Origin of the sequence: Streptomyces sp. NPDC051136, assembly GCF_044455745.1 — a bacterium.
Lineage (GTDB): Bacteria > Actinomycetota > Actinomycetes > Streptomycetales > Streptomycetaceae > Streptomyces.
Map to the genome: position 1 here is coordinate 114,708 of NZ_JBITFE010000004.1, position 461,373 is coordinate 576,080.

The window sequence follows — 461,373 nt, forward strand, 5'->3', positions numbered from 1 at the left end:
CTGACCCTCACCGAACGCGCCGACGGTGTGCTCCTGGTCAGCGGCCGCGAGGAGAACGGCACCGACCTGGGCCACCGCACCCAGGCCCTCAGCCACGACGGCGGCGACGGCTTCACGGCCCCCTTCCGCGCCCTGCCCGACCTGTACGCCCCGCAGGTGCAGGGCGCGCTGCTGCGCCTGGGCGACCGCGTCCTGCTGTCCGCGCCCGCCGATCCGGACCGCCGCCGGACGATGACGGTCCGCTCCTCCTGGGACGGCGGCGCGACCTGGGACAGCGTGGACCGCGGCACGGTCGTCACCCGGGACTGGGCGGGCTACTCGGACCTGGTGGCCGTCGACGACGACACCGTGGGACTGCTGTACGAGGGTGGGGCGTCCGACGCCCGCGACGAGATCCGCTTCGCCCGCTTCACCGAGGACTGGCTCGCACCGCGCCGGGCCGCCGACCCCACCACCCCCGACCTCGCCGCCGGAGCGGCGCCCGCGACCGTGCTCGGCGGCGCGGGCACGACGGACGGCGCGGTGGGCGGCGCGCTCGCGTTCGACGGCGCCGACGACGCCGTACGGCTGCCCTACGACGCGCGGCTGCCGCTCGGGGACGGGGCCTTCACGGCGGCGCTGTGGCTGCGGTACTCGGCGGCCGACGGGGAGCAGCCGCTGCTGTGGATGGGCGGCGTCGGCACCACGCAGCCCCAGGTGTGGCTGCGCGCCGAACCCGGCGACGGGCGGGTGCAGGGGCTGATCACAGCGCGGGAGGGCGGGGCGGGACCACGCTCGGCGTGGGTACGCACCGACCGGGCCCTGAACGACGGGCAGTGGCACCACCTGGCGCTGCGCCGGGGCTCGGGCCGGCTCACGCTGTTCGTCGACGGTGCGGCGGTGGCCGACGCGGCGGACGTGCCGGGTTCGGTGAGCCGCAACTCGCCCTTCGGGGTGCACGTCGGCGAGCGGATGGACGGCCGGACCCGTCTCACCGGCGCCGTCGACGACGTGCACGTGTGGAACCGGGCGCTGACCGACGAGGAGATCGCCGCCGGAGCCCCGCCCTCCGCCGCCGGGAGCACCGTCCTGCACCTGCCCCTGGACCGCGTGGACGGGACGCAGACGGAACCGGGCACGGTCCGCTGAGCCCCACCGCCTCCGCACCCGCGCGCTCACGCCCGGCCGGATCGGCCTCCGGTGCCGGCCGCCGTGCGTTGCGGGGCGTCCGGCGCCTCGGACGCGACCGCCTCCGGGTCGCGCGACCGCCGCTTGGCGATCACCGCGCACACCATCAGCTGCATCTGGTGGAAGAGCATGAGCGGCAGCACCGCCAGCGAGGCCTGGGCGCCGAACAGCACGCTCGCCATGGGCAGTCCGGCGGCCAGCGACTTCTTGGACCCGGCGAACTGGATCGCGATCCGGTCCTGGCGTCCGAAGCCGAGACCCTTCGCCCCGTACCAGGTCAGGACGAGCATCACGGCCAGCAGCACCGCCTCCACAGCCAGCAGCCCGGCCAGCCGTACGGGGCTCACCTGGTGCCAGATCCCCCGGACCATGCCCTCGCTGAACGCCGTGTAGACGACCAGCAGGATCGAGCCGCGGTCGACGAGCCCGAGCACCTTCTTGTGCCGGGCGACGAAGCCCCCGATCCACCGGCGCAGCAACTGCCCGGCCACGAACGGCACCAGCAGTTGCAGCACGATCTCCACCACCGAGTCGGCGGAGAACCCGCCCCCGCCGCTCCCCAGCAGGGCGGCGGCCAGCAGCGGGGTGACCACGATGCCGACCAGCGAGGAGAAGGACCCCGCGCAGATGGCGGCGGGCACGTTGCCGCGGGCGATGGAGGTGAAGGCGATCGAGGACTGGATGGTCGACGGGACCAGGGTGAGGAAGAGCAGACCCTGATAGAGGGGATCGGTCAGGAACACCGGGACCAGACCGCGGGACGCCAGGCCGAGCAGCGGGAAGACCACGAAGGTGCAGGCCAGCACGGTGACATGGAGGCGCCAGTGCCGTACGCCGTCCATCGCCTCTCTGGTGGAGAGCCGGGCACCGTAGAGGAAGAAGAGGAACGCGATCGCGGCGGTCGAGGCGCCGGAGGCGACGTCCGCCCCCGCGCCGCGGGCCGGAAGCAGCGCCGCGAGGCCCACCGTGCCGAGCAGCAGAAGGATGTACGGATCGATCGGCATCCAACGCGGCCAACGCAGGCGTTTCACGGTGCTCCACTTGCTCGCTGCTTGCTTACGACTCGTCCGACTCTTCCGACTCGTCCGAAGGGATCACGGGTCCCCGCTCCATCGTGCTCCCCCGCCCGGCGATCGGGAATCCGGTACACCGCTCTGACTGTCATCGCGTTCGCCGATGACCGCCGCTAGTCTGGCGGCATGTACGACCCCTCCCACCTGCGTACGTTCCTTTCGGTTGCCCAGACGCTGAGCTTCACGCAGGCCGCCCGGCGGCTCGGGCTGCGTCAGTCGACGGTGAGCCAGCACGTGCGGCGCCTGGAGGAGGCCACCGGACGGCAGCTCTTCAGCCGCGACACGCACTCCGTGGAGCTGACGGAGGACGGGGAGGCGATGCTCGGGTTCGCGCGCCGGATTCTGGACGTGCACGAGCAGGCGACGGCCTTCTTCACGGGCACCCGGCTGCGGGGGCGGCTGCGGTTCGGGGCGTCCGAGGACTTCGTACTGACCCGGCTGCCGGAGATCCTGGAGGCCTTCCGGCACGACCACCCCGAGGTCGACCTGGAGCTGACGGTGGAGCTGTCCGGGACGCTGCACGAGCAACTGGCGGCGGGGAAGCTGGACCTGGTGCTCGCCAAGCGGCGGCCCGAGGACCCGCGCGGCGAGCCGGTGTGGAGCGACCGGCTGGTGTGGATCAGCGCGGAGCGGCTGCGCCTGGACCCGGACCGTCCGGTGCCGCTCATCGTCTATCCACCGCCGGGCATCACCCGCGCGCTCGCCCTGGACGCCCTGCAACGGGAGGGCCGCGCGTGGCGCGTCGCCTGCACCAGCGGCAGCCTCAACGGCCTGATCGCCGCCGCCCGCGCGGGCCTGGGTGTGATGGCGCACTCGCGCGGCCTGGTCCCACCCGGTCTGGTGCGGGTGCCGGACCGGGCGGGGCTGCCCGAGCTGGGCGGTGTGGACTTCGTGCTGGTGCACGGCCGGCGCCGCCCCTCGGCCCAGGGCGCCGCGGACGCGCTGGCGGCGGCGATCCTGGCGGGCGGTGACCGGCTGCACCGTCCTCAGCGCACGGGCCTCGCGTAGGTGAGCTGTTTGACCCGGCGCAGGAAGGGCGAGGCCTCCACGTGATGGACGCCCTCCAGGCGCCCGAGCGGACCGCTGAGGTAGGCGTAGAGGTCGGCGGTGCTGCGGACGGCCGCGGTGGCGACGATGTTGGACGGTCCCGCCGTGGCGGCGGCGTGGGCGATCTCGTCGTGCCCGGCCAGGGCCTCGCCGACCCGGTGCAGCGCGGCGGGGCTGGTGGTGAGCCACAGCACCGCGGCGGTCGGATATCCGAGGATCTCCGAGTGGTACTCCACGTCGATGTACACGGCGCCGGAGCCGAGCAGCGCGGCCAGACGGCGTTTGACCGCTGACTCGGAGCGGCCGGTGGCGCGCTGGAGTTCGGGGTAACCGGCCCGCCCGTCGCGTTCCAGGACGTCGAGCAGCGGCTCGTCCTCGGGGTCGATGCGGGCCGGTCCCGGACGGCTCGGTCCGTTCTCCGGCCGCAGCGCCGCGACCTGATCGTCGTCGAGGACGCCGAACTTGCGCAGCCAGCCGCTGGGCCCGCCGTAGAAGCGGTGCAGGATCTGGTGGGCGTGGATCTCCAGGACGTGCGGGGTGCGCGGCAGCTTGCCGAGGAGCAGGTCGTCCCGGTCGCCCGGGCTGCGCGGCCGGGTGCCGAAGATGATCTCCGTGCCGCCCGCGGCCAGCCCGATCCAGTTGGTGTCGGGCCGCTTGGCGAGCGCGTCCGCGATGGCCGGTGCGCTGTCGGGCACGCAGCGCAGCCGCAGCGTCCAGTGGTCCTGACCGAGCGCCGCGGGGTCCCGGACGGCGACCACCCGCAGCCCGCCCTCGGCGCGGAGCCTGCGGTAGCGGCGGGCGACGGTCTGGTCGGAGACGCCGAGCACCGTCCCGATACGGCTGAAGGAGGCGCGGCCGTTGACCTCCAGCGCGTTCAGCAGGCACAGGTCGAGTTCGTCGAAGGTGTCGGATTCCATCCGCAACGAGGACGCTCCCATCGGGTTCCGTCACATGAGCGTCATGGACAGGGTCGATCTGCCGGTGCCGGTCCATCGTACGGAGACACGGACACGCGTCGGACACGGTGCGTGGAACACGGCTCGCGGAACACAGGAAGAAGACGAACATGCGTACATGGGGGCCGCTCACCGCGGTGTGCCTGGGGACGTTCATGCTGCTGCTGGACGTGACCATCGCGGTGGTCGCACTGCCGGACATGGCTCGCGGGCTGCACGCGTCGCTGAGCGATCTGCAGTGGGTGATGGACGGCTACGCGCTGGCGCTGGCCGCGCTGCTGCTGGGTCTGGGAGCCGCGGCCGACGTCCTGGGACGGCGCCGGGTGCACGTGGCGGGCGTGGTGCTGTTCGCGGTGGCGTCGCTGCTGTGCGGCCTGGCCAGTGGGCCGGGGATGCTGGTCGCCGCGCGCGGGCTCCAGGGGGTGGGCGCGGCGGCGATGTTCGCCACCACGCTGCCGCTGCTCGGCTCGGTCTACCAGGGGCGCCGCAGGTCGATGGCGCTCGGCGTGTGGGGCGCGGTCAGCGGGGCGGCGGCGGCCGTGGGCCCGGTGCTGGGCGGACTGCTCACCGACGGTCCGGGCTGGCGCTGGATCTTCTGGGTGAACCTGCCGGTGAGCGTGGTGGCGGTCTGGCTGACGCTGCGCGTGGTGCCGGAGTCCCGCGGGGCGGCCGGGCGCCGCGTGGACTGGGCGGGCACGGTCACGTTCGCGGCGTTCGCCGGGGCCCTGACGTACGGGGCGGTGCGGGCCGGGTCGCACGGCTGGACGGAGGGCGGCACCCTCGCCTCGTTCGCGCTCGCGGCGGCGGCGCTGGGCGCGTTCGTCGCGGTGGAGCGCCGGGTCGCCGATCCGCTGCTCGATCCGCGGCTGTTCCTGCGGCCCGCCTTCTCGGGTGTGATGCTGGGCGGGCTGGCCTTCAACGCGGCGGCGTTCGGTGTGATGGCGTACACGTCCATATGGCTCCAGACGCTGCTGGGGATGAGCCCGGTGCGGGGCGGGCTGGTGTTCGTGTGGCTGTCGCTGGCGTCGTTCGCGGTGGCCGCGGTGGGCGGACGGCTGCTGCACGGGGTGCCGGCGCAGCTGACCGTCGGCGGCGGGCTGCTGCTGATCGCCGCGGGACAGTTCTGCATGGCGTTCCTGGACGCGGGCTCGGGCGCGTCCGCCCTGGTGCCGGGGCTGCTCCTGGTGGGTGTCGGGACGGGGCTGGTGTCGCCCGGTATCGCGGGCGCGGCGCTTGCGGCGGTCCCGGCGGAGCGGTCCGGCATGGCCGGGGGCGCGGTCAACACCTTCCGGCAGCTCGGGTACGCGCTCGGCATCGCCGTGTTCGGCACGGTGCTGACCTCGCGGATGTCCGACTCGCTGCCGCACGACGCGGCGCACGGCCTGGCGGGCGGTGCGGCGGGCGCCCTGCGGGGCGTGTTCGGCGAGCACGCGCTGCGGGCCGCGTTCGCCTCGGGCCTGAACGCGGCGGCGGTGACCGCGGGGGCCGTCGCCGCGGTCGGCGGGGTGCTGGTGCTCGTCCTGGTCCGGGCCGGCCGCGGGGGCCGCGAGGCCGGTGTGACGGAATCCGCGGCGCCCGCGCTGAAAGAGGAAGAGGCCGCTCCGGCGGCGCCGTACCGGCGGTAATCGGGTCGTACAGATTCGGTGGAGATTACGGCACCGAAACTTACTCGATCGTCAGGAAACTGTCCGACCCTTCCCCATGTGAGCGCATTTTCTCCCGCTGACCAGCGCGAACATGAGCCTTGTTCGAAACAGGCACCCCTCCCGTCCCCGCGCCGGGTGGGGTAGCTTTCACCGCGCTGTGGGGGGCGTCATCACAAAGCGGGGAGCGGGGTTTGCGCGAGTTCACCAGTCCTCCGTTGACGTTGGCACCACCGGTGGGCGGTCTGGCCGACGTCGTCTTCGAGCATGCCGAGGAGGATCCGCGGCACATCGCACTCGGCCGCAAGGACGAGGCGGGGCAGTGGCGGGACGTCACCGCCGGGGCCTTCCGCGACGAGGTGCTGGCCCTCGCCAAGGGACTGCTGGCCCAGGGCATCCGCTTCGGCGACCGGGTCGCCATCATGTCCCGCACCCGCTACGAGTGGACCCTCTTCGACTTCGCCCTGTGGACGATCGGTGCCCAGGTGGTGCCGGTCTACCCGACCTCCTCGGCCGAGCAGTGCATGTGGATGCTGTACGACGCCGAGGTGACCGCGGCGGTCGTGGAGCACGAGGACCACGCGATGACGATCGCCACCGTCATCGACCGGCTGCCGCACCTGCGCGGCCTGTGGCAGCTGGACTCCGGCGCCGTGCAGGAGCTGTACGACGCGGGTGCGCACCTCGACGACGAGGTGGTGCACCGGCACCGCAAGGCGGTCACGCCGGAGTCGGTCGCCACCATCATCTACACCTCGGGGACCACCGGCCGCCCCAAGGGCTGCGTCCTGACCCACGGCAACTTCATGTACGAGGCGGACACCGTCATCGAGCGCTGGGAGCCGGTGTTCCACTCCAAGCGGGGCGACGAGGCGGCGACCCTGCTGTTCCTGCCGCTCGCCCATGTCTTCGGACGGATGGTGGAGGTCGCGGCGATCCGCGGCAGGGTCCGCTTCGGCCACCAGCCGCAGCTCAACGCCGCGGCCCTGCTGCCCGACCTGGCGGCCTTCAGACCGACCTTCATCCTGGCCGTGCCGTACATCTTCGAGAAGGTGTTCAACGCGGCCCGGCGCAAGGCCGAGAAGGAGGGGAAGGCCGGCCCCTTCGAGAAGGCCGTCGAGGTGGCCGTGAAGTACGCGGACGCGGTGGAGGCGAAGGCCTGGGGCACCGGGCCCGGCCCTTCGGCGGGACTGCGGATGCAGCACCAGCTCTTCGACAAGCTCGTCTACGCCAAGGTGCGGGCGGCCATGGGCGGGCGCCTGCGCAACGCCATGTCGGGCGGCTCGGCGATGGACCGGCGGCTCGGTCTGTTCTTCGCGGGCGCGGGCGTGCAGATCTATGAGGGCTACGGCCTGACCGAGTCCACGGCCGCCGCCACCGCCAACCCGCCCGACCGCACCCGCTACGGCACCGTCGGGCAGCCCGTGCCCGGTGTCACCGTGCACATCGCGGACGACGGCGAGATCTGGCTGAACGGCGGCAACGTCTTCGAGGGCTACCTGAACAATCCCAAGGCCACCGACGAGACCCTGCACGACGGCTGGCTGGCCACCGGTGACCTCGGCGCCCTGGACGAGGACGGCTACCTCACCATCACGGGCCGCAAGAAGGAGATCCTGGTGACCTCCGGCGGCAAGAGCGTCTCCCCCGGGCTGCTCGAGGAGCGGGTGCGCGACCACCCCCTGGTCAACCAGTGCATCGTCGTCGGCAACGACCGGCCCTACGTCGCCGCACTGATCACCCTCGACCAGGAGGCGGTCGAGCACTGGCTCACGATGCGCAACAAGCCGCAGCTCGCGCCGGCCGACCTGGTGCACGACGGCGACCTGGAGACGGAGGTGCGGCGGGCGGTCGTCGCGGCCAACACGCTGGTGTCGCAGGCCGAGTCGATCCGCACCTTCCGCATCCTGGCCCAGCCGTTCACCGAGGAGCACGGTCTCCTGACGCCCTCGCTGAAACTGAAGCGCAAGGCCATCGAGAACGCCTACGGCACCGAGGTCGAGGCACTGTACAGGGCGTGAGTTCCGCGGTCAGGAATGCGCGGGGGCTCGTGATCGTTGACGATGTGAGTACCACCTGACCACAACCGAAGGATCAAGAGCTCGTGAGCAGCAAGGTCCCCCCGATCACCCTGAACAACGGCGTCGAGATGCCCCAGCTGGGCTTCGGCGTCTGGCAGGTGCCGGACGACGAGGCGCAGACCGCCGTCGCCCGGGCACTGGAGGCCGGGTACCGCAGCATCGACACAGCGGCGATCTACGGCAACGAGGAGGGCACCGGCAGGGCGATCGCGGCCTCGGATCTGCCCCGTGAGGACCTCTTCGTCACCACCAAGCTCTGGAACAGCGAGCAGGGGTACGACTCCACCCTCCGCGCCTTCGACACCTCGATGGAGAGGCTCGGCCTGGAGTACCTCGACCTCTACCTGATCCACTGGCCCGTGCCGGCCGGGGACAAGTACGTCGACACCTACAAGGCGTTCGAGAAGCTGCTCGCCGACGGCCGGGTCCGGGCCATCGGTGTCTCCAACTTCCTGCCGGAGCACCTGGAGCGGCTGACCGCCGAGACGTCGGTGGTCCCGGCGGTCAACCAGATCGAGCTGCACCCCCACCTCCAGCAGCACACCTCCCGCGAGGTGCACGCGAAGCAGGGCATCGCCACCGAGGCCTGGTCCCCGCTCGGGTCCGGCAAGGGCATCCTGGACATCCCGGCGATCGTGGCGATCGCCCAGAAGCACGGGCGCACCCCGGCCCAGGTCGTGCTGCGCTGGCACCTCCAGCTGGGCAACGTGGTGATCCCGAAGTCCGTGACGCCGTCCCGGATCAAGGAGAACATCGACGTGTTCGGCTTCACCCTGGACGACGAGGACCTCGCGGCGATCAGCGCGCTGAACGAGGACCGCCGGCTCGGCCCGGATCCGGCGGACGTCAACTGAGCGGTACACCTGTGAGGAGGGGCCCGGTCGCGCAGGCGGCCGGGCCCCTCCCGCGCGTGTCGGCCGGCTGCCCCACGGGAGGTCGAGCCCCCGCGTCAGGCCGGCCGTACCGCCGTGTACACGGTGTGCGCGACCAGCACGAACACGTCCCGACGCCGGTGCACGCCCGCCTCGTCGGCGGGGTCGAGCAGCCGGTCCAGGGCGGCGAGGTCTTCGGCGTCGAGCCCGTCGCCGATCCGCTCGCGCACCCGGGACAGCGACGTGGTGACGTAGTCGCGGGCCGCGTCGGACAGGGGTGCGGGCAGGTCGAGCAGGAAGCTGCGGGTGCCGGTGTGCTTCAGCCCGGCGGCGGTCAGCATCGCGGGCCAGTCCTCGGTCTCGGCCACGGAGTCCGGCAGGTCCGCGCGCATCCCGGCGAACACGTCCTCCTCCGCGGCGCGGATCCTGGCCTCCAGGCCGGGGCGCCCGAAGCCGAGGTCGCGGGGCAGGAAACGGGCGGGCAGTCCGCCCTCCAGGACCGCCAGCGTGCCGCCGGGTGCCAGGTGCCCGCCGAGGGCGGCGAGGGCCGCGCGCTGGTCGGGAAGGTGGTGCAGGCTCTGGCTGGCCCACATCAGGTCGGCGGGACGGTCCAGCTCGGACAGCGCGGCCGGCAGGTCACCGGCGAGGGTGCCGAAGCGGTCGGCGAAGCCCTGCCGCTCGGCGCGGGCCCGGGCCCGCTCCAGGAGCGGTGCGGCGCCGTCGGCGGCGACGACCCGGGCGCCGGGGAAGGCGCCGGCGAACAGGCAGGAGACGACGCCGGGCCCGCTGCCGACGTCGACGACCAGCCCCGGGTCGCCCACCTCGTGGGCCAGCCAGGTGAGGGCCTGCCGGTACAGCGGCGTGTACAGCTCGGCCTGGGCCTCCAGGTGCGGGGCCATCGCGGTCCAGTCGAGGTCGCCGTGGTCGTGCGCGGGTCCGTGCCGGTGCGCGTGGCCCTGCTCGTGGGCGTGGCCCCGCTCGTGGCCGGAGCCGGACGTGTCGTGGTGGTGGTGGTCGTGCGCCATGCTGGTCAGCCTCCCGTTCGCGGTGCCGCCAGGGTGCGACGACCCACCGCGAGGGTGCAACCGTTGTTGCCGCTTCCGCAAAAGCCCGCGCGGCCACCGGGGCCCGGCGCGCTCGGCCGGGCCCCGGCGGGCTCACCCGCGCGGCGTGCGCGGGAACCCGCTCACGACAGGGGCGGGTAGGCGTTCTTCATGAGCTCCTGGAACTGGGCGGAGAACCACTTCCCGGAGAGCGGGGCGTCCGGGAGGGCACCGGACATGCTATTGCCGTTGCGCGCGTTGCCGGTGTACGTCGGGTCGCACATCCGGTCGAATCCCTTGCCCTCGTCGTTCGGGATCTCCTTGCTCGCGCCGTCCGACTCGCCCGGCGGCTTCATCCACACGTAGGCGTCGATACCGGGCTCGGGGTTGGCCTTGGGCCGTTCGCCGAGGCCCGCTCCGGACTGGTTGCACCAGTTGCCGAGGTGGATGCGGCGGTCGTATTTGCCGCCGTTGACGTAGGTGTCGACGTTCGTCGTGGCGCCGGGACCGGTGGGCCGCTGGGTGCCTCCCCAGCCGTTGCGGGAGGTGTCGATGAGCATGCCGATCTTCGAGTCGAAGCCGATCGAGACCAGCTTCTCGCGCATCGCCTGGGCGTAGGAGAGCTCGTCGGTGTAGCGGTTCCAGTCGACCCACTTGGACTGGCGCACGGACGTGCCGTTCACGCTGTCCGTGATCTTGAAGTTGTTCTCCTTCAGCGCGCTGTAGTTGGCGGTGTTGACGATGAAGCCCTGGACGTCGCCGAGGGTCGCGCCCTCGGTGGTGGCGGCCGTCTTGAACATGTCGGCCGAGGAACCGAAGTTGTCGTCCCAGCCGAGCCAGCCGTGGTGACCGGCGTCGATGTAGTTGTAGACGTTGTCGATGTCACCGAGCTTGTTCAGGGCGTAGCCGATGCCCTTCTGGTAGTTGCCGTTGGCCTTCATCACGTCGCAGTTGGGCGTGGCGGTCGGCCGGCCCGAGACGTTGGTGACCAGGTTGGGCAGCGAGTCGATCTCGACCGTGGTGACGATCCGCAGCGAGGCGTACTTGGAGTCGGAGAGGATCTCGGCGATCGGGTCGATGTACTCCGTCTTGTACCGGTCGATCTCCGTCGGGCCCAGCTCACCGTTGGAGGCGAGGGCCGCGCAGTCGCGTCCGGGCAGGTTGTAGATCACGAGCTGGATGTACAGCTCGCCCGAGCCCTTCTGCTTCAGCGCCTCGTCGAGGTGGTCGCGCAGGCCCATGCCGCCGTTCGCGCCCTCGATGGCCGCGATCCGGTCCAGCCAGACGCCGGTGGGCTGGTTCGCGATCCGGCTGCCGCCGGGTTCGGCCGCCGCCTTCTCCGACCACTCCGGGTTCACGTATCCCTTGGCGCCGGCGTAGGGGTTGTCCACCCGGTCGGACGGCCCGGTGGGGTCGGTCGGGTCGGTCGGGTCGGTCGGATCCGTCGGGTCGGTCGGTCCGCCGTCGACGTTGCAGGTCACGCCGTTGAGGGTGAAGGTGGCCGGGACCGCGTTGCTGCCGCTGTAGGTGCCCTGGAAGCCGAAGTTCGCCGAACCGCCCGTGGACAGGGTGCCGTTGTACGACTCGTTGGCCGCGGTGACCGCGGCACCGCTCTGGCTGACCTTGGCGTTCCAGCTGTTGGTGATCTTCTGGCTGCCGGCGTACGACCACTTCAGCGACCAGTTGGACGTGGCGGCGCCGTTGTTGGTGACGGTCACGGCAGCGGTGAATCCGCTTCCCCAGTCGTTCTGCACCTTGTAGTCGACGGTACAGGCGGCTGCCGCGGCTCCGGCGCTCGCGGAGTGGGCGGCCAGTGCCGTGCCGGAGGCGCCGGCCACCAGTGTCAGGGCAGCGAGCATCGCGGTTCTGGTACGGGTCATGAGTGCGGGTTCCTTCTTTCGTGGGGGTGCTGCTGTCGTCCGGGGCCGCGCGTCGGTCGGCGCGGCCCGCTGCCGATCGGCATGGGGGTGCCGTCGTGATCGTGGTCAGGAACGGCCCGCGGGCACCGTGGATTCACCCGGGGGATGTACAGGCCGGCGAACCGGCCGACGACGCGTCGGACGGGCCGTGGCGGTGGCTGCGATCGCGCCTGCCGCAACGGCTAAAAGTCCTGAACGCGGAGGGTGGAGCGGGGGGTGGCGCATGAGCGACTCCTTGCAGTTCGGGCGCGTCGTGACGGACGCGTCGACTGGTGGAACCGCTCCCACTGGTGCAGCGAAGGTAGCGCCAAGTGACGGCAAAGAACAGAGGAGTTACCGACTTTCTGCCCGCCGGATCTGTCGAATCTTTTCGACTGTTCACACATCTTGACCGCACCAGGCAGCCTCCTCACTATGGGAGCGCTCCCACTGGTTCAAGGCTTGTTGCTCCTCCCCCACCTCCCTCTCCGAGCCGCAAGGAGGAACCAGCACCATGCACTCCGGACACAGACCCAGACGCCGCACCGCGCGGCGATGGTGGACCGCCGCGGCGGCGGCCCTGGCACTTCCCCTCACGATGCTGGGCACAGGTTCAACTCCCGCCCAGGCGGCTGCACTTCAGTGCAGCGTGGACTACAAGACCAACGACTGGGGCTCCGGCTTCACCGCCGAGCTGACACTGACCAACCGGGGCTCCGACGCCATCGACGGCTGGTCGCTGACGTACTCCTACGCGGGCAACCAGAAACTGTCCAACGGCTGGAACGGCACCTGGTCCCAGTCGGGCCGGAACGTCACCGTGAAGAACGCTCCGTACAACGCACGGATCGCCGCCGGGGCCGCCGTCTCCACCGGCGGCCAGTTCACGTACAGCGGAAGCAACGCCGCGCCGGCGAACTTCGCCGTCAACGGCACCACCTGCACGGGCGCGCACCAGCCGCCGATCACGGTGCTGACCAGCCCCACGTCCGGTGCCGTGTACTCGCAGGGCGAGGCGGTGCCGCTGGCGGCCACGGCGGCCGCGGCCGACGGGGCCACGATCAGCAAGGTGGAGTTCTACGACGACACCAAGCTGCTGGGCACCGACACCAGCTCGCCGTACGCGTACTCCGCCTCCGGCTTGACCGTGGGCAGTCATTCCTTGGTGGCGAAGGCCTACGACAGCACGGGCGCCTCCGCGGACTCCACGCCGGTCGGCATCACGGTCGCCTCGGGACCGACCGTGGTCGCATCGCCCGGTCAACTGGGCGTCCAGCAGGGCGAGTCGGGGACGTACGAGGTCAAGCTGTCGAAGCAGCCGACGGCGAACGTGACCGTCACGACGTCGCGGGCGAGCGGCAACACCGGCCTGTCCGTCACCGGCGGGGCGAGCCTCACCTTCACCCCGTCGAACTGGGCCACCGCACAGCGGGTGACGGTCTCGGCGGACGCCTCCGGCACCGGTTCGGCGGTCTTCGAGTCGACGGCCCCCGGACACGGCAAGGCCACGGTCACCGTGACCCAGCTGGCGGCGGCGAAGGACTACGACGCCCGCTTCCTGGAGCTGTACGGCAAGATCACCGACCCGGCGAACGGCTACTTCTCGCCCGAGGGCATCCCGTACCACTCCGTCGAGACGCTCATCGTCGAGGCGCCGGACCACGGGCACGAGACCACGTCCGAGGCCTACAGCTACCTGCTGTGGCTCCAGGCGATGTACGGCAAGGTGACCGGCGACTGGGCGAAGTTCAACAACGCCTGGAAGATCATGGAAACCTACATGATCCCCACCCACGCCGACCAGCCGACCAACGCGTCCTACAACGCCTCGAAGCCGGCCACCTACGCGCCCGAGCTGGACACGCCGAACGAGTACCCGTCGCCGCTGGACGGCAACGTCTCGGTGGGCCCGGACCCGATCGCCGGTGAGCTGAAGTCGGCGTACGGCACGGACGACGTCTACGGCATGCACTGGCTCCAGGACGTCGACAACACGTACGGCTACGGCAACTCGCCCGGCAAGTGCGAGGCGGGGCCCTCCGACACCGGGCCCTCCTACATCAACACGTTCCAGCGCGGCGTGCAGGAGTCGGTGTGGGAGACGGTGCCGCAGCCGACCTGCGACGCCTTCAAGTACGGCGGGAAGAACGGCTACCTGGACCTGTTCACCGGTGACGCCTCCTACGCCAAGCAGTGGAAGTTCACCAACGCCCCGGACGCCGACGCGCGCGCCGTGCAGGCCGCCTACTGGGCGGACATCTGGGCCGGCGAACAGGGCAAGAGCGCCGAGATCTCCGCGACCCTCGGGAAGGCCGCGAAGATGGGCGACTACCTGCGCTACGCCATGTTCGACAAGTACTTCAAGAAGGTCGGCAACTGCGTGGGCCCGACGAGCTGCCCGGCCGGCAGCGGCAAGGACTCCTCGCACTACCTGCTGTCCTGGTACTACGCCTGGGGCGGCGCGGTCGACACCTCGGCGGGCTGGGCCTGGCGCATCGGCTCCAGCCACACCCACGGCGGCTACCAGAACCCGCTGGCGGCGTACGCGCTGAGCACCGACGCCGACCTGAAGCCGAAGTCGGCGACGGGCCAGTCGGACTGGGCGAAGTCCCTCGACCGGCAGCTGGAGTTCTACCGCTGGCTCCAGTCGGACGAGGGCGCCATCGCGGGCGGCGCCACCAACAGCTGGGCGGGCCGCTACGCGACCCCGCCGGCCGGTACGCCGACCTTCTACGGCATGTACTACGACGAGAAGCCGGTGTACCACGACCCGCCGTCCAACCAGTGGTTCGGCTTCCAGGCGTGGTCCATGGAACGGGTCGCCGAGTACTACCAGCAGAGCGGTGACGCCGACGCCAAGGCCGTCCTGGACAAGTGGGTCGACTGGGCGTTGTCGGAGACGACGGTCAACCCGGACGGCACCTTCCGGATCCCCTCGACGCTCCAGTGGTCCGGTCAGCCGGACACCTGGAACGCCTCGTCCCCGGGTGACAACGGCGACCTGCACGTCACGGTCGCGGACTACACCAACGACGTCGGTGTGGCGGCGGCGTACGCCAAGACCCTGACGTACTACGCCGACCGCTCGGGCGACACGGAGGCGGCCTCGACCGCCAAGGCGCTGCTCGACGGCATGTGGGAGAACAACCAGGACGCGCTCGGCATCGCCGTGCCGGAGACCCGCGCCGACTACAACCGCTTCGACGACAGCGTCTACGTCCCGAGCGGCTGGAGCGGCACCATGCCGAACGGCGACAAGATCGACAAGTCGTCGACCTTCGCCTCGATCCGCTCCTTCTACCAGGACGACCCGGCCTGGTCGAAGATCGAGAGCTACCTCCAGGGCGGTGCCGCGCCCACGTTCACGTACCACCGGTTCTGGGCCCAGGCGGACATAGCCCTCGCCATGGGTTCGTACGCGGAGCTACTGGAATAGCCCCCGCGAGGCGCTCCGCGGGTGGGGCGGTTGTTCGACTGCGGGCCGAGTGTGGCCGGTCGCGCAGTTCCCCGCGCCCCTTTCAGGGACGCTGTGGGCACCGCTTCTTCCCCGGAGCGCCTGACGGCTCCGCGTGCACGGTCCCGTCACCGGACGACGGGACCACCTGACCGGGCTGCCCCCGCCCACGCCTGGGGCCGCCCGGTCCTCGCATGTGTTCTTTTCCTGACGGAAGGACGGTTCCCCACCGTGCGAAGAACCCGGATCCTCACCGTGCTGCTGGCCCTCGCGGCCGGCCTGCTGGCGGGCAGCCCGCCCACGGCGCTGGCCGCCGATCCAGCGCCGCGGGCGGCTGTCACCGCCGACAGCTACACCTGGAAGAACGCCCGCATCGACGGCGGCGGCTTCGTCCCCGGGATCGTCTTCAACCGCACCGAGAAGGACCTGGCCTACGCCCGTACCGACATCGGCGGCGCCTACCGCTGGCAGGAGTCCTCCCGGACCTGGACGCCGCTGCTCGACCACGTCGGCTGGGACGACTGGGGTCACACCGGGGTGATCGGCCTCGCCTCGGACTCCGTCGACCCCGACCGGGTGTACGCGGCCGTCGGCACGTACACCAACGACTGGGACCCGGGCAACGGCGCGGTGCTGCGCTCCGCCGACCGGGGTGCGACGTGGCAGCGGACGGATCTGCCGTTCAAGCTGGGCGGCAACATGCCGGGCCGCGGCATGGGCGAGCGCCTGGCGGTCGACCCGCACGACAACGACGTGCTGTACCTGGGCGCGCCCAGCGGCCACGGCCTGTGGCGGTCCACCGACGCGGGCGTCACCTGGTCCGAGGTGACGGCCTTCCCGAACCCCGGCAACTACGCGCAGGACCCGGGCGACACCTCCGGCTACGCCTCCGACAACCAGGGCATCACCTGGGTCACCTTCGACGAGTCGACGGGCTCCGCGGGCTCGGCGACGGGCACGGTGTACGTCGGGGTGGCCGACAAGGAGAACGCGGTCTACCGCTCGACGGACGCGGGCGTCACCTGGGAGCGGCTCGCCGGGCAGCCCACCGGCTACCTGGCCCACAAGGGCGTGCTGGACGCGGAGCACGGCTACCTCTACCTCGCCTACAGCGACACGGGCGGCCCGTACGACGGCGGCAGGGGCCGGCTGTACCGGTACGCGACGGCGACCGGCACCTGGACGGACATCAGCCCGGTCGCCGAGGCGGACACCTTCTACGGTTTCAGCGGCCTGACCGTCGACCGGCAGCACCCGGGCACGGTGATGGCGACGGCGTACAGCTCGTGGTGGCCGGACACGCAGATCTTCCGCTCGACGGACAGCGGCGGCACATGGACGCAGGCGTGGAGCTACACGTCGTACCCGGAGCGCGCGAACCGCTACACGATGGACGTCTCCTCCTCACCGTGGCTCACCTGGGGCGCGAACCCGGCACCGCCCGAGCAGACGCCGAAGCTGGGCTGGATGACGGAGGCGCTGGAGATCGACCCGTTCGACTCGGACCGGATGATGTACGGCACGGGTGCGACGGTCTACGGGACGGAGAACCTCACGAAGTGGGACTCCGGCGGCACGTTCACCATCACACCGATGGTGCGCGGCCTGGAGGAGACGGCGGTCAACGACCTGGTCGCTCCGCCGTCCGGTGCGCCGCTGCTCAGCGCGCTGGGTGACGTCGGCGGCTTCCGGCACACCAGCCTGACCGAGGTGCCGCCGATGATGTTCACCTCGCCGAACTTCACCACCTCCACCAGCCTGGACTTCGCGGAGTCGAAGCCGGACGTCGTCGTGCGCTCCGGCAACCTCGACTCGGGCCCGCACGTCGCCTTCTCCACGGACAACGGCGCCAACTGGTTCGGCGGTACCGACCCGTCGGGGGTGAGCGGCGGCGGCACGGTCGCGGCGGGCGCCGACGGCAGCCGCTTCGTGTGGAGCCCCGAGGGCGCAGGGGTGCACCACACGACGGGCTTCGGCACCTCCTGGCAGGCGTCGAGCGGCATCCCGGCCGGCGCGGTCGTCGAGTCCGACCGGATGGACCCCAAGACCTTCTACGGCTTCAAGTCCGGCAAGTTCTACGTCAGCAAGGACGGCGGCGCGACCTTCACCGCGTCGGCGGCGACCGGACTGCCCGCCGGTGACAGCGTCCGCTTCAAGGCCCTGCCGGGCGGGGAGGGCGACGTCTGGCTGGCCGGCGGCGCGGCGGACGGCCCGTACGGGCTGTGGCACTCGACGGACGGCGGCGCGACCTTCACCCGGCTCCCGAACGTGGAGGCGGCCGACACCATCGGCTTCGGCAAGGCGGCGCCCGGCGCCTCCTACCAGACCCTCTTCACCAGCGCGAAGATCGGCGGCGTCCGCGGCATCTTCCGCTCCACCGACCGGGGCGCCACCTGGACCCGCGTCAACGACGACGCCCACCAGTGGGGCTGGACGGGCGCCGCCATCACCGGCGACCCGCGGGTCTACGGCCGGGTGTACGTGGCCACCAACGGCCGCGGGGTCGTCTACGGCGACACCTCGGACACCGGCGGGGGCGACGGCGGCACGGACCCGGGCCCCGACCCGGCGCCCACCGGCGCCTGCAAGGTGACGTACACGGTCACGAACCAGTGGTCGGGCGGCTTCCAGGCGGACGTCCGGCTCACCAACACCGGCACGTCGGCCTGGCACGGCTGGTCCCTCGGCTGGTCGTTCCCCGGCGACCAGAGGGTCAACCAGATGTGGAACGCCGAACACACCCGGTCCGGCCCCGCGGTGACGGCGAGGAACGTCGCCTGGAACGCCGAGGTGGCGCCCGGCGCTTCGGTGGGCTTCGGGTTCACGGGCAGCTGGTCGGGGACGAACGGGAAACCGTCCGGTTTCCGGCTCGGTGAGCACGGCTGCGCGCTGGAGTGACCCCCGCCCCGGCGGGCGCGTGACCCCCGGCCCGGTCAGGCCGATGCGTCGGACCCGGCCGGGGAACCGCCGTCCAGGCTCTCCCGGGCCTCTGCTCCGAGCTGTTCGATGATCTCGGCCCGGGACTCGCCGATCCCGGCCGCCAGGCCGCTCACCTGAGTGACGAGGTCCGAGGTGACCTCGGTGACGTCGTGGGGTTCCAACGGCGAACCCTGGAGTTCCGAGACCGCCTCGCGCAGCTCCTGAATGACCGCGAGCATCTCGTGGACGTCACTCGCCTCCCTCACCCCCGTCAGCAGTCTGCCGGTACGCCGGTGCACCGCCTTCGCACACGCCTCCTCGTCCAGCGGGCGGGTGAGTCCGGCGACCGCGTCCTCCACCACACCGCTGACGAACGTCTGGAGATCACGGTCGTCGGCCTCCTCCAGGAAGGCGTGCACCTGTCCGAACACCGTACGCAGCGCCTCCGCCAGTGCCCGGAGTGCGGCCGCCCCGTCCGCGTCGACGAAACGGCTCCTGCGGACGGCGGCAGCCAGTTCCCCGACCAGTTGAGGAACCGGCCCCCGCCCCCCGAGACCACGCAGGACGTGGGCCAGCGCCCGCAGACCGTCGGCGACCGTCGTCAGTACCGCCAGTTGATCGGGTACCTGGTCCGCCCCCTGCCCGACGGGCTCCGTCGCCGTCCTGCGTATCGTGCGCGCGACGGCCTCGACGAACGTCCTGGCGGCCAGGGTCAGGCGGCGCAGTTGCAGGTACCGCTCGAAGCGCGTGAGCAGGGTCCCGAACAGTTCGAGGTAGTCGATCACCACTTGGAACAGTTCGTCCACGGCCGCGGACGAGTCGACGTCGGCCACCTGGGCCAGCAGGGCGTCGCACAGGTCCGTCACGGCGAGGGCCAGCGCGGCGTCCCCGTTGAGGCTGTCCAGCGCGTGCAGCACGTCGTAGGTCGCGTCGACCAGGCGCGTGGGCCGCGCCGGCGGGTCCACGGCAGCGACCATGTCACGCCACAGGACGCTTCCCTCGTGCGTACGCAGCAGGTACCGGAGCTTGTCGAGGGTGGCGAGGAACAGATCCCGGGCTTCGACCGCGTGCGGGAAACCGTTCAACGCGTTCGTCACGGTGCCGGCCGCGGTGCTCCCCCCGGGCAGCACGAGGAGCGGGGCGGACTGCCGGTGGAACGGGTTGCGGGCGATCCACACACTGCCGCGCCCGTCGCTGTACAGCTCCGGCGTCTGCGGGTCCCGGTTCCTCGTGAGCGTCTCGGTCACGAAGTCGTACAGCTCGGATATCGAGACGTAGCCGTCACGGTCCCGGTCGGCCAGACCGTTCCTGATGCCGTCCAGCAGAACCGAGGTGAAGACCGAGCGCGGCCGCACCCCGGGCAGGGCACCGGAACCCTCCTCGTACGAGTACTGGAACGACGTGGAAGAGGTGAGGATGATGCGGCCCCGGCCCGACAGGTGCACCGGCAGGTCCACCTTGCTCCGCGCGCCGCGTGACACGAGGCCACGGCGGAACGCCCCGCTGAAGCAGCAGTCGAGGATGACCACCTGGGTCCGGGCGTCGCACTCGTCCAGCTGCACCAGGATCGCTCGCGGGTTGAGCCCCGTCTGGGCCAGGCGGTCGGCCTCGGAGTCCTTCGCGGCGAGGTAGTAGCGGTTCTGCACGTCCTTCACCCCGTGGCAGGAGAAGTAGACGAGCACGAGGTCGTCCGGTTCCGACTCGGCGAGGAAGGACTTGAGGGTGCGCTCGATCTCGTCCGCGAGACCGTTGAACACCTTGGTGACCTCGAACTGGCCCAGGCCCGGGTCGCCGAGCACCTCGGCGAGGGCCTCGGCGTCGCCCGCCGGTGCGATCAGTTTCGTGAACTCCGGGTCCTCGTACGTGTCCGTGGCCACCAGGAGTGCCCTGCGCCGTCCGCGCCCATGGTTGTCAGGACGCCGGGTCACCGTGGGTTCCGGATGTCTCGTCGTCGCCCGTCCCGGAGGAGGCGTTGTTCCGGAGCCACTCCGCGATCAGGGCCCGCTCCTCCTCCTTGGGATGCCCCGTCACCGTCAGGCTTCCCGACGGCCCCGTCAGCTCGACGGAGCGGTGTTGCGCCCTGCCCACCCAGCCTGCCGCCAGGCGCACCACCTCGGAGAGAACCGGCGACGCGACGAGGGCGGCGACGAGGGACAGCGTGAGGGGATCCCCCTTGGCACCGTGCGGGGCCCGCTGCCCGGTCCGGGGACGGACGAGTTGCGCACCGAGGTCACTCAGTCCGCTCCTGAACGGCTCGGCGGCGTCCTGCCAGTCGTCCGGTTCCAGCGTGTCGTCGTGCAGGTGCAGAGTGACGGGTATGCGTTCCGTGCTCATCGGTCCCCCACGTGCCGTCGCTCGTTACGCGGTCAGTATGGTCCCGGCGGGTCTCTCGTATGTGCTGTTTCACCATTCACCTCCGTACGCACGGTGGGTCGACCCGCCGGGGCGGCGCCGCATTCCGGTCGGCTCAGCGGCTCACGGCGTGTACACCGTCGGCCTGGGAGCCGTCGGCATGCCGCTGCCGAGGAAGAAGCTCGGGTGCGGGGGCTGGTTGTAAGCGGTGTTCTGCCACGCGAGGGCCGTGCGGTACTGGGTGTCGTGGAGGAGGGTCGTGATGCGGGTGTCCGTGTCGTAGGGGGTGGAGTAGATGCGCAGGGCCGTGTTGTCCGACGTGCGCCAGACGACTTCCTCGCGCCAGTCGCCCAGGATGTCGCCGGACAGCACCGGGGTGGCCTTGGTGCCGTTGTTCGAGGCGACTCCGGAGCCGGTGAGCTGGCGGGTGTCGCCGGAGGTGCCGTACTTGTCGACGTGGGTGCCGTCGAGGAGTTCACGGACGGTGTCGCCGTCCCACCAGGCCAGGAAGTTGGTGCTGGAGGGCTTGCGGCTGCCTACGACCGTGCCCTTGGGGTTGCGGATGCCGCTCTCCGCGGACGACCAGGACTCGGCGCCCGCGCTGCCCGGCCAGATGTCGCCGGAGACGCCGCGGCCGTTGTCGCCGCTCGCGCCGGTGGACCACAGGATCTGCCCCGTGCGCGCGTCCGCCATCCACGACGAGGGCTTCGAGCCGTCCTCGTCGACCTTGAAGACCTCCAGGCCGGCGCGGGACGGGTCGAGGTCACCGACGTGCAGGGCGTCGCCGTGGCCGTTCCTCGTGGTCCACAGGGCGTTGCCGTTGTCGTCGACGGCCATCGCGCCGTAGACGATCTCGTCCCTGCCGTCGCCGTCGACGTCCGCTACGGAGAGCTGGTGGTTGCCCTGGCCGTCGTAGCCCTTGCCGCTGTTGGTGGAGGAGTTGGTGTCGAAGGTCCAGCGGCGGGTGAACCGGCCGTCGCGCCAGTCCCAGGCCGCGATCACCGTGCGCGTGTAGTAGCCGCGCGCCATGATCACCGAGGGCCGGGAGCCGTCCAGGTACGCCGTGCCCGCGAGGAAGCGGTCGACGCGGTTGCCGTAGGAGTCGCCCCAGGAGGAGACCGAGCCGCGGGCGGGGACGTGGTCGACGGTGCCCATGGCCTTGCCGGTCCGGCCGTTGAACATGGTCAGGTACTCCGGTCCGGACAGCACGTAGCCGCCGGAGTTCCGGTAGTCGGCCGAGGAGCTGCCGATGACCGCGCCGGTGCCGTCCCTGGTGCCGTCGGCGGTCTTCATGGCGACCTCGGCCTCGCCGTCGCCGTCGTAGTCGTACACCTGGAACTGGGTGTAGTGCGCGCCGGAGCGGATGTTGCGGCCCAGGTCGACACGCCACAGGCGGGTGCCGTCGAGCCGTATGCCGTCGACGATCGTGTTGCCGGTGTAGCCGGACTGGGAGTTGTCCTTGGCGTTGGTCGGCTGCCACTTGAGCACGATGTCGAGGGCGCCGTCGCCGTCGAGGTCGCCGACGGAGGCGTCGTTGGCCTCGTAGGTGTACGAGACGCCGTCGGGGGTGGTGCCGCCGGCGGGCGGGCTGATCGGTACGTCCTTGTAGCCGGCCCGGAACTGGATCGCGTGCACGGAGTCGCCCTGCTCCGTGCCGTTCACCACCGCGCGGACGGTGTAGTCGGCCTGGGAGGGTGCGCCGGCGTGGAAGTAGGTCGTGGAGCCGGTGATCGGGCTGGAGTTGACCTTCGTGCCGGCCCGGTAGACGTTGAACGCGACGTTGTCCGGGTCGGTGCCCAGCCAGCGCCAGCCGACCAGGTTGCCGTCGCCGGTGTGGACGCTGACGACGCCCCGGTCCAGGGCCTCGACCTGGCGTGCGGTCGCGGCCTCGGCGGTCTCGGGCGACAGTGCCGTCAGCCCGGCGCCGAGGAGCCCGGCGGCGGCCAGGGCGGCGGCCACGGCGAGCGGGCGTCTGCGGTGCGGGCGGGCGGTGCGGGAGCGGGTGCGGGTACGGGGGTGCCTCACGGGACGAACCTCCTGGAGGACGGACGGATTCCGCCTCTCAGTCGCCGCCCGGGGCGTCCGGGTTGCCGCCCCGGGCCTACGACTTGGCGAACGCCGTGAGCGTGAAGACGGGATCGGGCCGGGGCCGGTCCTGGTCCGGCAGGGCGGCCAGCCGCGCGGCGAACTCCTCCGCGAGCGGCTGACCCGGCGGCAGCGTGACGAACCAGCCGCGCCGCAGGTCCGCGATCGTGCGGCGCGGGCTGCGGCCCTGGCCGTGCCCGGTGAACAGGGCCCGTCCAGCCGGGGTGAGACCGTGCTCGCGGGCGTACCCCTCGACGAGGTGGGCGGCGTCGTGGGCGACGCCGGGCGGCCGGGCGGCGAGCACCGCGTCGAGGTCGCTGCCCACGTTGTGCGAGGCGCCCTTGCCCACCGTGGTCACGTAGACCCCACCGGGCCGCAGGACCCGGGCGCACTCGCCGACGATCGCCCGCACGTTGCGGGCACCGCCCGCGAGGTGCAGCAGCCACACACTGGTGACGGCGTCGAACTCCCCGCTCCCGAAGGGCAGTCGACGGCTGTCCGCGAGGACGACGGCGCCGGGCAGCCGGGCGGCGGCGCGGTGGGCCATGGCGGGCGCCAGGTCGACGCCGGTCACGCGCAGGCCCGTGCGGGCGGCCGCGATCCGCCGGGTGACGATGCCGGTGCCGCAGGCCACGTCGAGCAGTCGGCGGGTCTGCCGCGGCACCAGGCTCAGGACGGCCTCCGCGGCGGCCGCGGCCCGGGGCTCGCCGCCGCGCGAGTCGTCGTACCGCTCTGCTTCCTTGTCGTAATCGAGCACACCGTCAGTGTGCCCCGTGGCCGGTGGCCAGGTCCTCCACCCTGCGGGCGAGCTCGAAGTCCTTCTCGCTGACGGCACCACCGGCGCTGTGGGTGTGCACGGCGAGGGCGACCGTGTCGTAGCCGAGGGTCAGGTCGGAGTGGTGGTCGAGTTCCTCCTGGACCTGTGCGATGTGGACCACCATCGCGGTCGCCGCGAAGTGCGAGCCGAGCCGGTAGGAGCGGGTGAGGCGGCCGGCGTCGAGGGACCAGCCGGGCAGGGCGGCCAGCCGTTCCTCGGTCTCCTGCTGCGACAGCGGTTCGACGGGCATGGGCTGCGCTCCTTCGCTGGTGGTGCTCGACGGGCGGATCCGTCTCAGCCTGCCACAGCGCGACCGCCCCGGCGCGGACCGGCGTCGGCTACCGTCTGGCGTATGACCGCACCCGTCTCCGGCACCTCCTCCGCCACCGACCGGGGCGTGGGCCCGCTGCTGCGGGCCTGGCGGGAGCGGCGGCGGGTCAGCCAGCTGGAGCTGGCACTGCGCGCCGACTCCTCCGCCCGGCACATCAGTTTCGTCGAGACCGGCCGCTCCCGGCCGAGCGAGGAGATGGTGCTGCGCCTGGCCGAGCACCTGGACGTCCCCGTCCGGGAGCGCAACGCGCTGCTGCTGGCCGCCGGTTACGCCCCGCGCTACCCGGAGACGCCGCTGGACGCCCCGGCGCTGGACGCCCTCCGCGAGGGCATGGAGCGGCTGATCAGGGGCTACGAGCCCTATCCGGCGCTGGTCGTCGACGGGACGTACCGGGTCCTGGCGGCCAACCGGGGGATCGCGATGCTGCTGGACGGCGTCGCGGAGCACCTGCTCGCCCCGCCGCTGAACGCGATCCGGCTGACGCTGCACCCGGACGGTCTGGCACCGCGCATCCGCAACCTGCGCGAGTGGCGCGGGCACCTGCTGGAGCAGATGGAGCGGCAGATCGCCCTGCACCGCTCACAGCCGCTGCGGGAGCTGTACGACGAGGTGGCGGCGTACCCGGTGCCGCGGGCCGCGCCGGGCGACGAGCCCGAGGAGCCGGTGCCGTACTTCGCGCTGCCGCTGCGGATCGAGCACGAGGGTCACACCCTGTCGTTCGTCTCGTCCATCTCCACTTTCAACACCCCGATGGACGTGACGGTCGCCGAGCTGGCCATCGAGACGCTGCTCCCGGCCGACCCGGCGACGGTCAAGTACCTGCACTCGCTGCTCTCCTGAAGCGGGCCCCGGTCCGGAGTGCGCCGGACCGGAACCCGTGGGCACCACGATCCCGCCCCGCCCGGGCGCGGTCGATTACCCGGCAGGTCATGCCCCGGCCCGCGAGTGATCCACGGACACCTCTGTGAGACTGACAGAGGAACATGACAAACTGTGGTGTGATCCGGGCGCGTTGGGGAGGCGGGGCGTGAGTGAGCGGCGGGCCGCACCCACCGTGGGCCAGGTGGTCCTGGGCAGGCGGCTGCAGGAACTGCGGGAGACGGCGGGCCTCAGGCGCGAAGAGGCGGCCAAGGTGCTCCGGGTGGCGCCGGCGACCGTGCGGCGCATGGAGACGGCCGAGGTCGCGCTGAAAATACCGTACGTCCAGATACTGCTGACGGCGTACGGCGTCGCCTCCGACGAGGTCTCGGCGTTCGTCGCGCTCGCCGAGGAGGCGAACCAGCCGGGCTGGTGGCAGCGGTACCACGACGTGCTGCCGGACTGGTTCAGCCTGTACGTGAGCCTGGAGGGCGCGGCGCGGATGGTCCGCTCCTACGAGCCGCACTTCGTGCCGGGGCTGCTGCAGACCGAGGACTACGCGCGCTCGGTCCTGGAGGCCGGCACGATCGGCAGTGCGGGCGGGGACGCGGTGGAGCGGCACGTCTCCCTGCGCATGGAGCGGCAGCGGCTGCTGGAACGCCCGGACCCGCCCCACCTGTGGGTGGTGATGGACGAGACGGTGCTGAAGCGGCCGGTGAGCATCGACGGCCGGGTGATGCGCGAGCAGCTCGACAAGCTGCTGGACTTCGCCGTCCGGGACCGGGTGACGCTACAGGTCGCCGAGTTCGAGGACGGACCGCACCCCGGGACCTACGCGCCGTTCACCCTGTTCCGGTTCGCGGAGCCGGAGCTGCCGGACATGGTGTTCACCGAGTACCTGACGGGCGCCCTGTACCTGGACTCCCGCACCGAGGTCTCGGCGCACCTGGAGGTCCTGGACCACATGACGGCCCGCGCCGCCTCGACCCAGCGCACCGAGAAGATCCTGCGGGCCTACCGCGAGTCCTTCTGACCCGGCCCCTCCCGAGGACGCGGCGACCTTCCCGAGGACGCGGTGACCTTCCCGAGGACGTGGCGGCCCTCCCGAGGACACGGCGGCCCGCCCGCCCTTTGACCCGTACGGGCGCCGCGAAAAGGTGCGCTCCCCCGCCCGCCCCTAGGTTCGGGAACCAGGGCCGGCGAGCACCAGCGACGGGTGAGCAAGGGAGCGCACGTGACCGACACGCGGACACCGCCCACCGAGCCGGGCGCGGCGCTGCTGCGCGCGGGACGCTTCTTCCGGCCGGGCACCGCCGCACCCGACCTGCACAGCATCGGGCTGGTCGGGGGCCGGGAGTCGGACGCCTTCTACCGGGACCGCTGGAGCCACGACAAGGTCGTGACGTCGACGCACGGCGTGAACTGCACGGGGTCGTGCCGCTGGAACGTGTTCGTCAAGGACGGCATCATCACCTGGGAGACCCAGGCCACGGACTATCCGTCGGTGGGCCCGGACCGCCCCGAGTACGAGCCGCGCGGCTGCCCGCGGGGGGCGGCGTTCTCCTGGTACACCTACTCGCCGACCCGCGTGCGCTACCCGTACGTGCGCGGGGTGCTCCTGGAGATGTACCGGGAGGCGAAGGCCCGGCTGAAGGACCCGGTGCTGGCCTGGGCCGACCTCCAGGGCGACCCGGAGCGCCGCGGGCGCTACCAGCGGGCGCGCGGGAAGGGCGGCCTGGTCCGGGCGAGCTGGGACGAGGCGGTGGAGATGGTCGCCGCCGCGCACGTCCACACCATCCGCAGCCACGGCCCGGACCGCATCGCGGGCTTCTCCCCCATCCCCGCGATGTCGATGGTGTCGCACGCGGCGGGCGCCCGCTTCCACTCGCTGATCGGCGCCCCGATGCTGTCGTTCTACGACTGGTACGCCGACCTGCCGGTGGCGTCCCCGCAGGTCTTCGGCGACCAGACGGACGTGCCGGAGTCGGGCGACTGGTGGGACGCGGCGTACCTGATCATGTGGGGCACGAACGTGCCGGTGACCCGTACGCCCGACGCGCACTGGATGGCGGAGGCCCGCTACCGGGGCCAGAAGGTGGTCGTGGTCTCGCCCGACTACGCCGACAACACCAAGTTCGCCGACCAGTGGCTGCACCCGCACCCCGGGACGGACGCCGCGCTGGCGCTGGCGATGGGGCACGTGGTGCTCAAGGAGTTCTTCGTCGACCGCGTCACCCCGTTCTTCGACGACTACGTGCGGCGCTTCACCGACCTGCCGTTCCTGGTGACGCTGACCGAACGGGACGGCGCGCACGTCCCGGACAAGTTCCTGCGCGCCGCGGATCTCGGGCAGGGCGGCGAGGACGCCCGCTGGAAGACGGTCGTGCTGGACGAGGCGACGGGCCGCGCGGTCGTCCCGAACGGCTCGCTGGGCTTCCGCTGGAACGAGGCCGACCGCGGGAGGTGGAACCTGGACCTGGGCGACGTACGCCCCCGGCTGAGCCTGCACGGGCATGAGATGGCGTCGGGCGTGGAGGTGCTGCTCCCCCGCTTCGACACCGAGGGCGGCCCGCACGGGCAGGGGCGCGGGGAGGTGCTGCGCCGGGGGGTGCCGGCGACCCGCCTGGGCGGGGCGACCGGGCCGCTGGTGACCACGGTCTTCGACCTGCTGCTCGCGCAGTACGGCGTGGCGCGTCCGGACGTGCCGGGCGACTGGCCGGCGTCGTACGAGGACGCGGAGGCGCCCGGGACGCCGGCCTGGCAGGAGACGCACACCTCGGTCCCGGCGGCGGCCTGTGTGCGGATCGCCCGGGAGTTCGCGCGGACGGCGGAGCGGTCGAAGGGCCGCTGCATGATCCTGATGGGCGCGGGCACCAACCACTGGTTCCACTCGGAGACGATCTACCGGAGCTTCCTGGCGCTGCTCCAGCTCACCGGCTGCCAGGGCCGCAACGGCGGCGGCTGGGCGCACTACGTCGGGCAGGAGAAGTGCCGCCCGGTGACCGGATGGGCGTCGCTGGCCGCCGCGTCGGACTGGTCGCGCCCGCCGCGCCAGGCGATCGGCACCGGGTACTGGTACCTGCACACCGACCAGTGGCGCTACGACCGGTTCCGCGCCGACGTCCTCGCCTCACCGCTGGGCGAGGGACGGCTGGCCGGGATGGCGGGCGCGGACTGTCTCGCCCTGTCGGCGCGCACGGGCTGGATGCCCTCGTACCCGACGTTCGACCGCAACCCCTTGGAGCTGGGCGAGTCCTTCGGCGACCCGGTGGCGAACGCGGTGGCCGAACTGCGGGCAGGCACCCTGAAGTTCGCCGGCGAGGACCCGGACGCGCCGGAGAACTGGCCGCGGATCGTGACCCTGTGGCGGGCCAACCTGCTCGGTTCCTCCGGCAAGGGCGCCGAGTACTTCACCAAGCACCTGCTGGGCACCCAGTCCTCGCTGCGCGCCGAGGAGGCGGCGCCCGGCGAGCGGCCACGCGACGTGGTCTGGCACGAGAAGGCTCCGGAGGGAAAGCTCGACCTGCTCCTCTCACTGGACTTCCGGCACACCTCGTCGACGCTGCTCTCGGACGTGGTGCTGCCCGCCGCGACCTGGTACGAGAAGCACGACCTGTCCAGCACGGACATGCACCCCTACGTGCACGCCTTCTCCCCGGCCGTGAGCCCGCCGTGGCAGGCGCGCACCGACTTCGACACCTTCAAGCTCCTCGCGGAGAAGCTGAGCGAACTGGCCGAGGACCACCTCGGGGTGCGCAAGGACCTGGTGGCGGCGCCGCTCCAGCACGACACCCCGGGCGAGATCGCCCAGCCGGGCGGCGTCGTACGGGACTGGCGGCGCGGGGAGTGCGAACCGGAGCCCGGCAGGACCATGCCGAACCTGGTGGTCGTGGAGCGCGACTACACGGCGGTCGGGGCGAAGTTCGCGGCGCTGGGACCGCTGGTGGAGGCCAAGGGGCTGCCCGCCAAGGGCATCACCCTGAAGCCGGACGAGGAGGTGGCGCGGCTGCGGGACCTCAACGGCACGGTGCGCGGCGGCCCGGCCGACGGGCGTCCGGCGCTGGACACGGCGGTGAAGGCGGCCAACACCATCCTGTCCCTGTCCGGCACCACCAACGGCCGTCTGGCCACCCAGGGCTTCCACACGCTGGAGGAGAAGACCGGGCAGGCGATGGCCCACCTCGCCGCCGAGCAGGAGGGCAAGCGGATCACGTACGCCGACACCCAGGCGGCGCCGGTCCCGGTGATCACCTCGCCGGAGTGGTCGGGCAGCGAGGCGGGCGGACGGCGCTACACGGCGTTCACGCTCAACACCGAGCACCTCAAGCCCTGGCACACCCTCACCGGACGGCAGCACTTCTTCGTCGACCACGACTGGATGCACGAGCTGGGCGAGGCGCTGCCCGTGTACCGGCCGCCGCTGGACATGCACCGGCTGTTCGGCGAGCCGCGGCTCGGCCCCGACGGCCACCGCGAGGTGACGGTCCGCTACCTCACCCCGCACAACAAGTGGTCCATCCACTCCGAGTACCAGGACAACCTGTTCATGCTGGCCCTGTCCCGGGGCGGTCAGACCATCTGGATGTCCGCCGAGGACGCGGCGGCGATCGGGGTCGCCGACGACGACTGGATCGAGGCGGTCAACCGCAACGGCGTGGTCGTGGCCCGAGCCATCGTCTCGCACCGCATGCCGGCCGGCACGGTCTTCATGCACCACGCCCAGGAACGCACGGTCAACGTGCCGCTCGCGGAGACGACCGGAAAGCGCGGCGGCGTGCACAACTCGCTCACCCGCCTCCTCCTCAAGCCGACCCATCTCATCGGCGGCTACGCCCAGTTGTCCTGGGCCTTCAACTACCTCGGCCCGACGGGCAACCAGCGCGACGAGGTGACGGTCATCCGCCGCCGCTCCCAGGAGGTCGAGTACTGATGCGTCCGATGGCCCAGGTCGCGATGGTCATGAACCTCGACAAGTGCATCGGGTGCCACACCTGTTCGGTCACCTGCAAGCAGGCGTGGACCAACCGGCGCGGCATGGAGTACGTCTGGTTCAACAACGTCGAGACCCGCCCGGGACAGGGCTACCCCCGCCGCTACGAGGACCAGGAGAAGTGGCGGGGCGGCTGGGAGCTGAACCGGCGCGGCGCGCTGCGGCTGAAGGCGGGCGGCCGGTTCAAGAAACTCGCCGGGATCTTCTCCAACCCCCGGCTCCCCGAGATCAAGGACTACTACGAGCCCTGGACGTACGACTACAAGAACCTCACCGACGCCCCGCTCGGCACCGACTACCCCGTCGCGCGGCCGGTCTCGCAGCTCGACGGAAAACCGATGAAGATCGGCTGGTCCTCCAACTGGGACGACAGCCTGGGCGGCGCGCCCGCCTACGGCGACCTCGACCCGATGGTGGAGCGCACCCGGCAACAGGCGTCGGAGAAGGTGCGCTTCGCCTACGAAGAGACCTTCATGTTCTACCTGCCGCGCATCTGCGAGCACTGCCTCAACCCGTCGTGCGTGGCCTCGTGCCCGTCCGGGGCGATGTACAAGCGCGCGGAGGACGGCATCGTCCTGGTCGACCAGGACCGCTGCCGGGGCTGGCGGATGTGCGTGACCGGCTGCCCGTACAAGAAGGTGTACTTCAACCACCGCACCGGCAAGGCCGAGAAGTGCACCTTCTGCTACCCGCGCATCGAGGTCGGCCAGCCCACGGTCTGCTCGGAGACCTGCGTGGGCCGGCTCAGGTACCTGGGCGTGGTCCTCTACGACGCGGACAAGGTGACCGAGGCCGCCGAGACGCCGGACGAACACGACCTGTACGAAGCCCAGTTGGGCGTCTTCCTGGATCCGGAGGACGGGCAGGTGCGGCGCGCCGCCGAAGAAGCGGGGATCCCGTTCGACTGGATCGAGGCGGCCCGGCGCTCCCCCGTGCACGCGCTGGTGAGCAGGTACCGCGTCGCGCTGCCCCTGCATCCGGAGTACCGCACGATGCCGATGGTCTGGTACATCCCGCCGCTGTCACCGGTCGTGGACGCGCTGACGGAGACCGGGCACGACGGCGAGGACGCGGACAACCTGTTCGGCGCGATCGACACGCTGCGCATCCCGCTGGAGTACCTGGCCGAGCTGTTCACGGCCGGCGACACCGGCCCGGTGCGGGCCTCGCTGGAGAAGCTGGCCGCGATGCGCGCCCACATGCGGTCGGTGAACCTCGGCGAGGACCCGGACCCGGCGGTCTGCGCCGGCGTCGGCATGCGCCCCGAGGAGGTCGAGGAGATGTACCGGCTGCTGGCGATCGCCAAGTACGAGGAGCGGTACGTGATCCCGACGGCGGCCGTCGGGGACGCGCACCGCCTGGAGGCGTCGGCGCTGCCGGACACGTGCAGCCTCGACACCGACGGCGGCCCGGGCATGGGCGGCGACGGACCGTTCGGGCAGGACTCGGGCCGCAGGCGGCTGCCGCTGGTGCCGGTGGAGAACTTCCACATCCTGCGCAGACGGCAGACCGCCGACGACGAGCGGGAGGTCTGAACCGATGCCCGGCTTCGAGGTGCTGTACCAGGCGGCGGCGCTGTGTCTGACCTATCCCGACGACGACTTCCGCGCCCGGCTGCCCCTGCTGCGCGAGGCGGCGCCGCAGCTGCGCGGCTTCACCGACCACGCGGCGGTGACCGGGCAGGGCGCACTCCAGGCGCACTACGTGGAGGTCTTCGACTTCAGGAACCGGCACAGCCTGTACCTGAGCTGGTGGACCGACGGCGACACCCGCAACCGCGGGATGTCCCTGGTCCGCTTCAAGGAGCTGTACCGCGCGCACGGCCTGGAGTTCACCGGCGAGGAGCTGCCGGACTTCCTGCCCGCGGTCCTGGAGTTCGTCTCCCGCACCGGGGACATGACCATGCTCACCGAGCACCGCGACGCCCTGGACCAGCTGCGTTCCCGGCTCACCGCCTTCGGCACGCCCTACGCGTGCGTCCTGGACGCGGTGTGCGCCACCCTGCCGCCCGCACCGATGGGAGCCCGCCGATGAACGTCTTCCTGTGGGGCGTGCTGCCCTACGCCGCCTTCGCGCTGCTGGTCGCGGGCCTGGTCTGGCGGCACCGGTACGACCGGTTCGGCTGGACGACGCGCTCCTCGCAGGTCTACGAGTCCAAGCTGCTGAACATCGCCTCGCCGGTCTTCCACTACGGCATCCTCTTCGTGCTGGCCGGCCACCTGATCGGGCTGTTCGTCCCGGCGTCCTGGACGCAGTCGATCGGCATCAGCGAGCACGCCTACCACCTGTTCTCGCTGTACGGCGGCACCGCCTCCGGGGTCCTCGCGGTCGCCGGCATCGGCATCCTGATCTACCGGCGCCGCACCAACGCGCCGGTGTTCCGCGCCACCACGGCCAACGACAAGCTCATGTACGTCTTCCTGCTCGGCGCGCTGCTCCTGGGCATGATCGCCAAGCTCTCCGACACCTCGGGCGACGGCTACGACTACCGCAGCACCATCGCCCCCTGGTCGCGCAGCCTGTTCACCCTGAACCCCAAGACCGAGCTGATGGAGGGCGTGCCGCTGCTGTACCACGTGCACGCGGTGGTCGGGATGGTGCTGATCGCCCTGGTGCCCTACACCCGTCTGGTGCACATGTTCAGCGCCCCCCTTCAGTACCTGACCCGGCCCTACGTGGTCTACCGGTCGCGCGACCCCAGGCAGCTGGGCCCGCGCCCGGACCGGCGGGGCTGGGAGCGCGCGGGCTCCTGACCCGTGTTCGCGTCCAGGTACTTCTGGTCGTGCAGGAACCACCGGTCGGCCGGCGGGGCCGTCACGGACGACGGTGCGGTGGCGCCGGGCCGTCCGCGCCCTCCGGCACGGGACGTGGGCGTGCCGGAGGGTGCGGGGCGTCCGCGTCAGGCCAGCTTGGCCGACAGGGTGATGGTCGTGCCGGTCAGGGCCTGGCTGACCGGGCAGTTCTTCTTGGCGTCCTCGGCGGCGGCGACGAACGCGTCGTTGTCCAGGCCGGGGACGGTGCCCTCCACGGTCAGGTGGATGCCGGTGATGCCCTCGCCGGGCTGGAACGTGACGTCGGCGGAGGTGGTGAGCTTGGTGGGCGGGGTGCCGGCTCCGGCCAGGCCGTTCGACAGCGCCATGGAGAAGCAGCTGGAGTGGGCGGCGGCGATCAGCTCCTCCGGGCTGGTCTTCCCGTTGGCCTTCTCGGCACGCGACGGCCAGGAGACGGGCTGCTCGCCGATGCCGGACGAGTCGAAGGTGACGACACCGTTGCCCTCGAGCAGGTTGCCTTCCCAGACGGTGTGTGCGGAGCGCGTGGTTGCCACGGCGGGTCCTCTCGAATTCGCTTGCTGTACTGGGGCGGTGGTAGCCCGTGCCCGGGTTCCCGCCCCCATCCGATCACACTCCTGCTCGGCGCACCGGGAAGACCGCCCTTCGGGCGGGCCCGGGGGACGCGCTCGACGCGGGGTGCGGCGGGCCGGGAGGGGGCTGTGTCCCCGCGGCGGCCGGGTCAGGGTGCGGTGGCCGCCTCCGCGCGCCGCCTGCGGGCGGCCATCACCGCGTACACCAGCACGCCCGCGAAGAGGAACAGCACGCCCTGGTAGACCGCCGCGTAACCGGCGCCCGCGACGAGCCACAGGGAGAAGGCCGCCGCGACCGCCGCGATCACCCCGTCCCGCACCAGCCGCGCCCGGTCGACCTTCTCGCCCTGCCCGGAGACCAGGTGGAAGATCTGGGCGGCCGCGGCGAGCAGGTACGGAACCGTCGCGGTGAAGGTGGTGACCAGAACGAGGACCTCGAAGACCTTCGCCGAGCCCGACGTGTAGTTGTAGACCGTGAGCAGGGAGGCGAGGACGACGGTGACGGCGACGCCGGTCGTCGGGACGCCGCGCCGCTTGCGCGCGAACGCGGCGGGGAAGAGGCCGTCCCGGGCCGCCGCGTACGGGGTCTGGGCGCTGAGCAGGGTCCAGCCGTTGAGGCAGCCGGTCATCGAGACCAGGGCGGCCAGCGCGACGGCCCAGCCGCCCCAGGCGCCGCCGAACATGGCGTTCACGGCGTCCGAGAAGGGCGCGTCGGAGGTGCCCAGGCGGTCGTGGGCGACGGTGCCGAAGACCGAGAGGGTGCCGAGAAGATAGACCAGGGCGGCGCCGGCGGTGCCGATGACCGTGGCCCGGCCGACGGTGCGGCGGGGGTCCTTGACCTCTCCGGCGCTGACGGCGGCGGACTCCACGCCGAGGTAGGAGAAGAGCAGGATCGCGGCGGCGGCGGAGACCGCGCCGATGCCGCTGGAGCCGCTGGCGTTGAACGGGCCGAGGTTGTCCGGGTCGAAGAAGAACAGCCCGCCGACGGCGACGAGCAGCAGCGGTGCGAACTTCAATACGGTGGAGACCAGCTGGACGGCGCCCACGTAACGGGTGCCGGCGAAGTTGGCGAGCGCCGGCAGCCACTGGACGACGAGCGCGGCCAGACACGCGGTCCAGCGGTGGTCGTTCACCGGGATCAGGACGTCGAGGTAGCCGACGGCGGCGACGGCGAGGGCCGCGTTGGACACCCAGGTGGTGATCCAGTACGCCCAGGCGGCGAGGAACCCGGCGAAGTCGCCGAAGGCCCCGCGGGCGTAGACGTAGGGGCCGCCGGTGCGCGGGTCGCGGGCGGCGAGGCGGCCGAAGACCAGGGCGAGCGCGATGGCGCCGACGGTCAGGACGCCGAAGGCGAGCAGGCTGACGGTGCCGAAGGGGGCGACGGAGGCCGGGAGCAGGAAGATGCCGCCGCCGATGATGTTGCCCATGACCAGGGCGGTGGCGACGGGCAGCCCGAAGCGGCGGGCGTGCCGGCCGGGGCCCGGCGCGGAGTCGGCCGGTGCTGGGCGGGCGGTGGGGCCGGTGTCGGGGGCCGCGGGGGTCTCCTGCGGTCCCGGAGCCGGTGGGGGGACGGTCCCGGGGACGTGCATGGGGTGGTGCGCCTCTCATGGAACGAGGCCCGGGATCGCCGGGCCAGCCCATGGTCGGGCACGGTCCCGAGCCGCGCCAAATCAGGCGGTTTTGTCCTGCACGAACCCGTCCGCGACGGGAAAAGGTGCGCCCTCGACCACGTTCGGCCGCAGATCGTCCGTGCCCACGGGCACCTGGGGGCCGTTCGACTCGCGCAGCCAGTCGCGGAGGATCCCGTGGATCTGCTCGGCGCCGACGATCTCCTCGCCCTGCTCGGCCGGGGCCGACAGCACGGTCGGCGACAGCAGGAAGGCGCGCGACTGGGGGCCGCCGAGTCCGCCGTGGGAACCGATCTGCTCCTCGAAGGCGAGCACTTCGCCGTCGGCCGGGTCGTGGAAGGAGTTGACCATGATGTCGGCCGTGTGCGGGAAGGAGTGCGTGCGGCGTACGGCGTCGGCGGCGCCGGGGCCGAAGGGGGCGAGCGGCCCGGGGTCTCGGTCGAGCCGGTCCAGGGGGACCTCGGCGCCGCGCGCGCCGAGCACGACACCGCCGTGTTCCTCGCTGCACACCAGCAGGAAGCCGACGCCGGGGTGGTTGGCGAGGGTCGGCAGCAGGGCGGGGTGGCGGGCGTCGATCTCCTCCCGCGTCATCCGGTGCGGCACGTCCGGGAACGAGACCAGACCGAGGTTGCCGGAGGCCAGCACGATCGGCTCGGAGCGGCGCCCGGTGGGGGTGTCGGCGGGCCGCTGCTGTCCGGCGCCCTCCTCGACGGGGCGGTGCAGGGCGGCCCGTACGGTGTTGCGCGCCTCGGCTCCGCTGCGGGTGCGCCGGGCGCTGCGCGGCACGGGCAGTCCGCAGCCGGCCCGCACCAGGTCGGCGAGGGTGAGGCCGTAGCGGGCGCGGAACGTCTCACCGGGGCTCTGGCCGTGGTCGGAGAGGACCACGATCCGGTAGGGGCGGGGGGCGTGGTCGGCGACGTTCTCGATCAGGGCGAGCGCCCGGTCGAGCCGCCGGAGGACCTTGGCGGCGTCGCGGCTGTCCGGCCCCGAGTGGTGCGCGACTTCGTCGTAGGCCACCAGGTCGGCGTAGACGGCGGTGCGGCCGGCGAGCATGTCGCCCATGACCGCGGCGACGACGACGTCGCGTTCGACGACGGTGGCGAAGGCGCGGACGAAGGGGTAGAGGCCGCCGCGGGAGACGCGCGGGCGGACCTTGTGGACGCGGGCCCGGGTGGACTGGCCGATCTCCCGGCCCACCTCGGCGACGAAGGACATCGCGGTGCGCACCGCGTTGGCCGGGTCGGAGAAGTAGGCGAAGTAGCCGGACCTGGAGCGGGTCTCGCGGCTGCGGCGGCGGGTGGCTATGGACAGCACGAGTGCCTGTTCGTCGGCGCCGCCGCCGAACAGGTTGCCGCGGCTGGCGCCGTCGAGGCTGAGCAGTCCGCCGTCGCCGGTGCGCCGGACGGCGCGGTACTGCAGTTCGGCGGCGCTGGTCGGGCGGTTGCAGACCATGACCTCGCCGCTGTCCTTCTCGTACCAGCGGAAGGCGGGGACGTCGTGGTTGCTGCCGTGCAGGATGCCGAGCTGGCTGGCGCCGGTCTGGCTGGACCAGTCGGTGCGCCACAGGTCGAGGCGGTGGGTGGCGGAGGCGCCGTCGCGGCCGAGCCAGCGGGCGACGGTGGGCATGACGCCGCGGTCGACGGCGTCCAGGAGGACGTCGTGGCCCACGCCGTCCAGTTGCAGAAAGACGGTGCCGGGTCCGGCCGGGCAGGGCGGCCCCGATCTGCGGCGGCGGTCGGCGAGCCGGTAGAGGCGGCTGCGGTAGGCGTCGTCGTCGCGCACGGCCAGCGCGCCGCCGGTGGCGGAGGCGACGGCGGACATGACGGCGGCCACCACGACCGCCGTCTCGGGGGCGACGCCGCCGCGGCCGGCCGGGTTCACGTCGATGGCGAGGAGCAGCAGCCCGCCGTTGAGGAAGAAGACGAGCAGACCGAGGACGAGGGCCGGCACGAGGAGCAGCAGGCGGACCAGGAGCGGCCAGACCAGTGCGGAGAGCAGACCGAAGGCACCGGCCCCGACCGCGGCGGTCATGGCGATGTCGGTCGCGCTGTCCCCGTCGGGCGACTGGAGCCGGAAGTCCGGCAGGATCCCGGCGAGCACGAGCATGGTGAGCGTGGACACGGCCCACACCGCGACACTGCGCCCGATCTGGCTGGCGACCCGGCGCCAACGGCCTCCACTCACGCTCCGCACACCTCACGTCCCCGGCCCGTCGTCCGTGCGGGCCGCCCCCACCCTGCCACAACGCTACGGAGCGCCCGTTTGTCCCCCCGGGTCCGGTTCACACCCCGGGCCGGCGGTCAGCGCCCGTCGTACCCGGCCGTCGGCATCGACAGTCTGCGGTGCACGCACGCCTTCATCCGGGCGTCGTAGGCGGGTTCGGCGTGGCCGGCGGTCTCGACGCGCACGCCACGCCGCACGCACTCCGCGGTGAAGGCGTCGACGGAGGACAGCGCGCTCTCCAGCACCCGCCGGCTGGGCGCCACGAACAGGTCGTGGCCCGGCCGTACCCCGTCCCACAGGGCGTCGTGGTCGGGCCGCAGGCCGCACACCAGCAACTGGCGGGCGACGACGTATCCGTGCTCGGCCGCCCAGCGGGCGCACATGGCGTGCTGGCTGCGGGAGTCGACCAGGAAGGGGTCGTCGTCCAGCTGTTCCAGTGGCGTCAGACTCGCGATCGCCGTCACCCGCACCGGCCCCATGGTGTCCCCCCTCACCTCCCGTTTTCGCCGCTGACCCTACTCCTGGACGTAGGCTTCGGGGAGTCGCGCGAAGGAGGCAAAGAGGTGCCGGTGGAGCTCACGTGGTGGGGTCACGCCACCTGCACGGTCGAGGACTCGGACATCAGGGTGCTCACCGATCCCCTGTTCGTACGCCGGCTCGCCCACCTGCGCCGCAGGCGGGGCGCGGTGCCGCCGCCCGAGGCGTGGCGTGCGGACGTCACGCTCGTGTCCCACCTGCACGCCGACCACCTGCACGTGCCGTCGCTCGCGCGGCTCGCGCCGGGCACGCGCCTGCTCGTGCCCCGGGGCGCGCGACGGGCGGTGCCGGGGTTGCGCCGGCTGGGGCACCTGGAGCTGACCGAGGTGGCGCCCGGGGACGAGACGACCGTCGGTGACCTGCGGATAAGGGCGGTGCCCGCACGGCACGACGGGCGGCGGCTGCCGGTCGGACGGCACCGTGCCCCCGCGCTCGGCTTCGTCGTCGAGGGCGAGGGCCGGACCTACTTCGCCGGGGACACCGGGCTGTTCGACGGCATGGAGAAGGAAGTCGGGCCGATCGACGCGGCGTTGCTGCCGGTGGGCGGCTGGGGCCCGAACCTGGGTGCGGAGCACCTGGACGCGGGGCGGGCGGCCGAGGCGCTGGCCCGGCTGGCGCCGCGCGCCGCGGTGCCGGTGCACTACGGCACGTACTGGCCGATCGGGATGAACGCCGTGCGCCCCCATGAGTTTCACACGCCGGGGCAGGAGTTCGTGCGCCTGTCGGCGCTGCGTGCGCCGGGGGTCGCGGTGCACCGGCTGGGGCACGGCGAGAGTGTGCGGGTGGAGGTCGCGCGGTGAGCTGGCTGGGGGCCGCGGCGCTGAACATACCGACGGAGCCGACGCAGCAGGCGTTCGGCTACCCGTCGCTGTTCCTGCTCGTGCTGATCGGGGCGCTGGTGCCGGTGGTGCCGACGGGCGCGCTGGTCAGTTCGGCGGCGGTGGTGGCGCTGCACCAGACGCTGCCGTTCGCCATGCTGATGGTGTTCGTGACGGCGTCGCTGGCCGCGTTCGCCGGGGACATGGCGCTGTACTGGCTGGGCCGGCGCGGCGTGGGTTCGAAGAACGGTTCGCGCTGGCTGGAGGCGATCCGCCGCCGGGCGCCGGAGGACCGGCTGGAGCAGGCCGAGGAGAAACTCGCCGAGCACGACGTCGCGGTCCTGGTGCTCTCCCGGCTGGTGCCGGCCGGCCGGATACCGGTGATGCTGGCCTGTCTGCTCGCCGAGTGGCCGCTGCGCCGCTTCGCCCGGGGCAACCTGCCGGCCTGTCTGGCCTGGGCGCTGACCTACCAGCTGATCGGCGTTCTCAGCGGCGCCCTGTTCAGCAGGCCCTGGGAGGGCGTGGCCGCGGCCATCGCCCTCACCGTCGTGGTCGGCGGGGCGCCGGGGGTGTGGCGCCGGTTCCGGAGGCCGGCGAAGGCGTAGACGCAGGCGCAGGCGCAGGCGCCGAGCGGTCCGCCGGCACGGGGGGCGGGGAAGCGGGCGCGGGCATGGGCTTGGGCGGGGAACGTCACTCCAGTACCCGGGAGCCGCCGACCGGCAGGTCCCACAGGCGGTCGCGGGCCAGGCCCGCCTGCTGCCAGGCGGCGCGTACGCGGGTGAGGGGTTCCAGGACCGGTTCCGCGGACAGGACGAAGGTGCCCCAGTGCATGGGCGCCATGTGGCGCGCGCCGACGTCCTGGGCGGCCCGCACCGCCTCCTCCGGGTCGCAGTGCACGTCGCTGAGCCACCAGCGGGGGTCGTAGGCCCCGATGGGCAGCAGGGCGAGGTCGATGCCGGGGTAGCGGCGGCCGATCCGGGTGAACCAGTGGCCGTACCCGGTGTCACCGGCGAAGTAGACGCGCCGGCCGTCGGGATCGGTGAGCACCCAGCCGCCCCACAGGGTGCGGCACGTGTCGGTGAGGCTGCGCTTGGACCAGTGGTGGGCCGGGACGAAGTCGAACCGGACCCCGTTCAGCTCGGTCGCCTCCCACCAGTCCAGCTCGGTGACGCGGGTGAAGCGGCGGCGGTGGAACCAGCGGCCCAGACCGGCGGGCACGAGGACGGGGGTGTCGCGCGGGAGCCTGCGCAGGGTGGGGGCGTCCAGGTGGTCGTAGTGGTTGTGGCTGATGACGACGGCGTCGACGCGCGGCAGCGCGCTCCAGGAGACGCCGACGGGGGTGATCCTGGCCGGAGTGCCCAGGATCCGGCGGGACCAGACCGGGTCGGTGAGCACGGTGAGGCCGCCGATCCGCACCACCCAGCTGGCGTGTCCGGCCCAGGTGACGGCGACGGTGCGCGTGTCCACGCGGGGCAGCGGGCCGGGGGCGCAGGGCAGCCGCGGGATGTCGGCGAGTCCGCCGGGGCCGGGTCTGACCGCGCCCTCGCGGGCGAACCGGGCGAGGGCCTTCAGGCCGGGCAGCGGCGCGGTCAGCCGGTCGTGGAAGGTCCGCGGCCACACCCGGCGCTCGGCCGGCGGCCGGGGCCGGGCGAGCCGCGGGTGGTCGGGGGCGGTGTCGGTGTGCTCGGCGGACGTGGGGGTGCTCGTGGTCGACCGGGGCTGCTGCGTCATCGAGGGGGCTCCCATCGCTGAGCGTCGCGGAGACCGTCGAAGACCGCCTTCAGACCGGTCAACGCGCTTTGTACGTGTGGCAGTTCCAACGGGTCCTGGGAGGTGAGGGCTTCGCTGTGCCGCTCGTCGGTGCCCGCGTCGAGCAGGGGGCCGGTGGCGAGCCGGACGCGCAGGGCCGGCAGGTCGTCGCCGAAGCGGTGGCCGCCGGGGGCGGGCAGGCCGAGCCGGGCGGTGAGGAAGTCCTCCAGTTCCTGGGCGTCGCCGACGCCCTCGGCTACGAGCGCGTCGCGCAGCGGGCCCAGGTCGGCGTACAGGTGGCGGCCGGCCTGTGGGGGGCGGGCGGTGGCGCCCGCCGCGACGACGGTCTCGTGCACGGCGGCGGCCAGGCGCGCGTGCAGACCCACCGAGGCCGCCCGGCGGGCGGTGACCGGCTCGGGTTCGTCGAGCGCGTACCCGGCCGCGGCGGCGACGGGTGCGGCGACGCGGGCACCGAGCGCGGTGAGCACGTCGAGCACGCGCGCGTGCAGACCGTCGCCCGCGGCGGAGGCGGGGAACCGGGCGACGGCGGCCGGCCAGGCGGCCGGCAGCAGCGAGCCCGCCAGGTCGGTGACGACGGTGACCCGCTCGGGCAGCATCTCGGCGGGGCTGAGGATCACGGTGGCGTGCGGGTCGTGCAGGGTGTCGCGCCAGGTCTCGTCGCTGACCAGGTGCAGCCCTTCGGCGGCGGCGACCTCGACGGTCTCGTGCAGCAGCTCGGGCGGCGCGACGGTACCGGTCGGGTCGTCGGCGACGGACAGCACGAGCAGACGGGGGCGGCAGCCCTCGGCGCGGACCCGTCGGACGGTCTCCAGGAGCGCGTACGGGTCGGGTACGCCCCCGGACTCGGCCGGGGTGGGCACGCGGAAAACGGGCCGGCCGAGCAGCCGTGCGTACGGTGCCCACCAGGCGGCGCAGGGACGGGGCACCAGGACGTCGCCGCCCAGCGCGGCGGTCAGCGCCAGCAGCAGGGCGCCCGCGCCGGGGGCGGCGGCCACGTGACCGGGCTCGGTGGTCAGGCCGCGCCGGTCCCAGTAGCCGCACGCGGAGTCCAGGAGGGCGGGGGCGCCGCCGGCCGGTTCGCCCCGGGGGCGGCCCGCGGCGGCGGCGAGTACGGCGGCCAGTTCGGGCAGCACCGGCAGCCCGTCGTCGGGGAAGTCCGGGCCGTACCGGACGGGGCCGTGCCCCGCGGGGCGGGAGCCATCGCCTCCGCCCGGGCCGGGAGGGCCGGCGGGGTGGCGGCGGCCCGAGAGGCCGGTGGCCGGACCGCCGGGCCCCGCCACCGGACCGCCGGGCCCGTTGGCCGGGCCTTCGGGTCCCGTGGCCGGGCCTTCGGCGTCCGTGCGCCGCATGCGTACCTCCGCGCGGTCCGTGCCGTCTGTCCGTCCGTGCCGTGCCTGTCTCCGTCGCCCCGTCCGCCCGTCCGCTGCTCGCCGGTCCCTGTACTCACGTACCCACCGTGGCGCCCCGCCATGGCTCGGGCCGGCTGCCGCTTGCCGGGTCGCGGGCGCACCGGCGTCCGTGACGGGTCAGCGTTCCCCGTCCTCCCCGCGCAGGCGCAGCCGCAGCCGGTGGCCGGCGGCGCCGCACGCGCCCGCGATCAGGACGGCCCCGGCGACCAGGGCCGGCACGGAGTCGCCGAAGGTCCCCCCGGCACCGGCCCGTACCCCGTGCTCGGCCTTCGCTCCGCCGCAGGACGTGCCCTGCGGCGAGGACCCCTCGTGCGGGGTGCCGATGTCGGGGCACGCCGGCGCGGTGGGGGCGCAGGACGCGCCGCGCGGGGAGGCGCCCGTGCGCGGGGCGGCGGGTTCGCGGCAGGCCGGCTGGGCGGTACCGGTGCCGCCCTCGTCCGGCACGGTCATGGTCGCGCTCCAGGGGTCCTCGCCGCCGGAGGCGTCCGGGCAGGCCCCGTCGACGGTCCAGTCCTCCGCGCCGCCCGTACCGTCCGCGGCACCACCCTCGGTAGCTTCCGTGCCCGTCGCCTCCGGGTCGGCCGGATCCGCCGGATCCGCCGGGTCGGCCGGGGCCGCCGGGTCGGCCGCGAAGTCCTCGGCCGCGGCTATGCGCGCGGTGCCCCGGTAGGCGGGCCCGGACGTCGTTCCCGCGTCGTCCGCCACCTTGCGCAGGGCGACGGTGCCCTCCTCGAAGGCCGGGGAGGTGGCGTCGAGGCTCGCCGGTGCGGCCCCGCCGGTCGGGCCGCACGAGACGGAGACGGTGACCGTGTCGCCCGGGGCGGCGTCCGCCGGACTGACCTGCGCGGCGGCTCGTCCGGCGGCCGGGGGGAGGGCCTCCTCGGCGGACGGCGGGGGTACGGCCTCCGGGTCGCCGGCCGGGGGCGGGGCGGGGGGTTCCCCGGCGTCGGCGGGAGGTGGCGGCACGACCGGGTCGGCCGCACCGGCCCCCGCGCAGACACCGAGGGCGGCACTGGCCAGGACGGCGACGGACAGGGCGCGGGCGGTGCGGCGCATGGGACGGGCTCCTTCGAGCGACGGCTGCGGGGGCGCGGCACTCGCGCCCTCGGGCCATCACAGCCCGCCCGGCGGAGCGACGCCCGTCACCGTGCGCCGTTCGCGCTAACCCTCCGTCCGGGTGGGTGAGCGAGAGGTTTCGGGACGCCCGGCTCCCGCGGTGCGCCCTCCCGCGACGCCCTCTGCCTCAGGCGCCCGGTTCCGGGTCCCGCATCACCTGTTCGCGCACCCGGTCGCAGCAGCGGGTGATCAGGCGGGAGACGTGCATCTGGGAGATGCCGAGCTGTTCGGCGATGCGGCTCTGGGTCATGTCGTCGAAGAAGCGCATGTAGAGGATGGCGCGCTCGCGCGGAGGCAGGGCGGCCAGCCGGTTCTTGACGGCCTCGCGGTCGACGACCGTGTCGAGGGCCGGGTCGGGGGCGCCGAGCGCGTCGCCGAGCGAGTAGCCGTCCTCGCTGCCGGGCAGTTCGGCGTCCAGGGAGAGGGCCGTGAAGCTCTCCAGGGCCTCCAGGCCGACCCGCACGTCCTCTTCGCTCAGGTCGGCGTGCTCGGCGATCTCCGCGACGCTGGGGTTGCGGCCCGAGACGGTCTGCGACAGGTCCTGGCGGGCGAAACGGACGCGGTTGCGCAGTTCCTGCACCCGGCGCGGCACGTGCAGGGTCCACATGTGGTCGCGGAAGTGTCGCTTGATCTCGCCGGTGACGGTCGGCACGGCGTAGCTCTCGAAGGCGTTGCCGCGCTCGGGGTCGTACCGGTCGACGGCCTTGACGAGGCCGAGGGCGGCGACCTGCCGCAGGTCCTCGTAGCTCTCGCCGCGGCTGCGGAAGCGTCCCGCCAGCCGTTCGGCCATGGGCAGCCAGGCCTCCACGATCCGGTCGCGCACGGCGTCGCGCTCGGGACCGTCGGGGAGGGTGGCCAGCCGGCGGAACGCGTCGGCCGTGTCGGGGGCGTCGTCGTGCGGGTGCTTCACGCTGGCGTGGATCGGCATGTGCGTCGCAGCTCCCTCGGAGTGCGGGGTCCCGTCGCCGTGCCGGACGATGATCCGTCCGGCCGGGCCCGCACGGGAGGCGGCCGGGTTCTGGCGGTGTCCGGCTCACGGCGCGGGCGGCACCGGTACGACGACGCGGGCCCTGGAGGTCGGGCGGTCACCGTGGGAGGACGTCCAGCCCGCTCGGACGCATCCGGGGCGGCGTCGCGCCGCTCCCACGGACGTGCCTCCTGTCCGAAGCACTGAACTTGCGCCTGCCCCCTGCCTCCCACGGCAAACACCCGATTTTTCAGCCCTTGCGCGGCTGGTGGAAGCGGATCATGTTGCCGGCCGGGTCGCGGAAGGCGCAGTCGCGGACGCCGTAGGGCTGGTCGACCGGTTCCTGGAGGACCTCGGCGCCCGCGGCGCGGAGGTGTTCGAAGGTGGCGTCGACGTCGTCGGTGCTGAGGATGACGCCGCGCAGGTGACCCTTGGCCAGCAGTGCGGCCATGGCCTCCTTGTCGGCGGCCGACGCGTTCGGGTCGGCCAGCGGGGGTTCGAGGACGATGTCCACGTCGGGCTGGGCCGGGGAGCCGACCGTCACCCAGCGCATGCCCTCGAACCCGACGTCGTTGCGGACCTCCAGGCCGAGCACGTCCCGGTAGAAGGCGAGCGCCTTGTCATGGTCGTCGACGGCGATGAAGCACTGCGAGAGGTTGATGTCCATGCACGTCACGCTAAGGGCGGTGGCGCGGACGCCGCTTCTCCGTTCCTGACCGACTCGCGGTCCCCGGCCGGCGTCCTGCCCCCCGACCGACGCGCGGCCTGCCGTGCGACGCGGGTCGGCCGTGCGACGCGGTCGCCGGCATCGGCGACGGCGCGGGGCGCCCCGTCCGCCGCCGTCCGGCGACCCGCCCCTGGCCGGCCCGGTGCCGCCGGCCGGTCAGCCCTTGCGCCCCGGCTCCCCGTTCCGCACCGGCCGGGTGTGGACCTTGGCGACGCAGGCCGGGACGGCGGCGCCGTCGGAGTGGTCGCGGTCCCGGTAGGCGCTCGGGCTCTCGCCGACCAGTTCGGTGAAGCGCGAGCTGAACGACCCCAGCGAGGTACAGCCCACCGCGAAGCAGACCTCGGTGACGCTCATGTCGCCGCGCCGCAGCAGCGCCATGGCGCGTTCGATGCGGCGCGTCATCAGGTAGCTGTACGGCGTCTCCCCGTAGGCGGCGCGGAAGCTGCGGGAGAAGTGGCCGGCCGACATGAGGGCGACGCGCGCCAGCGCCGGCACGTCGAGCGGCTCGGCGTACTCGCGGTCCATCAGGTCGCGGGCCCGCCGCAGCCGGGCCAGGTCCTCCAGCGTCGTCACCCGGTCACCATCCCACAGCGCCGGACGCCCCGGACAGGGCTTCCGGCGCCGAGGGGCGCGGCTGCCGTCGGCCTCAGGCGCCGACGTAGGCGGCGAGGTGCTCGCCGGTGAGGGTGGAACGGGCGGCGACGAGGTCGGCCGGGGTGCCCTCGAAGACGACCCGGCCGCCGTCGTGTCCTGCACCGGGGCCGAGGTCGATGATCCAGTCGGCGTGCGCCATGACGGCCTGGTGGTGCTCGATGACGATGACCGACTTCCCGGCGTCGACGAGACGGTCGAGCAGGCCGAGCAGCTGCTCGACGTCCGCGAGGTGCAGCCCCGTGGTGGGCTCGTCGAGGACGTAGACCCCGCCCTTCTCGCTCATGTGCGTGGCCAGCTTGAGCCGCTGCCGCTCGCCGCCGGACAGCGTGGTGAGCGGCTGGCCGAGGGTGAGGTAGCCGAGGCCGACGTCGGAGAGCCGCTGGAGGATCCGGTGCGCGGCCGGGGTGCGCGCCTCCCCGGTGCCGAAGAACTCCTCGGCCCGGTCGACCGGCATCGCCAGCACCTCGCTGATGTCGCGGCCGCCGAAGCGGTACTCCAGCACGGCGGGCTGGAACCGCTTGCCCTCGCAGTCCTCGCAGGGTGCGGCGACGCCGGCCATCATCGCCAGGTCGGTGTAGATGACACCGGCGCCGTTGCAGGTGGGGCAGGCGCCCTCGGAGTTGGCGCTGAACAGGGCCGGCTTCACGCCGTTGGCCTTGGCGAAGGCCTTGCGGATCGGGTCGAGCAGTCCGGTGTACGTCGCCGGGTTGCTGCGCCGCGAGCCCTTGATGGGGCTCTGGTCGACCGATACGACGTCGGCGCCGGCCGGGACCGAGCCGTGGATCAGGGAGCTCTTGCCGGAGCCCGCCACGCCGGTGACCACGCAGAGCACGCCGAGCGGGACGTCGACGTCGACGTCCTGGAGGTTGTGCCGGCGGGCGCCGCGGATCTCCAGGGCTCCGGTGGGCTTGCGGACCGACTCCTTGAGGGCGGCCCGGTCGTCGAGGTGGCGGCCGGTGACGGTGTCCGCGGCCCGCAGTTCCCCGACGGTGCCCTGGAAGCAGACGGTGCCGCCCGCCGTGCCGGCGCCGGGGCCGAGGTCGATCACGTGGTCGGCGATCGCGATGGCCTCCGGCTTGTGCTCGACGACGAGGACGGTGTTGCCCTTGTCCCGCAGGCGCAGCAGCAGGTCGTTCATGCGCTGGATGTCGTGGGGGTGCAGTCCGACGGTGGGCTCGTCGAAGACGTACGTCGTGTCGGTGAGCGAGGAACCGAGGTGGCGGACCATTTTGACGCGCTGTGCCTCGCCGCCGGACAGGGTGCCCGCCGGCCGGTCGAGCGAGAGGTAGCCGAGCCCGATCTCCACGAAGGAGTCGAGGGCGTCCCGCAGGGCCGTCAGCAGCGGCGCCACCGAGGGCTCGTCGAGGTCGCGGACCCATCCGGCCAGGTCCCGGATCTCCATCGCGCAGGCGTCGGCGATGCTGATCTTCCCGATCCGGGACGACCTGGCGCCCTCGCTCAGCCGGGTGCCCTCGCACTCGGGGCAGGTGGTGAAGGTGACGGCCCGCTCCACGAACGCCCTGATGTGCGGCTGCATCGCCTCCTTGTCCTTGGACAGGAACGACTTCTGGATCTTCGGGATGAGGCCCTCGTAGGTGAGGTTGACGCCGTTGACCTTGACCTTGACCGGTTCGCCGTGGAGGAAGTCCCGCAGTTCGGTGTCGGTGTAGTCGCGGATCGGCTTGTCCGGGTCGACGAAGCCGGACTGGGCGTACACCTGCACCGTCCACTGGCTGTCCGACTTCCAGCCGGGGATGGTGAAGGCCCCCTCGGCGAGCGACTTGGAGTCGTCGTAGAGCTGGGTGAGGTCGATGTCGGAGACGGTGCCGCGGCCCTCGCAGTGGGTGCACATGCCGCCGGTGCGCTGGAAGGTCGCCTTCACCGCCTTCTTGGCGCCCCGCTCGACGGTGATCGCGCCGCTGGCCCGGACCGAGGCGGTGTTGAAGGAGTACGCGCTGGGCGGGCCGATGTGCGGCTCGCCGAGGCGGCTGAAGAGGATGCGCAGCATCGCGTTGACGTCGGTGGCGGTGCCGACGGTGGAGCGGGGGTCGGCGCCCATGCGCTGCTGGTCCACGATGATCGCGGTGGTCAGGCCGTCCAAGACGTCCACCTCGGGCCGCGCGAGGGTGGGCATGAAGCCCTGGACGAACGCGCTGTAGGTCTCGTTGATCAGCCGCTGCGACTCGGCGGCGATCGTGTTGAACACCAGCGAGCTCTTGCCCGAGCCGGAGACGCCGGTGAACACCGTCAGCCGGCGCTTGGGGATCTCGACGCTGACGTCCTTGAGGTTGTTCTCACGGGCGCCGTGCACACGGATCAGGTCGTGGCTGTCGGCGGCGTGCGCACCGGACGCCCGCGGGTCCGTCCTCTTGGCGCTGCTCATCGTCTCTCCGTCCGTCGGGGGCTCGTCGAGGTGACGCCCTCGGTGCCTCGTGGTCACACGCTAGAGGGGGCGCCGCGGCCCGCGCTTCTCGATTCCTGATCCGGCGGAAATCGGAACGGACCCGTCCGGGGGATTCCGTGTCGGCCCGCGGTGTCCGGGTACGCGGTCGGCACCCGTTCAGGATGTGGAGGGAGACATGCAGCGAGGCAGCGACCGGATGAGCGTCCACCGCGACGACGAGATGAAGCACGAACTGCAGGGTCTGCTCCGGTCCGGGCACTCCACCCGCACCGAGGAGTGGAACGACCCGGAACCGGCCGCCGAGGACGATCCGGACGTCATGTACGGACCGGTGACGCCGGGTCGCGGACCGACGTACCTGGAGGCCCTGCGGCTGGAGCTGGCCCGGAACCTGACCCGGGGCAGCTTTCCCGCGGGACCGCGGGAACTGACCCGCACCCTGCGCCGGGGCAACGCGCCGGACGCCCTCGTCGAAGGGCTGGACCGGCTGCCGCACAAGGCGCGCTACGACAACGTCCAGGAGCTGGCGGTGGCCCTCACCGAGAGCGGCCCGTCCGGACCCTCCGGTACGTGAAGACCCCTCCGGTACGTGAAGGAAGGAAATCCGAACTCCATGCGCATCGCATTCCTCACCGCGCCCGAAGGCGTGGAACAGGTCGAACTGACCGAGCCGTGGAAGGCCGCGAAGGACGCCGGTCACGAGCCGGTGCTCGTCTCCACGCAGTCCGGTGAGATCCAGGGCTTCAACCATCTCGACAAGGCGGACACGTTCCCGGTCGACGAGGTGGTGGGCAACGCGTCCGCCGACTCGTTCGGCGGCCTCGTGCTGCCCGGCGGGGTGGCGAACCCGGACTTCCTGCGGACCGACGAGAAGGCCGTGTCGTTCGTCAGGGACTTCTTCGAACAGGGCCGGCCGGTGGCGGCCATCTGCCACGCGCCGTGGACCCTGATCGAGGCGGACGTGGTCCGCGGCCGGACCGTGACCTCCTGGCCGAGTCTGCGGACGGACCTGCGCAACGCGGGTGCCACGTGGGTCGACGAGCAGGTGCAGGTCTGCCACGAGGGCGGCAACGTCCTGGTCACCAGCCGCAAGCCGGACGATCTGAAGGCGTTCTGCGAGACCTTCCTGGCCCAGTTCGCCAAGGCGGGCGGCTGAGCCGGGGCTGCTGACGCGCCGGTCCGGGAGAACCGCCGGGCCGACCGCACCGCATCGACCTGCGGGCCACCGGTGACGTACCGATCGCCGGTGGCCCGCGGCCGTGCTCAGCCGCCGGGCGCGGCGCCCTGGCCGCAGCCGCGTTCCCGGGCGCCCTCGCGGGTGCGGCCGGGGGCCACCGGGCGCCTGGGGTTGCGGCGCAGCCACTCGCCCTCCAGCCCGGCCATGCGGTCGTTGTGGGCCCGCAGCGCGTCGTTCGACCCGTACAGCAGGGTGTCGTGGCGCGTGCGGTGGATGGTCTCCAGCTCTTTCATCAGCTGCTGGTCGTCCAGTCTGCCCGGGTCCACTCCGGTCACGGTGTCGTCCCGCGTGTCGTGTTCGTTCATGCGTCCCGGGTACCCGCCCCGGAGCACTACGACCCCCGAGCGGCACCCGGGAGGGCAGCCACATGGACCTCGCGTTTCTGCACCCCCTCTACGAGCATCAGGGACCCTGGGCCTCCGTCTACGTCGACCTCTCCCGGCACACGGAGGACACCGCCCACGAGCGTGAGCTGACGGCCGCCGCGGTGGCCCGGGAGCTGGCGGAGCAGGGCGCGGACGACGCCACCTGCCAGGCGGTGCGCAAGGCGGTCGACGAGCTGCGGCACGCCTCCGACCCGCACGGGCGGGCGCTGTTCGCGTGCGCGGGCCAGGTGGTCCTCGACCCGCCGCTGGCCCGCCCGCCGTACGGCGGGACCACGGCCGACTGGGCCCCGCTGCCGCACGTCACGCCGCTGCTGGACCTGGCGGGAGAGGACCCGGTGTGCGTGGTGGCCTACATCGACCGCAAGGGAGCCGACTTCGAGCTGCGCAGCGCGCTGGGCAGCTCCGACGCGGGCGGTGTCACCGGCAGGCAGTGGCCGCTGCACCGCACGAGCAGCTCGGACTGGTCGGAGCGCCACTTCCAGCTCCGGGTGGAGAACACCTGGGAGCACAACGCGGCGGAGATCGCGGACGCGCTCGCCGTGTGCCAGGAGGAGTCGGGCGCCGACCTGCTGATCCTGGTGGGTGACGACCGGGAGCGGCGGTCCGTGCACGAGCGGCTGCCGAAGCGCTTGCAGGAGCGCGTCGCCGAGGCCTCGCGGGGCGCCGGCAGCAGGCTGCTGGACGACGAGGTGGAGGGGTTGCGCGCCGACCACGTCCGCAGCCGCGCCCGGGAGGACCTGGACCGCTTCCTGGCCGCCCGGTCGCGGGACGACGAGGGCCGCTCCGGCGCGGCGGAGGGCGTGCCCGCGCTGGTCGAGGCCGCCCGTGAGCACCGCATCGACGAGCTGCTGGTCATCCCGGACGCCCCCGACACCCACCGTGAGGTGTGGATCGGGGAGGACGCCGACCAGGTGGCGGTGCGCCGTACCGAACTCACCACGCTCGGCGAGCAGAACTCCTGGTCGGCCCGGGCGGACGACGCCCTGCTGCGGTCGGCGGTGATGACCGGCGCTCCGGCGATCTCGGTGGCGCCGGTGCTGCCGCCGGAGACCGCGGAGAAGGCACCGGTGGGCGGACTGGGTGCGCTGCTGCGCTGGAAGTGATCCCGGCGGCGGTCCGGGCCCGCCGGCCGGTCCGCCCTCCCCCGCCGGTCAGCGCGCCCGCTCCACCCGGCGCTCGTCCCAGACCGGCTCCGGCGTCTCGCGCAGCCGCCCGTCGCTGCCGAAGACGAGGTAGCGGTCGAAGGAGCGGGCGAACCAGCGGTCGTGGGTGACCGCGAGGACGGTGCCCTCGAAGCCCTCCAGGCCTTCCTGGAGGGCTTCTGCCGATTCCAGGTCGAGGTTGTCGGTGGGCTCGTCGAGGAGCAGGGCGGTGACGCCCTGGAGTTCGAGCAGCAGGATCTGGAACCGGGCCTGCTGGCCGCCGGAGAGCCGGTCGAAGGGCTGTTCGGCCTGCTGGGTCAGCTCGTAGCGGCGCAGCCGGGACATGGCGGCGCCCCGGTCCTGGGCGTGCTCGGTCCACAGGATGTCCAGCAGGGAGCGGCCCAGCAGCTCGGGATGGGCGTGGGTCTGCGCGAAGTGGCCGGGCACCACGCGGGCCCCCAGCTTCCACGTCCCGGTGTGCGCGACGTCGTCGCCGGCCAGCAGGCGGAGGAAGTGCGACTTGCCGGAGCCGTTGGAGCCGAGGACCGCGACCCGTTCGCCGTAGAAGACCTCCAGGTCGAAGGGTTGCATCAGGCCGGTCAGTTCCAGCTGCTCGCAGGTGACGGCGCGGACGCCGGTGCGGCCGCCCTTCAGGCGCATCCTGATGTCCTGCTCGCGCGGCGGCTCGGGCGGCGGTCCGGCCTCCTCGAACTTGCGCAGCCGGGTCTGGGCGGCGCGGTAGCGGGACGCCATGTCCGTGCTGTTCTCCGCGGCCTGCCGCAGCGCCAGCACCAGCTTCTTCAGCTGGGCGTGCTTCTCGTCCCAGCGCCGGCGCAGTTCCTCGAAGCGGGCGAAGCGCTCGCGGCGGGCCTCGTGGAAGGTGGTGAAGCCGCCGCCGTGCACCCAGGCGTCGGCGCCCGCGGGTCCCGGCTCGACGGAGACGATCTTCTGGGCGGCCCGGGCGAGCAGCTCGCGGTCGTGGGAGACGAACAGCACGGTCTTGCGGGTCTCGGCGAGCCGCTCCTCCAGCCAGCGCTTGCCGGGCACGTCGAGGTAGTTGTCCGGCTCGTCGAGGAGCAGCACCTCGTCGGTGCCGCGCAGCAGCGCCTCCAGGACGAGGCGTTTCTGCTCACCGCCGGAGAGCGTGCTCACCTGCCGCCACTGGGCCTGCTCGTAGGGCACCCCGAGTGCGGCGGTGGTGCAGATGTCCCACAGGGTCTCGGCCTCGTACCCGCGCACCTCCGCCCAGTCGGCGAGCGCCTGCGCGTACGCGAGCTGCGCGGCCTCGTCGTCGACCGTCATGATCGCGTGCTCGGCGGCGTCGACGGCGCGTGCGGCGGTGCGGATCCGGGGCTGGGCCACGGACACCAGCAGGTCGCGCACGGTCGTCTCGTCGCGCACGGAGCCGACGAACTGGCGCATGACGCCGAGGCCGCCGGTGACGGTGACGGAGCCGCCGTGCGGTTTCAGCTCGCCGGCCAGCAGCCGCAGCAGGGTGGTCTTGCCCGCGCCGTTGGGCCCGACCAGGGCCACGACGGCCCCTTCGCCCACCCGGAAGGAGACGTCACCGAGGAGCGTCCTCCCGTCGGGGAGGTGGTATTCCAGGTGCGCGGCTTCGAGGTGACCCATGGGCCGGATTCTGCGGCTTCGGCGGTGCTCCGGGCAAACCGATTTCGGCCGTGCGCCGCGGGCCCGGAGCGCGTGGCGCGGACCACGGCAGGAAACCGCGTCCGCAGGGTAGGCGGGTCCCATGAGCCCCGACGTAGACCTCACCGTCCCCCTGCCCGGCCCGCGTCCGGTCCGCAACGGCTTCCTGCGGCTGGACCAGCGGGTGTTCGAGGCCGTCGCCGCCCGCACCTGGCCCGGCGCGGACCCCCTGCTGCCCCGGCTGAGCCGCAGCGCCAACCACGGAGTGCTGTGGTTCGCGGCGGGCGCCGCCCTGGCCGCCTCCCGTACGCCGAGGGCGCGGCGCGCCGCCGCCCGGGGGCTGGCCTCGCTGGGGCTGGCCTCGCTGACGATCAACACCCTCGGCAAGCGTTCGGTGCGCCGGCCCCGCCCGGTGCTGGACCCGGTGCCGCTGGTGCGGCAGCTGAAGCGGCAGCCGATCACGACGTCGTTCCCGTCCGGGCACGCCGCGTCGGCGGCCGCGTTCGCGACCGGCGTCGCGCTGGAGTCGCCGGCGTGGGGTACGGCGGTGGCCCCGGTGGCCGCCGCGGTCGCCCTGTCCCGGGTCTACACGGGCGTGCACTTCCCGAGCGACGTGCTGGCCGGTGCGGCCCTCGGGGTGGGGGCCGCGTTCGTCGTACGGAGCATGGTGCCGACGCGCGCCCAGCACATCCCGCCGGCCCGGCCGCGTGCCGAGGTGCCCGCGCTGCCCGGCGGCGAGGGGCTCGTCATGGTCGCCAACATCGCTTCGGGCACCTCGGACCGGGTGCGCGCGCTGTGCGACGCGCTGCCCGACGCGGAGGTCGTGGAGTGCGAGCCGGGGGACGTCCAGGCCGAACTCGAGAAGGCGGCCGGTCATGCCCGGGTGCTCGGGGTGTGCGGCGGCGACGGCACGGTGAACGCCGCGGCCGAGACCGCCCTGCGGCACGGGCTGCCGCTCGCGGTACTGCCCGGCGGCACGCTCAACCACTTCGCCTACGACCTGGGCGTGGAGGACGTACGCGGTCTGTGCGGGGCTCTGGAGCGGGGCGAGGGGGTGCGGGTGGACGTGGGCAGCTTCGCCTCCGGCGGGCGCCGCGGGATCTTCCTGAACACCTTCAGCCTGGGCGTGTACCCGGAGCTGGTCAACGAGCGGGAGCACTGGTCCCCCCGGATCGGCGGCTGGCCGGCCGGGGTGCTGGCTGCCGTGCGGGTGCTGCGCGCCGACCGGCATCCGCTGGAGGCCGAGGTCCGGGGCCGGCGGCGTCCGCTGTGGATGCTGTTCGCGGGCAACGGCACCTACCACCGCAGGGGCATCGCCTCGGGCCGCCGGCTCGACCTGGCGGACGGGCAGCTGGACGTGCGGGTGGTGCACGGCGGCCGTCGGCCGGCCCTGCGCCTGCTCTCCGCGATGCTCGCGGGGCCGCTGACCCGCTCTCCCGCCCACGCCGCGGTGCAGGTGCCCCGGCTGCGCCTGTCGGGGGTCGCGCCGGGCACGCTGATGGCGTACGACGGCGAGCTGACCGAGACCGAGGGCGACCTGACCCTGGAGAAGCTGCCCGAGGCGCTCACGGTGTACCGGCCGCTGCCCGGCGGCGGGCTGCTCTCCTGACCCCTTTCCTGCTTCCCGGCGGCCTCTGCCGACGACCTCTCCGGCGACCGTTCCTGACGGGCCGTCAGTCCATATAGCAGAACGGCGATCTCACCATGCGACTGTCGGGCGTATCGTGATCCCACTGCCGGAGAGGGGATCCACCATGCCGAGGCCGCACGAGACCGCCGTCTACACACACGGGCACCACGAGTCCGTGCTCCGCTCGCACACCTGGCGCACCGCCGAGAACTCCGCCGCCTACCTGCTCGGATCCCTGCTGCCGCACATGCGGGTGCTGGACATCGGCTGCGGGCCGGGCACCATCACCGCGGACCTGGCGGAGCGGGTCCCGGACGGTCACGTCACCGGCGTGGACCGGTCTGCGGAGATCGTGGAGCGGGCCCGGGCCACGGCCGCCGGGCGCGGGCTGGGCAACACCGACTTCGCGGTGGCGGACGTGCACGCGCTGGACTACCCGGACGACACCTTCTGCGTGGTCCACGCCCACCAGGTGCTCCAGCACGTGGGCGACCCGGTGCAGGCGCTGCGCGAGATGAAGCGGGTCGCCCGGCCGAACGGGATCATCGCCGTCCGCGATTCCGACTACGGGGCCATGACGTGGTTCCCCGCCTCCCGTGGCATGGACGACTGGCTCGACCTGTACCGCCGGGTGGCCCGCGCCAACGGCGGCGAGCCGGACGCCGGGCGCCGGCTGAAGGCCTGGGCCCTGGAGGCGGGGTTCACCGACATCACGGCGACCTCGGCCACCTGGACCTTCGCCGCACCGGAGGAGCGGGAGTGGTGGAGCGGCCTGTGGGCGGACCGCACCCTGGCATCGGCGTACGCCGAGCGCGCCACCGACGGGGGGCATGCGACGCCGGAGCAGTTGCGCGCCGTCTCGGCGGCCTGGCGGGAGTGGGGAAGGCTCCCGGAGAGCTGGTTCGGCGTCCTGCACGGGGAGATCCTGTGCCGCAAGGAGGCGGAGGCGGAGCCGACGCCTGCCCGGTGAACGGCAGGCTGCCCCGGGAGCGCTCACTCCCGGGGCGGCACGCGGTTCCCGCCGGGGGTGCTCACTCCCGGGGGAGCAGCGGTCCCAGCGGCCCGAGGTCCAGGTTCAGATCCTCGGGCCGCAGGCCGTAGCGGTCACGCAGTTCGGTCATGCGGTCGTCGAGGAGCATCAGGGTGAGTCCGATCCGCTCCTCCTGGTCCTCGCTCAGGTCGCCCTCGTCGAAGCGGCGCAGCGCCTGGCGTTCCATGAGCTGGCGCAGCAGCTCGACGACCGTCAGCACCAGCTTGATCAGGTCGCGCTCGACCGTGTCCGGCTCCAGGTCGAGACGGCGCTTGGGGGACTCGGGATGTTCGCTCACGTCAGTCCCCGAACGGTGAGGGGACGTTGCGGTTGACCGAGCTGATCAGCGCGTTCAGGTCGATGCGGACCAGGTCGACGTCCGCGATGCGCAGGGTGACGTCGCCGGTGATGACGACGCCGCCGGCCAGCAGCCGGTCGAGCAGGTCCACGAGGGCGACCTCACGTCGCTCCACGACGGTCACGGCCTCTCCCCCTCTCCCTCTCCTGCTGCTTGCCCTGTTCCCTCCGCCTCGGCCGCTTCCGGTCCCTCGCCCGCGAAGGAATAGGCCGCCCAGGGACCCGTGAGTTCCACGCGCATCCCGGGAACGTCGTCCTTCGTGCGGTCCACCGTCTCGACGAACTCCTCGGACGCTTCGCGGCCCACCAGGTAGGCGGCATTGAGGACGTTGCGTCCGGCGGCGCCGGAGAGGCGGGGGTTCTGCGGTGCGTGCAGCCGTGCGTCGTCGGCCCGGTCGGACAGCGTCGCGTGCAGCTTCGTGGCGAACTCCTCGGCCCTGCTCCACATGTCCTCGTTCGCCCGGGACTGCCGGCGGCGCTGCAGGAGGTAGTCCCGGCCCGAGGCGGGCTTCGGCGCGGGCCGGCTCGGCGCCGTTCCCTCGGCCCCCGCCTGCCCGGTCTTCTCCGCTTCGGCGTACACCTTCACGCCCCACTCCACCCGCCCTTCCAGCCGGCCGAGGGTGCGCCGGAAGGCCTCCTCGCGCTCCTGGAGCATCACGCGTACGCCGCTGTCGTCCCGGAAGACGGTGGCCAGCCGGAGCGGCAGCGGGGTGGTGACGGCCGTGAGCGCGTCGATGACCTGCTGGTGGGCGCGGGCGGTGGCGGTCAGCCAGTCCAGGTCCTCCAGGCGGGAGCGCAGCGCCTCCTCGCCGAAGTCGGACTCGGGCACGTGGCTGACGACGGCGACCAGGTCGCCGTGCGGCAGCAGCCGCGGCGGGTCGCCCGCCACCCCCGTGAGCTGGGCCTGGAGGGCCGCGTCGAAGGGGCGGCAGACGGCGTAGACGTAGCGCAGTCCGGTCACGGTGCCTCCCTCGGTACGCGGCCCGGGTCCAGCTCACGCAGGCGTTCGCGGAGTTCCGCGTTCTCCCGGGTGAGTTCGTCGTGCCGGGCGCGCGAGGACAGTGCGGGATCGCTCTCCCACCAGTCGATGCCCATCTCCTTGGCCTTGTCCACGGAGGCGACGACGAGCCGCAGCTTGATGGTCAGCAGCTCGATGTCGAGCAGGTTGATCTTGATGTCGCCCGCGATGACGACGCCCTTGTCGAGCACCCGCTCCAGGATGTCGGCGAGGTTGGCGCTCTGTCCTTGGCCGCCGTAGGGATCGGGCAGTCGGCTGGGGGTGGTCATCGACGGCTCCCGCCCTCGGCGTCCTCGTACTCGTCACGGGACGCGTACTCGTCCTCCCCGGCTTCCTTCTCCCCTTCGGGCTCCTCTTCGTACTCGCCCTCGGGCTCCTCCTCGTACTCCTCCTCGGCCTCCCCTTCGGGCTCCTGCTCGGCCTCTTCGGCCTCGCCCTCCGGTTCCTCCTCCTCGTACTCGCCCTCGGGCTCCTCTTCGTACTCACCCTCGGGCTCTTCCTCGTACTCGCCCTCGGGCTCCTGCTCCTGCTCTCCCTCTTCCTGCTCCTCCTGCTCCCGCTGCTGCTCCTCTTCCTCCTCCGCGACCGCGTCCTCGTGGCTCTTGACGACCTCGCCGTCGCGGATCTCGCCGCGCCAGCCGTCGTCCGCCTCGCCCTTGAAGGTGATGTGGCGGACGTAGTTCTTGAGGTCGAGGCGGGCCCGGCGGCCCTGGGCGCGCCAGATGTTGCCGGTCTTCTCGAACAGCCCCTTGGGGTAGTACTCGATGACCAGGACCACGCGGGTCAGGCTGTCGGCGAGCTCGTGGAAGCTGACGACGCCCTTGGTGGTGCCCTTGGCCCCCTCCGACGTCCAGGAGATCCGGTCGTCCGGCACCTGCTCGGTGGTCTTCGCCTTCCAGCTGCGGTTGGACCAGAAGACCTTCAGCTGCCAGTCGGAGGACGTGTCGTCGGCGCGGTTCGCGCTCTTGACGCCCTTGGCGAAGGTGCTGAAGTCCTGGTACTGGGTCCACTGGTCGTAGGCCGTGCGCAGCGGTACGCCGACGTCGACGTACTCGATGATGACCGTCGGCTTCTGACCGCCGCCCCCCTTCTTGCGGCCCTTGCCGCCCGTGAGGTTCTTGAAGGCGCCGACGACGTTGTCCTTCACCTTGCCCGCGCCGACCTCGAAGGCGGCCCGCATCGGGCTCTTGCCCTCGGCGAGCTTGCGTCCGCCGTCGAGGGCGAGCTTGGCGAACCCCGGGCTGTTGCCCTCGGCTATGTCGTTGAGCTTGCCGGTGGTCTCGCCGAGCTTGGTGCCGAAGCCGGTGAGCAGCCGGGTGGCCTGCGCGGCGAGGTACTCCTGCACCTCGGCCTTGAGGCGGTCGGCCGCCTCGCTCTGCGCCAGGTCGGCCAGCGGGTTCTTCTTCGCGGTGTCTCCCGCCTTGGAGGCCGCGGACCCCAGGGAGTCGCTCATCGCTCGCCACCGCCCTTCGGCTGCCGGGTGCCGGCGGCCTTCTTGCCTGCCGCCTTCTTGGCGGGCTGCGCGCGCTTCGCCGCGGCCTTCTTCACGGGGGCCTTGGCGGCGGCCTTCTTCGCGGGCGCCTTCCTGGCCGTCTTCCGTGCCTCGGACGCCGTCTTCTTCGCGGGCCGCTCGCGGCGCGGCGCGGGCCGCTCCTCGGGCTCCTCGGAGTCCTCGCGCCGGGCCTCGGGCTCCTCGCGCTCGTCGCCCTCGTCCTGCTCGTCGTACTCCTCGTACTCCGAGTCCTCCGAGGCCTCGGAGTCGCGGGAGTCGTCGGAGCCGACGCCGGGTGCCTTGGACGCCACGCCGGAGAGCTGGTCACGCACCTGAGCGGTGCGTCCCTGCAGTCGGTCGGCCAGCGCGCCCATCTGCCGCTCGACCAGGGCGCCCGAGGCCGCCTTGCCCACGCCCCGCAGGTCGGTGCGCAGCTGGTCCCCGATCTCCTTGAACTGCGGGTTGTTCTGCAGCTGCCCGGAGACGAGTTCGGCGATGCCCTTCGGCGTCAGGTTCAGCTTCTTGCCCGCCACCATGGTGCCCACGGCTACGGCGAGTTTCAGCTTCTTGGTCCGTCCCAGCAGATATCCGGCCCCTACCGCGAGGCCCAGTCCCACTCGATTCATGGTGCCGTCCCGTTGCCCAATCCCGCGCTCGTGCGCGTTGCGATCTCCAGCCGGTCGAGGAGCTCGTCCTCCTGCCGGTCGAACTCCTCCTCGGTGATCTCGCCGGCTTCCAGCTGCTCTTCCAGGCGGGCAAGTTCGGCCCGTACCGTGCCGGGGTCGTAGTAGATCCGCTCGGCTTCGTTCAGCACCTGTCTGATGGCCCAGGCGCTGCCGCGCGCCGGGGCGAGCGGCAGCAGCAGGACCTCCGAGATCAGTCCCATGTCCTCACTCCGCTCCGGCGTCCGCTCCCCCGGCCACCGTGCCCGCGGGCTCGGCGGGGCCGGGTTCGACGAAGCTGTACGGCGGCAGCGGGCCGTTGACCCGGACTTCCAGGTGCGGCATGCTGCCGCGTGCTTGCTCGACGGCGGCCAGGAACTCCTCGGCCGCCTCCCCCTTGACCAGGAACGAGACGTTGGCGAGCCAGCCGGTGGACTCGGGGCCCACGCTCACCGCGTCGGCGACCGGTTCCAGGGCGCGCTCCAGCGTGGTGGCGTCCTCGGCCTCCTTGTCCTTGACCGCGGCCGCGACCTTCTCGCCGAGCTGGATCTTCGTCTCGTAGGTGCCGCCGCCCGCCTTCCGGTTGGACTCGGCGAGGGCGCGGATCTCGGGGTTCTGGGCCATCACGTGGTGCAGGACGGCCTCTTCGACGTGACTGGCCTTGATGTTGTACTCGACCCGGCCGTCCAGCGCCCCGAGGCGTTCCGCGTAGTGCTCGGCACGCTCGGCGAGCACTCCGGTGACCGCCTCGTCGTCCGGGGCGACGCTGCCGAAGCGCATGGGCAGCACACAGCCGCCGGCGCCGACCTCGCTGAGCACGTTCTGGTGGGCGAGCAGTTCCCTGCGCTTGGGGCGCAGGCCCTCGGGAGCGTCGCTGACGACGGCCGCGAGGGCGCCCTCCTTGAGGATCCGCACCCCGCGTGGCGGGTCACCGACTCCGGCCGTGCCCTCGGGGAGCCCGGGGTGCGTGGCGGCCGTGATGCCGTAGACGTACGTACTCACTCCTGCTCCTCCTTCCGGCGCGAGGGCGCGGTCTTGCGGGCGCGCGGTCGCGAGGAGGTCTCGCGCTCGGAGCCGCTCTCGTCACGGGCCTGCTTGAACGCGTCGGAGATGGTCTCGGCGGCGCCGGACAGCGCCCCCTTGGACTTGCCCTTGGCGCCGGACTCGGTGATCGATCCGACCAGGTCGGGCAGGCCCGGGTCCTTGCGGGGCCCGGCCTCCAGGTCGAGCCGGTTGCATGCCTCGGCGAAGCGCAGATAGGTGTCCACGCTGGCGACGACGACACGGACGTCGATCTTCAGGATTTCGATACCGACCAGGGAGACGCGCACGAATGCGTCGATGACGAGCCCCCTGTCCAGAACAAGCTCAAGCACGTCGTAAAGGCCGCTGCTGCCGCCTCCGCCGCCGGTCTGTTGTGCCGGTACGACAGTCATGCCAGCTACTCCTCCGTCTTCTGTGGCTTGCGTTGCATCTGACTCGGGTCTTGCCGCGGCCTAACGGCCGCCGCGGGCGTCGGAGCGTCCGCGCTCGTAGCGGCGCACTCTCCGGTAGCCCGTGAGCTGTCCCTCCTCGTCCAGTTCCACCTGGTAGCTCGCCATCAGGCTCATCGTGTCGGGCACCCGCTCCAGCTCCAGGACCTCGACCTCGAGCGCCCAGCCGTCCTCCGTCTGCTCGAAGGACGACACGGACTCGGCGGTCATACCGGTGAGCTCCGCCAGCTGGGCTCGCGCCTCGCGCAGAACCTCCATGGGCTTGGGACGGCTCGACCTCTGTGAAGTTTGGGACTTTTGAGACGTATGTGACTTTTGTGAACTCTGTTGTGAGTCTTGCGAGTCGGATGTGTTTTTCGTGTTCGACATGGCCACCTCCCCCTCCGTGTGGCCGCATGTGTGTTCGCCAAACCTCGCCGGGCCCACGGGACCGCGCGGGCTGTTCACGCAGGGGTCCGGCCGCGCCGGGCGTGCAGGGGCCGCCGGGCGTTCAGCCGCGCAGCGCGTTCAGACGCCGCCGGGCGGGCCCCAGGGCACGGGGGCGGTCCATGATCCCGGCCCAGGGCCGGGTGCGGGCCTGCTCCACGGCGTCCGCGACGGTCCACCGGCGGGCGTGCAGGTCGGGGTCGTCCAGCTGGTCCCAGGAGATGGGCGTGGCCACGGGCGCGCCGGGGCGGGCGCGGACGGTGAAGGGGGCGACCGCGGTCTGCGCGTAGGCGTTGCGCTGGATGTCGAGGTAGAGCCGGTCCCCGCGGTCCTTCTTGCGGGCGGCGGTGGTGAGCCGGTCGGGGTGTTCCGCCGCCAGGACGTCGGCGACGGCTCGCGCGAACTCCCGTACGTCGTCGAAGTCCTGGCGTCCGTCCAGCGGGACGACGACGTGCAGCCCGCGGGAGCCGGTGGTCATCGGCGCAGAGGGCAGCTTCAGCTCGTCGAGCAGTTCCCGCAGCGGCCGGGCCGCCTCCCGGACCGCCTCGAAGTCGTCCCCGGCCGGGTCGAGGTCGAAGACCATGCGGTCGGGCCGGTCGATCCGTCCGGTCCGCGACAGCCAGCGGTGCAGGGTGAGCGCGGCCTGGTCGGCCAGGTACACGAGGGTGGCGGAGTCGTCGCAGACCGTGTGGCAGACCGTGCCGCCCTCCTTGCCCACCTCGACGCGGCCGATCCACTCCGGATAGTGCTCCGGTGTGTTCTTCTGCATGAACAGCGGCCCGTCCACCCCGTCCGGGTGCCGCTCCAGCATCAGGGGGCGGCCCCGCAGGTGGGGCAGCATGAAGGGGGCGACAGCACGGTGGTAGTCGACTAGATCGCCCTTGGTGTACTCCTCCGTGCCGTCGCCGCCCGCTGGGAAGAGCACCTTGTCCGGCCGGTGCACCTCCACGGCGTGCCGCCCGGCCCGCACGGTCCGCGCGCCGTCCCCGGGTCCCCGTCCGGTCCCGGCCCCGGTCCCCTTTCGGGTCCCGCTCCCGCCTCCGGTCCTGCTCCCGCCCTTGGTCCCGCCCCCGCTCCCGCCCTTGGTCCCGCTCACGGGACGATCGCCTGCTCCACGAGCATGCGTACGGCCGCCTCGACGGACTCGGCGTCGATCCCCGCGGCGCGCAGTTCCTCCGCCGGGGTCGCGGAGCCCGGCATCGTGGTCACCGCGAGCCGCACCAGCCGGGGCACGGGGCGCCCGTCGGAGAAGGCGTCCAGCACGGCGTCGCCGATGCCGCCCTCCTGCCGGTGGTCCTCCACGGTCACCAGGCAGCCGGTCTCCTCGGCGGCCGCGCGCAGCGTGGCGCGGTCGACGGGCTTGACCGAGTACAGGTCGATCACCCGCACCGGGATGCCGTCCCGGCCCAGCGCGTCGGCCGCGGCGAGCGCCTCGTGCACGGTGACCCCGGCCGCGACCACGGTGAGCCGGTCCGCGTCGGAGGAGCGCAGCACCTTGCTGCCGCCGACGGGGAACTCCTCGTCGGGGCCGTAGATCACCTCGCTCTCGCCGCGGGAGGTGCGCAGGTAGCGGATGCCCTCCAGGCCGGCCATCTCGGCGACCAGGCGCGCGGTCTGGTTGGCGTCGCACGGGTACAGGACGGTGGAGCCGTGGATGGCGCGCATCATCGCGAGGTCTTCGAGGCCCATCTGGCTGGGCCCGTCCTGGCCGATGGCGACGCCCGCGTGGGAGCCGACGAGGTTGATGCCGGAGCCGCTGATCGCGGCCATCCGCACGAAGTCGTAGGCGCGGGTCAGGAAGGCGGCGAAGGTGGTCGCGAACGGTACCCAGCCGCGCGCCGCCATCCCCACGGCCGTGGCGACCATCTGCTGCTCGGCTATATAGCACTCGAAGTAGCGCTCGGGGTGCTCCTTGGCGAAGAACTCGGCCCGCGTGGAGTCGCCGACCTCGCCGTCGAGGGCCACGACGTCGCCGCGCGCCGTGCCGACCGCGGCGAGCGCCTCGCCGAACGCGTTGCGGGTGGCGACCTCGTCACCCTTGTCGTAGCGCGGCAGCTCGGCCTCTCCGGTGCCCGTCGAGTGCAGGGCACGGGCGTCCTCGGGCGCGTGCACCCGGACCTGGAGGTCACGCGGGCCGCCCAGTTCCGCCACGGCCTCCTCGGCCTCCGGCAGCGGCTTGCCGTGCTGTCCCTCGCGGTCCTCCACGGCCTCCACGCCCTTGCCCTTGAGGGTGCGGGCGATGATCGCGGTGGGCTGGTCCCTGGTGGACAGGGCCTCGCCGTAGGCGCGGTCGATGGCGTCGACGTCGTGTCCGTCGATCTCGATCGTGTGCCACCCGAAGGCCCGGAAGCGGCGCGCGTAGGCGTCGAGGTCGTGGCCGTGCCGGGTGGGCCCGCGCTGGCCGAGCCGGTTGACGTCGACGATCACGGTGAGGTTGTCGAGGCGTTCGTGTCCGGCGTGCTCGGCGGCCTCCCACACCGACCCCTCGGCCATCTCGCTGTCGCCGCACAGCACCCACACCCGGTAGTCGGTGTGGTCCAGACGCCTGCCGGACAGTGCGATGCCGACGCCCACGGGCAGTCCCTGCCCGAGCGAGCCGGTGGCCGTCTCGACCCACGGCAGCCGCTGCGGCGTCGGGTGGCCCTCCAAGCGGCTGCCCTGCTGTCGGAAGGTGAGCAGTTCCTCGTCGTCGATGGCGCCGGCCGCCTTGAAGGCGGAGTAGAGCAGCGGCGAGGCGTGTCCCTTGGACAGCACGAAGCGGTCGTTGCCGGGGTGGGCGGGGCGCTCGAAGTCGTAGCGGAGGTGGTTGGCCAGCAGTACGGCCATCAGGTCCGCGGCGGACATCGACGACGTCGGATGCCCGGAGCCCGCGGCGGCGGACGCCCGTACGCTGTCGACGCGCAACTGCTGTCCGAGGTCGACGAGTTCACCGGTGTTCATGAGTCCCCTTCCGAGGTGCGGCTGTCGGTGCGTTTCACGGGTCCGGGGGCGATGCCGGGTCCGGGGGACGGCTGGTCCGCCGGGGGCTCGGGGCCGGGGTCGGCGGGCGGGCCCGCGGAGCGGCTCGGTCCGGACGCGGAGGCGGGCCGCTTGCCGGCGGCCTTGCCCGGCTTGCCGGAGCCTGTCCGTGCGGGGCGTGGTCCGGCGGCCTCTGCGGCCCGGCGAGGCCTGCCGGAGGCGCGGGGCGACCCGGACGCTCCCCGCTTCGCGGGCTCCCCCCGGGGCTGGTTCCTGGCCGGTTCCCCGCCGGGCTGGTTCCTGGCGGGCTCGCCACCGGGCTGGTTCCTGGCGGGCTCAGCGCCGGACCGGTTCCCGCCCGGTTCACCGGCCGGCGGGTTCTTCGTGGGGTCGCCGGCCGGATGTTCCCCACCCGGCCGGGCCTCGGCCGCCTGGTCCTCGGCCGCCTGGTCCTTGCCGGCTCCCTCCGGGCGCCCGGGTACCCGCGCGACCTCGGGCGACGACGACTCCAGAGGCACGGACCAGGACCGTACGAGGCCGAGCTGCACCGCCTGGCGGGGCAGCACCGCGTCGAGCAGCCAGTCGGCGGCGACCCGCACGCGGTTGCCCGGCATCGCGGCGAGGTGGTAGCCGCGGGTGACCGCGCCCGCCGCCGGACCGGACATCGGCAGGCCGAGCGGGTTGGCGGCGGCCTTGACGCCGCCGAGGTCCACGACGAACCCCAGGTCCCGGTGCCGGTAGGCACGCCGCCGGCCGACGCCGAGCGACGCGACGACGTTCTGGGCGCACACCTTGCCGTGCCGCCAGGCGTGCTGCGCGGTCATCGGCGTGTACTGGCCCGGCTGGTTCAGGTCGGGCACGGCGGCCACGTCACCGCAGGCGAACAGCTCGGGCCGGCCCGGCACCTGAAGGTGGGGGTCGACGAGCAGCCGGCCGCGTTCCATGGGCAGCCCCAGGGACTCCACCAGCGGGTCGGGCCGCACGCCCACGCACCACACCAGGGTGCGGGTGTCGACGGTCGATCCGTCGGTCAGCACCACCCCGTCGTGCGTGGCCTCCTTCACGGACGTGCCCATCCGCACGTCGACTCCCCGCTGCCGCAGGACCCGCTCGGCGGTGCGGGAGAGCCGTTCGTCCATCTCGGGCATGACCCGGGGGGCCACGTCGAGCAGCATCCACCGGGGCCGCATCCCGGAGCGCGTCGGGTGCCCGCGGACCTGCGCGTCGGTGTACATGGCACCGTGCGCGGCGACCTCGGTGCCGGTGTAGCCCGCGCCGACCACGACGAACGTGCACCGCGCGGCGCACTCCTCCGGGTCGTCGGCCGCCGCGGCCAGCTCCATCTGCCGGGTCACGTGGTCGCGCAGGTAGAGCGCCTCCGGCAGCCCGCGGAAACCGTGGGCGTGCTCGGCGACTCCGGGAATGGGGAGCAGCTTGTTGACACTGCCCGCCGCGAGCACCAGCCGGTCGTAGGGCAGGGTGCCCTCCTCGCCCTCCGGGCCGGTGTAGCGCACGGTCCGTCCGTCGAGGTCGATGCCGCCGGCCTCGCCGAGCACCAGCCGCACGTGCGGCAGCGTGCCCGACAGGGACACGCTGACCCGGCGCGGTTCCAGTATTCCGGCGGCGACCTGGGGCAGCAGCGGCAGGTAGAGGAAGTAGTCGGTCGGGTTCAGCAGGGTGATGTCGGCCTTCTGCCGGGTGAGCCGGGACAGGGTGCGGGCCGTCCGGTACCCGGCGAAGCCGGCACCGACGATCACGATGCGGGGTCGGCTCACGGTTCGCCTCCGGGCTGTCGCATACCTCGTGAGCCTTCCGCGTCCCCTCGGCCCGGGCACCCAAACGTCCACCCGGAGGCCGCGCCCCTTCGGCGGACAAGCACCGTCGCGAACAGCCCGCGGCGGCCGGCGAGCCGCGACGGCCGGCGAGCCGTGACGGCGCCGGTTTCCCGTCCGGCGCCCGGGTACCCGGCCCAGGACCCACCCGCACCCTGTCCGGAGGCAACCCCTCATGCCCGAGTACGGCTATTTCCTCTCGTGCGAGCAGTACGGTCCCGCGGAACTGATCGAGCAGGCCCGGATGGCCGAGCAGGCCGGTTTCCAGGCACTGTGGATCTCCGACCACTACCACCCGTGGAACGACGCACAGGGGCAGAGCCCGTTCGTCTGGTCGGTGATCGGCGCACTGTCCGACGCGGTGTCGCTGCCCGTGGAGACGGCCGTCACCTGTCCCACGGTGCGTATCCACCCGGCGGTGGTGGCACAGGCGGCGGCGACCAGCGCGGTGATGACGGACGGCCGGTTCCGGCTGGGCGTCGGCACCGGCGAGGCGCTGAACGAGCACATCCTCGGTGACGCCTGGCCCGCCGCGCACGTACGCCTGGAGATGCTGGAGGAGGCCATCCTGATCATGCGCCGGCTGTTCACCGGCGAGGAGGTCAACCACCACGGCGCCCACTACACGGTGGAGAACGCCCGCCTGTACACGGTCCCCGACGAGCCGGTGCCGATCGACATCTCGGGCTTCGGCCCGGCGGCGACGAAGCTGGCGGCCCGGGTCGGCGACGGCTACATCACGATGATGCCGGACGCCTCGATGGTGGAGCAGTACCGCAAGGGCGGGGGCGGCGGAAAGCCGGTCAGCGGGGGCACGAAGGTCTGCTACGACACCGACAGGGACGAGGCGGTCCGCACGGTCCACCGCCTGTGGGCCAACGAGCAGCTGCCCGGCGAGCTGGGCCAGGTACTGCCCTCGCCGAAGCACTTCGAGCAGGCGCAGACCCTGGTCACCGAGGACATGGTGCGCGAGAACCGGGTGTGCGGCGCCGACGTGGACGCACACGTGGCGGAGTTGCAGCAGTTCGCCGACGCCGGATTCGACCGCGTCTACGTCAACCAGATCGGCCCCGACATGCGCGGCTTCTTCGACTTCTACCGCACCAAGGTGCTGCCGCAGCTCCAGCAGAGCGCCTGACGCGGGCTGCGGAGCCCGGCAGGGCCGTACAGGACCGCGCCCCGCACGGAAGACTCCGTGCGGGGCGCGGTCCGTCCTGTGGCCGCGGCCGGTCAGCCGTGGCGGCCGGTCAACCGTGCTCGCGCCCGGCCTCGGGGGCGATGCCGTCCTGGCGGGGAGCGGCCGGCCCGGTACCGCCCGGGGCGGGTGTGCCCGCGCCCGGGGCACCGGTCGCACCGCCGGGAGCGACGGGGGGCATCGGCGGGTACGGCGTACCGGGTCCGGTCCGCGGCGCGCCGGGCGCGTCACCGCCGGCGACGTGTCCGTGACCGCTGCCGTGGGGGGAGCCGGGCGCGGAGGTGTGCGGCCGGGCGGCGCCCCGCAGCAGGTAGGCCGCGACACCCAGGAGGGCGGCCGTGATCAGCGCGGCGGCCCAGCCCGGGAGTGCGACGGCGAGTGCCAGCCCGACGGCGAGCGACACGGCGGCGCCCGCGTACAGGGCGGCGGTGCCGGACGCGGCGTACAGCGCGGCCTTGCGGCGCTGCCTGCGGGTCTGTTCGCGCAGTTCGTCGCGCACGGTCTCGCGTGCCACCTGCGCCAGTTCGTCGACCAGTTGCCTGTCCAGGTGTTCCAAGTGATCCATGCGGTCCATGCGTTGCGGGTACCCGTCGGCCGCACTTCCATGGCCGGACCGGGCACAGCAGCCCACCGCGCCCAACTAGGCTCCCGCGTATGGACATTCTGGGAGCCACACTGCGCGTCTACGTCGAGGATCTGGAGAAGGCGGTCCCCTTCTACGAGGGCCTGGCCGGCGGCAGCGCCCTCCGGTTCGAGCGCGGCGGCGTCGAAGTCGCCGCCGTCGGCTGCTTCCTGCTGATGAGCGGGCCCGAGTCCCAACTGGAGGTGCTGCGCAAGGTGACCGCGACCATCGCCGTGGGGGACGTGGAGGAGACCCGTGACGTCCTCGCCTCGCTGGGCGCGGACATCGTCGCCGGGCCGGTCGCCACGCCCGCCGGCCGCAATCTGATCGCCCGGCACCCGGACGGGGCGATCTACGAGTACGTGGACCGGCGGGCGGCGTAGGCCCGGGCGGAGCCGGCTCGCTCCCGTCCCGGGCCGGGCGGGCTCACCCCGCGTCCGGGCGCATCCGGAAGTCGTGACGGGCCGGGAGCGGTGCGTCGTCCAGCCGCGCCCACAGCAGGCCGATGCTCTCGGCGCCCTCCCTCAGGTCGGCGACCTCGAAGCCCTCGTCGAACACGGCCCGCGCCTCCTCGGTCCGGCCCTCGGCCGCGAGCAGCTCCGCCTCGGTCAGCCGGAACCTGCCGCGGGCCCGGGTCGCGGGGTCCAGGCGCTCCCACACGGCCCGGGCGTCCGCGGTGCGTCCGACCGCGAGCAGCGCCCCGATCGCCTCCCGGCCGAGCGCCGCGGCGACGGCCGGCCAGGGTGGTCCTTCGCCGCCCGCACCGTCTGCGGCGTCCGGTCCGCCGCCCGGCCCGTCCGGCCGGTGCGCGCACAGGTCGTCGAAGGCCTCGGCGTACTGGTCGGCGGCGCGTTCGTGGTGGCCGCCCTCCTGGTCGGCGACGGCGAGGCAGCGCAGCAGCGGCCAGCGTTCGGCGGCGGTCTTGAGGCCACGTTCCCAGCTGCGCACGGCCTGGGCGCGGTCGTCGCCGTGCCACTGGGCGACACCGAGGTGGTACTCGGCGAGGGGTGTGGCGGCCGTGGTCTCCAGCATGTCCCGCCAGGGCCGCGCGACCAGCGTCGCGCCGGGCGGCTCGTGACGGGCCGGTTCGGGCAGGGACCCGGTGCGCAGCAGGTGCAGCCAGGGCCGCTGCGGTGCACCGAGGGTGTCCTCGTCGAAGGGGGTGCCGGGCAGCTTCCAGCCGGCCCGCAGCACTTCGAGCGCGCCCCAGCCCGAGCCGGTGGCCAGCCGCTCGCCGGGCTCGGCGTCGGCGTGCGGCAGCCAGGCGTCGTACGCGGCGTCGACGTCGGCTCGCGGCAGGGCGGCCTCCAGGCGCTCCTCGGCCCCGCGCAGCACGCTGTGCCAGTCGCCCTCGGGCGAGGCGTCGAGCGGCCCGTACGCCTCCAGCCAGGAGATCTCGCTCTCCGCCTCCAGTTTGACGTGTTCGAGCTGGGTGCGGACCAGCCCCGCCTGGATCTCGCAGTAACCGCCGGTGCCGGGCTCGGTGAGCCACTCCTGCCAGCGGCGTCCGCCCGGTCCGGAGCCCCACACGAACAGCTTGCGGCCGCGCAGCGCGTCGGTCGAGGTCTGCACCAGTCCGTGGCCGTGCTCGTCGAGCGCGGCGATCCAGCGGCGCCGGCCGTCGGGCACCTCGTAGAAGTAGTCGGCGGCGTACGTGCTGTTCGGCGGGTAGGTCCGGTCGACGCCGTCGTACTCCGGGACGGGCACCCGGCGCAGCCGTCGCTCGTAGCCGAAGTGCCAGGCCTCGTCGGCGGGGGCGAGGACGCGGCGGTCCTCGGGGACGGCGATGTTGGACCACCAGTAGGTGGGGGCGGGGCGCTCGTGCGGGTTGCGGACGCGGGCGCCGGCGTAGAGGAAGTCCGAGCCGTCCGGCAGCCACAGGTCGACCTGGAAGGGCAGGTCGCGCAGCCGCTCCCACTCCCACAGCCGCAGCATCTCGCCGCCGTCGGGGGCCCGGACGCGGGCGGCGTGCACGGGTGAGCAGGACAGGGTGGTGTGGCCGGTGGCGCCGATGTTCCATTCGATGCCGCCGGAGAACCAGGCGCCGTTGAGGGCGAAGTTGGCGGGCTGGAGCACGGGGTTGACGTAGAGGAGTTCGCGGCCGGTGGGCTTGTGGTGGAGGGAGGCGACGCGTCCGCCGAGGGCCGGCAGGACGGTGGCCCGCAACCGGTCGTTCTCGATGACGAGGGCGTCCAGCTCGCGCGGTGCGCGATCACGGTCGTAGCCGTCCCGGACCTGGACGGGCAGCAGACTGCGCAGTGGCTCGTAGTCGACCTGGCGGGCCATGTCGCGCGGCAGGTCCGCCCGGTCCCGGTCGTCGATGCGGTGGGCCTCGTCCAGGGGGCGCAGCGGCGGCAGGGGGTTGTCCGGTCCCAGCGGCGCCGCGGGCAGGGTCAGTACCTCGCGTCGGATCGTCGTCACGGTTGTCCATGGAAGCCGCTCCCCGCCGTCGTGAACAGGGGCTCCGCCGGCCGGAGCGGCGCGACGTGACTCACGTTTAATCCGGTGGGAAGCGGTGCGGGCGGGGGCTTAGGGTCGGGCGGGTCCGCGCGTACGGAGGCGAAGGAGAGCGGCACGTGAGCGAGCAGCACACCTACCGGGTGATCGTCCGGGGCACCTGGGAGGGGTTGACGGAGGAGGACCGGGCCCGGTTGCTCGCCGAGGCGGGCGAGCACGGAATGGCGAGCATGCGCTTCACCGAGGAGGGTTCGCTGTCGTACGAGCCCGCACCGCTGAAGCACTTCTCGATGCGTTACGTCGTGGTCTCGGACGCGGCCGACGGCGAGGAGATGGCGGGCGCGATCGCGGAGGACCGGGCGGAGAACACGCTGCGCGGACTCGGATACGGCTTCCGCGATCTGCGGTCGACGGTGACGGACCTGGACACGATGAAGGTCAACCGGAAGTCACGGTCTCGGCGGTGATCGCCCACCGCTGGTGGTCGCGCCAGGCGCCGTCGATGTAGAGCATCCTCGGCGAGAAGCCCTCCAGGTGGAAGCCGCAGGCGCGGGCCAGCGCGATCGAGGCGGCGTTGCCGGGCTGGACGTTGATCTCCAGGCGGTGCAGGCGCATGGGCCCGAACGCGTACCGCACGACCAGGTCGAGTCCCTCGCGCATCAGCCCGCGGCCGGCGGCGTGCGCGAAGGCACCGTAGCCGAGCGCGCCGCTGCGAAAGCCGCCCTCGACGATGTTGTTGATGTTCACGAACCCGGCGATCGCGCCGCCGCCGGGCGTGTCCCGCGACGCTCCGTCCGGCTCCTTCTCGCACACCAGGAACCCGGCCTTGGTGCGGTCCTCGATCAGCCGCCCCGCGTAGGCCTCGTACGCCTGGACGCTGTCCGGCGGGAAGAGCCAGGGATGGTGCAGGTCCTTGCTCTCACGGGCCCGGGCGGTGAACTCGGCACCGTCCGCGTAGGCGAAGTGCCGGATGCCCACACGCGGGCCCTCGGCGAGGTGACGGGACGGGGTGTGCGGCATGGGGCCAGCCTACGACGTGGGGCGGGCCCGCGCGCGGCACGGCCGGAGGGGTACCGGGTCAGCGCAGCGCCGGCCGGTCCAGCGCCAAGGTGCCCGCGTCCGCGTCGAGTTCCGCCGGCACGCCCAGCGGCAGGGTCAGCGCCCCCTCGCAGTGCCCGAACCCGAAGTCCTCGACGACCGGCACGCCGAGGCCGCCGAGCCGGTCGGCCAGCAGCGGTCTCAGCTCTTCGTAGGGGTCGCACTCCTCCCAGGAGCCGAGCAGCACGCCGGCGACCCCGTCGAGCGTGCCGGCCCGCAGCAACTGCGTCAGGTAGCGGTCGACGCGGTACGTCTCCTCCGCCACGTCCTCCAGGCACAGCAGACCGCCGCGTGCGCCGGGGCGGGCGTACGGGGTGCCCAGTTCGGCGGCGAGCAGGGAGAGGCAGCCGCCCAGGGTGACGCCTCGGGCCCGGCCCGGTACCAGCGGGGTGCCGCCGGAGGTGATCACGCGGACCGTCTCCGGCGCGAACAGGGTGGCCCTCAGGTGTTCCTGCGCCCGCGCGTTCTTGACGAAGTCGAGTCCGGCCGCCATCGGCCCGTGCAGGGTGACCAGTCCGAGGCGGACGGCGAACGCCTCGTGCAGCGCGGTGATGTCGCTGAAGCCGACGAACACCTTCGGTCCGGCCGCGCGCATCGCCTCCCAGTCGAGCAGGTCGGCCATGCGCTGGGCGCCGTACCCACCGCGGGCGCACAGCACCGCGTCCACCGAGGGGTCGCACCAGGCGGCTTGCAGGTCCCGGGCGCGGTCGGCGTCCGTGCCCGCGAGGTAGCGGAAGGTGCCGTGCCGGTCCAGCACGTGCGGGGCCACGACCGGGTCGAGGTCCCAGCCGCGCAGCACGTCCAGGCCCGCCTGGAGCCGCTCCTCGGGCACGGGGCCGCTGGGCGCGACGACGGCCACCCGGGCGCCCGCGGCGAGCCGGTGCGGCCGCACCAGCTCCGCCACCCGGCTCATCGGTTCAGCTCCAGGGCCGGGACGCCGGGCGGGGTCAGTCCGAAGACCTGGGCGTAGAGGGACAGTTCGGCTTCGAGGGCGCGCACCATGGTCTCCGCCCGGCGGAACCCGTGTCCCTCGCCCTCGAAGGTGAGGTAGGCGTGCGGCACCCCGCGGCCCGCCATGCGGGCGAGGAACCGCTCGCACTGCACGGGCGGGCAGATCACGTCGTCGAGTCCCTGGAGGAGCAGGAACGGGGCGGTGACGCTCTCGGCGTGCTCGGCGGGCGACCGCTCGACGTAGCGGTCGGGGACCTCGGCGTAGGGGCCGATCAGGCTCTCCAGGTACTGCGACTCGAAGTCGTGGGTCTCTCCCGTGCCCCAGCCGGTCAGGTCCAGGATCGGGTAGATGATCGTGCCGCAGGCGTAGACGTCGGTGGTGGCCAGCGAGGCGGCGGACGTCCAGCCGCCCGCGCTGCCGCCGCGCACGGCCAGCCGCGCCCGGTCCGCGGTGCCCTCGTCCGCGAGGGCGAGGGCGACGGCCGCGCAGTCCTCGACGTCGACTACGCCCCACTGCTCGCGCAGCCGGTTGCGGTACTCCCGGCCGTGCCCGCTGGAACCCCCGTAGTTGACCTCGGCGACGCCGATGCCGCGGGAGGTGAAGTAGGCGATCTCCAGGTCCAGGACGAGCGGTGAGCGGCTGGTGGGGCCGCCGTGGGCCCAGATGACGTACGGCGGCAATTCGCCGTCGGGCGCCCGGCAGCCGGGGTGGTGCGGCGGGTAGAGGTGGGCGTGGATGTCGCGTCCGCCCGGGCCCGTGAAGGTGCGGACGTGCGGCGTCGGGTAGTAGGCCGGGTCGGTGGCGTCCTCGTGGGGGGCACCGATCACCCGGGCGCGGCCGGTACGGGCGTCCAGCTCGACGACCTCGAAGCCGCTGTGCGCACTGGCACCCACGCCGACGACCCGTTCGCCGTGCGCGGCGAGGGCCGGCACGAACTCGGTCCACGGTCCGGCCGCGTCGACGACCTCACCGGTCTCCGGGTCGAGTATGCCGAGGACGGCGGCGCCCCGGCCGTGCAGGACGGCGATCAGGCCGCTGTCCAGCGGTGCGAACCAGCCCTGACCGAGCTTCCACAGCGGCCCCGCGAACTCCTCCTCGCGAGTGCACAGCGGCTGCCCGTCGCTGTAGAGGTTCCACCAGCCGGTGCGGTCGGAGGCGTGCAGCAGGCTGCCGTCCGGGGCCCAGTCGGCCTGGGCGATCGACTCCTCGGGTCCGCCGGCGACGGTCCGGGCGTCCTGGAAGGTGCCCTCGGGGCCGACCTCGGCGACGATCAGCTCGGTGCCGTCCCAGGGCATGCGGGGGTGGTCCCAGGCGAGCCAGGCCGCGCGGCGTCCGTCGGGCGAGATGCGGGGGCCGGTGACGAAGCGGTGCCGCTCGGGGGTGAGTTCGCGGATCGCGGCCCGGTCTTCGGCCGCCGAGCCGTCCAGCGGCACGGCGACCGGGACGCGGCGCAGGTCGGTGGGACCCTCGCCGGTGAACTCCTCCAGGACGCACCACACCTCACCGCGCTCGGGACGCGGGTCCGGCTCGATCCAGCGCAGTCCGCCGCCCACCCCGGACAGGGGCGTCAGCGGGCGCGGTTCACCGCCCGGCGCGAAGGCGTACAGCCGCTGGTCGGCGAAGTGCACGAAGACCACGAGCGGCCCGGTGCCGGTGGTGACCGCGGCCCAGGGCCGGCCGCCGTACTCCATGACGCGGCTGCGCACGTTCCACGGCGCGGGCAGCACCGGCTCCTCGGTGCCGTCGGCGTGCCGCCGCACCAGGGTGCGCCGGCCGCCCTCGGTGGGCCGGGGCGCGGTCCACCACACCTCGTCGCCGACGAAGCCGACGTCGTCGGGTCGTCCGTCGTGCGCGGCGGCGAGCGCCGCGTCGACGGGCGAGGGCCACGATCCGTACGACAGAGTCCGCACTGACTCCCCCACTTCTCCTCAGCTCCTTGCTTGTCCGGGCATCGCCCGGCTCCGGGCTCCGGGTCCCGCGTGCCGGTCCTGCGGGTCTCTACGCCGTGCGCAGGAAACGGTCCAGGACACGGACTCCGAAGTGCAGCGCCTCGACCGGGACCCGCTCGTCCACGCCGTGGAAGAGGGCCTGGTAGTCGAAGCCCTCGGGCAGCTTCAGCGGTGCGAAGCCGTAGCCGGTGATGCCGAGCCGCGAGAACTGCTTGGCGTCCGTGCCGCCGGACATGCAGTACGGCACGACGTGCCCCTCGGGGGCGAACTCCTCGACCGCCGCGCGCATCCGGGCGTACGTCGGCGAGTCCACCGGCGCCTGGAGCGCCACCTCCCGGTGGACGAATTCCCAGTCCACGTCGGGCCCCGTGAGCCGGTCCAGGGTGGTGCGGAACTCGTCCTCGCCGCCGTACAGGAACCGCCCGTCGACGTGGGCGACGGCCTCGCCCGGGATGACGTTGACCTTGTACCCGGCGTCCAGCATGGTCGGGTTGCTGCTGTTGCGGACGGTGGCCTCGACCAGCTTGGCGGCCGGGCCGAGCTTGTCCAGCAGTCCGTCGACGTCGCTCAGATCGGCCTCGATGCCGTACACGGCGGCGATCTCGGTCAGGGCCGCGCGCACGGTCGGGGTGGGGCGCAGCGGCCACTCGTGGTCGCCGATGCGGGTGACCGCGGCGGCCAGCCGGGTGACCGCATTCTCCCGGTTCACCTTCGAGCCGTGGCCGGCGCGTCCGCGCGCGGTGAGCTTGAGCCAGCCCGTACCGCGCTCCCCCGCGGCGATCGGGTAGAACTGCCGCCCGGCCCCGTCGTGGAAGGTGAACGCGCCCGACTCGCTGACGCCCTCGGTGCAGCCCTCGAACAGCTCGGCGTGCCGGTCGGCCAGGAAGCCGGAGCCGTCCTCGGCGCTGGCCTCCTCGTCGGCGGTGAACGCGACCACCACGTCGCGCCGGGGCCGCACCCCCCGCCGGGCCCAGTCGCGCACGACCGCGAGGATCATCGCGTCCATGTTCTTCATGTCGACCGCGCCGCGCCCCCACACGACGCCGTCGCGGATCTCCCCGGAGAAGGGGTGCACGCTCCAGTCCGCAGCCTCCGCGGGCACCACGTCCAGGTGACCGTGGACCAGCAGCGCGTCGGCCGACGGGTCGGTGCCCTCGATGCGGGCCACGACGTTGGTGCGGCCCTCGGTCCGCTCCAGCAGCGTGGGCTCGATCCCGGCCTCGGCGAGCCGCGCGGCGGCGTACTCGGCGGCCGGCCGCTCCCGGCAGTCGCCGCCGCCCCGGTTGGTGGTGTCGATGCGGATCAGCTCGGAGGTGAACCGGACGACCTCGTCCAGCGCCCGCGCGTCCGTCTCCGTGTGCTCAGCCATACTGCTCCTCCACCGCTGCCGAGGCGATCGTCGTGACCGCCTTGAAGGTACGGATCGCCTCGTACATCGTGTCGTGGGTGTAGGCCACTTTCCGCTCCCCGACCTGCGCCACGCCGGGCACGACGGTCGAGGCGGCCGCCAGGTGCTCGGCGTCGAACTCCAGGGCGAGGGTGAACGGCCCGCCGGTCACCGGCTCGTGCCGCACGGCGAGCGCGGCCGCTTCCTCGGCCGCGGCTCTGATGTCGGCGGCGGTCCTGGCCGGTGTACGGCACACGGCCGCGTACCGCGACACGTGGTCCTTGACCGCGACCTTGCGCGCCTCGGGCGCGTACCCGAGCGCGTCCTCGCAGGCCACGTCGTCCCCGGTGACCAGGACGACCGGCACTCCGTACTCGGCGACCACGTGCGCGTTGAGCAGACCCTCGCTGGCCCGCACGCCGTTCAGCCACACTCCGGTGAGCTGGTTGGCGAGGTAGGTGTGCGCGAGGACGCCCTCCATGCCGGCGCCCGCGTGGTACCCGACGAAGGCGATGCCGTCCACGTCCCCGTGCTGGACGCCCTCCACCATGGACAGCGCCTTGTGCCGCCCGGTGAGCATCTCCGTCCGCTCGTCGAGCCGCTCCAGGAGCAGGTTGCGCATGCTCCAGTGCGCCTCGTTGACCAGCACGTGGTCGGCGCCGCCGGCGAAGAACCCCCGCACGGCCGCGTCGACGTCCGAGGTGAACATCGACCGGCACCGCTCCCACTGCGGGGTCCCCGGCAGCACGTCGGCGGGCCAGGTGACACCGGTGGCGCCTTCCATGTCGGCGCTGATGAGGATCTTCATGGCTCGAACCGTACGCGCTGCCCGGCCGCCCGGACCAGAGCTGTGGACAACCACCGGTGGTCCAGACCACCGAAGTGACCTCGTACGGCCTACGACCAGCCCGTTCTCCGCGGGCGACCGGTCATACGAATCCACGTGGTCCTGGTGCGGCACCGTGCCCCCGAGCACGCCGCGACGCCAGGCGGGGCGCGACGCCGGGCGGGCCGAAACGCCGACGCCGAGCGCGCCGCCGCGTCCGGTCCTACGCGGGCCGGCGGCCCGCCACCACCCACGTCGAGGGCAGTTCGACGCGGGTCCCGTCCGCCGTGTACTCCGTGGTGACCAGCGGGAGTTCACCGCGTGCCAGGACGGTCAGCCCGGCCGCTTCGAGGTACTGCGGCACCGCCTCGTCGGGGACGGCGCCGGGGGTCAGCCCGTGGCGGAGGACGGGGGCCAGCTTGGCGGGCGGGCCCGCGGGGCCCTGGGCCAGGCCCCGCAGGACGCTCTTGGCCGCCTGGGAGGGCTCCACCAGGAAGGCACGGCCGCGGTCGCCGAGGAGCACGGCCAGGGTGTCGGCCAGGGGGCGGCGGTCCTCGGGCTCGCACTGGTGCATGACGCCCCGGACGTACACGTTGGCGTCGCCCAGTTCCGCGTGGAGCGTCTCCGCCTCGGCCTTGTCGGCGGCGTCCAGCTGCCGGTACGCGGCCAGCCCCGCGGGGTCGGCGCGGCGGGCGTGTGCGAGGGCCGCGGTGGAGAGGTCGGCGCCGACGACGTGCGGGAAGCGTTCGGCGAAGTAGCGGGTCTGGGTGCCGTTGCCGCAGCCCAGGTCGATCAGCGGCAGCCCGGGGTCGGCCAGGTGCGGTTCGAAGTGGGCCAGGTGGCGGCCGGCGGTCAGGGTCGGCTCGGCGTCCCAGAACACCGCCCCCCGGTCCTCGGGGGCCTCTTCCCAGAAGCTCTCCCAGGCGTCCCGGTACCGGCTCGTCACGCTCATGCCCGTCTCCCCCCGGTGCGACGACGTACGGCCGCCGTCGATCCGGCGGATTCGTACGGTGTATCGCGCCGGGCGCACGGCCACAAGCGCCCGGCGCATTCCTTCACCGCCCGTTCGCGCCGGGCGGATTCACGCCATGGGCGAGCCGGCGGCGCCTGACGGATGTCTCACTCAGCCGGCGGCGGCGCCCCGGCCGCGGCGGTGGCGCGCGGGCAGCGTCAGCTCGAACCACACGGTCTTGCCCGACTCCGTGCGGCCGGCGCCCCATTCGCGGGCCAGCGTGCTGACGACACGCAGGCCGCGCCCGGCATCGTCCTCGGGGCCCGCGCTCTTCAGCGCCGGCAGGTCGTGGTCGTCGTCGTCCACCTCGCACAGCAGCGTGTCGGCGCGCACCAGGCGCAGTTCGACGGGCCTGGCGTGCGAGTGGCGCAGGGCGTTGGTGACGAGCTCACCGGCCAGCAGCTCCGCCGTGTCGGCCAGTCGCGGCAGCCCCCAGTCGTGGAGCTGCTCGCGGACCGCCGCGCGGGCACGGCCGGCCTCGGCGGGGTCGCGGGCGAGACGCCATTCGGCCACAGAGTCGGGTTCGATGCCGGTCAGCCGGGCCATGAGCAGGGCGACGTCGTCCTTGCGGCCGCCGCGCGCGCCCAGGGCGCGGATGATGCCGTCGCAGGCGTCGTCCATGGACGCGGCCGGATGGGCGGCGGACTCGCAGAGGGTGGCGAGGCCGACGCCGATGTCCTCGCCGCGCATCTCCACCAGGCCGTCGGTGCACATCACCAGCCGGTCGCCGGGCGCCACCGGCACGCGCACCGACTCGAAGGGGACTCCCCCGACGCCGATCGGCGCGCCCGTCGGCAGGTCGATCAGCTCGCTGGCGCCGTCCTCGGCACGGACCAGCACCGGCGGGATGTGACCGGCGTTGGCCAGGTGCAGTTCCCCGGCGACGGGGTCGTACACGGCGTACAGGCAGGTCGCCAGGTGGGTGTCGCCGAGTCGCTGGGCGAGGTCGTCGAGGTGGCGCAGGAGCCGGGCGGGCGGCAGGTCGAGGCCGGCCAGGGTCTGGACGGCGGTGCGCAACTGCCCCATCATCGCGGCCGAGTTCAGGCCGTGACCCATGACGTCGCCGACGACGAGGGCGGTGCGGGCGCCGGGCAGCTTGACCGAGTCGAACCAGTCGCCGCCGACCCGGCCGAGCAGGGTGCCCGGCAGATAACGGGTGGCGATGTCGCAGCCGGTCATGCGCGCCGGGATCCGCGGCAGCATGCTGTCCTGGAGCGTCTCGGCGACGTTCTCCTGGTGGGTGTACATGCGGGCGTTGTCGAGGACGAGGCCCGCGCGGGCGGCGAGCTCGGCGCCGGTGACGCGGTCCATGTCGTTGAAGACGGGGCGCTCCGGGTGCCGGAGCAGGATCATGAAGCCGAGAACGACGTTGCGGGCCTTCAGCGGCACCAGCAGCATCGAACGGCCGGTGATCAGCGGCCTGATGTCCCGCTTCTCGAACTGCGAGGCGACGGCGTGGCCCATCTCCTCGGTGACGCGGGGCACCAGGACCGGCTCGCCGCTCGTCATGCACTGGAAGAACGGGGTGTGCGCCGGGAAGGGCATGGCCTCGCCGACCGGTACGACGTCGTCCCAGCGGCCGGGTTCGTCGGTGTGCTCCAGGGCGACCCGGTGCCACATCGTCGTCGTGTCGGGCACTCCGTCGGGGAAGCCCTCACCGGCGACGACCTGTTCGCGCAGGTAGGTGCCGGCGACGTCGGTGAAGCGCGGGACCACGGCCCGGCTGACCTCCACGATCGTCCGCGAGAGGTCGAGCGAGGTGCCGATCGCGCCACTGACCTCGTTGAGGAACTCCAGGCGTTCGCGGACCGCCGCGTACTCCAGGTCCTCGGCCTCGCCCCGCAGTTCCTCCGGCACCGGCTCTCCCGCCGCCAGTGCCCGCGCGGCCCGCTCGCGGCGCGCCCGGCGCCCGGCCCGCCGGGGCACCCCCCAGTCGGGCGTGACGGGCACCCGGTCGTGTCGGCTGAACTCCAGCACGGGGTAGCCCAGTTCCAGCACCTGCGCGACGATACGGGCGCTCTCCCCGACGCTCATGCTGGGCAGGATCTCGGGGAGGCGGCGGGCGAGTTCGTCGGCGCCGGGGAAGTCGGTGTGCAGGGCGAACCCGGGCGCGATCCGCTCCGTGACGGCCTCCTCCGCGCCGCCGTCGGCGAAGTCCCGGCGCAGTGTGTCCGCGTCGGCGGCCAGCACGAGCAGCCGCTCCTGCCCCGGGCCCACCAAGGGGTACGCCCACCAGAGCACGTCGACGCGGGCGCCGCCCGGCACGGTCAGCCGGGCGCGGCCGGCCGCCGGGTAGGACGACCGCCCGCCGAGGGAGGACTCCAGACCGGGCCCCAGCTCGCCGTGGTCGGCGTATGGGGGGTGAGCGGATGCGGGGTCCTCACCGCCGTCCCCGGGGAGCACGCCCGAGACGGGCAGCAGGTCGGGGGCGGGGCGGCCGATCGCCGCTTCCTTGGGGAGGCCGAACAGCCGCCGTGCGCCTCGGCTCCAGTGCGAGACCAGCCCTTCGCGGTCCACCACGACGACGGCCAGCGGAACGCGGCCGGTCACGGGGTCGGCCGGTACGGCGCCGGGTCCGGCCGGATGGCCGCCGGATGTGCCCCGTTCGGTGCCATGGTCCATGGCGTCAGGCCCTCTCTGCCCACGGCTCCGCAAGATCTGTGCCGCCGTCCCCACCGTACGGTGGTGTCCGGTGACCATGTGCGGCAACGGGGGAATTGGTGGCGCGCGAACACACCGGCGCACGCCCGCGCGCCGGTGGCCGGTCTCAGTCCTCGTGCCCGAGCTGCAGGTCGCGCTCGGTGCGGCCGCCGCCGGCCACCTGGAGCACGGTCGCGACCGGCGGGTATCCGGCCGCGATGACGGTGTACTCGCCGGACGAGAGGTCCACGAACCGGAACGTGCCGTCGGGTCCGGTGGTCAGGGTGTCCACCACGTTGCCCGCCGCGTCGAGCAGCGTGACGCGCGCGTCCTCGACGATCCGTCCGCCGCTGGCCCGCACGGTGCCGCGCAGCACGGCGCCGCCGGCCAGCTCGACGTCCTGGCGGGTCTCACGGGCGGCCTGGACGCTGACCGGCAGCGCCGCCGGACGGAAGGCGGGGGCACTGGCGGCGAGGGTGTACTCGCCGGCCACCAGCTCCGTGATGACGTAACCGCCCTCACGGCCGCTGCGGGTGCTGGCGACGACCTCGCCGTGGACGTTGGTGAGGGTGACGGCCGCGTCGCGCACGGGGCTGCCGTCGGCGGTCAGGACACTGCCGGCCAGGCGTCCGGCGCCGCCGAGGACCACGTCCAGTTCCACCGGGCGCTCGCCGACGGTCACGGAGACCGCCTGCGGCTGGTGGCCGCCGGCCGCGGCGATCAGGACGTAGGCCCCGGAGCCGGGCGTGGCGAGCGCGTACCGTCCGTCGTCGCCGCTGGCGCCCCGGCCGATCTGCTGTCCGCCGACGTCGATGAGGGTGAGCGCCGCGCGGGGTACGACGGTGCCGTCGGGGTGCTGCACCGTGCCGCAGACGGGGATGCCGCCGGCGTAGGAGGACCGGGCGGGCGGGACCTGGCCGGCCGGCTGCGCCTGCGGTGCGTAAGCGGCCTGCTGCGCGGTCTCCGGCTCGGTGACGGGGGCGTTGTGGGACACCAGGGGTTTCTCCTTGAGGAAGAGGGCGATGAGGAGCCCGAGGACGAGCACCGGCACCAGGTAGAGGAAGATCCGCGGCATGGCGTCCGCGTACGCCTCGATGTAGGCGTCGCGCAGCGCGGGCGGCAGGGAGTGGACGAGCTGCGGGGTGATGGCCTCGGCGTCGGGGAGACCGGCTCCGGCCCCGGCGGGGACCCGGTCGGCGAGAGCATCGGTGAGCCGGCCCGCGAAGAGGGTGCCGAAGACGGCCGCGCCGACGCTGCCGCCGATCTGCCGGAAGTAGTTGTTGGCGCTGGTGGCGGTGCCGAGGTCGGTGGGGCGCACGGAGTTCTGGACGGCGAGGATCAGGACCGGCATCACCATGCCGATGCCGGCGCCGAGGACGGCCATCCAGATGCTGTACTGAAGCCGGGGGGTGTCGGTGCCGAGGCGGGAGAGCAGCCACATGCCGACGACTGACAGCGCGCTGCCGAGGACCGGGTGGATCCGGTAGTGACCGGTGCGGCTGATGAGCTGTCCGGAGACGATCGAGGCGACGACGATGCCGCCCATCATCGGCAGCATCAGCAGGCCGGACTCGGTGGCGCTGGCGCCGTCGACCATCTGGAGGAAGGTCGGCAGGTAGCTGGCGGCGCCGAACAGGGCGACGCCGACGACGAGTCCGACCAGGGCGGTGACGTTGAAGACGGAGTCCCGGAACAGACGCAGCGGGATCAGCGGTTCGGGGGCGAGGCGCTCGGCGACCAGGAAGAGCAGAGTGGTCCCGACGGCTCCGGCGGCGAGGCCGAGAATCGTCCTCGACCCCCACGCGTACTCGGTGCCGCCCCAGCTGGTGAGCAGCACCAGACAGGTGGAGGCGGCGGCGAGCAGCAGGGCGCCGAGGACGTCGAGGCGCGGCTTGACCCGCGGCCTGGGCAGCTTGAGGACGACGGCGACGACGGCCATGGTGACCAGGCCGAAGGGCACGTTGATGTAGAAGCACCAGCGCCAGGAGAGGTGGTCGGTGAAGTAGCCGCCCAGCAACGGGCCCGCGACGGAGGCGAGTCCGAAGGCGGCGCCGATCAGGCCCATGAAGCGGCCGCGTTCGCGGGGCGGCACGATGTCCGCGATGATCGCCTGCACGCCGATCATGAGGCCGCCCGCGCCGACGCCCTGCACCGCGCGGAAGGCGATCAGCTGGTCCATGCTCTGCGCGCGTCCGGCGAGTGCGGAGCCGACGACGAAGACCAGGATGGCGAACTGGAAGACGCCCTTGCGTCCGAAGAGGTCGCCGAGCTTGCCGTAGATCGGCAGGCCGATGGTCGAGGTGAGCAGGTACGCGGTGATCGCCCAGGACATCCGGTCCAGACCGTGCAGCTCGCCGACGATCTTCGGCAGCGCGGTGGCGACGATCATCTGCTCCAGGGCGGCGAGCAGCAGCGCCAGCATCAGGCCGACGAAGACCAGCCGCACCCGGCGCGGGCTCAGCCCGGCGTCCGGCTCCCCGGCCGGTCCCCGCTCCGGTCCGGCAGCGGGCGGTCCGGGTGACGGCCGGGCCGCGGCGACCGGTCCGTCCTGCACCGGATCCTGCACCAGAGTGATCCCGCCCACGTACCGCTCCCCTCGTCACACCTGCTCACATTTGCCACCTGAGGCGACAACTGCGAACAAGTGCGACGAGTTACGGAAGTACGGCGGGTTCGGGCGCAGATCACTCGAACCGGTGAGGCGGCCAACGGCCGCCCCGCGTCTGCCCTTTGGCTACTTCTCGACCTCGGCGGCGAGCCTGGCGAGCAGGGCGTCGTAGATCCGGCCGAGCCCCTTGGGCGCGAAGGTCTTCTCGAAGAAGCCACCGACGCCGCCGGCTCCCTGCCAGGTGGTGAGCACGACGACCCGGGACCTGCCCTCCCCGGCGGGGGTGACGCGCCAGGTGGTGACCATGGAGGAGTTGCGGTCCTTCTCGACCAGCTCGCCGTCGGTCGGCTCGGTGACCTCCAGCAGGCAGTCGCGGATGCGCTTGCTGGTGGCCTGGAGCTTCCAGTGCACCAGGGTGCCCTCGCCGTCGCCGCCCTCACGGACCTCGTACTCGCTGAAGTGCTCGGGCAGCAGCTTCTCGCGGGTGCCGCTGTAGTCGGCGAGGGTGTCGAACACCGTCTCCGCGTCCGCTGCGACGATCCGCTCCGTCGTCGCCTCGACCTGCGCCATCGGGTTCCTCCAGGGCCTGGTTCTCGGGTTCGGGGCAAGCCAACCACCCCACCGCCCGGCCGCCCAAATCGGGGGGCGTGAAGCAGCCCCGCACGACTCACCCGCACGATCAAGGGAACAAGTGTTCTATTGTGTCGGGCAGTGCTACCGAGGAGGCCGCAATGCGCTGGGAGAACCTCACGGACTCCGACCACGCCCGGGCGGCGGACACCGCGCTGTTCGGTGCCGACGCCGTCACCACCCGCACCTTCGACACGCCCGAGTTCCGCGGCATCACCTTCCACGAGGTGCGGGCCCGCTCGATCCTGAACCGGGTGCCGGGGGCCTCGCGCATGCCGTTCGAATGGACGGTCAACCCCTACCGGGGCTGCACGCACGCGTGCGTGTACTGCTTCGCCCGCAAGACGCACAGCTACCTGGACCTCGACACGGGCCTCGGTTTCGACTCGCAGATCGTCGTCAAGGTGAACGCGCCCGAGCTGCTGCGCCGTCAACTGGCCTCGCGCCGCTGGCAGGGCGAGCACGTCGCGATGGGCACCAACGTCGACTGCTACCAGCGCGCGGAGGGCCGCTACCGGCTGATGCCGGGCATCATCGAGGCGCTCACCGAGCGCGCGAACCCCTTCTCGATCCTGACCAAGGGCACGCTGATCCTGCGCGACCTGGACCTGCTGACGCGGGCCGCCAGGGTGACGGACGTCGGCATCTCGGTCTCGGTGGGCTTCACCGACCCGGACCTGTGGCGCACCGTGGAGCCCGGCACTCCGGCGCCGGAACGACGGCTGGAGGTCGTACGGTCCCTCACCGGGCGCGGCATCGGCTGCGGAGTGCTGATGGCGCCGGTCATCCCCTTCCTCGGCGACGAACCGGCCCAGCTCAGGGACACCGTGCGCGCCGTCGCCGCCGCGGGCGCCACCTCGGTCACCCCGCTGGTCCTGCACCTGCGGCCGGGCGCCCGCGAGTGGTTCATGGCCTGGCTCGGGCAGCACCACCCGCACCTGGTGCGCCGGTACGAGCGGCTGTACGCCGACGGCGCCTACGCCCCGAAGTGGTACCAGCGCCGGATCACGCGCCAGGTGCACGACCTGGCCCGCGAGTACGGCATCGGGCCCACGCGCGCGGGGATGCCGCGACGGATCGCGGAGCCGGAACCCGGGCGGCCGGCCGCGCCCGCGCCCGCCGAGCCGGTACAGCTGTCCCTCATCTGAATACTCTCGTCCGAGAGTTGCCGGCGGGGGCACCGGTCGAGGAGACAGGCCCCGCCCCGAGTGAACGGACGACGTCATGACCTACGGCTGCATCGCCTCGATGAGGACCCGCCCCGGCTTCCGCGACGAGGTCGTCGCCCTCCTGCTGAGCGCGGCGGACGGCCTCCGGGAAGCCGGGTGCGCCCTCTACCTCGTGGGCCTGTCCGACGACGACGAGACGACGATCTGGGTGACCGAGGTGTGGCGGAGCCGGGAACACCACGACGCCTCGCTGAACCTGCCCGAGGCGAAGGACGCCATCGGCCGGGCCATGCCGATGCTGACGGGCGAATTCACCAAGCAGGAGATGTCGGTCGCCGGCGGGCTCGGGCTCTGACGGCCGCCCGAACCGGTTGGGCGTCGGACCCGGAGCATTGGAGGGCATCTTCCGGCCCAACCGGGTCAAGTATCGACCGCTCGCGTTCTTCCCCGGGCACTCCCCGGGACCATCCGGCGAGGACCGCGACCCGCGCGGACCGCTGCCGCTCCGGACCGGGAGCCCTGGGAGAACGTCATGAGACAACGCGCAGCCGTCCTGTGCGGCGCCGCCGTCATCGCCGCCGGGAGTGTCACGGCCGTGCCCGCCGAGGCGAACGCACCGGGGCCCGCGCCCGGCGCGCCCGCCGCGGGCCTGCACTGGAAGAAGTGCGCCACGGAGGACTACCCGACGCTCCAGTGCGCGTCCCTCGACGTGCCGCTCGACCACGCGCGCCCGCAGGGCAGGCAGATCACCCTGGCGCTGTCCCGCGTGCCGCACACGGCCAAGGCCTACCAGGGCCCCCTGCTGGTGAATCCCGGCGGCCCGGGCGGCAGCGGGCTGACACTCGCCGGGTTCGTGGCGTCGTCGCTGCCCGCGGACGTGGCCGCCCAGTACGACGTCATCGGCTTCGATCCCCGCGGAGTGGGGAAGAGCGCTCCGGCGCTGGACTGCCTGCCGGGGCACTTCGACCCGGTGCGCCCCGACTCGCTGCCGGACACGCCGGAGGTCGAGCAGGCCAATCTCACGCGCGCGAAGTCCTTCGCCGACGCGTGCGGCGACAAGTACGCGGACGTTCTGCCGTACATCGACACGGTGAGTGCCGCGCGCGACGTGGACGCGATCCGTGCGGCGCTCGGCTCGGAGAAGCTCAACTACTTCGGCTACTCGTACGGCACCTATCTGGGCGCCGTCTACGCCAAGCTCTATCCGCAGCGGGTGCGGAGGCTGGTCCTGGACTCCGTCGTCGGTCCGAAGGACGTCTGGTACGACGCCAACCTCAACCAGGACCTCGCCTTCAACGACCGCCACCGGGCGTTCCTCGCCTGGATCGCCGAGCACGACGCGGCGTACCGGCTGGGCACCGATCCCGAGCGGATCGAGGCGGCCTGGTACGCCATGCGGGCGGCGCTGGCGAAGCAGCCCGCGGGAGGGAAGGTCGGCGCCGCCGAACTCGAGGACACCTACATGCCCGGCGGGTACTACAACGGCTACTGGCCCTACCTGGCCGAGGCGTTCGCCGCGTACGTCAACGACGAGGACACCGGCCCGCTGGTCGAGGCCTACGAGAACTTCGGGGCCCCCGACGCCTCCGGGGGCAACGGGTACAGCGTCTACACCGCCGTGCAGTGCCGCGACGCGGCCTGGCCGCGCGACTGGGACCAGTGGCGCGACGACAACTGGAGCCTGTACGAGAAGGCGCCCTTCATGGTGTGGAACAACGCCTGGTACAACGCGCCGTGCGCGTTCTGGCCCACGGAGTCCCGGCAGCCGGTGGACGTCGCCGACGACGACCTGCCTCCGGTCCTGCTGTTCCAGGCGACCGGCGACGCGGCCACCCCGTACGAGGGCGGTGTCACCGCGCACCGCCTGCTGGGCGGCTCCGCGCTCGTCGTCGAGGAGGGCGGCGGGAACCACGGCATCACGCTCAGCGGCAACGACTGCCTGGACGGGTACCTGGCCGCCTACCTGGCCGACGGCGCGGTGCCGCGCGGCGGCGGTGCTGAGGCGGACGCGGTGTGCCCGGCACTGCCGGACCCGAAGCCGCTGGATTCCAAGGCCGCCTCGACGTCCTCACGCGGCTCGGCCCTGCACGGCCTGCTCGGCTTCCGCGGCTGACGTCCGGATCCGCGCCCCCCGTCGGCGTGGTTGTCGGTGCCGTGGTCCACGATGGACGCATGAGTGAGCTGACCAGGATCACCGCCCCCGAGGGCGTCGCGCCCGCCGCGCAGTACACCCATGTCGTCCTCGGCACCGGACGGTTCGTGGCCGTCTCGGGGCAGCTCGCGCTGGACGAGGACGGCACCGTGGTCGGCGTGGGCGACGCCGCGGCCCAGGCCCGCCAGGTGTTCGAGAACCTGCGCCGGTGCCTGGCCTCGGCAGGCGCAAGCTTCGACGACGTGGTGAAGCTGACCTTCTTCGTCACGGACATGGCGCACATGGGCGCGATCCGCGCGGCCCGCTCCGAGCACATACCCGACGACCGGCTGCCGGCCGCCTCGGCGGTGCAGGTGGCCGCGCTGGTGCGGCCGGAGTTCCTCATGGAGATCGAGGCGTTCGCGGTCGTCGCCCCCTGAGTCCGTCCCCGGCCCGGGTGCGGGAGACGGGGCTCGCCCACTGCGACCGCGTCGCCGAGATCCGGGTCCGGGGCCGGCGGAGCGCGTACCGGGGGCTGATGCCGCCGCAGGCCCACCTCGACGCGATGGACCCGGCCGCCGACGCCGAGCGGCGCCGCGCCCTGTTCGGCCGGGCTCCGGGGGGCGTGGTGAACCTGGTCGCCGGTGACGACGGCGGCGAGGTCGTCGGCTGGGCCTGCCACGGCCCCTACCGGGACGGCGAGGCGCGCACCGCGGACGCCGAGTTGTACGCGATCTGCGTCGACACCGGGCGGTTCGGCGAGGGCGTCGGACAGACCCTCCTGCGGGAGTCGGTGCGCCGCTGCGAGAGCGCCGGGTACCCGCGCATGCTCCTGTGGGTGCTCCGGGGCAACGCCCGCGCCCGGCGCTTCCACGAGCGGGCGGGGTTTCGTCCGCACGGCGCCGAGGAGCCATTCGTGGTGGACGGGGTCGCGGTGCCGGAGGTGCGGTACGCGCGTCCGCCGGCCAGCTGACGACCGGTCAGCTGGGCGGCTGACGACCGGTCAGCTGGGCGGCTGACGACCGGTCAGCTGGGCGGCTGACGACCGGTCACCGGAGCGGCGCCGGCCCGGCGCACCGCGGTCCGCGTCCCGGGGCCGTCCGGCGCCCGCTCACCACTGCCCCGGGATGCGGGCCAGCGCCCGTACCGCCGCCTCGGCCAGCGCCGGGTGGGCCAGGGCGTCGTTCAGGACCGGGGCGGCCCGGTCGTCGCCGAGGGTGCCGAGGCCCTCGACGCAGGCGAGCGCCACGCGCCGGTAGGGATCGTGCGGGCGCAGCCTCCGGCGCAGCGTGGTGATCAGCGCGGGCACCGACTCGGGGGCCCGCAGCTCGACCAGCAGCCGCACCGGGTGCAGGGCGTAGGCCACGCGCAGCTCGTTGGTGGCCAGCGCCGCGGCCGCGCGCGCGGTGCGCGGGTCGCCGAGGCGGGCCAGGGCGTGGGCGGCCGAGGCGCAGCGCGGTGGGTCCCGGTGGTTCAGCAGCAGGACGAGCGACTCGAAGGCCCGCCGGTCCCCCGCCACCCCCAGCCGGAAGGCGGCCAGCTCACGGGCCCACAGCGGGTGTCCGGGCTCGGTGAGCACCGCGGCCAGCTCGTCGTGGTCCGTGCTCGCCACGAGACGGTCGAACCCCGACGCGGCACCCGCGGCGCCCGTGACCGCGGACTCGGACCGTAAGCGCTCCGTGAGCGTTCGCAACTCTTCGTCCATGACCCCGAGGTTAGGCGGGTCACTCCACTTGTGGGACGTACATCACGAACACCGGGGGCTGGCGCGCTCGTTACCCGCGGGTTAACCTCAGACGAGCGGGTCATCCTCCCGCAGCAACTCCTCACGGTGGTCTGGTGACGCAACCACCGGGAGAGCAGTCGGTCCGGTACCTCGGTACCGCATCAGGACTCGGCCCCGGGACAGGGCCGGTCACAGGCCGCCGGCCGGGCGTGTGCACGCCCGCCGCGACGGCACCGGGCGTGTGCGCCAGTCGGGCCCGGCAACACCCGCACTCCTTCCTCTCCCTTCTCACGCACCCGGTGTGCCGCTGCGGCGCACCCGGGCGCGTTCCCGTCGTCACCCCTCATTCCTGGAGTCCCGCGATGGCCACTCCCCTGTCCCACACCCCTTCGTCCCCGCTCCGGACCGTCGCCGTGGTCGGCCTCGGCACCATGGGCACCGGCATCGCCGAGGTCCTGGCCGGGGCCGGCCGCGACGTCGTCGGCATCGACGTCAGCGAGGCGCAGGCCGTCAAGGCGGTCGCCGCGCTGGAGGCCTCCACGGCCCGTGCCGTCGAGCGCGGCCGGCTGACCGAGGAGGAGCGCGCCGCCGCCCTGGGCCGCGTCCGCACCTCCACCGACCTGCGGACGGCCGCCGAGGCCGACCTGGTGATCGAGGTGGTCCCGGAGTCGTACGAGATCAAGCAGCGGGTCTTCAGGGAGCTGGACGGGATCGTGCGCCCGGAGACGATCCTGGCGACCGGCACCAACGCGCTGTCCGTCACGCGCCTCGCCGCGGACTCGGCCCGCCCGGAGCGGGTGCTCGGCCTGCACTTCTTCAACCCGGCGCCGGCCATGAAGCTGGTCGAGGTCGTGTCCTCGGTGCTGACCGCGCCGGCCGCCGTCACGGCCGTCACCGATCTCGCCCTGGACCTCGGCAAGGAACCCGTCGCGGTCGGGGACCGGCCCGGTTTCGTCGCCGACGGCCTGCTGTTCGGCTACCTCAACCAGGCCGCCGCGATGTACGAGGCGAACTACGCCTCCCGCGAGGACATCGACGCCGCGATGCGGCTCGGCTGCGGCCTGCCGATGGGGCCGCTCGCCCTGCTGGACCTGGTGGGTGTGGACACCGCCCGCACGGTCCTGGAGGCCATGTACGCGGCGTCGCACGACCGTCTGCACGCTCCGGCGCCGATCCTCAAGCAGCTCAGCGAGGCGGGCCTGACGGGGCGCAAGGCGGGCCGCGGCTTCTACACCTACGAGGCGCCCGGCAGCGCGGTCGTGGTGCCGGACACGTCGACCCCCGGGACGGGCGGCGCCGCGGTCACCGGGCGGCCGGTGCGCGCGGTGGGCGTGGCCGGTTCGGGCACCATGGCGTCCGGCATCGCGGAGGTGTTCGCCAAGGCCGGGTACGAGGTGGTGCTGGCCGCCCGCAGCCCGGAGAAGGCGCAGACCGCCAAGGCCCGCGTCGGCAAGTCCCTGGCCCGGTCGGTCGACAAGGGGCGGATGACGGCCGAGGCCGCCGCGCGGACGCTGGAGCTGATCACCCCGGCCGGGACCTACGACGACTTCGCCGACGTCGACCTGGCCGTGGAGGCCGTCGCCGAGGACCTGGAGGTGAAGCGGCAGCTCTTCGCCACGCTGGACAAGGTGTGCAAGCCCGGCGCGGTGCTGGCCACCACCACCTCCTCGCTGCCGGTGGTCGCCTGCGCCCGCGCCACCTCGCGGCCGCAGGACGTGATCGGCATGCACTTCTTCAACCCGGCCCCGGCGATGAAGCTGGTCGAGGTGGTCCGCACGGTGCTGACCGCCGACGACGTGCACGCCACCGTCCACGAGGTCTGCGCCAAGGTGCGCAAGCACGCCGTGGACTGCGGCGACCGGGCCGGGTTCATCGTGAACGCATTGCTGTTCCCGTACCTCAACAACGCGGTCAAGATGGTGCAGGAGCACTACGCGACCCTCGACGACATCGACGCGGCGATGAAGCTGGGCGGCGGCTACCCGATGGGCCCGTTCGAGCTGCTCGACGTGGTCGGTCTCGACGTGTCGCTCGCCATCGAGAAGGTCCTGCACCGGGAGTTCCGCGACCCGGGCCTGGCACCGGCACCACTGCTCGAGCACCTGGTGGCCGCGGGCTGCCTCGGCCGCAAGACGGGCCGCGGTTTCCGCGAGCATGCCCGCCGCTGAGACGCCGGGCGACTGGTTCGGGCCCGAGGAGGACTGGGGCGGACTGCTCGGTCCGGCCGGGTCTCCCCCGCCCCCCGCGGGCGGGGGAATCCCCGGTCACGCGCATGATTGCGCCCGCATGCAGTACGTTCGGGTCATGCCCCAGCCCGCCAAGTCCTCACGCACCCCAGCCACGTCCGACGCCCCGGAGAGCGCGGCCGGCAGCCGAGCCGCCGCCCAGCGGCTCAAAATGCGCCGGGAACTGGCGGCGGCGGCGATGGAGCTGTTCGCGACCAAGGGGTACGAGGCGACCACCGTCGACGAGATCGCGGCCCGCGCCGGAGTCGCCCGCCGCACCTTCTTCCGCCACTTCCGCTCGAAGGAAGAAGCGATCTTCCCGGACCACGACGACACCCTGGTGCGGGCCGAGGCGGTGCTCAACGCGGCGCCGGCGCACGAGCATCCGCTCGACACGGTGTGCCGCGGCATCAAGGAAGTCATGAAGATGTACGCCGCCCGGCCGGAGATCTCGGTCGCCCGCTACAAGCTGACGCGCGAGGTGCCCACCCTGCGCGAGGCGGAGATCGCGTCGGTGGCCCGGTACGAGCGCCTGTTCACCCGGTATCTGCTGGGCCACTTCGACGAGCACGCGCACGACGACGACGCCAACGACGACCCGCTGCTGGCGGAGGTCGCGGCGTCCGCCGTGGTCACCGCGCACAACCATGTGCTGCGGCGCTGGCTGCGGGCCGACGGACAGGGCGACGTGGAGGCCCAGCTCGACCACGCCTTCGCGATCGTGCGCAGGACCTTCGGCACCGGCATCGGGGCGGGGCGCGGCACCGCCTCCACCGCGCAGCCGGCGGCCTCCTCGGCCTCGGTGCAGGGCGAGGTGCTGGTGACGGTGGCGCGCACCGACGCGCCGCTCCACGAGGTGATGCGCACCATCGAGCAGGCACTCAAGGAGCGCTGACGTGAGGGGGCCTGCCCCTTCGGCGCTGTGACGACGGCCACCCACCGGGTGGCCGTTTTTGCATGTCGATGCCCCTTTTTCACCCCCGTCGCGAGATGATTCGATCGATCATCGCTCATCTGTCGCGTAAAGATTTCATCTGAGATCAGTTTCTGGCACTCAGTGCCTTGCGGGGTGACACGCGGTGTCATACGTTGAAGGTGTTCGGGCTGTCCCCGCACCTCATCCCCTGCGCGTCCGAACGCCTGCGTCACAGGCACACACCCTCACCTCAGCAGCACCGACGTAACCCTCAGCGCCCCTCCCTCAGGGCGCTCACCGCCGGAGGCAACACCGTGACCGTGAAGGACATCCTGGACGCGATCCAGTCGCCCGAGTCCACGAAGGCCGACATCGCCGCTCTGCCCCTCCCCGAGTCGTACCGCGCGATCACCGTGCACAAGGACGAGACGGAGATGTTCGAGGGTCTGGAGTCCCGCGACAAGGACCCCCGCAAGTCGATCCACCTGGACGAGGTGCCGCTGCCCGAGCTGGGCCCCGGCGAGGCCCTGGTGGCCGTCATGGCCTCCTCGGTCAACTACAACTCGGTGTGGACCTCGATCTTCGAGCCGCTGTCCACCTTCGGGTTCCTGGAGCGCTACGGCCGCACCAACGAGCTGGCCAAGCGCCACGACCTGCCGTACCACATCATCGGCTCCGACCTCGCGGGCGTGGTCCTGCGCACCGGCCCGGGCGTCAACGCCTGGCAGCCGGGCGACGAGGTCGTCGCGCACTGCCTCTCCGTCGAGCTGGAGTCCTCCGACGGCCACAACGACACGATGCTCGACCCCGAGCAGCGCATCTGGGGCTTCGAGACCAACTTCGGCGGCCTCGCCGAGGTCGCGCTGGTCAAGTCCAACCAGCTGATGCCGAAGCCGGACCACCTGAGCTGGGAGGAGGCCGCCGCCCCCGGCCTGGTCAACTCCACCGCCTATCGCCAGCTCGTCTCCCGCAACGGCGCCGGCATGAAGCAGGGCGACAACGTGCTCATCTGGGGCGCCAGCGGCGGCCTCGGCTCGTACGCCACCCAGTTCGCCCTGGCCGGCGGCGCCAACCCGATCTGCGTCGTCTCCAGCGAGCAGAAGGCGGACATCTGCCGCTCGATGGGCGCCGACGCGATCATCGACCGCAGCGCCGAGGGCTACAGGTTCTGGAAGGACGAGACCACCCAGGACCCCAAGGAGTGGAAGCGCTTCGGCAAGCGCATCCGCGAACTCACCGGCGGCGAGGACATCGACATCGTCTTCGAGCACCCCGGCCGGGAGACCTTCGGCGCCTCCGTCTTCGTCACCCGCAAGGGCGGCACCATCACCACCTGCGCCTCGACCTCGGGCTACATGCACGAGTACGACAACCGCTACCTGTGGATGTCCCTGAAGCGCATCATCGGCTCCCACTTCGCCAACTACCGCGAGGCGTGGGAGGCCAACCGCCTGATCGCCAAGGGCAAGATCCACCCGACGCTCTCCAAGGTGTACTCCCTGGAGGACACCGGCCAGGCGGCCTACGACGTCCACCGCAACCTCCACCAGGGCAAGGTCGGCGTGCTGTGCCTGGCCCCCGAGGAGGGCCTGGGCGTGCGCGACCAGGAGAAGCGCGCCCGGCACATCGACGCCATCAACCGCTTCCGGAACATCTGAGGAGCGCCGCATGACCGATCGTCAGCCCGCCGACGGCAGGCGGGAGAAGGACCGGCCGTGGCTCATGCGCACCTACGCCGGTCACTCCACGGCCGAGGCGTCCAACAAGCTGTACCGGCGCAACCTCGCCAAGGGCCAGACGGGTCTGTCGGTCGCCTTCGACCTGCCGACCCAGACCGGTTACGACTCCGACCACATCCTCGCCCGCGGCGAGGTCGGCCGGGTCGGCGTGCCGGTGGCGCACCTCGGTGACATGCGCCGGCTGTTCCAGGACATCCCGCTGGAGCAGATGAACACCTCGATGACCATCAACGCCACGGCCATGTGGCTGCTGGCGCTCTACCAGGTCGTCGCGGAGGAGCAGGGTGCGGACATCACCAAGCTCCAGGGCACCACCCAGAACGACATCGTCAAGGAGTACCTGTCCCGGGGGACGCACGTCTTCCCGCCGGGGCCGTCCCTCCGCCTGACGACGGACATGATCGCGTACACCGTCTCGCACATGCCGAAATGGAACCCGATCAACATCTGCAGCTACCACCTGCAGGAGGCGGGTGCCACGCCGGTGCAGGAGATCGCGTACGCGATGTCCACCGCGATCGCCGTGCTCGACGCGGTGCGCGACAGCGGCCAGGTGCCGCAGGAGCGCATGGGCGACGTGGTGGGCCGCATCTCCTTCTTCGTGAACGCGGGCGTCCGCTTCGTCGAGGAGATGTGCAAGATGCGCGCCTTCGGCCGCATCTGGGACCGCGTCACCCGCGAGCGCTACGGCATCGAGAACCCCAAGCACCGCCGCTTCCGCTACGGCGTCCAGGTCAACTCCCTCGGTCTGACCGAGGCGCAGCCGGAGAACAACGTCCAGCGGATCGTGCTGGAGATGCTGGCGGTCACCCTCTCCAAGGACGCACGCGCGCGTGCCGTGCAGCTGCCCGCGTGGAACGAGGCGCTGGGCCTGCCCCGCCCCTGGGACCAGCAGTGGTCGCTGCGCATCCAGCAGGTGCTGGCGCACGAGAGCGACCTGCTGGAGTACGAGGACATCTTCGAGGGGTCGAAGGTGATCGGGGCGAAGGTGGACGAGCTGGTCGAGGCGTCCTTCGCGGAGATCGAGCGCATCCAGGAGATGGGCGGCGCGATGGCCGCCGTCGAGTCCGGCTACCTCAAGTCCCAGCTCGTCGCCTCGCACGCCGAGCGCCGGGCCCGGATAGAGTCCGGCGAGGAGAAGATCATCGGTGTCAACGCCTTCGAGGGCACCGAGCCCAATCCGCTGACCGCCGACCTGGACACCGCGATCCAGACGGTCGACCCGGCGGTGGAGGCCCGTGTCGTCGCCTCCTTGCAGAACTGGCGGGACACCCGCTACCAGCCGCCCTTCAACCACCCGCGCCCCTGCAAGGCGCTGGAGAAGCTGAAGGAGGCCGCGCGCGGCACCGGCAACCTCATGGAGGCCACCCTGGAGTGCGCCCGCGCCGGCGCCACCACCGGCGAGTGGGCGGGGGCGCTGCGCGAGGTGTTCGGCGAGTTCAGGGCGCCGACCGGCGTGTCCTCGGCCCCGGTCGCGGTCACCGCGGAAGAGGGCTCGGCCCTGTCGGAGGTGCGCCGCAAGGTGGAGCTGACGGCCAAGGAGATGGGCGTCGGCAAGCTCCGCTTCCTGGTCGGCAAGCCCGGCCTCGACGGTCACTCCAACGGCGCCGAGCAGATCGCCGTCCGGGCCCGCGACGCCGGGTTCGAGGTGGTCTACCAGGGCATCAGGCTCACCCCCGAGCAGATCGTGGACGCCGCCCTGGCGGAGGACGTGCACGCGGTGGGCCTGTCCATCCTGTCGGGGTCGCACGCGCAACTGGTGCCGGACGTACTCGAACGGCTCCGTGTGGCCGGTGCCACAGACATCCCGGTGATCGCCGGTGGCATCATCCCGAACGGTGACGCCGAGGAACTGCGGGCCGCGGGAGTGGCCGCGGTCTTCACCCCGAAGGACTTCGACATCACCGGAATCATCGGCCGGATCGTCGACGAGATCCGGAACGCGAACAAGCTCGACCCCCTGGAGGTCCCCGCATGACGACCGTCAACCGGCTTCGCCCCCGCCGCTCGTGTCTGGCGGTGCCGGGAAGCAACCCCCGCTTCCTGGAGAAGGCCCAGGGCCTCCCCGCCGACCAGGTCTTCCTCGACCTGGAGGACGCCTGCGCGCCGCTCGCCAAGCCGGAGGCCCGGCACACCATCGTCAAGTTCCTCAACGAGGGCGACTGGACCGGCAAGACCCGCGTCGTGCGCGTCAACGACTGGACGACCGAGTGGACGTACCGGGACGTCGTGACGGTGGTGGAGGGCGCGGGCCCGAACCTCGACTGCATCATGCTGCCGAAGGTCCAGGACGCCCAGCAGGTCGTCGCCCTCGACCTGCTGCTCACCCAGATCGAGAAGACGATGGGCTTCGAGGTCGGCCGGATCGGCATCGAGGCGCAGATCGAGAACGCGCAGGGCCTGAACAACGTCAACGAGATCGCGCAGGCCAGCCCGCGCGTGGAGACCATCATCTTCGGCCCGGCCGACTTCATGGCCTCCATCAACATGAAGTCCCTGGTCGTGGGCGAGCAGCCGCCCGGCTACCCGGCCGACGCCTACCACTACATCCTGATGAAGATCCTGATGGCCGCCCGCGCCAACAACCTCCAGGCGATCGACGGCCCCTACCTCCAGATCCGCAACGTGGACGGCTACCGCGAGGTCGCGCAGCGCGCCGCCGCCCTCGGCTTCGACGGCAAGTGGGTGCTGCACCCGGGTCAGGTCGAGGCGTCCAACGAGATCTTCTCGCCCTCCCAGGAGGACTACGACCACGCCGAGCTGATCCTGGACGCGTACGACTACTACACGTCCGAGGCCGGCGGAAAGAAGGGCTCGGCGATGCTCGGCGACGAGATGATCGACGAGGCCAGCCGCAAGATGGCGCTGGTCGTCTCCGGCAAGGGGCGTGCGGCCGGCATGGAGCGCACGTCGAAGTTCGAGATCCCGGAGGGCTGAGCGCCATGCAGTTCGGACGCACCTACGAGGAGTTCGAGGTCGGGGCGACGTACAAGCACTGGCCGGGGAAGACGGTCACGGAGTACGACGACCACCTGTTCTGTCTGCTCACCATGAACCACCACCCGCTCCACATGGACGCCAACTACGCCGAGAGGACGACGGACTTCGGCAAGAACGTGGTGGTGGGCAACTACATCTACTCGCTCCTGCTCGGCATGTCCGTCCCGGACATCTCCGGCAAGGCGATCGCCAACCTGGAGATCGAGTCGCTCAAGCACGTGGCGCCGACCTTCCACGGCGACACCCTCTACGGCCAGACGACCGTGCTCGACAAGTGGCCGTCGAAGTCGAAGAACGACCGCGGCATCGTGCACGTGGAGACCAAGGGCTACAAGCAGGACGGCACCCTCGTGTGCGTCTTCCGCCGCAAGGTGATGGTGCCGACCGAGACGTACACCAAGGAGCGCGGCGGCGAGCAGCCCGGCCGGCCCGAGCTGAAGGAACAGGGGAAGTAGAGATGAGCCGTCTCGCCCAGACCCACGGGCTCACGGACGTCCAGCGGGAGATCCTCTCCACCGTCCGGGACTTCGTGGACAAGGAGATCATCCCGGTCGCCACCGAGCTGGAGCACCGGGACGAGTACCCGCAGGACATCGTCGACGGGCTGAAGGAGCTCGGCCTGTTCGGCCTGATGATCCCCGAGGAGTACGGGGGCCTGGGCGAGTCGCTCCTGACCTACGCCCTGTGCGTGGAGGAGATCGCCCGCGGCTGGATGTCGGTGTCCGGCATCATCAACACCCACTTCATCGTGGCGTACATGCTGAAGCAGCACGGTACGCAGGAGCAGAAGGACCACTTCCTGCCCCGCATGGCCGCGGGCGACATCCGCGGCGCCTTCTCGATGTCCGAGCCGGCGCTGGGCTCCGACGTCTCGGCGATCTCCTCGAAGGCGGTGAGGGACGGCGAGGAGTACGTCCTCAACGGCCAGAAGATGTGGCTCACCAACGGCGGCACGTCGTCGCTCGTGGCCGTCCTGGTGAAGAGTGACGAGGGTCACCCCGAGGGAACCGCCCCCCACAAGTCGATGACGACCTTCCTGGTGGAGAAGGAGCCCGGCTTCGGCGAGGTCCGCCCGGGCCTGACCATCCCCGGCAAGATCGACAAGATGGGCTACAAGGGCGTCGACACGACCGAGCTCGTCATGGACGGCCTGCGTGTTCCGGCCGATCGGGTGCTCGGCGGCGTCACCGGCCGAGGTTTTTACCAAATGATGGACGGCGTCGAGGTCGGTCGGGTCAATGTGGCGGCCCGTGGCTGCGGCGTCGCTCAGCGTGCCTTCGAACTCGGTGTCCGGTACGCCCAGCAACGTCACACTTTCGGCAAGCAGATCGCCCAGCACCAGGCCATCCAGTTCAAGCTCGCGGAGATGGCTACCAAGGTGGAGGCGGCGCATGCGATGATGGTGAACGCTGCGCGCAAAAAGGATTCCGGCGAACGAAACGACCTGGAAGCGGGGATGGCCAAGTACCTCGCCTCCGAGTACTGCAAGGAGGTCGTGGAGGACGCCTTCCGGATCCACGGCGGGTACGGCTTCTCCAAGGAGTACGAGATCGAGCGCCTCTACCGTGAGGCCCCGATGCTGCTCATCGGTGAAGGCACCGCCGAGATCCAGAAAATGATCATCGGCCGCCGACTGCTCGAAGAGTATCGATTCCAGGGTTAGATGTCCGGATACGGGGTGTTTTCTTGGAGAAGAAGGTCACACCCCGTAGGCACTGTTCGGCCGCCGACTCGGCTTCCTGGCTTACCCAGTTGCGGCGCGGAGCCGCTACGATCGCCGGAAAGCCGCCGTCCCCCGTCAGAGCGCGGCATCATCCGCTACGAAGGTCATCCATGCCCCACAGCCAAACCTCTGCACCTCGCGACAGCCTCGCCGGCGTACGCCTCGCGCGCGGAGCATCGCCGTGGCTTCTGCCGACCGTCGCCACCGCAGCCGTCAGCCTCCTCCGGTCCCGCCGTTCCGGCGCCGCCAAGGCCGTCGCCGTCCCCGCCACCGCGCTCGCGGCGGGGATGCTGTGGTTCTTCCGCGACCCCGAGCGCGAGATCACCCGGGGCCGGGTCATCTCGCCCGCCGACGGTGTGGTGCAGAGCATCATGCCGTGGAAGGACGGTCGCACCCGCGTCGCCATCTTCATGAGCCCGCTCAACGTCCACGTCAACCGCGCCCCGCTGGCGGGCACGGTGACGTCCGTCGAGCACATTCCCGGTGGCTTCGTTCCCGCCTTCAACAAGGAGAGCGAGAACAACGAGCGCGTCGTGTGGCACTTCGACACCGAGCTCGGTGACATCGAGATGATCCAGATCGCCGGCGCGGTCGCCCGCCGCATCGTCCCGTACGTGCCGCAGGGCACGAAGGTCGAGCAGGGCGAGAGGGTCGGTCTGATCCGCTTCGGCTCCCGCGTCGACCTGTACCTGCCCGAGGGCGTGGATGTCGACGTCGAAGTGGGGCAGAAGACGGTGGCTGGGGTGACTCGCATTGACCGTGATTGATCCACAGACCCAGGCCGGATGGGTACCGGAGGCCGAGGAGATGGACGACGAGGAGGAGATGCCGCTCTCGCTCCGCCTGTCGATAGCGGACACCCTGACGCTCGGCAACGCCACCTGCGGCTTCATGGCGGTGTACTTCACCACCACCGGCATCCTCATCCCGCACCTCATGGGCAGCGACGAGTCGGGCATGGCCCGGCACAGCGCGGCCACCGCGGTGATCCTGATGCTGTGCGCGGCGATCTTCGACCTGTTCGACGGTCTGGTCGCCCGCAAGCTGCGCAGCTCGCCGATGGGCGCGGAGCTGGACAACCTCTCCGACCTGATCAGCTTCGGGCTCGCGCCGGCGTACTTCGTCCTCGTCTACGGCATGGTCGCGGACGACGCGTACCAGCGCGTGGCGGCGGTCGGGGCGATCGTGGTGCTGCTGGCGGTGGTGCTGCGGCTCGCGCGGTTCTCGTGCGTGACCGTCAAGGACGGCACGTTCCAGGGCATGCCCTCGCCGTTCGGTGCGCTCACGGTGGTCTCCATCGTGCTGCTGGAGCTGCCCTTCGTGGCGACGCTCCTGGCGATCCTCGGCACCGCCTGGCTGATGGTGAGCCGCGTCGAGTACCCGAAGCCCCGGGGGCGCCTCGCGGTGGCGATGCTGTCGTGGATCGTGCTGTCGATGGGTCTGCTGGCCGGCTGGGCCTTCGACGCGCCCAGCGGGCAGCTGCTGCTCCAGACGGGGTGTGCGTTGCAGCTGGTGATGGGGGCGGTGATCCCGCTGTTCGCGACGGCTCGGCGGGTGAACAACTTCCGTGACAACCGGCGGGAGGCGCGGGCGGCGCAATTGCCGTGACGGCGTCTTGAGGGCCCCGAACCTGGTTGGGTTCGGGGCCCTCCGCTTGTTCGGGCGCCCGGTGTCGGTGCGGGCGTCCCTGGGGGCTCCGCCCCCAGACCCCCGGGCCTGTGCCCACCCACCACCCGACTCGGTGGGGAGAGAGGTGACGTTTCCAGCCCGTCCGGCGTTTGAGGACGAGGCCCGTTCAGGGCCGACAGGGGGTCTGGGGGCGAAGCCCCCAGGGTCGGGAACGGGAAGGGGCGGCGGGGGCGAGTCTCCCCTACGCGACGAAGTCCCGCGCGATCGACTCCGCCACCCGCTCCAGGATCGGCCCCGCATCCGCGATGCACTTGGCGACGTCCGGTTCCACATCCGTCAGCGGATACGCCCGCCGGATCCCGGCCCGCCCCAGCACCTCCGCGGGCAGCGCCAGCCGCCCGCACACCGCGACGACCTCCTTGCCCGCGGCCCGCGCCGCCGCGGCGACCCCCGCCGGGGCCTTCCCGTGCAGGGTCTGCTCGTCCAGCGAGCCCTCCCCGGTGATCACCAGGTCCGCCCGCTCCAGCGCCGGCGCGAAGCCCAGCACGTCCAGCATCACCTCGATGCCGGGCCGGAACCGCGCCCCGAGCAGCATCGCGCCGAACCCGATGCCGCCCGCCGCGCCCGCGCCCGGGGACGCGGCGTACTCGGCGGCCCGCGCTCCCACGCCGTCCGTCTGCTCCAGCACCTTCGCGAAGTGCCCGAGGGCCGCGTCCAGGGCCGTCACGTCGTCCGGCGAGGCGCCCTTCTGCGGGCCGTAGACCGCCGGGGCGCCCTTGGGGCCGGTCAGCGGATTGTCGACGTCGCTCGCCAGCACCAGCTCCACGTCGGACAGCCGCGGATCCAGGCCGGACAGGTCGGCCGAGGCCAGGGCGGCGAGCCCGCCTCCGCCCGGACCGACGGGCCGCGCGTCAGCGTCCAGGAACCGAGCGCCCAGCGCGGCCAGCATCCCGGCGCCACCGTCCGTGGTGGCGCTGCCGCCGACGCCGAACACGATGGTCCGCGCCCCCGCGTCCAGCGCGGCCCGCAGCAGCTCGCCCGAGCCGTGCGTGGACGACGTGAGCGGCGCGAGGGCGCCTTCCGGGAGCCGCTGGAGGCCGCTGGCCTCGGCCATCTCCACGACGGCCGTGTCCCCGCGCAGCGCGTACGCCGCCGTCACCTCGTCACCGAGGGGCCCGGCGACCCGTACCTCGCGGCGTTCGAAACCGGCCGCGACCGCGGCGGCCACCGTGCCGTCGCCGCCGTCGGCGACGGGCAGCGCCTCGACCAGGACGTCCGGCACGACACGGCGCAGTCCGGCCGTGACGCGCTCGGCGACCTCGACGGCCGTCAGCGACCCCTTGAACTTGTCCGCGGCGACGAGCACCCGGCGGGCCCCGTCCACAGCAGCGTCAGCCACCTTGATCTCCCCTTGCTCTCCGAGCCTTGCGCACGTCAAGGCAGTCGCGCCGCTGCGACCCTAACCGGAGGACACCCGCGCCGTCATGCCCTGCCCACACCGTGGAACCGGCCGGGCCGCGCACGTGGCCTCCTGTTTCCGGGTCCCCGGGCTCGTTACGCTTCCGGGATGACCTCTCCTGATTACGCCGCCTACATCGCCGGTCTGCCCCGTGTGCTGGCCGGTGCCGCCACGGTCCTCAGGGACGGCGACGGACGTGTGCTGCTCGTCGAGCCCAACTACCGCGAAGGGTGGACGTTGCCCGGCGGGACGGTCGAGTCCGACGAGGGGGAGAGCCCGCGGCGGGGCGCGTGGCGGGAGACGCTCGAAGAGGTGGGGCTGGACGTGCGGGTCGGCCGGCTGCTCGCGGTGGACTGGGCGACCGGGCCGGGCAGGCCCCCGATCGTGGCGTACCTGTACGACGGCGGCGTGCTGTCCGAGGACGACCTCAAGGCGATCCGGTTGCAGGAGGAGGAGCTGCTGTCCTGGCGGCTGGTGCCGCGCGGGGAACTCGGCGACCACCTGCTCGGCGCACTCCACGGCCGGGTGCTGGCGGCGCTGGACGTGCTGGCGGCGGGCTCCGGCACGGCGGAGCTGGAGAACGGCGTCCGGGTCGACCGATAACCGTTCGCCGCCCGCCGGCCCGGCGCCTACCCTCGGCCGCATGACCGGCAAACCCCTCGTCGCCATCCTCAGCGGTGCCGGAGTCTCGACCGACTCCGGCATCCCCGACTACCGCGGCCCGAACGGGCTGTGGCGGCGCGACCCGGAGGCCGAGAAGCTCGTGACCTACGAGTACTACATGGGCGATCCGGAGATCAGACGGCGCTCGTGGCGGATGCGGCGCGACACCGCCGCCCTGCACGCCGAGCCGAACGCGGCGCACCGGGCGGTGGCCGAGCTGGAGCGGCGCGGGGTGCCGGTCCGGGTGATCACGCAGAACGTGGACGGACTGCACCAGCGCGCCGGGATCTCCGCCCGCAAGGCCCTCGAACTGCACGGCAGCGCACGCGCCTGCGTGTGCACCGCGTGCGGGGCTCGGGGGCCTATGGCGGACGCCCTGGCCCGGATCGACGCCGGTGTGGACGACCCGCCGTGCCTGGAGTGCGGCGGCATCCTCAAACCGGCGACCGTGATGTTCGGCGAGCGCCTCGACCCGGTGGTCCTGGGCGAGGCGGTCGCCGTCAGCAAGGCCTGTCAGGTGTTCGTCGCCGTGGGGACCAGCCTCCAGGTGGAGCCCGCCGCCGGGCTGGCCGGTGTGGCCGTCGGCCACGGGGCCCGCCTGGTCGTCGTCAACGCCGAGCCGACGCCGTACGACGACCTGGCCGCCGAGGTCGTGCGGGAGCCCATCGGTACGGCTCTGCCCGGGCTGCTGCGCGGGCTGGGCTGAACCGCGGCGTCCGCCCGGCCGGTCAGAACAGGGCGTCCGCGAGGCGGTCGACCTGGTCGACGTCCGAGGCCCAGCAGTACAGCACGACCTCGTCCGCGCCGATGTCCCGGAAGGCGTCGACGGCCGCGCGGATGTCCCGGGCGGTGGTGAGCAGGCCCTTGGTCATGTACTCGGCGCGCCCGGTGAAGGCGTAGTAGTCGCCGAGGTTGTGCCGGGCCCGCTCCACCGTGTCGTCGGGGCCGAGGGCGACGCTCGCCTGGGCGACCAGGCGCGGCCGGCCGGCGCGGTCGTACGTGCGCCAGACCTCCTCGACCTGGCGGAACAGGCCGGCCATGTGCGCGGCGGGCAGCGCGGCGCCGAGGAAGCCGTCGCCGAAGCGGCCGACCCGTTCGAGGGCGGCCGGGACGAAGCCCCCGAAGAGCACCGGCGGTCCGCCGGGCGTCGCGGGCCGGGGGCCGATGGGTCCGGCGCCCGGGGCGTACGGTTCACCCGCCCAGGTGCGGCGCAGCAGGGTCATCTGCTCGTCGAGGCGGCGGCCCCGGCGGTGGAGGTCGATGCCGGCGGCGAGGCAGTCGTCGGCCCGCCCGCCGACTCCGATGCCGAGCGTGAAGCGGCCGCCCGACAGCCGGTCGAGGGTCGCCGTCTGCTTGGCGAGCAGCGCGGTGTTGTGGACGGGCGCGATCAGCACCTCGGTCTGCAGGCGGATGCGGGAGGTGGCGCCCGCGAGTGCGGCGAGGGTGATCAGGGGTTCGGGGTTGTCGAAGACGAGCCGGTCGAGCAGACCGAGCATGCTGAAGGGGAGCGCGTCGGCGCGGCGCGCCCAGCTCGGCAGCAGGGCGGGGTTGTCGACGGGCAGGCCGAGGCCGATGTGCAGGGGATCCATGGAGCAGTCCTCCGGAGGGCATGACGGAACAGGGGCGCCGCCCCTCCGTGGCCCCGGGCTGCTGTGCGCGGGCCTGCTCCCCATCTGCGGCATCGTTCGGGAGAGCTTGGTCTTCGAAGTGCGATGAGCGTAACGGGCGGTGCGGCGCCCGGGCAACGCGGTTTCCCCGGAGCCGCCCGGACCCCGCCCGGCCCCCGTCCGGCTCCGCCAGGCCCCGCCCGAGCTTCCTAGAACAACCGGTCCGGTGCCGCCGCCCCCCGTTCGAAGTCCAGCAGGCGCCGCTTGCGTTCCAGGCCGCCGCCGTACCCCGTGAGGTCGCCGTTCGCGCCGACGACGCGGTGGCAGGGGACGATGATGCCGACCGGGTTGCGGCCGTTCGCGAGGCCCACCGCACGAGAGGCGGCCGGGTTGCCGAGGGCGGCGGCGAGTTCCCCGTAGCCGCGGGTCTCGCCGTACGGGATCTTCCGGAGCTGCTCCCAGACCGTGCGCTGGAACGGGGTGCCGTTCAGTCGCAGGCCGAGGGTGAAGTCCTTCAGTTCGCCGGCGAAATAGGCCTCCAGTTGCTCCTCGGCCTCGGCGAAGGGGCGTTCGTCGCGTACGCCGAAGGTCTCCTCGGCGGGGCGGTGGCGCTGGTCGGTCATGTAGAGGCCGCACAGGGCGCCGTCCTCGGCGACCAGGGTGAGTGCGCCGTAGGGGCTGTCGATCACGGTGTGCTGTTTCACGGTTGTGGCTCCGGCTCCTCGGACGGGCTCATACGGGCAGGAAGTTGATCGGGTGGTCGTCGGTCGCCCACAGGTACTGGACGGCGTACGCCCGCCAGGGCCGCCAGGCCGCCGACCGGGCGGTGAGCGCGGCCGGGGTGGAGGGCAGGCCCAGTTCCGCGGCGGCACGGCGGATGCCGAGGTCGGTGGGGAGGAAGGCGTCGGGGTCGCCGAGGGCGCGCATGGCGATGACGTCGGCGGTCCAGGGACCGAAGCCGGGCAGACCGAGAAGCCGGGCGCGGGTCTCGGCCCAGTCGCTCTCGACGCCCAGGCCGACCGAGCCGTCGGCCAGACGGGCGACCAGGGTGGTGAAGGTGGTGCGGCGGGTCCTGGGCATCGCCAGCGTCTCCGGGTCCACCGCCGCCAGCGCCCCGGTCGAGGGGAAGAGGTGCGTCAGCCCGCCCTCGGGGTCGTCCACCGGGTCGCCGTGCGCGGCGACCAGGCGCGCGGCATGGGTCCGGGCGGCGGCGGTGGACACCTGCTGGCCGAGCACGGCCCATACCGCGAACTCCTCCTCGTCGACCGTGCGCGGGACGCGTCGGCCGGGCGCCTTGTCGACGAGCGGCGCGAGCAGCGGGTCGGCGCGCAGCTGGTCGTCGATCGCCGTCGGATCGGCGTCCAGGTCGAGCAGGCGCCGGCAGCGGCTGATGGCGACGGTCAGGTCGCGCAGGTCGCTGAGGGTGAGGCGGCAGGCGACGTGGTCGGGGTTCGGGGTGAGGGCCACGATGCCGTGACCGTACGGGAGGCGCAGGGTGCGCCGGTACGCGCCGTCCCTCCACTCCTCCACGCCGGGTACGGCGGTGGCGGCGAGGTGGCCGAAGAGGTTGTCGGGGTTGAGCGGGGCGCGGAACGGGAGGCGGAGGGTGAGGGCGCCGGGGCTCGTGCTCGACGCGGTGCCGGGGGCGGGGCGGTTCCGGGGGGCGCGGGTGCGCAGTTCGCTCGGGGAGAGCGCGTAGACCTCGCGGACCGTGTCGTTGAAGGTGCGGACGGAGGCGAACCCGGCCGCGAAGGCGACGTCGGCCATGGGCAGCGGGGTGGTCTCGATCAGCAGCCGGGCGGTCTGGGCGCGCTGCGCACGGGCGAGGGCGAGGGGGCCCGCTCCCAGTTCGGCGAGGAGCTGGCGCTCGACCTGGCGGGTGCTGTAGCCGAGGCGGGCGGCGAGGCCGGGGACGCCCTCCCGGTCCACGACGCCGTCGGCGATCAGCCGCATGGCGCGGGCGGTGAGGTCGGCGCGCCGGTTCCACTCGGGAGAGCCCGGGCTGGTGTCGGGGCGGCAGCGTTTGCAGGCCCGGAACCCGGCCTGCTGGCAGGCCGCCGCGCTCGGGTAGAACGTCATGTTGCCGGGTTTGGGCGGCACCACCGGGCAGCTGGGCCGGCAGTAGATGCGGGTGGTCAGGACGGCCGTGAAGAACCAGCCGTCGAAGCGCGCGTCCTTCGACTGCACGGCGCGCACGCAGCGCTCGGTGTCGGTGTGCATTCCCGTCTGCATGTCTCCAGGATGGCCTGCGGGACGGCCGGGAGCTGGCGGGAATCCGACATGGACGTCACGCGTGCTGCGCTCTTGCGGATCACTCCTGCCGCCAGGCCGACTCGTGCAGCAGCCGCAGGCCGTTCAGGCCGACCAGTACGGTCGAGCCCTCGTGGCCCGCCACGCCGAGCGGCAGCGGAAGGTGGCCGAGGAGGTCCCACAGGACAAGGACGGTGATGAAGGCGCCGGCGACGGCGAGGTTCTGCACGACCAGCCGGCGTGCGCGCCGGGAGAGCCGTACGACGGCGGGTACGGCCGTCAGCTCGTCGCGGACGACGACGGCGTCGGCGGTTTCCAGGGCCAGGTCGGAGCCGGCCCGGCCCATGGCGACGCCTGCGTGCGCGGCGGCCAGCGCCGGGGCGTCGTTGACGCCGTCGCCGACGAAGAGCACCTTGCGCCCGGCCCGCTCCCGTACGGCCTCCACCTTGTCCTCGGGCAGCAGGCCGGCGCGGACGTCGGTGATGCCGGTCGCGTCGGCGACGCGGGCCGCGGCGGCCGCGTGGTCGCCGGTGAGCAGCACGGGGGCGGTGCCGGTGAGGGCGGTGAGCGCGGCGGTGGCGGGCGCGGCGTCGGCGCGGAGGCGGTCGGTGAGGGCGAGGGTGCCCAGGAGGACGCCGTCGCGGGTGACGCGGACGGTGGTCTCGGCGCCCTGCGGGGTGTCGGCTCGGCCGACGTGCACCGTACGCCCGTCGATCACCGCCGTCACCCCGCGGCCGGGAGCCGCCGTGAAGTCGTCCACGGGCGCGAGGTGCAGCCCCCTGGCACGGGCGGCGCTCACGATCGCGCGGGCCAGCGGGTGCTCACTGGGGTGCTCGGCCGCGGCGGCGAGAGCGAGGAGGGCGTCCTCGTCGACGCCGCACCCGGGCGAGGGGCGTACGGCGGTCAGCTCGGGGGTGCCCTCGGTGAGGGTGCCGGTCTTGTCGAGGGCGGCGGTGTCGGTCTCGCCGAGGCGTTCCATGGCGACCGCCGACTTGACCAGGACGCCGTGCCGCCCGGCGTTGGCGATGGCGGACAGCAGGGGCGGCATCGTCGCGAGGACGACGGCGCACGGCGAGGCGACGATCATGAAGGTCATGGCGCGCAGCAGGGCGTCCGTGAGGCCCGTGCCGGAGGCGAGGGGGATGCCGAACACCGCGAGGGTGGCGGCGACCACGCCGACCGAGTAGCGCTGCTCGATCTTCTCGATGAACAGCTGGGTCGGCGCCTTGGTGCGGGACGCCTCCTCGACCAGGGTGACGATCCGGGCGATGACGGAGTCGGACGGATCCCGTCCGACGCGCAGGCGCAGGGCGCCGGTGCCGTTCAGGGTCCCGGCGAAGACGTCGTCGCCGGGGCGCTTGAGGGCGGGCAGGGACTCGCCGGTGACGGTGGCCTGGTCGACCTCGCCGGTGCCCTCGACGACGGTGCCGTCGGCGCCGATCCGCTCACCCGGCCGGACCAGGAGCAGGTCGCCGACGGCGAGGTCGGCGGTGGGGACGGTCTCCTCGCCGCCGTCCCGCAGGCGGGTCGCGGTGGTGGGGGCGAGGTCGAGCAGGCCGCGCACGGAGTCGGCGGTGCGGGCGGTGGCCAGGGCCTCCAGGGCGCCGGAGGTCGCGAAGATGACGATCAGCAGGGCGCCGTCGAGTGCCTGCCCGACGGCGGCCGCGCCGAGCGCCGCGACGATCATCAGCAGGTCGACGTCCAGGGTCTTCCCGCGCAGCGCGTGCAGGCCTTCGCGCGCGGGCTCCCAGCCGCCGGCGGCGTAGGCGACCGCGTACAGCGGGCCGTACGCCCAGGCGGGTGCGCCGCCGAGGTCCAGCGGCAGGGCGAGGAGGAACGCGGCCAGCGACGCGAGCGCCCACCGGGCCTCCGGCAGGGCGAGGACGCGGGTGCGGCGGCGGGGTGCGCGCGGGGAGGGGGGCGCGGTCCGCGGAGCGGGGGCGAGGGTGGTGGACACGCGGCACACCATACAGGAACACATGAAGACTGATTCATCTGTTCATCCCCTTCGTTCATCCGTTCGTGTGCCGGTGGCGGGTGCGTAAGATGACCGCATGGGTCACGGAGCCGCCACCACCGCGCAGGACGCCGCCGGGCGGGTGCGCCTGGACGCGGACAACGTCGCGAAGGTCGCCACGACACTCCAGGCCCTGTCCACGCCGTCGAGGCTGCTGATCCTGGCCAGGCTGCGCGAAGGACCGCTCCCCGCGACCGAGTTGGCGGCGGAGGTGGGCATGGAGCAGTCGGCCTGTTCGCACCAGCTGCGGCTGCTGCGCAACCTCGGTCTGGTGGTGGGCGAGCGCAAGGGCCGTTCGGTGGTGTACGCCCTGCACGACCACCACGTCGCCGAGCTGCTCGACCAGGCCGTGTTCCACGTGGAGCACCTGCGGCTGGGCATCAGCGACACGGCGCGGTGAGCAGTCCCCGCATGGTCTCGGCCGCCCGCACGGCGGCGTCCGCGCAGCAGTTGTTGAACAGCACGTGCAGTTCGTCCGCCAGGCCGGCCGCGCGCCGCAGCCGGGGCACCCGGGCGGCGAGTTCGCTCACGTCGTAGTCGTGGCGGAAACGCTCCTCCTTGGTGCCCCTCCCCCACGCCGGGTTGCGTCCGTGGAATCGGACGACGGCGAGGGCGGGCCGGGTGACCGGCACGACGGGCGGCAGGGAAGCCGGCAGGCCCTGCGCCATGTCGGTGCCGACGGCCGAGGTTCCCAGAGCGGTGAGCAGGGCGTGGGTGGTCTCCGCCTGCTCCGCCTCCCACCAGCCCGGGTGCCGGAACTCCACCGCGAGCGGCCAGCCCTCCGCCCGCCGCACGCAGGCGTCGAGGGCCGCCTCGGCCCAGGCGCCGGGTGCGAACCACGGCGGGAACTGGAACAGCACGGCGCCCAACCGCCCGGCAGCGCGCAGCGGTTCGACCGCTTCGGCGAACCTTCCCCACACCTCGTCCAGCAGCGCGTCGCTCGCCTGCCCGCGGCCGAGCCACCCGCGCCCGTTCCCGCGCAGGTCGGCGGGGAGGGACTCGGCACGCGTCGGGTGGCCGGTCAGCAGCGAGAACGCCTTGACGTCGAAGCGGAAAGCCTCCGGCGTGCGCTCCACCCACAGCTCGCTGTTGCGGCGGCTGGGCAACGCGTAGTACCCGGCGTCCACTTCGACGACGGGCAGCCGCGACGCGTAGTGCCGCAGCCGCCCTTCGGCGTCCCGGCGTCCGCGCGGGTACCAGCCGCTCGCCACGAGCTGCCGGTCCGTCCACGAGCACGCCCCGACCAGAATGTCACCCATGGGAGCCCGGTTACCCCGGGCTCCCGTCCCGATCCGCCGCTACTCGGTCGCCGTCGGCCGCCGTGAGAGGCGCGTCGCGTCACGGACGTCGGTGAGCGGACGCAGCCGGTAGGTGTACGCGTAGTCCCGGTCGGCGAAGAGCTTGAACTCGTCGTGGGTGTGCGCGCCCCAGCTGTTGTCGCCGCCGACGCCCATCTGACGGTGGTTCAGGCGCAGGACGACCTCGTCCCTCGGGGTGAGCTGGTAGTCGTGCCGTACGCCGGCCGACAGGTCCTCGGGTGTGAAGTACGAGGCGTTGGCCTCCAGCAGGGGTTCGCCGGACGCCAGCAGGCCGACGCCGTGGCGGTCGGTGAGGGCGATCCAGCGGACGTCGGTCTTGTTGCCGTTCTCCTGCGGGCGGATGTACGGCGTCCACTGCTCGGCGACGGTCCCGGAGTACAGGCCGACGTCCGTACCGTCGTTGCGGTCCCAGTGGTTCTCCTCGGGGCCGCGGCCGTACCAGTGCACGCGGTCGAGGTGGCCCGGCAGGAGGAGCATCGTGCCGACCTCGGGAATGTACGGCAGGGTCGCGGCGCCCGGGTGCAGGGTGTTGTCGACCTTGATCTCGCCGTTGCCGAACACCGTGTAGGTGGTGCCGTACGCGGACTCCACCGAGGTGGGCAGCGTGCCGGTGACCTTGATCTCGACGGCCCGGTCGCCGAGCGCGCGCACGGCGACGCCGGTGACCTTCCGGCGGGCGCCCGCGTCGCGCCACGTCTGGTTGCGGGTGTGCTGGCCGTTGCCCTTGTCGTTGTCGGTGGGCGCGCGCCAGAAGTTGGGCACGGGCCCCGAGGTGATCAGGCGGGTGCCCTTCGCCTCGTAGGAGGTGATGGTGCCGGTGCGCTTGTCGACGGTGACCGAGAAGCCCTTGCCGGTGACCCGGACGTCGCGGTCGCGGTCCTCGTGGCGCAGGGCGGGCAGGCCCGTCGGGCGGGCCGGGGTCACGGCGGGCGCGCCGGCCTCGACGGGAAGCTGCTGCCGGGCCACCTCGAAGCCGGCCTTCGCCCACGGGGTGGTCTCCTTGGTGGTGAAGGAGAGGTGCAGGAAGTACTCGGTGCCCGGTTCCGGGTGGTCCGGCAGGCTTACGGGGACGGTGATGTCCTTGCTCGACCGCGGTGCCACGTCCAACTGGTCCCGGGTCAGCTTCCCCCGCCGTACGACCTGGCCGTCGGCGACGAGTTCCCAGTGGCCGTCGAACTCGCGCAGGTGGGTGAAGAGGTACTCGTTGGTGAGGGTGACGGCGCCCGGGCCGCCGCCGGTGCCGCGAGCGGCGTTGACCGCCTGGTAGACGCGCTTGACCTCGGCGGCCTTGCCGGTGTGGCCGCGGTCGGCGGTGACGATGCCGTCCGCGACGAAGGCGCCGTCGTTGGGGTTGTCGCCCCAGTCGCCGCCGTAGGCGAGGAACGTCTTGTCCCCGGGCCGCTTCTTCTCGGCCTTCACGGTCGCGGCGTCGAACCAGAACCGCACGCCGTCGTCGCCGGGGCCGCGGTTCTCGGAGGCCAGTTCGGCGGCGCCGAGGGCGCGGGCGTAGAGGCGGGCGCGCCGGATGGTGCCGCTGAACTCACGTACCTGCTGGTCGGCGTCGGTGGCGAGCGACAGGGGCGCGGTGTTGCTGCTGGGGCGCCGGTCGGTGGTGCGGGTGGCCCGTTCGACGCCGTCGACGTGGAGGGTCAGGGTCCCGGCGTCCGCGTCGAAGACGCCGGCGAGGTGGTGCTCGCGGCCGGTCCAGTCGTCCGGCACGGTCCAGTTCGCGGTGATCCACTGCCCCGCGGAGTGGATGAAGAACTCCAGGGTCCGGCCGTTCTGCTTCAGCGCGTACTGGGTGTCGCCCTTGGCGAGGATCGGCTGGTGGTAGCCCGTCACGTGCGGGGTGATCCAGGCTTCCAGGGTGAGCGAACCCGTGAGGTCGAGGCTGTCGTCGCGTTCGAAGACGGTGATGCCGGACAGGCCCCGGTCGCGGTCGAGGGTGCCGCGGGTGGCGAGGATCTCGCCGCGCAGCTGCGCGGGTCCGGCCTCGGTGAGCAGGGTGCGGGCGGGGACGGGCGTGTACAGGGACTGGTCGACGAAGTCCCAGATCCAGCCGCCCTGGAGCACGTCGTGGGCGCGCACGACGTCCCAGTACTTCTTGAAGTTGCCCGTCGAGTTCCCCATCGAGTGGGCGTACTCGATCATGACGTACGGCCGGGTGTCGGAGGTGTCGTTCGCGCGCTGCTCGACGCGCTGCGGGCTGTCGTACATCTCCGAGCGGATGTCGCTGACGCCGGGGCGGTCGTCGCCCTCGTACTGGATGACGCGGGTGGTGTCGTAGGAGCGGATCCAGTCGTGCATGGCGGTGAAGGTGGAGCCGCCGCCCGCCTCGTTGCCCAGCGACCAGATGACGACGGAGGGATGGTTCTTGTCGCGGTGCACCATGTTCTGGGCGCGGGCCACGCAGGCGGCGGTCCAGTCGGGATGGTCGCCGGGGTACTCGTCGCGGATGCCGTGGGTCTCCAGGTTGGTCTCGTCGACGAGGTAGAGGCCGTATTCGTCGGCCAGTTCCAGCCAGTACGGGTTGTTGGGGTAGTGCGAGGTGCGGACGCTGTTGATGTTCATCCGCTTGATGATCCTGATGTCCTCGACCATGTCCTCCCGGGTGAGGGCGGTGCCGCGGGAGGGGTGCATCTCGTGGCGGTTGGTGCCGCGGAAGGACACCGGCTCGCCGTTGATCCGCATCAGGCCGTCCTTGAGCGCGAACTCGCGGAACCCGACCCGGTGGGACAGGGTCTCCGTCACCTTCCCGGCGGGGTCGCGCAGGCGCAGTACGGCCGTGTAGAGGTTCGGGTGTTCGGCGGACCAGAGCGCGGGCTTCGGCACGGCCTTCGCGGCCCGTACGGTGACGTCCTCGCCCGCGCGTGCCTCGCCGACGTCGACGGGCTGCTTCAGCGGCCGGGACCAGACGGCGTGGCCGCGCGCGTCGTAGAGCTGGGTCTCCACGGTGTAGCGGCCGGTGCCGCCCTCGCCGTAGGCCCGCACACTCGCCGTGACGGCCAGCTCGGCGTCGGTGTAGTCGGCGTCGAGCGGGGTGTCCAGCTTGAAGTCGCGCAGGTGCACGGCGGGGGTGGAGTAGAGGTGGACCGAGCGGAAGATGCCGCTCAGCCGGATCATGTCCTGGTCCTCCATCCAGTCGCCGTCGGAGTAGCGGTAGACCTCGACGGCGATCTGGTTGGTGCCGGGCTTGAGGTGGTCGGTGACGTCGTACTCGGAGGGCGTGTAGGAGTCCTCGTCGTAGCCGACCAGTTCGCCGTTGATCCACACGTAGTGCGCGGACTTGACGCCCTCGAAGTGGAGGAAGGTGCGGCGGCCCTTCCAGTGGCGGGGCAGGGTGAAGGTGCGCCGGTACTGGCCGACCGGGTTGTAGCGGGTCGGCGCGGCGGGCGGCTGCGGTTCCTCGCCGAGCCCGTTGGGGCCCCAGTACGGGTAGGTGATGTTCAGGTAGATGGGGAAGTCGTGGCCGTGCAGCTGCCACACGGACGGGACCGGGATGGTCTCCCAGGCCCCGTCGTCCACGTCGGTGCGGTGGAAGTCGGCGTCTCGGTCCTCGGGGCGGTCGGCGTAGGCGAACTTCCAGGTGCCGTCCAGGCTCAGCCGGTAGGGCGAGCGGGCGCGGTCACCGGCGCGGGCCTGCTCGACGTTCTCGTAGGGCGTGAGCGTGGCGTGCGGTGGTTCGGTGCCGAGCCGGAAGACTCCGAAGTCGTTCCACTCCGGGGACTCGTCGGCCGCCGCTCGCCGTCCGGCCGCGTGCGCGGTGACGGGCGACGCGGAGAGGGCGAACGCGCCGAGGACGGCGGCCCCGCCCTCCAGGAGGCGGCGCCGGCTGACGACCGGGCGGGGCGGACGGGCCGGAGACTGGGTGGGTGACGCGGGAGAGTGCGGCATGACCGTGGCCTTCCGTGGGCTTCGGGGGCGGCTCAACACACGGTGCTTCGAACGCAGTTGGCGGTGGGGCGAACTCAACTGCGGGTGACGCGGTGACTACTGGATCAGGGTCACCCTAGGACTCGAACAGAACCGAATCAATTATCCCGTCGGAGTTTGTTCGTTCCTGGTGAGCAGGGCCACCCCCGGGACGACCGGTCAGGGAACCGGGCCCCTTGGGGCAACCAGGACTGCCCCGAGGGCTCCTGACCGGGCCCCGGCCACCACGTAACGTCCTCGCGTGAACCTGTGGACTTCCCTGGAGCCCGCGTCCGCGACCGTGGACCCCGGCAGCACCGCACGCGTACGGCTGCGGGTGCGCAACACCGGCGACGTGGTGGACGAGTACCGGCTGGAACCCGTCGGGGACATCGCGCCCTGGACGACGGTGGAGCCGCAGACCCTGCGGCTGTATCCGGGGACGACCGGGACGGTGGAGCTGACCTTCGCCCCGCCGCGCACGCCGGACGCGACGGCGGGCCCCAACCCGTACGCGGTGCGGATCACCCCGACGGAACACCCCGACGCGGTGACGGTGCCGGAGGGGAACCTCACGATCACCGCGTTCACCGAGGTCCGGGCCGAGCTGGTGCCGCCGGTGGTCAAGGGCCGCTTCCGGGGCCGGCCGCGGCTGGCGGTGGACAACCTCGGCAACACCAAGGTCACGGCGTCCGTCGCGGGCAGCGACACCGGCGACCACCTGTCGTACGAGATCCGGCCCTCGAACGTGCAGATCGAGCCGGGGCGCGCGGCGTTCGTGGAGACGACGCTGAAGCCGAAGCAGGTCATCTGGTTCGGTTCCAAGGAGGAACGGCCCTACCGGCTGGCGGTGCGCCGCTCCGGCGTCGATCCGACCGACGTCGAGGGCACGTACGTGCAGCGCGGCTTCCTGCCCCGCTGGCTGGCCACGTTCCTGGGCATCGCGGTGGCCCTGACCGTCGCGTTCGTGATGATCTGGATCGCCTACAAGCCGCAGGTCCGCACCAGTGCCACCGAGCAGACCCAGCAGGCCGGCGCCGCGCTCGCACCCAGCCCCAGCGCCAGCCCGCAGACGCTGCCCAGCGCCGCCGAGTCCGCGCCGGTGGAACAGCCGAAGGCGCAGCAGCCGGACGTGCCGGAGCCGGAGGACGACGGGGGCGGAGGCGGTGGAGGCGGCGCCGAGGCGCCGGCGCCCAGGAAGCCCGAGAAGGGGACCTCGGGCGGGGGCGCCGAGGAGAAGCCGGCCCCCAAGGCTCCGGAGCCCGTCGCCCCCGGCACGACGATCTACGGCCACGCCTCGGACCGCTGCATCGAGGTGGCGGGTCACAAGTGGCGGGACGGCGCACCGCTGCAGATCGCGGACTGCACCGGCAAGAACTGGCAGAAGTGGGACTTCCGGCCCGACGGCACGATCCGGTCGCTGGGCCTGTGCATGGACGCGACCTGGGGCGGCACCGCCAACGGAACGGTCGTCCAGGTGGCGGTGTGCAGCGGCAACCCGGCCCAGCAGTTCATCCTGGCCGGGCCCCGGGACCTGGTCAACGTGCAGGCCAACAAGTGCGTGGACGTCGTCGACGCGAACAACGCCAACGGCGCCGGGCTCCAGCTGTGGGAGTGCAACGGCCAGGACAACCAGAAGTGGAGCACGCGCTGACCCGGAGGGTACGCGTCGGCTCCTCGCCGGGGCCCGGCCCGCTCCCCCGGCCGGGCGGTCAGCCGGCGTACGCGGCGAACGCCTGGTGCGCCCGGTCGTCGAAGAGGACGAAGCGGACCTCGGTGACCGAGGTGCCGGTGGTCCGTACCGTCTCGACCGCGATGCGGGCCGCGTCGTCGAGCGGCCAGCGGTAGACGCCCGTGGAGATGGCGGGGAAGGCGACCGTGCGGGCGCCCAGCTCGTCGGCGACGCGGAGGGACTCGCGGTAGCAGGAGGCGAGGAGGCCCGAACGGTCCTCGGTGGTGCTGTGCACCGGCCCGACCGTGTGGATCACCCAGCGGGCGTCCAGGTCACCGGCGGTGGTGGCGACCGCGCGGCCGGTGGGGAGGCCCTTGCCGAGGTGTCCCGCGCGGAGCCTGCGGCACTCCGCCAGGATCTCGGGCCCGCCGCGCCGGTGGATGGCACCGTCGACTCCGCCTCCGCCGAGGAGCGAGGAGTTGGCGGCGTTGACGATCGCGTCGGCGTGCTCGCGGGTGATGTCGCCCCGGACGAGGGTGAGGGTGGGCATGGCGGTCCTCGCTCGGCTCGGTTCCGTGGGGGTCAGGTCTGACGGAGTCTGCGCCAGACGGCCTTCGCCGCGTTGTGGCCGGACATGCCGTGGACGCCGGGGCCCGGCGGGGTGGCCGACGAGCAGATGAAGACCGCCGGGTGCGGGGTCGCGTACGGGAACAGGGAGAGCTTGGGGCGCAGGAGGAGCTGGAGGCCGGAGACGGCGCCGGAGGCGATGTCGCCACCGACGTAGTTGGCGTTGCGGGCGGCGAGCTCGGGCGGGCCCGCGGTGGCGCGGGCGAGGACGCGGTCGCGGAAGCCGGGGGCGAAGCGCTCCAGTTGACGCTCGATCGCGTCGGTGAGGTCGCCGGTCCAGCCGTGCGGGACGTGGCCGTAGGCCCAGAAGACGTGCTTGCCGGCCGGGGCGCGGGTGGGGTCGACGACGCTGGGCTGCACCGTGATGAGGAACGGCCGCTCGGGCGCGCGGCCGGTGCCCGAGGCCGCGTCCAGGGCGGCGCCGATCTCCGTGCTGTCGGCGCCGATCTGCACGGTGCCCGCGCCGCGGGGTTCCTCGGCCGTCCACGGGACGGGGCCGTCCAGCGCGTAGTCGATCTTGAAGACGCCGGGTCCGTACCGGTAGTTCGCGTAGTGGCTGCCGAGGCCGGCGATGCGGGCCAGGGCCGTGGGCGAGGTGTCGAAGACGTAGGCCCGCGCGGGCGGCAGGTCGTCGAGGCGCTTGACCTCGTAGTCGGTGTGGACGGTGCCGCCGAGGTCCGCGAGGTGGGCGGCGAGGGCGTCGGAGATCGCCTGGGAGCCGCCGCGGGCCACGGGCCAGCCGCGGGCGTGCGCGGCCAGTGCGAAGACCAGGCCTATGGCGCCGGTGGCGAAGCCGCCGAGCGGTGCCATGACGTGCGCGACGAGCCCCGCGAAGAGGGTCTTGGCCTTCTCGTCACGGAAGCGGCGCATCAGCCACGTCGACGGGGGCAGACCGACCAGTCCGAAGCGGGCCAGGGTGACCGGGTCGCGGGGCAGCGCGCTCAGCGGCAGCGACATGAAGTCCCGGGCCAGGGTGTCCCACCTGGGCAGGAAGCGCTCGACCAGCCTGCGGTAGGTGCCCGCGTCGCGCGCTCCGAAGGAGGCGGCCGTCTCGCCGACCGACCGGGACAGCACGGCGGCCGAGCCGTCGAGGAAGGGGTGCGCCATGGGCAGGTCGGGGTGCAGCCACTCCAGGCCGTACCGCTCCAGGGGGAGGTCGCGGAAGGCCGGCGAGTTGATGCCGAGCGGGTGCGCGGCCGAGCAGGGGTCGTGCCGGAAGCCCGGCAGGGTCAGCTCCTCGGTGCGTGCCCCGCCGCCCACGGTGCCCCGCGCCTCGAACACGGCGACCGAGAAGCCCCGGCGGGCCAGCTCCACCGCAGCGGTCAGTCCGTTCGGCCCCGCACCCACCACGACCGCATCGAGCATCGACGGCACCTTCGGACCCCTTCGTCAGCCGATGGCCACTGGGGATCAGGATATGCCCGGGGTCCGGCAGCGCGCGGTCGCGGGGCACGGCCCGCGGCGGCCCGTGGGATCACACCGCCCCGCCCGACAGCAGGGCCACCACCCGGCGGGCCGTGGCCGCGTCGCGCGCGGCGGTGAACGGCAGGGCGTTGCCCCCGGTGATGCGGAAGGGCTCGCCCGAGCGGGTCAGGTGGGCACCGCCCGCCTCCTCGACCAGGAGGAGTCCGGCCGCGTGGTCCCACGCCGCCTCCCAGGAGAAGGCGATGGCGTCGGACTCGCCGCGGGCGACGGCCAGGTACTCCAGGCCGGCCGAGCCGCAGGGGCGGGGGGCCACCCCCGGGGTGCGCAGGGCGAGCAGGTCGCGCTTCTGCTCGTCCGTCGTGTAGTCCGGGTGGGAGGTGGCGACGCGCAGGTCGCGGCCGGGCTCGGGCGGTCCGGCGTACAGCCGCTCACCGTCCAGGTAGGCGCCCCGGCCCCGGACGGCCGTCGCGAGCCGGTCGTCGACCGGGGCGTAGGTCCAGGAGGCGTGCACGACGCCGTGCCGGGCGAGCGCGATCAGCGTGCAGAAGCCCTCCTCGCCGCGCACGAACTGCCGGGTGCCGTCGACCGGGTCGATGATCCACACCGGCGCGTCGGCGCGTATCGCCTCGTACGAGGCGGGGTTCGCGTGGACCGCCTCCTCGCCGACGACCACGGAGCCCGGCAGCAGGTCGGCCAGGACCTCCGTGAGGTACAGCTCGGCCTTGCGGTCGGCGTCGGTCACCAGGTCGTGCGGGCCGGCCTTCTGGTCGACCTCGTGCTCCGCGAGACGGCGCCAGCGCGGCATGATCTCCTGGGCGGCGGCCTTGCGGACGGCGGCCTCCACCGCGTCGGTGTGCCGGGCGAGAAACTCGTCGATGGTTTCGTTGTTCTCGATCATGGCTCCATGAGAGCACGCGCCACTGACAATCCCCACCCTGCCGGTGTACTCCGGGTGGAATCGGCGCGAACACCCGGTGCCCGCGATCGCGGGGGGGGGCAGGAAAGAAAGGGCCGGCGGCGGACCGCGTCGTCCGGCCCGTCGTGTCCGTCAGCGGCCGACCGCGTAGCCCTGCATGCCGCGCGGGTTCGCCGCCGCCGACAGCACGCCCGTCTCCGGGTCGCGGGCCACCGCGCACAGCCGGCCCTCGGACCACGCCTCGCCCACCGTCACGTCGTGCCCGCGGCGCCGCAGCTCCTCGACGACCTCCGCCGGCATGCGCGACTCCACGGTGACGGCGCCCGCCCGCATGCCGCGCGGGAAGAAGGAGCCGGGGAAGCTGTCGTTGTGCCAGTTCGGGGCGTCGATCGCGCCCTGGAGGTCGAGGCCGCCGCGCACCCGCTCGCGCAGCGCGACGGCGAGGAAGAAGTGCGTCTGCCACTGGTCCTGCTGGTCGCCGCCGGGGGTGCCGAAGGCCATCACCGGCACCCCGTCGCGCAGGGCGACGGAAGGAGTGAGCGTGGTCCGCGGACGGCGGCCCGGCGTGAGCGAGTTGGGCAGCCCCTCCTCCAGCCACGTCATCTGGAGCCGGGTGCCGAGCGGGAAGCCCAGCTCGGGCACGACGGGGTTGGACTGGAGCCAGCCGCCGCTGGGCGTGGCCGAGATCATGTTGCCCCAGCGGTCCACGATGTCGAGGTGGCAGGTGTCGCCGCGGGTCCCCCCGTCGGCGGCGACGTCCGGCTCCCCCGGGACCGGGGACGTCGGGCTCTTGGCGACCGTCGGCTCGCCGACCCCCAGGGCGTCGAGGCCGGCCCCGTCCACGGCCGCGACGAGGGCGTGCGCGCTGAGCCGCGGGGTGCGCCCGCCGGGCGAACCGGGCCGCAGTTCGAAGGACGCCTTGTCGCCGACGAGTTGCCGCCGCGCCGCGTTGTACCCGGGCGACAGCAGCTCGCCGAGCGGCACCCGTTCCGCGCCCTCGGCGTCCCCGTACCAGGCCTCCCGGTCGGCCATGGCGAGCTTGCAGCCCTCGATCAGCAGGTGGACGTAGTCGGCGGAGCCGTGGGCGGGCAGCTCGGGCGGGAGCAGCGCCAACTGCTGGAGCAGGACGGGCCCCTGGCTCCACGGGCCGGCCTTGCACAGGGTCCAGCCGTTCCAGTCGTACGTGACGGGGGCCTCGTAACGGGCCGACCAGCCGGCCAGGTCGGCGGCGGTCAGCGTGCCGGTGTGGTGCTCGCCGCTGGTGTCCAGCGTGGGCCGCCCGGCCTGCCGGACGAGGGCCTCGGCTATGAACCCGGAGCGCCAGATCTCCCGCGCCGCGTCGATCTCCGCCTCGCGGCCCCCATCCCCTCCCCGCGGGCCGCGGGCCTCGGCGAGCAGCCGCTTCCAGGTGGCCGCGAGGGCCGGGTTGCGCAGCAGCTCGCCGGGGCGGGGCGGGCGGCCGTCCGGCAGGTAGACCTCGGCGGAGGACGTCCACTCCGTCTCGAACAGCTCCCGGACGGTCTCGACGGTCTCGGCGACGCGCTCCACGGGCGCGTGCCCGTGCTCCGCGTAGCCGATGGCGTACTTCAGCACGTCGGCGAGTGACCTGGTGCCGTGGTCGCGCAGCAGGAGCAGCCAGGCGTCGAAGGCGCCGGGCACGGCCGCGGCGAGCGGTCCGGTGCCGGGGACGAGATCGAGACCGAGTCCCTGGTAGTGCGCGACGGTCGCCCCGGCCGGCGCCACACCCTGGCCGCACAGCACCCGCACCTCGCCGCCCGCCGGGGCGAGCAGGATGGGCACCTCCCCGGCGGGCCCGTTGAGGTGCGGCTCGACGACGTGCAGCACGAAGCCACCGGCGACCGCGGCGTCGTAGGCGTTGCCGCCGTCCTCCAGCACCGCCATGGCCGACTGCGAGGCCAGCCAGTGGGTGGAGGAGACCATGCCGAAGGTGCCGCTCAGGGTGGGGCGAGTCGTGAACTGCATGCCTGACCTCGGTGCTCGGTACGTCGACGGCCCGTACGACAGCGGAACGGGCCCGCGGGAGGGGACCGGGGAGGACGGGTACGGGACCCGCCCTTCCACGCAGCCCCGCCTTCACCGCCACCCCCGGGTCAGGCTGCCGGCGCCGGCCGCTGCCGCAGGCAGCGTAGATCCGCGCCACCGGCCGACGCCACCCTCCTCATCAGGTCGGACGCGTTGTCCGGCAGACGACGACAGCGTCCTGCCCGGCTCGTCAGGTGCGCGGCACCAGGTGGTCGCCGGCGATGCCGGACTTCTCGGGGCGGTAGTAGTCCCTGATGGCGTCGGCCCAGGTGGACACCCGCACGCGGTCCTCACCGTCCGGGCCGAAGGCGTCGAAGAGGGCCTCGATGTTGGGCCGTGCGAAACCGATCGCGATCATCAGCGCGACGAACTCGGGGCGGGCGACGAAGCCGTCGCCGTCCGGATCGCCCATCGCCGCGAGGGCTTCGGCGAACTCGTCCACGGCGGCTTCGAACCGCTGCGGGTTGAGGACGACGGAGGTGAACTCCTCGGGGCTGACCCGGCCGTCGCCATTGGCGTCCAGCTCGGTCAGGAGCGTTTCGCCGTAGCGGCGGAAGGCACCGGTGAGCCTGTCCTTGACGGCCTGCTGCGCGGCCGGTACGGCAGCCACCACGCGGTCGCCCATCAAGTCGAAGTCGGCGCGCTCCAGGTAGCCGTTGCCATCGGCGTCGAAGAGGGAGAAGACCAGCTCGATGCGGTCGGTCGCCTCGGTGGTGGGCACCATGGTGCACCCTGCCTTTCTTCGGGTCCTTGCCGTCGGAATGCGCCGGGGAGCTGCCCCGGCGGCCGACCCCACTATCCAGTTCTCCCGGCCGCTCCAGCGGCGAACAAGGGCCCTTCACACACGAACGGGGGGAAACAGGGGATCCATGCATGAAACGGGCCGGGCCCTTCACGCCGGTCGCGTCCGGTCCGCGAACACCCAGCGGTTGCCTCCCAGGGCGTCGTTCTCCTCGGGCAGCGGTCCACGTCCGTGCAGGCGGGTGAAGTCGAAGGGGGTGCGGACCGACGCGGCCCAGCCCCTGCCCGTCAGACGAGCCGCGGAGTCGGGCCGCGGCTCCCGGCTGAACAGGTCGAGCAGGTCGATGCCGAGCTGTCGGCGCGTGGACGTGTACAGCGGACTGTCCCGGTACGCCATCAGGTCCTTCTCCAGCTTCACTTCGTAGGCCAGGGCGCTGCCGGGCGCACTGAGCCGGTCGACCGTGTCGATGAGCGCGGTCTCGGCGGCATGGGGAAGGTAGAACAGCAGGCCCTCCACCAGCCACGCGGTGGGGGTCGCGGGGTCGAAGCCGGCGGCCGTCAGCGCGCCGGCCCAGTCGGCGCGCAGGTCGGCCCCGATCGGCACGCGCGCCGCTCCGGGGTCGGCCGACAAGGCGTCGAGGACCTTGTGCTTGAAGGCGAGGACTCCGTTCCTGTCGATCTCGAAGATCACGCAGTCGGCGGGCCAGTCGAGCCGGAAGGCCCGGGTGTCCAGTCCGGCGCCCAGCAGCACCACCTGACGGATGCCGGCGGACCGGACCGACCGGAGCAGGAAGTCGTCGAGAACCCGGGTACGCAGACCGAAGTAGCGGGCGAAGCGTCCCCAGAGCGGGCTCCGGTCCCCGTCCGGAGCCTGCTCCAGGCGGACCGGCCAGTGCGCGGACGCGGACGCGCCCAGGACGAAGTGCTCCGCGTAGACGTCCTGGGCGAGGCTGTCGGGGCGGTGGGTCTCGATCGCCCGCGCCGCGGCGACCAGGAGGGCGGTGAGCCCCACTCCTCCCTCCACGCCGTCCGTACCGGTGCTGAGCGGTGCCGTGTCGGCCATGCCTTCTCCCTCGTGAAGTCGTGTGGGTCGGGCGTCCGTCGGAGGCGCCGGCCGGGTGGGCGGCGGTGCGGCGTGCTCAGTGCCGCCGGCCGTCCGGGACCAGGACGGGTTTGACGACGCGGCCCGTCTCGCAGTCGTGTTCGGCCTCGTTGATGTCGGCGAGCGGATAGGTGCGGATCAGCTGGTCGAAGGGGAAACGCCCGGACTGCCAGAGCCCGGTGAGGCGGGGGATCAGCACTCCGGGGACGGCGTCGCCCTCGCAGATGTGGGAGATGCCGCGCCCCCGGTCCAGGGTCCCCACCTCGAGCGGCAGGGTGTCGTGGAGCCGTGCCACGAGGCCGAGCCGGCCGGTCGGACGCAGCGACCGGAGCGCCTCGTTGATCAGCCGGGGGGACCCCGTGGTGTCCAGCGCGTACGCCGCTCCCCCGCCGGTCAGCCGCAGGATCCGGTCGGACGGTCCGGCCGGTGCGGCGGGGACCGGCAGGGCGTGGAACCTCTCGGCGAGGGCCAGCCGCCCGGGGTGCCGGTCCACGGCCACGGTCACCGCGCCGGCTGCGTGGGCCGCCATCACCGCGGCCAGGCCCACCGCGCCCGCGCCGAAGACGGCGAGAGTGTCACCGGGGCCGACGCCGAAGGAGTTGAAGACGGCACCGGCACCGGTGAGGAAGCCGCAACCGAGCGGTCCGAGCAGTTCGAGGGGCAGTGAGGGATCGACCCGAACGGCGTTGCGGGCCGGGACCAGCGCGTACTCGGCGAACGACGACTGGCCGAACCAGCGGGGAGCCAGGGGCCTCCCGCTCGCGTCGGTGAAGCGTGCGGCGTGCTCCTCGCGCCCCCCGAACAGGTTCAGCGAGGCGAACGAGTCGCAGTAGGCGGGGGCCGCGCCCAAGCAGTTGCGGCAGTGCCCGCAGGAGTCGAAGCTCACCACCACATGGTCGCCGGGGCTCAGGCCGGTGCCGGTGCCTCCCGTCTCCACCACGACCCCGGACCCCTCGTGGCCGAGGACCGCCGGCAGCGGGGAGCGGCCGGCCGAGCGCCGCACCGCGAGGTCGGTCCGGCACATCCCGCAGCCCGCGATCCGGACCAGGACCTCCCCCGCGGCCGGCCCCTCCGTCAGCGCCACCTCCTCGACGGTGAACGGTTCCTCGTACGCACGCAGTACCGCCGCGCCGAACCTCACCTCACGCCTCCTCCGGGCGGTGCACGACGAACGGTCTGAGGTTTCCCTGCAGCCCCCACGGTCCGCCCGCGACGCCGACACCGCTGTCCTTGGCGCCCGCGAAGGGCTGAGCGAGGGAGAGTTCGGCATGGTGGTTGATCCAGGCCGTTGCGCACTCCAGGCGGTCGGCGACGGCCGCGGCCAGGTCGGTGTCGGTGCCCCACACCGAGCCGCCCAGTCCGAAGCCGGTGTCGTTGGCCGCCCGGACGGCCTCGTTGAGGCTGTCGTACGGCAGGACGGGCAGGACCGGGCCGAACTGCTCCTCGGTCACCACCGGGCTGTCGGCCGGTACGTCGGCCACGATCGTCGGGGCGAAGAAGTACCCCGGCCGGTCCAGGCGGTGTCCACCGGCCGCGGCTCGGCCGCCGTCCGCCAGGGCGCGGGCCGTGAGGTGCTCGACGCGGGCGAGTTGCGGGGCGTTGTTGACCGGCCCGATGCGCGAGGCCGCGTCGAGTCCGGGTCCGACGGCGGTGGTGTCCGCCCGGTGGGCGAGGGCCTCCACCACGTGGGCGTAGAGCCGGGCGGGCGCGTAGACCCGTTTGACCGCCATGCAGACCTGGCCGCAGTTGCGGAACGCCGCCCAGAACAGCCGGTCCGCGATCTTGTCCACGTCGACGTCGTCGAGCAGGACGGCGGCGTCGTTGCCGCCCAGTTCCAGGGTGACGCGGGCGAGGGTGGCCGCCGCGCCCGCGGCGACGGCCCGTCCCGTGGCCGCCGACCCGGTGAAGGTCACGTGTCGGATCCCCGGGTGCGATGCGAGACGGGCGCCGAGCGGCTCCCTTCCGGTGACGATCGTCAGTACGCCCTCGGGCAGGGCGCCGGCGAGCACGGACCCCAGCATCCGGGTGGCGAGGGGGGTGAACGGTGAGGGTTTGAGCACCACCGTGTTGCCCGCGGCGAGGGCGGGAGCGAACTTCGCCGACGCCAGTTGCAGGGGGAAGTTCCACGGGACGATCGCGGCGACGGGCCCGATCGGCCGCCACCGCAGCCGGCTGTGCACGGGGCGGCCGTCCTCGATCGGCTGCGTCCCGGTGTCGAGCCCTGCGTAGTAGCGCAGCCGGGCAGCCGTGCGCGCCACCTCCGCGTGCGACTCGGTCAGCGGTTTGCCCTGTTCGCGGGTGAGGAGCGGGGCGAGAGCGGCGGCGGCCGCGTCGACGGCGTCCGCCGCCGCGAGCAGCGCCGTCCTGCGGGCGACCGGGTCGGCCCGCCAGTCCTGCCAGGCCGCCTGGGCCCGGCCGACGACCGCGTCCAGCTCCTGCGGCCGCCGGTCGGGAGCCTCGTCGAAGGCTTCCCCGGTCGACGGGTCGACGACGGCGAAGTACCCGTTCCGGTCACCGGGAGCGTACGGGGTGGGTCCGGCTGCCAGGGTCATGGTCAGCTCTGTACGGCGACGGCCGCGTGCTCGCGGACGTGCCGGTCCATCTCCGCCCGGAAGGCCGCCACCAGGTGCGGCTGGATCCGGCCCGTACTGCGGTCCCCCCGCTCGCAGACCGCGCCGCGCACTCCGACGATGTCCGTCTCGATGCGGGCCAGTTCGCCCAGGTCGCCGGTCTTGACGCTGCCCGCGAGCGCGGCGAGGAGACCCGCGTCGTGGGCCCGTCGTACGAACTCGGCGCACATGTCGGGCGGCACGTGGTCGAACAGCCGCGTCCCGTCCTTGATCGCGGTGTCGAGCATGGCGGCGTCGGAACCCGAACGGCGCGCGATGTCCGGCAGCGCGAGCGGGTTGACACAGCCGATGCGGTGGGCGTCGGCGTATCCCGAGGCGACGACGAAGGCGTCCGCCCGGTGGTCCTTCACCGCCCGGACGACCCCGCGCATGACCTCCACGGCCTGCTCGGGCGTGGCGCATCCGTAGAGGCCGACCTTGATGTAGGTGGCCCCGGACACGGCGGCGCCGAGCGCCGCCTGGGCCACCGTGCCGGGCTTGTACGGCACGTCCCCCACGGTGGCGGAGACCGGCTTGTCCGCCGGGACCGCCGCGCGGATCTCCCTGATGACCCACGGGTAGTTGGCGCCGAGCGAGCCCTCGTCGGGCTTCTTGACGTCGACGATGTCCAGGTGCTCGGCCGCCTTCGCGCAGTCGAGGGCCTCGTCGACACCGTCCGGAGAAATGAGCAGCAACAAGGTTGAGTCCTTTCCCCCGCCCACCCGTCTGCCCCGAGAACGGATGCGCGGATTCGCCTGGCTCACATGCGGTCCGCACATCATTTCCCGGGGTGTCACGTCTCGGCAGGGCGCGCACGTGACATACGGATCACAGCCACCGGTCGCCCGCGCCCCGCACAACGCGCCGTCTGCGCTGGACCGCCCGCGCAGGCCGGCTCGAACGGTCGTCCGAGGACCGCACGGAGCGGGAGTCCCCGCGCATCAGGTGCCGGGACTCCGAGGCCAGCGAGCGCCGGTCAGCTCCGCGGAGCGTTCCCAGACGCGCCGTGCCTCGTCCGTGCTCCGCAGGCGGCTGTAGAGCTTCTGCCGCGCGGGAGGGCCGCCCAGGTGGCCCGGGCCTGCGGGGCCGTACAACGCTCCGCCTTCGGCGTCCGGCGACGTGGCCGCGTACAGCGCGGGGAGCTGCGCGGTGCGGACCGTGCCGAGGAGGATGCCGCGGGCGGACAGGGCCCGGATGACGCGTACGCCCGGGGTGTCCTTGACGCGGCCCACCTCGGGGCGGGCGGCGAGCAGGTTCGTGGGGGCGACGCCCGGGTGGGACAGGTTGCTGGTGATGCCCCAGCCGCCCGCCTCGCTGCGGCGGTCGAGCTCCAGCCCGAAGAGTCCGCACGCGATCTTCGACTGGCTGTAGGCGCGCCCGCCGTTGTAGGAGCGTTCCCAGTCCAGGTCGTCCCAGTTGATGGCGTTCCGGTCGGCCGCGATGCTGATCTGCGAGGTCACCCGGGCCCGCCCGGCCCGCAGCAGCGGGAGCAGGTGGGCGACGAGGGCGAAGTGCCCGAGGTGGTTGGTGCCGAACTGCAGCTCGAAACCGTCGTCGGTCGTCTGCCGCCCGGGCGGTGTCATGACGCCGGCGTTGTTCACGAGCAGGTGGATCGGGCGGCCTTCCCCCAGCAGGTCCCGGCCGAGGGCGGCCACGGAGGTGAGCGAGGACAGGTCCAGCGTCCGCAGGGACACGTCCGCGCCGGGCACCCGGGTTCCGATCGCATCGAGAGCCGCCTCGCCCTTGCGCGGGTTGCGCACCGGCAGGAGCACCTCGGCACCGGCGGCCGCCAGGCGGGTCGCGATGCCGAGTCCGATGCCGTCGCTGGCGCCGGTGACGACCGCGCGCCGGCCGGACAGGTCGGGGACGGTGATGTCGAAGTCGGTGCGTGGCACGGGCCGCTCCTCGGGTGTCGTTGCTCGCCGGCGGTGTCGTCCCTTCCACGGTGGCCGGACCGGCCGACGCGGTACAGGGCCTGCCGATCCCCTGATCCGGCGGCCGGGGTACGCCGCTGTCCCGCCCTTTTCGCAGGTCGTCCACGGTGTCGGGGCAGCCTGCGGCCGTCCAGGTCACCGGAGAGGGGGATCGGCGATCCGTGGCTGGGCGGCCCGCGGCGGCCCGGGAGGGCGGCGCGAGGCGGTAGAAAGGGAAGCGGCCCGAAGGAGAGCACCCATGGAGATCGACCGGAGCGGGCTCGCGGCCTTCCTGCGGCGCCGGCGGGAGCTGCTGCAACCCGAGGACGTCGGACTTCCGCGGGGACAGCGCCGCAGAACCCGTGGCCTGCGCCGCGAGGAGGTCGCGGCGCTGTGCCACATGTCGACCGACTACTACGCGCGCCTTGAGCGGGAGCGCGGCCCGCAGCCCTCACAGCAGATGGCCGCCTCCCTCGCCCAGGGCCTGCACCTGTCCCTGGACGAGCGCGACCACCTGTTCCGCCTGGCCGGGCACCACCCGCCCGTGCGCGGGGCGGCGGGTGAGCACGTGGGCCCCGGTCTGCTGCGCATCCTCGACCGCCTGGCCGACACCCCCGCCGAGATCGTCACCGAACTCGGGGAGACCCTGCGGCAGACGCCGCTGGGCGTGGCCCTGACCGGCGACGCCACGCGGTTCACCGGACCGGAACGCAGCATCGGCTTCCGCTGGTTCACCCTGCCGGCCACCCGCGCCCTGTACGCGCCGGAGGACCACGCCCTGCTCTCCCGTACGTTCACGTCCGGACTGCGCCAGGTCGTCACGGTGCGGGGCCCGGACTCGCGGGCCGCGCACTACGCCCGGCTCCTGCAGGAGCGCAGCGAGGAGTTCCGCACCCTGTGGGACACCCACGAGGTGGGCGTCCGCCCCCACCAGGTCAAACGCTTCCGCCATCCCGAGGTCGGGCTCCTTGAGCTGCACTGCCAGACCCTGCTCGATCCCGAGCAGTCGCACCACCTGCTCGTCTACACGGCAGCGCCCGGCTCCGAGAGCCACGACAAGCTGCGCCTGCTGTCCGTCGTCGGCGCCGAGGCGGTCGGCTGACCCTGCCCGCCGGCCGGCCGTGCCCTCGGCCGGCCGTGCCCGCCGGCGGCCGGGTGGCCGACCGGCGCACCTCACCGCCCGGTACGGCGCGGTGCGGTGCGGGAACACACCGGCCGGGCGCACTGTTGTCGCCGGATGCGGAACGGAGGCGGAACGGTGCACGGTGAGTACAAGATCCCCGGCGGCAAGCTGGTCGTCGTGGACGTCGAGGTGGACGGCGGCGCCCTGCGGCACGTGCGGGTGGCGGGTGACTTCTTCCTGGAACCGGACGAGGCGCTGGACGCCGTGAACCGTGCGCTGGAGGGAGCCCCGGCGGACACCGACGCGACCGGACTCGCCGCGCGCGTCGACGCGGCCGTCCCGGAGGGCACCGTCATGTACGGGCTGACCTCGGAGGGCGTCGGCATCGCCGTACGCCGGGCGCTCGCGCACGCCACGGACTGGACGGACTACGACTGGCAGCTGATCCACGAGGGCCCCGAGGCCCCCGCCCTGCACATGGCCCTCGACGAGGTGCTCACCGCCGAGGTCGCCGCGGGCCGGCGTCCGCCGACGCTGCGGGTGTGGGAGTGGGGCGCACCGGCGGTGATCATCGGCAGCTTCCAGTCGCTGCGCAACGAGGTGGACCCCGAGGGCGCCGCCCGGCACGGCATCGAGGTGGTGCGCCGTGTCTCCGGCGGCGGCGCCATGTTCGTGGAGCCCGGCAACACGATCACGTACTCCCTGTCCGTGCCGGAGGCGCTGGTGCAGGGCCTGTCCTTCCAGGACAGCTACGCCTACCTCGACGACTGGGTGCTGGGCGCGCTCGGCGAGATGGGCATCCGCGCCTGGTACCAGCCGCTGAACGACATCGCCACCGACCAGGGCAAGATCGCGGGCGCGGCCCAGAAGCGCATCGTGGGCCCGGGCGGAGGCCCGGGTGCCGTACTGCACCACGTGACCATGTCGTACGACATCGACGCCGACAAGATGCTGGAAGTCCTGCGCATCGGGCGGGAGAAGATGTCCGACAAGGGCACCGGGTCCGCGAAGAAGCGGGTGGACCCGCTGCGCCGTCAGACCGGGCTGGCGCGCGAGACGGTGATCGAGCGGATGGTGGCCTCCTTCGCCACCCGGTACGGACTGACCCGGGGCAGGGCGACGGACGAGGAGCTGGCCCGGGCCCGGGAGCTGGCCCGCACGAAGTTCTCCTCCTCCGAGTGGACTGCCCGGGTGCCCTGACGCCCGCGAGCCGCCGGCGGGCTCATGTGCCGCGCACCGAGACCAGTCCCGACTCGTAGGCGAACACCACGAGTTGGGCCCGGTCGCGGGCCCGCAGCTTGGTCATCGCCCGGCTGATGTGCGTCTTGGCGGTCAGCGGGCTGATCACCATGTGCGCGGCGATCTCCTCGTTGGTCAGACCGCGCGCGGCGAGCGCGGTGACCTCGCGCTCCCGGCGGGTGAGGGAGTCCAGGGCGGGCGCGGTGGACCGGTCGGGCGGCCGGGCGACGAACTCGCCGATCAGGGTGCGGGTGACCGACGGGGAGAGCAGCGCCTCCCCGTGCGCGACCACGTCGATGGCCTGGAGCAGGTCCGCGGGCTCGGTGTCCTTGAGCAGGAAGCCGCTGGCGCCGGCTCGCAGCGCGTCGAAGACGTACTCGTCGAGGCCGTAGTTGGTGAGGATGACGACGCGTACGGTCGCGAGGGCCGGGTCCGCGGCAATGCGGCGGGTGGCCTCGATGCCCGACATCACGGGCATCTGCACGTCGACCAGTGCCACGTCGGGCACCTGGGCCCGCACCAGCGCCACCCCTTGTTCCCCGTCGGCGGCCTCGCCGACCACCTCGATGCCCTCCTCCGCGTCGAGCAGGGCCCGGAATCCGGCCCGCATCAGCGCCTGGTCGTCGATGAGCGCGACCCGGACGACGCCGCTCATACCGCCTCCTCCAGCGGCAGCCGTACGTGGACCGAGAAGCCGCCCTCCGGGCGCGGGGCGGCGCGCAGGGTGCCGCCGAGGGCGGCGACGCGTTCGCGCATGCCGGTCAGGCCGGTGCCCGGCACCGGCGGGCGGTCCGGGTCGGCGCCACCGTCGTCGTCCACGGCCATCGTCAACTCCCCGGGTTGACCACTCGTCTTCCGCGTGCCGTAGTCGATGCGGACCCGCACCTCGGCCGGCCCCGCATGCCGCGCCGCGTTGGTGAGGGCTTCCTGCACGATGCGGTACGCGGCCCGGTCGACGGCCCGGGGCAGCGGGCGCTCGTCCCCGGTGACCAGGAGGTCGACGGCCAGCCCCGCAGCGCGGGCCCGTTCGACGAGTTGCGCCGGGGTGCCGGTGGGTACGTCGGCCCGCAACACCTGAAGGGCGGAGCGCAGCTCGCGCATCGCCTCTCCACTGGCCTCCTGGATGGCGAGCAGCGCGGGCGGCACCTCGTCGCCCCGTTTGCGGGCCAGGTGGACGGCGACGCCGGCCTGGAGCTTGACGATGGAGATGCTGTGCGTCAGCGAGTCGTGCAACTCGCGGGCGATCCGCAGCCGTTCCTCCCCGGCGCGGCGCAGTGCCGCCTCCTCCCTGGTGCGCTCCGCCTCCAGGGCACGCTGCTCGGTCTGGCGCAGGTAGGCCTGCCAGTTCCGGTCGGCGAGGCCGGTCACCACGGCGCACAGGAACCAGCCGGCGAGCAGTCCGGCCCGCTCGGCCGCGTTCTGTGTGCCGGGCCCGGTGGCCACGTACCCGGCCAGGAACACGGCGCTGCCGGCCGCCGCGAGACCCCGGTGGCCGACCCGGGCCGCCGTGTGCACGGCGCCCAGCACGGGCAGCGCGCAGAGCGGTCCCGGATCCGCGTGCACGACATACGCCGTGCCGAGGACGACGGCGGCCGCCAGCACCGCGCGCGGGGCGGCGCGGTGGAAGGCGAGTGCCGCCGAGGCGAGGAGGACGAGCAGGTGGTCGAGCGCCGTGGTGCCGTCGTCGAAGGCGGCCACCGCCGTGCCGAGGGCACCGACCACGGCCGCGAGGACCCCGTCGGCGATCCGTTCGCGCTCGATCTGACGCCCGCTCATGTCCGCAGCCTAGACGAGGGCGGCGACCGCGGCGTCGGCCCTGTGGACGGCATGTGGACTACTCCCCGGGAAGTAGCCGGCCCCGCGACCCGGCCCCGGGGGCGCAGCGCCGATCGCATCCGGCCGTACGACGACCCGGTGCGCCCCGGCGACGCACGATGCCTTCCATGCCCACACCCTTCCGTCACACCGAACCGCTGCCGCCGAGGGCGGCCACCGGCCGCGTCGCCGAGGTCTACGCGCAGGCCGCGCGGGACTTCGGCATCCCCGAACCCGCCCCGTTCGTCGTCCTGTCCTCCGCGCCGGCCCTCGTCGCACCGGCCTGGGCGCTGATGCGTGAGTCCCTGATCGCCGGCCCGGGCGACCGGACCGGCAAGGAGGTCGCCGCCTTCGGGGTGTCGCAGGCCAACAAGTGCCGGTTCTGCATGGACGCGCACGTCATGCTGCTGCACGCCACCGGCGACCACGCGCTGGCCGAGCGTCTCGCCCGGGGCCTGGAGCCGGCGGACGAACGGCACGCGCGCGTCCTCGGCTGGGCGCGGCGCACCCGTGTCCCGGGCGCCGCGCCGGAGCCGTTCCCGTTCCCGCCCGAGGAGGCCGCCGGCTACCTCGGCACCGTGCTGGCCTTCCACTTCATCAACCGCGTCGTGTCGTCCCTGGTGACCGAGAGGCTGCTCCCGGCCGACGCGCAGCGGCTGCGTCCGGTACGCAGCCTGGCGGGCCGGTCGCTGTCCCGCACCGTGCGCAGGCCCGCCGTGCCCGGCGCTTCCCTGTCCCTGCTGGACGACCCCGGCCGGGGACCGGCATGGGCGGCGGGCACCCCGGTCGGCCCGGCCTACGCCGCGCTGAGCGCCACCGCCACGGCGGGCGCCGGTCTCCTCGACGCCTCCGACCGGGACCTCGTACGCACCACGCTGCGTGACTGGGACGGCTCGCACCCCGCGCCGACGACGGACCCGTTCCCCGACCGCGCGGAGCGGCCCGGCGCGCGGCTGGCGCTGCTGGCGGCGCTCGCGCCGTACCGGATCACGGATGCGGACGTGGCCGCGTGGCGCCGCCCCGAGCACACCGACCACGGCCTGGTGCACCTCGTCGCGTACGGCGCGTTCGCCGCGGTGGACCGTGTCGAGACCGGCCTGACCGCCCCCGGAACCCGGCCCGCCGTCCGGGAGACCTCGTGACCGTCCTACGGCGGCCGGTCCGGTCGACGCCTTCGCCGTAGCGGGGCGCCGCACGGGGGTGTCGGCGACGGCGTGGCCTTCCCGGCGTCGCCGACGCCCGGGGCGGCCCTCCCCGCCGGGCGGCCGGCCGGCGGTTCCGTACGCCTGTGTCACCGCGCGGCCACGGACCGAGTTCGCCCTTCCGCCCCACGGGGACTCGTGTGAGACTGGCGTCCCGTCCGCGTGCGGGCACCCTCCGCACCGTCCCCCACGAGAAGTGCGCCGTGCGTTCCCTTCCTCTGCCGCTCGCCCTGACCGCCCGTCTGGCACCGGTCGCCGTGCTCGCCACGGCGGGCTGGGCGCTGTCGTCCGGGCCGGACACGTCACCGGCCGCGAAGGACGGGACGGCGCCGCCCGACACCACCGGCAGATCGGCGTCCGCACCGGCGACCCGGCCGGCGGCCAGGGCGTACGCCACCGCTCCGGCGCCGTGCACGAGCCTGGCCGGCAAGACGATCACCTCGCTGGTGCCGGGCGCGAAGGCGGCCGGCAAGGAGATCCCGTCCACCGACACGAAGGTGCGCCGCACCTGTTCCTGGAACGCGCTCAAGGGCTACGACTACCGCTGGCTCGACGTCTCCTTCGAGGTGCTCCGGACGGACGAGGCGGCGCAGAAGTCCTACAAGGAGCGCGTCGCCGACCGCAGCGGCGGCGGTGACGTCCCGGGGCTGGGCGACAGCGCCTACTCAGTCGTGAACCTCACCACGGAGGACAAGCAGCAGACCCGCGAGGGCACGGTCCTGGTCCGCGCCTCCAACGCCCTGGTGATGATCACGTACAACGGCAGCGACTTCGAGTCGAAGAAGGCTCCCGCCACCACCGAGATCAACAAGGGCGCCATCAAGGCGGCCAAGGAGGCCGTGGCCGCCTTGCAGGACGGCTAGGCGGTTTCGTTCGGATCAGTCGGTCGTCGGTCCGGATGTTGCCGGCATCCACAAACGGCAGCGGCATCCCGGGTGTTGTGCTGGGCAAAGGCCCACAGCGCAAGTCCGAGGCAGCTGAACGCGGCACCCAGCGCACACACGGCGCCCCAGCCAGCCAGCGTGTAGAGGAAGGTCGCGGCGATGGCGCCGGTGGCGCTGCCTGTCGAGTAGAAGACCATGTATCCGCCGATCAGTCGGCTGCCCGCGTCCGGGTGCAGCGCGTAGATCAGGGTCTGGTTGGTGACGTGGACCGCCTGCACGGCGAGGTCGAGAAGTATCACTCCGACGAACAGGGCCCAGAGGGAACTGCGGGTGAAGGCCAAGGGCAGCCACGAGGCGGCGAGAAGTGCCAGGCCGAGACCGGTGGTCCGCCCGGAGAGCCCGCGGTCGTTCAGGCGGCCCGCCACGGTCGCGGCCAGGGCGCCGGCGACACCGATCAACCCCAGTGCCCCGATCGCGCCGTGGGACAGGAAGTACGGGGCCTCACTGAGGGGCAGTGCGATGCTGCTCCACAGCGTGCTGAAGGCGGAGAAGATCAGCAGACCCAACAGGGCCCGGAGCCGTAGCAGTCGCTCCCGTGCGAACAGGGTGATCGTGGAGCGCAGGAGCTGCCCGTAGCGCAGGGCTGTCTGCTCAGTGCCACTGTGGCGTGGCAGCACTCGGCACAGGACCAGGGCGAGCAGCGCGGTGAGCGCCGCCGAGGCGAGGTAGACGGAACGCCAGCCCGCGAGATCGGCCAGGAGTCCGGATGCGGTGCGGGCAAGCAGGATTCCGATGACCACCCCGCTGGTGACCAGACCGACGACGCGTCCGCGCTCGGCGGGAGTGGCCAGCGATGCGGCGAACGCCACCAGAGTCTGTGTGACGACCGCGAGAAGCCCCACCGCGGCCATGCCCGCGAGCAGGATCGCTGCCGTGTGGGCGGCAGCCACCACGGCCAGGGCCACCACGAGGAGCAGCAGCTGGACCGCGATGAGCCGTCTGCGGTCGGCCACGTCGCCGAGCGGCACGAGGAAGAAGAGCCCCAGCCCGTATCCGATCTGCGTGAGGGTGACCACGCTGCCGACAAGCGCCGGGCTCATGGCGAGGTCGTGGCCCATGGTCACCAGGAGCGGCTGGGAGAAGTAGACGTTGGCCACTGCGGCCCCGCATGCGGCGGCGAACAACACGACGACGCCACGGGACAGGACGAACGCGGCACCTTCCCCGCTCCGGGCCTGGGACCGTCGTGTCACAGCCTTACCTGTGCCCGGCATCAGTACTCCCCGCGCATCTGGTTTTAACTTGCTACCATCAGTGACGGTAACTACATCGGTAGCATGTTGCAACCATCGTGAGAGAGGGACGCCATGGTGACCAGGACGCGCTTCGACGACAGCGAATGTCCCGTCGCCCGGTCGGTGGACGCGATCGGCGACTGGTGGTCCCTGCTGATCGTGCGGGACGCCTTCGACGGAAGCCGGCGCTTCGGGGAGTTCCAGCGCAGCCTGGGCGTGGCGAAGAACATCCTCGCCACGCGACTGCGCGCGCTGGTCGCCGGCGGTGTCCTCGAAACCGTCCCCGCCTCGGACGGCAGCGCCTACCGCGAGTACGTACTGACTCCGAAGGGCAAGGCGCTCTTCCCCGTGATCGTGGCACTGCGGCAGTGGGGAGAACAGAACTTCTTCGCTCCCGGCGAACCCCACTCACAGTTGGTCGACCGCCGGCAGGGACAGCGTCTGCGCCCGCTGGAAGTGATGTCTGCGGACGGGCAACGGCTGGACCCCGACGACACCGTCGTCCACAAGATCTCCACTCAGTGATCCGGGCCGGCGCCCCGACGTCGACACACGGAGCGGCAACTCCCCCGCGCCTCCCGCCCGCTGGCCGGCGAGGTTCCTGGAGATGAACGCGTCCGGCAGCGCTGGGCCATCGCCCGGGCCCGGCTACTCATGTCTGGAGGCCGCGAACCGCCCGCCGCACCTACGCGGGACTCCACCAACGTGGAGTCGCACTTCGGCATCGGCTACGCGGGAGACATCGCCCGGTACATCGGCACCGAGACCCGCGCCGACGCCAGCGCGGCCACCAGCAAATGGACCGTTCGACGCGGCAGCGCACTTGTGGGTCCGTACTGCAACTCCTACCTCTGGCGTGACCCGAGTCTTTTCGGGGGGATAACCCCACCCGGTTCCGGGGCTTTTCCGCAGTGTGCTGAGATGTCCGCCGCCCTAGCGTGCGAACATGCCAGTTCTCAGACTTCTCAGGGCCTCCGCGGCATGCGCGACGGTGATCGCCGCCATCGCGACGACCACCGCCAACGCCGCCGAGCTTGACCCGTTAGCCCGCTTTCACGGCCAGCACGTCGTCTGGCACCCTTGCGCCCTCGGCGCCGACGACGAGCTCGGACGGCATCTGGACGCTGCCGGTGCTGACTGCGCAGACATCAGCGTGCCGCTCGACTACGCCGACCCCGGCGGTCGCACGATCACCGTCGCCATATCGCGCCTGAAGGCCACCGACAACGCCCACCGTGTCGGTCCGCTGCTGCTCAACGACGGGGGACCGGCCGGCCCCAGCCTCCACATGCCACTGACCAAGTCGGAGGTGATGGGAGAGGTCGCTGACCGCTACGACCTGATCGGCATGGACCCGCGCTTCGTCGGACGGAGCACGCCGCTGGACTGCGGCTGGAACCTCGGTTCGGCTCCCCTGCGCTCGGCGGGCGCCGACCGGGTGGCGTATCGCCAGGAGGTCACCGTCGCACGCGACCTGGCCAGGCGGTGTGAACGTGCCCGCGGCGACGTGCTGCCGTATGTCACCAGCCGCAACACCGCTCGCGACATGGACGTCATCCGCGCCGCCCTCGACGAAGACGCCCTCTCCTACCTCGGTTACTCCTACGGCAGTTACCTCGGCGAGGTCTACACACAGCTCTTCCCGGGCCGCACGGATCGCATGGTGCTCGACGGCGTCATGTCCCCGAAGCTCTACAACCACACCCTGCTGCGCGGCACTGAGGCGGCCAACGAAGCGGCTCTGCGCGCCTGGGCGTCGTGGGCCGCCGCCCGGCACGGCGCCTACGGGCTGGGCGCCACGCGCGCCGAGGTCCTGGCGACAGTCGAGCACATCCTCGACGCCGCCGGGCGGAAGCCGCTGCGGATCGGGCAGACGTACCTGCTGGACGAGCACGTCCTCCCCACCGTCCTCATCGGTGGCCTCGGCAGCGACCTGAACGAGCGGCGCGCCGACCTGGCCGCGACCGTCCGCCTCCTGGCGCGCGCCGCGGACCGGGAACCAACCGAGCCGTCCGAAGCACTCGCCGGTCAGCTGGAGTTCCTGCTGACCGAGGCAGGCTCGGCCGCCGCCAGCCAGATGACCGCGATCATCTGCGGCGACGTGGCCGAGCGGCGAGGCGTCGGCACCTACTGGCGTACGGTCCAGGCTTCCCGCGAGCGGTTCCCCCTCGCCGGGCCGCTGGCCGAAAACATCACCCCCTGCGAGTTCTGGCGCCGGCCTGCCGAGACGCCGACCGCGCTCGACAACGACGTACCCGCCCTGCTCGTCGCCGCCACCGGCGACCCCCGCACTCTCTACGCCGGCGCCGAGGCCATGCGCGAGCAATGGCCGAGCTCCCGGCTGCTCACCATGGAGGGCGCCCGCCAGCACGGCCTGTACGGCGAATACGGCAACGACTGCATCGACGAACGCGTCAACGCCTACCTCCGCACAGGGCAGCTCCCCGCACGCGACCTGACGTGTGAGGCGTAGCCTCGGCAGCGCTCCCGGCGTGCCACGCCTGCGCCCGAGCAATCCCTAGATCTCAGGTACTCCGGGTGCTGCTCGACCGGCTCCGCGACACAGTAGTCCTCGCCTACGACCGTCCACGTAACGCCTTCCCCCGTGACCACCCGCTGCGCAGTCGCCACCGCCACCCGATCCGTCGTCACTGTCAGCGGCAGCTCAGCGATACACCGGATAACGCACCGCTCACAGAACCCGCCGTGTCCGCGTCCGGTAACGGTCGAAGGCTGGCCAGGACCCGGCGACGTGGATGCCGCCGGTCGAGGCCTACTGGTGCCGGTACGCGACGGACTGGCGGGCCCGGGTGAGGGTCAGGCGTTGACGGCCGGGATGACCTCGGTGCCGTAGATGTCGATCACGGCTTCCTGCGCGTCGTGCATGTCGTACAGCGCGAACTGGTCGACGCCGAGGGCGCGCAGGGCGGTCAGCTTCTCGATGTGCTTGCCGACCGGGCCGATCAGGCAGAACCGGTCGACGATCTCGTCCGGCACGAACCGGGTGTCGGGGTTGCCGCTGCGCCCGTGGTGGGCGTAGTCGTAGCCCTCGCGGGCCTTGATGTAGTCGGTGAGTTCGTCGGGTACGGCGCCGGTGTGGGCGCCGTACTTGGCGACCAGGTCGGCGACGTGGTTGCCGACCATGCCGCCGAACCAGCGGCACTGCTCGCGGGCGTGGGCGAGGGCCTCGGGCGAGTCGTCGGCGGTGACGTACGCCGGAGCGGCGACGCAGACGGTCACCTCGGACGGGTCGCGTCCGGCGGCCCGGGCGGCGTCGCGGACGGCCTTGACCATGTACTCGGTGAGGTAGAGGTCGGCGAGCTGGAGGATGAAGCCGTCGGCCTCCTCACCGGTCATCCTGAGGGCCTTGGGGCCGTAAGCGGCCATCCACACGGGGACTTCGGCGCCGGGCCTGATCCACGGAAACCGGACGACGGTGCCGCCGCCGAGGTCGGCCTCCTCTCCCCTGCCGAGTGCCCGGATGACCTTGATGGCTTCGCTCATCCGGGCGAGGGTGTTGGGCTTGCGTCCGGCGACCCGCATCGCGGAATCGCCGCGGCCGATGCCGCAGACGGTGCGGTTGCCGAACATGTCGTTGAGGGTGGCGAAGGTGGAGGCGGTCACCTCCCAGGTACGGGTGCCCGGGTTGGTGACCATCGTGCCGATCTTCAGGGTGCTGGTGTGGGCCAGGACCTGGCTGTAGATGACGAACGGTTCCTGCCACAGCACGGCGGAGTCGAAGGTCCAGCCGTGGCTGAAGCCGTTGTGCTCGGCCCGTTTCATCAGGTCCACGACGCGGGAGGCCGGGGGGTCGGTCTGCAGGACGAGTCCGAAGTCCATGGTCACCGCTCCTAGTTCAGGTACTGGCAGGTGGCGCGCGGGGTGTAGACGCCGTGACCCTTGCGTCCGGTGTACTCCCGCTCGGTGACGACCGGTTCGCCGCGCGAGAGCACGGTCTCCACCCGGCCGGTGATCCGCCGGCCCTCGTACGCCGAGTAGTCGACGTTCATGTGGTGGGTCTCGGCGGAGACGACCTGCTCGGCGTGCGGGTCGTAGACGACGATGTCCGCGTCCGCGCCGGGGGCGATGGTGCCCTTCTTCGGGTAGAGGCCGAACATGCGGGCCGGGGTGGCGCAGGCGATCTCGATCCAGCGGCGGCGGCTGATGTGGCCGTCGACGACGGCCTGGTGGAGCAGGTCCATGCGGTTCTCGACGCCCGGCATGCCGTTGGGGATCTTGGAGAAGTCGCCGCGGCCCAGTTCCTTCTGCCCGCTGAAGCAGAAGGGGCAGTGGTCGGTCGAGACCACCTGGAGGTCGTTGGTGCGCAGGCCGCGCCACAGGGCCGCCTGGTGTTCCCGCGGCCTGAGCGGGGTGCTGCACACGTACTTGGCGCCCTCGAAGCCGGGCTCGGCGAGGTTGTCGGTGGACAGGAACAGGTACTGGGGGCAGGTCTCGCCGAAGACGGGCAGCCCCTCGTCGCGGGCCCGGGTCAGTTCGGCGACCGCCTCCGTCGCGGAGACGTGCACGACGTACAGCGGCGCGCCGGCGACCTGGGCGAGCCGGATGGCGCGGTGGGTGGCCTCGGCCTCCAGGAGGGCCTTGCGGACCTCGCCGTGGAAGCGGGGGTCGGTCTCGCCGCGGGCGAGGGCCTGCTCGACGAGGACGTCGATGGCGATGCCGTTCTCGGCGTGCATCATGATCAGGCCGCCGTTGCCGGCGGCGCGCTGCATGGCGCGCAGGATCTGGCCGTCGTCGGAGTAGAAGACGCCGGGGTAGGCCATGAACTGCTTGAAGGAGGTCACCCCTTCCTCCACCAGCAGGTCCATCTCCTTGAGCGTCTCCTGGTTCACGTCGGAGACGATCATGTGGAAGCCGTAGTCGATCGCGCAGTTGCCCTCGGCCTTGGCGTGCCAGGCGTCGAGCCCCTCGCGCAGGGAGTGCCCGACGCTCTGGATCGCGAAGTCGACGATGGTGGTCGTGCCGCCCCAGGCGGCGGCGCGGGTGCCGGTCTCGAAGGTGTCGGCGGCGTAGGTGCCGCCGAAGGGCATCTCCATGTGGGTGTGCCCGTCGACGCCGCCCGGGATGACGTACTTGCCGCGCGCGTCCATCACGCGCTCGGCCGTGAACGCCTCGGCCGCCGGGGTGCCGGTGGCGGCGAGGGCGGCGACTCGTCCGCCCTCGACCAGGACGTCGGCGTGCATCTCGTCGGACGCGGTGACGACGAGGCCGCCGCGGATGACGGTACGGCTGCTCATGCTGCTGTTCCCTCCTGTCGGGGTTCCCCGGTGGGTCAGGGCGCGGTCAGCGGGGAGTAGGCGCCCGGAGCGCGGTCGCGGTAGACCTGCCGGCGGTCGCGGACCTCGTGCGGCTTGTCCGTGTCGGGGTCCCGGAGGACGAGTTCGGTCTCCGGCCGCGCGAGGTGGCCGACGGGTTGAGGACGATCTCGGCGCCTTGCCCGCCGGGCATCACGCCGACGTCGGCGCCCTCGGTGACGTGCACCCAGCGCACGGGCCGGTCGAGGCGGTGCGCCCCGGCCACCACCTCGGGCCGTCCGGCCCGCACCCGCTCCGGGCCGAGGACCTGACGGACCGGCAGGGCGGGCTCCCAGGGCCGCGGGAGCGGGGTCTGCGCGGTGGTGGTCATGGCGGCGCCTCCTGGTCCGGGACGCGGTGCGCGGTACTCAGATGCTCCGCAGGGCGCGTTCGAGGATCGCGGCGCCCTCCTCGGCCTCGGCGACGGTGAGGGACATCGGCGGGGCGACGCGCAGGACGCTGGTGCTGTGGCCGCCGCCCTTGCCGACGAGCAGCCCGCCGGCGCGGGCCTCCTCCAGCACGGCGGTCGCCGCCTCGGGGGCGGCCTCGTCGGTGCCGGGCCGGGTCAGCTCGACGCCGATCATCAGCCCCCGTCCCCGCACCTCGCGCACGTGCGGCACCTGGGCGGCGACGGCGCGCAGCCGTTCGATGAGCAGTCCGCCGACGCGCCGGGCGTTGCCCTGGAGGTCGTGTTCCAGGAGGTGGTTGAGGTTGGCGAGGCCCGCGGCCATGGTGACCTGGGTGCCGCCGAAGGTGGAGATGCTGTTGGCGTCCAGGCAGTTCATGATCTCGGCGCGGGCGATGACGCCGCCGATCGACATGCCGTTGCCGATGCCCTTGGCGAAGGTCACGATGTCGGGCGGCCCGTTCCTGCCGTGGGCCTGCCAGCCCCAGAAGTGCTCGCCGGTGCGGCCCCAGCCGGTCTGCACCTCGTCGGCGATCCACAGGATGCCCCGCTCGTGCAGCACCTCGCGGAACGCGGCGTACAGGCCGTCGGGCGGGGAGGTGAACCCGCCGACGCCCTGGACGGGTTCGGCGATCAGCGCGGCGGGGGCCCGGATGTGGCCGAGGAGGTCCTCCAGGTCGGCGACGCAGGCGTCGATGAAGTCCCGGTCGTCCAGGTGGGCGTAGGGGCCGCGGGTGCGGACGCCTCCGTGGACGTAGAGGGTCTGGAGCGGGGACAGCGAGGTCGGGGACCAGCCGCGGTTGCCGGTGATGCCGACGGCGCTGAAGGAGCGGCCGTGGTAGCTGTTGCGCATCGCGAGGATCGCGTTGCTGCGGCGGTGGGCGGTGGCGAGCAGCAGTGCGGTGTCGTTGGCCTCGGTGCCGGAGGTGGTGAAGAAGACGCGGGCGTCGGGGATGCCGGAGACGTGGGCGACGCGCTCGGCGAGTTCGACCATGGGCCGGTTCAGGTAGAGCGTCGAGGAGTGGTTGATCCGTCCGGCCTGCTCGGCGACGGCCTTGGTCACCTCGGGCAGGGCGTGCGCGGTCATCGTGGTGAGGATGCCGCCGAAGAAGTCCAGGTACTTGTTGCCGGCGGCGTCCCAGACGTGCCGGCCCTCGCCGTGGGTGATCTCCAGCGGGTCCTCGTAGTAGAGGGCGAGCCAGTCGGGCAGGACGGCGCGGTGGCGGGCGAAGAGGTCACGGTTCACGGCCGCACCAGCCCCTCGTAGGCGTCGGGACGGCGGTCGCGGTAGAAGGCCCACTGCTGCCGGACCTCCTCGATGAGGCCGAAGTCCAGGTCCCGGACGACGAGTTCCTCCTCGGTGTCGCTGGCCGTCCCCCCGACGAACTGCCCGCGCGGGTCCACGAAGTACGAGGTCCCGTAGAAGTCGTTGTCCCCGTACTCCTCGACGCCGACGCGGTTGATGGCGGCGACGAAGTACTCGTTGGCGACGGCCGCGGCGGGCTGTTCGAGCTGCCACAGGTGGGCGGAGAGGCCGCGGTGGGTGGCCGAGGGGTTGTACACGAGCTGGGCGCCGCCGAGGCCGAGCTGGCGCCAGCCCTCGGGGAAGTGGCGGTCGTAGCAGATGTAGACGCCGACCTTGCCGACGGCGGTGTCGAAGACCGGCCAGCCCAGGTTGCCGGGGCGGAAGTAGAACTTCTCCCAGAAGCCCTTGACCTGGGGGATGTGGTGCTTGCGGTACGTGCCGAGGACGGTGCCGTCGGCGTCGATCACGGCCGCGGTGTTGTAGTAGAAACCGGACTGCTCGACCTCGAAGACGGGGACGACGATCACCATGCCCGTCTCGCGGGCCAGTGCCTGCATACGGCGGGTGGTGGGGCCGTCGGGCACCGGTTCGGCCCAGCGGTAGTGCTCGGGGTCCTGGACCTGGCAGAAGTAGGGGGCGTTGAAGACTTCCTGGAACCCGATGACCTTGGCACCGCGCCGGGCGGCCTCGCGGGCGTGCTCCTCGTGTTTCGCCACCATGGACTCGGTGTCGCCGGTCCAGGTGGCCTGGACGAGAGCGGCACGTACGACGTTGGTCATGAGCTGCTCCTTCGACACGACGTCAGAGCCTCTACGCCCGTAGAGCGGGCGGTAGAGGGACGAACGTAAGCCTGGCCGTGGGGGCTTGCCAAGACCATCGTCGTCAAGGCGCGGTGTCGATCATGTTTCGCACCCCTGTGGGTGAGTGCGGGGCGGATCAGGCCGGCAGGGGCGCGCACCTGCCCACCAGCTCGTCCATGGACAGGCCCAGCGCGCCGGCCAGCGCGGCCACCGTGAAGAACGCCGGGGTGGGCGCCCGGCCGGTCTCGATCTTGCGCAGCGTCTCGGCGGAGATGCCGGCCTCGGCGGCGACGGCTGTCATGCTCCGCTCACCGCGGGCCGCACGGAGCAGGCGGCCGAGCTGCTCGCCGCGCTCACGCTCTTCGGGGGTCAGGGGTGTGCGCACCATGGCGTCATTCTAATACCGCACCCGAGGAAGGGAACCAATTCAAATACCGGTATAGTAATTGGCATGGTGGAACTGAAGACGGACTCATCGATCGACGCCATGCACGCGGCCGGCCAGGTCGTCGCGCGGGCCCTGACCGCCGTACGGCGGGCGGCGGACGTGGGGGTGTCCCTGCTGGAGCTGGACGCGGTGGCGCACGGGGTGCTGCGGGAGGCGGGCGCGGGCTCGCCGTTCCTGGGGTACCGGCCCTCCTTCGCGCCGACCCCCTTCCCGGGCGTCATCTGCGCCTCGGTGAACGACGCGATCGTGCACGGCATCCCGGACGGCTACCGGCTGCGCGACGGCGACCTGGTCTCCATCGACTGCGGCGCCCTCCTGGAGGGCTGGGCGGGCGACTCGGCGTTCAGCTTCGTCGTGGGCACCCCGCGCCCGGCCGACGTGGCGCTGATCGAGACCGCGGAGCGGGCCCTGGCGGCGGGCATCGAGGCGGCCGTCGTCGGCAATCGCGTCGGCGACATCGCCCACGCCATCGGCACGGTGTGCCGGTCGGCCGGGTACGGGATCATGGAGGACTTCGGCGGCCACGGCATCGGCCGGCACATGCACGAGGACCCGGGGGTGCCCAACGAGGGCCGCCCGGGGCGCGGGCTCCCGCTGCGGCACGGCATGGTCCTCGCCATCGAGCCCATGCTGCTCGCCGGCGGCCGGGACGACTACCACGCGGCTCCCGACGGGTGGACCCTGCGCACCAACGACGGCTCCCGGGCGGCGCACGTGGAGCACACCGTGGCGATCACGGAGAGCGGCCCGCGGGTCCTGACGTCGCGGGACGGCCTCTGAGCCGCGGGGTCCCCCTCCCCGGCCCCCGAGCGGCCGCTCACCGGCCCCCGGCGCCCGCCCGGTGCCCGCCCGGCAGACCCCTCCGCGCTCCCGGCTCCCCGGCATGCCCGCCGGGACAGAACGTGTCATGTTGGGCATGACCGCGCCCCGTCCGGGTTACCCGGCCCCGGCACGTCGATCAGCGATGCAGCGGAGGTCCGTACACGATGACCAGCGGCAGCGGCTACATGGGCCCGGAGGGCGACCCGTTCGCGGAGTTCCTGGCACGCTTCTTCGGCGGGCCCAGGCCCCGGCAGATCGACATCGGCCGACTGCTCAGCCAGCCCGCCCGGGAGCTCGTGCGCGGCGCCGCCCAGTACGCCGCCGAGCACGGCAGCCGTGACCTGGACACCGAGCACCTGCTGCGGGCCGCGCTCGCCACCGAGCCGACCCGGGGGCTGCTCAGCCGGGCCGGGGCCGACCCCGACTCGCTGGCGTCGCAGATCGACGAGCGGACCGGCCCGGTGCAGCACCCGCCGGGCGAGGTCCCGCCGCCCACGTCGCTCTCGCTCACCCCGGCCGTCAAGCGCGCCCTGCTGGACGCGCACGAGCTGGCCCGCTCCACCGGCACCGGCTACATCGGCCCCGAGCACGTGCTCAGCGCCCTGGCCGCCAACCCGGACTCGGCCGCCGGGCACATCCTGAACGCGGCCCGCTTCGCGCCCTCCAGCATGCCCACGGAGTCGCCGGAGGCCGCCAAGGGCCGCACCGAGAGCGCCAGGGCCACGAACACGCCGACCCTCGACAAGTACGGCCGCGACCTCACCGACCTGGCCCAGCAGGGCCGGATCGACCCGGTGATCGGGCGTGAGGAGGAGATCGAGCAGACCGTCGAGGTGCTCTCCCGGCGCGGCAAGAACAACCCCGTCCTGATCGGTGACGCCGGCGTCGGCAAGACCGCCGTGGTGGAGGGGCTGGCGCAACGCATCACCGACGGCGACGTCCCCGATGTCCTGCTCGGGAGGCGGGTGGTCGCCCTCGACCTGACCGGCGTGGTCGCCGGCACCCGCTACCGGGGCGACTTCGAGGAGCGGATGAACAACATCGTGGGCGAGATCCGGGCCCACTCCGACCAGCTGATCATCTTCATCGACGAGCTGCACACCGTCGTCGGCGCCGGCGGGGGCGGCGAGGGCGGTTCGATGGACGCCGGGAACATCCTCAAGCCGGCCCTGGCCCGCGGCGAGCTGCACATCGTGGGCGCCACCACGCTGGAGGAGTACCGCAGGATCGAGAAGGACGCGGCCCTCGCCCGCCGCTTCCAGCCCATCCTGGTGCCCGAGCCCAGCCCCGCCGACGCGATCGAGATCCTGCGCGGCCTGCGCGACCGGTACGAGGCCCACCACCAGGTCCGGTACACCGACGAGGCACTGGTGGCGGCCGTCGAGATGTCCGACCGCTACCTCACCGACCGGCGGCTGCCCGACAAGGCGATCGACCTGATCGACCAGGCGGGCGCCCGGGTGCGGCTCCAGTCGCGCACCAAGGGCACCGACGTACGGGCGCTGGAGCGGGAGGTCGACCAACTGGTCCGGGACAAGGACCAGGCCGTCGCGGACGAGCAGTACGAGCAGGCGACGCAGCTGCGCGACCGGATCGTGGAGCTGAAGCAGCGGATCACCGAGGCCACCGGTGACGGCGAGGCCGACGAGGGGCTGAAGCTGGTCGTGGGCACCGAGTCCATCGCCGAGGTGGTCTCCCGGCAGACCGGCATCCCGGTCAGCAGCCTCACCCAGGAGGAGAAGGACCGCCTGCTGGGTCTGGAGTCCCACCTGCACGAGCGGGTGGTCGGCCAGGACGAGGCGGTGCGGGTCGTCTCCGACGCGGTGCTGCGCTCGCGCGCCGGGCTCTCCAGCCCCGACCGGCCCATCGGCAGCTTCCTCTTCCTCGGCCCGACCGGCGTCGGCAAGACCGAGCTGGCCCGGGCGCTGGCCGAGGCGCTGTTCGGCAGCGAGGACCGGATGGTCCGCCTCGACATGAGCGAGTACCAGGAGCGCCACACCGTCAGCCGCCTGGTCGGCGCCCCGCCCGGCTACGTCGGGCACGAGGAGGCCGGCCAGCTGACCGAGGTGGTGCGCCGCCACCCGTACTCGCTGCTGCTGCTCGACGAGGTGGAGAAGGCGCACCCGGACGTCTTCAACATCCTGCTCCAGGTCCTGGACGACGGGCGGCTGACCGACTCGCAGGGGCGGACGGTGGACTTCTCCAACGCGGTCGTCGTGATGACCAGCAACCTGGGCTCCGACGTGATCACCCGGCGCGGAGCCGGCATCGGGTTCGGCTCGGGCGGTGCGGAGGCGGACGAGGAGGCCCGGCGCGAGCAGGTGCTGCGCCCGCTGCGCGAGCACTTCCGGCCCGAGTTCCTCAACCGCGTCGACGAGATCGTGGTCTTCCGGCAGCTCAGCGGCGAGCAGCTGCGGCAGATCACCAACCTGCTGCTCGAGCAGACCCGGCGCATGGTGCACGCGCAGGGCATCACCGTGGACTTCACCGACGCGGCCGTGGACTGGCTCGCCGAGCGCGGCTACCAGCCCGAGTACGGCGCCCGTCCGCTGCGCCGCACGATCCAGCGCGAGGTCGACAACCAGCTCTCCCGGCTGTTGCTGGACGGCCGTGTCGCCGACGGCGGCCGGGTGACGGTCGACGTCGAGGACGGGCGGCTGGCGTTCCGGACGCCGGAGCGGCCCGTCCCCGAACTGTGACTACCTCCGGCGCACCGGGTCGGCCACCATGGCCGATCCGCCGCCGCGCCGTACCTTCTCGGCCGCGGCCAGCCACTTGCCGTCGGCCAGGCGCTGCACCGCGGTCGCGGCGCCGATCTCGGGGTTCGGTTTGAAGGAGTGCCCGAGGGCCTCCAGCTCCGCCCGCAGGGCGCTGTCGTAGAGGCCGGGTTCCAGCTCCGTCTGGGCGGCGTTGCGCTGACTGGCGCGCGGCGCGGCGATCGCGTCGACGAGCGGGAGGCCGCGGTCGAGGAATCCGGTGAGGGTCTGGAGCACCGTGGTGATGATGGTGGCACCGCCGGGCGAGCCGAGGGCGACGACCGGCTTGTGGTGGCGGTCCAGGACGATCGTCGGCGCGATGGAGGAGCGCGGGCGCTTGCCGGGACCGGGCAGGTTCGGGTCGTGCACGGCCGGGTTGGCCGGGGCGAAGGAGAAGTCCGTCAGCTCGTTGTTGAGCAGGAAGCCCCGCCCGGGCACGGTGATGCCGCTGCCGCCGGTCTGCTCGATGGTGAGCGTGTAGGCGACGACGTTGCCCCACTTGTCCGCCGCGGTGAGGTGCGTGGTGTTCTCGCCCTCGTACGTCGTCGGCGCCGCCGTGCCGCCGCCCGCGCAGCGGCCCGGGTGCCTCGGGTCGCCGGGGGCGAGCGGGCTGGTGAGCACCGCGTCGTCCTTGATCAGGCACGCGCGCGAGTCGGCGTACCGCTGCGACAGCAGCTCCTTCGCCGGGACGTCCTCGAAGGCCGGGTCCCCGACCCAGCGCCCGCGGTCGGCGAAGGCGATGCGGCTGGCCTCGATGTAGCGGTGCAGGTAACCGGCCCGGTCCGCGGCGGAGAGGTCGGTGCGCTCCAGGATGTTGAGGGCTTCGCCGACGGTGGTGCCGCCGGAGGAGGACGGTGCGATGGAGTACACGTCGAGGCCCCGGTACGAAGTCCTGGTCGGCGCCTGGAACTTGGCCTCGTAGGCCGCGAGGTCCCTGGCGGAGAGGTCGCCGGGGCGGGCGTTCCAGCCGGAGGCCGGGTCCACGGGCGGCTTGTTGACGGTGTCGACGATCTCCTCGCCGAGCCGGCCGTGGTAGATCGCGCCGACGCCCTCGCGGCCCAGCTCCCGGTACGTGCGCGCCAGGTCGGGGTTCTTGAACGTGGAGCCCACGACCGGGAGTTCGCCGCCGGGCAGGAACAGCTCGGCGGTGTCGGGGAAGGAGCGGAACCGCTGCTCGTTGGAGGCGGTCTGGGAGCGGAAGGTCTCGTCGACGGTGAAGCCGTGCCGGGCGAGCCGTTCGGCCGGTTCGAGCACGGTGGAGAGCTTCCGGCTGCCCCACCGGTCGAGCGCGGCCTGCCAGGTGGCCGGAGTGCCCGGGGTGCCCACGGCCAGGCCGCTGGTGACGGCGTCGGCGAAGGCGAGCGGCTTGCCGTCCTCCGTGAAGAGCTTCTCGTCTGCGGTGAGCGGCGCCGTCTCGCGGCCGTCGATGGTCCGCACGGTGCGGGTCCTGGCGTCGTAGTAGACGAAGTAGCCGCCGCCTCCGATCCCGGCCGAGTAGGGCTCGGAGACACCGAGCGCGGCGGCGGTGGCCACGGCGGCGTCGACGGCGTTGCCGCCCTTGCGGAGTACCTCGATACCGGCGGCGGAGGCGTCCCGGTCGACGCTGGCGACCGCGCCGCCGTATCCGACCGCCACCGGGGTCTTCCGGTCGGCCGGCCCGTTCTGCGGCGTGGGCGGCGCGGCCGCCCCCACCGACACCACCACGGCGGCCGAGACCGCCAGGACCGTCAGATTCCGTGCGACAGGGCGACGCATCCGCACCTCCAGGGAGAGCCGTTCGGGCAGCTTAGTTGATCGTCATGGCCGCGTCAGGAGCACACCGGAAGCACGGGGCGAGCGGGATGGACGTCCGTCGCACCCCGTCCCGTCACGGCCCGTCGAACACGAGTGCGCGGACGACCGCTAGCATGCGCGCCCATGACTGACGACGTACGCAACATCGTCCTGGGTGTGGTGGCGGCGGGCATCAGCGCCACGCTGGGCTGGTTCGCCCGCACCTACCTCTGGAAGCGCAGGCTCCGGCGGAAGCAGACGTTCTTCGGGCTGCCGGACGGTTCCGAGTCGCTGCTCGTCGTCAACCGCGACCCCGCCTCCTCCGAACCGGCGGTCCACCGCTTCGACGTCTTCGCACTGCTGGAACTCTCCGCGCTGGTCAAGGACTGCGGCGCGCACGCCCAGGTGGTCACCCAGGACATGGTCGGCCAGGGCTTCGGCGAGCGCACGGAGTTCTGCGTGGGCGGTCCCGGCTCCAACCGGCGCATGGTCGCCCACATGGCGGCGATGCTGCCCGGGGTACGGATGAACGTCGACCCGGAACCCGGCCCGGACCGGGGCGCGTTCCAGATCGGCGGCGAGCGCTACCGGCTGGAGGCGGGCGTCACGGAGTACGTGCTGCTCGCCCGCCTCACCGCCGGCGACCGGCGCGAGGCGCGGCCCGCGTTCCTGTTCTGCGGCCAGCGCGCGATCACCAACCAGGCCGCCACCCGCTACCTCGCCCGGCACCACGAGAAGCTCTCCCGCAAGCACGGCACCGGCTCCTTCGTGCTGCTGCTCAAGGTGGTCAACTCGCAGGCGTACGGCCCCGACGTCGTCGAGCTGGTCGGCGACGTCACCCGGGCGGCGACCAGCCCTCTGCCGACCCCGGCACCGGCCCCCCGCAACTCCCACCGGGCCTGAACGGCGGGGCGCGCCGACGGCGCCGCACCCTCGCGCCCCTTGGTGCGGAGAGTGCCTCCGGGCGGACCCGCCCGCCCGGGAGCAGGGGCCCTGAACCGTCGAGGGCCGGTGTGCGCCCCTCTGGTGGCGTACACCGGCCGGCCGTGCCGGGATCGTGCGACGGTTCAGCAGGCGCCGAGGTCCTCCCAGACGCCCCATTCACCGGTGGTGCCGGGTTCCTCGCCCGTCACCCACCACTTGGCACGCCAGGTGTGTCCGGCGTGGGACACGGTCTCGTCGCCGTTGTAGACGGCCCCGGCGCTCCAGGCGCCCGCGGCGCAGTCGCCCGGCTCATCACCGCCGCCACCGCCGTCACCGCCACCACCACCGTCGTCACCACCACCGCCGCCGATGCTGACGTCGATGCAGGCGTAGAAGGCGTTGGCGGTGTCCGCGATGTTCCAGACCGCGAGCACCTTCTGCCGCCCGGTGAACCCGCTGAAGTCCAGGCGGTGGCTGACCGAGGCGGGCGGCAGGGCCCCGCGGCCGTCGAACTGGGCGATCTTCCGGTCGCCGATGAAGTACTGCCAGTTGCTGGTGGCGTGCCGCGCCTCGATGGTCCAGGTGAAGGTGTGGGTGGTGCCGATGGGCGTGACCCGCCAGCCCTTGGCGTCGTCGTCCAGGTCGGCCCACCGGGCGTCCCCGCCGCTGCAGTTGCGCAGCCCCTTGGGCCCTTCCACGCTGGCCGGTTCCCACTTGATCTGACCGCACTGCACCACGCGGTTGGCGCACTGGTCCTGCCTGCTGCCCGGCGAGACCACCCAGCCGTGGGCGCCGGCCGTGGGCGCCGGCAGGCTCAGGGCCACCACCGGGGCGACCAGCGCCCCTACGGCGACCGCCGTCCTTCTTTTCATGCGCATGACATCACGTTCCCTTCGGTGCACGTCGAACCAGCCTGCCCCGGCTTGCGTACGACGTTGCCGACGAGGCAACACCTGCCCGCTGAGGTCCAGACCTGAGCGCGCAGGTCTAGACCTTAGCGGAGGAGGGGGAGCCGTCAAGGGGGCGGAATGCAGCCAACTCCCCGACGACATGCGCCCCTTGTGCCGCACGGTCCCGTGTAGTGGGCTGTCCGTCATGAAGAAGAGAAGACTGGCGACCCTGACCGCGATCCTGGTCCTGGTCCCCCTCGTCGCCGCCGCGCCCGGCCGACCGGCCCGGGCCGCCGGCTCCGGGCCCGGTGACGCGGCGCGATCCGCCGAGACGACGCTGGTCCGCGGGGTGAACCTCGACACGGCGACCATCCCCGAACTGCAGGCCCGCATGAAGCGCGGGTCCCTGTCCTCGTTCGGGCTGACCCTCGCCTACCTGCGGCGGATCAAGGCCGTCGACCCGAGGATCAACGCGGTGCTGCGCACCAGCCCGACGGCCCTGCGCCAGGCGGCCGCCAGCGACCTCAGGCATCGCCTCGGCAGGACCCGCGGGCCACTGGACGGCATCCCCGTCCTGCTCAAGGACAACGTGAACACCCGCGACATGCCGACGACCGCCGGGTCGCTGGCACTGGCCGGAAGGCCGCCGGCCACCGACGCCGACCTGGTCGAGAAGCTGCGGGCGGCCGGCGCGGTGATCCTCGGCAAGGCCAACCTGTCCGAATGGGCCAACTTCCGTTCCGCGAAGCCGACCTCGGGTTGGTCCGCGGTGGGCGGCCAGACGAACAACCCCTACGTCCTGGACCGCAACCCCTGCGGGTCGTCCTCCGGTTCGGCCGCGGCGCTCGCCGCGTCTCTGGCGCAGGTGGCGATCGGCACCGAGACGGACGGCTCCATCGTGTGCCCCGCCGGGATGAACGGCGTGGTCGGCCTCAAACCCAGTCTCGGGGTGGTCAGCCAGTCGGGTGTCGTACCGATCTCCGCGCAGCAGGACACGGCCGGCCCCATGGCGCGCAACGTGACCGACGCAGCACTCACCCTCTCCGTGCTCAGCGGCCGTGACACGGTGCGCGCCGACGGTGCGCCGAGCCTCGCCGACGTGGCGGGGCGACCCGGCACGTTGCGCGGGAAACGGATCGGCCTGTGGCGGCTGCCGTCGCTGGGCCCCGAGGTGGACGCCCTCATGACCCGTACCGCCGAGCGGCTGGGCGCCGCGGGGGCCGAGGTCGTCGAGGTGGACATGCCGTACCAGGAGCGGCTGGCCGAGCTCGAGTTCCCGGCGCTGCTGAGCGAGTTCCACCGGGACATCGACGCCTACCTCGCCACCCGCGGCGGGCCGCGGGACCTGGCCGAGCTGATCGAGTTCAACCGCACCCACCCGCGGGAGCGGACCTGTTTCGCCGGTCAGGAGCTGTTCGAGCAGGCGCTGGCCGCACCGTCCACGAGCGACCCGGAGTACCGGGCGATGCGCGCGGAGCTGACGGACCTGTCCCGGCGGTCCATCGACGAGGTGACGGCCGCGCACGGCCTGGACGCCATCGCCTCCCCCGCGAACCCGCCCGCGTGGACCACCGACTGCGCGCGGGGCGACAACGACGTGATCCCGTCCTCCACCCCCGCCGCCGTCGCCGGGTACCCCTCGCTGTCCGTGCCCGCCGGGTTCGTCGGTGAACTCCCGGTCGGGCTGCTCCTGATGGCCGGGGACCGGCAGGACGCCGAACTGCTGTCCCTGGGCGCGGCGGTGGAGCACCGGCTGGACGCCTGGCGGGCGCCCGGGTATCTGCCCTCGACATCACCGTCCGGCACGTCGCACTGAGCCGACCGGCGAGCGTCACGTCGTCGGGCAGTGCCTCGACGAGGTCGCTCGCCGGTGTGCAGCTGACCTTCTCCTCGCCCGCGAGCAGTGATCTCCGGCTGCATCCTGCGTAGGTCCCCCGTGCGTTCGCTGTGCGCTCCGACCACGGCAACGTATAGGGACAAACGGCATGGATGCCACCGACACGCACCTTTCGGGCATTAGCCCTATTTAAGGCGAACGGTCCCTGGAGGGGGGAAGCGGCTCACGTTTCGGCCACCTCGCCGTACAGCTGCGAGAGTTCGGGCACGCCGTCCTCCGCCCACGCGTGGCCGTTGGCCACCACGTCGAACTCCCGGCCCGAGGCGAGCCGGACGACCGGCTGCCCGTCGGCCCGGATGGTCCAGACGGCGCCGGGCACGGTGCGCACGATCACGGTGCCGAGGTACAGACCCGCGTCGTTGCCCAGCCAGCTCAGGATCTCCTCGTCGCTGCGCCAGCGCGGCAGGACCTGGTCCAGCTGCTCCAGGGAGAGCGCGGAGTCGTCGAGCCGGACCCCCTCCCGCAGCGCCTGGGAGCGCAGCAGGTCACAGTCGGCGAGCAGCTCGCCGATGCCCTCCGCGTCGTGCGCCCGGGGATCTTCGCGCCGCTTGCCCAGGAAGGGGAAGTTCATACGTCCAGACTGTCATTCGTACCGCCATGTGCACCACAGGGCGCGCGGGGTGTGCGGGCGGCGCGGACGGCTACAGGTCCAGGTCCACCACGACCGGTGCGTGGTCCGAGGCGCCCTTGCCCTTGCGCTCCTCGCGGTCGACGTAGGAGTCGGTGACCGCCTTGGCGAAGGGCTCGTTGCCGTACACCAGGTCGATGCGCATGCCGCGGTTCTTGGGGAAGCAGAGCTGGCGGTAGTCCCAGTACGTGTAGGGGTGGTCGTACTTCAGCGGGCGCGGGACCACATCGGACAGGCCGGCGCCGCGCAGGGAGGCGAGGGCGGCGCGCTCGGCGGGGGTGACGTGGGTGGCGCCCTCGAAGGCGGCGCGGTCGTAGACGTCCTCGTCCGTCGGCGCGACGTTGTAGTCACCCATCACGGCGAAGGGGCGCTCGCCGGCCGCGTCGCTCTCGACGGCGGCGCGCAGTGCCTCGAACCACTGGAGCTTGTAGGCGTAGTGCGGGTGCTCCACCTCGCGGCCGTTGGGCACGTACACCGACCAGACGCGAACCGGTCCGCAGGTGGCGGAGACGGCGCGGGGCTCCTGGACACCTTCGTAGCCGGGGTCGCCCGGCAGGCCCTTCACCACGTCCGCGAGGCCCACGCGGGAGAGCACCGCCACCCCGTTCCACCGGCCGGTGGCGTGGACGGCCGCCTCGTACCCCGCCTCGCGCAGCTCGTCGAAGGGGAACTGCGCCTCGGCGACCTTGGCCTCCTGGAGGCACAGCACGTCGGTGCCGCTGCTCTCCAGCCAGGCGAGCAGCCTCGGCAGGCGGGCGGTGATCGAGTTCACGTTCCAGGTCGCGATGCGCATGCCCCACAACCTACCCGGCGGGACTGACAACGCGGTCCCGCCGGGGTCCGGCCCCGGACCTGGCCCCGTACCCGGCCCCGGACCCGACCCGTGCCCGGCCCCGTGCCCGGCCCCGACCCGTGCCTGGCTCCGGGCCGGGCGTCACACCCGGGCGGAGTCGCCCGGAGTCAGCCGCAGGTGCTCGCTGCCGCCCAGCTCGCCGATCTGGCGGTCGTAGATCGGGCGGGCGAGGTCGGTGAGCAGCGCGTCGTGGATGTCGTAGGCGCGCCGCGGCCGCACCTCACGGACGTACTCGATGACCTCGGCGATCTTGTTCCAGGGGGCCATGACCGGGAGCATCAGCGTGTCGACCGGCTGGTCGGGCACGGTGAGGGCGTCGCCGGGGTGGAAGACCTTGCCGCCGTCCACGAGGAAGCCGACGTTGGTGATGCGCGGGATGTCCGGGTGGATCACCGCGTGCAGCTCCCCGTGGACCTGTACGTCGAAGCCGGCGGCGGTGAAGGTGTCGCCGTGGCCGACGGTGTGGACGCGGCCCGGGAACGCCGCCGAGATCCGCTCCGCGACGGACCGCAGCGCCCAGATCCGGGCGGCCGGGTTGTCCTCCATGGCGGCGCGCAGCCGCGGCTCGTCGAAGTGGTCCGGGTGCTCGTGGGTGACGAGGATCGCGTCCGCGCCGAGGGCGGCGTCCTCCTCGCTGAACCCGCCGGGGTCCAGGACGAGCGTCCGCCCGTCCTTCTCGAGGCGGACGCAGGAGTGCGACTTCTTGGTGAGCTTCATGACTCCCATCCTGCCGCCGGGCACCCGTGACGGGCCCGCGCGGCTCACTCCGGCGGTGTCGTCTCCTCGCGGATGACCTGCTGGGCCACCCGGAAGGCACCGCTCGCGGCGGGCACGCCGCAGTAGACGGCCGCCTGGAGCAGCACCTCCTTGATCTCGCCCGGAGTGAGGCCGTTGCGCAGGGCGGCGCGCAGGTGCGGCGCGAGCTCCTCCAGGTGGCCGCCGGCGACGAGGGCGGTGAGGGTGACACAGCTGCGGGAGCGCCGGTCCAGGCCCGGCCGGTTCCAGACCTCGCCCCACGCGTAGCGCGTGAGCAGCTCCTGGAAGTCCCCGGAGAACTCGTCCGCCTCGGCGAGCGTCTGGTCGACGTGGCCGTCACCGAGGACTTCGCGGCGCACCTTCAGCCCGGCGTCGTACGGGTCGGGCCTCCCCCGGTCCTGCGGCGGCACGACGGGGGCCGCGGCGATCTCGGCGATGGGCGCGGTCTGCGGCGGGGCCGGCACCGGCTGGACGGGCGCGGCGGAGACGCCCTGGACCGGGGCCTGGACCGGGGCCGGGTGCGGGGCGGGGCGGAGCTGGGCCGGGACGGGGATCTGCCCGGTGGAGGCGGCGTCGTGGACGGCCTGCCAGGCGGTGGTGAAGTGCCGCACCAGCAGGTCGGTGACGGCCGCGGGCTGCTCCACCGGGACCAGGTGGGAGGCGCCCGGGACGACGGCGAGACGGGCGTCGGGGATGCCGGCGACCAGGGTGCGGGCCTCGGCGGGGCCGGTCACCTGGTCGTCGGAGCCGACGAGGACCAGCGTCGGCACGCCGACCCGGCCGAGCTCACCCCGTACGTCGAACGCGGCGAGCGCCTCGCAGGCGGAGATGTAGCAGCCCGGGTCGGTGGTCCGCACCATCTGCACCGCCCACTCGGTGATCGCGGGCTGCGCTGCCGCGTACCCGCCGGTGAACCAGCGCTCGGGGGAACTGCGGGCGATGGGGTCGAGCCCGTTGGTGCGCACGATCACGCCGCGCTGGCGGAACTCGTCGGCGGTGCCGAACCGGGGCGAGGCGGCGATCAGCGCGAGGGAGGCGAGGCGCTCGGGGTGGCGCAGCGCCAGCTCGATGCCGATCGCGCCGCCGAACGCGCAGCCCGCGTAGCCGAAGCGCTGCACGCCGAGTCCGTCGAGGGTGGCCAGCAGACGCGTGGTGAGTTCGGCGACGGACCCCGCCGGGTGGGCCGGGGCGCCGCCGTGTCCGGGCAGGTCGAAGCGGAAGACCCGCCACTGCTGGGCCAGTTCCGGCACCTGCCGGTCCCACATGTGCCATGTGGTACCGAGCGACGGCCCCAGGATCAGGACTGGTAGGTGTTCTGGCCCGTCAAAGCGGTATTGCAGCGTCTCGGTCTTGCCTTCGATCACGGGTTCACACCTTCATCTGTCACGATCTGTCACACGCCCCCTGCGAGACCTCCCCACGCCTCCGCCGCCGGAAGCAGGTCCGCCACGTCCGGCTTCACATACCACTTCTTCGTCGTCTTCACGTTGGTGTGCCCGGCCCACATGGCGAGCAGGTGATCCGGCACCCCGTTGTTGGCGAGGTACGTGAGGCAAGACGCCCGAGCATCGTACAGACGGACCCTGCGAAGGCCGTTTGCATCCATTATTTTGTAGGCCCGCGTTCGGAGCTGCCGACCGTTCAGCGCGCACCCAAGTTCATCCACGAGGACATACCCGCCCCCCTCGTACCCCTCGCCGGCCGCCAAGCGTTCCACTGCCTGTGTGGCGCGGAACGTCTTCAGCGCCTCCCGTACGAGGCTCGGGATCGGCAACACACGCTCCCCCGCCATGCTCTTCGTGTCCTTCTCCACCACCGTGCGGTTGCCCATCATGGTTCGGGTGTTGGCGATGCTGAGCGTGGCTGCGGCCAGGTCGACGTCCGACCACCGCAGGCCGCAGACCTCCGCCGGACGGAGCCCCATCACGGACAGCAGCAACGGCGCGAACAGGCGGTCACTCTTCATCGCAGCGACAAAGGCACCCACCTCCGAGGCGTTCCATGGCTGGACAACCTCCTTAGTCCTCCGCTCCGCCTTCCGGGCCTTCAGCGGAATGTGCACCTCGCTGGCTACGTTGACGGGCACCAGACCGCGCGTGACAGCGCGGTTCAGGGCGTCCTTCAGTCTGGCCAGGCTCATGTCAACCGACGTGACCCCGAGACCCGTTCCCGCCTTCCCGCCCCGCACACGGCCCCCCTGGAGAGCCCACTGCATCCACGCCATCACATGGTCCTCCGTGAGTTCCTGCAGCCGGACGTTCCCGAGCTTCCCGCGTACACGATCCAGCGTCACCCGGTAGTTGTAGACCGTGGTCGGCTCCAGGTCTTCGGCCTTCATCACGAGCCACTGATCCAGCCACTCGTTCACGGTGATCTTGTTGGGCGGGACGAACGTCCCTGCATGCCGCTTGCTGGTGATGCGGGCGTACTCCGCCTTCGCTTCCCTCAGCGTGTTGAAGGTACGCCGGAGCTGCTTCCGCTTCCCCGTCTCCGGATCCGTGCCGGCGTCCACCACAAAGCGGTAGCGCACCTGTCCCTTTGCGTTTGGGGGCAGCTTCTTGATCGGTTCGGGCATCTCAAGTTCCTTTCCTGATGTGGTGGGCCAGCTCGCGATTTCCCTCAGGGCGCCGACCAAGTGCGTGTCCGTCCGCGGGAGCTTGGCTGAACACCGACCAACCCCGCCCGACGTCGGTCGGCTCAGTCGTGTCTGCCAATGCGATGGCCGGATCCTTCAACCACAACTCCAAAGCCAACGAGACCGGAATACGGGCCCCCGGGAAGGACAACGTCCAGGTCGAGCGGGCGGCCTTAGCTCGAAGCGGCCCGGCCCACCAACGACACGGCGCTGCGTGAGGCCCTCGACGAGGCCGCGCGCAACCCGGAACTGGCCCCGCTCGTCCGCGCCGTCGAGACGCTGAAGGCGCCGGTGCCGGCCTGACCGGCCGGGTCCGAGCAGGACGCGAACCCGGCCGGTTCCGCAAAGGACCGCCGGATGTGGCGAGGAATGGGTCTGCATCGCCCTCGACACGTGTCGTCCGCCTACGATGATGACTTTCGGCCGCCTCATATTCCTCCTGAGACGAGATGATGGACTGCACGGAACTCGGACACCCGTAGCCGTCACCCGCTGAAAGCGGCAACGAACGCCCATGTCGCGCCGAGTCGCCGCCAAATGTCGGCACGTACGGCGCCAATGGTCCGCACGATCGCCGGTTTGGCGAACCGGCGATCATCGGCTATGTTGCCCGCCGCATCACGGGCCCTGTGTCCACTCGGCCTCGCGGTCGGCAGGTGAGCGCGAGGCTCCGGGAGCGCTGCCTGGGGGCGACCATCAGCGGACCGTCACCCGTGAGCTGGTCGAGATTTGCCGTGACGCGGCGCTCAGGGACCCCTAGGGTCTGTGCGACCTGCCTCGTTGTGGCACCCGGATGCCGTGCCACGTGCGCGAGCACGGCACGATCTGCGCGGTGGCCTCGCTGGAAGAGATTGTCTCCGAAAAGGCTGACGGCGGCGCAGGCGGAAACACAGAGCCCTGTGGAGACCGCGAGGTAGTTACCGGCCTTTCGACCTCCCCAGACATTTAGACCACCGAGGACAAAGAGCACGGGCGAAGTGAAGCGAGCAGATCGGATAGCAGACTCAGACAGACGGGCCTCCTAAGAGGGAGCCACGCCAGCGGGCCAACCCTCACAACGCCCACCCCAAATGGTTTCAAAGAAGTGAGCGTAGCCGAGCGGTGACACCGTCTGGCCTGGACTTTGCGGGACGTTGTACGTTGACATGCCCTCGCGCAGCTATCCAGTCTTTCTGCGATCTTTCTTGTCTGCCGTAGGCGAATTCGTCGCTTCGGCAATCCGGAGGCATCGCGGCACAGGGTCCGACGGCGGATCAAGCGATGCGTCTAAAATGGGTAAGGCTGCCCATGAGACGAGCTGCTACTCGTGATCAGCTGGTAGCTGGGCTACATGATCCCCTTCCATCGCCACGGCGGCGTCCCGGCCCGACCGCGCAAGCAGTCAATGCGGTACTGCACCTCCCGCCGCCACTCTGGACGGCTGGCAGCGTGCTGCGCGGCGTACGTCGTCATCCGCAGCTCTCGCGCGCCAGCCAGAAGTTCATACCCTTCCCACTCCGTGACGTCAGCGCCGTAGGTCTCGCAGAACGCGGCGTACTCCTCGGCAGACACCGCGCCGGTCGTGGTGAGCTTCACTGCGGTCGACACTAGATCCCACTCCGGAGGGCCGAACGAAGCGCGCTCGAAGTCGAGCAACATCGGGCCGGCCTCCGTGCGCGCCACGTTGCCGACCCATGCATCCCCGTGGACTACACACTCCGGCAGGCCCTTCGGCCTTGAGGCCCATTGCTGCTTGAGGTCCTCAAGCCGGCCCTTCAGCCACAGCCGGTCATCGTCAGAAATCGTGCTCGCTGCGTCGATGCGCTCAACCAGCCGGACGAACGGGTCCAGCTCACCCAGTGGCAGGTCTGGTTTCGGCAGGGCGTGCAGTTGCTTGAGGAGCACGACGACGTCGGTGACGGTCCCGATTGCGTGTGGCGGCAGCTCTTCCCAGAACGTCACCGGGTACCCGCTGGCTGCTACCGGCTGCCGCAGATCAAGGGCGCGTACGGCGGGCACGCCCTGGGCTGCCAGCCAGCGGGCGACCTGAACCTCGCGCGTTGCGGCAGCGGCCTGGCCAGGCCGGGCGATACGCACCACCATCCCCCCGGGCAGACGCCAAACGGCGTTCTCGGCGATCCGTATCGGTTGGGCGTTGGTCGCGTCGAGGCCAACGGCATGGCACGCCTCCTCAAGTACGGCTTGGGTGGGCGTGGGTGAAGTAGTCACGCCTGCACCGTAGCTGCGATGCGCTCGCGCAGGTCGCTGGCCTCGGGGACGTTCCGGTGTCGGCCTGCGAACCGGGCGAGTTCCCGCAGGTCCTCGGCGGCCCGGCAGGAGGTCAGCTTGCCGACGTCGTCCAGCGCTCGGTGGCCGAGCACGACCGCGTGCCGCGGATCGTCGCCCTTGGCCATAACCAGGGAAGCGAGCTTTGTCTCGGAGATGGCGCGCGAGCGGGCAAAGGCGTTGCCGTGCCCCTTCACCGCGATCTCGAAGCGGCGGGCCGCCTGCCCTGGGTCTTGGTCCGCGTGGACCGCGAGGTCGAACAGTGCGTGGGCGGTGTCGCCGTGGTGCTGGGCGTAGTCGTAATAGGCCATCCACGGCGGATCCTGTGCCGGGTCGGACTGTTCGAACGCGGCATCGGATTCTCCGACCGCGCGCAGGGTGTTGGCTACGTCACGCATCTTGCCGAAGGCGCGGGCACGTGCGGTGTGGAGCATGGCACGCTCGGTCGCGGTCAGTCGGTCGGAGCGCACGAGACCCTTCTCTGCGTGAGTTAGGCCAGTATCCGGATCTCCGATCCAGATTTCCTGCCGGGCCATGAACGAGTACGTCTTGGCGCGCAGGTGCCACTCCCCGGCTTCTTCCGCGCACTCAGCGGCTAGCCGGAAGCTGACTCGGGCATCGTCGTGAGCGTACGCGTCGAACTGCGAGGCGCCGACGACAACCCCTAACCGAGCCACAGAGGCCAGGAGTTCAGGCCGCAGGGGCTCGGGGCAGGGCACCGGCAGCAGGGAGGCTCCCCACATGATGGCGCCGCGGGCGAGTTCTCGCACCGCGCCGCCGCCTCCGTACTCGTTGTCCTGGCGATGGATGACATCGGCCAGCGACTTCAGTTGCCTGATCTCGCGCGGGCGGATCTGAGTCGGGATCTCCCGGGGGGCTGCTGGGGTCACGAGATGGGCGAGGTCTATGGGGGCGATGACGGCAAGGCCGCTCGTGGCGAGGAAGGCGCGACGGTCCACAGAGGCAGGGCTCCCGCTTGGAGGTGTAGTACTACCTCTGCCCAGGATGCGGCCTTCGTGGACCTGAACCGGCACCTCCGCCCTGCCAGTGGGTGCACTTTCCGTTTCAGGACGGGCTTTTTCCGTTTGCCCGAACACCATCCCCCACGCCCGGGTGAGGACTCCGCCCGTCTGCAGGACCTCGTCCAAGCGCTCAGCCAAGTCCTTCGAACAGGTAGCAGTCCGCTTCTCGATCTTCTCAATGAGTGAACCGCTGACCTGCACTTTCGCGCCCAACTCGGCGTGCGTGAGAGGGCCGCGCTTCTTACGCCAGGTCCGCAGTTCATGACCGAACCAGTCACGCGGGGATGCGTCCGGAGTCAATTGCTTCTCGGCTCTTGGCATGGGCTGTTCCTCGCTCGCGAAACGGAAGATCGAGGTTTCCGAATCAAGATCTGCACGCGGTCCTGTCGGCCTGGCTCAATGGTTGCTCACGGCCGCCACCCCAGTACACACCGCATCCGGCGCCGGTTGGAGAGATTTCGTCGAACGAGGGACTCCCCGTGAAGGCAGACCTGATGGAGGCTCAACACACGCTTACGGACGGCACAAGCGCTGCGGTCCGGACGCGTTCCGGAGCATGCGAAATCGACGTCGCTCTGACAGCCGCTGCCGTCTCGGGCGTGCGTGACCTCGTCAGTGCGTGCCTCCGTTTGTGGGGCCTGACCGAACTCGACTGGCGGGTCACTCTCACTGCGTCCGAGCTACTGACGAATGTCTTCCAGCACGCCCGCAAGGAGGATGAGTCCTCGGTTCCGGTGAAGGTCGTCCTCACCCGGACCCCCGACGGGGTCTTCCTGTGCGTCAGTGACCCGCACCCCTCGCTCCCAGCCCCCGTCTCGGCAGGCGACAACGACGAGGGCGGGCGCGGCCTGATGTTGATCAAGACGCTCAGCGACAGATACGGCTGCTCGTCCACGGCCCACGGCAAAGACGTTTGGGTCACGATCCTGCACTCGGCGTAGCCGCAATCTCCCTGCCTCTGACGAGACCCGAAAGGACCACCATCATGTGCCGGCACTCGCCGCCGTTCCCCGGGGTCGACGCGAAGGCCGACGGCGGTTCATCGTCAGCGACGCTGCGCTCGGAAGAATCGAATGACAGCTTCGGGTTGAGGCACGGCCCTCGCACGAGAACTCTTCTGGGAGGGCGACGTCAGCGAGGTCGCTCGTACTTCCTGGTCTACCTTCCGCGCCCTCGCGGACATGGCGCGATGCACGCCCGCACGGGCTGCAGCGTCGTGGAATTACGGCAAGCCTGCCTCCGGGCGCTCCGCTGCGTCGCGCCAGTAGTCGGCAAGCATCTCGCTCGGCCAGGCCGACTGGCGGATGGAACCTCGGGGCCCCATTTCCTGGAAGTAGGGGGCCAGATCAATCACCGGCGTCCCGTCGACTGCGTCGAGGTCGGTCACCAGAAGGTCGCGGCCGTCCACGCCCAGCAACCTCGGGTAGCTGACAGCCAACTGGTTGGGGCGCCGATGATTTCGGTGGACGAAAGTTCCGGTCGCTGGCCACTGCACGTTGCCTCTGGGGCTGCGGGCGTGGAGTTGCACGTCCTCGGGCTGCGCCAGGTGGAAGCGCCACGTCACCGTCAGGTGGGAGAACTCGTCGATTCCCCGCAGCGTTTCGAGGGGGTACGCCTCGTTGAGTCGAATCACCGACTCAACCCCACCCTGGTAGTCGTCCTGAACACGGGTGTGTCCCCCGACGACCGTTGCGATCGACTCGACCTCGTACGACGTCACCGGTACTGGTTCCTCTCCTCGGGCGATGCTGGTCCGCAGGCTGCCATGGGGCATCGAACGTCCGTGTCGCGATCAGCCTATGGCCCGGAGCATGCCGCGTGCCCGGCGATCCAGCTTGGTGACATGGCGGCCTCCGCGTTGCCGGACGGGCGAGAGATCGCTCTGGATCCGGACGATGACGTCACGTGCCCGGCCGGACTGGACGCCCGTCATGGCGTCGAGTGCTTCGTTCCAGGTTGCGCACGCCTCGTCAAGGTTCCCCCGCTGCACCTGGACTGCACCGAGGTAGCCGAGCGTCACGCTGTGGGTGCGGGCGAACTGCTGGCTCCGGCGCGTGGCCACACTCCGCTTGAAGTGGATCTCCGCGTCGCGGGGCTGACCTATGTCGCGCAGCGCGCAGGCCGTCTCGTGGGCGAGGGAGGCTTCCTGGAAGAAGCCGACGCGAGCCGGCGCCTCGGTGGTGTCGGCGCGGGCGAGGTCCCGCTCCGCGCGGCTGATAGCCGCGAGGGTTCCGGAGCGGTCGCCGTCAGCCGCGAGCGCGCGGGCGTAGACGATCGCCAGCAGCGCCTTCTCGCGGTGGCTGGCCTGGCCGTAGCGGTCGCGAGACATCGAGGCGTCGGCCAGGGCCAGCGCCCTGCGTGGGTGCCCGAGGTCGACGGCCTGGTGAGCGAGGGCGCGCAGGACGTGGCCACCGAGCGGTCCGTCACCGGCCTCCGCCGCGATCCGGGCGGCGATGGTGAGGTAGCGCTGGGCGGTGCGGTGTTCGCCGGCGTCGAAGGCCATCCAGCCAGCGAGGTACGTCATCTCTGCGACGGCAGAGTGCGTGTCGCGGCGGAGCTGATCTGTACGAAATCGGCCACCGAGCAGCGGCACCGCCTCGTCGAGCAGGTGGCTGGCGAGGGCTTTGCGGCCGGTTGCGCCGCCTCGCTGCTGGTCGCGCGCGGAGTAGTAGACCGTGAGGTCGCGGACGTCGTCGATGTCGGCTCGGGTCACCGAGCGCGAGGAGGACGGTCGGCGGTTCGCCGCTGCGGCGGGGGCGGCTGCCCACCACGAAGTGGTGGGCAGGGCGAAGCCGACTGCGGAGTAGGCAGCGGTGGCCAGCAGCTTGCGTCGGTGCATGTCGAGATCGTCGCTTCCCAGCTCGGCCAGTGCGGTCAGAGGGTCGACGCTCCAGTCGGATCCGGTGTCGGTCGTGCCTGTCGGCTCTTCTTCCGGCCCGAGGTCGGCCAGGGAGAGCCGGCGGCCAAGCCTGCGGGACAGTGTCTCACGCAGGATATGCGGCGCTCTGCCACTCGGCTTCGTGCCGAGCACCCACATGGAGATGTGCGAGCGGGAGATCACCTCCAGCTCACGCACTCCACACTCCGCCGCCACGCGGGCAACGGCGGCGGCTGCTTGCGGCTGGGACCAGCCTGCTTCGCGCAGGAGTGCGGCAAGGGCGACGTTGCGGTCACGGGCCATGGACTGCCCCTCGGTTCCGTAATGATCTTTGGCGCCTTTGGCGACCTTCCCGTCCACCAAGGCATACCCCTCGGACGGGATTCGCGGTTCGCTCAACGTAGCGGCCAGATCACTCACATCGCACGCCGACCGACGCCTCCGACAGGCGATCTCGGCTCACTTTGGCTTGACCCGAACAGGAGTTGTGGCATGCGCCTTTTGCTGGTTCCTCGCCGAGACGGCAGCCAGCCCGTGGGCGAGCGCGGGCGGCAAGCGCCCGTCACCGCGGCAGCGGCGCCGGAGCGCGATCACGTGGTGGCCGCGTCGGAGACGGTGACGCTGGTACTGGGCGAAGATTCGCCACTACCCGAGAGCGCTGCCGACGTGGAGGACCTCGTTCGCCTTCTGCGCGGCCACATTGCCCAGTTGGGCGCACGTACCGCTCCGCATGTTCCCGCCCTGCTGCGTGCGCAGCGGCTCTGCTCCGACAGCATCCCCGAGGGTTATGTGTCGAGCCGGGTGCACCTGGTCAGGCTCGCCAAGGCCACCCAGGAACTGACGGCTTACGTGGAACGCGGCGGTCCCGGGCCGAACAGCAAGGAGGGCAGGCGGCGTTGGCCGAGGCCAACGCTCAACGTGCTGCGCGGCACCGTCTTCGCCCTCGCCCTGGCCTGCCTGATCTTCGCCGCTTCGGTGCCGCGGACATGACGGTGACCGGTGCCGTCGTCATCGCTCTGGTCCTCGGGCCGACGGCCTGGCTAATGCTTCGCGGCGAGCGGACGGCCGACCTTGCACGGGCCGCCGAGCACCTGCCGCCGCCCGGCGCTCCCTCCCTACCTGGTGAACACGGACCTACCTACCGCCCACCGTTCCCGGCCGCTGCGACGGCCCTGATACGGCCCCGAACCTGCGGGGCTCACGGAGATCCACACGATGAATCGGCTTCCGCGCATCGAGCAGTACGGCCTGATCGGCGACACACAGACCAGTGCCCACGTCTGCGATGACGGTTCGATCGACTGGCTGTGCCTGCCCCGTTTCGACTCGCCGGCCGTCTTCGCCGGTCTGCTCGGCACGCAGAAGCACGGCTCCTGGCAGATCTCTCCGGCCCCGTCCGCAGGCCGGAGGGGTTCAGAGAAGGTCGCTGAGCGCCAGTACCGCGGTGACTCGCTCGTCCTCGAATCGGTGTGGCGCACCCCAACGGGTTCGGTCCGCGTCCTGGACTTCATGCCTCCGCGCGACGGGGCCCCACAGGTGATCCGGATCGCCGAGGGCCTGAGCGGCGAGGTGGACATGGTCTCGGCCATGCGCCCTCGGCCGGGATACGGCAGCGTCGGCCCGTGGATCCACGAGGTCGGTGGGCGCATGGTCGCGGAGGCCGGCGCGGACGCTGTGTGGCTCGACACCTGCGTCCCGCAGTTGGAGAAGGACGGTGTGGTCGTCAGCGCCTTCGCCATCAGCGCCGGGCAGAGCGTGGCGTTTGTGCTCAGCTGGTGCCCGTCCCACGCCCCCGCACCGGACGTTCCTGACCCGGAGGCCGCGCTCGCCGAGACGCTCGCCTTCTGGCAGGACTGGACGCAGGAGAGCGCCTACGACGGGCCCTACCGCGAGGCCGTGGTCCGGTCCTCGATCACGCTGAAGGCCATGACCTACGGGCCGAGCGGCGGGATCGTCGCGGCGCCGACCACGTCGCTGCCCGAGGAGATCGGCGGCGACCGGAACTGGGACTACCGCTTCACCTGGCTGCGCGACGCAGCCACGACGCTTGCCGCGCTGCTGGGGACCGGATACCGGCAGGAGGCACAGGCATGGCGGCGATGGCTGCTGCGCGCTGTGGCCGGGGACCCGGAGAACCTGCAGATCATGTACGGGATCACCGGGGAGCGTGACCTGCGGGAGCGGGAGCTTCCCTGGCTTCCCGGGTACGAGGGATCGGCTCCGGTACGGGTCGGGAACGGGGCGGCGAACCAGCTGCAGCTCGACGTGTACGGCGAGGTCATCGACACCCTGTACCTCGCGCACCAGAGCGGAGTCGCCCACTGCGCCGACACCGCGGTCCTGCACCAGCGGCTCATCGAGCACCTGGTCCAGCGCTGGCGGGAGCCCGACGAGGGCATCTGGGAGATCCGCGGGGCCCGCCGGCACTTCGTCCATTCCAAGGTGATGGCCTGGGTGGCGGTCGACCGCACCATCCGCCTGGCCGAGGCCGGCGCGCTCGACATGGACGTGGCCCCGCTGGTCGAGCTGCGGGCGGCGATCCACCGGGAGGTCTGTGACAAGGGCTTCGACCCGGTGCGCAACACCTTCATGCAGTCCTACGGCTCGCAGGAGCTGGACGCTGCCACGCTGCTCATCCCCCGCACCGGCTTTCTGCCGCCCGATGACCCGCGCGTCATCGGCACCGTGGATGCGGTCCGTCGTGAACTCTCCACGGAGGACGGGCTCGTGTACCGGTACCCGACTTGCGGTGAGGACGTCGGGGTGGACGGCTTGACCGGCGACGAGGGCGCCTTCTTCCTGTGCAACTTCTGGCTCGTCGACGGCCTCGCCCTGACCGGCCGCCCCGACGAGGCCCGTGCCTTGTTCGAACGCCTCCTGGCTCTGCGCAACGACCTCGGGCTGCTGGCGGAGGAGTACGACCCCGTCCAGCAGCGCCAGCTCGGCAACTTCCCGCAGGCGTTCAGCCACATGGGCCTGATCCAAAGCGCCCTGCTCCTTCAGCAGATGGCGGCGCAGTCCTCCCCCCGCCACGCCGCGCTCGCGGTTCCCGCACCCCGCTCAACCTCCCGCAGCACGCGCCAGTCCACCGCCGGCCTGACGCCGCAGCACGCATAGCCACCCCACCCCTGACGAGGATTCCCACCCATGTCTGACAGCGCCTTCCCGGCACGGCCGGCCGCTACCGGCCACCGCAGACGGCGGCCCCCGGTCGACGCGAACACGCTGTACCTCGCCCGTCGCGCCGTGGCACTGCCCCTGGCACTCCTAGCCGCGCTGCTGCTCGCCGCCTTCGCTCTCCGGTCGGGGGCCGTCGTAGGCCCCGGCTGGGTCCTGGCCGGCCTGGTCTGCGGACTGGCGGCGGTCGTCGCGGTGGCGGCACACGGAACGCGCACCGTGGCCAGTGCCGTGCGGTCGGCAGTGGAGGAGTCCCAGTCAGCAGCGCTGACAGCGGTCACAGGGGCAGCGGCAGCCGTTGAGAAGTCGGTGCAGTGGTCGGCGGACGAGCTGTGCCGCGGAAAACGTCCAGCGTTGCCGGACCCGCACACCGCGCAGTCGCCCACTGCGAACGCCGGGATCGACAACGCGCTGAGTGCCCTCCAGGCGCAGGCCATCATGTCGCTGATCCGCGTGCACGACGAGTCCCAGTCCGTGGTCCTCCTAGAAGTGCTTCGCCGCCTGGCCATGCGCGAGCACGCCCTGGTCAGCAAGGCACTCCAGGCACTGAGCCAGCTGGAGATGCTGACCGACGACCCGGAACTGCTGGCCAAGATCTTCGAGATCGATCACCTCGTGACGCGGATGCGCCGCCAGGTCGAGAGCACGGCGGTCCTGGGCGGGCAGTCCCTGCGCAGCGTGCGCCGGCCCGTTCCCGTCACGACGGCCCTGCGTGGCGCTGTCTCCGAGGTTGTGCAGTATCCGCGGGTGGCCGTCGCGGCCGGATCCGTGGGCGCCGAGCTGGGGTTGCCCGGCCATGTGGGGCCGGACCTGACGCACCTGCTGGCCGAGCTGATCGAGAACGCCTGCGAGTGCTCGGATCCAGCGACGCGGGTGATGGTGCGCGCGCAGCGGGTGCCACACGGGCTGGCCATCGAGGTCGAGGACCGCGCCATTCCCATGCACCCGCAGACGCGGGCACAGATGAACGACCTGCTCAAAGCCCCGGACGAGGTCGACGTCAGCGGCCAGGTCCGGGCCGGACAGCTCGGCCTGCTGGTCGCCGCGAAGATCGCCCAGTCACACGGGTTGTCCGTCCTCCTGCAGGAGAACGCGACGGGAGGCACCACCGCCCTGGTCGTCATACCGGCACGGCTCCTGATAGCCATTCCATCGATCGAGGACGCGGGTGCGCCGCAGCCCGAGGAAGCTCGCATGTCCGGGCAGCAGCCGCATCAGGTGGCCGCGGCTCCTGCCGCCCCAGGGGTGGGGCAGGTCGCACGCCCCGGCGCCGCTGGGGCATCGACCTCGGCGGGTCATTCGGCCGACGCGCCCGCTCTTCCCACGCGCACGCGTCGGTCGGAACCTTTCCGTCCGCCACAGGAGCGGGAGCAAGCCCCCGTGTCCGCGGCGACGCCCGGGCTGGCAGCCGCCTTCCGCAGCGGCCTCCAGGCCGGCGGCACCGCCAGTCCCCCTCCCGCCTCGACAGAAGACCCCACCCCCTGACCCGCTTCTTCCGCGTTCCCGGCGGCCCAGTACACCCACTGGCCCTTCCCCCTTCTGGAGCGATCCCCATGAGCACCCACCCCGCGATGAACAACGTGACCGACGGCACGCCCGCATCCGCGACGACAAGCGGACAGCGGGACAGCATGGCCTGGCTGCTGCGTCAGTTCGCCTCCGAGACGCCGGGCGTCACGCACGCCGTCCTGCTCTCGCGCGACGGACTGCGGCTGCTGGACAGCGACGTCGACAAGGACTGGGCGGACGAACTGTCGGCCGCCTTCAGCGGGGTCGCCTCCCTCGCGGCGAACATCACCGGCCCCAGCCACAAGAAGAGGCCGGCCCGGCAGGTCATCATCGAGCGAGACGACTGCCTGTTCTTCGTCCAGAGCGCCGGGCGCAGCGCGGCCTTCGACACCCACCCCGGTGCCGAACGCGGTGAGGTGGACACGGTCCTCGCTGTCATCACCACCAGGGACGCCGATGTGGGCACCGTCGGCTTCGAGATGGGGCGCCTGGTCCAGAAGTTCGCCCCGTACATGCTGATCCCCGTCCGCGTTGGCACGGGCGGAGAGGTCCGGTGACCACGTACGGCCGCGCGGCCGAGGAGTCGGCGTTCGTGCGGACCTACGCCGTGACGCGCGGGCGTACCAAGCCGCGGCACCTGCTCGCTCTGGAAACCGTCCTGGAGGCCGGGCAGGGAAGGCCGGGCCCGGCGCAGGCCGAGGAGTGCGGGGAGATTCTCGCCCTGTGCCGGGAGCGCCGGCGGTCGGTGGTCGAGCTGGCGGGCCGCCTCGGCCGGCCCGTGACCGCCGTCAAAGTGCTCGTCTCCGACCTCCTGGACGCCGACGCCCTCGTCGTCCCCCTGACCCAGTCCTATGCCGATACCGGCGCAGGGTCCGGTCCGTCTGTCCAAATGCTGGCAGCCGTTTCTGCCAGCTTGAAGAGGAAGTGGCCTGATGCCGTCGCCTATCCCCAGGCCGGATGACCCGTCCACGGTTTCGCCTCACTCGCAGGCCGGTGCGCCGACTGTGCTGAAGATCGTGATCGCCGGCGGTTTCGGCGCGGGCAAGACCACCGCAGTGGGCGCCGTCAGCGAGATCACGCCGCTGAGTACGGAGGAGTACCTGACCGAGGCGAGCGCGGACGTCGACAGCCTGGCTGGCCTGGCGTCCAAGCGGACCACCACGGTCGCCTTCGACTTCGGCCGATTGAGCCTGCCCGATGCGCCCGTGCCGCTGGAACTGTTTCTGTTCGGCACGCCGGGCCAGGACCGGTTCGTCGACCTCTGGTACGACCTCTCCCGCGGCGCCGTCGGCGCGGTCGTCCTGGTCGATACCCGCCGCTTGGAGAGCAGCTTCACGCCCGTCAGCTTCTTCGAGGACATCGGCCTGCCCTTCGTCGTCGCGGTCAACCAATTCGACGGGGCGCACCGCTACCACCCCGAGCAGGTCCGCGCCGCTCTCGAACTCCCCGCTGCCGTGCCGGTGGTCACCTGCGACGCCCGCGACACGAATCACGTCGCCGGCGTTCTGCTGGCCCTCGTCGACCACGCCGTCAATTGCGCCGCCACCACCAATCGTGCTGGTCACACCCCTTCTACCACCCTCCAGGACGTCTGATGTCACAGCACCCCAGCGACCCCTACCGCACGCCGCAGACTGCCCCGCCGGCCCGGTCCTTGCCTCGGCGCGACATGCGGGACACCACCCCCGGCCCGTTCACCCCACCCGGCACCGCCCTCACCAGCCAGCGACCTCAGCAGTCGCTGGAACTGGCTCAGCGTTACGAGCTGCTCAATCGCCTGGGCGTGCCCCCGGTGGCCAACGAGGACTTCGACGAGCTGGCCCGCGACATGGCCACACAGGCCGGGTTCTTGTACGGGTTCGTCAACCTGTTCCTGGAGGAGCAGACTTTCGTCGGGCTGCACCAGCCGCCGGCGGACAGCGGGTTCGTGATCGTCGGCCGCACCATGAGCCGGGACCACGGCTGGTGCCCGGAGGTCATGGCCCGCAGGAAGGCCCTCCCGCTGCACGACGTGCACGCGTCCCCGCGCTTCAGCGGCAACGCGGTGGTCGACGCCGTCGGGATCCGCTCCTACTTCGGCGCTCCGTTGATCCACGACAGCGGCACGGTGCTGGGCACGGTGTGTGTGATCGACCCCGAGAAGCGGCCCCTGGCCGAGGCCCGCCGTCTGCGGGACATCGTCATCAACGCCAGTGCACAGGTGATGGACCACATCGCCCGCGCCCCCGTCCGCTAGGCCGTTCCACAACCCCCCACCCGGGAGCCGTAGGCAATCCCCGGCCGCTCCACGCGTTGCGACCTTCATCCAGGGAGAGGGAGACCATGTCCGCCACACCCACCACGCCTCCACCGGCGCTGCGTCCCTACCTCACCACCCGCCACGATCTGCTGTGGCAGGAGGCGGACGCCTTCGCGGCCGAGCACGTCGCGTCGCGCGCCGCGCGGATGGAGGCCGCTCCGGGCAAGGTGGAGCGCAAGGTCGCCGACCTGATGGCCGCCCGGCGGTGGTTCGCCCTCACCGTCCCGGCCGCCTTTGGCGGGCTGGGCGCCGGACACGTGGCCAAGACCATCCTCGTCCACCGCATCGCGCGGGTCTCGGCGGCTGCCGCAGCCATCCTCCAGGCCACTCTCATCCCCGTGGGCGCTCTGCTGCACTTCGCTACCTACGAGCAGAAGGACCGCTGGCTTCCCCGGGTCGCAGACGGGTCCGTGCTGCTGTCGATCGCCGTGACCGAACCGCTCGCCGGCGGATACATCGGCGGCATCGAAACCACCGCCGAACACATCGGCAACCAATGGGTGATCACCGGCAGCAAGATCCATATCGGCAACAGCCACATCGCGGGGGCCCACCTCATTGTCGCCCGCACCGCCAGGCCCGGAGTGCGCACCTCGCAGGCGCTGACCGCGTTCATGGTTGAAGCCGACCGCCCCGGGCTTTCGGTCTCCGACCATCGTGCCGGGCTCGGTCTGCACGGCTTCTCCGCCGGCCGCCTCGACCTCGACCACGTCCGCGTCCCCGACGACAACGTGGTCGGCGAGGTCGGCCAGGGACTGGCCGTGGCCCAGAGCAGCAGCATCCTCTACGGCCGCCCCAACCTGGCCGCCGTCAGCCTCGGCATCCACGAAGCCGTCGTGGACACCACCACCAGCCGGCTCAAGGCCCGCCCCCGCTATCAGGGCGCCCTCTCCGACTTGCCCGTCCTGCGGGACCGCGTCGGCGGCATGGAGGCCCGCCTGCGCGCCGGCCGGATACTCGCCTACCAGTCCGTGCACCTCCTCGACCAGGGCCTGCCCTGCGACGCCGAACTGATCAACGCGAAATACCTCGGCCACCAGTGGGCCAGGCAGTCCGCCCAGGACGCCATGGAACTGCACGGCGCCCACGCCCTCGATGGCGACTACATCCTCCAGCGCCTGTGGCGCGACATCCAGCACACCTACCCACCGGCCGGAACCGGCGAAGTCCAGCGCATAAACCTGGCCGACGCCGCCTTCGACGAGGACCACATCCAGTGGTCCGAACGCCTCGCCGCCAAAGCCGCCTGGGCACGACCCGATCCGACCGCCGCATGAGCCCTCGTGCGCGGCACCCCGTGACTCCCTACCGCCGCGCACGGGCCCGTGCCGCCGGCCCCCGTCCCCCGCGGGGACCGGCGGCACCCCTCCCAGTGACCATCCACTCAGCCGAGAGAGACACCGTGACCCCGCCCGTGACGACCAGCGCACCGATCACGCCCCTGACGCCGACCCTGCAGCGCGTCGCCCAGCACCTCGCGAACGGCCTCACGGCCAAGGAGATTGCGGCAGAGACCAGCCTGTCGGCCGTGACCGTCCGCCAGTACATGCGCGACATCCGTGAGAGCCTGCACTGCCCGCCCCGCTGCAAGCCTCCGGTGATCGTGCACTGCCTGTTCGCCACCCGGCAGGTGGCCTCGCCCACGGCGGACAGGCCGGCACCGATGCTCAGCCGGGATCAACTGCTGCTGCTCCGGGCTGTCGCCGAGCACAGCGACCCCCGCGATATCGCCGTCGCCGCCAAGCTCGCCCCGGCCGACCAGCGCGCCGCACTCGACCAACTTCTCGCCGACACAGGCGCGCGGGACGCCACCCACCTGGTGATTCTGGCCCACGGCTGGGAGCTGCTGCCGGCCGACCCGGCGGCGCGGAGCGGAGCGAGCCAGTGAACAAGCCTCCCACTCCCCTGGCCAACGAAGAGCCTCCGGCTGCTACCTCGGTCGCGGCACAGTATTCGGGCGCCGTATACGCGGTGCGCACGTTACGTACGGACGCTGAGCGCGCGGAAGCCGCTGCTCTCGTGCAGGACCGGCAGCGCTGGCTCACCCTGCGCGGTCTTCCCGTGCCCGCTCAGGCCGACGTTCCGGCCCTGTTCCGCGACCGGCAGACGAGGTCGGCCGGTCTGTTCGAGGACGGAAAGCTGCTCGCCTGCATGGTCCCCGCGCGCGACCCCGGACTCAACTGGGGCGAAGGCCCCTGCCTCCGCCTGGGACGCGTCCACACCCTGCCCGACCAGCCCGACGACATCACCCGGCTGATCACCCTGTGGGCCTCCGACCTCGCCGCCCGGCAGGGCCTCCCACTCGTACGGGCCGAAATCCTGGCCCGTCACGCCCTCCAAGCCGAGCCCATCGCCGCCCTGCTGCGCCGGCTCACGGACATGGGCTGGGACGTGCGGGGTTCCGGCCCGGGACGGGAGGGGGACCGCGTCGCCCGCCTCGAACTGGCCGCCGAGCACCGCCCCAGGCTTAGCACATTGATCAGCTGCCAGACCCATGCACCTCATCTGGCCGCGGACGATCGGAGCAGCGCGTGACAACCGACGAACCGCAGCGACCCGACCTTGCCCGCGAGCTGATCGCCCGCGCAACGGAATCGGCCGTGCGCCGAGCCAAGCGCGTGCGCGACGAGCTCGACGCAGTCCAACTCGGGCAGGGCCGGCACACCGACCACGCCAACACCAAGTTCCTGCGCCGCGTCCTGGGCGAATACGAGTGGCCCGGCCACCGCCTCGTCGGCCCTGCTGCTGCCCGCGCCGCCTGGAGCATCGCCCTGCACAGCGACCACGATCTCACCCTCCAGCGCGCCGCCACCATCCTGCTCGGGCGTGCGGTCCAGGCCGGCGACGCGCTCGTCGAGCACTGGGCGCACCTTCACGACCGCGCCCTCATTACCGGCGGGTGCGCCCAGGAGTACGGCACCCAGCTCCTGCTGACCGCCAATGGGATCGAGCTGTGCCCGCTGCGTGCGCCGGCGTCCGTCGACGCACGCAGGGCCACTGTGGGTCTGCCGCCGCTAGCCGTCGCGCTCAAGGCGGTGCGGCGCCGCTACGCGCCGGACAGCTCCGCCGACGAGGCCCCGGCCGTCGTCCTCGCGGGGGCCGCGTGAACAGGCGGAGCTCCACGTTTTCCCTCAGTCGGCCCACTGGCCGCATCTTCGATCTGCGAAAGGTCCGTTGACCGATGAAGCTCACCACCGCCGTCCTCGCTGCCGGTGCTGCCGTCTCCCTCACCACCGCCGTGGTCGGAGCCACCCGGCTCAGGCAGAACGCGCGGCACCAGGCCGAGCGCAACGAGGCGTTCCTCACCCGCAACCAGCTCGACTGGCTGGCCCAGATGTCCACCAACCCCGACCTCGCCAAGCTCTGGGCTCCCGAGGACATGGACGTCGAGGAATACATGCAGCTGCTCGCCGCCAACCGGCTCATCTGCATTCTCAGCGTCCGCGACCGCCTCGGCTTCGTCCGCACCGGACACCTTCCGTGGTACGCCGCGAAGCTGATGGAGAACGACGTCTGCCGACGCTATTGGCAGCGGTTCGGCGGCCTCCGCGCCGAGGAGGCCGAGGGCGATGAGCAGGGCGAGCACTTCACCCGGGTGCTGGACCAGGCCGCCAAGCAGCACCCGCGGGCACAGGCCGCTGGGACCTGACGGCACCACACCGACTCCCAGGCGAGCGACCGCTCAGGCGGCTTCGCCGCTGGTCGCCGTCTGGTAGCAGACCCCGGGGTCCGACCGGACCTCGGCATCCCGCACCACTCACTCCTAGGAGGCATGCATGACCGCCATCCAGGCCGAAAGGCCGACCGGTCCGGCGAAAACGGACCTCGTGAAGGCCGACGACGACCCGTTCAAGCTCGACATCACCTTCATCGAGGGCACGCCGGCGACCGAGACGGTCCTGATGTGCAGCACGGGCGACACCTGCGGCAGCTCCTGCCCCAGCGCCTGCACCACCTCGTAAGCCGGATCACCCCGGCAACGCGGGGGGGGGGGGGGGGGCGCCCCCCCCGCCCCCCCCCCCCCCCCCCCCCCCCCCCCCCCCCCCCCCCCGCGCCCGGGGGGCGGCCGCCCCCCCCCCCCCCCCCCCCCCGCCACGCCCAACCCGCCCGCCCGCCCGCCACACCGGAAGATGAGGTGAGCCCTGATGACACGGCACCGGCCCAGCCTGTACGAGGCCACGGGGCAGACCATGCTGCGCGCCGCGGCCCACACGTCCGAGCCCGCCATGCCGCCCTGGCCTACGTCTACGGCGCCTGCGGAGGAGTGGCGCGCGTGGCTGAGCACGGTGTGGTCCGATGCCGACTTCCGCCAGACCGTGTCGCAGGCAAGCCCTATCCTCGCCCAGCAGGTGCAAGCCATCATCGACGGCCGTACACCGAAGGTGCGCCGGATGCGCCGGGCGGCGCTGGCCACCGCCCGCTACGCGATCCGCTACGCCCACCGCTCCACGCCTTACGGCCTGTTCGCCGGCGTCGTCCCGCTCGCCTTCGACCAGGCCACGTCCGTCCGCATCGGCGACGAGCATCAGGCCGTGGCCCGTCCCGAGCCGGCCTTACTCGACGAGATGCTCAGCACCTGGGAGAGCGAGGCCGGACGCATGGCCGACACAGAGGTCTGTGTCAACACCCTGATCCAGCGGCGCGACCGGCACATCCACGTCCCCTCGGAGGGAGACGCCGCCTTCCGTCTCTCCCTGAGCCCCGCAGTGCGTCTCGTGCTCGACCTGGCCCGATCGCCCATCGCGTATCGCCAGTTGTCAGAGAAGCTGGCCGCGGAGTTTCCCGCCGTGGACGGCACCGCGCGTGATCGGCTGCTCGGTGAACTGCTGCGGGTGCGGCTGCTGCGCTCCTCGCTGCGCGCGCCCGCCACCGTCGCCGATCCCACCGACGTCTTACCGCCTGCGGCGCGCGCTCAGGCAGCCGGCCTGCGGGCCGCGTGCGACCTGCGGCTGGACGCCGACGTGCGGCTGTCCGAGCAGGTGCTGACCGAGGCGGAGACCGCAGCGACCGTCCTGGCCCGCCTGGTCACCCATCCGAACGGGACACCGACCTGGCGGCGGTGGATCGAGCAGTTCTCCGAGCGCTACGGCGAGAACACCGCGGTGCCGGTGGAGGTGGCCACGGACCCCGACCGGGGCGTGGGCTTCCCGGCCGGGTTCGTCACGGCGAGTGAACCACCCAGGCCGATGTCCCGGCGCGACCGCCTGCTGCTCGAGCTGGCCGGCACCGCCGCCGCCAAAGGCAGCCGCACCGTCGCGGTGACCGGGGTGATGATCGAGGAACTGGAGGCAGCGGCAGGCGGCAAGCCTCGCGACGCGGCGCCCCACCTCGAACTGGCCGCACAGGTCCACGCCGCCTCCGGACCTGCCCTGGACCGGGGTGACTTCCGGTTGCGCGTTCTGACCGTCTCCCGCTCGGCCGGATCGATGACCGGCCGGTTCTGGCACCTGTTCCCCGGCACCGAGACGGCGTACGCGTCCCTGCCGACCGTCGATCCGGAGGCGGAACTCGTGCAGCTCTCCTTCCATGCCGGGCGGGTGGCGGCCGATCTGCTCACCCGCGCGCCCCAGGCCCTGCGCCGGATCGTGAGCATCGGCGAATTTCGCCGCCCCGCCCCGCATGTCCTCTTCCCCCGCGATCTTGCGGTCACCGTCGCCGACGGCCGCCCCCAGCTGGTGGAGTCCGCGACGGGCAAGCCGCTGGAGCTGCTGGCCCCCACCGCCATCAACTTCCTGTGGAACAACTACACCCCGCCGATGGCCCGCTTCCTCGGCGAATTCAGCCGGGCCGCCTCCCCGCAGGTGACCTGGTTCGACTGGGGCGCCGCCTGGACGCTGCCCTTCACCCCGGCCCTCACCTACCGGCGCACCATCCTCACCGCCGCCCGCTGGAAGATCCGCAGCCGCACGCTGCCCGCCCGCACCGCGCCCCTCCAGCAGTGGGCGGACCAACTCCACGCCTGGCGTGCCCGGTTCCGGGTGCCGGAGCGGGTCCTGCTCGCCGAGGACGACCAGCAGTTGCCCCTCGACCTCGCCCGCGACATCGACCTGGACCTTCTGCGCGCGCACCTGGACGCCAGCCCCTTCGGCATCGCTACCCTGCAGGACGCGCCCCCGCCGGACGCCGACGGGTGGATCGGCGGCCGGGCCCACAGCATCGTCGTCCCCCTGGCCAGGCGCTCATGACCGCGACGACCGTGCCTCGCACGCAGGACCTGTCCGAGGGCGCCCTGGGGATGGCCCTGCTCGACATCGAGCGCCGCGACCTGTCCACCGCACGCCGCCACCTCACCCAGGCCACCGCCGGCGGGGTCAGCACCGGCAGCAACGCCAGCCTCTTCCACGGCGCACCCGCCCTGGAGTTCGTCCTGGCCCGCGCCCACGGAGCCGACGACAACGTCCGCGCGGCCGTCGACCGCGTCGTGGACGCCCGGCTCGCCGCCGCCCACCGCCGCCAGGCGGCCGGCGCGCTGCCCCACCTCGCCGAATGGGACCTCGTCCGCGGCCTGACCGGACTCGCCGCCCTCCTGCTCTCCCGACAACCGCCCGCGCCCCGGCTGCCCGACGTGCTCACCTGCCTCGTCGCGCTCGCCCAGCCCGCCCATGGTGACGGCCGGACAGTGCCCGGGTGGTGGTCGCCGGTCGGCCCCGACGGGGAGGAGATGGCCGGCGGGCACGGCAATAACGGCATGGCCCATGGCATCGCCGGGCCCCTTGCCGTGCTCTCTCTCGCACTGCGCGACGGCATCAGCGTCCCTGGTCAGGAGGAAGCCGTCGACACCTTCGCGACCTGGCTCGACCGGTACGGCGCCCATTACTGGTCCACCGCAGCCCACCTGGACGCCGACCAGCCGCCCGCGCCTGAGCCGACCCGCCAGTCCTGGTGCTACGGCCAGCCCGGCATCGCCCGCGCCCAGCAGCTCGCTGCGCTCGCCCTCGGCGACCCCGCCCGTCGCCGGGCGGCCGAGGACACCATCGAGACCACCCTGACCGACCCGCTGCACCTCGCCCGCATCACCGACTCCACGCTCTGCCACGGCTGGGCTGGGTTGCTGACGCTCACCCGCGCGGTCGCCGCCGACAGCCCCGCACCTGACCGCTTCAGCCCGATAATCCAGGACCTGCACCGACGGCTGGCCACCAGTTGGGAGCGCCTGCCCAAGCTCGGCTTCATGGAAGGTCGCGCCGGAGCCCAACTCGCCCTGCAGGCCCCCGATGCCGCCGGCTGGAGCCGCGCCCTCCTGCTCACCTGATCCCCGAACCTGCCGACGTGCAAGGAGTTGCCTCCCATGGCCTTCGACGACGAGAACCTGCCGATCCCCCCGGCCACGTCCTGGTGGCACGCATCCGTGGCCTTCACCGATCCGCGGGTGGACGCTGCTCGGGCTCTGGCGTCCGCGCTGGCCAAACGCCGCTTTCACTTCCTGCGCAAGGACGCCGGCGTGCGCCTGCGCACCGAACAGCCCGCCACCGGCCTGCTGGACCAGCTCGTCGCCGACCGCGTCATCACCGGGTGGACGGGCGGGATCTACGAGCCGGAGACATATGCCTTCGGCGGCCTGGAGGGTATGGCGGTCGCGCACGAGGTGTTCTGCGCCGACAGCCCTGCCGCGCTCGCCGAGACCGGCGTCCCCGGCGCCCGCGAGCGCAGCGTGCTGCTGCTGTCAGCCATGATCCGCGCGGCCGGGCTGGACCCGTTCGAAGCCGGAGACGTCTACGCCCAATGGGCTGCCCTGCGGCCTCCCGTCACCCCGCCCCAGGGCCCCACGCTGGAGCAGGCCGTCTCCGCCATGCGGCGGCTGATGAACGCGGATGCCGCTCTGCGCCCCGACGCGGAAGCCGGCTGGGTCGAGCGCGTCGCCGCGTTCGAGGACGCCGGCCGTCGGCTGCGCTGGCTCGCCGCCGACGGCCGCCTGATACGCGGAATCCGGGGCGTCATCGCCCATCACGCGATTTTCGCGTTCAACCGTGCGGGCGTGCCTGCCGACGCGCAGGCCGCCACCGCGTGGCTCGGCCGTCACGTCGCCTTCTCCACTCAAGAAGGAGCCGACGTGTCTACCCGCAAGTCCGCCTCCGCGGACCCTAGCCTCCCCCGAATGGAGACCACCGTGACACCCGCCACCGACCCCCACCAGTTGAGCGAAGCCCTCGCCCAGCGGCTCGTCGACAGCGGCCACCTGCACAGCAAGGCGGCCATCGACGCCTTCCGCACCACCGACCGGCACGCCTTCCTGCCCGGCGTCGACCTGGAGAGCGCGTACAAGGAGGACGCGGTCTCGATCAAGCACGACGAGCACGGGGAGATGATCTCCTGCATCTCCGCGCCGTCCATCGTCGCCACCCAGCTCGAACAGCTCGGCGCCCAGCCCGGCCACAAGGTCCTGGAAGCCGGAGCCGCCACCGGCTACAACGCAGCCCTCCTCGGCAAAATCGTCTCCCCCGGCGGGCAGGTGTGGACCCTCGACGTCGACCAGGACCTCGTCGCCGGCGCGAGCCGCCACCTCGCCGAGGCCGGCGTCGACAACGCCACCGCGGTGATGGCCGACGGCGCGGCCGGGCTGCCCGAGCACGCTCCCTTCGACCGGATCATCTTCACCGTCGGCGCGGGCGACGTCCCCGTGAAGATCCTCGACCAGCTCGCCCCCGGCGGGCGCCTGGTCCTGCCGATGCGCATCCGCGGCAGCATCTCCCGCTCCTTCGCCTTCGAACGCGACGGCGAGACGTGGAAGACCGTCTCCTGCGAGATGGCCACCTTCATCCCGCTGCGCAAGGGCGTCTGCGACGACGTGTACACGCTGGTGCCGATGTCCGGCGAGGGCAACGTGCGCCTGGAGACGTTCAGCGAGCAGGACGTCGACCGCGACGCCCTGCGTACCGTCCTGGACCAGCAGCAGACCAAGATTTACACCGGGGTGAAGTTCCGCCAGGGCTCCGCCTGGGAGTGGCTGTACCTGTACCTGACCTGCGTGCTCCCCAACGGACTGTCCCGCCTGCCGGGCCAGCGCCCCGGATTCACCCCGCACTTCGGGTGGGGCTCCATGGCCGCCCTCGACGCCGGGTCGCTCGCGTACCTGACCATCCGCGAGGGCGAGGACGAGAAGGGCCGGTACTGGGAGGTCGGCGTGGTCGGCCACGGCGAGGGCGGCGCCGACCTCGCCGAGCGCGTGGTGAGCGAGATCCGCGCCTGGGACGCGACCGGCGGCAACGACGCCCCCGAGCCGGGCTTCCGGATGGCCGTCGCCGACTCGCGCGAACGGCTGACGACCAACGATCCGCGCTTCGTCGTCGACAAGCCTTACAGCCGACTGGTCGTCGACTGGGCGCGCAAGGGCTGAGCCGATGATCCCCGCGATAGCCAGCCGCATCCCCCTGGTCCGCCGCACCAAGGCGCCCGCGCTCCCCCTGGAGGAGCGCATCAACCACCTCACCGGGCTGACCGTCGCGCCCGCGGGTGCGAGCCACCACGACCTGGTGGCCCGCGCCTGCGGGGTCCTCAACTACGCGGCTCTCATCGCCTCCGACGTCGGCCTGCCCGACCTGGCCGAGGATCTGTGCTGGCGCCAGCACCAGGTCTTCTCCAACGCCGGACGCCTCCGGGGACGGGTCGCCGTCATGTCACTGATGCCACTGGTCAACCTCGCCCGGCTGCAGACCCGCGCCGGCCACGGCCACCTCGCCTACAGCTTGTTGCACTGCCTCAACGACGCAGCCCGACACCGCAACAAGACCGACATCGACGGCCGCACCGTCGACCTCTCGCCCCTGACCGGCACAGACGAGGACCACCGCACGGTGTGCCAGGAGCTGTACGTCACGCTGCTCGTGGATGGGGCCCGCGCCCTCGCCCAGATCGGGCGGTGGATCGAGGCCGCCGACGCCATGGCCCGGCACCGCGGCATCGGCAACCGCCTCCTCGATGGTCGCCAGATCAAGATCATGGCCCTGATGGAGCAGGGGTTGGACCAGCAGGCCCGCGACTTGATCGACACCACTCAGCCCACCGAGCCCTGGGAGAAAGCCGTCGCGCTCCTCCTGCACGCGCACTGCTGGCCCGCCGAGGCCCCCGTCCCCGGAGACGATCTCGACCGCACAGTGGAGGAAGCCGTCCAGCTCCTTGCCCATCCCGATCCGCCGACCGCCGTCTTCCAGGCCCGAACGGGCCTGTCGGCCCTGGAAGTGGACCGCGCCAGCCGCCATCATGCCCGGATACTCGACTCCCTCGTCAGCGTCGCCCGACTCGACGCCTACGCCGCACGAGAGACTCTGCACCACCCCGTCGCCGCGTCAGCCCTGGCCGAGCAAGCGACCGGAGCTCTGACCGCAGTGATCGCCGCGGCCGGACTGGGAGCCGGCGCTCTGTCCGCCCACGACCATGAGGCCCTGACGGCCGCGGTCGGCCACGCCGAGAGGGAGCTGGAAAAGCTGCTGCAGGCCGATTCCCATACCGGTTAGGAGGGGGTGACCTTCTCTGCCGAGGCGTACTGCCCACGTGGTGTGGCGGTGTCGGCGTTTCGGCCATTTCCTGCCCGCAGCCGCTCCAAGCCAGACCAGGGACAGGACGCCTGCAGGTTCCACGGACGCAGGGAATCACGGGCTTTCCAGCACGACCGAATGACGTGTGTTCGATATCGCAACCGTGTCGTTAGACCTCACGACCTTGCCGCAGCGACCGTCCCAGGGGGAACGATGACCTCGGCCATTACACAGGACCAGCCGCCACAACCACCCAAGGGGACCGCGCCCGCCAGCGAACATCAGGACGCCGGTGTTCGAGAAGAGGAATACCTCTACCGCGACGAGTCCAGGCTCCAGGCCGGCTCCCTGCTGACCTCCCGCACCATGGCGCGGCGCCTGCCCTCGCTGGTGCGGCGCTCGGTGCGGATGGCCTGGCGCGTGGACCGCGGCGCGACCGTCGGCCTGTTGATCTGCCAGATCGGGACGGGCGTCCTCGCGGCCCTCGGCCTCCTGGCCGTCACGGGCACGATCACCGCGCTGGTCTCCTCGGGCGACATCACCGAGCGGCTGTGGGACGCCGCCCCGCAGCTTGCCGTGATCGCCGCCGCCGCCGGCCTGCGCGCGCTGATGGGCATCGCCGTCGTCTGGCTCACCGGGCGTCTGCGTCCGGTGCTCGGCCGGGCGGCGGAGCTGACGATGATCGAGGCCGCGCTCGGTGCGGAACTGGCCGCCAACAACAAGCCGGGCTACAACGACGCCTACGACATCGCCGACCGCGGCGCCCAGGTCACCCCCGACCTCGTCGAAGAAGCGCAGGACGTGCTGGCGGCCACCGCCACGCTGGCGGCCGGCGCCACCGTCCTGACCGTCCTGCACCCCCTGCTCCTCCCCCTGCTCTTCCTCGCCTGTCTGCCGCAGGCCGCCGCGTACGTGCGCTCCGCACGGGTGCTCTACCTCGCCGGGCTGGAGACCTCCGGGCGGCGCCGGATGCTGGGCAAGCTTCGCTGGCACATGGCCTATCAGGAGTCCAGCGAGGAGATGCGTGCCTGCCTCGCCGGTCCCTTCCTGATCGGGCGGTACCGGCGGCTGGCCGCCTCGGTCAACGCCGCCGAGCGCAAGGCCGCGAACACCGGTGCGTGGATGGGGCTGGCCGGAGCCGTGGCCGGCGGGATCGCCTCGGCCGCGGTGTGGGCGGCACTGTTGTGGCTCCTGGCCTCCGGGCGGATGAGCCTGGCGGCCGGCGGCGGCGCCGTCTTCGCCCTTCAGACCGCCACCGGCTCAGTGCGCGGCATCATCAACGGCGGGGCCCGCCTGGTACGCACCGGCTGGTACGTACAGGACTGGCAGAACTTCCTCGACAACGCTCACGGCCAGGCCATGATCGACTCACGCGGCACCGCGTCGCTCCCCGCGGCACCGGAGCGCTTTGAGGTCCGTGACGTCACCTACCGCTACGACGGCGCCCCCAAGAACAGTTTGAGCAACGTCTCCCTCCACGTGAAGCGCGGCGAGATCGTGGCGCTGGTCGGGGAGAACGGCTCCGGCAAGACGACCCTCTCACGCCTGCTGTGCGGGTTGCTACTGCCCACCGAGGGCGACGTGGCCTGGGACCATGCCTCCACCGCGGACCTGGACCCGTGGGGGGCGTGGGAGCACGTCGCGCTGGTGCCGCAGAAGTTCACCTACCTGCCACTGACGATGCGCGACAACATCACCTTCGGGCAGGGCGACACCAGCGACGCCGCCCTGCTCGCCGCGTGCGAGGCGTCCGGCGCCGCGGAGATGCTTCCCAAGCTCCGCTCGGGTCTGAACACCCTACTGACCAGCGAGTGGTTCGGAGGGCAGCAGCTCTCCGGCGGGCAGTGGCAGCGCCTGGTCCTCACCCGCGCGTTCCATCGGCAGGCAGCGCTGCTGGTGATGGACGAACCCACGGCCGCCCTCGACGCCCGCGCCGAGCACCGGATCTTCGCCGGCCTGCGCGAACTGGCCAAGGACCGCGCCATCCTGCTGATCACCCACCGCCTCACCAACGTGGCCGTCGCCGACCGGATCGTAGTCCTGGACCAAGGGCAGATCGTCCAGGAAGGCACCTATGCCCAACTCACGCAGCGACCAGGGCTGTTCCGGACCTTGTGGGATCTGCAGCGCCGGATGAGCGGCGACGTCCCCTGATCACCGGGCCGTGCCGGGCCACCGGTCCGCCGGACAGAGACACCAGCCCGTTCCCGATGCTCCCTCCGCCCCACGTCCCTACGAGGTAGTCCCCATGTCGTTGTCGCACCACCACATCTGCACCACCGTCGATACCTACCTCGCCCGTCACCCTCACGAGCGCGAGCAGCTCAGCGTCCTCCTGGACGCCCTCGACCGGCCTGGCGAGGACATCGCCAGCCGCTCGACCTTCACCGGGCACGTCACCTGCGGCGCGATCGTCGTCGACCAGCTCGGCCGCATCCTGCACGTGCTGCACCTGGCCAGCGGGAAGGTCCTCGTCCCCGGCGGACACACTGAGCCCACCGACGACTCCCTGGCAGCGGCGGCACTCCGCGAGCTGCACGAGGAGACCGGGATCCCGGCTCGGGCCGTCACGCCGTGGCCGGGCTACGAGACCGTGCCGCTGGACATCGACATCCACGACATCGACGCCCATCCGGGCAAGGGGGAGCCCGCACACCAGCACTTCGACCTCCGGTTCCTCTTCCGCCTGCGGACGACCGAGGTACCGGTCGTGCTGCAGGAAGAGGAGGTCGGCGGCATCGAGTGGCGTCCCGTGGACCGGGTAACATCCCCGACACTGCGCGAGAAGCTGCTCAAACTGCCGCTCCAGGTCGAACCCGAGACGGCCAACGCCTCCGCCCTGATCTACAACGACCGCGGCGAGTACCTGCTCCATCTCCGCGACTACTTCCCCGGACAGATCTGGGAGCCGGGCATGTGGTCCCTGCTCGGGGGCGGCCGAGAGCCCCAGGACGCCACCCTGGAACACACCGTGCGGCGTGAACTGGCTGAGGAAGCCGGCCTCGATCTCGCCGGCCTGTCCCCGTTCGCCACCGAGTACGCCTCCCACGACGACGGCACGACCGTACCCATCGCCATCTACGCCGGCCGCTGGAACGGCGACCCGCGCGAACTCCACCTGACCGAAGGAGTCATGCTCGCCTGGTTCGCCCCCGACGACCTCCACCGCCTGCGCATCGCGGACACGACCAGCGACCTCGTACGGCGCCACGCCGCCGGCCTCCCGCCGATGCGGAGCGGACCCGAGGCCGAGCCCGAGGAACAGCGTCTGGTGTCACCGCACGGCACGGTCCCCCACATCATCGGCGTCCACCTCTACCTGGAACGCCCGGACGGGACGGTGCTGCTCGGGCTGCGCCACCCCGACTCCGCGTTCGCGCCGTCCACCTGGCACGTCCTGGCCGGCCACTGCGAGCAGGAGAACGCCATCGACTGCCTGATCAGGGAGGCGATGGAGGAAGCCGGGTTGCACATCGAGCGCCAGGACGTCGAACTCGTCCACGTCGTCCACCACATCGGTCAGCCCAGGAACCCGCCCCGCATGGGCCTGTTCTTCCGCGCCCGTACCTGGAGCGGCGAGCCGGTGCTGCGCGAGCCGGACAAGTGCACCCAGTGGAAATTCTGGGATCCCGCCGCCCTTCCCGACGACCTCGTCCCCTACACCCGACTGGCCATCGAGAAGATCCAGAACGGCGAGCTGTACAGCGAGACGGGCTGGCCCGAATGACCAGCGCATCCAGTCGCGTGCCCACTGCGACAGCGACCGGGCGTCCAGACACCCGCCTCGTAGTAATCCGCGGCAACTCGGCGTCCGGCAAGTCGAGCGTGGCCCAGGGCCTGCGAGATCACTACGGCCGCGGTATCGCGATCGTGGGCCAGGACGTGATCCGCCGGAACGTGCTCAGGGAACACGACACCGCGCGCGGCGCCAACATCGCCCTGCTGGGCACGATCGCCCGCGCAGCCCTCGACGCCGGCTTCCACGTCGTCCTCGAAGGGATCCTGCATGCCGACCGCTACGGCCACATGATCACGTCTCTGGTACGGGACCACCGCGGCGTCTCCAGGTGCTACTACCTGGACGTTCCGCTGGAAACGACGTTGGTACGGCACGCGTCAAAGGCGGATGCCGCCTACCTGGCGCACGTCACCGACGCCCACCTCACCTCCTGGTACCGCGAGCTGGACCTGCTGCCCGGCGGTCTGGAAACCGTGATCCCGGCCGACAGCACGCTGCGGGACACCGTCGCCCGGATCGTGCGCGAGACCGATCTGACCGCTGCCGCCCCCGCCTCGCCACCTCAGCGCAATCCGTCACAGGGAGACTCGATGATTCCTCCGGTGTTGATGTCCGATCCGCAGGTCGCGGCGATCCCCGTGCGCGAGTGCGGAGAGCCACTCGTCGACGTGCGGGACCACAACCTTCGCGTCGACCCCCGCAAGCACGACCCACTGGGGGCGTTCGCCCACGTCCGTGAAGGCGTCCTGGCCCGGTTGAAGCATGCCCGCTCGCTCCTGCCCGCCGGCACCGACCTGCTGTTCATCGAGGGCTACCGGCCGCCGGCCCTCCAGCAACGCTACTTCACCGAGTACCGCGACGAGCTGGCCGCCGCCCACCCTGACTGGACACCCGAGCAGCTGCACCAGGCCGCCAGCCGGTACGTGTCACCGCCAGAGATCGCGCCGCACTCCGCTGGCGCGGCCGTGGACGTGACCCTCATCGACCAGGACGGCCACGAACTCGACCTCGGCACCCGCGTCAACGCCTCCCCCGAGGAGAGCGACGGGACCTGCTTCACACACGCCCCGAACCTCAGCGAACACGCGCGCCACCACCGCACCCTGCTGCTCAACGCCATGGAAGGCGCGGGATTCACGAACTACGGGACCGAGTTCTGGCACTTCTCGGCAGCAGACCGGTACGACGCCCTGATGCGGCAGGAGCCGCACGCACGCTACGGACCGGTCGAACTGCCGTAGCACGCCGACGGACGCGTCCGCGTCGGGCCACACGGCCGCGACGGGCGGAAAGCATCGAACGGAGGCACGTATGCCTGACGACACCCAGCAAGCGATCCCAGCCATCCCGAGCCCGGCGGCCGGCGACGAACCGCCCGAGCACCACATGCACCTGCTCGGCCGGTACTACCGGCAGGTGGAAGCAGGGCGCAAGACGATCGAAGTGAGGGTGGCCACCCCGAGCAGGCGCGCCGTCGCCGTGGGCGACACGCTCGTCTTCCACGACCGGGACACCGGGCGGGAACTCGACGTCATCGCTCAGCGGATCACCCCGTACCCCTCCTTCGACGACCTGCTCCGCTCGGAGGACACCTCACGTATCAACCCGGACGGGTCACCCGATCAGCTGCTCGCCGACCTCCGCGGCATCTACCCGCCGGCCAAGGAAGCCCTCGGCGTTCTCGCCCTCGCCTTCGACCACCGTCCTGCCCGGCCCGGCCGCCCCCTGCCGATGCCAGCCGAGGAGTACGCGCAGAACGTCCCCCACCACACGGTGTACGGCTGCCTATACATCCGCGACGAACACGACCGTCCGGTCCAGCTCCGTTCGGTCTACGGCTCGAGACTCTGGCAATTCCCCGGCGGCAACCTGGATGCCCCGGGCGAGGACCCGCTGCAGACCGCCCGGCGGGAGACGGTCGAGGAGACCGGCCTGGAGCTCGCCCTCAACACGCCGACCCTGCTCCTGACGCACTTCCTCCACGCTGGACCGCGCCAGCCGCTGAACAAGGTGGGGCTCATCTTCGACGGAGGCCGGCTGACCGCCGACCAGCTCGACCGGATCCGCCTCGACCCCGCTGAACACGACATGTGGGCCGTCCACGACCTCGCGACCTGGCAGGAGCTGATGGCCCCGCGCGCCTTCACGCGCCTCGACGCCATCGAACGAGCCCGACGCGGCGAGGGCCCCGCCTACCTGATCACACACACCTGACCCCCAGAACACCCGCCCACCAGGAGGCAACCGTGCCCGCCGAGGACACCAACACCCGGGCCTGGCAGATCTACGGCCAGCGCCAACTCGCCCGCGCCTACACCCCGCCCGTCCCCGAACGGCTCGGCTGGACACCCTGGGAAGGCATCGGGCCGGGAGCAGAAGTCCTCGGCGACGTCACCGGCCGCCGCGTCCTGGACATCGGCTCCGGGGCCGGCCACCACGCCGTCCACCTCGCACAGGCACACGGAGCGCACGTCACCGGCATCGAGCTGTCCCCGACCCAGCACGAGCGCGCCGTCTCCACCCACGCGGGCGTGGACGGCGTGGAGTTCATCCGGGCAGACGTGGCCGAGTACCTGGGCGGAGCCGAGCCGTTCGACGCCGCGTACGCGATCGGGACGCTCGCCTTCATCGACCCGCACCGCTCGCTGCCTGCGCTGCGCGATGGTCTGCGTCCCGATGCCCCGCTGATTCTTTCGCTCCTGCACACCGATCTGCACGGCCACGGTCCGTCCACGGCCGTGGCGCCGCGCGAGGAGATGATCCTGCTGCGCGACGACCCGCCGTTGCCGACGCAGATGTGGGTCCTGGCACCGCAGCTGTGGGAGGACCTGCTCACCGAGTACGGCTTTCGCGTCGAAGCCATCGACCTGTTCCCGCACCCTGACGAGAACGCCAAGGTAGTCCAGCAGCTCATCCGCGCCCGGCGTCTTCCCGACCGGCCGACGCGCGTCTCCAGCCGACCACGCAGCACCCGAGCCCCGGCCGCCCACGCGGCAGTCGGCGTCGGAGCGATCCTGCTCAGCGAGCAGGGCATCCTGCTGGGCCGACATCGCCGCGGCACCCTCGAACTACCCGGCGGCAGCGTTGAGGCCACCGGAGAATCCTTCGAGGAGGCGGTCGTCCGAGAACTCGCCGAGGAGACCGGCCTGGTCGCTCGGACCGGCGACGTGGAGTTGCTGGGCACGCTTGTCGATCACGTCGAGGGGGTCCTGCGGGTCACCGTCGGCGCGCTCGTCCACGCCTGGCAAGGGCAGCCACTGATACAGCCGGACGAGAGCGTCGGCGACTGGGCGTGGTACCCCCTCGACCAGCTCCCCAACGGCCTGTTCGTATGCAGCGCCCAGATCCTCACGTCCTGGCGGCCCGACCTGCCCGTCGACCACCCGCCGGCGCACTTCACTGCCTTCGCCTCAGCCAAGTAGGCGCGCTGACTGCCGCCTCCGATGCCCTCCCGCGACACGACGTACGTGTCGAACCCCCGGTAGCAGCACACACCGCTCAACACCAAGCTGGAGTTCTTGATGCCGCACCTCTCCATGCGCCGGTCCATAACCTCAGACGGCGCCGTCGGTACCGACCGACTGCACGATCTGCAGCAGGTCGCTCTTCGCCACGGAGTCCCTGTCGAGGACGTGCTGCTGATCGCCGTCAACCTGTACGGGATCACTTCTGACCACGACCGTCACCGGGCCCGGGTCAACCTCCGCCTCGTACGCCGCCCCGACACTGCCTGGCAGATCATCGTCCCGCTGAACCAGCCCGCCAGCCCGTTCCGGCTGCGTGGCGGCGACTTATCGCTGAACGGCGCGGTGGTCGCGCACGTCGAGCGCATCGACGCCGACGAGGCAGTTGGAGGCTACTTCCGCAACGGTGGCCGGGCCGCGACCCTTAACCCCAATGCCCGGAGCCGGTGTGTCGGGTGCGGCTGGTGCCCGAACACCCTTGAGGCCGCCGCCGATCCGAGGATCCAGGAGGACCAGGGGCTCGATGCACTCCTGCGGGCCCTCAGCGAGCAGCACCCCCGCCGCAATCTGGCCGAATTGGAGGAGGTCACCGTCTCCACCGGCTGCTTCGAGCGCGAAGGCGCCGCAGTCGCGCACCTGACCGCTCTACGTCCCGCCCTGGAGCGGGCCGGCGTCACGGCTCGGATCGGCTTCCTCACCTCCGTGCTGCGCAGTGACGAGGCGTTCGAGGCCATCGCATCGAAGGTATCGCCGTTCGTGCTCAGGCTGACGACCGAGCACTTCACCCGTCGCGAGGCCCTGATGAAGGCGACCAAGGCCGACCTCCGGCCAGACAAGATGCCGGGCCTGCTGGCACGGGCGCGTAAGGCAGGGCTGGACACCTCGTACACGTACATCGTCGGCCTGGACCCGATGGACGATCTCGCGCGCGGGGTGAACGAGCTTGCGGACGAGGTCACCGCGTTCCCGAACTTCCAGGTCTTCCAAGCACACACGGTGATCATGCAAGGGATGCGGACGCCGGGCGCGGAGAGCCTGGAGTACTACCTGCAGGCGCGCACGGTGATCGAGCGGGCCATGGCAGCGACCGGGCTGCGGCCGGTGGGCTGGGAGTGCTACCGGCCGCTGTGGTATTTCACCTTCGCCGGAGAGGACCTCGTCGATGGACCCCGCTGACGCGGTCATCGACCGGGTGCGGGTCGAGCGCCTCGACGAGAGCGTGGCCGGTCCGTGGAAGACGGGCGACAGTCGGTACGCGGTAGTGGTCGAGGCCGGCGGGGAGAGCGGGGTGTTTGCCCCGGTCGACGAGCTGCCCGCCGCGCTCGTCGCCACCCGGCTCGGCCAGAGCGCGCTGCGGCACCACGTGGCCGACCACACGGGACTGCTGCGCAGGCTCCTGGCCGAACTCGGCCCGCATGCAGAAGGGCTCGGGCGCTGGGCGGTCGGGGTGCTGGACTGCGCGGTCTGGGACCTGCACGGCCGCCTCGCCGACCTCCCTGTCGCGGCTCTGCTCAGCAACCATCCCGCGCGGCGGGTGCCGGTCTACGCCTCCTGGCTCTCCCTGGACCTGGCTGCTGCCTCGACCGCCGACTCCGTCAAGGCGACCGCTGGCGAGGGGTTCGCCTTCACCAAGTGGGCTTTACGTGGCGGCGCAGAAGCCGCGGAGATGGTGTTGCTGGCCAGACGCGCGGCAGCGTGGGCGGAGCACAGGGTGGCGGTGGACGCTCTGGGCACGTGGGGACACCTGCGGACCATGGAGGTCGCACCGCTCCTCGACTCGGAGATGGTGCGCTGGGTGGAGGACCCGCTCGCGCGGACTGACCGGGCCGCGTACACCCGGTTGCGCAGCCGGTCGGAGGGCCTTCGGGTCGCGTTCGGCGAGCGGCTGTCCCACCTGGAGGACGCCAGAGGGTTGCTGGAGGACTGCCGGCCGGAAGCGTTCACGTTCGACGCGGTGTGGTGCGGCGGAATCACCGAAGCGCGAGGCTGGCTGGGCGCCGCCCACGACGCGAGGGTGCCGGTCCACCTGCACGGCCGGGCGTTCCTGCCCGCCGTGCACCTGGCCGCCGCCTTCCCCGACGCGGCGGGGGCGGTGGAGTACCAGGTGGTGTGGGAGCCGAGGCGGCAGCGGGCGCTGCGCGGCACGCTCCGGCCCGACGGCGGGCACGTCGTTCTCCCCGACCGGCCCGGCCTCGGGATGGAGGTGCGCCGGTAATGCCCAGGCACACCGGTGAACTGGCGGTCCACGGCCACCTGCGGCAGCGCGAAGGGAAGACGCTGCTCGTCGTGGACGAGCGGCTGAGCGGGCGCGATACCTTCCTGTCCACGACCCTGCGCCTCGAACAGCCGGCGCACCTGCCCGAAGTCGCGGTGCGGATCCTCACGTTCGACGACGTCACCGTTCTTTCTCCCCTCGCCCCGGTCCTGCCGCAGGAGCGAGCCGGCGAGGAGTGGAGCGGCACGCTGCTGATTCCGCACGGTGCCCGCCCGCCGGCGATCCCCGACGACCTCGCCCAGGCGGCTGCCGAAGCCGGCGTCGACACCGGTGGCTGGTCGCCGGCCGAGGCCCGGCACCTGCTGACCTTCCTCGGCGAGGCCGGCTCCGCATCCGTGCGCACCGAGCGGATCGCCATGATCATCACGACTCTGGGAGGCCGTTCGTGAACGCGGCGCCGGTGCGGCTGGTGAGCCTCGATGTCGGGTACACCCTGGGCGAGCCGTCCGGGACGACGCTGACGCAACGCCTGGTGGAGCTGTCCCCGCGCCCGGCCCGGGAGGCGAAGCGGGTCGCCCAGCGGATCCTGCACGCCCTGGACCCGAGTACCGACACGACGGGGCCGCAGACGGTGTGTGCCGCCCTGGACATCGCGCCGTCCGCCTTCCCCCACGACCACCGTCCGCCCGCCTTCGCCCTGTGGCCCGGCGCGGTGGAGGCGGTGGCGCGGATCGCCCGGGTCGTGCCGGTGGTCACCCTGTCGAACGTGAGCCACTGGGACGAGCGGGAGACCGACGTCGCCGCCCTTCTCGCCCCCCACCTGCGGGCCCATCACCCTTCCTGGCGGATCGGGTTCGCCAAACCGGACCCGCGCGCCGTGGAGACTGTCTCCCGGCTGCACGACCGGGATCCCGCGGAGGTGCTGCACGTCGGCGACAGCCTCGACTACGACGTGCGCGGCGCCCTCGCCGCCGGAGCCCAGGCTCTGTGGATCACCCCGCGCCCGCCGTCGGCCGAAGCCCTCCGGCTGCTGGCCAAGCACCCCGGCCGGGTCGCGGTCGTAACGGGCCTCGCCCGCGCCGTCCGGCACATCGAGCGGACCCTCCTCCCGTCAACCCACACGATCAGGAGCACCACCTCGTGAGCAAGAGCGAGTTCGACACCACCGCCCCGTTCTACGCCACCTACCGGCCCGGCATCCCGAAGGAGGCCGTCGAGCTACTCGCCCGGCGGGTGGCCGACCAGGAGCACCGGGTCCTGCTCGACCTCGGATCCGGGACCGGGCAGGTCCCCCTCGCCCTGGCCGAGACGATGACGGAGATCGACGTCGTCGAGCAGGACGCGGGGATGCTCGCCGAGGCCGACAAGGCGCTCGCCGGGCTGCCGGTCACCGTCCGCCTGCACAACTCCCCGGCCGAGGACTTCACCCCGCCCGCCTCCTACCGGGCCGACCTGGTCACGGTCTGCCGCGCGTTCCACTGGATGGACCAGGGCCTGGTGCTGTCGCGTCTTGAGGGCATGACCGCGCCGGACGCGACCGTCGCGGTCATGGGCGACGGCAGCCTATGGACCGCGCGCACCGCGTGGACCGACGCCCTGCGAGCCCTGATCCAGGAGTACCTGGGCGAGGAGCGGCGGGCCGGGGCGGGCAAGACGTACGCGGCGCACAACCGGCCGTACCGCGAGATCCTCGCCGAGTCCGCCTTCGGCCAGGTCGAGGAACACACGATCGCCATCGAGCGGGAGTGGACCACCGACATGGTGATCGGCTACCTGTACTCGACCTCCTTCGCCGCCCGGCCGCTGTTCGGCGAGCGGGTCGAGGACTTCGAGCACCGTGCCCGGGCTCTGCTCGACGAGCACACCGCCGACGGCGGCCTGACCGAGCACGCCTCCTTCCAGGTCATCCTCGGCCGGCGGGGCTGACCTGCTCCCCTCTTCTTCGCCGGGGCGGTCCTCTTTCCGCCCCGGCCCCCTGTCCCGTCCTTCCGGAAGGAAATCCACCATGCCCCGACCCGAGATATGGAGCACCGACGAACAGCGCCGGTTCGTCGACGACGGCGTCCTCATACGCCGTGGCCTGGTCCACGGCAACCTTCTGTCCCGGGCCCGTGACCTCGTCGGCGGCTGGCTGACCGAGGCGTACGACTCCGCGCGGCTCACCGCCTACACCGAACGCAGCTTCGCCCCCGAGCTGGAAGAGCACCCCGACCTCCTCGCCCTCTACCAGCACAGTGGCCTGGTGGAGCTGGCCGAGGACCTGCTGCGGCCCTCGTGGATCGCCCCGGTCACCCGGGCACAGATCCAGATCCGGCTACCGCACGGCGTCGAGCAGCCGGTGAAGCGGATGCACGTCGACGGTGTCTCCTGCCCCCACCTGGAACCGTCCGACCTGCGCACGTTCAGCTTCATCATCGGCGTCGTCCTGAACGGCAGCGCCACCGCGGACGCCGGCGCTCTGCACTACGTGCCCGGGGGGCACCACCGGATGGCCCGCTACTTCGCCACAGACTGGACCCTGGGGCAGCCAGCCCAGACCCCCGACGACATCGACACCCAGGACGGCACCGCCTTCACCGCCGAGCCCGGCGACGTGATCGTGATGCACCACCTCGTCCCACACCGGGTCGGCATCAACACCAGCAGCACCCCGAGGGTGATGGCGTACTTCCGTATCCAACACGCCCAGCACCCCGACCTCGCCCTGGCCACCCTGTCGAACCCGTGGCTGGAGTACCCGGCGCTCGCCGACCTCGCCCGCCTCCGCACCGCGTGAAGGGGCGGAGCACCGTGGACGTCCTCACCCCCGACCAGCTCCCCACCGCCGCCCGGCTCCTGGCCGCCGGGCAGGTGGTCGCCGTGCCCACCCCGCGCTGGTACATGATGTGTGCCCACGCCACCGACCCGGCCGCCACGGACGCGGTCTTCCGCGCCAAGCAGCGCCCCACCGACAAGCCGCTGCTGCTCCTGCTCGACTCTTTCGTCACGGCCGAGGACCTGTTCGACCTGAGCGGCGACGCCCGCCTGCTGGCCGGCGCCCTGTGGCCGGGAGACCTCGCGCTGCGCCTTCCGTGGAAGCCGGACGCGAAGGCCGTCTCAGCGGTCGGCTCCCCCGCGCTCGCCGGATGCCCCGACGGGATCCTGGGCCGCCTCATCGCCCTGGCCGGCGGACCGCTCGCCGCCGCCGTGTGCAGCATCTCCACCCCCGCCGCCAGCGAGCGGGACCACCCGGCGCTCACCGCCGCCCAGGTCGCCGCCTTCGAGCGGACCACGAAGGCCGGGATCGCCGCGGTCGTCGACGGCGGGATCTGCCCGCAAGGCCGGCACATGACCATCGTCGACTGCCCCGCGGGCGCCCCGGCCCGCCTGGAGCGGGAAGGCACCGTCCACACCCGCGCCGTCGAAGCCGCCCTCAACGAGCCGGGAGGATCGCATGTGGGCTGACCTCGCCCGTCGCACGAACCGCCTGGTGCCCGACGCGTCGGTGGCCGCCGTCGCCGACGCGCTCGACTACCTCTGCCTCGCCCAGCTCTACCTGCGCGCCAACCCGCTCCTGGCCCGGCCCCTGGCCCCGGCCGACATCAAGACGCGGCCGGCCGGGCACTGGGGGGTGTGCCCGCCCGTCAACCGGATGCTCGCCGCCCTGGGCCCGCTCCAGGCGGCCGTCCCCGACGGCTACGACCTGCAGGTCCTGCACGGCGCCGGGCACGCCGGGCCCTCCGCCCTCGCCCACGCCTACCTCACCGGCCGACTCGGCCGCGCCCACCCCGACCTGTCCCAGGGCGAGGCCGGACTGCGCGAACTCGTCGTGGGTTTCCCCCGGGCCGACATCGGCGGTGAGATCACCCCGATGATCCCCGGCCACCTGCACACCGGAGGCCAGCTCGGGCCCGCCCTCGCGATCGGACAGGGCACCGTCCTCGACGCGCCCCACCGGCTGTCGGTGGTCCTGATCGGCGACGGAGAGTGCGAGACCGGGACGACCGCCGCATCCTGGCTCGCCACCCGCGCGCTGCACGGTACGGGCGACCACGGCACCGTCCTGCCCGTCGTCCTGCTCAACGGCCTGCGCATGGGCGGGCCAAGCGTGCTGTCCACCCTGAGCCGCGCCGAACTCACCGCCTACTTCACCGGTCTCGGCCACCAGCCCGTCTACACCGACGGCCTCGACACCGGCCAGCTCCGCCAGGCGCTGGCCGAAGCCCTCGGAGCCGCCCAGCCCCTGGGCATCCCAGGACCCTCCAGCGTCCTGGTGCTCACCCTGGACAAGGGCCACGGCACGCCCGCCCGCCTCGCCGGCACCCCGGCGGTCCACAAGACGCCGCTGCGCGACCCAGCCAGCGTGCCCGCCGAGTTCGACGCGCTCGCCGACTGGCTGGATTCCTACCAGCCCGCCCAGCTCCTCACCCGCGGCGGCCGGCCCCGGCCGCACCTGCTGCCCGCGCTCCCGCTACCCCGGCCCGAGCCCGCTGGCCTCCCGGCGCCGCGCGGCTGCGTCGCCGCCTCCGCCCAGGTCGCCGGCCACGCCGCCGGGCGTCCGTTCGCGCAGGTGGTTCCCGAGGTCCTGCGAGACCGCGCCAAGCAGGCACCGTTCCGCGTGTTCAGTCCCGACGAGCTGGCCTCCAACCGCCTCGACCTCGCCGACGACGCGGGGCGACCGGTGCCGTGGGCGGTGGAAGTCCTGAGCGAGGAGCTGTGCCACGCCTGGGCCCAGGGCTACACGGAGACCGGCAGGACCGCGCTCGTCGCCACCTACGAGGCGTTCGCGCCAATCACTCTCAGTCTCATCCAGCAGCAGCTCAAGCACCGTTCCGTACGCCGGAACGCAGACCTCGCCCCGATGCCCAGCCTGGTCTACCTCCTGACCAGCCTGGGCTGGCACAACACCCTCACCCACCAAAACCCCAGCCTCACCACGGCACTTCTGGCCGGCGGCAACCCCACGCTCCACGTCCTCACCCCCGCCGACCCCGCGCGCACCGCCGCCGCCCTCACCTTCGCCCTGCGCAAGCTCGACCGGTGCACGATCGTCGTCGCCGGCAAGCACACCCACCTCCACCACCCCCTCGACACCATCGACGAGGAGCTGCGGCACGGCATCGCGATCTGGCCCCACGTGACCCATCCCGGCCCCGGCGAGCCCGACCTGATCCTCGCCTCCGCCGGCGACCTGCCCGCCGAGGCCCTGACCACCCTCGCCCGGCGGCTGCGCGCCGAACGCCCCGGTCTGCGCCTGCGGTACGTCCACGTCCACGACCTCACGACCCTCGCCGAGGACGGCACCCGCCCCCTCGCCCTCGCCCCGGACGCGTTCGCCCGCCACTTCGGCACCCGGGCGCCGGTCGTCCTGGCCACCAGCGGGCACCCCGCCGACATCCACGCCCTCCTCGGCCGCCGTCATCCCGGGACCCGGCTCACCGTCCTCGGCTACCGCGACCCGGGCCGCCCCGTCTCTCAGGAACACCTCCGCCGGCTCTGCGGCCTCGACGACACCGGCCTGTGGACGCTCGCCACCACCCTCACCGACACCCCGAAGGAGACACCGGTCCCATGAGCACCCCACTCCCGCCCGCCGCCCCCGACGCCGGCACCATCGACGCCTTCGACCGCGACGGATACGCGGTCATCCGCGACGCAATCACCCAGGACCTCCGAGACCGGCTCCTGACCGCCGCCGAGAAGCTGCTGGCCAGCAACATCACCCAGGGCCGCGACCGAGGAGGCGACGGCAAGGACGGCTTCCGCGGATGCCTCACCCTCGACCGCGCCTTCCTCCCGCTCCTCGCCAACCCGGCCGTCCTGCCCACCGTCGTCCAGCTCCTCAGCCCCAACATCCACCTGCTCTCCGCCCACCTCATCGCCCTGCCCAGCGGCCAGCCCCGCACCATCCGCATCCCCGAGCGCCACGGCTGGCATCGCGACATGTACGGCGTCACCGCCGACCTTGGCTTCCCCCACACCCCCCGGATGGCCATCAAAGCGGCCCACTACCTCACCCCCGTCACCCCCGACTGCGGGCTGACGATGTTCCTCCCTGGCAGCCACAGCCTCACCGAAGAACCCGTCGTCCCCGCCGGCGCCATCGACCCGCCCGGCGCTGTTACGCCCGACATTGCCGGAACCGACGCAGTCCTGTTCGAGAACCGGACGTGGCACACCGGAGGCATCAACTTCTCCGGCCGCCCTCGCATCGCCCTCATGCTGCAATACGGGTACCGATGGCTCCACCCCGTCGACGACCCCGCCACCGACCTACGGAAAGACCCCACCCTCACCCCGATCGAGCAGCAGCTGCTGGGAGTGCCCGACCGCCACCCGGACGGATCCCTCGCCAAGGGCAGCGGAGCCGCCTCCATCCGCTCATGGTGGGAATCACGGCGGTGGACGTCCACGTCGGTTTAACTTCTGCAGCCTTCGGCGGAGCCTTAGTGACACTGGAACAACGGACGGCGGGTCTGAGAGGTGTAGCGGTCGCCCTCAGCCACGCCCCTCCCTCGGATCAGCGCGCCAGGTGGAAGACGGCTGCGGCCACGATGGTGCCGAGGATGGTGCCTGCGATCACTTGGTTGCGTGTGTGGTCACGCAGTTCGACGCGGGACCAGCCGACGACGATGACCAAGAGAAAGCCGACGGTCACCCACGGGCCATAGGTCTGCACGAGCATCGCGCAGGCACCTGCGGACACGGCCTGGTGGACGGAGATCTTCCAGGCGAAGGTGATCGCGGTGAGGATCGCGAGCGTCACGAGCATCGAGACGATGAGGGCAACCATGGTGCGCGGCGCCCCCGCGACGAGCATCAGGACGATGCCGGTGGCTACCGAGAGCAGGATGACGGCCATCACGACTAGCCGTGCTGGCTTCGCTCCGACGTGTCTGTCGCCCCAGTGGCCTTTGCGAATGCCGTACTTGATGAAGGTGATCGGGATGACGGCCGCGAAGAGGGCGCCGACCACTCCCCAGACAACACCTGTCCATTGTGCGGTGTGCCAGCCGACCAGCAGCGTGACAGCGATGATCCAGTTCTTCGGCTCAAGCCAGTCTGTAATGTGGCGGGCCAGCCGCGACTCGCTGGGGCGGACATCAGTTGTCATGTGAGGAAATCCTTTCCGAAGCGCCCTGCTCGTGGGAAATGGACGACTGCTCTTGCCGGACGAATTCGGAAACGACTGGTGAGGAGAGGTACGCGCGGGCAACGGTGCGCAACCACGACAATTCGCTCGCTCTGTCTCGGCCAGTGACGCCGAGGGGTGGATATTCAACTCCCCGCAGACGCTCCCCATTTCGCGCGCTCTGGACTGCTGCACGCAACCAGCAGGCTTCCGCGACCTCGTCAGAGCGTTGCGCCTCGACCGCCTGCTGGCGGACGAACTTCCGGGCCCTGGTGTAAACGTCGACTGACACGTACTCGCGGAGTGCCAGGCAGGCATCCTCGATCTCGATGACGCAGCGCTCCAACCGGAAGGGGATACGCCTCCTGGCTACGGAGGTCGCCAGCACCACATACGGGGCTGCTTCCGTGAGCTGCACCCAGAGGGGACGCAGTTTCCGCAGGGTGCTCCACGCCGCGACGTATTCCACGGCGACGGAGAGAGGAGGCAAGCAGACGCCGACTGCGACCGACAGGACGGTGGATTGCTTGAGCGTTGTGGAGAGAAGGTTCTCCAAGGCTGGATAGCTGGTGCCGGAGGCGAGCTGAACCGTCACGAAAACGATGCGCTGGAGGGCGTACACGCTTCCGAGCAGGGTTCCCAAGCCTAGAAATCCGAGGCCGGCCTTCCCCAGGAGAGTCCGGCTATGGCGTACGCCGCCGAGGAACAGCCATGTCGCTACGACCATGGCGATGCCGATGTAGAGCGTGAAGACCGTCATGTAGAGCACAGGGAAGAGGGCACCATGGCCCTCTCCGAGCCTGACCGGCCCTCCCGGCGTCCAGTTGGCCAAGGCGTAGAAGGCGAGCATGAGGGGCAACGTCACGCCGGCGGCCACCAGCCGTGTGCGACGCGCCAGGCCCTGGGGTCGAACGACTGCGATGACGAAGTCCAACAAATATGCCGCCGAGGTGACGCCGAGCAGGTGCTTCAGCAGCGGCGACAGTCTGGCGTCTGTGCCGACGGCGGCATCGACTGCCTCTTTGACCTGCGGAACCTCGAACGTCATGGCAGCGGCGAGAGCCGTCAGGGTCAGCGCCAGGCTTCGCTGCTTGCGAGAGTGCCGGAGGGACGGCAGTCGCCACAGCGCCACCAGCCAGAGGACGCCGGCGATGAGGGTGGATGTGCTCATGAGCGGCGGTTCCTCCGTGGGTGGACCAGGGCGTCGTCGAGCCGCGCCACCGCGCCGGACCGGCCGCGCTCCCGGCCCGAGTGGGCAAGATCGTGAAAGAGTTCTCCCAGGCAGGAGGCGGCCATCTCGGCGTCGTACTCGGTCTCGCTGTCGTAGCTCGTCCGGCCGAGAGCGGAGAGCACGGCAGAGGGGTCGACCCCGTCAGGGAGGACTCCCAGTAGCGACTTGATGACGCCCTCGTTGTTCCCAGCGTGTCCGAGCAGCAGATGCGCTAGCTCGTGGCGCACGATTTGCGCACGATGACGTTCGCTGGTGGCCGCGAGGTGAAAGACGTAATCCCCGTGGTCGAACGAGAGAACCATTCCACAGGGAGCGTTGGCCCCTCCGGTCTCAGGCAATTCTTGGAGGTGCAGGGGGCGGCCACGCTTGATGGCGAGCTGCCGGCATATTTCATCCACCGCATAGGGATCGGATATATCGATCCCTCGCAACTGGTCCTCACACAGTCGCCTCAGCTGCGCCTCTCTGCGCGTGAATTGCCGCTTGAACATGGACGAGATCCTTGCTGTAGCCCCCGAATGAGCGCTGACACGGCCTGCGCTAACCGGAATCCACCAGTCCGCGTGGTTCTAGCGGAGCTTTGCATAGGTACAGATGGTTGCCCAAGGCGATCTTGAAGGACCATGTGCGGCATACCAGCCAAATCCACCCAGCAAGTGAGAGAGGTCACATCACTGCCCGGGCTTGTCGAGCCCTTCCCACCGTCGGGCCTGATTGATCACATCGGTGATCATCCTCAAGCTGTCCGCCGAGAGGCCGTTGGCTCGAAGCGCAAGGCCGCGCACGTCACTGTCGGCTACGGCCTCGATCAGCTCCATGGAGGCGCGCACCTTCTCGGCCTCCTCGGCGTCGTAGTCCGAGAAGAAGTACTGCTCTTTGACGTGGAAGTGGCCGGCCAGTCGTTCCACTGTCGTGTAGGTGGGGTTGGGTTTCACGCCGGTCCGCAGCTGCGAGATCGCGCTCTCGGACACGGAGATCGCCCGGGCGACCTCGGCGTTGGTGTAGCGCTTGCCGGTCTCCGGGTTCGTCACGGTCTGGAACAGGTGGTTGAGCTTGTCGGCGAATGAGCGCCGAGCGCCAGCCGCGCCGCCGGGCGCCTCTGCCGGTCCGCTGGACTCCACCATCACCGACTCCTCTCTTCTAGACGCCGACTCCGGACTGTACTGCAGTGTAGTTCCCAGGATCAAAGATCGAGACGCTTCACTTCAGTGTTGACAGACCGGGATCACTCTGGCGTAGGTTTTCGATCACAGCTTCACTGAAGTGTTGCGACACCGGCGGGGGCGTCCCTGTCCGGCCTTCGTGACCTACGCACGCGCTAGGACCTGCCCATGATCGCTCCGCCCTCGTCGCAGCAGCTCACGCGACTTCTACAGGGTTTAAGAACCAACTCTGGACCTTGACGCGGAGCCGTGCGTATGTTCGTCGTCCCCGGCCGGGCAGACCGCCCGCATGGACGAGCACAGGAGCAATGACGTGCACTACTTCCGGGCCTCATAGGTCCCTGGACACAGCGACGGCGCCCGAGAGCTGCAACTCCCGGACGCCGGACGCTTAACGGCTGTACCGCCCCGGCAAGGGCGGAGATCGCCACCATCACCACGCTGATCCCTTCCACGGGGCGTCTCAGCGTGGCAACACCGAAGGAGATTCTTGCATGCGCTCCGCCCTGCGCAAAAGGCCCTACCGTCCGGCCTGCGCGGCAGCTAGCTCCGCCTCGGCGCCTCAGCGCCCCGAGCCGGACCGCACCATCCTGGCCCCCGCGAGCCGCCCCGCCCGCCCGCTTGCCGGGAGCGGCCGATGAGCAGCGAAGCCCGCGAGTGGGTGTGGGAGCACAGCTCCAGCCGAGGGGTCGCGCGTCTGGTCCTGCTGTCGATCGCCGACCGGGTGGCCGACGAGCAGTGCATCTCCTGGGCCTCACTGTCCAGCCTGGCCCAGCGCACCAACGCCTCGGTCTCCACGGTGCGCGAGGCCATCGAGCGTCTGCGCCTGGCCGGCGAGCTGGAACAGCTCGACGACCTGGTGGGCCCGCAGCGCAGCACGGTCTACCGCCTGCCTCTCGCTGCCGAGGCGGTCGCACAGGTCCTGCGAGAGCAGCGGGAGGAAGCGGGTGACACGGAGGTGCCGGACGAGGCCGACGGCTCTGCGAAGCTCCGGCTCTCGGCGCTGCGGCGGTACGGGATCCGCCTGCGTGAGGTGCCGGAATCCCCTGCGAGGGGCCGGAAACCGGCAGTACCGGAAACCGGCAGGTCCAGGCGGAAACCGGCACAGCGGCGTACCGGCCACCGGCACAGCGATGTACCGGCCACCGGCACACAGAACCGTAGTGAACCTGATTTGAACCGGAGGTACAGCAGTGGTGGTGCTGCGGTCACCTCGGCTGCCGAGTGGCAGGTCGACCCCGCGACCCACACCTGGGCCCGCCAGCAGGGACACCTCCACCGCCTCGGCGAGCAGGGCCTGCAGGCCGCTGACGCGAAGTGGCGTGCACACCGGGCGGGCCATGCTCCGAGGCCGGCGGAAGCCTGGGCTGCCGACTGGCGCTCCTGGGTAGCCCGGGAGCACTCCCCCAGCCGCCCGAACCTCTACGCCGTGCCCGGCCAGAACACCGCCGCGCCGGGTGGCATGACGCGGGCCGAGAAGCACACCGCCGCCCTTCTCGCCGCCCTGGACGAGCCGACCGGAACGGAGGGCTGAACATGGACCGCCGCGAAATCGCCGCCCTGCTGGCCTACATCGGCCGGCTCGACCCCCGCAGCATCCGCACCGACGAGGACGAGGCCCGCGACCAGCTCGCCCAGTGGCACGAGCTGCTCGGCGACGTGCCGATGGCCACCCCGCACGGCTGGGACGCCCGCGTCGCCGCCCGCCAGCACTTCCGCGCCTCGCCGTACCAGATCCAGCCCGCAGACGTGGTCCGCCCCTGGGAGAGCTACCGGCGCAACCGGCTGGCTCTCCACTGCGACCCCACGCCGTCCGCGGACCCGGACGACCAGGCCGCCTGGACCGCAGAGCTGGTCGGCACCCGCCACGCCGTCGCCACCGGCATGGCGCAGCCCGCGCAGGCCCGGGCCATCACCAGCAGCCAGGAGGGCATCAACCCGAGGCTGCAGGCTCGGCTGGACCAGATCGGCTCCTGCATACCGCCCGCCGCCCGAGCCGCCCTCGCACCGTTCCGGCCCGCCCGGGCGGCACGCGAAGCCGCCGTCGCGCAAGGGCTGCCCGACGCCCTGAGCGTGCGATGCGAGTGGTGCCTGGCCCCGGTCGGCGAGCCATGCCGACGCCGCCGGATCGGCCCCAACGACGGGGTACGCGCCATCACTCCACGCACCGACCCGCACCCGGGCCGCTTCGACCTCGCCGCCGCTCTGCAGGCTCAGCACACCGAGCAGGCCCAGCAACCCGCCCTGGCCTGACCGGCGCCTCCGGCGCGTGCATCCCGTCCGCTGCACCGCCCCAAGATCACCGTCCCGCACCGGCTGCGGCGCACGCCCACGCGCCGCAGCCGGCACCCGACGCCGCACCCGCCGAGCACCGCCCTAGCCAGCGAGCCGGTGCGGCAGCACAACGGAGACCCGCCTTGCGCCACATCACCACCCACGACGCGCCGGCCACCGGCCTGCGCGGCATCGGAGACACCAGCTGGCACACCCGCGGAGCGTGCCACGCCATGGACGTCGAGGACGCCGACGCCGTGTTCTTCCCCGGCCCCCGGGATCACGAGGAGATCGCGGAGGCGAAGGAGCTGTGCGGCTGGTGCCCCGTACGCCGCGAGTGTCTGGACTTCGCCCTGGAGAACGTCCTCAAGGAGGGCGTCTGGGGCGGCCTCACCGAAGCCGAGCGGCGCCCGCTGCACGACAACCTGCACCGCCGCATGGACTACCGGCGTGTGACCGCCTTCTTCCAGGGACGCGACGTGCACCTGACGGAAGCCGAGCGCCAGGCGGCCATCGACCACGCCTACGTCCGGGGCTGGCAGCCCGACCGGCTCGCTGCCGCCCTGCAGATCAGTCACAAGCACGCCCGCGACCTGCTCCGGCAAGCAGCCAACAAGGTCTTCGACCGCGACCGCAACTTCGGCGTGCCCCGCTCCAGGAAGAAGCGGAAGAAGACCTCCAAGCCCAAGGGCACCCCCGCGCCCGCAACTCCCGGCACTCAGCAGCCGACAGGCCGCCCAGCGGCGTCGACTCCGGCGCACGCCCCTCTCGGAAAGGCAGCATGACCCACCCTGTCCTCGCCTTCGGTGCTACCTCGGACCTCCCTCTCCTCCTCGCCGCCGTCGTGCCCGCCGCCCTGGCGCTCGTGCTGACCGCCTGGGCGACCCGGCGCCGAGGCACTCGCTCGCAGAAACGTCTCGGCGGCCCGGCGGTCAAGGTCGCCGCCGTCGCCGCCCTGGGCTGCACCGCCTACAGCGCCGACACCAGCTGGCGCTTCGCGGCCGACTACCTCGACATGGCCGGCACCGCCGAGCGCGCCGGCATGTTCGCCGCCGCCGAACTTGCCCTGTTCGCCACCGCGCTGATGGCACGGCAGAACCTCGCCGTCCAAGGCGCCCCCGGCCTTCCTGGCACGCTGGTCTGGGTGATCACCACAGTGCAGGTGATCCCCGCCTACGCCGAGAGCGGCCCCGTCGGCGGCACGGTCCGCGCCTTCGTCGGCCCGGTCATGGCGGCGATGCTGTGGCACCTGGCCATGGGCATCGAGCTGCGTCTGCGCACCCCGGGTGCAGCCTCGAACGGACTGATCGCCGTCCTCGGCCGGGAGGCACGCGAGCGGCTGCTGTCCCGCCTGGGCATCGCCGCGCGAGACCGCGACGCCGCACAGATCACCCGGGACCGGGCCACCGCCCGCGCGGTCACCCTCGCCGCCCGCCTCGCCGAACGCACACCCGAGCAGCAGCAGAGCCGTCGCGGCAGGCGGCTGACGCGACGCCTGTCGAAGGCGGTCGGCAGGGCTTCGGTCGGAACCGACCCTCTCCAGCGGGCACAGCTGCTCGACCAGCTCGCCGCTCGGCGACACGCGCTGGCGCTCGCCACGGTCCCGCTCCCTTCCCCCTGGTCCCCGGCGCACAGCAGCGCATCGGCGGCCACGGTCCCCGTACAGCCGGCATCGAATGTGCCGGTCCCCGTCCCCGAGGAGGCGGACCCGGAAGCCAAGGTCGGCGCGGGAACCAAGCCCTCTGAAGACCGTGCGGTCCTGGGGACCGAACTCGCCGGTCCGGAAGCCACAGCGCGGGACACAGCGGCCATGAGGACCGACCACACCACGCGAGATGTGGCAGCTCAGGGCCCGGATTCTCATCGGGGGTCGGGCATCGCAAAGTCGGGGACCGAGACCACCGAGGACCGAGGACCGACCGCCCCACAGTCCGGGACCGAGACCACCCAGGACCGAGGACCGACCGCCCCACAGTCCGGGACCGAGACCACCCAGGACCGAGGACACAAGGTCCCGCTTCGCCGGAAGCCGACCAGGACGTCCCGGACGAAGAACAAAGACAAGCGTGCCCGGTCCCGCTCTCCGCAGACGGAGCGCCAGGCACGCGAGCTGGGTGAGTCCGAGCGCCAGCTTGTCCGCGCGGTGCGCCCCCATGTTCCCGCCCTGCTCGAACGGGACGGCAACGGCGCGATCACCCGAGTGCAACTGCGCGAAATCATCCGCCGTCAGGGCCTGACGGGAGTCGGTAACGACCGACTCGGCCTGGTCCTCCAGGAGCTGCGGAACGAGGACAACACGACGACGAGGAGCACCGCCCGATGAAGACCTGCCACCAGTTCAAGACGGTCCGTGCGGAGTATGAGCGAGAGATCGGATTCATGCTCGCTCACTCCGAGCTGCACGGGGGCAGGCCGGCGGCGAAGTCCAGTGCGAAGCAAGCTGCCTCCGCGAAGCAGCGGATGGCCCGCGCGCTCAACAGTCACGTCGGGCGCTGCCCCGAGTGCGGTTGAACCGGCAAACCCCAGCTCAAGGCCCGTATCCGTAAGGGTGGCCCGGCTCAAGCCGGGCCACCGCCCCTCTTCGGAGGTACGCCATGATTCCTCGCGCCCGCGCCCCTCGCCTTTCCGGGCCCACCACCGCCGAAGCCGATGCCTGGGCGGACGTCCTCGTCCGCCGGCGACTCCTCCACGCCGTCGTTCTCACGCCGACCGGGCAGTGGCTCGTCCAGGACCGTCCCAACAAACCTGTCCGCGTCCTTGCCAGCCCAGCCGATGTCCTCGCCCTGGCCCGCAACCATCCAGCAATACACCCGCTCTACGAGGCCCGAATCCCGATGACGAACGCACCAAAGAACGGCACCACCCCGGTACCTGATCCCAGCTCCAACTCGGTCTCGGGGCGAGCAAGTTATCGCAAGAGCATTGCTCCCGAGGGGAGCAATGCTCTTGCGTCCCCCGCCCCTGGAGTGGCGGGAGCGGATCGGCACCGGGGGGCACCAATCCGTGAGGATGCGACCGAGGGCGGCTCGCATCCCGAGGGGCAGGAGCAGCACGCCTGCCACAGTGCGCACTGCACGCACACCGCCCCTTCAAAGCCGCGTGTGCAGCAGCGTGAGCGCCTGCGCGACGAGAACAAGCGCATGCGCCAGCCCAGCTGCCGCATGAACGACGACGAGTACCAACTCCTCTCCCGTGCTGCCGCCGTGTGCCACATGAGCGTCGCCAGTTTCCTCGCCCACGCTGCTCTCAAAGCCGCCCGCGACCTCGACCGTACGGCGGCGGAGATCGCCGCCCAACGAGAAGTCCACAACGAGCTCTTCGCTGTGCGCCGGCACCTCGGCCACATCGGCAAAAACGTCAACCAGGTAGCCAAGGCCATCAACTCTGGTGCCGACGTCCCCTATGCCGAAGCCGTACTCGGCGCCGTCCAGCGCGCCACCCAGCGCGTGGACTCCTTCATCCAGCACTACCTCGACACCGAAACGCGAGCCGGATGATCCCGCGCGTCCACAAACGCGGCTCGAACACGTTCGGCCTGCTCAACTACCTCTACGGCAAGGGGACCCACGAGGAGCATATCGACCCGCATCTCGTGGCGGCCTGGGACAGTTTCGCTCCCGATCCCGGTCGCGATCCACAAGCTACGAAGAGACAGCTCCAGCAGCTCCTGGACCAGCCCGTCCAAGCGCTCGCGCAGGCGCGACGCCCGGCGAAGCATGTCTGGCACCTTTCGGTCCGGGCCGCACCGGATGACCCGGTTCTCTCCGACGAGCAATGGGGCGAGATCGCCCGACGCATGGTCGCCGCGACCGGCATCGCTCCGGCCGCCGACGAGGCGGGATGCCGCTGGGCGGCCGTGCGCCACGCCGACGACCACATCCACATCATCGCCACGCTCGTCCGCGAGGACGGCCGGCGCCCCCGGCTCCACAACGACGCCAAGCGATCCCAGGCCGAAGCCCGCCTGATCGAAGCCGAGTACGGGCTCAAGCAGCTCAGCACCGGGGACGGGACCGCAGCGCAGCGCCCGACCAGCGCCGAGCGCCACAAGGCCCAGCGCCAGGGCCGCGAGCGCACCGCGCGCGAAGAACTGCGCGAGAGCGTACGTCGAGCGGTGACCGGCGCCAAAAGCGAGGAGGAGTTCTTCAACCGCCTCGCCGCCGCCGGCCTGCTGATCCGCAAGCGCGAGGCCCCGTCCGGCGACCTGCTCGGCTACAAGGTGGCCCTGCCTGATGACCGCAACAAAGACGGTGAGCCCGTGTTCTACCCCGGCGCGCGCCTTGCCCCGGATCTGTCCCTGCCACGGATCCGGGAGCGCTGGTCCGCCGACTTCGACAAGACGGCGTCGCCAGATTCCGCTGGCAACGCCTCGTCCAACAGCCCTTCTGTAGCGCGTCGCCGGACGGCCACGGCTGCGTGGGTGGCAATCGGGGCCGTCGAGTACGGTGACGACGCGGTCGCTGCCGCGTACATCGCCGCGACCGGCGAGATCCTGGACGCCCTCGCGAAGACGTCCGCCGCCCACACCCGACGTGAACTGCGCGATGCCGCCTTCGCGTTCGAGCGGGCCTCTCGCTCCCACGTACGCGCTGCACGCGGACACGACCGCGCCCTGCGGCAGGCGGCCCGCGACCTCGTCCACGGAGGCCCGGCCCTCGGCCGGGGCGAGGACGGCGCCACCACCGCGATGGCGATCGACATGCTGTTCTTCCTCGTCACGGCCGCCGCCCACTGGCATGCGCGGAAGGGGCACGCCCAGCAGGCCGAAGCCGCGACCCGGGCCGCCGAGCACCTGCGCAACGCCTACCGGCCCGCCGCCGCTCAGCCGCTCGGCCTGCTCTACCAGCGCGGCCGACGCCTGAGCCAGCCGATGCTCCAGCGGCAGACAGCGCTTCTGCGCGAAACGCTGTCCAGCCTGGCCGAGCAGATCCTCGCCGAGCCCGGCTGGTACGCCCTGGCCGCGACCATCGCGGAAGCCGACGCCGCCGGCCACGACCCGGCCGCGCTCCTGGCCGACGCCGTGGAGAGCCGTGAACTCGGCACCGCGGATTCCGTCAGTGACGTCCTGGTGTGGCGTTTGCGGCGGCGCGCAGATCTGCCGGCCGACGCTCCTGGGATCCCGGAGAACCGCATGACAAGGAGTCCGGCGACCACGCGCCCGCCGACGCCCGGGCCCACCGCATCTGGCCGCCGTTTCGCTGACGAGGCACCCGGCAACACGCGATGAGGCTCCGCCGCCGGTGCGACTGCGCCTCAGAGGAACTCGTGGACACCGCGCACTCTCGTACGCAGCTTCGCCTGGGTGGCCCGGCTGTCGAGGCGGACGTCGAGTGCGCCGCAAAGCGAGGTGCTGGCGCGGAGACCCTGGGGCAGCCGGGAAGCGTCGAGCCCGTCCCGCTGAGCGATCAGCACGCCCAGGCCGTGACGACTCACGGCATCCTTACCCGCAAGGTGGTGTACACCGCACGCGCCAGTGAAGGCCAACTCCAGCAGAGCAGCGGCGAGGTCCCCGACATGCACGGGACAGCGGACGTCGTCGGTGAACAGCGCACCGGTTCGGGAGCCGGTCGCAAGGTCGTGCACGAGGCGGACATGCTCGGACTGGATGCCGCCGATGATCAGAGAGGTACGGGCGATGACGGCGGCGGGAGCCAGTAGCCGGATGCCCGTCTCCGCCGCTGCCTTCGCTGCCCCGTACGGAGTGACTGGATCGGGGAGACAGGACTCGTCGTAGTGGACTCGGCTGCCGGAGAACACGGCGTCGCTGCTGACGTGAACGAGGCGGCAGTCGTACTTCACCGCGGTCATCGCCAGACGGACGGGGCCTTCGGCCGTGACGGCCCAGTCGGCGCTGCCGCTGCTCGCGTTGATGACCACGCAGGGGGCAAGCGAGGCAACGACCTCTTCGACACGGCTGCCGTCTCGCAGGTCCACCTCGTGCCACGTGGCCTCCGGACCATCGCACGGCCTGGTCGCGAAGGTCGCGGCGACGCGATGCCCAGCGGCAGATGCCTGGCGGACCAGCTCGGTGCCTAGGAACCCGCTGCCGCCGACAATAAGGACAGTCATGGCATGCCACGGTAGACGACCTCCCACCTCACTCGGGGTGCCTCGCCCCGAGCGACGCTGCCTTGAGGATGCAGGGATATGCCCTTGTGACCTGCCGAAAGTCACTGTGGACTTTGTGAATTGAAACCGCCGAGGGCGTGGGGCACGATCATGAAACGCGCAGGACGAGGTGCCGAGGTAGAGGAGGACGCCAGGGTGTTTCACCGGATACGCCGCAGGGCCAAGGAACCGAGCGAAGCTCAGCGACAGTTCGCCGAACTGCACGCGCGGATGCAGGGCCAGGTCCCGCCCGGCATCGGAGTGCCGGCGCCAAAGCCGCAGTCCGCCGAGCCGGCGGCCATCGTGGACGACTTCCTCCCGGCAGAACTGCGGGTGCCGAGCCACGACCAGGTCGAAGGCAAGATGATGCCGTGGAAGCAGCCCCTGGTCCTCGACGGTGAGATGGCCACCTGCGCCGAGTGCGGCGCGTACCGGGACTGGCTCATCCTCTCCACTCGCGGTGAGATCTGGCTGCGCTGCAGGGCCGGACACCAGCAACTGGAGAGGCGCATCGACACCGCCTGGTACAACCGCAACAGCGGACCGGCGGAGGCGACTTACGCCACGTTCGAGGACTGCCTGCACCACCTCGGGCACTGACCACCACTCCTACGACCCCACCGGGCCCGAGGGCCCGCACTGACCACCCGTCGCCTAGCACCAAGGGGTCAGTCCCGTCATGCGCGTTCGCGTCGCCACCACCGCACTCGGCATCACCGCCGCCCTCCTCGCCGTGCCCGCCTGTTCCACCGACACCACCGGGCCCAAGCACCAGACGTCCTCCCGTACGGGAAAGCCGACCGACGCCGCCCAGGAGCCGGCCGCGCTCTCCTCGGCCGCGCTCGAGTCCCGCCTGCTCGATGAGACGGACCTCGGCAGCGGCTACGTTCCCAAGCCGGAGCGTCCGGCCCAGCACGACGACGTCACTGTCATCGGCTGCCCGGCCCTGAGCGAGCTGGGCGGCGACGCGGCAACTGGCGGCACGCTCGCCTTCCCGCACAAGGCGAAGGCGGACTTCACCTACGGCGGCAGCTCCTCGGAGATCTCCGAGGAGCTGTACAGCGACAGGGCGAAGAAGCTCTCCGACGGCATCGGCCGGATCTTCGACGCCATGGCCGGTTGCCCGGCCTATCAGGTCGTCTCCGGTGGCACCCCGGTCGACGTGACCTCGCAGAAGCTGCCCGCACCCAGCGTCGGCGGTGACGAGCAGTGGAGCCTGCTCCTGACCTTCATCGCCGGGGGACGGAGCACCGTGGTCAAGCAGACCGCGATCCGCGACGGCAACCTGCTGCTGATCGTCTCCGGCTCCCCCGCCCTCGTCGACCGCCACCTCGACAATGCCCTCGCCAAGGCCACGGGCTGACCCTCGAAGCCGTTTGCCCCGGCCAGCACCTCGCGGGCCGGGGCGTCCGCGTACCCGAGCGCACTCCTTCGGGACGTCGTCCCGTCATGGATGAAGCCCGGCCCCTCATATACGAGGGGCCGGGCTTCATGGGTGTTCAACGAGGCGGGCGGGCTCCGTGGCCGCCATTCCCACGTCGGGGCTCGGAGCCCGGGGATACCTTCGGGCGTACCGCGGTCCGCCCGCCTCTCCCGCTCTGGCCAAGAGCGGGGGGATTCACCGCCTCACGGTGAACGCCTCCGCTCTCGGGTAGAGCGCGCCAGCCGCGTTAGCGGGTCCAGGGCCGGCCGAGTACGTGTCGGTAAATCGTCTGGGGGCTCACCCCGAACCATCGCGCCGTGGCGGTGACCGTGGCACCGGGGGTGTCGAGCATGTCGCGAGCCTGTGCGATCTGCTCCTTGTCGAGCGGTACGCGTTTAGGCCGGGACGGGGCGCCGCTGGCGGCGGCATCGTAGCCGAAGGCGGCAGCGTCGTCGTACGGCACGCCAGACGCCATACAGTGGTAGAGGCACAGGACGAATTTGCGTCCGAGTTTCCTCAACGCCGTGGCATGCGCGTCGCCCACGGAGCGACGCGTCTTGTAGTACGCATGTGCTCCCGGCGAGTGGCCGACCATGGAGAATGCCGCCGCATGCAGCGTGCTCCGCAGGTAGGTAGAGGACGCTCGCCGGAATGCGACCCGCACGGTCTGGCCGGACGCCCAGGTGATGGGGGCGACTCCCCCGTAAGCCGCAAGCGAGCGCCCGTCGCCGAATCGCTCAACGGGTCGGTCACCGATCTCCGCCAGGAGGTAGGCGCCGAGGACGGCTCCGATTCCCGGAACGCCGACCACCAGCGGGTGGAAGGGATGAGCGGCGTAGAACCGCGACAAGTCCGCCTGCAGGTCGGCGGCCCGTCTGACCGCTTGGTCAAGGGCTGCCACGAGATGCCTGATGCGCAGGGATTCGGCCTCCTCGACGTGGGGGTCGAGGAGCATCGTCGGACGACAGAAGATCATGCGGAGTCGCTCGGCCTCGTCCAGGATCGTGCGTTTCCTGCCCGCCGCGGTGAGCAGCGCAGCCAGGCTCGCACGGTCCAGTCGGGCCGCGGCACGCGGACCGGGAGCCGCTGCGAGGACAGCTCGCGCCTGCGCGCTGCGCAGCCCTCCGACGCTGGCCGGCCACGTCCCCACGGCCGCCGGCCAGATCCGCATCAGCGCCGCACGCAGGGAGTGCAGTGCTTCGGCACGGTCGGCCACGGCTGACCGATGGGCATGCGCGACGACGCGGAGAGCCTCCGCAGCCGAGCCGTTCGTGACCACGGGGCGACACTCACCCGCCAGCGTCATGGAGGCGAGCAGCCTCGCATCGGCGCGGTCGGTTTTCGGAATCCCGCGGGCCATGCGGTGACGAGCAGCGCGGGTGGGGTCCACATGGACGACGTCCATCCCGGATGCCACCAGCGAACGGGCGAACAACAGGTTCACGTCCTCGATTCCAGTGACCGTCGCTCGCCACCGGCGTCCCAGCGTGGCGAGGAACTCCTGATAGCGCGTGACGGGATCCGGACTCTCGGCGTAGACGATGCGCGTCTCGCCCAGGACGGCTCCCGACCGGTCGACCACGGCGAGGTCGAGCCACTTGTCCGACCAGTCGCATCCCGCGAAGAGCAAGCAAACACCTCCAAGTGGTAGAAGAACGGAAGTCACTGAGCTTCAGCCGGCCGGGGCCCGCAGGAGTAGCTCGCTGGTCGCCTCGGGCAGCACCCGCCGCAGGACGGGCGCGGTCGAGCTGACGGTGGCGGCGAAGGCTGCCACGAGGTCGTGCGGCACGCTGGAGCCGAAGGAGGCCACCCACAGGGTGGGCGCGCCCAGCCCGGGCTCCGCCCACGCCTGCCATCCGGGAGGCCCCACCTGATCGGTCTCGGTCGTCAGGACGCGGGGGTCGGCGTCCTGGATGAGGGGCGGTACCTCGCCGAGGCTGATGTACGAGGTGAACGTGGGGGCCATCGCCGCCGCGTGGGGCTGGTCGATGTCGCGCAGCCAACCGTGCGCGGTGACGGCGTCGATGACCAGCTCGGGTCCGTCGAGCGACACGGCGGGCTCGTCCCGGGCATCGAGCGCGACAAGGAAGTCGGTCACAGCCTCGCCGGGGACGTCGGTAGTGAAGTAGGACGACCACGATGCGAGCGGACTGCTCGTGTCCGCTCGGGCCGAGATCTGCCAGGCGATCGGCAAGTCGCCCAGGTGGAACGGCTCGTCCGCCAGACTCCACTGCGCCCAGCGCAGGGAGTCGGGGCTGATGTGCAGGACGGTGCTGCGCAGGACCTGGCGGTCCTCCGGTTCCTCGTCCGGCTCGTGCCGTCCGCGGACGATCGTCAGGCTCGTCCAGCCCAGGCTGGCGAGCGCGTCGGCGACGACGTCGTAGAGGCGTCCATCGTCGCCGGCCAAGTGCCGGGGCCCGACCCAGAAAGCGGGCTGGCCGCCGCGCGGGGCGGACGGGTCGGGCGGAAGGTTGGGGTACAGGGGCGCCTCCAAAGGCTCGGTGCGGGTCTAGTTGCCGCCGGCGCGGCGGCGAGGGCGGCGCGGGGGCGCCTGGACGGGGCCCTGCCAGGTCAGGGCGATGGCGACCTCCGGCGGAAGGTGGCCAAGCTGTGCGTCCGGCTCGGCTCCTTCGGCGAGGTAGACGACGGTCCGGCCGGTCTCGTCGACCGACTGCAGGACCTGCGCCAAGCGGTGCGCCATCGGGAAGAACGGGTTCATGGCCTGGCGGACCGGAGCGCTCCGGTCGCAGCCGGACAACAGGTCGATGAGATCGCCGACGGTCATCTCCGGGGACGTCACGGACAGCCTCCTGGGGCTCGGGGGAAACGGGGGCGGTGGAGCCGGACCGGCCTACGGCACCGCCAGCGCTCACAGGGCGGGCGCTATGTATCGGTGGCCGCGCTGTCAGAGACGGCGTGAGGTCTCCAGCACCCTCGCCACGGTGGCGGCGACGATGTCGGCCGGCGTCTCGGTGTCGAACGACAGGTGGTAGCCGCGGACCTGGGCGGTGCCGGTGACAGCAATCTTCCACCCCTCTCCATCCGTGCCGGGTCGGCCGAGCGGGAACCAGCCGAGGTAGAACCGGCCGTCCTTGGAGCTGACGTGCACGTCCGCGCGGTCATCGACGATCAGGTGGAAGTCCTCGGCGGAGAACTGGTCCATGACCAGGGTCGGCTGACCAGGGCCGAGTTGCCACTCCCGCAGTCGCAGAGCTTCGACGGTGGTGGAGAAACCGGGGCCCGCAGGGGCTACGGTCACGGGCAATCACCTCTCTGACCTGGGGTTTCTTGCAAGGTCGTCTACGTTGACATGCCCTCGCGCCCGTTGGCCAGTCCTTCCCGGATCTTTCCTGTCTGCCCCCGGCGAACTGCCGTCCGTCGACAGCTGTGGGATCTCAAATTTCGCTGCATAGTCTCAGGGCTGATTGCACTCCGACTGCACTTGTGCAGTACGCATGAGACCCACTGCTCAGTATCGGCACCCATTCGAGTGACGGCATCTGATAACCCCTCGCCCCGCGTCGGCCAGACGGCATCTTGGGTTCGATGGCCATTCCTCGGGGTGGGGGTAGTGCCATGAGTAATCACGCTGTGACAGTCAGCGCTCGTCAGCCGAACGGACAGCTCCTCGAGGACCGACCGTGGGTCGAAATCTCGGTCGATGCGTTGGGGGCCGCTGCTCCATGGCGAACCTTTCACTGGCGCAAGGGGCAGAGGCACTACGCAGGCACCTACTGGTCGTCCACGACACGAAGCCATGTGATCTACGAGTCTCGGCTGGAGCTCGCACGGCTGTTGTGTGCTGACTTCGAGCCCTCGGTGCACGGCATCGTCGCGCAGCCCTTCCTGCTGAAAGCCCTGGTCGACGGCCAGGTCCGCAAGCACGTCCCGGACTATCTGTTGATCACTGATTGCGGCCCTGTGGTGGTCGACGTGAAGCCGCGCTGGCGGTGGTCCACGCCTGTCGTATCGCTCACCTTCGCTTGGACCCGACAGGCGGTAGAGGGACGCGGCTGGTCCTACGAAGTGTGGGATGCACCTCCGCCCGAAGAGCTGGAGAACATTCGCTTCCTCGCTGGATATCGACGCCCGTGGCTGTTTGATCCGAGCCTTCTGGACGAGCTGCACCGCGTCTCGCTGGACGGTGTTCCACTTCGACTGGCGCCTTCGAGACTGCCAAACCGGCCCGAGCCACAGGTTCGCGCCGCGGTCCACCACCTGCTGTGGTCCCACGATCTCTTCACGGATCTCACTGCCCCTCTATGCCCTTCCAGCCTGTTGAGGACGACCTCATGAGCAGCGCCGCGGCTCGAGTGGGAGTCGGCACTCGCTTCCGCTACGAGGGCGAGATTGTCGAGGTGGTCGAGATGGCCGCAACGACGTCGGGGAATGAGGTGGTCCTCAGTGACGGCCGGGGGCGTGTCCTGCGGTTGTCGCTGAGGGAGCTGCTGTTCTCCGATCGTGCGCACGTGATACCTGATCAGCCGGGCCCGGCTGCTGACGATGTGGAGCAGATCGCCTCGGTTGTACTGGGCCAGCTGCGTCCCGATGAGCGGGAGATGGTGCTGGAGCGAGCCGCGCACATCCGGGAGGTGCTAACGGGATACCGCTCCGGCAGCTCCGCGTCGGCCCGCACGGGCGAGCCACGTCCTCAGTTCGTGCCCGGCTCGCCAGCGGAGCGCAGGTACTTGTCGAAGGCCGAGGAGCTCGGTGTGTCGATCCGCACCATGAAGCAATGGGTATCTGACTTCCGCCAGCACGGCGAGGCCGGCCTTGCACCCAAGCGGAAACGGTCAGGGCAGCCGCGCTTCTCCGTTGACGACCGGTGGGTGGAGACCGCTCTGGAGGTGATGGTCGAGCACACCGGCCAGTCGCGGCCGTCACGAACCCTGGTGATCGAGCGCACGCGAGCCAGAGTGACTGCCCGCTTCGGGCCGGAGGTTGTTCGTCAGCCGAGCAGGGCGACGGCTTTTCGCGTGCTGGCAGACCTGGAACGGCGACATCCGTTGTTCCGGATGAGCACGAAGCGGAACCGGGATATCTCCGAGCGGCCGGAGGGGCCGTACGGCAAGCTCCGCCCGACACGGCCGGGTGAGTATCTGCTGATGGACACGACGCGACTGGACGTGTTCGCGTTCGATCCGCTCACGTTGAAGTGGGTGCAGGCTGAGCTGACGGTGGCGATGGACTGGTACTCCCGGTGCATCTGCGGAATCCGCCTCACACCGGTGTCCACGAAGGCGATGGATGTGGGTGCCGTCCTGTTCGAGTGTTTCCGGCCGCGGTCGGCGGGGCCGGACTGGCCGAAGCACGCGGTCTGGCCTGAGCACGGCATCCCCCGGACCGTCCTGGTCGATGTGGATCAAGCTGAAGGCCCTGGGCTCGCCTCGCCACCGCTGGTGCCCGAGACGCTCGTGGTCGATCACGGCAAGGTGTACGTCTCGGAGCATTTGACCAGTGTCTGCCAGCGGATGGGCATCTCGGTGCAGCCCGCCCGGCTGCGCACCGGCCGGGACAAGGGTCCGGTGGAGCGCTTCTTCCGGACTCTGCGCGAGGGGCTGCTGGAGGCGCTTCCCGGCTACAAGGGGCCGGACATCCACTCGCGTGGTGAGAACGTCGAGGGCGAGGCGTTCTTCTTCCTGGACGAGTTAGAGGCGATGATCCGGGAGTGGACGGCGGCGGTCTATCACTGCCGGCCTCATTCCGGGCTGGTCGATCCGGGGCTGCCAGGGCTGCGGATGTCTCCGACTCAGATGTTCGAGCACGGCATCGCGAGGGCCGGTTACATCGAGGTCCCCCGCGACCCGGATCTTGCCTTCGAATTCCTGCCGACGAAGTGGCGCACGGTCCAGCACTACGGGGTCGAGATCGACCGTCGCCGCTACCGGGGAGCGGGCCTGCCCGCTTCTGGCATCCGGAGCCCTTACGCGGGCCCGGTGAAGAACGGCTGGCCGTTCCAGGTCGACCCCGATGACGTCACTCGCATCTACTTCCGCGGCCCTGACACCCGCGTCTGGCACGCGCTGACCTGGGAGCATGCGCCGTCGATACAGATGCCGCTGAGCGAGGACGCGCTCGCCTTCGCCCGGAGGTTGGCTGCGGCCAAGTACCGCTATCCCGACGACCGCCTCGCGGTCGCCGACCTGCTGGAGCGCTGGAACCTGGGGCTGGGGACGACGCTCGCCGAGCGCCGGATGGCCTTGCGGATCTCCCGCGAGCAGACCGGCCTTGACCTGCTGCAGCCCGGCGCCTCAGTTAGTGGTTCGCTGTCATCCGTGCGCAGAGCACTCGGACAGGCCAAGGTGCCCGCAGGGGCTGACGCCGCCGCGCCTGTGGCCGAGACAGGCGATAACGACGCCGCCGATCTGGACGACCTCACCGCTGAAGAGGACTTCTACGCGGACGCCCTGGAGGACGTGTGACGACGGAGAGTCTCGCGGGCCTAGGAAATCTTGCCCTGTCCCGGAAGGAGGACTTCAAAACGTTCGTCGAAGCGCCTCGCCGGACACAGCCCGCAAAGCTGGCCCGGGAGGCCCTCCAGGCTCTGGATGAAACGGCGCGGACGGCCTACGAGCGCGACCGGCGGACATGGCACGCGAACCTGGGACCCATCAAGACTCCTCAACTGGTGAGCCTCCACGGGGACTTGTGGGACATCGTCGACAGCAACCAGCAGGACGGCGACAAGGCAAAGGGTGCCGTCGCCGTCGACGCGTTCCCCGGCCTGGGGAAGACCACCGCTGTGCTCGCCTTCGCACGGGAGTTTCACCGCCGGGAGATCGCCGAGCACGGCGCGTTCACCACGCAGGGACATGAGCGGTGGCCGGTGTGTCGGGTGGGGCTGACCGGCAACACCGGCATGAAGGACCTCAACCGAGCCATGCTGGAGTTCTTCGGCCACCCCGGGCGCCAGACCTCGACCGCCGCCCAGCTCGGGCTGCAGGCCCTGGACTGCATGCTGCTGTGCGAGGTGCGTCTGCTCATCCTGGACGACTTGCACTTCCTCAAGTGGCGCAAGACGAGCGGCATCGAGGTCAGCAACCACCTGAAATGGATCGCCAACGAATTCCCGGTCACCCTGCTCAAGGTCGGCGTGGGCCTCATGGACAAGGGCCTGTTCAGCGAAGGCGAAGCCACCGGAGACACGGTGCTGGCACAGACCGGCCGGCGCACCACCCGCCTCGACATGCCTCCGTTCACCATCGACACTGAACAGGGCCGCCGCCGCTGGCGCCAACTCCTGCTCGCCCTCGAACAGCGCATCGTCCTGGCCGACGCCCATCCCGGCATGCTCGCCGACGACCTGCCCAACTACCTCTTCGCTCGCAGCACCGGGCACATCGGCTCCCTGATGACACTGGTCAACCGCGGCTGTCAACGCGCCCAGCGCACCGGCGCCGAACGCCTCACCCGAGACCTCCTCGACCAGGTCCGCAACGACGAGGCCGCCGAACAGGCCCGTCGCGAACTCGAATACGCCTTTCGGGCGGGGAAGGCCACCAGCCGTCCCCACGGCTCTCGGATCCCTACGTGAGCCCGGCACGGCGGACCTTGCCCCTCCGGTACGCCCCGTATCCCGGCGAGGCCCTGGACTCCTGGCTGGAGGCACTCGCCGCCCGGCTGAGCTGTCCCTTCACTGACGTCCTCGGCGCGCTCGGCCTCCCAAACCGCGACCCGATCGCAGCAGCCCCGGTCCTGCCCCGCTGGACCACCTTGGCCACTCCGGACGAGCTGGCCGCCATCACCGAAGTCACTGGGGTCGTCGCCGAGGTTCTCAAGGCCATGACCCTGCAACCGTACGACGGCCACGCGGTGGAGATCGTGCCCGGACAGCGCCGCGTGCACCGGCAGGCACTGTGGGGACGTGCCGGGTCGCGGTTCTGTCCCGCCTGCCTGGAGGAGACCGGTGGCCGCTGGCAGCTGACCTGGCGACTGGGCTGGTCCTTCGCCTGCACCCGTCACCACCTCCTGCTCGCCGACCGCTGCCCGGCCTGTCTACGTACCCCACGCCTGCGCTCCCACCCCCGCCGGGAGGTACCCCGACCCGGCCTGTGCTCAAGTGCCGCAGTGGCCGGCGGCCCTCGCCCACGACGCTGCCATCACTCCCTGACCGACACCCCAGTTCTCACCCTCGCACCCGGCGGAGACCTGGAGGAGACGCAGCACCTGATCGACACAGCGCTCGCCGCCCCGGACCGGATGGCGCGTTGGTCTCTGTATGGAACCCGTGGCACACCTCTGCGGATGGCGCTTCGAGACCTGAAAAGTCTGGGTGCACTCGTCCTCAACCACGCGACGAACGCCGACCTACGCTCTCTGGCTCCGGACGAAGTCCTCAGACGTCTGGAGGAGTACCGGACCAACCCGCTGTTTCCACGTTCCCAACGACATCCGGGCACCCGGCGCAGTGACGTGCACAGCTATCACGCGCCCGACGACGCTGCGGCTACCGCCGTGGCGACCGCAGCGGGGCTTCGCATCCTGTGCGCTGCGGACATTCCTGCGGCAGCCGATGCCGCGCGGTGGCTCACCGAGCGGGTGGCCTCTTCCGGCCGTCCCCTGTATCCCGCTGGCGTCGTCTCGGTCGGCGGCACGCTCTCGCCTGTTCTCGAAGCAGCCCTGCGATGCAGCCGTGAGACACAGATCATGCCCGTCTACCGTCTGCGCCACCGCACCGCCGTGCACTCCACCAGGTCGCCCACCAACCACGACTCCAGGGCCAGCATGCTGCCAGCCGCCCTATGGCCGGAGTGGGCCTTACGCCTGTCCCCGCATCACCCCACCGGCAGGCCCATCGCGAACCGCACGGACGAGCTCCTGGCGGTCGCCTGCCTGCTCGTCGGCAACACCACCTCGATCCGGGCCGCGATCCGGCTGACCGGCACTAGCGTCACCGCCCATAACGTCTCCACGCTCCTCGCCGGCCTCACTCGCCGCAGCGACTGTGCCGACCTCCTGCACGCCTTGATCCTTCTGGCCGACCATCTCGACCAGCACGGCGCTCCCATCGATTACGCACGCCGCCGCGCCCTGTTCACCACGCAGACCCGCTTCATCGACCCCCGCTGCTGGAACGATCTGCAAAGCCGCCTGCGCTCGACGCACGCCCCCAACGTCGCGCACGCCCAGCGCTGGATTTTCCACACTCTGACGGGCTCCCCGCCGCACCTCGCCCACCCGGCCCTCGCGCCGGCCGCCAGAGCGCAGCGTCAGCAGTACCAGCGCTTCCGCTGGCGGATCCTGCCAGCCGAAGCCGAACTGCTCACCCACACCGCGCACGTGCTCCTCGACGAGCACGGCATCGACGAGCCGCTCCAGTGGACTCCGCAGCTCCCTGTCCGTGCCCTGCTTCACCTCGTCCTTCCCGGGCCTGCCCCGGACAGCATCACCGTCGCCCAGCTCAAGCAGGCCGTGCCGATGGGCGACTTCTCCATCGCCCAGCTCGCAAGCTCACTCAACACCACCACGGCCCACGTCACCTACCTGCTGTCCCAGCACCCCGTCGACTGGAGCCCACCCCGGTTCCGCCGAACGCAGCACATCGCCAGCCGCATCGTGCAGTGGCGCACCTGGTACGAAGAAGATCACCTGTCGCTCCAGGACATCGCCGACCGCGAAGGAACCACCCTCGCCACGGTCCGCCTGGCATTCCTCAAGAACTCGGTCCCACTGCGCCCCGCCGGGTCTTATCCAGGTCGCCCCGGGCGGAAGTGCTCTGGCCCGCCTGCTCACCGGTGAGGGGCGGAACTGCTTGCAGGCCCCGGACAGCGCTGATCCGGCTGCTGTCCCAGCCCCGGCACGCAAGACCGGCCGCCTCAAGACGATCGCACCGCAGTGCTCACCCGCCATGGAAGCCGTGATCGCTGAGGCGCCCGCCTTCCGCCGCGAAGCATGCCAGCGCCCGCTCAATGGGCTGACTGGCGCAGATGAGCCCCGGATCCGGCGGCGGGGCAGGCGTGAGCCGGATCCGGGGTGCATGGGCCCCTGTGGGAGGACTATTTGACAGCGCCGGCCGTGACGCCGCGGGTGAGGGTGCGCTGGAAGATGAGGAAGAAGACGACCATGGGGATGACGCCGAGGAGGGCAGCGGCGCTCAGGGCGGTGGGGTCGCTGGTGTACTGGCCTTGCATGACGGAGAGGCCGAGGGGGACGGTCTGGTTGTCGTTGGAGATCAGCAGGACGAGGGGGTAGAGGAACTCGTTCCAGCTCCAGACGAAGAAGAACACGCACATCACTGACAGGGTGGGCCAGCTCATGGGCAGGATGATGCGCCACAGGATGGTCCAGCGGCCGGCGCCATCGAGGGAGGCGGCTTCGATGAGTTCGCGGGGGAAGCTGCTGAAGACGGAGGAGAGCAGGTAGGTGCCGAAGGCGCTGTAGGTGATGCCGACGAGGATGGTGTAGCCGAGCTTTCCGTCGTACAGGCCCATCTCCTTGAACAGGTAGTAGATCGGGTAGACCAGGCCCTCTTGTGGCAGGACGTTGACGCCGAGGAAGAAGACGAGAAAAGCGGTGCGCCAGCGGACGCGGCCGATGCCGATGGCGTAGGCGTTGAAGAGGGCGAGGACGACGGCGATGAGGACGACACCGAGGCTGATCTGGATGCTGTTGACGAGCTTCTGGGTGAAGTCGACGCGTTCCCAGACGTCGCCGATAATGTTCCAGTTCCAGTGCTCGGGCCAGGACAGTGACCCGTTGGTCCGGTAGTCGGCGCTGGTCTTGAAGGAGTTGAGCAGAATGATCGCGAACGGGGCGAGGAAGGCCAGGACGAAGACGGTGACCGCGGCAAGGACGGCGTAGGAGCCTGCACTGCGCTTGCGGGGTGCCTTGTTCTTGCGCCAGCCCGTGGGGGCGGCAGGGCCGAGGGCGTCTGTCTTCTTGGCCCGGGACGTGACGGGGGTGGTGGTGTCGGTGGTCATGGTCATCCGTCCTCGCGGGCCTGGCGGGTGAGCATCGTTCCGGCGATGATCAGCACGAGCAGGGTGATGGTGCTGGAGATCGCGGAGCCGTAGCCGACGTCGGCGCGTTCGAAGAAGTTCTGGTAGGCGAAGTAGGCGGGGACGAGGGTGGAGTTTCCGGGGCCGCCGCCGGTGAGCACGAAGATCTGGGCGAACACCTTCAGGCCGGCGATGGTGGTGGTGACGAGGACGACGTAGACCTCGGGCCGCAGGATGGGCACGGTGATGCGGGTGAAGCGTTGCCACCAGGAGGCGCCGTCGAGTGATGCGGCCTCGTAGAGTTCGGGGTCGATGCGCTGCAGGCCGGACATGAACAGGACGAGGGGGTAGCCGAGCTGCATCCAGACGAGGACGCCGAGGACGACCCAGAGGGCGAGGTCGGGGTCGCCGAGCCAGTTCTCGGCGAGGGAGCCGAGGCCGATGGTGTCGAGGATGCTGTTGACGGCGCCTTCGGGGGCGAGGATCCATCCCCACATCAGGCCGGTGACGGCGACGGGGATGACCTGGGGCAGGTAGAGGCCGGAGCGGAAGATGCCGACGATGCCGTCGCCGTGCTTCTTGCCGATGTAGTCGAACAGCAGCGCGGCCAGGAACAGGCCGAGCAGGGTGGGGACGACGGCGATGCCGATGATGACGAACGCGATGTTGCGGAAGGAGGCCCAGAAGTCGGCGTCCTGAAAGAGGCGGGTGTAGTTGTCCAGGCCGGTGAAGGTGGGATCGCCGATGCCCTGCCACGCCGTCAGGCTGTAGTAGAAGGTCATCACCAGCGGGACGACGAGGAAGAGCAGACTCAGCAGCAGGCCCGGCGCGAGGAAGACGGCATAGCCCGTGGACCGCGGGTGACGTTTGGTTTTCACTGTTGCTCCTGGTTGGGCGGGACGGCTACCGCGGCGGGCCCGGGCAGCCGCCCCCGGAACGCGTGGTTACCGGCCGGCGGCGCGACGAAGCGACGACCGGGGCGGGAACGTCACGGCCTGGTCGCGACGTACTTCTCGTAGGGGGCGGCCAGTTCGTCGAGGACGGAGTGGGCCTTGCCGCCGTTCATGAGGTTCTGCGTGGCCGCGACCCAGGTGTCGTAGTAGCCGGCGACCGGCCAGTCGGGGTAGAAGGCCAGGCCATCGTTCTCCTGGGTCTGCGCGAAGGCTTCGGTGAGCTCGCGGGACTTGGGGTTGGTGATGTCGGCCGGCTTGGCCGCGAGCGGGACGTTGCCCTCCTCACCGATCAGCTTCTGGATCTTGTCGGACATGGTGATGTCGATGAAGTCCTCGGCAAGCTTCTTGTTCTTGGCCTTGGTGGGGATGACCCAGTTGTTGCCGCCCGAGCCGAGGGTCCTCTCGCTGCCCGGGTAGGCGGCGGTGGACCACTGGAAGTTCTTGATGTCGGTGGTCAGGCTGCCGAACCACCAGTTGCCGCCGACCATGATGGGCCGCTTCTTGGAGACGAACTGCTCGACCATGTCGCTGCCCTTGAGGCCGACGTCCTTCTTGTCGAAGTAGCCCTTGTCGAGCCACTCCTGGTACTTGTCGACGGCGTAGGTCATTTCGGGGCCGTGGAAGTCGACCTTGCCCAGGTAGCGCTGGTAGTTGTCGACCCAGGTGTTGTTCGCCTTGGACAGGGCGAGCAGGTAGAGCCAGTGGCTGGCGGGGTGGTCGTTGCCGGCGTTGGCGAGCGGGGTGATGCCGACGGCCTTGAACTTCGCGAGCGCGGCCTCGAAGCTCTTGAAGTCGGTGGGCTTGTCGACGTTGTACTTCTTGAACAGGTCGTCGTTGTAGTAGGTGAGGACGAACTCGCCGTAGTTGGGTATGCCGTACCACGTGTCGCCGCCCATCTCGCCCTTGTCGTTGTAGCGGGCGGTGACGGAGGCGCTGTCGCTGATCTTCCTGTCCCAGCCGTGTTCCTTCACCATGGGGGTGAGGTCGGTGAGCAGGCCCTGCTTGGCAAGCTGGCCGGTGGTGGCGTTGCCCTTGTTGTACTCCATGACGTCGGGCGCCTTGTCGGAGTTGAGGATCATGCCGGCGTTCTGCTGGATCTGCTCGAACGTCTTGCGCTCGAAGACGACCTTGACGTCAGGGTGGGTCTTCTTGAACTCGGCGACGGCCGCGTCCCATGCCTTGCTCAGGGCCCCGTCCTCCTGCTCGTAGTGCCACAGGCGCAGGGTCTTGCCGTCGCCCTCGGCACTGTCGGAGCCACCGCAGGCGGTCAGCGGCGCCAGCAGGGCCAGGGCGCTGACCGCGAGGAGGAGCGGCCTTCTGCGGAGGACGGAGGAGGTGCGCGGGATGTTCATGGCTGTTCCTTGGTGTGCGTCGTTGCGACAGGGCGGGCGGCTCAGCTGGTGGTGCGGCGGCGGTGGACGCGGGCTTCCCACGGCTGCAGGGTGTGCGGCGTCGTGAGGGATCCGGTGGCGGGAACGTTGGCGATCAGGGTCTCGCTGTGCTCCCAGCCGTCGGGCAGGTCGACGGTGAGGTCGCTGGCGCTGAAGTTGGCCAGGACGAGCAGTTCGGTGCCGCGGTTCGCATCGTGACGGGTGAAGGCGTAGAGCTGCTCGTGGTCGGGGTGGAGCATGTGGAAGTCGCCGTGGGTGAGGGCGGGCTCGGTGTGCCGCAGGGCGATCAGGCGGCGGTAGTAGTGGAAGACGGAGTCGGGATCGGCCTGTTGTGCCTTGGCGTTGACCTCGGTGTGGTCGGCGTTGACCGCGATCCACGGTGTGCCGGCGGTGAACCCGGCGTGTTCGGTGGCATCCCACTGCATGGGGGTGCGGGCGTTGTCCCGGCTGCGGTGCCGCAGCCCGGCGAGGACCCGCTGCTCGTCGGCGCCGAGTGCCAGCTGATCGCGGTGGTGGTTGAGGGACTCGATGTCCCGGAAGTCGTCGATGGCGGCGAAGGGCGCGTTGGCCATGGCGAGTTCCTCGCCCTGGTAGACGTACGGGGTGCCGCGGTGCAGGTGGAGGACGGTGGCGAGCAGCTTTGCCGAGCGGTAGCGGTAGAACGGTGAGTCGTCGCCGAAGCGGGAGACCACGCGCGGCTGGTCGTGGTTGTTCCAGTACAGGCTGTTCCAGCCGGTCTGGCCCAGGCCGGTCTGCCAGCGGCCGAGGCTGGCCTTGAGGTCGGTCAGTTTCAGGGGGCGGATGTCGAATTTGCCGCCGGGGCCCTGGTCGAGGCCGACGTGCTCGAACTGGAAGACCATGTCGAGTTCGCGGCGGGCGGGGTCGGTGAAGAGCTTGGCCTCCTCGACGGTGACGCCGGGCATCTCGCCGACGGTCAGCAGGCGCCGCGGGTGGTCGGCGAATACCTGGCCGTGCATCTCGGCGAGGTAGTCGTGGATGCGGGGCCCGCACACGTAGTGCGGGCTGCCGTCGCCGAAGCGGGCGCCTTCGGCGACGAGGCCGTCGGGCAGGGACGGGTCCTTGGAGATCAGGTTGATGACGTCCATGCGGAAGCCGTCCACCCCGCGCTCCAGCCACCAGCGCATCATCGCGTACACGGCCTGGCGGACTTCGGGGTTGTCCCAGTTCAGGTCGGGCTGCTTGCGGGAGAAGGTGTGCAGGTAGTACTCACCGCTGGCGATGTCGTACGTCCAGGCAGGACCGGAGAACCACGACTCCCAGTTGTTCGGTTCCGCTCCCGCCGTCCCGGGCTCCATGCCCTCGCGGGCCGGACGCCAGATGTACCAGTCGCGCTTTGGGCCGCCCGGACCGCTGTCGCGGGAGGCGGTGAACCAGGGGTGCTCGTCGCTGGTGTGGTTGACGACCAGGTCCATCACCAGCTTCATGCCGCGCTCGTGTACGGAGGCCAGCAGCCGGTCGAAGTCGGCGAGCGTGCCGAACAGCGGGTCGATGTCCTGGTAGTCGCTGATGTCGTAGCCGTTGTCGTCGTGCGGTGAGGGGTAGACCGGGGAGAGCCACAGCACGTCCACGCCCAGCTCGGAGAGGTAGTCCAGACGCTCGGTGATCCCCTGGAGGTCGCCTATTCCGTCCGCGTTGGAGTCGGCGAAGGATCGCGGATAGATCTGGTAGACGACCGCTTTGCTCCACCAGGAATCGGCGGGGCTGGCTACGTTTTCTGGCACGGCAAACCTCATCGTGTGTGGTCAGCTACTTAAAGTGAAGGTGAGGAAGAGTGACGGCCTTGGCGTGAAGCTCGGCGGCGACAGCAGATCAGGAGATGGCCGCGCCCACCGCGTCACGGATGACGAGGCAGGCCGCGCCTCTGGCCCACAGGTCGTGGCGGACAGGGTCGACGTGGACGTCACAGTCGCGGGCAGCGGTGGAGAAGGCGTGGGCTTCCAGTGCCTGTGACGCCGCCGGGCCGAAGAGGTCGTAGGCGACCGCTCCTTCTCCGGCGATGATGATCTTTTGCAGGTTCAGCAGGTTGCACATGCCGGCCAGTCCCCGTCCCAGGGCGGCTCCTGCTTCGGCGAACGCGGAGCGGGCGACGGCCTGGGCGGATCCGCCTGCGGGCGAGCGTGCGAGATCGGTGGCTTCAGAGATCGTGGTGCAGGCGATGCCCGCGTCCTGCAGGTGGCGCAGGACCGCCCGGTCACCGGCGAGAGCTTCCAGGCAGCCGCGGCGGCCGCAGCTGCACATCGGGCCCGCGGGGTCGAGGGGCAGATGGCCGAGCTCTCCGGCCAGGCCGGTGGCGCCGGAGAACAGGGTTCCATCGAGCAGCAGGCCGCAGCCGATGCCGGGGCCGACGGTGACGACGGCGAACGAGTCGACGTCGCGGCCCTGCCCGAACCAGCGTTCTGCGACGACCAGGGTGTTGACGTCGTTGTTCACGACGACCGGCAGACCGGTCGCTTCTCTCAGCGGGCCGGCCACGTCGACCTTGTCCCAGTCGAGCAGGGCCGAGTAGCGGCAGATGCCGGCGCCCGAGTCGACGTGGCCGCTGACGCCGACTCCGAGCCCCAGTACCCTGTCCGCCGCTTCGGGCGCCTCGGAGAGGAGCCTGCTGGTCAGGGCTGCAGCGGCGGACAGGGCAGTCTGGGGTGTGCAGTCGGCGATCGGTTCCTCGGCGCGGGCCAGGACGTTGGCCGCCATGTCGGTGACAACTCCGGAGACCTGTGCGGGACCGATCTTGATGCCGACGACGATGTGCTTGTCCGGATTGACGTGGAGCATCTTCTGCGGCCGGCCCCTCCCCTGAGGAACGGCGTCCGCTTCGTGCAGGTAGTCGTGCTCCAGGAGCGGGGGAAGCATCCGGGTCACGCTGGAGGGGACGAGACCCAGGCGCTGGGCCAGTTGGGTGCGCGAGATGGGACCCGCGGTGAGGACGGTCGCGAAGATCTCCGCCCGGGTCTGCTCACCGACAAGCTCCGAGAAACGGATCTTGGACGGGCTCATCACGCGCGCCTCCAAAGGTGTAGTCGGTCAAGGGCTGGTCGGTCCGGTCCGCTTCCATCGAACCCGATGCGGAACACGCCGTCGTCGGTGACGGCGAAACCGTGGCGCAATCAGGGCCGGGGAGATCGCCGTGCTCTCCTCCCGCTTACCCCGGGCGCCTGGTCTGGTGCCCGGGCCAGCTGGACATGACGGGAGTCTGTCCCCCCAGTTTTCGTGCGTCAAGAAAGAAAACAGCGCGTTACGCAACCGTAATCGCGCCTCGTGTGCCCGCCTCCTGTACCAGAAGTCCCGGTCTGGGGCCTTGGTTCGGCCGACGAGACGGGCGAGCAACAACGAATCTTGTTCATTTCGTTGACACGGGGAAGAAATGACGGGACGTTATCCGGCGACCGCACAGCGCTGGGCTCAGCATCCGGCGCTTGCGCGGCATCCAGGGCCCCTTTGTCTGCGCCGTTGGTGCCCTCAGCGGAGTGCGTGCTGCGCCCACCGGCCCGGGCGGGGCGGAGAACCGGAGTGTTCCGGCCTCCCCGGATGAACCCGGGCGCACACGCCACCCGTTCTTGCCTGCTGAAGGGAGGACTCTTGCACTGGCCCGGTCACCGACCCGCGACAAGGCCGTGGCCAGCCGATCCGCCGGGCATCCGGCCATCTGCCTGTACGTAGCCCGGACCGGCCGGGGGCACCCAGTTTCCCCGGCACACCTGTAGGAACCCGCCGGCGGCCGCCTCGGCCGCGCTTCCCCTGATGCGTGCCGTCTCGCCGGCCTGCGCTTTGGTCGGGCCGCCCGAGCAGACCGCCGTGCACATTCGCCGGCGGTCCCCTGTTGCCAAGGAGAAGGACATCAGCATGCCCGCAGCAGCACTGAGACGACTGGCGGCGATCGCCGTCGGACTGGCGCTGGCACTGGCCTCGGTCATCGTGCCCGCCAGCACGGCCGCGGCCGGAACGCCCCCAAGCCGCCCCGCTCCTGACGCCCTGGCCGCTCCGGCGGCTGAGCCGACACCCGCGGACAGCACCGCCCTGAAGACGTGGTGGCACGACAACTACGAGTTCAACACCACCAGCCCGGTTGCCAACGACAAGGTTCGGCGGTCGTCGTTCTACGACGTGAAGGTCGCCACCGCAGCGGCCCCGACGACGAAGTACGACTCGTTCGCCTACATGAGCATCCCCCGCAGCGGCAAGGGAAAGATCGGCTACACCAAGGAGGACGGGGCCGAGTTCTCCTCGTCCGCGAACCTCACCATGAGCTGGTCGTCCTTCCAATACACCACCGACGCATGGGTCGACGTCTCCCTGCGCACCGGCCAGACGATCTCCTCGGCCGACCAGGTCAAGATCAAGCCGAGCAGCCTGAACTTCGCCAAGGAACTGGTCAACAGCAACACCGTGCGCGTCAAGGTGCCCTACAGCTCGGCCGGCTACCGGTTCTCCGTCGAGTTCGACCCGCAGCTGTACACGGCCTACAACGACATGTCCGGCCCCGCGAACGACGCCGGCAAGCTCACCGACCAGAGCGGCGGCGGCAACCGGGCCATCCACACCGAGCCCCGCAACTCCATGATGATCTTCGCCGAGCCGGCCCCGACGGGCGCAGAGAAGGAGCGGCTGGTCCCGACGTCGTCCTCGGGCAGCACCTACTACCCGCCTCAGGGCCAGGTCACCAACCTGAACACGATCAGCGAGGAGATCGTGTACTTCCGGCCCGGCACCTACTACATGACCTCCAAGTACCACGCGCTGCTGCCCAAGCAGGTCAAGTGGGTCTACCTGGCCCCCGGCGCGTACGTGAAGGGCGCCATCCGCTTCCCTGACGACAGCCAGGGCCTGTACAAGGTGACCGGCCAGGGCGTGCTCTCCGGTGAGCAGTACGTCTACGAGGCGGACACCAACAACAACTATGACCACCTCTCCGGCGCGTCCAACTGCCACTCCAGCTGCGTGAAGATGCTGCAGTTCGAGTCCGCCCCCGGCCGCCAGCAGCACCTGGACCTGCAGGGCGTGACCATCAACGAGCCGCCCTACCACTCCTTCGTCGTCTACGGCGACGAGCAGACCTTCAGCATGCGGGTCGACAACTACAAGCAGGTCGGTTCCTGGTACTGGCAGACCGACGGCATCGAGCTGTACCGCGGCAGCACCATGAAGAACACGTTCTTCAACGCCAACGACGACGTGCTGAAGATGTACCACAGCGACGTCAGCATCGATAACACCGTCATCTGGAAGAACGAGAACGGCCCCGTCATCCAGTGGGGCTGGACCCCTCGCAACATCGACAACGTCCGCGTCAGCAACACCCACGTCATCCACAACCGCATGTACTGGAAGGACGTCAAGTACAACACCTGCATCCTCAACCCCTCCTCGCACTGGGAGGACACGGGCTCGACCACCAAGGCCGACCCGGGCGCATGGGTGAAGAACATGACCTTCGAGAACATCACCGTCGAGGGCATGACCAACTGCGCCATCCGCGTCTTCGCCCTGTCCAGCACCGAGAACATCCACATCAAGAACCTCAAGATCGGCGCGTGGAACCAGCTGGACCCGTCCTCCCAGATCAGCCTCCTCAAGCGGCACAGCAACAGCGCCGGGCAGAAAGTGACCCTCGGCAACGAGACGCGTGACAGCCGCGGCCTAAAGCTGGAGAACTACACCGTCGGCGGCACCGTCATCAGCAAGTCCGGAACCAACTGGTCCGCCGACCAGCTCGGCCGGATCGGCTTCGACGCCGAGAACTGGGACAACTGGAACGCCTGGGGCCCCGGCGACAGCAACCCCGACCCTGACCCGGTAACCGGTGGCAAGATCGTCAACGGTGCGACGTCCAAATGCCTCGACCGCGCCGGCGGCGCCACCGCCAACGGCACCGCCGTCCAGCAGTGGTCCTGTGCCAACGTGGCCTCGATGAGCTGGGCGCTCGACGGACAGCAGCTGAAGTCCGGCGGCAAGTGCCTTGACGTCGAAGGCGGCGCCACCGCCAACGGCACCAAGGCGCACCTGTGGGACTGCGGCAGCTGGGACAGCCAGAAGTGGGCCTTCCAGTCCAACGGAACCCTGAAGAACGTCAAGTCCGGACGCTGCCTGGACATCGAAGGCCAGAGCAGCACCGACGGCGCCCGCCTGCACCTGTGGGACTGCGGCACCTGGGCGAGCCAGAAGTGGACCCTCACCTCCTGATCCACCCCGGTGGCCGCCGCCAGCGACCAACCGCCGCCGGCGGCCACCAGTCCCCGCACCCCGCTCCTCTCTGGAAAAAGCGTTCCCTCCCCCGCCCGCCGCAGAGAAAGGGCATCACCGTGGAGACACCCACCAGGTACCAGGGACCGGTGCTGGGCCTGTTCCGGATCGTGCTTGGACTGCTGTTCGCCTGCCACGGGGCGGCAACGCTCTTCGACGTGCTCGGCGGACCGCACGGGCAACCCCCCAGCACCGGCCAGTGGCCCGGATGGTGGGCGGCAGTGATCCAACTGGTCGGCGGCGCCCTCGTCCTGCTGGGCCTGGGCACCCGGCCGGCCGCCCTTCTGTGCTCGGGCTCCATGGCCTACGCCTACTTCGTCCACCACCAGAGCGATGGACTGTTCCCGCTGGAGAACGGCGGCGAGCAGGCAGCCCTGTTCTGCTGGGCCTTCCTGCTCATCGCCGCCCTCGGCCCCGGCCGATGGGCCACGACCGAGCTGCTCGCCCTCTCCACCCACCGCAAGCAGCACACGCGAAAGGAGGTGAGCGACACGCGCAGCAGCTGACCTCACACAAGTACCTGTCATGAACACGTAACACGGGCCATATCGGTCTGTGATTCCCCGACGCACACGGAGGAAGAGCATCATGAACCGCGTACCCGCAACCGCGGCCGGCCGCACCGCACTGGGCGCCGCCGTACTGGCCACCAGCCTGATCGGCGTGCTCGCCGGGGCACCGACGGCCGCAGCACACGGCACGGTCATCGCGCCCGAGACCCGCAACTACGGTTGCCTGCAGCGCTGGGGCTACACCGAGCCCAACGAGTCCCAGGACCCCATGTGCTACCGCACCTACCACGAGAACGCCAACGCCATTGGCGCGTGGAAGGCCGTCTACGCCAACAACACCGGCGACAACTACAAGCAGGTCATCCCCGACGGCCAGATCTGCAGCGCCGGCGGCCAGGGCGAGACGAACTATCGGCCGCTCGACCGCCCCGGCCCGTGGAAGATGACCGACATCGGCGCCAACTTCACCGTCGACCTCTACGACGAGGCCCGGCACGGCGCGGACTGGCTCGAGGTCTACGTCACCAAGCAGGGCTTCAACCCCGAGTACGAGCTGATCGGGTGGGACGACCTCGAACTGGTGAAGAAGACCGGCCGCTACCCCTACCAGGCGCACTACGTCACCGACGTCAGCACCTCCGGCTACAGCGGACGGCACGTCGTGGTGACCGTGTGGAAGGCGTCCCATATGGACCAGAAGTACTTCCTGTGCAGCGACGTCAACTTCAGCTGACACCAGCGCGCCCCAGCTGAACGACGTCACGGCACATCGGCCTCGCGAGGTGCACACCTCGCGGGGCCTTCCCCCTCCCTCTACCGGTCGGCTGCCGCGGCCGGACCGGTCGCCTCCCGGAGGACCCATGCTCCTGACCAGCCACCCCCGCCGCCTGCTGCGCGACCGGCTCCTTCCCGCCGTGCGCACCCCATCCACCCGAAGGACAGCCACACAGCGCGCGGCCGAGTGCTACCGGATGCGCAGCACCGTGGTTCTGCGCATCAGCGTCGGTGTCCTTTACTGCTGGTTCGGGGCGCTCAAGTTCTTCCCTGCCGCGAGCCCGGCCGAGGAGATCGCGACCGCCGCTATGACAAAGCTCACCGGTGGCCTGCTGCCCACGACCCTGTCCATGCCTCTGCTCGGCACCGCGGAGACCTTGATCGGACTCGCTCTGGTCACCGGCCTGTTCCTCCGGCCCGCCTTGATGGCGTTCTTCGTGCACATGGTCGGGGTCTTCACCTCCCTCGCGCTGCTGCACGGTCAGATGTGGCACCACGGTGTGCCCACCCTCGAAGGCCAGTACGTCCTGAAGAACCTGGTCCTGGTAGCCGCCTGCCTGGCCGTCGCAGCCGACGAGGTCTCTGGTTGACGCTCACGAACCCCCGCTACGCAGCCCACCAGATAACCAGCCCGGTCTTGCGGGACAAAAGTCAGCCGACACCGCGCAGAAATGCCACGTTCGTGAGACTGAGCGGCTGTGCCATCGACTTGAGACAGCGGAAGAAACGCTGGTCAACGAGCATGCCTGTGCCCCGAGCGGCGAGACCCTACAACAGCAGAGCCACCGGGCGGCAACAGTCTTCGGCAAGTTCAGTGCGCTACGGCCCGATGCTGGCAGATGGATAACATGGCCTGGGATTCGGCAGCGGCGAACCCAACGCCGATTAAGCCTGATCGACCCAGGGGGATAGATGACAGTCAGGTTCGACCCGCATATCGCCCGCCAGGCATTGGACGAAGCATTTAGGCAAGCGGTGGACGCCACTTCGCTGCCAGAGGCGTGGCTGCACCTTTCGCGCTCACTGCGACAGGAAGAAGCCCCACGCACTTACACCCCCGCGTTGGGTACCGCACTCCTCGCTCGAACACTCAATGAGACCGTTGACCCTCGCTCCATCAAGCAGCAGACCCACAATACTCGATCCTATTCCGCCCGAACTCTGTGCCACCGTGTACTTGTACCCGCTTCCGTGCAACTCGGTTTCAATCTGAACACCAAAGGAAGGGAACCTCTCAACAATCAGCCCTTTTTCCGCTACAGCCATTGGGACGAGATACCCCGACCCGAAGCGGGCAAGGGAACGTATTTCGACGGGCTCAACGAGGCACTGAGACTCCTCGATCGGAAAAACCCGCAGGAATGCAAGTTGGCACTCATGGCCTTCCTTAAAGTCTGCGCCGATCATTCGGAGTACGACAAGAAGCCGAGATTCAGTGTCCGTCACATGGCTGGTGTACGCAAAAATTACGCATGCGATCCCATTCCTATAGATGGCGGCCAAGCTCAGGTTTTCAGGGCGAGAGACAAGTCCACGGGCTCCGTGGTAGCCCTGAAGAAGCTCCGCACACCGCTAGAGCGGCGCGTCGCCAGAATGGGGCGGGAGATCGAAGTCGGGCTGTTCCTGAATGGCCATCCTCACGCCATGCCTATTCTGGACCACGCGCCAGATCATAGCTGGTTTGTCATGCCGTACGCACAGGGAACGGCCCTGGATTACCATGATGACCTACGGAATGACGACGCACTGATTCTTCTCCTGCAATCCGTATGTTCTGCCCTTGAGGTAGCACACCGAGAAGGCTATGTGCACCGTGACATCAAACCGGCCAACATTCTTCTGCTGGACGGCCGGTGGGTGGTTGCTGACTGGGGCATTGTTAGGCGTCCGCGCGGGATGACGACCGACCCTCAGAGGACGAGGGTGGGCGTAGCTTTGGGATCGGCTGGGTTGCCGCCCCCGAGCTGGAAGACGACGCTCACAGTGCAGGGCCACAGGCCGATATATACAGCCTGGGCCAATTCGTCGGGTGGGCAGTCACAGGAAGGCGTCCCCGTGCAAACATTCCCCTCCTGCCGGAGAGTGGCGCATGGCGTGCGGTCGTAGAGGCCGCCACGAGAGACGACCCCGCGATGCGACCCGAGTCCGTCACCGAGTTCCTCAAAATAGTCGCCCGCGAAACACAGGCTCCTTTTAGGTCGACTACTGGTTCTCAGGTTCCAGCAGCCGAGTAATCCTGCGGGCTGCGACCACGCGTTTACCAATGAGCGAATGCCGACCGTCGCAACTGCCTGCGGACCGAGAAGGGCGCCGGGTTAGCAGGCAGCTCGCCTCATGCTGGCGGGCCGGTCATGAAGCGCCAGCCCGCCAGGAACCACCGAGTTCGGCAAGGTGCCTGCGCAGTGCGCCGCGCTGTTCCTCAAGATCCTGCGAGGCGGGAGACAGAAGATAGACATTGTCTCGGTAGGGACGGAACCCCAGGCGCTCCCACCCCTGGGCGATCTTGGCGTTCACGCGGTCCCACTCGGCTCTGGCCGTCAGCCGATGGCTGCTGAGATCGGTAACGCCGGGCGAACAGGCGACGGCCCGGCAGCCGGCCATGAGCCGGGTGATCACCTCGCAGGCGAGGACGGCCGCCAGGCCGTGCCCGCGCCATGGCGGATCCAGTGTCACGCGATTCATGACGAGCAGCGCTGAGCCGACGTACTCCAGCCGTTCGCTGACTTCGTCGGTGAAGGAACCCGTCTCGGGATCAAGGAGGACCTGCGCAGTCTCGTACAGTTCCTCCGACTCCTCCTCCATGGCCCAGTAGGCGTTGCGGCCTCGGTCGAGGTGCACCCGGTAGAACGTCATGGAGCCGACGGCTACGTCCTCGACCGTGCACGAGGAGCAGTCAGCATTCGCACACCCGCTGGAGCCGACCGGCTCGTCATGTTCACCATGGGCGCGTCGGCGGTGCAGGATGGCCACATCCCAGCACTCCAGCGTGTCAGCCTGGGGAGTGTCCCAGAGTCCGTCGTCGTAGGAGATGCGCAGGTGCAGCTCGGAGGGGTCGCCTGGCAGCGGGGAGGGCTCGGTCACGGCCGCAGCGTAACGAGGCGTCCGCGCGTTCGTGGATAACGGAGCCCCAGCTCAGGGATGGCGTGCCCACGCCCACGCCGAAGCGAGGAGTTCGTGCGCTGGGACCCGCGGTCCTTCGCCGAGCTGAAGGCCGGCTATTTCTCCTGGTTCGTCCGCGGCAGCTCACCGCACGCGCGTCACGGTGACCACGGCATGCCTCGTCGTCCCCGCCAGCACCTCGACGAGCAGTCCGGACTCCGCCGCCGTGAACGACTCGCCCCCGGTCGCCCGACCTCGTGCGGCCGGGGCAACGGCCATCAGCGCCGGCGCGACCTGCGCGGCCAGCTGCGCCCCGAGCCGCTGAGACAATGCGACACGACCGTCAGGCAACCGCACCGCCAGCGCCCGCGGCCGACCCGCCGCTCCCGTGAACCCCACCACCTCCGCGTCGATCGTCTCCGCGTGTCTGACCTTCTTCCACGACGACGACCGACCGGCCCGGTATGGCGACCTTCCCGACTTCGCCACCACCCCCTCCACACCGGAGCCGGCCAGCGTCTCGTACCAGACCCGGGCGACCTCCACGTCTTCCGTCGCCGACACTGCCTGAATCGGCGACCCCTCCGGCAGCCCGGCCACCACGTCCAGCATCAAGGCGCGCCGCTCCTCATACGGACGCCCCCTCACGTCCCCGGTGGGCAACGACAGAACGTCCCACACGATGAGAAACGCAGGGTGCCGCGCCGCCAGCTCCCGCGACCGTGCAGGCGAGGAAGCCGCCCGAGCCTGAGCGGCCTCGAACGACACCCGCCCGTCAACCACGATGACCGCCTCGCCGTCCAGCACGACACCAGCCGGCAGAGCCATCCCCGCAACAGCAAGATCCATCCAGGGCGTCGTCACGTCCCGACCCGACCGCGCTTGAAGCCGAACCGTCTCAGCCAGCCGCCACAAAACCGTCCGGTGACCGTCGAGCTTCACTTCATACCACCAGCGCGGCCCGGTCGGCAGCTGCGGCACCAGCTCGGCCAGGGCGACATCGACAGGGAACTCCACCCCGCCACCCTCAAACGCCGCCCAGGCCGCCCGCGCACCGGACTACTCCAACAGGCCCAGCCGCGTGTCCGGCCGACACTTCGAGCACGCCGGAACCTGCTGACGTATCGCGTCGCGCGCCTGCTCCCGCGTCGCTGGCATCAGGCGCTTACCCGGGTCCCAGCAGTCCCCCGTGTGCACCGCCACCAGGCTGGTCCGGTCCAAACCCCGCTCGATCAGCCACTCCGGGGGCGGTGGCCGCCGCTCCTCGGCCTGCCGCCGCTCGGCCTCCCGACGCTCCTCGTCCGCGATCCACCGGTCTAGCTGCCGAAGGCTCGCCCGCGCCTGTTGCTCGACCACGCGGCGCGTGAACTGCAGCAGTTCCAAACGGGACGGAGTATCGCTCACAAGTTCGATTATAGAGGGCGATTTTCAGCCGGGGCCGTCTAGCGGCTCCTGACCTCTGACAAAGGATCTTGGTCGTTTGCCAGGTGATCTTGACCCCGGGTAGTTCTCTGCCGCCTGATCTTGATCAACGAGGTGTATTGAGTCAAAACACGCACTGAGGCCCCCGCACCCGGGAGGACCCTGTTGGCGGTCGCCAACAGCGTGTCCATCTGGGGCTGCGGGGGCTCCGTGTGGCGAAGAAGGATGGGTGCAGTCAGCTCCCAGTGGGGTCTTCTGTGTGGCTGCCGGTGCGACTGCGGCGTGTCACGGCGAGGGCGCCTCCACCGGCCGCGATCAGGATGGCCGCTCCGCTGATCAGCCACGGCGTGGCGTCAGCGCCGGTGTGGGCGAGGGAGCCCGTCGGCGTCTTCGGTGTGGAGTCGCCGTCCGGGGTGGCAGCAATGGTGGAGGAGTCGGGTTCCGGTGTGTCGCTGTCCGACGCGGACGGCGTGACCCTTCCCGTACCGCCGTTCGGTTTGCCTGGGCCAGCGGGAGTGTCGGTGGGCGTGTGCGTGGGCTTGCCCGAGGGTTCGGGCTTCAGGGTGGTGGTCTTGGCGTTGGTGACGGTCACGGTCACCGGGCCGCCGGGAGCCGCGGTGAACGTCTTGGTCGTCTTGTACAGGTCGTAGCCGGCAGGGGCTTTGATCTCCTTGACCCAGAACTGGGCCTTGCGGCTCGACATGGGCAGCTCTCCGGAGGCCGTGCCCTTGACTCCCGTGGTCAGGGTGAGCAGCGTCGAGGTGCCGGTGCCGATGTTCACGGTCGCGCCGGGCAGGAGCTTGCCGGTCTTGTCGTCCTTGGCCTGCAGGAAGACCTTGGCGGCCTTGAACGGGTCGGTGATCGTCAGCCGTGTGGTCGCGCCCGGGGTGACGATGACGTCCTGGTCGGCGACGACCTCGTGGAGCGGGCTGCCGGAGGCCGTCTCCTTGAGCCGGTAGACGCCGGGCGCGAGGTCGGAGAAGGTCAGCTTCCCCTGTGCGTCGGTCGTCCCGCGTCCAGCTTCCTGGCCGGCGGAGTCGAGCAGCAGGAACACGGCGCCGGGCAGGGCGTCTCCGGCCGTGTCCTTGGTGATGATCTCGACGCTGCCCGCGTCTGGGGCCGGAGTCTCGGCGGAGGCCGAGGGGGTCGGTTCGGAGGGCTCGGCGCTCGCGGCCGGCGCCCAGGTGAGGGTTCCGGCCGCGGCGACGGCGAGGGCGGCGGCGGATCGGACGAGACGTGCGTGCACGAGGAAGAAGGCTCCTTGATCGGTCGGGGTCAGCGGGTGCGGCCGGTCGTATGGCCGGTGGGTGGCATCGCGGGGGTCGGACGGTTGGGTGGCTGCGGGGCCCCGGGTGCGACGTAGAGGTGCCGGCGGGTGTGGATGGGGATCTGTTTCACGGCCCGGTGCAGCGGTTCGGTGGAGATCAGCGAGGCGGTGAAGGCCGCGGCGAGGGTGGTGGGAGCGGCGGCGGAGAACTGGGCCTGCCAGTGCGGTTCGCTCGGGTAGCCGCCCCAGGCGCGCCAGGTAGGGCCTTCGGAGCGGGTGGTGGCGTATTGGTGGCGCACGCCGCCGAGGCCGTCCGGTGGGAGGAAGGTCTGTGTGCCGTCCGTTTTGACCCTGTGGCTCCAGCCGCGCGTGAGGAGCGGTGTGTACACCTCGTGCGGGGCCGTCGCGTCCTCGAACAGGTGGTTCTGGTCGCTGTGGCGGTCTTCGAGGTACAGGTCGAGCAGTTCGGCGTGGACGTCGCGCAGGAGTTCGGCGGGGGTGGTGGCGTCGAAGGTGATCTCCCAGGCCCGTGGGCCGAAGGGGACACGGTCCATGCCGATGGTCCACGTTCCTTGGCCTCGCTCCTCGGGTTCGGGAGCGAAGCGGGTCCACAACCGGGCGCAGGGGCTGATGGCGAACGACATCCCTTCGAGTCCCTGGTGAAGGTGCCAGCCCTCGTCGAAGGGGAAGGCCCAGATCGTCTTCAGGTCTGCTTGGCCGGGACCTGCGAGGTAACGCGGGAGGACCCTCATGGTCTGGTCGGGGTCGAGGCCCTTGAAGGGGTCGGAGGGCGGATCGGGCAACACGAGGAGAGGCTCCTGCTGGGTGGCTGGCGCGGGGTGCGGGTTTCGGGATGAGGATCAGCGGGTGCGGGCCCCGGCGGGTGCGGTCGGCGGGGGCGGAGTTCTGCGCGACGTGCGGCCGGCCGCTCGCTTGGGTCCGGAGGCGGCCCAGGCGCCGGGGAACCAGACGGCGGTGTACTGCTCGATGGCGTCGCGCAGCCCGGTGGTGACGGCCCCCTCCCATGGCGGGCGGCCGGGGCGGTGGTATTTGTCGAAGGTGCCGTACTGCTGGGTGTTCGGCCGGGTGTTGGCGGCTTCGTCGCGGCGGTGGAAGGTTCCGTGGTCCAGGAAGCTGAGCGCCACCGCGTCGATCTCGCCGCGGTCCGGGTGGACGACTGCGACCCGCAGCCCGCCATAGGTGTCCGCGTAGATAGTGCGGGTGAAGTCGATCCGAAGCCGTAGCGGCGTGCCCGGGACGGGAGCGGCGTAGTAGGTGTTGCCCACGACGGCGTGGTCGTGGAAGGGGAGGCACAGCTCGGTGAAGAACTCGGGGGCCTGCAGGGACACGAGGGTCTCCGGTCGGAGTTGGGCTGGGGTCAGCGGCGTGGGCCGGGCAAGGCGGGTCGGCTCGTGGTGCTCCAGCGCGGCACGCTGGCCGCGGGCAGCGCGGCCGGGCGGCGGGACGCGGCGGCCCGCCGGACGTCAAGCGGAGTGGGCGACGGCGGACTCGGCGAGAGGATCGGGGAGAGCCGGGCGTGGCCCTTGACGTAGCTGTCGGTGTCGTCCCGCCAACGGGTAAGGGGTGCGGGGTCGGCCACGGCTTCGGTCACGGCCCGCAGGAGGGCGGCGGGGGTGTCGGTGCTGGCCGTGAAGTACCAGAAGGGCCGGGCCGGGGACGTGCCGGCCCACAGGTGCCAGCGCGTATCGCGAGTGTCCAGTTCGATCGCTGGGTCGAGGTCGCCGGTGGTGTACTCCAGCGTGGCGAGCCCGTCGGGTGCGGTGATGGCGAAGGTGCTCAGGTGCGGGCGGTTGAACTGCCAGCCTCGGTTGATCAGCGGGTCGACGGCCAGGAAGGGGTCACGGTCGGCGCTTCCGGCGAGCGGGCGGGCAAGGTATCGGTCCGGGCCCTGCCGGTACGCCTCGGCGAGGGTGGTGGTGAAGGCCGTGACGAACTCCGTGGGCACGGCGTCGTTGAAGCAGACACCCCAGGCCGGCGGACCGAAGGCGTCCTTGTAGGCGTTGATGCGCCACAGTCCGTCGTCATCGCCTTCGGGGAGATAGCCGAGGCGGACCTTGCCGTCGGGCGCCGTGAGGTTCCGAGGTCGTCGTGGTGCAGATCCCAGCCGAGGTCGTGTAGCGGGTCGAGGCCGGGGTCACCGACCGCGGTGGAGCGGGCCAGGTGGCTAGACGTCGCCGTCGATGGTGTCGTGGTCGTCGTGAGGCACTGAATCCTAGGGGGGACGAGGTCAGTTGGGGGACTGCAGGGCGGCTGCGAGGTCCGTGGGCCGACCGGTGTAGTGCAGGGCGCGCAGGCCCAGGCGGCGGGCGGCGTGGCAGTTGTCGGCCCGGTCGTCCACGAAGAGGACGCGGTGGGGGTCGGCGCCGGTGGCGTTTATCGCGTGCTGGTAGGCGGCCGGGTCGGGTTTGCAGACCTGGAGCCGGGCCGAGTAGAAGGCGTGGGTCATCAGGCGGCGCCACGGGTGGCGGTCGAGGACGTCGCTGAGGTGGCGGGGTGCGTTCGACAGCAGGACCAGCGGTAGACCGGACTCGTGGGCGTGGTGGAGAACATCGACGACGCGTTCATCGGTGGACGTCCACATGTCGGTGTCGGCGTCGCGGAGTTCACGCAGCCGTCGGGCGCCGGGGTGGTGGCCGAGGACCGTGGCCCAGTACGCGAGGTCGCTGAGCTGCCCGGCGTCGTAGGCGGAGCGGGCGTTCCAGAAGGCGTTCTGGAAGGCGGGGAGGTCCTCGGGCCACAGGGCGGTGTGGGCCAGGCGGAGCCACTGGTCGGTGGTGGGTTGCAGGCCGATGACGCCGTTGTAGTCGAGGATGACGGCGTCCAGGCCCGCCTGGGCGGCGGCAGGGGTCAAGGGGTGGTGTTCTCCAGGGCTCGATGGGCGAGGGCGGCGACGGCGGCTGCGAGGAGGGCGGGTAGCAGCAGGGCCGTGGACAGGGTGGTGGCGCTGGCCAGGGCACCGATGAGGGCCGGGCCGGCGAGGAGGCCGAGGTAGCCGGTGGCGGTGACCGTGGCCACGGCCTTGGCGCCTCCGGCTCCAGCCGCGGTGATGAGCGAGGGGACGGTGGTGGACAGGCCGAGGCCGAAGACCGCCCACCCGGCCAGCGCCATCGGGGTACTGCTCCCGATGACGCCGATGGTCAGTCCGGCCGTGGCGAGAACGGCACCGGCCCGTACCACCGTCGGGGCGCCGAAGGCGGCAGTGAGCCGGTCACCTGTCAGCCGTCCCTCGGCCATGGCCGCGCTGTACAGCGCGAATGCGGTGGCGCTCGCGGCCGTCGGGGCACCCAGGGTGTGCAGGTGCACGGCGGCCCAGTCGGCGGCGGCTCCCTCCCCCAGCAGGCTCGCTGCGGCCAGAGCGGCCAGAAGCCAGAGCTTTCCCGGCGACGGAACCAGGGGGAGCTTCCCGGCGTCGGCGCGCATTGCGGGGCGGTCTGCGCCGCTCAGGCTTCGGGTGACCGGCACCGCAGCGACCGCGACGACGGCCAGGAGGGCGCCTGTTGCGGTGAAGAGAGTGCTGTGCGGGGCCCGGGCGGTGAGGGCGGCCAGGGCGGCGCCGGCCAGGGCGCCGAGGGAGTAGGCAGCGTGAAGACCAGACATGATGGGCCGGCCGAAGGCGTTCTGGCAGCGCACAGCCGCGGTGTTGGCGGCAACATCCAGGATGCCGTGTGCGAGACCGAAGGCGAGAGCCGCCGCCAGCAACGCGGACAGGCTCTCGCCTTGGCCCACCAGGACGAGGCATCCGGTCAGGGCAAGGGACCCAGTGGTGAGCAGCGTCGGGAGCCGCTCTGGGCGGGCGTAGCGGCCTCCGAGCTGCAGTCCGGCGACCATGCCGACGGCGGCGGCCAGCAGGACCAGGGCCAGCCCTGCGGTGCTGAGGTGGGCAGCCTGCTGCACGGCAGGCATCCGGGCGCCCCACACCGCCATGATGGCCCCGAGGCCGAGGAAGTACCCGGTCAGCAGCGCCCGGCTGTGCCGGTCGGACGCAGACACCACGCTCACGCCGCGGTGCTGCGGGTGCCGGGGGTCCGGTCGAGGACCGCGACGACGGCACGAGCGGCCCGCTCTGCGCGTGCACGCGCCTCCTTGCCGGTGGCGGCGGTGGTGATGAGGTAGCCGAGCCGCCCCGTGTACAGGTTTCCTCCGTCGGTGGGGAGGAGGAGCTGGTCGCCGGTGCGGCGCTGGAACTGCAGCCGGTCCAGCCACGTCGGGCATGGTCCGTCGTAGGTGAGGTGGGTGAGGGTGCCGGAGGTGTCCGGATAGAGGAGCCGGATGGCGGCGGCCGAGGACCTGGTGGGCGTGAGGTCGGGGGCACGGTCGCAGGCGATGTCGGCGGCGGCACGGGCCAGGTCGATGCCGGTGGCGAGACGCACGAGGTGGCCGATCATGTCTCCGGCCAGACGGGCGTTGACCTCGATGAGGCGGGGTCTGCCGTCGACGAGGCGCATCTCGATGTGGCTGACGCCGTCGGTGACGCCGAGGGCGTTGATCGCCGCCCGGGCGGCCGGCGCAACGGTCTCCCGGAGCGGGTCGTCGGCGTCCACGCTGTGGGCCAGCTGCTCGAAGTGCGGCGGAGGACTGAGGGTCTTCCGGTTGACCGCCACCACCGTGGTGGCGCCACGGTAGGTGACGCACTCGACGGAGATCTCCGGCCCGTCGAGGAACTCCTCGACGAGGACGCTGGTGCTCTCGGTCCCCTGACCGGCCGTGCGTTCGGCTGCCTGGTAGGCGGCCGTGAGCTGATCACGGTCATCGACGCGGCGCACGCCGATGGCACCCGCGTGGGAGGCGGGCTTGAGCACCAGGGGGTAGCCGATCCGTTCGGCGGCGGCTTCGGCCTCCTGGCGGCTACGCACGCTCACTGAAGCGGCCGAGGGCACGCCGTGGCGGGCGAACAGCGACCGAGCAGTGGCCTTGTTGCGGCACCCCTGCATCACTTCGGGTGCGGTGGTGGGCAAGCCGAGCTGGCGGGCGAGGCGGGCGGTCGGGACCACGCTCCACTCGTCCCAGGTCATGACACCGGTGAGGTCGTGACGTCCGGCCAGAGCGCGGCCCCCTGCCAGCAGCGCGGCAGGATCGCTGAGGTCCACGACGGCGTGATCAGTGATGTGCGGCTTCTCCCACGACGGTTCGGCACCGGTGAGCAGCACGACGTCGTAGGCGTCGGCGACCTGCTCAAGGCAGTAGCCGCGGTAGCTCTCATCTCCGGGAGCAACGACGAGCACAACAGGACGAGCAGACAAGAGGGGATTCTCCATATCGAAGGACGGCAGAGCAGGAAAAGAGGGGTGTCTCAGGCGGCGCGACGCCGGCGCAGCTCGAACGCGTGGGCCCAGTGGGGGTGGTCGTCGATGAGGCGACGGGCGTAAAGCGCGGTGAAGTTGTTGTTCAGCCCCGCGACCCCGTACGGGAGTTGGCGACGAAGATCCTCGAAGAGGTCCTTGAGGCTGACCCGGGTGGCGCCGGCGGCCAGGCGGCGGGCGGCCATGCGTTCCAGAGCGCGGTATACGTGCGGGTTGCCGGCGTCGAAGGCGTGGAACTGCTCGGTGATGGTGCGGCCGGTCGCTCGGTGCGACCCGAGGGCGGCGATGGTCATAGGGGGTTCTCCACGGGCAGGGGCGCGTTAGGTGCGCAGGGCGGGGTCGGTGCGCAGGCGGGCGAAGGCGCAGAACAGGCCGAGCGTTTGCAGGGCGGCGCAGACGGTGATGACGTGGCCTAGCGCGTCGGGCGGGGTGAGCGCGGTGAGCACGCCGGCGACCGGGAAGGGCAGCAGGAGGATGAGGATGGTGGCCGACAGGGTGCTGCCGAACGCCTCTGGGGGGATCAGGCGGGAGCGCAGGGTGCGCAGGACGACCGCCAGGCCGCCATCGGCTGCCATCAGGACCGCGACCATGACCAGGTAGGACAGGTAGTCGGGGGCCAGGGCGGCAGCGAGACAGGCGAGCGAAGCAATGGCGGAGCAGGCGGCCCCGACGGGCCACAGGCCCCGGCGGTCCAACGCGAACCGGCAGATGGTGACCGCCACCAGGGTGGCCGCTGCTGCGGCGGACCACACCAGGCCGACGGCTGTGGTGGACTGCCCGAAGTGCTGGACGACGATCACGGGGCCGGCGGCCTGGAGAAGGCCGGTGGCCAGGTTGGACAAGGTCAGCCCGGCCACCAGCCAGCCGAGCGCGGGAAGCGCGCGGATGGTGCGCCACCCGGTGGCCAGCCCTGCCCCGGGCCGCCCTTTCGGCGCGCGGGCCGGAAGGACGGGCGAGGGCGGTGTGCGCAGGGCGAGCAGCGCGGCGAGCAGCGAGAACCCGGTGACCACCGCGAGCATCGAAGGCGGTCCGGCGAGCAACAGCACGCCGGCGAGCGCCGGTCCGGCCAGGGTCGCGGTCTGGTCGATGCCGAGCAGGACGGCCTGGACACGGTGAGCCCGAGGCCCCGCTCGGCGGCCGGCGGCGGCACCTGCGGTCTCGGCCGCCACGTAGCTGAACTGGGTGAGCACACCGGTCGCCGCCGCGAGCACCATCACGGTCACGCTCGCCACGGCACCGGACGGGTAGAGGTAGAGCAGAATCCCCCCGGCCACGAGGACCAGCGCCCGTCCCAGGGAGGCGAGGTGGAAGACCACCGAGGCGCCCCGCCGGTCGACCATCGATCCGGCCCACCCGAACGCTGCCAGGCGTGGGATCCACTCCAGGGTGAAGGCGGCACCGGTCAGCATCGCGGAGCGGGTCGTGGACAGGACGAGCAACGGGATGCCGTAGGTGGACATCGCGAACGCCAACGCGTCCGCCGTACGCGGCAGGTAGATGCTGCTCAGCAACCCGGCCGGGTGGCGTGCGTGCCGGGGTGTGACCGCTGCGCTCACGCGGCCCGCACCGGCTCGGCCCCGACCACCTGGGGGTTACCGGCCAGCCACTGGATCAGGAGCGTGCGGGCACGGACCAGCTCCGCCTCACCCTCCATACCGATGGGGCGCACGTCGGGCAGGGGTCCGGGGCCCTCGGCGCTCTCGGGAGTGAGCGATGGTGCCAGCAGGCCGAGGACATGACGGACACGGCCGCTGAACTCGCAGACGGCGGCGGGGGCCGAGTGGCGCCGCGCCCACCGGGCTAGCGCGTCGTACAGGTCGGCCAGCTCCGATCCGGAGTCCGTGAGTTCCAGACCGGCACCGGGCGCGACCCGGACGAGGCCGTGGGCGCGGGCCGTGTCGGATGCACTGCGCAATTGGTGCGCGGAAAGGTCGGGCAGGGTGCCGGCGAGCCGTCGCGGCGGTATGGCGCCGTTGTCGTCGATCTCAGTGACCAGGCGGATCAAGGCGCGCGAGGCCAGCAGGTCGACAGCGTGACGTACTTCGGCAGAGGTGAAGGAGGTGCTCATCGGCGCGGGCCTCCCGCCGGGATGGCTGCCGTCGGGCGGCCGGCGACGGCGTGCGAGAAGAGGTCGCGGTGGTGCCACGCCGGAGACGACCCAACCGCCCGAGCGGGTGGCAGCGCCGCGGGCGCCGGCCGTGACTGGCTGCTGACCCACGGCCTCGGCTTGCTCTTGGCCTGCGGCTGCCCCCAGACGGGATGGTGGGCCGCCTGGTCGAGGGGCTGTCCGGCGGACCAGGCGGACAGCGTGCCAAGCACGGGACCCAGGGCGGCGCCGGCGGCGGACAGCCGGTAGGGCCGGCCGTTTCCCTCGGTGTCGGCCAGACCGTCGGCAACGAGCTGGCGCAGCGGCGGATAGATGTTGGTCCAGTCGCTGCTGGGCATCACGATCCGGGCCAGCACCCGGCCGCTGACCTCCTCACGCGACTTGAGCACCCACAAGATGGCGGCGGCATGGCGCCGGGTGAGCAGGGTGAGGCTGTCCTCGATCTGCTCGATCGCGGGAAGCGGACGGTCGGCTTTCTCCAGGTGCTCCTCGGCCCAGGTGACGATCATCGGCAGGACCGGCAGCAGGGCAGTGGCTCGCTCGGTGTGGCCGTAGGTCACGTGGCGTGCGGTGTGTTCGGTGCGTTCGACGAGGCCGGCGTCGCACAGTGACTTGAGCTTGGGGTGGAGCTGGCCGTTCTGCAGCCAGGACACCTTGGCTGCCAGCTCGCTATAGCGCAGCGGCGGGCCGGAGAGGGCCAGCAGGATCCTCACGTTCCAGCGCGGGGTGATCATGGCGAGGGCCTCGGTGACCCGGGCGATGTCAGCCTCTGTTTCCGGGGGCAGAGCGGTGATGGCCAAGGGAGAAACTCCTGGGTGAATGAAGAAAGGGGTCGCCCGCGGGTCAGCGGCTGCGCGCCGGACTCGGGGGTACAAGAGGCGGCGCCGGAGCAGGCGGCGAGGAAGTCGGCGGCGTCGGGGCTGAAACGCGGGCCAGGCTCTGCAGGACGGCGGTAACCGATGTGGCCTGGGTCTCGCGGACGGCGACGGCTTCGGCGAGCCGACGGGCGCCGTCGAGGAGGTGGGAGACCTCGTGCGGGCCGATCTGCCGCTCGGGGTGGACGAGCCGGGCCAGCTGGTCGCGGTGGAAGTCGATGCTGCGCTCGGCCAGGGCGAGGGCGCGGTGCATGCCGAGCAGGGCGGACAGCATGCCGGGTGGCTGGTCCTGTGCGTGAGCTTCGAGGTCGGCGAGCGGTGCGCCGTACAGGTCCTCGATCCGTCCGGCTATGTCGGTGGACGTCAGGTCGGGCAAACGGGAACTTTCACGGTCGACGGCTCCGGGCCGCCCCGGCACGCAGGGGGTGCCGGGGCGGCAGACGGGCGCAGGGTGGCGGTGGCCCTGAGCTGTGCCGTACGGACAGGCCGGGCCTGCCGGTCAGGCGGCGGCATGGTGCGCAGCAGCTCGCCGAGAGCGGCGCGGTAGCCGTCGCGGGCCTCCAGTGCCGCTTCCAGCCACTGCGCGTCGAAGCGGAGCTTGTCCGCCGACAGTTCGCCCATGTCACGCTCGGGATCCATGTCGCCGTGGACACGGTCGCGGACGCGGGCGACCTGCTCCTCGGTGAGCGCCAGGAACGAGCGCAGCTCCAGAGCGCGGGCGAGCGCCGGTGGAGCATCGTGGCCGGACGCCGCCTCGTACAGGTCGGGTAGCGGGCTCCCGAAGACCTTCTGCTGGTCGGTGTCCATGGTGCTGGCCTTGTCCCGGCTCATCGGGCGGACCGTGCCGGCCGCCATGCCGACGCCGGCGCGGGTGTCCCTGCCGGCCGGTGGGGGGCGCTGGTCTGCACCGCCGGGCCGCTCCGGGACCGGAGGCGGGCCAGGCGCTCTGCGGCGAGGTCCTTCTTCCCCGGGGCATCCGGGTCGAGGAGCCACCGCACGACCATGGCCCGGCCGTCGCGGGCGGTGACGGCTGCGTTCACCCGGTGGGCCAGCCCCATCGTCGGGTCGTCGACCTCGCTGGGCTGGGTCTCCAGGGCCGCCAGGAGGTCGTCCTCCGCCCGCTCCAGCACGGACTGGGCCTCGACGAGAAGGCCATGCCACTTGACGACGTCGGTGGCGTCGGGATTCGCGGTCGGAGCGGCGGCGACCGCAGCCTTCAACTGGTCCATGCCCATGTCGAAGCGGGCCTCGATCCGTTCGGTGAGCACACCCACGACATCCGAAGACTCATCGGATATGCCGTCAGTCAAAAGGGGTTCTCCTACTCTGGAAAGGCCGGTGCCTGGGAAATGTGAGGGGCGGCTGTACTCGGCGCCCCCGCCGCTTAGCGGGGCGTGCCGGATTCCGGTCAGTCCAGGCACATGCGGACGTCGCGGTAGACGTACGTGCCAGAGACCCAGCCCTTGACGCCGGTCGTCTTGTCCGTGATGTAGAGCCAGTTGCCGCTCTTCTTGGCCACGCTGAACTTGTGGCTCTTGTAGAGCACGCCGAGCGCTGTGGACTTCGAACTGGCCTTGGACCGGATGGTCACGGCCTTGGCGTGCACCGCGTACGGGAGCGGCGGCAGGTTGTGGCAGCTCACGGCGGGGATGACGGTTGCTGCGGTGGATACGGTCGCGGCGCTGGCGGGGGTGGCGGACAGCGCCGGCAGCGAGAGCGCGCCGAGCATCGCCGCGGATATGGCAATTCGGGTGGAGCGCATGCGGAAGAGACCTCCGTGAAGGCACAGGGAATGCGGGGGAAGTGGCCGCGGGGGTTGTTCCGGCGGCTGTATAAGAGTCCGGAGAATCGCCGGTTTGGCTAACCGGCGATCGTCGGCTATGTTGCGCCGACCGTGTGGGGCTGAGCGCTCAGCGCGAGCGGCCGGAGGGGCGCGGGGCGGGGGCCTTGGCGACAGGGGGCGGCTGGCCGGTGGTGGCTGCTGGGCGGACCGGCGGTAGAAGGCCGGCCTCGCCGGTGAGGCGGTCGTCGCACCACTGCATGGCCTCCCCTGCCGTGTCGAAGCCGCCCTCGCGCAGGGTGTGCGTCCACGTCCCCGTATCGACCTCCTCGACCACCACGCGGAACGGGCTGGGGGCTTGCTCGTCCCGGGCACGCAGAACCACGACGATGACCATGTCGTCGGGGTCGTCGCTGGTGTAGGAGTAGCCCGTGGCATAGCGGTCGCCGTCTTCGGCGAGGCGTCGCTCCAGTGCTCGCGTGGCCTCGTCCGCCGGTGGTGGGCCCAGGTCGGGGTCGAGACTGATGGCGTCGGGTGGGCAGCCGCGGTGGATGAGCCAGGACTGCGCCATCGCGGGCAGCGGCAACGCCGCCTGCTCGAAGCTGAACGTCTGCTTCTCGTAGTCTCGTTGCAGGTGAACGGCCAAGACTTGAGGCATGCCGGGACCCCAAGTGGCGGCGCGGTCGAACAGCACGTAGTAGCTGTGCGGCCCGTCGTGGTGTTGGGCGAGGAGGACGAGCATGTCCTCGTGGATAGCGACCTTGCGGTGGAAGTCGAGGTATCGCTCCTCGTCGGCATCGAGGTCGTCCAGCGCGAAGTCGACGTGGGGGATGGACTTCCGGGCCGGCACCGGTTCGGTGGGGGGCAACAAGAGCCTTTCGGTGGATCGGTGGAGTTCAGCGCCGCTTCGCGGGGGTGGACGGCGAGGCGCCGGGGCGTGCCGGGCTCGTCGGCGCATGCGTCGTGGGCGTCCGGCGGGCATCGAGCAGGGCGGCTCGTCCGGCGTCGGTGAGGGACACGGGCTGGCCGGCGTGCACAGGGTGGCTGGTGTCCCGGACGATCAGGCCGGCGTGTTCCAGCTGCTGCATCTGGGGATAGGGGATGCGGGTGCCGGAGGAGGCGGTCACGGACAGTCGGCCTGTCAGCAGGTGTTCGTGGAGCTTGGCACCGCCGGCGACGGCGAGCAGTGCCGCCTGGTCGTCGGTCGAGAGCCGTCCTCCGTCGGGCGTCGATGCTGCGGCGGCGGCCTCGATGGGCTCCAGGGCGGCAAGCACCTTTTGGGCGGCGGCGTCGCGCGCGTCGGCGGCTTCCTCCAGCTGGTCCGCGGTGCGGTCGATGCGTACGAAGAGGGCGCCGTCGACAGGGAACTCACCGCTTGTGAGCCGGTTGAGAAGTTTGAGGTAGAAGGTGACGCCGATCTGGGCGTTGGCCAGGGTGCGGTGCCGGTCGACAGGCTGGGCGTGCGGTTCGTCGAGGACGCCGCGGTCGCGGTAGGCCCACAGGGTGTCGATGTCGTGGCCGGTGACCGCTTCGAGGCGGTGGTCGAGCTGCGTGACCGCACGCCGGGTGGGTGTCGGCGCGGGTTGAGGGGGCATAGGCGATGCTCCGTGCGTTCAGCGGGTGGGATGGTGCGCGGGGTTGAGTGCGGGACGGGGCAGACCCGGCAGTCCGGTAGGCGGCGGACCCGGCCGTGGCACGGGAGGACGGGTGGTCAGCTGCGGGGAACGCGAGCGGGCCGCGTGCGTCCGAGCGCTCAGCGGCCGGCGGGTCATCCCCAGGCGGCGGCCGACCTCGTCGTAGACGTCGTTGCCCGCACGCGGCCGGATCGCGACCACGTGGATCTCCTTGTGGTGGGCGGATTCCGCAGGCGCCGGGCGGACGCCGTAGACGACGCGCCAGTCCTTGCGGCGGTCCACGAACAGCTTCCGAAATCCCTCCAGGTCACCGTCGAGGCGCTGTCCGAAGCGCTGCGCGTTCACCACTTCTTGCAGGTAGGCGAGGGTGAGGTCGCGGATATCGCTGGGGGCCTGAAGGAGATCGGTGAGCGCGCGAGGGTCGAAGCTCAGCCCGAAGGCGGGCTCTCCCGCTCCTGCGGTCATGACGTCGGCTCGTCCGGCTCGGCGGCTTCCTCCGTGGCCGTCGTCTCCGTGCGCAGGGACGGCGGCGGGCCGGGCAGAAGACGGTGCGCGGGCCGGTCGGGAGAGGTCATGCAGGCCGACAGCGGTCCGCCCGGCGCGCGGATCGCGGCGACGGCGTGGGTGAGGAAGTCCCGGTGCCACACGAACAGGCCGCTCAATCCGGCTTCGAGGTCCTTGTGCTGCTGGTAGGCGAGCCACAGGGCATGGAGCCAGGCCACGACGTCGTCGTGTTCCTGCCACTGCAGGCACCAGGGCGCCGCGGTGGTGACCTCGGCTCCGTAGACCGGGAGGAAGAAGTCGTCGACCCAGTCGGACAGGGCGTCGAGTTCGTCTTCCCGTTCCTCCCCGTCGAGTTCCAGGATCGGGCGGGGCTCGGGCGGAGCGGGCGCCGGCGGTCCGCCGAGGCCCGGCATGCCGAACGCGGCGAAGGGGGAGCCACTCGGTGCCGGCGCGGACGCGAGGTGGTCGAGTTGCTGAGCCTGTTGCGCCGACTGCTCCATGAGCCGCCGCACGCTCGCCTCGATTCCCTCCAACTGCGGATCCGGAATACGAACCGGCTCCAACTCTCCAGCGTCAGACGGCTTAGCGGATTCGGACATTGAAAGTTCGGCCTCCTACGAGACACGGGATTGAGACAGGCGAAAGCGTCCTTGCACACCGGACAGCGAAATCGCGCGTCCGCTCCGGGGTGCTGTGCCGACGGCTATGCAAGGAGCCGGTTGCGTTCACGGCGGGAGAGGACACGGCTCAGGTTGCGAGAACCACGTCGTCCTTGGTGAGGGTTGCGCGGATCGTCTCGGTGAGCCGGTCGGCCGCGATCGACGCGTAGTGCTCGGTCTTCTCCACGCCGATGAAGTCCCGGCCTTCCAGCAGGGCGGCGACGCCCGTGGAGCCGGAGCCGGCGCAGAAGTCGAGGACCGTGCCGCCTTCGGGGCTGATCTTGACCAGCTCGCGCATCACCTCGACCGGCTTCTGCGTGATGTGCTGGCGCTTTGCCCCTGAAGGCTGCGAAGCCGAGTACATACCCGGCAGGTAGACGGGGTTGCGGGAGCCGTCGATCGGCCCCTTGGATGCCCAGACGATGAATTCGCAGTTCTGGGTGAACCGGCCCTTCTGTGGCCTGGCCTGCGGCTTGTGCCAGGCCAGCACACCCCGCCACAGCCACCCGGCCGCCTGGATCGCGTCCGTGGTCGTGGGGAGCTGGCGCCAGTCGGTGAACAGCAGCGCGGTCCCGCCGGTCTTCGTCAGCCGGTGCGCCTCGGTCATGATCTGCGTCAGCCAGAAGCCGTAGGAGCGCTGGTCCATGTTCTCGCCGGTGAAGTCGGCGAGGTCGTTCTTGGCGTCTGCGGAGGTGTACTTCTGCTTCGCGGAGCGGGTGGTGCGCTCCTTCGCGGTCCGGCCGCCGCTGTTGTACGGCGGGTCGGTGATGACGGAGTCGACGCAGCCGTCCGGGAGACCGGAGAGAACGGCCAGAGCGTCGCCCTGGTGCAGGGAAAAAGGCAAAGAGGAACCCCAATTCGGGTGCGGAAACGCGGAGGGGAACCCCGCCTCGCACAGGAGTCCTCGCGGGCCGGAAATGGGCGTACAGAAGCCCATGGCGACAGGCGGAGGAAGGCGAGGGGGGAGTCCAAAAACTGTAGAGGCGAATCCGCCGACGACCAAGAAGTGCCGTGCTGAGGTGCCGGTTTCCGGCACCTCCCGCCGAGCTTTTTGGTCAACCGCCGATTCGCGCCTACTGTTTTTGAACCGCCCGGCGCACACCGCCGCTGGCTACTCCCCTGCCGCACCTCATGGAGGTACCCCCTGCCCCGGCATACCTAGCCCACGGCACGGCCACACACGGAGCGAGCGGCAACTCGCCCCCACTGGCCCGCCTCCGATCGCCCACCCCGGCCGCCGCGCCCTTCCACCACGCCTCGCGCCCGCGGCACGCCGGACACCGCACCCCTCAAGGAGCCGTTCATGACGTCTCGCTACCCACCCAGGCCCAAAATCGCTGACCGGCGAGCGATCCGCTCAGGTTGAAGGGGCTCGCCGCCGGCATCGGCGTCGTCTTCCTCTCCCCGATCCTGCTCGCCGGCACCGGCATGATGCTCGCCTCCTCCGCCGACGCCGTGCAGAGCAACAGCTCCTTCAGCAGCTGCCTGAGCGACATCGACAGCGACAAGATCGCCGAACAGGTCACCAAGATCCTCGACGGCGCCTCCGGCAAAGACGTGCACGTCGAGGGCTTGGACCTGCCCGCCGAGCAGGTCCCCAACGCGGCGACGATCGTGGCCACCGGCCTCTCCCTCGACGTCCCCAAGAAGGGACAGATCATCGCGCTCGCCACGGCGATGCAGGAGAGCCGCCTGCGCAACCTGGGCTCCGGCGACCGGGACTCGCTCGGCCTGTTCCAGCAGCGCCCTTCCCAGGGATGGGGCAGCGCCCAGCAGATCCGCGATCCGGTCTACGCCTCCGAGCAGTTCTACAAGCACTTGCTCAAGGTGGACGGCTGGCAGCAGATGACCGTCACCCAGGCCGCCCAAACCGTGCAGAAATCCGGTCTGCCGGATGCGTACGCGCAGTGGGAAAGCCTGGCCACCGCGCTGCAGAGCGCCATCGCCAAGACCTTTCCCGGCGCCGATGACGCGGACGGCAAGGACACGAACCAGGGCGAGAAGCCGTCGACCGGCTGCACGCCGGGCCAGGACGGTTCCGGCTTCGGCCGCATCCCCGAAGGGAGCGTCCCCAAGGGCTACTCGATCCCCAAGGACGCCGACCCCAAGGCCCGAAAGGCCATCGAGTGGGCGATGCACCAACTCGGCACGCTCTACCAGTGGGGCGGATCCTGCACAAACGCACACGGCCCCGACCCCATGGGCCGATGCGACTGCTCCAGCCTGATGCAGCAGGCGTACGCCCATGCCGGCATCACGCTCACCCGCACCACGTACACGCAGGTGGGCGAAGGCAAGGCGGTCTCTCCCGCTCACCTCAAGCCGGGCGACCTGATCTTCAGCCGCGGCACCGCCGCACGGCCCGAGCACGTCGGCATGTACATGGGCGAGGGCCTCGTCATCGAGGCACCGCGCACCACCAAGCCGGTGCGGATCACCCCGATCAAGGACTGGGACATTCTCGCCGCGCGCCGCATCCTCTGACCCCGGTCAACCCGCCGTCCCGCGGGGCCGCCGTCGCCGCGACCTCGCCCATGGCCCGCCCGACAGCCGGGCGCGGAGGCCACTTCCGCGCCCTCCGCTCGCCTGCCCCTCCGCTTTCACCTTCCCGTTGGCCCTCGCCGGGCCCGCGTATGCAAGGAGCCCGCCACACCTATGTCCGCCCCTCTCGCAGACCGCGTCATCCAGCTCGCCTACGACCCAGGAATCACGCCCAAGGGCGGCGGGTTGCCCGGCCTCGCCGTGCTGAAGAACGTGGTCAACAGCATCAACATGTTCGGGATCATCGCCGTCGTCGGCGCCCTCGCCGTCTCGCTCGGCGTCTGGGCCTGGGGCCACCACACCGGCGGCCACCAGGCCGAGGCCAACGGAAAGAAGGGCGCCGTCGTCGCCGCGGGCGCCGCCCTCGGTCTGGGTGCCGCCAACGGCATCGTGGCCTTCTTCTCCGGCCTGGGGTCGCAGGTCCACTGATGCGAAACCGCTTCCCTTCCCTTTCGCTGTCCTCATACGGCGCGGGATGGTCTGCCACCCGTCGCATCGCGATCGTCGCTGTTGCCGTCGCCGGCCTGCTCGCCCTCGCCGTGATCGTCGCCCTGATGACCGGCGGCGGCAACGGCCACCATGCGCCGGACAGTGCCGCGCCCGCCCCGACCGGCAGCCCGTCCTCCTCCGAGGCCGCCCCGAAGCCTTCCTCCGGATCCGGATCGGTGCCCAAGCCTCCGCAGATCGCCGAACCGGTCGCCTACGCCAAGGCGGCGGCCCAGATGCTGTGGTCCTACGACACCCGCGACACCAGCCGCGACGAGCAGCTCGCCGGCATGCGTGCCTGGATGACCACCGAGACCAAGTACGCCGACTGGGCCTCGGTCGCCAGCCAGGTCCCCGACCCGGTGCTGTGGTCACGGATGGCCGACCAGGACCAGCACGCCACCGCTCACATCACCGAGGGCCACTACCCCGGCGCGTTCAAACAGGCCCTCGCCGACGACCCTTCCGCCATCACCGAGGCGTACGTCTACGTCGTCACCGTCAACGGCAAGCAGACCCTCAGCTGGAAGAAGGGCGGTGGCGGAGCCGAGGAACGAGCCGTGACCCTCGCCGTCCAGTGCCGCCCAAACCACGACTGCACCCTGGCCGCCATCGCCCCCAGCGTCACGCAGTGACCCGCACCTGAGACAAGAAAGGAGGCGTAACTCCCCGTGGGTTTCTGTGACATCCCCCTGGCCGGCAAGCTGTGCGCCGTCGGCGACGCCGTCGATTTCGCCTCGGACCCCGGCAAGGCCATCGGTGACTGGATGGCGAAGTCTGCCGGTGAACTGGCAGCCGCTTCAGCCGATCTGGCCGCCGAGGCGGTCAACACCACCACAAGGGTGGACCTCAACGCCGGATGGTTCCGCGACAACTACGAGATGTTGCTGCCACTGGGCCTGGTTCTGCTGGTCGCCACTTTCTGCGCGCAACTCGTCCGGGCCGCCATCCGACGCGACGGGCAAGCCCTCACCCAAGCATTCACCGGCACCATGAGCGGCGTCCTGTTCGCCTTCTGCGCCATCGCCCTGACCACAGTCGCCATCGAAGTAGTCGATGCGCTCTCCGACGGACTGTTCCACGCCGCGAAGCTGGATATCGCCTCCGCCGTACGGCGCATCGTGAAGGTCAACCAGATCCCCGGTCTGGCCGGCCTCGGCTGGCTCGTGGCGGTCGTCGCCGGTCTGGGTGCCGCCATCGGCGCCGTCCTGTACTGGTGCGTGATGATGGTCCGCAAGGTCGGCATCCTCGTCATGGTCACCCTCGCGGTCTTCGCCTCCGCCGGCGGCGGCTGGGAAGTCGCCCGACGTTGGCGCAAGGGCTGGATCGAGGCCACCGCCACCCTCGTCGTCTCCAAGCTCCTGATGACCGTCATCTTCGTCCTCGGTATCGCCGCGATGGGCAAGACCGAGGCCAAGGACGGCATCGCCGCGCTCGCCGACGTCATGTCCGGCATCGTGATCATGGTCCTGGTGCTGCTGTGCCCGTACGCGGTCTTCAAATTCGTGCACTGGGCAGCCGACGGCACCGACGGCGAGTCCATCCACCGTGCCGGTGGCGCCGGGGCCCAGATTGCCAAGGCCCACGCCGAGAAGGCCGCCCGTAAGGCCGCCGCAGCCGCGGCCACCGCCGGAACCGGTGGCGCCGCAGCCGGAGCAGGTGGCGCTGCCGCCATGGGGAGTGCCGCACCGCAAGGCCCCGACGGCGGCGGATTCCCCGGCGACGTCGCCGCCAACCCGACCGGTAGCGGCGAAAGCAAGGACGGTTCGCAGGGCGGTGGTACGGGAGGCTCGCCCGGCGGCGATGCCGTCAAGTCCGGCCTGGAGAAGGCCGTCCGGCCCGCGCCGACCAGCGTGTCCGACGACACCAGCGGCCAGGTGGGCGGTAGCCCCGGACCCGGCGGATCCGGCGCGAATGCCGCGTCGGGCCAGGGCGGCGGGTGGCAGGCCACTCCCCCGACGACGACACCCCCTCCGCAGGGCGCGCCCCCGTCCTCCGGCTCGCAGGATGCCGCGTCGAGCGGGTCTGCTCCGCCGCCTCCGACCGGCCTCTGACCCCTGTCCGACGCCCGGGGGCGGGACGTGCACACCACCTCCCGCCCCCGGACTCCACCCGCGCCTCCAGGACCCGCCCCCATGACTGATCTTTCTGTCGCTCCGGTCACGGTGAAGTTCCCGCACCGCAGCCGCCGCGGCATCCTCCTCGGCCTCTCCCTGCCCCAGCTCGTCCTCGTCTCCTGCACGCTGGCCCTGCTGCTGATGACGGTGATCTCCACCGGACTGCTCGGCGCCCTCGCCCTGGCACCGCTGTGGGCGGCATCCGGCGCACTGGTCGCAGTCCGCCGGCACGGCCGCTCCCTCATCGACTGGGCGCCGATCGTCACCCGGTACGCGCACCGCCGCCGTACCGGTCAGACCCTCTGGCTCGCCCGGCCCGTCACCCGGCCCCGGCAGGACGGCGTCCTCCACCTGCCCGGCACCGCCGCTTCCCTCAAGGTCGTCACCCCCGGCGATTCCGCCAACGGAGCCGCGGCCGTCCACGACCCGCACCAGCAGACCCTGACCGCCATCGCCCGCGTCAGCAGCCGTGCGTTCGCCCTCCTCGACCCGGCCACCCAGAACCACAACGTGAGCAGCTGGGGGCGCACGCTGGCAGGTATCGCCCGTACCGGGCACGTCGCCACCGTGCAGGTGCTGGAGCGCACCGTGCCCGACAGCGGTGACACGCTCACCCGCCACTGGACCCAGAACGGGCAGCCCCAGGCCCCCGTCGCCGGACAGGTCTACTCCGAACTGGTCGCCTCAGCCGGACCGGCCGCCGCACCGCACGAGACGTACCTCGCCATCTCCCTCGACCTCAAGGCCGCCCGGCGCCTGGTCAACCAGGCCGGCGGAGGGCTGCCCGGGGCGTTCACCGTCATGCAGCAGACCACCGCGTCCATCGCCCAGGCCGCCCGCAACGCCGGCCTGATGGTCACCGGATGGCTGAGCGCGCGGGAGATCGCCGCCGTCATCCGCACCGCCTACGACCCCAAGGCGCTCGCCGCGCTCCAGCAGTGGTCCGAGTCCGGCCGTGCCGAGGCCGATCCTGCAGCCGCCGGTCCCGTCGTGCAGTTCGAGGAGTACGACCGCCTCGCCACCGACAGCGCGCGGCACGCGACGTACTGGGTGGAGAACTGGCCGCGCACCGAGATGGGGGCCGGGTTCCTGCACGGGATCATGTTCACGGCCGGCGTGCGCCGCAGTCTCTCCCTGATCTACGTGCCGCAGGGGCTCGAGTCGGCACTGCGGGACGTCCAGCGCAAGAAGGCCGCGATCATCGCCGACGCCAACGAGCGCGCCCGCCGCGGGCAGGTCGACTCCGAAGAGGATTCCGTCGAGTACGCCGACGTCAAGACCCGCGAACGCCAGCTCATCGCCGGGCACGCGGACGTGGCCCTGACCGGCCTGGTCACCGTCACCGCCGAGACCGACGCCCTCCTGGACGCCGCCTGCGCACAGATCGAGACCCACGCCGTCACCTCCGGAGTCGATCTCCGCAGACTCAACTACCAGCAGCCGGACGCCTTCGCCCTCTCCGCGCTCCCGCTCGCCCGCACCGCCCTGTGAACCACCAGCGCCCTGGCGCACCCTGGGCCACTGCCCCTGGATCACCAGCGACGGCCCCCCTCACCACCCTGCCGACCGGCAGGAAGGACCACCACCTTTGACCTCCTCCACGCGTCCCGACGACGCGCACCCCTACCTCCGCGCCGCCAGCGCCGGCATCCGCCACCACGCGCGAGCCCTGGCGCCGTCGGACGCAGACCCGCCCAAGCCCGTGGACCGTCCGCACCTCGACGTACTGCACGCCCACCTCACCTCTCTGCTCCACCTCCTGGACCGGCTCGCCGGCCTCACCCGGCCCCCTCACCCGGCCGCCGGACGTCACCTGGCCACCGCCCACACCAGGCTCTGGCAGGCCACCAACGAAGTCCACGCCGCCTTCCACCTGCTGCCCGGGACGCCCCAGGCCGACGCCGAGACCAGCGACTGTGATCCAGAAGGGCTTCCCGAGGGCCCGCCCGTGCTGACGATCTGCCAACGCCACCTCGCCGCCGGACACGTCGTCCGCCGCAAGACCACCCCCACCGACCTCCGCCCGCACACCACGGCCTGCGTGCGATGAACACCACCCGCAGAATCGAGGGCCAGCGATGAGCCACCGGCCCGCCCGCCGCGCCCGCCGCGCGTCCGCCAGCCCGCTGTTCACTCCCAACGGCACCGACCGCGCCAGCCGCAAGGCCGCCCGCCGCCAGCTCGCCGAGGCCGCCGCCAAAGCCCGCGCGGAAGCCAGCTCCCACCAGAGCGAAAGCACCCTCCCCGAGCAGCAGATGCCCACCGCGCTCTACCCACCGGGCGGGCGCCCCGGGCCCACCTCCGCCCGCGGAAACCGGCTGAAACTTCCCGCCCACCGCATGACCACCGCCGTCGCGGCCGGCGCCTATCCCTTCCTCGCCGAAGGCGGACTCGGCGCCGAAGGCATCTACATCGGCCGCGACGTCCACGCCGAAGCATCCTTCGTCTTCGACCCGTTCGCCCTGTACGGTCGCGTCGAGGGCTTCACCAACCCGAACCTGCTGCTCGCCGGGGTGATCGGCCAGGGCAAGAGCGCACTGGCCAAGTCCTTCGCGCTGCGGTCGGTCGCCTTCGGATACCGCGTCTACGTGCCGTGCGACCCGAAGGGCGAGTGGACGCCAGTGGCCGAAGCCCTCGGCGGCCGGTCCGTCGCCCTCGGTCCCGGACTGCCCGGTCGCCTGAACCCCCTGGACGCGGCCCCGCGCCCGGAGAGCGTGGCCGAGGCCGACTGGGTCGGCGAGATCCGCAAGCGGCGCCTGCTCCTGCTCGGCTCCCTCGCCCGGACCGTCCTGGGCCGGGACCTGATGCCCATGGAGCACACCGCCCTGGATGTCGCCCTCGACGCCGTCGTCACCCGAGCCGCCGACACACACCGCACCCCGCTCCTCGGCGACATCGCCGCCACCCTCAACAACCCTCACGCGCTCGACGAGGCCGCCGGGATGATGTCGGGCCAACTCGGCGACGCAGCCCGCGACCTGGCCCACGCCATGCGGCGCCTGGTCCACGGCGACCTGGCCGGCATGTTCGACGCCCCCTCCACCGTCACCTTCGATCCGAACGCGCCGATGCTCACCATCGACCTGTCCCGCCTCGGCGGCTCCGGGGACGACACCGCCCTCGTCCTCGCGATGACCTGCGCGAGCGCCTGGATGGAATCCGCCCTCTCCGACCCCGGCGGCGGCCGGCGCTGGATCGTCTACGACGAGGCATGGCGCCTGATGCGGCACGTCGGCCTCCTCCAGCGCATGCAGGCCCAGTGGAAACTCTCCCGCGGCCTCGGCATCGCGAACTTGATGGTGATCCACCGGCTGTCCGACCTGCTCACCGCCGGCGACGCCGGCTCACAGGGCCGCGCCCTGGCCGAGGGCCTCCTGGCGGACTGCTCCACCCGGATCATCTACCGCCAGGAGACCGACCAGCTCCACGCCGCGGCCTCCCTGCTCGGCCTGACCTCCGTCGAGATGGACGCCATCGCCCACCTCAACCGAGGGCGCGGCCTGTGGAAGGTCGCCGGCCGATCCTTCATCGTGCAGCACCTCCTGCACAGCCACGAGCTGGCGCTTTTCGACACCGACGCCCGCATGCACTGATCAAGAGGACCGTGAACCCTGACTTCCCGCGCGACCTGATCCCGCGCGACGACGCCCTGCACCTCATCCACGCACTCCACGCTGTGAAGGACAAGCTGCACGACGCCGCACAGCGGTGGGAGCTGCTTGACGAGAACGGGCACGTTCCGGCCGAGCCGTCCTACACCGCGCTGCTCCAGCACGCCACCGACGCCCAGGACCTCTCCCGCGAGGTCCTCCGGCTGGCCGATGACTTCGCCCGGAGCCCCCACCACACCACCCGGACCGGCCGGACCGTCCTGAAGCACCTCGCCTCGGCGGCGACCATCTCCAGCCACGCGGCCCCGCACTTCACCGAGACCGCGGAGAACGCCCTGGCCCTGCCCCGGACCGCCAGCCCCACCGACCGGCACCACCTCACGAATCGCATGGTCATCGGCCACGCCTCAGCGCGAGCTTTTCTGCGGCGTGCCTCGGAGTCCCTTCGCGACGCAGCCAAGGAACTCGACGACCACCTCGGCGTCCAGCGCTTCCTCGCGCCTCTGACACGCCGGGAGGGACCGCCGGAGCCTCCGCGGTCCCGGCCTGGCGGTCTCCACCGCTGACCGCGCCAAAGCCGTGAACTGTTCGTGCAGCCGATCGCCACCCCCGGCGGAGTTCGACCGCAACGCCCTGCAGCCAGCACCAGCCCCGAAGGACTCCATCATCCCCCGCGACCCAGACTTCGAGCTCTACGACAACGTCGGCCGCGACGCCGACCAGATCCATGCCGCCCGGTACAACCTCGCCACCCGCGGGGACCTGAAGCGGTGGGCACGACGCGACGCACAGCCCTTCCGCGCCGCGCACCCCCTACCCGACCAGCCCTGGCCAGCGCCGGACCTCACCCCGCACCTGGACGCTCTCGCCGCAGCCCGGACCCCGGCGGAGATCGACGCGGTCACCGATCACGTCCTGGACGCCGCCGAACCCGCACTGCGCGCCCTGAGCGACTACCTCGTCGCCGCCGCCCGGTGGAAGCAGGAGAACCGCGACGCGGCCAAGGGATCGCCTTCGCACCTGCTGATGACCGCGGCCAGCCGGGCGCTGTCCGTCCTCGCTCTCGCCGACGAAGCCGGTCTGAACAGGCTGCGCGCCGCCTATGACCCGGCCCCCGCCCCCACCGCGCCGGCCGACGCCTCGCGTGGAGCTACCGCGGGCCCGCCGCCCGCTCCCCCCTCCACCGGTCCCGCGCCTCGCCGGTAGCTCTCCATCAGCCGTGCCCGTGCGCGCCCTGACCCACTGCACTCCGGATCACCCCGCCGCCACAGCCTTCGCCGCTCTGCCTGCCGGCAGGAAGGATCACACCCTTTGACCTCTCCCCCGCGCCCCGACGACCCGCACCCCTACCTCCGGGCCGCAAGCGGCGGCAACCGCAGGAGGAGCCATGGCCGCTGACGAAACGACCACCCCGGACCCCCGCCCGGTACCGCTCGCGCCGCTTCCCGACCACCGCAACGTGCACACGCGATGGTGGCAGGAGCTGTGGAGTCGCCACGCACACGTCACCACGCCGCTGCGGGCACGCGGACTGCCGTGCGACATCGAATTCGGCCTCAGCACCTACATCGTGCGCGTCTCGCTCCCCGACGGCAGCTACCTGGTCATCAGTCCGCCGCACGACCCGCCCTCCGAGCGACCGCCCGGAGACCCGGAGGGCTGGATCGCTACTCGCGAGCACCCCGATGACCAGACGCTGTTCGAGGTCATCTACGACTCGGCTCCCTCCAACGACCCCGGTGCTCCCCGGCGGCCCGAAGCCCGCCACGGCGGCAGCACCCAACCCCTGATCGAGGCGATCGACCACCGCCTCGCCCAGCTCGGGCTGCTACCGCGCCCCGTCTTGCCCCACGAGAGCCGACACGTGGCCGAGGACCGCATGCGAGCCCTCACTCCGCTCCCACCGGCACCACGACTGACCTCCGTCCCGGCCAACGCGTCGCCCCTCCCGCCACGGGTCCTCCCGACGGCATCGCCGGAAGCCGCCCCACCGGCCAGACGCACGCCCTGATTCCTTCCCCCGCGAACCCTTGGAGCCTCCATCCGCACCGCCCGCCGTACCCTGCCGCTGATCACCGGCGCCGCCTGCCTCACCCTGGCCCTCACCGGGTGTTCCGGCGAAGACGGCCCCGCCCAGGCCCGGCAGACGCCCACCGCCAGCACCGCCCCCAAGCCCGCGCCCGCTCTCACCGCCGCCCAGGCCCGCGACGTCATCACCCGCTATTCCAAGGTCAACAACGAGGCCAACACCGACCGGGACCGGCGTCTGCTCGACACGGTCGAGGACGGACCGCTGTACGCGATGTCCGTCTCGGACTACACCGAGACCGAAGGGCTTCCCGCCAAGGACCGCGAGCCGTACGAGGCGTGGTCCTACGACCTCGCCAGCGCCAAGCTGTACATCCCCCGCCTGGCTGCCGGGCAGGACCGCTGGTTCGCTGCCGCCCTCTCCAGCGAGAAGGGCGAGCCCCCCTCCCGCCTGGCCGTGTTCGCCGAACAGCCCCAGCACAAGCGCTGGGAAATGGTCTCCGTCGTCGACCTGGACAGCCAGAAGCTGCCCCACGTCGCCCTCGACCGCGAGGGATACGCAACGGCCGTCGCCGCCACCGGCAACAAGCACCTGGCCGCCGACGCCGACATTCTGCGTACGGCCGTGCTGGACAACTTCACCACCGGAGGCACGAACACCGGAAGCAAGGTGTTCGCGCCGACCGAGGCCAGCAAGCGGCAGGTCAAGGTCCACAGCGATGCCGCACCCCGTTTCGGCGACAAGGGAAGCAGCGTCTTCGACGCAGCCGACAACCGCTTCACGGACGCCTACGCCCTCAAGACGGCAGACGGCGGCGCGCTGATCCTCTTCTCCCACACGCACACCCAGACCGACGCCGTCGCGCACTCCGGCCTGCAGGTCAACCCCGGCAAGGAAGACCGGGCCTGGCTCCGCGACGTGCCCCGCACCTCCATCCGCTACACGTTCGTGTGCAACGACGCCGCCACCGTCCCCGCCAAGGCCGAGCCCTCCCGCCTCATCGGCTACACCTGCGCCCGCACCGACGCCTCCGGCCCCCCGGTCCCCTCCTGGTCACACCGCGCGTAGCCGCAGCCGCCCGCCACTTCGACGGCCGCCTCACATCTCCCCTTGCTCGCTCCGGAGAACTCCCTGTCCACACACTCCTTCATCGCCCGCCCTACCGCCGGCACGGGATACAGCGGCATCCACGTCCAGCTCGACGGCGTGCCCAGCCACCACCTCCCGCTCCTCCTGGCCGCCTACCAGTACAAGTTCGGACGCGACGTCGAGGCCATGTCCCAGCACCTCATCGACGACATCGCCGTCGGCTGGGACGAACTCGGCACCGATCTCCTCGACGGCGCCCCACCCGCGCTCGTGGCCGCGCTGACCGGCGGCGAACACTGGCCCAGCCGGCCCCTCGATCACCTGATCACTCCGGACGGCTCGCCCCCGGTGCGTATGACGGTCACCGACACCACCACTGGCGAACTGGGCATGTTCTGGGGCTACATCCTGCATCCGCAGGGCATCGAAGTGATCAGCATGGCTCACGCAGGCACGGGCCCCGTCGTCGCCTGGGACACCGACCCCAGCACTCCCTTCAGCGACCACCCGGCGCATTGGTCCGCCATCACCACACGCCGGACGCCCAACACCTCGCCCGTCGCACGCCCGCCTCGGCCCGCTGCCGGAGCAGCGCCGACCGGGCCCCGCACAGGTGCCCGTCGCTGACCCGCACGCCTCTCATTGCCGGAGTTTTCCCTGCCCACTGCCCTGATTACGGTCGTCATCGCCACCCGCCTGCGCGACGACCGCCTCGACTACCTGACCGCCATGCACGCCAGCCTCACCCGGCAGTCCGTGCCGTGGGAGGCCGTGATCGCGCTCGACGGCGCCTCACCCGAACGCCTGCCGGCGCCGCTCGCGCAGGATCGCCGCATCCGCACATTGGATTTGCCCCGGCCTGTGGGCGCCGCCTGCGCCCGCAACCTCGCTCTCACCCGGGTCCGCACCCCCTTCGTCAACTGGGCCGACGATGACGACGAGTTCACCGACGACGCGATGTCCGTGCGGCTGACCACCCTGGAATCCGCCGGGGTGGGCTGGTGTGCGGGGTGGAGCGAGGACCAGCACCCCGACGGCTCGACCCACCTGCGGCGCTGCCCCACCCCGCCCGGCAGGCACGAGGCCGGCGACGTGTGGACGTATTGGAAGTCGCCGACGGACACGATCCCCATCGGGCCGACCACGATCCTCGCCCGCACCGATCTAGTGCGCGCAGCGCCGATGGGCGGTCTCGTCCAGGGCGAGGACTACTGCGCGGCCCTCGGTGTCACCACGCTCGCACCCGGGATCCTGCTGCCGGTCCCCGTGTACCGGTATCGCAAGCACCCCGGGCAGATGACGGCCCAGGTCGGGTACGACCAGCTGGAGGCGGCGGCCCGGGAGCACGCCTGGGCGTACGGGCGCAGCCTGCGCGCCGTCCTGCGCGGTGGCGAGGACCTGTTCCGTGGCTGAGGCTCAGATCATCCTGTCGCACTGCCGGGAGTCCGGGATCGTCGCCATCGCATCGGGCGAGCAGTACCCGTGGGCGCACACCGCCCTCGCGGAGAGTGGCTTTCAGCGGGACGACGACGGGGTCTGGCACCTGCCTGCGGGCGGCACCCGGACTACCGTGGTCGATCTGGTCACGTGTGCGCAGCGGCACCGCGCCAGCGTGCACACAAGCAGCCGCCGGTTCATCGGCGACGCCGCCCGCGACCTCGCGCGCCTGCTGCCCGGCCAGTGGCACGCCTCGGTCGAGATCTACGCGCACCCGGCCTGGCAGGAAGACCTGGTCCCGTGGATCTGGGACAGCGGCGAACTCGGCCGCGCCGTCCAGAGCGAGCGGATCCCCTACGCCGCGGTCCTCACCGACGCGGAGCAGGGCACGAGGCTGCTGTTCATCGAGCGGCCCGGTCGGCAACTCGACTACCTGGTGGGCGCCTTCTCGCCGGAAGAGCTCGAAGGGGGCTACGGCGATCCCCACGCCCCGCGCAGCATCGTCCTGCCGCCGTTTCCCGGGCGGGCTGCCCAGGCTCTCACCGGCCGGTACCTTCCCGCCTACGAGCAGGCCGTCCATGCCCGCCAGACGGCGGCCATCGCCGCCGTGCTCGGGGACGTCCGCTTCTAGCACGACACCTGGCAGGCCATGAATGCCTCCGGCCGCTACAGCGACGCCACCCCGCTGAGCGCCGCCGCCCTCGGCGCTGCGACGGAGCTGTTCCTCGACCACGCCTGGCGCCGTTTCCTGACCGTCGTCGACCACGCCCCGACGCTGCTCGACCGGTGCCGGCCCGCGAACAGCCCGTGGCCCGACGACGCCGCAGCCCTCTCCCGTCTGGCCGACGCCGTGATCGACGCCGAAGCTTTGCTCGACGACATCGTCCACGGTGGTGCCGTGCCGGATCAGGAGCGCCGAGCACGCGCGTGGCCGGCCATCGAGACCTGGCTCACCGACGGCGAAGCGTTCTTGCGCCAGGCCCGCCTGAGCGCACCCCACCGCCGCCCGGCCCTCCCCGTCACAGCTCCGGCCCGCTCCCTCGCCGCAGCCCGGTCGGCGTACCGCAGCCACTGACCGTTCCCCCGACAAGTCTGGAGACTCCCGCCCCCTTGCAGCCCGGCACCCACTTCTCCTTCGGAGACCACAAGGAACACGGCTTCGTCGCCTCCTTCACCTCCTCCATTCCCCAGCACCTCGCCCACTGGTTCCTGGAGCGCGAGCAATTCGAGCCCGTCCCCGATGAACCGGGCCTGTACCGCCTCAGCGAGCCCGAGCGCGATGGTCCCCGACGCACCCGCCAGGCCGTCCACGACCTGCGCCGTCGGGGCTACATCGTGCAGGCCGACATCCGCCTCGATCCGGCCCTCTCCACCGGCCCTCGGCGCCCCGTCCGGCCACACGGACTCCAGGAGCGCCGCAGCCGGCTCGCCCAGGCCGCCTCCGGCCGAACGACGCAGCGCTCCACGCCGCCCACCGCCTCCCCTCCGTCGGCCCGGCCGGTCCCGCCGGAGCCCACCTACGCTCCCACCGTCCACCTCACGGTCGCGGCCGGCGGGCGGTCCCGATGACACCCGCGAACAGTCCGGCCCCCGACAGCCCCTTGCCGACAGCGTCCGCACTGGCCAGCAAGGCACGCGACTTCCGGCTGCGGATGGCAGTCATCGACTGCGAGACCGATGCCGCCCTCGACAGGACACGCGACCGCCACGGCCGCACCGTCCACGCAGACGCCGCCGCAGCCGCACGAGCCCACCGTGACCAGGCGGCGCTGGAGGCGTACGCCACCCACCTCGCCCCGCACGCCGAGGCTCTCCTCGATGCCGCCCGGCTCGCGCTCGACGAGTTGCCGCCCGCCCGGCACCTGACCGGGTGGCGGGCCGTACTGGACGGCCTGGCATCCTCCGCCGCTGAGATCCGCCGGGCCCTCGACCAGCCCGCCGCGCCCGGCTCCCCGGCCGAACGCGCTCAGCACGCGGCCCTGTGGCCGCACCTCACCGCCTGGGCGGACCACAGCCCGATCGCCAGCAACCTCGCCGACCAGCGCGACGGCCAGCACCACAAGGCTCCGCTGAGTGACGAGGAACAGCAGCAGTGGACGGCCAGGGCCCGGGCCGCGCAGACGCGCGGCGCGCTGGAGCTGACCGAGTCGTGGTATGCCGCCGACGGACAGCCGATCACCCTCGCTTACCTGGTCGAGGACGACGACTCCACAGTGGTCGCGCTGCGCGGCGACCCGGGCGTCCCGGGCTGGCAGGTGATCGGGCACTTCGCCCACGAGTACGAGGCGGGCAAGGCCCTGCCCGCTCCGGTCCCGCCCGGCGTGCTGCGCTCGGACATCTCCCGGTTCAACCGCCCGGCACCGGCCCCGGAGCTGTCCCTGCAGGACCTCATCCGCGACGTCGTCGAAGGCCACAGTGCCGGTGACGCCTCGAACGCTCTCCTGGGCGCCGTCCAGCGCGGCTACGCCGCCGGCCCGATGGTCCAACTGCAGGAACTCCTGGAGACGAGCAGCCAGTTCGCCAGCGCCCTGGAGACCGTGCAGGGCCGTCAGATCGCCGCCCGCCTCTCAGCGCTGGGCCGGCAGATCGAGTTCCTCACCCGCGAAGTCGAAGAGGCAGCCGAGGACCTCGGGGCGACCGTCGCCGTACTGCCCCCGCACCGCACCCCCGTGCTGCGTACCCGCCCGCGCCCGGCCGTGGACACCACACCGCCCGCGCCGCCGCCCCGCGCCAGCATGACCGCCCGCCACCGATAGGAGATCCGTTTTGCCCGAGGCACCAGCAGAGCCGTTCATGCCGATCCGGCACAGCATCACCGGCGAGATCACCACCTCCGGCTACAACGCCGCCGCCCGGCGGATCCTGCTCCAGGACGGCTTCGAAGAGACGCCAGGCTGCGCCTGCCGAGCAACGGAACCCGGTACGGAGCGGACGCACGGGTCTGCTCGGCAGCCAGCGAGCTGCCCGTGGCCGGCCATCCCGTGCACCTGGACCGAGCCCTCGGTCGGCCGGTGAGCGCCGACGGTACGCCCCGGTTGGCCCGGTCGCCGATGCAGGCACAGTCCGTGATCCGCTCCGAGACCAGCCAGCCTCTCCAGCGCATCACCCACCCCGCCCACACCCGCACCCGCACCCGCACCTGTTGAAGGGGTCTCGTTTTGACCACACCCGGGCCTACCAGACCAGCGCGCACCAAGGGCGGCGAACTACGGGCCAAAGTGGCCCGACTGCTGGCCGACCGGCCGGCGGACAAGCTCACCATCGGGGACATGGCCAGGCAACTGGGCCACTCCCACGGCGCCGTCCGCAACGCCGCCCTCACCCTGGTGCGACGCGGCGAGGCCGACCAAAGCGGGACCGGACAACCTCAGTTCCGCGCGAACGCGAGAACCGCCGCAGCCGCGCAGAGGGCTGTGATCAGCCCACCGGGCACCCACGCTCCCCGCGCCCAGGCGGCCACGGCCCGTACGACCTACACCGCAGCAGCCGCGCCCAGGCCAACCGGCCCGATCCGCCGCGCGGGGGGCCAGCTCTACCACCCCCGGGAGCTGGCCGATCTGCCCGACGTCGAGGCGTTGAATCGCTTGCGCGACGCCGACGTGCCGGTGCTGCTCTACGGCCCTCCGGGCACCGGCAAGACCAGTCTGGTCGAGGCGGCGTTCCCGGACCTGCTCACCGTCGCCGGTGACGGCGACACCACGGTCGGCGACTTGATCGGCGAGTACACACAGGACGACGCGGGAGCCTACGTCTTCCAGTACGGTCCGCTGGTCACCGCGATGACCGAGGGCCGCGCCCTGCTGATCGACGATGCCACCCTGATCTCACCGAAGGTCCTGGCGGCGCTGTATCCCGCGATGGACGGGCGCAGGCAGATCCAGGTCAAGGCCCACAAGGGCGAGACCATCAAGGCCGAGCCGGGCTTCTACGTGGTGGCGGGCCACAATCCCGGGGTCCACGGGGCGGTGTTGACGGAGGCGCTCGCGAGCCGGTTCAGCGTGCAGATCCAGATCGGCACGGACTACGACCTCGCCCTGGCCTTGAGGATCGATGCCCGGGTGGTCCGGGTCGCCCGGCACCTCGCCCACCAGGTCGAACTCGGTGAGCTGGGCTGGGCCCCCCAATTGCGAGAGTTGCTGAGCTACCAGAAGACCGAGGCCGTCCTCGGCACCAAAGCCGCGCTCGCGAACCTCGTCGGCATCGCCCCTGAGGAGGATCGCGACGCCGTCGCCGCCGCCGTCGTGAAGGCTGTCGGCGTTAAGAAGATCGCGCCCCTCACCCTCGGCAAGCAGCTCCCCACCTCGGCCGCCCGGCAGCCCCCGGGCAGCACCGACTCCGCACACCGGGGCCGCCCGCGATGAGCGCCCACCACCACGTCCAGTCCCCCGCCACCACGCCGGACGACGACGCCGACCTCGCACGCTGGGACGACGACGGCGCCCCGCCCGCGCAACCCCGCTCCTCCCCAGCAGCGTGGCTGCGTGTGGGAGCCGAACTCGGCGATCGGCTGGTCGCCCTCTCCGGCCGCCAGGACCTCCTCGTCACCTGCCGCCCCGGCACACGCAGCGGCGCACCGGCCGCTTACTTCCCCACGCTGGGCGAGGTCGAGATCGACGCCCGCCTGTTCGCCCCGCTGAAGCCCCACGAGATCCATCCGCGGATCGTGGGCGACGAGGACCGGTATCCCGCCGCCTGGGGAGTGTTCGTCCACGAGGCCGCGCACGCGGCCCACTCCATCTGGACGGCGCCTGCCGGAGCGGACCCCCGTGTCGTCGAGGCCGCGCTCCTACTGGAGGAGAGCCGCGTCGAAGGCGCACACCTGATCACGCGGCCCACAGACCGCACGTACCTGCGCACCAGTGCCCGAACCCTGGTCATGCCCGACATCGCCCACCCCACCCTCCAGGGCATCGAGCAGGCCGCCGCCGCGGCGGCCCTGATCCTCGGCCGCCGTGACGTCGGCATCCTGGACGCCGGCGAGACCCGAGCCGTCGCCGATCTGTGCGAAAAGGTCCTGGGCGCCAACCTGCTGACCACCCTCACCCGCATCTGGACCGCAGCCCACCAGTGCGCCGACCACGACGCCACGACCATGCTCGCGCATGGTCAAAAATGGTGCGACGCTCTGGACGCCTCGGCCCCCCGCCTGCCCGTGCCGGAGAACCTCACCGATCTGCTGTCCGGCGCGGTGGCGGTCGTCATGGACAGCACGGCAGCCACCGACGCCGCCGACCTCGCGGCACAGGACGCAGCGGCCAACGCCATGGCGTCACGGTCCAAGGCGCAGGCCCAGGACCGCGCCCAGCGGACCCGTCAGCGACGCAAAGCCGCCGCCACCGCCAAGTCGGTCTTCAACGCCCGTAGCACCACCGTCAACCCCGACGGCACACCGGCGCCCTCCGGCAACCCGGTCACCGGCACCCGCAGGCCCACCGCCGCCGAGCAGAGCGCCGCCGCGCGCCTGAGCCGCGCCCTGCGTGCCGCCGCCTACCGCGAGCGGACCGAGGAGCGGACCACCAGCCCCACCCCGCCCGGCCGCCTCAACATGCGCGCGGCCCTCGCCCGCGACGCTCAGCGCGCGGCCGGGTCGGTCCCCACCGCAGAACCGTTCACCCACACCCGCCGCCGGAACTCCCCCACCCCACCACTGCGTGTGGGGATCGCCGTCGACGTCTCCGGCTCCATGCGTGCCGCCTGCAAGCCCGTCGCGTCCGCTGCCTGGATCGTGGCACGCGCAGCAGCACTGACCGACCCCGACTCCCGTACCGCAACCATCGCCTACGACAGGCACCTGACCGCACTGACCCGTCCCACCCACCGAGCACCAGAGCGCGTGACGATGTTCGATGCCACCGGCGGCCACCACAACCTCGGCGACGCCATCGACGCACTCGACCACGGCCTCGAACTCAGCCGCCCCGGCGCCGGCCGCCTCCTCGTGATCGTCACCGACGCCCACTACGGCAGCGCCGAAACCGCTCAAGCCGTCAGCCGCATCAAGCAGCTCACGACCGCCGGCTGCGCCGTACTCCAACTCACCCTCACCGCGGAATCCCGCCACTTGCCGGGGACCACCTTGCTGCACCTGCCACAGCCCTCCAGCGCTCCCGCCGCCATCGCCACGGCGGCCACAGACGCCATCCGCAGGACCCGCTGAGACGACGCAGAAGGCGGAAGCGTCTGAATCGTGCAACCCCAACCGTCAACGAAAGGCACTCGATTTGAAGCCCCAGACCAGCAGCCCGACCTCGAACGTAACGCCCATCAAACGGAATTCCCCGGGGGTGAGTACGCACTGGACCGTGGAGCACGCCTGCTCCCACCGGGTAGATCATGACCTGTCCAACCGCCCCGCCGACAAGCGGGCCGGCTTCGCCCGTTGGCTCGCGTCGAAGGACTGCACCGCCTGCTGGAAGGCGGCGCGCGACGCCGGCTCCGAGTCCAAGGAGGAGTGGCTCGCGGCGAAGCGCGCCGAGGAGCGGGAGGCAGCCGCTGCCTGGGCGACGCAGTTCGAGATGCCGCCGCTGGAGGGCCCGGAGAAAGCCCTGGACTGGGGCGAGCGCTCCCGCCATCAGCTGATGACGGCCGCACACACCGCCCTGGTCATAGAGGGCAGTTGGGACGAGGCTGACTGGGCGGAGCTGGAGGAGAAGGCCCGCTCCATCACCCGAGCCGGATGGTGGATCGACCAGCGCGACGCCGAAGGCACTGACCTGCTCGAACTCCTCGACGCAGCCGCCGAGGCGGACCGCGGGACGGAGAACCCGTTCCGCTGACGGCGGGGCAACATAGCCGGGAAACGCCGGTTAGCCAAACCGGCGTTCCTCCGGACTATTGATGCTCCCACCCCGACAGCCATCGCGTGGAAGGAACCGCGTGCTCCCTCCGTCCTGGGACCATCAACCCACCCCCGTCACCGCCCTCACCCCCGACCCGCTCACACCGACCCGCGACATCACCCACGCCCACTTCCAGGCCGGGGACACGGTCGTCGTCCTCAAGGGGGTGGTCGCCGGGGAGCTGTGGGGAGACTCGATGCGCGTGGTCGCCCCTTCCTGGCACACCCCCACGGATGAGGACGGCTGGCGGCTGCGCGATCCCACCGGTGGCGACCAGTCCTACGTCACCGCCCACCCCCGCTACCTCGTGCACCTCTCGCGCCGCTGCCCAGACTGCCTGATCTACCTGCGGGCCATGGAAGACGCCCTCCTTGCGCGGTTCGCCGACCGCGACGAGCTGATCGACTGCGGCTGGTACACCACCACCGCCCTGGGCCAGCTCGTGCACACCGCAGACACCAGGGGCAGCCGATGACTCCCCCCATGAACCGCCCCGACCGTGCCGGTGCGCTCCACAAGGCCAGGGGCCGAGCCACCGCAACTCCGGACGATCCTTCCTGGCCGCTGCGCCTGGCCGAAGACCTCCGCGGCATCCGGGCCGACTGGAAAACCTCAGCCGAGGTGTGCGCAGACGCTGCCTGGGCCGCACGGTCGGCCGGCCGCAGCGTCCTGGTCCTGCTGTCCCCTGAGGACGTCCTCGCAACGGACCGTGATCCGATCACCGCCCGCACCATGGCGCATCTGTACCTGAGCGCCCTTCGGTTCGACTTCCGCTGCCCCGCCCTCCAGCGCCTCGTCGAACAGCTCGCGCACACCGCGCGTCAGCCGCTGGACTGCTACACCCGTGCCCTGTACGCCTTCGCACTGCTGGGCCAGTCCCGCCCCGAGGGCCTGACGGTTATGGACGAGGTCCTCGCAGAGGCCGAGGAGCACCCCAAAACGCTGCACGTCCTGCTGCACGGGCTGTGGCTCGGCCAGGACCTGGACCAGGGCGCGGAGCGTCTCCTGGCCCTCAGCTCCCGGCCCGCCCTCGCCACCGGCACCGATCCGATCGTCCTCTTCCGCGTGGCGGGTGCCCTGCGCCGGCTGGGCCAGTACGACGAGGGGCTGAGCACCATCGACAGGGCAATCGACTGTCTTCCACCGGGAGACATCTCGGTTCACGCCGACCTGGTCCGCGAGCGCTCCCTGATCTGTGCAGCCCGCGACCTTCACCAGCACCGGTCGCCCACCCGCACGTCGAGCGGGGTGCCGTCATGATCCCCCGCCTGCACCCAAGGGCCCACTCGCCGCGCGAACCGCTCGCCGAGGCGCTCGGGCGGCCCCTTTCAACCAACGAGGGCCTGACGGAGTACACCGTGGTCGCCCACTGGCCGGGCCTGGACTACTACACGCCGGACGACGAGCAGAGAACCTGGACGTCGATCGACTGGGCCGAGCACCTCGAAGACCCGTATCTGGAGCATCCGTTCGCTGCCAGTCCGGACGAAGACCGGCGGGCGATCCTCCACCTCGACATCCGGCTCCACCCGGACGACCGGGAGCTGACCGGCCCCGAGTGGTCCGAAGTCGCCCACCGGTTCGCGCGGGCCGCCGGTATCGAGGTTCCCGGTGCCGCGGTGCACGGTTGTCGGTGGATTGCCGTCCACGCTCAGCCGGGACGCCTGGATCTGCTCGCCAACCTGATCCACCTCGACGGCACCTGGCACACCCCGCCCACCGACATCCTGCAGCGCCTTGCCGGTGAAGCGCGCCGCATCGAGCAGGACCTGAGCCTGATCCCCGCCCGCCCTACGAAGCGGCCCGCTGCCCGTCCGGTCCCCGCTGCTTCCGCGCAGCTCGCCGGCGTCCTCACGCAGCTCGCCGACGAACAGGCCGGCCCGCTGGCCACGGTCCGCGGACTGGTCGAGCACACCGCGTACCGGATCGCCCGCCAGCCCGGGGCTGCCGGCACGGACACGGCACACCGTCTTCAGCTGATCGCCCGCCGCCTCCACGCGATTCAGCAGGACCTGGACGCCACCGCCGCCCACCTGGTCCAGCCCCGGGGCGCCGCCGCACCGGCCGCGACCCAGCGCACCGCCCACCGATCTTTGTAGGAGAAACGTCTCCTTGCCCCGCTCCACCGACCGCTTCCTGGACATCCGCCGTGACCCGCACTCCGGCGAACTCCTCGCCCGCGGCGGCGACTCCGAAGCACACAGCATCCTCCAGCGCGCGGGATTCGTCGCTATCGTCCGCCTCCACGAGAGCTACCACCGCGCCCCCGCCAGCCTGACCGAGGACGAGGAGTCCCGTCTGGCCACCGAGGCCGTAGGGCGCCTGCGGGCCGTCGGGTACCACGTCGACTGCGACGAGCGCTTCGACACCGAGTCCCGCCCCGCGGCCTATCCCGCGCTCGGCGCCTCGGTCTCCCACCTCGCCGAACGCATCCGCGAGGCCACCGACACCGCCGAGGCAGCGGACGTCCTCACCGAACTCACCGCGCCCCACGACGGCATCCTCGCCGGATTCTCGGAAGCCCTGGGCGCCCTGGCGGAGTTCTTCGACGGCCTCGGCGACGCGAGCGATCCGTACACCGCCGGGCGCCTGCGCTACCTCGCCGACGAATACGTCCGCATCATCCACTCCGACCTTGCGCACACCCGCGAACGGCTGGCCGACCGGCACGCCCCTCACCCCGGCCGCCGCGCCTGCGCCGAGCAGGTTCCCGACCACGAGACCGAACGCTCCGCGGTGTGCGCCTGTCCACCCCCGCCGCGTGCCCTGCCGGCCCCGGCACCGCCACCCGTCGGTGCCGCCCGACTGCGCCGCTGAGCCCCTGCAACCGCCCAAGGACACCATGCACGACCACACCACCTCCGAGCGCCTCGCCTCCTACGCCGACGTCCTCGCCGGCGAACTCCCCGACACCTGGACCAGCACCCACCTGACGGCCGACGACAAGGACGACCTCGCCGAACTCACCGACCGCATCTGGGACCTGGACCTGGTCGCCGCCTCCCTGGCCGAACACCCCCTGCAGCAGGCCGCCGTCCTCAGCCGCCCCGACGGCGCCCAGCTCGTCCTGATCGACCGGCACGACGAACGCGACGGTTTCCTCCTCGCCGCCGTCGCCCCGCACGCCCTGCCGGACGAGGCGTACCGCGGCGTCCCCGAGCCCAACGGCATCGCCCTGACCGACGACCCGTTCCTCGGTGCCGAGCAGGTCGCCGGCGACCTGCTCGTCCGCTACGACCGTGCGCTCGCCCAGGTCCGGCACAACGCCCTGGGCGGTATCCAGCCCTCCCAGCCGGACCGGGTCGTCCTGACCTGGCAGCCGGACGGCAGCGTCGCCACGGCCCCCGCCGACGACCGGGCCGGCACCATCCTCGCCGCCCACGGCTTCGTCCAGGACCCGCACAGCGGCATCTACCGCCTGAAGGGCGACGACTCCCAGGCCCAGGCCCGCGCGCTGCGCGAGATCGGCCCGCAGCTCGACGCGCTCGGTATCGGCACCGCCCTCCAGCACCCCGCAGCCCGGACCGCACCCACCGCAGCCCCGGCATCCATGCCGCCGGCCCCCGCCGGCACCCGCGCACCCACCGCCAGGACCCGATGAACCAGACGGAGCCCGACTTCTGGGTCCTGGAGTACGTCACCATCACCAAGGACCCCCGCACCGGCCTGGTCGTGGCCATCGGCGGCACCGAGCAGGCAGCGGACATCCTCCAGCGGACCGGCGGCTTCCTCTCCGCTCCCGGGCCCCGCGGGGACTACCACCGTCTTCCGCACGGCCTGCCCATCGAGCAGCAACGCCTGAAGGCGACCACCGCCTCACACGCCCTGCTCGCCGCCGGCCACAGCGTCCACCTCGATCCCACCCTGAACATGCTGGCCACCCCCGACGGCGACCGTGACGCAGCCCTGCGCTACCTCACCCAACTCGCCGAGCGGGCCTCGGCCGCCCAGACCAGCAGCGAGGTGGCCGAGGTCCTGACCGAGGTCGCGGCCCCGTGCACGGGCTGCTGCCCCTGACCAGAGAAGTGATCGTCCGCGCCTGGATCACCGCCAGTGATCTCCACGGCGCCGCGCCCGGCGAGGAACCCGAGCCCATCGCACGGCTCGGCAGCACGGCCAACTCCCTGAGCGAAGCCGCCCGCGTCGTCCTGCACGCCCGCAACCACGCCGCCCGCCCAACGCAGCCGCCAACCACCGCACCGGCACCCGACCGCGCACCGTCCCCTGTCTCCCGCCGCCGCTGACCCCGGAGAAGAAACGTATGGCCAACCTGGCCGACGAGTACGGCACAGACGTCGAGATCTACATCAAGGCCCTGACGACCACCATCCACGCCGACACCCCCACCGGCGCCCCCGCCGAGCTCCACGACCTGCTGGAACAGCTCGGCCTCGAACGCCACGAATACCCCACCAGCGAGCCGCTCTACATCTGGCACACCGTGCCCGACCACCTCGGTGCCGAGGAACAGAAACGCCTGGCGAACCGCGCCATCCCCGCCCTGCTCCTGGCCGGATACACGGTCAACTGCGACCCCGAGGTCTTCGACGAGGCCCTCTACCAGCAGGCCGTGCACCGCCTCCATGCGCGCACGGCCCGCCCCGCCCCGCAGCAGCCGGCGCCCGCCCGTTCCCCCTCGCACTCCGCACCGGCCCGCCGCACCCCGTAAACCCGAGCGGCCCCGGCCCCACGCCGGGGCCGCCCACCTCCCCGCCGCCCGATTCCACGGAGAAACCCGTAGCAGACCGCACACCCGCACCGATCAGCCATCGGCTCAAACCCCGGCTCGCAACCGCCCTGTTCCGCCGCTATCTACGCGCCTGCATCACGGCCGGCCCCGACCGCGCCGCCCCACTGGCCCGCGCCCGCCCGCAAGCCGTCCCCACCGAGGCGCAACCCGTCGGGCAGCGCCACCACCACTGACCGTCCACGCACCCGGAGAAGCATGTCCCACCCCGCCCCCTACCCGGTGAGACTGGCCGACGAGATCACCCGCCAGCTCGGCCAGCTCTCCGACCACCTCTCCCAGCTTCCCCCGCCCCAGGCAGCACAGGTCATCGCCCGCGTCCTCGACCCGGACAACGGAGTCCTCGGCGGCGTCACCCACCTCGTCATCACCGGCAGCCACTTCGCCAAGAGCGAGGCGGAACGAGGCGCCCTGCCAGCGGAGGTATGGCTCGCCATGGGCCGTGCCGCCAACGAACTGAACGACATCAGCCTGGACCTGGACGAACACCAGGACCTCCTCCAGCACCTCGGCACCCGACCGGCCACCAGCGCGGCGAAGCCTCCGGCTCCCGCCCCGCTCGTCGTACGACGGCGCCGGTGAACAAGAAGCAGTGGCAGGGCTGGGGGCCGGGCGAGCAAGCCGAGCAGCACTACCTCGTCCAGCCCCGTGCCCTGGCCGGCGGCGGTGACGTCCGGCACGTCTCGGAGTTCCTGCGCGCCTCGGGCTGGCGGGACAAGTCCAAGAAGGGCGGCCCGCTGCTCATGGAGAGCCCGGACCGCACTGTACGCGTCGCCTACGACCCCTACATCCTCCCCGGCGGGTGGACCATCCACGGCCGGGCAGGCGGCGCGAACGGTGATTGGTCTGCGCACCTGGGCCGGCAGACGCCGGTGGAGATCGTCGCTGGCCTGACCGATGCCCTCACCCGCCCCCGCTTTGCACACGCCCCCAACGTCTGGGCGCCCCTGCGGGAGCAGAACTGGCACACGCGGTTCGAGGGCCAGGACTATATGGCGACCAGCCCCGACGGCACCGCGTGGATGCAGTACCACCAGGGCGTCGATGGCTCGGCGATGTGGTGGACCGGAGCGCAGGACAAGCAGGGCAACGGCTGGACGGCCCACTTCACGCCGAACACGCCGATGCACCTGGTTCAAGCCTTCTCAGCCGAACTTGCCGGCCCGGACCCCGTGATGCGCCCACGCGGGCGTGTCCCGCACAGCGCCCAGATCCGTACCTGGTCGGTCTCCGTCAAGCCCTCCCAGCTCAGCGCCTGGCAACAGGCTCGGATCACAGCTGCCCGCGCCGCCACCTGGGCCCGCACCAGCGCCCGAAGCACACGGCCACACACCACCGCCCGTCCCTACACCCCGGCCGGCGGCGCCCGGACCCGCCGCTGACCTCCATCCCCATCTCAAGGAGCCCGATGCCTGCCCCCACCCCGGACACCCTGCGCGCCCTGACCGAAACGCTGTCGGACGTCACCGAGTACCTGCGCGAGAATCCCGACCCCGCCGAAGCCCTCGCCCTGGTCGAGCCGCTCCTCGACGAGTACACGGGCCTGCCCGTCCAACTCGCTGACACCCTGCGTGCCCTCGCACGCACCATCCAGGAGCACCAGGCCATCCCGCGCTCCGTGCACGTCAACCTCCTGATCGCCGAGCTGCGCTCCGCCGCCTGGGAGCAGACCGACCAGCACACCCTCCACTACGTCCTGGACGAGCTGCGCGCGCTGCACGACGACGCCGAGAGCGAGCAGGGGTGCAGCCGGTGCCGTTGAGCGAGCGCCAGCTCGACGCCTTCGCCGACAAGCACGCCCGGCAGATCCCCTTCGACACCAGCCCTCGCCACCTCGCCGGTCCGGGAGACGCCCGCCACGTCACCCACGGCCTGGCCGCGGCCGGATGGGCCACGGTCTCCGACCCGCTCAGCGCCGAGATCGTGATGGCCAGCCCCGATCACCGCTACCGCCTGCAGTTCGACCCGCAGTCCGCCACCTCCGCCTGGTGGCGGCTGCGGGCCGCCCCCGGCGACAACGAACACGGCTGGTACGCCGAGTTCGGTGAACTCGTGCCGGCCGAGGTCCTCGCCGGCTTCACCGACGCCCTCATCGCACCGCCCTCACCGCAGCCGGACCCCTGGCAGCCGGTGACCAGCGCAGGCTGGCAGCACGACGATGCCGGGATAGCGCTCTCTCCAGACGCACTGTGCCGCATCGAACACCGCCCCATGAGTGAGTTCCATGAACGGCCGTCCTGGCACATCGAGGTCAGGAAAAGCAGCGACGAAGCATTCCCGGGCCCGCGGATCTGGCATGCCTTCCTCGACGAGCACGTGCCCGATCACCTGGCCGGCGCCTTCCTGGGCGCGCTCACCGACCAGAGCCCGCTGCAGCGCGGCATGTTCGACCGCACCGCTTACCACCGTGCCGTCCGGGAGCCGAGCCCTCTGCGCCCGCAGCAGGTAGTCGACGCGCACACCGCCCGGGTGAAGACGATCCGCGCACAGGCCCGCGCCGTGCGCCGTCAGCAGACCGCCCCCACAACACCCCCGGCGCCCACCACCGCCGTCCAGCCGGCCGCACGCCGCTGACCTCAAAGGATGCTCTCATCTCCCGCACCACGAACCACGGCCGCCGCTCCTCACTGCGGCGCCTCAACCGCTACCTGCGCCACAGCGAACGGATCCTGGCGTCCTGGGACGCCTTCACCGAGTTCAACACGGACCTGGACGGCTGGCCCTTCGACCAGGATGCCTACGGCCGCCGGGCCGCCGTCCGTGACGCAGACACCGCCGCAGCGTTCGCCAGTATCCGCCCTGGTGCCCGGCAATTGCTGGCCGCCGCCCGCCTCCAGCTCCAGCACCTGCCCGCACACCTCACGCGGGACAGCTGGCCCGGGCAACTGACCATCCTGGAGGAGGCACTGAGCCACCTCGACACCCTGGACGCTCAATGGCGCCAGGCCCGGGCCCAGCTCCCCGAGGGCGCCGGACCGGGCAGCGAAGCGTACGTCGACGCGCTGGACGAGCACCACGCAGAGTGCTGGAGCTATCTGGACGACTGGGCCTGCCACGGCCGTGTCATCCTCGACATCCAGGCCGCCGCACGCCGAGCACCGTCCCGGCCGAAGCGCCCGCACCTGCCCGCTCTGACGTCCCGGCGCAGCGGACACGGCGCGAGGGGACGGTGACCATGCCCGACGGCCCCGCCAACGTCGACATCGACTACATCGCCCCGCGCCACCTGGCCGGCGGCGGCGATCCCGCCTGGATCATCGTCCCCCTCCACCGTGCCTGCGGCTGGAGTTACGGTCACGACCCCCTGATGCCCCGCGTGCTGCTTTCCAGCCCCGACCAGAAGGCCCTCCTGCGGGTGGAGCCCGACCCCGACGGGCGGTGGTGGACTCTGCAGCACGCCCCCGCGCCGGACCGGCCCGCCTGGTTCGCCAGCTTCGATGCCCGCACCCCCGTCGAGATGATCGCGGCGTTCACTGATGGGCTGACCGATCCCACGGCCGATCCAGTAGACGACTGGGATCCGCAGGAGCCGCTTGTGAAAGCAGGTTGGACTCCGTCCTACAACCACCACCGGCTCGCCTCACCCGACGGCACCGTCCGCGTCGAGGCCGACGAGACAACCAGGGCCTGGTGGGTCGACACCGCCCTCCGCGACTTCCGGACTCTCCTGTGGCAAGCCCACTTCAGCGAGCACACCCCACCCCACCTGATCACCGCGTTCACCACCGCGCTCACCGACCCCCGACCGGTGCCGCGCACCGCAGGCCCCTCCAGCCTCCCAACTCGCAGCCCGGACTTCATCACCCGCTCGCACCGGGAAGTACCGGCCACGCAGGTCGCCGGCGCCCTGGAAGAACGCATCCGCTCCCTCGCCGCACGCCGATCCGGCCCGCCGACGACCAGTACGCATCCTCCGCAACGGCCGCAGGCCGAGCGCCACCGCCAGCGCTGATCCCTCCGTCCCCGCCCGGAAGCTCATAGCCCTTGCCCCCCTCCTCCTCCAGCAGCAACACCGACGGATACGACCTCGTCCTGCGCCTCCTGCTCGGCGTGCTCGCCGTCGTCGTCCCCCTGTCCCACCTGGCCTGGCTGTGCGGCAACCTCACCGCCTCCCTCACCGGCACCAGCTGGGCCCCCTACCAGCCGACCAACGCCTTGCTCCACCCCGAGCAGGTCTGGCCCGAGGCCGGGGAGAACGCCCTACTCATCGGGGCACGCATCGTTCCCGTTCTGCTCCTCCTGGCGCTCGGGGTGACGGCGGTCGCCCTGTGGCTCCGGCACAAGAACCGCGGCGGCAGCCGGAAGAAGATCACCGGCATGGCCAAGGCCAGGGACATCGAGCCCTTGATGGCCAAAGCGATCACCGACAAAGCCCGCTCGCTGCGCCCCAGCCTCAAGGACGCTAAGCACATCGAAGCCCGCGACACCGGCATCCTCCTGGGCAACCTGCAGAACACCCGACACGAGGTGCGCATGGGCTATGAGGATGTGGCCGTCGCCATCATGGCGCCCCGCTCGGGCAAGACCACCTCGCTCGCCATCCCCTCCATGCTCGCCGCGCCCGGCCCCGTCCTGCTGACCTCGAACAAGGCCGCCGGCGACGCATTCACCGCCACATACGAGGCCCGCTCCCGCGTCGGGCAGGTGTGGACCATGGACCCACAGCAGATCGCGCACGCCGCACGCGAGATGTGGTGGAACCCCCTCGCCAGCGCGAAAACCCTGGACGGAGCGAACCGGCTCGCCGGACACTTCCTCGCCGCCTCGGTGGACGCCTCCCAGCAGGGCGACTTCTGGTCCAAGGCCGGCAGCAACATCCTCTCTCAACTGCTGCTGGCCGCAGCGCTCGACGAGCGGCCCATCACCGACATCATGCAGTGGCTCGCCTTCCCCGCCGACCGCACCCCGCTCGACATCCTCCGCGACCACGACTTCGCCGCCGTCGCAGCCCAGCTCAAGGGCACCGTCGAGGGCCCGCCGGAGACCCGCGACGGCATCTACGAGACCGCCCGCCAGTACGCCGCCGCTCTGCTGAACAACGAGATCGCCGCCTGGGTCACCCCGCAGAAGGACGTTCCCGAGTTCCGCCCGTCGGAGTTCGTCACCTCCGCCGACACCCTGTTCCTGCTGAGCAAGGACGGCGGCGGCGGGGCCTCGGCACTGATCGCCGCGTGCGCGGACTCAGTCATGCGCGCGGCCACCGCCCAGGCCGAACGCGCCGGCGGACGCTTGGACCCGCCCATGCTGGCGATCCTCGACGAGGCCGCCAACGTGTGCAAGATCAGCGACCTGCCCGACCTGTACTCCCACCTCGGCAGCCGCGGAATCATCCCGATCACCATCCTCCAGTCCTACCGCCAGGGCCAGAAGGTCTGGGGAGACGCGGGCATGGACGCCATGTGGTCCGCCTCGACCGTCAAGGTCATCGGCTCCGGCATCGACGACCCCGACTTCGCCGACAAGCTCTCCCGCCTGATCGGCGACCACGACGTGGAGACCACATCGACCTCGCACTCGGAGTCCGGCAAGAGCACGTCGGTGTCGATGCGGCAGGAACGGATCCTGCCCGCCGACGCGATCCGCGCCCTGCCCAAGGGCACCGCCCTCTGCTTCGCCACCGGCATGCGGGCCGCGATGCTCGACCTGCGGCCGTGGTACCGAGAGCCAGGAGCCGGGGAACTGTCCGCGGCGTCCGCCCGCGCGTCGAAGGCGATCACGGCTCGCGCCGTCGCGAAGCACGCGCCGACACAGTCCGACTTCGGGACGGCCGCGTGAGCGACATACCGCTGCACCTGGTGCCGGTCCGCTCCCGTGAGGCGAAGGACTTCGTGCGCACCTGGCACCGTCACCACCCGCCGCCCGCAGGACAGATCTTCGCGGTCGGCGCCGCCGACGAGAGGGGCACGCTGCGCGCCGTGGCCATCGTCGGCAGGCCGGTGGCCCGTCACCTGGACGACGGTGCCACCCTCGAAGTCACCCGGACCGCCAGCGACGGGGCCCGCAACGCCAACTCACTGCTCTACGGTGCCGCGTGGCGGGCGGCGAAGGCCCTCGGCTACCGACGGCTGGTCACCTACACGCAGGACGGCGAGAGCGGCGCATCACTGCGCGGCGCCGGGTGGCGCGTGATCGCCAGCCGGCCGCCCCGCGCCGGATGGCACACCCCGTCCCGCCCACGAGCCGGCCACGGCAACGACCACGTCACCCGCCTGCTGTGGGAAGCCCTGTGACCGAGCCCGTTCCTGCACAGCAACGGACCGACCATCTCACCTTGCCCCGTACCGCCCCGCGTCCTCCCGGAGTTGTCCTGCACACCGTCGACCTGACCGAACACACCCGCCTTCTCGGCGAGGTGGCCCCCGCCCTGAAGGAGCTGTCCGTGGAGGCGGCACGCATCCGGGAGGGCGAGATCGCCAAGCCCGTCCGAGAGATCACACCCCTGAGCCTGCGAGTGCACGAGCTGGCGATGCAGTGCACGCGGCAGGTGCACGAACTGTCGGCCAGCCAGTACCCCGCAATGAAGGACGGGGCCGACAACCTGGCGCTCCTCGCCGGCGCCTGCTCCCAGATCTCCCTGGCCGCCACCCTGTGCAACCTCGCCATCCATCACCGCACCGAGATCCTGCTGTACGAGGACGCCGATCCCACCCCGGCGACCAGCCGTGATCAGCTTCGCCGTGCCGGTGTCGAGATGCAGCAAGCGGCCACCACCTATCGCACCGTGGCGCGACGGGTCTCCCGCCGCCTCGCCTCATTCTCGGCGCGCGCTGAAGACCGGCAACTCATCGCCGAGGCCCAAAGGCCCAGCCCGCAGAAGGCTCCCTCCACACCGCCCGTGCTCGCTGCCCGGCGCCGCGGATGACGACGCCGCCCGAGGGCTTCCTGTTCGACGTGGCCGCCCCGCCGACGCCGGTTGAGCGCCTGCTGCTGCTCTCAGACCAGTACGTGCAGCACAACGACATGCTCGACCGTCTCCTGCGGGCCCATCCGCCATCCGAGCCCAACGCCCACGCCGCCTCCGCCCAGCGACTCGCGTCTGCGACCCGCACCGCCCTCAAAGCGGTCACCGACGAACGCCTCTTTCGCAGTCCCGACCTGTCGGACGCAGTGGTCCGCCTTGAGCAGCTCGCCTTCCTGAGCAGTGCCTCCGCGGACCAGCAGCTCCCGATGGCACGCACGCTGACCGCCTTGGCACCCGAAACCGCGATGGGCTGCGCCAACACCCTCGCCTACGAAATCCGACGCCGCCAGGGGACGGCAGCAGGCGACGGTCCGGAGCACACCCTGACCGCCGCTCACCACACCGCCCTGTGGGAGATCGCCTGCGGGAACGACGTGGTCACCAGCTCCCTGGGACGGCAAAACGTCCACTACCGCGACGAGCGCGTGCGCCTGGGCACACTGCGGGCGCTGGAGGCAAAGGGCCTCGCGGAGCGCGTTCCGGAGTCCGCGCCTGCCGCCTATGTGGGCGGCCCGCTCCAGGACCGAGTCCGCCTCACTCCCGCCGGCACCACCGCGCTGGCCACGGCCATCAGCAGCCCGCCCACTCGCAGGGTGCCCGGCACGACGCCCGCGCCCGCACCCACCGCTGCGAAGACGGCCGCACACAGCCGTTAACTGACCCATCGGAGCCCACAGCAGCCCATGACCTCGCACAACCGCGCCCAACACCCGGATCCACCCCGCGCCCGGATGGACGGATACGAGGCCCCGCCCGCACGCGTCCCAGACGTCTCCTGCACACCGGCACCGACGCGCTGCACCCGATCAGTCCTGGCCCACTGCCTCCCGCGGTACAAGGCCCGGCGGTGAGGCACTTCGCGCCCCAGGACCGGGTCCTGGTCTCCCCGCGCTATCTGGCGGGAGCGGGCATCGACCGGCTCGCCGACGCGATCGGCCCGCTGATCCACCTCTTCGGCTGGCCGAGCGAGCACGATCGCGCAAGCGGTCGCATCAGCGTCCACAGCCCCGACGGCAGCCTGTTTGTCAACTTCAACTCCCGTCGCACCCACGGCCACTGGTGGTCCGTCGCACACCACGAGCCGTACTGGGAAGCCCGCTTCACCCGGCAGACCCCGATCGAGGCCATCGCCGCCGTCACCCAGGCTCTGCCCCAGCTGCTCGGCGACGACCGGCACATCGACCGGATCCCGCTCACCACCACCCCCCTCGCGCAGATCGCCGAACTGAACCACTGGCACCGCGAGGACGACACCGTTCACCTCGCCCGACGGCCACTGCCACCTGCAGCACACCCCGACGGAAGACACTCCGTGGCGCTTCCGGCACCACGTGTACGACGGCTTCGACACCCACTGGGACGCCTCCTTCACCCAGGACACCCCCGAGCGGCTCGTCGCCCAGTTCTTCACCCACCTCGCGACGACCACCCCGGTCGAGCGCACCTTCCGTGACGTCCCCTACCTCGTGCAGAACCTGGACGACGCGCTCATCACCCCCGTGCACCGAGCCGCCGTGAACCCACACGTCCACCACGCCGGCGCCCAGCTCGGCCGCGTCGTACACCGCCGCTGACACCGGCCTCACCGAAACCCGTCATCTTCAGATGAACGAGCCGACTGGGCCGGCCGAGCACCTCCTGCTCCTCGCCGGCGACTTCACCCGGCACAACGACGCCCTGACTCGGCTGCACGTACCCGTCCGTTGCCGCGAGCGCACTGCCATCCTCCCGGCCTGCACTTCCGAATCCCTTGGACCACCGTGTCACTCCTGGACATCCCCGACGTATTCATCGGGTCCACCGACGACGGCCACACCTTCGTCATCCTCAACCACCCCGTCCGCGACGCCGACCGGCTGCTCACCGACGCCGGCTTACTCCCTCGTGAACACCACGGCCGCAGGCTCTACCTGCTGCCTCCAGGCATCGCGCAGGACGTACACGAGCGCGCCGGCGTGGCGATGTACGCCCTCTTGGCCCACACCCACGACCTCGTCGACCTTTCCTGGACGACCCGCTGGAGTCCCGACCAGCCGGCAGGCGGACCGGACCTGCGCTTCCAGTTCGGTGACGGCACGGTTGCCGTGACTGCCTCGACCACCGCCGCCCGGTTGCTGCTGGAGCAACACGGCTTCGTCCCCACAGCAGACGGCGCGTCCTACCGCCCGCGAGACGGGCTGGACGAGCGCGGACTGCTCGGCGCCGTCACCGCTGCCGAGGCACACGCGTACGCCCACGGTCTCAGCGCGCGTGTCCACCTGGGCATCCCCACACCAGCCAACATCCCCGCGAGCGCCCGCCGCCGCTCAGCTGCCGCCACCGGTCCGCGAACCACACCGTCGGCCCGTCGCCGCACCCGCTGACCTTCGCTACAGAATCCAGCCGCTATCCGAGGAGCTTCCACGTCCGACGCCCCCTCCGTGCATGATCTCGCCCGTGCCCTCGCCGACCAGCTCCACCCCGGGGCCGCTCCCCGGGACGTGACCGTCAGCTTCGGCGCCCGCCGACAAGCCCCCATCGAGTACCGCAGCCGCGGTCGGGGCGGACCCGTGACGGTCTTACGCCCCGGCACTGCACGCCGCCCTCTACGGCCTTCCTGCGCCCGACGAGTCGCTGCCCATCGCCCTGGACGCGCTTCTGCAAGCCACACACACCGCGACCGCCCCGGAACAGAAGACCGCCGTCCTACGGCAGGTCGCCGAGCAACTGCGCAACGCCGCCGAGATCATCCAGCGCTACCAGTACCGAGCCCAGTGGGACCGTTTCCCCACAGAGGTCGCCGAGCAGCTCGACACGGCTCACGACCAGGCCCAGCAGATCGCCCAGGCCCTCGACCGCGTGGCCCCCGCCTTCAGCCACCAGCCCACCGCGGACACCCCGCCCCGTGCCCAAGCCGCCCACGGCCAGAGCGCCACCACCCCTGTAGCCTCCCCGCCTTCACCGGCCCCACGCCACCGCTGACCGGCCGCGACAGCCCACCCGAGAAAGACATCTCCTGGCCACCACCGACTCCCTCCAGGCCCTCCTCTCCCAACCCCGCTGCGCGCTCAGCGTGTTCGTCCCCGCCGGACTGCATCCGGCCCGCGCCGAGCGCCGTCAACTCGACCAGATCGCACAAGCCGGCGCCGACCTGTTCGAGATCGGCCTGCCCACCATGACGCCGGCCTCGACGGGCCCGTCATCCAAGCCGCCTACCGCCGCGCCCTGAGCCGTGGAAGCGTCCTCGCCCGCGCCCTGCGTGCGGTCGAGCATGCCGCTGGCCTTCGGCCGACCGTCGTCATGACCTACTGGGAGCCCGTCCACCGGCACAGCCCCGAACGCCTGGCCCGGCTGCTCGCTGACGCGGGCGCCGCCGGGGCGATGGTCGTCGACCTGCCCGACGACCAGGCAGAGCGCTGGCAGGCCGCAGCGAAGGCCGTGAACCTCTCCACCCCACGCCTCGTCCCGCGCCACCTCGCCGACACCGGTCTCGCCACCGTGGCCGCCGGCGCGTCGGGATGGCTCTACGCACCCGCCAGCACCGCCCCCACCGGCTACCGCGGCCCGCTCGACGTGCCCGCGCTCGCCGACTTCACGACACGCCTTCGCGCCGCGAGCCCCCTGCCCGTCGTATCGGGCGTGGGGATCTCCACCCCGGGCCTCGCGGAACGCGTCGCACCACTGGTGGACGCCGTCGTCATCGGCACCCCCGTCGTCCGCGCCCTGATGACCGCCCCCGAGCAGGCCCCGGTGCTCACCACCGCGTTCGCCCAAGCTCTGAACCCGTACGCCACCACGGAGACCCGTGCCTGACTCCACCAGCCCGGCTCCGGTCCTGGCCCGCATCGCCTCCGACGCGTCCTATCTGCTCCAGGCCCTGCGTGCCCTGCCCGCCGAACGGGACGCATCCACACTGGCCGCGCGCATCACTGACGCCCAGGACCTCGCCGACACCGCCTTGCGGCTGTTTTCCGACCGCAGCCCCCAAGCGGCGCGGCCCTCCCCTACGGACCTGCTGCTCCTTCACCGTGTCGCGCAGATCGCCAAGGCGGCCCAGGACGCCGCCGCCGAACTGACGGCTGCTCTTGCCCGCGCTGTGGAGAACCAGCGCCGCCAGGCCGCCGCCACATCTCGGCGGGTCGTCCTGATCGGGCCGACACCGCAGCAGTTCATCGAGTCGGCCGCCGACCTCCTCGACCGCATCCCCGCCCTCTGCGACGCCGTATCCCGCGACCGGCCGGAATCCCCCTGCCAGTGACGCGACAGCCGCGATGCGAGCGCCCCCCTTTTCCCTACATCCAGGACAGACCATTTCAGATCAGCCCCGATTCCGCGCCCTCTCCCTCGGCGCGGGAGTTCAATCCAGCACTCTCCTCGCCCTGTCAGCCGAGGGCATTCTCCCGAAGGTCGACTACGCGATTTTCGCCGACACCGGCTGGGAACCCGAAGCGGTCTATGGCCACCTTGACCGCCTGGAAGAAGAGATAGCCGCCCCCGCCGGGATACCCGTACTGCGCGTGTCGGCCGGAAATATCCGCGACGACGCATTGAACCCGGATCACCGTTTCGCCTCCATGCCGCTCCACATCCTCAACAAGGACGGGCGACCTGGGATGACCCGACGGCAGTGCACCGGCGAATATAAGGTAAAGCCGATCAAGCAGAAGGTCCGCGAACTGCTCGGCTACCCCTATCCGGCGCGCATCCCGAAGGACGTTTTCGTCGAGCAGTGGGTAGGAATCTCCACGGATGAATTCCACCGCGCGAAGGACGCGGACGTCAAGTACATGCGTAACCGGCATCCCCTTCTGGACATGTCCTGGAGCAGGGCCGACTGCGTGCACTACCTGACTTCTCTCGGACTCGCCGATACCCCGAAGTCGAGTTGCCTGGGATGCCCGTTCCACGGAAATGCGCAGTGGCGGCACATCAGGGACACCTCTCCATCTGAGTGGGCGGACGTCGTCGCATTCGACGCAGCCATCCGGCAGGGCAATGCCCGCGCCAACGCCACCGGCAACAGACTGCTCGGCGAGGCGTTCCTGCACCGCTCCCGCGTCCCGCTCAGCGAAGCCCCCATCGACCACGTCACGGCTGCCGAGCGGGCCGCCCTGCGGACCAGCGCGGACGAGGCCGACGTCCTGGAGAACGGTGTCGAGGACGGCTGCTCGCCCTGGGCGTGCCGCGGCGACGCCGACGCACTGACACGGGCCGACTTCGGGCTGGCCACGTGATACTCGACCTCTTCGCGGGGCCGGGCGGCTGGAGCAGGGCACTGCACGTCCTGGGCGTGCGCGACGTCGGCCTGGAATGGGATCAGTGGGCGTGCAAGACACGCGCTGCGGCCGGTCAGTTGACCATCCGGTGCGACGTGGCGAGGTATCCGGTATGGCCGTTTCTCGGCCGCACCCGCGGGGTGATCGCCTCGCCGCCGTGTCAGGCGTGGAGCATGGCCGGCAAACGCCTCGGCCTTCTCGACCAGCCACTGGTGCACGCAGCCGTCGAAGACCTGGCCGCCGGGCGCGACACCCGCGAACGCCTCCTCACCGCCTGCCGCGACGAGCGCTCCCTGCTCGCCGCCGAGCCAATGCGCTACCTCTACACCCTGAACACGGTCGGCGAGCCCGACTGGGTCGCCATGGAGGAAGTACCGGACGTGCTGCCGTTGTGGAAGCAGTACGCGGCTGTCCTGCGCGGGTGGGGGTTCTCCGTCTGGTACGGGATCCTCAACGCCGCCGACTTCGGCGTCCCGCAGACCAGGAAGCGGGCAATCCTCCTGGCCTCCCGCGTCCGCACGGCGCAGCCGCCCACGCCCACGCACGCCCAGCTCGCCGAGCCGGCATCGCTGTTCGGTCCGGGCCGTGCCCGCTGGGTCAGCATGGCCGAAGCCCTGGGATGGGGGGCGACCGACCGGCCCGTCCCCACCGTCTGTGCAGGAGGTGGGCCCGGCGGCGGCCCCGAGCCGTTCCCGTCGGGCTCTCGCAAGACGCTGTCCGACGCGCGGGAGCGCGGCACCTGGATGCCGCGGCCGGACGGGGTGGTTCTGCAGTCCCGCCGGGAAGGCGCGGGGTGGGCGGCCCGGCACGGCACGCGCGAGAATCGTGCGGCCGACGCTCCGGCGCCCACGTTCACCGCCGAGGCGCACCGCTGGTCCTGGTCCCTGCGCAGCAACAACCAGGCCAACGCCACCATCCGGTCCATCCAGGAGCCGGCCGGCACGCTGTTCTTCGGGCACCGCGCGAACGAGTGCACCTGGGTCGCCGAACCCGCCACCCCGTCAGCCGAAGAAGCCGATGCGCCGGCCGTTCCCGAGCCGATCCGGATCACCGCCCGCGAGGCGGGCCTCCTGCAGACCTTTCCCGCCGACTACCCCTGGGTCGGCAACAAGGGCCAGCAGTTCTCCCAGATCGGCAACGCCGTTCCCCCGCTGCTCGCCGGCCACCTCCTCGCCCCGCACCTCGGCCTCCCCCTCGACCCCGACGACTTCACCCTCGCCGCCTGATGCCCCACACCCCCGAACCCGACGAAGACGACCTCGACGCCATCGCAACGCCCCAGCCGGTATTCCACGTCGAGCAGGCCCTCCTGGGGGCTCTCCTTCTCGACCCGCACCGCCTGGACGACGTGAACGGCATCGCCGCCGACTCGTTCTCCACCGCCCCGCACGCCGCCCTGTATGCCGCGATCAGCACCCTGCCGCGGCCCGACCCCGCCGAGCACGCGAAGAACACCAAGTGGCTCGACCGGGTACTCGCCACCGCCCTGGAGGAGGCGCGCGGACTGAGCGCCTCCTACCTGCACGCCCTCGTCCAGGTCTGCCCCTGGCCCCGCCACGCCCCCGCCTACGCCCGGATGGTCGAGGCAGAGCACGCCCGCCGCCGCCTGCACACGGCCGCCGAACGCCTCGTCCACACCGTCCACGACGTCTCCCTCCCTCACCCCGTCCAGACAGTGCTCACCGAGGCCGACGCGCTTGCCGCGGTCGTGGACGACATCGCGAACCGCTTCCCCCCACGCTCCGGTGTCCTTCCCCGCACCCCGGCACCCCCTCCTGCCGCCGCCCCCGACTACACCGAGGCGGTCGAGGAGGAGCAGCTGCTGCTCGCCACCGCCACCGCCACCGCCACCGCCCGCCCAGACGACATCGACGCCGTCCGGTGGCTGACCCCCGACGACCTCACCCTGCCCCTGCACGCCGGCCTGTGGCAGTGCCTGACCACCCTCGCCCGCCGAGGCGAGCCCGTCGACCCCGTCACCGTCCTGTGGGAGGCCCAGCAGCGCGGCCTGCTCGACGACGGCAGCGAACCAGGCCAGGTCCTGCGCATGCTGGCCGAACCGGCAGGATCCGTCGGGCACTGGGCCGAACGCGCCCTGCAGCGCTCCCTCCTGGCCACGGCCGAGCACACCGGACGGCGCATCGAGGCGTACGCCGGCGACCCGGCGAACACCCCCTTCCAGCTCGTCGTCGGCGCCCGCCGCGCCCTCGCCGACATCACCGCCGTCCGCACCCGCTGGCGGCACGCCACTGGAACAGTCCCACCGCAGCGACCGCGCCCGGCGCCTCCCACCCGCGCTGGCCTGCCGACCACCATGGCCGCTCGCACCGCGCGCGCTGCCCGATAGCACCCCATTCGAGGGACCTGGTAGAGACACACCCTTAGGTCGCCTCGGCAGGACCACCGAAACGGTAGGCATCGGCACATCAGGCTTCGGCGCCTGCCTCACCAGGATCGCCCAACACTTCCAAGAGGGGAATTCCCCACGTAGCCCAGCGCTCCAGCTGATCTCCGCACATCAGGTAGATACCTTGCTCAACTGCCAGGGAGCTCGCGGGCTTGGAGAACGAACCATTGGTGACGGCAACCACGATATCCGCGTTGTGGACAGGACGGGCAGTCCCGTTGAGTGTTTGGATCACCCGGGATCCAACCGCCCTAGATCCCGGCTGGCGGTGCTTGCACTGGAAAACGATCTTCCGACCGTCTGGGGTCAGCGCTATCACGTCGGCTCCCAGATCGTGGGATCCCCCCTTGCCGCGAACCACTTCGTACCCATCCCGGCGCGCAAGGACTGCCGTAGCATGCTCGAAATCGTACGGCGTCATCGCATGCAGCTGGGCGATGCTGATACTCCCTGCGCTGGCACGGAAAGTCCGGAACTCCTCCTCTCGCAGAGCCAGTTCATGTACTTGTTGGGCATGTTCCTGCATCGCGGCAGCAAACCGAAGCCTGGCTTCTTCAAGCTCGCTCTCCAGCCTGATGGCCCTTTCCAGCCCACAGTCGGACTCCGGGGTTCGCCGGAAGCGGCTTGCCGCGATGGCGCCAGCCTCTTCTCTGACTCCATCCAGAATCTCCTCCGCTGACGCTACTGCCTCCTGTGCCCAGGAACAGACTGCGTGCAGACTCTCAGCCAACTCTCTGCCTCTATGGCGAAACTGAGCCCACACCGGAGAATCTGGCCGACGCGGCCCGAGTTTCGCGGCACGTTTGTGTTCCTCTTCCGTCAGCCGGTGAAATTTCTGCAACTTCTCGAGAATTAGCCTAACAAGGGCACCTTCGTAGAAATGCAGAAAGGCTGCCAGCGCGTCGTCGTCCGTGGCCTCCCGAACGGTGGCGCTTACTGATTGTGTGAGCCACGGCTCTTCGTAGACGGGCAGGGTTACCCGGCTATTCCAGTTGATGTGCATCAGCCCACCTCGCGCTTTGACAACAGCGCGTCCAAGTCAAGCGCTACTCCCCATTCGATCCACCTGCGCACGTCAGTACGGTCCAGCAGGATAATGCCGTGCGCCTTCGCGAAGCGACGGGCCATATGGTTGTACTCGATGTTGCTTATCAAGACCACTGCATCAGCGGCGGCGGCAATTCTGTCGCGTTGCGCCTGTTGTGCAACACTGGAGAACCAAACCCATCCCCGCGACGCATCGCCACGCTTAAACCGGTGATGCATCACCCTTACGCCCACTATACGACCTGAAGGCGTGCGGAAGAGGTCCATTCGGGGCGGGCAGGCATCAGACGGCGATAGGGAATTCCTTTCCATCTCCAGCAATTCTCGAACCATTTGAACGAATGCCCCCCGTTCACCTTCGTCCAAGGCATCGAGGGCAGCTACATCCTGAGATCCCCCAGCCGTACAGGACTGCTCCCGCAGTGCCAGTGCGTGAAGACGCTGACGGTCCTCGTCCAGCAGGGCTGCCAGCCGCCCCTCCGCCTGTTGGAGGAACTGCCACAGAGGTCCGCAGTTTTCTGCCTCTCTGTGGCTGGCATTGCCGATCTTCCTGCTTTTTCCGACTCTGCCACCTATGCCCTCATACAGCGCGGCACTTTCCTTGAAGGCCGCCTGGGCCTCCTCCAGTTCGGGCTCCAGAGAGTCTTTGAGCGCTGAGGCGGCGGCTGCGACCGACCGGCGCGCGGCACTGCCCGGGCCCATGCTCCACCTTCCGCGCATCGCTCTCGTCTCCGCCTCGTCCATCTCACGTTTGATTCTTTCGGCGTGAGCCTTCCAGCCGTCGCGTACGCCTCTGACCGCACGACATTCGGCGCTCCACACCAAGATCGCCAACATGTCGTCGCGGTCGGCTTGGCCTATCGCCCAACCCATCAGCGCACGTTGCTCCTTCCCGGTATATCGCGGGGGGACCACGCGTGCGTTTCTGTCAATGATCACCGCGGGAGGTTACACAGTGGCACCGACAACCATGCGTGCCCACAAGGAGGAAAACAGCAGGCCAGAAGGGCACCGATCCCCTTGGGGCCACTCATCCCTGGGAGGTATCGCAGGTGCCGATTGGAAGTCAATTGCGGTGACCTGGAACCCACTTCGGGGCATCATGCAAGGTGCCTACTGATCGGCTCCGCATCGACTGTTGGATCCACAGAGCACCCTGTTGTGCGACCTAGATCACACGATCGTGGGGTGCCGGCCTGGGCCTCGGTGAACCGGTTCTGACGGCAGCGAAGGAGACGGAGCGCTGTCGTTTCCGGCATCACGAGACGTCTTCGGCCACTCCTCCTTCGAAGCACTCTCGGCGAGGGACACCGACACCCGCCGGCCCCGAGCCGATCCGGAACAAGGACCGGCAGTTCTTCCAGATCGGCGACGCCGTGCCCCGCTGCTCGCCGGCCACCTCCTTGCCCCGCATCTCGGCGTCACCTTCGGTGGACACCCGCCTGGTGGTGGCCGCGGCCCGGCCGGTGCGCGGCAACACCGCGGACGCGAAAGCCTGGCGGAACTTCGGCCTCGTCGAGCACTGCCAGGCGTGACCGTCCTCGGGGACGGCGCCTTCATCAACACCGGTCTGATCGTCCCGCACCGCAAACGCCCCAGACGGCCCCTGCTCGAACGCAAGGGGGAGGACAACGCCGCCCACCGCAACGTCCGCGCCCGGGTCTCGCACACCTTCTCCCGCATGAAGATCTACAAGATCCTCCGCGACTGCCGGCCGCGCGGTGACGGTCGCCACCACGCCGTCCAGGCCGTCGCCCACATGCACAACCTCGCCCTCGCCGCATGACCGCACAGGCCCGAACACCGCTTCAGCCTGTGTGTTCAGGGCCTTCTGCAAACTTTGGGCGGCCAGAAATCCGAACGGGCGCCCGCATGCCAATCGCCCGTTCGCTCGCGGATGACGGTCGGGAATCTGACTTTGCACGGATAACCGACTTGTCACTTAGATGAGTTGAGTGGCGCTACCTTCGATCTGGCACCGCGTTCACGGAGCCCGCCCTAGAGGACGGTTGCCCCCGCCCTCCAGGGTGCGATCAGATCAAGAGGAGTGTGCGCATGCTCAATCCGCATCGCCGAGGGGTCATTACTGGCCCCTCCGGGCGTCTGCACGGTATCAGCCCGACCATCGAACTCTCGGTGCTTCCCGGTGTTCCTGCACTCGGCCGGGTGATGTCCTCGGCCGCGCTGGTCACGCTCGCGACCGCAGGGATCACCCTGTCCGTTGTTCCGGAGCAGGGGCCCTCCATTGAGGTGACCGTGCAAGTCCACTTCGGAGATGCCTTGTTCGGCTGATACCGCGACCCGCCCGCCTCCGGCCTCCGGGGCGGGCGGAGCTCCGCGAGTAGCCGGCAGCCTCGACGCCGTGATCGATGCCCTAGCCGCCCAGGGACCCGATCCACCCCCGCCAGAAGCGCCTCCGCCTGAACAAATCGAACGGATGGCGGAGGCGTCATTCGATGGCCTGATCTCGGCCAGACCGCCACCGTCCGCGCAGCGCGGGAAACGCCATGTCTGCGCCACCCCCGCGCCACCGCACACACCATTCGCTTCCCCAAGCGACTGGTGGATCTTGTGCTGCCCTTCTACGATGGCCCCTCATTCCCTGGAGAGATCGGGGCTCGACCAGGAGGGGCCGACCATTGGGTCAATCACATGTAGATCTTTCCGTGCCGAGTGCTGCACGGATGTACGACTGGTTACTGGACGGCACCTTCAACTACGAAGCCGACCGGGCTGCGTGTCAGGAACTGTTGAAAAGGGCGCCGACGACGAAGGCCCTGGCCCGGAACAACCGCTGGTTCCTGGAGCGGGTCGTCCATGCTCTGGCCGACGAGTACGGGGTCCGGAGGTTCCTCGATTTCGGCTCGGGCCTGCCCACACAGAACAACGTCCACCAGGTGGCGCAGACCGTCGCTCCCGATGCTCGGGTCGTGTACGTGGACAACGACCCTGTGGTTCTCGGACACGGGCGATCCCTGCTCGATGCCAACGCGAACACTGCCATGGTCGCAGGGGACATGCGGGACCCAGACTCCGTCTTCGCCGCACCGGAGGTCAGACGTCTCTTCGCCGACGACCAATCTGCAACGATGCCCAGGGCAGCACTGTTCATCTCGGTTCTGCACTGCGTCAAGGACGTGGAAGACCCGGCTGGCATCGTCCGCCAGGTGACCAGTCGCCTCAGCCCCGGCGACTACGTTGTCATCTGCCACTTGGTTAGCGACGACAGGGACCTGCGCGATTCCGTCACGGACTTGATGCGGCAGGAGACACACGACAACTGGGGCCGAGTGCGCGAGCGGCACGAGGTGGAGGCCCTCTTCGAAGGTCTCCAGGTGCTGCGTCCGGGACTCGTGGACGTCACGGACTGGCGGCCGGACTCAGAGCTGCGCCAGCACCAACGCAGTATCGAATGGTACGACTACGGTGGGCTGGCGCAGATCCCCGTTCCGGAAGCGGTCACTCCCTGAACCGTGCGACGGCCTTGTCGAGCATGGCCCGGCTGTCCCCCGTCGATTCCGCAGCCTCTTCGCTGAGCCGGAGCAACAGTGTTACGTGCCGCTCCACTTCTTCCTGCTTGGTGTGGTATGTGGCATCGTCGTGCCCTTCGATATAGACGAGTGGCGGCAGGCCCTGGAGCGCGAAGCGCAGGTGCGTGACCGAGCCGTAGTTGGAGACCACCCTGCCGTGGAAGGGCACGATGCGAATCGCGATGTGCGGCTGCTCCAACAACTCGCGCAGCCGGAGCATCTGCTCCCCCATGATCTTCCGGCTGCCCACCTGGCGATAGAGGATGCCCTCGTCGAGGAGAAATACCGACCGAGGAGGTTCGTCCTGGCCAAAGACGCGCTGCTGACGCTCCTCGCGTAGTGCCGCGCACTGCTGGACCAGCGGATCGGCCAAGTCCACGTTCAGCCCATTCGCGCTGATGTGGTGGGCGTAGTCCGCGGTCTGCAGCAGACCGGGAACGACCTTCATCTCGAAGGTCGTTAGCAGCGATGCCTTGGCCTCAAGCCCGATCAAGCGGCGCATCCAGGACGGCGCGCAGTCTGCGTAACGCCAGAACCACTCGGGCTGGGTAGCGCGCTTGGCCAGACATTCGAGGCGGAGGCGCTCTTCAGCATCCACCCCATAGAGATCCGCGAGATCGCGCACGTCCCGCACGTCGGGCGGGCTCTCCGCTCGCTCCAAGCGGGACAGCTTGGACAAGGACGCGTTGATCGCCCGAGCGGCCACCTTCGTGGGAATCTTGCGTCGCTCTCGCCACGTACGTAGATCCACTCCCAGCATCACGCCGGCAGCGGTGGGCTCAAGGTCTTCCGGTACCCCCTCTCCGAAGAGAGGAACAACACCGTCATTACTCGGGGACACGCGCACTCCAATGGGTATTGGGCATGGCACATCATGGCATGCCCCGAAGTCGCGTGTCCCCTCGAACAAAACTACGCCCGGTTGCGCATCAAGATGCGCACAAGTGGTCGAATTCGTTCTTCTTCGCGCCGTCCAGGAAGGCGTCGAATTCGCCCGCCTCGAAGACGAGCGCCGGTCCCGTCGGATCCGTCGAATTCCTGAACGCAACCCTCCCCTCGGGCAGCGGCGCCAGCTCCACGCACTGACCAGCCCCCGAACTCTTCGCGCTTTTCACCCACCTCACGTCCAACGTTGCCGCCGGCACGCCGTTACGCAACCCGTTCACGCCTACCTCCGCACATCACCCGATCGAACATCCGACTTTCAGATCGCCGCCCTGCAATTGACACACGGGACGGCCCCGTGCAATCCCATGATGCAATTGCACGGGGGAAATCGTAGCCGACTCCGAACCTCAGAAATTCGAACATCGCTACGCACTTTCGAGTGATCCACCCCGGCCCGCTTCAGCGCGGTTCATTTCTCCCCGCTGTCGGCCCCAAAGAGCGCCCAATGGTCCGCAAGGGTCTCGTCCACAGCGTCCCCGGCGCTTGCTTCAGCTTCGGAGACCGGTACCCGACGCTCGCGACGCAGCCTTGTACGGCCACGAGAGCGCAGCACAGGCATCGACACGAGCGGGGCAACATAGCGCGGGAGCGCCGGTTGGCCAAACCGGCGATCCCGCACACCATAGATAGTCCACCGCCACGCCCTGCCCGCCCGTCGAAAGGCCCCCCACGCTGCAGACACGACACATAGCGCAGCCCGCCACAAGGATGGTCAGCGGCGGGCGATCATGCCGCCACGTAGCTTGCCCGGAACAGGTCCTGCGCCCGCTCCACATCCCTGAGCGTACGAAGCTGGACCTCCAGATCACCCGTCCCGTGGTGACCGAGACCGGACACGTCCCGAGTGAAGCCCGGAACGAGGTCAACGTCCTTCGGGTTGGCCTTCAGGTAGACCAGCAGCTTGCTGCGCTGCGGCGGGCACAGGCAGGCGAAGTTCCGCAGCCGCTGGTAGGCCCTGTAAGTCTTGCGCTCCACCCGGTTCACGCCGTCCCCGAGTCCGAGCAGGACCTCGTCGACCGCGCCCGCCAACTCGCGCATCGCCGCGCCCTGCACACGGGCCGCATCCTGGGTGATCGCCTGACGCCGTGCCCGGCGGGCCACCTGCATGCCGCCGCTCACGGAGGCCACGGTCTCAAGTCCGAGCAGGTTGCTGCCGAAGAGTCGGTAGCGGACGAGGTCGATCGAGCGGCGGTGCTCGCGCACGGCATGCACGTCGTAGCGGGTGAAGTCGCCGGCGATGCAGATCAGGCGCGGGCCGCTCCACAGGACCTGGGACGCGGCTGTCACCCCGAGCCGGTCGCGGACCAGGTGCTCGAACTCTGCACGGTGGTCCATCAACCAGGCCAGGTAGAACAGGCCCTGGTTGATCACGCCGGCATCTGTGCCGCGCTTGTACTCGACGATGGCCGGCGATCCGTTCTCGTCCAGCCCGAGCGAGTCGATCCGGCCCCCGTGTACCGGTCCGGTGCTGTACTCGCTCGCCAGGAAGCGGATCCCCAGCAGCGTCTCCATGTGCGCCTCGACGAGACCTTGCACATCGGCCTCGACCTCAGCAAGACGCGGCATGACCTCGGTCATGCCGCTATTCGTCGTGTCCCTGCGGAACAGCTTCAGGCCCGACACCTTCCCCTCCTCGGCTCGAAGATCAGCAACGCTGATGAGGTACGGGATTGTTTCCGCGAGACACTTCGGCGGCGTGAAGATAATGTGAGACCCTACGTACGGCCCGATCAGGGAGCGCTCTCGTCCCCCAGTCACCGGGAATCCGCGATTCCCCCATGTGTCCCCCGCGACCTGGGGGACAGCGCCCGGAAGCTGCGTTTACGCAGATCAGCCCCCGTAGCTCAGCGGATAGAGCTTCTAAACGCCCGCCTTGTTCTGAGGAACAGCGCTTCTCCCCGCATGCAGCGCCCTGCAGTATGAGCCCGGCAACCGACACGGGCTGCCGGGCCTCCCTGCCGGGTCAGTCAACGAGGTAGTGCGCTTCGACGTAGGCGACGGTTGAGCCGTAGGGCTCGCCCACCGGCTTCAACATGTACCGGCGGAAGACCGCGGCGGTGGCACGGCGTACGCCGCGGTTGCGGGCCTCAGCGTTGTCCCATGACTGGGCGAGGGTGCGCTTGACCACCTGGTCGATCTCCTCAGCCAAGTTCTGCTCCGTGACGGTGAGGCCGGGCGGAGCGTGGTCGTGGATGATCCGTGACAGGACCCCCACGTGGTCGTCGTCCAGTACGACGGCTTCGTCGGGGTGCTTCTCCGCGTTCACGATGGCACGGGCGACCCTGAGTGCTTCGGCTAGGAACTCCAGGGCGTCCTGGGCGTCCTGGATGATTCGGTCCCGCAGCTGCCTGATTCGCTCTGCCAGGGCGGTGTACTTCGCGGATCCGGGTTCGACGCCTTTCTCGAGGGCGGCCTTGATGTGATCTAGGATCTCCGCCGCAGACGGTGGCCTCTTATCTTCGCCGTCGTCCTTGTCGGGCTTGGGACGGACGAGGGTCAGCAGCTCCTTGAGGATCGTGATGCCCTGGGCATCCAGGACGAGGGCTTCTTCCTGGGAGGCGGCCACCGAGAAGGAGTGGACGTGGGCGTTGATTATCTCCAGGACCATCGGCCCCAGCTCGCTTAGTCGCTCCTTCCTTTCCTCGTCGGAAGACTTCTTGAACAGGGTCGTGTATGCAGACCCGAACAGCCCGACCCCGTCCTGGTACTTGGAGACCCGCTTGTCCGTGTTGATGAGTGGGTACAGGCGGGCCAGAAGCCGGTAGTTCTTGCTGAAGACCTCGGCGGCGTCGGGGTTGGCGTCCAGGAAGCCGTTGATGACACGTACGGACTCGTATCCGTGGGCCGTGAGATCGAGGCCGTCCACATCTGCGAGGAGGTCTTCGATACGGGCGAAGGTGGTGCGGAACTCGGCGACCAGGTCGGTCAGGTCGGTGACGAACCCGCCGCCCTTGTCGGCGGACCCCTCCGAGGTGGGGTCGGCGACGGCACGCTGGACCTCTTCGGCCAGGCTGATGTAGTCCACGACCACGCCGGTGGTTTTCACGAATCCGGACGGGGACACCCAAGTGCGGTTCGGGCGGGTGATCGTCTGGAACAGGTTATGAGCCTTCATCGGCTTGTCCAGGTAGAGGACGCCCTCGTTGGGGGCGTCGAACCCAGTCATTAGCTTGGCCGTCACGACCAGGAAGCACAGCGGGTCATCGGGAGTCAGGAAGCGCCGCTTCTGGTCTTCCTCGTCGACCTCGGAGAGCCGGTAGGGCCGCATGGCCGCTTCCTCGGTCTTGGCGTCCGAGACGTGGATATTCACCTCTGCGGTGATCCGATCGTGCTTGCCGACCTCGGCGAGTACCTGCGACGCCTCGAAGCCGGCCAGCAGCTCGTTGATCTTGTCCGTGTATGCCACGGCCAGCTCACGGTTGTAGGCAACGACCTGCGCCTTGAGGCCGTTGCGATAGGTGCCGGCCAGGTAGTGGTCCACGATGTCCTGGCAGACCGTGTGGATGCGTTCGGGGTTGGCAAACACCGAGGTGAGGCGCCCGAACTTGCGAGACAAGGTTTCCCGGTCAGGGTCGTCGAGGTCGAATTCGTCGGCGAACTGGTCGAACTCGGCCTGTAGGGCCTGGTCGTTCATCTCGAAGGTGACCGGGTGCGGGTCCAGCATGACTGGAACGGTTGCCTCGTCCTGGAGAGACCGGGACACCGAATACCGGTGCAGCACCCTGTTCGGGTCGGTCTCCTCCCCGAAGAGGGCGAAGGTGTTGGTGGTGAGGTTCCTGATGGGTGTGCCGGTCATGCCGAAGAACTTCGCGTGCGGCAACGCTGCGCGCATTTGCCCCGCCAGGGACTCTTCCTCGGATGACTGGGTGCGGTGTGCCTCATCGACCAGCACGATGATGTTGCGGCGGGTCGACAGGTTCTTGCCGGCGTCGGCGAACTTGTGGACAGTCGTGGAGATGACGCCGCGCACATCGTCAGCCAGCAGGGAACGTAACTCCTTGCTGGTGGAGGGCTGGTGGAAGTAGGCGTCGCCCATCGCGGAGGTGAATACTCCGGAGGTTTGCCGCACGAGCTGGGTCCGGTCCGAGAGCAAGATGATCGTGGGCGACTCGGTGCGGGTGTCAGCCAGCAGCAGCGAAGCAGCGAACACCATCAGCAACGTCTTCCCGCTGCCTTGGTGGTGCCAGACCAGACCTTTCTTGCCGTCGGCCAGGACCCGCCTGTGGATAAGATGGGCGGCTTCCATCTGTGGGTAGCGGGGCAGGTACTTCTTGTCTACCCCGCCCCCAGAGGTGTCGAAGAGGGCGAAGTTGGCGAGCATGTCCAGGACCGTGGCCGGGTTGAGCAGCAGCTCGACGGAGCGCTGGGCGTCGGCCTGCCCTGATAGGTTCTCGTCGTCGTCAGTGGATCGAAACGGCTGCCACAGGTTCAGGGGCGCACCAGCGGAACCGAACCGCAGCTTCAGCCCGTCGGAGGCGACAGCGAAGATATTGGGCGTGAAGAACCACGGATATTCGGTGGCGTACACGTCATTGATCTCGCGTGCGGCGTCGGCCCACCCTGACTTAGCGGTCGGTGACTTCACCTCTACGACAACTAGGGGCAGGCCATTGGCCCAGTACACGAGATCGAACCGGCGGGGGGTCTTGCCGGGGATGGCGATAGTCACCTCGTCCGACACGACCAGAGTGTTGGTGGTCGGGTGTTCGAAATCGATGACCTTCAAGGCGCGCCACACGCCGTCGGCGCCCCGGAACTCCTTGTGCCCGCGCAGCAGTTCCAGCACCTGCTCGTTGGCTCGCACCAGCCCGCCGTCGACGGCGTTGACCATGGCGATGATCTCCTCGACCACGGCGTCCACGTCGAAGCCGTCGATCACCTCAGGGTTGAGCCGGAAGATGGCGTCCCGCAGCTGGCCGGCGAGCACCGTCTGTGTCGTCTCACGCGGCAACGACCTGCCCGCTTTGTAACTCCATCCCATCGGGAGGGACCACTGGATCATAGAGTTTTGGAACTCGCGCTCCCGTATGCCCTTAGCCACGCTCAGACCCCCAGTTCGGCAGACTCAATCTCGATGGTGCGGTCCAGCAAACCTGAGAGCAGGCTGGAGCGTGCACTCCGAAGGCGGGCGGCCTCAGCACGCACCGCATCGGTGTTCGCACGGACCGACAGCACAGTGGAGGACACCTCCCGCTGCCGGCCCAGGTCAGCAAGAGGGATTGGTGTGTCACGAATACGCCCCTGGCTAACGTTGACCATTGACGCGCTGGTCCCTGTAGCGGAACTCGTGAGGTGCGTCCGGGCCGACTTCAACGCCATGGCCACCACGAGGAAGTCCGGGTCCAGTTCTGGCGACGGCACCAGTCGAAGAGTCTTGTCAGCAAGGTAGAGGCCATTCCGAACATCGGCAGGAACTCGTGCGACGGCTCCGACTCGCAAAGGCGTGTTCGCTCGCGTGATGAGTACGTCTCCGGGCTGAACAAGCGCGAATTCAGGCATGTGAGTGCCAGGTAGAAGGCTCTTGGACTCTTTTGGGAGGAACGTGAAGGGAGTGACCGCGCTGACCTTCAATACGCCAAGCTCGTTATCGGCCGGGGGTCTATTGTTCGCCTGGGGGCTCTTGCCGCCTCGAATGTCCTTGAGCATTGTTCCGAGCGCCACGGTAGGTTCCTCGGCGAGCATGGCCTCGGCAATGGCCATCGATACGCGGTCCAGCGCCTCAGCCTCTTCGTCAAGTGCGGCGATCTGTTCGTCGATCGCGTCGAGCATCTCGACGATCCGCCCTTGTACCTCAAGGGGTGGAATCGGAAGTTGGATCTGCAAGAGTTGTTCTGGATTGAGACGCTTGCGCCGTTGAACTGTCCCGCTCACTCGGTTTTTCATCTCTGCCCACAGTCGCGGTGATCCACAAACGTGCCTCATCCAGCCGGGCATCAGTTCTGGGCCAAGCGTGAACGTCGGAAATTCGTTGCTGACGACGAATCCTTCGAACTCGGCAGGTACTACGGTGATTGGCCCTTCCCACGCAGTCAGCTTTCGCATCACCACCTGGTTAGCGCGCAGCACGTTCATTGCCGCGTACTCTGTATCTCCGCCGTCGAGTTCACCTTTAGCGATAACCCCCTTCCCTGCATTCAGAACCCCAGCTAGGCGGTAGGTAGTTGTAGGATTCATTGGTGTGCGCCGGATGTCGAGACGCATCACCTCCCCGAGCGGACGAAGCGGATAGCCGTCACTCACCGAAACCCTCGATCCCTGCGGTGGAACGGCTACCTTGTGACGCACGGGAGTCTCCAGGACGCCCAGGCTGATCTGCTGCCAGTCACTCATCGAAGCCCTCGATCCCGGCAGCAGAGAGGACCGCGAGCATGCGCTGCTCGGTCTTCTGGCGCTCGGCGCGGGCGATGTTGTAGGCGTCGATGAGGGTGCCGAGGTCTTCCTGTTCGGCGGCGGCCTGCTTGATGTAGCGGCCGATGTTGAGGTCGTACCCGTTGGCCGCGATCTCGGTGATCGGCACGAATCGCGCCGAGAGACCGCTTTCTCCGTCGGAATCCACCGGGGTGCCGTCGCCGTCGAAGTCCGAATGGTAGGCGGCCACCGTGTCAGCGATGTCAGCGTCCGTAAGGATGCTGCGATTCTTGGCCTTGGTGAACCGGTTGGAGGCGTCGATGAACAACACACCGTCTCGCCGCCCCTTGGCCTTAGTGCCGCGTGCACGGAATACCAGGATCGCCGTGGGGATGGCGGTCGAATAGAAGAGGTTCGCAGGCAGGCCAATGACTGCTTCGAGCAGGTCGTCGTCGAGAACACGCTTGCGGATTGCCGCTTCCTGGCCACCTCGGAAGAGGACGCCGTGGGGCAGGACGACGCCGGCCCGGCCCCTCTGCGGGTCCATGCTGGCGATCATGTGCTGCACGAATGCCCAGTCCGCCGACGACTGGGGGGCGACACCGCCGATGGCGCGCGGGTCATCGGCCCAAGGCTTCCACTTCAGGCTGTAGGGCGGATTGGCGACGATCATATCGAACTGCTTGACGGACCCGTCCGGCTTCTTGAAGCGCGGGTCCCGCAGGGTGTCGCCGACCTCGACCTTGAACTCGGTCAGGTTGTGCATGAAGAGGTTCATGCGGGCCACACCCGCAGTATCCGTTACCGCTTCCTGCCCGTTCAGGCTGAGTGTGTATCCGCGGCCTCCGCGAGCCTTCAGAAGGTTCGCCGAGGCGATGAGCATGCCGCCTGACCCACAGGCCGGGTCATACACCGACTCATGGTTCTTAGGGTCCAGCAGCTCGATGATCAGTTCCACCACCTCACGCGGGGTGAAAAACTGGCCGGCGCGGATGCCAGACCCATCGGAGAAGCGCTTCAGCAAGTACTCGTACGCCCCGCCGAGCACATCGTGGGACATATTGCCCTCGTGCATCTTGGGGACGCGGTTCATCGCCCGCATGACCGACGCCAGCACCTCCCCCGGCAGCACGGCCTCGGAGGTCCACGTCATGGACCCGAATAGACGGGAGAACTTGTCAGGGTTGGCCGACTCGATGGCCTGAAGGGAAGCGCGAACCCGCTGGCCGAGGCCGTGCTGGGCGACTGTGGCGAGGATGGATGACCAAGACGCGCGGCTCTCGGCGACGGTGTCAGGGAAGATGAGGGGGATCTTGAACGTCTGGTAGTTGCTGTACTCGACCTCGTCGGCTTCCTCCTCTGAGAGGTCGAGACCCTCGTTCTCCTTGAGGAAGATCTGGTGAGTGTGCTCCCAGGTATCCGACAGGTACTTCCAGAACATCAGAGGGAACACGACCGAGGAGTATTGCGCTTCGGGCATCGCCACGCGCAGCTCGTCGGCGGCGTCCCACAACCGGTTCTCGATCTCCTGCTGGGTCACTGCCATCAGTCGGGGGTGTCCTTGCTCGTCACAGGGTGGCGACCCGAAGGTCGTGCTCTTCCTATCAGTCAGCCCAGTACGGGGATGCTGGGCGCGCAGCCAGCGGACAACCGCCGAGTGGACAGGCGCGGGGCGTCGCATCCCTGTGCGGACGACCCACCAACGATATCCCTCCCCAGAACCACGAAATACGGCAATCGCGCACAGCAGGCAACACCCCGGGGGACTGACGGAGGCGGCGCCATAGCGGCGCCGTGGGGCTGGCCCGCCCGACGGCGCGGACCAGTCGCCAACCGCGCCCTATCCGATGTCTGGCGTGCCCGCCCCACGTGACTGGAAGATCGCGCCATCGATCGCCCGCCCCACCACGACGCGGGCCCGATGCGATCTGGGAAAACAACGCTATCGACGCCCTCACCAGCGATGAAGTGCTCCCGAGACATGATCGTGACGGTCTCTGAATTCAGGCACGCCCCCGCGCTCGCTCGAACCACTTTCATGCTGACACCCGCCCCCGACGCCGATGTAGTTGCCATGAAGTCTTCACTGGGGTTCCCTACGAGTATGCCGAGGCATCTGCTGGCCGTGGAGTACACCAAGATCAGGGCGCTGCGCGAGCAGGCTGGGCTTACTCCACAGGAGCTTGCTGATCTTGTGGGGGTCACGTACCGCGTAGTCCTGTACTGGGAGGAGGGCAGATATGTGCCTGAAGCCAGGAATGTGCGGCGACTCGCCGATGCTCTGGGCTGTGCCACCGCCGACCTCACGGGTACGCCCAGCGGGTCCGAGACACTAGTTGACCTCCGGTATGCCGCTGGTCTCACCGCAGAGGAGGTCGCCACCCGCCTTCGCGCGACTGTCGTCGGCCGTGATCTGTTCGTGGACGCACACAAAGTCCGCAGCCTGGAGCGGGATCGTCAGGTGCCCGGATGGAACTGGAGGAAGCCGGGGCACACGGGCCGGCTCGTGCAGCAGCTTGCCGCCGTGTACGCAGTGCCCGTCCGGATGGTGATGGACGCCTGGATGCGTACGCGGCCGGATGATGAGCCACCGCGTCTTCCTGAGCGGGAGCAGCACGGTCCGCCGGCGTCAGCGGTCGAGGGCTGGGAGGCACTGAACGATCGGCAGCGGGTCTATCTGGGCGAAACCCTGCGCGATGACCAGATGACCGAAACGGAGATGTGGATGCGCCGGCAGAATCAGGTCAGGGTTCCGCCGGCCAAGCAGTGGCGGAAGTTGCCTTTCGCTCTCGACGCACCCACCGAAGTAGTCGGCCACACGCGCCTTCAGCAGCGCCTGCGGAGCGCTGGCGTCCACGATCAAGGGGCCGGGGCCACCCTCCACTCCCTGGAGCGGCTGGGACTGATCAAAGTGACCAAGGACCGCGTAGAAGTTCCGGGGGTCGGTGAGGTAGACCGGACCCTGGTGGAGATTACCCGCCGCGGCCGTGCCTGCGCCCGCGCTGGGCTGGGAGAGCCCGCAGAACCGGCGCCTCCCGCGCATCTGCTGTCCGAATGGCTGTGGGGCGTTCTCCTGCGTGTCGCCGCAGCCGGCCCCGAGGGTCTTCACGAGAGCGAGCTGAAGGGCAAGTCCCTGTTCTACTTGGCTGTCGGCTATCGGCCGAAGCGCCAGGCGCATCCCAGCAGAGGCTTCATCGAACTACGCCCCCGGATGGCACCGGGCCATACGCACGTCCTCGAGTACCGGTGGCACACCACCACTCTCGGGCAGCAGCACATTGCCTCCTACCTGCACGTCTACACGGAGATGTACCCATCTGCGGCGTCTACGGGTCAGTGATCGTTTAGGGCGGCCGAGGCCGTTCCGGGGGCATTGTCAGACCCGTGCTCTACCGTCGTCTGCCGTGACGACCCATGTCGATGATGACAGCTTGACGTTCTCGCATTTCGAGGCGTTCCGCCTGATCAACTTCACCTTCATCAAAGCCTGCCAAACGATCAACGCCCCGGACCTGAGCCCGAGAGACCGGGCCGAAAAGCTGATGCGGTACCACGGAGACTTGCTCGCCGCGTACGGCCCCGGAGTACCGCTGCCTTTTGGCGAATTCCGCCGAAGACTGCGCGGTCCCATCGACGGCCTGCTCCCGCCATGGCTGGAACGGTCCGGCTTCGGCGATCTCGACTTTCCCGTAGTCGACGCCGAGGGCTGCGTCACCGGAAACGCCTTCGATCTGCAGTGGGAGACCTCCCAGCTGCACCGGATTTTGAAGCGGCTTCGGCGGATCGGCCGGATGCGGTTCACCGAGGAGCAGCTTCAGGACGAGATCGACCAGGATCAGATGTACGAGATCCTCAAAGGCCGCGGTGACGCCCAGTACGTCAAAGACCGCACCACGCTGGTGGAATGCCCGGCCGGCACGGCCGCGGAGCTGAACAAGCGCGGCCTGCCCCTCAACGCGATCGGCTTCTACGAGCCGATCCCCTACCATGCCGTCTACCGGACCTGGTGGTTCCCCTGCACGGTGTGCAAGTGGCCCATGAAGATCAGCAAGCGGATGAGTGCGGGCCGCGAGTACTACCGCGTCGCCTGCCTCTACGGCCGTCACGCCGATACCGGTGCCAGCTTCATGTTCCGGCCCACGTCCGGAGACGCGCCGCAGCTGCATCCGGACAGCCCCGACACTCCGGCTCCGCACGAGGCAGCGCTCGCGCTGGGCACCACGGGTGCCGTGCCGGAGGCGAAGCCGGTTGAGGGGCATCTGGCCCTCAAGCGCGGCGTGTGGCGCTACACCTGCGTGCCCGGCCTGCACGAGCTGCGTCTGCACACCGTTCTGCGGGAGCGGCTGGCCACCGCACTGGCCGATGTGGACGAAGCCGTCAGACTCTGGCCGATGAGCGATGCCTACGACCATCGCATCGAGGTCAAGGGCCCTGACGGGAGCACGCACGCCTTCACCGTGGATGTGAAGGACTACACCCACGGCCGCGTCCTGGCCGAGAGCCTGCACCGCAACGAGGGCGACAAGGGCGGCGCCGAATGGCTCGTCGTTCCCGACCACCGAGCCGACCAGATCCCCCTGCTGACCGTGACCTGCCACAAGTACGGAATGAAGGCCGCGACCATGACCGACTTCGCCAAGATGGTCTGCCAGAGCGCCGGGGTGATGTGGGCATGAGCCAGATGACTGTCAGGGACGCCTTCGTCCGCGCCGCGCTGGCCCTGGCCGCCTACTACTTCCCGCAGGAGGACAACGACGGCAAGCCGCTGGCCTCCTTCCGCCACGCGGCGTTCTTCGCCAGCTGCAAACCCCAGGCATGGGAGAGATGGAATGAGCTGGGCAGTGAGGAACGCCTACTCGTGGCCGAGGTGATGAAGCTCAGCAACCCCGACCTCGCCGACGAGAAGCGGTTCGCCTCCGCCGCGCGGATCCTCCTGGGCGCCATGGACAGCGCCGATGAGGAGGACGAGGAGACCACCCTCCAGCTGTTCACCCTGGCCGGTGATCCTCTCACCGCCACTGCGGCCTACCCCCTGTTGGGAGGGGACTACCTCGGCTACGCCAGGAGCCTTCTCGCGCCCTACCGGCGGCCGAGCAGCCGGCGCAAGCCCCACGAGTTCGCAGCGCCGGGTCAGACGTACGAGACGAGTGAACGCACCGAGGGCAACGAGATCGTCCACGGGCGCGTGACCATCCCCCGCTTTCCCGCTTTCACTCAGCCTCTCGGCCACGACACGCTTCCCGCCCTCACCACCCGGCCCAACGTCGGCACGGTCCCGGTCTACGTCCAAGATCTCAAGGACATCGCCCAGCTCCTGGACACCCAGTACGAGGACACAGAGGCTGGCCCCTGGCTGTACAAGGTGCTGACGGGCCTGCTCGACCGGGTCAAGGCCCGTGACACCGACACCGTCAACGTGCTAGATCTCCTGGCCGGCTGTACCCAGATCTTCCACGCGCCCACCGGAACCGGTAAGTCCGTGCTGGTCCGTCTCCTGGGCTCGTGGGCCGCGCTCAACGGCTACCGCATCACCCTCCTCGTCCCTGATGTGAAGGCCACGCTCGCCTCCGTCTGGGACATCAGCCGCGACCTCGAGATCCTGCACCAGGCGGGCAAGACCGAGCACCTGGCGACGTGCGCTCCGCTGATGTCGCCGTCTTCACGGCACGAGCGGGCCCTCAAGCACGCGGCCCTCGTCAAGGAGGACCCCGACGCCCCCGGGGAATGGGGCAAGCGAGGCCGCCGTGACGTCGACCACCTCGCCTATGGATGCGCACAGCAGCACTGGCTCGACTCCGCCGGCATCTACCGCCCCGGCAAGGAGAACTGCCTGAGCCTGCGCGGCGGCGGAGAGATGCTGGCCTGCCCCTGGATCCCGACCTGCGGCAAGTTCACCCCCGCTTACCAGGCGGCTGACGCCACGGTGATCGTCACCAACCACCACAACTTCATCCAGGGCACCATGCGGGTGGGCATCCAGATCGACGGCCGCCCGGTCCGGTCCGTCACCGTCCGCGAGTTCGTGCTCCGCGCCAGCGATTTCGTCATCATCGACGAGATCGACGCCTTCCAGGCCGTCGCCGTCGACCGCTGCGCCACCACCGTCGATCTGCACTCCCGACGCCCGTGGACCGCAGAACCGCAGGTCCTGGACACCGCGGCCAAGCACCTTCCTCTGCGCTTCGAGGACCAACTCATCGAACCAGTCAGCCACGTCCGGCTCATGGCCGAGTCCCTGCTGACCGGCCTGTGCACCAAGGCATTCCGCCTCAACCACCACGACGACGCCCGAGTCCCGCGGCTGAGGCACGAATACGACTACGAGGGCTGGCGCCTGCCACGCTCCAAGGACCGAGAGCTCATCAGCCTCCTGTTCCCCGAATACCAGGTCAGCGACGGCCAGCCGCTACCCGCCGAGGCCATCCACCGGCTCAACGCCCTGGTACCGGCACCCGACCTCGGCGAAGACGACGAGACGGCTCCTACACCCATGCTCTTGGACCCCGAGTGGGGACGAGTGAGCAGCGTCCTCGGGGCCGTCGTGTCGCCGCGCGGCATCAACCAGCGCGACGCGCTCAAACTCAGGCTCCACGAGGCCCTCGCCCCGATGATCAGCGACGGCCGCACACGCAACCGGGCCATCGACCACCTCCTCATCCGCACGCTGATGAGCGAACTGGACGTGTCGCTCGCCGTTCTGCGCGACACCGCCCAGTCCCTGCGTCACTCCGGGCTGCTCAGCGCCAACCGCATCATCGACTCGATGCGCTCCGGCGGCATCGCCGACGTACTTCCGCACGGAACAATCGGCAGGCCGATCAACGGCTACCGGGTCACCGGCATGAAGAACCCGGAGAAGGACGCCAAGCTCTCCACGCAGCACATGGCCGGCGACCCGCACACCTACGTGTCGGAACTCGGCGGACTCGTCTCACTGATCACCGCCGGCGTGGAGCGGCCCATCTTCGGGCTCTCCGCCACGGCCTACTTCCCCCAGGCGGTCAAGGAACACGTCCACGCCCCCGTGATGTGGTGGATGACCGACGCCCAGGAAGAATCCATCCTGGTCGAGTCCTCGGCCGTCACCTACGGCAACGGCCACCGAAAGGCCGGAGAACGCATCCCGATCGCCGGCCAGTTCCCCTCCGACAAGCCCGAAGCCCTGCGCGAAATCGGTGAACGCCTGTACGAGACAAAGCTGTCGAGGAAACTCACGCGCCTGGCCAAATCGGAATCGACCCGCACCCGCGCCCGCGTGATCCTCACCGCCAACAGCTACGAGCAGTGCGGCCACATCGCCACCGGCATCGCCAAGGCGAAAGGGCTCTCCCACCGCGTGTGCGTCCTCGTCCGGGAAGAAGACCGCCTCAGCAACGTCCGCTACCTCCCCGACCCGTCACTGGTCCGCCGCATCACCGTCGAAGAGGTCGAGGAATTCCCCCAATTCGGCGACATCCTGATCGCCCCACTGGCTAACATCGCCAGAGGACTCAACATCGTCGTCAATCTCCGCTCAGCCATCCACTCTATCTACCTGTGCGTGAGGCCCCCGCTGATCATCGACGACCCCACCTGGATGTACGGCAGTGTCAACGCCGCAGGCATCAACTCGTTGCCCGCATCCGGTGCGTCGGATCCCGTCCAGGCTCTGCAGACGGCTCGCACCGCAGCACGCGACCACTTGGCCACCATTCTGCGTTCCTCCCCGCAGCTGTCGACCATGGACCTCGTCCTTCAAGAACAGATGGTCGCCGGAATGCTGGTGTCCCTCATCCAGCTCGCCGGCCGAGCACGACGCGGCGGTACCAACATGGAACTGCACTTCGTGGACTACGCCTTCCACGACGAGACGTGGAGCTCCGACCTGGCCAGCATCATCGAACGCATGGCCGGCCGGTGGCTGCCGGAGGAACGCCGGCAGATGGCCGAACTGTACGGCGAAGCGGTCAACGCCTTCCTGGCCTACGCAGGCGTCGACCTCGCCCTCTCCGCATAGCCCAGCGCTTCTTCCCGAAAGAGATCACAGCATTGAGCGACACCACCGCGACTCTCCCGAGCACCCTCACCCTGCGCTGCACCCCCGAACTCGTCCAGGGTCAGAAGGTGTACGTACGGATCTTCCCGCGAAGCGTGCGGGATGAATGGGAGAAGCTGAAAGGCGCCGGAGACGACGAGCAGAAAAGCCAGCAGCATCCGGACGAGAAGAAGAACCTGCCGTACTCAACCGCCTTGACCTACCTGAAGTTCAAGACCGGCGGGTACGTCCACCTCGACCGGTACCTCAACTTCCTGGTATCACTGGAGAAGATCGACGACGAGACCCTGCGCCACGTCTTCCGGTGCGTCGTCGGCTACAGCAAGGGGCTGAGCACCGACCAGGCCGTCCTCCTCGACGTACCGCCGGTGGCCGAAGCCATCGCGAACACGCCCGAGCAGGAGTTCGAGATGACGCGCTTCCTCAAGCCGGTGTCCGGCAGGCAGCCGAAGTGTCCCGACTGGATGTACGTGGCCGTGCCCTGGGTGATCTCCAAGAAGCTCGCCCAAGAAAAGTTCACCATCTACGACCTCGTCCCGATCACCAAGAAGGTCGCCGACAAGGAGAAGGACGGCTCCCCCAAGCTCGACGCCAACGGCGAACAGGTCTACAAGAACCGCACGATCGGCTGGAAGGCCAACCCGAACAAGAGGGAAGTCACCTACCTCCCCGACAGTCGGGGCGGCCTCATCGCCTGGGATCACCCCTTCGGACGCAAGTACACCCTCCGTGACGACGCAACCGAGGTCAACGAGGCCACCAAGGCCCAGTACGCGATGTCCCGGCTCTCAGTGGTCATGAAGACCGAGCCCAACGTCGTCCACCCCGTCATCTTCCTGGACGCCCACGTCACCCGCGTCCACAGCAACATGATCTATGCCAAGTCCACGCACATCCACCAGGGCAGCGACGGCCTTCCCATCCTGCACACCGAGCTGGTACGCAACGGCAACGTCCGCGCAGTCAACCAGCGCGCCCTGGAACTGCTCGCACGCGACGAGATGGACATCAGCGTCCTGCAAGCGCTGCAGACGCGCGTCACCGAAGAGCGGGCCCTGCTGGAGAAAGCCGCCGAGGAGGGGGAATTCCCCTCGTTCATTACTCCTGACGCCGGCGTCATCCGCCCGCTCATGCCGAGGAACGACAACTTCGCTGTCGGCACGGGACCTGGCACCCTCCACCTGCGGCTCCTTGCCGAACACGTCTCCAAGGTGCTGGGCGAGAAGGCCACCTGGGTGGACTTCACGGTGGAACCGATGACCTTCGAGCCGCGCCCCACGGACAAACAGAAGATGGCCCCGCAGGAGCGTGCAAGCCGTATCGAGGCTGGCGAACTCCTCCACAGCATCGGCTTTCCCCCGCCTGAAGAGATCACCGCTTCCGTGAAGGCCCAGGGCTTCGAGCACCTGCGGATCGTATGTCTGTGGTATCGCTGGAACACCCGCCTTCGCATGATCAACGCGCTGTCCCTGGCCTTCCCGGACGGCCAGCCCATCGGCGATCCTGAGCCAGGTGAGGAGGTCTTCCTCGCTCACGGCATCAGCGTGGTGTTCCGCCAGGCGGAGCGCTTCCTGTCACACGGCGACGACATCAACCGGACCGTGGAGTTCAAATCCCTCGAAGACGACTTCGCCGACAGCGGGTCGCAGGTCATGGTCGGCGCCTGGTGCGAGACCGAGATCCCGGCCCTGAAGAAGAAGGAGGGAGAGAAGCGGAACGCATTCCTGCTGCGCAAGGAGCGCTATGACGGAAAGTTCCAAGTCCGCCGCTTCCTGGCCAAGAAGGACTTCGTCTGCCAGTTCACCAAGGGAATGAAACCGGGATCCTTCGGAAACCCCGCAACAGAAATCAGTCCTCCGAAGCCGGGGAAAGACCACGCCGCTTACATGGCGCTCCTCGACCTGTACCGCTCACTCGGGATCATCGACCAGCGCCTCGCACGGGCCATCGCGAAGGACAGGAAGGGCCATGAAGCGGGGAAACTCGTCTACTGCGGGATCCACGCCCGCCGGCAGGCCAAGACCGCCGACGGCAAGCACACCAAACGCATCATCGTTGCCACCGCCCTGTTCCCGCCGGAGGAGGAGGGCGACGCCTGGACGATGCGAGCGTGGACACCCCAAATCGGGGCCTGGGTGCCCTACCGGGAGGCAATGGCCGCCTTCCACGCCAGTGATTACGCACTCCACGTCGATGGCAAGGGCGAGACGGACAAGGAACGCTGGGTAGAGGCAGCAGCACACGTCGAAGACGCCCTGTCCAGCCTCGTCCGCGACGAGCTGGAACCCGGCATGGGCTATGTCGTCATGGTCGACGGGCACGCCTGTCGACGGATGTGGACGGGCCTGCACAACGAGAATCAGAGCTACCAGGAAGAGGACATCACCGATCCGCGCACCTGGCTGCCGGGATACGGCAAAGGCAAGAACGCACCGCGCAAGAAGCCAAGCGCGGTCATCCGCATGAACATCGCCGGGGACGAGGTACCTCAGTACGTCCCTGTCCCCCGCGAGAGCGACCCGGAAACCGAGAGAGAGTCCATCACGTTCGCATCGGCCAAGCTGCACCGCGCCAACGTCGACTTCGGTAACCCCTTCTGGGTCCTCTTCAATATCCCGCGCAACTACCAGGCCAAGGGCGGAGACCTGGGTAAAACCATTACCCGCTGGGACGCCGACCCAGGCAAGGGTGGGGAGGAGGGGGAGCGAGAGACGAACGAGCTGAAGACGCCGTGGTGGGCGATCACGGCGACCGAGATCTACCCGGTCGGTGTGGCCGATGGGGTCGACCGGACGATGCTCGCACGGGCGACCGCGCGCTTGTGCCACCAGACCATCGCCTGGTCCGACCGCTCGCGCTATCCCGTGCCCCTGCACGCAGCCAAACAGCTCGACCTCGACCACCCTCAGTACCGGCGGTCGGCGCCGCCCGAAGAGCAGGGTGACGAAGCCACCGACGACTAACGGAGGACGCGTTGTCGGGAGGGATGCCCGAGAAGGCGCGTTCCCTCGACGACCGACGGTGAAGAGCGGCGAGCTGCGGTTCGCTCGCTCGTGGTCCAAGTCGTGTGTCTAGTACCCGTGTTGGGAACTTCCTCGCTCGCAGCCGGTTCAGATCAACGACCTACGAGTGCCGGGCAACATAGCGCGGGACCGCCGGTGGCCAAACCGGCGGTCCCGCGCACCATAGGTAGTCCATCGCCACGCCCTCGCCCGCACGTCGAAAGGCTCCACCTACGACCGCAGACACGACATGAGCGCAGCCCGCCAGGAGGCATGTAACGGCAGGCGATCACGCCGCCGCGTAGCTTGCCCGGAACAGATCCTGCGCCCGCTCCACGTCCCTCGGCGTACGGAGCTGCACCTCCAGATCGCCCGTACCGTGGTGACCGAGGCCGGATACGTCTCGGGTGAAGCCCGGAACCAAGTCGACGTCCTTCGGGTCGACCTTCAAGTAGACCAGCAGCTTGCTCCGCTGCGGCGGGCACAGGCAGGCGAAGTTCCGCAGCCGCTGATACGCCCGGTAGGTCTTGCGCTCAACCCGGTTCACGCCGTCCCCAACCCCGAGCAGAACCCCGTCGACCGCATCCGCCAGCTCCGCCATGGACGCGCCCTGGACGTCGGACGCCGCGCGGGCAACCGCCTGGCGCCGTGCCCGACGGCCCACCTGTATGCCGTCACTCACGGAGATCACGGGCTCAAGCCCGAGAAGGTCGTTGCCGAAGAGCCGGTAGCGGACCAGGTCGATCGAGCGCCGGTGCTCGCGCACGGCATGCACGTCGTAGCGGGTGAAGTCGCCGGCAATGCAGATCAGGCGCGGGCCGCTCCACAGGACCTGGGACGCGGCCGTCACCCCGAGCCGGTCGCGGACCAGGTGCTCGAACTCTGCCCGATGGTCCATCAGCCACGCCAGGTAGAAGAGACCCTGGTTGATGACGCTGGGGTCGACACCACGCTTGTGCTCGACGATGACCGGCGATCCGTTCTCGTCCAACCCTAGCGAGTCGATCCGGCCCCCGTGCACGGGCCCGGTGTTGTACTCGCTCGCCAGGAACCGGACGCCCAGCAGCGCCTCCATGTGCGCCTCGAGGAGACCCTGGACCTCGGCCTCGACCTCAGCAAGACGCGGCACAACCTCGATCATGCCGCCATTCGTCGTATCCGTGCGGAACAGCTTCAGGCCCCATACCTCCCCCTCATCGGCTCGAAGATCACCAACGTCGAAGGGGTGCGGGATTGTTTCCGAGCGTCATCGGAAACACGTCAGCTTCGAGGGGCACCTGCAACGGCCGGCGTCAGGCCCACACCTTGTACTCATCAGCGAAGTACGGCCACGGCTGCCAGCCAGTGCTGCCATTCCGAAGCATCTGGTACATGCCGCGCGCCCACGCTTGCAGATCGCTAAGCTCCGGCATGAGCTGCTCGATCCCTGCTCTAGCCATCGTGACTTGGTGGCCGTGCCCTCGATCTTGGCAGGCTGGGCAGTTTGCATTTCAGCTCGGCTCGAAGCGCCCACTCAGCGCCCAACCCATGCTTGCCAAGCTCGTCAACAAGACCGTCATCCCACAGCTAGCCGGCCACGAGCCTATTGATTCAGCCGAGGTTGAATCGGAGCCTCAGCTGGGTGCTAACCAGTTCGTAGCCTGCGAGGTCCGGGGCGCCGAATGGGTTGGGCAAGACGGTGATGGCGCGGCGGTTGCGGTCGAAGACATGGGAGACATATACGATGAAATACGTCTCGCCCGGGGCCAGCCGGGAAGCGCGTCGTACCTCCGACTCGCCCAGGATGATCTCTCCGCTGTCGCCCGTGGATGCCTTGACCTCGTAGAGATAGGTCGCGTCGCCGTCGTGGATGAGGAAGTCGTAGCCGAGACGGTCGTCCCCCGGCTGTGCCCCGGCGAGTCCGTGCACGCGCAGGCTGGACTTCCATGAGTCCTGTGGTTCGACTCCGAACTGCTCGTTCAGCCAGGCGGCCACAGCCGCCTCCCCCGCTACGCCCACTGGCATGGTGCGGTCCTGATCGTGGCCCGTGGCTTGGTAGGAACCGCGCTGCGGTCCCGTTCCGGGCTGTGACGGGGTGCGCGGCCGGGGAATGCGGGGGGCGAGCGTGGTCACGGCCGTGGCCGGAGTGGCGCGTTGTTCCGGTGTCAGGTCCGCGACCACCTCACTGGCCAGTGCGGCTAGGTCGTCGGGGCCCGCCGGGACGGGCCTGCCGTTCAGAGCTACTTGGGGACCGGGCACGGGTGCTCCGGACCGGCCCGAGCCCGCGGCCGTGCCGCTGTTCCCGGCAGGCGCCGACGAGCGCGTCGGGGGCAGCCCGAGTTGGGCGCGCCTGTCCGACAGGGGCATGTCCGTCGGCCAGTGGCCGTGGTGGCTGAGCCAGGTGATCAACGCCTTCGTGGACAGGACCTCGAAGTCCAGCAGTCCTTCGTCGTCCAGCGCTCGCAGCACCTCCTGCGGGGGCGGCGGCACCGCGGTGCGGCTCGTCGGGTGCAGAGACTGCCATTCCTGGATCAGCTGCCGTAGACGCGGCAGGTGCTGGTGGACGGCGGTGGTGGATGCCTCGCGGACCTCGGTGAGCGGCGGCAGCGCGCGGGACGTCGGCAGTTGTGCGGGGAGCGATCGGGTCAGCCATGCGTCGGCGTGAGCTTGGAGGAGCTGGTCGGTGAGGTCCCAGAGTGTCGTGTGCCAGGCCGGATCCGGCGCGAGTGTGGGCAGGCCCCGCAGGAGCACGTAGGCGGCCAGGGACCGGCCGGAGCGGTGAACGTCGGCGTGGGCGTCCCTGATCCGCTCGGCGAGTGCGGGACGGTGCCGCTGGAGCCAGGTCGCGAACTGCCTTTCGTGCCGGTCGGTGTTGTCGATCTGCGGCAGACCCAGTGCACGCCAGGCGCGGTTGGCCCCTGCCAGGGTTACGGACAGGGCCCTCAGCTGCCGTTCCGGATCGTCGTCGAGGAGCCGCATGAGGCGTTCCGCGTCCGGCGCGCCGGCACGGGCGGTGAGCCAGGCCAGGAGGGCTGCACGGTCGGGGAAGTCCTCGACGCGCTGTTGGAGTTCCTCCGCGAGGTCGAGGTCGAGGCAGGCGAGGAGCGGCACGAGCCGCGCGCTGCCAGAGCGCTGCGAGGCCCGCTCGGCGAGGACGGCGCGCAGCTGGTGCTGCCGCAGCTCCAGGACGTCCGCGAGATCCTCTTCGGACACGTCGTCCGTCTTCAGGCCCCGCTCCTCCAGCCGGGTCAGGGCCTTCCACAGGATGTCCGCGAGGTAGGGCGCACGGATGAGAGCGGCCAGGGCGGGGGCGGCGGTACGGAGCACCCGCCAGCCGGTGCGCGGCCCGCTGTGCACGACGACGACACAGGGCCGGTCGGGGTGCGGGTGAAGCAGGGCGCGGTCCGTGCCGTTCTCGGTGAGACGGTGTCCGGCGATCCAGACGACGGCCTCGTCGGCCACGGTCACCTCGCAGCGGCGCAGCAGCCAGGTCGACTCGGCCACGGTCACAGGCTCCGTCCGGGACGCGCGCTCCTCGTCGAACTCCACCAGGGCCGCGACCAGGGTGAGCAGCCAGGGGCCCGCGTACTGGGTGAGCGGCAGGCGCGTCGCCTCACGGACGGGCAGCCCGTCGGCCTGGATGTCGTGTGCGGCGTCGCCGCACCGTTGGACGTCGAACGTCGCCCCTTGGTCGAGGAAGGCGTGGACCCGGGCGCCCAGCGCCCTGTCCCTGATCGGGATCACAGGTACCGGGACGCGGTCCAGGAGTGCCCGGTTCTGGGCGCCGTCCGGGTCCGGGACGAAGACCGTCTCGTCCGTCTCCGCCGGGTCCAGCAGTTCGAGGGCACCGGCCCGGTGGACCAGCAGCCGGTGCGGTGGCGTGGCGGGCCCACCGTCGGCCGTGCGTGTGCCGCCGTCCGCGGGCAGCAGCTGGGCCCAAGCCTTCTCGTACTCCTGCCCGATCTCGTGCGCGTGCCTGCCTTCACGCAGGTGCGGGCCGGCCTGCACCAGGTCGGGCAGATGGCTGAGCCGGTCGAGCGCAGTGCCGGGGTCGTCCCAGGAGCGGATGCCGAGCAGGCCGAGGCGTGTCACGAGCTTGGCGAACCGCCTGCTGCGCAAGGTCGCGGACACCACGCTGAGGAGCGGGGGCTGGGACTGCGGGCCCTGCCACCACCAGGCCCGGCCCGCGGTCGCGAACATGGTCCCCTCAGCGGGGGTGCCCGGGACGGTGGTCTGCGGGATCCACGGCGCTTGGGCTAGGAAGGCGGCCAGCGGGGTGGGCCAGTGGGTCCCCGCGGAGTCGGTGTGGCGTACGAAATGCATCTCCAGCGCGGAGTCCGGCCAGGAGAAAGCGAGGCCGTGCACGATGAGTTCCGCGTAGAGCCTGCGGTCCTCCTCACCGAAGGCGGCGTAGTCGTCCTGGCCGGGTAGCACGGCCGCGGAACGGGCGCGTGAGTGGTAGGCCACCTTGAGGTAGCCGACCCGCCGCCGGTTCGGCCAGCGCTCGGCGGTCGTCCGCCACTGTGGCAGCAGATCCCGCCGGTTCGGAACCCAGAAACGGGCGGGCCAGTTGAGATCCTGGCCTCGCACTTCGGCGCGGAAGACCTCGTGCCGGGGACGCAGGCCGTGAGCGACGCCGTGCTGTTCGAGGAAGCGCCGCATGGCCTCGACTGGGAGCGTGTCCCCGCACAGCTCCTCGGGGCGCGGGAAAAGCCGCTGCTCCGTCTGGGTGAGTACGGACGACAGCCCCCGGACGCGCTCCAGGAACCGGGCCAGAGTGTCATCGACGGAAGAGTGCTCACCGGGCCATCCCGGCCCGAACATGGCGCGCCTCGCCTCTTGCCAGCCGCCCCGGGTCGGCACCCGGAGATCCTTCAGCCGCGGAGCCTTGTGCCCCTCGGTCTCCAGCGCGTGGGAGACCGCGCAGGCGTAGCGAAGGCAGGCCAGGCGCACGCCGTCCTCGACTCCGCCCTCTCCGTCCACCCTCAGTGCCGCGGCCACAAGCTCCAGCACCCGGTCGGCGCCGTACTCGTGGACGAGGCCGGCGGTCCTGAGCCAGGTGCGGCCCTGCGCTCTACGCTTGCGGCCCTTGCCGGTCCAGGCGATGCCCTCGTGCACGAAGTGCAGACGGCCGGACAACCCGTCGGGCAGGGCCGGAAGGGAGCCGCCCCGCGGGGACTCCCGGTCGAAGAAGACGCCTTCCGCGCTGGCTGGTGCCAGCGCCGGCCCGGACGTGAGGATAATCCGCTTGCCGGTCAGGGCCGAGCCGCCGGGGAACTCCTGCGAGAGGTCGTAGTAGAAGTCCGCCCACCATCCAGGGTCGAAGGGGGCACGGGCGGCGGCCTCGGCGAGCCTCTCCGCCCAGGAGGCCAGGCGCTCCGGCGGCGGTTCGAGGCGCGTGCCCCCACTCCTCGCGAGAGACACCAGCCGCCGCAGCCGTACGGAATGCAGCTGCGGGTCGAGGAGATCGATGACCCCGCTGGCGGCGACCGCGTGCGGGGTGAAGGCCGTGGCGTGCTCCTTGCCTTCCCACAGCACTGCCCGGTGCAGGGAGGTGCGCGTGCCGGACGCCGTGGCGATCACGGGGATGAACGGGACCTGGGCGATGCTGTGGCCCAGCCGCTGGAAGGCGGAAGTGAGCCGGGTCAGTGCCGTGGGCGACCGCCAGCACATCAGGTCGACCAGCGCTCCGGCGGGAACGGGGGCCCGTCCCCCGCCGGTGGCGAGTACCGCGCGGGCACACGTCTCAGCCACGGTGTCGAGCAGCAGGCCGTTCCACGGCACCGCCTCGTTATACGAGCGCCGGTTCATCTCGGCAAAGAACGGGGCGTGGACGAAGCCGCGCACGGCCGCCGGGATCTGCTCGCCCATCGGCAGGAAGGTGTACAGCCGTCCCTCCCGCAGGGGATCGGCGACCGGTACGGCGACGCGAACCTCGGCCGTCTTCTCCCAGGCCATCCAGTCGCGTCGCATCCCGCTCTTCTCGATCGACGCCGTGAGCGCCTCCCGGGCGCGGTCCGGGTCGGCCTTCCCGCAGACGACGATCAGTCGCATCCGCCGGCGCAAGGTGACCTGCTGCACCTTCAGGCCGCGGGCCTGGTGCAGCACCTCCACCTGGCGCTCATACGTCTTACCCCGGGTTTTCCCTGCGACCCGCCGCTCCAGCCGGACACGTTCCAGGCGGTCAAGAAACAGCTCGAACGGGGCGCTGCCATCCATGAGTTCCCGCATCTGTGCCCCGGCGGCCGAGCGCGCGTCGGCCGACTTCAGCGGCAGACGGACGACGGTGACGAAGCCCCGGCGCACGAAGTTGTGGACGCTCTTCGGTGCCTCCTCCAGAAAAACCGGCACCTTCAGAGTGAGCAGGTTCTCCTTCAAGTAGTCGGCGAGGCCGACGCGTTCGGGCGCCACCTCCCGAGCGAGCGCGTCGTAGTCGTCGAGCCGGGCGAACCGGAAGGTGAACCCGTCGGGGACCCGGGATCCCTCCCTGGCCACGCTGTAGACCTCGGGGGCGTCGCACAGGTGCAGCACGCTTTTGAAGCCCACGCCCTTGTGGCCAATCCCGGCGTCGGCACGCTTGCTGGACAGGGCGATGCTGCACAAATCCTTGAAGTTCTTGCCGCCGAACGGCTTGCCGCCATTGGCCACATAGAGGGTGCCGTGCTCACCCTCGTCCTCGTCCAGCCGGATCTCGATACGTCCCTCGGCGGCGCCAGCCAGGTGCGCGTCGTGCGCGTTTTGCAACAACTCGATGAGCACCCGGCCCTCGTACTCGGGCGCGATGATCGTCTCATCCACGGCCTTGGCCTCGCGTGCCGCGTCACGGCCGTCGTCCCAGTCCCGCAGACAGCCCCGCACCTCGACCAGTGCCTTGTCGTGAACGCGCTTGCGCACCGCGGCCCTACGGCGCTCCCGCACCCGCTCCGCCGACACTCGCCGACCCCCCGCTGCCATACCGCTGCTCCCCACCCCGTGCGCCTCCCGCCCCGCTCTGCCGGTGATCCCACTGAGCGGGAAGGAGCCTTCGAGCGCGGTCGATGTGCACCGGCATCGGACCCTTGATCAGACTGCTTCAGTCAAGGCTGCGTGCGCGGCGGCGAAGATCTCCCCGGAGAGCGGGGGGCTTTGAGGGCCCGGGATAGGACCAGCGCACCGAACAGGGTGCAGAGGCGGACGATGCCGTCCCGGTCCTCTCTAGCTAGGAATTCGGCGAAGTCGGCCACCCGTCGACGTAGACGCGACGGGCCTCGCGCCCCCGACCTCGCGCGCGATGTCGGTGGCGAGCGCAGCGACCGGACAGCCGTCCGCCGGGTCGTCGCGGTGCTCGACGGAGAGGTAGCCCATTCCCTCGCCGTCCCGGCCCTGGGGAGCTTGCGACTGGCAGACCTCAGGCGCCTTGCCACCACGACCTCGTACTCACGGCGGACAGCGCGCCAGGGCATGTGGCCGTCAGCTACCCTCGGACGCGCCCAGGGCTGCTGAGCGGCTTGCTCCCTAAGGCCCAACGTCTAGTCAGCCGCGGGTGGGAGACACGCGACCTTCATGGCGACTGCAGGTGGCAATGGTGGCCGCGTCCCCCCTTCTATAGGTCAGAAGCTCGCCGCACGGCACGGCAATCGGATCACCGCGTTCACGAAGCGACAGCGCCATGGTGTGCAGCAGCCGTGCCCTTGGGATTTCGCCTCGCTGGCCGGACTCGTCCCAGAAGAGCGCGCAGCGATCGCCTGGATCGTCGCCGAGGCGGTGATGCGACAGCGCTGCCGCAAGTTGCCGCATGTCTTCGCTCTCTGGCGAGCAGTGGCGCTTGGTGAAGCAGCACTCGACCCGCGCCAGCAGCGCTTGGTCAAGGAGTTCGCCAGTCCCGTCTTCAAGCCTCAGACGAAGCCAAACGCAAAGCCGCACCACGGCGTCCCCGGCCATGTCGGTGAGTGGCTGTGGTACCTACTTGCTCTCGAGACGCCCGACCTGCCGGGTCGAACTACTGAGTACTTGGCTGAGCCGAAAGTGAACGTCAACGACGGCGGCGGCGACGGGCTGATCATCCGGCGTACCCGAAGCGGCTCGGGACCGGAACTGGTATTCCGGCTCTGGGAAATGAAGAAGTACACCGGCAAGGACGACTCGATCACGGCCACCGTGACCGGCGCCTGGCAGCAGCTCAGCGAGAATGGCGCCGCGTACGTGCTGTCCCAGACGGCCTGGGCAGACCGCGAGTTCGCGGGTGATCTCGGTGCGTTCGTCAGTCAGATGGTCGAGATGTGGATCGACGGCCACCCCAGTAGCGGCGCAGGAGTCAGCGTGGCCACCAACACCTCTGCAGCACCCACCGAGGCGTTCACCACCTCGCACACTCACATCCCGCACCTGACACATCCCGGTGCGCTGGAAGGGCTCGTCATCGCCATCGACAACTTCGCGGAATTCGCCGAGCACGTACAGGAGCTGGTGTGGAGCGCACTGTAGATCCACAGATCCTGGCTCAAGCACTGGGTGTCCATGAGACCGGCATCCTGCCCTCCCCCGAACAACTCGCCGCTCTGATCGCCGACATCGAAGTCGCAGCGATCCGTGCCGATTCGGAGGTGCCGGATCAGCTTCTCGGCACCGCCTGGTACCTGCACGGGGTGGCCGCCGCGGCAGAGGGCACTGAGCTGTATGACCCGGTACGGCGTAGACACGCGTTTGCCGTCAGCGCCCACATCCTCGAGCTGGCTCTGGGCGATCCCCGGCACCAGATCCGCGCCACCGAATTCTCTGTCGACGCGGAAGCAGAACGTCCATCATCCGCGCAGCCCCCTGAAGTGATCCGAGCCCGGCGCCTGGCCATGGCCTTCGGCGCACAGATCGGCTACCGGCGTTGCGAGCAGGACCCCAACGCCACCGCGGTCTTCCGCCAGATCGACCAGACAGACTCCCTTCTGATCACTGAGGCGGCCCTGTCGAGCCACCTCGACACACTCGCCGTCGAAGCCGCAGTGGCGTTCCTGGGGATGCAGCGTCGCCGTCTCGCCCAACTGCTGCGCCGCTGGCGTTCTCAGTTAAGAGATCTCGCCCAGCTCGCCGACGCTCCCAACTTGCACGGCACCGTCTATGGACCCGCCGAAGCGGTCGTCGACGCCTGTGCGTACCTGACGCGATATCTCACCCGGGCCGACGCTCCGGCATTGGAGCAGGCTCGGACCCGGCTGCGCGACGTCGTCACCGGGGAAGCGGGCATGGCCGACCGCTCGGCACGCTGGGTGGCAGCACACCTGCTGGAGTTCTTGGGTGATCTGGCCGCCGACAGCCTGCAGGGGCTATTGCCCGACGGATCTCCGCCAGCCCTCGCGCGGACCTTCGCTCTGTCGGATCCACCGGTGATGACGCTGTGGCCGCCGCAACGTTCCCTGCTCAAGAAGGCCAACCCGCTGGATGAGAACACCCGCCGCCTGCTGATCAGTGTGCCCACCAGCGCCGGCAAGACCCTGATGGCGCAGCTCATCATTTGCGCCCACCTCGCCGACCACGCGGAACGCGTGCTGTACGTCTCACCGTTGCGAAGTCTGGGCCGTGAGATGCGTCAGGCACTACGCTCGCGCCTGCGCGTCCTGGGCCGGACTCTCGCTGCGGACCAGCCGGACTTTCCGGCCTCCGGAGTCCCCCTCACCAGCGCCGATAGCGACGTGGAGATCTCCACTCCTGAGCGACTGATGCACGCCTTGCGCCAAGATGCCCATGCCGCGTTGGACGGTGTTGGACTGATCGTGATCGACGAGGCTCATCACATTCAGCAAGGCGAACGTGGATTCCTCCTCGAAGGGCTCCTCGCCTTCTGTCAGGCGCATCCCCGCCCGCCACGCCTGGTGTTGCTGTCCGCGGCCGTGGGAAACCACGGTGAACTCGCGGCCTGGCTCGATGATGAACAGCCTCCAGAGAAAGTGGTGTTCACCGACGCATGGCGCGGACCGCGACGCCTACACGGACTGCTTACCCCTGAACTCTTTCGCGACCAGCAGGTGCGCAGGACACTTCCGCCGCACCCGAACCGCACGCGAACCACTGAGCTCCGAGTGCCGATGGGCCTACGAATCAGTGTCCGTCCCACCACGACCGGCCAGACGTACTCGATGACCACCCGGCCGGAAGAGCCTCTGGGCACACGCATCTATCTGGAAAAGACGCCTGGCGACACCAGTGCCAAAGCACCCGCATCTGTTCCTAACCGCACCTTGTTCGCCTTCGGAGCCGCCCACCTGGCACGAGCTGGCAGCGTCCTGGTGGTCTGCGACTCACGGAACTCCGCCAAGACGATGGCCCGCGCCGTCGCTGAGTTTCTGCCCGAACACGCTCCCGCCGCACAACTGGCCGAATTCCTCGCCGATACCCTGGGAGCTGAGCACCCCCTGATTGACTGCGCGCGCCACGGCGTCGCCTACCATCACGCCAGGCTCCCGGCCGAAGTCTTGCGCGCCGTCGAAGATGCGCTTCGTGACGACAAACTGAACGTGATCTGCTGCACCAGCACCCTCACCGACGGGGTCAATCTGCCCGTGCGCTCTGTTGTCATCCACAGCGACGTCGACGACGGCAGACCCCAACGCTGGTCGGGACGACCTCAGATGCCACCTGCCCAACTCCTTAACGCCGTCGGGCGAGCTGGCCGCGCCGGCCGCGAAAGTGAAGGCTGGATCCTACTCACCCGTCACAGCAATCCACGTACGGCGGACTACAGCCTGCTTCAGCCTGGAGCCGACCGGCTTCACGTACTTTCCGCGCTCGGATCCGAAGACGCTCTGGCTTCCCTCGCCGAGGCGGAGGAGCTCATCGCCCAGAGCGCCAACGCTGTCCTACGTCTCGCGGCCAGCCAGGCGGCGGACTTCGCCTCATACGTCTGGTTCACGCTCGACGCGCTCTCACGCATCCCCACGCTCACCGAGCAGCCGCCCCTGGCCGCTGTCCAACGACTTCTGGCCATGCGCCAATTGCCGGACGAGCTCGCCCAGCGCTGGATGCGTCTCGCGGTCAAGGTCGCTGATGAATACGCAGCTACCGATGAAGGTGCACGCCGCCGTTGGACCACGCCTGGGACCAGTATCAGGTCCGCCCGCACCCTGGACGCCGTTGCAGAAGTCCTGACCGTACTCCTTCTGCGGGATCCGGCAGCTCCCACACCGGTTCCTCAAGGCTTCTGGGGAGAGGCCCTCGCCGATGCTCTGGCCTCCGAGTGGCCGCTTCAACAAGCCCTGGACTTCTTTGCTCAGCACAACGTCTACAGCCTTCTGCTCAGTCTCCCCGAGGCCAAGGATGCCTGGACCTTCACCGAAAAGCCGAGGGGGAGAAGCAACAAGATCACTGTCGACATCGCGGCAGCGGTGGCGGCGTGGATCGGCGGCCGCTCCATCCCCGACCTCTCCACCGACTGGCTGCCGTCGCTTCCGCCCGAGTGGGCCCTGGAACAGACCGTCAGCAACATCAGCAGCACCTTCGAGCACTACCTGTCCTGGACCCTCGGCGCACTGATCAACCTTGTCAACGCCCGCCTTGAAAACGCTCATGCCACATTCCGGCTCCCGTCCACGGCCGGATGGCACCTGCGCCACGGAGTGGACACCCCCCACGCCCTCAATCTCCTGAACGCCGGTATCACGTCTCGCCGACTGGCCCACAGCATTGGCCGTTCGGCCAAGACCCAACACATTCGCCCCGAAGACCTTCGCCAGTGGCTAACCGATCTCCATATCAACCGGTGGAAGAGCGACTTCAACGCCAACGCCTATGAGACCGGTGAACTCCTCGAGTACACCCGATTCCGTAAGCGAAGCCTGATCAACGACTTGTTGGACACCGAGCGTTGCTCTTTGCAGGTAATTCCTTTCGCCGCTGCTCCCGAGGCCCCTCTAGCGGTGCGGATTCGAAATGACGCCACGGACACGCCCGAGCCACTGACCGTCTCCGACGGAACCAGGGACCTGGCGCGGGTACCCGCCGACGCTCACATCGACGTGCTCACCGTCCTTGACAGCGGAATCGACATAGAGGTCACCCTCTGCCGCGACCGGCTCACCTTCCGCCTGCCGCGCTCTACCTGATCGGGTTCCTCATGCTGATGGTCAGCCCGGACGGCTGCCTCGGAGGCAGTGAGTCCGGCTACTGCGGCCTTGCCGGGCAGCCTCAGTACCTACCCGCCGAGCAGCAAGGTCACGGATCGTCAGGAAGCGCGCTTCAGAAGGTGAGCGGCTGGGGTAGAGAGCCCATTGGGGAGGACCGGCATGCCGGAGACCGCGGCGTCATCACAGGTGTGTCGCCTCACGATCTCTCGACCCAAGGCCGCCTCGCGGTGGGGAGCTCTTCGCCGGGAGGGGCCCGGGCCGACCTCCATGACAACGCGCCGCACCGGACTGAGCCCGAAACGGGACCACCGGCCACTAGGCGGGATCTCCCGGGACGGACTCAGCTCCGTGTGCGCTGGCATCAGTGTGTCGTGCTTTGGATGCCGAGGACGTCGTAGAGGTGCTCGCCGTGGGCCCATCGTTTCAATTCCGGGCGGCTCATGAGGATGAGCTGGTGATGCTGGGCGAAGTCGATCGCCGGCTGCGTGAAGCCGTTGAGCGCGATCATGATCGGGAGGTCGGCTCCGTGGTGCGGGCGGGCTGTCCCGTTGAACTTCTGCACGTGGCCTGACCCGACTGGGCTCTGATACTGCTTGCACTGCACGATCAGGAGGCGGTCTTCGTCATCGCGGGCAGTGATGTCCACGCCGAGGTCACCGGCGCCCCCGACCCGCTTCGGACGCCGGAATCCGTCACGGGCCAGGAGATCAGTGCACGCCTGCTCGAAACCCGTCGCGCTCATCGACGAGAGCTGCTTCATCTTGAAGGTCAGCGCGTCCGCTTCGATCGCGTCGCCAGAGGGAGCGGCGAACGTGTCGTCCGCGTCGGCGTAGGTGTTGACGCCGAACAGGTATGACAGGATTCTGCCGAGCACGAGCAGCATGAGCAGTCCGCCGACCACAAAGAGCCCGGTCCACCACGGGTGATCGGCTATCAGCCCCCACAAATCTACGGTGATCCACTGGCCGACGTCCTCGGTGAGCCACTCCCAGAGCATCTTTCCGACGGCCAGCGTGATGACGGCATACAGCAGGAACTTCAGCAGCGGGTCGAGCGACCCGTCCTCGTCGAACACCACACCTCCAGACGTCTTGGGCAGCGATCACACTCTTTGCCAGTCATGCCGCACGCCTGAATCGGCTCGGGCGGGAGCGCGCTGACAATCCGAGGAGCTCGTGCAGAGCGGCACCGTCCTCGGCCCAGCGCCGAAGCTTTTCCCGGTCGATCCAGTGGACGCCGTGCCGGTCGCCCCACGCCATGGCATCGCGGGTGAAGGCTCCGTTGGTGACGACGACAGCGTGATCGGCTTTGTGGACCGGCCCGGCCGTCCCCTTCACCGCGTACATCACGGCTGAGCCCACTTTCCCGCCGACGCGGGTGTGCTTGGCCTGCACCACGATCCGGCCGTACTGCGGATGGTCACCGATGACGTCGGCGGCCTGGTCGCCGCCGCCACCCACTCTGCGGGCCGGCCAGCCGTCGCGGACCAGCAGATCCCGCAGGGCGTACTCGAAGTGACGGTCGTCCATGGTGTCGAACTCCGCGAGCGTGATCCGCAGAGTGGCCAGCCGCTCCTTCTCCCGACGCCGCATCGTGGCCGCCTGCCTGATCCGCCACACCGCGACGGCTCCCGTGAGCAGGGCGAAAGCCAGCAGGGCAGGCCAGGCCGCCTTCAGTGCGCCGACCGCCGTGGCCGCCGTCCGCGCCACCAGGACGAGCACAGCCAGGGCAACCACAGCCGCTGCGACCAGTTCCGCGGCACCGCGAGGACGCCGCAGACGTATCCGTCCCATCAGCGGTCGGCCGTCGCGCTGGCCGCCGGCTTCGGATCCGCCGGCGGTGTCGGGGCGGTGGACTCACCGAACCCGAACACCTGCCCCCACAGCCACACGCCAGCCAGTAAGCCAGCAATCATCCAACCGCTCATGCGCTTGGCGCTCCTGGGCTTCGGATTGCGACGGATGTGTCCGCGAACCCGGTGGAACCCGTCCGGCACCTTCGACACGTTTCCCCCTCCCGTGGGTGGGCCGCGGAGCGCGGCTCATCCCAACAAAGGGTGTAGCAGTGGGCACTGACAGCAGCTGATGGGTCATCACGGCGCTACGTCCCGGTCGAGTCGCCATCAGGCCAGGAGGGCCCACACCGTCAGGCCAATTCACGGAGCAGCGAGCCTGAGGCACCTCAGCTGGGCGAACGCCCTTCTCAGCTCCCAAGCGGTTCACCATGGCCCTTTCCGCCAGCCCTCTCACGGCGCCTGACCGCCCGTCTCTCACCTGCGGAAACAGCCCCGGTCACGCCAAGCGGAGCTCTGCCGACGAATGGCGAAAAGCAGCGGAAGCGCACTCACAGCCATAGTGCGCCGGCGCCGCCCCTTCAAACCGTGGTTCTGCGACCATGACCCGGGGGCGTCACAGGGTCGGGAGGCACTGGTAGACACTGATCAACCCGCCGCCGCGACGCCTCGGCCAACCGAGCCCCCACGGGACGAATTCTCAACGCGGTGTCGTCGCGGTCCTGCGAGGACAGCGCCACGATTGTAGGGCCGGGCCGAAGAAACCGCCGCTGGCCTCCGCCAGTGCCGGATCCATCCTTGGTGCAGCCCGGTCAGGACAGTCTTCTGCGGCCCGTCGTCGCCTCTCGAAGCAGTGCCGAGGCCGTCATCGTCGTACAAGCGCAACATGCGAGTAACGCTCATCACCACGAACCTTCGAACCAAGATCCGGACCATACCCGGACCAGCCATCCGCAGCTTGTGGCGATCGAAGCTGTTTTCGCTGGTCAAACTGCATCTGAGCCGTGTACCACCAGCAGACCAGGAACCTGCTGGACCCTCTGCTGATGCGGCCGAGCATGACTGTTTGACACCAAAATTTCCGGCGCCCCCGCCTCGTGAGCTTCCCTATCTGGCCAGCTGACCAGCGACGCAAGATACCTGACACCCCATCAGAACGAGCGTCAAATGAGCGTCACGAGCGTCATTCCAGCGTCAAGATATCGCCCGTAACGCCCACACCGCACATAATGCGCACGGGTAAAGTCGCAGGTCAGGACCCCTTCGCGACCGGTTCAAGGATCGCGACACACTCCCCATGATGCGTCATCGAAAAGATGTCAGACTGAAGGGATCCAAGAAAGCCGCTGGTCAGAGCCGGTTTCTCGGCTCGTCGCCCTTCGTGCAGACGCCCGGAGCGTCAAACGAGCGTCATGAGCAACAGCCTTCTTCCGGCTCAGGACGGGGACGCCGGCAAGCCGACCCCCGCACTAACCCGCTTCCGACACTCCGGACATGGCGCCCCCGTCCCCCTGCCCCTCGCTTCCAACGGCCTTGCCGCGATCGCTGAACGATTCACCAAGCCCCGCGCTGAGACTTCCGGAGCCGGAGCGCAGTTCCAGTCCGCGTCAGGAACCCCCCACGCAGGGAATCGCTGGTCCACACCGACTGGCTTGTCCCGTGCACGGAGACAGCGACCGGGTGGCCGCGTGGGGCGGTCCGTGAGGGCAGCCGTCGCCGAACTGCAGTGGACGGATACCTGGAGTGTGACTAGCCGGGATCTGCCTCTCAGAAGGACGGCGTCCCACCCCGTACGAAGGCCGCGATGTCTTCGATGCTCGGGGTGCAGACGGGAAGAGGTGTCCACGACCTTGGTGGGGACGTCGAGGGAGAGGGGCACGAAGGACTCCAGTGAGTGATCCCCCTGAGTGAGCGCTTCCAGCAGTTCGCGATCGTCGTGCGCGGCGCGATGGGGGTTCTCAGCGGCACGCTGGGCGATGCGGTCGCGGGCGATCGCGGCAGGCGCGAGTACAGCGGATGACTCGAAGGTGGCCAAGGTCCGCCAGCGGTTCCAGGTTCGCCCGCCACAGCCGGTCCTGGTAGGCGGCTTCCGCCACCACCGTCACCCTGGCCCGCAGGAGCACCGTCAGGACGCCGAAGAAGGTCTCCAGGGTCAGGGAGTTGAGGGGATCACTCCTGGCGCGCCGGTAGCCGGAGTGGCCATGACCATGCCTTGCTTGATTTCGTCCCGAACGGATTGCGGGGCATCCGAGTTCGCAGGCCAGGGCGCGTGCGAGGGTGGTTTTCCCCGCGCCGGGCCTCCACTCACGACGACAGTGTGGGTGGGTTCATAGCGTGTCCTCGCATGTCAGCACGGCAACGGAGCCGTTCGGTCAGTCGTCGGTCACGGAGGCTGGGGCCTCTCGGCCAGGTGAAGGCGATGCGGAGAGGACGATGGTTGAACCCGGATCCGGAAGCGGGGCAGGTGCGAGCCGGATCCGGGGTGGCATGGGGCCTCGGTGGGTGGACTACTTGACCGCGCCGGCTGGTGGGAAAGTTCAAACTCTCGGATGGATGGAGCAGGGGGCCGTTCCATCGGGCAGCTGTCTTCATGTTTGGAGCCGGTCCGCGGTCAGCTCCGCAAACTGGCCGACCGGGGCTAGCTGGCCCGGACCGGGTGCCGGACGCTCTACCCCGCCAACGCCGCGAGCCGGGCCCGGCGCCGGAGTGTCTGATTCCTGCCGTAACAGGTGGGCCCGGGTTGGGGCCTCGTAGTGACGAAGAACTCCGGCCGCACCGAGAGCCCTTGCGGTGCGATCTCGCCGTGCGGGCGCCGCCATCTCGGCTTGATTCGCACTTGCTTTTCAGCAGCATGCACAGTTAGCGCCTGACCTTAATGCCCCACCTATCATAAATAGCACTCACATCCATTAAGAGACGCAATGCTCAAATCGGGGCAATCATGACTTTGCTATTCCTTTAACGGGGTGCCCGCATCCCCGTGTTACGGTTCAATCACTCCATGATCCAGTTGTGGCGCGTTCGACCGATGAAGGGTTACCAGATGCTAGATGCCAACACTTCGACTTCATGCACCTATGGAAGTAAGTGGTTACCTCGCAACATCTATTCGAGGTGACACCGCAGACATCAGCTACCGTGGCTGCCGATAGCTGGCCCATGGAACCTCACGGATACTTCGGGCTGGAAAACGAAGTTCCAGTTGCCTCAATCTCTAAGGCTGCCACGTTGAGCTGTCGCATACGCTCGCAAAATCGACCCGCTGCGAACGAAAATGTCACTCATTTTGAAGAAGACTGGCAGCAAACCCGCTCGGCACACACCTCAGGTAAGAGGGCGCTCCACTGAAGTTGGTCACTCAGATGACATCGTCCCACACCCTGGGGCAAGTGACGACGACCTGCCTACCTATTCGAGCATACTCGGACCGTTGAGGTATTCACCTCCGGGCATTGACACCTCCGTCAATGGCCCGCCGCCTCCGGTCGCGATCGTGCGAGTGGCAGGACCGCTTCATTCCTCCTGCCGAGTAAGTCACCAATGACACCATTGGGCACTGCACTCACCTTAGTGGATTCCCCCTGAGATCCCCCAGGTCGAATACCATATCATAATCGATTCACGAGCAGCTCCGGGCATTAACGATGCCTGTTGCGGATTTCAGCGTTCCCGGCTGGCGAGAAATAATCTTGGGGAGTGAAGTCATGCAAGACCGAGTCGCCATCGTAGGCATGTCCATAAAGGCATCCGGTGCACGTAACATCGATGAATACTGGAATCTTGTCCGGAATGGGATGAGCGGACGCAGGTGGCTCAGTCACGATGAACTCGCGCGCCGTGAAATCCCATATCGAAGGTACACCCATCCAGATTTCGTTCCCGTCACGTACCCCTTGGAAGAGTGCCTCGAATTTGACGCCGAGGCTTTCCGGTTCAGTGCGCTGGAAGCAGAATTCACCGACCCACAGCACCGGCTGATGCTAGAGGCTTGCTATCGAGCCGTCGAGCATTCAGGCCACTCCATCAGTATGCTGCCCGGCACTGTCGGCGTATATCTCGGCGCCAAGTCCAGCAGTCACGGACCCCTCCTTGAGCAGGCCTTGGCGGACGAACCGGACATGCTGGCGATGACCCGATTGGCCGTGGGCAATCACCCCGACTATCTGGCGAGTCGCCTAGCCTACAAGTTCGGCCTCACCGGTCCTGCCATCACCGTCCAGACGGCATGCTCGACGTCCGCGGTGGCGATCCATCTGGCAGCTCAGGCCATACTGGCCGGCGAGTGCGATTCGGCAGTCGCGGGCGGAGCCGCGATCGACCTCCAGGATGCCGGTTACCTGTACGCGGAATCCGGGATCTACTCCCGCCGGGGACGCTGTGAACCCTTCATGACCTCGGCCGACGGCACGGTTGAGGGCAACGGGGTCGCCGTCCTCTATCTGAGGCGCTTGGACGACGCCCTCGCCGATGGCGACAGCATTTTCGCCGTGCTCACGGCAACCGTGGTCAACAACGACGGCCGGACCCGCGCGGGCTTCAGCGCCCCGGGGGTCGAAGGACAGACCGCCGTCATCGAGGAAGCCCTCGACATCGCGGAACTCAAGGCCCAGGACATTGGCATGTTCGAGGCGCATGGAACAGGCACGCGCATCGGTGACGCGCTGGAGATCGAGGCCGCGAGTCACGCCTACCTTGCGCACGGCGCCCCCCTCGGCGGGTGCCGGCTCACCTCCGTCAAGGCCAATGTGGGGCACATGTCGGCCGCCGCCGGCGCCGCCGGGGTGATCGCCGCTGTACTGGCCCTGCTGCACGAGGAGATACCCCCCAATGAGCCGCTGCTCAGGGGTGGCCAGCCGGTCGACTTGAGCTCGACACCGTTCTCCCTGTCGGACCGGGCCCAGCCATGGCGGAGAGGCTCGACGCCCCGGTACGCCGCCGTCAGCTCGTTCGGCCTCGGCGGCACCAATGCCCACCTGGTTCTCGGCGAGTTCGACATCGACGACCTCGCGCGCAGGGGTGAACGCCGCGCCTGGCAGCTGCTTCCCTTGTCTGCGGACGACACCTCCCGCCTGGCGGAAACAGTGGAGGCGACCCGGCTCCTGGTCGACACGGCATCCGACGACCAGCGTCACGACGTCGGTCACACCCTCCGCACCGGACGAGTTCCGCTCGCCGTCCGGACCAGTGTGGTCGTCCCAGCTGGAGCGACCCGGACAGCCGTGCGATGGCCCGACGCGGAATCGTTCGTCAGCGCGGAGGGACCGGCACCCGACGTCGTCTACCTGCTGCCCGGTCAGGGCGGCAGAGCAGCCGAGGCCGCACGTCAGTTGTATGCGGGAGAGCCGTGGTTCCGCCGCACCGTGGACCGTGGGCTCGACGTGGCGCGGGCGGTCGTCGACGATGACACCTACGCGCGTATCCGCGCCGCCTTCGAGGACGGCAGCCACACGGCCGACACCCAGGTCGCCCAACCAGTGCTGCACCTGACCGGCCTCGGTGTCCATTCCGTACTGGGCCGCCTCGGGGTGCGGCCCGCCGCGATCCTGGGCCACAGCGTGGGTGAGGTCACCGGCGCCTGCCTGAGCGGCATCATGTCCTTCGAGGATGCCACCCGCGCGGTGTGCCGGCGTGCTGCGGCCATGGCCGACATGCCGCCCGGCACGATGTTCGCGGTCCGCGCGGCCGCCGAAGACCTGCGCGGGCTGCCCGAGGAATGCGTCGTCGCGGCCGTCAACGCCCCCCGAGCCTGCGTCGTGTCGAGTTCACTCGATGCCGTCCCCGCTCTCACGGCCTGGCTGGACGAGCAGGCCGTCGAGCACCGACGGCTGGACACGTCCCACGCCTTCCACCACCCGAGCATGACCGAGGCCGCCGCCCGTTTCGCACGCTATCTCGAGCGGCTCGATCTGGCGGCGCCCGGTACTCCGCTGATGTCCTGCAGAAGTGGTGCCTGGCTCACCGGGTTCGAGGCCATGGACCCCGCCTACTGGGGCAGCCAGCTGCGTGACCGGGTGGAATTTGCCCGGGCGGTACGGACCGTGATCAAGGAACGGCCCGGGGCGGTCTTCGTACAGCTGGGCGCGGGAACCAGTCTGATCCGGGCACTGCAACTCGGCGGAGCCGACCCCGGGCGCTGCCTGGCCCTCATGCCGGGCGAGGACGCAGACGCGCATCAGACCCTGCTGTCCGTGGTGGGACGGCTCTGGGAGCGAGGTGTCCCGGTCGACTGGTCCGCGTACGCGGAGCATGACCGCGGGCTGCGGGTTCCGGGGCCGCCCCGCATCTTCCGGCGCACGCCCGTGTTGCACCCCCGACTCGCCGGTAAGACCCCTGCCATCGATCCGGTCCTGCTCGGTACCCCGGCTTCCGCCCACTCGCCCGCGCCGGTGCCGCCCCAGGACACCGACGAGCAACTCCAGCCCTTGATGGACGCGGTGGCCCGTTGCTGGGCCGAGGTGCTCGGCGCGACGCCGGCTCCGGACGACGACTTCATCTCCCAGGGGGGTGACTCCATCAGCGCCGGGCAACTCGCCGTGCGGTTGCGGGCGCTCTTCCCCGTCGACGTCCCCGTGCACCTGCCGCTCACAGCGCGTACCCCGAAGGCCATCGCGCAGTCCTTGGACGACCTCCTCATCAGCAGTGTCACAACTGGCTGAGGACCGTCGTCCCATCGCTAACGGAGGCGTTTTCTTCGTGAACCAGCACGAGAACAGGACCGTCACATCCCTCACCGCCGAGCAGCGCGCCCGTCTGGCGGCACTGCGGCAGGGTGGAAGTCGCTCGGTAGCCCCACGCGGCACTGCGATCCCGCGCACGGGGCGCACTGAGGCACCGCTTTCTCCGGGGCAGCAGCGCATATGGTTCCTGAACAGGTTTCTGCCCGACGAGAGCGTGTACAACATCGCTGGCAGTTACCGGCTCACCGGGCGGCTGTCCGTCGGCGGGCTGCAACGAGCGGTCGATGCCCTGGTGCAACGGCACCCGTCGCTGCGCACACGCTTCACCGTGGTGAACGAACTGCCCGTACAGCAGGTGGACCCCGACACCCGGATTACGGTGGCAGTGCGCGACGTGTCACCGGAGAAACTGGCCGCCGAGCTGACTGATTTCTCGCGTCGGCCGTTCGACCTGGAGTCGGGCCCCTTGCTGCGGATGCTCGTCGCCCGAACGGGCGAGACGGAGTCCGTGCTGTCGATCGTGATCCATCACATCGTCGCCGACGGCTGGTCATTGGGCGTGTTCATACGGGAGTTCGTGGCCCTGTACAGCGCGTTCGTTAACGGTTCGTCCGTCACCCTCGCAGAACCCGCGATCAGCTATGTGGACTATTCACTATGGCTGCGGGGACCGGAGAGAAGCCGGCGCAACGCGGAGCACCTCCGGTACTGGACGGAGCGCCTGGCCGACTCCCCGCGTCTCATCGATCTGCCCACGGACGAGCCGCGCCCCCCGGTCCAGTCCTTCAACGGGGCACGCGTCTCCTTCTCGATCCCGGGCCCGCTGCGGCGTCGTGTTGAGGAACTGGCCCGCTCCCGGGGCGCCACTCCGTACATGGCGCTGCTCACTGCCTACTACGCCCTCCTGCACCGATGGAGCGGACAGAGCCAGCTCGCCTGCGCGACACCCGTGGCCAACCGCGCGACGGTCGAAACGGAGGCGCTGATCGGCTTCTTCGTCAACACGGTGGTGCTGTCGGCTGACCTCAGCGGGAGTCCCACCTTCCAGGCCCTCCTCGACCAGGTGCGGGACACCTGTGTCGGCTCCCTCGACCACCAGGAACTGCCCTTCGAGCAGCTCGTGGACGAGCTGAAGCTGGGCCGCGAGCCCTCGCACAACCCCCTCGCCCAGGTCATGTTCATCTTGCAAAGCGCGCCGTCCACCGTGATGGAATTGCCCGGCTTGCTCCTTGAGCCGATACCCATGGACACGGGCACCTCGAAGTTCGACCTCTCCCTGGAACTCACCCCCACCGACCAAGGATTCGATGCCGTCGTCGAATACGCCAGCGACCTCTTCGACGAGACGACGGTCCAGCGTTTCGCGCGTCACTACGTCCGGCTGCTAGAGGCCATGGTGGACGCTCCCGCCACGGAGGTGTTGTCCGCCCCGATGCTGACGGAGGCGGAACGCGACCACCTGAGCACGTGGAACGCCACCGAGGCGGACACCGCGTACGAGTCCTGCGTACCGGACTGGATCGCCCGCCAGGTCGCGGCCCGCGGCGAGGACGTCGCGCTGGTCGCCGCCGACGGCACACAGTTCACGTACCGGGAGCTCGCGGCACGCGGTGGTCGGGTGGCGAATCTACTGCGAGTGTGTGGCGTGGGCCCGGACACCAGGGTCGGCCTGTGTCTGAGTCGTGGCCCTGAGCTGGTCTTCGCCCTCGTTGGCACACTTGTCGCGGGTGGCGCGTACGTGCCGTTCGATCCGAGCCAGCCAGCCGAACGCATCGCCCGCATGGTGCGGGAGGGCGGCGTCGACATCGTGCTGACAACCGCGGACTGCGTCTCCGCGCTGGCGGACATACCCGAAGGGGTCAACGTCCTGCGGCTCGACGAAGCGTCCGTCCGGGACCTGCTCTCGGAGCAGGAGGAGACTTGGCCCGCCGCTCGGCCCGCCCCCAGCCACCTCGCCTACGTGATCTACACGTCGGGGTCTACGGGGACCCCGAAGGGCGTGATGGTCGAGCACCGGTCCGTCGTCAACCGGATCAACTGGATGCAGGCCCAGTACGGGCTGCGCCCCAGTGACCGCGTGATGCAGAAGACCGTCCATACGTTCGACGTCTCCGTGTGGGAGTTCCTTTGGCCCCTGATGCACGGTGCCGCGATCGTGCTGGCCAGTCCGGACGCGCACCGGGAGCCGGCGACACTCCTTGACGAAATCCGCCGTCAACAGGTCACCCACATCCATTTCGTCCCCACGGCCCTGTCGGCGTTGCTGACGCACGGCAGCCTCGGTGACACCTCCGTGCGAAGGATTTTCTGCAGCGGTGACGTCCTCCCTGCCGAACTGTGCGAGCGGGTGTATGCGGACTGCTCCGTCGCCGTCGACAACCTATACGGGCCCACGGAGTGCGCGATCGACGTCACCTACTGGAGCTGGCACCCCCAAGCCAGCGGCCAGCCTCCGATCGGCCGCCCGGTCGCCAACACGCGGACCCATGTCGTCGACGCGGCAGGCCACGAATTGCCCGTCGGCGTGGCCGGCGAGTTGTGGGTCGGCGGTGTCCAGGTAGCCCGCGGCTACCTCAACCGCCCCGATCTCACGGAAGAGCGCTTCCTGCCCGACCCCTTCTCCGTTGTGGCCGGTGACCGGATCTACCGGACGGGTGACCTCGTGCGCCGCCGCCCCGACGGCGACCTGGAGTTCCTGGGACGGATCGACAACCAGGTCAAGGTGCGCGGCTTTCGCATCGAACTCGGCGAGGTCGAGGCGGCCCTGCGCGAGGCGCCTGGTGTGCTCGACGCGGCCGTCGTGTGCCGTACCGACCCCGCCGGGGACAAACAACTGTTGGCCTACCTCGTCGCCGACGCGGAACGACTCGCGTCGGATCCAGGCGATGACGGCGAACGCGTCGGTGAGTGGTCGGCGGTCTTCGACCAGGCCTACGACGACGGGGACGGTCCGGAGCCCCAGGAGGCCGGGCTCAACCTCAAGGGCTGGGTCAGCAGCTACACCAGCCGCCCCATCCCCCGCGACGACATGGTCGAGTGGCTCGACGCCGCCGTGGACAGGATCACAGCGTCCAAGCCTCGGACAGTTCTGGAGATCGGCTGCGGTACCGGCCTGTTCGCCCTGCGCCTGGCCGCGGACTGCGACCGGTATATCGGCGTGGACATTGCTCAGAAGGGGCTGGACTACATCGCTGAGGAGGCCGAGCGGCTGGGACTCACCGACCGTGTGGAGTTGCGGCGCCTGCCCGCCCACGACCTGGACGCGCTGAAGGGCCTGACGTTCGACAGTGTCGTCATCAACTCGGTGATCCAGTACTTCCCGGACCGCGCCTACCTGGATGCGGTACTGCGCCAGGCTGTGGCCCTGCTGGCACCGGGCGGGAAGGTGTTCGTGGGCGATGTGCGGCCGTTGGCACTGGCGGAGACCCTGCACTACTCAGTGGCGCGGTTCGGTGCCCCCGATACCGCCCGCGAGCGCCTCCTGGACCGCGCGGCCCGCCGGGCCGCGGAGGAGACCGAACTGCTCGTCGATCCCGCCTACTTCACCGGTCTGTTGGGCCGGATCCCCGGCGTCGACCGGGTCGAGACCGCACTGAAACGCGGCCTCGGCGCCAACGAGCTCAACGACTTCCGTTACGACGTGATCATCGAGCGCGGTGGCACGGCCGGCGAGCCGGTCGCCTCGTACACGGACTGGGACGCCGAGATCGACGGCGTCGCTCGGTTGGAGAAGCGCCTTGCCGAACTCGGCGAGGACTGGCTGGCAGTGGATGGCATTCCCAACGCCCGGCTGCAGAACCACCTGCCCAACCCCGCCTCGGGTCAGGCCGTGCATCCCGAGCAGTTGTGGGAGCTGGCCCAGACGCACGGTCTCGACCTCCAGCTGACCTGGTCCCCCGGCAATGCCACGGCGGGGCGCATGGCGGCCGTGTTCCACCGCAGGAACGTACGGCCGTACATAGCCCATACGCCCCGGGGAGAGGTCACCAACGATCCCGCCCGAGGGGTGGCGCTGCGCGCGCTGCCGCACCTGCTGCGGGGCCGGCTGCGGGAGAGGCTGCCCGACTACATGGTGCCCGGATCCATCGTGGTGCTTCCCGAACTGCCCACCACCTCAAGTGGCAAAGTGGACCGCAAGGCGCTGGTGGACATCGCCGAGGAACGCTATGTCGGGCTTCAGTCCACTGCCCCACGGACTGCCACCGAACGACTTGTCGCCGAGGTCTGGCGCGACGTCCTGAACCTTCCCGTGGTGACGGCTCAGGACAACTTCTTCGACCTCGGCGGCGACAGCATCAAGAGCACACAGGTCGCCGCCCGCCTCAGGGACGCCGGACGGCCGGTGCTGATTCGGTCAATCTTCAGTCACCAGACCGTGGAGCGGCTCGCCGAGTTCCTCGACGCGCAGGCCGTCGGTGACACGGCAGGGCCCGACGCCGCCTCCCCGAACACGTCCGGCAGCGCGGCCAGCGATCACCGCTACCCCCTCTCGCCCTTGCAGGAACACATGCTGCGTCTGCTGCCCGAGCGCGGCGACGACGGGCTCTACGTCGTCCAGCGCATCCTGCGGTACGAGGGAGAGATCTCACCGGAGGCGGCGGACCAAGCCTGGGCGGCCACGGTCCAGGAGACTCCCTTCCTGCGCACCGTCCTACGCGAGGCAGGCGGCGAGGTGACGCAGGTGGCTGATGTCCCTGCCGAGGATCTGCCGACCGCGGTCACCTTCCTGGACTGGTCCTCCAGGGGCGCTGCCGAACAGATCGGTCTCCTCGATGCCTTCCTACGCACGGACCGCGCGGCGGGTTTCGACGCGGCCCGGGCGCTGCCGACGCGGTTCGCGTTCATCCGGATCGACAATCGGCGCGGGGTGTGGGTGCTCACCATGGACTACCGGCGCTTGGACGGCTGGAGCTTCCCTCTCTATCTGGAACGCTTCCTCACCCGGTACGCGGACGCCGCCGGAAACACCCCGGCTCCGTCGTTCGACTACGCGGATTACCTCGCCTGGCGCGCGAAGCGGCTTCGGGACGGAAGCGTGTGCGCGTGGTGGCGCGAGCGTGTCCAGGGATTCGACCGGCTGCCGGCCGGGCCGCTTCGGGGCCGGACCTCGGATGCGTTCGAAGTCGCCCAGATCCGCTTCGGTCCAAAGGACGTACGGCGTTTCGGTGCCGCGTGCCGCCGCGCCAGAACCACTCAGGCCGCCGCGCTACAGGCACTGTGGGGTGCCACGCTCCAGCACGTCGACGGTCGGGACGCGCCCCAGTTCGGCGTGACCACATCGGGCCGCTCTCCCGAGGTCCGGGGCATCGAGCATGCGATGGGCATGTTCATGAACACCCTGCCGGTGCGCTGGCAGGCGAGTCTGGAAGATCCACTCCAGCTCTGGCTGGACCGCGCCTCGTCCGCAGTCCTGGACCTGATCGAACACGACATGATCGGTATGCCCGAGTTGGAGGAGCTGGCCGGGACCGACGAGCACACGACGCTGTTCGACACCTACGTCGTATATCAGAACACCCCCTCGGTCTCGACGGACGAGACCGCCCCCTCGGGCTTCTCCCTCGTCGACGAGTCCCCCATCGCCGTCGCCCAGCAGGAACACAGGCTGCGCGTCGACATCTATCCGAACGCCGACGGGTACCTCGACGTGCTGCTGTCCGGCTACGAACCGGAGTACCGGCTTCACGCCTACCTGACGACGCTGCGTGACCTCTTTGTCAACGCCTCGGACGCCGAGGGAACGGTGCGCATGGCCGAACTGCTCGCCGCTCCGGAAGCACGCGACGCCCCCCGAGTCGTGACGCTGCGGGACTGCCTCCAAGCCCTCGCACACGACACCCCCATTCCGCACCGAGCCGAGGAGACCCGGTGAACGCCTCCGCCTCTCCCGAATCAGCCTTTCCCAGCTCCTTCGCCCAACGGCGTCTGTGGTTCGTGGAACAACTGGTCCCCGGGACTGCCCAACACCACCTCGGCATGCAGTTCCGGGTCACCGGCACAATCGACGTCGACGCCCTGGCGTGGAGCGTGAACCGCACGGTCGCCCGGCACGAGGCCCTGCGGACCCGGTTCGGCACCATCGACGGCAGCCCGGTCCAGGTCGTCGCCGCGGAAGGCGCCGTGGGTGTCGACACGTTCGCCGTGGAGTCCGACGCCGACGTCGACACGCTCGTGACCGAGCTTGTCCGCAAGCCGTTCGATCTGGCGCGTCCGCCGCTGCTCCGCGTGGCACTGGTGCGGGGGCCGTCCCGCACAGTCCTGGTCTTCGTGGTGCACCACATCATCTCCGACGCCTGGTCGGTCGGCATCCTCGCTAGTGAGGTCGCCGAGTCCTACCGGACACGACTGGCCGGCGGCGTGGCAGACCTTCCGGAACTCTCCGTGCAGTACGTCGATTTCACGCAGTGGCAGCGCGAGCGCACGGACACCACGGAGTACGCCGAGTACCGAAGGGCCTGGGCCGACATGCTGCGGGGTGCTCCGCAGTCGCTCGACCTGCCATTCGACCGGCCACGCCCGCCGGTCCAGACCTTCGCGGGCGGCTCGGTGACCTTCGAGGTCCCCCCGAATCTGAAGCGGCGACTCGACAGGGTCTCCGAGGCCACCGGGGCCACCACATTCATGACCTTGCTGGCCGCCTACTTCGTAGTTCTCGCCCGGCTCAGTGGAGAGCGTGACCTGCTGGTGGCCTCGCCGACGGCAGGCCGTACCCAGATCGAGACCGAGCAGTTGATCGGCTTCTTCGCCAACACACTGGTCCTGCGCTCGCACCCCTCGGACGAACTCGCCTTCGACGAGTACCTGAAGCACGTACGCGAATGCTGCCTGGCCGCGTTCACGCACCAGGAGGTGCCTTTCGAGCACCTGGTGGAAGACCTCTCGCCGGAACGGACGCTCGACCGCAACCCCCTTGTGCAGGCGATGTTCATCCTGCAGAACGCGCCCGCGCAGACGCTGCGGTTGCCCGGGGTCGTACTGGAACCCGTCGAGATCGACACAGGTACCTCGCAGTTCGACCTGACCCTGAACCTGACACCGGAGGAAGGAGGCTTGACCGCACTCATCCAGTTCTCCACGGAACTCTTCGATCCGTCGACCGTCGAGCGATTCGCCGGCTACTACCTTGCGGTGCTGCACGCCGTGGCCGAGGACCCCTCGGTCCGGCTCGACGCCATCGATCTGTTGGGTGATGCCGAGCGGGCGCGCCTCGCCGCCCTCGGGACGGGGCCCGACGCCCCATCGGGTCGCGAAACCGTGCCGGACGCCCTGCGTCGCATCGCCGCGGAGCACCCGGAGCGGATCGCGGTGGCGGCGGGTGAGACCCGATGGACCTACCGGGAGCTGCTGGGACACGCCGACGCGGTCGCCGGGGCTCTCAGCGATCTTGGGGTGGCCCCCGGCGACCTGGTGGGAGTGTGTCTTCCGAGAGGGCCGGAAATGGTCTCCGCTCTCCTGGGCGTGTGGGGCGCCGGCGCCGCGTATGTGCCGCTGGACCCCGACTATCCACGGGCACGGCTGGAGTACATGGTCCGGCAGAGCGGCCTCACTGTACTGCTGACCACGCATGCGCTCGCGGCGGTCGTACCGCTTGACGACACGGTGCGGGTCGCCTTCATCGACGACGTGGCACCGCATGACGGGCCCCGCCCAGAAGCCGCACCGACCGCGCCGGACGCGCTCGCGTACGTCATCTACACCTCGGGGTCCACGGGACGCCCGAAGGGAGTGATGATCGAGCACGGGAACCTGGCGAATGTCGTGCACGGCTTCGTCAAACAGCCTGGTCTCGGGGCCGAAGACCGCATGCTCGCCGTCACCTCACTGTCCTTCGACATCGCCGGCCTGGAACTGTTCGCTCCGCTGATGGCGGGTGGCCGGCTGGTCGTCGCGGAGGCCGGGGTGGGAGGCGACCCGGAGCGTCTGCACCGGCTCTTGGCGCAGCACGCAATCACCGTCGTCCAGGCGACTCCGGCGACCTGGAAGGCGTATGCCGGGCACGTGGACGCAGCTCCCGGGACATTGCGCCAGATCTGGTGTGGCGGCGAGGAGGTGTCCCTTGAACTCGCAGATCGGCTCCTGGCTCTCGGCGTGCGCCTGTGGAATGTGTATGGCCCGACCGAGACGACGATCTGGTCGACCTGTACCGAGATGACTGCCGGCACTCAGCCGTCCATCGGCTCACCCGTGGTCGGCACCCGTCTCTTCGTCGTCGACGGTGCGGGACGCCCCGTACCGACCGGCGTGCCGGGGGAACTGTGGATCGCGGGAAGCGGTGTGGGCCGCGGGTACCTCGGGCTTCCCGAGCTGACCGCTGAGCGGTTCGTCGAGGGCCCGGACGGCACCCGGGCCTACCGCACCGGTGATCTCGTGCGCTGGGCCTCCGACGGGGGACTGCGCTTCATGGGCCGCATGGACCACCAGGTCAAGGTGCGCGGCTACCGGATCGAGCTCGCCGAGATCGACACCACGATGCGCGATCACCCGCAGATCCGCGACAGCCTGACAGTGGTCCGCAAGCTCGCCGGTGGCGAGGACGGCCAGCTGGTCACCTTCCTCGTGCCGGACTCCGACGCGGCCCCCGACGTGGAGGCCGGGACGCCGACCGCGGCCGAGGCCGTGGAGACCTGGCGCGGCCTGTGGGACGAGATATACCAGCAGGGCAGCGAACCCGAGCAGGGCGATCTGAACATCAAGGGCTGGACCAGCAGCTACACCAAAGAGCCGCTGACAGACAAGGAGATGCGGCACTGGGTCGACGCCACCGTCGATGCCATCGCCGCGACCGGGGCCCGGACGTACTGCGAAATCGGCTGCGGCACCGGGCTGCTGCTGCTGCGCCTCGCCCAGGACAGCACCCACTATTTGGGCATCGACCTCGCCGCGGAGGCCGTCGCCCACGTCACGCAGCAGGCCAAGCTCCGAGGGCTCGATGACCGCGCGGAGCTGGTGTTGGGCAGCGCCGAGGACCTCCCCGCCATCGCCGGCAACCGTCGCTTCGACTGTGTGGTCATCAACTCGGTCGCTCAGTACTTCCCCGACGAGAACTACCTCACCCGCACCCTGACCACCGCCGTGTCCCTGGTGCGTCCGGGCGGTCACGTGTTCGTCGGTGACCTGCGCCACCGCGGCCTGGCGCAGGCGTTCCACGCGAGCGTGCTGCACCACCAGGGAGTGGCCGACCGGACGCTGGCCCTGCGGGCCGCGGCACGGGCGGCCGAGGAGGAGGAACTCCTCGTGGACCCCGGCTACTTCACTCGCTTGCGTGAGAAGAACCCGGCTGTCACCGGAGTGCAAATCTCACTCAAGCCAGGCGGCCCCGACAACGAGCTCACGCGCTTCCGCTATGACGTACTGCTGCGTGTGAACGAGCCCGTGCCCGCGCCGGTGTCCGGCCCCGGTCTCGACTGGGACCGCGAGGTCGGTTCCCTGTCACACCTCGCCGACATCCTCGCTGCCACCGACGGCGAACTCGTCGTCGACGGCATACCGAACGCCAGAGTGGCCCGCTTCGCCCGCCTGCTACACCCGCTGGACGCCGCCGAGGAAGCTCCAGGCGTCCTGCCCGAGGACCTGACGACCGTGGCTGCCGCACACGGCCTGCGGACCCACCACGAGTGGTCCGTCCACGGCACCGGCGAAGGGCGCATCCGCGCCCTCTTCCACCGTCGTACCGCCGAGCCGCCAGCCGCTCGTCCGTTCCTGGACAGTCGTCCGCCGGTGATCGAACCAGTGGTCAACAGTCCCGGACGCGCGGCGCTGCTGCGCTCGCTCCCGCTGGCCGCTCGCTCCTGGGCGCGCTCCACCCTCCCGGAGCACATGATTCCCCAACTGGTACGGGCACTGCCCGCCCTACCCCTGACCCCCAACGGAAAAATGGATCGGAACGCACTTGTAGCCATGATCACCGACCACGTGCCATCCTCCGCACCCGCGCTTCCCACCGGTGAGTTGGAGGGCCGGATCCACTCCGTCTGGTGCGACGTGCTGGGGCTGCCCCGGGTGGGAGTGACGGAGAACTTCTTCGATGCCGGCGGCACCTCGATGTCGGTGGTCCGCGTACGGCAGGAGTTGCGCAAGCGGCACGGCATCGACCTGCCCATGACGGCGTTCTTCGCCCACCCAACGATCGCGTCACTGGCGGCGCATCTCGCCGACGGACCGTCCGCGCGGGAAGAGCGGGAGCGACGCGGTGCCCAGCGCAGACAGGCCCATAGTGACGTGGCGCGCCGCCGCCGCGGACGACGGAACGGTGACTGACGTGGCACGTCGTGAGGGCGCGTTCCGCCTGCACGAGGAACCGGACTTCGCCCGGTTCTGGACGGGACAGAGCATTTCGCTGATCGGCAGCCAGGTGACCATGATGGCGCTGCCGCTGACGGCCATCATCATCCTGGACGCCGACGAGGTGGACCAGGGACTACTGTTCTTCTGCCAGTACCTGCCCGCGCTCCTCTTCGGCCTCCAGGTCGGGACGATCGTGGACCGCTTCACGAAGCGGCGGCTGCTCGTCATGGCGGATGTCGTGCGCGCGCTGCTGGTCACAGCTGTGGTCCTGCTGTACGCGGTGGATCAGCTCTCCCTGTGGGCGCTGATGTTCATCGCGTTTCTGCTCGGTGCGTTCGACGTGCTCGCCGCGGTCGGGGGGCAGTCGTTCATTCCCAAGCTGGTGCCCGAACCCCGGCTGATGGACGCCAACGGCAAGCTCCAGAAGGTGACCACATTCGCCGAAGTGTCCGGCAACTCGCTGGCCGGCCTCTTGGTGCAGGCGCTGACACCGCCGCTGGCCCTGCTGGTGGACGCCGCCAGCTTCCTCGCCTCGGCGGTCACCTTGGGTCGGGTACGCGAAGCCGGTGCTCCCGTTCCGGCAGCGGACGGTGCGAAAGCCCCGCAGGCGCTGGACGGATTCCTGTTTCTCTTCAGGGACGCCCGGCTCAGATACATCTCCCTGTGCAACGCCACCAGCAACTTCTTCAGCGCCATGATGGTGGCGCTGTACCTCCTCTACGCCACCCAGGCTCTGGGGATCGCGCCGGGCGTGGTCGGTGTGCTCCTGACGGTGGCCAGCGGCATGGCGCTGGTGGCCAACACCGTCACCGCGCGGAGCACTCGGCGTCTGGGAGTTCGCGGGACCCTGGTCGCCGGACAGCTGGTGATGGCGGCGGGCTGCCTCGTACTGCCCGCCACGGCCGGATCCATGGGCGTCAAGTCCGTTTTGCTCGTGGTGTCCCACAGCGTGTTCGTCATCGGGATGGTCGCCTTCACCATCACCCAGCTGACCTACCGCCAATCGGTGACGCCGGAGTACATGCAGGGCCGAGTGCACGCCGGCAACCACATGCTCACCTACGGCAGTTACGCGGCAGGGGCGTTGATGGGCGGGCTGGTCGGTGACTGGATCGGCATGCGGGAGACGCTGGTTCTCGGAGCGCTGGGTCACGTCCTGGCCGCGGTGTGGCTGCTGCCGCGACGCGCTTGGGACACGCAGGCGCAGACAGGGCTGGAAGAGGCAGATGTTCATTCGTAGTGTCAGTGAGAAGCCGGACGCCCATCTGCACCTGGTCGGTTTCCCCGGCGCCGGAGGGTCCCGCGCTCACTTCGCGACCTGGGACAGTTTGCTGGGACCCCGGGTCCGGCTCAGTGTGGTCGACCCGTGGATGCTCCACTTCGCACAAGAGCGGGAAGGCCTCACGCGGCTCGACGACGTCGCGTCGTTACTGGTCTCCGAACTTGCCGCGCTGGAGCGACCTGCCGTGCTCGTCGGACACAGCCGTGGTTCCCTCATCGCCTACGAGGTCGCGCAGCAGCTGACCGCGGCAGGCCACGGAGAGCGGGTCTCGGCACTGATCGCCCTCGCCCACCGGGCTCCGGTATCGGCCCCCACCCACTTGGTGAGCCGGGGCGGCACCGATCTCCTGCGGCGCTTCCTCGCTGACATGGGCGGCACCCCTCCCGAGGTCTTCGACGACGAGGAGCTGGTGACGACGGTGCTGGACCGGCTGCGCAGCGAGCTGGCCATGTCCGAACAGTACCGGCACGGCTGGTCCGCGACGCTGCGGTGTCCGCTGGGCGTGTATCTCGGCCGGTCCGACACGTCGGTTCCGGCCTCGGAGGCCGAGGCCTGGCAGCGTGCCGTGACCGGTCCCAGCGTGGTCCGCTCCTTCCCCGGCGGTCACTTCTTCCCGTTCGGCGACGCGAGTGCCCAGGTCGTCGACTCAATCCTGGAAGACTTCATTTTCACGGGAGAGGCTCATGAGCTCTAGCCACCCACTGGTGACGGTGCCAGAACAGATCTGGGCCCGGGCCAAGGAGCACCCGGACCGCATCGCGGTGTGCGACGACGCCGGTGCGTGGACGTACCGAGAACTCGCCGACCGGGCTGGCGGGCTGGCCACCGCACTGTCCGAGCAGGGCGTCGAGAGCGGATCCCTCGTCGGGGTGCACCTGCCGCGTGGTCGTGAGGCAGTGGCCGCCCTGCTCGCCGTGTGGACGGTCGGCGGTGCCTATATCCCGCTGGACGTTGCTTACCCCGCGTCCCGAATCGACTTCATGGTCCGCGACAGCGGCCTGACCGTACTGGTTACAACGACCGGCCTGGAGGACGGTCTGTCGGCGGTCGACAAGCTGAGTGTCATCCGCACCGACCTGATCGGCGGCCCCGGCCAGGTGGCCGTGCGGCCGCCGGTGCGAGCGACGCAAACGGGCCTCGCCTACGTCATCTACACCTCGGGGTCCACCGGACGGCCGAAGGGCGTGATGGTGGAGCACCGGAATCTGACGAACCTGGTCGCCTGGCACGGGACCGCTTTCGGTGTGTCGGAGAGCGACCGCTGCTCCCACATCGCGTCCGCCGGCTTCGACGCGGCCGTGTGGGAGATGTGGCCGGCTCTGGCCCACGGAGCGTGTTTGTGCGTGATACCGGAGGACATCCGGCAGTCCTTCGACGAGGTCGTCGAATGGTGCCGGACCGAACAGATCACCGTCGCCTTCATGCCGACCGCGCTCGGCGAGCACTTCCTCCGCGCCACCACGGGAAGCGGCACCGCACTGCGCCTGCTGCTGACCGGCGGCGACGAACTGCGCATGCGGCCGTCCGAGCACACATACACGCTCGTCAACAACTACGGGCCGACGGAGTGCACCGTCGTTACCACCTCGACGGTCGTCGCGCCGTCCCTGGGCGCGGCGAAGACTGACGCGGCGCCTCCGTCGATCGGTCGGCCGATCGACGGCGCCGAGGTGTTCGTTGTCGCACCCGACGGCAAGCTCGCCGGGCCGGGAGAGCCCGGCGAGCTGTGGGTTGCGGGAGCCGGTGTGGCCCGTGGCTATCTGGGACGTCCGGAACTGACTCGTGAACGGTTCGTGTCGGCGCCGTTCGCCTCCCGGGCCTACCGCACCGGGGACCTGGTCGCGTGGAACTCCGACGGCACGCTGCGCTTCCTGGGCCGGGAAGATCGGCAGGTGAAGGTGCGCGGCCAGCGCATCGAACTGGGCGAGATCGACGCCGCTTTGCTGAGGCTCCCGCAGGTCAAGGACTGCGTCACCGTCGTCCGGGAGGCGATTCCCGGCCACCGGCAGCTCGTCTCCTACGTCGTCTCCGACGCTGTTCGTCACACACCACGGGACATACGAGCCGCCCTGGCGCGGGAGCTGACCGCGGCCATGGTGCCCGAGGTGATCGTGCCGCTCGCCGAACTCCCCTTGACGGTGCACGGCAAGATCGACCACGAAGCCCTGCCCGACCCGGAGGGATTTACCGCACCGGACGCGCCGGCCGAGCCGTCGTACCCGGCGTCCGACGACCCGGTGTTGGCCGAACTGACCCGCATCTTCGCGGAGGTGCTGAACCACCCGGGCGTCGAGGCCGACAGTGACTTCTTTGACCTCGGGGGCCACTCGGTACAGCTGACCATGCTGCTGACGAGGCTGCGCGATCACTTCGGCGTCGAACTGAAGTTCCGCGACGTTCTCGGCGCCTCGACGCCCCGGCTGCTCGCGGACCTAGTCCACGACTCGGCCGACGCCGACGCGCCGGGTGCCGCGCGGGCGGACGTCCCAACACTCGTGCGCCGACCCGACGAAGACGGGCCGGCGATATTGTCCTCAACACAGCAGCAGCTGTGGTTCCTCGACCAGCTCACCGGCCGAGCGCCCGTCTTCAATGTGCCGATCGTCCACAAGGGCACCGGAGAGGTGGACGTTGACGCGCTGCGCTGGGCCGTGCTTGAGGTCGTCCGCCGCCATGAGGTGCTGCGTACGCGTTTCACCCTGGTGGACGGGGTGCCGGTGCAGACGGTCGACGAGGACGCAGCAGTCACCTTGACCGTGATTGTGCCCGACGGGGCCACGGGCCTCGACAGCGCCGTGGCGGATCTGGTCACCGCACCGTTCGATCTCACCGAGGCTCCCCTCATGCGGGCGGCACTGGTGCGCGGAGAGACCGAGTGGGCCCTGGTGTTCGTCCTCCACCACATCGTGGTGGATGCTTGGTCAACAGGCGTGCTGCTGTCCGAGGTCGGCCGTTTCTACCGGTACCGCCTGGGGAGCACGGGGCCACTGCCTCCCGAACCACCGATCCGGTACCGGGACTTCGCGGTATGGCAGCGCGAGTGGGTGCAGTCGAAGACCTTGGTCGCACAGCGCGAGGAGTGGCTCGCCGAACTCGCCGACTACCCGCGCCTGCTAGAACTGCCCGGAGACCGGCCCCGACCCGTGGAACGCACCTTCGCCGGCGCGGAGCTGGGCCTGCGGGTTCCGGCGGACCTCGTCACCGAACTCGAGCGGATCGGCCGTGAGCACGGGGCGACCTTGTTCATGACGCTGCTGTCAGCCGTTCAGGTGGTGCTGGGCCGGTGGTCGGGCCAAGAGAGGTTTCTCGTCGGCTCGCCCACCGCGGGCCGGACCCGTACCGAGACCGAGCAGTTGATCGGCTTCTTCGTCAACACCCTGGTCCTGCCCGCCGATCTGTCGGCAAATCCGACGTTCAGGGAGCTGATCGAGCGGGTCCGTGACCACTGCCTCGCCGCCTTCGCACGCCAGGACGTGCCCTTCGAGCAGCTCGTCGAAAACGCGGTCGCGGAACGCAACCTCGCCTACAACCCCCTCGTCCAGGTCCTGTTCATCCTGCAGAGCGCGCCTACTGCGCCCCTGGAGTTGCCCGGCGCCCGGCTGGAGCGGGTGCACGTTCCTACGAGCACATCCCAGTTCGACCTGACGCTCTCCCTCGTCCCGGGGACCGACGGGCTCACCGGCTCGCTCCAGTACTCCACGGAGCGGTTCTCCGACGACACGATGCGACGCTTCACCGGGCACCTCCTAGAGGTACTGCGCTGCCTGGTGAAGGATCCGTACCGGCCCATCGGCTGCGTGGACATGCTCAGCGAGGCCGAACACGCCGAACTTACGGCCTTGGGCACGGGCCCCCGGCACCGTCGCGAACGGCTCACCGTGGCCGACCGCATCCACCGGATGTCACGCGACCACCCGGAGCAGACGGCCGTCGTGGACGACTCCGGCAGCTGGACCTTCCGCGAACTCTCCGATCACACCAGGACACTGGCGGCCGCGTTGCAGCGGCACGGTGTCGAGCGGGGAAAGCTCGTCGGAGTCTGCCTGCCACGCGACCGCGGGATGGTGGCCGCCCTGTTGGCCGTCTGGGCAACGGGAGCGGCGTACGTTCCGCTCGATCCCGACTACCCCCGGGCACGCCTGGAGTACATGGTGCGGGACAGTGCGGTGAGCGTCCTGCTGACCACCCGGGAGTTGGAGGGGCACGTGGCCGTCGGCGGTGATACGGCCGTGGTCCTGACGGATGGGGAAACCCTCGAAACGGCCGACGGCTTCGCCGATGCCGCCCCCGCCGCCACACCCGACGACCCCGCCTACGTGATCTACACTTCAGGATCGACGGGCCGCCCCAAGGGCGTGGTGGTCGATCACCGCAATCTGGCGAACCTCATCGAGTCCTTCGCGGAAGATCCGGGTTTCCGCGCCGAGGACCGGATGCTGGCACTGACCTCGCTGTCCTTCGACATAGCGGGCCTGGAACTGTTCCTGCCGCTGGTCACGGGCGGGCGCCTCGTCGTCGCTCCCTCCGGAGCGGGCGCCGACCCGGAACTCCTGCACCGCCTTATCGAACGGCACGGAATCACCGTGATACAGGCGACGCCCTCCACGTGGAAGCTGTACACCGAGCACCGGGACCGCCGGGCGCCCTCCGCGCTCAGGCAGATCTGGTGCGGCGGTGAGGAGATGTCGGAGCGCCTGGGTACGGCGCTGACCGGTCTGGGCGTGGCACGGGTGTGGAACGTATACGGCCCCACCGAGACCACGATCTGGTCCACCATGACGGAGGTCCGTCCAGGAGACCGGGGATCGATCGGGTGTCCGGTGGCCAACACTCGTGTGTTCGTCGTCGATAGGGCCGGCCGGCTCGTACCGCGCGGAGTGCCGGGTGAATTGCTTGTCGCCGGGGACGGCGTCGCCCGAGGATACCTGGGACGCCCCGACCTCACCGACGAGCGGTTCGTCACCGCCCCGGACGGCGGCCGAGCCTACCGGACGGGTGACCTTGTGCGGTGGGGAGCAGACGGATCGCTCCACTACCTGGGGCGCCTCGATCACCAGGTGAAGATCCGCGGCCACCGCATCGAACTCGGCGAGATCGACTCGCTGGTACGCACACACCCTGGCGTCCAGGACGCTCTCACCCTGGCCACCCCCGACGCCGGCGGAGAGCAGGAACTGGTGTGCTATGTCGTGCCTGCCAGCCAACCGGACGAAGGGCTGCTGGACGACGTCCGCACCGCACTCGCAGGGATGGTGCCTGCCTACATGGTTCCCTCGGCTTGGATTGCCGTCGAGGACTTCCCCCTCACCGCGAACGGCAAGATCGACCGGACCGCCCTGCCCGAACCGGTCCGCCACGGCTCGACGGCCTCCGAAGCACCCGCCACGCCCATGGAAACGGCCATCGCCGCGATCTGGCGCGACGTGCTGAACGTCGTCCAGGTGAGCAGGAACGACGACTTCTTCCACGTCGGAGGTCACTCCCTGTCGGCCATGCGCGTCCTCACCCGGGTGCGCGACCGGATCGGAGCGAGGCTCGAACTGAAGGACCTCTTCGCCAGGCCGGTCCTGAGCGACCTGGCGGCACATGTGGATGCCGTCCGGCGCACGGCTGACGCACCGCCGACTATGGGGCAGCGCGACCGATCGCTTTTCCAGCGGACGGGACAACTCGACAGCGAATGACCAGCTGTGGAAACTCCCGGACGGTCATTCCCGGCGGTAGCTCAATTTCTACGAAGGTGAGGAATGATGCGCAGAAATCGACCCATGATATGCGTGTTGCACGACACCGGCAGTGCCGCTCCGATCAAGGTTGCCGCCGCCGCGCGGAAGCTGTGCGACATCACCTTCCTGGCGGACCGTTCCACCAGGCAAGTGACCGAAGACTACCGGGTCATGACGGATATCGCCGATGTCGTGGACATCACGGGCCTTAGTACCACCGAGGTAGCCCAGAGGATTCGCATGCTGCCGACAGACGGAATCACCACGTTCAGTGAATTTCAGCAGCGACGCGTTGCCGAGCTGGCAGCAGAGTGCGGTTTCATCGGTCACAGCGTCGAAACCGCGCAGCTACTCACCGACAAGTTCCGGCAACGCCAGGCCCTCGCCACCGCAGGAACACAGGTGACTCGGGTGGCTCTTGTCGAAAGAGTCGACGACGTCGAACAGGCCGCGGAGATCGTCGGCTTTCCTGCCGTCCTCAAACCCCGGCGCGGAGCGGCGGCCGCCCGCACCTGCAGAGTGGATTCCCTGGAGCAGTGCCTAGCGGCGGTCGCCGACTTCGCCGACCATCCGGATTCGGTATTCGTCTTGGAAGAACTGCTGGTCGGTGACCCGCTGGCGGCCGGCCCCGAGTGGGGCGACTTCGTCTCCGTTGAATCCGTTGTTCACGACGGAGACGTCCAACACGTCTGCGTCACAGGAAAGCAGCCTCTTGCCCCGCCCTTCCGGGAGACGGGCGACCTCATGCCCAGTACGGTGCCGACGGAGCTGGAGGATCGCATCGTCCGCCTCACCGGCGACGCCCTGCGCGCCCTGGGGGTACGGCACGGCGTCTGCCACACCGAGATCAAGCTCACTGCAGACGGGCCGCGGATAATTGAGGTCAACGGCCGGATGGCCGGCTATGCCAGCCACCTCCTCCACCGGGCCACCGGCTTCAACCTCACCGAGGCCGTGCTGGAACTCGCTCTGGGCCACCGTGTCGACGTACCGGTTCTGCACTGGAACCAGCTGTACTGGTCACGATTCGTGCTGCCGCCGATGGAGGCGAGCCGCGTCGTCTCCGTCGCTCCCCTCGAAAAACTCGCCGCGCTGCCCGGTGTCCAGTCGCTGGACATCCTCGCCACGCCCGGGCAGTCCGTCGACTGGCGCCACGGCACCCACGACATGCTGGCGATCCTGCACGCCACGGCGTCGACCCACGACGAGGTGCTCTCGCTGATCAGCCAGACCGAGCAGGCCGCCCGTGAGTCCTGTGTCTGAGCCGCACAGCCCCGGCGGCGTCCTGTGCGACGGTGTGATCGGCGCCATCGGCCGGACCCCGCTGATCGAGCTGCGCAGGGTGCACACGTATCCGTTCCGCATTTGGGCAAAACTGGAGCGCTTCAACCCCGGCGGCAGCATCAAGGACCGTACGGCGTTGAGCATGCTCGCACAGCGGATCAGGTCCGGGGAGCTCGTGCCCGGGCAATCGGTGGTGGTCGAGTCGAGTTCCGGCAATCTCGGCGTCGGCCTCGCGCAGTTGTGCGCCTATTTCGGTCTGCGCTTCGTCTGCGTTGTGGATGCCCGCACCACCGAGCAGAACATCGCGATTCTTCGCGCCTTCCAGGCCCAGGTCGAGGTAATCGGCCGAGCAGAGGCACCCGACGGGGACTTCCTCTCGGCCCGCCTCCGCCGGGTCAGCGAACTCGTACGGTCGATCCCCCACGCGTACTGGCCCAATCAGTACGTCAACCCGCTGAACCCCGCCGCACACCGGCAGACCATGCACGAGATCGCCACGGCGCTCGACGGAAACGTCGACTACATGTTCTGCGCCACCAGTACCGGCGGAACGCTGCGTGGGTGCGCGGAGTACATACGCGAGGCTGGTTTGTCCACAACCCTGGTCGCCGTCGACGCGGAGGGCAGCGCGATCTTCGGCCCACCGCTGGGTGAGCGTCTGCTCCCGGGGCACGGCGCCTCCGCGAAGCCGCCACTGCTCGACGGAAACGTCACCCGCGCCCATGAGGTCGTGCGGGTCTCGGACATGGAGACGGTGGTGGCCTGCCGCCGCCTCACGGTCGGCGAAGGGCTGCTCGCGGGTGGCTCGTCCGGCGCGGTGTTCGCCGCACTCGAGGCGATGGCCGACCGGATCCCGCCCGGCTCCCTTTGCGTGCTCGTCTTCCCGGACGGCGGAGACCGGTACCTGGAAACGATCTACTCCGATGCCTGGGTCCGAAGGAACTTCGGCGACATCGGACACCTTTGGAAAACCCCCACCTCAAAGGAAGACGCCCCATGCTAGTCATCCGGCACGACGACGTTGCCAAGCTCCTCGAAGGACGAGAAAGTGAACTCGTCGACCTGGTCGAGGAGACCTACATCAGTCACGAACAGGGGCGCAGCGCCCTGCCCCACTCGACCTTCCTCCGTTTCCCCGGCAACCAGCGCGACCGCATCATCGGCCTCCCCGCCCACCTGGGCGGCGAACAGCCCGCCGCGGGGATCAAGTGGATAGCGTCCTTTCCCGAGAACATCTCCCGTGGCCTGCAGCGAGCCAGCGCCGCGATCATCACCAATTCCATGGTGGACGGGCGGCCCACCGCGCTGATCGAGGGGTCGCTCATCTCCGCCAGGCGCACCGCGGCCTCGGCTGCGGCAGCCGCCCGCGCGCTGCTGCCGGACGGCTCCGCCCAGGGGCTCGCGCTGCTCGGATGCGGGGTCATCAACGCGGAAGTCCTGCGGTTCGTGACAGCCATTATCTCCGATGTGAAGGTTGTCACAGTCTACGACCCGTCTTCGGACAGAACGGAGGCGTTTCAGGCCAGGTGCCGTGACATGGTTCCGGGACTCACCGTGAAGGTGGCCCCGGACCCCGTGACCGCAATGGCCGCCCACGAACTCAGCTCTGTCGCCACGAATGCGCTCACACCTCACCTCGGCCCGGAGGCACTGCGTCCAGGTTCGGTGTGTCTGCACCTCTCGCTGCGCGACTTCACCCCCGAGGCCGTACTGGCATCCCAGAACGTCGTCGACGACATCGACCACGTCTGCCGCGAGCGCACTGCTCTGGACCTCGCCCAGCATTTGTCCGGAGGCAGGGAGTTCATCGACGCGACGGTGGGCCAGGTGCTGTGCGACCCGGCGAAGCTGCGGCGCCGGCCGGAGAGGCCGCTGCTGTTCTCGCCGTTCGGACTCGGCATTCTCGACCTCGCCGTCGCTGAGTACGTCCGGCGCAGGGCAGCGGAGAGCGGCCTGGGCATCGCCATCGACGACTTTTCACCGGCTCCGGCCATCCGTTGAACCCCACGATCCTTGCAAGGAGGACCCGAGTGCAGAACCGTCGTGTGCGCAGCCTGATTTCCCTTGACGATCTGAGCGACGCGGACCTGAGACATATCGTCCGCAGAGGAACGGAGTTCGCCGCTGGCGGCGTGATTGGCGCGCCACTGGAAGGTGACGTCGTGGGCATCTATTTCCAGAAGACGTCCACCCGCACCCGCACCGCATTCTCTTCCGGTGCTCTCCGCCTCGGCGCACAGATCATTGCCTACGGTCCCGGGGACCTCCAGGTGAATACGGGCGAGACCATTGCCGACACTGGCCGGGTGCTGGCAGGCATGCTCGACGTACTCGTTGCGCGGACGGCCGAGGATCCGGGCGATCTCAGGGCCATGGCGGCACCCGGCACGATGGCGGTCGTGAACGCGATGACTGCGGATGAACACCCCACTCAGGCCCTTACGGACCTGGTCACGCTTCAGCAGCATTTGGGGCGGACTCGGGATTTCGCCCTGCTTTACGTGGGTGAGGGAAACAACTCCGCGGCCGCGCTCGCCCTCGCGCTCACCCGGTGCCCGGGCGCCACACTGGAACTGCGCACACCGCACGGCTATGGGCTCGCCGACGACGTTCTCGCACGGGCCGGCGAACAGGCCGAGCGACACGGAGCCCGGATCATCGAGCGCCACGACATGGCGGCTCTGCCCAACGACTTCGACGCCATCTACACCACGCGCTGGCAGACCACCGGCACCACCAAGCCGGATCCCGCCTGGCGGGACATCTTCGCGCCTTTCCAGGTAACTGCCGCACTGTGGGACACGAGTCCGAAGGCGCTGTTCCTCCATGATCTGCCGGCCCATCGTGGTGAAGAGGTGACAGCGGAGGTGCTCGACGGCCCGGCGAGCGTGGCGTTCAGACAGGCGGAGAACAAGATGTACACCGCGATGGCAGTTCTCGAATGGTGCCGAGTGGGCTTGCCTAACAACGGCTAACACAAGAGGTGGATCGCTCCTGGTTGCCGTGACCGGGGCGAGAGCTGAGCGTTCGGTCCGGTGTGGGGACGTCGCCGTGGATCGTGTCGGATGAGCTGTGGGATCACCTGGAGCCGCTGCTGCCGCAGCGGGAGCGGCGCTTTCGCTATCCGGGTCGCAAACCGTTGCCGGACCGGGAGGTGCTGTGCGGGATCTTGTACGTGCTGCACACCGGGATCCAGTGGGAGTACCTGCCGCAGGACCTCGGTTTCGGCTCGGGCATGACGTGCTGGCGTCGACTGCGGGACTGGAACGAGGCCGGTGCAGCGGCTCCACGAGGTGCTGCTGGCAGAACTCAACGCGGCCTCGCGCCTGGACTGGTCCCGCTGTGTGGTCGACTCCTCCCACGTCAGGGCCCTAAAAGGGCGCAGCACACGGGCTCCTCGCCGGTCGACCGGGGCAGGGCCGACTCGAAACATCATCTGATTACCGACGGGCACGGCACCCCGCTCGCAGTCCTGCTGACCGGCGGCAACCGCAACGACGTCACCCAGCTCCTGCCGCTGCTCGACGCGATTCCGCCGGTCCGCGGCCGGGTCGGGCGTCCCCGCCGCAGGCCGCACTCGCTGTTCGCCGACCGCGGCTACGGCCATGACGTCTACCGTGACCAGGTCCGCGCCCGCGGCATCGTGCCGGCCATCGCTCGCCGCGGCACCCTCCACGGCACGGGACTGGGCACCTACCGCTGGGTCGTGGAGAGGAGTTCCGCGTGGCTGCACGGCTTCCGACGCCTGCGCATCCGCTGGGAACGGCGAGCCGACATCCACGAAGCATTCCCTCACACTCGCCTGCTGCCTCATCACCCATCGGCAACTCAGGGCATTGCGCTGACACTGGAACCGCTGGGTATCCCGTGGATGTCCGTGGCTCATGCCATGATCCGGCCTCATGAGTGACCGATCGCTTTCGTCCGTCTGGCTGGCCTCGTGGACAGACAGAGTCTCCAGGACTCTCACGGCCCTGACAGGCGAGTTCGAGGATCGGCACGGCTTCCCCCTGGACCAACGAGGTCCGGCCGGCTAACCACGATGATCAAGCCGCGGCTCGCAGGCTTGCCCAAGTCACCCCTACTCCAGCTGACCTGGTTACCTTCTACGACAGCATCGGCGATGTCACCTGGGCAGACGTCGGCAACGGCTACTTCCTCGAGCCAGCCAGTAACGTCCTGCTGCGGCTCCAGGAGGACGGCATCGTCGATGCCGGCACAGGCCCGAAGGTCAATGGCCTGGTCATCGGCTCGAACGGCGGCGGCCTGGCATACGTCGCGAGCCCTGATGGGGCGCTCTACCGGACGCGGAAGGCGTCGCTGGACGAGCCGGAGCACGACAAGGTGGCCGATGACCTACGGCAGTTCCTGGAGCTGCTGGAGCGCTCCCTGACACGGTTCATCGCCGATGGCGAGGCGGGGCCTGTAACCGCAGGCGCCAAGCGCCCATTCTGTTGGGCGCTGTAACTCCTGAGACGCAGTTGAAGGACACCGCTGTCGCCACGGCACCCGCATCTCACCTCCAGAGGTTGCCGTCCAACGCGGGAACCGTTTGACGGTGTCCTTGGGACGACGACAGGATTGCCGCCATGGAACTCACAGTGCCGGTCAGCGGTGGGGCGGTATGGGCCGAAGACACGGGAGGGGACGGCCCTCCAGTGGTGCTGCTGCACCCGGGCGTCGGGGATTCACGGGTATGGGACCCGGTCCTGCCGCAGCTTGTCGAGCATCACCGGGTAATCCGCTATGACGTGCGGGGCTATGGGCGCTCGCCGCAGCCGACCGCGTCCTATTCGCTGCTCGATGACCTGGTCGCCGTGCTTGACTACTTCCGGCTGCGCCGGGTCTCGTTGGTCGGATGCAGTATGGGCGGAGGTACGGCAATGAGCCTTGCGCTGGCCTACCCGGACAGGGTGACCGCGCTCGTGCTGCTCTGTCCAGGCATCACCGGCTACCCATGGCCCGAGGAACCGAAGTTCGACGCGGAGTACGACGCGTTGATCGAGGCAGGAGACGTCGAAGGGCTGGTGACGCTCGGGCTGCGCGAGTGGGCGGCAGCCGGTGCCGACGAGGCTGCCGTGGCGCAGTTGCGGGCTGCCGCGCCGGCATGGCTCACCGAGGACGAGTACCAACGAGTGGACCCGCCCGTGTTCGACCGACTCGGAGAGCTGAGCACCCCAGCAGTAGTCATGGTGGGGGACCTGGACCGGCCGACGCTGATCGCATGCAACGAGGAGGTGGCCGCACGGATCCCCAGCTGCCGCCTGATGAGGATGCCTGGCGTCGATCATCTCCCGCCGCTGCGTGTTCCTGATCTGGTCGCCGACACCATTCGGACGTACTCGCGCAGTGACATGCTTTGAGGACAGGCAGTAGGCGGCGCGGTTCCCTACGGGTCAGCTCCCTCGGCATGGCTGCGCTGCAGGATGGGGTAAGAGGACCTCGCCGGACGTGCGAGTTGAGCAAGGCATCGCGCGCTGACCCATGTACCCCGCCAGACAGGATCCAGCAGCGAACCCGCATGCCTGAGGCGATAATTGCCTGGATGCCCTTCGGGTTCCCGCAACTTTCCCTCGAGATTCTGCGAACCCGTCGGTTTCTCGGCTCCGGCGGCTACAACGCCGCCCTGCCCGCCGACCTCGCCGGCCCGACCGGGCACGTCACCACCCTCGACATCGACCCGGCCGTTACCGAGCGGGCCGCCCACTTCCTCGCCGAGACGGGGTACGACGGCGTCCGCGTCGTCACCGCGGACGCCGAGCACCTGCCCGAACGGCTGATTCCGAACGGCGGCTTCGACGCCAGCGCAGTCACCGTCATCGGAAACAGGTGCAGCTCGCTGCGCTTCCCGGGAGCGCTGCCTCGTCGCGATCTGTGCGACACCTTGCCCACCGGTCGGCCCTGGCGCCCTGGTGCACAGCGGCGCGGGGGCCCACTACCAATACGGGGCAACATAGCCCCGAAGCGCCGGTTAGCCAAACCGGCAATGCTGCGGAGTATTGACGGTCCCCCTGACATGCGCGTGCGGCACCCATTGGCCCGCCACCGGGCGTGCTCGCCGCCGAGACGAAGGAACCGGAATGCACACAAAGATCGACGAGGGTCGGAGCCCCCGCTACAGCTCCGCTCACATCCGCGCCACCTGGGACGCCACGGCGAGCGTGGAGGATGCTTCAAGGACACTTGGATTCTCACGGGCCAAGGGATACGCCTTGGCCCGCACCGGGTTGTTCCCGTGCCGTGTGCTACGCATCGGCCGTCAAACGCGCGTCGTCACGGCGTCTCTGCTCCGGGTGCTGGAAAGCGGGGAACCGGAGTACAACCATGCCCGCATCGGATGCCCTCCTACCTCCTAGGCAAGGTGTAGCGGGGTCCGCCTGGCTTCCGACGGGTCTTGCCCTCCTGCGTGCGGCGTTCGTAGAACGCCTGGGTGCGCGGGTCGTGGCGCAGGCGGGTGAAGACGATGCGGTGCAGGGCGGCGTTGGTCCGGCGGTCGCCGCCGTAGTTGAGCCGCCGGGTTCTTCGCCGGTCGGAGGAGTACTCGATGGGGCTGACTCCGCAAAGGGCAGCACATGATGCCTCGGTGTTCAGTCGCTCGGGGTTGTCTCCCATGGTGATCAGGAGCGTGACTGCGCTGTCCGGGCCGGTGCCCACCGGTTCGAGTAGCTGTGGGGCGTGGTGTTCGACGAGCCGGGTCAGGCGTTGGTTCAGCTCAGCGGGCACGTCATCGGCATCGCAATTCCTCCTCGGCAGAACCGAACGAAGCGATCGCTGGGCTCTCCGTCCTTCACAACCGTCGCTGCAAGGCTCGACGCAAGTCGACTTTCCAAGTCGTTCACCGGGTACCCCATGACGTCCGAGAAGCCCATCTTCTTGAGATTCACTCGGGCCGCGGGACAGCCGAGCGGACAGGGACTCTCGCGCGGGTTCCCGCTGCGGCGTTCTCAAGAACTGAGGGAGTACGGAGCGCCACCTGCATGGACATCACTCGCGACAGTGGTGCAGCCGCGGTTTCGCCACAGGCCGAGGTCACGCGCCGGTTCAGCAGCCGGTGGCCGGCCGGTCGATCCAGCCGTTGCCGCTCCCGCACTCAGGCGACCCGGTCACCCACCTCAGCGTTCAGTCACTCGGGGGGCTCCCGTGGTGATCAGCTTTGCTACCCACGAGGTCTCCTCACACTGCCATCGCCGCACTCAAGCGTCGGGCGTGTGTGGTGGCACCAGCTCACATCTGGCGTCCCACGAGCAGCCCAACCCTTCTGCACTAGCCAGGGGTCGGGCATGTGGTTGTTTGGCTACGGCGGGCGAGTCCACACGGCAGTTCCCACGCTTGCAGCCAACCGCCGCTGGTGGAGACGAACATCATGCGGCTCTCAACGGCGGGTTGTCCGCGGCCTTCTTCGCTCCACCGCGCTGGCAGCTGGGCCGTACTCCGGTTGGTGCGCGGATCCCACGCGTGCAGGACCCCAGTACGGTCACTTGGCCCAGATCCGATCGCCAGCCATGAACGGCGTGGTGGTGAAGGCGCCGCCTGCGCTCTGGTGCCACAGCTCTCTGCCAGAGAGCGGATCGAGGACTACAAGCCGCCCTGGGTCGAATGCGGCGATGTAGACGGCGTCGCCAGCGACCAAGGGGGCCGTACTGATGCGTCGGTCGACCTGAGTGTCAAACAACGGGTGTCCATTTCGCCCGTCCCAGGCCAGCACCCGGCCGCACCCCGTAGTCAGATGAACCGTCGTGCGACGGTAAGGGCCCGGCGTCCCGAAGCCGGGATGCCGGGCCCCCCTTACCTGGGCGCGATCAGGCGGGGCGGATGTTCTCAGCCTGCGGGCCCTTCTGGCCCTGCGTGACGTCGAACTCGACCTTCTGGCCCTCCTGCAGCTCGCGGTAGCCCTGACTGGCGATGTTGGAGTAGTGGGCGAAGACGTCGGGGCCGCCGCCCTCCTGCTCGATGAAGCCGAAGCCCTTCTCGCTGTTGAACCACTTCACTGTGCCCTTGGCCATGACTGTCTCCTTTGAGGGAAACCGGGCACGCACCCTGCGCGACCGGGAGGTGATCGCCCTGGTCCGGAGAGGCGCTGAACAGCAAGAACGCCCGTGATGGCGATCACGGGCGAACGGAACTTCGGAACCACGACTGCTGATCACAACGCTATAACGGCATGACGGAAGCCGCTAGCGAAAACACGCCAGCATCCGACCCGGAACGAAGCGCTGGATCGCCCATGAGGCTCGCCGATGGTGATCAAGCAGTTTCCCGGCGCAATCGCAAATTAGCACCCCAGAAGCGTCACAGGAACACGGACCGCATAAGGCGCCAACTGCGTCGTGCGCGCCAGCGCAGCCGATCTCACGGCGAAGCCGCACCGGAGCGCTCCGGTGCGGCTTCGCCGTCTCACGGCTCGGCTCAGAGTCCCCTCAGGACAGACACCGGCGGGGCCTCGCCGTATCACCCGCGTATCACGCAGCAATCACCAACTGGGTAGCCCTTCCTGGACCAGGAGGCTCTGACCTGCGATTTCACGCCCCCACTGGACTGGCGTAGACGCCCCTGGACGGTCTCTACAACCTGTGCCATGTAGCACCGAGGGACGGCCCCATGACCAGGACCGGGGCCTGTTCCGGCCCGTCAAAGCGGTATTGCATGCTGTCGGCGTTCTTCTCACTCACCCGTTCACGCTCCCACATCTCACATTCTCTTCGTGAACGGGGGCGGAGCCACTCGCCAGACCTCCCCACGTGTCCGCCGCAGGCCGCAGGTCCTCCACATCCGGCTTCACGTACCAGCGCTTCGTGGTCCGGGCGTCGGCGTGACCGGCCCACCGGGCGAGAAGGTGGTCGGGGACCCCGTGGTTCGCCAGGTACGTCAGGCAGCTCGCACGGGCGTCGTACAGACGGACCCGGCGCAGCCCGCTGCGGTCCATGACCTTGTAGGCCCGCTCACGCAGCTGCCGACCGTTGAGCGCCCTGCCCCGAGCGTCCACGAGAACGTAGCCGCTGTCTTCGTACCCGTGCCCGGCCACCGTCTTCTCGTCTGCCTGAGCATCCCGGAACGTGCTCAGGGCAGCCGCAACCGGAGCCGGCAGAGGAAGTTTCCGCTCACCGGCGGGCGACTTGGCGTCCTTCTCCACCACGATGTCGTTCCCCATGACCGTCCGGGTGTTGGTGATGGACACGGTGGCTTCGTCCAGGTCGATGTCCGTCCAGCGCATGCCACAGATCTCCGCCGGCCGAAGACCCATCAGAGCGAGAAGCAGTGGTGCCTGCAGGCGGTCGCCTGCGATCGCACGAACAAAGGCGCGTACTTCCGCGACGCTCCACGGCGGCACTGCGGCCCTGGCCCTGCGCTCTGCCTTGCGTGCCTTACGGGGAACGGTCACCTCCCGAGCGACGTTGACCCGGACCAGGCCCCGTGTCACTGCCCGGTCGAGCGCCTCCTTCAGCCGGGCCAACGACATCTCGACCGAGGTCGCTCCCAGACCGGTGCCCGGCTTCCCTCCCCGCCCACGCCCTTCCTGGAGCGCCCATCGCATCCATGCCTCGACGTGGTCCTCGGTGAGGTCCTGGAGCCTGATGTGCCCGAGCCTTCCGCGGACGCGGGCCAACGTCATGGTGTAGCTGTAGGCAGTGCTCTCTTCCAGATCCTCGGCCTTCATGGCCAGCCACTGATCGAGCCACTCGTCCACCGTGACCTGACTGAACGGTGCCTGCTCCGCCTCGTAGCGACGATGCACGATGCTCGCGTACTCCGCCTTCGCCTCCCTCAGCGTGGCGAAGGTACGCGTCACCTGCTTACGCTTCCCCGTGACGGGATCGGGCCCTGCGTCGACCACAAACCGGTACCGAACCTTCCCCTTAGCATTGGGGGCAAGCTTCTTGATCGGATAAGACAGGACAACTCACTCTCCGTAGAGGGTCTCGGCTCCTCTTGCCCCACACGGATCCAACGCCGAGCCCAGTGGCCATGAACTCCGTCAAGGGTCGCCATCATCGCCGGTTTGGCCAACCGGCGATCAACGTCTATGTTGCGCCCGATACCGCCCAAATGATGGTCGTCGGCCTGGTCGCCGGAGAGTGTGTGGTCACCTCACCCTCCTGTCAGTCGACCATTTCGACCACGCCGCCGTAGGCAACGTGCGTTCGGCCAGTTGAACATGCCTTTCGCCCCCCGACCCGTTCGCGGGGAGCGGGAGGCGGGATGGCGGCTGACGGCGCGAGACGAACGGCGTTGCTCTCCTCCGCGTGCGGCAGCACCGCCACGAAGTCCGCAGTCCGCATGACGAGTCGGACGACGGCTACAGCGTCCCGAGGAGCACCACCGACTGTTCAGCGCATCGGCCCTCGCCGGACAAAGTCGTCGGTCTCCGATCCCGCCTCTCCTTGGAGTGTCCGGGGTTGCACGTCGAGCACATCGGACACCGGGCGCCGTGGTGCCCGAGGCCCTTTGGGGCCGTACCCCAGTCGCAGAAACATCTGCGGGTGGCCTGCACCGGATACCAGATCGCGCAGGAGCCATCGCCGGTCGGGGCGTTCGAGGGGTTGTGTTGATAGGGAACCGACCAGACCTTCGGCTGTGGTCAGCAGCAGGACACCTTCCATGGCCTGGCCGGCCCGCAGCCAGTCCTCCGGGCGGTCGTGAGTCGTGCTGACGCAGGCGAGCTGGGGTGCCGCTTCGAAGACCGCGGTGCCCCGTCCCGCCGCGGCCCCCGGCGCCGGCGGCTGGCGAAACTGTACGCGGACAAGGGCTACGGCTACGACCATCTGCGCCGATGGCTTCGCCGGCGGAGCATCCGTCATCGCATCGCCCGCCCGCAAGGGCATCGAGTCGTCGCAGTGGCTGGGCCGACATCGTGGGTGGTGGAGAGAAGTGTGTCCTGGCTGGCATGCTGCCGTCGACTCCACCGCCGCTACGAACGCAAGGCCGAACATTTCCTCGCCTTCGTCGGCATAGCCACAGTCCTCATTGGCTATCGGCGTCTTTCAGCGCGTTGACGCAGTTCAGTGCGCTTGGTCTGCGGCGATTACGGCTTGGATCAGGCCAGGGAAGTAGCGGTCCAAGTCCTCCTTGCGGAGGCGCATGTACAGGCCGTTCCCGGCATCGCGCTGATACACCAACCCCGCTTCGCGCAGTACTCGCCAGTGACGGGTGCGACTGGACTTGCCCACCGGCAGGTCGAGGGAAGCACACAGCCGCTCTTCGTCTGGTCGTTCGGCCAGTTCGGCCACGACGCGACGTCGGTTCGCGTCAGCCAGCGCCAAGAGGATGGGCCCCACCTGCAACTCCTCAGCGCGAGGATGCGCCAACTCGCTTGCCATCATCACTTCACCCCTCGACAAGGTACGCCCGCTCGCGTACCTTCCTAGAGGTACGCGACTAAGCGTACCTTACCGCTGTTGGGGGACCCATGCCTGTACCCGCATCGCCGCGTCGCCGAGTCCTGTCACAGATCCGCACGTCACTGCGCAAGCTCCTACTCATCGAGCACTCCCCCTTCATGACCCTCTGATCCGGCGCAGGGCTTCTGCCCTCCTCGCGTGCGGAGGCGTGAAGACTGTCAACCAAGTGCCAAAAGAAGCGTCGTGTTAGGCAGCCACCATGGGGCGAGCCTCAAGGATTGGGAGCCCACTTCGGGCTATTTGCGGGCAGGCAGAAGCTGCCCGAGTCGCGGGAAGCCCATGTGCCTCCGACCTCTTACCCCATGGCAGTTCCAACCCAAAGCCGCTACGCCGCCCGATCTTGTTTCGCAGTGAGACGTATCGCTCGCAGACGCAAGATCCGGCACCGAGTACGCTGCAGGTCGAGGTTCTGCCGCACCACTTCCTCCGTAACAAGTCTCGGCTTCCCCGCCCACGGAGAGGGAAGACTCCGGTCATGAAGCGGTGGGGAAAGTGGATTGCGGCCTCGGTGCTGGCCGGCGTCGTGGCAGCGGCACTGACGACGTTGGCGGCGCGCTCGTCGTGGGGGTGGGACTTCACCGCACGGTGCGTGACGTTCTCGGTCATCTTCCTGATCTACCAGCCACTCTGGGCACGATCCCGTCGCCGCGCGGAGGAGCGGGAGGCGCGACACTAGCGGGAGATCGCAGAAGCACGGAGTGCACGCGAGCCCCGCTAGTACTGCAACGGTGCTTGCCGTGACTGCTGGCCGACTCGTTCGTTGATATGGTCAAGGGTGGGGACCTTGCTGCTGTCAGCTGTGGGCGGGTGAACTGAGCGTTCTGCATGAGCGGTTCGTGCACCGGTTCAACCGGGAAGAGCCACGGCAATCTGCTCTGGCGTACTTGCGAGGGCTGGTCGCGCCGCCGGAGCGGAAGAACGGTTGGACGCTTGCGGAGGAGGCCGGGCACGACCCTGACCGCATTCAGCGGCTGCTGAAACGGATCGAGTGGGACGCCGACGAGGTCCTGGACGATGTGCGCGACTACGTCGTGGAACACCTCGGAGACCCAGATGCCGTCCTGATCGTCGATGACACCGGCTTTCTGACGAAGGGACGCTGGAGGAGCTGATCCGCATCGCCGGCAGCCGCTTTGGGGTCGAGGAATGCTTCCAGAACGCCAAGCAGGAGTGCGGCCTGGACGACTACCAGGTCCGCCGCTATCTCGGCTGGCACAGCCACATGACCCTGGCCATGGCCGCCCACACCTGCCTGACCGTCCTGCGAGCCCGACAACTGGACGCGGACAAAGCAGAAACGGATCCTCCCAGCTCATCCATCTCAGCCTCGCCGAGATCCGACGGTTGATCACCCGCCTCACCGACCGCCGTCCCACCCCGGTCGACCACATCCTGCACTGGTCAACCCGGCGACGACGACGCCAGCACCAAGCCCGCATCAGTCACTACAAGCGACGCGGACACAGCCCCTGAACTAGTCAGCATTCAGCCCAAACACCGTTGCAGTACTAGGTCGTGTCCGCAAAGTCAGGGCAGCCACATTCGTAGGCAGGCGATGGTGACCAGGGCTTCGTAGTGGCGGGCGCGTTTGTCGTAGCGGGTGGCCAGGGCCTTGTTGTGCTTGAGCTTGTTGAAGCAGCGCTCGACGACGTTACGGCGTCGGTAGGCGGCCCGGTCGAGCCGGCAAAGGCTCTCCCGTCGGCGGATGCGGCCGTTGATCTGGTCGATCCGCTCGGGGATGGCCGCCTTGATGCCGCGCCTGCGCAGGTAGGAGCGGATCTTCGTGGACGAGTAGCCCTTGTCGGCGACGACCAGCTCGGGCCGGGTCCTGGGCCGGCCGGGTCCGCACCGCTCGATGCGGATGCGGGCCAGGACCTGCTCGAACTGAGTGCAGTCGTTGACGTTTCCGGCGGTGATCGTGAAGGCGAGCGGCCGACCCTGCCCGTCGCAGGCGAGATGGATCTTTGTGGTCAGCCCGCCGCGGGACTGGCCGATGCCTCGCCCGGCCGGAGCCCCCTTATCGGGCCCCGGCCGCGTGCTGGTGGGCTCGCACGGTCGTGGAGTCGACACACGTGACGCTCCAGTCGACCGACGGCATCGCAGCGCTGCTAGACGTGGGCCAGGAGCCGGTCCCAGGTCCCGTCGGCCGACCAGCGGCGGAAGTGCTCGTAGACCGTCTTCCACGGCCGTACCGCTCGGGAAGATCCCGCCAGGCCGCACCCGCGGACAGCTTCCACAGAATCCCGTTGACCACCTGACGGCGATCGCGCACCGGACGGCCCATCCGCGGCGGGGCCAGGAACGGCTCGATCACCGCCCACGACGCATCGGTCAGCTCATGACGACGCACCACGAACAACCCAAAGAGCCCACCACTTTGCGGACACGGCCTACGAGCTCGTGCACGGTAAGCGGCGAGACGTCGAGGACCTTAACGGGGGCTTGGTGATCACACTTGCCGTGCCAGGATCAGGTCCGCGGTCTGCTGATGGGACAACAGACCTGCGACGGCTTGCACGGTGTCGCTGATGTGCTCGCGGCGGCCGAGATGGCGGGCCAGCGCCCGCCAGTTCTTCAGGTGCGCAATGCCGTGCTCCACGCGGATGCGCCGCGAGGAGTGCGCCTTGCGCTGGCGTTCGTGCATCTCCTCGTACCAGTCCGGAGCGTTCTTCTTGAACTTGCGGTACGGCGGTGTCACTACGCGCCCACCGGTCTGGGCTCCCAGGCCCTGGTAGCCGGCATCCGCGAGGATCTCGGCTGCCGGGCCGCCCTCCAGGAGCCTGACCAGCCCTAACTGGCGGGCATGGGTGATGTCCGCGCAGCTGCCGTGCTGGGTCGGGCTGCAGAAGAGCATCCGGCCGTCGCCATCCGTGACGACCATGGTCTTGACCGCGTTCTGCCTGCTCTTGCCGGAGATGAACTTGTCCCGGTCTTTGCGTCCGGCAGCCGGGCGCCTGACCCGGATCTCGGTGCCGTCGATGATGCCGGTCATCCCGCTGGCGCCGATATGGTCGATGACCTCGGCGAGGGTCCGCAGCCGCACTCCGGTGCTGATGGTGCAGCCTCGCTCGGCGAGCAGGGGTCGCACCTCGCCGATAGCCCGGGTGATGGTGGAGCGGTCGACGCCGAACCAGCTGGCCAGCACGTCATGCGTGGCGGCGTGACGGAGATGCACGAGCGTGGCCAGGAGACGGTCGACGAACACCAGCTGGTGCTTCGCGCCGGCGCCCACTGCCCGCTTCCGTGGCCGGGACGCGAGCTTGGCCTGGTGCCGCTCGTGCCACAACGGACCTACCTCAGCAACGAGTTCAGCAATCACAGCAGCCGAGAGGCCCGTGATCCTCCGGTTGCTGATGATCGCTGCACGAGACGCATTCCCCACCACATGACCATGATCGACCATCAGGAGCTCGACGTCTCACCGCTTACGGTGCACGAGCTCGCTAGTACTGCAACGGTGCTTGCCGTGACTGATGGCCGGGTTGGTCGTTGGTGTGGTTATGGGTGGGGACCTTGCTGATGTCAGGTTGTGGGCGGGTGAACTGGAAGCTGTGCATGAGTGTTTCGTGCACCGTTTCAGCAGGTCGGAGCCGCGGGAGTCCGCGCTGGCTTATATGCGGGGTCTGATCGCTCCGCTGCAGCGGAAGAACGGCTGGACGCTGGCGGAGGAAGCCGGCCATACAGGCCCGGACCGCATCCACCGGATGCTGAACCGGATCGAGTGGGACGCCGACGAGGTGCTCGACGACGTGCGCCAGTACGTCGTCGACAACCTCGGCGACCCCGAAGCGGTCCTGGTCGTGGACGACACGGGCTTCCTGAAGAAGGGCACACGGTCGGCCGGGGTGCAGCGGCAGTACTCCGGCACCGCCGGGCGGACGGAGAACTGCCAGGTAGGCGTCTTCCTCGCCTATGCCACCGATCGCGGGCGGACGCTGATCGACCGGCGTCTGTATCTGCCCACCTCCTGGACCGACGACCGGGAAAGATGCCACCGGGCCGGCATCACTGATGAGGTCGCCTTCGAGACCAAGGTGGCCATGGCCAAGGCGATGGTCCGCCGCGCGATCGCGGACAGGATCCCGTTTCGCTGGGTGACCGCGGATGCCGCCTACGGGTTCAGCAAGGGCTGGCGCTCGGAGCTGGAGCGGGCGGACGTCTTCCACGTCATGGCCACCACCCGGCACGACACCGTGGTCACCCGCTGGGCGATCGACCATCCCGTCCACGACCTGTTCAACGGCCTTGCCCGGCAGAAATGGAAGCGTCGTTCCTGCGGCAGCGGGGCTCACGGCCTGCGGATCTATGACTTGGCACGCGTCGAGGTGCGGCCCTGGCACCGGCCCGACCGCCGCCACTGGGTGATCGCCCGCCGCAGCGTCACCCGCCCGCAGGAGATCTCCTGCTACATCGCCTACTGCCCCGCCCAGACCACCCTGGATGACCTGATCCGCATCGCGGGCAGCCGGTGGGCCATCGAGGAATGCTTCCAGAGCGCCAAGCAGGAATGCGGCCTGGACGACTACCAGGTCCGCCGCTACCCCGGATGGCACCGCCACATGACCCTCGCCATGGCCGTCCACGCCTGCCTGACCGTCCTGCGAGCCCGGGAGCTGGATGCCGGGAAAGCAGAAACGGATCCTCCCAGCTCATCCACCTCAGCCTCGCCGAGATCAGACGCCTGATCACCCGACTCACTGACCGCCGCCCCGCACCCATCGAGCACATCCTGCACTGGTCACACTGGCGTCGACGGCGTCAGCACCAGGCCCGAACCAGTCACTACAAACGACGCGGACACATCCCCTGACCTGGCCATCAGCCACGGCAAGCACCGTTGCAGTACTAGGAGTTGCCTTTAAGCGTCACGCCCACATCAGGAGCGAGGCGAGGGTGACAGCTGCCTCCTGGGCAGGTCGGCCAGGTGCGCGCTGAAGGTAACCGCCCCTTTGAACGAGGCGGACAGGGGTACGAGGTGACTATCACGCCGCGTACCTCTCAGGCGGCCGCACCAGGGGGAGTTCATGACTTCGCAGCCGATGGCCGAGGCCCGACGGAAGGAGCAGGAGGCGGTGCTGCGCCGTCGGCTTGTGGTGAGGTGTGCGCTGCTGCTCGTGCTGGCCGGACCGGTCGGCTTCGCAGCAGGCATGCTCATGAACGCTAACGGGCGCCTAATCACCGGGATTTGGGTAGCGCCGACGGTGTTCATCGCGGTGGCCGTAGCCTTGTGGGTGGTCCTTCGCAGGGAGCAAAGGCGCGCAGCCCGCCTGGGTGTGGCCCTCGGCCGTTACGTGGACCTCGGCCGGCTGGTCCGTCGAGGTGACCCGCCGGTGCAGGCGGAGGTACGACCTGCAGTACTGGAGATTCTGGAGCGCCAGCGGGCCTCGTGGGAGCGGATGACGTCGAAGGGGCAGTCGTGGCTCCGCACCGGCCTGATTGCGCTCTTCTTCCTGATCACTGTCGTCAACGTACTCGACCGGCAGTACGCACTCGCCTTCTTCTCCTCGTTCGCTCTCCTGTCCTGGCTCTCCCTGCCGCTGAGCCTCCGGCGACAGCGGAAACGGCTGCAGGCGGCTGAAGACAAGCTGGCCGCGACCCGTAACACCGGGTCGAGTCGCTGAGCGGTCCAGTACCCGGGGGCAGCTGCCGCTACTCCGTCTCGACCTCAAGCGTGAAGCGGGCCAGATTCTTTCCTATCAGAGCAATTGGGCAGCCTGGCGGTTCCAGCTCTCCCCGTCCGACAGAACAACGACAGCGACTGCAGCCAGGATCCTCACGTCCTGGCTGCAGTCGCAGACCCAATCCACAACGATGGCTTGCCCATGGGAGGGTAAGTGAAGACCTTGGTCCGAGAACTTCCTGCGATCATCGGCGTTTCCGCCGCTTGGGGAGTGATCATTTTTCTCGGTACGTTGGCGTTTACAGATGTGAGCGTCATGCGGTCCACCATGAATGGGCTCGGTGCGGCCGCCATGTGGCTTGCCATCATCCTCTGTTGGTGCGCCATAAGGGCGGGCGTTCTAGCCAGGCCCCAGAAGGTCGGGGCGCATGAATCCGGAGATGGCGTCCCACAGGGATGATTGTGCCGAGTTTCCGTGATCTCGATAACTGAGAGGCGGTGTATAGAAGAAGGTAGCAGCGTCCGTTCCGTATCCGCTCTACGCCGGGACGACACGCAGGCGGTCGCCGCCGGGTTTGGCATGCCGTCGGCACCGCCCACGCCTACGTCACTGCCGTTGTGGACCGTCTGTGCCGCCGGACCCCCGGGCTACTGCGGGTCCTGCGAGATAACGAGCCCGAGTATGCCCTGCTCGACGGCACACTCGCCGAATGCGACCGGGTGGGTGACAGCCTGGCGGACTTCTCCCAGCAGCACCGCCGTCACTGGGTGAACGTGCAGGTCGTCGCTGATCCCGCGGGCAGGCTGCTGTGGATCCCCCCACCTTGCCCGGTCACGCCCACGACCTGACCGCTGCCCGCGCCACCGCGTCATCCGGATCTGTCAACGCCGAAGCGTGCCCGTCCTCACCGACCGCGCCTACATCGCAGCCGACACCTGGGTGACCACGCCGTTCGGACGCCCGCCCTTCGGAGAACTTTCAAAACGCTCAGGCGCTCCGCCGAACCCGCCCCATGTGGTGTGCGGCAGATCACTTCTTCTCTTGGGTGCTGTCGTGCTTGTCGGCGCCGGGACGGTCGTCGCGGTGGCGGCTGCCGGGGAGCATCTCCTGAACCTTGGCCTTGAGCCCCTGCTTCACCATGGAGCTGCGGTCGCTGTCTCCCTTGAGGATCGCGGTGGCCGCGGCCTCGATCTGGTCGAGGGAGGCGTGCGGCGGGATCGGCGGGACGGCCGGGTCGGTGCGGAAGTCGATGACGAAGGGCCGGTCGGCGGCGAGGGCCTGGTCCCAGGCCGACTCGACCTGCTTGGGCTTTTCCACCCGAACGCCGTCCAGGCCGATGCGCTGGGCGATGTCGGCGTAGGGCAGGTCCGGGATGTGCTGCGACTCCTCGAACTGGGGGGGGCGCCGGACATCGCCCGCATCTCCCAGGTGACCTGGTTCAGGTCACCGTTGTTCAGCACTGCCACGATCAGCCGCGGGTCGGACCACTCGCGGTAGTACTTGGCCGCGGTGACCATCTCCATCATGCCGTTCATCTGCATCGCGCCGTCACCGACCAGGGCGATCGCCGGCCGGTCGGGGTGGGCGAACTTGGCGCCGATGGCATAGGGCACGCCGGGGCCCATGGTGGCCAGAGTGCCGGACAGGGACCCTCGCATCCGGCCGCGGAAGCGCAGGTGGCGGGCGTACCAGTTGGCGGCCGAGCCGGAGTCGGCGGAGAGGATCGCGTCGTCGGGGAGCTTGCCGTCCAGGGTGTGGACGACGTACTCCGGATTGACCGGGTCGGCACTGACGGCGGCGCGCCGCTGCATGACCTCCCACCAGCGGGCGACGTGCTTCTCGACCTTCTCCCGCCAGGCCCGGTCCTCCTTACGGTGCAGCCGGGGCAACATCCGCTGAAGTGTTTCGCGGGCGTCGCCGACGAGGTTGACCTCGTTGGGGTAGCGCAGGCCGATCATGTGCGGGTCGATGTCGATCTGCACCGCCCGCGCCTGGTCCAGTTCTGGCATGAACTGCGTATAGGGGAAGCTGGAGCCGATCATCAGCAGGGTGTCGCACTCCTGCATGAGCTCGTAGGAAGGGCGGGTGCCCAGCAGGCCGATGGAACCGGTGACGTAGGACAGGTCGTCGGGCAGGGCGTCCTTGCCGAGCAGAGCCTTGGCCACCCCCGCGCCGAGCACGTCAGCCAGCCGCTCGATCTTCGCTCGCGCGCCGCGGGCGCCCTGCCCGATCAGGACAGCGACCTTTTCGCCGACGTTCAGCACGTCGGCGGCCCGCTGGATGTCCTCGTCGGCCGGGACCGGCGTGTACCGCCCCAGGCCGAGGCTGGAGGGCACCATCTTGAAGGCGTGCGTGGGCGGGCTGTAGTCCAGTTCCTGCACGTCGGCGGGGAGGATGATCGCGGTGACGGTGCGCTTCGCGTACGCCGTGCGGAAGGCCCGGTCGATCAGATTGGGCAGCTGCTCGGGTACGGTCGCGGTCTCTCAGAAGTCGGAAGCGACATCCTTGTACAGGCTCGCCAGGTCCACTTCCTGCTGGTAAGAGCCGCCCATGGCGCTGCGGTTGGTCTGTCCGACCAGGGCCACGACCGGAACATGGTCGAGCTTGGCGTCGTAAAGCCCGTTCAGCAGGTGGATCGCACCGGGACCGGACGTCGCCGCGCACACGCCCACCTTGCCGGAGAACTTGGCGTAGCCGACGGCCTGGAACGCGGCCATCTCCTCGTGCCGGGCCTGCACGAACTTCGGTTTGCTGTCCGCACGTCCCCACGCGGCCAGCAACCCGTTGCTGCCGTCGCCCGCGTACGCGAAGACGTGGTCGACGTCCCATTCACGCAGTCGCTGGAGGACGTAGTCGGACACCTTCGTGCTGGCCATGGAGACTCCCCTTCCTGCTTCTCGGATGCCTCCGCGGCGATGCGAGGGCGGTACGACAATGCATGGGTAGCCGGGCACCCAGGGGGGAAACGCAGCGGCCCGGCGACGGCCCGCCGGCACACCGCTCACGTCGCTTCCGCGGTGAACAGCGCCGCGCACGCCTCCCCGTCGTCGCCGGTGATCAGCAGCACCTCATCGCCGGTCCGTAGGCGCGTGGAACCGCTGACGGGCACGAGGCGCCCCTCCCGGACGACCATGCTGATCCAGGTGTTCTCGCCGATGTCCAGCCCGTCGACCGTACTGCCCTCGGCCGGTGATCCCTCTTCCACCAGGTGACGGGCCACGCCCTCCGGGCGGTTTCGCAGGCGCACCCCGAGTGCCCACGGCTCCAGTTCCACCGTCCGCATGGGCACCCGGCACCAGCGGGCGACCGTGGGCACCAGGGAGCCCTGCACGACGACGGAGAAGACCACGACGACGAACACCACGTCGTACAGTCGGTCGGCGTCCCCGACGCCGGAGCTCACGAGGTAGCTGCCCAGGAGAACCGGCACGGCGCCCTTGAGCCCGGTGAAGGCGAGGAATGTTCTCTCTCCACGACTGAGATCCATGGGCCACAGCAGTGCAGTCAGGACCAGTGGCCGAATCACGAAGGCGAGCAGGGCCGCCAGCACGATGCCGTCCGTCCATGCCCCCTCCATGGTGAAGGTCCACAGCGGCACGGTCAGGCCCAGCAAGGTGAACGCCACGACCTCGCCCAGGCTCCCCAACGCCGTGTGGAAGCGTTCGATCTCCTTCTTGTAGGGGGCGCGGACATCACCGAGCAGCACACCGGCCACGAAGACGGCCAGGAAACCGGAACCGTGCGCCACCGTCGTCAGCCCGTACACCGCGAACGCCCCGGCGAGTGTGCGCAGCGGGTAGAGGCCCTCGGCAGGCAGCGGCACCTTCCGTATCAGGAGCTTCAGACCCCAGCCGCCCGCCACTCCGAACGCGGCACCGATGGCCATCTCCTCCACGAACAGCAGCGCCGTGTGCCCGCCCGTCTCGAGCGCCGATCCGGAGGAGGCATCCAGCAACCCGGCCATCAGGGCGATGCCCACCGGATCGTTCGCACCCGACTCCCCGGGCAACAGCACACCGGTACGACCGGTGATCCTCCGCCTCCCGAGGACCGAGAAGACGACCGCCGGATCCGTCGGCGCGAGCGCCGTGCCCAGGAGGAGGGCGGTACGCCAGTCCAAGTCGAGCACGAGATGCGCCCCGACGGCAAGCAGACCGGCGGTGGCGAACGTACCGAGCACGCCGATCGACAGGATCGCTCGCGCCTCCGGGCGGAAACGCCGCCACCCGATGTCCATGCCGCCCTGGAAGAGCAAGACCACCAAGGCAACGGTGACGACGTCCTGCACCGTCGTCGTCGGCAACTCCCGCAGGGCCGGGAAGACGTCCACAGCGACGGCAGCGACGACCAGGAAGAACGCGGGGGCCGGAATACGGGTGCGCTCACTCAGCCGGTTGGACCCCAACGCCGCCAGCCCGGCCAGTGCCACGAACAGAACGGCCAGACCGAACGACCATGTGCCCTCCACCTAAGGGGTCTCCCTCCACGGGGCGAGCCGGTGCCGACCTCGGTCGGAGGCTCGCGCACCGGCCGGCACCGCCCCCACCTCGGCGGGCGCATCAACGACTGCCGGCGTCAGCTGCTCGGAACCAGCCGACAGTCCGGCGGCGTCGAATCCGTGCTCCGGCAGCAGCGGGGCGCGGTTACGGCCCGACACGGGGCGCGACGGGATGTCCAGGTGGCGTCCGCGGACCAGATCGGCGGTCAGTCCCGCAGTACCCCCTCCACCGTCGCCCATGGCAGGCATGTCCCTCACTTCACCGGTTGTCGTCGAGCGGCACAAGGCGTTGCATGGGTATCCCCGGTACGACAGGCACAAACAGGGAGACACAGTCTCCGCCCGAGCCGCCCCTACTGAGGCTCCGTCAACTCACCGTCGGCCAGCCCCCTACGGCGGCGGACCAGCAACATCGCGGCGTCGTCGTGCGGCGGCCCGACGGCGTGCTCCGACAGATCCTCTCGCAGCGCTTCCAGGGCGTGGTGGGCGTCGGGATCGTTGAGCAGACGGGCCCGGTCGGCAAGTGGGTAGAAGGCATCGTTCTCGTCACGTGCCTCGGTGACACCGTCGGTGTACAGCAGCAGCTGGTCACCCGGTGCGAACCCGACACGGTACGGCCGCGGTCCTTCGGTTCCGTGCATCCCCAGTCCCAAGGGCAGCGCGTAGGACGGTGGCTCCGGGAAGTCGACCGTGCCGTCGGCCCGTACGACCATGGGCGCCGGGTGCCCGAAGTTGAGGAAGGACACCTCGTCCCCGGTCCCGATCTCCGCCAGCACGGCGGTGACGAACTTCTCGCCCTCCAGTTCCCGGGAGAGACTGCGCTCCAACCGCTCCCCCAGCTTGACCAGGTCGGGCTCGTCGTGGGCGGCCTCACGGAAAGCGCCGAGCACCACAGCGGCCGTCTCGACCGCGGCGAGCCCCTTGCCCTGCACGTCGCCGATGATCACACGGACGCCGTCCGGTGAGGCCACCACCTCGTAGAGGTCTCCACCAATACGGGCCTCGGCGATGGCAGAGGTGTAGGAGACGGCCATCTGCAGGGGTCCCACCGTCAACGGCACCGGGCGGAGCAGCACCCGCTGAGCCGCCTCGGCAATCGACCGCACACTGGCCAGCTCCGCTTCCCTACGCTCTCTGATCACCGCGGCGGCCAAACCCACCCCGGTGACTCCCGCCACCGACACACAGGCCGTAAGGCCACGGCGTCCCTCGAACAGGCCGTCGTACAGACCGAGGGCGACCGTCAGGACCAGGGCCACCGCACCGATCAAGGCGGTGTGGCGCCAACCGCCGACCAGACTGGCGAACGCCGGCCCCAGTGAAACCAGCGGCAGGAACCCGACGTCGGGGCCCGCGATGATGTCCGTCACCGCCACGACGGCCATCGCCGCCCACGGTGTCCAAGCCAACACCACCGAGCCGGATGTCGGCTTGTCACCTGTCACGATGCTCTCCTGTGTTCTCTGGGCATCGAGTGGCCCGTTAGCTGTGTTCAATCGCCCCTCCCCGACCTTCAGCCTATGCAATAGTCCTTGCGGTGGAACGATGCCGCCGGGCTGGCTTTACCCAGTCGAGACCACGGCCGGGCACGAGGGGGCCTTACCCCGGCGCCGCACGGCCTTCGGGCGGCGCCGCCGCGGACCGACGGATGCCTGCCACCTTCCGGCCACACCTCAGACGGTCCCGCATCCCGAAGTCGGACCCACGTCGAGTCATACCGACCAGATGGTATGCAACGCTCCGTTCGTGGCCTACTCTCGCTGTCAGCCACCCCCGAGACTTCGCCACGTCCCGCGCCCGACAATGACTAGGAGACGGCCATGGCTGTCGATCCCGACATGGCAGTTCTACAGAAGTTGGCTCGCCAGAGCCCTGGGGAGCCTTTCGTCATGCTCAACCTGCTGCGGTTCGCGGACGACGGGCGAGCGTCGTACGAGGAGTACTCACGTCGGGCGGCGGCCTTTCTACGACAGTACGGAGGCGAACTGCTCTACGCCGGGGACGGGAACACGGCTCTGGTCGCCGAAGAAGGACAGGCATGGGACGCCGTACTTCTCGTGCGCTATCCGAGCCGGGAGGCATTCAGTCGCATGGTGGCCGATCCGGGGTACCGGGAGATCTCCCGCCTCCGGTCCCGCGCACTCACCGAGGCCGTACTCCAGCCGACCACCCCGTGGAAGCGGCGAGCGGGGTGACGGAGGCCGCACCCACTCCCGGTGTCGCGGGCGTGGGTGACGACCCGGGCAAGGATGTGACGGCAGGCATGTCCTGGGCGTCGCCGGTGGGTCGGGGGCCGGCAGCGCCGGTCGTCCGGTCGGCGGCGGTTGCCTGTCGGCGATCGCCAACGACCGCCTCATAATGAGCGAGCCCTGACGTCCGGCGGCACTCCGAAGCGTTGTCTCCTGCGGCCATGCGGCGCAAGGTGCGGTGGGTGGAGCCCGGTCGGCGGGAGGCACCTGCGGACACCTTCCGCTCCTCCTATTCGCCGCCGGGAGCCGACTCCTCCTCGGGCTGCCCGTGCCGAGGTGAACGCATGCGCCTGCTGCTCGTCCATCCCAGCGCTCTGATGTACTCCGAGATCTTCCTGCGGCTGGAGCCCCTCGGCCTGGAACGGGTGGCCGGCGCCGCCCTGGAGGCGGGCCACGAGGTGCGGGTCGCGGATCTCCAGGTGCTGCCGGTGGCGCGGCTGCGCGACGAGGTGCGGTCGTTCCGGCCCGAGGCCGTCGGCTTCTCCCTGAACTACCTGGCGAACATCCCGGAGGCGATCGCTCTGGCCGGGAGGGTGAAGCGGGAGGTTCCCGGCTGCTTCGTCTTCTTCGGCGGGCACAGCGTCTCCTTCCTCGCCGAAGAGGTACTGGAGCAGTCGGCGGGCGCCGTGGACGCGGTGGTCCGCGGCGAAGGCGAACCGGCGATCGCCCCGCTGCTCGAGGCGGTCCGCATCGGCGGCGTGGACGGCGTCCCCGGCATCATCACCGTCGCCGGGCGGGGGCCCGCACCCCCGCAAGCGGATCAGCCCGGACGAGAACATCCGCGCCCTGGAGGCGGCCCGCCGCATGGGCATCCAGGTCGCCACCAACCTGATCGTCGATCCCGCCTGGGACGAGGAACGCTTCCGGGTGGTCCGGGAGTTCGCTCTCTCGGTGCCGGAGGTCGTCCACTTCACCGTGATGACCCCCTACCCCGGCACGGAGATCTGGCACACCGACGTCCCGCCGGCTCACCACCCGCGACTACCGCCTCTTCGACATCCAGCACGCCGTGGTCTCCACCACGCTGCCGCTGGAGCGGTTCTGCGAGGAACTGGTGCGCACCCAGGCCGTGATCAACCGCAAGCACCTCGGCCTGCGCACCGCCTTCGGCGCGGCCCGCGTCCTCGGCCGGTTCCTGCTGCACGGGCAGACCAACTTCGCCCGCATGCTGTGGAAGTTCAACCAGGTCTACAGCCCGCGCCGGCAACTGGCCGACCACACCCGCCCGGTCCGCCACGAGCTGCCCCTGCCCAAGCGGCTCGACGTCGGTGACCGCCGCCAGCTGTACGTGCACACACGCGGCGGCCCCAGAAGCACATCCGCGAGCCCCGCCGTCGACTGACGGAAAGAAGCCGGACCCGCGAGTCCCGCCCCCTTGACGCTCTTTGCATAATGCAAAAGTAAGGAAGGGGAAGCAGTGAGCGTCATACACAGTGAGCGACGGTCCAGACGCCCGGTCTCGGACGTCCCGGGCTCGATGATGGGACTGGCCATGCTGGTCGGGGCAGGGACGGGGCTGGGCTCGATCGCCTTCCGGTGGTGCATCCAGACCTTCACCCGGCTCTTCTCGGGGCACGACGACTACGCGGCGGCACCAGGGAGCAGCAACCCGCACGTCTCCTGGCTGGGCCCCTTCTTCGTGCTCGCGGTGCCGGTCGTCGGCGGGTTGCTGTACGGGCCGCTGGTCAACCGGTTCGCCAAGGAGGCACGCGGTCACGGTGTCCCGGAGGTCATGCTCGCGGTGGCGCAGCGCGGAGGGCGGATCAGCCCCAAGGTCGCCGTGGTCAAGACCATCGCCTCGGCACTGACCATCGGCTCGGGCGGATCGGTGGGCCGCGAGGGGCCGATCGTGCAGATCGGCTCCGCGCTCGGGTCGACTCTGGGCCGCCTGACCAGAGTGACCGAGGACAGGGTGAAGCTCCTGGTCGCCTGCGGCGCGGCCGGCGGTATCGCGGCCACCTTCAACGCCCCGCTGGCAGGCGTCATCTTCGCGATGGAACTGATACTGGCCGCCTTCAGCATCGAGGCATTCGGTGCCACCGTCCTGGCCAGCGTCGTGGCCGCCATCATCGGCCGGGCCGCCTTCGGGGACGTGGCCTTCCTCACCCTGCCGGCCTTCCATGTCCAGCACCTGATCCAGTACGCCTTCTTCGCCGTCCTGGGCATTCTCGCGGGCGGCGTCGGGGTCGCCTTCACGCGCGTCCTGTACGCGATCGAGGACGCCTGCGACTGGGTCTGGCGCGGGCCGGAGTGGCTGCGGCCCGCGGCGGGCGGTCTGGCCCTGGGCATCGTCCTGCTCGCCCTGCCGGAGATGTACGGCGTGGGCTATCCGGTACTGGAAGGCGCCACCGAGGGCAGGTACGCGATCGGTTTCCTCCTGGTCCTGCTCCTGGGCAAGATGATCGCCACCAGTTTGACCATCGGCATCGGCGGGTCGGGCGGTGTGTTCGCGCCCACCCTGTTCATCGGGGCGACGCTGGGCGCGGCCTTCGGTGCCGGCCTGCACGCCATGCTGCCCGGGGCCGCGGGCCCGGTCGGCGCGTACGCGCTCGTCGGTATGGGGGCCGTCTTCGCGGGCGCCGCCCGCGCCCCGATCACGGCGGTGGTGATCCTCTTCGAGCTGACCGGCGAATACTCGATCATTCTGCCGTTGATGCTGGCGATCGTCCTGGCCACCGTCACCAGCCGGATGCTGACCAGGGACACCGTCTACACCCTCAAACTGCGCCGTCGCGGCATCGACTTGGAGGGCCCGGCAGCGGGCGCGGCCATCGGCGGCGAGCCGGTCGCCAGTGTCATGGAACCGCTGCCGGCCCCGGTGGCCGAGTCCGTGAATCTGGCGGAAGCCGCTCGTCTCCTGAGCCGTTCCGAACACGGAGCGCTGCCGGTCCGCGGTCCCGACGGCGCGTACCTGGGCATCGTCACCGCGCGCGCAGTGACCGAAGCCCTGGCGGAACAACCCGACGGCGCACCGTCGGTGGCGGGCGACCTCGTGGAGACACCACCACGCGTGACCACCGACCAGCAACTCGCGCACGCCCTGCATCCGCTCTTGTCGGCCTCCGGCACGGGACTCCCGGTCCTGGACGCCGGAAAGAACCAACCAGTCGGCTGGCTGAGCCACCAAGGCGCCCTGAGATCACTGCACCCGACACGAGACTCCCAGACGGCCGCGTCTCCTCGGTGACAGATTGGAGGACTCAGACCTCGCCGACCCGCACCTGCCCTTTCGGGGTTCCCTCGCAACCGGTCATGAGACGTGCGGGCCGCCGAGGTAGCGCCCGTCGGTGTCGAACGGCCAGGCGTTCGCGACGCATCCCTTCAGCCCCTTGATCTGCTGCATCATCACCGGTGCGGGCCGACCCGCCCCGGGGCAGGTCTCGTGACCGTGCCCGATGCGGTGCCCGACCTCGTGGTTGATGATGAGCGCCCGGTACTCCTCGATCGGTCCGTCGAACTCCGGCGAACCGAGCAGCCAACGCCGCAGATTCACCACCACCGTGCGGCCGACACTGCAATTGACCTCACCGTACGTGTCCAGGCCGGCCGACCCGCACAGACAGTCCACCGTGTGCGGCGTGGCGATCTTGACGACGAAGTCACGCGGCCCCGAGGCCACAAGCCGGAAAGAGTTCACGCCGTCGCTGCCCCAGCCCCGCGGATCCCCCAGAATCTCGGCGATCTCCCGCGCCGCTTGGTCCGCGACGACGCCGCTGCCGTCCTCGACCTGTACCTGGTACCGCCGCAGCCGCGCTCCCGTGCCGACCCCGCGTCCTTCGGCGGCCGCAGTGACGAACGTGCCGGGACCGGCGACGGGCACGGCGGCCGCACCCCGCGCGCCGTCCCCTGCGTATGACGCCGCGGCGGGGGACTGCAGGCAACGGGCGACGGCTCGCACAGTCCTGCTGTGCCGCCAGTGACCGTACGCGCTCCCACAGCTCAGCAGCACACCCCCGGCCACCAGGCAGGCGAGCGACGTTCGCGCCATCCGACTCCGGACGGCGCGTCCCTGACCGGCCCCCCACTGCCTCACAGACCACACCCCTCATGATGGTTCAGACCAGGACGTCGAGCCTAGTCGACCCACGAGTCATGCCCAACGGCCCGTCGGCTGCGTCATCCGGGCCCCGGGGGCTCCGCCTACGGCCCCGCCTGCGGTGCCGCTGACCGCTCAGGGCGGACAACTCCCCTGCCGGATGCCGGAGGTAGGTTCATGCTTGCCCAGTACACACAGCAGCTTCCCAGCGGAGCCGGCGCCCGCCGACGCCGCGTCCTCACATCGGAGCCGATATGTCTGGCGAGACTCCTGGAAGGTCAGCAACGTGGGCAAAGGCGCTGGCCGCGTTCGTGCTCCTCGCACTCATGCCGCTGGTGATCTGGTTCCTGGCCAGTTTCCGGGGATCGGGCGCGTTTCCTTGGTGACCGGGGCAGCCCCGGCCCATGACCACTGCCCGTGCGGTCCACCGAGGGCCCGGCGGCGCATACTTGACTGTGCGGGAATCCCCCGCGGCTGGAACGAGAGGGCAACAAGCCGGTGAGCAGCGACGCCAAGGGGCTGAAGAAGGTCGACGTGCGGCTCAAGTGGGACCCGAGCCCCTGGGACGTTCCGCCTCACCACCTCGACATCATCGCCACGACCTACACCGCGGACGCACCGCACGGACGACCGGTCTACGTCGTCCAGTTCGACAAGCGATCGCCGGACGGGACCATCAACATGAGCCGGCACAGCCGGACCGGTCAGGGCTTCGGCTTCGTCGAGGAGATGACGTTCGAACTCGACCGCCTTGCACCCTCCTACGCACGCGTGGTGGTGGGAGTGGCGATCCATCAGGACGACGGACACAAGACCTTCGGCGATGTCTCGAACACCGGGGTGGTCGTCGCGGAGGGATACAAGGAGCTTCTGACGGACGACTTCGAGCGGGTCGCCGAGGCCACTGCCGCGACGGTGGTGGAGTTCACCCGGAACACTTCCGGAGCCTGGGAGTTCCAGGAAGCGATCCGAGGGTACGACAGTGACCCCGACCTCTTCACCACGGAGATGGGCAGCGGGCCACGGCTCTGACCGCTCGACGACGCGCACTCGCGCATGACGTCTGTCGATGATGCGCTTGAGCACGACCTGTGTCGTGGCAAAGGAGGGGGAAGTTCGTGGGTAGCGGAGTCGCGACGGTGGCGTTCGCCGTTTGCCTGGTCTACGTGCTCGTCATGGTGCCTTTCTGCGTGCTGGTGGGATCGCGAACGTCCCGGGCCATGGGGTGGATGATGTCGGTTCCGCTACTCGTCTTCCCTCTGGCCCTGTTGCTCGCTTTCTTGATCCACTGAATCGCCGACAAGCGCGCAGCCGGTCCGCTCGCCTCCCCCGCCCAACGGCGTCCGCGGCCTGCCGTTGCTCTTCGGGTGTCGGCCGCGGCGTGTGGAGCAGGAGCACTGGACCGACCGGCAAGGCGTGAGAGACCCGGTGTGACCCGGGCGAGCGATCGGACGCGCACTTGCGTGACCAACCGATCCGAACTCAGGCTCTGGTGCATTCTGACAGCCCCCAAACCGTCGAGTCCCCTCCCCGCCACTCGACGAGGGCACTGTGGTCCAGATCCTCTCCGTCCAACTCAACACCATGCCGACGCATCAGCAGGATGACGTCCTGGACACCGTGTGCCACACCGACTGCCTTGCCCTGCACGGACATGGCACGGCCGCCCTCCGGAATGACGGGCGTGTGGACGACGACAGGAGCAGCCCTACCCTGTCCCGCCCCAGGCGGCTCCGGACATGCCCAGAGGCCACTGTTGGCGAGCGACTCACTGCTGGCGCGCTGTGCCCGACCACGGGGCACGAGCCGACTTCTGGGCTGTCTGCCTCCGAGCATCCTGTGCTCTCCCCCTGTCAACGCTACCGCCCCCGGTACCCGACAACCTGATGCTCCCGAACTCCCTCACCACGGGGCCATGGGCGAAGCACAGCAGAATCAAGTGTTGGTTGTTGCCGGTGTCCGGCAACAACGTACGCGAGCCATGACCGCTGACCGTCCGCGAGGGAGCCTGTGCAGCGACGCCGACTACTGAGATGCCGTCCACGCGTCCCCCGAGGACGTCACATCTTCTCCTTCCAGCCGATCCGCACCAGCCAGGCATTGACCGGCCACGCCGTGAAGAAGCCGAGAACCATGGACACCTGCATCAGCATCCAGTAAGCGGCACTCGTCTTCGGCAGGCCGGGCGAGAAGATGACCTCCTGGTACAACCACATGCCGAGGAAGAGGCCGACCTGAAACGCGATGATGGACAGGGTGTCGGCCTTCACAGCTGCCCAGACACCCTTGAGCCGTCCGATGTTGCGCATGGGGACGATGGTGAAGTACTGGAAGAGGATGCCCAGAATCCAGGCGAAGGCGAAGTCCAGGGCGAAGTCGGCGTAGAGGGCCTTGCCTGCGAGCGTGAGTGAGGCCGCGTACACCAGCCACTCGGCGCCGATGTCTCCCAGGGTGCACCCGGCCCCGCAGTGGCTGATGGCCTTCGACTGCACGTCCCACTGCGGAAGCTTGTCGGAGTCGGGCATGCCCTGCTCCTCGACCACCGGCTCCGAGGTGCGCCGACCGCGCGTGAAGTAGAACCACAGGGCGACCGGCCCCCAGTACAGAGCGGTGACCGGATACACCACGTTCATGATCCACATCTTCTGGCGGCGGCCGCCGAGCAGGATGTCGGCCAGGATGACGAGCGCGCTGGCGAAGGCCACGGCCAGACTGAACCAGCCCATGGCCTCGATCCAACCGGCCGGCTGCACCTGCCGCTCCATACGTTCACCTGCCCGCTCGTCGAAGTCGTCGATGATCAGGCGGCCGGGTACCCCGGCGGGGGCCGGCCAGTACAGAGACGCTGGACCAGTGGTCGTGGCCCGGATGTCGCGTGTGAGAGGGGACCCTCTGAGTGACCCCTTGGGAGAAAGTCGCCACCCGGTCACGGACGATCTGCGCGCTTCGCACCCTGGTCACCAGGACGCTCGGAGCCGGATGCGACCGAGTGACCAAGCAGGCGAAAGGACCGCACCACTGCGACGACACAGGCGATGACCAGACTGACGACCCAGCCGACCAGACTCCTCAGCGCTTCCACGATGCCCGTCGCGCCCTCTGCCCCGCGCGGAGGGACCAGCCCCTTCGGGTCGTAGACGAGCGCCAGCGCGTCCCCTGGGCGAGTGGCCTGCGTGCATCCCCGCCAGATTCGGGCTGTGGAGGGCGTTCCGCCCCGGCTCTCCACCGAGCAGAAATAACGGCTCCGGGCCCCGGACACCTTCTCACTCGCCTGGACGGACGTCACGACCACGGACCGTTCCTCCCCCCGCGCCGTGAGGGCCACACCGGCGGCGGTCTGAGGCGCGTGCAGTGCGAGGCCCACGGCCAGTACGGCGACGATCCCCACCATGGCCCGGCCGACGCGGACCAGGAGTAGGTAGAGGACAAGGCCCAGCGCGCACACCAAGCCCACCTCGCCGGCGGCGAAAACGGACTCGCCGGTCCAGGCACCGAAGACCCCGGCACCCACGATCAGCCCCGATCCAAGGGCTCCGGCGAAGAGCCCCTCACTGATCAACCACCGAGGCGGCAGGCCCGTGAAGTCCGCCGGCCCCCAGACCGTCGCGCGCACATGAGCCGCCGCGGCAGAGCCGTGCGCGGACGGGACCCGGCGCCGTCTGCTCATACGTGGGCTCCCTCGCACCCGCGACGGGCACGGGACCCGCTCGCTCGATTCATTGCATTATGCAAAATCGACGACGGTGTCGTCATTCCCATCCGAGAGGAGACGGCTCCATGTCGGCGACCGGGGCGGGGGGCTCCGCGCCCGCCTCGTTGAAGGCGGCCAGGGCGTCGATCAGCACCCTTCGCTGCTCCGGCCTCAGCCGTTCGACGATGACGGCGATCTCCGTACGCCGCCGGGCGGTGACCTCCTCGACCGTGCGACGTCCTTCCGTCGTGAGCCGCAGCAGGGTCTCGCGCCGGTTGTCGGGATTGACCTGGCGGTCCGCCAGCCCGGCGGCGATGAGCCGGTCGACCATGCGCATCGCCGTCGAGGGGGCGACGTGGAGGAAGTCGGCGAGAGCGACGAGCTTGGTGGCGCCCCGGGTGGAGAGGACGACCAGCATCCGGAACTGCGGCAGCGTGACCCGGTCCTCGACGGCGGACAGAGAACGGGCGGAGACCGCCACCAGTAGCCGGGAGGCAGTCAGCACCTCCCGCGTGACGGCATCGACGTCCTCCATGGTCCCTTCGCGGGACTCGCGCTCCACCATGGGTCTTTTCTACCGGGAACTGTCATTTAGACTGTGCAAAATTTTGCCTGCCGAAGTGATAGACCTCGGGTCTTCCGCCCCGTTGAGGCGGGGAGTGGACACCGCCCACCCTCTGGAAGGCGAGCATGACACCTGACGAAACGGACCCCGCCAGACCCCGCGTTCCCACCGGCCTGCGCAGGCTGGCCGCTCGCGCACCCATCCTCCTTTTCCGGGCCGGCCTCGGACCGCTGCTCGGCAAACGGTTGCTGCTGTTGCACCACGTGGGCCGGATCAGTGGCAACGACCGCCGGGTGGTTCTCGAAGTCGTGGCGTACGAAGCCCCACATCGCTGCTGGACAGTCGCCTCCGGCTTCGGGCGGGGCTCCGACTGGTACCGCAACCTGCGTGTCCAGCCGAAGACGGTCGTGCAGTTCGGCAACCGACACCACGCCGTCACCGCCCACTTCCTCACCCCCGACGAAGGCGCAGACATCATGGCGCACTACGGCCGGCGCCACCCCCGCACCGCCCGCCGCCTGTGCGCCTACCTGGGGCTGACCGCCGACGGCACCGAGTCGGCCCTGCGCGAGGCCGGGCGCACGATCCCCTTCGTCCGCCTCGAGACAGACACCTGCCCACCGGACGCGCCGCGTCATGCCGGCCACGACACACCGACTTCCGGAAAGTGAGCGACATGCCGAATCCCACCCCTGACTCGGTGTGGAGACGATTTCTCACGGACACCGAAAAAGCCATCGCCCGATCCGCACCGCGAGAGCCATCCGCCCGGGAACGGACAGGGCATCCGGAGAGGAATCTCCATGTGGGCGACGCCTGGTACGGCGACGACGCACCGGCCGAGCCCTCATGGCGTCACCTCGATACACGTGGGCGAATACGCCGCCTCGGGCGCATCCTGGCAGGCGCGGCCGCACTCGCCGTTCTGCTGGGACTTTTCTCCTGCCTTCCCGGAGAGCCTCCGGGCCTGCCCCCAGGACCCGAGAGCACCTCGCCGCCCCGGACGTCCAGTGCCGTTGTCGAGTCACCGAGCCCCGCTCCCCCGTCTTTGCCATCGGCGGACGCGGCGTAGAGCGACCACAGGACTCGCACGCGGCGCCGGTTCAGCCCACCCTGTTCGCTAAGCTCCGGCGGGACATGGCGCGGACGGACAGTACACCGCCAGCACACGACTGCCTCAGGGGTGGTGCGGAGGAGGCAGGGAGATGACCGACGAGTACCTGGTCGGCTACGAGCAGATACTGACGGAGGCCGCCTCCACCGGGCGTCGGCTGACCCGGGACGAACTCGACTCCCGGCGCGCGCTCGGCGAACGGGCAGCAGAGGCCGGGCACGGGCTGCGCCTCCTGGTCAGCGAGCACCTGGCCGCCGCGCTGGCCATCTGGCACCGCTTCTCCGCGCCGAACGACCGGGCCCTCGCCGCCGTCCACCAAGTGATCGACGCGTTCGCCGAGGGCTACGAACGCGCTCAGCGCCTCGCAGTGCGGCAGGAAGAGGCCGCGCGCCGCGAGTTCATCGACGACCTGCTCCACGGCCGCAGCGACCTGGGCCGCCTCGCCGAACGCGCCGAGCGCTTCGGACTGCGCCTCTCCCACACCCACGCAGTCGCCGTCGCACAGGGCCCCACCTCATACGAAGAGGGATCCGGTGTCCCCCGCCAGGTGGAACAGGCGCTGATGACGCGCTTCGGGAACCGCAACGTTCTACTCACCACCAAAGACGGCCGGCTCCTGTGCATCGCACCGGGCAACGAGGACGAGGTGCTGCCCTACTTCGCCAAGCAGGCGCACGCCGCCACCGACGGCGGCCAGGTCGCCATCGGCCGCTCCCACCCCGGCCCCGGCGGCGTCGTCCAGTCCTACGAAGAAGCACTCAACGCCCTGGACCTGGCCGCCCGGCTCGGCCTCGACGACCCGGTGCTGCGCGCCGTCGACCTGCTCGTCTACCCCGTCCTGACCCGCGACCGCCAGGCCATGGCCGACCTGGTCCAGGACACGCTCGGCCCGCTCACCACGGCCCGAGGCGGCGCCGGGCCCCTCCTGGAAACCCTCACCGCGTACTTCGACGCGGGCTGCGTCGCCGCGGAGGCAGCGCGTCGCCTGTCACTGAGCGTGCGAGCCCTTACGTACCGGCTGGAGCGCATTCACCACCTCACGGGTGCCGACCCCACCGATCCCGCCCACCGCTACATGCTGCAGACCGCCACCATCGGCGCCCGCCTCCTGGACTGGCCCGCACGAGAAGGCTGAGCCCGCTGCGTGGCGTCCCTCCATCGTCGTCGGTGACGTGGGTACCGAGGCCCTCGACCGCGTTCGCATAGGTGCATACGACATGCTTCCCGCGTCTGGATAACGGTCGGGTCTCACCTGGCGAGACATCCCCTGGTCACGAGTAGTGACGTGAGTTACGTCACTAAAAATTCGGCAAAGACGTGGTAGAACAACGCAACTTCGCAGGTGGATCGGCCAACCACCGAATCGCGAAGGGCCGACCTGTCGGCCACCTGTTCACCGCTCAAGCCCTGCCCGGTCACGGTCCGACACCGCACCGTGCTCCACGGGTCCGCTCATCGGACAACGACGTTCGTCCAGAGACCGCTCAACCAGGCGAGACACCCCACCCCGCCCGACCAGCGTCACCGAGGTAACCACCGTGTCACTCGACTCCGTCACCCAGTCCGTCGACGAAGCAGTCAGCGGATTCTTCGAGCCCATAGCCAAGTGGCTGGGCGAAGTCGTCTTCTACACCGTCCCCGTCGGCGGGACCGATCTGCCGCTCATCGTCGCCTGGCTCGTCGTCGCCGGCCTCGTCTTCACCGGCTGGTTCGGCCTCGTCCAGCTCCGCAAGTTCAAACTCGCCGTCGACGTGGTGCGGGGCAGGTACGACGAGAAGGGATCGACCGGCGAGGTCAACCACTTCCAGGCCCTGACCGCGGCCGTCTCCGGCACGGTCGGCCTCGGCAACATCGCCGGTGTGGCCGTCGCCGTCTCCATCGGCGGCCCCGGCGCCACCTTCTGGATGATCCTGTGCGGCCTGCTCGGCATGGCCACCAAGTTCGTCGAGGTCACCCTCGGCGTGAAGTACCGCGAAGTGCACCCCGACGGCACCGTCTCCGGCGGCCCCATGCACTACCTCCCCAAGGGCCTGGCCGAGCGCTTCGGCAAGAACGGCAAGACCCTCGGCAAGGTCCTCGCGGTCCTCGCTTCCTTCCTCATCCTGTTCTTCGGCCTCTTCGGCGGCAACCTCTTCCAGGTCAACCAGTCCTACGCGCAGCTCGTCTCGGTCACCGGCGGCGAGGACGGCGCGCTCGGCTCCTCCGCCGGCGCCCTGTTCTTCGGCATCCTGATCGCAGCGCTCGTCGGCATCGTTCTGCTCGGCGGCATCCGCTCGATCGCCAACGTCACCAGCAGGCTCGTGCCCGCCATGGCCGGCATCTACATCGTCGCGTGCCTGGTCGTGATCCTGGTCAACATCACCGCAGTTCCCGACGCCGTCGCCTCCATCGTCGAGGGCGCGTTCAATCCCGAAGGCGTCGCCGGCGGTGTCCTCGGCGCGCTGATCATCGGCTTCAAGCGGGCCGCCTTCTCCAACGAGGCCGGCCTGGGCTCCGCCCCGATCGCCCACTCGGCGGTCAGGACCAAGCACCCCGCCAGCGAGGGCCTCGTCGCCCTGTTGGAGCCGTTCATCGACACCGTCGTCGTCTGCACCATGACCGCCCTGACCATCGTCATCGCCAACCCCGCCAGTTGGGGCGAGGCCCGCGCGGGCGAGGACATCGGCGGCGTCACCATCACCTCCGACGCCTTCGAGACGGTCCTGCCCTGGTTCCCCTACATCCTCACCGTCGCCGTCCTGCTGTTCGCCGTCTCCACGGTGCTGACCTGGGGCTACTACGGCCTCAAATCCTGGACGTACCTCTTCGGCCGCAGCCGGGCCAGCGAAGTGACCTACAAGATCGTCTACACCGTCTTCGCCGTCGCGGGCTCGCTCCTGACCCTGCAGACCCTGATCGACATGGCCGACGCCTTCCTCTTCACCCTCGCCGTCATCAACATCATCGGCCTCTACCTCCTCGCCCCCGTCGTCAAGCGCGAGCTCGGGACCTTCCTCGAATTCGTCCGCGCCCGCAAAGCAGACCAGAACGCCGGCAACGGTGACGACGACCAGGAGCCGGTGAAGACCACCGTCTGACCGCTCACACGGCCCGGCTCCTCAGGAACGGGCCCGTGCCCACCTCGCGTCTGGGTGAGCACGGGCCCGTTCACCGCTGCGCGGAGAGCTGCCGCGCGGCATCCGCTCGTGATCACAGACTGCCCGTCCCCGCGTAGGGATGTGCGCTGTCCACTCGGCAAGGGAAGGAAGTCAACCGTCCCGTGCAGCTGCGTCGAGAAGGGCGTCACTTAGAACTCCTAACGGAATGCTCTGCGAGGACTTGAGGGCTAACTCCGGGGCCGTAAACGAACGCGGTTGCTACTGTCCGGACGTGCCCCTGACCGACCTCAACAACGGCTTTTCAGATGACGAGCAGCGGCGGCGCGTCCAAAGGGTCGTTCACGATCGCCTCGCAGACGACCGTGACCCGCAGGAATGCCGCTTTGTCATGCGGTTCTGGTGGCAGCTGGTCGTGTCGTACCAAGAGGTGTCGATGGACGAGCTCAGCCTGAACGTCGGTCAGCCGAAGCTGGACGCGATCGAGGCGCTGATCAGCGCCATCAGGTCGCCCCATGCCGACATCGACGCCTGGATCACCACCACACAGCGAGTCTTTCCGGTGGTCCAAGATCGCGGCTTCAGGGCCGCCCAGGACAACGAACGTTTACACGTCAGCGCCGGGGCGAATAGCCTGCCCGTGTGCGGCGGTGCGCGCGCCCTCGCGGATGGCGGACTCCACATCCCCTACGAATGTCAGGCCACGCCTGCACCCGAGCCAACGCGCGTCTCTTTGAACGATCAGTCAGTACTCGCGTGCGGTTTCGTGATCTATCCGGTGAGTTGGCCAGCTGACCGTTGTCGGTAGTGGCTGCGGCGGGCTGCTGCTTGGTAGCGTCGGCGCCAGGCACACATAGCCGCAGCCCTCATTGACTATCGCCGCCTTGCAGCGAGCTGACGGAATCCGAAGCGGTTAACCTGCGGCGATTACGGCCTGGATCAGGCCCGGGAATCGGCGGTCCAAATCCTCCTTGCGAAGGCGCATATACAGACCATTCCCGGCGTCGCGTTGGTACACCAGGCCAGCCTCCCGCAGTACTCGCCAGTGACGGGTGCGACTGGACTTGCCCACCGGCAGGTCGAAGGAAGCGCACAGCCGCTCTTCGTCTGGCCGTTCGGCCAGTTCGGTCACTACTCGGCGCCGATTCGCGTCAGCCAGCGCCAACAGGATGGGCTCCACGTGCAACTCCTCAGCACGAGGGTGGGCCAACTCGCCTGCTGTCATCAATTCCTCCCTCGACAAGGTACGCCTGGTTGCGTACCTTCCTAGAGGTACGCAACCGGGCGTACCTTACCGCTGTTGGGGGAGCCATGTCTGTACCCGCGCCGCCGCGTCGCAGAGTCCCGTCGCGTATCCGCACATCACTGCGCAAGCTCCTGCTCATCGAGCACTCGCCCTTCATCACCCTCTGACCCAGGACGAGGCTTCTGTCTTTAGCCTGCGAAGGCGTGAACGGGGCACCAACCAAGTGCCCCATAACAAACGTCGTCCAATTGGGGCACGCCCCCTCACACGGGCCGACGAGCGCGTGCGATCGCAAATCAGGCACCCGGGTAAAGTGACGTCCATTCTTACTGCACGGGCCGCCGACGACAACCTGTGCATCAGCGCGTCCTTGCTCACGGTGATGCCGCACCGGAGTGCTCCGGTGCGGCATCACCGTCTCACGGTCCGCGCAGAGATCCCGTCAGGACGGACGCCGGTGGTGCCTCGCCATATCACCCTCGTATCACACCGCAATCACCAACTGGGCCGACCGCCCCGACCCAAGACGCTCTGACCTGCATTTTCCTGCCCGCGCTGCGCTGCCGTAAACGTCCCTGGACGGTCTCTACAACCTGTGCCATGTAGCACCGAGGGACGGCCCCATGACCAGGACCGGGGCCTGTTCCGGCCCGTCAAAGCGGTATTGCATGCTGTCGACGTTCTTCTCACTCACCCGTTCACGCTCCCACATCTCACATTCTCTTCGTGAACGGGGGCGGAGCCACTCGCCAGACCTCCCCACGTGTCCGCCGCCGGCCGCAGGTCCTCCACATCCGGCTTCACGTACCAGCGCTTCGTGGTCCGGGCATCGGCGTGGCCGGCCCACCGGGCGAGGAGATGGTCCGGGACCCCGTGGTTTGCCAGGTATGTCAGGCAGCTCGCACGGGCGTCGTACAGACGAACCCGACGCAGCCCACTGCGATCCATGACCTTGTAGGCCCGCTCACGCAACTGCCGTCCGTTGAGCGCTCTTCCCCGAGCGTCCACAAGAACGTAGCCGCTGCCTTCGTACCCCTGCCCCGCCGCCGTCTTCTCGTCTGCCTGAGCCGCCCGGAACGCGGTCAAGGCAGCCGCCACCGGAGCCGGCAGAGGAAGCTGCCGCTCACCGGCGAGCGACTTGGCGTCCTTCTCCACGACGATGTCGTTCCCCATGACCGTCCGGGTGTTGGTGATGAACACCGTGGCTTCGTCCAGGTCGACATCCGCCCAGCGCATGCCACAGATCTCCGCCGGCCGAAGACCCATCAGAGCGAGAAGGAACGGTGCCTGCAGGCGGTCACCTTCGATCGCACGAACAAAGGCGCGTACTTCCGCGACGCTCCACGGCGGCACCGCGGCCCTGGCCCTGCGCTCTGCCTTGCGTGCCATACGGGGAACGGTCACCTCACGTGCGACATTCACCCCGACCAGGCCCCGTGTCACCGCCCGGTCGAGCGCCTCCTTCAGCCGGGCCAGCGACATCTCGACCGAGGTCGCCCCCAGGCCGGTGCCCGGCCTCCCTCCCCGACCACGCCCCTCCTGGAGCGCCCATCGCATCCATGCCGCCACATGGTCCTCGGTCAGGTCCGGAAGCCGGATGCGCCCGAGCCTTCTACGGATCCGGGCCAGCGTCATCGTGTAGCTGTAGGCAGTGCTCTCCTCGAGATCCTCCGCCTTCAGGGACAGCCATTGATCGAGCCACTCGTCCACCGTGACTTGACTGAGCGGCGCACGCGCCGCCTCGTAACGACGATGCACGACGCTCGCGTACTCCTCCTTCGCCTCCCTCAGCGTCCCGAACGTACGGGTCACCTGCTTACGCTTCCCCGTGACCGGATCGGGGCCCGCATCGACCACGAACCGGTACCGAACCTTCCCCTTGGCATTGGGGGCGAGCTTCTTGATCGGATAAGACAGGACTACTCGCTTCCTTCAGTCCGGGTGCTTCTCCAGAACTGAGAAGTCGTTGGGGCGTCCGCGCCCCAGAGATTGACAAACCACTCCAAGGGTTGCCGTAATCGCCGGTTTGGCCAACCGGCGATCACGGTCTATGTTCCGCTCGGTTGTGCCCTGCGGCATGGTGTACGTGTTCGACCTGATCCGGAGCTGTATCCGCCAGAGGTCCAGCGTGAGGTGCGCCCTGAGATCGATGCTGCGTACGCCGACGCACACGCCGGGGTCCTGCCCTGGAATCGCCGAGCGCCGCGCCCGGAGCTCAGCTTGGATTGGTCACCACGATGTCAGGCACGACGTCCAACACCAGGAGCGCAGCCGCCACATGGGTCGGGTTGTCCTCCACCTTGACGGCCGAGAGTTCGTTGGCGCGCGAGACGCGCCGCTCGACGGTGTTTCGGTGGGCGTAGAGGTGGGCGGCCGCCCGGGTGGCGTTGAATCCGCACTGCACGTAGGTGAGGAGCGCCTCCCGCAGTGCCGTGTCAGCCTCGGCCAACGACCCCAACGTGTTGATGACGAACCGACGTGCGCCGGCCCGGTCCTTCGTGAGCGCGTCGATCAGCTCGACGTCGGCGTAAGCCGTGAATCGCCGGTCGGACCCGAGCCGGATGACCAGCGCCTGTGCCGCGAGGGCGTCCTGGTGACTGGTCCTGAACCCTTGGAGCCCATGCCCTGGCCTTCCCACCGCCACGCGGACCCCGTCAGCCGTCGCCATGACCTGCTCCACGTGGTGAAGGTCCGGGACGGCACCCGCCCCCGAGAGCCAGATCCACCGCGACGTCGCACTGGCGCGTGCCACCAGAGCGGTTCGACCTGTGGCTGCGGAGCGCACAGCCAGCGTCGCCTCGTCCAGAGCATCGACCTGCTGAGGATCGTCGATCCACAACACAAGACCCGTGTGCCACCGTGCCATCCGGTAACGCAGGCGCCCCTCGGCAAGATCCTCCGCCATCGGCGCCCCGCTGGCGATCAGCTGGATCAGTGCGATCCCCTCGGCATCCGCGTTGCCCACCGCAGCGGTCAGGCCGACTTGGCGCAGGGCTGCGACCGAGTCGAGGGCGTACTGCACCATCGACTGCGCCGTGACGTCCAGGACCCCCACGAGAAGGTCGGGGTCGGCGCAGCGCGCCACGCATTCCTCCAGCCATCGCCGCCAGCCGATCCCCAGCGCCACACGCCACGCACCGGCGAAGTCGGGCGCAATGCCCCGGGAGACGAGATCGTTGATGTACGCCACGGCTCTCGGGCCGACGTAGGGCTCCACTCGCCGCCCCGGTTGCTGGACGTTCGCGGTCAGCCATTGGACGAGATCGGAGCGGTTGAGTTCCCAATCCTCCTCGACCAGCGAGGCATCGGCGAGGAGGGCAGGATCGTTCTGGGCCACGAGAGAGGGCCTTGCAAAGGTGTCGACCAGGGCGTCCGTTTCCGTCAGCAGGCGCTGGCACAGTGACCTGATCGCGTCAGCGACCTCGCGGGAGGGCGCGGGCCACAGCTCGTCCATGTCTCAGTGTCCCCCTGAATACGAGGTGCCGACGCCCCCGACATGCCGTGTCACCGGCAGAGGAGTAGCCGGCCGCCGGCATCGGGTCGCCCCCGACGTGCGGCAACGGCTGCCCGAAAGACTGCCGTGCACTCGGCAGGCCGGAGAAGCTGAATCCGTCATCGTCCGCTCTTTCGCTCGTCAGTCGGTCGGCATCGACCTGGCTCATGACGTGCTTGCGCGTGTGCTCCCCGATGCCGTGCCCCGATTCAGACGCACCCGCTCCGCGTGGCACACCCCGCCGCGGTGATGCGAACCCCGACTGCACCCGTCTGCGGATCGGTGAGGTCGACATCCGCCGCCTCGGCAGGCGTGGACGGGTCTCCGGAAAACAACCGCGCGCATGGGGCTCCAAGAGCTGTGGACGTGTTTAGCGTTACTAAACGACGGCAGGTCTATCAGGTCGTCGATGGCGCCGCAAGGGACTCTGCGCCGTTGTCCGGGCAGGGGCACACCAGCTGCCCGTGACGCGCATGCCTTAGCCTCGTGCAACGGAGAGGGCTCGTCTGGGTCGGCCTGTCACCCGACGGGCACGCGACCTCGGCCTCGGGACGGGCGGTGAGCGGCGATGTCCATGGATGACAGCAGGAGAGCAGGCGGAGCGGCCAAGGGCTCCGCTGCCTCCGAAGCATCCACGGGCGCGCAGCTGAGGAAGATCAGGCTCAGCCGTGGGTTGTCGTTGACGGAGGTCGCGCACCGGGCAGAGGTCACCAAGGGCTTCCTGAGTCAGTTGGAGCGTGGGCTCACCAGCGTGTCCGTCCCGACGTTGCTGCGCGTCTGCGATGTGCTGCAGATCGGGGTCGGCGAGCTGTTCTCGTACCCCCACGAGGAGGTCGTGGAGGGCGGAAGCCTGATCGACATGGGCGGTGAAGGCGTAGCCGAGTACCTGCTCACGCCCGCCGACACCACGGCCTTCCAGGTCTTCCGATCCGTGATCGAACCAGGCGGAGGCACTGGTGGCTCCTATCGGCTCGACGCCACGATCTTCGCGATGGGGCTGAGTGGCTCGACCCGTCTCATCGTCGGGGGCGAGACCCGGATGCTGTCAGCCGGCGTGTCCACCTCGTTCTCCGGTCAGACGCTTCACCAGTTCGACAACCCGGGTACGTCGGTGAGCGAGGTCCTGTGGGTCCTGTCGCCTCCACTGCTGCGCGTCGCGCGAGGACCCGCCTAGATCCGCTCCTAGACGGCCGGCCGGCGCGCCCGCAGGACGACGGCCTGCACCGCGCCGACCACGGCCGAGAGGGCGACGCACCCACCGATGACCCAGGCACCCCCGGTGGTGCCGACGAGGAGCGGGAAGTTGGCGACCATCAGGTAGGCCACACAGGCCAGACCGAGGAAGGCCACGGCCGGTGCCACGCTCGTGCGCCACACCGACTGCTGGTCACCGGCGCGCCGGAAGTAGCCGATCACCGCGAGACTGGTGGCCGCCATCAGCAGAACGACGCCGAGGGTGGCGGCGCCGGAGAACCACGTGTAGAGGTCCCCGATCGGGTCGAGATCGAGCGCGACGACGACAAGTGTGGTGACGGACGCGACCGCCGAGGCGACAACCGAGGATGACGACGGCGCACGGTGCCGGGGGTGAACGACGCCCAGCAGCGCAGGAAGGGCGCCGGACCGGGACAACGCGAACTGGTAGCGCGTCACGACGTTGTGGAAGGCCAGCACGCACGCGAACTGACTGGTGATCAGAAGCACCTGCATCACGTCGGCCCAGACGGACCCGACGTAGCTCCGCGCCAGCGTGAGGACCAGACCCTCGGGGTCGGCCTTCGCGGCGCCGGTCACCGATTCGACGCCGACACCCACCACGATCGCCCACACGGTGAACGAGTAGAAGACCCCGATCACGAGGATCGCGACGTACGTCGCCCGCGGGACTGTGACATCGGGATCCTTGGTCTCGTTGCGGAACACGGCCGTCGCCTCGAAGCCGATGAACCCGAAGATGGCGAACATGACGCCGAGGCCAAGGGAGCCGTTCCCGACGATGGAAGGTGACAACGGCTCGGCCGTCAGGCCGTGAGCGCCACCATGGCCCAGGATTCCGAAGTCCATGACCAGGAGCAGCAGGGTTTCCAGCACCAGCACGGCACCGAGCACCTTGGCACTCAGCTCGATGTCGCGATAGCCGAGGAAGGCGATGATGCCCAGCGAGACGAATGCCCACAACCACCACGGAGAGCCGACGTCGGCGTACCGCTCGATGACATTGCTCGTCGCGACACCGACATAGGCATTCACCCCGACGAGAAGCAGAGTGTAGGAGAAGAGCGCGAGGGTCGCGGCCGAGAGGCCGGGTATGCGACCCAACCCCGCCTGGACGTAGGCGTAGAAGGCGCCCGCGTTGCGTACCCGTCCGGCCATCTGCGTGAAGCCTACGGCGAAGATCAGCAGCATCACGGTGGACAATGCGAAGTACAGCGGCATCCCCGGACTGCCACTCACGGCGAAGGCAAGCGGCACCCCGCCGGCCACCAGTCCGAGCGGTGCCGCTGCGGCGACGACCATGAACACGACCTGCGAAACGCCGAGCCCGCGGTTGAGCGGGTGGCCCGATCCTGCTTCACCGCCAGGTGCTTCGACGTGCCCTGTCTTGGGGAGGTCGGTCATGTCGACCACCTTTCAGCTCACGGGCCGGTTCCGGCTCGTCATGGGTGGATGAATGAGTGCGTGAGGTGGTACGGCCACACGAAGCGGACCGGCGCGGCACCTCAGCAGCAGGGCGAGGGACCCGGCTTCTGCTGCTCCGGCTCAGTTCTGAGAGTCGTGGCCCCGAGCGAGAGCTGGTCTGCTCGTCGCTTCCTCTCGGCCGCGACAGCACGAGTGACAGCGCGATCCGCCTCGGCTCGATACGTAGGTGGTCCCCGAGGCGCGGCGAAGACGTGACGACAGCGATGCCGGCGCAACCGCGACGAGGTGTTTAGTGCTACTAAACGCGGCAAACGTCTATCACGCCGATGAGGGCACCGCAATGGCTGCGGCGAGGCCGGCCTCTGCGGAGGCGCCGCCAGGCGTCCTGCGCCGCGAACAGCCGAACACGACCTCCACCGAGGTCACTGCCCGGACGTCCACCACCGTATGAGCGCGGCGTCTCACCCGCCTGTGCATCCTGCACCGGGCCCGGGCGAAGCAGGTGCTCACTGTCGTTCTCACCGCGGTCGCGGCTGGGGACAGTGAAGCGACCGCCACAGGAACAGCGAGGAAACGCCATGACAGCTGAGGTGTTGGACGCCGTCGAGGAGTTCGACGTGGTGATCGTCGGAGCAGGGATCTCCGGGATCGGCGCGGCCACCTATTTCAGCCGAGAGCTCCCCGAAAAGTCGCTCGCCGTGCTGGAAGCGCGCGACGACATCGGAGGCACTTGGGACCTGTTCCGCTATCCCGGTATCCGCTCGGATTCCGATCTCCACACGTTCGGATACGCGTTCAAGCCCTGGCGCCACGAAGCCGCGATCGCCGACGCTCCCCTCATCAAGGACTACCTGCACGAGACCGTCGAGGAGAACGGCCTGGAGCGCGTCCTCAAGCTCGGCCACCGGGTCGTCCGCTCGGAGTGGTCCACGGCGGACTCACGGTGGACCCTCACCGTCCAGACGTCGGACCCCGCCACGGGAGCGCCCCGGATCAAGACGATCCACGCGGGATGGGTCTTTGCCGCCACCGGCTACTACCGGTACGACGAGGGATTCTCCCCGGAGTTCCCTGGGCGGGACGACTTCGAGGGCCAGATCGTTCACCCGCAGCACTGGCCCGAGGATCTCGACTACAGCGGGAAGAAGGTCGTCGTCATCGGGAGCGGCGCGACGGCGATCACGCTGGTGCCGGCCATGACCACCGGGGCGGGGGCCGCCCGGCACGTGACGATGCTGCAGCGCACCCCCACCTACGTCATGGCGCTCCCCCGTGTCGACAGGGTCGCCCTGGCGCTCACGAAGCTGCTCGGGGAAGAACGCGGGTATGCCATGACGCGGTTCAAGAACATCTGGACCGAACACGCCGTCGTCAAGGGCCTACGGACCTTCCCCAAGGCCGGGCGGGCATTCATCCGGCGCGAGAACGTCAAGCGCCTTCCCAAGGGATTCGACGTCGACAAGCACTTCAACCCGCCGTACAACCCGTGGGACCAACGACTGTGCGTGGCACCGGACGGGGACTTCTTCGACGCGGTCAAGGAACGAAGGGCCTCCGTCGTCACCGACGCCGTGGCGCGTTTCAGCAAGCGCGGAATCGTCCTGGCGTCGGGCGAGGAACTGGAAGCCGACGTCATCATCACCGCCACGGGGCTCAACCTGCGGCTCTTCGACGGCATGCCCATCGTGGTGGACGGGCGCCAGGTCGACATCGCGGACGCGCTCTGTTACCGCGGCATGCTGCTGAGCGGGATCCCGAACTGGGCGATGGCGATCGGCTACACCACCTCGTCCTGGACGCTCAAGGTGAGCCTGATGTGTCGCTACTTCATCGACCTGGTCCGACACATGGACTCCCGCGGATACGACACGGTGGTTCCGGTCGCGCCGTCGGGAACGAACCGCAGGCCCGTCATGGACCTTCAGGCCGGGTACGCCAAGCGCGGCGAGAAGCTCCTGCCCAAGCAGGGCCCCGAGAAACCCTGGCGGATGGCGATGTCCTACCCCGAGGACGCCAGGGCGCTCCGCGGTCCGGTGGCCGACGAGAACCTCGAGTTCGGCACCCGTCGAACGGCCGCCGCGCAGTCATCCGACGGGAGGCGAGCCACCCATGCCTGAGATGAGCGGCGCCGAGGGCGTCGACCAGTACGCGACCTCGCCGTCCGGGATCAGGATCTGCTTCCGGGACTACGGCGACAAGGCCGACCCCGCGATGCTGCTCGTCGCGGGACTGGGCGAGGACCTCACCTTCTGGACCGGCTCGTTCGTCGGCTCACTCGTCACCCGCGGCTTCCGGGTCGTCGCGATCGACAACCGCGACGCCGGTCAGTCGACGTTCGTCGCCGCTCCCCCTCCCGGTCTCTGGCGTCAGATCGCGGGACGACCGCGCGGCGACGCGTACGCGCTGGCCGACATGGCCCGGGACGGCATCGGCGTACTCGACCATCTCGGGATCTCGCGAGTGCACCTGGTGGGGCGGTCAATGGGCGGGATGATCGCGCAAACGATCGCGGCCACGGCGCCCGAGCGTGTTCTGTCACTGACTTCCCTCTACTCGACCACCGGGGCGAGGAAGGTGGGCCAGCCGGCTCTGTCGACGATCCGGCTCCTTGCCGCCCCGCCGGCGAGGACCAGAACCGCGGCGGTCCGTGCCCATCTGCGGCTCACCCGGCACATCGCGGGAACGGAACATCCCATCGACGACGCGGCCGAGGCCGCCATCGCGGCGCGCGGGTGGGATCGCAGCGCTGGTGACCTGGCGGCCGGCACCGCGCGCCAGATACAGGCCATCAAGCACTCCGGAGACCGGACGGCCCAGTTGAGCAAGATCACGGCCCCGACCTTGGTCATCAACGGCGATCGAGACCCGCTGGTCAACCCGAGCGGCGGCGCCGCGACCGTCCAGGCGATCCGCTCGGCCCAGCACGTGGTCATTCCCGGCATGGGCCATCACATTCCCGAGACCCTCGTCGATCCCATCACGAGCTTCATCTCGCAGCACGCGAACCGCGTGGGTGAAGGAGGAAACCATGTCCGGATCTCGTGAGCCCCGCGCCAAGGGCACGCCGGTCGACGTCGTGGTCGTCGGTGCCGGCTTCGCCGGTCTGAGCGCTGCCGAGCGGCTGGTGAGCATCGGGCGGTCCGTCGTGGTCGTGGAAGGCCGCGACCGGGTCGGAGGGCGTTCGCTCTCCGGCGAGGTGGCGGGCGTGAAGGTCGACCTCGGAGCGACGTGGGCGGCGCGGCGCCACACCGCCGTCCGAGACCTCGCGAGCCGGGTGGGGTGCACCACGACCGACCAGTTCGCCCAGGGCCGCAACGTGCTGTGGATGGCGGGTCGGCGCCGCACCTACAGCGGCACCATTCCCAAGGTCTCCCCCCTTGCCCTGGTGGACATGGCCCGCATGCAGACGGCGGTGAACAAGCTGGTCGCGACCGTCGACGTGAACGCCGCCTGGGAGACGCCCGGGGCCGACCGGCTCGACGCCATCTCGTTCGGTGAGTGGCTCGACCGGAAGAACGCACTGCCCAGCACCCGCGCGCTGATGACCGTCATCAGCAAGGTGCAGTGGGGATGCACTCCGGGAGACGTCTCCTTGCTGCACGCACTGCGCTACATCCGCTCGGCGGGCGGCCTCGACCACATGCTGGACGTCGACGGCGGTCAGCAGCAGGACCGGATCGTCGAAACCACCCAGGAGATCGCCCATCGGGTGGCGGAGCGGCTCGGCGACCGCGTGCGCCTGCAGACACCGGTGCGCCGTATCACGCAGGACGACCATGGTGTCACCGTTCGCACCGACTCCGGCGAGATCCACGCCAGGTACGCGGTCGTCACGGCCTCGCCGGCGCACCGCGCCGCCATCGAGTTCGAGCCCGCCCTGCCCGAGCAGGGTGAAGGGCTCACGCGAACCTGGCGCATGGGTGTGCTGAGCAAGGCTTTCGTGGCCTACGAGAAGCCGTTCTGGCGGGCCGAGGGATTCTCCGGCGAGGCGGTGACCGACACCGGAACCGTGTTCATCACCTTCGACGTGTCTCCCGCCCACAGCGGACCGGGCGTCATGATGGCCTTCTGCGATCCGCGCGTCTTCGACGGCTTCAGCCCTGAAACCCGGCGCGACCGGGTCGTCCAGCAGCTGGCCGACCTCTACGGTCCGCAGGCCCGCACTCCGATCGACTACGTGGACCACTGCTGGGGAGCGGAGCCCTTCGCCCCGGGCGGCCCCAATCCCGCTGTCGCCCCCTACGCGACCACGAGCTTCGGCAAGGCGCTGTCGGAGCCCCACGGGCGAATCCACTGGGCCGGCAGCGAAACCGCCGGCGAATGGGCCGGCACCATGAACGGCGCGGTTCTGACCGGCCAGCGCACCGCCGAGAGCATCGCCGCCCTCCTGTCCCGCGACGTCCGAGAGGGGGCGTTGCGATGAAGGAAGCGCTGTTCCTGCTCGCCGACCTGTGGATGATCTTCGCCGGCTACTTCTACGGCTGGAGGTTCATCCGCCGGTACGGCAACTACCTCCTCGGCCTCGAGTGGATGGTCGTCGCCACATCGGGCAGCAACTTCCTGCTCTGGTCACTGTCCGGAGCCGACAACGACAGCGTCCTGTACGACCTGGCGTACTTCCTCGACGCCTTCTCCCGGGCAGTCGGCATCACGCTCATCCTGGTCATGGGCCTGATGAAGGTCACCCGTCGCTACAAGCCGAGCCTCGGCGTCGACGTCGCCGTGTTCGGAGTCGCGATCGTGGCCGGCCTCTTCCTCCGGCAGTTCCACGGCGCCAACCTCCACACCGACCACGCCGCGTTCTGGGTCGCCGTCTTCTACGTGGTCGCCAATCTCCTCACGGCGGTCTTCCTCGCGTACTTCGCGAAACGGCTCTGGAACGCGGGCGCGAAGCGGCCCGCGATCTGGACGGGCCTGGTCACGGCTGCAGGAACAACCATCGCGTTGACCTACGACTTCTTCCCCCTGCCCTTCGACGACGCGGACCGCACGATCTTCTACACCGCCGCACTGGCGACATGGGGCACCCAGGGATTCGTCTACTTCCGCGCCTACCGCGCGCTGCACGACCACAACGCGGCCTTGGACGCGAAGCCGGCCCGCGCAACCGGAACCCTCGCATGAACCCCGAAGACGAAGAAGGAGTCAGCATGGCGAAGAGGCACGTGTACGCGGTCGTGGACCCCGCCAGCGGCAAGCTGGTCAAGGAGTACCCCACCGCGACGGACGAGGCCGTCGCGGGAGCGGTCGACGCGGCGGCAGAAGCCTACGCACAGTGGTCGAGGCAGAGTTCCGTGGAACAGCGCGTCCAACTGTTGAACAAGGCAGCCACGCTGCACGACGAGCGCAGCGCGCAGCTTGCCGAGATCATCCACCGGGAGATGGGCAAGCCGGTGGACGAGGCCGTCGCGGAGGTCGAGTTCAGCGCCTCGATCTACAGGTACTACGCCGAGAACGCGGAGAAGTTCCTCACCGACGAACCGATCGAGCTCCTGGAGGGAGAGGGCACCGCCTTCATCCGTCGCCAGCCGGTCGGCGTGCTGCTGGGGATCATGCCCTGGAACTACCCGTACTACCAGGTTGCCCGGTTCGCCGCGCCCAACCTCGCGCTGGGCAACACCATCGTGCTCAAGCACGCGTCGCAGTGTCCGGAGTCGTCCGAGGCGCTTCAGCAGCTGTTCACGGACGCAGGCTTCCCCCGGGGCGCTTACGTCAACGTCCACGCCACCGGCGAGCAGATCGCTCGGGCCATAGCGGACCCCAGGGTGCAGGGCGTCTCCTTCACCGGTTCGGAGCGGGCCGGCGCGGAGGTCGCCGAGAAGGCCGGGCGCAGCCTCAAGAAGGTGGTGCTCGAGCTGGGCGGCTCGGATCCCTTCATCGTGCTGTCGGCCGACGACCTCGACGCCACGGTCCAGGCGGCGGTCGAGACGCGGTTCGAGAACACCGGGCAGGCGTGCAACGCCGCGAAGCGCTTCATCGTCGCCGAGGACCTCTACGACGCCTTCCTCGACAAGTTCACCGAGAAGGTGCTCGCCCTGACCGACGGGCTGACGCCGCTCTCCTCGGTCGCCGCCGCCGAGTACCTCGAGGAGCAGGTCGAGCGAGCCGTCGCCGACGGGGCGACCTTCGTCTCCGCACGACAGCGAGAAGGAGCGTACTTCCCGCCCGGCGTTCTGACGGGCGTCTCGCCGACGTCGGCGTCGGCCACCGAGGAGCTCTTCGGCCCCGTGGCGACCGTGTACCGAGTCGGATCCGAGGACGAGGCCGTCGAGCTGGCGAACGGAACCCCGTACGGGCTGGGCTCCTACGTGTTCACGACGGACGCCGAGCAGGCGCTGCGCGTCGCCGACAGGATCGAGGCCGGCATGGTCTTCGTCAACGGCGTCGGCCTCGAAGGCGCGGAACTGCCGTTCGGCGGGGTGAAGCAGTCCGGTTTTGGCCGCGAACTGGGGCGGGCCGGAATCGACGAGTTCGCCAACAAGAAGCTCATCCGCACCGCCCGGACGTGATCGCCGCACCGCGCAGAAGGAAAACCGCCATGACCATCGAATTCGACGCCGCTGTCTTCAGGACGCCGAACGAACCACTGACCATCGAACGAGTGAGTCTTCCCTCGACGCCTCCGCCCGGCGAGGTCCTCGTGCGGCTCAAGGCGAGCGGAGTGTGCCACAGCGACCTGCACGTGCTCGTGGGCGAATGGGAGGTCCCATCGCCGATGATCCTCGGCCATGAAGGGGCCGGGATCATCGAAAGCGTCGGAGACGGCGTCACGACCCTGAAGAAGGGCGATCACGTCGTGCTGTCCTGGACGCCTTCGTGTCGTCGCTGCTCCTACTGCATCAGCGGCAGGCCCGTCCTGTGTGACATGGTCAGCGAACACTCGGCGAACCACCTCTCGTTCGACGGCCGGACCCGAATCACGTCCGTGGACGAGGGCGACGTCTACAGCTTCGCGGGCCTCGGAACGTTCGGCCAGTACACCCTCGTGCCCGAGTCGGCCGCGATCGCCATCCGGGACGACGCCCCGTTCCCGCAGTCGGCCTTGGTCGGATGCGCCGTCACGACCGGCATCGGCGCAGCCGTCAACACGGCCGGCGTGCGGCCGAGCGACACCGTGCTGGTCCTCGGCTGCGGCGGTGTCGGGCTGAACGCGATCCAGGGGGCCCGGCTCGCCGGCGCCCGGAGGATCATCGCCGCGGACATCTCCGACGAGAAGCTCGAGCAGGCAGGCGTCTTCGGTGCGACCGACGTGATCAACAACACCCGCGAGAATTTCGCCGACAGGGTGCAGCAACTCACCGACGGTCGCGGCGTGGAGATCGCCATCGAGGCCATCGGGCTGCCCCGCACCATCGTGTCGGCCTACGAGGTCCTGGCCCGAGGCGGCACGGCGGTAGTCGCCGGGCAAGTGGCGGACGGCATGAGGATCTCCATCGACCCCTTCGTCATGTCCGATCAGGAACTGTCGCTCATCGGCTCGAACTACGGCTCCAGCAAGCCGGATTCCGACTTCCCCATGCTGATCGACCACTACATGAACAACCGCATCGACCTGGATTCCCTCGTGACGAGCGTGATCGGTCTCCAGGACATCAACGAGGCGTTCGACCAGATGAAGCGCGGCATCGGCATCCGCTCGGTGATCACGTACTGAAAGGCAGGGGCGATCTCATGGCCCTGGAATCATCACGCTCGGCTTTCGAGCGAGCCCGCCGCAGCGTCGGCGGGGGTGTGGGCTCGGGCCTGCGCGCCGCGATGCCTCCCCATCCGCTCTTCGTGCGGGAGGCGCGGGGCGCGTACGTCTGGGACCTGGACGGCGACCGGTACGTCGACTACGTGATGGCCTGGGGCCCGCTCGTCCTCGGTCACGGTGACCCGCGCGTGGTGTCCGCGGTGTCCGAGGTCGCGGCGCAGATGCAGGTCGTCGGCACCGGTCACCCGCTCGAGTATCTCGCGGCGGAAGCGGTTCTCGAGGCCGTGCCGCACGGCGAGCGACTGCTGTGGAGCAATACGGGGACCGAAGCGGTGCAGGTGGCGCTGCGCCTCGCGCGGGCCGCCACCGGGCGGCGCCGCGTCCTCAAGTTCGCCAAGAGTTACCACGGCTGGCACGACACCGTGTACGCCGGGATGTCCGAGAAAGACTGCGACCGCCCCGCCACCCCCGGCGGACCGGGGCAGTCGGCCAGTGTGCTGGACGACCTGGTGGTGGCGCGCTTCAACGACGTACAGCTGGCCGAGCGGCTGCTGAGCGAGTCCGCCGAGCGCGACATCGCGGCCGTGCTGGTCGACCCGGTGATGAGCAACGCGGGCGTCGAAGCACCCTCGCCGCAGTTCCTGTCGACGCTGCGAACCCTCTGCGACCGGCACGGCGTCGTCCTCGTCTTCGACGAGGTGATCGCCGGGTTCCGGATCGCACGGGGCGGGGCGGCCGAGAAGTACGGTGTGCTGCCCGACCTGTCCGTCTTCGGGAAGGCGATGGCCGGCGGCTTCACCCAGAGCGCCGTCGTCGGCCGGGCCGAACTGGTCGATCAGGTGACGGCCGGCGTCGTGCACGCCGGAACCTTCAACGCCAACCCGGTCGCACTGGCGGCCGTCGCGGCGACGATGCGCGTCCTGGCCGATCCTTCGGTCTACGAGCTGCTCGAACGGACCTCGTCCGAGTTCGAAGCTCTCGTCGGCGGCGCTCTCGGTTCGTCTGCCGACTTCGGCCGCTTCAACCGGGTCGGCTCGCTCCTCCAGTACGTCCCCGCCGGTGGAACCACCGGACTCCACGGGACCAGCGGGCTCTGGACCGTGATCCTCGAAGAGATGCTGCGTCAAGGCTTCCTGTTCATGCCGTCCGGCAAGGTCTTCATCAGCACGGCACACACCACCGCCGACATCGAGGCGACGGCCGAGGCCCTCGACCGGCTGCTGCGGCGGCTGTGACGTCCGCGTCCAGCCGCGCATCAACCCCAACCCCTCCGAGCCAGGCCGCGTGTTCAGTTCCCCCGCGGCCTGGCCCGGTCCACCTTCCCGGAAGACACCATGTTGAACCTCTCGACCCTGCTCGAGGACTCCGCCCGCACACACCCGAACCGGGACGCCGTCGTCCTCGGCACGACGCGACTCACCTACGCTCAGGTCGAGGCAGCCGCCAACCGGGTCGCCAACCTTTTGGTCGACCGGGGTATCTGGCCCGGCGACAAGGTCGCGATCAGTTGCCCGAACGTGCCCTACTTCCCGATCGTCTACTACGGGATCCTCAAGGCCGGCGCCGTCGTCGTACCACTCAACATCCTGCTCAAGAGCCGGGAGATCGCCTATCATCTCGCCGACTCGGGGGCGAAGGCGTACTTCTGCTTCGAGGGTGACGCCGGCCTGCCGATGGGCGCGGAGGGACACGCCGGATTCAGTGAGACCCCGGGCTGCGAGCACTTCTTCCTCGTCGCCGCCGGCCCCGAGGCGGAAAGCCCGATCGAGGGCGTCGAGACCATGGGCGCCGCGCTGCAGGGTACTGCGACGACGTTCGACAGCATCGCGACGTCGGGGGACGACCCGGCCGTGCTCCTCTACACGAGCGGTACGACAGGACAGGCGAAGGGCGCCGAACTCAGCCACGCCAACCTCGTTCTCAACGCCCTGGCGTGCAACCGGCTGCTGGAGAACCGACCCGCCCTGGACACCCACCTGGTCGTGTTGCCGCTGTTCCACTCCTTCGGCGCGACCGTGCAGATGAACGCCGGCTTCTCGACGGCGAGCACACTGGTGCTGCTGCCGCGGTTCAACGCCCGGCAGGCGGTGTCCCTGATGCGGCAGGAGGACATCACCTTCTTCGCGGGCGTCCCCACCATGTGGTGGGGCCTGCTGCAGGCGCTCACCGACGACGTCGACGTCGAGCGGATCGCCAGGAACCTGCGCGTCGGTGTCTCCGGCGGTGCCTCGCTCCCCGCGGAACTCATCAAGCAGGTCAGGGAGCGGCTGGGCGTCCAGGTCCTGGAGGGCTACGGCCTCTCCGAGACCTCTCCGGTGGTGACCTTCAGCGATCCGGCGCGAGAGCCCCGGCCCGGCTCCATCGGTGTGCCGATCTGGGGCGTGGAGGTCATGCTCGTCACGCCGGACTGGTCGGAGGTCGAGGACGACGGCACGGGGAGTGCCATCGGCGAGATCACGGTCAAGGGCCACAACGTCATGAAGGGCTACCACGGCCGCCCCGAGGCCACCGCCGATGCCATCAGGGACGGCTGGTTCCGCACCGGTGACCTGGCCCGGAGGGACGAGGACGGCTTCTACTACATCGTCGACCGGGCGAAGGACCTGATCATCCGCGGCGGCTTCAACGTCTACCCGCGCGAGATCGAGGAGGTCCTGATGACGCACGCCGCGATCAGCCTGGCCGCGGTCGTCGGCGTGCCGCACGAAAGCCACGGTGAGGAGATCAAGGCGTTCGTCATCCTCGACCGCGGCGCCGAGGCCCGACCCGACGAGCTGATCGCCTGGGGCAGGGAGCAGATGGCCGGCTACAAGTACCCGCGCATCGTGGAGATCGTGCAGACCCTGCCGATGACGTCCACCGGAAAGATCCTCAAGCGCGAACTCACGTGACCGGCAAGCCACGCGCATGGACATAGGAGGGAAGGACGGCAGATGACAGTGGATGACAGCCGGCGGACGGGCACGTCCCCCGACGGGCTGGGCACGGGGACGGGCGCGGGTCCCGACTCGCTCGTGGCCGCCTGGAAGACACGCGTAGCGAGGAACCCGGACGGCACAGCGCTCCGATTCTTCGACGGCGCTCTGTCCGCGCAGGAGGTGGACGCGGCCTCGGACGCCCTGGCTGCCGCGTTCGAGGCCCGCGGAACCGGCCGGGGTGATCGCGTCGGCGTGTACCTGCAGAACATCCCGCAGTACGCGCTGGTGCTGCTGGCCCTGTGGAAGCTGGGGGCCACGGCACTGGGGCTCAATCCGATGTACCGGCGTCAGGAGCTGCGCCGGATCATCGACGACTCCGGGGCGGTCGGGGTCGTCTGTGCAGACTCGGACGTCCACGAGACGCTCGGCACGCTGGCGGGGAGCACGGTCCGATGGCTGGTCAGCACGTCGGAACTGGATTACCAGTCGAGGAACGATCCGCGGGTCTTCACGACGGCGGAGCGCCACGCTCCGGCACCGGACGGCAACCTGGTGGCCCTGATCGGCGAGTTCGAGGGCCGCAGCCCCTCACCCGTGGAGCTGAACCGCGACGACGTCGCGTTCCTGACATACACCTCGGGAACGACGGGGCCGCCGAAGGGTGCCATGAACACCCACGGCAACGTCCTGAGCGTGGTGGCGACGTGCGCATCGTGGATGGGTGTGGGTGACGGGGACGTCGTGCTCGCCGTGGCCCCGCTGTTCCACATCACGGGCGCGGTGGTCAACGCGACGATCTCCCTGCTCACCGACACCACGCTCGCCCTCACGGGCCGGTTCCACCCCGCAGTCGCCCTGGACGCCTTCGCCGAGCACGGGGTGACCTACACCATCGGCTCCATCACCGCGTACAACGCCCTCTACGGGCTGCCGCAGGCCGGACCGGAGCACTTCGCGTCGGTGAAGGCCCTGTACTCCGGCGGCGCGCCGATCCCCCCGACCACAGTCGAGCGGTTCCAGGAGCGATTCGGCGTCTACCTCCACAACGGCTACGGGATGACCGAGACGACGTCCGCCGTCATCGCCGTGCCTCCGGGGGACAGGGCCCCCGTGCATCTGCCGAGCGGCACGCTCTCCATCGGCAAGCCCCTGCCGCACCTCACCGCGCGCGTCGTGGACCCGCACGGCAATCCGGTGCCGAGCGGGGAACAGGGCGAACTGGAGTTGAGCGGGCCGCAGGTGGTGCCCGGTTACTGGGACAAGCCCGAGGTCACCCGCCAGACGATGCCGGAGGGCCGGCTCCGTACCGGTGACGTCGCCGTCATCGACGAGGAGGGCTGGGTCTACCTGGTGGACCGGCTCAAGGACCAGATCAACGTGTCCGGGTACAAGGTCTGGCCGCGTGAGGTCGAGGACGCGTTGTACGAGCACCCGGTGGTGCTGGAGGCAGCCGTCGTCGGGCAGCCGGACGCGTACCGCGGCGAGACCGTCGTCGCCTACGTCTCGCTCAAGGCGGGCCTGCACGCCACGGTGGAGGAGCTGATCGCCTTCGCCCGGGATCGTCTGGCCGCCTACAAGTGTCCCCGCGAGGTCCATATCCTCGCCGACCTGCCCAAGACGCAGAGCGGCAAGATCCGCCGTGCCGAACTGCGCCGCATCGAAGTCGCCGGGCCGGTACACCCTCCAAGGACTGATCGTTGAGCGCGAACCACACCGACCAGAGCCGTTTCTCGGGCCGCATCGCCATCGTGACCGGAGCGAGCCGGGGTATCGGCCTCGCCGTCGCCGAGCGGCTCGTCGCCGAAGGAGCGCGCGTGTGCATCACCGCACGCACGGGCGGACCGCTCGAAAAGGCCGCCGCTGCTCTTCCCCAGGGCAGCGTCATCACCGTCGCCGGCAAGGCGGACGACCCCGAGCACCGCCGCGAGGTCTTCGACACCGTCGCTCGCGAGTTCGGCGCACTGGACATCCTGGTGAACAACGCGGGCATCAATCCGGCGTACGGTCCCGTCGTCGGCCTGGACCTCGATGTCGCCCGCAAGGTACTGGAGGTCAACGTCCTCGCGACCCTCGCCTGGGTGCAGGACGCCGTGGCCCACCCGAAGCTCGGATTCACCGAACGCCGAGGCACCGTCGTGAACCTCTCCTCGGTGACCGGAGAAACCCCCGCACCCGGCATCGGCCTGTACGGCGTGAGCAAGGCGGCGGTGTCCCACCTGACCAGGACCCTGGCAGTCGAGCTCGGCCCGGACATCCGTGTCAACGCGGTGGCACCCGCCGTGGTCAAGACCCGGTTCGCCGAAGCCCTGTTCGAGGGCAAGGAAACCGAGGTGGCCGCCGCCTACCCCCTGCGGCGTCTGGGCGTGCCCTCCGACATCGCCTCCGCCGTGGCGTACCTGGCCTCGGAGGACTCCTCCTGGGTCACCGGCCACATCCTCACCGTCGACGGCGGCCTCACGGTCACCGGCGGTACCGCGTGACGACCGCGCCCAACCGACAAAGGACTACCATGACTTCCCCTCACCTTCCGCCGGAGATCGCGGAGCTGCGTGAGCGTACTCGCCGGTTCGTTCGCGAGGTCGTCATAGACGCCGAGCCCGCACCGGGCGGACGGCTCGACCAGACCACCCGTGCCCGACTGCAGGCCGCGGCGAAGGGGGCCGGTGTCTTCGCGCCACTCGTGCCGGCGGAGTACGGCGGGCGGGGCCTGCCCATCGAGCACTGGTCACCGATCCTGCAGGAGGCCGGCTACTCGCCGATCGGTCCCGTGGCGCTCAACTGCATGGCACCCGACGAGGGGAACATGCACATGCTCAACCTGATCGCGACCGAGAGGCAGAAGAAGCTCTACCTCGCGCCTCTGGCGGCGGGGGACGTCCGGTCGTGCTTCGGCATGACCGAGCCCCACCCCGGAGCGGGGTCCGACCCGGCGGCGCTGCGGACCACAGCCGTGCGCGCCGACGGCGGCTGGATCATCGACGGCCACAAGCGGTTCACCAGCGGGGCTGTCGGTGCCGGGTTCTGCATCGTGATGGCGCGGACGCCGGCCGTCGACGGCTCCCCCGAAGGGGCCACCATGTTCCTCGTCGACATGACGACCCCCGGTATCCGGGTCGGCGAGGCGATCCACACCGTCGACCGCTCCATCGACGGCGGTCACCCGCACCTCCACCTGGAGGACTGCTTCGTCGCCGACGACGCGGTGCTCGGCGAGGTGGGGCTGGGATTCCGGTACGCGCAGGTACGGCTCGGACCTGCGCGTCTCACACACTGCATGCGGTGGCTGGGGCTGGCGCGGCGGGCGCACGACATCGCGCTGGACCGGGCCGCGCGGCGTGAGCTGTTCGGCGGCCCGATCGACTCGCTCGGCCTGGCACAGCACCTCATCGCCGAGTCGGTGATCGACATCGAGACCTCCGATGCGATCATCGCCAAGACCGCGGCTCTGCTGCACAGTGACCCGAAGGCGGGGTCGGCGATGTCGTCGGTGGCGAAGGTGCACTGCTCGGAGGCAGTCTTCCGGGTGGTCGACCGTGCCGTCCAGATCTGCGGAGGGGACGGGGTCTCCGACGGGCTCCCGCTGGCGCAGTACCTCAACGAGGTCCGCCCGTTCCGGATCTACGACGGCTCCAACGAGACCCACCGGTGGGCCATCGCCCGCCGCGCATCGGCCGGCCGCAGCGCAGCGGTCCAGGCCGGTGAGCGGTACCGGGGCGACGCTGTCGTGGGCCGGGACGGAGGCTCGTGATGGACACCGTCCCCGACGGCGTGGAGGTCGTCGCAAGCTGGGACGGGGCCCGTCACCTCGACAGCCCTCCGCTCCTGGTCCTCGATGCGGTCACCGGTTTCCTCGACGCACACGGCATCGGCAGCGGTCCGCTCGCGTGGCAACGCATCGGCGACGGCCACTCCAACATCACCTACCTGCTCCGGCGAGGCAGTGAGTGCGTCGTACTACGCCGTGGACCGCGCCCGCCGCTTCCCAAATCGACGCACGACATGGTGCGCGAGGCGCGCATCCAGAAGATCCTCGGCGGCCACGGAGTGCCGGTGCCGGAGATCGTCGCGGTATGCGAGGACGCGTCCCTGCTGGGCGTGCCGTTCTACCTCATGTCCCGGCTAGACGGGATCGTCATCACCGACACGATCCCACCCCACCTCTCCCCCGCCGAACAGCGCCGGGCCACCAGCGAGGCGGTCGTCGACACCCTCGTCGCCCTGCACGGCATCGACGTGGCCGGAGGAGAACTCGCCTCCCTGGGCTTCCCCGAGGGGTATCTCCGGCGCCAGGTCGACAGGTTCCACGGGTTGTGGGAGGTCAACACCACACGCAGCCTGCCCGCGGTGGAGCGCGTCGGGGACTGGCTCGGCCGTAGTCTCCCGACGAGCCAGGCGGCATCGGTGGTGCACGGCGACTACCGCATGGGCAACCTCATGTTCGCACCCCAGGCGCCGGCCAGGGTCCTCGCGATCCTGGACTGGGAAATGGCCACGCTCGGTGACCCGCTCGCGGACCTGGGCTACCTCACCGCCACCTACTCCGAGGCCGGCAGCCCTGCCACCCCGCTCGAGCTCACCCGGATGACCCGGTCGCCCGGCTACCTCACCCGGCGCCAACTGGCAGAGCGCTACGAGTCCCGCACGGGCCTCGATCTGACCCCGCTGCCCTGGTACCAGACCCTCGCACTGTGGAAGGCAGCGATTTTCTGCGAGGCCATCTACACCCGCTGGCAGCGTGGGGAGCGTCCCCACGACAAGACCTTCGGGCCGTCGCTCGAAACGGGTGTCCCCCGACTGCTGGAGCAGGCGGGGCGATACGCCGGCCTGACGGCGACCACTCGCCGCTGACACCACACGCGCCCCGGTACGGCCGCCCGACTCCAACGCTCGTCCTCAACGGCTGCGACCGTCTCCACGACCCCTCGCGCCGTGTCCGTCTTCCCTCTTCTTCAGAGAGAGATCTCGTGCCCTCCGCTTCCTCCCGGCATTCTCCCCGTGACACACAGATGCTGGTCACTGTCAACGCCGTGCCGCTCGCCGTAGGTGTCCTGCTCTCCTGCTCCACATCCCTCGGGGAGGTCTCCGTGTACGGACGTCTCACCCTCGGCATGGCGTGGGCGCTCTCGCAGCTCGTCGTCCTCGTCGGCGGGACGTGGTGGTACGAGAGCCGGGCCGCGTCCTCGTGCGAGCCGGCCCCGGCGACGACCGCTGCCTCTCGTTCGGTCGGGGGCACGTGGTGACGACGTTCCTCCTGAGCGTCGGCTCGCCCGACCTCATCGGCTCTGCCGCGAGGGGCGCGGTGATCATCGCCTTCTTCGTCTTCATCGGCCTCTGCCTCCTGTGGGTCTTCACCCTCGCCACTCAGGACGATGATCCGGAACGCCTCTACGTCGCCGGCCGGTCTCTCCCGCCCGTCTTCAACGGCGTCGCGATGGCGGGGGAACAGATCACGGTCGTCATCCTGGTCTCGTTGCCGGGAGCGATCGCCCTCTTCGGCTACGACGGTGTCTCGACCGCCGTCGACAGTGCCCTCGCACTCGGTGTCTTCCTGCTCCTCGCCTCCAGGATTCGCGCGACCCGCCGCTACACCCTCGGTGAGCTGTTCGCCCTGCGTGCTGAAGGGCCGGGAACGCGGATCGCCGGTGCGGTGGTGACGCTGTGCATCGCCGTACCCCTGCTCATGGTCCAACTGCGTGCCGGCGGCATCACCGCCGCTCTTCTGATCGGCATGCCGACCGAGACGGCTCAGGTGGTGTGCACGGTACTGATGGGATTCCTCATCACATGCTTCGCAGGAGTGGCCGATCTGCGCGGCACCGGTTTCATACAGGTCGCCAAGGTGCCCATAGCCCTGGCGACGCTCGCCGCATTGACCCTGCTGGCGCTCCGCCTGTTCGACTGGAGTCCTGAATCGCTGTTGTCGGCCGCCATGGACAAGAGCATGTCGCCGGACGACTACCTCAGCCCCGGGCTGTGGGCGCACACCGCCGACTTCGGTCCGCTCGGCACGATCAGCGACCACATCGTCGTCGTCCTCGGCACCGCGATGATGCCTCACCTGCTCCTGCGCGTCAGCGCCAGTCGGGACGCGTCCGCCGCGCGACGCTCATTGAGCGTCGCCGTAGGGCTGACCGGCCTTTTCTACCTGCTCCTGATCACGGCGGGTGTCGCCGCTGCCGCGGTGGTGGGCAGCGGACAGATCGGGGTCGTCGACGTGAAGGGACAGGGAGCCCCGATCCTCCTGGCATGGGAGGTCCTCCCCCACCACTCCACGGGCCGGATCGTGGTCATCGTCCTCGTGGCCTGTGTCGCCTTCCTCGCCGTCCTCACAGCCGTGGCGAGCGTGACCTTCGCCGCCGCCGTCTCCGTGGCCCGCGACCTGTTCGGGCGGAAGGGCCGCTCCAGGATCGGCATCGGAGAGCTGGCCATCACGCGACTGTCCGTTGTCGCGCTCTGTGCCGTCAGCCTTCTCCTCGCCACCGCCCTGTACCGCTACCCCATTGAATTCCTCCTCGCCTTCTCGCTGAGTCTCGCGGCCACCTGTGTGTTCCCCGCACTCGTCTACTCCTTCCTGTGGACCGGCTTCAACCGCCGAGGGCTGCTGTGGCTCGTCTACGGAGGGCTGTCCATCTGCACACTCCTGACCCTTGCCTCCCCCGCGGTGTCCGGGACGAAGTACGCGCTGTTGCCGGAGCAGGACTTCAACCTGATCCCGCTTCACACCCCCGGGCTGATCTCCGTCCCGGCAGCCTTCCTCCTCGGATGGCTCGGCAGCGCGCGACCGTGGGAGGGGGCCGCACGAACCCGGCGCACGGCGTTGAGGGAGGCACGGAGTCAGTGACAGGCCCTGACTTACCCGACAACCGTGGGAGAGCGGCGGTGCGACCGGCGTGTGCATCGTGCACCGGGCCCGAGCAAGGCCGGTGCTCGCTGTCGTTCTCGCCGGCGGTCGTGGCTGGCGAAAGTAGCGCCACCAGCCACAGGAACAGCAAGGACGTTGAGGGAGAGAAGGCACATGACGACACAGACCCTGACGTCGGTGGAGACCGACACGCCGACGGACGAGATCCTCAATCTCCTGACCCGCGACGGAGGCGTCATCGTCAAGAACTTCCTGACGAGCGAGCAGATGAACCGCTTCAACGCCGAGATCGAGCCGCCGATGCAGGCGCTCCGCCCGGGCTCGACCCACGAGAACGAAATGGTGGCCGCGTTCCACGGCAGCAACACCAAGCGACTCACCAACCTGGTCACGCACAGCGCCACGTTCCGCAACGAGATCCTCGATCGCTCCCTGGTCCACGAGGTCTGCGACCGGACCTTCCTCCCGGAGTCGGGCACGTACTGGATGACCACCGCGCAGGTGATCGAGATCGGCCCGCGCAGCCAGGCGCAGATGCTGCACCGGGACCTGGAGAACTGGTTCCCTTTCATCGGGATGGGGCCCGACGGTCCGGAGGTCACCCTCAACTTCCTGATCGCCCTGACCGACTTCACGGAGGAGAACGGCGCCACCCGAGTCATCCCCGGGAGCAACCACTGGAGCGACTTCGAGGACCGCGGGACTCCTGAGCAGACGGTTCCCGCGATCATGAACGCCGGAGACGCCCTTCTGTTCAGCGGCAAGACCGCGCACGGTGGCGGCGCGAACCAGACCAGCGACGAGTACCGGCGGGCCGTGGCCTTCGCCCTCAATCCGGGCTTCCTCACCGGCGAGGAGGCGTACCCCTTCTTGGTCGACATGGAGGTCGCAAAAACGCTCTCGCCGCGTGTCCAGCGCATACTCGGGTTCCGGTCCCAGTACCCGACGGGCTCTCCCGGCCTGTGGCAGGTCGACTACGCCGACCTGGGCGACTACCTCGGTCTCTGAGAGCTGACCCGATCGACTCACGCGCCCTGGTCGGCACCCTCTGCCGGTGGAACGGACGGGCCCGAGGGGCTTGCACGGTGTCGCAGCGAGGCACGGGTCTCACCGAGGAAGGCAGAGACCGTGCTGTGGTCAGGTGCGGCTCTCGCCTGATGCTGTGCGCTCGACGGGACCGCACGCGAGGGCGAGCAGTTTCCGCCAGTCGACGGGGGGCGCCGGTGGCGGTGCGCCGGGGCGGTCGCGTGGCAGCAGCACCCGTAGCGCGCGGGGCCGTACCGAGCACACGACCGGTGTGCGCAGCCACAGCGCCTCCCCGTCGACCGCCACCGGAATCTGCGCCTCCTCGCCGCCCCCCGTCTGCGGGGACTGCGGGCCCCCGGCCGTTACCTCGACCCGCCGCGCGGTCGTCACGGTGAGCCCCGGCGCCTGTGAGCCCCACAGGGCCAGCTGTGCCGCCTGGGCCGCGTTCGCCACGCTGATCCCGATCACACCCAGCTCCCCGTCGTCGAGCACGGGCCGGCGCCCGCCGCCGCTCAGCTCGTCCGGCGAGACGTACGGGTTGTTGCTGATCAACAGCGCCTGCTGGTCCGCAAACCGGGTACCGTCCGCCCACGCGTCGATCCGTCGCGCGCCCTCCCTGGCCAGGAGGTCCGGCATGAGCTTCAGTGCGGTGCCCGTCTTGTCGTCGCGGTATTCGGGGCTCTGCACGATGTCCGCGTACACGCCGAAGGACACCGTGTTGACGAAGGGACGGCCGGAGACGTCGCCGAGATCGACCCGGATCTCCTCGCCGTCGGTCAAGGCATCGAGGCAGCGGGCCGGGTCGGCGCGGTCGAGGCCGAGATCCATGGCGAAGTGATTGCGAGTGCCCGCGGAGATCACGAGGAACGGCAGTCCGTGTTCGGCGGCGACGGCCGCGACCAGTGCCTGAGTACCGTCGCCACCGGCGACACCGAGCAGGTCGGCACCGTCTTCTACAGCCTCTCGGGCCAGTCCGCCCACGTCGACCGGGGCGGACGGGTCCAGCAGGATCACCCGCGCGCCCAGTCGCTCCGCCCGCTTCACGAGGTCGAAGCGGGTGACCTTGCCACCGCCCGACTTCGGATTCATGATCAGCACCGCCCGCCTCGGCGGACGTGCGCGTACGGGCCGCTGCGACCGGGGTGGCCGCGCTCGGTGCAGCGCCGTGCGGCCGCAGGTCACCGCCGTCGCCCAGCACAGGCTGGAGATCAACGCGATCAGCCACAGACCGCTCCGCGCGTAGAACACGAGCACTCCGGCCGGCGCCGCGACGGCCAGGAACGCGCCGAGCAGCCGCACGAGACCGCGCCGGGCCACGAGCCACCAGATGCCTGCGGCGCAGACCACGAGCCCGAGGATCCCGGCCATGACCACGAGCAGTCCGCCCCCGCCCAGCGCGAGCAGCAGCACTACCACGGCGGCGGTTGCCGCCACCACGGCGCACCGCGCGAGCAGCCGGGCTGCCAGCCCGGCCCGCGACCGTGCCTTTCGTGTCCTGCCTATGACCTTCTCCTGAAGGGTGCTGAGCCGTTCTGCCTCACCAGCCTGACTTAGCACCCCTGGCCGAGTGCGTCCCGGACGCCCGTACGGGTGAGCCGGTCAGTCGAGCGCGTCGATCCCCGGCGCGAGACAGCTGAGGGGCTGGCCCCCGCTGCACGAGGGGCGTACGCCATGGGCTTCCCGTACATTCACACTATGGGAACCGACGTCGATGCGTTCCTTGGCCAGCTGGCCCGCCATCTCAGGACACAGGTGGAGAAGCTGGCCGGCCTGCTGCTCCAGCACCTGAACGGCGAACTCCCCGAACTGCGGGAGGAGAGGGAGATCGCGGCTCTGACCTTGGAGGAGACGGCCCAGCACGTCACCACCATTCTGGATCTCCTGGAGCACCAACCTGACGTGAGCGCGTCGAAGGCGCCTTCGGTCGTCTTGGAAGTAGGTCGTCTCTACGCCCGGCGAGGGATCCCGGTGAGCAGACTCCTGCGTGGCTACCGGCTCGGCCACCTCAGCCTGCTCGAAATGGTCCAGGCCGAAGCTCCCCGCCTCACCAGCGACTGGCACATGATCCACCTGGCCGCGATGAGGCTGATCACGATCGGCTTCGACTACGTGGACCGATCCTCGGAGGAGGTCGTCGCCGCCTACCAGGAGGAGCGCGACCATCTCCTCCAGCGCCGACTCGCCCTCACCAACAGGGCGAGCAAGCGGATCGGGACCACGCTCGACGTCACCCGCACCGCACAGGAGTTGACGGAGGTGTGCACCGAGGAATTCGCCGATCTCGTCACCGTCGACCTCTTCGACTCCGCCCTCGACGAAACGGGCACGGGTTCACCGGAAGCCCCGACGCAGCGCCGAGTCGCCCAGCGCTCCGTCCTCGACGGCTGTCCGGAGTCCCTGCTCCGCATCGGTGAGGCCCACTCCTACCCCGACGACTCGGAACCGGCTCGCACACTGGCCACCGGACGATCCGTCCTGCACCACATCGGAAGGACCGAGGTGCCCATGTGGATGGCCCCGTCCGAGTCCCACAGTCAGGCATTGAGCGCCCTCGGCCTCCACTCGGTTCTCCTCGTAGCGCTGCACGCCCGTGGGGAAACACTGGGCCTGGTGCAGTTCTCACGCCACCGCACCTCGGTCCCCTTCGACGACGACGACCTCCTGCTGGCGCAGGAGATCGTCTCCAGGACAGCGGTTTCCATCGACAACGCCCGCCGGTACACCCGTGAGCGCTCCACCGCGCTCGCTCTCCAGCGAACCCTGCTGCCGCGACACACGGTGAAACAGTCGGCCGTCGAAGCGGCCTCGCGATACCTGCCCGCCGGATCCCGCGCTGGTGTGGGCGGTGACTGGTACGACGTGATTCCGCTGTCCGGGGCACGCGTCGCGCTCGTCGTCGGCGACGTGGTCGGACGCGGCCTGCACGCCGCCGCCACCATGGGCCGACTCCGCACAGCCGTCCGCGCCTTCGCCGATATCGACCTCATGCCCGATGAGCTGCTCACGCATCTGGACGACGTGGTCATCCGGATGCAGCGCGAGGAGTCACGGGACGAGGGAGAGACCAGCGCCACCTGCCTGTACGCGATCTACGACCCCGTCTCCCGTCTGTGCTCCGTCGCCAGTGCCGGCCATGTCCCGCCTACCGTGGTGACCCCCTCGACCACCGGCGAGGCCCGGACCGCCAGCGTGGTCGAGCTGTCCGAGGTGTCGGTCGGTCCGCCCCTCGGCCTGGGCGGACTTCCATTCGAGACGACCGAGTTCCAATTGGAGGAGGGCAGCCTGCTGGTCCTGCACACCGATGGGCTGATCGCCGACCGCACGCGTGACGTGGATGTCGCACTCACCACACTGCACGATGTCCTCGCCTCGGCGCCGGAGTCGCTGGAGGAGACCTGCGACCATCTGGTGGCCGCACTGTTGCCCAGCCGACCCGCCGATGACGTCGCCCTGCTGGTTGCCCGGACCCGAGCCCTCGATCCCGACCATGTCGCAGCGATCAACCTGCCGTCCGATCCAGCAGCCGTATCCGGAGCCCGCCGCTTCGCGTCCGACGTACTGGCGGCCTGGGGGCTGGAGGAGATGTCGTTCACCACCGAGCTGGCCGTCAGCGAACTGGTGACGAACGCGATCCGCTACGGCAAGAGCCCCATCCAGCTGCGACTGATCCTCCAGTCGACGCTCACCTGCGAGGTCTCCGACGCCAGTAGCACGGCCCCGCATCTGCGCCGCGCCCGGATCTTCGACGAAGGCGGCCGGGGCCTGCTGCTGGTGGCCCAGCTCACCGATCACTGGGGCGCACGTCACAGTCGTGAGGGGAAAGTCATCTGGGCCGAACAGGCTCTCCCCGCGGACAGCGGGTCCGATCACCGAGCGAACGAAACGCCGCTCGGTCCTCAAGGGTGAGGCGCACGCGACCAGGGCGTGTGCCTGGCTAGTGACACAGTCCTCGATCGGACCGACTTGATCGATCGACTAAGTCGATACACTGGACTGTATGGCTCATGTTTCCGCGGCGGAGCGCCGCCCCCAGTTGATCAAGGCGGCCATCGACCTCATGACCCGGGAGGGCGTCGCCGCGGGAAGCACCCGTGCCATCGCCGCGGAGCTCGGCGTCGCACAGGCCACCGTCCACTACACCTTCGGCACTAAGGAGGATCTCTACCGGGCGGTGATGGACCAGATCACCGACGAGCTGGTCGCACAGGTGCAGCGGGCGGCGCCGGAGGACGCGGGCTTCGAGAAGACCTTCAGCGCCCTGGCGGGGGCCTTGTGGGGCACCGTGCGCGAGCCGACGTCGCACCAGCAGCTGCTCACTGAACTGACCATGTTCGCCCTGCGTGTGCCCGGGCTCAACGAGGCCCGGCAGAGCCATTACCAGCGGGTCATCGAGGTGACCGCACAGGTGATCGCCGAAACCGCGGACAGGACGGGACAGAAACTGGCCGAGTCCCCGGAAACGGTGGCTCGGTTCTTCCTCTCCGGCTTCGACGGACTCACCATGCAGGTCCTGCTGAGTGTGCCGGACGAGGCCACGGAGCGGACGGGCCTCAGTGCACTCGTCGCCGCGACCGTGGCGCTGGCCAAGGGGAGCCTCGACCTCCCCGATGTGCCGACGGACTGACACGACGAGAAGACGGTGGGGGCGCACCTGGAAGGTGCGCCCCCACCGTCTCTGCCTACTCGTGAGACTCAGCCGGCCCAGACGTCCTCGACGTAGCGCCCTGACTCGACGAGCGCCGCGAGCCACGCCACGGCCTGCTCATCGCTCGCCCCGGTCCGTGCACGATAGAGCGCCATGAACGCTTCCCGTACGGCCGGTGCCATACGGCGGCCGTCGCCGCAGATGTAGACGCGTCCGTCGGACTCCAGCACCGACCACACCTCCTCGCTCTCGCGGGCGATGCGCTCCTGGACGAAGCGGGCGCCGTTCTCGGGCGCGTGCATGAAGGTGGGGCGCACGCTGACGGCGCCGGCCGCCTCGGCCGCCTCGAACTCCTCCCGGTGGAGGAAGTCCACGTCGGGATGGTCGCAGCCGAAGTAGCAGAGCAGGGTGCCGGTCGAGCCGGCGTGATGGCGATCGAGGACCGCGCCGCGGAAGGGCGCGAGGCCGGTGCCCGCGCTGATCAGGATCACCGGTACGGAGGTGTCTTCGGGGAGGCGGAAGGACTCGCTGCACGGCAGGACCCGGGCCTGGATCACATCGCCCGCGTTCACCGTCTGAAGGAAGTGCGAGGCGATGCCCCGGAAGGTGCCCTCCCCCGACCGGTGGGGCGCCGCGAGGAGCGACACCATCAGGTCGGCCTCGCCGGGCCGGGCCGCGGCGGACGACGAGATCGAGTAGTGCCGGGGGCGCAGCACCGGCAGCAGCTCCAGGAAGCGTTCGAAGGGCAGTTCGCACGCGCGGTAGCGCTCCACGAGGTCCAGGACGCTGAGCCCCGCGACGGTCACCTGCTCGCGGAAGGTCTCGGCATCGGCGGTGGCGAAGACGGTGAGCGGCTGCTTCTCGGGCGGGCAGGAAGTGTGCTCGGCGAGCACGGCGACCTGCTCCTGGGTTGCCGGGTCCTGCAGCTCGACGAAGTCGGTGAGCAGGCGGCGCAGGGTCAGCGGCCGGTCGACGGGCAGCGCGCTCCGGCTCCGGCGGCGGGCGCGCAGCCGGACCGTGCGGTCCAGGTCGAGGCCGAAGCGGTCGGCGACACGCTGGACGAGGGCTTCGGGATTGCTGGGCAGGACGGCCAGGTGATCGGCGGTGCGGTAGCTGATGCCTTCGGGCAGACGGAGCCGAAGGAACCGCTTGGAGCGTCCGAGTTCGTGGTCGGTGTCGACGAGTTCGTACGCTTCGAGGACCTCCATCGGCTGGACGCCGTGGCGCTCGGCGAGACCGCCGAGGACCGACTCCGAGGTGTCCTCCAGCTCGTACAGCCCTTCTGCTTCCGCCTCCGGTGCGGTGCCTGCCGCTTCGCCGGCGACCGCTGCGCCGTACTCGTCCAGCAGGACCGTCCACAGGTCCGCCGTCCACTGGTCGACCACTCCGCCGAAGTCACCTGAGGCGTCGGCGGCGCCGCGCTCCAGAAGCGGGACGGCGCCGGCGGCGGACAGGCGCTCGTCGATCAGGGTGGGGATGCGCTGGTAGGTCGCAGCCCAGTTGCGGTCACCGACACCGAGGACGGCGTACCGCAGGCCGGCGAGCGAGCCGGGGGCGAGGTTCTCCAGAGCGGCGACGAACTCGGCTGCGTCGTCGGTGGGGCGACCGTTGTAGGAAGCGGCGACGATGACGACGGGGCCCTCGGTACCGGCCAGCCTTTCCGTGTACTCGTTGAGGGAGGCGACGGACGGGGTGAAGCCGTGTTCCTCGCCGTCGCCGCCGAGGTCGCGGGCGATGCCGGCGCAGGTGCCGAGGTTGGATCCGTGCAGCAGGGTCAGCTCGGTGCCGCTCGCACGGCGCGTCACGGTGGCGGTCCGGCCCGCGGCGGGGTCCGCCGTCGTCACGGCGGGCAGGCGCCGTTCGTCGCTGGTGCGGCGGGCGAGCCGGAGGCTGAACTCGTCGGGCTTGATGGTCAGCGTCGACTTGATCTTCAGCTGGTAGTCGGTGTGGTCGATCAGTCGGTAGCGGTGCACCAGCAGGCCCAGCAGCAGGGTGGCCTCGTGCAGCGCGAACTGGCGGCCGATGCAGGCCCGCTCGCCGTTGCCGAACGGCTTGAAGGCGTGGACCGAGCGGGTCGCCTCCCGCTCTGGGGTGAAGCGCTCGGGATCGAACAGCTCGACGTTCTCCCCCCAGGCCGCGTCACGGTGAAGGGCCGAGGTGATCACCATCAGCGACTCGCCCTTGCGTACGGGGTACTTGCCACCGATGACCGTGTCCTCGATCGGCTCGACGGCGAACGCGGGAGCCGTCGGCCACAGCCGCAGGCTCTCGTTGAGCACCTGGCGGATGTAGGTGAGCTTGCCGATGTCGCCGTACCCGGGATCCGGGTCGTCGGTGTCACCCCACAAGGCGTCCACCTCGGCCTGGGCCCGGGCGAGCACCTCCGGATGCTTGGTGAGGTAGTAGAGGGCGAAGGAGAGCGCGCTGCTGGTGGTCTCGTGGCCGGCGATCAGGAAGGTGATCACCTGGTGGCGGATGTTGACGTCGTCCAGCAGCTCGCCGGTGGCGGGGTCCTCGGTGTGCAGCATCAGCCCCATCAGGTCGTCCGTGCTGGTGTCGCCGGAGGCACGGCGCTCCTTGATCACCTCGTCGACGAGGTCGGTCATCAGGTCGACGTCCCTCCGGAACTGCTCGACCTTCTTCCTCTTGAAGAACTCGGAGCCCGGCATGGACTCGCCCTTCTCCTGGGCGAAGACGAGAGCCCGGGCCATCGCGTCGACGAACGGGTGCAGGTCGTTGCGCCGGAAGGACTGGAAGTCGTAGCCGAAGCCGCACAGACCGATCGTGTCGAAGGTCAGCCGAGTCATCTCGTCGGGGACATCCACCGATTGCACCCCGGCGAGCCGGTCCCACTTGTCGATCAGTGAGCGGGCGACCTTGAGCATGGGGGCGTGGTAGCTGCGCATCGCGCCGAGCGAGAACGCGGGCATCAGGATGTCGTGGGCCTTGCGCCAGTTCGGTTCGTGGTTGTAGGCGGTGAACAGGCCGTCCCCGGCCAGGGCCCGAACCTCGACCAGGTCGGCGTGAACGTGCTTGCGGAAACGGGTCTCGTCCGACAGTTCGGTCACGAGGTCCAGGCCGCCGATCATGACGGTGTCCCGCCCGAAGACCCGCAGCCGGTACACAGGCCCGAACTCCCTGAACTCCTTCAGCAGGTAGGCCAGGAAGTCCGCGCCTGCGGGAAGGTTGAACGCGTGGCCTACGAGGGGCAGCGGGGGGCGCTCGGGGATCGCCCGCGCCGCACCTACGGACACCTGAGTCATGAGCGTGCCTTTCGTTTCTCTCCAGCGGTCACCAACCAATCTACACACGACTTTGTCGGTCGAACATGTCAGGTGACTGTATCGAAGGACACAGGCGACTGGGGAACCTGGGATCCGATACGAACGTCCGGCGGCGGCAGCTTGACAGGCGACCTCGTCAACAGACACGGTTAATCGACATGGTCACGCGACCATGTCGTGCGTCTGGGCTGCAGGCGTGCGCTTCTTCCCGAGCCCATCGAGGTTTGCGCATGAACACCATGCTGGCCGGGCGGCTTCGCCTGGACACCCGCACCTTCGCCGTCGAAGAGGTCCCCATCCCGGTTCCCGGCCCGGGCGAAGTCCTCGTCGAAGTGCGGGCCGCCGGCGTCTGCCTGTCCGACATCCATCTGATCGACGGCAGCCTGAGCCCCTTCTACCCCGTGGACACCGTCAAGGACTCCGGTGCCCTCACCCCCGGTCACGAGGTGGCCGGTGTCGTCCACACCGTCGGCCCCGGCGTCAAGGGCAACTGGACTCCCGGCCTGCGCGTCGTACTACAGGCCGGTCAGGCGTGCGGCGACTGCGCCGACTGTCAGCGCCACATGACCTGCCGCCGGCCTCTGACCCGAGGAGTGGACTACGACGGCGGCTGGGCGCAGTACGCCCTCGCCCGGCAGGACACGCTGCTCCCCATCCCGGACCACCTGCCGTTCGACCAGGCCGCGATCATCCCCGACGCCGTCTCCACTCCGTACGCCGCGATCGTCGACACCGGCGCGGTCCGGCCCGCGCAGGCAGTCGGCATCTGGGGAGCCGGCGGTCTCGGCGCCCACGGCATCCGGCTCGCCCGCCTGGCCGGAGCTGCCCCGGTCATCGCCGTCGACCCGCTGGCCTCGGCCCGCGAGCGCGCCCTCCTTTTCGGCGCCGACCACGCGCTGGACCCCACAGCCGGAGACTTCACCGAAGCGGTGCACCAAGCCACGGCAGGCGGGGGCATCGACGTTGCCTTCGACTTCGCCGGCGTCGGAGTGGCCCGAGCCCAGGCCACGACCGTGCTCGGCCCGAACGGCGTCCTGGTCCTCGCCGGCCTCACCCCGGAGCCGGTCACCGTCGCCGACAGCATCGACTTCTGCTTCAACGTCCGGCAGATCCGCGGACACTACGGCTCCGAACCCGAGCACGTGGAACAGCTCGTCCGGCTGGCCGCCGCCGGACGGATCGACCTCGGCCCCTCCGTCAGCGCCCACGTCCCCCTGGCCGACGCCGCGGACGCCGTCGCCCGGCTGGAGAAGAAGATCGGAGACCCGATCCGCCTCGTACTCACCCCCTGAGCACAGCGGGGTGGAGTCCGGATCACCAGGCACATCGCGGCCGATTCCGCCTCCGCCTCCACCACCGCCCGAAGGTCAGCGCCCCCCGGATATTCGGCCACTCCGCGCTGACAGGGCAGCCACTCGGATGCGATGACTACCTATCCAGCCGAGATGCTTCCCTGTTTCACTTCCTTCGAGAGAACAGAAAGCAGCCGAAGCCGGTGTTCGATTACGAGACTGGGCGGCAAGCACGAACACGATCGCCGAATTGTTCGAATCAAGCCACAGGCTTCGGGCATGGTGGGGTATGGCGTGTCACATCGCTCGTCAACCGGTGGTGCCCCGAACTCAGGAGCCGGTGCATCGTGCACTCGCTCCGATCGAGACAGGTGCACTTTTTTGTTGCAGTCGGACTCCACAATTGGGACGGTGGAAACGTCGGAATCGCAGCCAAGAAGGAGTCGGAAACTGGCGCAGAAATCGCCGATTCGGGCGTGGCAAGTCACCATATCTGGCACGGCACATAGCACTCTCGAATCTCTTACTGACCCAATCACCCAATACATCTCGCCATACGCAGACCGCGTGAGTGAAGGAGGAAATCATGTCGAACTCTCTAAAGGGCGGAACCGAGAAAACTGCAGTCGACGTCGTGATCGTCGGTGCCGGCTTCGCCGGCCTGACCGCCGCGGAACGGCTGGTGAACTTGGGCGTGTCGGTCTTGGTCGTGGAAGGTCGCGACCGCGTCGGAGGCCGAGCGTTCTCGGGCGAAGTGGCCGGAGTCAAGGTCGACCTCGGGGCGACGTGGGTCGCACGGCGGCACACTGCCATCCGGGACCTTGCGAGCCGGTTGGGGTGCACCACGACCAGTCAGTTCGACGAGGGCCACAACGTCCTGTGGATGGACGGACAGCGCAGCACCTACACCGGCACCTTCCCCGAGGTCTCACCTGAAGCCTTGGAAGACCTGGCCCGTATTCAGATGGCGGTGGCGGAACTGACTTCGACCATCAACGTCGATGCGGCCTGGGAATCCCCGGACGCCGGGCAGCTCGACGCGATCTCGTTCGGAGAATGGCTCGACCAGCAGCAGGCGACGACGAGCACCCGGGCGCTGATGACCATCCTCACCAAGGTGCAGTGGGGCTGCAGCCCGGGGGACGTCTCTCTGCTGCACGCGTTGCGCTACATTCGCGCTGCAGGGGGCGTGGAGCACATGCTCAGCGTCGAGGACGGTCAGCAAGAGGAGCGAATCACCGAAACGACTCAAGAGATCGCCGTGAGGCTCGCCGAGCGACTCGGCGACAGGGTTGTCGTCGGTGCCCCTGTTCGACGAATCACCCAGGACGACGGCGGCGTCACGGTCAGCACCGACTCGAAAGTGATCAACGCCAAGTACGCCATCGTCACTGCCGCCCCCTCACACCGCGCCGACATCGACTTCGAGCCTGCCCTTCCTGACAAGGCAGAAGGGCTCGCGAAGACGTGGCGTCTGGGCACGCTGAGCAAGGCGTTCGTCGCCTATGAGAAGCCCTTCTGGCGGAGCAGCGGGCTTTCGGGTGAGGCACTGACCGACACCGGGACCGTTTTCATCACCTTCGACGTTTCGCCCGATGACAACGGACCGGGCGTCCTGATGGCCTTCTGCGACCCCCGCGTATTCGACGGTTTCAACTCGGCGGATCGACGTCGCCGGGTGATCGACCAGCTCGTCGAGCTGTACGGCGCTCAGGCGAGCACCCCCATCGACTACGTGGACCACTGCTGGGGCCCGGCGTCCGAACCGTTCGCCCCGGGAGGGCCGAACCCTGCTGTAGCCCCCTATGCATCCGTCAGTTACGGCAGCGCCCTCACGGAGCCTCACGGGCGCATCCACTGGGCTGGGGTAGAAACCGCCGGCGAGTGGGCCGGAACCATGAATGGCGCCGTGCTCACGGGTCAGCAGGCCGCCGAGCGGGTCGCACAGCGGCTCGGAGGGCGCGCCGACAAGGGTGCGTGATAGGCAGCGCTGCAGGGAGCCGATTTCGGCAGGCCGAACGGGAAGGCGCAGCAGGCAGCTGCGTCGGCGAGAACGCCGCCGAATCGGCTCCTGGCATCGCTAGTGCTGCGGGGGGGGGCAGGCTTCGCACCCCCGTCTCATCGCCGTCGCAGGGCATCTACCCACTTCCCCATCACCGCTCAAGGGCTCACAGTCGGGTTCGTGGTCCTCCAGGAACCCGACCGGGCCTAGCACGTCGCAACCGAGAAGGAACTCGCCCGGGCCAAGAGATACTCCCCCGGCGTACAACATCACGCTCACGACGACCGTCGTCGGCGTGTACCTCGTCCTGCTGGCCCTGAAGAAGAACGTCCGCTGGCTCGGCCTGCCGCTGGCCACCACGGTCCTGCTCGACCTCGGCCTCGCCGTCACGGTCCTCTACACGGCGAGCGACCAGCTGGTGCCCGCCCTGCACTCGTACTGGCTGTACATCCACGTCTCCACCGCGATCTTCTGCAGCGCGGTCTTCTACGTCGGCGCGGTCGGCACGCTCCTGTACCTCTTCAAGGATGGCTACGAGAGCAAGCTCGCCTCCGGCGGCACGCCCGGGCGCTTCGCCGACTCCGTCCTGGACCGGCTGCCCTCCGCCGCCTCCCTCGACAAGTTCTCCTACCGCGTCAACGCTGAACAGCGCTGGAAGACAGACTGCATGACGAGCCGAACGCGTCACGCGTGCCCGCACAGTCAACTTCACGGTGATGCCCCACCGGAGCGCTCCGGTGGGGCTTCGTTTCATGGCTCCGGGCAGAGGCCCGCCAAGGATGCTCCCCGGCGGGACCTCGATCTATCACCGGCGCTATCACGCGTCTGTCACCAACTACGCCGACGCCACCGGACCACAAAGCCCTGACCTGCTGCAACGCACACACCATGGACAGGCGTGGACGCCCGAAGACGGTCACTACAACTTGTGCCAGGTGGTACCCAGTGAGGGACCGAGGATCAGAACGGGGGCGTCTTCTGGTCCGTCAAAGCGGTATTGCAGGGTGTTCGGCGGTGTCTCACTCACGGCTCCGACCCTCTCACGTCTCACGGACGCCCCTGTAACGCGGGGGTAAGGGAAACCTGTCTGACCAGGTTGAAGACCTCGCGGGTTGCGTACCCCTTGAGGCACCGGATGATCTCGCGTCGGGTCTTGGCTTCCGCGGTGCGGCGTTCGTAGTACGTCTGGGTGCGTGGGTCGTGGCGCAGTCGGGTGAACACAGAGTGACGGCGCTGTCCGGGCCGATGCCCACCGGTTCGAGCAGTTGTGGAGCGTGGAGCTCGACGAGCCGGGTCAGGCGTTGGTTCAGCTCGTTGATCTGAGCGGTGAGCTGTTCGATGCGCTCGGCGAGCATGCGTAACGTCATGTAGGTGGCCTGGGCCACCGCGTCCTCGTCTCCCCCACCGTCGGGTGTGCCGGGGCGCGCGCAGGTGCGGTACAGCTCGGCGGCGCCGAGACTCGACAGCCGTTCCTGCAGGGAGGGTTCGGCGATGGCCAGGACAGCCTTGAGCTGGTTGATCGCCTGGGTGCGGGCCTTGACCGCGGAGTCCTTGGCGAGCTTGTGGATCCGGGCGGTGTGAAGGGGAGGCCGTGGCTGCTCTTGGCCTCTCGCCCCCCCTTCCACGGCTCCGGCCGAGAGACGGTCCGCGGAACCGCCCGGCGGCACCACGGGTGCGCTCGTCAGGCCGCGGCCCCTTCGGCCACCTCGTACCCTGCCTCCACGATCGCCGCGCGCAGCCGGGTGTCGTCCAGGTCGGTGCCGCCGACGGCGACCGAGCCCGCGGCGACGTCGACGTCCACCTCGGTGACTCCCGGGACCTGGGAGACCTCCTCGGTGATGCTTGCGGCGCAGTGTCCACAGCTCATGCCGGTGACGAGGTACTTACGGGTCATGGCGCGACTCCTGGGTGCGACGGGGCGCGTAGTGCGCCCCTTGATACGGAGGCACCGGGACGACTGTTCGTCCGGTGCTGTCCGTCACTCAGTCGCAGTGCTCCCCAGCCGAGTTCCCGCCTGTGTCACGGTTCACCTGTCCGGACGGACATGCCCCTCGGGCCTGCTGGCGTTCGTCCGCGCTCCGTGGCACCGACCGCTACCGGTATGTGACTGGCCGTCGTACGGGCCCGGCCGCGGTCAGTCCTTCGGAGTCGGAGACGGCCGCGTGGTCGGTGGGCCGGACACCGCCCGGTGCACCAGCAGATGGAGCAGACCGCTGACAGCAAGACCGAGCAGGCCGCCGACGCCCGCGCCTGCCGTGCCCGCCACCACCGCGCCCAGCCAGCCGTAGCCTCCGGCCAGCACGATCACTGTGACGGCCGACAGCAGCCAGGCCGGGCTCCGCTTTTCCCGGGGGCGTCCGACCGGCCTCCCGGCGTCCTCCTCGTCCCAGGGGCGCCACTCCTGCGGGAGGTCGTGCCGTGTACGTGGCATCGGTCAGGCCGTCGCTATGCCGTCCAGCTTGCCGGCCTTCGCCTCCTCCACGATGGAGGCGAACTGTACGGCGCTCATCTCGACACGCTGGCCGAAGTCGTCGGTGAGGAGCACGCGGCGCTCCGCAGGTGCGCTCGGGTCGACGAACAGTTGTGGGCAACCGCAGTTGCAGTTGCCGCAGAACGTGGCCAACGGCTCAAGACCGGAGATGTCGCTCATTGTGCACTCCCTCTCGGGGACAGATCGGGCACCACCGGAAGACCTACCCCGGGCCCGCGACGCGACCCGCCCGCACGCTCGGTTGCGGAAGCACGGTGCCGCGCTCTCCTGCGCCGGTTCGCCCCCGGTGCTTCCGTTGTCCCGGAGCACGCTGGAACCAGATACGCATTTTCAACGACCAACTGAAGAGAGCCCGTTCGGGCGTCGAGGAACTCGACGCGGTCGGGCTGCGGGAGGTGCGCGGCTTCCAGGCGTCCCACCGTACGAGGCCCCGGAGCCCGTCCAGGGCACCGGGGCCTGACGTCGGCCATCAGGTTCAGCTTTCGGCGGCTTCGGTGAGAGTTCCCGGCGGCACAGCAGGTCTCGAAGGACCGGGTCGGCGTGGACCTTCCCGGTCAGGCCGCGAGGACGCTCGGCGCCTCGGCCTCCCGCAGCAGCCGCTCCAGAGTCACGCGGGCGCGGGACACCCGGGAGCGGACCGTCCCGACCGGACAGCCGACGAAGCCGGCCGCCTCTTCGTACGACAGTCCGACGATCTGGGTCAGCAGGAACGCCTCCCGGCGTGCGTCGGGCAGGGCCTCCAGCAGTTCGAGCAGGGCCACGCCGTCGTCGAAGCCCGGCAGGCCGCGCGGTTGCGCACGCTCCTGTGCCGTACGCCAGTCGACGGCGTCCGCGATCCGGGGGCGGACCGCGGCACGGCGCAGGCTGTCCACGACCGCGCGACGGGCGATCGACATCAGCCAGGTACGGGCCGAGGACCGGCCTTCGAAGTGGTGCAGGCTGCCGAGCGCCCGCACGAAGGTGTCCTGGGTCAGGTCATGGGCGGCCTGCGGATCGCCGCTGAGGTAGGTGACGTAGCGCAGCACGTCACCGTGGAGCGCGCGGACGAAGTGGTCGGCGGCGTCGGGATCGCCTCCCCGGGCAGCCAGCGCCCAGGCGGTCGCCGACGCGTCCGCGGCGGCACGGCCCGCCCGGGGAGCGGGCAGGACAGAAGTCGTCATGTGAGGTCCTTCTCGGATCTTCCGGTGTCCGGCCTCCAGGGCACGGCTGACCGGGTACATGGGTGCGTCCGTACGCGAGAGGTACGGCGATACCGGAGCCCAGGGGACCCGTCCGCTCACACCGGCTACCAGAGCGCGGCGGGACGGTGGACGGGCCGCCGACCGAGCCCCGTGCGCGAAGGCGGCACAAGGCTCGTGGCGAGGTGACTCCGGGTGGTTCCGGCTGTCTCAGACGACAGCGGCACCCACGGGTGGCCCGCGGAAGGTGACGGAGGAGCACAGGAGCAGCCGCACCGCGGCGTTGACGACGGCGGTACGGCGCCTGCGTACGGAAGGAGGGCGCACGGGGGTGGGCAGCGCCAGCAGCAGCCGCAGGGGTGCCGCCAGCCAGGACGCCGCCGCCCGCAGGACCTGGAAGACGGCCCGCTCGCCGTGGGCCAACCACAGCCCGCACAGGACCGCGGCCAGCACGTGCGCGGCGAACATGCCGACCGAGGAAGCGCCGCTCATGCTGTGCACGTGCCCCAGGCCGGGCATACCGTGGCCCGCGTGGACACTGGCCCCCATGTCCATCCCGCCCATGGAACCCATGTCCATCGCATCCATGCGCATGGAGTGGGTGCCCACGGAACCCATGGGCATGGAGTGGGTGCCCATGGAACCGGTGCCCGTGGAGGCCGGCGAATGCGAACCCGGCAACGCCGCGAACGTCTGCGCCTTGGAGAAGGTCTCGTGCAGCACGAGCTGCGCGGCGGTCACGACCGTGACGATCAGCGGGAGCCCACGCTCCCGCCCGGCGAGCAGCCAGCCCACCGCGCCGGTCGCGCCCGCTCCGGCGGCCAGGGTCCACCAGGGCACGGGCGCCCCCGACATGGTGGCGTGTCCGAGGGCGGCGAGCAGCACGCAGACGGCGGCGAAAACGCCGGCCCGCACCGCACGGCACCACCCTCGGACAGTCATGGTCCGCCCATCCTCGCACCCGGCATCCGGTCGTCGTCAGGAAGTACGCACGAACACCCGTCCTGCGACTCACCCGCCATGGGGTGACTCACATCCCACCCGGCGTGCGGGAACTCGCCGCGCCCGGGCGACGACTACTCGAAGGAGACCGCACCGGGCCGCACGACCACGGCCGGCACCTCGACGGTGCCGCTGCGCCGGAACTCCAGGGTGAACGTCACGAGATCGCCCGATTCCCACGAGGCCGAGGGCACGGGCACCGTCAGGTCCACTCCGTGCGGCGACATGTCCAGGCCGGCGCCCGCCGCGACGGAGACGGAGTCGATCTCCGACCGGTAGGCGGAGTTCCCCTGCCCCATCCGGTGCTGGGAGAGCGAGATCTCCCCGAAGACGCCGCGGGCCGTGACCCGGACCAGGGTGTCGGCCGAACCGCCCTCGTTGGCGATGTCGAAGAAGGCGGCGGTCTCCGGTACTCCCGCGGACGGCATGAGGACGCGACCGTGCGTGACGTCGATGCGCGCCGGGCTGCCGGCCCGGCCGGTGCCGACCCAGGTGGTCAGACCGGCCAGCGTCACGCTGCAGGCGGCGACGGGTACCAGAGTGGCGAGCGCGCCGTCCCGAAGCCGTCGCCGGTCGAGACGCCTGCGCGCCGAGGCCCTGTCCTTGATCCACTTCATCGCACGCCCGCCTTCCCGTCACGCCTGCCGTGATGGTTCCGGCCGCCACGGGCCGGTGCGGGCTGCCAACTGCGCAGCCGCAGGCTGTTGGCCACGACCAGCACCGAGCTCATCGACATGGCCGCGGCGGCGACCATGGGATCGAGCAGGCCGACCATCGCCGGCGGCACCGTGACGACGTTGTAGCCGAACGCCCACGCCAGGTTGGCCCGGATCGTGCCGAGGGTGCGCCGGGCGAGTCGGACGGCGTCGACGAGCGCCTCTATGTCTCCGCGTGCCAGGGTCAGATCGGCCGCGCCGATGGCCACATCGGTGCCACTGCCCATGGCGATGCCCAGGTCTGCGGCGGCCAGTGCGGCGGCGTCGTTGACCCCGTCGCCGACCACCGCGACCCGTGCGCCCTCGTCCTTCAGCTCCTGTACGAGGGCGGCCTTGCCCTCCGGTGTGCACCGGGCGTGCACCTCGTCGATCCTGAGCGCGGCGGCGACGGCGTCGGCCGGTGCCCTGCGGTCGCCGGTGGCGAGCACGGGGCGGATCCCGAGCCGGCGCAGCCGGTCCACGGCCCGGTAGGCGTCCGGGCGCAGCAGATCGCCGACGGCGATCAGCGCCTTGGGGCGGCCGTCGACCTGCACCACAACAGGTGTGTGCGCGGCCTCTTCCGCGGCGGCCAGCGCCTTGGCCAGGGTGCGCGGCAGCTTGCCGTCCGGCGCGCCCACCTCGACCGCGTGACCGTCGACCCGGCCGCTGACGCCGTGTCCCGGGGTCGCGGTGAAGTCCGACACGTCCGGCAGGGGTCCGGCGTGCAGGGTGCGGCGGGCGTACGCGACCACCGCCCGTCCGATCGGATGCTCGGAGCCCTGCTCCACCGCCGCCGCGAGACGCAGTACGTCGTCCGGCCCGAGGGCGCCCGGCAGCGCGGTCGTCGTGGCCACCGTCATGTGGCCGGTCGTCAGCGTGCCGGTCTTGTCGAGGACGACGGTGTCCACGTGCTGGAGCGCCTCCAGGGTCTGCGGTCCGCTGACCAGGACGCCCAGTTGGGCTCCGCGCCCGGTGGCGGCCATCAGCGCGGTCGGCGTCGCCAGACCGAGGGCGCAGGGGCAGGCCACGACGAGGACGGCGACGCAGGCCGTGAGGGCGGCCTGCGGGTCGGCGCCGGCCCCCAGCCAGAATCCGAGGACGGTCACGGCGATGGTCAGGACGGCGGGGACGAACACCCCGGCGACCGCGTCGGCGAGCCGCTGCGCACGCGCCTTGCCGGCCTGGGCCTCGGTCACGAGCGTGGTGATCCGGGAGAGCCGGGTGTCCGCTCCGACCGCGGTGGCCGTGACGAGCAGCAGACCGCCTTCGTTGACGGCGCCGCCGACCAGGGCCGAGCCGGGGGACACCTCAACCGGCTTGCTCTCGCCGGTGACCAGGGACAGGTTCACGGCGGAGCTTCCCTCGGCGACCCGTCCGTCGGTGGCGACCCGTTCGCCGGGGCGCACCAGGAAGACCTGCCCCACCCGCAGGTGCTCGATGGGAATCGACCGTTCACCGTGTTCGTCGCGTACGGACACGCGCTTGGCGGCGAGTTCGGCCAGGGAACGCAGGGCGGCCCCGGTCCCCCGCTTGGCCCGTGCTTCCAGGAAGCGTCCGGTGAGTACGAACAGCGGCACGCTCACGGCGGCTTCGAGGTACAGGTGGGTCATGCCTTCGGAGACCGAGGGCACCAGGCTGAACGACATCCGCATCCCGGGCTCGCCGGCTCCGCCGAAGAACAGCGCGTACACCGACCAGGAGAAGGAGGCCACGACCCCGAGCGAGACCAGGGTGTCCATGGTGGCCGAGGAGTGCCGCAGCCCTCGCAGTGCCCGGAGGTGGAACGGCCATGCGCTCCACACCACGACCGGGGCGGCGAGTACGAAGCACAGCCACTGCCAGTTGCGGAACTGGAGGGCCGGGACCATCGACAGCACGAGTACCGGCACCGCCAGCAGCGCGGTGACCAGCAGCCGTTCCCGCTCACGCCGGGCCTCGCTGTCGTCCTGCTCCACCTGTTCGGCCTCCGGGTCACCCTCGGGCGGCACGGGCAGCGCGGCCCGGTAGCCGGCCTGCTCGACCGCGGTGACGAGGTCCCCGGGGGCGACGTCGGCCGGGTGGCTCACCCGGGCGAGCCCGGTGGCCAGGTTGACCGTGGCGGTGACGCCGTCCAGCTTGGCGAGCTTCCTCTCCACCCGGCGTACACAGGCCGCGCAGGTCATCCCGCCCACGGTGATGTCGGTGACCACGAGACTCGCCGTCGGTTCGCCCGCCATCAGTGACTACTCCCGTGGTTCATGCCCGGCATGTCCTCCATGTCTCCACCCGTGCCGTGCGTGTCGCCACCGCTTCCTCCTCCGCCGGATCCACCGGTGCCGTGTATGCCGGGAGCCACGGGACCGGCCGCCGTACCGACGGCGTAGGACACCGAGAACGCCAGCACGAGCAGCAGCAGGAAGCCGCAGAGCGCGGGAGGGGGAAGAAGACTGCGGGCGGTCACCCCGGCGGGGCGGGGTGACGGCGGGGCATCGGCCATGTCCGGCCTTTCCTGATCGCTTCGAACCGGCCTGCCGCCGAGGGCGGGCTCAGCCGTGTCGCTCCAGTAGTCGGGCGAAGGATGCGGCGAGTTCCGACGATCAAACGTGATCCGCGTCTCAACGCGCCGTCGGTGGGGCGAAGGACGGCCTCACAGGAGGAGAACGAACATCACCGCCATGCCCACGGCCATCGCGGCATGGCAGGCCGGCTCGGCCGCCTCCTCCCGTGGGGGAACGGCGGTGCCACCGGCCGACGGCACGCCCTCGCGCCCCCGGTCGAACGCCCGGGCCAGCCACAGCAGCCCGAACGCGGCGAGTACGGCGGCCAGCAGACCGGCGGTCCACTGCTGTCCCACCCCGCTCAGCGACATCATGCCGAGCGAGCCCGGGCCAGACATGTCCATCCCCGCCATGTCGTGGTGCCCGCCCCCGGAGCCGCCGGCGGCCATCGCGGAGCCGTCCATCACGGCCACCATCCATGCCATGGCCAGCATCATCACGACGTGCGGGACAGCGACGAAGAGTCCTGCCCGGAGCGAGTCCGTTCCCGGAGGGCGGAACACCGCCGCGGCCGCGAACCACAGGGCCCCCACCGAGAAGAGGACGATCTGCGGACCGGTGGGCAGATCCATGCCCCAGGGCCAGGCCATCGCGGCCATCGCCGCCCCCATGACGGCGTGCAGGAGGTGCCCCACCCGGTGGGGGAACGTACGTCCGGGCCTCGTCGTCGACCAGAGCGCTTGGAGGGCGGGCAGGACGAACAGGGCCGTGAGGATCCACCTGAGACCGGTCGCGTTGATCACGCCGCCGCCTCCGTCCGGTCGGTGCGGCGCCGCTGCACGTGGCCGAGGAGCGTGTCGACGGCGATGAAGCACAGCAGGGGCAGGCCGAACAGGGGTATGTAGTAGCCGATCACGGCGGCGATCAGGACGGCGGGCGCCAGGAACCAGCCCGGCAACCGTCGCCAGGCCCCGCGTGCGGGTGCTCGTCCGAGCGCGAAGCCCTCGGTGCGGGTGGGCCTGCGCAGCCACCACATGCGGTACCCCCACAGGAGCATGCCGATGAGGGCGAGTGCGAGGAGGGCGAGGACGATCTGATTGGCCAGGCCGAAGAGCAGGCCCATGTGGGCGTCGATGCCCCAGCTCGTCATCTTGGCGAGGAGGGGGTAGTCGGCCCAGTTCGCGCGGTCGGTGATCGTGCCGGTGGCGGGGTCGACGGCCACGGTGTCGTGGCGCTCGGGCCAGGAGCGGGTGTTCTCCTTGACCACGTAGGTGGCCTGGTCCTCGGTCGGTGGCGACACGTTCATCACACCGCGCAGCCCGGCCGCGTGCGCGGCGGCCACGACCGCGTCGATGCCGACGTCGTTCACGGCTGCCGGACCGGCGCCGGGCTTCCCGTCGGCGGCGGGCAGGCTCGTGGAGACGGCCGGGCTGGGACCGGCCAGGGCCGACTGGATCTCCCCGATGCCGGCACCGGCGTGCACGGACCAGGTCATGCCGGTGACGGACAGTCCGAGCAGACCGGCCGAGGCCCACACTCCGACCACGGCGTGCCAGGACATGGTGCGCTTGCGCCCCTTCGGGCCGCCCTGGGGGACCACGATCCGCCGGATCCGGTTGCGGGCGCGGGGAGTCGTCAGCCACAGGGCGAGGCCGCCGAGGATCTCCACCCACAGCCAACTGGCGGCGATCTCGCTGTAGACGCGGCCGGGTTCACCGAGGTTCAGATGCCGGTGCAGCCCGTCCACCCAGGCTCGCACGGGCATCCACCAGCCCGCGAAGGTGCGTTCCTGGCCGAGGACCTCACTGGTGTACGGGTTCACGAACGCGGTCTGCGTGTAGTTGTCCGGCAGTCCCGGTTTCCCGAAGACGACCCTGGTGCTGTCGGTACGGCCGGGCGCCGGGGTCACCGACACCAACGTCCCCTCCGGAACCGCCTTGCGTGCGGCGGCCACCTGGGCCGACAGCGCGTCGGGGTCGCCGTCGGGGGTCACGTGCAACTCGTGCCGGTAGACCACCGCCTCGATCTGCGGTGTCGCCGTGTACAGCAACCCGGTGACCGCCGCCACCAGGAGGAAGGGGCCGATGAGGACGCCCGCGTAGAAGTGGAGCCGCAGCAGGAGCGGGCGCAAGGCGTTCCAGGACATGGAGGGAGGTTTCGTCGCCCCCTCGGTCGCCGCCGGCCCGGACGGTGCACTCACCCCGTCCGCTTCGGACGTGCCGGCCCATGGGTCCGCGGGGAGTATGTCGGCTGCGTCTCGCACCGTGCGGCTGTCCGCCATGCCGGCCCTTTCTGTCACCACGGCTCCTGCCGCATCGATGGTCCGGTGCAGTGGTCGGAGGCAGACCGGGGGAAGTTCCCCTCATCCGCCGTGACGCGCGTCACACCTGCTTGACGTTCAGGGGTCGATGGCGGGAGCGATCAGGACGGGCCGAGCGGTGCCGAACCATTGCCCCGGTCACCCGTGGGAGAACAGCGTGAACAGGCGTCCGGTGTCCACAAGCGCGGTCGTGAGGTCGGTGAGCGGTTCGCGGACGGCCGGGCGGAGCGCGAGCAGGGCGTGGGCCGCACCGGCGAGGGCCGACGTCGAGTTGCCGTCCAGCAGGCGGGGGGCGATCTTGACGCGGAGTCCGTCGGCCAGTGTCGACAGGTGGCCCGTCACCTGCTCGTACAAAGCGCGGACGGGACCGCCGCCCGGCCGGGCGGCGTGACCGAGCTGGGCGATGGAGACGTCGACGCGCGGCTGCGAAGTGCGGTGACGACGCGCGACGGCTTCGGCGAGGTCGGTGAATCCCGCCTGGTAGGAGTGGGCGAGCGGGTGCCGGCCGTCGTCCGGTCCGCCGACCCGCAGGGCGAAGAAGCCGCCGAGGCTCGCCACGTCGTGCAGGGCAGCGGCGACGGAGGCTGTCGAGGCACGGGCTTCGTGCACGGTTCCCGTCCTCTCTTCGGCACGCTGTCCGTGCGGTCAGGAGGCCGTACGCCGTCGCGGCGGCGTGATGGCGTACAGGTCGAGGATGTCCGGTCGGGGCGCGACGCCCGGTCCGCCGGCGCGTGCCCAGGCGGCGACGTCCTCGGTGGCGTCCGGGTCGTTGACCAGCCCCAGCCAGACGGGCCGGGCGCCGGCGGCTCGGCCCTGCGCGGAGGGCTGGACGACGATGACGTTGGCGTGGTCGCAGACGTCGAGGCAGTCGGAGACGCGCACCGGGACCGCGGCACGCAGGCGCTCCACCTGGGCCGTATGGTCGACGCCGGTCACTTTGGGGCTGCCGCAGCAGCAGTCGCGGCACACGACGACGCGACACGGCGCGGAGCCGGGGGCGGACGCCGCCTTCCTCGCGTCGTCGGGCGTTCGTCCGGTCGGCGTTGCGGGCATGGGGTGCCGTCCCTCTCTCCGGGGAGATCCGCCCCGGTGGTCCGTCGAGGAGGCGACCGCGTGAGTCTCCTGGCTCTCGGGTCGATGCCCGTCCCGGCCTTCCCACCCGTTGCGGGGCAGTGGCCTCTTCGGGACGCGCTCGCCGATCACAGTGGCGGGACCGCGCCGGATTCGCACCGGCTTCCTCGTTACGCCGTCGCCTTGTCGCCGGCCATCATCCCATCCCGCAACGCGGTGCCGACCGTCAGTCCGTCTCCTGCTCGTGCGGAGCGGTGGCGGGCGGATGGGTCGGACGGTCCCGTCCGCCGTCACGACCGGACATCACCACGACGACCAGTGCGACGACGACGGCTCCGGCGACGACGCGTCCGGCCGCGCGCCCCCACCAGACAGGACGGGCCGTGCCCGCGCCCCGCCTCGGCGGCCCCAGCCGTTCGGCCCGTCGGGCAGGCCGCAGCAGACGCATCAAAAGCAGTGCTGCGACGGGGAGTTGCAGCAGCCACAGGACGGTGCGCGGCCACTCGCCGTACCAGACGTTGGTTCCGTACAGCAGGGTGTGCCACACGCTGAGCACGTAGACGACGATCACGAAGCGGTGCAGCCGGCGCCAGGTGTTCGCTCCGATGCGGTGCCGGATGTAGAACAGCAGGCCGAGAGGGATCGCGAGGTACAGGGCGCCCTGGCCGAGCGGGATGGCGACCCGGCCGGTGCCGGAGTCGTACCAGCCGGGCACGAAGGTGTCGGCGAAGCCCACCCACAGCCGCTCGGCCCAGTCCACCTTCGTCTCGTAGCGGACGAGTTCGGCGGCGAACATCAACGCGTGCGCGAACATGAGCGCCATCGTGGTCAGGCTCGTGGTGCGGTGCCAGCGCTCCAGTACCTGCCGGGAGACCGGCAGCCGGGCGGGGCGCGGCCCCGACAGCAGCAGGCCCAGCATGACCGTGCCCCAGGCCCACAGCAGCCCCGACCAGCCGAAGGCCTGGCTGAGCAGGTACATCCAGTAGGTGCCGGCATCGTCCATGAACGGCATGACCGCGACGGTGTCCGAAGCACCCGACTCCATGCGGGACCAAAGGAGGGCGAACACCAGCCCCGTGACCACCACCGCCGCGGTGGCGTCGGGCACTGCGGCACGCAGATCACCGCGCAGCGCGACGCGGTCCCCGGGAGGCCGCCGGCCTCCGGTGGCGGCCGCCGCCCCGCCCTCGTCCGGCCTCGTGTCCGACGTCATCGGGCGCCTCCCCAGGCACGGGCCACCGCCGCAGCGGTGCGCATGTGTCGTGAGGCAACAAGTCTGGCCGATGGGGCGGCGATCCCCGGAGGCACGATCCGGCCAGACCGACCACGACGACCGAACGGGGACACACCTGGTTTCCGCCTCCCCTCCACTTTCAGGACAACCGTTGAATCCCATCTGTCGCAGGAATACGAGCGCCCTTACGCTGATGGACGCAGTCGGTTCGCGCCTCCCCTCCGCCCGGATGCCGGCGGCGCGACGCAAGAGGGAACCCGGTGCGAATCCGGGGCTGTCCCGCAGCGGTGAGTGGGAACGAAAGCCGTCGATGTTCACTGGGTCCGCGTCAGGACCGGGGAAGAGACGGCCGGTAGGGGTCCGCCCTTTCGGCGGACGAGCCCGCGAGTCCGAAGACCTGCCACTGCGCCCGCGCTCCGCGCGGGTCGTGCACGTGACCTCGTGGACTGGGTCGGTGGTATGGGCGGTCGTACGTCGTGCGTGTGGCCGCGCCTCCTTCCCTGTCGCTGTCCAAGGCCAGGTACGGAGGATGCTGTGCGGAACCCAGCCGCTTCGCGTCGGCATGTCCGACCCCGGGCCGAGGTGTCGTCCGACGGCTCCGGGCGGCCGGCCCTCGGACCCGTAGCGGGTGTCCCCCGGGAACGGGACCAGTCCCGCGTCACGGTCTCCGGCGTCTGTCACGGCACTCTGGGTGAGCTGTACCAGGGCCCGTTGCGAGCGGGCACCGCACCTGAGATCGCGGTGGTGTCCTTTCCCGTGGACCGACATTCCTGGGTGTACTTCACACCGAGGAAGGCCACCGGCCCGCCGCGTCCGACGGCCCTGGGTGCGAAGTCGGCGACAGCGGCCCGCCTCTTCCTCGACCACTACGGCCTCGCCTTCCCCCCGGGCGACTGGCGCACCCACTCCGAACTGCCGGTAGGGGTGGGGATGGCCAGCTCCACGGCGGACATCGTGGCGACACTGCGCTGCCTGTTCCGCGTCTTCTCGCTGCCGTACGACATGGACGTGGTCCTCGGCATCCTGTCGGACATCGAGCGCGCCGACAGTGTCTTCCTCGACGAGTTCGCCCTGTATCTCAGCGGCCGGCACCAAGTGGTGCGGCGACTGGGCCGGGACGTCGGCTTCCACACCGCCTACGTCATGGAACCCGGCACGGTGGACACCGCCGCCGTCACTCCCCTGCTGCTGGACCACTACCGGCGCCGCGACGAGGAGTACCAGCGGTGTCTGACCGATCTGCTGAAGGGCTTCGACTCGGGCGACCCGGCCGCCGTCGCCCGTGCCGCCACGTGCAGCGCCGCGTTGTCCCAGGAGGTGTTGCCCAAGGCGACTTTCGGCAGTCTGCAAGCCCATCGTGAGCGATTCGGCGCCGACGGCGTCTTCGTCGCCCACACCGGCTGCCTGGTCGGCTACCTCTTCGTCTCCCGCCCAGGCGCCCACGTCAAGTCCGAACTCTCCGCGTTCTTCCAGTCGCTCGGCCACCAGTGCACCTTCGCCCAAGGAGGCTACGGGTGATCCACCCCCACATCGCCGACGCCCTCAAAGCCCCGGACCTCGTCCGGCTCACCGACGGCCTGGTCCTGCTGCGGTTCGAGTCGATGAAGATCTACTCGGCCCTCGCCGCCGTCCGTCATCTGCTGGAGCGGGGCACCGTCCGTCCGGGACAGACCCTGATCGACAGTTCCAGCGGCATCTACGCCTACGCGCTCGCTCTTGCCTGTCACCGGTACGGCATGCGCTGTCACATCGTCGCGTCCACCACCGTCGACGCCACCACCCTGGCCCAACTGGAGATCCTCGGCTGCACCGTGGAACAGGTCAGACCGTCGCGGAACCTGAAACTGGACCAGGAACTGAGGGTGCGACGGGTGCGCGAGATACTCGCCGAGCGCCCCGGTCACCACTGGATGCGCCAGTACCACGACGACATCCACTACCTCGGCTACCAAGAGATCGCCGACCGCATCGCGGCACAGTTCCCGCACGCCTCGCTGACCGTCGTCGGCGGTGTGGGGTCCGGAGCCTCGACCGGCGGCATCGTGGAACGCCTGCGCGTCACGGACCCCTCGGTGCGTCTGGTCGGCGTCCAGCCCTTCGGCAGCGTCACCTTCGGCAGCCAGGACCATCACGATCCCGAAGCGATCATCGCCGGTATCGGCTCGTCCATCGTCTTCGACAACGTCCGCCACCACCTCTACGACACCGTGCACTGGCTGGACTTCACGCACGCCATGTCCGGCGCCGTCGCCCTGCTGCGCGAACACGCGGTCTTCGCCGGGCTGTCCACCGGGGCCGGCTATCTGACGGCGACGTACGAGGCCCGCCGCCACCCCGACCGACTGCACCTCGTGCTGGGCGCCGACACCGGACACCGGTACGTGGAGCGGGTGTTCGCCCGGCACACCGAGGCCCTGGACCCGGCCGCGCTGAAGCCCGTTGAGGTCCGCGGTCCCGAGGAGATGACCATGCCCTGGTCGAGGGCGACGTGGCAGCGCACTCCCCGCCAGGCGAAGTGGAAGGAGAGTGCCGCATGACCGTGGCCTGCCTGGAGTCACTGACCTTCGGCCTCGGCCGTCTGGTCCGCGCCGCCGACCGGCTCGGCGAGCGCCTGCTGCTCCTCACCCGGGACCCCGCGTACTACGCCTACGAACTGGACCGGCTGCCCACCGACGCCCTGGACGTCGTCGTGACCGACACCTTCGACGTGGAGCGGGTCGACTCGCTGCTCCGGCGCACCCCGGAACTGCGCGGCCTGATCAGTTCCACCGACACCTGGACACTGGCCGGCGCCGAGCTCACCGATCGCCTCGGCCTGCCCGGCCTCGACCCGGCCGTGCTGCGGATGACCCGGGACAAGGCCGCCGTACGCAACAGGCTGCACGAGGCGGGACTCACCCGCGCCCGGGCCGTCGAATGCGCCGTCCCGGACGGCGAGGCACGCGGGCTCCTGCTCAAGGAGGCGGGGGTGCCGCTCATACTCAAGGACACGGCCGGCACCGGGAGTCAGAACGTGTGGCTGGTCCGTGACGAGGGCGAACTCGACGCGGCGCTGGAAGAGTCGTCCGGTCGGGACCTGAAGGGGCGGCTGTTCGCCGAACCCTATCTCAGCGGGCCGGTGTACAGCGCCGAGACGCTCACCTGGGACGGTCGCACCAGGCTGCTGGGCGTCTCCAGCCGGCTCATGTCACCTGAGCCGCACTTCCGGGAGGAGATCACCGCCTTCCCCGTGGCGTTCCCGAGCCCGCAACGGACATCACTCGAGTCCTGGCTCGATCGGGTACTCGCCGCCGTCGACTACACCGACCGGTTCGCACATGTGGAGTTCGTGCTGACCGCCGACGGCCCGGAGGTGGTGGAGGTCAATCCCCGCATCGGAGGCGCCCTGGTCGGCGAGGGCATGTGCCGGGCCCTCGGCGTCAACGTGTACGAGGCGGTGATCGAGGCCGCACTCGGCCGCCGCCCCCGTCTCATGGACGCGGAACTTCCCGGCGGTCCGGCCGTCGCCTTCGTTCTCGGCTACCCGGCCGCCCCCGGCGTGTTCACCGGCGTCGCCGGGCTCGACCGGCTGACCGACATGCCGGGAGCCCCCACCTGGTATCCGGCCAAGCAGCCCGGCGACCTCATCGAGCACCTGAGCGACAGCCGCGGATACGCGGGCCTCGTGTACGCCGAGGCGGAGACCGCCGAACTCGCCACCCACCGCGCGGTGGCCGCTGCCAACGCCTTGCGTGTCCTCACCGAACCGGCCGGCCGGGAGGCGCCCGGTGGGTGAACGCACCCCCGGGGAACCGGGCCTGCGGGCCTCGCTGTTCCCGCTCACCGGCCCGCTGCGGTTCCTCCTGCTCAGCTCGTTCCTCATCCCGCTCGGCAGTTTCATGGTCCTGCCGTTCATGTCGGTGTTCCTGCACGAGCGGCTCGGGATGGGTCTCGGCACGGTCGGCGTCGTCCTGGCCGTGGCATCGCTCGTGCAGTTCTCGGGCGGCATCGTCGGCGGAGCCCTCGCGGACCGGATCGGGCTGCGCCGCACCATGCTGTGGGCACTGGTCGTACGCTCCGCCGGTTTCACCGGGCTCCTGCTGGCCCTGCGCTGGCCGCCCCTCGCGGTCGGCGCACTGGTCCTGACGTGCTGCGGTGCCGCGCTCTACCTGCCCGCCAACAAGGCGTACCTGGTGCACGGCGTCGACGACGAGCGCCGCCCGGCGTTCCTGTCGGCGGGCAACGCGGCGCTCAACGCCGGGATGGCGGTCGGCCCGCTCATCGCCGGGCCGTTCGTCCTGTCCTCGCCCGGCTGGCTGTTCGCAGCCGTCACGACGCTGTTCCTCGCGGTCACGGCGGGACACGCACGGCTGCCGCAGACCCACGGGACGCACGCCGCCGAATCGACGGAAACGGCCCGCCCGGGACTACTCGCCGGCGTGGCACTCCTGCCGTTCGCCGCCAACGCGCTGGCCTTCTACCTCTACTTCCACTTCCAGCACTTCCTGGCGGTGTACGCCGTCGAGCGCGCCTCCAGCGGCTTCTACAGTCTGGTGCTGCTGCTCTGTTTCACGCTGGTCATCGTCGTACAGCCGCTCGCCTCCGGCCTGATCCGGCGCATGCCGTACGCCCTCGCCCTCGCGGTCGGATTCACGGGCCTGGCAGCGGGCCTGGCCGTGCTGGCGGCCGGCACCCGGACGGCGCTGCTGGCGGGCGGCGCGCTGATCACCCTCGGCGACATCGTGCTGTTCCTCAAGAACGACCTGGAGGCACTGCTCCGCAGCCCCCGCTCGGACGCCGTGGTCTTCGGTCAGCAGCGACTGGCCGCGGGCCTGGGCGCCTGCGCGAGCGGCGTGCTGGGCGGCCAGGTGTACAGCCTCGGTGAACGGGCCGGCCACACCGGCTGGTTCTGGCTGCTGGCAGCAGCCCAGTGCCTGCTGCTTCCCCCTCTGCTGCTCACGCTGCGCCGTCGCACGGCGCGGCGCCCTGTCCCCGACGGCGACCACGAAGGAGCACTGACGCGCGATGACACGGACGGGCGGATTCCAGGACGATGACTTCTGGACCGAGTTCCACGACTTCCTCTTCTCCGAGCAGCGCCACGAGCAGGCCGAGGAACTCCTCGACACCTCTCCCCTGCTCGCCCTGACCGAGAGGTCACGCGTGCTGGACCTGTGCTGCGGGCCGGGCGTCTTCACCGTGCCCCTCGCCCGCCGCGGTCACCGCGTGACCGGAGTGGACCTGAGCCCGGCCATGCTGGACCGGGCACGCAAGCGCTCGGCCGACGCCGGTGCCGACGTGACGTACGTCCGGGCCGACGCACGCGAGTACGAAGCGCCGGGCGGCTTCGACGTCGTCCTCAACATGTTCACCTCCTTCGGATACTTCGAGGACCCCGCCGACAACGCGCGCGTGCTGCGCACCATGCACAGCTGCCTGGCCCCCGGCGGCACACTCATTCTCGATCTCGCCGGGAAGGAGCTGCTGGCCCGCAGGGTCACCCCGCCCAAGGTGGTGCGGCGGGGCGAGGACCTGATGGTGCAGACCGACTCCGTGCTGGACGACTGGGCACGGCTGCGCAGCGAGTGGGTACTGGTCCGGGGCGAGCGGGTGACGCGGGCCACCTTGACGTGGTTCGTGTACAGCGCGGTGGAGCTGCGGCGGATGGCCGAGGAGGCGGGGTTCGGCCGCGTGGAGGTCTTCGGCGGGTTCGACGGACGCCCGTACGACGAGAACGCCGAGCGGCTCGTCCTGCGGGCGGTCCACGAGGCGTGAGGAAGGCGGGGCGTGCGGCCGGGTCCGCACGCCCTTTTGCCGTCGGCTCGCGGGACCGTAGGATCGCCTGGTCATCGCCGCGACGGGAGACAGGAAGCCGGTGCGATTCCGGCACGGTCCCGCCACTGTGACCGGGGAGCGCCCCTCCGACATGCCACTGCGCACCGCGCGGGAAGGCGGAGGGAACGTCGATCCGGGAGTCAGGACACTGGTCCGTCGCGGGCCCGATCCGAGGAGCGCGGACTCCAGGAGGCTTCACGTGTCCCAGTTGTTCACCCCTGCCCGCACGCGCGGGTTCCTCCGCGCCACGGCCGCAGCCGTGGCCCTTTCATCAGTGCTGCTGACCGCCGCCTGCGGTGCGTCCGACGACGGCGACCGGGACGCGAAGGCGACCGCCGCCGCGCCCGCGGGCTTCCCGGTCACCATCGACAACTGCGGCGTGAAGACGACGTACGACGAGCCGCCGTCGCGGGTGGTCACCATCCACCAGCATCCGGCGGAACTCATGCTCGCCCTCGGTCTCGAGGACCGCATGGTCGGTATGGCCTTCCCCGACTCGGCCGTCCTGCCCGAGCTGAAGAAGGACTACGAGGCGATCCCCGAACTGGCGGAGAGGGAGCCGTCGTTCGAGAAGATCCTGGACGCCGAACCCGACTTCGTCTACGGCGGCTACGGCAGCGCCTTCGCCGAGAAGGAGGGCCGTTCCCGCAAGGCGTTCGCCGACGCCGGCATCGACACCTACCTCAACCGCGAGTACTGCGGCAAAGGGCAGGTGACGATGAAGGACACCTACGACGAGATCCGGACCATCGGCAAGATCTTCGGAGTCCCGGACCGGGCCGACAAGCTGGTCACCGACCTGCGAGGCCGCGTCGCGAAGGCCACCGCCGAGGTCGAGGGCGAGCGCGAGATGCCCGTCTTCGTCTACGACAGCGGCGACAAGAGCGCCTTCACCGCGGGCGGCAAGGGCCTGGGCACCGAGTTGATCCGGCTGGCCGGCGGCAAGAACGTCTTCGCCGACCTGGACGACGTCTTCGGCGACGTCTCCTGGGAGCAGGTCGTCGAGCGCAAGCCGGAAGTCATCGCGATCTACGACTACGCCGGCGCCGGAAGCGTCGAGGACAAGAAGAAGTTCCTGCTCTCCCAGACCGCGCTCGCCGACGTACCCGCCGTCAGGAACAAGCGGTTCGTGGTCCTGCCGCTGACCGCCACGCTGGTCGGCATCCGCTCGGCCTACGCGGTCGACGACCTGGCCCGCGGACTGCACCCGGAGAGCTTCCAGTGACCCAGGCCGCCACCGGCACGCCCGCCGAAGGGACGGTGCCACGGCGGAAGACCACCGAATCAGGACAGGGCCGTACGCGGCTCGGCGTCACGCTGCTGGTGCTCACCGCTCTGCTCGTCGTCTCCGCGACGGCGGGCCTCGCGATCGGCTCCGTGCACGTACCGCCGGGCCAGGTGTGGGGCATCGTGACGCACGCGCTGGGCGCCGACTGGCAGCAGCCGGGCTGGTCACGGGCCCGGGAGACCATCGTGGTGGACGTACGGGCGCCGCGGGTGCTGCTCGGTGCGGTCACCGGCGCAGGACTCGCGGTGATCGGCACCGCCCTGCAGGCACTGGTGCGCAATCCGCTCGCCGAGCCGTACCTGCTCGGCGTCTCCTCCGGGGCGTCGCTCGGCGCGGTCTCGGTGATCGTGTTCGGGTTCACCCTCTTCGGACCGGCTTCCCTGTCGGTGGCCGCCTTCGTGGGGGCGCTGGGCGCGCTCCTGCTCGTGTACGCCACCGCCCGCACCGGCGGACGCATCACCTCGTCGCGGCTCGTGCTGTCGGGAGTGGCGATCGCGGCGGTACTCACCGCGGTACTCGATCTGCTGCTGCTCACCACCGACCGGGGCAACGAGGCCCGCGCGGTCCTCGCCTGGACCCTCGGCGGTCTCGGCGGCGTCAACTGGGAGACGCTGTGGCTGCCGAGCGCCGCCCTGCTGCTCGGCATCGGCGTCCTCATGGCGCAGGCCCGCAACCTGAACCTGCTGCTGGCCGGCGAGGAGGCGGCCAGCACGATGGGACTGGACGTGGCCCGCTTCCGCGCCCGCCTGTTCGTCCTGCTCTCCCTCGTGACGGGAGTCCTGGTCGCGGCGGCCGGACCGATCGGCTTCGTCGGCCTGATGATGCCCCACGTCGTGCGCCTGTTCGTCGGCGGCGACCACCGCCGGGTCCTGCCGACGGCGGCACTCGGCGGAGCGGTCTTCCTCATCTGGGCCGACATCGCCGCGCGGACGATCGCCGCGCCGATGGAGATACCCGTCGGCGTGCTCACCGCCCTGTGCGGCGGGCCCTTCTTCCTGTGGCTGATGCGCCGGGACGCCCGACGCGGCACCGACCGAGGAGTGGCATGACCGCGACCGGCATGGCGCCGGCCGAACTGAGCGTCGACGGCGTCACGCTCACCGCCGGAGCCCGCCACCTGGTGCGCGACGTCTCCCTGACCGCCCGCCCCGGCGAGACCATCGGGCTCGTCGGCCCCAACGGCAGCGGCAAGTCGAGCCTCCTGCGCACCGTCTACCGCGTCCTGCGCCCCGACACCGGCCGGGTCAGGGTCGACGGAGACGACGCCTGGACGCTGCCGGTGCGGCAACTGGCCCGCACCGTGGCGGCGGTGGTACAGGACTCGGCCGCCGACTTCGACCTCGCCGTCCGCGAGGTCGTCGCCATGGGCCGCACCCCGCACAAACGACTCCTCGCCGGTGACACGCCCGAAGACGCCGGCCTCATCGACCGCGCGCTCCTCGCGGTCGACGCCCTCCACCTGGCCGACCGCCCCTTCGACCGGCTCTCCGGCGGCGAGCGCCAACGCGTCCTCATCGCGCGCGCCCTGGCCCAGCAGCCCACCCTCCTGGTCCTCGACGAACCCACCAACCACCTCGACGTCCGGCACCAGCTGTCGGTGCTCGGCACCCTGCGCCGCCTGCCCACGACCGTCCTGCTCGCCCTGCACGACCTCAACCTGGCCGCCTACTACTGCGACCGCCTCTACGTCCTGCACGACGGCGAAGTCACCGCCTCGGGCCCACCCACCGAGATACTCACCCCGCGGCTCCTCGCCGAGGTCTACGGGGTGGCGGCGGAAGTCGCCACGCATCCCCGCACGGGCGCCCCGCAGGTGACGTTCCTCCCCGAAGAGTCACCCGCATGAAGGGCTTCTCCCTGCTGCCGGGCACACATCAATCACGGCCCGGCCGGCTTCGCCGTCGTCGCCCTTCGCTCACGTCCTTCCCACAATCGCGTCGCTGGACGCCGGGGCACCCAGCAACGGCTCGTGAGCCAGGTGAAGCGCGGGACGCCCAGGTAGCGAGGAGGGACTGTCGCCGCGACCGTCACGCCCCGCGCAGCGCACTTTCCTCCCTGCCGCTTCACGACCGCAGCTCAGGAGGTTGGTGGCCATGCCTGAACCGGATGCCGGGCCGACAGGGCAACGGGCAGACACCTGAATGCTCCGGTGACGGGTGGAGCACATGATCAGCAGCCGCCTGGCATGAACGAGTTCGCCCCATTGGGCAGACCGAACAGTCGCCGGGACAGTACGGTCGTGCCCCATGGAAGCGGAAGAAGCCGGGCGCGCAGTTCGAACCGTCCATGACGCTGCTGCGCATGCATTGGAGCAGCTGAAAGGTATCGACATCTCGACAGAGGAGGCGGATGCCAGGCTGGCCATGCTCGGTGGCGTGATAGACGAATTCAACGCCGGCATGCGGAGCGTTCTGCCTGTCTGGGCCGAGATGGCCTCCGATGGTTTCAGGTCCACGTACCCGGGCGACCCCTCACACCTGTGGGTTGCCCTCGGCGCGTTCCTCGCACTCAACGAAGACCGCGCCGGGACGTACGCCGACAAACGCTTCCGGATCTGGGACCTGATGGGCTGCCTCAAGAGGGAACTGGCCGTCGCGCTCGCCGAACTCGATCCGCCCCTCCCGCAGCCCGATGCCGGAGCCGGCGCCGGCGTCAGCGCCAGTCAGAGTGCTGATACGTCGGGGTCGATCGGCTCGCGCCCCCCTGGTCCGGCATTCCGTGAACACGTACCGGAGGGTGAGAGGCACCGGTGGCATCAGTTGAGAGACCGTGGACGAGACTACGCCGAGGCTGTCGCCGAGGAGCAGCGTGAGGTCCCAACGCCGCCGGGATCGAACTCCGCACATCCGGTTCCGGGTATCGTCTCCGGCCCTTACGACGATCTGCGCGAACCGTGGTATCGCCGTCTAGTGCGCCGCAACCGAGGCGAGCGGTAGTCAGCGGTGACCGGACTGATTCAGAGCGCCCTCGGCGGTGGGCGTGCGTTGCTGGTCGGCTGGATCCTGCCCAGCCTGATCAACGTGCTGGTGTTCGGGTTCGTGGTGGTGCCGAACCTGAGCAGGTTCGAAGCACTTGGAGCTGAGACGGGCCGGGCTGCCATCTTCGGTCTGGTTGCCACTGCGGTCCTGGGCTTGGTCCTTGCTGCCCTGCAGACACCGCTGTACCGCGTCCTCGAGGGCTATCTCGGTTGGCCTCGATGGTTGATCGCGACGCGACGTCGGCATCATCTGGCCCGCAAGCACCTTCTGCGCAACCGCGTGGACGCCGTGACCTTGGCCGGGCAGGAACGTGCCGGCTGTCTGGCCGCAGCCGACCAGCCCGTGCTCGCTGCCCTCCGTGCCCACCCCATCATCAGCCGCCACCTCGCCCCGGACGTCACCAAGGGCGAGGTCTGGTTCGCACTGCTCAACGAGCGGTTGCACCGTTACCCATTGGATGATCGGCAGGTCGCCCCGACGCAACTCGGGAACGCCATTCGGCGTTTCGAGGAGTACGGTTACGACCGTTTCCGGCTCGACTCACAGGTGCTCTGGCACGAACTGAACGCTGCCGCACCGGATTCGGCACGCCAGCAGACCAATGACGCCCGGATGAGCGTCGACTTCTTCATCAGTTTGCTCTACGGGCACCTGATCGTCGCCGGGGCCGCCATAGTCGACCTGGCCGTCGGCACCGCGTCGCGTCCATGGCTGGTCGCAGTGGTGATCGCGGGCCTGCTGCCGCTCACGATGCTCTGGTACCGCCTGGCGGTCGTGGCCACCGACGAGTGGGCGGGCGCGGTCCGGGCCATGGTCAACCTCGCGCGACACCCGCTTGCCGCAGCGCTCGGGCTCACCCTTCCCCAGAGGCTCGAGGACGAACGCGCCATGTGGCGCCTCGCGAGCGGTCTCGTGGACACCGGATTCCGTCCAGGGCTGTCCGCTCTGGACGCCTACCGAACTGCCCCCTCGGAACCGAGCGCGGCACCCACTTCACCCCCGTCCCGGTCCAGCCTGCCGGCGGCTCGTTCGTCTCCGGCGGCGCCGGCAGCCGCTGCCGACACACCACGCAGTGGCGGCGAGCCAGCAGGGCCGTGAAGTTCGCGTCACCAAGTGCCATACCTGGCAACGAAGTCGTATTCACTGAGGCACGGAGGTGTCCTCACGGGCGCCCCGCGGGACCGGAGGGGAGACTCTCCATGCCTGACATAGGCCTCGGTGCAGCGAACGGCTGGGAGGACGGTGACTTCCACGGCCGCGTGAAGCTGACGCAGAGCAAAGGTCAGTCGAACCCGGCGAAGAAGGACGTGGTCGTGGCCTGGAGCATGACTGCATGACACGGCACACGGCACCCGGTCGGATGTGTTTCCGACACCCTTCCCCCATAGCTGGACGACGGGCGTGTCGAGGGGGCTTAGAGTGAGCGGACGGCTCGATGGATGTGCCCTAGGCGGATGGTGGCGGGATGCAGTGGCAGCGGTTCGCTCAACAGATGGCTGTACTGGCCCGGGATCTGCTGGAGAAGAAGACGGTCCAGGAGACGCTGGACGCGATCTCGGCCGCGGCGGTGGATCTGGTCGAGGGTTGTGACGCGGCCGGGATCCTGGCGGTCCGCAAGGGCAAGGCGATCACCCTGTCCTCGTGCGGGGACATGGTGGAAGCCTCCGACCGTGTCCAGGGCGAGCTGGGCGAGGGCCCGTGTTACGACCTGGCCCGCCACAAGGACGGCGAGCGCACCTACCGGATCGAGGACATGACCCGGCCCCGGCCGGACTGGCCGGCCTACGCCAAGGCCGCCCGCGAGCTCGGTATCGGCAGCATGACCGGCATCCTCCTCTACACCGACGACGAGGACTTCGGCGCCCTCAACCTCTACGCCCGCCGCCCCGGCACCTTCACCGAGGACATCGAGACCGCCGGCTGGATGCTCGCCTCCCACGCAGCCGTCGCCCTGGCCAGCGCCCGCACCATCGACCAGCTCGAAAACGCCATGGAGACCCGCCACGCCATCGGCGAAGCCATGGGCATCCTCATGGAACGCCACCACATGAGCGAAGACGATGCCTTCAACGTGCTGCGCCGCCTCTCCCAGCACCACAACATCAAGCTACGCGATGTGGCGCAGACGTTCCGCGCCGAGCACGACCGCCGCTGAGCGGCAAGGTGCACGCCGGGCGGCGGCCGTGCCGGGCCGGCGTCTGCGCGCCGTGCCGGGTGAGGTTGCGGTTGCAGTTGCGGTTGCGGTTGCGGTTGCCGACCTCTATCCCGAGGTTCCGTCGGGTGTTCGGTCCACGTGGACCCGGTCGGGGCGCGGAGAGGTGCGGCGCTGGTGGAGGGTCAGCTCCGCAGTGATCTGCTTGCCCTCGTCGGTGCGCTGGACGGTGAGGCGCCTGCTGAGGGCCCCGACGATCTCCAGGCCGTGACCTCCCGGGCGGCGGGGATCGACCGGCCGGGGCTGAAGCATGGCGGGAGAGGTGTCCCGGACGGTGATCCGCACCGTGCGGCCGTGGTCGGCCACCTGGAGGTGCAGGCGGCCCGGTCCGGGGGCGTGCCGTGCGGCGTTTGTGACCAGTTCGCTGACCACGAGCCGGACGTCGTCGGCGGTACAGGGCGCCACCGGCACCTGATGGGTGTGCCGCAGGGCGGACAGCAGTGCGTCGGCTTCGGCCCGTGCCCGGGCGGCCGGGGGCGGAGAGCCGCTCCAGGCCAGGTGCCGACGCAGAGTGTTGTCCGGTCCCTGCCCCTCCGCCTGCTTCATAAGCGGTTGAGACATGAAGATCGTCACTCTCAGTCGTAGCGTTTTGTGCGCTTGGTTCCCTCTTGAGGGGACGGGCAGCGACTACCCGCCCCGGTGCGTGTTATGGATGCCGGTCCACGAGAGCCGAACCGGAGCCGCCCGGCGTGGGCCGGGGCGCCCGCGGCATCGCCTCGTGCAGGACGGAACGGCCACCCGCGGAGCAGCGGTCGCACCGCACCGGTTCGAGAGAGGACGGCCCGGATCAAGCGCGGGGTCGGAGCCTGTCGTCGAGCGCGGAACCGACGTCTGGGCAGTGCTTGCGGATGGTGTCGAGGAAGGCGCGCAGCACCGGGGAGTGGTCACGGGCCGCGAAGGACAGGACGAGATCGGGCAGGGGCGTGTGCGGGGTCACTTCGCAGAACCGCACGCCCGGACGCGGAACCGCCCTCATGCGGGACGGCCCCAGACCGACGCCCACACCCGAGGCGGCGAGGCCGATGATCGTGTGCACGTCCCTCGCGACGGTCGCGCCGCCGAGAGCCGCCGAGTCGGTGCCCAGCAGGGTGCGCAGTCCGCCGACGACGGCGGGCTCGTCCTCGCCAGCCGACACGATCAGCCGCTGTCGCCGCAACTGATCGGCGCCTACTGACTGTTGCCCCGCGTAGGGGTGCGTCGTGCTCACCACGGCGATCACGTGGTCGTGTCCGACCGGGACGGACGCGAGATGCTCGGCTCCGGCGCCTCCTGGCGGGCCGAGGGTGAGGGCCACGTCCAACTCCCCGGCGATGAGAGCCGGGCCACTGCGGCTGGTGGCCATTTCGTGCAGTTCCAGTCTCACATCGGGCCGTTCACGGCCGAACCGGCTCAGGACACCGGGCAGCGGGTCGAGCAGCGCCGAGGCGATGAAGCCGAGGCGCAGGCGTCCCGTCTCGCCGCGCGCGGCCCGGCCCGCGTCGATCGTGGCCGCCGCGATCTCGTCGAGCGCCCGGCGCGCCCGTGCGAGGAACGCTTCACCGGCGGCGGTCGGGAACACCCCCCGATGTGTGCGGTCGAACAGCCGGGTCCCGACCTCACGCTCCAGGTCGGCGATCTGCTTGGACAACGGGGGCTGCGCGATACCCAGCGCGCCGGCTGCCCGGCCGAAATGCTGGTGCTCGGCGAGAGCCACCGCGTACCGCAGGTGTCGCGCTTCCATGCCCTGCCCTGGCTCCCCTCAGGTGACTGGCCATACCTCAAAGATATCGGTGTGCCACTTGCCAGATCTATCCATGGATGAAGCGGAGACTCCTGTCTGGAATGGAGGCATGAGGAACGCATTCCCGACCGGCACCGTCTTCGTCTTCGTGCACGGTGCCTGGCACGGCTCCGGGCAGTGGGCGGCGACACAACGCGCGCTGGCCGCACTGGGCGCCGCGAGCGCGGCCGTCGAGCTGCCGGGGCACGGCTTCGACGCGCCCCTGCCCACCGGGTACCTGCTGCCCGGCCAGCCGGGCCTGCTGACCGAGAGGTCGCAGCTCGCCGCCCTGACGATGGACGACTGCGCCGAGGCGGTACTGAGCGTCCTGCACCAGGTGCGTCACCAACGCACTGTCGTGCTCGTCGCGCACAGCGCGGGCGGCGGTCCCGCGTCCCTGGCCGCGGAGCGGGCACCCGAGCTCGTGGACCGGATCGTCTACCTGTCCGCCTTCGTCCCGGGCGGACGTCCGCGGTTCTTCGACTATCTGGGCTCACCCGAGAACGCCACCGCGCTGGGCCAGAACCTGAACCTCGGCGACCCCGAGGCCCTGGGCGCCGTACGCATCAATCCCCTCTCACCGGATCCCGTCTACCTCCGCGAACTGCGGGAGACCCACTACCACGACACTCCTCCGGACCGCTTCGACCGGTGGCGGTCCGCGCTCAGCCCCGACCTGCCCCTGGCGATCCCGACGGCTCCGATCACCCTGACCGCGGCACGGTGGGGACGCATTCCACGAACGTTCCTGCGCTGCTCCGAGGACCGGGCGCTCGCACCGGCCGCACAGGACCTGATGATCGCGGAAGCCGACCGGGGTTTCCCCGGCAATCCGTTCACTGTGCGCACCCTGCCCGGGGGCCACAGCCCGTTCGCCTCCCGCCCGGGCGAGCTTGCCGCGGCCCTCGCCTCGTCCGGGCCGAGTCCACGGCAGTTCGGCACGAGCTGACCGCTGCAGTGCGCCGCGAGACGTGAGCTGGTTCGCAGAGGCCGGCCGTGGAGCCTGCGGAGTGCGGTGCGGTGTCGGGCGCGCGGGTTTCACCCGGTGGTCGCCTCCTTCGCCCCGTTCGCGCCGTCGCACACCCTTGTCCGGCGGACGGTACCGCAGCAGCCTGGTCCGAAGAGTTCCTGCGCGGTATCGCGCCCCGTCCCCCTGCCCGAGGCACGCGACCGCCGCGCCCCTGCACGACGTTCACCCGCTCCGAGAGGAACCACCCATGTCTCATCCCTTACGCGTGCGGAGCCTGCCCCGAACGGCGACGGTACTGACCGCGCTCTGTCTGCTGTTCGGCACCTTGCTGGCGGCGTCACCGGTGCACGCGTCCGCCCGGCAGGCCGATGGTCTGCTGGACCTCACCTGCACTCCCCCCAGCAGCGCGGTCTCCAGTTACAGTCCGCCGCTGAGCAACACGCCGCAGACCTCCCAGTCGACGATCTCCTACCAACTGGGGCCCTGCGTCTCGCTGTCGCGGCCCGACGTCACCTCCGGTTCGTCCCTCGTCGTCAATCCCCCGCGGCAGCGCACCTGCCTCGACCTGCTGGCAGGCGGAAGCATGACGCTGGTCATCACCTGGAACACCGGTGAGACCAGCACCGTGTCCGCGAACTTCAACACCACCGTGGTGGGCGCGTTGTTGCAGGTGGTCATCACCGGCACCGTCACGTCCGGGCTGTTCCAGGGGGACGCCGTGGCGCTGACCCAGACCGGCCCCGCGACCCAGGTTCTGCAATGCACCCTGGGCCTGGGCACGGTCTCCAGCATCTACAGCACGGTGCTCCTTGAGATCACTTCGCTCTGACGCCGCGCTCTCCACGCGCCACCCGGGCCGGCTCCACGGGACGCCGCCGGCTCGGGTCCGCGTTCCCGTCCCGTGGAGGCGGCCCGTACGGTCGCGCCACTGCTGCTCTGCCCAGCCGTGAACACGTGACCACTGCCCGGTGCCGCTGCACGGGCAGCGAACCTTCCGTGCGGAAAGCGGCCTTCCGCACGGACGCGAACCTTCCGTGCGGAGGGCCGCCCGATCCCGCAGGCCCTCGAAACCGCCGAGGGCGAGGTCCTGCGGGGCTTCCCGGACCGACGACGACCGGCCCCTCGGCCAGATGCGTGAGGAACCCCGCATGACCGAGTTCACCGCACCCTGTGACGTTCCGGCCACCGACCGGGACACCGTGCTGCGCATCCTGCGGACCACCCGCTCGGTGCGCCGCCGCCTCGACACCGACCGTCCCGTCGACCTCCGACTCGTGCACGCGGCACTCGAAGTGGCCCTGCAGGCTCCCAACGGCTCGAACGAGCAGCCGTGGCACTGGATCGTCGTGACCGACCCACGCCGCCGTACCGCGCTGGCCCGCTGTTACCGCGAGGCCGCCCGGCCTTATCTCGCGGCGATGACACGACGGGTCGAGGACGGCACCGTCGGCCGCGGCGTACTGAACGCGTCCCTGCGGCTGACCGAAGTACTCGACCGGGTACCGGTGATGATCGTGCCCTGCCTCGCGTCCACGCCCGCCGACCACGTCGGTCTTTTCCGCCGGCTCGGTTACCCGCCGTCCGCCGAACACGCCGCCCTCTCCGTCTACTACGGATCCGTCTGGCCCGCCGTCTGGAGTCTGATGCTCGCCCTCCGGGCCCACTCCCTGGCGAGCGCGGTCACCGCTCTGCACCTCACCCGGCCGGACGAGGCCGATGGGATCCTCGACCTGCCGGAAGGCGTCACCCAGGCCGCCCTGCTCGCCGTCGCCCACCCCACCGGGGAATCGTTCCGCCCCGCTCCTCGCCGCGCCCTCGACACCGTCCTCCACCACGACACCTGGTGATCCCGGCACAGGAAAGGACCACGGGATGGTCGACCAGCAGAACCAGCGCCCGCCTCAGACTCCGCTGAACGTCGGTGTGGACGGACCCCTCGCCGCCGCCCGCCGCACCGTCCTCCGGGAGATCGAAGCACTGCTCACCCGTGCCCGAGAGGACCAGGCCCAAGAACTCATGCAGGCGGTGTACGACGCCCCGAGGATCATGGTGCTGGGGGCGGGCCGCTCCAAACTCGCCGTGGACGCCTTCGCCATGCGCCTGATGCATCTCGGGCTGACCGCCCACGTCGCCAGCGACGTCACCTGCCCGGCCGTCACCGAGGGCGATCTGCTGGTGGCGTGCAGCGGGTCGGGGCACACTCCCACGGTGGTGCAGCGCGCCGAGGCGGCCAAGGAGGCAGGGGCCCGGATAGCGGTCGTGACCGCGAACCTCGAGTCGCCGCTGGCCGGACTGGCGGACCTTCGCGTCCATCTCGCCGAGTACAGCCAGGACTTCGAACCCGACGCCTCGACGCAGTTCGTCGGCACCCTGTTCGAGCAAGGGGCGCTGGTCTTCTTCGACTGCCTGATCCTCGCCCTTCAGCGCACCCACCACGTCGACGCGGCCGAGATGTACGCCCGGCACACCAACCTGGAGTGAGGACCGCGCCGCAGCCGGCCCCCGCACCGGACATCCGATCCCGAAACGCAGGAAGGCGGTCCGCGATGTCGCGACGTTCCGCGCCCCTCAGCTTCACCAGTACCAAGGCCCGGCTCGGCCTGACCCGTACGCGGGACTGGATCGAGAGCCTGCTGCTGCCGAACGCCGAGCGCCTGGCCGATGTCTCCTTCTTCGCCTGCCTGCCCCATCCCTTGCTGCTTCCGGCCGGGCAGTGGCTGCTCGGCAGCGGCGTCGGCGTCGGCGCCCAGGACGTGGCGGCGGACACCGAAGAAGTGACGGGCGCGGTGAGCGCCTCCCTGCTGGCCGAGGTCGGCTGCTCCCACGTCATGGTCGGGCACGCCGAACGACGCGGCGCCTTCGGCGAGACCGACCGACTCGTCGCCCGCAAGGCCGCCGCCGCGAGCGGGGCCGGTCTCACCCCGGTGGTGTGCGTCGGTGAGACCGAGAAGCTCCCCGCACCCGACGCGGCGGCACTGGCCTCCGCCCAGGCACGCTCGGTCGTGGCCGCCGTCCCGCCGGACCGGCCCCTGCTCTTCCTGTACGAGCCGGGGTGGGCCATCGGCGGCGACGAGGCCGCCGACCCGGTCCACGCCGGCCACGTGCTGCGGGCGCTGCGGGACGTCACCGCCGGACACCGCGCCCGCTTCGTCTACGGAGGGGCGGTCGTGCCCGGCGTCTACACCCGTCTGCGCGCCGAAGCGGACTGGGACGGCGTGGCCCTGGGCCGCGCCGCCCAGGACCCGCTGCTCCTGACCGAGTCCCTGGACGAACTCGCCGGCCCCGGATGAGACTCCGTGAACACCGCGACGCCGGAGCCCTCCGTTCGCGGCGCCGCGGTGTCGACGCCAGGTCGGTGTCCGGCCTCATGGGTGCCCGCCGGTGAGCGTCACCCCTGAGCCGGCTGCCCAGCACCGCCGGGCTGGCGGGGCACGGCTGGACCCCGCTGCCCCGCGCGCGGCCGTGCCGAATCAGTCAGGGAACACCACCATGCAGGACGGCGGCACACCCGGAGGCAGGTGGGTTCCTTTGCGGAACTCCCCGTCGATCAGCACGGCACGCACTACGCGATGAACGTTGTGCACGGCCGTTCCACGGTACTCACGGAACGTCGGGGTGGCTTGCAGCAGTAGCGCTCCGTTGGGCAGCGGGGTCACGGAATGGAACGCGGGTGAGGCGCTCAGCAGATCAACCCCGCCCAGCGCGTCCACGATGTCTTCGGGGACGACCATGAGCCATGAGTAGCCACGCAGCCGAACGCGCCAGTTCGCAGTGTTCACCGCCGGGTCGCCGGCATCACCTCTCAGGGCGTTTTCAAGCTCCGTCTCCCCGCAGGCACGCCGGTAGGAGAGATGACCGAACACCACGTTGAACCGGTGGCACGCCCATCGGACGGACCGCAGAATACTGCTTTCGACCGTTGCCGCCCGCCCGGGGTCCCGAAGTGCCGCTTCCGACAGCTTGACAGTCAACTTCGCACAGGACGGGTTTTCCTCCTCGAATGCTGCCGCGACCGAAACATCGGAGTCGCCGATCTCTCCTTTGTCCGTGAAGAGACCGCTCTCCACTGTGATCGACTCGGCGCGGTCGTCGATGCTGCGCATCAACCAGGGCAGTACGTCCGGGACGTAGGGGTTGTACAGGACATCGAAGCTGTCGTTCGGAGCCGCGGTGGTGAACGCCCACCGCTTGGCCGCGCTCTGCGGCCGCAGCGCCGGGACGCCTGTGTACCCCGCGGTCGAGACCCGGTGAGGGCTGGCTTCTCGCCCGATGTCACTACCCGCGAACTGCCGCACCCCTTCGGTCAGCCACTGGACGGCGCAGTCCGACAGCCTGGCTTGGTCGGGCTCGAAAACGGTCAGTTCGACCGCCATCGCATGCGGAAGGCCATCGTTCAGCGCATGCACGTACTCCACGTGTCCCTTCCCGTTCGCGGGTGTCGGTGGTCTACGCGTCCCGGGGCCCGGCGAGCCGTTCGGGGCAGGTCCGAGCGTACGGGGCCGTCGTCCATGCGACGCCGCGGGAGGTCGGAGGGATGGAAGCGGATTCCGGCGGAACGCTCTGCGAGCAGGCCGTGCGCGGGACAGGTCAGATCGGGGCGCCGAGCGGCGCACCGCTCTCACCCACGTCGCGGCGGGGTGATCGTGTACAGGTCGAGGATGTCCGGCAGCGGGACGCCGCCCGGCCCCCCGGCCTGTACCCAGCCGGCGATGTCCTCGGTCGCTTCCGGGTCGTTGACCAGGCCCAGCCAGACGGGACGGCCGCCGGCGGCCCGGCCCTCCGACGAGGGCTGCACGACGATGACGTCGGCCTGCTCGCGGACGTCCAGGCACGGGCGCCCCGCAGGTGACGTTCCTCCCCGAAGAGCCACCCAATCGAGGCGCAGGGCATGTCCGACTTCGCGAAGTCGCCCGACGGCATGAGCGGAGGAAGGCCGTCGGCCACTGCGCCGTGGGACGCACCCCGGGGGGCATCGGCGCCGGTGGCTCGTGCACGCGGCCTTCCTCCGCAGGCGCGACTGATCACCGTCCGCGTCAGAACGGCATGTGACCGCGAGCCCGCCGACCGGCCGAACCGCTGCGGCCGACAGCCTTGGAGCTGCTGCGGAAGGGCTTGCTGAGAGCGCGGCCGAGTACACCGGGGGCCTTCCCCCCGGCTCGCGACCCGGCACCGAGGGTGCGCTGGGTTCCGCGTTGCGGGTGGTGGGAGAGGCGCGGGACGAGGAAGGCGACAACGGCAAGAACGACGCAGACGGCGACGATCCCCACGATCATCATGACGGACCTCCTGGGCTCGGGACGTGTCTGTCGGTTGCCCGGGGGACGGGAGGTCATGCGCGGGGCGTCGGCACGCGCCGGGCTCGGACAGCCCGGCGCCCACCCGTCTCCACGTGGGGACGCGGCGCGTCAGGCCCGGCGCCGGGGCAGTCGTACCACCTGCACGAAGAAGTCGTCGATCTGGCGGACGGCGGCGATGAACTGGTCCAGGTCGACGGGCTTGGTGACGTAGGCGTTCGCGTGCAGCCGGTAGCTGCGCACGATGTCCTCCTCGGCGGACGAGGTGGTGAGCACGACCACGGGGATGTCGCTCAGGTCGTCGTCGGACTTGATCTTCTCCAGCACCTGGCGCCCGTCGTACTTGGGCAGGTTCAGGTCGAGCAGGATGAGATCGGGGCGCGGGGCCTCGCTGTGCCGGCCGCGCCGGTAGAGGAAGTCGAGGGCCTCCTCGCCGTCCCGCACCACGTGCAGGGTGTTGCCGATCTTGTTGTCCTCGAACGCCTCGCGGGTCATCAGTTCGTCGCCCGGGTCGTCCTCCACGAGGAGCACGTCGATGGGGGTCGCGTCATAGGTCGTCATGCCAGGGTCTTTTCCTCGGTGTGGGAGCCGGCGCCGTCGGCGGTGTCGCCGCCGGAGGGCAGGGTGAAGCAGATGCGGGTGCCATCGGAGTGACCGGTGTCGATCCCGATGTGACCGCCGTGGTGTTCGACGATCTTCTTGCACAGGGCCAGCCCGATGCCGGTGCCCCCGTAGGCGTCCCGGCCGTGCAGCCGCTGGAAGATGACGAAGACCTTCTCCGCGAACTCCTCGGGGATGCCGATGCCGTTGTCGGTGACGCACAGCCGCCAGGTGCCGGGGCTGTCCTCGTCCTCCTCGCAGGTGATCCGGACCTCCGGGGTGCGGTCGGGGTGACGGAACTTCACGGCGTTGCCGACCAGGTTCTGCCAGACCATGCTCAGCAGCAACGGGTCGCCGACCACCCGGGGGAGCCGCTCGGGCCGTTCGATGTGCGCGCCGGTCTCCGTGATGGCGGTGTCCAGGTTGGCCAGGGCCTTGGTGAGGACCTGGTCGAGGTCGACTTCCACCCGGGCGTCGTTGAGGCGCCCGACGCGGGAGAAGGTGAGGAGGTCGTTGATGAGGACCTGCATGCGCTTGGCCCCGTCGACGGCGAAGTCGATGTACTGCCGGCCCCGGTCGTCGAGCTTGTCGCTGTACCGCTTCTCCAGCAGCTGGCAGAAGGAGGCCACCTTGCGCAGCGGCTCCTGCAGGTCGTGCGAGGCGACGTACGCGAACTGCTCCAGTTCGGCGTTGGAACGGCGCAGCTCCACCGCCTGGGCGTCCAGGTCCTCGGTCTGCCGGGTGAGGACCTCCTGCTGGCGGCGGGAGGCCTCGAGTTCGGCGACGATCCGCTGCCGCATGCCCTCGACGGCTCCCGCCACCGCCGCGAGGTCGGCGGGGCCCTCGCCGGTGATCACGTGGTCGAAGTCACCGTCGCTCACCCGGCGGGAGGAGGCGCTGAGGGCCTGGAGGGGTCGGGCCACCAGCACCCGGATCAGGAGGGCGAGGACCACCCCGGCCAGGAGGAACGCCGCCACCATGGCGCCGAGGATCAGGTTGCGGTCGGTACGGGCCTGGGCCAGGTCCTTCTTGCCGTCCGCCACGGCCTGGGCGAGGTCCGCGTTCTGCGTCGCCCAGAGGCCGCGGATCCGGTCGAAGGCCTTCTTCCCCTGCTCCGTGGTGGTCCGGGCGGATCCCCGGGGCTCCTCGGAGGTCACGCCTGCCACCAGCGGTTCGGCGTAGGTGCGCCGCCAGTCGGCGGCCTCGCGCTCCACGGCCTCCAGGTCCGCGAGCAGCCGGGGCTGGCCCTCGATCAGCTCGCTCAGCCGCGCGGCGGCACGCGCCTCGTCCTCCTTGCCCTGGGTGTACGGGGCGAGGAACTGGCGGTCGGCGGCGATGGCGTAGCCTCGCGCCCCGGTCTCCTGGTTCACCAGCGCGGCTTGCAGCCGGTACGTCTCGGTCTGCGCCGGCTGGAGGCGGTCGGCCAGCCGGTCGGTGACGTCCGAGGTGTGCTCCAGCAGCCGGGCGCCGACGACGCTGCCGCCGATCACCATGAGCATCACCAGTCCCAGGACCACCTGGAACCAGCCCTGCACCGTCAGCCGCCGCCCCGTGGGCCGGCCGCCCGTCTTCTCACTCACCCTGTTCTCCGACACCGTTCTCGTTCGCCCGTCTCATTTCCAGCTCAGGTGCAGCACGGCCACGTCGTCGGCGAGACCGCCCTGGCTCTCCGCGAGCGACTCGGTCCGGTCGATCAGCTCGTCGACGAAGGCGTCCGGGGGCAGCGCGGCCACCTCCCGCGCTATCCGCAGCAGCCCCTCCTCGCCCAGCCGTTCCCTGCCCCGGCCGACGTGTCCCTCGAAGAGTCCGTCGGTGAACAGCACCAGGGCCGCGCCCGCCGGTACCTCCAGCTCCCGCACCGGCCAGCGCGCCAGGTCGGGTACGACGCCCAGCGCGGGGCCGCCGTCGACCTCCACCCATTCCACGCGGCCGCCGGTGCGCAGCAGCAGTCCGGGGTGGCCGGCGCGGATCATCCGCACGTGCGGTTCCCCCGGTTCCCGGGTGAGGCTCGTGAGCGTGGCGAAGACCTGCGGGCCGCCGCGCTCGGCCACCAGGATCTCCTCCAGCCGGGCTATCTGCTCGGTGCCGGTGACACCGCTGAGCACCAGGGTGCGCCAGGCGATGCGCAGGGCGACTCCGAGGGCCGCCTCGTCGGGCCCGTGTCCGGAGACGTCGCCGATGAGCGCGTGCACGGCGCCGTCGGTGCTCTGCACGATGTCGTAGAGGTCGCCGCCGAGCAGTGCGTGGGCACGGCCGGGCCGGTAACGCGTCACGACCTCCACCGCGCCGTCGTTCAGCAGGGGGCGGGGCAGCAGGCCGCGCTCCAGGCGCGCGTTCTCCTGGGCCTGCATCTGGCTAGCCTGGAGGGCCACGGCCGCCTGCTCGGCCTGCTTGCGCTGGATCGCGTAGCGCACCGCCCGCCCGAACAGTTCGGGCTCGACGCGCCCCTTGACCAGGTAGTCCTGGGCTCCGGCGGCCACCGCCGCCAGTCCGGTCTCCTCCTCCGCGAGGCCGGTGAGGACGACCACGGCGACCTGCTCGGCGTGCGCCCGGATTCCGGACACGGCCTCCAGGCCCTGCGTGTCGGGCAGGTTCAGGTCCAGCAGGACGCAGTCCGGCATCTCGGCCGCGAGCGCCTCGCGTGCCTCGGCCATCGAGCGGACCCAGCGCAGGCCCATCGTCAGCGTGCTGTCGGCGACGAGCTCCTCGACCAGCAGGGCGTCGCCGGGATCGTCCTCCACCAGCAGCACGGAGGGTTCCCACCACTGCGAGGGTGTTCCCGGGTCGTCACTCCCGATGGGCGCGGGCGCTCTCATGGCCCATGACTGTGACACCGACACAATGCTCCCGTCCGTCTCCCCGTCCGTACGTCACAGAGGCTCCTGCTGCCGAAGAGCACCTGCCGAGAGCTTACCTGGCTCATTCGTCCATATGTTCCCGTCGGGTCACACCGTCCGTCCTGCCCGCCGGGTCACGCCGTCCGTTCGGGGATCGCCGGGAGGATCTTCTCGGCGATGTCGAGGAGGGCGGCGTCGTCCGGGAGGGCGCCGGCCTCGCTCCACACGGTGATCTCGCAGTAGCCGCCGGGGTCCTTCGCGCCGAGGGCCACGGACAGGGTTCTGGCCAGGGGGCCCTGTTCGACCGGTCCGCCGGATCCGCCGCCGCCGAGATCGATCTCGAACCGCATGGTGTGGTCCGAGGAGAGGACCGCGGGCCGGCCGAGGACCTTGAGCTTCTCGACGTCCGTCTCCTCCCCGAACTCCATCAGTTTCACGTACTGGGCGATCGAGAGGTCGTTGTAGGTGGCCGAGACGTCGACGGTGTAGGTGTCGAACTCGACCTTCGCTTCCGGCTGGGCGACCCTGCCGTCGGTCAGGGGTGCGGTGCCGCTGGAGGCGGACGCCCCCATCGCGGTCTCCGCCGGCGTGCCGAGGAGGCGGGGCAGGTCGGTCCTGTTGAGCGCCTTGCACAGGTCGTCGCCGGTGACCGCCCGCGACGTCTTGGTGTAGGCGCTCGGCAGCGGCTCGTCCTCCCCGGTGGGGCAGGAGGCGGCGTCCTGCGGGGTGCCGTGGGCGTCGGAGGGCATCAGTTCCGGGCCCAGCCACAGCGCGGCGGCGAGCGCCGCGAACACGGCGATCGCGGCGGCCGCCTGGCCCCAGGCGTTGGGCTCCTTCTCCTGGACGGCCGGGGCGGGAGGCTGCTGCGCCGGGACCTGAGGCTGCGCCTGCGCCTGCGGTTGCGGCCGGCCGTCGGCGTCGGGTGCCGTCGAGTCGGCGGAGGCGGCCGGGGCGGGGTGGCGTCGTGCGCGCAGGGCCTGGATCACCGTGTGGACGCGCACGGCGGTGAACAACAGGAAGGCCGCACCGATCGCCGCCGGGACCCACTCGCCGTCGTGGAGGGCCAGATACATGAGGCGCACGCCGAACACCGAGCCGACGACGACGAGGAGGGGTTCGCGAATCCAGAAGGGCAGGAGACGCACGATGAGACCGAACATGCGGTGATCTCACCAGGGCATGTGCGCAGCGGCCGTGATGGAGGCCACAATTCCGGCCCGGTACTCAACCGTGATCGAACAGGGCCGGACCCCGCCCTCCGCCGGGGCGCGCCGTGCGACCGGTCAGGGGTGTCAGTCCGGTCGCGTGCCGGCGACGCGGTAGGGCTCCGCGTCGCTCCACTTGACGTCCAGCCCGAGTCCAGGCCGGCCGGTGTCGGGGCGCAGGGCTCCGCCCTCGGGCAACGGGGTGCCGTCGAAGAGCAGGTGCTCCACGCGCACGTGGTCGTGGAAGTACTCCAGGTGCCGCAGCCTGCGCACCGCGCAGAAGGCGTGGGCGGAGACCGCCGGGGCGCAGTGGGCGGACAGGTCGAGGTGCCGGACGGCCGACAGGCCCGCGATCTCCAGCAGACCGGTGACACCGCCGCAGCGGGTCACGTCGGCCTGGAGGCAGTCGACGACCGGACCGCCGGGGCCGTCGACGAGGTTGGCGAAGTCCTGCGCGGTGAAGGCGTACTCCCCCGCGGCGATCTCCAGCCGCGCCGGCCCCCGCTCGCGCAGCAGCCGCAGCCCCTCCAGGTCGGCCGAGGCGACCGGCTCCTCGAACCAGCGCACGTCCCACTCGTCGTGGAGCCGGTGCGCCCAGTACAGGGCCTCCTTGCGGCCGAGTGCGCCGTTGGCGTCGGCGAAGAGTTCCGGTGCGGCGCCGATCGTCTCGCGTACGGCGGTGAGGCGGTCGGCGTCGCGTTCCGGGTGCCGCGAGGTCTTCAGCTTCACGCGCGGGATGCCCTGGGCGACCCATCCGCCGAGCTGGTCGGTGAGCCGGTCCTGCGGGTAGTTGGTGAAGCCTCCGCTGCCGTAGACGGGGACCCGGTCGTGGTGGGACGGCAGGAGGTGGACCAGGGGCAGGTCCAGCAGGCGCGCCTTGAGGTCCCACAGCGCCACGTCGACGGCGGACAGGGCCATGGCCCCGACGCCCGGGCGGCCCGCGTTGCGGATCTGCGCGGCCATCCGCCGGCCCAGCGCCGCCGGCGAGCCGACGTCCGCGCCCTCGATCACCGGGGCCAGCTTCGAGCGCACGAACGTGGCGGCCGAGACGTCGCCGTAGGTGTAGCCCAGCCCGGTCCTGCCGCCGGCGTGCACCCGCACGAGGACCAGGGTGGTGGAGTCCCACTCCAGGGTGCCGTCCTGCTCCGTGCCGCCGGGGCCGTCGGTGGGGACCTCGAAGGCGTGCACGTCGACCGCGTCGACCGTGCACCCGTCCAACGGCGCCGAGCCGCCCGGCATCAGGGGCGTCCGCGGCGGGACCCGGCGCATCCGGCCGGCTGCCGGCCCCCGCGCCGGCCCCCGCCCCGGGCCGCGTCGCGGGCGCGTCCCGCGGAGCGGGACTCCCGTGCGGGCGGGCGCTGCGGAACGAGGTCGGCGTCTTGGGTCACGGGACTCTCCTGGCCGGGCGGGAGCAACACTCGGGACGAACACTTCTGGAGTGCCTTCCCGGGACTCCGGCAAACCGGACGACCGTCACTCGTCGCCACTCGTCCGGTCGCCGCGCCGGCCGGGTCGGCCGGGTCGGCCGGGCCCCGGTGGCACTCCGGGCGCGGGTCACACCACCGGCACCGGGTCGGCCGGTCCGTGCGGGTCGCCGCCGGGGCGGGCTGCCGGGACCGGGCGGCCGGCGGCCGGCTCGGCGCTCTCGCCGAGGAAGCCGCCCGACTGGTGCTGCCACAGCCGGGCGTAGGCGCCGTCCGCGGCGAGCAGCTTCTCGTGGGTGCCCTGCTCGACGACGTGTCCGCGGTCGAGGACGACGAGGCGGTCCATGCCGGCGACGGTGCTCAGACGGTGGGCCACCACGAGGGCCGTACGGCCGTCCATCAGCCGCCACAGGGCGTCCTGGACGAGCAGCTCGCTCTCCGAGTCCAGTGCGCTGGTCGCCTCGTCGAGCAGCAGGATCGGGGCGTCGCGCAGGATGGCCCTGGCGAGTGCGACGCGCTGGCGCTGACCGCCCGACAGCTTCACTCCCCGCTCCCCCACCAGCGTGGCGAAGCCTTCGGGCAGCTGCTCGGCGAACTCGGTGACGTGCGCGGCCGCGGCGGCCGCGTGGACCTCCTCGTCGGTGGCGCCGGGCCGGGCGAAGGCGATGTTGTCCCGCAGACTGCGGTGGAACATGGCGGGTTCCTGCGGGACGTAGGCGATCAGTGAGCGCAGGTCGCTCTGGCGCAGCCTGCTGATGTCCTGACCGCCGATCAGGATGCGTCCCCGGTCGAGGTCCGCCATCCGCAGCAGGAGCCGGGTGAGCGTGGTCTTGCCGCCGCCGGACCTGCCGACCAGCCCGATCCTCGCGCCCGCGGGCACGTCGAGGTCGAGTCCCCGGAAGATCGGCTCGGCACCCGCGTGGGCGAAGGTCACCGCCTCGAAGCGGATGCCGGTGTCCCGCGGCGCGAGCGGCTCGGGCGTGTCGGCGTCCAGCACGGTGGGAGGGTCCAGGAGCAGCTCGGTGAACTGCGCGGCCTCGGTCATGGAGCTTTCCAGCCGCCGGTAGATCTGGTTGAACTCGAACATGATCTGGGTGGCGTTGGAGTAGTAGGTGAAGGCGACGACGACCTCCTCCACCGACTGGCCCGGGCCGCCGAAGGCGATGGCGACCAGCAGGCCCAGCACGTTGGTCAGTACGGACATGGGGGCGATCAGGGTGTCGACGCGCAGGTTGCCGTAGTCCCACGACTTCAGCGTCAGCCGCCGCGACTCGGCGACCCGGCTGCGGTGTTCGTCGCCCTCCCGCCGCTCCGCCGCGAACGCCCGGACGGTCTCCATGTTCATGAGGCTGTCGGCGACGTGGCCGGAGACCAGGGCGACAGCCGCCTCCCGCTCGTTGACCAGCCGCTGCCGGCGGCGGATCAGCGGTGTCGCGGCCGCCACGGTCAGCGCGATCATCACGAACAGCCCCACGACGAGCATCGGTTCGTAGCCCCACAGGACCACGGCACCGAAGACCAGGGGGACGAGACTGCCCACGATCCGGTACGTCACCGTGTCGACGAAGTCCTCGAAGCGCTTGCCGAAGC

General features: G+C 70.4%; 391 protein-coding genes, 16 pseudogenes and 3 riboswitches (2 of these 410 running past the window's edge). Of the genes and pseudogenes, 224 read left to right on the forward strand and 183 right to left on the reverse strand.

The annotated features are described in order from the left end of the window. Window positions 1–1,128 carry the 3' portion of an exo-alpha-sialidase gene (locus ACIBCJ_RS13040; protein ID WP_365978052.1) on the forward strand. 771 nt of this gene lie to the left of the window's left edge, so the window shows 1,128 of its 1,899 coding nt (coding positions 772–1,899); the start codon falls outside the window, past its left edge; it ends in the stop codon at window positions 1,126–1,128. Between the two features lie 26 nt (window positions 1,129–1,154). Here the strand turns inward: ACIBCJ_RS13040 and ACIBCJ_RS13045 are convergent, their stop codons facing one another. Then, window positions 1,155–2,198 (reverse strand): bile acid:sodium symporter family protein, encoded by a 1,044-nt coding sequence (locus ACIBCJ_RS13045; RefSeq protein WP_362093829.1) that lies wholly within the window; start codon window positions 2,196–2,198, stop codon window positions 1,155–1,157. A 168-nt stretch (window positions 2,199–2,366) separates the two neighbouring features. On the opposite strand from ACIBCJ_RS13045, the gene ACIBCJ_RS13050 reads away from it, so the two are divergent. Beyond that, a complete protein-coding gene (locus ACIBCJ_RS13050; protein ID WP_365978053.1) occupies window positions 2,367–3,248 on the forward strand; it encodes a LysR substrate-binding domain-containing protein in 882 nt (293 codons plus the stop codon). Here ACIBCJ_RS13050 and ACIBCJ_RS13055 read toward each other — a convergent pair. After that, window positions 3,227–4,204, reverse strand: coding sequence for an Lrp/AsnC family transcriptional regulator (locus tag ACIBCJ_RS13055; protein ID WP_365978054.1), 978 nt, complete (start codon window positions 4,202–4,204; stop codon window positions 3,227–3,229). The genes ACIBCJ_RS13050 and ACIBCJ_RS13055 overlap by 22 nt on opposite strands. 149 nt (window positions 4,205–4,353) lie before the next feature. On the opposite strand from ACIBCJ_RS13055, the gene ACIBCJ_RS13060 reads away from it, so the two are divergent. From ACIBCJ_RS13060 to ACIBCJ_RS13070, 3 genes are all read left to right on the forward strand, one after another. Then, on the forward strand, window positions 4,354–5,868 hold the full coding sequence (locus ACIBCJ_RS13060; RefSeq protein ID WP_365978055.1) for an MFS transporter: 1,515 nt from the start codon (window positions 4,354–4,356) through the stop codon (window positions 5,866–5,868). A 212-nt stretch (window positions 5,869–6,080) separates the two neighbouring features. Continuing rightward, a complete protein-coding gene (locus ACIBCJ_RS13065) occupies window positions 6,081–7,907 on the forward strand; it encodes an AMP-dependent synthetase/ligase (RefSeq protein ID WP_362505086.1) in 1,827 nt (608 codons plus the stop codon). Between the two features lie 83 nt (window positions 7,908–7,990). After that, a complete protein-coding gene (locus ACIBCJ_RS13070; protein WP_365978056.1) occupies window positions 7,991–8,821 on the forward strand; it encodes an aldo/keto reductase in 831 nt (276 codons plus the stop codon). A gap of 95 nt (window positions 8,822–8,916) precedes the next feature. Here ACIBCJ_RS13070 and ACIBCJ_RS13075 read toward each other — a convergent pair whose 3' ends face one another. Both ACIBCJ_RS13075 and ACIBCJ_RS13080 read right to left on the reverse strand, forming a co-directional pair. Continuing rightward, window positions 8,917–9,864, reverse strand: a complete 948-nt coding sequence (locus ACIBCJ_RS13075; protein ID WP_365978057.1) for a methyltransferase domain-containing protein — start codon at window positions 9,862–9,864, stop codon at window positions 8,917–8,919. A 161-nt stretch (window positions 9,865–10,025) separates the two neighbouring features. Further along, a complete protein-coding gene (locus tag ACIBCJ_RS13080; RefSeq protein WP_365978058.1) occupies window positions 10,026–11,762 on the reverse strand; it encodes a glycoside hydrolase family 6 protein in 1,737 nt (578 codons plus the stop codon). Between the two features lie 532 nt (window positions 11,763–12,294). Between ACIBCJ_RS13080 and ACIBCJ_RS13085 the strand changes: the two genes are divergently transcribed. Together ACIBCJ_RS13085 and ACIBCJ_RS13090 are read left to right on the forward strand one after the other, a co-directional pair. Then, window positions 12,295–15,216: a glycoside hydrolase family 48 protein gene (locus ACIBCJ_RS13085; protein ID WP_365978059.1), complete on the forward strand. Its 2,922-nt coding sequence runs from the start codon at window positions 12,295–12,297 to the stop codon at window positions 15,214–15,216. A 249-nt stretch (window positions 15,217–15,465) separates the two neighbouring features. Continuing rightward, window positions 15,466–18,132 carry a cellulose binding domain-containing protein gene (locus tag ACIBCJ_RS13090; RefSeq protein WP_365978060.1) on the forward strand — a complete coding sequence of 889 codons (2,667 nt, stop codon included), beginning with the start codon at window positions 15,466–15,468 and terminating at the stop codon, window positions 18,130–18,132. Between the two features lie 35 nt (window positions 18,133–18,167). On the opposite strand, the gene ACIBCJ_RS13095 is transcribed toward ACIBCJ_RS13090, so the two are convergent. The 5 genes from ACIBCJ_RS13095 to ACIBCJ_RS13115 all read right to left on the reverse strand — a co-directional run bounded on the left by ACIBCJ_RS13095 (window position 18,168) and on the right by ACIBCJ_RS13115 (window position 23,657). After that, window positions 18,168–20,081 carry a caspase family protein gene (locus ACIBCJ_RS13095; RefSeq protein ID WP_365978061.1) on the reverse strand — a complete coding sequence of 638 codons (1,914 nt, stop codon included), beginning with the start codon at window positions 20,079–20,081 and terminating at the stop codon, window positions 18,168–18,170. Then, window positions 20,065–20,487 (reverse strand): hypothetical protein, encoded by a 423-nt coding sequence (locus ACIBCJ_RS13100; RefSeq protein WP_362093794.1) that lies wholly within the window; start codon window positions 20,485–20,487, stop codon window positions 20,065–20,067. The genes ACIBCJ_RS13095 and ACIBCJ_RS13100 overlap by 17 nt, the downstream gene beginning before the upstream one ends. 141 nt (window positions 20,488–20,628) lie before the next feature. After that, complete coding sequence (locus ACIBCJ_RS13105; RefSeq protein ID WP_365978062.1) at window positions 20,629–22,530, reverse strand: rhamnogalacturonan lyase; 1,902 nt, start codon at window positions 22,528–22,530, stop codon at window positions 20,629–20,631. A gap of 76 nt (window positions 22,531–22,606) precedes the next feature. Further along, window positions 22,607–23,347: a class I SAM-dependent methyltransferase gene (locus ACIBCJ_RS13110; RefSeq protein WP_365978063.1), complete on the reverse strand. Its 741-nt coding sequence runs from the start codon at window positions 23,345–23,347 to the stop codon at window positions 22,607–22,609. Window positions 23,348–23,351: 4 nt separating this feature from the next. Beyond that, window positions 23,352–23,657, reverse strand: coding sequence for a 4a-hydroxytetrahydrobiopterin dehydratase (locus ACIBCJ_RS13115; protein WP_365978064.1), 306 nt, complete (start codon window positions 23,655–23,657; stop codon window positions 23,352–23,354). Between the two features lie 102 nt (window positions 23,658–23,759). Here ACIBCJ_RS13115 and ACIBCJ_RS13120 point away from each other — a divergent pair, with 102 nt between their 5' ends. The 6 genes from ACIBCJ_RS13120 (at window position 23,760) to narI (ending at window position 32,339) form a co-directional block, all read left to right on the forward strand. Next, entirely contained in the window at window positions 23,760–24,578 is an 819-nt protein-coding gene (locus tag ACIBCJ_RS13120; RefSeq protein WP_362093781.1) for a helix-turn-helix transcriptional regulator, read from the forward strand. A 187-nt stretch (window positions 24,579–24,765) separates the two neighbouring features. Next, window positions 24,766–25,629, forward strand: a complete 864-nt coding sequence (locus tag ACIBCJ_RS13125) for a helix-turn-helix transcriptional regulator (protein WP_362093778.1) — start codon at window positions 24,766–24,768, stop codon at window positions 25,627–25,629. Between the two features lie 201 nt (window positions 25,630–25,830). Next, window positions 25,831–29,526: a nitrate reductase subunit alpha gene (locus ACIBCJ_RS13130; RefSeq protein ID WP_365978065.1), complete on the forward strand. Its 3,696-nt coding sequence runs from the start codon at window positions 25,831–25,833 to the stop codon at window positions 29,524–29,526. Further along, window positions 29,526–31,121, forward strand: coding sequence for a nitrate reductase subunit beta (gene narH, locus ACIBCJ_RS13135; RefSeq protein WP_365978066.1), 1,596 nt, complete (start codon window positions 29,526–29,528; stop codon window positions 31,119–31,121). The genes ACIBCJ_RS13130 and narH overlap by 1 nt, the downstream gene beginning before the upstream one ends. A gap of 4 nt (window positions 31,122–31,125) precedes the next feature. Next, a complete protein-coding gene (gene narJ / locus ACIBCJ_RS13140; protein ID WP_362093769.1) occupies window positions 31,126–31,620 on the forward strand; it encodes a nitrate reductase molybdenum cofactor assembly chaperone in 495 nt (164 codons plus the stop codon). Next, the gene (narI, locus tag ACIBCJ_RS13145; RefSeq protein WP_362505113.1) at window positions 31,617–32,339 is read left to right on the forward strand and encodes a respiratory nitrate reductase subunit gamma; all 723 of its coding nucleotides are present in this window, start codon (window positions 31,617–31,619) and stop codon (window positions 32,337–32,339) included. The genes narJ and narI overlap by 4 nt, the downstream gene beginning before the upstream one ends. Before the next feature lie 146 nt (window positions 32,340–32,485). On the opposite strand, the gene ACIBCJ_RS13150 is transcribed toward narI, so the two are convergent. The 4 genes from ACIBCJ_RS13150 to ACIBCJ_RS13165 all read right to left on the reverse strand — a co-directional run bounded on the left by ACIBCJ_RS13150 (window position 32,486) and on the right by ACIBCJ_RS13165 (window position 37,277). Next, window positions 32,486–32,911, reverse strand: a complete 426-nt coding sequence (locus ACIBCJ_RS13150; RefSeq protein ID WP_115745177.1) for an OsmC family protein — start codon at window positions 32,909–32,911, stop codon at window positions 32,486–32,488. A gap of 185 nt (window positions 32,912–33,096) precedes the next feature. Beyond that, on the reverse strand, window positions 33,097–34,536 hold the full coding sequence (locus tag ACIBCJ_RS13155; RefSeq protein ID WP_365978067.1) for an amino acid permease: 1,440 nt from the start codon (window positions 34,534–34,536) through the stop codon (window positions 33,097–33,099). Between the two features lie 81 nt (window positions 34,537–34,617). Continuing rightward, window positions 34,618–36,759: a phage holin family protein gene (locus ACIBCJ_RS13160; RefSeq protein WP_365978068.1), complete on the reverse strand. Its 2,142-nt coding sequence runs from the start codon at window positions 36,757–36,759 to the stop codon at window positions 34,618–34,620. Window positions 36,760–36,875: 116 nt separating this feature from the next. Continuing rightward, window positions 36,876–37,277 (reverse strand): hypothetical protein, encoded by a 402-nt coding sequence (locus ACIBCJ_RS13165; protein ID WP_365978069.1) that lies wholly within the window; start codon window positions 37,275–37,277, stop codon window positions 36,876–36,878. A gap of 84 nt (window positions 37,278–37,361) precedes the next feature. Between ACIBCJ_RS13165 and ACIBCJ_RS13170 the strand changes: the two genes are divergently transcribed. Both ACIBCJ_RS13170 and ACIBCJ_RS13175 read left to right on the forward strand, forming a co-directional pair. After that, window positions 37,362–38,135 (forward strand): MBL fold metallo-hydrolase, encoded by a 774-nt coding sequence (locus ACIBCJ_RS13170; protein WP_362093749.1) that lies wholly within the window; start codon window positions 37,362–37,364, stop codon window positions 38,133–38,135. Then, window positions 38,132–38,758, forward strand: coding sequence for a VTT domain-containing protein (locus ACIBCJ_RS13175; RefSeq protein ID WP_362093746.1), 627 nt, complete (start codon window positions 38,132–38,134; stop codon window positions 38,756–38,758). The genes ACIBCJ_RS13170 and ACIBCJ_RS13175 overlap by 4 nt, the downstream gene beginning before the upstream one ends. Window positions 38,759–38,843: 85 nt before the next feature. Here ACIBCJ_RS13175 and ACIBCJ_RS13180 read toward each other — a convergent pair whose 3' ends face one another. From ACIBCJ_RS13180 to ACIBCJ_RS13210, 7 genes are all read right to left on the reverse strand, one after another. Next, a complete protein-coding gene (locus tag ACIBCJ_RS13180) occupies window positions 38,844–39,884 on the reverse strand; it encodes an MBL fold metallo-hydrolase (protein ID WP_365978070.1) in 1,041 nt (346 codons plus the stop codon). Then, entirely contained in the window at window positions 39,881–41,272 is a 1,392-nt protein-coding gene (locus tag ACIBCJ_RS13185; protein ID WP_365978071.1) for an aminotransferase class I/II-fold pyridoxal phosphate-dependent enzyme, read from the reverse strand. Before ACIBCJ_RS13185 ends, ACIBCJ_RS13180 begins: the two co-directional genes overlap by 4 nt. A 177-nt stretch (window positions 41,273–41,449) precedes the next feature. Continuing rightward, entirely contained in the window at window positions 41,450–42,388 is a 939-nt protein-coding gene (locus ACIBCJ_RS13190; RefSeq protein ID WP_365978072.1) for a hypothetical protein, read from the reverse strand. 187 nt (window positions 42,389–42,575) lie between these two features. Next, window positions 42,576–43,376, reverse strand: a complete 801-nt coding sequence (locus ACIBCJ_RS13195) for an RNA polymerase sigma factor SigF (RefSeq protein WP_362093735.1) — start codon at window positions 43,374–43,376, stop codon at window positions 42,576–42,578. A gap of 289 nt (window positions 43,377–43,665) precedes the next feature. After that, window positions 43,666–44,082 carry a VOC family protein gene (locus ACIBCJ_RS13200; protein ID WP_365978073.1) on the reverse strand — a complete coding sequence of 139 codons (417 nt, stop codon included), beginning with the start codon at window positions 44,080–44,082 and terminating at the stop codon, window positions 43,666–43,668. A 216-nt stretch (window positions 44,083–44,298) separates the two neighbouring features. Continuing rightward, on the reverse strand, window positions 44,299–44,715 hold the full coding sequence (locus ACIBCJ_RS13205) for a helix-turn-helix transcriptional regulator (RefSeq protein WP_362093729.1): 417 nt from the start codon (window positions 44,713–44,715) through the stop codon (window positions 44,299–44,301). A 73-nt stretch (window positions 44,716–44,788) separates the two neighbouring features. Beyond that, window positions 44,789–47,179: an excinuclease ABC subunit UvrA gene (locus ACIBCJ_RS13210; RefSeq protein WP_362505134.1), complete on the reverse strand. Its 2,391-nt coding sequence runs from the start codon at window positions 47,177–47,179 to the stop codon at window positions 44,789–44,791. Between the two features lie 196 nt (window positions 47,180–47,375). Between ACIBCJ_RS13210 and ACIBCJ_RS13215 the strand changes: the two genes are divergently transcribed. Both ACIBCJ_RS13215 and ACIBCJ_RS13220 read left to right on the forward strand, forming a co-directional pair. Then, the gene (locus tag ACIBCJ_RS13215) at window positions 47,376–47,774 is read left to right on the forward strand and encodes a DUF2795 domain-containing protein (protein ID WP_362093724.1); all 399 of its coding nucleotides are present in this window, start codon (window positions 47,376–47,378) and stop codon (window positions 47,772–47,774) included. A 39-nt stretch (window positions 47,775–47,813) separates the two neighbouring features. After that, entirely contained in the window at window positions 47,814–48,356 is a 543-nt protein-coding gene (locus tag ACIBCJ_RS13220) for a type 1 glutamine amidotransferase domain-containing protein (protein ID WP_365978074.1), read from the forward strand. A gap of 107 nt (window positions 48,357–48,463) precedes the next feature. Here the strand turns inward: ACIBCJ_RS13220 and ACIBCJ_RS13225 are convergent, their stop codons facing one another. Beyond that, complete coding sequence (locus ACIBCJ_RS13225) at window positions 48,464–48,742, reverse strand: DUF6158 family protein (RefSeq protein WP_133889262.1); 279 nt, start codon at window positions 48,740–48,742, stop codon at window positions 48,464–48,466. Between the two features lie 62 nt (window positions 48,743–48,804). Here ACIBCJ_RS13225 and ACIBCJ_RS13230 point away from each other — a divergent pair, with 62 nt between their 5' ends. Continuing rightward, window positions 48,805–49,926 (forward strand): Vms1/Ankzf1 family peptidyl-tRNA hydrolase, encoded by a 1,122-nt coding sequence (locus ACIBCJ_RS13230; RefSeq protein ID WP_365978075.1) that lies wholly within the window; start codon window positions 48,805–48,807, stop codon window positions 49,924–49,926. 48 nt (window positions 49,927–49,974) lie between these two features. Here ACIBCJ_RS13230 and ACIBCJ_RS13235 read toward each other — a convergent pair whose 3' ends face one another. Then, window positions 49,975–51,594, reverse strand: coding sequence for an ATP-binding cassette domain-containing protein (locus ACIBCJ_RS13235; RefSeq protein WP_365978076.1), 1,620 nt, complete (start codon window positions 51,592–51,594; stop codon window positions 49,975–49,977). A gap of 121 nt (window positions 51,595–51,715) precedes the next feature. Between ACIBCJ_RS13235 and ACIBCJ_RS13240 the strand changes: the two genes are divergently transcribed. Together ACIBCJ_RS13240 and ACIBCJ_RS13245 are read left to right on the forward strand one after the other, a co-directional pair. Beyond that, window positions 51,716–53,221, forward strand: coding sequence for a phosphatase PAP2 family protein (locus tag ACIBCJ_RS13240; RefSeq protein ID WP_362093709.1), 1,506 nt, complete (start codon window positions 51,716–51,718; stop codon window positions 53,219–53,221). A 145-nt stretch (window positions 53,222–53,366) separates the two neighbouring features. Next, on the forward strand, window positions 53,367–54,212 hold the full coding sequence (locus tag ACIBCJ_RS13245) for a class I SAM-dependent methyltransferase (protein ID WP_365978077.1): 846 nt from the start codon (window positions 53,367–53,369) through the stop codon (window positions 54,210–54,212). 61 nt (window positions 54,213–54,273) lie between these two features. Here the strand turns inward: ACIBCJ_RS13245 and ACIBCJ_RS13250 are convergent, their stop codons facing one another. From ACIBCJ_RS13250 to ACIBCJ_RS13310, 13 genes are all read right to left on the reverse strand, one after another. Next, window positions 54,274–54,570, reverse strand: a complete 297-nt coding sequence (locus tag ACIBCJ_RS13250; protein WP_133889267.1) for a gas vesicle protein K — start codon at window positions 54,568–54,570, stop codon at window positions 54,274–54,276. A 1-nt stretch (window position 54,571) separates the two neighbouring features. Then, complete coding sequence (locus tag ACIBCJ_RS13255) at window positions 54,572–54,754, reverse strand: gas vesicle protein (RefSeq protein WP_362093702.1); 183 nt, start codon at window positions 54,752–54,754, stop codon at window positions 54,572–54,574. Further along, window positions 54,751–55,590: a GvpL/GvpF family gas vesicle protein gene (locus ACIBCJ_RS13260; protein ID WP_365978078.1), complete on the reverse strand. Its 840-nt coding sequence runs from the start codon at window positions 55,588–55,590 to the stop codon at window positions 54,751–54,753. Before ACIBCJ_RS13260 ends, ACIBCJ_RS13255 begins: the two co-directional genes overlap by 4 nt. Beyond that, window positions 55,587–55,916: a gas vesicle protein gene (locus ACIBCJ_RS13265; RefSeq protein WP_362093697.1), complete on the reverse strand. Its 330-nt coding sequence runs from the start codon at window positions 55,914–55,916 to the stop codon at window positions 55,587–55,589. Before ACIBCJ_RS13265 ends, ACIBCJ_RS13260 begins: the two co-directional genes overlap by 4 nt. Then, window positions 55,913–57,100 (reverse strand): SRPBCC family protein, encoded by a 1,188-nt coding sequence (locus ACIBCJ_RS13270; protein WP_365978079.1) that lies wholly within the window; start codon window positions 57,098–57,100, stop codon window positions 55,913–55,915. The genes ACIBCJ_RS13265 and ACIBCJ_RS13270 overlap by 4 nt, the downstream gene beginning before the upstream one ends. Further along, window positions 57,097–57,765 carry a DNA primase gene (locus tag ACIBCJ_RS13275; RefSeq protein WP_365978080.1) on the reverse strand — a complete coding sequence of 223 codons (669 nt, stop codon included), beginning with the start codon at window positions 57,763–57,765 and terminating at the stop codon, window positions 57,097–57,099. The genes ACIBCJ_RS13270 and ACIBCJ_RS13275 overlap by 4 nt, the downstream gene beginning before the upstream one ends. Further along, entirely contained in the window at window positions 57,762–58,025 is a 264-nt protein-coding gene (locus ACIBCJ_RS13280) for a gas vesicle protein GvpG (RefSeq protein ID WP_133889272.1), read from the reverse strand. The genes ACIBCJ_RS13275 and ACIBCJ_RS13280 overlap by 4 nt, the downstream gene beginning before the upstream one ends. A 4-nt stretch (window positions 58,026–58,029) precedes the next feature. Beyond that, window positions 58,030–58,803: a GvpL/GvpF family gas vesicle protein gene (locus ACIBCJ_RS13285; RefSeq protein ID WP_362093684.1), complete on the reverse strand. Its 774-nt coding sequence runs from the start codon at window positions 58,801–58,803 to the stop codon at window positions 58,030–58,032. Continuing rightward, entirely contained in the window at window positions 58,800–59,237 is a 438-nt protein-coding gene (locus ACIBCJ_RS13290) for a gas vesicle structural protein GvpA (protein WP_133889274.1), read from the reverse strand. Before ACIBCJ_RS13290 ends, ACIBCJ_RS13285 begins: the two co-directional genes overlap by 4 nt. Before the next feature lie 60 nt (window positions 59,238–59,297). Next, window positions 59,298–59,663, reverse strand: coding sequence for a gas vesicle protein (locus ACIBCJ_RS13295; RefSeq protein ID WP_133889275.1), 366 nt, complete (start codon window positions 59,661–59,663; stop codon window positions 59,298–59,300). A gap of 121 nt (window positions 59,664–59,784) precedes the next feature. Continuing rightward, window positions 59,785–60,690: a non-homologous end-joining DNA ligase gene (gene ligD, locus ACIBCJ_RS13300; protein WP_365978081.1), complete on the reverse strand. Its 906-nt coding sequence runs from the start codon at window positions 60,688–60,690 to the stop codon at window positions 59,785–59,787. A gap of 122 nt (window positions 60,691–60,812) precedes the next feature. Beyond that, window positions 60,813–62,660, reverse strand: a complete 1,848-nt coding sequence (locus ACIBCJ_RS13305) for a transketolase (protein ID WP_365978082.1) — start codon at window positions 62,658–62,660, stop codon at window positions 60,813–60,815. Beyond that, window positions 62,657–64,453 (reverse strand): FAD-dependent oxidoreductase, encoded by a 1,797-nt coding sequence (locus ACIBCJ_RS13310; RefSeq protein ID WP_365978083.1) that lies wholly within the window; start codon window positions 64,451–64,453, stop codon window positions 62,657–62,659. The genes ACIBCJ_RS13305 and ACIBCJ_RS13310 overlap by 4 nt, the downstream gene beginning before the upstream one ends. Window positions 64,454–64,685: 232 nt before the next feature. Here ACIBCJ_RS13310 and ACIBCJ_RS13315 point away from each other — a divergent pair, with 232 nt between their 5' ends. Next, complete coding sequence (locus tag ACIBCJ_RS13315; RefSeq protein WP_365978084.1) at window positions 64,686–65,648, forward strand: LLM class F420-dependent oxidoreductase; 963 nt, start codon at window positions 64,686–64,688, stop codon at window positions 65,646–65,648. A gap of 109 nt (window positions 65,649–65,757) precedes the next feature. Here ACIBCJ_RS13315 and ACIBCJ_RS13320 read toward each other — a convergent pair whose 3' ends face one another. Next, window positions 65,758–66,279: a phage holin family protein gene (locus tag ACIBCJ_RS13320; RefSeq protein WP_362093668.1), complete on the reverse strand. Its 522-nt coding sequence runs from the start codon at window positions 66,277–66,279 to the stop codon at window positions 65,758–65,760. Window positions 66,280–66,359: 80 nt separating this feature from the next. Here ACIBCJ_RS13320 and ACIBCJ_RS13325 point away from each other — a divergent pair, with 80 nt between their 5' ends. Beyond that, the gene (locus ACIBCJ_RS13325) at window positions 66,360–66,710 is read left to right on the forward strand and encodes a VOC family protein (RefSeq protein ID WP_362093666.1); all 351 of its coding nucleotides are present in this window, start codon (window positions 66,360–66,362) and stop codon (window positions 66,708–66,710) included. Window positions 66,711–66,753: 43 nt separating this feature from the next. Here ACIBCJ_RS13325 and ACIBCJ_RS13330 read toward each other — a convergent pair whose 3' ends face one another. Then, window positions 66,754–68,748, reverse strand: coding sequence for a DUF5107 domain-containing protein (locus ACIBCJ_RS13330; RefSeq protein ID WP_365978085.1), 1,995 nt, complete (start codon window positions 68,746–68,748; stop codon window positions 66,754–66,756). Between the two features lie 155 nt (window positions 68,749–68,903). On the opposite strand from ACIBCJ_RS13330, the gene ACIBCJ_RS13335 reads away from it, so the two are divergent. Next, a complete protein-coding gene (locus ACIBCJ_RS13335; RefSeq protein ID WP_365978086.1) occupies window positions 68,904–69,251 on the forward strand; it encodes a DUF6204 family protein in 348 nt (115 codons plus the stop codon). Here the strand turns inward: ACIBCJ_RS13335 and ACIBCJ_RS13340 are convergent. From ACIBCJ_RS13340 to ACIBCJ_RS13380, 9 genes are all read right to left on the reverse strand, one after another. Beyond that, window positions 69,223–69,804, reverse strand: coding sequence for a GNAT family protein (locus tag ACIBCJ_RS13340; protein ID WP_365978087.1), 582 nt, complete (start codon window positions 69,802–69,804; stop codon window positions 69,223–69,225). The two genes, ACIBCJ_RS13335 and ACIBCJ_RS13340, sit on opposite strands and share 29 nt — an antisense overlap. 58 nt (window positions 69,805–69,862) lie before the next feature. After that, a complete protein-coding gene (locus ACIBCJ_RS13345; protein ID WP_393524021.1) occupies window positions 69,863–70,786 on the reverse strand; it encodes an LD-carboxypeptidase in 924 nt (307 codons plus the stop codon). A 5-nt stretch (window positions 70,787–70,791) separates the two neighbouring features. Continuing rightward, complete coding sequence (locus ACIBCJ_RS13350) at window positions 70,792–72,756, reverse strand: prolyl oligopeptidase family serine peptidase (protein WP_365978089.1); 1,965 nt, start codon at window positions 72,754–72,756, stop codon at window positions 70,792–70,794. Window positions 72,757–72,832: 76 nt separating this feature from the next. Then, window positions 72,833–74,152, reverse strand: a complete 1,320-nt coding sequence (locus ACIBCJ_RS13355) for a M20/M25/M40 family metallo-hydrolase (RefSeq protein ID WP_362504651.1) — start codon at window positions 74,150–74,152, stop codon at window positions 72,833–72,835. Then, window positions 74,145–74,978: a M55 family metallopeptidase gene (locus ACIBCJ_RS13360; RefSeq protein ID WP_362093645.1), complete on the reverse strand. Its 834-nt coding sequence runs from the start codon at window positions 74,976–74,978 to the stop codon at window positions 74,145–74,147. Before ACIBCJ_RS13360 ends, ACIBCJ_RS13355 begins: the two co-directional genes overlap by 8 nt. 241 nt (window positions 74,979–75,219) lie before the next feature. Beyond that, a complete protein-coding gene (locus tag ACIBCJ_RS13365; protein ID WP_362504648.1) occupies window positions 75,220–75,948 on the reverse strand; it encodes a methyltransferase domain-containing protein in 729 nt (242 codons plus the stop codon). A 171-nt stretch (window positions 75,949–76,119) separates the two neighbouring features. Then, window positions 76,120–78,630 carry a SpoIIE family protein phosphatase gene (locus ACIBCJ_RS13370; RefSeq protein WP_365978090.1) on the reverse strand — a complete coding sequence of 837 codons (2,511 nt, stop codon included), beginning with the start codon at window positions 78,628–78,630 and terminating at the stop codon, window positions 76,120–76,122. Window positions 78,631–78,775: 145 nt separating this feature from the next. Next, window positions 78,776–81,232: an MFS transporter gene (locus ACIBCJ_RS13375; protein ID WP_362093635.1), complete on the reverse strand. Its 2,457-nt coding sequence runs from the start codon at window positions 81,230–81,232 to the stop codon at window positions 78,776–78,778. 150 nt (window positions 81,233–81,382) lie between these two features. Further along, window positions 81,383–81,826: an SRPBCC family protein gene (locus ACIBCJ_RS13380; RefSeq protein WP_362504642.1), complete on the reverse strand. Its 444-nt coding sequence runs from the start codon at window positions 81,824–81,826 to the stop codon at window positions 81,383–81,385. A gap of 161 nt (window positions 81,827–81,987) precedes the next feature. On the opposite strand from ACIBCJ_RS13380, the gene ACIBCJ_RS13385 reads away from it, so the two are divergent. The 5 genes from ACIBCJ_RS13385 (at window position 81,988) to ACIBCJ_RS13405 (ending at window position 86,159) form a co-directional block, all read left to right on the forward strand. Beyond that, window positions 81,988–83,034 (forward strand): Rv2578c family radical SAM protein, encoded by a 1,047-nt coding sequence (locus ACIBCJ_RS13385; RefSeq protein WP_365978091.1) that lies wholly within the window; start codon window positions 81,988–81,990, stop codon window positions 83,032–83,034. A 76-nt stretch (window positions 83,035–83,110) separates the two neighbouring features. Then, entirely contained in the window at window positions 83,111–83,410 is a 300-nt protein-coding gene (locus ACIBCJ_RS13390) for an antibiotic biosynthesis monooxygenase family protein (protein ID WP_362093624.1), read from the forward strand. Between the two features lie 177 nt (window positions 83,411–83,587). Further along, window positions 83,588–85,168: an alpha/beta hydrolase gene (locus ACIBCJ_RS13395; protein WP_365978092.1), complete on the forward strand. Its 1,581-nt coding sequence runs from the start codon at window positions 83,588–83,590 to the stop codon at window positions 85,166–85,168. A gap of 59 nt (window positions 85,169–85,227) precedes the next feature. Then, entirely contained in the window at window positions 85,228–85,626 is a 399-nt protein-coding gene (locus ACIBCJ_RS13400; protein ID WP_365978093.1) for a RidA family protein, read from the forward strand. Window positions 85,627–85,643: 17 nt separating this feature from the next. Further along, a complete protein-coding gene (locus ACIBCJ_RS13405) occupies window positions 85,644–86,159 on the forward strand; it encodes a GNAT family N-acetyltransferase (RefSeq protein ID WP_365978094.1) in 516 nt (171 codons plus the stop codon). Between the two features lie 138 nt (window positions 86,160–86,297). Here the strand turns inward: ACIBCJ_RS13405 and ACIBCJ_RS13410 are convergent, their stop codons facing one another. Continuing rightward, window positions 86,298–86,891: an adenylosuccinate lyase gene (locus tag ACIBCJ_RS13410; RefSeq protein WP_365978095.1), complete on the reverse strand. Its 594-nt coding sequence runs from the start codon at window positions 86,889–86,891 to the stop codon at window positions 86,298–86,300. Window positions 86,892–87,274: 383 nt separating this feature from the next. On the opposite strand from ACIBCJ_RS13410, the gene ACIBCJ_RS13415 reads away from it, so the two are divergent. The 9 genes from ACIBCJ_RS13415 (at window position 87,275) to pssA (ending at window position 98,123) form a co-directional block, all read left to right on the forward strand. Next, window positions 87,275–89,080, forward strand: a complete 1,806-nt coding sequence (locus tag ACIBCJ_RS13415) for a 3-hydroxyacyl-CoA dehydrogenase family protein (RefSeq protein WP_362093612.1) — start codon at window positions 87,275–87,277, stop codon at window positions 89,078–89,080. Window positions 89,081–89,216: 136 nt separating this feature from the next. Further along, window positions 89,217–90,032 carry a TetR family transcriptional regulator gene (locus tag ACIBCJ_RS13420; RefSeq protein ID WP_362093609.1) on the forward strand — a complete coding sequence of 272 codons (816 nt, stop codon included), beginning with the start codon at window positions 89,217–89,219 and terminating at the stop codon, window positions 90,030–90,032. Window positions 90,033–90,367: 335 nt separating this feature from the next. Further along, entirely contained in the window at window positions 90,368–91,711 is a 1,344-nt protein-coding gene (gene ccrA / locus ACIBCJ_RS13425; protein WP_365978096.1) for a crotonyl-CoA carboxylase/reductase, read from the forward strand. 10 nt (window positions 91,712–91,721) lie between these two features. Continuing rightward, window positions 91,722–93,770, forward strand: coding sequence for a protein meaA (locus ACIBCJ_RS13430; RefSeq protein WP_365978097.1), 2,049 nt, complete (start codon window positions 91,722–91,724; stop codon window positions 93,768–93,770). After that, complete coding sequence (locus ACIBCJ_RS13435; RefSeq protein WP_087806125.1) at window positions 93,767–94,729, forward strand: CoA ester lyase; 963 nt, start codon at window positions 93,767–93,769, stop codon at window positions 94,727–94,729. The genes ACIBCJ_RS13430 and ACIBCJ_RS13435 overlap by 4 nt, the downstream gene beginning before the upstream one ends. 5 nt (window positions 94,730–94,734) lie before the next feature. Then, on the forward strand, window positions 94,735–95,247 hold the full coding sequence (locus ACIBCJ_RS13440) for a MaoC family dehydratase (RefSeq protein WP_365978098.1): 513 nt from the start codon (window positions 94,735–94,737) through the stop codon (window positions 95,245–95,247). 2 nt (window positions 95,248–95,249) lie between these two features. After that, window positions 95,250–96,455 carry an acyl-CoA dehydrogenase family protein gene (locus ACIBCJ_RS13445; RefSeq protein WP_362093600.1) on the forward strand — a complete coding sequence of 402 codons (1,206 nt, stop codon included), beginning with the start codon at window positions 95,250–95,252 and terminating at the stop codon, window positions 96,453–96,455. Between the two features lie 170 nt (window positions 96,456–96,625). Beyond that, a complete protein-coding gene (locus tag ACIBCJ_RS13450) occupies window positions 96,626–97,282 on the forward strand; it encodes a phosphatidylserine decarboxylase (protein WP_362093596.1) in 657 nt (218 codons plus the stop codon). A gap of 58 nt (window positions 97,283–97,340) precedes the next feature. After that, window positions 97,341–98,123 (forward strand): CDP-diacylglycerol--serine O-phosphatidyltransferase, encoded by a 783-nt coding sequence (gene pssA, locus ACIBCJ_RS13455; protein ID WP_003972511.1) that lies wholly within the window; start codon window positions 97,341–97,343, stop codon window positions 98,121–98,123. A 262-nt stretch (window positions 98,124–98,385) separates the two neighbouring features. On the opposite strand, the gene ACIBCJ_RS13460 is transcribed toward pssA, so the two are convergent. Further along, on the reverse strand, window positions 98,386–99,528 hold the full coding sequence (locus tag ACIBCJ_RS13460; protein ID WP_365978469.1) for a glycerate kinase: 1,143 nt from the start codon (window positions 99,526–99,528) through the stop codon (window positions 98,386–98,388). A 183-nt stretch (window positions 99,529–99,711) separates the two neighbouring features. On the opposite strand from ACIBCJ_RS13460, the gene ACIBCJ_RS13465 reads away from it, so the two are divergent. Beyond that, complete coding sequence (locus tag ACIBCJ_RS13465; protein ID WP_365978099.1) at window positions 99,712–100,206, forward strand: NUDIX hydrolase; 495 nt, start codon at window positions 99,712–99,714, stop codon at window positions 100,204–100,206. A 40-nt stretch (window positions 100,207–100,246) separates the two neighbouring features. Continuing rightward, window positions 100,247–100,972, forward strand: coding sequence for a Sir2 family NAD-dependent protein deacetylase (locus ACIBCJ_RS13470; RefSeq protein ID WP_365978100.1), 726 nt, complete (start codon window positions 100,247–100,249; stop codon window positions 100,970–100,972). A gap of 22 nt (window positions 100,973–100,994) precedes the next feature. Here the strand turns inward: ACIBCJ_RS13470 and ACIBCJ_RS13475 are convergent, their stop codons facing one another. The 4 genes from ACIBCJ_RS13475 to ACIBCJ_RS13490 form a co-directional block, all read right to left on the reverse strand. Next, entirely contained in the window at window positions 100,995–101,846 is an 852-nt protein-coding gene (locus tag ACIBCJ_RS13475; RefSeq protein WP_365978470.1) for an LLM class flavin-dependent oxidoreductase, read from the reverse strand. Between the two features lie 236 nt (window positions 101,847–102,082). Next, window positions 102,083–102,577, reverse strand: coding sequence for a methylated-DNA--[protein]-cysteine S-methyltransferase (locus tag ACIBCJ_RS13480; RefSeq protein ID WP_362093586.1), 495 nt, complete (start codon window positions 102,575–102,577; stop codon window positions 102,083–102,085). 28 nt (window positions 102,578–102,605) lie between these two features. Continuing rightward, window positions 102,606–104,093, reverse strand: coding sequence for an AlkA N-terminal domain-containing protein (locus ACIBCJ_RS13485; RefSeq protein WP_365978471.1), 1,488 nt, complete (start codon window positions 104,091–104,093; stop codon window positions 102,606–102,608). 91 nt (window positions 104,094–104,184) lie between these two features. Further along, complete coding sequence (locus tag ACIBCJ_RS13490; protein ID WP_365978101.1) at window positions 104,185–106,092, reverse strand: heavy metal translocating P-type ATPase; 1,908 nt, start codon at window positions 106,090–106,092, stop codon at window positions 104,185–104,187. Window positions 106,093–106,177: 85 nt separating this feature from the next. On the opposite strand from ACIBCJ_RS13490, the gene ACIBCJ_RS13495 reads away from it, so the two are divergent. Next, the gene (locus tag ACIBCJ_RS13495) at window positions 106,178–106,540 is read left to right on the forward strand and encodes a metalloregulator ArsR/SmtB family transcription factor (RefSeq protein ID WP_133889307.1); all 363 of its coding nucleotides are present in this window, start codon (window positions 106,178–106,180) and stop codon (window positions 106,538–106,540) included. Here the strand turns inward: ACIBCJ_RS13495 and ACIBCJ_RS13500 are convergent. Next, the gene (locus ACIBCJ_RS13500) at window positions 106,521–107,399 is read right to left on the reverse strand and encodes a DUF72 domain-containing protein (RefSeq protein ID WP_365978102.1); all 879 of its coding nucleotides are present in this window, start codon (window positions 107,397–107,399) and stop codon (window positions 106,521–106,523) included. The genes ACIBCJ_RS13495 and ACIBCJ_RS13500 overlap by 20 nt on opposite strands. A gap of 39 nt (window positions 107,400–107,438) precedes the next feature. Then, window positions 107,439–111,353: a glycoside hydrolase family 2 TIM barrel-domain containing protein gene (locus tag ACIBCJ_RS13505; RefSeq protein WP_365978103.1), complete on the reverse strand. Its 3,915-nt coding sequence runs from the start codon at window positions 111,351–111,353 to the stop codon at window positions 107,439–107,441. 280 nt (window positions 111,354–111,633) lie between these two features. On the opposite strand from ACIBCJ_RS13505, the gene ACIBCJ_RS13510 reads away from it, so the two are divergent. Further along, the gene (locus ACIBCJ_RS13510) at window positions 111,634–113,025 is read left to right on the forward strand and encodes a ricin-type beta-trefoil lectin domain protein (RefSeq protein ID WP_362504609.1); all 1,392 of its coding nucleotides are present in this window, start codon (window positions 111,634–111,636) and stop codon (window positions 113,023–113,025) included. Between the two features lie 58 nt (window positions 113,026–113,083). On the opposite strand, the gene ACIBCJ_RS13515 is transcribed toward ACIBCJ_RS13510, so the two are convergent. The 10 genes from ACIBCJ_RS13515 to ACIBCJ_RS13560 form a co-directional block, all read right to left on the reverse strand. Continuing rightward, window positions 113,084–113,593, reverse strand: coding sequence for an O-acetyl-ADP-ribose deacetylase (locus ACIBCJ_RS13515; RefSeq protein ID WP_365978104.1), 510 nt, complete (start codon window positions 113,591–113,593; stop codon window positions 113,084–113,086). Between the two features lie 32 nt (window positions 113,594–113,625). Continuing rightward, a complete protein-coding gene (locus ACIBCJ_RS13520; RefSeq protein WP_365978105.1) occupies window positions 113,626–115,035 on the reverse strand; it encodes an NAD(P)/FAD-dependent oxidoreductase in 1,410 nt (469 codons plus the stop codon). A gap of 109 nt (window positions 115,036–115,144) precedes the next feature. Continuing rightward, the gene (locus ACIBCJ_RS13525) at window positions 115,145–115,993 is read right to left on the reverse strand and encodes an inositol monophosphatase family protein (RefSeq protein WP_365978106.1); all 849 of its coding nucleotides are present in this window, start codon (window positions 115,991–115,993) and stop codon (window positions 115,145–115,147) included. A 150-nt stretch (window positions 115,994–116,143) separates the two neighbouring features. Next, a complete protein-coding gene (locus tag ACIBCJ_RS13530; RefSeq protein ID WP_365978107.1) occupies window positions 116,144–117,994 on the reverse strand; it encodes a gamma-glutamyltransferase in 1,851 nt (616 codons plus the stop codon). A 250-nt stretch (window positions 117,995–118,244) separates the two neighbouring features. Beyond that, window positions 118,245–118,778 (reverse strand): EF-hand domain-containing protein, encoded by a 534-nt coding sequence (locus ACIBCJ_RS13535; RefSeq protein WP_362093559.1) that lies wholly within the window; start codon window positions 118,776–118,778, stop codon window positions 118,245–118,247. Between the two features lie 168 nt (window positions 118,779–118,946). Next, a complete protein-coding gene (locus ACIBCJ_RS13540; RefSeq protein WP_365978108.1) occupies window positions 118,947–119,858 on the reverse strand; it encodes a class I SAM-dependent methyltransferase in 912 nt (303 codons plus the stop codon). Between the two features lie 76 nt (window positions 119,859–119,934). Beyond that, the gene (locus ACIBCJ_RS13545) at window positions 119,935–121,038 is read right to left on the reverse strand and encodes an NAD(P)-dependent alcohol dehydrogenase (RefSeq protein ID WP_365978109.1); all 1,104 of its coding nucleotides are present in this window, start codon (window positions 121,036–121,038) and stop codon (window positions 119,935–119,937) included. Window position 121,039: 1 nt separating this feature from the next. Then, window positions 121,040–122,449 (reverse strand): aldehyde dehydrogenase family protein, encoded by a 1,410-nt coding sequence (locus ACIBCJ_RS13550; RefSeq protein WP_365978110.1) that lies wholly within the window; start codon window positions 122,447–122,449, stop codon window positions 121,040–121,042. A gap of 2 nt (window positions 122,450–122,451) precedes the next feature. Beyond that, the gene (locus ACIBCJ_RS13555; protein WP_365978111.1) at window positions 122,452–123,204 is read right to left on the reverse strand and encodes a (5-formylfuran-3-yl)methyl phosphate synthase; all 753 of its coding nucleotides are present in this window, start codon (window positions 123,202–123,204) and stop codon (window positions 122,452–122,454) included. Between the two features lie 243 nt (window positions 123,205–123,447). Further along, window positions 123,448–124,401, reverse strand: a complete 954-nt coding sequence (locus ACIBCJ_RS13560) for an SDR family oxidoreductase (protein WP_365978112.1) — start codon at window positions 124,399–124,401, stop codon at window positions 123,448–123,450. A gap of 277 nt (window positions 124,402–124,678) precedes the next feature. Here ACIBCJ_RS13560 and ACIBCJ_RS13565 point away from each other — a divergent pair, with 277 nt between their 5' ends. Continuing rightward, window positions 124,679–125,521, forward strand: coding sequence for a helix-turn-helix transcriptional regulator (locus tag ACIBCJ_RS13565; protein ID WP_362093540.1), 843 nt, complete (start codon window positions 124,679–124,681; stop codon window positions 125,519–125,521). A 156-nt stretch (window positions 125,522–125,677) separates the two neighbouring features. Next, the gene (locus tag ACIBCJ_RS13570; protein ID WP_362093537.1) at window positions 125,678–126,742 is read left to right on the forward strand and encodes a lipoate--protein ligase family protein; all 1,065 of its coding nucleotides are present in this window, start codon (window positions 125,678–125,680) and stop codon (window positions 126,740–126,742) included. A 22-nt stretch (window positions 126,743–126,764) separates the two neighbouring features. Here ACIBCJ_RS13570 and ACIBCJ_RS13575 read toward each other — a convergent pair whose 3' ends face one another. Together ACIBCJ_RS13575 and ACIBCJ_RS13580 are read right to left on the reverse strand one after the other, a co-directional pair. Next, window positions 126,765–127,436, reverse strand: a complete 672-nt coding sequence (locus ACIBCJ_RS13575) for a response regulator transcription factor (RefSeq protein WP_365978113.1) — start codon at window positions 127,434–127,436, stop codon at window positions 126,765–126,767. Then, complete coding sequence (locus ACIBCJ_RS13580; RefSeq protein WP_365978114.1) at window positions 127,433–128,557, reverse strand: sensor histidine kinase; 1,125 nt, start codon at window positions 128,555–128,557, stop codon at window positions 127,433–127,435. The genes ACIBCJ_RS13575 and ACIBCJ_RS13580 overlap by 4 nt, the downstream gene beginning before the upstream one ends. Window positions 128,558–128,724: 167 nt before the next feature. Here ACIBCJ_RS13580 and ACIBCJ_RS13585 point away from each other — a divergent pair, with 167 nt between their 5' ends. Continuing rightward, complete coding sequence (locus ACIBCJ_RS13585) at window positions 128,725–129,738, forward strand: carboxymuconolactone decarboxylase family protein (RefSeq protein WP_362504573.1); 1,014 nt, start codon at window positions 128,725–128,727, stop codon at window positions 129,736–129,738. A gap of 263 nt (window positions 129,739–130,001) precedes the next feature. Then, window positions 130,002–130,661: a hypothetical protein gene (locus tag ACIBCJ_RS13590; protein ID WP_365978115.1), complete on the forward strand. Its 660-nt coding sequence runs from the start codon at window positions 130,002–130,004 to the stop codon at window positions 130,659–130,661. Here the strand turns inward: ACIBCJ_RS13590 and ACIBCJ_RS13595 are convergent. Then, a complete protein-coding gene (locus ACIBCJ_RS13595) occupies window positions 130,658–131,956 on the reverse strand; it encodes an MFS transporter (RefSeq protein WP_365978116.1) in 1,299 nt (432 codons plus the stop codon). The two genes, ACIBCJ_RS13590 and ACIBCJ_RS13595, sit on opposite strands and share 4 nt — an antisense overlap. A 93-nt stretch (window positions 131,957–132,049) precedes the next feature. Here ACIBCJ_RS13595 and ACIBCJ_RS13600 point away from each other — a divergent pair, with 93 nt between their 5' ends. Both ACIBCJ_RS13600 and ACIBCJ_RS13605 read left to right on the forward strand, forming a co-directional pair. Then, complete coding sequence (locus ACIBCJ_RS13600; RefSeq protein ID WP_362093518.1) at window positions 132,050–132,502, forward strand: helix-turn-helix domain-containing protein; 453 nt, start codon at window positions 132,050–132,052, stop codon at window positions 132,500–132,502. Window positions 132,503–132,923: 421 nt separating this feature from the next. After that, window positions 132,924–134,450 carry an alpha/beta hydrolase gene (locus tag ACIBCJ_RS13605; RefSeq protein ID WP_365978117.1) on the forward strand — a complete coding sequence of 509 codons (1,527 nt, stop codon included), beginning with the start codon at window positions 132,924–132,926 and terminating at the stop codon, window positions 134,448–134,450. Between the two features lie 344 nt (window positions 134,451–134,794). Here ACIBCJ_RS13605 and ACIBCJ_RS13610 read toward each other — a convergent pair whose 3' ends face one another. From ACIBCJ_RS13610 to ACIBCJ_RS13640, 7 genes and pseudogenes are all read right to left on the reverse strand, one after another. Continuing rightward, entirely contained in the window at window positions 134,795–135,817 is a 1,023-nt protein-coding gene (locus ACIBCJ_RS13610) for a TIGR03842 family LLM class F420-dependent oxidoreductase (RefSeq protein WP_362504562.1), read from the reverse strand. Window positions 135,818–135,828: 11 nt separating this feature from the next. Continuing rightward, window positions 135,829–137,232, reverse strand: coding sequence for a dihydropyrimidinase (hydA, locus tag ACIBCJ_RS13615; RefSeq protein WP_365978118.1), 1,404 nt, complete (start codon window positions 137,230–137,232; stop codon window positions 135,829–135,831). Window positions 137,233–137,267: 35 nt separating this feature from the next. Further along, window positions 137,268–137,411 (reverse strand): annotated as a pseudogene (locus tag ACIBCJ_RS13620) (acyltransferase); the annotation flags it as partial. Continuing rightward, a pseudogene (locus ACIBCJ_RS13625) lies at window positions 137,387–137,620 on the reverse strand (PucR family transcriptional regulator); the annotation flags it as partial. The pseudogenes ACIBCJ_RS13625 and ACIBCJ_RS13620, both read right to left, overlap by 25 nt. 37 nt (window positions 137,621–137,657) lie before the next feature. After that, window positions 137,658–138,941 carry an aspartate aminotransferase family protein gene (locus ACIBCJ_RS13630; protein ID WP_365978119.1) on the reverse strand — a complete coding sequence of 428 codons (1,284 nt, stop codon included), beginning with the start codon at window positions 138,939–138,941 and terminating at the stop codon, window positions 137,658–137,660. Beyond that, the gene (locus ACIBCJ_RS13635) at window positions 138,938–139,780 is read right to left on the reverse strand and encodes a nitrilase-related carbon-nitrogen hydrolase (protein ID WP_365978120.1); all 843 of its coding nucleotides are present in this window, start codon (window positions 139,778–139,780) and stop codon (window positions 138,938–138,940) included. The genes ACIBCJ_RS13630 and ACIBCJ_RS13635 overlap by 4 nt, the downstream gene beginning before the upstream one ends. 157 nt (window positions 139,781–139,937) lie before the next feature. After that, on the reverse strand, window positions 139,938–140,189 hold the full coding sequence (locus tag ACIBCJ_RS13640) for a helix-turn-helix domain-containing protein (protein ID WP_164419973.1): 252 nt from the start codon (window positions 140,187–140,189) through the stop codon (window positions 139,938–139,940). Between the two features lie 63 nt (window positions 140,190–140,252). Here ACIBCJ_RS13640 and map point away from each other — a divergent pair, with 63 nt between their 5' ends. Both map and ACIBCJ_RS13650 read left to right on the forward strand, forming a co-directional pair. Continuing rightward, window positions 140,253–141,029, forward strand: a complete 777-nt coding sequence (gene map / locus ACIBCJ_RS13645) for a type I methionyl aminopeptidase (RefSeq protein WP_362093500.1) — start codon at window positions 140,253–140,255, stop codon at window positions 141,027–141,029. Window positions 141,030–141,235: 206 nt separating this feature from the next. Then, entirely contained in the window at window positions 141,236–143,770 is a 2,535-nt protein-coding gene (locus ACIBCJ_RS13650) for an ATP-dependent Clp protease ATP-binding subunit (protein WP_362093497.1), read from the forward strand. Here ACIBCJ_RS13650 and ggt read toward each other — a convergent pair whose 3' ends face one another. Next, entirely contained in the window at window positions 143,771–145,582 is a 1,812-nt protein-coding gene (ggt, locus tag ACIBCJ_RS13655; protein WP_365978121.1) for a gamma-glutamyltransferase, read from the reverse strand. 162 nt (window positions 145,583–145,744) lie between these two features. On the opposite strand from ggt, the gene ACIBCJ_RS13660 reads away from it, so the two are divergent. Continuing rightward, a complete protein-coding gene (locus tag ACIBCJ_RS13660) occupies window positions 145,745–146,503 on the forward strand; it encodes a hypothetical protein (protein WP_365978122.1) in 759 nt (252 codons plus the stop codon). Between the two features lie 164 nt (window positions 146,504–146,667). Here ACIBCJ_RS13660 and ACIBCJ_RS13665 read toward each other — a convergent pair whose 3' ends face one another. Next, window positions 146,668–147,402: a lytic polysaccharide monooxygenase gene (locus tag ACIBCJ_RS13665; protein ID WP_365978123.1), complete on the reverse strand. Its 735-nt coding sequence runs from the start codon at window positions 147,400–147,402 to the stop codon at window positions 146,668–146,670. 217 nt (window positions 147,403–147,619) lie between these two features. Between ACIBCJ_RS13665 and ACIBCJ_RS13670 the strand changes: the two genes are divergently transcribed. After that, on the forward strand, window positions 147,620–149,230 hold the full coding sequence (locus tag ACIBCJ_RS13670; RefSeq protein WP_365978124.1) for an amidase family protein: 1,611 nt from the start codon (window positions 147,620–147,622) through the stop codon (window positions 149,228–149,230). Between the two features lie 244 nt (window positions 149,231–149,474). Here the strand turns inward: ACIBCJ_RS13670 and ACIBCJ_RS13675 are convergent, their stop codons facing one another. The 5 genes from ACIBCJ_RS13675 to ACIBCJ_RS13695 form a co-directional block, all read right to left on the reverse strand. After that, window positions 149,475–149,882, reverse strand: coding sequence for a DUF6278 family protein (locus tag ACIBCJ_RS13675; RefSeq protein WP_362093482.1), 408 nt, complete (start codon window positions 149,880–149,882; stop codon window positions 149,475–149,477). Between the two features lie 70 nt (window positions 149,883–149,952). Beyond that, on the reverse strand, window positions 149,953–150,732 hold the full coding sequence (locus tag ACIBCJ_RS13680; RefSeq protein WP_362504532.1) for an exodeoxyribonuclease III: 780 nt from the start codon (window positions 150,730–150,732) through the stop codon (window positions 149,953–149,955). Window positions 150,733–150,873: 141 nt separating this feature from the next. Continuing rightward, window positions 150,874–151,509 (reverse strand): MBL fold metallo-hydrolase, encoded by a 636-nt coding sequence (locus ACIBCJ_RS13685; RefSeq protein WP_365978125.1) that lies wholly within the window; start codon window positions 151,507–151,509, stop codon window positions 150,874–150,876. Window positions 151,510–151,553: 44 nt separating this feature from the next. Next, entirely contained in the window at window positions 151,554–152,813 is a 1,260-nt protein-coding gene (locus ACIBCJ_RS13690) for an alpha/beta fold hydrolase (protein WP_362504529.1), read from the reverse strand. 128 nt (window positions 152,814–152,941) lie between these two features. Beyond that, window positions 152,942–154,123, reverse strand: a complete 1,182-nt coding sequence (locus ACIBCJ_RS13695) for a tyrosine-type recombinase/integrase (RefSeq protein WP_125768795.1) — start codon at window positions 154,121–154,123, stop codon at window positions 152,942–152,944. 237 nt (window positions 154,124–154,360) lie between these two features. On the opposite strand from ACIBCJ_RS13695, the pseudogene ACIBCJ_RS13700 reads away from it, so the two are divergent. Beyond that, window positions 154,361–154,486: pseudogene (locus tag ACIBCJ_RS13700) on the forward strand (MarR family transcriptional regulator); the annotation flags it as partial. A gap of 1,023 nt (window positions 154,487–155,509) precedes the next feature. Here the strand turns inward: ACIBCJ_RS13700 and ACIBCJ_RS13705 are convergent. Together ACIBCJ_RS13705 and ACIBCJ_RS13710 are read right to left on the reverse strand one after the other, a co-directional pair. After that, window positions 155,510–156,391 (reverse strand): aminoglycoside phosphotransferase family protein, encoded by an 882-nt coding sequence (locus tag ACIBCJ_RS13705; protein ID WP_362093468.1) that lies wholly within the window; start codon window positions 156,389–156,391, stop codon window positions 155,510–155,512. After that, window positions 156,388–157,791, reverse strand: a complete 1,404-nt coding sequence (locus ACIBCJ_RS13710) for a helix-turn-helix transcriptional regulator (RefSeq protein ID WP_362093465.1) — start codon at window positions 157,789–157,791, stop codon at window positions 156,388–156,390. Before ACIBCJ_RS13710 ends, ACIBCJ_RS13705 begins: the two co-directional genes overlap by 4 nt. A 158-nt stretch (window positions 157,792–157,949) precedes the next feature. Between ACIBCJ_RS13710 and ACIBCJ_RS13715 the strand changes: the two genes are divergently transcribed. After that, window positions 157,950–158,411 carry an ATP-binding protein gene (locus ACIBCJ_RS13715; RefSeq protein ID WP_127435960.1) on the forward strand — a complete coding sequence of 154 codons (462 nt, stop codon included), beginning with the start codon at window positions 157,950–157,952 and terminating at the stop codon, window positions 158,409–158,411. Between the two features lie 281 nt (window positions 158,412–158,692). Here ACIBCJ_RS13715 and ACIBCJ_RS13720 read toward each other — a convergent pair whose 3' ends face one another. After that, window positions 158,693–159,190, reverse strand: coding sequence for an SAM-dependent methyltransferase (locus ACIBCJ_RS13720; RefSeq protein ID WP_125768807.1), 498 nt, complete (start codon window positions 159,188–159,190; stop codon window positions 158,693–158,695). A gap of 72 nt (window positions 159,191–159,262) precedes the next feature. Next, window positions 159,263–160,651, reverse strand: coding sequence for a Tat pathway signal protein (locus tag ACIBCJ_RS13725; protein WP_362094113.1), 1,389 nt, complete (start codon window positions 160,649–160,651; stop codon window positions 159,263–159,265). A 189-nt stretch (window positions 160,652–160,840) separates the two neighbouring features. Here ACIBCJ_RS13725 and ACIBCJ_RS13730 point away from each other — a divergent pair, with 189 nt between their 5' ends. The 31 genes from ACIBCJ_RS13730 to ACIBCJ_RS13880 all read left to right on the forward strand — a co-directional run bounded on the left by ACIBCJ_RS13730 (window position 160,841) and on the right by ACIBCJ_RS13880 (window position 193,625). Further along, complete coding sequence (locus ACIBCJ_RS13730) at window positions 160,841–161,338, forward strand: DUF6415 family natural product biosynthesis protein (RefSeq protein WP_260616840.1); 498 nt, start codon at window positions 160,841–160,843, stop codon at window positions 161,336–161,338. Window positions 161,339–161,563: 225 nt separating this feature from the next. After that, on the forward strand, window positions 161,564–163,465 hold the full coding sequence (locus ACIBCJ_RS13735; protein ID WP_362093459.1) for a glycoside hydrolase family 15 protein: 1,902 nt from the start codon (window positions 161,564–161,566) through the stop codon (window positions 163,463–163,465). A 30-nt stretch (window positions 163,466–163,495) separates the two neighbouring features. After that, a complete protein-coding gene (locus tag ACIBCJ_RS13740; RefSeq protein WP_362504525.1) occupies window positions 163,496–165,010 on the forward strand; it encodes an ATP-binding protein in 1,515 nt (504 codons plus the stop codon). 68 nt (window positions 165,011–165,078) lie between these two features. After that, on the forward strand, window positions 165,079–165,591 hold the full coding sequence (locus ACIBCJ_RS13745; protein ID WP_127435964.1) for a roadblock/LC7 domain-containing protein: 513 nt from the start codon (window positions 165,079–165,081) through the stop codon (window positions 165,589–165,591). Then, window positions 165,588–165,995, forward strand: a complete 408-nt coding sequence (locus tag ACIBCJ_RS13750; protein ID WP_362504522.1) for a DUF742 domain-containing protein — start codon at window positions 165,588–165,590, stop codon at window positions 165,993–165,995. The genes ACIBCJ_RS13745 and ACIBCJ_RS13750 overlap by 4 nt, the downstream gene beginning before the upstream one ends. Window positions 165,996–166,038: 43 nt before the next feature. Further along, window positions 166,039–166,629 carry an ATP/GTP-binding protein gene (locus ACIBCJ_RS13755; protein ID WP_054100460.1) on the forward strand — a complete coding sequence of 197 codons (591 nt, stop codon included), beginning with the start codon at window positions 166,039–166,041 and terminating at the stop codon, window positions 166,627–166,629. Beyond that, the gene (locus tag ACIBCJ_RS13760; protein WP_054100459.1) at window positions 166,629–167,270 is read left to right on the forward strand and encodes a GAF domain-containing protein; all 642 of its coding nucleotides are present in this window, start codon (window positions 166,629–166,631) and stop codon (window positions 167,268–167,270) included. The genes ACIBCJ_RS13755 and ACIBCJ_RS13760 overlap by 1 nt, the downstream gene beginning before the upstream one ends. 86 nt (window positions 167,271–167,356) lie before the next feature. Continuing rightward, a complete protein-coding gene (locus ACIBCJ_RS13765) occupies window positions 167,357–168,610 on the forward strand; it encodes an acyl-CoA dehydrogenase family protein (RefSeq protein WP_362504517.1) in 1,254 nt (417 codons plus the stop codon). Window positions 168,611–168,747: 137 nt separating this feature from the next. Beyond that, window positions 168,748–169,221: a LuxR C-terminal-related transcriptional regulator gene (locus ACIBCJ_RS13770; RefSeq protein WP_362504514.1), complete on the forward strand. Its 474-nt coding sequence runs from the start codon at window positions 168,748–168,750 to the stop codon at window positions 169,219–169,221. 83 nt (window positions 169,222–169,304) lie between these two features. Next, window positions 169,305–169,868, forward strand: a complete 564-nt coding sequence (locus tag ACIBCJ_RS13775; RefSeq protein ID WP_365978126.1) for a hypothetical protein — start codon at window positions 169,305–169,307, stop codon at window positions 169,866–169,868. After that, complete coding sequence (locus ACIBCJ_RS13780) at window positions 169,865–170,440, forward strand: DUF6624 domain-containing protein (RefSeq protein WP_264335118.1); 576 nt, start codon at window positions 169,865–169,867, stop codon at window positions 170,438–170,440. The genes ACIBCJ_RS13775 and ACIBCJ_RS13780 overlap by 4 nt, the downstream gene beginning before the upstream one ends. Window positions 170,441–170,514: 74 nt before the next feature. Then, window positions 170,515–170,982 (forward strand): DUF6082 family protein, encoded by a 468-nt coding sequence (locus ACIBCJ_RS13785; RefSeq protein ID WP_362504508.1) that lies wholly within the window; start codon window positions 170,515–170,517, stop codon window positions 170,980–170,982. Window positions 170,983–171,109: 127 nt separating this feature from the next. Then, on the forward strand, window positions 171,110–171,295 hold the full coding sequence (locus tag ACIBCJ_RS13790) for an FxLD family lanthipeptide (protein WP_264335116.1): 186 nt from the start codon (window positions 171,110–171,112) through the stop codon (window positions 171,293–171,295). A 183-nt stretch (window positions 171,296–171,478) separates the two neighbouring features. Continuing rightward, complete coding sequence (locus tag ACIBCJ_RS13795) at window positions 171,479–173,518, forward strand: lantibiotic dehydratase family protein (RefSeq protein WP_362504504.1); 2,040 nt, start codon at window positions 171,479–171,481, stop codon at window positions 173,516–173,518. Then, window positions 173,515–174,585, forward strand: a complete 1,071-nt coding sequence (locus ACIBCJ_RS13800; RefSeq protein WP_365978127.1) for a lanthionine synthetase C family protein — start codon at window positions 173,515–173,517, stop codon at window positions 174,583–174,585. Before ACIBCJ_RS13795 ends, ACIBCJ_RS13800 begins: the two co-directional genes overlap by 4 nt. Before the next feature lie 36 nt (window positions 174,586–174,621). Then, window positions 174,622–176,667: a methyltransferase, FxLD system gene (fxlM, locus tag ACIBCJ_RS13805; RefSeq protein ID WP_362504498.1), complete on the forward strand. Its 2,046-nt coding sequence runs from the start codon at window positions 174,622–174,624 to the stop codon at window positions 176,665–176,667. Window positions 176,668–176,671: 4 nt separating this feature from the next. Continuing rightward, entirely contained in the window at window positions 176,672–177,784 is a 1,113-nt protein-coding gene (locus ACIBCJ_RS13810) for a hypothetical protein (RefSeq protein ID WP_362504495.1), read from the forward strand. A 234-nt stretch (window positions 177,785–178,018) separates the two neighbouring features. Then, a complete protein-coding gene (locus tag ACIBCJ_RS13815; protein ID WP_362504492.1) occupies window positions 178,019–179,959 on the forward strand; it encodes an ABC transporter ATP-binding protein in 1,941 nt (646 codons plus the stop codon). Window positions 179,960–180,053: 94 nt separating this feature from the next. Next, window positions 180,054–181,532, forward strand: coding sequence for an NUDIX domain-containing protein (locus ACIBCJ_RS13820; RefSeq protein ID WP_362504489.1), 1,479 nt, complete (start codon window positions 180,054–180,056; stop codon window positions 181,530–181,532). A 17-nt stretch (window positions 181,533–181,549) separates the two neighbouring features. Continuing rightward, a complete protein-coding gene (locus tag ACIBCJ_RS13825; protein WP_362504486.1) occupies window positions 181,550–182,785 on the forward strand; it encodes a M15 family metallopeptidase in 1,236 nt (411 codons plus the stop codon). A gap of 70 nt (window positions 182,786–182,855) precedes the next feature. Then, on the forward strand, window positions 182,856–183,758 hold the full coding sequence (locus tag ACIBCJ_RS13830; protein WP_362504483.1) for an NUDIX domain-containing protein: 903 nt from the start codon (window positions 182,856–182,858) through the stop codon (window positions 183,756–183,758). A gap of 32 nt (window positions 183,759–183,790) precedes the next feature. Then, window positions 183,791–184,966: a bifunctional class I SAM-dependent methyltransferase/NUDIX hydrolase gene (locus tag ACIBCJ_RS13835; protein WP_362504480.1), complete on the forward strand. Its 1,176-nt coding sequence runs from the start codon at window positions 183,791–183,793 to the stop codon at window positions 184,964–184,966. 99 nt (window positions 184,967–185,065) lie between these two features. Continuing rightward, window positions 185,066–186,184 carry a hypothetical protein gene (locus ACIBCJ_RS13840; RefSeq protein WP_362504477.1) on the forward strand — a complete coding sequence of 373 codons (1,119 nt, stop codon included), beginning with the start codon at window positions 185,066–185,068 and terminating at the stop codon, window positions 186,182–186,184. Further along, window positions 186,171–187,223 (forward strand): enolase C-terminal domain-like protein, encoded by a 1,053-nt coding sequence (locus ACIBCJ_RS13845; RefSeq protein ID WP_362504474.1) that lies wholly within the window; start codon window positions 186,171–186,173, stop codon window positions 187,221–187,223. The genes ACIBCJ_RS13840 and ACIBCJ_RS13845 overlap by 14 nt, the downstream gene beginning before the upstream one ends. After that, window positions 187,223–187,672 (forward strand): hypothetical protein, encoded by a 450-nt coding sequence (locus ACIBCJ_RS13850; protein ID WP_362504471.1) that lies wholly within the window; start codon window positions 187,223–187,225, stop codon window positions 187,670–187,672. The genes ACIBCJ_RS13845 and ACIBCJ_RS13850 overlap by 1 nt, the downstream gene beginning before the upstream one ends. Then, window positions 187,669–188,367 (forward strand): HAD family hydrolase, encoded by a 699-nt coding sequence (locus ACIBCJ_RS13855; protein WP_362504468.1) that lies wholly within the window; start codon window positions 187,669–187,671, stop codon window positions 188,365–188,367. Before ACIBCJ_RS13850 ends, ACIBCJ_RS13855 begins: the two co-directional genes overlap by 4 nt. Then, on the forward strand, window positions 188,364–189,149 hold the full coding sequence (locus ACIBCJ_RS13860; protein ID WP_362504465.1) for a class I SAM-dependent methyltransferase: 786 nt from the start codon (window positions 188,364–188,366) through the stop codon (window positions 189,147–189,149). Before ACIBCJ_RS13855 ends, ACIBCJ_RS13860 begins: the two co-directional genes overlap by 4 nt. Window positions 189,150–189,228: 79 nt before the next feature. Continuing rightward, entirely contained in the window at window positions 189,229–189,999 is a 771-nt protein-coding gene (locus ACIBCJ_RS13865; RefSeq protein ID WP_362337728.1) for a phytanoyl-CoA dioxygenase family protein, read from the forward strand. Window positions 190,000–190,013: 14 nt separating this feature from the next. After that, on the forward strand, window positions 190,014–190,667 hold the full coding sequence (locus tag ACIBCJ_RS13870; protein WP_362504460.1) for a Sua5/YciO/YrdC/YwlC family protein: 654 nt from the start codon (window positions 190,014–190,016) through the stop codon (window positions 190,665–190,667). Next, a complete protein-coding gene (locus ACIBCJ_RS13875; protein ID WP_362504457.1) occupies window positions 190,657–192,777 on the forward strand; it encodes a phosphoketolase in 2,121 nt (706 codons plus the stop codon). The genes ACIBCJ_RS13870 and ACIBCJ_RS13875 overlap by 11 nt, the downstream gene beginning before the upstream one ends. Then, window positions 192,774–193,625, forward strand: a complete 852-nt coding sequence (locus ACIBCJ_RS13880) for a phytanoyl-CoA dioxygenase family protein (RefSeq protein ID WP_362504454.1) — start codon at window positions 192,774–192,776, stop codon at window positions 193,623–193,625. Before ACIBCJ_RS13875 ends, ACIBCJ_RS13880 begins: the two co-directional genes overlap by 4 nt. Window positions 193,626–193,722: 97 nt before the next feature. Here the strand turns inward: ACIBCJ_RS13880 and ACIBCJ_RS13885 are convergent, their stop codons facing one another. The 4 genes from ACIBCJ_RS13885 to ACIBCJ_RS13900 form a co-directional block, all read right to left on the reverse strand. Beyond that, window positions 193,723–194,316, reverse strand: a complete 594-nt coding sequence (locus tag ACIBCJ_RS13885) for a hypothetical protein (protein WP_362504451.1) — start codon at window positions 194,314–194,316, stop codon at window positions 193,723–193,725. Next, window positions 194,306–195,505 (reverse strand): MAB_1171c family putative transporter, encoded by a 1,200-nt coding sequence (locus ACIBCJ_RS13890; protein ID WP_362504448.1) that lies wholly within the window; start codon window positions 195,503–195,505, stop codon window positions 194,306–194,308. Before ACIBCJ_RS13890 ends, ACIBCJ_RS13885 begins: the two co-directional genes overlap by 11 nt. After that, window positions 195,502–196,056, reverse strand: a complete 555-nt coding sequence (locus ACIBCJ_RS13895; RefSeq protein ID WP_362504445.1) for a secondary metabolite protein — start codon at window positions 196,054–196,056, stop codon at window positions 195,502–195,504. Before ACIBCJ_RS13895 ends, ACIBCJ_RS13890 begins: the two co-directional genes overlap by 4 nt. 180 nt (window positions 196,057–196,236) lie before the next feature. Further along, on the reverse strand, window positions 196,237–196,689 hold the full coding sequence (locus ACIBCJ_RS13900; protein WP_362504442.1) for a helix-turn-helix domain-containing protein: 453 nt from the start codon (window positions 196,687–196,689) through the stop codon (window positions 196,237–196,239). Between the two features lie 676 nt (window positions 196,690–197,365). On the opposite strand from ACIBCJ_RS13900, the gene ACIBCJ_RS13905 reads away from it, so the two are divergent. From ACIBCJ_RS13905 to ACIBCJ_RS13935, 7 genes are all read left to right on the forward strand, one after another. Beyond that, a complete protein-coding gene (locus tag ACIBCJ_RS13905; RefSeq protein WP_362504439.1) occupies window positions 197,366–198,262 on the forward strand; it encodes a helix-turn-helix domain-containing protein in 897 nt (298 codons plus the stop codon). Window positions 198,263–198,264: 2 nt separating this feature from the next. Beyond that, window positions 198,265–198,981: a hypothetical protein gene (locus ACIBCJ_RS13910; RefSeq protein WP_362504436.1), complete on the forward strand. Its 717-nt coding sequence runs from the start codon at window positions 198,265–198,267 to the stop codon at window positions 198,979–198,981. A gap of 164 nt (window positions 198,982–199,145) precedes the next feature. After that, window positions 199,146–199,787, forward strand: coding sequence for a WhiB family transcriptional regulator (locus ACIBCJ_RS13915; RefSeq protein ID WP_362504433.1), 642 nt, complete (start codon window positions 199,146–199,148; stop codon window positions 199,785–199,787). After that, complete coding sequence (locus ACIBCJ_RS13920) at window positions 199,784–201,325, forward strand: hypothetical protein (RefSeq protein WP_365978128.1); 1,542 nt, start codon at window positions 199,784–199,786, stop codon at window positions 201,323–201,325. The genes ACIBCJ_RS13915 and ACIBCJ_RS13920 overlap by 4 nt, the downstream gene beginning before the upstream one ends. Continuing rightward, on the forward strand, window positions 201,322–201,513 hold the full coding sequence (locus tag ACIBCJ_RS13925; RefSeq protein WP_362504427.1) for a hypothetical protein: 192 nt from the start codon (window positions 201,322–201,324) through the stop codon (window positions 201,511–201,513). Before ACIBCJ_RS13920 ends, ACIBCJ_RS13925 begins: the two co-directional genes overlap by 4 nt. Window positions 201,514–202,142: 629 nt before the next feature. Further along, entirely contained in the window at window positions 202,143–202,499 is a 357-nt protein-coding gene (locus tag ACIBCJ_RS13930) for a plasmid mobilization protein (RefSeq protein ID WP_399282438.1), read from the forward strand. After that, the gene (locus tag ACIBCJ_RS13935) at window positions 202,496–204,229 is read left to right on the forward strand and encodes a relaxase/mobilization nuclease domain-containing protein (protein ID WP_362504421.1); all 1,734 of its coding nucleotides are present in this window, start codon (window positions 202,496–202,498) and stop codon (window positions 204,227–204,229) included. Before ACIBCJ_RS13930 ends, ACIBCJ_RS13935 begins: the two co-directional genes overlap by 4 nt. Before the next feature lie 26 nt (window positions 204,230–204,255). On the opposite strand, the gene ACIBCJ_RS13940 is transcribed toward ACIBCJ_RS13935, so the two are convergent. Further along, window positions 204,256–205,071 carry a sugar nucleotide-binding protein gene (locus tag ACIBCJ_RS13940; protein ID WP_362504418.1) on the reverse strand — a complete coding sequence of 272 codons (816 nt, stop codon included), beginning with the start codon at window positions 205,069–205,071 and terminating at the stop codon, window positions 204,256–204,258. Window positions 205,072–205,221: 150 nt separating this feature from the next. On the opposite strand from ACIBCJ_RS13940, the gene ACIBCJ_RS13945 reads away from it, so the two are divergent. Together ACIBCJ_RS13945 and ACIBCJ_RS13950 are read left to right on the forward strand one after the other, a co-directional pair. Then, entirely contained in the window at window positions 205,222–205,710 is a 489-nt protein-coding gene (locus ACIBCJ_RS13945) for a hypothetical protein (RefSeq protein ID WP_362504415.1), read from the forward strand. Between the two features lie 79 nt (window positions 205,711–205,789). After that, window positions 205,790–206,473 carry a hypothetical protein gene (locus ACIBCJ_RS13950; protein ID WP_362504412.1) on the forward strand — a complete coding sequence of 228 codons (684 nt, stop codon included), beginning with the start codon at window positions 205,790–205,792 and terminating at the stop codon, window positions 206,471–206,473. Between the two features lie 307 nt (window positions 206,474–206,780). Here ACIBCJ_RS13950 and ACIBCJ_RS13955 read toward each other — a convergent pair whose 3' ends face one another. The 4 genes from ACIBCJ_RS13955 to ACIBCJ_RS13970 form a co-directional block, all read right to left on the reverse strand. Then, a complete protein-coding gene (locus ACIBCJ_RS13955; RefSeq protein WP_362504409.1) occupies window positions 206,781–208,163 on the reverse strand; it encodes a transposase in 1,383 nt (460 codons plus the stop codon). 42 nt (window positions 208,164–208,205) lie between these two features. Further along, entirely contained in the window at window positions 208,206–209,027 is an 822-nt protein-coding gene (locus ACIBCJ_RS13960) for a DUF317 domain-containing protein (RefSeq protein WP_362504406.1), read from the reverse strand. A 15-nt stretch (window positions 209,028–209,042) separates the two neighbouring features. Continuing rightward, window positions 209,043–209,333, reverse strand: coding sequence for a hypothetical protein (locus ACIBCJ_RS13965; RefSeq protein ID WP_102929719.1), 291 nt, complete (start codon window positions 209,331–209,333; stop codon window positions 209,043–209,045). A gap of 105 nt (window positions 209,334–209,438) precedes the next feature. After that, on the reverse strand, window positions 209,439–209,792 hold the full coding sequence (locus ACIBCJ_RS13970; protein WP_362504403.1) for a DUF317 domain-containing protein: 354 nt from the start codon (window positions 209,790–209,792) through the stop codon (window positions 209,439–209,441). A gap of 317 nt (window positions 209,793–210,109) precedes the next feature. On the opposite strand from ACIBCJ_RS13970, the gene ACIBCJ_RS13975 reads away from it, so the two are divergent. The 4 genes from ACIBCJ_RS13975 (at window position 210,110) to ACIBCJ_RS13990 (ending at window position 216,271) form a co-directional block, all read left to right on the forward strand. Continuing rightward, window positions 210,110–210,829, forward strand: a complete 720-nt coding sequence (locus tag ACIBCJ_RS13975; protein ID WP_362504400.1) for a TnsA-like heteromeric transposase endonuclease subunit — start codon at window positions 210,110–210,112, stop codon at window positions 210,827–210,829. Further along, window positions 210,826–212,955, forward strand: a complete 2,130-nt coding sequence (locus ACIBCJ_RS13980; protein WP_362504397.1) for a helix-turn-helix domain-containing protein — start codon at window positions 210,826–210,828, stop codon at window positions 212,953–212,955. Before ACIBCJ_RS13975 ends, ACIBCJ_RS13980 begins: the two co-directional genes overlap by 4 nt. A 206-nt stretch (window positions 212,956–213,161) precedes the next feature. Then, entirely contained in the window at window positions 213,162–214,067 is a 906-nt protein-coding gene (locus tag ACIBCJ_RS13985) for a TniB family NTP-binding protein (protein WP_365978129.1), read from the forward strand. Beyond that, entirely contained in the window at window positions 214,064–216,271 is a 2,208-nt protein-coding gene (locus ACIBCJ_RS13990) for a TniQ family protein (RefSeq protein ID WP_362504391.1), read from the forward strand. The genes ACIBCJ_RS13985 and ACIBCJ_RS13990 overlap by 4 nt, the downstream gene beginning before the upstream one ends. Before the next feature lie 257 nt (window positions 216,272–216,528). Here ACIBCJ_RS13990 and ACIBCJ_RS13995 read toward each other — a convergent pair whose 3' ends face one another. The 5 genes from ACIBCJ_RS13995 to ACIBCJ_RS14015 form a co-directional block, all read right to left on the reverse strand. Continuing rightward, the gene (locus tag ACIBCJ_RS13995) at window positions 216,529–217,452 is read right to left on the reverse strand and encodes a carbohydrate ABC transporter permease (RefSeq protein ID WP_362504388.1); all 924 of its coding nucleotides are present in this window, start codon (window positions 217,450–217,452) and stop codon (window positions 216,529–216,531) included. A 2-nt stretch (window positions 217,453–217,454) separates the two neighbouring features. After that, the gene (locus tag ACIBCJ_RS14000; protein WP_362504385.1) at window positions 217,455–218,348 is read right to left on the reverse strand and encodes a sugar ABC transporter permease; all 894 of its coding nucleotides are present in this window, start codon (window positions 218,346–218,348) and stop codon (window positions 217,455–217,457) included. A 110-nt stretch (window positions 218,349–218,458) separates the two neighbouring features. Further along, a complete protein-coding gene (locus ACIBCJ_RS14005; protein WP_362504382.1) occupies window positions 218,459–219,775 on the reverse strand; it encodes an extracellular solute-binding protein in 1,317 nt (438 codons plus the stop codon). Between the two features lie 41 nt (window positions 219,776–219,816). Next, window positions 219,817–221,556, reverse strand: a complete 1,740-nt coding sequence (locus tag ACIBCJ_RS14010; protein WP_362504379.1) for an alpha-glucosidase — start codon at window positions 221,554–221,556, stop codon at window positions 219,817–219,819. A gap of 88 nt (window positions 221,557–221,644) precedes the next feature. Further along, the gene (locus tag ACIBCJ_RS14015; protein WP_362504376.1) at window positions 221,645–222,829 is read right to left on the reverse strand and encodes an ROK family protein; all 1,185 of its coding nucleotides are present in this window, start codon (window positions 222,827–222,829) and stop codon (window positions 221,645–221,647) included. A gap of 846 nt (window positions 222,830–223,675) precedes the next feature. On the opposite strand from ACIBCJ_RS14015, the gene ACIBCJ_RS14020 reads away from it, so the two are divergent. The 5 genes from ACIBCJ_RS14020 to ACIBCJ_RS14040 all read left to right on the forward strand — a co-directional run bounded on the left by ACIBCJ_RS14020 (window position 223,676) and on the right by ACIBCJ_RS14040 (window position 229,464). Further along, window positions 223,676–226,012 carry a family 49 glycosyl hydrolase gene (locus ACIBCJ_RS14020; RefSeq protein WP_365978130.1) on the forward strand — a complete coding sequence of 779 codons (2,337 nt, stop codon included), beginning with the start codon at window positions 223,676–223,678 and terminating at the stop codon, window positions 226,010–226,012. 119 nt (window positions 226,013–226,131) lie between these two features. Continuing rightward, complete coding sequence (locus ACIBCJ_RS14025; RefSeq protein ID WP_362504370.1) at window positions 226,132–226,578, forward strand: DoxX family protein; 447 nt, start codon at window positions 226,132–226,134, stop codon at window positions 226,576–226,578. 82 nt (window positions 226,579–226,660) lie between these two features. Beyond that, the gene (locus ACIBCJ_RS14030; RefSeq protein WP_362504367.1) at window positions 226,661–227,317 is read left to right on the forward strand and encodes a lytic polysaccharide monooxygenase auxiliary activity family 9 protein; all 657 of its coding nucleotides are present in this window, start codon (window positions 226,661–226,663) and stop codon (window positions 227,315–227,317) included. 127 nt (window positions 227,318–227,444) lie between these two features. Next, entirely contained in the window at window positions 227,445–227,948 is a 504-nt protein-coding gene (locus ACIBCJ_RS14035) for a DoxX family membrane protein (RefSeq protein WP_362504364.1), read from the forward strand. A gap of 322 nt (window positions 227,949–228,270) precedes the next feature. Then, window positions 228,271–229,464: a restriction endonuclease, SacI family gene (locus tag ACIBCJ_RS14040; protein WP_365978131.1), complete on the forward strand. Its 1,194-nt coding sequence runs from the start codon at window positions 228,271–228,273 to the stop codon at window positions 229,462–229,464. A gap of 243 nt (window positions 229,465–229,707) precedes the next feature. Here ACIBCJ_RS14040 and ACIBCJ_RS14045 read toward each other — a convergent pair whose 3' ends face one another. The 23 genes and pseudogenes from ACIBCJ_RS14045 to ACIBCJ_RS14155 form a co-directional block, all read right to left on the reverse strand. Beyond that, window positions 229,708–230,439 (reverse strand): hypothetical protein, encoded by a 732-nt coding sequence (locus ACIBCJ_RS14045; protein WP_365978132.1) that lies wholly within the window; start codon window positions 230,437–230,439, stop codon window positions 229,708–229,710. A 162-nt stretch (window positions 230,440–230,601) separates the two neighbouring features. Continuing rightward, the gene (locus ACIBCJ_RS14050) at window positions 230,602–231,474 is read right to left on the reverse strand and encodes a DNA ligase (protein WP_365978133.1); all 873 of its coding nucleotides are present in this window, start codon (window positions 231,472–231,474) and stop codon (window positions 230,602–230,604) included. Window positions 231,475–231,516: 42 nt separating this feature from the next. Further along, window positions 231,517–231,861: a DUF6233 domain-containing protein gene (locus ACIBCJ_RS14055; RefSeq protein WP_365978134.1), complete on the reverse strand. Its 345-nt coding sequence runs from the start codon at window positions 231,859–231,861 to the stop codon at window positions 231,517–231,519. A gap of 253 nt (window positions 231,862–232,114) precedes the next feature. Further along, complete coding sequence (locus ACIBCJ_RS14060) at window positions 232,115–233,125, reverse strand: SpaA isopeptide-forming pilin-related protein (protein ID WP_365978135.1); 1,011 nt, start codon at window positions 233,123–233,125, stop codon at window positions 232,115–232,117. A 29-nt stretch (window positions 233,126–233,154) separates the two neighbouring features. Beyond that, window positions 233,155–233,952 (reverse strand): DUF317 domain-containing protein, encoded by a 798-nt coding sequence (locus ACIBCJ_RS14065; RefSeq protein WP_365978136.1) that lies wholly within the window; start codon window positions 233,950–233,952, stop codon window positions 233,155–233,157. A gap of 54 nt (window positions 233,953–234,006) precedes the next feature. Then, window positions 234,007–234,495 carry a hypothetical protein gene (locus tag ACIBCJ_RS14070; protein ID WP_365978137.1) on the reverse strand — a complete coding sequence of 163 codons (489 nt, stop codon included), beginning with the start codon at window positions 234,493–234,495 and terminating at the stop codon, window positions 234,007–234,009. A gap of 29 nt (window positions 234,496–234,524) precedes the next feature. Beyond that, window positions 234,525–235,373 (reverse strand): annotated as a pseudogene (locus tag ACIBCJ_RS14075) (DUF317 domain-containing protein). Between the two features lie 21 nt (window positions 235,374–235,394). Continuing rightward, a complete protein-coding gene (locus ACIBCJ_RS14080) occupies window positions 235,395–236,018 on the reverse strand; it encodes an HAD family phosphatase (RefSeq protein WP_365978138.1) in 624 nt (207 codons plus the stop codon). Then, complete coding sequence (locus tag ACIBCJ_RS14085; protein ID WP_365978139.1) at window positions 236,015–237,166, reverse strand: MFS transporter; 1,152 nt, start codon at window positions 237,164–237,166, stop codon at window positions 236,015–236,017. The genes ACIBCJ_RS14080 and ACIBCJ_RS14085 overlap by 4 nt, the downstream gene beginning before the upstream one ends. Beyond that, window positions 237,163–238,422, reverse strand: a complete 1,260-nt coding sequence (locus ACIBCJ_RS14090) for an acetyl-CoA carboxylase biotin carboxylase subunit family protein (RefSeq protein WP_393506791.1) — start codon at window positions 238,420–238,422, stop codon at window positions 237,163–237,165. Before ACIBCJ_RS14090 ends, ACIBCJ_RS14085 begins: the two co-directional genes overlap by 4 nt. A 35-nt stretch (window positions 238,423–238,457) precedes the next feature. After that, window positions 238,458–238,760 (reverse strand): hypothetical protein, encoded by a 303-nt coding sequence (locus ACIBCJ_RS14095; RefSeq protein ID WP_365978141.1) that lies wholly within the window; start codon window positions 238,758–238,760, stop codon window positions 238,458–238,460. 27 nt (window positions 238,761–238,787) lie between these two features. After that, window positions 238,788–240,023, reverse strand: a complete 1,236-nt coding sequence (locus tag ACIBCJ_RS14100; RefSeq protein ID WP_365978142.1) for an MFS transporter — start codon at window positions 240,021–240,023, stop codon at window positions 238,788–238,790. Then, window positions 240,020–240,535, reverse strand: a complete 516-nt coding sequence (locus ACIBCJ_RS14105; RefSeq protein ID WP_365978143.1) for a regulator — start codon at window positions 240,533–240,535, stop codon at window positions 240,020–240,022. The genes ACIBCJ_RS14100 and ACIBCJ_RS14105 overlap by 4 nt, the downstream gene beginning before the upstream one ends. Next, window positions 240,532–241,374, reverse strand: a complete 843-nt coding sequence (locus ACIBCJ_RS14110) for a helix-turn-helix domain-containing protein (protein WP_365978144.1) — start codon at window positions 241,372–241,374, stop codon at window positions 240,532–240,534. The genes ACIBCJ_RS14105 and ACIBCJ_RS14110 overlap by 4 nt, the downstream gene beginning before the upstream one ends. A gap of 43 nt (window positions 241,375–241,417) precedes the next feature. Then, a complete protein-coding gene (locus ACIBCJ_RS14115) occupies window positions 241,418–241,825 on the reverse strand; it encodes a hypothetical protein (RefSeq protein WP_365978145.1) in 408 nt (135 codons plus the stop codon). Between the two features lie 10 nt (window positions 241,826–241,835). Further along, window positions 241,836–242,280 (reverse strand): annotated as a pseudogene (locus tag ACIBCJ_RS14120) (hypothetical protein). Then, window positions 242,277–242,759, reverse strand: coding sequence for a hypothetical protein (locus tag ACIBCJ_RS14125; RefSeq protein WP_365978146.1), 483 nt, complete (start codon window positions 242,757–242,759; stop codon window positions 242,277–242,279). The pseudogene ACIBCJ_RS14120 and the gene ACIBCJ_RS14125 overlap by 4 nt, the downstream one beginning before the upstream one ends. 98 nt (window positions 242,760–242,857) lie before the next feature. Next, window positions 242,858–243,178, reverse strand: a complete 321-nt coding sequence (locus ACIBCJ_RS14130) for an SH3 domain-containing protein (RefSeq protein WP_393506853.1) — start codon at window positions 243,176–243,178, stop codon at window positions 242,858–242,860. 181 nt (window positions 243,179–243,359) lie between these two features. Beyond that, the gene (locus tag ACIBCJ_RS14135) at window positions 243,360–244,100 is read right to left on the reverse strand and encodes a hypothetical protein (RefSeq protein ID WP_365978148.1); all 741 of its coding nucleotides are present in this window, start codon (window positions 244,098–244,100) and stop codon (window positions 243,360–243,362) included. A gap of 25 nt (window positions 244,101–244,125) precedes the next feature. Continuing rightward, window positions 244,126–244,824 carry a hypothetical protein gene (locus ACIBCJ_RS14140; RefSeq protein WP_365978149.1) on the reverse strand — a complete coding sequence of 233 codons (699 nt, stop codon included), beginning with the start codon at window positions 244,822–244,824 and terminating at the stop codon, window positions 244,126–244,128. Window positions 244,825–244,842: 18 nt separating this feature from the next. Next, window positions 244,843–245,328 (reverse strand): hypothetical protein, encoded by a 486-nt coding sequence (locus tag ACIBCJ_RS14145; RefSeq protein ID WP_365978150.1) that lies wholly within the window; start codon window positions 245,326–245,328, stop codon window positions 244,843–244,845. Continuing rightward, complete coding sequence (locus ACIBCJ_RS14150; RefSeq protein ID WP_365978472.1) at window positions 245,325–245,867, reverse strand: DUF4913 domain-containing protein; 543 nt, start codon at window positions 245,865–245,867, stop codon at window positions 245,325–245,327. The genes ACIBCJ_RS14145 and ACIBCJ_RS14150 overlap by 4 nt, the downstream gene beginning before the upstream one ends. Before the next feature lie 247 nt (window positions 245,868–246,114). Continuing rightward, window positions 246,115–246,870: a site-specific DNA-methyltransferase gene (locus ACIBCJ_RS14155; RefSeq protein WP_362334527.1), complete on the reverse strand. Its 756-nt coding sequence runs from the start codon at window positions 246,868–246,870 to the stop codon at window positions 246,115–246,117. 518 nt (window positions 246,871–247,388) lie between these two features. Here ACIBCJ_RS14155 and ACIBCJ_RS14160 point away from each other — a divergent pair. The 43 genes and pseudogenes from ACIBCJ_RS14160 (at window position 247,389) to ACIBCJ_RS14370 (ending at window position 280,246) form a co-directional block, all read left to right on the forward strand. Next, window positions 247,389–248,510: an NlpC/P60 family protein gene (locus ACIBCJ_RS14160; protein WP_333744422.1), complete on the forward strand. Its 1,122-nt coding sequence runs from the start codon at window positions 247,389–247,391 to the stop codon at window positions 248,508–248,510. 171 nt (window positions 248,511–248,681) lie between these two features. Continuing rightward, complete coding sequence (locus tag ACIBCJ_RS14165; protein WP_102932250.1) at window positions 248,682–248,996, forward strand: DUF6112 family protein; 315 nt, start codon at window positions 248,682–248,684, stop codon at window positions 248,994–248,996. Continuing rightward, complete coding sequence (locus ACIBCJ_RS14170) at window positions 248,996–249,688, forward strand: hypothetical protein (RefSeq protein ID WP_365978151.1); 693 nt, start codon at window positions 248,996–248,998, stop codon at window positions 249,686–249,688. The genes ACIBCJ_RS14165 and ACIBCJ_RS14170 overlap by 1 nt, the downstream gene beginning before the upstream one ends. A 36-nt stretch (window positions 249,689–249,724) precedes the next feature. Beyond that, window positions 249,725–251,107 carry an ATP-binding protein gene (locus tag ACIBCJ_RS14175; protein WP_365978152.1) on the forward strand — a complete coding sequence of 461 codons (1,383 nt, stop codon included), beginning with the start codon at window positions 249,725–249,727 and terminating at the stop codon, window positions 251,105–251,107. An 81-nt stretch (window positions 251,108–251,188) separates the two neighbouring features. Next, window positions 251,189–252,661, forward strand: a complete 1,473-nt coding sequence (locus tag ACIBCJ_RS14180; RefSeq protein ID WP_365978153.1) for an SCO6880 family protein — start codon at window positions 251,189–251,191, stop codon at window positions 252,659–252,661. A 97-nt stretch (window positions 252,662–252,758) separates the two neighbouring features. Then, window positions 252,759–253,220, forward strand: coding sequence for a DUF6238 family protein (locus tag ACIBCJ_RS14185; protein ID WP_365978154.1), 462 nt, complete (start codon window positions 252,759–252,761; stop codon window positions 253,218–253,220). Between the two features lie 28 nt (window positions 253,221–253,248). Continuing rightward, complete coding sequence (locus ACIBCJ_RS14190) at window positions 253,249–254,763, forward strand: ATP-binding protein (protein WP_365978155.1); 1,515 nt, start codon at window positions 253,249–253,251, stop codon at window positions 254,761–254,763. An 11-nt stretch (window positions 254,764–254,774) separates the two neighbouring features. Then, window positions 254,775–255,347 (forward strand): hypothetical protein, encoded by a 573-nt coding sequence (locus ACIBCJ_RS14195; RefSeq protein WP_365978156.1) that lies wholly within the window; start codon window positions 254,775–254,777, stop codon window positions 255,345–255,347. Between the two features lie 13 nt (window positions 255,348–255,360). Beyond that, on the forward strand, window positions 255,361–255,987 hold the full coding sequence (locus ACIBCJ_RS14200; RefSeq protein ID WP_365978157.1) for a hypothetical protein: 627 nt from the start codon (window positions 255,361–255,363) through the stop codon (window positions 255,985–255,987). Window positions 255,988–256,168: 181 nt separating this feature from the next. Then, a complete protein-coding gene (locus ACIBCJ_RS14205) occupies window positions 256,169–256,792 on the forward strand; it encodes a hypothetical protein (RefSeq protein ID WP_365978158.1) in 624 nt (207 codons plus the stop codon). A 291-nt stretch (window positions 256,793–257,083) separates the two neighbouring features. Further along, a complete protein-coding gene (locus ACIBCJ_RS14210) occupies window positions 257,084–257,878 on the forward strand; it encodes a hypothetical protein (protein WP_365978159.1) in 795 nt (264 codons plus the stop codon). Window positions 257,879–257,920: 42 nt separating this feature from the next. Beyond that, a complete protein-coding gene (locus ACIBCJ_RS14215) occupies window positions 257,921–258,526 on the forward strand; it encodes a hypothetical protein (protein ID WP_365978160.1) in 606 nt (201 codons plus the stop codon). A 42-nt stretch (window positions 258,527–258,568) separates the two neighbouring features. Beyond that, window positions 258,569–259,312: a glycosyltransferase gene (locus ACIBCJ_RS14220; protein ID WP_365978473.1), complete on the forward strand. Its 744-nt coding sequence runs from the start codon at window positions 258,569–258,571 to the stop codon at window positions 259,310–259,312. Next, complete coding sequence (locus ACIBCJ_RS14225; protein WP_365978161.1) at window positions 259,305–259,967, forward strand: hypothetical protein; 663 nt, start codon at window positions 259,305–259,307, stop codon at window positions 259,965–259,967. The genes ACIBCJ_RS14220 and ACIBCJ_RS14225 overlap by 8 nt, the downstream gene beginning before the upstream one ends. Window positions 259,968–259,985: 18 nt before the next feature. After that, window positions 259,986–260,411 carry a hypothetical protein gene (locus ACIBCJ_RS14230; protein ID WP_365978162.1) on the forward strand — a complete coding sequence of 142 codons (426 nt, stop codon included), beginning with the start codon at window positions 259,986–259,988 and terminating at the stop codon, window positions 260,409–260,411. 35 nt (window positions 260,412–260,446) lie between these two features. Then, a complete protein-coding gene (locus ACIBCJ_RS14235; RefSeq protein WP_365978163.1) occupies window positions 260,447–260,905 on the forward strand; it encodes a hypothetical protein in 459 nt (152 codons plus the stop codon). Continuing rightward, window positions 260,902–262,092, forward strand: coding sequence for a hypothetical protein (locus ACIBCJ_RS14240; protein WP_365978164.1), 1,191 nt, complete (start codon window positions 260,902–260,904; stop codon window positions 262,090–262,092). Before ACIBCJ_RS14235 ends, ACIBCJ_RS14240 begins: the two co-directional genes overlap by 4 nt. A gap of 37 nt (window positions 262,093–262,129) precedes the next feature. Further along, the gene (locus tag ACIBCJ_RS14245; RefSeq protein ID WP_365978474.1) at window positions 262,130–262,351 is read left to right on the forward strand and encodes a hypothetical protein; all 222 of its coding nucleotides are present in this window, start codon (window positions 262,130–262,132) and stop codon (window positions 262,349–262,351) included. After that, window positions 262,348–262,482, forward strand: a complete 135-nt coding sequence (locus tag ACIBCJ_RS14250; RefSeq protein WP_365978165.1) for a hypothetical protein — start codon at window positions 262,348–262,350, stop codon at window positions 262,480–262,482. Before ACIBCJ_RS14245 ends, ACIBCJ_RS14250 begins: the two co-directional genes overlap by 4 nt. Window positions 262,483–262,554: 72 nt before the next feature. Beyond that, window positions 262,555–263,697, forward strand: a complete 1,143-nt coding sequence (locus ACIBCJ_RS14255; protein WP_365978166.1) for an AAA family ATPase — start codon at window positions 262,555–262,557, stop codon at window positions 263,695–263,697. Next, the gene (locus ACIBCJ_RS14260; protein WP_365978167.1) at window positions 263,694–265,493 is read left to right on the forward strand and encodes a hypothetical protein; all 1,800 of its coding nucleotides are present in this window, start codon (window positions 263,694–263,696) and stop codon (window positions 265,491–265,493) included. Before ACIBCJ_RS14255 ends, ACIBCJ_RS14260 begins: the two co-directional genes overlap by 4 nt. Window positions 265,494–265,620: 127 nt before the next feature. Further along, window positions 265,621–266,112 (forward strand): hypothetical protein, encoded by a 492-nt coding sequence (locus ACIBCJ_RS14265; protein ID WP_365978168.1) that lies wholly within the window; start codon window positions 265,621–265,623, stop codon window positions 266,110–266,112. 100 nt (window positions 266,113–266,212) lie between these two features. Continuing rightward, window positions 266,213–266,650, forward strand: a complete 438-nt coding sequence (locus ACIBCJ_RS14270; RefSeq protein ID WP_365978169.1) for a hypothetical protein — start codon at window positions 266,213–266,215, stop codon at window positions 266,648–266,650. Next, window positions 266,647–267,435 (forward strand): hypothetical protein, encoded by a 789-nt coding sequence (locus ACIBCJ_RS14275; RefSeq protein WP_365978170.1) that lies wholly within the window; start codon window positions 266,647–266,649, stop codon window positions 267,433–267,435. The genes ACIBCJ_RS14270 and ACIBCJ_RS14275 overlap by 4 nt, the downstream gene beginning before the upstream one ends. Next, the gene (locus tag ACIBCJ_RS14280) at window positions 267,432–268,274 is read left to right on the forward strand and encodes a relaxase/mobilization nuclease (RefSeq protein WP_365978171.1); all 843 of its coding nucleotides are present in this window, start codon (window positions 267,432–267,434) and stop codon (window positions 268,272–268,274) included. Before ACIBCJ_RS14275 ends, ACIBCJ_RS14280 begins: the two co-directional genes overlap by 4 nt. 13 nt (window positions 268,275–268,287) lie before the next feature. Beyond that, window positions 268,288–268,992 (forward strand): hypothetical protein, encoded by a 705-nt coding sequence (locus ACIBCJ_RS14285; RefSeq protein WP_365978172.1) that lies wholly within the window; start codon window positions 268,288–268,290, stop codon window positions 268,990–268,992. A gap of 25 nt (window positions 268,993–269,017) precedes the next feature. Continuing rightward, entirely contained in the window at window positions 269,018–269,776 is a 759-nt protein-coding gene (locus ACIBCJ_RS14290) for a hypothetical protein (RefSeq protein WP_365978173.1), read from the forward strand. After that, complete coding sequence (locus tag ACIBCJ_RS14295; RefSeq protein WP_365978174.1) at window positions 269,773–270,192, forward strand: hypothetical protein; 420 nt, start codon at window positions 269,773–269,775, stop codon at window positions 270,190–270,192. Before ACIBCJ_RS14290 ends, ACIBCJ_RS14295 begins: the two co-directional genes overlap by 4 nt. After that, window positions 270,171–270,419 carry a hypothetical protein gene (locus ACIBCJ_RS14300; protein WP_365978175.1) on the forward strand — a complete coding sequence of 83 codons (249 nt, stop codon included), beginning with the start codon at window positions 270,171–270,173 and terminating at the stop codon, window positions 270,417–270,419. The genes ACIBCJ_RS14295 and ACIBCJ_RS14300 overlap by 22 nt, the downstream gene beginning before the upstream one ends. 17 nt (window positions 270,420–270,436) lie before the next feature. Beyond that, window positions 270,437–270,844 (forward strand): hypothetical protein, encoded by a 408-nt coding sequence (locus ACIBCJ_RS14305; protein ID WP_365978176.1) that lies wholly within the window; start codon window positions 270,437–270,439, stop codon window positions 270,842–270,844. Window positions 270,845–271,120: 276 nt separating this feature from the next. Further along, entirely contained in the window at window positions 271,121–271,504 is a 384-nt protein-coding gene (locus ACIBCJ_RS14310) for a hypothetical protein (RefSeq protein WP_365978177.1), read from the forward strand. Further along, complete coding sequence (locus ACIBCJ_RS14315) at window positions 271,501–272,304, forward strand: DUF317 domain-containing protein (RefSeq protein ID WP_365978178.1); 804 nt, start codon at window positions 271,501–271,503, stop codon at window positions 272,302–272,304. The genes ACIBCJ_RS14310 and ACIBCJ_RS14315 overlap by 4 nt, the downstream gene beginning before the upstream one ends. 26 nt (window positions 272,305–272,330) lie before the next feature. Then, window positions 272,331–272,684, forward strand: a complete 354-nt coding sequence (locus ACIBCJ_RS14320; protein WP_365978179.1) for a hypothetical protein — start codon at window positions 272,331–272,333, stop codon at window positions 272,682–272,684. Then, window positions 272,675–273,496 carry a DUF317 domain-containing protein gene (locus tag ACIBCJ_RS14325; protein ID WP_365978180.1) on the forward strand — a complete coding sequence of 274 codons (822 nt, stop codon included), beginning with the start codon at window positions 272,675–272,677 and terminating at the stop codon, window positions 273,494–273,496. Before ACIBCJ_RS14320 ends, ACIBCJ_RS14325 begins: the two co-directional genes overlap by 10 nt. A 239-nt stretch (window positions 273,497–273,735) precedes the next feature. Next, entirely contained in the window at window positions 273,736–274,095 is a 360-nt protein-coding gene (locus ACIBCJ_RS14330; protein ID WP_365978181.1) for a hypothetical protein, read from the forward strand. A gap of 2 nt (window positions 274,096–274,097) precedes the next feature. Then, on the forward strand, window positions 274,098–274,874 hold the full coding sequence (locus tag ACIBCJ_RS14335; RefSeq protein WP_365978182.1) for a DUF317 domain-containing protein: 777 nt from the start codon (window positions 274,098–274,100) through the stop codon (window positions 274,872–274,874). 32 nt (window positions 274,875–274,906) lie between these two features. Continuing rightward, window positions 274,907–276,697, forward strand: a complete 1,791-nt coding sequence (locus ACIBCJ_RS14340) for a TraM recognition domain-containing protein (protein ID WP_365978183.1) — start codon at window positions 274,907–274,909, stop codon at window positions 276,695–276,697. Continuing rightward, window positions 276,694–277,152: an XF1762 family protein gene (locus tag ACIBCJ_RS14345; RefSeq protein WP_365978184.1), complete on the forward strand. Its 459-nt coding sequence runs from the start codon at window positions 276,694–276,696 to the stop codon at window positions 277,150–277,152. The genes ACIBCJ_RS14340 and ACIBCJ_RS14345 overlap by 4 nt, the downstream gene beginning before the upstream one ends. Before the next feature lie 41 nt (window positions 277,153–277,193). Next, window positions 277,194–277,784 (forward strand): hypothetical protein, encoded by a 591-nt coding sequence (locus tag ACIBCJ_RS14350; RefSeq protein ID WP_365978185.1) that lies wholly within the window; start codon window positions 277,194–277,196, stop codon window positions 277,782–277,784. After that, a complete protein-coding gene (locus ACIBCJ_RS14355) occupies window positions 277,781–278,539 on the forward strand; it encodes a hypothetical protein (RefSeq protein WP_365978186.1) in 759 nt (252 codons plus the stop codon). The genes ACIBCJ_RS14350 and ACIBCJ_RS14355 overlap by 4 nt, the downstream gene beginning before the upstream one ends. A 191-nt stretch (window positions 278,540–278,730) precedes the next feature. Beyond that, window positions 278,731–278,973, forward strand: a pseudogene (locus ACIBCJ_RS14360) (hypothetical protein); the annotation flags it as partial. Window positions 278,974–279,166: 193 nt separating this feature from the next. Beyond that, complete coding sequence (locus ACIBCJ_RS14365) at window positions 279,167–279,457, forward strand: DUF317 domain-containing protein (RefSeq protein WP_365978475.1); 291 nt, start codon at window positions 279,167–279,169, stop codon at window positions 279,455–279,457. A gap of 186 nt (window positions 279,458–279,643) precedes the next feature. Further along, window positions 279,644–280,246, forward strand: coding sequence for a hypothetical protein (locus ACIBCJ_RS14370; protein ID WP_365978187.1), 603 nt, complete (start codon window positions 279,644–279,646; stop codon window positions 280,244–280,246). 322 nt (window positions 280,247–280,568) lie between these two features. On the opposite strand, the gene ACIBCJ_RS14375 is transcribed toward ACIBCJ_RS14370, so the two are convergent. Further along, the gene (locus ACIBCJ_RS14375; RefSeq protein ID WP_365978188.1) at window positions 280,569–280,742 is read right to left on the reverse strand and encodes a hypothetical protein; all 174 of its coding nucleotides are present in this window, start codon (window positions 280,740–280,742) and stop codon (window positions 280,569–280,571) included. A 193-nt stretch (window positions 280,743–280,935) separates the two neighbouring features. Here ACIBCJ_RS14375 and ACIBCJ_RS14380 point away from each other — a divergent pair, with 193 nt between their 5' ends. From ACIBCJ_RS14380 to ACIBCJ_RS14405, 6 genes are read left to right on the forward strand one after another with little or no spacing between them, the layout of a single operon-like run. Further along, window positions 280,936–281,091, forward strand: coding sequence for a hypothetical protein (locus ACIBCJ_RS14380; RefSeq protein ID WP_365978189.1), 156 nt, complete (start codon window positions 280,936–280,938; stop codon window positions 281,089–281,091). Continuing rightward, window positions 281,088–281,675 carry a tryptophan synthase subunit alpha gene (locus ACIBCJ_RS14385; RefSeq protein WP_365978476.1) on the forward strand — a complete coding sequence of 196 codons (588 nt, stop codon included), beginning with the start codon at window positions 281,088–281,090 and terminating at the stop codon, window positions 281,673–281,675. The genes ACIBCJ_RS14380 and ACIBCJ_RS14385 overlap by 4 nt, the downstream gene beginning before the upstream one ends. Beyond that, on the forward strand, window positions 281,668–282,120 hold the full coding sequence (locus ACIBCJ_RS14390; protein ID WP_365978190.1) for a hypothetical protein: 453 nt from the start codon (window positions 281,668–281,670) through the stop codon (window positions 282,118–282,120). Before ACIBCJ_RS14385 ends, ACIBCJ_RS14390 begins: the two co-directional genes overlap by 8 nt. A 13-nt stretch (window positions 282,121–282,133) precedes the next feature. Next, on the forward strand, window positions 282,134–283,096 hold the full coding sequence (locus tag ACIBCJ_RS14395; RefSeq protein ID WP_365978191.1) for a hypothetical protein: 963 nt from the start codon (window positions 282,134–282,136) through the stop codon (window positions 283,094–283,096). Next, window positions 283,093–284,364 (forward strand): DNA cytosine methyltransferase, encoded by a 1,272-nt coding sequence (locus ACIBCJ_RS14400; protein WP_365978192.1) that lies wholly within the window; start codon window positions 283,093–283,095, stop codon window positions 284,362–284,364. The genes ACIBCJ_RS14395 and ACIBCJ_RS14400 overlap by 4 nt, the downstream gene beginning before the upstream one ends. Then, window positions 284,364–285,485 (forward strand): DnaB-like helicase N-terminal domain-containing protein, encoded by a 1,122-nt coding sequence (locus ACIBCJ_RS14405; protein ID WP_365978193.1) that lies wholly within the window; start codon window positions 284,364–284,366, stop codon window positions 285,483–285,485. The genes ACIBCJ_RS14400 and ACIBCJ_RS14405 overlap by 1 nt, the downstream gene beginning before the upstream one ends. A gap of 79 nt (window positions 285,486–285,564) precedes the next feature. Here ACIBCJ_RS14405 and ACIBCJ_RS14410 read toward each other — a convergent pair whose 3' ends face one another. Both ACIBCJ_RS14410 and ACIBCJ_RS14415 read right to left on the reverse strand, forming a co-directional pair. Further along, window positions 285,565–286,548 carry a restriction endonuclease gene (locus ACIBCJ_RS14410; protein ID WP_365978194.1) on the reverse strand — a complete coding sequence of 328 codons (984 nt, stop codon included), beginning with the start codon at window positions 286,546–286,548 and terminating at the stop codon, window positions 285,565–285,567. Then, the gene (locus ACIBCJ_RS14415) at window positions 286,548–287,531 is read right to left on the reverse strand and encodes a hypothetical protein (protein ID WP_365978195.1); all 984 of its coding nucleotides are present in this window, start codon (window positions 287,529–287,531) and stop codon (window positions 286,548–286,550) included. Before ACIBCJ_RS14415 ends, ACIBCJ_RS14410 begins: the two co-directional genes overlap by 1 nt. Window positions 287,532–288,001: 470 nt before the next feature. Between ACIBCJ_RS14415 and ACIBCJ_RS14420 the strand changes: the two are divergent. The 3 genes and pseudogenes from ACIBCJ_RS14420 to ACIBCJ_RS14430 form a co-directional block, all read left to right on the forward strand. Next, window positions 288,002–288,378, forward strand: a pseudogene (locus ACIBCJ_RS14420) (transposase family protein); the annotation flags it as partial. A gap of 269 nt (window positions 288,379–288,647) precedes the next feature. Further along, on the forward strand, window positions 288,648–288,884 hold the full coding sequence (locus ACIBCJ_RS14425; protein WP_365978196.1) for a hypothetical protein: 237 nt from the start codon (window positions 288,648–288,650) through the stop codon (window positions 288,882–288,884). Window positions 288,885–289,231: 347 nt separating this feature from the next. Further along, a complete protein-coding gene (locus ACIBCJ_RS14430; protein ID WP_365978197.1) occupies window positions 289,232–290,062 on the forward strand; it encodes an SAM-dependent methyltransferase in 831 nt (276 codons plus the stop codon). On the opposite strand, the gene ACIBCJ_RS14435 is transcribed toward ACIBCJ_RS14430, so the two are convergent. The 6 genes from ACIBCJ_RS14435 to ACIBCJ_RS14460 all read right to left on the reverse strand — a co-directional run bounded on the left by ACIBCJ_RS14435 (window position 290,052) and on the right by ACIBCJ_RS14460 (window position 298,964). Then, window positions 290,052–290,882, reverse strand: a complete 831-nt coding sequence (locus tag ACIBCJ_RS14435; protein WP_365978477.1) for a helix-turn-helix transcriptional regulator — start codon at window positions 290,880–290,882, stop codon at window positions 290,052–290,054. The two genes, ACIBCJ_RS14430 and ACIBCJ_RS14435, sit on opposite strands and share 11 nt — an antisense overlap. 169 nt (window positions 290,883–291,051) lie before the next feature. Then, a complete protein-coding gene (locus tag ACIBCJ_RS14440) occupies window positions 291,052–291,288 on the reverse strand; it encodes a DUF397 domain-containing protein (RefSeq protein ID WP_319124314.1) in 237 nt (78 codons plus the stop codon). A 508-nt stretch (window positions 291,289–291,796) separates the two neighbouring features. After that, window positions 291,797–292,693, reverse strand: coding sequence for a DUF5655 domain-containing protein (locus tag ACIBCJ_RS14445; protein ID WP_365978198.1), 897 nt, complete (start codon window positions 292,691–292,693; stop codon window positions 291,797–291,799). Between the two features lie 340 nt (window positions 292,694–293,033). Further along, on the reverse strand, window positions 293,034–296,111 hold the full coding sequence (locus ACIBCJ_RS14450; protein ID WP_365978199.1) for an HsdR family type I site-specific deoxyribonuclease: 3,078 nt from the start codon (window positions 296,109–296,111) through the stop codon (window positions 293,034–293,036). Between the two features lie 2 nt (window positions 296,112–296,113). Beyond that, window positions 296,114–297,400 (reverse strand): restriction endonuclease subunit S, encoded by a 1,287-nt coding sequence (locus ACIBCJ_RS14455; protein WP_365978200.1) that lies wholly within the window; start codon window positions 297,398–297,400, stop codon window positions 296,114–296,116. Further along, window positions 297,393–298,964, reverse strand: a complete 1,572-nt coding sequence (locus ACIBCJ_RS14460; protein WP_365978201.1) for an N-6 DNA methylase — start codon at window positions 298,962–298,964, stop codon at window positions 297,393–297,395. Before ACIBCJ_RS14460 ends, ACIBCJ_RS14455 begins: the two co-directional genes overlap by 8 nt. 435 nt (window positions 298,965–299,399) lie before the next feature. On the opposite strand from ACIBCJ_RS14460, the gene ACIBCJ_RS14465 reads away from it, so the two are divergent. The 4 genes from ACIBCJ_RS14465 to ACIBCJ_RS14480 all read left to right on the forward strand — a co-directional run bounded on the left by ACIBCJ_RS14465 (window position 299,400) and on the right by ACIBCJ_RS14480 (window position 308,416). Then, window positions 299,400–300,758 (forward strand): helix-turn-helix transcriptional regulator, encoded by a 1,359-nt coding sequence (locus ACIBCJ_RS14465; protein WP_365978202.1) that lies wholly within the window; start codon window positions 299,400–299,402, stop codon window positions 300,756–300,758. 64 nt (window positions 300,759–300,822) lie between these two features. Continuing rightward, on the forward strand, window positions 300,823–302,094 hold the full coding sequence (locus ACIBCJ_RS14470; RefSeq protein ID WP_365978203.1) for a hypothetical protein: 1,272 nt from the start codon (window positions 300,823–300,825) through the stop codon (window positions 302,092–302,094). Further along, the gene (locus tag ACIBCJ_RS14475) at window positions 302,091–305,414 is read left to right on the forward strand and encodes a hypothetical protein (protein ID WP_365978204.1); all 3,324 of its coding nucleotides are present in this window, start codon (window positions 302,091–302,093) and stop codon (window positions 305,412–305,414) included. The genes ACIBCJ_RS14470 and ACIBCJ_RS14475 overlap by 4 nt, the downstream gene beginning before the upstream one ends. Before the next feature lie 32 nt (window positions 305,415–305,446). Then, window positions 305,447–308,416: an RNaseH domain-containing protein gene (locus tag ACIBCJ_RS14480; RefSeq protein WP_365978205.1), complete on the forward strand. Its 2,970-nt coding sequence runs from the start codon at window positions 305,447–305,449 to the stop codon at window positions 308,414–308,416. 328 nt (window positions 308,417–308,744) lie between these two features. Here the strand turns inward: ACIBCJ_RS14480 and ACIBCJ_RS14485 are convergent, their stop codons facing one another. The 3 genes and pseudogenes from ACIBCJ_RS14485 to ACIBCJ_RS14495 all read right to left on the reverse strand — a co-directional run. Continuing rightward, the gene (locus tag ACIBCJ_RS14485) at window positions 308,745–309,596 is read right to left on the reverse strand and encodes a DUF5655 domain-containing protein (protein WP_365978206.1); all 852 of its coding nucleotides are present in this window, start codon (window positions 309,594–309,596) and stop codon (window positions 308,745–308,747) included. A 449-nt stretch (window positions 309,597–310,045) separates the two neighbouring features. Next, the gene (locus ACIBCJ_RS14490) at window positions 310,046–315,388 is read right to left on the reverse strand and encodes a sacsin N-terminal ATP-binding-like domain-containing protein (protein ID WP_365978207.1); all 5,343 of its coding nucleotides are present in this window, start codon (window positions 315,386–315,388) and stop codon (window positions 310,046–310,048) included. Between the two features lie 108 nt (window positions 315,389–315,496). Beyond that, a pseudogene (locus ACIBCJ_RS14495) lies at window positions 315,497–315,772 on the reverse strand (TetR/AcrR family transcriptional regulator); the annotation flags it as partial. Window positions 315,773–315,976: 204 nt separating this feature from the next. On the opposite strand from ACIBCJ_RS14495, the gene ACIBCJ_RS14500 reads away from it, so the two are divergent. Together ACIBCJ_RS14500 and ACIBCJ_RS14505 are read left to right on the forward strand one after the other, a co-directional pair. Then, complete coding sequence (locus ACIBCJ_RS14500) at window positions 315,977–316,897, forward strand: hypothetical protein (protein ID WP_176119204.1); 921 nt, start codon at window positions 315,977–315,979, stop codon at window positions 316,895–316,897. Continuing rightward, window positions 316,882–320,502 (forward strand): DEAD/DEAH box helicase, encoded by a 3,621-nt coding sequence (locus tag ACIBCJ_RS14505; protein ID WP_365978208.1) that lies wholly within the window; start codon window positions 316,882–316,884, stop codon window positions 320,500–320,502. The genes ACIBCJ_RS14500 and ACIBCJ_RS14505 overlap by 16 nt, the downstream gene beginning before the upstream one ends. 382 nt (window positions 320,503–320,884) lie before the next feature. Here ACIBCJ_RS14505 and ACIBCJ_RS14510 read toward each other — a convergent pair whose 3' ends face one another. From ACIBCJ_RS14510 to ACIBCJ_RS14520, 3 genes are read right to left on the reverse strand one after another with little or no spacing between them, the layout of a single operon-like run. Continuing rightward, window positions 320,885–321,598, reverse strand: coding sequence for a restriction endonuclease (locus tag ACIBCJ_RS14510; RefSeq protein ID WP_365978209.1), 714 nt, complete (start codon window positions 321,596–321,598; stop codon window positions 320,885–320,887). 43 nt (window positions 321,599–321,641) lie between these two features. Continuing rightward, entirely contained in the window at window positions 321,642–322,316 is a 675-nt protein-coding gene (locus tag ACIBCJ_RS14515) for a restriction endonuclease (RefSeq protein ID WP_176119201.1), read from the reverse strand. Next, window positions 322,316–322,528 (reverse strand): hypothetical protein, encoded by a 213-nt coding sequence (locus tag ACIBCJ_RS14520; RefSeq protein WP_365978210.1) that lies wholly within the window; start codon window positions 322,526–322,528, stop codon window positions 322,316–322,318. The genes ACIBCJ_RS14515 and ACIBCJ_RS14520 overlap by 1 nt, the downstream gene beginning before the upstream one ends. Window positions 322,529–324,209: 1,681 nt before the next feature. On the opposite strand from ACIBCJ_RS14520, the gene ACIBCJ_RS14525 reads away from it, so the two are divergent. The 13 genes from ACIBCJ_RS14525 (at window position 324,210) to ACIBCJ_RS14585 (ending at window position 352,931) form a co-directional block, all read left to right on the forward strand. Further along, entirely contained in the window at window positions 324,210–324,335 is a 126-nt protein-coding gene (locus tag ACIBCJ_RS14525; RefSeq protein WP_279588482.1) for a hypothetical protein, read from the forward strand. Between the two features lie 1,684 nt (window positions 324,336–326,019). Then, on the forward strand, window positions 326,020–328,971 hold the full coding sequence (locus ACIBCJ_RS14530; RefSeq protein WP_365978211.1) for a type I polyketide synthase: 2,952 nt from the start codon (window positions 326,020–326,022) through the stop codon (window positions 328,969–328,971). A gap of 37 nt (window positions 328,972–329,008) precedes the next feature. Beyond that, window positions 329,009–334,864 carry an amino acid adenylation domain-containing protein gene (locus ACIBCJ_RS14535; protein WP_365978212.1) on the forward strand — a complete coding sequence of 1,952 codons (5,856 nt, stop codon included), beginning with the start codon at window positions 329,009–329,011 and terminating at the stop codon, window positions 334,862–334,864. Next, on the forward strand, window positions 334,861–339,249 hold the full coding sequence (locus ACIBCJ_RS14540; RefSeq protein WP_362504358.1) for an amino acid adenylation domain-containing protein: 4,389 nt from the start codon (window positions 334,861–334,863) through the stop codon (window positions 339,247–339,249). The genes ACIBCJ_RS14535 and ACIBCJ_RS14540 overlap by 4 nt, the downstream gene beginning before the upstream one ends. A gap of 1 nt (window position 339,250) precedes the next feature. Continuing rightward, entirely contained in the window at window positions 339,251–340,516 is a 1,266-nt protein-coding gene (locus ACIBCJ_RS14545; protein WP_166662156.1) for an MFS transporter, read from the forward strand. Beyond that, window positions 340,503–341,252, forward strand: a complete 750-nt coding sequence (locus ACIBCJ_RS14550) for a thioesterase II family protein (RefSeq protein WP_133890787.1) — start codon at window positions 340,503–340,505, stop codon at window positions 341,250–341,252. Before ACIBCJ_RS14545 ends, ACIBCJ_RS14550 begins: the two co-directional genes overlap by 14 nt. A 10-nt stretch (window positions 341,253–341,262) precedes the next feature. Continuing rightward, window positions 341,263–346,242, forward strand: a complete 4,980-nt coding sequence (locus ACIBCJ_RS14555; protein WP_365978213.1) for an amino acid adenylation domain-containing protein — start codon at window positions 341,263–341,265, stop codon at window positions 346,240–346,242. A 93-nt stretch (window positions 346,243–346,335) separates the two neighbouring features. Further along, window positions 346,336–347,547, forward strand: a complete 1,212-nt coding sequence (locus ACIBCJ_RS14560) for an ATP-grasp domain-containing protein (RefSeq protein ID WP_365978214.1) — start codon at window positions 346,336–346,338, stop codon at window positions 347,545–347,547. Between the two features lie 34 nt (window positions 347,548–347,581). After that, on the forward strand, window positions 347,582–348,571 hold the full coding sequence (sbnA, locus tag ACIBCJ_RS14565) for a 2,3-diaminopropionate biosynthesis protein SbnA (protein ID WP_133890793.1): 990 nt from the start codon (window positions 347,582–347,584) through the stop codon (window positions 348,569–348,571). Then, window positions 348,565–349,569, forward strand: a complete 1,005-nt coding sequence (gene sbnB / locus ACIBCJ_RS14570) for a 2,3-diaminopropionate biosynthesis protein SbnB (RefSeq protein ID WP_362093452.1) — start codon at window positions 348,565–348,567, stop codon at window positions 349,567–349,569. Before sbnA ends, sbnB begins: the two co-directional genes overlap by 7 nt. A gap of 29 nt (window positions 349,570–349,598) precedes the next feature. After that, window positions 349,599–350,543, forward strand: a complete 945-nt coding sequence (locus ACIBCJ_RS14575; RefSeq protein WP_362093449.1) for an ornithine carbamoyltransferase — start codon at window positions 349,599–349,601, stop codon at window positions 350,541–350,543. A gap of 83 nt (window positions 350,544–350,626) precedes the next feature. Then, a complete protein-coding gene (locus ACIBCJ_RS14580; RefSeq protein WP_243860320.1) occupies window positions 350,627–351,478 on the forward strand; it encodes an IS5 family transposase in 852 nt (283 codons plus the stop codon). A 679-nt stretch (window positions 351,479–352,157) separates the two neighbouring features. After that, on the forward strand, window positions 352,158–352,931 hold the full coding sequence (locus tag ACIBCJ_RS14585; RefSeq protein WP_243860319.1) for an alpha/beta fold hydrolase: 774 nt from the start codon (window positions 352,158–352,160) through the stop codon (window positions 352,929–352,931). A gap of 982 nt (window positions 352,932–353,913) precedes the next feature. On the opposite strand, the gene ACIBCJ_RS14590 is transcribed toward ACIBCJ_RS14585, so the two are convergent. The 5 genes and pseudogenes from ACIBCJ_RS14590 to ACIBCJ_RS14610 all read right to left on the reverse strand — a co-directional run bounded on the left by ACIBCJ_RS14590 (window position 353,914) and on the right by ACIBCJ_RS14610 (window position 357,400). Beyond that, on the reverse strand, window positions 353,914–354,291 hold the full coding sequence (locus ACIBCJ_RS14590) for an IS110 family transposase (protein ID WP_362093445.1): 378 nt from the start codon (window positions 354,289–354,291) through the stop codon (window positions 353,914–353,916). 751 nt (window positions 354,292–355,042) lie between these two features. Beyond that, window positions 355,043–355,390 (reverse strand): PQQ-binding-like beta-propeller repeat protein, encoded by a 348-nt coding sequence (locus tag ACIBCJ_RS14595; protein WP_362094111.1) that lies wholly within the window; start codon window positions 355,388–355,390, stop codon window positions 355,043–355,045. Beyond that, window positions 355,368–355,571 carry a cold-shock protein gene (locus tag ACIBCJ_RS14600; RefSeq protein WP_014670069.1) on the reverse strand — a complete coding sequence of 68 codons (204 nt, stop codon included), beginning with the start codon at window positions 355,569–355,571 and terminating at the stop codon, window positions 355,368–355,370. The genes ACIBCJ_RS14595 and ACIBCJ_RS14600 overlap by 23 nt, the downstream gene beginning before the upstream one ends. A 567-nt stretch (window positions 355,572–356,138) precedes the next feature. Then, window positions 356,139–356,255, reverse strand: a pseudogene (locus ACIBCJ_RS14605) (3-oxoadipate enol-lactone hydrolase); the annotation flags it as partial. Beyond that, a complete protein-coding gene (locus ACIBCJ_RS14610) occupies window positions 356,234–357,400 on the reverse strand; it encodes a tyrosine-type recombinase/integrase (protein WP_362093441.1) in 1,167 nt (388 codons plus the stop codon). The pseudogene ACIBCJ_RS14605 and the gene ACIBCJ_RS14610, both read right to left, overlap by 22 nt. A gap of 802 nt (window positions 357,401–358,202) precedes the next feature. Between ACIBCJ_RS14610 and ACIBCJ_RS14615 the strand changes: the two genes are divergently transcribed. Further along, window positions 358,203–358,559, forward strand: coding sequence for a transposase (locus ACIBCJ_RS14615; RefSeq protein ID WP_362093439.1), 357 nt, complete (start codon window positions 358,203–358,205; stop codon window positions 358,557–358,559). A 6-nt stretch (window positions 358,560–358,565) separates the two neighbouring features. Here ACIBCJ_RS14615 and ACIBCJ_RS14620 read toward each other — a convergent pair whose 3' ends face one another. Further along, complete coding sequence (locus ACIBCJ_RS14620; RefSeq protein WP_362093437.1) at window positions 358,566–358,841, reverse strand: helix-turn-helix transcriptional regulator; 276 nt, start codon at window positions 358,839–358,841, stop codon at window positions 358,566–358,568. A gap of 920 nt (window positions 358,842–359,761) precedes the next feature. Between ACIBCJ_RS14620 and ACIBCJ_RS14625 the strand changes: the two are divergent. Continuing rightward, window positions 359,762–360,061, forward strand: a pseudogene (locus tag ACIBCJ_RS14625) (transposase); the annotation flags it as partial. A 430-nt stretch (window positions 360,062–360,491) separates the two neighbouring features. Here the strand turns inward: ACIBCJ_RS14625 and ACIBCJ_RS14630 are convergent. Together ACIBCJ_RS14630 and ACIBCJ_RS14635 are read right to left on the reverse strand one after the other, a co-directional pair. Beyond that, a pseudogene (locus tag ACIBCJ_RS14630) lies at window positions 360,492–361,314 on the reverse strand (IS5 family transposase). Between the two features lie 99 nt (window positions 361,315–361,413). Beyond that, the gene (locus ACIBCJ_RS14635) at window positions 361,414–362,196 is read right to left on the reverse strand and encodes a transposase family protein (RefSeq protein ID WP_362093434.1); all 783 of its coding nucleotides are present in this window, start codon (window positions 362,194–362,196) and stop codon (window positions 361,414–361,416) included. Between the two features lie 268 nt (window positions 362,197–362,464). On the opposite strand from ACIBCJ_RS14635, the gene ACIBCJ_RS14640 reads away from it, so the two are divergent. The 3 genes and pseudogenes from ACIBCJ_RS14640 to ACIBCJ_RS14650 form a co-directional block, all read left to right on the forward strand. Further along, window positions 362,465–363,649 carry an IS701 family transposase gene (locus ACIBCJ_RS14640; RefSeq protein WP_362094108.1) on the forward strand — a complete coding sequence of 395 codons (1,185 nt, stop codon included), beginning with the start codon at window positions 362,465–362,467 and terminating at the stop codon, window positions 363,647–363,649. A gap of 339 nt (window positions 363,650–363,988) precedes the next feature. Beyond that, on the forward strand, window positions 363,989–364,585 hold the full coding sequence (locus ACIBCJ_RS14645) for a hypothetical protein (protein ID WP_362093431.1): 597 nt from the start codon (window positions 363,989–363,991) through the stop codon (window positions 364,583–364,585). Between the two features lie 537 nt (window positions 364,586–365,122). Then, window positions 365,123–365,566, forward strand: a pseudogene (locus ACIBCJ_RS14650) (transposase family protein); the annotation flags it as partial. Between the two features lie 48 nt (window positions 365,567–365,614). Here ACIBCJ_RS14650 and ACIBCJ_RS14655 read toward each other — a convergent pair. The 3 genes and pseudogenes from ACIBCJ_RS14655 to ACIBCJ_RS14665 form a co-directional block, all read right to left on the reverse strand. Continuing rightward, a pseudogene (locus tag ACIBCJ_RS14655) lies at window positions 365,615–367,461 on the reverse strand (thiamine pyrophosphate-requiring protein). Between the two features lie 125 nt (window positions 367,462–367,586). Beyond that, complete coding sequence (locus ACIBCJ_RS14660) at window positions 367,587–369,053, reverse strand: cation:proton antiporter (RefSeq protein ID WP_362093428.1); 1,467 nt, start codon at window positions 369,051–369,053, stop codon at window positions 367,587–367,589. 383 nt (window positions 369,054–369,436) lie between these two features. Continuing rightward, window positions 369,437–370,528, reverse strand: coding sequence for a PP2C family protein-serine/threonine phosphatase (locus ACIBCJ_RS14665; protein WP_362093425.1), 1,092 nt, complete (start codon window positions 370,526–370,528; stop codon window positions 369,437–369,439). A gap of 444 nt (window positions 370,529–370,972) precedes the next feature. Between ACIBCJ_RS14665 and ACIBCJ_RS14670 the strand changes: the two genes are divergently transcribed. The 3 genes and pseudogenes from ACIBCJ_RS14670 (at window position 370,973) to ACIBCJ_RS14680 (ending at window position 374,519) form a co-directional block, all read left to right on the forward strand. After that, complete coding sequence (locus tag ACIBCJ_RS14670) at window positions 370,973–371,278, forward strand: DUF1330 domain-containing protein (protein WP_362093423.1); 306 nt, start codon at window positions 370,973–370,975, stop codon at window positions 371,276–371,278. Window positions 371,279–371,616: 338 nt separating this feature from the next. Then, window positions 371,617–372,674: pseudogene (locus ACIBCJ_RS14675) on the forward strand (B12-binding domain-containing radical SAM protein). A 138-nt stretch (window positions 372,675–372,812) separates the two neighbouring features. Further along, complete coding sequence (locus ACIBCJ_RS14680; RefSeq protein ID WP_362094105.1) at window positions 372,813–374,519, forward strand: chloride channel protein; 1,707 nt, start codon at window positions 372,813–372,815, stop codon at window positions 374,517–374,519. Window positions 374,520–374,582: 63 nt separating this feature from the next. Here the strand turns inward: ACIBCJ_RS14680 and ACIBCJ_RS14685 are convergent, their stop codons facing one another. After that, entirely contained in the window at window positions 374,583–375,320 is a 738-nt protein-coding gene (locus ACIBCJ_RS14685; RefSeq protein ID WP_362093420.1) for a DUF3152 domain-containing protein, read from the reverse strand. A 522-nt stretch (window positions 375,321–375,842) separates the two neighbouring features. Between ACIBCJ_RS14685 and ACIBCJ_RS14690 the strand changes: the two genes are divergently transcribed. Beyond that, the gene (locus tag ACIBCJ_RS14690; RefSeq protein WP_362094102.1) at window positions 375,843–376,400 is read left to right on the forward strand and encodes a TerD family protein; all 558 of its coding nucleotides are present in this window, start codon (window positions 375,843–375,845) and stop codon (window positions 376,398–376,400) included. Window positions 376,401–377,428: 1,028 nt separating this feature from the next. On the opposite strand, the gene ACIBCJ_RS14695 is transcribed toward ACIBCJ_RS14690, so the two are convergent. The 3 genes from ACIBCJ_RS14695 to ACIBCJ_RS14705 form a co-directional block, all read right to left on the reverse strand. Next, entirely contained in the window at window positions 377,429–378,133 is a 705-nt protein-coding gene (locus ACIBCJ_RS14695; protein ID WP_362093417.1) for a DUF4396 domain-containing protein, read from the reverse strand. Between the two features lie 161 nt (window positions 378,134–378,294). Further along, complete coding sequence (locus ACIBCJ_RS14700) at window positions 378,295–379,035, reverse strand: hypothetical protein (protein ID WP_362093414.1); 741 nt, start codon at window positions 379,033–379,035, stop codon at window positions 378,295–378,297. An 82-nt stretch (window positions 379,036–379,117) separates the two neighbouring features. Then, window positions 379,118–379,624 (reverse strand): MarR family transcriptional regulator, encoded by a 507-nt coding sequence (locus ACIBCJ_RS14705; RefSeq protein WP_362093412.1) that lies wholly within the window; start codon window positions 379,622–379,624, stop codon window positions 379,118–379,120. 125 nt (window positions 379,625–379,749) lie between these two features. Here ACIBCJ_RS14705 and ACIBCJ_RS14710 point away from each other — a divergent pair, with 125 nt between their 5' ends. The 4 genes from ACIBCJ_RS14710 to ACIBCJ_RS14725 all read left to right on the forward strand — a co-directional run bounded on the left by ACIBCJ_RS14710 (window position 379,750) and on the right by ACIBCJ_RS14725 (window position 384,641). Next, on the forward strand, window positions 379,750–380,295 hold the full coding sequence (locus ACIBCJ_RS14710; RefSeq protein WP_362093409.1) for a nitroreductase family deazaflavin-dependent oxidoreductase: 546 nt from the start codon (window positions 379,750–379,752) through the stop codon (window positions 380,293–380,295). A gap of 534 nt (window positions 380,296–380,829) precedes the next feature. After that, complete coding sequence (locus tag ACIBCJ_RS14715; protein ID WP_362093406.1) at window positions 380,830–381,873, forward strand: helix-turn-helix domain-containing protein; 1,044 nt, start codon at window positions 380,830–380,832, stop codon at window positions 381,871–381,873. Between the two features lie 403 nt (window positions 381,874–382,276). Beyond that, entirely contained in the window at window positions 382,277–383,815 is a 1,539-nt protein-coding gene (locus tag ACIBCJ_RS14720; RefSeq protein WP_362093403.1) for an alanine/glycine:cation symporter family protein, read from the forward strand. 292 nt (window positions 383,816–384,107) lie between these two features. Next, on the forward strand, window positions 384,108–384,641 hold the full coding sequence (locus ACIBCJ_RS14725) for a hypothetical protein (RefSeq protein ID WP_362093401.1): 534 nt from the start codon (window positions 384,108–384,110) through the stop codon (window positions 384,639–384,641). A 105-nt stretch (window positions 384,642–384,746) separates the two neighbouring features. Here the strand turns inward: ACIBCJ_RS14725 and ACIBCJ_RS14730 are convergent, their stop codons facing one another. The 4 genes and pseudogenes from ACIBCJ_RS14730 to ACIBCJ_RS14745 form a co-directional block, all read right to left on the reverse strand. Further along, on the reverse strand, window positions 384,747–385,013 hold the full coding sequence (locus ACIBCJ_RS14730; RefSeq protein ID WP_362093399.1) for a helix-turn-helix domain-containing protein: 267 nt from the start codon (window positions 385,011–385,013) through the stop codon (window positions 384,747–384,749). A 661-nt stretch (window positions 385,014–385,674) separates the two neighbouring features. Continuing rightward, window positions 385,675–385,791: pseudogene (locus ACIBCJ_RS14735) on the reverse strand (3-oxoadipate enol-lactone hydrolase); the annotation flags it as partial. Continuing rightward, a complete protein-coding gene (locus tag ACIBCJ_RS14740; protein WP_393523914.1) occupies window positions 385,770–386,891 on the reverse strand; it encodes a tyrosine-type recombinase/integrase in 1,122 nt (373 codons plus the stop codon). The pseudogene ACIBCJ_RS14735 and the gene ACIBCJ_RS14740, both read right to left, overlap by 22 nt. A 403-nt stretch (window positions 386,892–387,294) precedes the next feature. Beyond that, window positions 387,295–388,533 carry a helix-turn-helix domain-containing protein gene (locus ACIBCJ_RS14745; protein ID WP_362093394.1) on the reverse strand — a complete coding sequence of 413 codons (1,239 nt, stop codon included), beginning with the start codon at window positions 388,531–388,533 and terminating at the stop codon, window positions 387,295–387,297. A 607-nt stretch (window positions 388,534–389,140) separates the two neighbouring features. Between ACIBCJ_RS14745 and ACIBCJ_RS14750 the strand changes: the two genes are divergently transcribed. Next, window positions 389,141–389,746, forward strand: coding sequence for a helix-turn-helix domain-containing protein (locus tag ACIBCJ_RS14750; RefSeq protein ID WP_362509079.1), 606 nt, complete (start codon window positions 389,141–389,143; stop codon window positions 389,744–389,746). An 8-nt stretch (window positions 389,747–389,754) separates the two neighbouring features. Here ACIBCJ_RS14750 and ACIBCJ_RS14755 read toward each other — a convergent pair whose 3' ends face one another. Beyond that, window positions 389,755–391,191, reverse strand: a complete 1,437-nt coding sequence (locus ACIBCJ_RS14755) for an APC family permease (protein WP_362093388.1) — start codon at window positions 391,189–391,191, stop codon at window positions 389,755–389,757. A 599-nt stretch (window positions 391,192–391,790) separates the two neighbouring features. Between ACIBCJ_RS14755 and ACIBCJ_RS14760 the strand changes: the two genes are divergently transcribed. The 15 genes from ACIBCJ_RS14760 to ACIBCJ_RS14830 all read left to right on the forward strand — a co-directional run bounded on the left by ACIBCJ_RS14760 (window position 391,791) and on the right by ACIBCJ_RS14830 (window position 409,693). Then, entirely contained in the window at window positions 391,791–393,329 is a 1,539-nt protein-coding gene (locus tag ACIBCJ_RS14760; protein ID WP_362093385.1) for an NAD(P)/FAD-dependent oxidoreductase, read from the forward strand. Beyond that, a complete protein-coding gene (locus ACIBCJ_RS14765) occupies window positions 393,322–394,257 on the forward strand; it encodes an alpha/beta hydrolase (RefSeq protein WP_362093382.1) in 936 nt (311 codons plus the stop codon). Before ACIBCJ_RS14760 ends, ACIBCJ_RS14765 begins: the two co-directional genes overlap by 8 nt. Further along, window positions 394,241–395,635 carry a flavin monoamine oxidase family protein gene (locus ACIBCJ_RS14770; RefSeq protein WP_362093379.1) on the forward strand — a complete coding sequence of 465 codons (1,395 nt, stop codon included), beginning with the start codon at window positions 394,241–394,243 and terminating at the stop codon, window positions 395,633–395,635. Before ACIBCJ_RS14765 ends, ACIBCJ_RS14770 begins: the two co-directional genes overlap by 17 nt. Next, complete coding sequence (locus ACIBCJ_RS14775) at window positions 395,632–396,336, forward strand: transporter (RefSeq protein WP_362093376.1); 705 nt, start codon at window positions 395,632–395,634, stop codon at window positions 396,334–396,336. The genes ACIBCJ_RS14770 and ACIBCJ_RS14775 overlap by 4 nt, the downstream gene beginning before the upstream one ends. Window positions 396,337–396,362: 26 nt before the next feature. Further along, on the forward strand, window positions 396,363–397,721 hold the full coding sequence (locus ACIBCJ_RS14780; protein ID WP_362093373.1) for an NAD-dependent succinate-semialdehyde dehydrogenase: 1,359 nt from the start codon (window positions 396,363–396,365) through the stop codon (window positions 397,719–397,721). A 29-nt stretch (window positions 397,722–397,750) separates the two neighbouring features. Continuing rightward, on the forward strand, window positions 397,751–398,866 hold the full coding sequence (locus ACIBCJ_RS14785; RefSeq protein WP_362093370.1) for a Zn-dependent alcohol dehydrogenase: 1,116 nt from the start codon (window positions 397,751–397,753) through the stop codon (window positions 398,864–398,866). A gap of 17 nt (window positions 398,867–398,883) precedes the next feature. Then, on the forward strand, window positions 398,884–400,140 hold the full coding sequence (locus tag ACIBCJ_RS14790) for an aminotransferase class III-fold pyridoxal phosphate-dependent enzyme (RefSeq protein WP_362093367.1): 1,257 nt from the start codon (window positions 398,884–398,886) through the stop codon (window positions 400,138–400,140). A gap of 99 nt (window positions 400,141–400,239) precedes the next feature. Further along, entirely contained in the window at window positions 400,240–401,796 is a 1,557-nt protein-coding gene (locus ACIBCJ_RS14795; RefSeq protein ID WP_365978215.1) for a long-chain fatty acid--CoA ligase, read from the forward strand. 42 nt (window positions 401,797–401,838) lie between these two features. Beyond that, a complete protein-coding gene (locus ACIBCJ_RS14800; protein WP_365978216.1) occupies window positions 401,839–403,524 on the forward strand; it encodes an AMP-binding protein in 1,686 nt (561 codons plus the stop codon). Next, window positions 403,521–404,303: an SDR family oxidoreductase gene (locus ACIBCJ_RS14805; RefSeq protein WP_362093358.1), complete on the forward strand. Its 783-nt coding sequence runs from the start codon at window positions 403,521–403,523 to the stop codon at window positions 404,301–404,303. The genes ACIBCJ_RS14800 and ACIBCJ_RS14805 overlap by 4 nt, the downstream gene beginning before the upstream one ends. Before the next feature lie 29 nt (window positions 404,304–404,332). Next, window positions 404,333–405,571: an acyl-CoA dehydrogenase family protein gene (locus ACIBCJ_RS14810; protein WP_362093355.1), complete on the forward strand. Its 1,239-nt coding sequence runs from the start codon at window positions 404,333–404,335 to the stop codon at window positions 405,569–405,571. Further along, window positions 405,571–406,671, forward strand: a complete 1,101-nt coding sequence (locus tag ACIBCJ_RS14815; RefSeq protein WP_362093352.1) for a phosphotransferase family protein — start codon at window positions 405,571–405,573, stop codon at window positions 406,669–406,671. The genes ACIBCJ_RS14810 and ACIBCJ_RS14815 overlap by 1 nt, the downstream gene beginning before the upstream one ends. 158 nt (window positions 406,672–406,829) lie before the next feature. Continuing rightward, on the forward strand, window positions 406,830–407,063 hold the full coding sequence (locus ACIBCJ_RS14820) for a hypothetical protein (RefSeq protein ID WP_362093350.1): 234 nt from the start codon (window positions 406,830–406,832) through the stop codon (window positions 407,061–407,063). Continuing rightward, on the forward strand, window positions 407,060–408,664 hold the full coding sequence (locus ACIBCJ_RS14825) for a transporter (RefSeq protein WP_362093347.1): 1,605 nt from the start codon (window positions 407,060–407,062) through the stop codon (window positions 408,662–408,664). The genes ACIBCJ_RS14820 and ACIBCJ_RS14825 overlap by 4 nt, the downstream gene beginning before the upstream one ends. A gap of 174 nt (window positions 408,665–408,838) precedes the next feature. Then, a complete protein-coding gene (locus ACIBCJ_RS14830) occupies window positions 408,839–409,693 on the forward strand; it encodes a phytanoyl-CoA dioxygenase family protein (RefSeq protein WP_365978217.1) in 855 nt (284 codons plus the stop codon). A 129-nt stretch (window positions 409,694–409,822) separates the two neighbouring features. Here the strand turns inward: ACIBCJ_RS14830 and ACIBCJ_RS14835 are convergent, their stop codons facing one another. Further along, window positions 409,823–411,145: a diacylglycerol kinase family protein gene (locus ACIBCJ_RS14835; protein ID WP_362093342.1), complete on the reverse strand. Its 1,323-nt coding sequence runs from the start codon at window positions 411,143–411,145 to the stop codon at window positions 409,823–409,825. Between the two features lie 237 nt (window positions 411,146–411,382). On the opposite strand from ACIBCJ_RS14835, the gene ACIBCJ_RS14840 reads away from it, so the two are divergent. Both ACIBCJ_RS14840 and ACIBCJ_RS14845 read left to right on the forward strand, forming a co-directional pair. Further along, window positions 411,383–413,617, forward strand: a complete 2,235-nt coding sequence (locus tag ACIBCJ_RS14840) for a SpoIIE family protein phosphatase (protein WP_399282491.1) — start codon at window positions 411,383–411,385, stop codon at window positions 413,615–413,617. A gap of 91 nt (window positions 413,618–413,708) precedes the next feature. Further along, window positions 413,709–414,335, forward strand: coding sequence for a TetR/AcrR family transcriptional regulator (locus ACIBCJ_RS14845; RefSeq protein ID WP_127436086.1), 627 nt, complete (start codon window positions 413,709–413,711; stop codon window positions 414,333–414,335). 68 nt (window positions 414,336–414,403) lie between these two features. On the opposite strand, the gene ACIBCJ_RS14850 is transcribed toward ACIBCJ_RS14845, so the two are convergent. Then, window positions 414,404–417,619, reverse strand: coding sequence for a cytochrome P450 (locus ACIBCJ_RS14850; protein ID WP_365978219.1), 3,216 nt, complete (start codon window positions 417,617–417,619; stop codon window positions 414,404–414,406). 251 nt (window positions 417,620–417,870) lie between these two features. Here ACIBCJ_RS14850 and ACIBCJ_RS14855 point away from each other — a divergent pair, with 251 nt between their 5' ends. The 3 genes and pseudogenes from ACIBCJ_RS14855 to ccsA all read left to right on the forward strand — a co-directional run. Further along, window positions 417,871–418,932: a zinc-binding dehydrogenase gene (locus ACIBCJ_RS14855; protein WP_365978220.1), complete on the forward strand. Its 1,062-nt coding sequence runs from the start codon at window positions 417,871–417,873 to the stop codon at window positions 418,930–418,932. A 586-nt stretch (window positions 418,933–419,518) separates the two neighbouring features. Beyond that, on the forward strand, window positions 419,519–420,913 hold the full coding sequence (locus ACIBCJ_RS14860; RefSeq protein WP_365978221.1) for a flavin monoamine oxidase family protein: 1,395 nt from the start codon (window positions 419,519–419,521) through the stop codon (window positions 420,911–420,913). Between the two features lie 283 nt (window positions 420,914–421,196). Beyond that, window positions 421,197–421,577: pseudogene (gene ccsA / locus ACIBCJ_RS14865) on the forward strand (cytochrome c biogenesis protein CcsA); the annotation flags it as partial. Between the two features lie 1,038 nt (window positions 421,578–422,615). Here the strand turns inward: ccsA and ACIBCJ_RS14870 are convergent. The 13 genes from ACIBCJ_RS14870 to ACIBCJ_RS14930 form a co-directional block, all read right to left on the reverse strand. Then, complete coding sequence (locus ACIBCJ_RS14870; RefSeq protein WP_362093324.1) at window positions 422,616–422,828, reverse strand: heavy-metal-associated domain-containing protein; 213 nt, start codon at window positions 422,826–422,828, stop codon at window positions 422,616–422,618. Between the two features lie 240 nt (window positions 422,829–423,068). Beyond that, a complete protein-coding gene (locus tag ACIBCJ_RS14875) occupies window positions 423,069–423,365 on the reverse strand; it encodes a hypothetical protein (RefSeq protein ID WP_362093322.1) in 297 nt (98 codons plus the stop codon). Window positions 423,366–423,368: 3 nt separating this feature from the next. Further along, complete coding sequence (locus ACIBCJ_RS14880) at window positions 423,369–423,584, reverse strand: hypothetical protein (RefSeq protein WP_362093319.1); 216 nt, start codon at window positions 423,582–423,584, stop codon at window positions 423,369–423,371. Window positions 423,585–423,979: 395 nt separating this feature from the next. Next, on the reverse strand, window positions 423,980–424,585 hold the full coding sequence (locus ACIBCJ_RS14885) for a sigma-70 family RNA polymerase sigma factor (RefSeq protein WP_362093316.1): 606 nt from the start codon (window positions 424,583–424,585) through the stop codon (window positions 423,980–423,982). Window positions 424,586–424,813: 228 nt separating this feature from the next. Further along, window positions 424,814–425,545 (reverse strand): hypothetical protein, encoded by a 732-nt coding sequence (locus ACIBCJ_RS14890; protein WP_365978222.1) that lies wholly within the window; start codon window positions 425,543–425,545, stop codon window positions 424,814–424,816. A 134-nt stretch (window positions 425,546–425,679) separates the two neighbouring features. Next, a complete protein-coding gene (locus tag ACIBCJ_RS14895) occupies window positions 425,680–426,222 on the reverse strand; it encodes a copper chaperone PCu(A)C (RefSeq protein ID WP_365978223.1) in 543 nt (180 codons plus the stop codon). Further along, the gene (locus ACIBCJ_RS14900; RefSeq protein ID WP_365978224.1) at window positions 426,219–428,516 is read right to left on the reverse strand and encodes a heavy metal translocating P-type ATPase; all 2,298 of its coding nucleotides are present in this window, start codon (window positions 428,514–428,516) and stop codon (window positions 426,219–426,221) included. The genes ACIBCJ_RS14895 and ACIBCJ_RS14900 overlap by 4 nt, the downstream gene beginning before the upstream one ends. Beyond that, window positions 428,516–428,776 carry a hypothetical protein gene (locus tag ACIBCJ_RS14905; protein WP_365978225.1) on the reverse strand — a complete coding sequence of 87 codons (261 nt, stop codon included), beginning with the start codon at window positions 428,774–428,776 and terminating at the stop codon, window positions 428,516–428,518. Before ACIBCJ_RS14905 ends, ACIBCJ_RS14900 begins: the two co-directional genes overlap by 1 nt. 150 nt (window positions 428,777–428,926) lie before the next feature. Then, window positions 428,927–429,580, reverse strand: a complete 654-nt coding sequence (locus ACIBCJ_RS14910) for a DUF5134 domain-containing protein (RefSeq protein WP_365978226.1) — start codon at window positions 429,578–429,580, stop codon at window positions 428,927–428,929. Further along, window positions 429,577–430,923, reverse strand: a complete 1,347-nt coding sequence (locus ACIBCJ_RS14915) for a PepSY-associated TM helix domain-containing protein (RefSeq protein WP_365978227.1) — start codon at window positions 430,921–430,923, stop codon at window positions 429,577–429,579. Before ACIBCJ_RS14915 ends, ACIBCJ_RS14910 begins: the two co-directional genes overlap by 4 nt. 312 nt (window positions 430,924–431,235) lie before the next feature. Further along, window positions 431,236–431,706: a hypothetical protein gene (locus ACIBCJ_RS14920; RefSeq protein WP_365978228.1), complete on the reverse strand. Its 471-nt coding sequence runs from the start codon at window positions 431,704–431,706 to the stop codon at window positions 431,236–431,238. 36 nt (window positions 431,707–431,742) lie between these two features. Then, the gene (locus ACIBCJ_RS14925) at window positions 431,743–432,150 is read right to left on the reverse strand and encodes a (2Fe-2S) ferredoxin domain-containing protein (protein WP_362506067.1); all 408 of its coding nucleotides are present in this window, start codon (window positions 432,148–432,150) and stop codon (window positions 431,743–431,745) included. Between the two features lie 62 nt (window positions 432,151–432,212). After that, window positions 432,213–432,341: riboswitch (cobalamin riboswitch) on the reverse strand. 53 nt (window positions 432,342–432,394) lie between these two features. Continuing rightward, window positions 432,395–433,381: a ferric reductase-like transmembrane domain-containing protein gene (locus ACIBCJ_RS14930; protein ID WP_365978229.1), complete on the reverse strand. Its 987-nt coding sequence runs from the start codon at window positions 433,379–433,381 to the stop codon at window positions 432,395–432,397. A 268-nt stretch (window positions 433,382–433,649) separates the two neighbouring features. Further along, window positions 433,650–433,801: riboswitch (cobalamin riboswitch) on the forward strand. Window positions 433,802–434,158: 357 nt separating this feature from the next. On the opposite strand from ACIBCJ_RS14930, the gene ACIBCJ_RS14935 reads away from it, so the two are divergent. The 12 genes from ACIBCJ_RS14935 (at window position 434,159) to ACIBCJ_RS14990 (ending at window position 445,637) form a co-directional block, all read left to right on the forward strand. Next, entirely contained in the window at window positions 434,159–434,920 is a 762-nt protein-coding gene (locus tag ACIBCJ_RS14935) for a hypothetical protein (RefSeq protein ID WP_365978230.1), read from the forward strand. Then, window positions 434,917–435,939, forward strand: coding sequence for a cysteine synthase family protein (locus tag ACIBCJ_RS14940; protein WP_365978231.1), 1,023 nt, complete (start codon window positions 434,917–434,919; stop codon window positions 435,937–435,939). Before ACIBCJ_RS14935 ends, ACIBCJ_RS14940 begins: the two co-directional genes overlap by 4 nt. Next, complete coding sequence (locus tag ACIBCJ_RS14945; protein WP_365978232.1) at window positions 435,936–437,177, forward strand: ATP-grasp domain-containing protein; 1,242 nt, start codon at window positions 435,936–435,938, stop codon at window positions 437,175–437,177. Before ACIBCJ_RS14940 ends, ACIBCJ_RS14945 begins: the two co-directional genes overlap by 4 nt. Beyond that, on the forward strand, window positions 437,170–438,438 hold the full coding sequence (locus ACIBCJ_RS14950) for an MFS transporter (RefSeq protein ID WP_365978233.1): 1,269 nt from the start codon (window positions 437,170–437,172) through the stop codon (window positions 438,436–438,438). Before ACIBCJ_RS14945 ends, ACIBCJ_RS14950 begins: the two co-directional genes overlap by 8 nt. Continuing rightward, on the forward strand, window positions 438,407–439,156 hold the full coding sequence (locus ACIBCJ_RS14955; RefSeq protein WP_362506082.1) for a class I SAM-dependent methyltransferase: 750 nt from the start codon (window positions 438,407–438,409) through the stop codon (window positions 439,154–439,156). The genes ACIBCJ_RS14950 and ACIBCJ_RS14955 overlap by 32 nt, the downstream gene beginning before the upstream one ends. 89 nt (window positions 439,157–439,245) lie before the next feature. After that, a riboswitch (cobalamin riboswitch) is annotated at window positions 439,246–439,367 on the forward strand. Between the two features lie 48 nt (window positions 439,368–439,415). Then, window positions 439,416–440,441, forward strand: coding sequence for an ABC transporter substrate-binding protein (locus ACIBCJ_RS14960; RefSeq protein WP_365978234.1), 1,026 nt, complete (start codon window positions 439,416–439,418; stop codon window positions 440,439–440,441). After that, window positions 440,438–441,553 (forward strand): FecCD family ABC transporter permease, encoded by a 1,116-nt coding sequence (locus tag ACIBCJ_RS14965; RefSeq protein WP_399282500.1) that lies wholly within the window; start codon window positions 440,438–440,440, stop codon window positions 441,551–441,553. The genes ACIBCJ_RS14960 and ACIBCJ_RS14965 overlap by 4 nt, the downstream gene beginning before the upstream one ends. A gap of 11 nt (window positions 441,554–441,564) precedes the next feature. Further along, on the forward strand, window positions 441,565–442,350 hold the full coding sequence (locus ACIBCJ_RS14970) for an ABC transporter ATP-binding protein (RefSeq protein ID WP_362094095.1): 786 nt from the start codon (window positions 441,565–441,567) through the stop codon (window positions 442,348–442,350). Window positions 442,351–442,750: 400 nt separating this feature from the next. Continuing rightward, a complete protein-coding gene (locus ACIBCJ_RS14975) occupies window positions 442,751–443,440 on the forward strand; it encodes a hypothetical protein (protein WP_365978235.1) in 690 nt (229 codons plus the stop codon). A gap of 6 nt (window positions 443,441–443,446) precedes the next feature. Further along, window positions 443,447–444,580 (forward strand): hypothetical protein, encoded by a 1,134-nt coding sequence (locus tag ACIBCJ_RS14980; RefSeq protein WP_365978236.1) that lies wholly within the window; start codon window positions 443,447–443,449, stop codon window positions 444,578–444,580. A 101-nt stretch (window positions 444,581–444,681) separates the two neighbouring features. Beyond that, entirely contained in the window at window positions 444,682–444,819 is a 138-nt protein-coding gene (locus ACIBCJ_RS14985; protein WP_362093266.1) for a DUF6342 family protein, read from the forward strand. Between the two features lie 128 nt (window positions 444,820–444,947). Further along, window positions 444,948–445,637, forward strand: coding sequence for a GAF and ANTAR domain-containing protein (locus ACIBCJ_RS14990; RefSeq protein WP_362506091.1), 690 nt, complete (start codon window positions 444,948–444,950; stop codon window positions 445,635–445,637). A gap of 105 nt (window positions 445,638–445,742) precedes the next feature. On the opposite strand, the gene ACIBCJ_RS14995 is transcribed toward ACIBCJ_RS14990, so the two are convergent. Together ACIBCJ_RS14995 and ACIBCJ_RS15000 are read right to left on the reverse strand one after the other, a co-directional pair. Next, window positions 445,743–446,255 carry an ATP-binding protein gene (locus ACIBCJ_RS14995; RefSeq protein ID WP_362506094.1) on the reverse strand — a complete coding sequence of 171 codons (513 nt, stop codon included), beginning with the start codon at window positions 446,253–446,255 and terminating at the stop codon, window positions 445,743–445,745. 226 nt (window positions 446,256–446,481) lie between these two features. After that, window positions 446,482–447,414: a LysR family transcriptional regulator gene (locus tag ACIBCJ_RS15000; protein WP_362093256.1), complete on the reverse strand. Its 933-nt coding sequence runs from the start codon at window positions 447,412–447,414 to the stop codon at window positions 446,482–446,484. A 109-nt stretch (window positions 447,415–447,523) separates the two neighbouring features. Here ACIBCJ_RS15000 and ACIBCJ_RS15005 point away from each other — a divergent pair, with 109 nt between their 5' ends. From ACIBCJ_RS15005 to ACIBCJ_RS15025, 5 genes are all read left to right on the forward strand, one after another. Further along, the gene (locus tag ACIBCJ_RS15005) at window positions 447,524–448,402 is read left to right on the forward strand and encodes an alpha/beta hydrolase (RefSeq protein ID WP_365978237.1); all 879 of its coding nucleotides are present in this window, start codon (window positions 447,524–447,526) and stop codon (window positions 448,400–448,402) included. Window positions 448,403–448,670: 268 nt separating this feature from the next. Next, window positions 448,671–449,252 carry a hypothetical protein gene (locus ACIBCJ_RS15010; protein WP_362093250.1) on the forward strand — a complete coding sequence of 194 codons (582 nt, stop codon included), beginning with the start codon at window positions 448,671–448,673 and terminating at the stop codon, window positions 449,250–449,252. Between the two features lie 319 nt (window positions 449,253–449,571). Continuing rightward, on the forward strand, window positions 449,572–450,270 hold the full coding sequence (locus tag ACIBCJ_RS15015) for a nitroreductase family protein (RefSeq protein ID WP_365978238.1): 699 nt from the start codon (window positions 449,572–449,574) through the stop codon (window positions 450,268–450,270). Window positions 450,271–450,295: 25 nt separating this feature from the next. Beyond that, the gene (gene hxlB, locus ACIBCJ_RS15020; RefSeq protein WP_365978239.1) at window positions 450,296–450,904 is read left to right on the forward strand and encodes a 6-phospho-3-hexuloisomerase; all 609 of its coding nucleotides are present in this window, start codon (window positions 450,296–450,298) and stop codon (window positions 450,902–450,904) included. A gap of 65 nt (window positions 450,905–450,969) precedes the next feature. Beyond that, window positions 450,970–451,713, forward strand: coding sequence for a triose-phosphate isomerase family protein (locus ACIBCJ_RS15025; protein ID WP_365978240.1), 744 nt, complete (start codon window positions 450,970–450,972; stop codon window positions 451,711–451,713). A 180-nt stretch (window positions 451,714–451,893) separates the two neighbouring features. On the opposite strand, the gene ACIBCJ_RS15030 is transcribed toward ACIBCJ_RS15025, so the two are convergent. From ACIBCJ_RS15030 to ACIBCJ_RS15070, 9 genes are all read right to left on the reverse strand, one after another. Continuing rightward, entirely contained in the window at window positions 451,894–452,838 is a 945-nt protein-coding gene (locus ACIBCJ_RS15030) for a hypothetical protein (RefSeq protein WP_365978241.1), read from the reverse strand. Between the two features lie 203 nt (window positions 452,839–453,041). Then, window positions 453,042–453,308, reverse strand: a complete 267-nt coding sequence (locus ACIBCJ_RS15035) for a hypothetical protein (protein ID WP_399282537.1) — start codon at window positions 453,306–453,308, stop codon at window positions 453,042–453,044. Between the two features lie 148 nt (window positions 453,309–453,456). Next, window positions 453,457–453,699: a DUF6411 family protein gene (locus tag ACIBCJ_RS15040; RefSeq protein WP_362093236.1), complete on the reverse strand. Its 243-nt coding sequence runs from the start codon at window positions 453,697–453,699 to the stop codon at window positions 453,457–453,459. A 129-nt stretch (window positions 453,700–453,828) separates the two neighbouring features. Continuing rightward, a complete protein-coding gene (locus tag ACIBCJ_RS15045) occupies window positions 453,829–454,278 on the reverse strand; it encodes a response regulator (RefSeq protein WP_362093234.1) in 450 nt (149 codons plus the stop codon). Then, on the reverse strand, window positions 454,275–455,816 hold the full coding sequence (locus ACIBCJ_RS15050; protein ID WP_365978479.1) for a CHASE3 domain-containing protein: 1,542 nt from the start codon (window positions 455,814–455,816) through the stop codon (window positions 454,275–454,277). Before ACIBCJ_RS15050 ends, ACIBCJ_RS15045 begins: the two co-directional genes overlap by 4 nt. A gap of 114 nt (window positions 455,817–455,930) precedes the next feature. Then, the gene (locus tag ACIBCJ_RS15055; protein WP_362093232.1) at window positions 455,931–457,133 is read right to left on the reverse strand and encodes a SpoIIE family protein phosphatase; all 1,203 of its coding nucleotides are present in this window, start codon (window positions 457,131–457,133) and stop codon (window positions 455,931–455,933) included. 155 nt (window positions 457,134–457,288) lie between these two features. Beyond that, window positions 457,289–458,314: a DUF6215 domain-containing protein gene (locus tag ACIBCJ_RS15060; RefSeq protein ID WP_365978242.1), complete on the reverse strand. Its 1,026-nt coding sequence runs from the start codon at window positions 458,312–458,314 to the stop codon at window positions 457,289–457,291. Window positions 458,315–458,446: 132 nt separating this feature from the next. Next, a complete protein-coding gene (locus ACIBCJ_RS15065) occupies window positions 458,447–459,598 on the reverse strand; it encodes an enolase C-terminal domain-like protein (protein ID WP_365978243.1) in 1,152 nt (383 codons plus the stop codon). A 315-nt stretch (window positions 459,599–459,913) separates the two neighbouring features. After that, window positions 459,914–461,373: the 3' portion of an ABC transporter ATP-binding protein gene (locus ACIBCJ_RS15070; protein WP_362093224.1), read on the reverse strand. 424 nt of this gene lie beyond the right edge of the window; the window shows 1,460 of its 1,884 coding nt (coding positions 425–1,884); its start codon lies beyond the right edge, outside the window; it ends in the stop codon at window positions 459,914–459,916.

Coding starts and splice junctions, on each gene's coding strand:
- ACIBCJ_RS13075 (WP_365978057.1), bottom strand. CDS start 9,864: ATGGCGCACGACCACCACCACCACGACACGTCCGGCTCCGGCCACGAG.
- ACIBCJ_RS13675 (WP_362093482.1), bottom strand. CDS start 149,882: ATGAACTTCCCCTTCCTGGGCAAGCGGCGCGAAGATCCCCGGGCGCAC.
- ACIBCJ_RS13920 (WP_365978128.1), top strand. CDS start 199,784: ATGACCCACCCTGTCCTCGCCTTCGGTGCTACCTCGGACCTCCCTCTC.
- ACIBCJ_RS13905 (WP_362504439.1), top strand. CDS start 197,366: ATGAGCAGCGAAGCCCGCGAGTGGGTGTGGGAGCACAGCTCCAGCCGA.
- ACIBCJ_RS14850 (WP_365978219.1), bottom strand. CDS start 417,619: ATGACTCAGGTGTCCGTAGGTGCGGCGCGGGCGATCCCCGAGCGCCCC.
- ACIBCJ_RS14975 (WP_365978235.1), top strand. CDS start 442,751: ATGGAAGCGGAAGAAGCCGGGCGCGCAGTTCGAACCGTCCATGACGCT.
- ACIBCJ_RS13980 (WP_362504397.1), top strand. CDS start 210,826: ATGAGCAGCGCCGCGGCTCGAGTGGGAGTCGGCACTCGCTTCCGCTAC.
- ACIBCJ_RS14015 (WP_362504376.1), bottom strand. CDS start 222,829: ATGAGCCCGTCCAAGATCCGTTTCTCGGAGCTTGTCGGTGAGCAGACC.
- ACIBCJ_RS14985 (WP_362093266.1), top strand. CDS start 444,682: ATGCCTGACATAGGCCTCGGTGCAGCGAACGGCTGGGAGGACGGTGAC.
- ACIBCJ_RS13795 (WP_362504504.1), top strand. CDS start 171,479: ATGACACGGCACCGGCCCAGCCTGTACGAGGCCACGGGGCAGACCATG.
- ACIBCJ_RS14765 (WP_362093382.1), top strand. CDS start 393,322: ATGCCTGAGATGAGCGGCGCCGAGGGCGTCGACCAGTACGCGACCTCG.
- ACIBCJ_RS13050 (WP_365978053.1), top strand. CDS start 2,367: ATGTACGACCCCTCCCACCTGCGTACGTTCCTTTCGGTTGCCCAGACG.
- ACIBCJ_RS13925 (WP_362504427.1), top strand. CDS start 201,322: ATGAAGACCTGCCACCAGTTCAAGACGGTCCGTGCGGAGTATGAGCGA.
- ACIBCJ_RS14130 (WP_393506853.1), bottom strand. CDS start 243,178: ATGCTCGGCGCGCTCTCGCTGCCGGCGCTGTCCGCCACCCCCGCCAGC.
- ACIBCJ_RS14695 (WP_362093417.1), bottom strand. CDS start 378,133: ATGGAGCGGCAGGTGCAGCCGGCCGGTTGGATCGAGGCCATGGGCTGG.
- ACIBCJ_RS14140 (WP_365978149.1), bottom strand. CDS start 244,824: ATGCCCCCTCAACCCGCGCCGACACCCACCCGGCGTGCGGTCACGCAG.
- pssA (WP_003972511.1), top strand. CDS start 97,341: ATGCCGCTCTCGCTCCGCCTGTCGATAGCGGACACCCTGACGCTCGGC.
- ACIBCJ_RS14785 (WP_362093370.1), top strand. CDS start 397,751: ATGACCATCGAATTCGACGCCGCTGTCTTCAGGACGCCGAACGAACCA.
- ACIBCJ_RS13225 (WP_133889262.1), bottom strand. CDS start 48,742: ATGAACGAACACGACACGCGGGACGACACCGTGACCGGAGTGGACCCG.
- ACIBCJ_RS13395 (WP_365978092.1), top strand. CDS start 83,588: ATGAGACAACGCGCAGCCGTCCTGTGCGGCGCCGCCGTCATCGCCGCC.
- ACIBCJ_RS13745 (WP_127435964.1), top strand. CDS start 165,079: ATGAGCACCCACCCCGCGATGAACAACGTGACCGACGGCACGCCCGCA.
- ACIBCJ_RS13535 (WP_362093559.1), bottom strand. CDS start 118,778: ATGGTGCCCACCACCGAGGCGACCGACCGCATCGAGCTGGTCTTCTCC.
- ACIBCJ_RS13585 (WP_362504573.1), top strand. CDS start 128,725: ATGCCCACACCCTTCCGTCACACCGAACCGCTGCCGCCGAGGGCGGCC.
- ACIBCJ_RS15060 (WP_365978242.1), bottom strand. CDS start 458,314: ATGTTCGGTCTCATCGTGCGTCTCCTGCCCTTCTGGATTCGCGAACCC.
- ACIBCJ_RS15050 (WP_365978479.1), bottom strand. CDS start 455,816: ATGCTCATGGTGATCGGCGGCAGCGTCGTCGGCGCCCGGCTGCTGGAG.
- ACIBCJ_RS14585 (WP_243860319.1), top strand. CDS start 352,158: ATGGAACTCACAGTGCCGGTCAGCGGTGGGGCGGTATGGGCCGAAGAC.
- ACIBCJ_RS13365 (WP_362504648.1), bottom strand. CDS start 75,948: ATGAGCGTGACGAGCCGGTACCGGGACGCCTGGGAGAGCTTCTGGGAA.
- ACIBCJ_RS14290 (WP_365978173.1), top strand. CDS start 269,018: ATGCACGACCACACCACCTCCGAGCGCCTCGCCTCCTACGCCGACGTC.
- ACIBCJ_RS13875 (WP_362504457.1), top strand. CDS start 190,657: ATGTGGGCTGACCTCGCCCGTCGCACGAACCGCCTGGTGCCCGACGCG.
- ACIBCJ_RS13305 (WP_365978082.1), bottom strand. CDS start 62,660: ATGAACACCGGTGAACTCGTCGACCTCGGACAGCAGTTGCGCGTCGAC.
- ACIBCJ_RS14845 (WP_127436086.1), top strand. CDS start 413,709: ATGGCTCATGTTTCCGCGGCGGAGCGCCGCCCCCAGTTGATCAAGGCG.
- ACIBCJ_RS13440 (WP_365978098.1), top strand. CDS start 94,735: ATGCAGTTCGGACGCACCTACGAGGAGTTCGAGGTCGGGGCGACGTAC.
- ACIBCJ_RS13240 (WP_362093709.1), top strand. CDS start 51,716: ATGAGCCCCGACGTAGACCTCACCGTCCCCCTGCCCGGCCCGCGTCCG.
- ACIBCJ_RS14795 (WP_365978215.1), top strand. CDS start 400,240: ATGTTGAACCTCTCGACCCTGCTCGAGGACTCCGCCCGCACACACCCG.
- ACIBCJ_RS13710 (WP_362093465.1), bottom strand. CDS start 157,791: ATGCCAAGAGCCGAGAAGCAATTGACTCCGGACGCATCCCCGCGTGAC.
- ACIBCJ_RS14990 (WP_362506091.1), top strand. CDS start 444,948: ATGCAGTGGCAGCGGTTCGCTCAACAGATGGCTGTACTGGCCCGGGAT.
- ACIBCJ_RS13565 (WP_362093540.1), top strand. CDS start 124,679: ATGGAGATCGACCGGAGCGGGCTCGCGGCCTTCCTGCGGCGCCGGCGG.
- ACIBCJ_RS13235 (WP_365978076.1), bottom strand. CDS start 51,594: ATGGGTCACCTCGAAGCCGCGCACCTGGAATACCACCTCCCCGACGGG.
- ACIBCJ_RS13265 (WP_362093697.1), bottom strand. CDS start 55,916: ATGACCACCCCCAGCCGACTGCCCGATCCCTACGGCGGCCAAGGACAG.
- ACIBCJ_RS13605 (WP_365978117.1), top strand. CDS start 132,924: ATGCCAGTTCTCAGACTTCTCAGGGCCTCCGCGGCATGCGCGACGGTG.
- ACIBCJ_RS14515 (WP_176119201.1), bottom strand. CDS start 322,316: ATGGGACGGATACGTCTGCGGCGTCCTCGCGGTGCCGCGGAACTGGTC.
- ACIBCJ_RS15010 (WP_362093250.1), top strand. CDS start 448,671: ATGTCTCATCCCTTACGCGTGCGGAGCCTGCCCCGAACGGCGACGGTA.
- ACIBCJ_RS14905 (WP_365978225.1), bottom strand. CDS start 428,776: ATGGCCGATGCCCCGCCGTCACCCCGCCCCGCCGGGGTGACCGCCCGC.
- ACIBCJ_RS14930 (WP_365978229.1), bottom strand. CDS start 433,381: ATGACGTCGGACACGAGGCCGGACGAGGGCGGGGCGGCGGCCGCCACC.
- ACIBCJ_RS14030 (WP_362504367.1), top strand. CDS start 226,661: ATGAACCGCGTACCCGCAACCGCGGCCGGCCGCACCGCACTGGGCGCC.
- ACIBCJ_RS14180 (WP_365978153.1), top strand. CDS start 251,189: ATGACTGATCTTTCTGTCGCTCCGGTCACGGTGAAGTTCCCGCACCGC.
- ACIBCJ_RS13155 (WP_365978067.1), bottom strand. CDS start 34,536: ATGCACGTCCCCGGGACCGTCCCCCCACCGGCTCCGGGACCGCAGGAG.
- ACIBCJ_RS13830 (WP_362504483.1), top strand. CDS start 182,856: ATGCCTGACGACACCCAGCAAGCGATCCCAGCCATCCCGAGCCCGGCG.
- ACIBCJ_RS13670 (WP_365978124.1), top strand. CDS start 147,620: ATGAAGAAGAGAAGACTGGCGACCCTGACCGCGATCCTGGTCCTGGTC.
- ACIBCJ_RS13410 (WP_365978095.1), bottom strand. CDS start 86,891: ATGGACGAAGAGTTGCGAACGCTCACGGAGCGCTTACGGTCCGAGTCC.
- ACIBCJ_RS13380 (WP_362504642.1), bottom strand. CDS start 81,826: ATGGCGCAGGTCGAGGCGACGACGGAGCGGATCGTCGCAGCGGACGCG.
- ACIBCJ_RS14815 (WP_362093352.1), top strand. CDS start 405,571: ATGGACACCGTCCCCGACGGCGTGGAGGTCGTCGCAAGCTGGGACGGG.
- ACIBCJ_RS14755 (WP_362093388.1), bottom strand. CDS start 391,191: ATGACCGACCTCCCCAAGACAGGGCACGTCGAAGCACCTGGCGGTGAA.
- ACIBCJ_RS14925 (WP_362506067.1), bottom strand. CDS start 432,150: ATGCCCGCAACGCCGACCGGACGAACGCCCGACGACGCGAGGAAGGCG.
- ACIBCJ_RS14955 (WP_362506082.1), top strand. CDS start 438,407: ATGACACGGACGGGCGGATTCCAGGACGATGACTTCTGGACCGAGTTC.
- ACIBCJ_RS13060 (WP_365978055.1), top strand. CDS start 4,354: ATGCGTACATGGGGGCCGCTCACCGCGGTGTGCCTGGGGACGTTCATG.
- ACIBCJ_RS14820 (WP_362093350.1), top strand. CDS start 406,830: ATGCTGGTCACTGTCAACGCCGTGCCGCTCGCCGTAGGTGTCCTGCTC.
- ACIBCJ_RS14095 (WP_365978141.1), bottom strand. CDS start 238,760: ATGACCATCGCCGCCCTCGGGTCGCACCGAGCGACCGGCCGCACCATC.
- ACIBCJ_RS13880 (WP_362504454.1), top strand. CDS start 192,774: ATGAGCACCCCACTCCCGCCCGCCGCCCCCGACGCCGGCACCATCGAC.
- ACIBCJ_RS13525 (WP_365978106.1), bottom strand. CDS start 115,993: ATGATCGAGAACAACGAAACCATCGACGAGTTTCTCGCCCGGCACACC.
- ACIBCJ_RS13885 (WP_362504451.1), bottom strand. CDS start 194,316: ATGACAACTGATGTCCGCCCCAGCGAGTCGCGGCTGGCCCGCCACATT.
- ACIBCJ_RS13275 (WP_365978080.1), bottom strand. CDS start 57,765: ATGAATCGAGTGGGACTGGGCCTCGCGGTAGGGGCCGGATATCTGCTG.
- ACIBCJ_RS15045 (WP_362093234.1), bottom strand. CDS start 454,278: ATGACGACCTATGACGCGACCCCCATCGACGTGCTCCTCGTGGAGGAC.
- ACIBCJ_RS15005 (WP_365978237.1), top strand. CDS start 447,524: ATGAGGAACGCATTCCCGACCGGCACCGTCTTCGTCTTCGTGCACGGT.
- ACIBCJ_RS14165 (WP_102932250.1), top strand. CDS start 248,682: ATGTCCGCCCCTCTCGCAGACCGCGTCATCCAGCTCGCCTACGACCCA.
- ACIBCJ_RS13740 (WP_362504525.1), top strand. CDS start 163,496: ATGTCTGACAGCGCCTTCCCGGCACGGCCGGCCGCTACCGGCCACCGC.
- ACIBCJ_RS14460 (WP_365978201.1), bottom strand. CDS start 298,964: ATGGCAGTGACCCAGCAGGAGATCGAGAACCGGTTGTGGGACGCCGCC.
- ACIBCJ_RS14880 (WP_362093319.1), bottom strand. CDS start 423,584: ATGAGCGACATCTCCGGTCTTGAGCCGTTGGCCACGTTCTGCGGCAAC.
- ACIBCJ_RS13550 (WP_365978110.1), bottom strand. CDS start 122,449: ATGACCCTGGCAGCCGGACCCACCCCGTACGCTCCCGGTGACCGGAAC.
- ACIBCJ_RS13725 (WP_362094113.1), bottom strand. CDS start 160,651: ATGGCCCGTGACCGCAACGTCGCCCTTGCCGCACTCCTGCGCGAAGCA.
- ACIBCJ_RS13215 (WP_362093724.1), top strand. CDS start 47,376: ATGCAGCGAGGCAGCGACCGGATGAGCGTCCACCGCGACGACGAGATG.
- ACIBCJ_RS14240 (WP_365978164.1), top strand. CDS start 260,902: ATGACACCCGCGAACAGTCCGGCCCCCGACAGCCCCTTGCCGACAGCG.
- ACIBCJ_RS13445 (WP_362093600.1), top strand. CDS start 95,250: ATGAGCCGTCTCGCCCAGACCCACGGGCTCACGGACGTCCAGCGGGAG.
- ACIBCJ_RS14900 (WP_365978224.1), bottom strand. CDS start 428,516: ATGGCGGGCGAACCGACGGCGAGTCTCGTGGTCACCGACATCACCGTG.
- ACIBCJ_RS14705 (WP_362093412.1), bottom strand. CDS start 379,624: ATGGTGGAGCGCGAGTCCCGCGAAGGGACCATGGAGGACGTCGATGCC.
- ACIBCJ_RS13690 (WP_362504529.1), bottom strand. CDS start 152,813: ATGTGGGACCGGCAGGTGCCGGAACTGGCCCAGCAGTGGCGGGTCTTC.
- ACIBCJ_RS13485 (WP_365978471.1), bottom strand. CDS start 104,093: ATGCACACCGACACCGAGCGCTGCGTGCGCGCCGTGCAGTCGAAGGAC.
- ACIBCJ_RS14040 (WP_365978131.1), top strand. CDS start 228,271: ATGACAGTCAGGTTCGACCCGCATATCGCCCGCCAGGCATTGGACGAA.
- ACIBCJ_RS13800 (WP_365978127.1), top strand. CDS start 173,515: ATGACCGCGACGACCGTGCCTCGCACGCAGGACCTGTCCGAGGGCGCC.
- ACIBCJ_RS14490 (WP_365978207.1), bottom strand. CDS start 315,388: ATGGCAGCGGGGGGTCGGCGAGTGTCGGCGGAGCGGGTGCGGGAGCGC.
- ACIBCJ_RS14770 (WP_362093379.1), top strand. CDS start 394,241: ATGTCCGGATCTCGTGAGCCCCGCGCCAAGGGCACGCCGGTCGACGTC.
- ACIBCJ_RS13945 (WP_362504415.1), top strand. CDS start 205,222: ATGAAACGCGCAGGACGAGGTGCCGAGGTAGAGGAGGACGCCAGGGTG.
- ACIBCJ_RS13055 (WP_365978054.1), bottom strand. CDS start 4,204: ATGGAATCCGACACCTTCGACGAACTCGACCTGTGCCTGCTGAACGCG.
- ACIBCJ_RS13515 (WP_365978104.1), bottom strand. CDS start 113,593: ATGCCCACCCTCACCCTCGTCCGGGGCGACATCACCCGCGAGCACGCC.
- ACIBCJ_RS14465 (WP_365978202.1), top strand. CDS start 299,400: ATGATCGTGACGGTCTCTGAATTCAGGCACGCCCCCGCGCTCGCTCGA.
- ACIBCJ_RS13850 (WP_362504471.1), top strand. CDS start 187,223: ATGCCCAGGCACACCGGTGAACTGGCGGTCCACGGCCACCTGCGGCAG.
- ACIBCJ_RS13280 (WP_133889272.1), bottom strand. CDS start 58,025: ATGGGACTGATCTCGGAGGTCCTGCTGCTGCCGCTCGCCCCGGCGCGC.
- ACIBCJ_RS13360 (WP_362093645.1), bottom strand. CDS start 74,978: ATGAAGATCCTCATCAGCGCCGACATGGAAGGCGCCACCGGTGTCACC.
- ACIBCJ_RS14885 (WP_362093316.1), bottom strand. CDS start 424,585: ATGACGACTTCTGTCCTGCCCGCTCCCCGGGCGGGCCGTGCCGCCGCG.
- ACIBCJ_RS13685 (WP_365978125.1), bottom strand. CDS start 151,509: ATGAAGCTCACCAAGAAGTCGCACTCCTGCGTCCGCCTCGAGAAGGAC.
- ACIBCJ_RS13650 (WP_362093497.1), top strand. CDS start 141,236: ATGACCAGCGGCAGCGGCTACATGGGCCCGGAGGGCGACCCGTTCGCG.
- ACIBCJ_RS14945 (WP_365978232.1), top strand. CDS start 435,936: ATGACCGTGGCCTGCCTGGAGTCACTGACCTTCGGCCTCGGCCGTCTG.
- ACIBCJ_RS14915 (WP_365978227.1), bottom strand. CDS start 430,923: ATGTCCTGGAACGCCTTGCGCCCGCTCCTGCTGCGGCTCCACTTCTAC.
- ACIBCJ_RS13815 (WP_362504492.1), top strand. CDS start 178,019: ATGACCTCGGCCATTACACAGGACCAGCCGCCACAACCACCCAAGGGG.
- ACIBCJ_RS14305 (WP_365978176.1), top strand. CDS start 270,437: ATGGCCAACCTGGCCGACGAGTACGGCACAGACGTCGAGATCTACATC.
- ACIBCJ_RS14485 (WP_365978206.1), bottom strand. CDS start 309,596: ATGATCGAGGTTGTGCCGCGTCTTGCTGAGGTCGAGGCCGAGGTCCAG.
- ACIBCJ_RS14005 (WP_362504382.1), bottom strand. CDS start 219,775: ATGAACATCCCGCGCACCTCCTCCGTCCTCCGCAGAAGGCCGCTCCTC.
- ACIBCJ_RS13270 (WP_365978079.1), bottom strand. CDS start 57,100: ATGAGCGACTCCCTGGGGTCCGCGGCCTCCAAGGCGGGAGACACCGCG.
- ACIBCJ_RS13865 (WP_362337728.1), top strand. CDS start 189,229: ATGCCCCGACCCGAGATATGGAGCACCGACGAACAGCGCCGGTTCGTC.
- ACIBCJ_RS13210 (WP_362505134.1), bottom strand. CDS start 47,179: ATGAGCAGCGCCAAGAGGACGGACCCGCGGGCGTCCGGTGCGCACGCC.
- ACIBCJ_RS13080 (WP_365978058.1), bottom strand. CDS start 11,762: ATGACCCGTACCAGAACCGCGATGCTCGCTGCCCTGACACTGGTGGCC.
- ACIBCJ_RS14875 (WP_362093322.1), bottom strand. CDS start 423,365: ATGCCACGTACACGGCACGACCTCCCGCAGGAGTGGCGCCCCTGGGAC.
- ACIBCJ_RS15015 (WP_365978238.1), top strand. CDS start 449,572: ATGACCGAGTTCACCGCACCCTGTGACGTTCCGGCCACCGACCGGGAC.
- ACIBCJ_RS14245 (WP_365978474.1), top strand. CDS start 262,130: ATGCCGATCCGGCACAGCATCACCGGCGAGATCACCACCTCCGGCTAC.
- ACIBCJ_RS14455 (WP_365978200.1), bottom strand. CDS start 297,400: ATGAGTGACTGGCAGCAGATCAGCCTGGGCGTCCTGGAGACTCCCGTG.
- ACIBCJ_RS13890 (WP_362504448.1), bottom strand. CDS start 195,505: ATGAGCACATCCACCCTCATCGCCGGCGTCCTCTGGCTGGTGGCGCTG.
- ACIBCJ_RS14685 (WP_362093420.1), bottom strand. CDS start 375,320: ATGGCGCGAACGTCGCTCGCCTGCCTGGTGGCCGGGGGTGTGCTGCTG.
- ACIBCJ_RS13465 (WP_365978099.1), top strand. CDS start 99,712: ATGACCTCTCCTGATTACGCCGCCTACATCGCCGGTCTGCCCCGTGTG.
- ACIBCJ_RS13430 (WP_365978097.1), top strand. CDS start 91,722: ATGACCGATCGTCAGCCCGCCGACGGCAGGCGGGAGAAGGACCGGCCG.
- ACIBCJ_RS13100 (WP_362093794.1), bottom strand. CDS start 20,487: ATGAGCACGGAACGCATACCCGTCACTCTGCACCTGCACGACGACACG.
- ACIBCJ_RS13660 (WP_365978122.1), top strand. CDS start 145,745: ATGACTGACGACGTACGCAACATCGTCCTGGGTGTGGTGGCGGCGGGC.
- ACIBCJ_RS15040 (WP_362093236.1), bottom strand. CDS start 453,699: ATGATGATCGTGGGGATCGTCGCCGTCTGCGTCGTTCTTGCCGTTGTC.
- ACIBCJ_RS13665 (WP_365978123.1), bottom strand. CDS start 147,402: ATGCGCATGAAAAGAAGGACGGCGGTCGCCGTAGGGGCGCTGGTCGCC.
- ACIBCJ_RS13635 (WP_365978120.1), bottom strand. CDS start 139,780: ATGACCAACGTCGTACGTGCCGCTCTCGTCCAGGCCACCTGGACCGGC.
- fxlM (WP_362504498.1), top strand. CDS start 174,622: ATGGCCTTCGACGACGAGAACCTGCCGATCCCCCCGGCCACGTCCTGG.
- ACIBCJ_RS14020 (WP_365978130.1), top strand. CDS start 223,676: ATGCCCGCAGCAGCACTGAGACGACTGGCGGCGATCGCCGTCGGACTG.
- ACIBCJ_RS14895 (WP_365978223.1), bottom strand. CDS start 426,222: ATGAAGTGGATCAAGGACAGGGCCTCGGCGCGCAGGCGTCTCGACCGG.
- ACIBCJ_RS14170 (WP_365978151.1), top strand. CDS start 248,996: ATGCGAAACCGCTTCCCTTCCCTTTCGCTGTCCTCATACGGCGCGGGA.
- ACIBCJ_RS14670 (WP_362093423.1), top strand. CDS start 370,973: ATGCTCAACCTGCTGCGGTTCGCGGACGACGGGCGAGCGTCGTACGAG.
- ACIBCJ_RS13575 (WP_365978113.1), bottom strand. CDS start 127,436: ATGAGCGGCGTCGTCCGGGTCGCGCTCATCGACGACCAGGCGCTGATG.
- ACIBCJ_RS13895 (WP_362504445.1), bottom strand. CDS start 196,056: ATGTTCAAGCGGCAATTCACGCGCAGAGAGGCGCAGCTGAGGCGACTG.
- ACIBCJ_RS13760 (WP_054100459.1), top strand. CDS start 166,629: ATGTCACAGCACCCCAGCGACCCCTACCGCACGCCGCAGACTGCCCCG.
- ACIBCJ_RS13085 (WP_365978059.1), top strand. CDS start 12,295: ATGCACTCCGGACACAGACCCAGACGCCGCACCGCGCGGCGATGGTGG.
- ACIBCJ_RS13695 (WP_125768795.1), bottom strand. CDS start 154,123: ATGCCCGAACCGATCAAGAAGCTGCCCCCAAACGCAAAGGGACAGGTG.
- ACIBCJ_RS13450 (WP_362093596.1), top strand. CDS start 96,626: ATGCCCCACAGCCAAACCTCTGCACCTCGCGACAGCCTCGCCGGCGTA.
- ACIBCJ_RS13935 (WP_362504421.1), top strand. CDS start 202,496: ATGATCCCGCGCGTCCACAAACGCGGCTCGAACACGTTCGGCCTGCTC.
- ACIBCJ_RS13810 (WP_362504495.1), top strand. CDS start 176,672: ATGATCCCCGCGATAGCCAGCCGCATCCCCCTGGTCCGCCGCACCAAG.
- ACIBCJ_RS13520 (WP_365978105.1), bottom strand. CDS start 115,035: ATGCTCGATGCGGTCGTGGTGGGTGCGGGGCCGAACGGACTGACCGCT.
- hydA (WP_365978118.1), bottom strand. CDS start 137,232: ATGAGCAGCCGTACCGTCATCCGCGGCGGCCTCGTCGTCACCGCGTCC.
- ACIBCJ_RS13165 (WP_365978069.1), bottom strand. CDS start 37,277: ATGGGGCCGGTGCGGGTGACGGCGATCGCGAGTCTGACGCCACTGGAA.
- ACIBCJ_RS14775 (WP_362093376.1), top strand. CDS start 395,632: ATGAAGGAAGCGCTGTTCCTGCTCGCCGACCTGTGGATGATCTTCGCC.
- ACIBCJ_RS14405 (WP_365978193.1), top strand. CDS start 284,364: ATGCCCCACACCCCCGAACCCGACGAAGACGACCTCGACGCCATCGCA.
- ACIBCJ_RS13940 (WP_362504418.1), bottom strand. CDS start 205,071: ATGACTGTCCTTATTGTCGGCGGCAGCGGGTTCCTAGGCACCGAGCTG.
- ACIBCJ_RS13790 (WP_264335116.1), top strand. CDS start 171,110: ATGACCGCCATCCAGGCCGAAAGGCCGACCGGTCCGGCGAAAACGGAC.
- ACIBCJ_RS14295 (WP_365978174.1), top strand. CDS start 269,773: ATGAACCAGACGGAGCCCGACTTCTGGGTCCTGGAGTACGTCACCATC.
- ACIBCJ_RS13600 (WP_362093518.1), top strand. CDS start 132,050: ATGGTGACCAGGACGCGCTTCGACGACAGCGAATGTCCCGTCGCCCGG.
- ACIBCJ_RS13315 (WP_365978084.1), top strand. CDS start 64,686: ATGCCCGAGTACGGCTATTTCCTCTCGTGCGAGCAGTACGGTCCCGCG.
- ACIBCJ_RS13415 (WP_362093612.1), top strand. CDS start 87,275: ATGGCCACTCCCCTGTCCCACACCCCTTCGTCCCCGCTCCGGACCGTC.
- ACIBCJ_RS13420 (WP_362093609.1), top strand. CDS start 89,217: ATGCCCCAGCCCGCCAAGTCCTCACGCACCCCAGCCACGTCCGACGCC.
- ACIBCJ_RS14395 (WP_365978191.1), top strand. CDS start 282,134: ATGCGAGCGCCCCCCTTTTCCCTACATCCAGGACAGACCATTTCAGAT.
- ACIBCJ_RS13735 (WP_362093459.1), top strand. CDS start 161,564: ATGAATCGGCTTCCGCGCATCGAGCAGTACGGCCTGATCGGCGACACA.
- ACIBCJ_RS13785 (WP_362504508.1), top strand. CDS start 170,515: ATGAAGCTCACCACCGCCGTCCTCGCTGCCGGTGCTGCCGTCTCCCTC.
- ACIBCJ_RS14760 (WP_362093385.1), top strand. CDS start 391,791: ATGACAGCTGAGGTGTTGGACGCCGTCGAGGAGTTCGACGTGGTGATC.
- ACIBCJ_RS14190 (WP_365978155.1), top strand. CDS start 253,249: ATGAGCCACCGGCCCGCCCGCCGCGCCCGCCGCGCGTCCGCCAGCCCG.
- ACIBCJ_RS13120 (WP_362093781.1), top strand. CDS start 23,760: ATGACCGCACCCGTCTCCGGCACCTCCTCCGCCACCGACCGGGGCGTG.
- ACIBCJ_RS14840 (WP_399282491.1), top strand. CDS start 411,383: ATGGGCTTCCCGTACATTCACACTATGGGAACCGACGTCGATGCGTTC.
- ACIBCJ_RS13820 (WP_362504489.1), top strand. CDS start 180,054: ATGTCGTTGTCGCACCACCACATCTGCACCACCGTCGATACCTACCTC.
- ACIBCJ_RS13195 (WP_362093735.1), bottom strand. CDS start 43,376: ATGCCGATCCACGCCAGCGTGAAGCACCCGCACGACGACGCCCCCGAC.
- ACIBCJ_RS13470 (WP_365978100.1), top strand. CDS start 100,247: ATGACCGGCAAACCCCTCGTCGCCATCCTCAGCGGTGCCGGAGTCTCG.
- ACIBCJ_RS13390 (WP_362093624.1), top strand. CDS start 83,111: ATGACCTACGGCTGCATCGCCTCGATGAGGACCCGCCCCGGCTTCCGC.
- ACIBCJ_RS14750 (WP_362509079.1), top strand. CDS start 389,141: ATGTCCATGGATGACAGCAGGAGAGCAGGCGGAGCGGCCAAGGGCTCC.
- ACIBCJ_RS13995 (WP_362504388.1), bottom strand. CDS start 217,452: ATGACCACCGACACCACCACCCCCGTCACGTCCCGGGCCAAGAAGACA.
- ACIBCJ_RS14355 (WP_365978186.1), top strand. CDS start 277,781: ATGACGACGCCGCCCGAGGGCTTCCTGTTCGACGTGGCCGCCCCGCCG.
- ACIBCJ_RS13765 (WP_362504517.1), top strand. CDS start 167,357: ATGTCCGCCACACCCACCACGCCTCCACCGGCGCTGCGTCCCTACCTC.
- ACIBCJ_RS13340 (WP_365978087.1), bottom strand. CDS start 69,804: ATGCCGCACACCCCGTCCCGTCACCTCGCCGAGGGCCCGCGTGTGGGC.
- ACIBCJ_RS13950 (WP_362504412.1), top strand. CDS start 205,790: ATGCGCGTTCGCGTCGCCACCACCGCACTCGGCATCACCGCCGCCCTC.
- ACIBCJ_RS14700 (WP_362093414.1), bottom strand. CDS start 379,035: ATGAGCAGACGGCGCCGGGTCCCGTCCGCGCACGGCTCTGCCGCGGCG.
- ACIBCJ_RS14710 (WP_362093409.1), top strand. CDS start 379,750: ATGACACCTGACGAAACGGACCCCGCCAGACCCCGCGTTCCCACCGGC.
- ACIBCJ_RS14550 (WP_133890787.1), top strand. CDS start 340,503: ATGTTCATTCGTAGTGTCAGTGAGAAGCCGGACGCCCATCTGCACCTG.
- ACIBCJ_RS13320 (WP_362093668.1), bottom strand. CDS start 66,279: ATGGACCGCATGGATCACTTGGAACACCTGGACAGGCAACTGGTCGAC.
- map (WP_362093500.1), top strand. CDS start 140,253: ATGGTGGAACTGAAGACGGACTCATCGATCGACGCCATGCACGCGGCC.
- ACIBCJ_RS13190 (WP_365978072.1), bottom strand. CDS start 42,388: ATGCGCCGCACCGCCCGCGCCCTGTCCGTCGCCGTCCTGGCCAGTGCC.
- ACIBCJ_RS14210 (WP_365978159.1), top strand. CDS start 257,084: ATGTCCGTCTCGGACTACACCGAGACCGAAGGGCTTCCCGCCAAGGAC.
- ACIBCJ_RS14275 (WP_365978170.1), top strand. CDS start 266,647: ATGACTCCCCCCATGAACCGCCCCGACCGTGCCGGTGCGCTCCACAAG.
- ACIBCJ_RS13435 (WP_087806125.1), top strand. CDS start 93,767: ATGACGACCGTCAACCGGCTTCGCCCCCGCCGCTCGTGTCTGGCGGTG.
- ACIBCJ_RS14435 (WP_365978477.1), bottom strand. CDS start 290,882: ATGCTGGGAGTGGATCTACGTACGTGGCGAGAGCGACGCAAGATTCCC.
- ACIBCJ_RS13595 (WP_365978116.1), bottom strand. CDS start 131,956: ATGCCGGGCACAGGTAAGGCTGTGACACGACGGTCCCAGGCCCGGAGC.
- ACIBCJ_RS14715 (WP_362093406.1), top strand. CDS start 380,830: ATGACCGACGAGTACCTGGTCGGCTACGAGCAGATACTGACGGAGGCC.
- ACIBCJ_RS13230 (WP_365978075.1), top strand. CDS start 48,805: ATGGACCTCGCGTTTCTGCACCCCCTCTACGAGCATCAGGGACCCTGG.
- ACIBCJ_RS14105 (WP_365978143.1), bottom strand. CDS start 240,535: ATGAGCACCTCCTTCACCTCTGCCGAAGTACGTCACGCTGTCGACCTG.
- ggt (WP_365978121.1), bottom strand. CDS start 145,582: ATGCGTCGCCCTGTCGCACGGAATCTGACGGTCCTGGCGGTCTCGGCC.
- hxlB (WP_365978239.1), top strand. CDS start 450,296: ATGGTCGACCAGCAGAACCAGCGCCCGCCTCAGACTCCGCTGAACGTC.
- ACIBCJ_RS13385 (WP_365978091.1), top strand. CDS start 81,988: ATGCGCTGGGAGAACCTCACGGACTCCGACCACGCCCGGGCGGCGGAC.
- ACIBCJ_RS13930 (WP_399282438.1), top strand. CDS start 202,143: ATGCGCCAGCCCAGCTGCCGCATGAACGACGACGAGTACCAACTCCTC.
- ACIBCJ_RS15000 (WP_362093256.1), bottom strand. CDS start 447,414: ATGGAAGCGCGACACCTGCGGTACGCGGTGGCTCTCGCCGAGCACCAG.
- ACIBCJ_RS14230 (WP_365978162.1), top strand. CDS start 259,986: ATGAATGCCTCCGGCCGCTACAGCGACGCCACCCCGCTGAGCGCCGCC.
- ACIBCJ_RS14600 (WP_014670069.1), bottom strand. CDS start 355,571: ATGGCCAAGGGCACAGTGAAGTGGTTCAACAGCGAGAAGGGCTTCGGC.
- ACIBCJ_RS13845 (WP_362504474.1), top strand. CDS start 186,171: ATGGACCCCGCTGACGCGGTCATCGACCGGGTGCGGGTCGAGCGCCTC.
- ACIBCJ_RS13200 (WP_365978073.1), bottom strand. CDS start 44,082: ATGGACATCAACCTCTCGCAGTGCTTCATCGCCGTCGACGACCATGAC.
- ACIBCJ_RS13640 (WP_164419973.1), bottom strand. CDS start 140,189: ATGGTGCGCACACCCCTGACCCCCGAAGAGCGTGAGCGCGGCGAGCAG.
- ACIBCJ_RS14310 (WP_365978177.1), top strand. CDS start 271,121: ATGTCCCACCCCGCCCCCTACCCGGTGAGACTGGCCGACGAGATCACC.
- ACIBCJ_RS13540 (WP_365978108.1), bottom strand. CDS start 119,858: ATGGCCGACACGGCACCGCTCAGCACCGGTACGGACGGCGTGGAGGGA.
- ACIBCJ_RS15055 (WP_362093232.1), bottom strand. CDS start 457,133: ATGAGAGCGCCCGCGCCCATCGGGAGTGACGACCCGGGAACACCCTCG.
- ACIBCJ_RS15025 (WP_365978240.1), top strand. CDS start 450,970: ATGTCGCGACGTTCCGCGCCCCTCAGCTTCACCAGTACCAAGGCCCGG.
- ACIBCJ_RS13730 (WP_260616840.1), top strand. CDS start 160,841: ATGCGCCTTTTGCTGGTTCCTCGCCGAGACGGCAGCCAGCCCGTGGGC.
- ACIBCJ_RS14150 (WP_365978472.1), bottom strand. CDS start 245,867: ATGGAGCAGTCGGCGCAACAGGCTCAGCAACTCGACCACCTCGCGTCC.
- ACIBCJ_RS13115 (WP_365978064.1), bottom strand. CDS start 23,657: ATGCCCGTCGAACCGCTGTCGCAGCAGGAGACCGAGGAACGGCTGGCC.
- sbnB (WP_362093452.1), top strand. CDS start 348,565: ATGCTAGTCATCCGGCACGACGACGTTGCCAAGCTCCTCGAAGGACGA.
- ACIBCJ_RS13180 (WP_365978070.1), bottom strand. CDS start 39,884: ATGACGCAGCAGCCCCGGTCGACCACGAGCACCCCCACGTCCGCCGAG.
- narH (WP_365978066.1), top strand. CDS start 29,526: ATGCGTCCGATGGCCCAGGTCGCGATGGTCATGAACCTCGACAAGTGC.
- narI (WP_362505113.1), top strand. CDS start 31,617: ATGAACGTCTTCCTGTGGGGCGTGCTGCCCTACGCCGCCTTCGCGCTG.
- ACIBCJ_RS14780 (WP_362093373.1), top strand. CDS start 396,363: ATGGCGAAGAGGCACGTGTACGCGGTCGTGGACCCCGCCAGCGGCAAG.
- ACIBCJ_RS13245 (WP_365978077.1), top strand. CDS start 53,367: ATGCCGAGGCCGCACGAGACCGCCGTCTACACACACGGGCACCACGAG.
- ACIBCJ_RS14855 (WP_365978220.1), top strand. CDS start 417,871: ATGAACACCATGCTGGCCGGGCGGCTTCGCCTGGACACCCGCACCTTC.
- ACIBCJ_RS13530 (WP_365978107.1), bottom strand. CDS start 117,994: ATGCAGTTCACGACTCGCCCCACCCTGAGCGGCACCTTCGGCATGGTC.
- ACIBCJ_RS14320 (WP_365978179.1), top strand. CDS start 272,331: ATGCCTGCCCCCACCCCGGACACCCTGCGCGCCCTGACCGAAACGCTG.
- ACIBCJ_RS14890 (WP_365978222.1), bottom strand. CDS start 425,545: ATGACTGTCCGAGGGTGGTGCCGTGCGGTGCGGGCCGGCGTTTTCGCC.
- ACIBCJ_RS14860 (WP_365978221.1), top strand. CDS start 419,519: ATGTCGAACTCTCTAAAGGGCGGAACCGAGAAAACTGCAGTCGACGTC.
- ACIBCJ_RS14475 (WP_365978204.1), top strand. CDS start 302,091: ATGAGCCAGATGACTGTCAGGGACGCCTTCGTCCGCGCCGCGCTGGCC.
- ACIBCJ_RS13295 (WP_133889275.1), bottom strand. CDS start 59,663: ATGTCGAACACGAAAAACACATCCGACTCGCAAGACTCACAACAGAGT.
- ACIBCJ_RS14800 (WP_365978216.1), top strand. CDS start 401,839: ATGACAGTGGATGACAGCCGGCGGACGGGCACGTCCCCCGACGGGCTG.
- ACIBCJ_RS13840 (WP_362504477.1), top strand. CDS start 185,066: ATGCCGCACCTCTCCATGCGCCGGTCCATAACCTCAGACGGCGCCGTC.
- ACIBCJ_RS14335 (WP_365978182.1), top strand. CDS start 274,098: ATGCCCGACGGCCCCGCCAACGTCGACATCGACTACATCGCCCCGCGC.
- ACIBCJ_RS14425 (WP_365978196.1), top strand. CDS start 288,648: ATGCTCAATCCGCATCGCCGAGGGGTCATTACTGGCCCCTCCGGGCGT.
- ACIBCJ_RS13500 (WP_365978102.1), bottom strand. CDS start 107,399: ATGGGTGACATTCTGGTCGGGGCGTGCTCGTGGACGGACCGGCAGCTC.
- ACIBCJ_RS14640 (WP_362094108.1), top strand. CDS start 362,465: ATGGGTGGGGACCTTGCTGATGTCAGGTTGTGGGCGGGTGAACTGGAA.
- ACIBCJ_RS13220 (WP_365978074.1), top strand. CDS start 47,814: ATGCGCATCGCATTCCTCACCGCGCCCGAAGGCGTGGAACAGGTCGAA.
- ACIBCJ_RS14145 (WP_365978150.1), bottom strand. CDS start 245,328: ATGACCGCAGGAGCGGGAGAGCCCGCCTTCGGGCTGAGCTTCGACCCT.
- ACIBCJ_RS14530 (WP_365978211.1), top strand. CDS start 326,020: ATGCAAGACCGAGTCGCCATCGTAGGCATGTCCATAAAGGCATCCGGT.
- ACIBCJ_RS13680 (WP_362504532.1), bottom strand. CDS start 150,732: ATGCGCATCGCGACCTGGAACGTGAACTCGATCACCGCCCGCCTGCCG.
- ACIBCJ_RS14035 (WP_362504364.1), top strand. CDS start 227,445: ATGCTCCTGACCAGCCACCCCCGCCGCCTGCTGCGCGACCGGCTCCTT.
- ACIBCJ_RS14970 (WP_362094095.1), top strand. CDS start 441,565: ATGGCGCCGGCCGAACTGAGCGTCGACGGCGTCACGCTCACCGCCGGA.
- ACIBCJ_RS13900 (WP_362504442.1), bottom strand. CDS start 196,689: ATGGTGGAGTCCAGCGGACCGGCAGAGGCGCCCGGCGGCGCGGCTGGC.
- narJ (WP_362093769.1), top strand. CDS start 31,126: ATGCCCGGCTTCGAGGTGCTGTACCAGGCGGCGGCGCTGTGTCTGACC.
- ACIBCJ_RS13580 (WP_365978114.1), bottom strand. CDS start 128,557: ATGAGCGGGCGTCAGATCGAGCGCGAACGGATCGCCGACGGGGTCCTC.
- ACIBCJ_RS15065 (WP_365978243.1), bottom strand. CDS start 459,598: ATGCCGGGCGGCTCGGCGCCGTTGGACGGGTGCACGGTCGACGCGGTC.
- ACIBCJ_RS14745 (WP_362093394.1), bottom strand. CDS start 388,533: ATGGACGAGCTGTGGCCCGCGCCCTCCCGCGAGGTCGCTGACGCGATC.
- ACIBCJ_RS14205 (WP_365978158.1), top strand. CDS start 256,169: ATGGCCGCTGACGAAACGACCACCCCGGACCCCCGCCCGGTACCGCTC.
- ACIBCJ_RS13355 (WP_362504651.1), bottom strand. CDS start 74,152: ATGGCTGAGCACACGGAGACGGACGCGCGGGCGCTGGACGAGGTCGTC.
- ACIBCJ_RS14260 (WP_365978167.1), top strand. CDS start 263,694: ATGAGCGCCCACCACCACGTCCAGTCCCCCGCCACCACGCCGGACGAC.
- ACIBCJ_RS13490 (WP_365978101.1), bottom strand. CDS start 106,092: ATGGTGTGCCGCGTGTCCACCACCCTCGCCCCCGCTCCGCGGACCGCG.
- ACIBCJ_RS13505 (WP_365978103.1), bottom strand. CDS start 111,353: ATGCCGCACTCTCCCGCGTCACCCACCCAGTCTCCGGCCCGTCCGCCC.
- ACIBCJ_RS14645 (WP_362093431.1), top strand. CDS start 363,989: ATGACTTCGCAGCCGATGGCCGAGGCCCGACGGAAGGAGCAGGAGGCG.
- ACIBCJ_RS13975 (WP_362504400.1), top strand. CDS start 210,110: ATGAGTAATCACGCTGTGACAGTCAGCGCTCGTCAGCCGAACGGACAG.
- ACIBCJ_RS13185 (WP_365978071.1), bottom strand. CDS start 41,272: ATGCGGCGCACGGACGCCGAAGGCCCGGCCACGGGACCCGAAGGCCCG.
- ACIBCJ_RS13610 (WP_362504562.1), bottom strand. CDS start 135,817: ATGGACTTCGGACTCGTCCTGCAGACCGACCCCCCGGCCTCCCGCGTC.
- ACIBCJ_RS13910 (WP_362504436.1), top strand. CDS start 198,265: ATGGACCGCCGCGAAATCGCCGCCCTGCTGGCCTACATCGGCCGGCTC.
- ACIBCJ_RS14280 (WP_365978171.1), top strand. CDS start 267,432: ATGATCCCCCGCCTGCACCCAAGGGCCCACTCGCCGCGCGAACCGCTC.
- ACIBCJ_RS14500 (WP_176119204.1), top strand. CDS start 315,977: ATGGCGACTGCAGGTGGCAATGGTGGCCGCGTCCCCCCTTCTATAGGT.
- ACIBCJ_RS14680 (WP_362094105.1), top strand. CDS start 372,813: ATGGGACTGGCCATGCTGGTCGGGGCAGGGACGGGGCTGGGCTCGATC.
- ACIBCJ_RS13495 (WP_133889307.1), top strand. CDS start 106,178: ATGGGTCACGGAGCCGCCACCACCGCGCAGGACGCCGCCGGGCGGGTG.
- ACIBCJ_RS14790 (WP_362093367.1), top strand. CDS start 398,884: ATGGCCCTGGAATCATCACGCTCGGCTTTCGAGCGAGCCCGCCGCAGC.
- ACIBCJ_RS14810 (WP_362093355.1), top strand. CDS start 404,333: ATGACTTCCCCTCACCTTCCGCCGGAGATCGCGGAGCTGCGTGAGCGT.
- ACIBCJ_RS14870 (WP_362093324.1), bottom strand. CDS start 422,828: ATGACCCGTAAGTACCTCGTCACCGGCATGAGCTGTGGACACTGCGCC.
- ACIBCJ_RS14830 (WP_365978217.1), top strand. CDS start 408,839: ATGACGACACAGACCCTGACGTCGGTGGAGACCGACACGCCGACGGAC.
- ACIBCJ_RS14995 (WP_362506094.1), bottom strand. CDS start 446,255: ATGTCTCAACCGCTTATGAAGCAGGCGGAGGGGCAGGGACCGGACAAC.
- ACIBCJ_RS13370 (WP_365978090.1), bottom strand. CDS start 78,630: ATGGACCATGGCACCGAACGGGGCACATCCGGCGGCCATCCGGCCGGA.
- ACIBCJ_RS13400 (WP_365978093.1), top strand. CDS start 85,228: ATGAGTGAGCTGACCAGGATCACCGCCCCCGAGGGCGTCGCGCCCGCC.
- ACIBCJ_RS13290 (WP_133889274.1), bottom strand. CDS start 59,237: ATGACTGTCGTACCGGCACAACAGACCGGCGGCGGAGGCGGCAGCAGC.
- ACIBCJ_RS14090 (WP_393506791.1), bottom strand. CDS start 238,422: ATGGAGAATCCCCTCTTGTCTGCTCGTCCTGTTGTGCTCGTCGTTGCT.
- ACIBCJ_RS13325 (WP_362093666.1), top strand. CDS start 66,360: ATGGACATTCTGGGAGCCACACTGCGCGTCTACGTCGAGGATCTGGAG.
- ACIBCJ_RS14410 (WP_365978194.1), bottom strand. CDS start 286,548: ATGCACATCAACTGGAATAGCCGGGTAACCCTGCCCGTCTACGAAGAG.